The organism is Fundidesulfovibrio butyratiphilus (genome assembly GCF_054657235.1).
In genome coordinates this window covers 57,145-507,828 of record NZ_BAAHXA010000001.1, presented here as the reverse complement: position 1 = coordinate 507,828, position 450,684 = coordinate 57,145, and the positions used below count along the sequence as shown (strand labels likewise).

General features: G+C 62.5%; 445 protein-coding genes, 8 tRNA genes, 4 other RNA genes and 8 pseudogenes (2 of these 465 cut by a window edge). 253 read left to right on the top strand and 212 right to left on the bottom strand.

Features of this window, described 5'->3' with window-relative positions; genetic code table 11:
• The 5 genes in view from ACYQ01_RS02590 to ACYQ01_RS02570 are tightly spaced (at most 53 nt apart) and all read left to right on the top strand, a layout consistent with a single transcriptional unit that may run on beyond the window.
• On the top strand, nt 1–521 hold the 3' end of the coding sequence (locus ACYQ01_RS02590; RefSeq protein WP_459932274.1) for a potassium channel family protein. The gene continues 523 nt to the left of window position 1, outside the view; the window shows 521 of its 1,044 coding nt (coding positions 524–1,044); the start codon falls outside the window, past its left edge; its stop codon occupies nt 519–521.
• On the top strand, nt 518–1,312 hold the full coding sequence (locus tag ACYQ01_RS02585; protein WP_459932273.1) for a DUF3431 domain-containing protein: 795 nt from the start codon (nt 518–520) through the stop codon (nt 1,310–1,312). Before ACYQ01_RS02590 ends, ACYQ01_RS02585 begins: the two co-directional genes overlap by 4 nt.
• Nucleotides 1,313–1,365: 53 nt before the next feature.
• Nucleotides 1,366–3,663, top strand: a complete 2,298-nt coding sequence (gene ligA / locus ACYQ01_RS02580; protein WP_459932272.1) for an NAD-dependent DNA ligase LigA — start codon at nt 1,366–1,368, stop codon at nt 3,661–3,663.
• Between the two features lie 18 nt (nt 3,664–3,681).
• Nucleotides 3,682–4,467 (top strand): 4-hydroxy-tetrahydrodipicolinate reductase, encoded by a 786-nt coding sequence (gene dapB, locus ACYQ01_RS02575; RefSeq protein WP_459932271.1) that lies wholly within the window; start codon nt 3,682–3,684, stop codon nt 4,465–4,467.
• Nucleotides 4,464–6,125: an NAD+ synthase gene (locus tag ACYQ01_RS02570; protein WP_459932270.1), complete on the top strand. Its 1,662-nt coding sequence runs from the start codon at nt 4,464–4,466 to the stop codon at nt 6,123–6,125. Before dapB ends, ACYQ01_RS02570 begins: the two co-directional genes overlap by 4 nt.
• A gap of 342 nt (nt 6,126–6,467) precedes the next feature.
• Here the strand turns inward: ACYQ01_RS02570 and gap are convergent, their stop codons facing one another.
• On the bottom strand, nt 6,468–7,484 hold the full coding sequence (gap, locus tag ACYQ01_RS02565; protein WP_459932269.1) for a type I glyceraldehyde-3-phosphate dehydrogenase: 1,017 nt from the start codon (nt 7,482–7,484) through the stop codon (nt 6,468–6,470).
• A gap of 12 nt (nt 7,485–7,496) precedes the next feature.
• Complete coding sequence (locus ACYQ01_RS02560; protein ID WP_459932268.1) at nt 7,497–8,060, bottom strand: GAF domain-containing protein; 564 nt, start codon at nt 8,058–8,060, stop codon at nt 7,497–7,499.
• A 245-nt stretch (nt 8,061–8,305) separates the two neighbouring features.
• Between ACYQ01_RS02560 and ispD the strand changes: the two genes are divergently transcribed.
• Together ispD and cysS are read left to right on the top strand one after the other, a co-directional pair.
• The gene (gene ispD / locus ACYQ01_RS02555) at nt 8,306–9,514 is read left to right on the top strand and encodes a 2-C-methyl-D-erythritol 4-phosphate cytidylyltransferase (RefSeq protein ID WP_459932267.1); all 1,209 of its coding nucleotides are present in this window, start codon (nt 8,306–8,308) and stop codon (nt 9,512–9,514) included.
• Nucleotides 9,515–9,739: 225 nt separating this feature from the next.
• Nucleotides 9,740–11,197, top strand: a complete 1,458-nt coding sequence (gene cysS, locus ACYQ01_RS02550) for a cysteine--tRNA ligase (protein ID WP_459932266.1) — start codon at nt 9,740–9,742, stop codon at nt 11,195–11,197.
• A 243-nt stretch (nt 11,198–11,440) separates the two neighbouring features.
• Here the strand turns inward: cysS and rnpB are convergent.
• The 5 genes from rnpB to ACYQ01_RS02525 all read right to left on the bottom strand — a co-directional run bounded on the left by rnpB (nt 11,441) and on the right by ACYQ01_RS02525 (nt 14,867).
• An RNA gene (gene rnpB / locus ACYQ01_RS02545) (RNase P RNA component class A) lies at nt 11,441–11,808 on the bottom strand.
• 59 nt (nt 11,809–11,867) lie between these two features.
• Nucleotides 11,868–12,650 (bottom strand): zinc ribbon domain-containing protein, encoded by a 783-nt coding sequence (locus tag ACYQ01_RS02540; RefSeq protein ID WP_459932265.1) that lies wholly within the window; start codon nt 12,648–12,650, stop codon nt 11,868–11,870.
• A 30-nt stretch (nt 12,651–12,680) separates the two neighbouring features.
• Nucleotides 12,681–13,700 (bottom strand): Nif3-like dinuclear metal center hexameric protein, encoded by a 1,020-nt coding sequence (locus ACYQ01_RS02535; RefSeq protein ID WP_459932264.1) that lies wholly within the window; start codon nt 13,698–13,700, stop codon nt 12,681–12,683.
• Nucleotides 13,701–13,824: 124 nt separating this feature from the next.
• Nucleotides 13,825–13,900: transfer RNA gene (locus ACYQ01_RS02530), tRNA-Ile, on the bottom strand.
• Between the two features lie 67 nt (nt 13,901–13,967).
• Nucleotides 13,968–14,867 carry an NAD(P)/FAD-dependent oxidoreductase gene (locus tag ACYQ01_RS02525; protein ID WP_459932263.1) on the bottom strand — a complete coding sequence of 300 codons (900 nt, stop codon included), beginning with the start codon at nt 14,865–14,867 and terminating at the stop codon, nt 13,968–13,970.
• A gap of 178 nt (nt 14,868–15,045) precedes the next feature.
• Here ACYQ01_RS02525 and ACYQ01_RS02520 point away from each other — a divergent pair, with 178 nt between their 5' ends.
• The 3 genes from ACYQ01_RS02520 (at nt 15,046) to ACYQ01_RS02510 (ending at nt 21,681) form a co-directional block, all read left to right on the top strand.
• Nucleotides 15,046–17,310: a Rossmann fold nucleotide-binding protein gene (locus tag ACYQ01_RS02520; RefSeq protein WP_459932262.1), complete on the top strand. Its 2,265-nt coding sequence runs from the start codon at nt 15,046–15,048 to the stop codon at nt 17,308–17,310.
• A 2-nt stretch (nt 17,311–17,312) separates the two neighbouring features.
• On the top strand, nt 17,313–18,287 hold the full coding sequence (locus ACYQ01_RS02515) for a hypothetical protein (RefSeq protein WP_459932261.1): 975 nt from the start codon (nt 17,313–17,315) through the stop codon (nt 18,285–18,287).
• 130 nt (nt 18,288–18,417) lie between these two features.
• Nucleotides 18,418–21,681 (top strand): PAS domain S-box protein, encoded by a 3,264-nt coding sequence (locus ACYQ01_RS02510; protein ID WP_459932260.1) that lies wholly within the window; start codon nt 18,418–18,420, stop codon nt 21,679–21,681.
• Nucleotides 21,682–21,760: 79 nt separating this feature from the next.
• Here the strand turns inward: ACYQ01_RS02510 and recQ are convergent, their stop codons facing one another.
• The 4 genes from recQ to ACYQ01_RS02490 all read right to left on the bottom strand — a co-directional run bounded on the left by recQ (nt 21,761) and on the right by ACYQ01_RS02490 (nt 26,984).
• Nucleotides 21,761–23,920 (bottom strand): DNA helicase RecQ, encoded by a 2,160-nt coding sequence (recQ, locus tag ACYQ01_RS02505; protein ID WP_459932259.1) that lies wholly within the window; start codon nt 23,918–23,920, stop codon nt 21,761–21,763.
• A gap of 51 nt (nt 23,921–23,971) precedes the next feature.
• Nucleotides 23,972–24,958, bottom strand: a complete 987-nt coding sequence (locus tag ACYQ01_RS02500; RefSeq protein ID WP_459932258.1) for a chemotaxis protein — start codon at nt 24,956–24,958, stop codon at nt 23,972–23,974.
• A 189-nt stretch (nt 24,959–25,147) separates the two neighbouring features.
• Nucleotides 25,148–26,002: a 4-hydroxy-3-methylbut-2-enyl diphosphate reductase gene (ispH, locus tag ACYQ01_RS02495; RefSeq protein ID WP_459932257.1), complete on the bottom strand. Its 855-nt coding sequence runs from the start codon at nt 26,000–26,002 to the stop codon at nt 25,148–25,150.
• On the bottom strand, nt 25,989–26,984 hold the full coding sequence (locus tag ACYQ01_RS02490) for a tRNA dihydrouridine synthase (protein ID WP_459932256.1): 996 nt from the start codon (nt 26,982–26,984) through the stop codon (nt 25,989–25,991). Before ACYQ01_RS02490 ends, ispH begins: the two co-directional genes overlap by 14 nt.
• Before the next feature lie 151 nt (nt 26,985–27,135).
• On the opposite strand from ACYQ01_RS02490, the gene ACYQ01_RS02485 reads away from it, so the two are divergent.
• The 32 genes from ACYQ01_RS02485 to ACYQ01_RS02330 all read left to right on the top strand — a co-directional run bounded on the left by ACYQ01_RS02485 (nt 27,136) and on the right by ACYQ01_RS02330 (nt 48,824).
• Entirely contained in the window at nt 27,136–28,062 is a 927-nt protein-coding gene (locus ACYQ01_RS02485) for a branched-chain amino acid transaminase (RefSeq protein WP_459932255.1), read from the top strand.
• Between the two features lie 49 nt (nt 28,063–28,111).
• Nucleotides 28,112–30,061 (top strand): DNA polymerase III subunit gamma/tau, encoded by a 1,950-nt coding sequence (gene dnaX, locus ACYQ01_RS02480; RefSeq protein ID WP_459932254.1) that lies wholly within the window; start codon nt 28,112–28,114, stop codon nt 30,059–30,061.
• Nucleotides 30,062–30,075: 14 nt separating this feature from the next.
• Nucleotides 30,076–30,387: a YbaB/EbfC family nucleoid-associated protein gene (locus ACYQ01_RS02475; protein ID WP_459932253.1), complete on the top strand. Its 312-nt coding sequence runs from the start codon at nt 30,076–30,078 to the stop codon at nt 30,385–30,387.
• A gap of 3 nt (nt 30,388–30,390) precedes the next feature.
• A complete protein-coding gene (recR, locus tag ACYQ01_RS02470) occupies nt 30,391–30,996 on the top strand; it encodes a recombination mediator RecR (RefSeq protein WP_459932252.1) in 606 nt (201 codons plus the stop codon).
• Nucleotides 30,993–33,179: an SF1B family DNA helicase RecD2 gene (recD2, locus tag ACYQ01_RS02465; RefSeq protein WP_459932251.1), complete on the top strand. Its 2,187-nt coding sequence runs from the start codon at nt 30,993–30,995 to the stop codon at nt 33,177–33,179. The genes recR and recD2 overlap by 4 nt, the downstream gene beginning before the upstream one ends.
• A gap of 22 nt (nt 33,180–33,201) precedes the next feature.
• On the top strand, nt 33,202–34,158 hold the full coding sequence (locus ACYQ01_RS02460) for a lysylphosphatidylglycerol synthase transmembrane domain-containing protein (protein ID WP_459932250.1): 957 nt from the start codon (nt 33,202–33,204) through the stop codon (nt 34,156–34,158).
• Nucleotides 34,155–34,973, top strand: a complete 819-nt coding sequence (gene thiD / locus ACYQ01_RS02455) for a bifunctional hydroxymethylpyrimidine kinase/phosphomethylpyrimidine kinase (RefSeq protein WP_459932249.1) — start codon at nt 34,155–34,157, stop codon at nt 34,971–34,973. The genes ACYQ01_RS02460 and thiD overlap by 4 nt, the downstream gene beginning before the upstream one ends.
• Before the next feature lie 40 nt (nt 34,974–35,013).
• Nucleotides 35,014–35,096: transfer RNA gene (locus ACYQ01_RS02450), tRNA-Leu, on the top strand.
• Between the two features lie 247 nt (nt 35,097–35,343).
• Nucleotides 35,344–36,597: a tyrosine-type recombinase/integrase gene (locus ACYQ01_RS02445; RefSeq protein WP_459932248.1), complete on the top strand. Its 1,254-nt coding sequence runs from the start codon at nt 35,344–35,346 to the stop codon at nt 36,595–36,597.
• A gap of 93 nt (nt 36,598–36,690) precedes the next feature.
• Nucleotides 36,691–36,948, top strand: coding sequence for a hypothetical protein (locus ACYQ01_RS02440; RefSeq protein ID WP_459932247.1), 258 nt, complete (start codon nt 36,691–36,693; stop codon nt 36,946–36,948).
• Nucleotides 36,932–37,300, top strand: a complete 369-nt coding sequence (locus tag ACYQ01_RS02435) for a hypothetical protein (RefSeq protein WP_459932246.1) — start codon at nt 36,932–36,934, stop codon at nt 37,298–37,300. Before ACYQ01_RS02440 ends, ACYQ01_RS02435 begins: the two co-directional genes overlap by 17 nt.
• Nucleotides 37,293–37,541: a hypothetical protein gene (locus ACYQ01_RS02430; RefSeq protein ID WP_459932245.1), complete on the top strand. Its 249-nt coding sequence runs from the start codon at nt 37,293–37,295 to the stop codon at nt 37,539–37,541. The genes ACYQ01_RS02435 and ACYQ01_RS02430 overlap by 8 nt, the downstream gene beginning before the upstream one ends.
• The gene (locus tag ACYQ01_RS02425) at nt 37,531–37,734 is read left to right on the top strand and encodes a hypothetical protein (protein WP_459932244.1); all 204 of its coding nucleotides are present in this window, start codon (nt 37,531–37,533) and stop codon (nt 37,732–37,734) included. The genes ACYQ01_RS02430 and ACYQ01_RS02425 overlap by 11 nt, the downstream gene beginning before the upstream one ends.
• 82 nt (nt 37,735–37,816) lie before the next feature.
• Nucleotides 37,817–38,095: a cytotoxic translational repressor of toxin-antitoxin stability system gene (locus tag ACYQ01_RS02420; protein ID WP_459932243.1), complete on the top strand. Its 279-nt coding sequence runs from the start codon at nt 37,817–37,819 to the stop codon at nt 38,093–38,095.
• Nucleotides 38,064–38,426, top strand: coding sequence for a helix-turn-helix domain-containing protein (locus ACYQ01_RS02415; RefSeq protein WP_459932242.1), 363 nt, complete (start codon nt 38,064–38,066; stop codon nt 38,424–38,426). Before ACYQ01_RS02420 ends, ACYQ01_RS02415 begins: the two co-directional genes overlap by 32 nt.
• Nucleotides 38,427–38,527: 101 nt before the next feature.
• Nucleotides 38,528–38,860 (top strand): hypothetical protein, encoded by a 333-nt coding sequence (locus ACYQ01_RS02410; protein WP_459932241.1) that lies wholly within the window; start codon nt 38,528–38,530, stop codon nt 38,858–38,860.
• Nucleotides 38,832–39,521 carry a hypothetical protein gene (locus ACYQ01_RS02405; RefSeq protein WP_459932240.1) on the top strand — a complete coding sequence of 230 codons (690 nt, stop codon included), beginning with the start codon at nt 38,832–38,834 and terminating at the stop codon, nt 39,519–39,521. Before ACYQ01_RS02410 ends, ACYQ01_RS02405 begins: the two co-directional genes overlap by 29 nt.
• Nucleotides 39,522–39,659: 138 nt before the next feature.
• Nucleotides 39,660–39,893 (top strand): helix-turn-helix transcriptional regulator, encoded by a 234-nt coding sequence (locus ACYQ01_RS02400; RefSeq protein ID WP_459932239.1) that lies wholly within the window; start codon nt 39,660–39,662, stop codon nt 39,891–39,893.
• On the top strand, nt 39,883–40,326 hold the full coding sequence (locus ACYQ01_RS02395) for a hypothetical protein (RefSeq protein WP_459932238.1): 444 nt from the start codon (nt 39,883–39,885) through the stop codon (nt 40,324–40,326). Before ACYQ01_RS02400 ends, ACYQ01_RS02395 begins: the two co-directional genes overlap by 11 nt.
• Entirely contained in the window at nt 40,323–40,850 is a 528-nt protein-coding gene (locus tag ACYQ01_RS02390) for a hypothetical protein (protein WP_459932237.1), read from the top strand. The genes ACYQ01_RS02395 and ACYQ01_RS02390 overlap by 4 nt, the downstream gene beginning before the upstream one ends.
• Before the next feature lie 35 nt (nt 40,851–40,885).
• Complete coding sequence (locus ACYQ01_RS02385; protein ID WP_459932236.1) at nt 40,886–41,140, top strand: helix-turn-helix domain-containing protein; 255 nt, start codon at nt 40,886–40,888, stop codon at nt 41,138–41,140.
• 139 nt (nt 41,141–41,279) lie between these two features.
• Nucleotides 41,280–41,558, top strand: coding sequence for a helix-turn-helix domain-containing protein (locus ACYQ01_RS02380; RefSeq protein WP_459932235.1), 279 nt, complete (start codon nt 41,280–41,282; stop codon nt 41,556–41,558).
• Nucleotides 41,555–43,090, top strand: a complete 1,536-nt coding sequence (locus tag ACYQ01_RS02375) for an AAA family ATPase (RefSeq protein WP_459932234.1) — start codon at nt 41,555–41,557, stop codon at nt 43,088–43,090. The genes ACYQ01_RS02380 and ACYQ01_RS02375 overlap by 4 nt, the downstream gene beginning before the upstream one ends.
• On the top strand, nt 43,059–43,604 hold the full coding sequence (locus tag ACYQ01_RS02370) for a hypothetical protein (RefSeq protein ID WP_459932233.1): 546 nt from the start codon (nt 43,059–43,061) through the stop codon (nt 43,602–43,604). The genes ACYQ01_RS02375 and ACYQ01_RS02370 overlap by 32 nt, the downstream gene beginning before the upstream one ends.
• Nucleotides 43,601–44,026, top strand: a complete 426-nt coding sequence (locus ACYQ01_RS02365) for a hypothetical protein (RefSeq protein ID WP_459932232.1) — start codon at nt 43,601–43,603, stop codon at nt 44,024–44,026. The genes ACYQ01_RS02370 and ACYQ01_RS02365 overlap by 4 nt, the downstream gene beginning before the upstream one ends.
• Nucleotides 44,016–44,270: a transcriptional coactivator p15/PC4 family protein gene (locus tag ACYQ01_RS02360; protein WP_459932231.1), complete on the top strand. Its 255-nt coding sequence runs from the start codon at nt 44,016–44,018 to the stop codon at nt 44,268–44,270. Before ACYQ01_RS02365 ends, ACYQ01_RS02360 begins: the two co-directional genes overlap by 11 nt.
• Nucleotides 44,254–44,799, top strand: a complete 546-nt coding sequence (locus ACYQ01_RS02355) for an ERCC4 domain-containing protein (RefSeq protein ID WP_459932230.1) — start codon at nt 44,254–44,256, stop codon at nt 44,797–44,799. Before ACYQ01_RS02360 ends, ACYQ01_RS02355 begins: the two co-directional genes overlap by 17 nt.
• Nucleotides 44,800–44,932: 133 nt before the next feature.
• Nucleotides 44,933–45,388: a DUF5681 domain-containing protein gene (locus ACYQ01_RS02350; protein WP_459932229.1), complete on the top strand. Its 456-nt coding sequence runs from the start codon at nt 44,933–44,935 to the stop codon at nt 45,386–45,388.
• A gap of 5 nt (nt 45,389–45,393) precedes the next feature.
• On the top strand, nt 45,394–45,594 hold the full coding sequence (locus ACYQ01_RS02345; protein ID WP_459932228.1) for a hypothetical protein: 201 nt from the start codon (nt 45,394–45,396) through the stop codon (nt 45,592–45,594).
• Between the two features lie 34 nt (nt 45,595–45,628).
• Nucleotides 45,629–46,783, top strand: coding sequence for a hypothetical protein (locus ACYQ01_RS02340; protein ID WP_459932227.1), 1,155 nt, complete (start codon nt 45,629–45,631; stop codon nt 46,781–46,783).
• Nucleotides 46,784–47,331: 548 nt separating this feature from the next.
• Nucleotides 47,332–47,814 carry a GNAT family N-acetyltransferase gene (locus ACYQ01_RS02335; RefSeq protein WP_459932226.1) on the top strand — a complete coding sequence of 161 codons (483 nt, stop codon included), beginning with the start codon at nt 47,332–47,334 and terminating at the stop codon, nt 47,812–47,814.
• A gap of 734 nt (nt 47,815–48,548) precedes the next feature.
• Nucleotides 48,549–48,824, top strand: a complete 276-nt coding sequence (locus ACYQ01_RS02330; RefSeq protein ID WP_459932225.1) for a hypothetical protein — start codon at nt 48,549–48,551, stop codon at nt 48,822–48,824.
• A gap of 329 nt (nt 48,825–49,153) precedes the next feature.
• Here ACYQ01_RS02330 and ACYQ01_RS02325 read toward each other — a convergent pair whose 3' ends face one another.
• The 26 genes from ACYQ01_RS02325 to ACYQ01_RS02200 form a co-directional block, all read right to left on the bottom strand.
• The gene (locus ACYQ01_RS02325) at nt 49,154–49,918 is read right to left on the bottom strand and encodes a DNA adenine methylase (protein WP_459932224.1); all 765 of its coding nucleotides are present in this window, start codon (nt 49,916–49,918) and stop codon (nt 49,154–49,156) included.
• Between the two features lie 160 nt (nt 49,919–50,078).
• Nucleotides 50,079–50,687: a DUF4376 domain-containing protein gene (locus ACYQ01_RS02320; protein WP_459932223.1), complete on the bottom strand. Its 609-nt coding sequence runs from the start codon at nt 50,685–50,687 to the stop codon at nt 50,079–50,081.
• Nucleotides 50,688–50,699: 12 nt separating this feature from the next.
• On the bottom strand, nt 50,700–54,539 hold the full coding sequence (locus ACYQ01_RS02315) for an NHL repeat-containing protein (protein ID WP_459932222.1): 3,840 nt from the start codon (nt 54,537–54,539) through the stop codon (nt 50,700–50,702).
• Between the two features lie 9 nt (nt 54,540–54,548).
• Nucleotides 54,549–55,115, bottom strand: a complete 567-nt coding sequence (locus ACYQ01_RS02310; RefSeq protein WP_459932221.1) for a hypothetical protein — start codon at nt 55,113–55,115, stop codon at nt 54,549–54,551.
• Between the two features lie 3 nt (nt 55,116–55,118).
• Nucleotides 55,119–55,538, bottom strand: a complete 420-nt coding sequence (locus ACYQ01_RS02305; RefSeq protein ID WP_459932220.1) for a hypothetical protein — start codon at nt 55,536–55,538, stop codon at nt 55,119–55,121.
• Complete coding sequence (locus ACYQ01_RS02300; RefSeq protein ID WP_459932219.1) at nt 55,531–56,274, bottom strand: phage tail protein I; 744 nt, start codon at nt 56,272–56,274, stop codon at nt 55,531–55,533. Before ACYQ01_RS02300 ends, ACYQ01_RS02305 begins: the two co-directional genes overlap by 8 nt.
• The gene (locus tag ACYQ01_RS02295) at nt 56,267–57,382 is read right to left on the bottom strand and encodes a baseplate assembly protein (protein ID WP_459932218.1); all 1,116 of its coding nucleotides are present in this window, start codon (nt 57,380–57,382) and stop codon (nt 56,267–56,269) included. The genes ACYQ01_RS02300 and ACYQ01_RS02295 overlap by 8 nt, the downstream gene beginning before the upstream one ends.
• Nucleotides 57,360–57,743, bottom strand: coding sequence for a GPW/gp25 family protein (locus tag ACYQ01_RS02290; RefSeq protein ID WP_459932217.1), 384 nt, complete (start codon nt 57,741–57,743; stop codon nt 57,360–57,362). The genes ACYQ01_RS02295 and ACYQ01_RS02290 overlap by 23 nt, the downstream gene beginning before the upstream one ends.
• Nucleotides 57,740–58,276: a phage baseplate assembly protein V gene (locus ACYQ01_RS02285; protein WP_459932216.1), complete on the bottom strand. Its 537-nt coding sequence runs from the start codon at nt 58,274–58,276 to the stop codon at nt 57,740–57,742. The genes ACYQ01_RS02290 and ACYQ01_RS02285 overlap by 4 nt, the downstream gene beginning before the upstream one ends.
• Nucleotides 58,266–59,279 (bottom strand): phage late control D family protein, encoded by a 1,014-nt coding sequence (locus ACYQ01_RS02280; RefSeq protein WP_459932215.1) that lies wholly within the window; start codon nt 59,277–59,279, stop codon nt 58,266–58,268. The genes ACYQ01_RS02285 and ACYQ01_RS02280 overlap by 11 nt, the downstream gene beginning before the upstream one ends.
• A complete protein-coding gene (locus ACYQ01_RS02275) occupies nt 59,267–59,482 on the bottom strand; it encodes a tail protein X (RefSeq protein ID WP_459932214.1) in 216 nt (71 codons plus the stop codon). Before ACYQ01_RS02275 ends, ACYQ01_RS02280 begins: the two co-directional genes overlap by 13 nt.
• Nucleotides 59,479–60,003, bottom strand: coding sequence for a phage tail protein (locus ACYQ01_RS02270; RefSeq protein WP_459932213.1), 525 nt, complete (start codon nt 60,001–60,003; stop codon nt 59,479–59,481). Before ACYQ01_RS02270 ends, ACYQ01_RS02275 begins: the two co-directional genes overlap by 4 nt.
• Nucleotides 60,003–62,957, bottom strand: a complete 2,955-nt coding sequence (locus ACYQ01_RS02265) for a phage tail tape measure protein (protein WP_459932212.1) — start codon at nt 62,955–62,957, stop codon at nt 60,003–60,005. Before ACYQ01_RS02265 ends, ACYQ01_RS02270 begins: the two co-directional genes overlap by 1 nt.
• Nucleotides 62,958–63,101: 144 nt before the next feature.
• A complete protein-coding gene (locus ACYQ01_RS02260; RefSeq protein ID WP_459932211.1) occupies nt 63,102–63,530 on the bottom strand; it encodes a hypothetical protein in 429 nt (142 codons plus the stop codon).
• A gap of 29 nt (nt 63,531–63,559) precedes the next feature.
• Entirely contained in the window at nt 63,560–64,084 is a 525-nt protein-coding gene (locus ACYQ01_RS02255) for a phage major tail tube protein (protein ID WP_459932210.1), read from the bottom strand.
• A gap of 9 nt (nt 64,085–64,093) precedes the next feature.
• Nucleotides 64,094–65,821 (bottom strand): phage tail sheath family protein, encoded by a 1,728-nt coding sequence (locus ACYQ01_RS02250; RefSeq protein ID WP_459932209.1) that lies wholly within the window; start codon nt 65,819–65,821, stop codon nt 64,094–64,096.
• The gene (locus ACYQ01_RS02245; RefSeq protein WP_459932208.1) at nt 65,822–66,097 is read right to left on the bottom strand and encodes a hypothetical protein; all 276 of its coding nucleotides are present in this window, start codon (nt 66,095–66,097) and stop codon (nt 65,822–65,824) included.
• Between the two features lie 2 nt (nt 66,098–66,099).
• On the bottom strand, nt 66,100–66,597 hold the full coding sequence (locus ACYQ01_RS02240) for a Gp37 family protein (RefSeq protein ID WP_459932207.1): 498 nt from the start codon (nt 66,595–66,597) through the stop codon (nt 66,100–66,102).
• Nucleotides 66,598–67,041, bottom strand: coding sequence for a gp436 family protein (locus ACYQ01_RS02235; protein WP_459932206.1), 444 nt, complete (start codon nt 67,039–67,041; stop codon nt 66,598–66,600). It lies immediately after the preceding gene.
• A 3-nt stretch (nt 67,042–67,044) separates the two neighbouring features.
• Nucleotides 67,045–67,278, bottom strand: coding sequence for a hypothetical protein (locus ACYQ01_RS02230; protein ID WP_459932205.1), 234 nt, complete (start codon nt 67,276–67,278; stop codon nt 67,045–67,047).
• A 12-nt stretch (nt 67,279–67,290) separates the two neighbouring features.
• Nucleotides 67,291–68,226: a hypothetical protein gene (locus tag ACYQ01_RS02225; RefSeq protein ID WP_459932204.1), complete on the bottom strand. Its 936-nt coding sequence runs from the start codon at nt 68,224–68,226 to the stop codon at nt 67,291–67,293.
• A gap of 12 nt (nt 68,227–68,238) precedes the next feature.
• Nucleotides 68,239–68,613 carry a hypothetical protein gene (locus tag ACYQ01_RS02220; protein ID WP_459932203.1) on the bottom strand — a complete coding sequence of 125 codons (375 nt, stop codon included), beginning with the start codon at nt 68,611–68,613 and terminating at the stop codon, nt 68,239–68,241.
• A complete protein-coding gene (locus tag ACYQ01_RS02215) occupies nt 68,610–69,683 on the bottom strand; it encodes a hypothetical protein (RefSeq protein ID WP_459932202.1) in 1,074 nt (357 codons plus the stop codon). Before ACYQ01_RS02215 ends, ACYQ01_RS02220 begins: the two co-directional genes overlap by 4 nt.
• 1 nt (nt 69,684) lies before the next feature.
• The gene (locus tag ACYQ01_RS02210; RefSeq protein WP_459932201.1) at nt 69,685–70,221 is read right to left on the bottom strand and encodes a hypothetical protein; all 537 of its coding nucleotides are present in this window, start codon (nt 70,219–70,221) and stop codon (nt 69,685–69,687) included.
• Complete coding sequence (locus ACYQ01_RS02205) at nt 70,218–70,511, bottom strand: hypothetical protein (protein WP_459932200.1); 294 nt, start codon at nt 70,509–70,511, stop codon at nt 70,218–70,220. Before ACYQ01_RS02205 ends, ACYQ01_RS02210 begins: the two co-directional genes overlap by 4 nt.
• Nucleotides 70,504–71,016 (bottom strand): transglycosylase SLT domain-containing protein, encoded by a 513-nt coding sequence (locus tag ACYQ01_RS02200; RefSeq protein WP_459932199.1) that lies wholly within the window; start codon nt 71,014–71,016, stop codon nt 70,504–70,506. Before ACYQ01_RS02200 ends, ACYQ01_RS02205 begins: the two co-directional genes overlap by 8 nt.
• A 160-nt stretch (nt 71,017–71,176) precedes the next feature.
• Here ACYQ01_RS02200 and ACYQ01_RS02195 point away from each other — a divergent pair, with 160 nt between their 5' ends.
• The 8 genes from ACYQ01_RS02195 (at nt 71,177) to ACYQ01_RS02160 (ending at nt 77,764) form a co-directional block, all read left to right on the top strand.
• A complete protein-coding gene (locus tag ACYQ01_RS02195; protein ID WP_459932198.1) occupies nt 71,177–71,479 on the top strand; it encodes a hypothetical protein in 303 nt (100 codons plus the stop codon).
• A complete protein-coding gene (locus tag ACYQ01_RS02190) occupies nt 71,472–71,717 on the top strand; it encodes a hypothetical protein (RefSeq protein WP_459932197.1) in 246 nt (81 codons plus the stop codon). The genes ACYQ01_RS02195 and ACYQ01_RS02190 overlap by 8 nt, the downstream gene beginning before the upstream one ends.
• Nucleotides 71,710–72,120: a phage terminase small subunit-related protein gene (locus ACYQ01_RS02185; RefSeq protein WP_459932196.1), complete on the top strand. Its 411-nt coding sequence runs from the start codon at nt 71,710–71,712 to the stop codon at nt 72,118–72,120. The genes ACYQ01_RS02190 and ACYQ01_RS02185 overlap by 8 nt, the downstream gene beginning before the upstream one ends.
• Entirely contained in the window at nt 72,113–73,456 is a 1,344-nt protein-coding gene (locus tag ACYQ01_RS02180) for a phage terminase large subunit family protein (RefSeq protein ID WP_459932195.1), read from the top strand. Before ACYQ01_RS02185 ends, ACYQ01_RS02180 begins: the two co-directional genes overlap by 8 nt.
• 114 nt (nt 73,457–73,570) lie before the next feature.
• The gene (locus ACYQ01_RS02175; RefSeq protein WP_459932194.1) at nt 73,571–75,106 is read left to right on the top strand and encodes a DUF935 domain-containing protein; all 1,536 of its coding nucleotides are present in this window, start codon (nt 73,571–73,573) and stop codon (nt 75,104–75,106) included.
• Nucleotides 75,107–75,209: 103 nt separating this feature from the next.
• Nucleotides 75,210–76,439, top strand: coding sequence for a phage minor head protein (locus tag ACYQ01_RS02170; RefSeq protein ID WP_459932193.1), 1,230 nt, complete (start codon nt 75,210–75,212; stop codon nt 76,437–76,439).
• 139 nt (nt 76,440–76,578) lie between these two features.
• Entirely contained in the window at nt 76,579–77,034 is a 456-nt protein-coding gene (locus ACYQ01_RS02165) for a phage virion morphogenesis protein (RefSeq protein ID WP_459932192.1), read from the top strand.
• A gap of 283 nt (nt 77,035–77,317) precedes the next feature.
• Entirely contained in the window at nt 77,318–77,764 is a 447-nt protein-coding gene (locus ACYQ01_RS02160; RefSeq protein WP_459932191.1) for a hypothetical protein, read from the top strand.
• A gap of 69 nt (nt 77,765–77,833) precedes the next feature.
• Here the strand turns inward: ACYQ01_RS02160 and ACYQ01_RS02155 are convergent, their stop codons facing one another.
• The 19 genes from ACYQ01_RS02155 to ACYQ01_RS02065 all read right to left on the bottom strand — a co-directional run bounded on the left by ACYQ01_RS02155 (nt 77,834) and on the right by ACYQ01_RS02065 (nt 87,831).
• Complete coding sequence (locus ACYQ01_RS02155; RefSeq protein WP_459932190.1) at nt 77,834–78,064, bottom strand: DUF2188 domain-containing protein; 231 nt, start codon at nt 78,062–78,064, stop codon at nt 77,834–77,836.
• A 164-nt stretch (nt 78,065–78,228) separates the two neighbouring features.
• Nucleotides 78,229–79,404, bottom strand: a complete 1,176-nt coding sequence (locus ACYQ01_RS02150) for a helix-turn-helix domain-containing protein (RefSeq protein WP_459932189.1) — start codon at nt 79,402–79,404, stop codon at nt 78,229–78,231.
• A 1-nt stretch (nt 79,405) separates the two neighbouring features.
• The gene (locus ACYQ01_RS02145; RefSeq protein ID WP_459932188.1) at nt 79,406–80,017 is read right to left on the bottom strand and encodes a hypothetical protein; all 612 of its coding nucleotides are present in this window, start codon (nt 80,015–80,017) and stop codon (nt 79,406–79,408) included.
• A gap of 109 nt (nt 80,018–80,126) precedes the next feature.
• Nucleotides 80,127–80,288: a hypothetical protein gene (locus tag ACYQ01_RS02140; RefSeq protein WP_459932187.1), complete on the bottom strand. Its 162-nt coding sequence runs from the start codon at nt 80,286–80,288 to the stop codon at nt 80,127–80,129.
• Nucleotides 80,289–80,360: 72 nt separating this feature from the next.
• Nucleotides 80,361–80,678 carry a hypothetical protein gene (locus tag ACYQ01_RS02135; RefSeq protein WP_459932186.1) on the bottom strand — a complete coding sequence of 106 codons (318 nt, stop codon included), beginning with the start codon at nt 80,676–80,678 and terminating at the stop codon, nt 80,361–80,363.
• A complete protein-coding gene (locus tag ACYQ01_RS02130; protein ID WP_459932185.1) occupies nt 80,675–81,121 on the bottom strand; it encodes a regulatory protein GemA in 447 nt (148 codons plus the stop codon). The genes ACYQ01_RS02135 and ACYQ01_RS02130 overlap by 4 nt, the downstream gene beginning before the upstream one ends.
• A gap of 15 nt (nt 81,122–81,136) precedes the next feature.
• Nucleotides 81,137–81,202, bottom strand: an RNA gene (locus tag ACYQ01_RS02125) — hammerhead ribozyme type II.
• Nucleotides 81,202–81,336, bottom strand: a complete 135-nt coding sequence (locus ACYQ01_RS02120) for a hypothetical protein (protein WP_459932184.1) — start codon at nt 81,334–81,336, stop codon at nt 81,202–81,204. Before ACYQ01_RS02120 ends, ACYQ01_RS02125 begins: the two co-directional genes overlap by 1 nt.
• Nucleotides 81,333–81,629 (bottom strand): HU family DNA-binding protein, encoded by a 297-nt coding sequence (locus ACYQ01_RS02115; protein ID WP_459932183.1) that lies wholly within the window; start codon nt 81,627–81,629, stop codon nt 81,333–81,335. The genes ACYQ01_RS02120 and ACYQ01_RS02115 overlap by 4 nt, the downstream gene beginning before the upstream one ends.
• Nucleotides 81,626–82,162 carry a host-nuclease inhibitor Gam family protein gene (locus ACYQ01_RS02110; protein ID WP_459932182.1) on the bottom strand — a complete coding sequence of 179 codons (537 nt, stop codon included), beginning with the start codon at nt 82,160–82,162 and terminating at the stop codon, nt 81,626–81,628. The genes ACYQ01_RS02115 and ACYQ01_RS02110 overlap by 4 nt, the downstream gene beginning before the upstream one ends.
• Nucleotides 82,163–82,189: 27 nt before the next feature.
• On the bottom strand, nt 82,190–82,420 hold the full coding sequence (locus ACYQ01_RS02105; RefSeq protein WP_459932181.1) for a hypothetical protein: 231 nt from the start codon (nt 82,418–82,420) through the stop codon (nt 82,190–82,192).
• Nucleotides 82,421–82,534: 114 nt separating this feature from the next.
• A complete protein-coding gene (locus ACYQ01_RS02100) occupies nt 82,535–82,885 on the bottom strand; it encodes a hypothetical protein (RefSeq protein WP_459932180.1) in 351 nt (116 codons plus the stop codon).
• A complete protein-coding gene (locus tag ACYQ01_RS02095; RefSeq protein WP_459932179.1) occupies nt 82,872–83,228 on the bottom strand; it encodes a hypothetical protein in 357 nt (118 codons plus the stop codon). Before ACYQ01_RS02095 ends, ACYQ01_RS02100 begins: the two co-directional genes overlap by 14 nt.
• The gene (locus ACYQ01_RS02090; RefSeq protein WP_459932178.1) at nt 83,225–83,743 is read right to left on the bottom strand and encodes a hypothetical protein; all 519 of its coding nucleotides are present in this window, start codon (nt 83,741–83,743) and stop codon (nt 83,225–83,227) included. Before ACYQ01_RS02090 ends, ACYQ01_RS02095 begins: the two co-directional genes overlap by 4 nt.
• A 20-nt stretch (nt 83,744–83,763) precedes the next feature.
• Nucleotides 83,764–84,456, bottom strand: a complete 693-nt coding sequence (locus ACYQ01_RS02085; RefSeq protein ID WP_459932177.1) for an AAA family ATPase — start codon at nt 84,454–84,456, stop codon at nt 83,764–83,766.
• A gap of 2 nt (nt 84,457–84,458) precedes the next feature.
• Nucleotides 84,459–86,543: a Mu transposase C-terminal domain-containing protein gene (locus tag ACYQ01_RS02080; RefSeq protein WP_459932176.1), complete on the bottom strand. Its 2,085-nt coding sequence runs from the start codon at nt 86,541–86,543 to the stop codon at nt 84,459–84,461.
• A 21-nt stretch (nt 86,544–86,564) separates the two neighbouring features.
• On the bottom strand, nt 86,565–86,810 hold the full coding sequence (locus ACYQ01_RS02075; RefSeq protein ID WP_459932175.1) for a hypothetical protein: 246 nt from the start codon (nt 86,808–86,810) through the stop codon (nt 86,565–86,567).
• Nucleotides 86,811–87,189: 379 nt separating this feature from the next.
• Entirely contained in the window at nt 87,190–87,414 is a 225-nt protein-coding gene (locus ACYQ01_RS02070; RefSeq protein ID WP_459932174.1) for a helix-turn-helix domain-containing protein, read from the bottom strand.
• A complete protein-coding gene (locus ACYQ01_RS02065; RefSeq protein ID WP_459932173.1) occupies nt 87,415–87,831 on the bottom strand; it encodes a hypothetical protein in 417 nt (138 codons plus the stop codon).
• A 513-nt stretch (nt 87,832–88,344) separates the two neighbouring features.
• Here ACYQ01_RS02065 and ACYQ01_RS02060 point away from each other — a divergent pair.
• Entirely contained in the window at nt 88,345–88,617 is a 273-nt protein-coding gene (locus ACYQ01_RS02060; protein ID WP_459932172.1) for a hypothetical protein, read from the top strand.
• A gap of 311 nt (nt 88,618–88,928) precedes the next feature.
• Here the strand turns inward: ACYQ01_RS02060 and ACYQ01_RS02055 are convergent, their stop codons facing one another.
• The 10 genes from ACYQ01_RS02055 to ACYQ01_RS02010 all read right to left on the bottom strand — a co-directional run bounded on the left by ACYQ01_RS02055 (nt 88,929) and on the right by ACYQ01_RS02010 (nt 95,336).
• The gene (locus ACYQ01_RS02055; protein WP_459932171.1) at nt 88,929–89,657 is read right to left on the bottom strand and encodes a DNA-methyltransferase; all 729 of its coding nucleotides are present in this window, start codon (nt 89,655–89,657) and stop codon (nt 88,929–88,931) included.
• Complete coding sequence (locus ACYQ01_RS02050) at nt 89,654–89,815, bottom strand: Com family DNA-binding transcriptional regulator (RefSeq protein WP_459932170.1); 162 nt, start codon at nt 89,813–89,815, stop codon at nt 89,654–89,656. The genes ACYQ01_RS02055 and ACYQ01_RS02050 overlap by 4 nt, the downstream gene beginning before the upstream one ends.
• A 139-nt stretch (nt 89,816–89,954) precedes the next feature.
• On the bottom strand, nt 89,955–90,182 hold the full coding sequence (locus ACYQ01_RS02045) for a hypothetical protein (RefSeq protein ID WP_459932169.1): 228 nt from the start codon (nt 90,180–90,182) through the stop codon (nt 89,955–89,957).
• A gap of 14 nt (nt 90,183–90,196) precedes the next feature.
• Nucleotides 90,197–90,883: a LamG domain-containing protein gene (locus ACYQ01_RS02040; RefSeq protein WP_459932168.1), complete on the bottom strand. Its 687-nt coding sequence runs from the start codon at nt 90,881–90,883 to the stop codon at nt 90,197–90,199.
• Nucleotides 90,884–90,885: 2 nt separating this feature from the next.
• Nucleotides 90,886–91,929 carry a collagen-like triple helix repeat-containing protein gene (locus tag ACYQ01_RS02035; RefSeq protein WP_459932167.1) on the bottom strand — a complete coding sequence of 348 codons (1,044 nt, stop codon included), beginning with the start codon at nt 91,927–91,929 and terminating at the stop codon, nt 90,886–90,888.
• A gap of 3 nt (nt 91,930–91,932) precedes the next feature.
• Entirely contained in the window at nt 91,933–92,640 is a 708-nt protein-coding gene (locus ACYQ01_RS02030) for a hypothetical protein (RefSeq protein ID WP_459932166.1), read from the bottom strand.
• Nucleotides 92,641–92,643: 3 nt separating this feature from the next.
• Entirely contained in the window at nt 92,644–93,294 is a 651-nt protein-coding gene (locus ACYQ01_RS02025; RefSeq protein ID WP_459932165.1) for a phage tail protein, read from the bottom strand.
• 1 nt (nt 93,295) lies between these two features.
• On the bottom strand, nt 93,296–93,916 hold the full coding sequence (locus tag ACYQ01_RS02020; RefSeq protein WP_459932164.1) for a putative phage tail protein: 621 nt from the start codon (nt 93,914–93,916) through the stop codon (nt 93,296–93,298).
• Entirely contained in the window at nt 93,916–94,980 is a 1,065-nt protein-coding gene (locus ACYQ01_RS02015; protein WP_459932163.1) for a baseplate J/gp47 family protein, read from the bottom strand. Before ACYQ01_RS02015 ends, ACYQ01_RS02020 begins: the two co-directional genes overlap by 1 nt.
• Complete coding sequence (locus ACYQ01_RS02010; protein ID WP_459932162.1) at nt 94,980–95,336, bottom strand: phage GP46 family protein; 357 nt, start codon at nt 95,334–95,336, stop codon at nt 94,980–94,982. Before ACYQ01_RS02010 ends, ACYQ01_RS02015 begins: the two co-directional genes overlap by 1 nt.
• Nucleotides 95,337–95,432: 96 nt before the next feature.
• On the opposite strand from ACYQ01_RS02010, the gene ACYQ01_RS02005 reads away from it, so the two are divergent.
• Nucleotides 95,433–96,707, top strand: coding sequence for a hypothetical protein (locus ACYQ01_RS02005; protein WP_459932161.1), 1,275 nt, complete (start codon nt 95,433–95,435; stop codon nt 96,705–96,707).
• Here the strand turns inward: ACYQ01_RS02005 and ACYQ01_RS02000 are convergent, their stop codons facing one another.
• The 13 genes from ACYQ01_RS02000 to ACYQ01_RS01940 are packed head-to-tail and all read right to left on the bottom strand — an operon-like array spanning nt 96,708 to nt 107,557.
• Entirely contained in the window at nt 96,708–97,343 is a 636-nt protein-coding gene (locus tag ACYQ01_RS02000; RefSeq protein WP_459932160.1) for a phage baseplate assembly protein V, read from the bottom strand.
• On the bottom strand, nt 97,322–98,449 hold the full coding sequence (locus ACYQ01_RS01995; protein WP_459932159.1) for a phage baseplate assembly protein: 1,128 nt from the start codon (nt 98,447–98,449) through the stop codon (nt 97,322–97,324). Before ACYQ01_RS01995 ends, ACYQ01_RS02000 begins: the two co-directional genes overlap by 22 nt.
• The gene (locus tag ACYQ01_RS01990; RefSeq protein ID WP_459932158.1) at nt 98,433–99,785 is read right to left on the bottom strand and encodes a DNA circularization protein; all 1,353 of its coding nucleotides are present in this window, start codon (nt 99,783–99,785) and stop codon (nt 98,433–98,435) included. The genes ACYQ01_RS01995 and ACYQ01_RS01990 overlap by 17 nt, the downstream gene beginning before the upstream one ends.
• Before the next feature lies 1 nt (nt 99,786).
• Nucleotides 99,787–101,979: a phage tail tape measure protein gene (locus ACYQ01_RS01985; protein ID WP_459932157.1), complete on the bottom strand. Its 2,193-nt coding sequence runs from the start codon at nt 101,977–101,979 to the stop codon at nt 99,787–99,789.
• Between the two features lies 1 nt (nt 101,980).
• On the bottom strand, nt 101,981–102,154 hold the full coding sequence (locus tag ACYQ01_RS01980) for a hypothetical protein (RefSeq protein ID WP_459932156.1): 174 nt from the start codon (nt 102,152–102,154) through the stop codon (nt 101,981–101,983).
• Nucleotides 102,151–102,459 carry a hypothetical protein gene (locus tag ACYQ01_RS01975; RefSeq protein ID WP_459932155.1) on the bottom strand — a complete coding sequence of 103 codons (309 nt, stop codon included), beginning with the start codon at nt 102,457–102,459 and terminating at the stop codon, nt 102,151–102,153. The genes ACYQ01_RS01980 and ACYQ01_RS01975 overlap by 4 nt, the downstream gene beginning before the upstream one ends.
• 6 nt (nt 102,460–102,465) lie before the next feature.
• Complete coding sequence (locus ACYQ01_RS01970; protein ID WP_459932154.1) at nt 102,466–102,840, bottom strand: phage tail protein; 375 nt, start codon at nt 102,838–102,840, stop codon at nt 102,466–102,468.
• Between the two features lie 11 nt (nt 102,841–102,851).
• Nucleotides 102,852–104,273, bottom strand: coding sequence for a phage tail sheath subtilisin-like domain-containing protein (locus ACYQ01_RS01965; protein ID WP_459932153.1), 1,422 nt, complete (start codon nt 104,271–104,273; stop codon nt 102,852–102,854).
• 3 nt (nt 104,274–104,276) lie between these two features.
• Complete coding sequence (locus ACYQ01_RS01960; protein ID WP_459932152.1) at nt 104,277–104,477, bottom strand: DUF2635 domain-containing protein; 201 nt, start codon at nt 104,475–104,477, stop codon at nt 104,277–104,279.
• Entirely contained in the window at nt 104,474–105,052 is a 579-nt protein-coding gene (locus tag ACYQ01_RS01955) for a phage protein Gp37 (RefSeq protein ID WP_459932151.1), read from the bottom strand. Before ACYQ01_RS01955 ends, ACYQ01_RS01960 begins: the two co-directional genes overlap by 4 nt.
• Entirely contained in the window at nt 105,049–105,462 is a 414-nt protein-coding gene (locus ACYQ01_RS01950; protein ID WP_459932150.1) for a gp436 family protein, read from the bottom strand. The genes ACYQ01_RS01955 and ACYQ01_RS01950 overlap by 4 nt, the downstream gene beginning before the upstream one ends.
• A 7-nt stretch (nt 105,463–105,469) precedes the next feature.
• On the bottom strand, nt 105,470–106,378 hold the full coding sequence (locus ACYQ01_RS01945) for a Mu-like prophage major head subunit gpT family protein (protein WP_459932149.1): 909 nt from the start codon (nt 106,376–106,378) through the stop codon (nt 105,470–105,472).
• Nucleotides 106,379–107,557 (bottom strand): phage protease, encoded by a 1,179-nt coding sequence (locus ACYQ01_RS01940; protein ID WP_459932148.1) that lies wholly within the window; start codon nt 107,555–107,557, stop codon nt 106,379–106,381.
• Between the two features lie 117 nt (nt 107,558–107,674).
• Between ACYQ01_RS01940 and ACYQ01_RS01935 the strand changes: the two genes are divergently transcribed.
• Nucleotides 107,675–108,622: a hypothetical protein gene (locus ACYQ01_RS01935; RefSeq protein WP_459932147.1), complete on the top strand. Its 948-nt coding sequence runs from the start codon at nt 107,675–107,677 to the stop codon at nt 108,620–108,622.
• 179 nt (nt 108,623–108,801) lie between these two features.
• Here the strand turns inward: ACYQ01_RS01935 and ACYQ01_RS01930 are convergent, their stop codons facing one another.
• The 26 genes from ACYQ01_RS01930 to ACYQ01_RS01805 form a co-directional block, all read right to left on the bottom strand.
• Nucleotides 108,802–109,281 (bottom strand): phage virion morphogenesis protein, encoded by a 480-nt coding sequence (locus ACYQ01_RS01930; protein WP_459932146.1) that lies wholly within the window; start codon nt 109,279–109,281, stop codon nt 108,802–108,804.
• Nucleotides 109,282–109,416: 135 nt separating this feature from the next.
• Nucleotides 109,417–110,730, bottom strand: coding sequence for a phage head morphogenesis protein (locus ACYQ01_RS01925; RefSeq protein ID WP_459932145.1), 1,314 nt, complete (start codon nt 110,728–110,730; stop codon nt 109,417–109,419).
• A 577-nt stretch (nt 110,731–111,307) separates the two neighbouring features.
• Complete coding sequence (locus ACYQ01_RS01920; protein ID WP_459932144.1) at nt 111,308–112,936, bottom strand: DUF935 domain-containing protein; 1,629 nt, start codon at nt 112,934–112,936, stop codon at nt 111,308–111,310.
• Nucleotides 112,917–114,605: a phage terminase large subunit gene (gene terL, locus ACYQ01_RS01915; protein WP_459932143.1), complete on the bottom strand. Its 1,689-nt coding sequence runs from the start codon at nt 114,603–114,605 to the stop codon at nt 112,917–112,919. Before terL ends, ACYQ01_RS01920 begins: the two co-directional genes overlap by 20 nt.
• 9 nt (nt 114,606–114,614) lie before the next feature.
• Entirely contained in the window at nt 114,615–115,112 is a 498-nt protein-coding gene (locus ACYQ01_RS01910; RefSeq protein ID WP_459932142.1) for a DUF1804 family protein, read from the bottom strand.
• Nucleotide 115,113: 1 nt separating this feature from the next.
• Nucleotides 115,114–115,308, bottom strand: a complete 195-nt coding sequence (locus tag ACYQ01_RS01905; protein ID WP_459932141.1) for a hypothetical protein — start codon at nt 115,306–115,308, stop codon at nt 115,114–115,116.
• Complete coding sequence (locus ACYQ01_RS01900) at nt 115,305–115,586, bottom strand: hypothetical protein (protein ID WP_459932140.1); 282 nt, start codon at nt 115,584–115,586, stop codon at nt 115,305–115,307. Before ACYQ01_RS01900 ends, ACYQ01_RS01905 begins: the two co-directional genes overlap by 4 nt.
• Complete coding sequence (locus ACYQ01_RS01895) at nt 115,586–116,143, bottom strand: hypothetical protein (RefSeq protein ID WP_459932139.1); 558 nt, start codon at nt 116,141–116,143, stop codon at nt 115,586–115,588. Before ACYQ01_RS01895 ends, ACYQ01_RS01900 begins: the two co-directional genes overlap by 1 nt.
• Nucleotides 116,136–116,735, bottom strand: coding sequence for a transglycosylase SLT domain-containing protein (locus ACYQ01_RS01890; RefSeq protein WP_459933875.1), 600 nt, complete (start codon nt 116,733–116,735; stop codon nt 116,136–116,138). Before ACYQ01_RS01890 ends, ACYQ01_RS01895 begins: the two co-directional genes overlap by 8 nt.
• Before the next feature lie 92 nt (nt 116,736–116,827).
• Nucleotides 116,828–117,277, bottom strand: coding sequence for a putative holin (locus ACYQ01_RS01885; protein WP_459932138.1), 450 nt, complete (start codon nt 117,275–117,277; stop codon nt 116,828–116,830).
• A gap of 182 nt (nt 117,278–117,459) precedes the next feature.
• Nucleotides 117,460–118,587, bottom strand: coding sequence for a hypothetical protein (locus tag ACYQ01_RS01880; RefSeq protein WP_459932137.1), 1,128 nt, complete (start codon nt 118,585–118,587; stop codon nt 117,460–117,462).
• Nucleotides 118,588–118,749: 162 nt separating this feature from the next.
• Nucleotides 118,750–119,166 (bottom strand): Mor transcription activator family protein, encoded by a 417-nt coding sequence (locus ACYQ01_RS01875; protein ID WP_459932136.1) that lies wholly within the window; start codon nt 119,164–119,166, stop codon nt 118,750–118,752.
• Between the two features lie 12 nt (nt 119,167–119,178).
• The gene (locus ACYQ01_RS01870; RefSeq protein WP_459932135.1) at nt 119,179–119,382 is read right to left on the bottom strand and encodes a hypothetical protein; all 204 of its coding nucleotides are present in this window, start codon (nt 119,380–119,382) and stop codon (nt 119,179–119,181) included.
• Nucleotides 119,379–119,798 (bottom strand): phage protein GemA/Gp16 family protein, encoded by a 420-nt coding sequence (locus ACYQ01_RS01865; protein WP_459932134.1) that lies wholly within the window; start codon nt 119,796–119,798, stop codon nt 119,379–119,381. Before ACYQ01_RS01865 ends, ACYQ01_RS01870 begins: the two co-directional genes overlap by 4 nt.
• Before the next feature lie 3 nt (nt 119,799–119,801).
• Nucleotides 119,802–120,032 carry a hypothetical protein gene (locus tag ACYQ01_RS01860; RefSeq protein WP_459932133.1) on the bottom strand — a complete coding sequence of 77 codons (231 nt, stop codon included), beginning with the start codon at nt 120,030–120,032 and terminating at the stop codon, nt 119,802–119,804.
• A 9-nt stretch (nt 120,033–120,041) separates the two neighbouring features.
• An RNA gene (locus ACYQ01_RS01855) (hammerhead ribozyme type II) lies at nt 120,042–120,107 on the bottom strand.
• Nucleotides 120,107–120,724, bottom strand: a complete 618-nt coding sequence (locus tag ACYQ01_RS01850) for a DUF3164 family protein (RefSeq protein WP_459932132.1) — start codon at nt 120,722–120,724, stop codon at nt 120,107–120,109. Before ACYQ01_RS01850 ends, ACYQ01_RS01855 begins: the two co-directional genes overlap by 1 nt.
• On the bottom strand, nt 120,721–120,915 hold the full coding sequence (locus ACYQ01_RS01845) for a hypothetical protein (RefSeq protein ID WP_459932131.1): 195 nt from the start codon (nt 120,913–120,915) through the stop codon (nt 120,721–120,723). The genes ACYQ01_RS01850 and ACYQ01_RS01845 overlap by 4 nt, the downstream gene beginning before the upstream one ends.
• Entirely contained in the window at nt 120,912–121,247 is a 336-nt protein-coding gene (locus ACYQ01_RS01840) for a LacI family transcriptional regulator (protein WP_459932130.1), read from the bottom strand. The genes ACYQ01_RS01845 and ACYQ01_RS01840 overlap by 4 nt, the downstream gene beginning before the upstream one ends.
• Nucleotides 121,240–121,533 carry a hypothetical protein gene (locus ACYQ01_RS01835; protein ID WP_459932129.1) on the bottom strand — a complete coding sequence of 98 codons (294 nt, stop codon included), beginning with the start codon at nt 121,531–121,533 and terminating at the stop codon, nt 121,240–121,242. Before ACYQ01_RS01835 ends, ACYQ01_RS01840 begins: the two co-directional genes overlap by 8 nt.
• Complete coding sequence (locus ACYQ01_RS01830; protein ID WP_459932128.1) at nt 121,520–122,095, bottom strand: winged helix-turn-helix domain-containing protein; 576 nt, start codon at nt 122,093–122,095, stop codon at nt 121,520–121,522. Before ACYQ01_RS01830 ends, ACYQ01_RS01835 begins: the two co-directional genes overlap by 14 nt.
• Nucleotides 122,096–122,839: an AAA family ATPase gene (locus ACYQ01_RS01825; RefSeq protein WP_459932127.1), complete on the bottom strand. Its 744-nt coding sequence runs from the start codon at nt 122,837–122,839 to the stop codon at nt 122,096–122,098.
• An 18-nt stretch (nt 122,840–122,857) separates the two neighbouring features.
• The gene (locus ACYQ01_RS01820; RefSeq protein WP_459932126.1) at nt 122,858–124,900 is read right to left on the bottom strand and encodes a Mu transposase C-terminal domain-containing protein; all 2,043 of its coding nucleotides are present in this window, start codon (nt 124,898–124,900) and stop codon (nt 122,858–122,860) included.
• A gap of 148 nt (nt 124,901–125,048) precedes the next feature.
• Nucleotides 125,049–125,444, bottom strand: coding sequence for a hypothetical protein (locus tag ACYQ01_RS01815; protein WP_459932125.1), 396 nt, complete (start codon nt 125,442–125,444; stop codon nt 125,049–125,051).
• Nucleotides 125,441–125,659, bottom strand: a complete 219-nt coding sequence (locus tag ACYQ01_RS01810) for a helix-turn-helix domain-containing protein (RefSeq protein ID WP_459932124.1) — start codon at nt 125,657–125,659, stop codon at nt 125,441–125,443. The genes ACYQ01_RS01815 and ACYQ01_RS01810 overlap by 4 nt, the downstream gene beginning before the upstream one ends.
• Complete coding sequence (locus ACYQ01_RS01805) at nt 125,656–126,063, bottom strand: hypothetical protein (RefSeq protein WP_459932123.1); 408 nt, start codon at nt 126,061–126,063, stop codon at nt 125,656–125,658. The genes ACYQ01_RS01810 and ACYQ01_RS01805 overlap by 4 nt, the downstream gene beginning before the upstream one ends.
• Before the next feature lie 226 nt (nt 126,064–126,289).
• Between ACYQ01_RS01805 and ACYQ01_RS01800 the strand changes: the two genes are divergently transcribed.
• The 3 genes from ACYQ01_RS01800 to ACYQ01_RS01790 all read left to right on the top strand — a co-directional run bounded on the left by ACYQ01_RS01800 (nt 126,290) and on the right by ACYQ01_RS01790 (nt 128,283).
• The gene (locus tag ACYQ01_RS01800; protein WP_459932122.1) at nt 126,290–127,081 is read left to right on the top strand and encodes a LexA family transcriptional regulator; all 792 of its coding nucleotides are present in this window, start codon (nt 126,290–126,292) and stop codon (nt 127,079–127,081) included.
• A gap of 597 nt (nt 127,082–127,678) precedes the next feature.
• The gene (locus ACYQ01_RS01795; RefSeq protein ID WP_459932121.1) at nt 127,679–127,909 is read left to right on the top strand and encodes an AbrB/MazE/SpoVT family DNA-binding domain-containing protein; all 231 of its coding nucleotides are present in this window, start codon (nt 127,679–127,681) and stop codon (nt 127,907–127,909) included.
• Nucleotides 127,906–128,283: a type II toxin-antitoxin system death-on-curing family toxin gene (locus ACYQ01_RS01790; protein WP_459932120.1), complete on the top strand. Its 378-nt coding sequence runs from the start codon at nt 127,906–127,908 to the stop codon at nt 128,281–128,283. Before ACYQ01_RS01795 ends, ACYQ01_RS01790 begins: the two co-directional genes overlap by 4 nt.
• Before the next feature lie 98 nt (nt 128,284–128,381).
• Here the strand turns inward: ACYQ01_RS01790 and ACYQ01_RS01785 are convergent, their stop codons facing one another.
• Nucleotides 128,382–128,654: a GIY-YIG nuclease family protein gene (locus ACYQ01_RS01785; protein WP_459932119.1), complete on the bottom strand. Its 273-nt coding sequence runs from the start codon at nt 128,652–128,654 to the stop codon at nt 128,382–128,384.
• 221 nt (nt 128,655–128,875) lie between these two features.
• A pseudogene (locus ACYQ01_RS01780) lies at nt 128,876–129,583 on the bottom strand (DNA recombination protein RmuC).
• A 69-nt stretch (nt 129,584–129,652) separates the two neighbouring features.
• Here ACYQ01_RS01780 and ACYQ01_RS01775 point away from each other — a divergent pair.
• The 10 genes from ACYQ01_RS01775 to ACYQ01_RS01730 all read left to right on the top strand — a co-directional run bounded on the left by ACYQ01_RS01775 (nt 129,653) and on the right by ACYQ01_RS01730 (nt 140,352).
• Nucleotides 129,653–130,788 (top strand): IS3 family transposase gene (locus ACYQ01_RS01775; RefSeq protein WP_459932118.1). Its coding sequence is split into 2 segments (ribosomal slippage): nt 129,653–129,925 and nt 129,928–130,788, totalling 1,134 coding nucleotides; the frame shifts between segments, so codons are not numbered across the junction.
• Between the two features lie 179 nt (nt 130,789–130,967).
• Nucleotides 130,968–131,594 (top strand): tyrosine-type recombinase/integrase, encoded by a 627-nt coding sequence (locus tag ACYQ01_RS01770; protein ID WP_459932117.1) that lies wholly within the window; start codon nt 130,968–130,970, stop codon nt 131,592–131,594.
• 225 nt (nt 131,595–131,819) lie between these two features.
• Entirely contained in the window at nt 131,820–133,049 is a 1,230-nt protein-coding gene (locus tag ACYQ01_RS01765; protein ID WP_459932116.1) for a tyrosine-type recombinase/integrase, read from the top strand.
• On the top strand, nt 133,046–133,384 hold the full coding sequence (locus ACYQ01_RS01760) for a type II toxin-antitoxin system RelE/ParE family toxin (RefSeq protein ID WP_459932115.1): 339 nt from the start codon (nt 133,046–133,048) through the stop codon (nt 133,382–133,384). Before ACYQ01_RS01765 ends, ACYQ01_RS01760 begins: the two co-directional genes overlap by 4 nt.
• Nucleotides 133,381–133,626 (top strand): helix-turn-helix domain-containing transcriptional regulator, encoded by a 246-nt coding sequence (locus tag ACYQ01_RS01755; protein WP_459932114.1) that lies wholly within the window; start codon nt 133,381–133,383, stop codon nt 133,624–133,626. The genes ACYQ01_RS01760 and ACYQ01_RS01755 overlap by 4 nt, the downstream gene beginning before the upstream one ends.
• Nucleotides 133,627–133,668: 42 nt before the next feature.
• Complete coding sequence (locus ACYQ01_RS01750; RefSeq protein ID WP_459932113.1) at nt 133,669–133,869, top strand: hypothetical protein; 201 nt, start codon at nt 133,669–133,671, stop codon at nt 133,867–133,869.
• Nucleotides 133,870–134,380: 511 nt separating this feature from the next.
• Nucleotides 134,381–136,738, top strand: coding sequence for a phage/plasmid primase, P4 family (locus ACYQ01_RS01745; protein ID WP_459932112.1), 2,358 nt, complete (start codon nt 134,381–134,383; stop codon nt 136,736–136,738).
• Between the two features lie 868 nt (nt 136,739–137,606).
• Entirely contained in the window at nt 137,607–137,855 is a 249-nt protein-coding gene (locus ACYQ01_RS01740) for a hypothetical protein (RefSeq protein WP_459932111.1), read from the top strand.
• A 58-nt stretch (nt 137,856–137,913) separates the two neighbouring features.
• Nucleotides 137,914–139,188 (top strand): phage major capsid protein, encoded by a 1,275-nt coding sequence (locus tag ACYQ01_RS01735; RefSeq protein ID WP_459932110.1) that lies wholly within the window; start codon nt 137,914–137,916, stop codon nt 139,186–139,188.
• Nucleotides 139,189–139,917: 729 nt separating this feature from the next.
• Nucleotides 139,918–140,352 carry a RusA family crossover junction endodeoxyribonuclease gene (locus ACYQ01_RS01730; protein ID WP_459932109.1) on the top strand — a complete coding sequence of 145 codons (435 nt, stop codon included), beginning with the start codon at nt 139,918–139,920 and terminating at the stop codon, nt 140,350–140,352.
• Between the two features lie 243 nt (nt 140,353–140,595).
• Here ACYQ01_RS01730 and ACYQ01_RS01725 read toward each other — a convergent pair whose 3' ends face one another.
• The 4 genes from ACYQ01_RS01725 to ACYQ01_RS01710 form a co-directional block, all read right to left on the bottom strand.
• The gene (locus ACYQ01_RS01725; RefSeq protein ID WP_459932108.1) at nt 140,596–140,928 is read right to left on the bottom strand and encodes an addiction module antidote protein; all 333 of its coding nucleotides are present in this window, start codon (nt 140,926–140,928) and stop codon (nt 140,596–140,598) included.
• Nucleotides 140,925–141,251, bottom strand: a complete 327-nt coding sequence (locus ACYQ01_RS01720) for a type II toxin-antitoxin system RelE/ParE family toxin (protein ID WP_459932107.1) — start codon at nt 141,249–141,251, stop codon at nt 140,925–140,927. Before ACYQ01_RS01720 ends, ACYQ01_RS01725 begins: the two co-directional genes overlap by 4 nt.
• A gap of 182 nt (nt 141,252–141,433) precedes the next feature.
• Nucleotides 141,434–141,509 (bottom strand) — tRNA-Arg (locus ACYQ01_RS01715).
• Between the two features lie 49 nt (nt 141,510–141,558).
• On the bottom strand, nt 141,559–142,008 hold the full coding sequence (locus tag ACYQ01_RS01710; RefSeq protein ID WP_459932106.1) for a pyridoxamine 5'-phosphate oxidase family protein: 450 nt from the start codon (nt 142,006–142,008) through the stop codon (nt 141,559–141,561).
• A gap of 68 nt (nt 142,009–142,076) precedes the next feature.
• Between ACYQ01_RS01710 and ACYQ01_RS01705 the strand changes: the two genes are divergently transcribed.
• The 8 genes from ACYQ01_RS01705 to dxs all read left to right on the top strand — a co-directional run bounded on the left by ACYQ01_RS01705 (nt 142,077) and on the right by dxs (nt 151,375).
• The gene (locus ACYQ01_RS01705; protein ID WP_459932105.1) at nt 142,077–142,754 is read left to right on the top strand and encodes a phosphoadenosine phosphosulfate reductase family protein; all 678 of its coding nucleotides are present in this window, start codon (nt 142,077–142,079) and stop codon (nt 142,752–142,754) included.
• 117 nt (nt 142,755–142,871) lie between these two features.
• The gene (gene ispG, locus ACYQ01_RS01700) at nt 142,872–143,978 is read left to right on the top strand and encodes a flavodoxin-dependent (E)-4-hydroxy-3-methylbut-2-enyl-diphosphate synthase (RefSeq protein ID WP_459932104.1); all 1,107 of its coding nucleotides are present in this window, start codon (nt 142,872–142,874) and stop codon (nt 143,976–143,978) included.
• The gene (locus ACYQ01_RS01695; protein ID WP_459932103.1) at nt 143,969–145,693 is read left to right on the top strand and encodes a proline--tRNA ligase; all 1,725 of its coding nucleotides are present in this window, start codon (nt 143,969–143,971) and stop codon (nt 145,691–145,693) included. Before ispG ends, ACYQ01_RS01695 begins: the two co-directional genes overlap by 10 nt.
• 91 nt (nt 145,694–145,784) lie before the next feature.
• A complete protein-coding gene (xseA, locus tag ACYQ01_RS01690; protein WP_459932102.1) occupies nt 145,785–147,185 on the top strand; it encodes an exodeoxyribonuclease VII large subunit in 1,401 nt (466 codons plus the stop codon).
• Entirely contained in the window at nt 147,182–148,129 is a 948-nt protein-coding gene (locus ACYQ01_RS01685; protein ID WP_459932101.1) for a M23 family metallopeptidase, read from the top strand. The genes xseA and ACYQ01_RS01685 overlap by 4 nt, the downstream gene beginning before the upstream one ends.
• A gap of 16 nt (nt 148,130–148,145) precedes the next feature.
• Nucleotides 148,146–148,388: an exodeoxyribonuclease VII small subunit gene (gene xseB / locus ACYQ01_RS01680; protein WP_459932100.1), complete on the top strand. Its 243-nt coding sequence runs from the start codon at nt 148,146–148,148 to the stop codon at nt 148,386–148,388.
• A 168-nt stretch (nt 148,389–148,556) separates the two neighbouring features.
• Complete coding sequence (locus tag ACYQ01_RS01675) at nt 148,557–149,447, top strand: polyprenyl synthetase family protein (protein WP_459932099.1); 891 nt, start codon at nt 148,557–148,559, stop codon at nt 149,445–149,447.
• A gap of 11 nt (nt 149,448–149,458) precedes the next feature.
• Nucleotides 149,459–151,375, top strand: a complete 1,917-nt coding sequence (dxs, locus tag ACYQ01_RS01670; protein WP_459932098.1) for a 1-deoxy-D-xylulose-5-phosphate synthase — start codon at nt 149,459–149,461, stop codon at nt 151,373–151,375.
• 188 nt (nt 151,376–151,563) lie between these two features.
• On the opposite strand, the gene ACYQ01_RS01665 is transcribed toward dxs, so the two are convergent.
• The gene (locus ACYQ01_RS01665; RefSeq protein ID WP_459932097.1) at nt 151,564–152,721 is read right to left on the bottom strand and encodes an AI-2E family transporter; all 1,158 of its coding nucleotides are present in this window, start codon (nt 152,719–152,721) and stop codon (nt 151,564–151,566) included.
• Between the two features lie 115 nt (nt 152,722–152,836).
• Here ACYQ01_RS01665 and ACYQ01_RS01660 point away from each other — a divergent pair, with 115 nt between their 5' ends.
• The 13 genes from ACYQ01_RS01660 (at nt 152,837) to moaC (ending at nt 170,884) form a co-directional block, all read left to right on the top strand.
• On the top strand, nt 152,837–153,808 hold the full coding sequence (locus ACYQ01_RS01660) for a rhomboid family intramembrane serine protease (protein ID WP_459932096.1): 972 nt from the start codon (nt 152,837–152,839) through the stop codon (nt 153,806–153,808).
• A 303-nt stretch (nt 153,809–154,111) separates the two neighbouring features.
• Nucleotides 154,112–154,762, top strand: coding sequence for a PH domain-containing protein (locus ACYQ01_RS01655; protein WP_459932095.1), 651 nt, complete (start codon nt 154,112–154,114; stop codon nt 154,760–154,762).
• A 61-nt stretch (nt 154,763–154,823) separates the two neighbouring features.
• Entirely contained in the window at nt 154,824–156,287 is a 1,464-nt protein-coding gene (locus ACYQ01_RS01650; RefSeq protein WP_459932094.1) for a sensor histidine kinase, read from the top strand.
• Nucleotide 156,288: 1 nt separating this feature from the next.
• A complete protein-coding gene (locus tag ACYQ01_RS01645; protein ID WP_459932093.1) occupies nt 156,289–156,903 on the top strand; it encodes a tetratricopeptide repeat protein in 615 nt (204 codons plus the stop codon).
• A gap of 1 nt (nt 156,904) precedes the next feature.
• Nucleotides 156,905–158,308: a sigma-54-dependent transcriptional regulator gene (locus tag ACYQ01_RS01640; protein WP_459932092.1), complete on the top strand. Its 1,404-nt coding sequence runs from the start codon at nt 156,905–156,907 to the stop codon at nt 158,306–158,308.
• Nucleotides 158,309–158,628: 320 nt separating this feature from the next.
• Entirely contained in the window at nt 158,629–159,279 is a 651-nt protein-coding gene (locus ACYQ01_RS01635; RefSeq protein WP_459932091.1) for an ABC transporter permease, read from the top strand.
• Between the two features lie 8 nt (nt 159,280–159,287).
• Nucleotides 159,288–160,028, top strand: coding sequence for an ABC transporter ATP-binding protein (locus ACYQ01_RS01630; protein WP_459932090.1), 741 nt, complete (start codon nt 159,288–159,290; stop codon nt 160,026–160,028).
• A gap of 4 nt (nt 160,029–160,032) precedes the next feature.
• Nucleotides 160,033–164,895 carry an FtsX-like permease family protein gene (locus ACYQ01_RS01625; protein WP_459932089.1) on the top strand — a complete coding sequence of 1,621 codons (4,863 nt, stop codon included), beginning with the start codon at nt 160,033–160,035 and terminating at the stop codon, nt 164,893–164,895.
• An 85-nt stretch (nt 164,896–164,980) separates the two neighbouring features.
• On the top strand, nt 164,981–166,960 hold the full coding sequence (locus tag ACYQ01_RS01620) for a DUF6785 family protein (protein WP_459932088.1): 1,980 nt from the start codon (nt 164,981–164,983) through the stop codon (nt 166,958–166,960).
• Nucleotides 166,961–166,963: 3 nt separating this feature from the next.
• Nucleotides 166,964–168,916, top strand: a complete 1,953-nt coding sequence (locus ACYQ01_RS01615; RefSeq protein WP_459932087.1) for an OPT family oligopeptide transporter — start codon at nt 166,964–166,966, stop codon at nt 168,914–168,916.
• A 124-nt stretch (nt 168,917–169,040) separates the two neighbouring features.
• Nucleotides 169,041–169,259, top strand: a complete 219-nt coding sequence (rpoZ, locus tag ACYQ01_RS01610; RefSeq protein WP_459932086.1) for a DNA-directed RNA polymerase subunit omega — start codon at nt 169,041–169,043, stop codon at nt 169,257–169,259.
• Nucleotides 169,260–169,271: 12 nt separating this feature from the next.
• On the top strand, nt 169,272–170,393 hold the full coding sequence (dnaJ, locus tag ACYQ01_RS01605) for a molecular chaperone DnaJ (RefSeq protein WP_459933874.1): 1,122 nt from the start codon (nt 169,272–169,274) through the stop codon (nt 170,391–170,393).
• On the top strand, nt 170,393–170,884 hold the full coding sequence (gene moaC, locus ACYQ01_RS01600; RefSeq protein WP_459932085.1) for a cyclic pyranopterin monophosphate synthase MoaC: 492 nt from the start codon (nt 170,393–170,395) through the stop codon (nt 170,882–170,884). The genes dnaJ and moaC overlap by 1 nt, the downstream gene beginning before the upstream one ends.
• 98 nt (nt 170,885–170,982) lie before the next feature.
• Here the strand turns inward: moaC and hisF are convergent, their stop codons facing one another.
• Nucleotides 170,983–171,762, bottom strand: coding sequence for an imidazole glycerol phosphate synthase subunit HisF (gene hisF / locus ACYQ01_RS01595; protein WP_459932084.1), 780 nt, complete (start codon nt 171,760–171,762; stop codon nt 170,983–170,985).
• Nucleotides 171,752–172,393: an imidazole glycerol phosphate synthase subunit HisH gene (hisH, locus tag ACYQ01_RS01590; protein ID WP_459932083.1), complete on the bottom strand. Its 642-nt coding sequence runs from the start codon at nt 172,391–172,393 to the stop codon at nt 171,752–171,754. The genes hisF and hisH overlap by 11 nt, the downstream gene beginning before the upstream one ends.
• Nucleotides 172,394–172,569: 176 nt before the next feature.
• Here hisH and rfaD point away from each other — a divergent pair, with 176 nt between their 5' ends.
• Nucleotides 172,570–173,541 carry an ADP-glyceromanno-heptose 6-epimerase gene (gene rfaD / locus ACYQ01_RS01585; protein ID WP_459932082.1) on the top strand — a complete coding sequence of 324 codons (972 nt, stop codon included), beginning with the start codon at nt 172,570–172,572 and terminating at the stop codon, nt 173,539–173,541.
• Between the two features lie 134 nt (nt 173,542–173,675).
• On the opposite strand, the gene mutL is transcribed toward rfaD, so the two are convergent.
• Nucleotides 173,676–175,760 carry a DNA mismatch repair endonuclease MutL gene (mutL, locus tag ACYQ01_RS01580; protein WP_459932081.1) on the bottom strand — a complete coding sequence of 695 codons (2,085 nt, stop codon included), beginning with the start codon at nt 175,758–175,760 and terminating at the stop codon, nt 173,676–173,678.
• A 95-nt stretch (nt 175,761–175,855) separates the two neighbouring features.
• Here mutL and alr point away from each other — a divergent pair, with 95 nt between their 5' ends.
• The gene (gene alr, locus ACYQ01_RS01575) at nt 175,856–176,983 is read left to right on the top strand and encodes an alanine racemase (RefSeq protein WP_459932080.1); all 1,128 of its coding nucleotides are present in this window, start codon (nt 175,856–175,858) and stop codon (nt 176,981–176,983) included.
• 107 nt (nt 176,984–177,090) lie between these two features.
• On the opposite strand, the gene ACYQ01_RS01570 is transcribed toward alr, so the two are convergent.
• From ACYQ01_RS01570 to ACYQ01_RS01560, 3 genes are all read right to left on the bottom strand, one after another.
• Nucleotides 177,091–179,304, bottom strand: coding sequence for an ATP-binding protein (locus tag ACYQ01_RS01570; RefSeq protein ID WP_459932079.1), 2,214 nt, complete (start codon nt 179,302–179,304; stop codon nt 177,091–177,093).
• 305 nt (nt 179,305–179,609) lie between these two features.
• Nucleotides 179,610–180,281 carry a hydrogenase nickel incorporation protein HypB gene (gene hypB, locus ACYQ01_RS01565; RefSeq protein ID WP_459932078.1) on the bottom strand — a complete coding sequence of 224 codons (672 nt, stop codon included), beginning with the start codon at nt 180,279–180,281 and terminating at the stop codon, nt 179,610–179,612.
• A 9-nt stretch (nt 180,282–180,290) separates the two neighbouring features.
• Nucleotides 180,291–180,632 carry a hydrogenase maturation nickel metallochaperone HypA/HybF gene (locus ACYQ01_RS01560; RefSeq protein ID WP_459933873.1) on the bottom strand — a complete coding sequence of 114 codons (342 nt, stop codon included), beginning with the start codon at nt 180,630–180,632 and terminating at the stop codon, nt 180,291–180,293.
• Nucleotides 180,633–180,862: 230 nt separating this feature from the next.
• Here ACYQ01_RS01560 and ACYQ01_RS01555 point away from each other — a divergent pair.
• The 4 genes from ACYQ01_RS01555 to ACYQ01_RS01540 all read left to right on the top strand — a co-directional run bounded on the left by ACYQ01_RS01555 (nt 180,863) and on the right by ACYQ01_RS01540 (nt 182,563).
• Nucleotides 180,863–180,949: transfer RNA gene (locus tag ACYQ01_RS01555), tRNA-Leu, on the top strand.
• 297 nt (nt 180,950–181,246) lie between these two features.
• Nucleotides 181,247–181,771 carry a hypothetical protein gene (locus ACYQ01_RS01550; protein ID WP_459932077.1) on the top strand — a complete coding sequence of 175 codons (525 nt, stop codon included), beginning with the start codon at nt 181,247–181,249 and terminating at the stop codon, nt 181,769–181,771.
• Complete coding sequence (locus tag ACYQ01_RS01545) at nt 181,764–182,093, top strand: hypothetical protein (RefSeq protein ID WP_459932076.1); 330 nt, start codon at nt 181,764–181,766, stop codon at nt 182,091–182,093. The genes ACYQ01_RS01550 and ACYQ01_RS01545 overlap by 8 nt, the downstream gene beginning before the upstream one ends.
• Nucleotides 182,090–182,563, top strand: coding sequence for a protein-export chaperone SecB (locus tag ACYQ01_RS01540; protein ID WP_459932075.1), 474 nt, complete (start codon nt 182,090–182,092; stop codon nt 182,561–182,563). The genes ACYQ01_RS01545 and ACYQ01_RS01540 overlap by 4 nt, the downstream gene beginning before the upstream one ends.
• A 90-nt stretch (nt 182,564–182,653) precedes the next feature.
• Here the strand turns inward: ACYQ01_RS01540 and ACYQ01_RS01535 are convergent, their stop codons facing one another.
• From ACYQ01_RS01535 to ACYQ01_RS01460, 16 genes and pseudogenes are all read right to left on the bottom strand, one after another.
• Entirely contained in the window at nt 182,654–182,806 is a 153-nt protein-coding gene (locus ACYQ01_RS01535) for a hypothetical protein (protein WP_459932074.1), read from the bottom strand.
• Between the two features lie 263 nt (nt 182,807–183,069).
• A complete protein-coding gene (locus tag ACYQ01_RS01530) occupies nt 183,070–183,306 on the bottom strand; it encodes a hypothetical protein (RefSeq protein ID WP_459932073.1) in 237 nt (78 codons plus the stop codon).
• A 387-nt stretch (nt 183,307–183,693) separates the two neighbouring features.
• Nucleotides 183,694–183,891: pseudogene (locus ACYQ01_RS01525) on the bottom strand (hypothetical protein); the annotation flags it as partial.
• Between the two features lie 535 nt (nt 183,892–184,426).
• The gene (locus ACYQ01_RS01520; protein WP_459932072.1) at nt 184,427–184,900 is read right to left on the bottom strand and encodes a DnaT-like ssDNA-binding protein; all 474 of its coding nucleotides are present in this window, start codon (nt 184,898–184,900) and stop codon (nt 184,427–184,429) included.
• 185 nt (nt 184,901–185,085) lie between these two features.
• Nucleotides 185,086–185,502 (bottom strand): hypothetical protein, encoded by a 417-nt coding sequence (locus ACYQ01_RS01515; protein WP_459932071.1) that lies wholly within the window; start codon nt 185,500–185,502, stop codon nt 185,086–185,088.
• Between the two features lie 11 nt (nt 185,503–185,513).
• Complete coding sequence (locus tag ACYQ01_RS01510) at nt 185,514–186,437, bottom strand: major capsid protein (protein ID WP_459932070.1); 924 nt, start codon at nt 186,435–186,437, stop codon at nt 185,514–185,516.
• Between the two features lie 18 nt (nt 186,438–186,455).
• Nucleotides 186,456–186,848, bottom strand: a complete 393-nt coding sequence (locus ACYQ01_RS01505) for a hypothetical protein (RefSeq protein WP_459932069.1) — start codon at nt 186,846–186,848, stop codon at nt 186,456–186,458.
• A gap of 45 nt (nt 186,849–186,893) precedes the next feature.
• Nucleotides 186,894–188,213, bottom strand: a complete 1,320-nt coding sequence (locus ACYQ01_RS01500; protein WP_459932068.1) for a phage portal protein — start codon at nt 188,211–188,213, stop codon at nt 186,894–186,896.
• 7 nt (nt 188,214–188,220) lie between these two features.
• On the bottom strand, nt 188,221–189,861 hold the full coding sequence (locus tag ACYQ01_RS01495; RefSeq protein WP_459932067.1) for a hypothetical protein: 1,641 nt from the start codon (nt 189,859–189,861) through the stop codon (nt 188,221–188,223).
• 85 nt (nt 189,862–189,946) lie between these two features.
• Entirely contained in the window at nt 189,947–190,222 is a 276-nt protein-coding gene (locus ACYQ01_RS01490; protein WP_459932066.1) for a hypothetical protein, read from the bottom strand.
• An 852-nt stretch (nt 190,223–191,074) separates the two neighbouring features.
• Nucleotides 191,075–193,267 (bottom strand): DUF927 domain-containing protein, encoded by a 2,193-nt coding sequence (locus ACYQ01_RS01485; protein WP_459932065.1) that lies wholly within the window; start codon nt 193,265–193,267, stop codon nt 191,075–191,077.
• Nucleotides 193,268–193,492: 225 nt separating this feature from the next.
• A complete protein-coding gene (locus ACYQ01_RS01480; RefSeq protein ID WP_459932064.1) occupies nt 193,493–193,816 on the bottom strand; it encodes a hypothetical protein in 324 nt (107 codons plus the stop codon).
• A 104-nt stretch (nt 193,817–193,920) separates the two neighbouring features.
• The gene (locus ACYQ01_RS01475) at nt 193,921–194,517 is read right to left on the bottom strand and encodes a hypothetical protein (RefSeq protein WP_459932063.1); all 597 of its coding nucleotides are present in this window, start codon (nt 194,515–194,517) and stop codon (nt 193,921–193,923) included.
• Nucleotides 194,518–194,677: 160 nt separating this feature from the next.
• Complete coding sequence (locus tag ACYQ01_RS01470; RefSeq protein ID WP_459932062.1) at nt 194,678–195,928, bottom strand: tyrosine-type recombinase/integrase; 1,251 nt, start codon at nt 195,926–195,928, stop codon at nt 194,678–194,680.
• Between the two features lie 409 nt (nt 195,929–196,337).
• Entirely contained in the window at nt 196,338–197,783 is a 1,446-nt protein-coding gene (locus ACYQ01_RS01465; protein WP_459932061.1) for a menaquinone biosynthesis decarboxylase, read from the bottom strand.
• Between the two features lie 184 nt (nt 197,784–197,967).
• A complete protein-coding gene (locus ACYQ01_RS01460; protein ID WP_459932060.1) occupies nt 197,968–198,468 on the bottom strand; it encodes a cyclic nucleotide-binding domain-containing protein in 501 nt (166 codons plus the stop codon).
• 367 nt (nt 198,469–198,835) lie between these two features.
• Here ACYQ01_RS01460 and ACYQ01_RS01455 point away from each other — a divergent pair, with 367 nt between their 5' ends.
• Nucleotides 198,836–199,807, top strand: a complete 972-nt coding sequence (locus ACYQ01_RS01455) for a deoxyhypusine synthase family protein (protein ID WP_459932059.1) — start codon at nt 198,836–198,838, stop codon at nt 199,805–199,807.
• Nucleotides 199,808–200,014: 207 nt separating this feature from the next.
• Complete coding sequence (locus ACYQ01_RS01450) at nt 200,015–200,806, top strand: enoyl-CoA hydratase/isomerase family protein (protein ID WP_459932058.1); 792 nt, start codon at nt 200,015–200,017, stop codon at nt 200,804–200,806.
• A 105-nt stretch (nt 200,807–200,911) separates the two neighbouring features.
• Here the strand turns inward: ACYQ01_RS01450 and ACYQ01_RS01445 are convergent, their stop codons facing one another.
• A complete protein-coding gene (locus tag ACYQ01_RS01445) occupies nt 200,912–202,501 on the bottom strand; it encodes a phosphoenolpyruvate carboxykinase (ATP) (RefSeq protein ID WP_459932057.1) in 1,590 nt (529 codons plus the stop codon).
• A 181-nt stretch (nt 202,502–202,682) separates the two neighbouring features.
• On the opposite strand from ACYQ01_RS01445, the gene ACYQ01_RS01440 reads away from it, so the two are divergent.
• The gene (locus ACYQ01_RS01440) at nt 202,683–203,012 is read left to right on the top strand and encodes a hypothetical protein (protein WP_459932056.1); all 330 of its coding nucleotides are present in this window, start codon (nt 202,683–202,685) and stop codon (nt 203,010–203,012) included.
• A 322-nt stretch (nt 203,013–203,334) separates the two neighbouring features.
• Here the strand turns inward: ACYQ01_RS01440 and ACYQ01_RS01435 are convergent, their stop codons facing one another.
• Genes ACYQ01_RS01435 through ACYQ01_RS01420 form a run of 4 tightly spaced genes read right to left on the bottom strand, consistent with a single transcriptional unit; the run spans nt 203,335 to nt 207,982 of the window.
• Nucleotides 203,335–204,888: a sigma 54-interacting transcriptional regulator gene (locus tag ACYQ01_RS01435; RefSeq protein WP_459932055.1), complete on the bottom strand. Its 1,554-nt coding sequence runs from the start codon at nt 204,886–204,888 to the stop codon at nt 203,335–203,337.
• 15 nt (nt 204,889–204,903) lie between these two features.
• Complete coding sequence (locus tag ACYQ01_RS01430) at nt 204,904–205,491, bottom strand: indolepyruvate oxidoreductase subunit beta (protein ID WP_459932054.1); 588 nt, start codon at nt 205,489–205,491, stop codon at nt 204,904–204,906.
• On the bottom strand, nt 205,491–207,335 hold the full coding sequence (gene iorA / locus ACYQ01_RS01425) for an indolepyruvate ferredoxin oxidoreductase subunit alpha (RefSeq protein WP_459932053.1): 1,845 nt from the start codon (nt 207,333–207,335) through the stop codon (nt 205,491–205,493). The genes ACYQ01_RS01430 and iorA overlap by 1 nt, the downstream gene beginning before the upstream one ends.
• A 17-nt stretch (nt 207,336–207,352) precedes the next feature.
• A complete protein-coding gene (locus tag ACYQ01_RS01420; protein WP_459932052.1) occupies nt 207,353–207,982 on the bottom strand; it encodes a tetratricopeptide repeat protein in 630 nt (209 codons plus the stop codon).
• A 200-nt stretch (nt 207,983–208,182) separates the two neighbouring features.
• Between ACYQ01_RS01420 and ACYQ01_RS01415 the strand changes: the two genes are divergently transcribed.
• From ACYQ01_RS01415 to ACYQ01_RS01280, 28 genes are all read left to right on the top strand, one after another.
• Nucleotides 208,183–209,442 carry a glutamate-5-semialdehyde dehydrogenase gene (locus ACYQ01_RS01415; RefSeq protein WP_459932051.1) on the top strand — a complete coding sequence of 420 codons (1,260 nt, stop codon included), beginning with the start codon at nt 208,183–208,185 and terminating at the stop codon, nt 209,440–209,442.
• Between the two features lie 149 nt (nt 209,443–209,591).
• A complete protein-coding gene (nadD, locus tag ACYQ01_RS01410) occupies nt 209,592–210,287 on the top strand; it encodes a nicotinate (nicotinamide) nucleotide adenylyltransferase (protein WP_459932050.1) in 696 nt (231 codons plus the stop codon).
• Between the two features lie 11 nt (nt 210,288–210,298).
• On the top strand, nt 210,299–211,477 hold the full coding sequence (locus tag ACYQ01_RS01405) for an alginate O-acetyltransferase AlgX-related protein (protein ID WP_459932049.1): 1,179 nt from the start codon (nt 210,299–210,301) through the stop codon (nt 211,475–211,477).
• Nucleotides 211,478–211,480: 3 nt separating this feature from the next.
• On the top strand, nt 211,481–212,353 hold the full coding sequence (locus ACYQ01_RS01400; protein WP_459932048.1) for a substrate-binding domain-containing protein: 873 nt from the start codon (nt 211,481–211,483) through the stop codon (nt 212,351–212,353).
• Nucleotides 212,354–212,482: 129 nt separating this feature from the next.
• Entirely contained in the window at nt 212,483–213,535 is a 1,053-nt protein-coding gene (locus ACYQ01_RS01395) for a hemolysin family protein (RefSeq protein ID WP_459932047.1), read from the top strand.
• Nucleotides 213,536–213,537: 2 nt separating this feature from the next.
• Nucleotides 213,538–213,954, top strand: coding sequence for a cytochrome c maturation protein CcmE (locus ACYQ01_RS01390; RefSeq protein ID WP_459932046.1), 417 nt, complete (start codon nt 213,538–213,540; stop codon nt 213,952–213,954).
• A gap of 42 nt (nt 213,955–213,996) precedes the next feature.
• Complete coding sequence (locus ACYQ01_RS01385) at nt 213,997–215,883, top strand: heme lyase CcmF/NrfE family subunit (protein ID WP_459932045.1); 1,887 nt, start codon at nt 213,997–213,999, stop codon at nt 215,881–215,883.
• Nucleotides 215,880–216,557, top strand: coding sequence for an ABC transporter ATP-binding protein (locus ACYQ01_RS01380; protein WP_459932044.1), 678 nt, complete (start codon nt 215,880–215,882; stop codon nt 216,555–216,557). Before ACYQ01_RS01385 ends, ACYQ01_RS01380 begins: the two co-directional genes overlap by 4 nt.
• Nucleotides 216,551–217,225: a heme exporter protein CcmB gene (locus ACYQ01_RS01375; RefSeq protein ID WP_459932043.1), complete on the top strand. Its 675-nt coding sequence runs from the start codon at nt 216,551–216,553 to the stop codon at nt 217,223–217,225. Before ACYQ01_RS01380 ends, ACYQ01_RS01375 begins: the two co-directional genes overlap by 7 nt.
• Nucleotide 217,226: 1 nt before the next feature.
• Nucleotides 217,227–217,889, top strand: a complete 663-nt coding sequence (gene ccsA, locus ACYQ01_RS01370) for a cytochrome c biogenesis protein CcsA (RefSeq protein WP_459932042.1) — start codon at nt 217,227–217,229, stop codon at nt 217,887–217,889.
• Between the two features lie 6 nt (nt 217,890–217,895).
• Nucleotides 217,896–218,030 (top strand): CcmD family protein, encoded by a 135-nt coding sequence (locus ACYQ01_RS01365; RefSeq protein WP_459932041.1) that lies wholly within the window; start codon nt 217,896–217,898, stop codon nt 218,028–218,030.
• A complete protein-coding gene (locus ACYQ01_RS01360; protein WP_459932040.1) occupies nt 218,017–218,598 on the top strand; it encodes a tetratricopeptide repeat protein in 582 nt (193 codons plus the stop codon). Before ACYQ01_RS01365 ends, ACYQ01_RS01360 begins: the two co-directional genes overlap by 14 nt.
• Before the next feature lie 165 nt (nt 218,599–218,763).
• Complete coding sequence (locus ACYQ01_RS01355; RefSeq protein ID WP_459932039.1) at nt 218,764–219,927, top strand: ABC transporter substrate-binding protein; 1,164 nt, start codon at nt 218,764–218,766, stop codon at nt 219,925–219,927.
• Nucleotides 219,928–219,994: 67 nt separating this feature from the next.
• Nucleotides 219,995–221,149 carry an ABC transporter substrate-binding protein gene (locus ACYQ01_RS01350; protein ID WP_459932038.1) on the top strand — a complete coding sequence of 385 codons (1,155 nt, stop codon included), beginning with the start codon at nt 219,995–219,997 and terminating at the stop codon, nt 221,147–221,149.
• Between the two features lie 174 nt (nt 221,150–221,323).
• On the top strand, nt 221,324–222,211 hold the full coding sequence (locus tag ACYQ01_RS01345; protein WP_459932037.1) for a branched-chain amino acid ABC transporter permease: 888 nt from the start codon (nt 221,324–221,326) through the stop codon (nt 222,209–222,211).
• Nucleotides 222,212–222,223: 12 nt separating this feature from the next.
• Nucleotides 222,224–223,258 carry a branched-chain amino acid ABC transporter permease gene (locus ACYQ01_RS01340; RefSeq protein WP_459932036.1) on the top strand — a complete coding sequence of 345 codons (1,035 nt, stop codon included), beginning with the start codon at nt 222,224–222,226 and terminating at the stop codon, nt 223,256–223,258.
• Between the two features lie 7 nt (nt 223,259–223,265).
• The gene (locus tag ACYQ01_RS01335; RefSeq protein WP_459932035.1) at nt 223,266–224,054 is read left to right on the top strand and encodes an ABC transporter ATP-binding protein; all 789 of its coding nucleotides are present in this window, start codon (nt 223,266–223,268) and stop codon (nt 224,052–224,054) included.
• The gene (locus ACYQ01_RS01330) at nt 224,047–224,754 is read left to right on the top strand and encodes an ABC transporter ATP-binding protein (RefSeq protein WP_459932034.1); all 708 of its coding nucleotides are present in this window, start codon (nt 224,047–224,049) and stop codon (nt 224,752–224,754) included. Before ACYQ01_RS01335 ends, ACYQ01_RS01330 begins: the two co-directional genes overlap by 8 nt.
• A 21-nt stretch (nt 224,755–224,775) precedes the next feature.
• Entirely contained in the window at nt 224,776–226,236 is a 1,461-nt protein-coding gene (guaB, locus tag ACYQ01_RS01325; protein ID WP_459932033.1) for an IMP dehydrogenase, read from the top strand.
• Nucleotides 226,236–227,789, top strand: a complete 1,554-nt coding sequence (gene guaA, locus ACYQ01_RS01320; RefSeq protein WP_459932032.1) for a glutamine-hydrolyzing GMP synthase — start codon at nt 226,236–226,238, stop codon at nt 227,787–227,789. Before guaB ends, guaA begins: the two co-directional genes overlap by 1 nt.
• Before the next feature lie 13 nt (nt 227,790–227,802).
• Nucleotides 227,803–228,357, top strand: coding sequence for a Sec-independent protein translocase protein TatB (tatB, locus tag ACYQ01_RS01315; protein WP_459932031.1), 555 nt, complete (start codon nt 227,803–227,805; stop codon nt 228,355–228,357).
• On the top strand, nt 228,350–228,931 hold the full coding sequence (gene hisB / locus ACYQ01_RS01310; protein WP_459932030.1) for an imidazoleglycerol-phosphate dehydratase HisB: 582 nt from the start codon (nt 228,350–228,352) through the stop codon (nt 228,929–228,931). The genes tatB and hisB overlap by 8 nt, the downstream gene beginning before the upstream one ends.
• Entirely contained in the window at nt 228,928–229,581 is a 654-nt protein-coding gene (locus ACYQ01_RS01305; protein WP_459932029.1) for a hypothetical protein, read from the top strand. The genes hisB and ACYQ01_RS01305 overlap by 4 nt, the downstream gene beginning before the upstream one ends.
• On the top strand, nt 229,578–230,297 hold the full coding sequence (hisA, locus tag ACYQ01_RS01300) for a 1-(5-phosphoribosyl)-5-[(5-phosphoribosylamino)methylideneamino]imidazole-4-carboxamide isomerase (protein WP_459932028.1): 720 nt from the start codon (nt 229,578–229,580) through the stop codon (nt 230,295–230,297). Before ACYQ01_RS01305 ends, hisA begins: the two co-directional genes overlap by 4 nt.
• A gap of 108 nt (nt 230,298–230,405) precedes the next feature.
• Nucleotides 230,406–230,765: a hypothetical protein gene (locus tag ACYQ01_RS01295; RefSeq protein ID WP_459932027.1), complete on the top strand. Its 360-nt coding sequence runs from the start codon at nt 230,406–230,408 to the stop codon at nt 230,763–230,765.
• Nucleotides 230,693–231,091 (top strand): S1C family serine protease, encoded by a 399-nt coding sequence (locus tag ACYQ01_RS01290; RefSeq protein WP_459932026.1) that lies wholly within the window; start codon nt 230,693–230,695, stop codon nt 231,089–231,091. Before ACYQ01_RS01295 ends, ACYQ01_RS01290 begins: the two co-directional genes overlap by 73 nt.
• A 106-nt stretch (nt 231,092–231,197) precedes the next feature.
• Complete coding sequence (locus tag ACYQ01_RS01285; protein ID WP_459932025.1) at nt 231,198–231,404, top strand: heavy-metal-associated domain-containing protein; 207 nt, start codon at nt 231,198–231,200, stop codon at nt 231,402–231,404.
• Between the two features lie 177 nt (nt 231,405–231,581).
• Nucleotides 231,582–232,217: a class I SAM-dependent methyltransferase gene (locus ACYQ01_RS01280; protein ID WP_459932024.1), complete on the top strand. Its 636-nt coding sequence runs from the start codon at nt 231,582–231,584 to the stop codon at nt 232,215–232,217.
• Nucleotides 232,218–232,250: 33 nt separating this feature from the next.
• On the opposite strand, the gene ACYQ01_RS01275 is transcribed toward ACYQ01_RS01280, so the two are convergent.
• Nucleotides 232,251–234,539: an ATP-binding protein gene (locus ACYQ01_RS01275; RefSeq protein WP_459932023.1), complete on the bottom strand. Its 2,289-nt coding sequence runs from the start codon at nt 234,537–234,539 to the stop codon at nt 232,251–232,253.
• Between the two features lie 162 nt (nt 234,540–234,701).
• Here ACYQ01_RS01275 and ACYQ01_RS01270 point away from each other — a divergent pair, with 162 nt between their 5' ends.
• The gene (locus tag ACYQ01_RS01270; RefSeq protein WP_459932022.1) at nt 234,702–235,697 is read left to right on the top strand and encodes a hypothetical protein; all 996 of its coding nucleotides are present in this window, start codon (nt 234,702–234,704) and stop codon (nt 235,695–235,697) included.
• A gap of 254 nt (nt 235,698–235,951) precedes the next feature.
• Here ACYQ01_RS01270 and ACYQ01_RS01265 read toward each other — a convergent pair whose 3' ends face one another.
• Together ACYQ01_RS01265 and ACYQ01_RS01260 are read right to left on the bottom strand one after the other, a co-directional pair.
• On the bottom strand, nt 235,952–236,383 hold the full coding sequence (locus ACYQ01_RS01265; protein ID WP_459932021.1) for an ACT domain-containing protein: 432 nt from the start codon (nt 236,381–236,383) through the stop codon (nt 235,952–235,954).
• A gap of 16 nt (nt 236,384–236,399) precedes the next feature.
• Entirely contained in the window at nt 236,400–237,698 is a 1,299-nt protein-coding gene (locus ACYQ01_RS01260; RefSeq protein WP_459932020.1) for a phenylacetate--CoA ligase family protein, read from the bottom strand.
• A 147-nt stretch (nt 237,699–237,845) separates the two neighbouring features.
• Between ACYQ01_RS01260 and rsfS the strand changes: the two genes are divergently transcribed.
• The 3 genes from rsfS to ACYQ01_RS01245 are packed head-to-tail and all read left to right on the top strand — an operon-like array spanning nt 237,846 to nt 240,022.
• Nucleotides 237,846–238,238: a ribosome silencing factor gene (gene rsfS, locus ACYQ01_RS01255; protein ID WP_459932019.1), complete on the top strand. Its 393-nt coding sequence runs from the start codon at nt 237,846–237,848 to the stop codon at nt 238,236–238,238.
• Complete coding sequence (gene gpmI, locus ACYQ01_RS01250; RefSeq protein WP_459932018.1) at nt 238,235–239,776, top strand: 2,3-bisphosphoglycerate-independent phosphoglycerate mutase; 1,542 nt, start codon at nt 238,235–238,237, stop codon at nt 239,774–239,776. The genes rsfS and gpmI overlap by 4 nt, the downstream gene beginning before the upstream one ends.
• A 3-nt stretch (nt 239,777–239,779) precedes the next feature.
• Nucleotides 239,780–240,022, top strand: a complete 243-nt coding sequence (locus ACYQ01_RS01245; protein ID WP_459932017.1) for a hypothetical protein — start codon at nt 239,780–239,782, stop codon at nt 240,020–240,022.
• A gap of 119 nt (nt 240,023–240,141) precedes the next feature.
• Here ACYQ01_RS01245 and ACYQ01_RS01240 read toward each other — a convergent pair whose 3' ends face one another.
• Nucleotides 240,142–241,893 (bottom strand): dipeptidase, encoded by a 1,752-nt coding sequence (locus ACYQ01_RS01240; protein WP_459932016.1) that lies wholly within the window; start codon nt 241,891–241,893, stop codon nt 240,142–240,144.
• Between the two features lie 327 nt (nt 241,894–242,220).
• Here ACYQ01_RS01240 and pgm point away from each other — a divergent pair, with 327 nt between their 5' ends.
• Both pgm and ACYQ01_RS01230 read left to right on the top strand, forming a co-directional pair.
• Nucleotides 242,221–243,867 (top strand): phosphoglucomutase (alpha-D-glucose-1,6-bisphosphate-dependent), encoded by a 1,647-nt coding sequence (gene pgm, locus ACYQ01_RS01235; protein ID WP_459932015.1) that lies wholly within the window; start codon nt 242,221–242,223, stop codon nt 243,865–243,867.
• Between the two features lie 154 nt (nt 243,868–244,021).
• Nucleotides 244,022–244,504 carry a hypothetical protein gene (locus ACYQ01_RS01230; protein ID WP_459932014.1) on the top strand — a complete coding sequence of 161 codons (483 nt, stop codon included), beginning with the start codon at nt 244,022–244,024 and terminating at the stop codon, nt 244,502–244,504.
• 145 nt (nt 244,505–244,649) lie between these two features.
• Here ACYQ01_RS01230 and ACYQ01_RS01225 read toward each other — a convergent pair whose 3' ends face one another.
• Nucleotides 244,650–246,281 (bottom strand): FAD-dependent oxidoreductase, encoded by a 1,632-nt coding sequence (locus ACYQ01_RS01225; protein ID WP_459932013.1) that lies wholly within the window; start codon nt 246,279–246,281, stop codon nt 244,650–244,652.
• A gap of 157 nt (nt 246,282–246,438) precedes the next feature.
• Here ACYQ01_RS01225 and ACYQ01_RS01220 point away from each other — a divergent pair, with 157 nt between their 5' ends.
• The 23 genes from ACYQ01_RS01220 to ACYQ01_RS01110 all read left to right on the top strand — a co-directional run bounded on the left by ACYQ01_RS01220 (nt 246,439) and on the right by ACYQ01_RS01110 (nt 272,103).
• A complete protein-coding gene (locus tag ACYQ01_RS01220) occupies nt 246,439–247,752 on the top strand; it encodes an O-acetylhomoserine aminocarboxypropyltransferase/cysteine synthase family protein (protein ID WP_459932012.1) in 1,314 nt (437 codons plus the stop codon).
• A complete protein-coding gene (rsmA, locus tag ACYQ01_RS01215; RefSeq protein WP_459932011.1) occupies nt 247,749–248,627 on the top strand; it encodes a 16S rRNA (adenine(1518)-N(6)/adenine(1519)-N(6))-dimethyltransferase RsmA in 879 nt (292 codons plus the stop codon). Before ACYQ01_RS01220 ends, rsmA begins: the two co-directional genes overlap by 4 nt.
• A 146-nt stretch (nt 248,628–248,773) precedes the next feature.
• Nucleotides 248,774–249,046, top strand: a complete 273-nt coding sequence (locus tag ACYQ01_RS01210) for an HU family DNA-binding protein (protein WP_459932010.1) — start codon at nt 248,774–248,776, stop codon at nt 249,044–249,046.
• A gap of 338 nt (nt 249,047–249,384) precedes the next feature.
• Nucleotides 249,385–249,585 carry a 30S ribosomal protein S21 gene (rpsU, locus tag ACYQ01_RS01205; RefSeq protein ID WP_459933872.1) on the top strand — a complete coding sequence of 67 codons (201 nt, stop codon included), beginning with the start codon at nt 249,385–249,387 and terminating at the stop codon, nt 249,583–249,585.
• A gap of 2 nt (nt 249,586–249,587) precedes the next feature.
• Nucleotides 249,588–250,034: a GatB/YqeY domain-containing protein gene (locus ACYQ01_RS01200; protein WP_459932009.1), complete on the top strand. Its 447-nt coding sequence runs from the start codon at nt 249,588–249,590 to the stop codon at nt 250,032–250,034.
• A gap of 132 nt (nt 250,035–250,166) precedes the next feature.
• Nucleotides 250,167–252,506, top strand: coding sequence for an endonuclease MutS2 (locus ACYQ01_RS01195; protein ID WP_459932008.1), 2,340 nt, complete (start codon nt 250,167–250,169; stop codon nt 252,504–252,506).
• A gap of 86 nt (nt 252,507–252,592) precedes the next feature.
• The gene (gene dnaG / locus ACYQ01_RS01190) at nt 252,593–254,332 is read left to right on the top strand and encodes a DNA primase (protein WP_459932007.1); all 1,740 of its coding nucleotides are present in this window, start codon (nt 252,593–252,595) and stop codon (nt 254,330–254,332) included.
• Entirely contained in the window at nt 254,329–256,098 is a 1,770-nt protein-coding gene (gene rpoD / locus ACYQ01_RS01185; RefSeq protein WP_459932006.1) for an RNA polymerase sigma factor RpoD, read from the top strand. The genes dnaG and rpoD overlap by 4 nt, the downstream gene beginning before the upstream one ends.
• A gap of 303 nt (nt 256,099–256,401) precedes the next feature.
• Complete coding sequence (locus ACYQ01_RS01180; protein ID WP_459932005.1) at nt 256,402–257,076, top strand: class I SAM-dependent methyltransferase; 675 nt, start codon at nt 256,402–256,404, stop codon at nt 257,074–257,076.
• Nucleotides 257,077–257,147: 71 nt separating this feature from the next.
• Entirely contained in the window at nt 257,148–258,383 is a 1,236-nt protein-coding gene (locus tag ACYQ01_RS01175) for a multidrug effflux MFS transporter (RefSeq protein ID WP_459932004.1), read from the top strand.
• A 96-nt stretch (nt 258,384–258,479) separates the two neighbouring features.
• Entirely contained in the window at nt 258,480–258,758 is a 279-nt protein-coding gene (locus ACYQ01_RS01170; protein WP_459932003.1) for an EF-hand domain-containing protein, read from the top strand.
• A 602-nt stretch (nt 258,759–259,360) separates the two neighbouring features.
• A complete protein-coding gene (locus ACYQ01_RS01165) occupies nt 259,361–260,884 on the top strand; it encodes a glutamate synthase-related protein (protein WP_459932002.1) in 1,524 nt (507 codons plus the stop codon).
• 5 nt (nt 260,885–260,889) lie between these two features.
• The gene (locus tag ACYQ01_RS01160; RefSeq protein WP_459932001.1) at nt 260,890–261,342 is read left to right on the top strand and encodes a 4Fe-4S dicluster domain-containing protein; all 453 of its coding nucleotides are present in this window, start codon (nt 260,890–260,892) and stop codon (nt 261,340–261,342) included.
• 13 nt (nt 261,343–261,355) lie between these two features.
• On the top strand, nt 261,356–262,645 hold the full coding sequence (locus ACYQ01_RS01155) for an NAD(P)/FAD-dependent oxidoreductase (protein WP_459932000.1): 1,290 nt from the start codon (nt 261,356–261,358) through the stop codon (nt 262,643–262,645).
• 16 nt (nt 262,646–262,661) lie between these two features.
• The gene (locus tag ACYQ01_RS01150) at nt 262,662–263,759 is read left to right on the top strand and encodes a class II glutamine amidotransferase (RefSeq protein ID WP_459931999.1); all 1,098 of its coding nucleotides are present in this window, start codon (nt 262,662–262,664) and stop codon (nt 263,757–263,759) included.
• 227 nt (nt 263,760–263,986) lie between these two features.
• Entirely contained in the window at nt 263,987–264,727 is a 741-nt protein-coding gene (locus ACYQ01_RS01145) for a GltB/FmdC/FwdC-like GXGXG domain-containing protein (protein ID WP_459931998.1), read from the top strand.
• 45 nt (nt 264,728–264,772) lie between these two features.
• Entirely contained in the window at nt 264,773–265,240 is a 468-nt protein-coding gene (gene yajC / locus ACYQ01_RS01140) for a preprotein translocase subunit YajC (protein WP_459931997.1), read from the top strand.
• Between the two features lie 257 nt (nt 265,241–265,497).
• Entirely contained in the window at nt 265,498–267,099 is a 1,602-nt protein-coding gene (gene secD / locus ACYQ01_RS01135) for a protein translocase subunit SecD (protein WP_459931996.1), read from the top strand.
• 430 nt (nt 267,100–267,529) lie between these two features.
• On the top strand, nt 267,530–268,057 hold the full coding sequence (locus ACYQ01_RS01130; protein WP_459931995.1) for a transposase: 528 nt from the start codon (nt 267,530–267,532) through the stop codon (nt 268,055–268,057).
• Between the two features lie 278 nt (nt 268,058–268,335).
• Entirely contained in the window at nt 268,336–269,784 is a 1,449-nt protein-coding gene (locus ACYQ01_RS01125) for an outer membrane homotrimeric porin (RefSeq protein WP_459931994.1), read from the top strand.
• Between the two features lie 185 nt (nt 269,785–269,969).
• Nucleotides 269,970–270,698, top strand: a complete 729-nt coding sequence (locus ACYQ01_RS01120) for an ATP-binding cassette domain-containing protein (protein WP_459931993.1) — start codon at nt 269,970–269,972, stop codon at nt 270,696–270,698.
• Nucleotides 270,689–271,417: a molybdate ABC transporter substrate-binding protein gene (modA, locus tag ACYQ01_RS01115; protein ID WP_459931992.1), complete on the top strand. Its 729-nt coding sequence runs from the start codon at nt 270,689–270,691 to the stop codon at nt 271,415–271,417. Before ACYQ01_RS01120 ends, modA begins: the two co-directional genes overlap by 10 nt.
• Nucleotides 271,414–272,103, top strand: coding sequence for a molybdate ABC transporter permease subunit (locus ACYQ01_RS01110; RefSeq protein WP_459931991.1), 690 nt, complete (start codon nt 271,414–271,416; stop codon nt 272,101–272,103). Before modA ends, ACYQ01_RS01110 begins: the two co-directional genes overlap by 4 nt.
• Nucleotides 272,104–272,210: 107 nt before the next feature.
• Here the strand turns inward: ACYQ01_RS01110 and ACYQ01_RS01105 are convergent, their stop codons facing one another.
• The 4 genes from ACYQ01_RS01105 to ACYQ01_RS01090 form a co-directional block, all read right to left on the bottom strand.
• A complete protein-coding gene (locus ACYQ01_RS01105) occupies nt 272,211–272,486 on the bottom strand; it encodes a hypothetical protein (RefSeq protein WP_459931990.1) in 276 nt (91 codons plus the stop codon).
• Between the two features lie 57 nt (nt 272,487–272,543).
• A complete protein-coding gene (locus ACYQ01_RS01100) occupies nt 272,544–273,056 on the bottom strand; it encodes a Spy/CpxP family protein refolding chaperone (protein WP_459931989.1) in 513 nt (170 codons plus the stop codon).
• A gap of 282 nt (nt 273,057–273,338) precedes the next feature.
• On the bottom strand, nt 273,339–275,915 hold the full coding sequence (locus ACYQ01_RS01095) for a response regulator (RefSeq protein ID WP_459931988.1): 2,577 nt from the start codon (nt 275,913–275,915) through the stop codon (nt 273,339–273,341).
• Between the two features lie 12 nt (nt 275,916–275,927).
• Nucleotides 275,928–276,773: a phosphate/phosphite/phosphonate ABC transporter substrate-binding protein gene (locus ACYQ01_RS01090; protein ID WP_459931987.1), complete on the bottom strand. Its 846-nt coding sequence runs from the start codon at nt 276,771–276,773 to the stop codon at nt 275,928–275,930.
• 375 nt (nt 276,774–277,148) lie between these two features.
• Between ACYQ01_RS01090 and ACYQ01_RS01085 the strand changes: the two genes are divergently transcribed.
• From ACYQ01_RS01085 to aat, 10 genes are all read left to right on the top strand, one after another.
• On the top strand, nt 277,149–277,841 hold the full coding sequence (locus ACYQ01_RS01085; protein ID WP_459931986.1) for a DedA family protein: 693 nt from the start codon (nt 277,149–277,151) through the stop codon (nt 277,839–277,841).
• A gap of 281 nt (nt 277,842–278,122) precedes the next feature.
• Nucleotides 278,123–279,925, top strand: a complete 1,803-nt coding sequence (locus tag ACYQ01_RS01080) for a hypothetical protein (RefSeq protein ID WP_459931985.1) — start codon at nt 278,123–278,125, stop codon at nt 279,923–279,925.
• Between the two features lie 31 nt (nt 279,926–279,956).
• Entirely contained in the window at nt 279,957–280,292 is a 336-nt protein-coding gene (locus ACYQ01_RS01075; protein ID WP_459931984.1) for an STAS domain-containing protein, read from the top strand.
• Complete coding sequence (locus tag ACYQ01_RS01070) at nt 280,289–280,651, top strand: response regulator (RefSeq protein WP_459931983.1); 363 nt, start codon at nt 280,289–280,291, stop codon at nt 280,649–280,651. The genes ACYQ01_RS01075 and ACYQ01_RS01070 overlap by 4 nt, the downstream gene beginning before the upstream one ends.
• 128 nt (nt 280,652–280,779) lie before the next feature.
• Complete coding sequence (locus ACYQ01_RS01065; RefSeq protein WP_459931982.1) at nt 280,780–282,864, top strand: chemotaxis protein CheA; 2,085 nt, start codon at nt 280,780–280,782, stop codon at nt 282,862–282,864.
• A 12-nt stretch (nt 282,865–282,876) separates the two neighbouring features.
• Nucleotides 282,877–283,746 carry a CheR family methyltransferase gene (locus ACYQ01_RS01060; protein ID WP_459931981.1) on the top strand — a complete coding sequence of 290 codons (870 nt, stop codon included), beginning with the start codon at nt 282,877–282,879 and terminating at the stop codon, nt 283,744–283,746.
• A gap of 20 nt (nt 283,747–283,766) precedes the next feature.
• Entirely contained in the window at nt 283,767–284,363 is a 597-nt protein-coding gene (gene cyaB, locus ACYQ01_RS01055) for a class IV adenylate cyclase (RefSeq protein ID WP_459931980.1), read from the top strand.
• 414 nt (nt 284,364–284,777) lie between these two features.
• The gene (clpS, locus tag ACYQ01_RS01050) at nt 284,778–285,092 is read left to right on the top strand and encodes an ATP-dependent Clp protease adapter ClpS (RefSeq protein ID WP_459931979.1); all 315 of its coding nucleotides are present in this window, start codon (nt 284,778–284,780) and stop codon (nt 285,090–285,092) included.
• Nucleotides 285,093–287,399, top strand: a complete 2,307-nt coding sequence (clpA, locus tag ACYQ01_RS01045; protein WP_459931978.1) for an ATP-dependent Clp protease ATP-binding subunit ClpA — start codon at nt 285,093–285,095, stop codon at nt 287,397–287,399.
• A 137-nt stretch (nt 287,400–287,536) separates the two neighbouring features.
• Nucleotides 287,537–288,262: a leucyl/phenylalanyl-tRNA--protein transferase gene (gene aat / locus ACYQ01_RS01040; RefSeq protein WP_459931977.1), complete on the top strand. Its 726-nt coding sequence runs from the start codon at nt 287,537–287,539 to the stop codon at nt 288,260–288,262.
• Nucleotides 288,263–288,425: 163 nt separating this feature from the next.
• Here aat and fliD read toward each other — a convergent pair whose 3' ends face one another.
• Nucleotides 288,426–290,105, bottom strand: a complete 1,680-nt coding sequence (gene fliD, locus ACYQ01_RS01035) for a flagellar filament capping protein FliD (protein WP_459931976.1) — start codon at nt 290,103–290,105, stop codon at nt 288,426–288,428.
• Nucleotides 290,106–290,394: 289 nt separating this feature from the next.
• Here fliD and ACYQ01_RS01030 point away from each other — a divergent pair, with 289 nt between their 5' ends.
• The gene (locus ACYQ01_RS01030) at nt 290,395–290,991 is read left to right on the top strand and encodes an RNA polymerase sigma factor (RefSeq protein ID WP_459931975.1); all 597 of its coding nucleotides are present in this window, start codon (nt 290,395–290,397) and stop codon (nt 290,989–290,991) included.
• 123 nt (nt 290,992–291,114) lie between these two features.
• The gene (locus tag ACYQ01_RS01025; protein ID WP_459931974.1) at nt 291,115–291,396 is read left to right on the top strand and encodes an anti-sigma factor family protein; all 282 of its coding nucleotides are present in this window, start codon (nt 291,115–291,117) and stop codon (nt 291,394–291,396) included.
• 104 nt (nt 291,397–291,500) lie between these two features.
• Here ACYQ01_RS01025 and flgL read toward each other — a convergent pair whose 3' ends face one another.
• The 6 genes from flgL to ACYQ01_RS00995 all read right to left on the bottom strand — a co-directional run bounded on the left by flgL (nt 291,501) and on the right by ACYQ01_RS00995 (nt 298,532).
• A complete protein-coding gene (gene flgL, locus ACYQ01_RS01020; protein WP_459931973.1) occupies nt 291,501–293,015 on the bottom strand; it encodes a flagellar hook-associated protein FlgL in 1,515 nt (504 codons plus the stop codon).
• A gap of 18 nt (nt 293,016–293,033) precedes the next feature.
• Nucleotides 293,034–295,112 (bottom strand): flagellar hook-associated protein FlgK, encoded by a 2,079-nt coding sequence (flgK, locus tag ACYQ01_RS01015; protein ID WP_459931972.1) that lies wholly within the window; start codon nt 295,110–295,112, stop codon nt 293,034–293,036.
• A gap of 55 nt (nt 295,113–295,167) precedes the next feature.
• Nucleotides 295,168–296,733, bottom strand: a complete 1,566-nt coding sequence (locus tag ACYQ01_RS01010; protein ID WP_459931971.1) for a flagellar hook protein FlgE — start codon at nt 296,731–296,733, stop codon at nt 295,168–295,170.
• 26 nt (nt 296,734–296,759) lie between these two features.
• Complete coding sequence (locus ACYQ01_RS01005) at nt 296,760–297,428, bottom strand: flagellar hook assembly protein FlgD (protein WP_459931970.1); 669 nt, start codon at nt 297,426–297,428, stop codon at nt 296,760–296,762.
• Between the two features lie 229 nt (nt 297,429–297,657).
• Nucleotides 297,658–297,933, bottom strand: a complete 276-nt coding sequence (locus tag ACYQ01_RS01000; RefSeq protein WP_459931969.1) for an anti-sigma factor — start codon at nt 297,931–297,933, stop codon at nt 297,658–297,660.
• Nucleotides 297,933–298,532 (bottom strand): sigma factor-like helix-turn-helix DNA-binding protein, encoded by a 600-nt coding sequence (locus ACYQ01_RS00995; RefSeq protein WP_459931968.1) that lies wholly within the window; start codon nt 298,530–298,532, stop codon nt 297,933–297,935. The genes ACYQ01_RS01000 and ACYQ01_RS00995 overlap by 1 nt, the downstream gene beginning before the upstream one ends.
• Nucleotides 298,533–298,913: 381 nt before the next feature.
• Here ACYQ01_RS00995 and ACYQ01_RS00990 point away from each other — a divergent pair, with 381 nt between their 5' ends.
• From ACYQ01_RS00990 to ACYQ01_RS00980, 3 genes are all read left to right on the top strand, one after another.
• Nucleotides 298,914–299,693 (top strand): alpha/beta fold hydrolase, encoded by a 780-nt coding sequence (locus ACYQ01_RS00990; RefSeq protein ID WP_459931967.1) that lies wholly within the window; start codon nt 298,914–298,916, stop codon nt 299,691–299,693.
• A 301-nt stretch (nt 299,694–299,994) separates the two neighbouring features.
• Nucleotides 299,995–300,984 (top strand): protein kinase family protein, encoded by a 990-nt coding sequence (locus ACYQ01_RS00985; protein WP_459931966.1) that lies wholly within the window; start codon nt 299,995–299,997, stop codon nt 300,982–300,984.
• Nucleotides 300,981–301,445 carry a universal stress protein gene (locus tag ACYQ01_RS00980; RefSeq protein ID WP_459931965.1) on the top strand — a complete coding sequence of 155 codons (465 nt, stop codon included), beginning with the start codon at nt 300,981–300,983 and terminating at the stop codon, nt 301,443–301,445. The genes ACYQ01_RS00985 and ACYQ01_RS00980 overlap by 4 nt, the downstream gene beginning before the upstream one ends.
• A gap of 13 nt (nt 301,446–301,458) precedes the next feature.
• On the opposite strand, the gene ACYQ01_RS00975 is transcribed toward ACYQ01_RS00980, so the two are convergent.
• From ACYQ01_RS00975 to ACYQ01_RS00950, 6 genes and pseudogenes are all read right to left on the bottom strand, one after another.
• On the bottom strand, nt 301,459–302,028 hold the full coding sequence (locus ACYQ01_RS00975) for a hypothetical protein (protein ID WP_459931964.1): 570 nt from the start codon (nt 302,026–302,028) through the stop codon (nt 301,459–301,461).
• An 811-nt stretch (nt 302,029–302,839) separates the two neighbouring features.
• A pseudogene (locus ACYQ01_RS00970) lies at nt 302,840–303,168 on the bottom strand (flagellin); the annotation flags it as partial.
• A 267-nt stretch (nt 303,169–303,435) separates the two neighbouring features.
• Nucleotides 303,436–303,969 (bottom strand): annotated as a pseudogene (locus ACYQ01_RS00965) (flagellin); the annotation flags it as partial.
• A 232-nt stretch (nt 303,970–304,201) separates the two neighbouring features.
• Nucleotides 304,202–304,295: transfer RNA gene (locus ACYQ01_RS00960), tRNA-Ser, on the bottom strand.
• Nucleotides 304,296–304,464: 169 nt separating this feature from the next.
• A complete protein-coding gene (tadA, locus tag ACYQ01_RS00955; RefSeq protein ID WP_459931963.1) occupies nt 304,465–304,989 on the bottom strand; it encodes a tRNA adenosine(34) deaminase TadA in 525 nt (174 codons plus the stop codon).
• Nucleotides 304,990–305,353: 364 nt separating this feature from the next.
• A complete protein-coding gene (locus tag ACYQ01_RS00950; RefSeq protein ID WP_459931962.1) occupies nt 305,354–306,166 on the bottom strand; it encodes a phosphoribosylformylglycinamidine synthase subunit PurQ in 813 nt (270 codons plus the stop codon).
• Nucleotides 306,167–306,306: 140 nt separating this feature from the next.
• Here ACYQ01_RS00950 and pyrG point away from each other — a divergent pair, with 140 nt between their 5' ends.
• From pyrG to ACYQ01_RS00900, 10 genes are all read left to right on the top strand, one after another.
• Nucleotides 306,307–307,944: a CTP synthase gene (pyrG, locus tag ACYQ01_RS00945; protein WP_459931961.1), complete on the top strand. Its 1,638-nt coding sequence runs from the start codon at nt 306,307–306,309 to the stop codon at nt 307,942–307,944.
• A complete protein-coding gene (locus ACYQ01_RS00940) occupies nt 307,941–308,501 on the top strand; it encodes a KdsC family phosphatase (RefSeq protein ID WP_459931960.1) in 561 nt (186 codons plus the stop codon). Before pyrG ends, ACYQ01_RS00940 begins: the two co-directional genes overlap by 4 nt.
• A 245-nt stretch (nt 308,502–308,746) precedes the next feature.
• Complete coding sequence (rpoN, locus tag ACYQ01_RS00935) at nt 308,747–310,186, top strand: RNA polymerase factor sigma-54 (RefSeq protein WP_459931959.1); 1,440 nt, start codon at nt 308,747–308,749, stop codon at nt 310,184–310,186.
• A gap of 36 nt (nt 310,187–310,222) precedes the next feature.
• A complete protein-coding gene (gene hpf / locus ACYQ01_RS00930; RefSeq protein WP_459931958.1) occupies nt 310,223–310,765 on the top strand; it encodes a ribosome hibernation-promoting factor, HPF/YfiA family in 543 nt (180 codons plus the stop codon).
• A complete protein-coding gene (locus tag ACYQ01_RS00925) occupies nt 310,766–311,218 on the top strand; it encodes a PTS sugar transporter subunit IIA (protein ID WP_459931957.1) in 453 nt (150 codons plus the stop codon). It abuts the gene before it with no gap.
• 88 nt (nt 311,219–311,306) lie between these two features.
• Complete coding sequence (gene rapZ / locus ACYQ01_RS00920) at nt 311,307–312,194, top strand: RNase adapter RapZ (RefSeq protein ID WP_459931956.1); 888 nt, start codon at nt 311,307–311,309, stop codon at nt 312,192–312,194.
• Nucleotides 312,195–312,204: 10 nt separating this feature from the next.
• Entirely contained in the window at nt 312,205–312,639 is a 435-nt protein-coding gene (locus ACYQ01_RS00915) for a PTS sugar transporter subunit IIA (RefSeq protein ID WP_459931955.1), read from the top strand.
• Between the two features lie 3 nt (nt 312,640–312,642).
• Complete coding sequence (locus ACYQ01_RS00910) at nt 312,643–313,101, top strand: PTS sugar transporter subunit IIB (RefSeq protein ID WP_459931954.1); 459 nt, start codon at nt 312,643–312,645, stop codon at nt 313,099–313,101.
• A gap of 881 nt (nt 313,102–313,982) precedes the next feature.
• A complete protein-coding gene (gene yedF / locus ACYQ01_RS00905; RefSeq protein ID WP_459931953.1) occupies nt 313,983–314,612 on the top strand; it encodes a sulfurtransferase-like selenium metabolism protein YedF in 630 nt (209 codons plus the stop codon).
• A 144-nt stretch (nt 314,613–314,756) separates the two neighbouring features.
• A complete protein-coding gene (locus tag ACYQ01_RS00900; protein ID WP_459931952.1) occupies nt 314,757–315,560 on the top strand; it encodes a pseudouridine synthase in 804 nt (267 codons plus the stop codon).
• An 87-nt stretch (nt 315,561–315,647) separates the two neighbouring features.
• Here ACYQ01_RS00900 and lolA read toward each other — a convergent pair whose 3' ends face one another.
• The 5 genes from lolA to ACYQ01_RS00875 all read right to left on the bottom strand — a co-directional run bounded on the left by lolA (nt 315,648) and on the right by ACYQ01_RS00875 (nt 320,941).
• Nucleotides 315,648–316,334 carry an outer membrane lipoprotein periplasmic chaperone LolA gene (gene lolA / locus ACYQ01_RS00895; RefSeq protein ID WP_459931951.1) on the bottom strand — a complete coding sequence of 229 codons (687 nt, stop codon included), beginning with the start codon at nt 316,332–316,334 and terminating at the stop codon, nt 315,648–315,650.
• 81 nt (nt 316,335–316,415) lie between these two features.
• On the bottom strand, nt 316,416–317,276 hold the full coding sequence (locus tag ACYQ01_RS00890; RefSeq protein WP_459931950.1) for a hypothetical protein: 861 nt from the start codon (nt 317,274–317,276) through the stop codon (nt 316,416–316,418).
• Between the two features lie 198 nt (nt 317,277–317,474).
• The gene (locus ACYQ01_RS00885) at nt 317,475–319,685 is read right to left on the bottom strand and encodes a DNA translocase FtsK (protein WP_459931949.1); all 2,211 of its coding nucleotides are present in this window, start codon (nt 319,683–319,685) and stop codon (nt 317,475–317,477) included.
• A gap of 215 nt (nt 319,686–319,900) precedes the next feature.
• On the bottom strand, nt 319,901–320,458 hold the full coding sequence (efp, locus tag ACYQ01_RS00880; protein WP_459931948.1) for an elongation factor P: 558 nt from the start codon (nt 320,456–320,458) through the stop codon (nt 319,901–319,903).
• 15 nt (nt 320,459–320,473) lie between these two features.
• Nucleotides 320,474–320,941 carry a type II 3-dehydroquinate dehydratase gene (locus tag ACYQ01_RS00875; protein ID WP_459931947.1) on the bottom strand — a complete coding sequence of 156 codons (468 nt, stop codon included), beginning with the start codon at nt 320,939–320,941 and terminating at the stop codon, nt 320,474–320,476.
• A 78-nt stretch (nt 320,942–321,019) separates the two neighbouring features.
• On the opposite strand from ACYQ01_RS00875, the gene yihA reads away from it, so the two are divergent.
• The gene (gene yihA, locus ACYQ01_RS00870; RefSeq protein WP_459931946.1) at nt 321,020–321,628 is read left to right on the top strand and encodes a ribosome biogenesis GTP-binding protein YihA/YsxC; all 609 of its coding nucleotides are present in this window, start codon (nt 321,020–321,022) and stop codon (nt 321,626–321,628) included.
• Between the two features lie 111 nt (nt 321,629–321,739).
• On the opposite strand, the gene ACYQ01_RS00865 is transcribed toward yihA, so the two are convergent.
• The gene (locus ACYQ01_RS00865; RefSeq protein ID WP_459931945.1) at nt 321,740–321,928 is read right to left on the bottom strand and encodes a CBS domain-containing protein; all 189 of its coding nucleotides are present in this window, start codon (nt 321,926–321,928) and stop codon (nt 321,740–321,742) included.
• Between the two features lie 215 nt (nt 321,929–322,143).
• Here ACYQ01_RS00865 and ACYQ01_RS00860 point away from each other — a divergent pair, with 215 nt between their 5' ends.
• Together ACYQ01_RS00860 and ACYQ01_RS00855 are read left to right on the top strand one after the other, a co-directional pair.
• On the top strand, nt 322,144–322,947 hold the full coding sequence (locus tag ACYQ01_RS00860) for an undecaprenyl-diphosphate phosphatase (RefSeq protein ID WP_459931944.1): 804 nt from the start codon (nt 322,144–322,146) through the stop codon (nt 322,945–322,947).
• 97 nt (nt 322,948–323,044) lie between these two features.
• Nucleotides 323,045–323,121, top strand: a tRNA-Met gene (locus ACYQ01_RS00855).
• Nucleotides 323,122–323,292: 171 nt separating this feature from the next.
• Here the strand turns inward: ACYQ01_RS00855 and ACYQ01_RS00850 are convergent.
• Both ACYQ01_RS00850 and ACYQ01_RS00845 read right to left on the bottom strand, forming a co-directional pair.
• Nucleotides 323,293–324,150 carry a glycosyltransferase family 2 protein gene (locus tag ACYQ01_RS00850; RefSeq protein ID WP_459931943.1) on the bottom strand — a complete coding sequence of 286 codons (858 nt, stop codon included), beginning with the start codon at nt 324,148–324,150 and terminating at the stop codon, nt 323,293–323,295.
• Nucleotides 324,151–324,152: 2 nt separating this feature from the next.
• Nucleotides 324,153–326,360, bottom strand: coding sequence for a PAS domain-containing sensor histidine kinase (locus ACYQ01_RS00845; RefSeq protein ID WP_459931942.1), 2,208 nt, complete (start codon nt 326,358–326,360; stop codon nt 324,153–324,155).
• 152 nt (nt 326,361–326,512) lie between these two features.
• Here ACYQ01_RS00845 and ACYQ01_RS00840 point away from each other — a divergent pair, with 152 nt between their 5' ends.
• From ACYQ01_RS00840 to proA, 11 genes are all read left to right on the top strand, one after another.
• Nucleotides 326,513–327,463, top strand: a complete 951-nt coding sequence (locus ACYQ01_RS00840) for a chemotaxis protein (RefSeq protein WP_459931941.1) — start codon at nt 326,513–326,515, stop codon at nt 327,461–327,463.
• 85 nt (nt 327,464–327,548) lie between these two features.
• Nucleotides 327,549–327,900: a transfer-messenger RNA gene (ssrA, locus tag ACYQ01_RS00835) on the top strand.
• 204 nt (nt 327,901–328,104) lie between these two features.
• Nucleotides 328,105–329,316: a tyrosine-type recombinase/integrase gene (locus ACYQ01_RS00830; protein ID WP_459931940.1), complete on the top strand. Its 1,212-nt coding sequence runs from the start codon at nt 328,105–328,107 to the stop codon at nt 329,314–329,316.
• Nucleotides 329,317–329,389: 73 nt separating this feature from the next.
• Nucleotides 329,390–329,668 (top strand): helix-turn-helix domain-containing protein, encoded by a 279-nt coding sequence (locus tag ACYQ01_RS00825; protein WP_459931939.1) that lies wholly within the window; start codon nt 329,390–329,392, stop codon nt 329,666–329,668.
• A gap of 107 nt (nt 329,669–329,775) precedes the next feature.
• Nucleotides 329,776–330,345, top strand: coding sequence for a hypothetical protein (locus ACYQ01_RS00820; protein WP_459931938.1), 570 nt, complete (start codon nt 329,776–329,778; stop codon nt 330,343–330,345).
• A gap of 272 nt (nt 330,346–330,617) precedes the next feature.
• Nucleotides 330,618–332,867 (top strand): AAA family ATPase, encoded by a 2,250-nt coding sequence (locus tag ACYQ01_RS00815; RefSeq protein ID WP_459931937.1) that lies wholly within the window; start codon nt 330,618–330,620, stop codon nt 332,865–332,867.
• A 317-nt stretch (nt 332,868–333,184) separates the two neighbouring features.
• Complete coding sequence (locus ACYQ01_RS00810; protein WP_459931936.1) at nt 333,185–333,718, top strand: hypothetical protein; 534 nt, start codon at nt 333,185–333,187, stop codon at nt 333,716–333,718.
• A gap of 22 nt (nt 333,719–333,740) precedes the next feature.
• Nucleotides 333,741–334,286: a hypothetical protein gene (locus ACYQ01_RS00805; RefSeq protein ID WP_459931935.1), complete on the top strand. Its 546-nt coding sequence runs from the start codon at nt 333,741–333,743 to the stop codon at nt 334,284–334,286.
• Nucleotides 334,287–334,552: 266 nt separating this feature from the next.
• The gene (locus ACYQ01_RS00800; RefSeq protein WP_459931934.1) at nt 334,553–334,987 is read left to right on the top strand and encodes a hypothetical protein; all 435 of its coding nucleotides are present in this window, start codon (nt 334,553–334,555) and stop codon (nt 334,985–334,987) included.
• A 377-nt stretch (nt 334,988–335,364) separates the two neighbouring features.
• Entirely contained in the window at nt 335,365–335,691 is a 327-nt protein-coding gene (locus ACYQ01_RS00795) for a hypothetical protein (protein WP_459931933.1), read from the top strand.
• A 674-nt stretch (nt 335,692–336,365) separates the two neighbouring features.
• Nucleotides 336,366–342,248 carry an anti-phage protein ProA gene (gene proA, locus ACYQ01_RS00790; RefSeq protein WP_459931932.1) on the top strand — a complete coding sequence of 1,961 codons (5,883 nt, stop codon included), beginning with the start codon at nt 336,366–336,368 and terminating at the stop codon, nt 342,246–342,248.
• Between the two features lie 280 nt (nt 342,249–342,528).
• Here the strand turns inward: proA and lon are convergent, their stop codons facing one another.
• The gene (gene lon, locus ACYQ01_RS00785) at nt 342,529–344,985 is read right to left on the bottom strand and encodes an endopeptidase La (RefSeq protein ID WP_459931931.1); all 2,457 of its coding nucleotides are present in this window, start codon (nt 344,983–344,985) and stop codon (nt 342,529–342,531) included.
• 530 nt (nt 344,986–345,515) lie between these two features.
• Here lon and ACYQ01_RS00780 point away from each other — a divergent pair.
• Together ACYQ01_RS00780 and ACYQ01_RS00775 are read left to right on the top strand one after the other, a co-directional pair.
• On the top strand, nt 345,516–346,661 hold the full coding sequence (locus tag ACYQ01_RS00780) for a branched-chain amino acid ABC transporter substrate-binding protein (protein WP_459931930.1): 1,146 nt from the start codon (nt 345,516–345,518) through the stop codon (nt 346,659–346,661).
• Nucleotides 346,651–348,357: a diguanylate cyclase gene (locus tag ACYQ01_RS00775; RefSeq protein WP_459931929.1), complete on the top strand. Its 1,707-nt coding sequence runs from the start codon at nt 346,651–346,653 to the stop codon at nt 348,355–348,357. The genes ACYQ01_RS00780 and ACYQ01_RS00775 overlap by 11 nt, the downstream gene beginning before the upstream one ends.
• A 119-nt stretch (nt 348,358–348,476) precedes the next feature.
• Here the strand turns inward: ACYQ01_RS00775 and clpX are convergent, their stop codons facing one another.
• From clpX to icd, 4 genes and pseudogenes are all read right to left on the bottom strand, one after another.
• On the bottom strand, nt 348,477–349,730 hold the full coding sequence (gene clpX / locus ACYQ01_RS00770) for an ATP-dependent Clp protease ATP-binding subunit ClpX (protein ID WP_459931928.1): 1,254 nt from the start codon (nt 349,728–349,730) through the stop codon (nt 348,477–348,479).
• Nucleotides 349,731–349,785: 55 nt separating this feature from the next.
• Nucleotides 349,786–350,397: pseudogene (gene clpP / locus ACYQ01_RS00765) on the bottom strand (ATP-dependent Clp endopeptidase proteolytic subunit ClpP); the annotation flags it as partial.
• A gap of 10 nt (nt 350,398–350,407) precedes the next feature.
• Complete coding sequence (tig, locus tag ACYQ01_RS00760; RefSeq protein WP_459931927.1) at nt 350,408–351,724, bottom strand: trigger factor; 1,317 nt, start codon at nt 351,722–351,724, stop codon at nt 350,408–350,410.
• 493 nt (nt 351,725–352,217) lie between these two features.
• A complete protein-coding gene (gene icd, locus ACYQ01_RS00755; RefSeq protein WP_459931926.1) occupies nt 352,218–353,366 on the bottom strand; it encodes an NADP-dependent isocitrate dehydrogenase in 1,149 nt (382 codons plus the stop codon).
• 239 nt (nt 353,367–353,605) lie between these two features.
• Here icd and ACYQ01_RS00750 point away from each other — a divergent pair, with 239 nt between their 5' ends.
• The 4 genes from ACYQ01_RS00750 (at nt 353,606) to ACYQ01_RS00735 (ending at nt 359,042) form a co-directional block, all read left to right on the top strand.
• Nucleotides 353,606–354,973: a glycerate kinase type-2 family protein gene (locus ACYQ01_RS00750; protein WP_459931925.1), complete on the top strand. Its 1,368-nt coding sequence runs from the start codon at nt 353,606–353,608 to the stop codon at nt 354,971–354,973.
• A gap of 85 nt (nt 354,974–355,058) precedes the next feature.
• Nucleotides 355,059–356,483, top strand: coding sequence for a pyruvate kinase (gene pyk / locus ACYQ01_RS00745; RefSeq protein WP_459931924.1), 1,425 nt, complete (start codon nt 355,059–355,061; stop codon nt 356,481–356,483).
• Between the two features lie 104 nt (nt 356,484–356,587).
• A complete protein-coding gene (locus ACYQ01_RS00740; RefSeq protein ID WP_459931923.1) occupies nt 356,588–357,136 on the top strand; it encodes a ferritin-like domain-containing protein in 549 nt (182 codons plus the stop codon).
• A 1,135-nt stretch (nt 357,137–358,271) separates the two neighbouring features.
• Nucleotides 358,272–359,042, top strand: coding sequence for a helix-turn-helix transcriptional regulator (locus tag ACYQ01_RS00735; RefSeq protein WP_459931922.1), 771 nt, complete (start codon nt 358,272–358,274; stop codon nt 359,040–359,042).
• Here ACYQ01_RS00735 and ACYQ01_RS00730 read toward each other — a convergent pair.
• Together ACYQ01_RS00730 and ACYQ01_RS00725 are read right to left on the bottom strand one after the other, a co-directional pair.
• Complete coding sequence (locus ACYQ01_RS00730) at nt 358,966–359,700, bottom strand: acyl-homoserine-lactone synthase (protein WP_459931921.1); 735 nt, start codon at nt 359,698–359,700, stop codon at nt 358,966–358,968. The genes ACYQ01_RS00735 and ACYQ01_RS00730 overlap by 77 nt on opposite strands.
• Before the next feature lie 736 nt (nt 359,701–360,436).
• Nucleotides 360,437–361,459 (bottom strand): radical SAM protein, encoded by a 1,023-nt coding sequence (locus tag ACYQ01_RS00725; protein WP_459931920.1) that lies wholly within the window; start codon nt 361,457–361,459, stop codon nt 360,437–360,439.
• A gap of 299 nt (nt 361,460–361,758) precedes the next feature.
• Between ACYQ01_RS00725 and ACYQ01_RS00720 the strand changes: the two genes are divergently transcribed.
• The 4 genes from ACYQ01_RS00720 to ACYQ01_RS00705 all read left to right on the top strand — a co-directional run bounded on the left by ACYQ01_RS00720 (nt 361,759) and on the right by ACYQ01_RS00705 (nt 365,653).
• Complete coding sequence (locus ACYQ01_RS00720) at nt 361,759–362,895, top strand: HD domain-containing phosphohydrolase (protein WP_459931919.1); 1,137 nt, start codon at nt 361,759–361,761, stop codon at nt 362,893–362,895.
• A gap of 12 nt (nt 362,896–362,907) precedes the next feature.
• Nucleotides 362,908–364,029 (top strand): NADH:flavin oxidoreductase, encoded by a 1,122-nt coding sequence (locus tag ACYQ01_RS00715; RefSeq protein WP_459931918.1) that lies wholly within the window; start codon nt 362,908–362,910, stop codon nt 364,027–364,029.
• A 29-nt stretch (nt 364,030–364,058) separates the two neighbouring features.
• Entirely contained in the window at nt 364,059–364,685 is a 627-nt protein-coding gene (locus tag ACYQ01_RS00710; protein WP_459931917.1) for a nitroreductase family protein, read from the top strand.
• Between the two features lie 383 nt (nt 364,686–365,068).
• Nucleotides 365,069–365,653 carry a TrmH family RNA methyltransferase gene (locus ACYQ01_RS00705; protein WP_459931916.1) on the top strand — a complete coding sequence of 195 codons (585 nt, stop codon included), beginning with the start codon at nt 365,069–365,071 and terminating at the stop codon, nt 365,651–365,653.
• 25 nt (nt 365,654–365,678) lie between these two features.
• Here the strand turns inward: ACYQ01_RS00705 and ACYQ01_RS00700 are convergent, their stop codons facing one another.
• Together ACYQ01_RS00700 and ACYQ01_RS00695 are read right to left on the bottom strand one after the other, a co-directional pair.
• Nucleotides 365,679–366,803 (bottom strand): glycosyltransferase, encoded by a 1,125-nt coding sequence (locus tag ACYQ01_RS00700; RefSeq protein WP_459931915.1) that lies wholly within the window; start codon nt 366,801–366,803, stop codon nt 365,679–365,681.
• 37 nt (nt 366,804–366,840) lie between these two features.
• Nucleotides 366,841–368,481: a glycosyltransferase family 4 protein gene (locus ACYQ01_RS00695; RefSeq protein WP_459931914.1), complete on the bottom strand. Its 1,641-nt coding sequence runs from the start codon at nt 368,479–368,481 to the stop codon at nt 366,841–366,843.
• Between the two features lie 135 nt (nt 368,482–368,616).
• On the opposite strand from ACYQ01_RS00695, the gene ACYQ01_RS00690 reads away from it, so the two are divergent.
• The 6 genes from ACYQ01_RS00690 (at nt 368,617) to ACYQ01_RS00665 (ending at nt 374,132) form a co-directional block, all read left to right on the top strand.
• The gene (locus ACYQ01_RS00690) at nt 368,617–370,104 is read left to right on the top strand and encodes a GGDEF domain-containing protein (protein ID WP_459931913.1); all 1,488 of its coding nucleotides are present in this window, start codon (nt 368,617–368,619) and stop codon (nt 370,102–370,104) included.
• Nucleotides 370,105–370,139: 35 nt separating this feature from the next.
• Nucleotides 370,140–370,216: transfer RNA gene (locus ACYQ01_RS00685), tRNA-Arg, on the top strand.
• A gap of 185 nt (nt 370,217–370,401) precedes the next feature.
• Complete coding sequence (locus ACYQ01_RS00680; protein ID WP_459931912.1) at nt 370,402–370,563, top strand: Arm DNA-binding domain-containing protein; 162 nt, start codon at nt 370,402–370,404, stop codon at nt 370,561–370,563.
• Between the two features lie 54 nt (nt 370,564–370,617).
• Nucleotides 370,618–370,938 carry a transposase gene (locus ACYQ01_RS00675; RefSeq protein WP_459931911.1) on the top strand — a complete coding sequence of 107 codons (321 nt, stop codon included), beginning with the start codon at nt 370,618–370,620 and terminating at the stop codon, nt 370,936–370,938.
• Nucleotides 370,935–371,825, top strand: a complete 891-nt coding sequence (locus ACYQ01_RS00670; protein ID WP_459931910.1) for a transposase — start codon at nt 370,935–370,937, stop codon at nt 371,823–371,825. The genes ACYQ01_RS00675 and ACYQ01_RS00670 overlap by 4 nt, the downstream gene beginning before the upstream one ends.
• A 285-nt stretch (nt 371,826–372,110) precedes the next feature.
• Nucleotides 372,111–374,132, top strand: a complete 2,022-nt coding sequence (locus ACYQ01_RS00665; protein WP_459931909.1) for a tetratricopeptide repeat protein — start codon at nt 372,111–372,113, stop codon at nt 374,130–374,132.
• A 140-nt stretch (nt 374,133–374,272) separates the two neighbouring features.
• Here ACYQ01_RS00665 and ACYQ01_RS00660 read toward each other — a convergent pair.
• A pseudogene (locus ACYQ01_RS00660) lies at nt 374,273–375,322 on the bottom strand (IS481 family transposase).
• A 1,316-nt stretch (nt 375,323–376,638) separates the two neighbouring features.
• Between ACYQ01_RS00660 and ACYQ01_RS19585 the strand changes: the two are divergent.
• Nucleotides 376,639–376,782 (top strand): annotated as a pseudogene (locus tag ACYQ01_RS19585) (transposase); the annotation flags it as partial.
• Nucleotides 376,783–376,853: 71 nt separating this feature from the next.
• Entirely contained in the window at nt 376,854–377,075 is a 222-nt protein-coding gene (locus tag ACYQ01_RS00650) for a hypothetical protein (RefSeq protein WP_459933916.1), read from the top strand.
• Between the two features lie 105 nt (nt 377,076–377,180).
• Here ACYQ01_RS00650 and ACYQ01_RS00645 read toward each other — a convergent pair whose 3' ends face one another.
• From ACYQ01_RS00645 to rimI, 7 genes are all read right to left on the bottom strand, one after another.
• Nucleotides 377,181–377,372 (bottom strand): hypothetical protein, encoded by a 192-nt coding sequence (locus tag ACYQ01_RS00645; protein WP_459933915.1) that lies wholly within the window; start codon nt 377,370–377,372, stop codon nt 377,181–377,183.
• A gap of 139 nt (nt 377,373–377,511) precedes the next feature.
• On the bottom strand, nt 377,512–378,039 hold the full coding sequence (locus ACYQ01_RS00640; RefSeq protein WP_459931908.1) for a hypothetical protein: 528 nt from the start codon (nt 378,037–378,039) through the stop codon (nt 377,512–377,514).
• Nucleotides 378,040–378,249: 210 nt separating this feature from the next.
• Nucleotides 378,250–378,337: transfer RNA gene (locus tag ACYQ01_RS00635), tRNA-Leu, on the bottom strand.
• Nucleotides 378,338–378,350: 13 nt separating this feature from the next.
• A complete protein-coding gene (gene secG / locus ACYQ01_RS00630) occupies nt 378,351–378,710 on the bottom strand; it encodes a preprotein translocase subunit SecG (protein WP_459931907.1) in 360 nt (119 codons plus the stop codon).
• A gap of 36 nt (nt 378,711–378,746) precedes the next feature.
• On the bottom strand, nt 378,747–379,514 hold the full coding sequence (gene tpiA / locus ACYQ01_RS00625) for a triose-phosphate isomerase (RefSeq protein ID WP_459931906.1): 768 nt from the start codon (nt 379,512–379,514) through the stop codon (nt 378,747–378,749).
• Nucleotides 379,511–380,707 carry a phosphoglycerate kinase gene (locus tag ACYQ01_RS00620; protein ID WP_459933871.1) on the bottom strand — a complete coding sequence of 399 codons (1,197 nt, stop codon included), beginning with the start codon at nt 380,705–380,707 and terminating at the stop codon, nt 379,511–379,513. The genes tpiA and ACYQ01_RS00620 overlap by 4 nt, the downstream gene beginning before the upstream one ends.
• A 73-nt stretch (nt 380,708–380,780) precedes the next feature.
• A complete protein-coding gene (rimI, locus tag ACYQ01_RS00615; protein WP_459931905.1) occupies nt 380,781–381,272 on the bottom strand; it encodes a ribosomal protein S18-alanine N-acetyltransferase in 492 nt (163 codons plus the stop codon).
• A gap of 61 nt (nt 381,273–381,333) precedes the next feature.
• Between rimI and ACYQ01_RS00610 the strand changes: the two genes are divergently transcribed.
• The gene (locus ACYQ01_RS00610) at nt 381,334–381,882 is read left to right on the top strand and encodes an NUDIX hydrolase (protein ID WP_459931904.1); all 549 of its coding nucleotides are present in this window, start codon (nt 381,334–381,336) and stop codon (nt 381,880–381,882) included.
• Nucleotides 381,883–381,988: 106 nt separating this feature from the next.
• On the opposite strand, the gene ACYQ01_RS00605 is transcribed toward ACYQ01_RS00610, so the two are convergent.
• The 4 genes from ACYQ01_RS00605 to ACYQ01_RS00590 form a co-directional block, all read right to left on the bottom strand.
• The gene (locus ACYQ01_RS00605; RefSeq protein ID WP_459931903.1) at nt 381,989–382,777 is read right to left on the bottom strand and encodes an inositol monophosphatase family protein; all 789 of its coding nucleotides are present in this window, start codon (nt 382,775–382,777) and stop codon (nt 381,989–381,991) included.
• A 138-nt stretch (nt 382,778–382,915) separates the two neighbouring features.
• A complete protein-coding gene (gene mreB / locus ACYQ01_RS00600; RefSeq protein ID WP_459931902.1) occupies nt 382,916–383,941 on the bottom strand; it encodes a rod shape-determining protein in 1,026 nt (341 codons plus the stop codon).
• A gap of 76 nt (nt 383,942–384,017) precedes the next feature.
• The gene (locus ACYQ01_RS00595) at nt 384,018–384,977 is read right to left on the bottom strand and encodes a GAF domain-containing protein (RefSeq protein WP_459931901.1); all 960 of its coding nucleotides are present in this window, start codon (nt 384,975–384,977) and stop codon (nt 384,018–384,020) included.
• Nucleotides 384,974–385,297 carry a hypothetical protein gene (locus tag ACYQ01_RS00590; RefSeq protein ID WP_459931900.1) on the bottom strand — a complete coding sequence of 108 codons (324 nt, stop codon included), beginning with the start codon at nt 385,295–385,297 and terminating at the stop codon, nt 384,974–384,976. Before ACYQ01_RS00590 ends, ACYQ01_RS00595 begins: the two co-directional genes overlap by 4 nt.
• A 98-nt stretch (nt 385,298–385,395) precedes the next feature.
• On the opposite strand from ACYQ01_RS00590, the gene ACYQ01_RS00585 reads away from it, so the two are divergent.
• From ACYQ01_RS00585 to mdlC, 9 genes are all read left to right on the top strand, one after another.
• Nucleotides 385,396–387,117 carry a hypothetical protein gene (locus tag ACYQ01_RS00585; protein WP_459931899.1) on the top strand — a complete coding sequence of 574 codons (1,722 nt, stop codon included), beginning with the start codon at nt 385,396–385,398 and terminating at the stop codon, nt 387,115–387,117.
• 93 nt (nt 387,118–387,210) lie between these two features.
• Nucleotides 387,211–388,296, top strand: a complete 1,086-nt coding sequence (gcvT, locus tag ACYQ01_RS00580; protein ID WP_459931898.1) for a glycine cleavage system aminomethyltransferase GcvT — start codon at nt 387,211–387,213, stop codon at nt 388,294–388,296.
• A 352-nt stretch (nt 388,297–388,648) separates the two neighbouring features.
• Nucleotides 388,649–389,377 carry an RsmE family RNA methyltransferase gene (locus ACYQ01_RS00575; RefSeq protein ID WP_459931897.1) on the top strand — a complete coding sequence of 243 codons (729 nt, stop codon included), beginning with the start codon at nt 388,649–388,651 and terminating at the stop codon, nt 389,375–389,377.
• A gap of 143 nt (nt 389,378–389,520) precedes the next feature.
• A complete protein-coding gene (locus tag ACYQ01_RS00570; RefSeq protein WP_459931896.1) occupies nt 389,521–390,720 on the top strand; it encodes a replication-associated recombination protein A in 1,200 nt (399 codons plus the stop codon).
• A 220-nt stretch (nt 390,721–390,940) separates the two neighbouring features.
• On the top strand, nt 390,941–391,828 hold the full coding sequence (nadC, locus tag ACYQ01_RS00565) for a carboxylating nicotinate-nucleotide diphosphorylase (protein WP_459931895.1): 888 nt from the start codon (nt 390,941–390,943) through the stop codon (nt 391,826–391,828).
• A 7-nt stretch (nt 391,829–391,835) separates the two neighbouring features.
• Entirely contained in the window at nt 391,836–392,873 is a 1,038-nt protein-coding gene (gene nadA, locus ACYQ01_RS00560) for a quinolinate synthase NadA (protein ID WP_459931894.1), read from the top strand.
• A complete protein-coding gene (locus ACYQ01_RS00555) occupies nt 392,870–393,361 on the top strand; it encodes an aminoacyl-tRNA deacylase (RefSeq protein ID WP_459931893.1) in 492 nt (163 codons plus the stop codon). The genes nadA and ACYQ01_RS00555 overlap by 4 nt, the downstream gene beginning before the upstream one ends.
• A 6-nt stretch (nt 393,362–393,367) precedes the next feature.
• Nucleotides 393,368–394,951, top strand: a complete 1,584-nt coding sequence (gene nadB, locus ACYQ01_RS00550; protein ID WP_459931892.1) for an L-aspartate oxidase — start codon at nt 393,368–393,370, stop codon at nt 394,949–394,951.
• Between the two features lie 493 nt (nt 394,952–395,444).
• Nucleotides 395,445–397,070: a benzoylformate decarboxylase gene (mdlC, locus tag ACYQ01_RS00545; RefSeq protein ID WP_459931891.1), complete on the top strand. Its 1,626-nt coding sequence runs from the start codon at nt 395,445–395,447 to the stop codon at nt 397,068–397,070.
• Between the two features lie 152 nt (nt 397,071–397,222).
• Here mdlC and ACYQ01_RS00540 read toward each other — a convergent pair whose 3' ends face one another.
• The gene (locus tag ACYQ01_RS00540) at nt 397,223–397,666 is read right to left on the bottom strand and encodes a hypothetical protein (protein ID WP_459931890.1); all 444 of its coding nucleotides are present in this window, start codon (nt 397,664–397,666) and stop codon (nt 397,223–397,225) included.
• A gap of 151 nt (nt 397,667–397,817) precedes the next feature.
• Complete coding sequence (locus ACYQ01_RS00535; RefSeq protein WP_459931889.1) at nt 397,818–398,414, bottom strand: class I SAM-dependent methyltransferase; 597 nt, start codon at nt 398,412–398,414, stop codon at nt 397,818–397,820.
• Nucleotides 398,415–398,495: 81 nt separating this feature from the next.
• Between ACYQ01_RS00535 and larE the strand changes: the two genes are divergently transcribed.
• From larE to ACYQ01_RS00515, 4 genes are all read left to right on the top strand, one after another.
• Entirely contained in the window at nt 398,496–399,332 is an 837-nt protein-coding gene (gene larE / locus ACYQ01_RS00530; protein ID WP_459931888.1) for an ATP-dependent sacrificial sulfur transferase LarE, read from the top strand.
• Complete coding sequence (gene larB, locus ACYQ01_RS00525) at nt 399,329–399,982, top strand: nickel pincer cofactor biosynthesis protein LarB (RefSeq protein ID WP_459931887.1); 654 nt, start codon at nt 399,329–399,331, stop codon at nt 399,980–399,982. Before larE ends, larB begins: the two co-directional genes overlap by 4 nt.
• A complete protein-coding gene (gene larC, locus ACYQ01_RS00520) occupies nt 399,975–400,715 on the top strand; it encodes a nickel pincer cofactor biosynthesis protein LarC (protein ID WP_459931886.1) in 741 nt (246 codons plus the stop codon). Before larB ends, larC begins: the two co-directional genes overlap by 8 nt.
• Before the next feature lie 139 nt (nt 400,716–400,854).
• Nucleotides 400,855–401,409: a hypothetical protein gene (locus ACYQ01_RS00515; protein ID WP_459931885.1), complete on the top strand. Its 555-nt coding sequence runs from the start codon at nt 400,855–400,857 to the stop codon at nt 401,407–401,409.
• Between the two features lie 122 nt (nt 401,410–401,531).
• Here the strand turns inward: ACYQ01_RS00515 and ACYQ01_RS00510 are convergent, their stop codons facing one another.
• Nucleotides 401,532–401,942, bottom strand: a complete 411-nt coding sequence (locus tag ACYQ01_RS00510; RefSeq protein ID WP_459931884.1) for a DUF4079 family protein — start codon at nt 401,940–401,942, stop codon at nt 401,532–401,534.
• 113 nt (nt 401,943–402,055) lie between these two features.
• Between ACYQ01_RS00510 and bioB the strand changes: the two genes are divergently transcribed.
• From bioB to bioA, 5 genes are read left to right on the top strand one after another with little or no spacing between them, the layout of a single operon-like run.
• Nucleotides 402,056–403,063 carry a biotin synthase BioB gene (gene bioB / locus ACYQ01_RS00505; protein ID WP_459931883.1) on the top strand — a complete coding sequence of 336 codons (1,008 nt, stop codon included), beginning with the start codon at nt 402,056–402,058 and terminating at the stop codon, nt 403,061–403,063.
• Nucleotides 403,056–404,234, top strand: coding sequence for an aminotransferase class I/II-fold pyridoxal phosphate-dependent enzyme (locus tag ACYQ01_RS00500; RefSeq protein WP_459931882.1), 1,179 nt, complete (start codon nt 403,056–403,058; stop codon nt 404,232–404,234). The genes bioB and ACYQ01_RS00500 overlap by 8 nt, the downstream gene beginning before the upstream one ends.
• Nucleotides 404,231–404,890, top strand: a complete 660-nt coding sequence (locus ACYQ01_RS00495; protein ID WP_459931881.1) for an alpha/beta fold hydrolase — start codon at nt 404,231–404,233, stop codon at nt 404,888–404,890. Before ACYQ01_RS00500 ends, ACYQ01_RS00495 begins: the two co-directional genes overlap by 4 nt.
• On the top strand, nt 404,875–405,654 hold the full coding sequence (locus ACYQ01_RS00490) for a methyltransferase domain-containing protein (protein ID WP_459931880.1): 780 nt from the start codon (nt 404,875–404,877) through the stop codon (nt 405,652–405,654). Before ACYQ01_RS00495 ends, ACYQ01_RS00490 begins: the two co-directional genes overlap by 16 nt.
• 4 nt (nt 405,655–405,658) lie before the next feature.
• Nucleotides 405,659–407,623, top strand: a complete 1,965-nt coding sequence (gene bioA / locus ACYQ01_RS00485; RefSeq protein ID WP_459931879.1) for an adenosylmethionine--8-amino-7-oxononanoate transaminase — start codon at nt 405,659–405,661, stop codon at nt 407,621–407,623.
• Between the two features lie 324 nt (nt 407,624–407,947).
• Here the strand turns inward: bioA and ACYQ01_RS00480 are convergent, their stop codons facing one another.
• The 9 genes from ACYQ01_RS00480 to ACYQ01_RS00440 form a co-directional block, all read right to left on the bottom strand.
• A complete protein-coding gene (locus ACYQ01_RS00480; RefSeq protein WP_459931878.1) occupies nt 407,948–408,199 on the bottom strand; it encodes a YMGG-like glycine zipper-containing protein in 252 nt (83 codons plus the stop codon).
• A 10-nt stretch (nt 408,200–408,209) separates the two neighbouring features.
• Nucleotides 408,210–408,596, bottom strand: coding sequence for a hypothetical protein (locus tag ACYQ01_RS00475; RefSeq protein WP_459931877.1), 387 nt, complete (start codon nt 408,594–408,596; stop codon nt 408,210–408,212).
• 149 nt (nt 408,597–408,745) lie between these two features.
• The gene (locus ACYQ01_RS00470; RefSeq protein WP_459931876.1) at nt 408,746–409,828 is read right to left on the bottom strand and encodes a hypothetical protein; all 1,083 of its coding nucleotides are present in this window, start codon (nt 409,826–409,828) and stop codon (nt 408,746–408,748) included.
• A gap of 180 nt (nt 409,829–410,008) precedes the next feature.
• Entirely contained in the window at nt 410,009–410,962 is a 954-nt protein-coding gene (locus ACYQ01_RS00465) for a magnesium transporter CorA family protein (protein WP_459931875.1), read from the bottom strand.
• A 255-nt stretch (nt 410,963–411,217) separates the two neighbouring features.
• Nucleotides 411,218–412,315 carry an HprK-related kinase B gene (locus ACYQ01_RS00460; protein WP_459931874.1) on the bottom strand — a complete coding sequence of 366 codons (1,098 nt, stop codon included), beginning with the start codon at nt 412,313–412,315 and terminating at the stop codon, nt 411,218–411,220.
• Nucleotides 412,312–413,196: a GAK system ATP-grasp enzyme gene (locus tag ACYQ01_RS00455; RefSeq protein WP_459931873.1), complete on the bottom strand. Its 885-nt coding sequence runs from the start codon at nt 413,194–413,196 to the stop codon at nt 412,312–412,314. Before ACYQ01_RS00455 ends, ACYQ01_RS00460 begins: the two co-directional genes overlap by 4 nt.
• A 396-nt stretch (nt 413,197–413,592) precedes the next feature.
• On the bottom strand, nt 413,593–414,066 hold the full coding sequence (locus ACYQ01_RS00450) for a MarR family winged helix-turn-helix transcriptional regulator (RefSeq protein ID WP_459931872.1): 474 nt from the start codon (nt 414,064–414,066) through the stop codon (nt 413,593–413,595).
• Nucleotides 414,063–417,188 (bottom strand): efflux RND transporter permease subunit, encoded by a 3,126-nt coding sequence (locus ACYQ01_RS00445; protein WP_459931871.1) that lies wholly within the window; start codon nt 417,186–417,188, stop codon nt 414,063–414,065. Before ACYQ01_RS00445 ends, ACYQ01_RS00450 begins: the two co-directional genes overlap by 4 nt.
• Nucleotides 417,189–417,198: 10 nt before the next feature.
• Nucleotides 417,199–418,386: an efflux RND transporter periplasmic adaptor subunit gene (locus ACYQ01_RS00440; protein ID WP_459931870.1), complete on the bottom strand. Its 1,188-nt coding sequence runs from the start codon at nt 418,384–418,386 to the stop codon at nt 417,199–417,201.
• 422 nt (nt 418,387–418,808) lie between these two features.
• Here ACYQ01_RS00440 and ACYQ01_RS00435 point away from each other — a divergent pair, with 422 nt between their 5' ends.
• The gene (locus ACYQ01_RS00435) at nt 418,809–419,960 is read left to right on the top strand and encodes a hypothetical protein (RefSeq protein ID WP_459931869.1); all 1,152 of its coding nucleotides are present in this window, start codon (nt 418,809–418,811) and stop codon (nt 419,958–419,960) included.
• Nucleotides 419,961–420,346: 386 nt separating this feature from the next.
• Nucleotides 420,347–420,700 carry a hypothetical protein gene (locus ACYQ01_RS00430; protein WP_459931868.1) on the top strand — a complete coding sequence of 118 codons (354 nt, stop codon included), beginning with the start codon at nt 420,347–420,349 and terminating at the stop codon, nt 420,698–420,700.
• 121 nt (nt 420,701–420,821) lie between these two features.
• Here ACYQ01_RS00430 and ACYQ01_RS00425 read toward each other — a convergent pair whose 3' ends face one another.
• Nucleotides 420,822–421,184: a PilZ domain-containing protein gene (locus ACYQ01_RS00425; protein WP_459931867.1), complete on the bottom strand. Its 363-nt coding sequence runs from the start codon at nt 421,182–421,184 to the stop codon at nt 420,822–420,824.
• A 268-nt stretch (nt 421,185–421,452) separates the two neighbouring features.
• Here ACYQ01_RS00425 and ACYQ01_RS00420 point away from each other — a divergent pair, with 268 nt between their 5' ends.
• Complete coding sequence (locus ACYQ01_RS00420) at nt 421,453–422,064, top strand: nitroreductase family protein (protein WP_459931866.1); 612 nt, start codon at nt 421,453–421,455, stop codon at nt 422,062–422,064.
• 125 nt (nt 422,065–422,189) lie between these two features.
• On the opposite strand, the gene ACYQ01_RS00415 is transcribed toward ACYQ01_RS00420, so the two are convergent.
• A complete protein-coding gene (locus ACYQ01_RS00415; RefSeq protein ID WP_459931865.1) occupies nt 422,190–423,533 on the bottom strand; it encodes a UDP-glucose dehydrogenase family protein in 1,344 nt (447 codons plus the stop codon).
• A 151-nt stretch (nt 423,534–423,684) separates the two neighbouring features.
• Between ACYQ01_RS00415 and ACYQ01_RS00410 the strand changes: the two genes are divergently transcribed.
• The 8 genes from ACYQ01_RS00410 (at nt 423,685) to ACYQ01_RS00375 (ending at nt 431,091) form a co-directional block, all read left to right on the top strand.
• Nucleotides 423,685–424,410, top strand: coding sequence for a pyridoxine 5'-phosphate synthase (locus ACYQ01_RS00410; protein WP_459931864.1), 726 nt, complete (start codon nt 423,685–423,687; stop codon nt 424,408–424,410).
• 2 nt (nt 424,411–424,412) lie between these two features.
• A complete protein-coding gene (locus tag ACYQ01_RS00405; protein WP_459931863.1) occupies nt 424,413–424,790 on the top strand; it encodes a holo-[acyl-carrier-protein] synthase in 378 nt (125 codons plus the stop codon).
• A complete protein-coding gene (locus ACYQ01_RS00400) occupies nt 424,787–426,382 on the top strand; it encodes an NAD(P)H-hydrate dehydratase (protein ID WP_459931862.1) in 1,596 nt (531 codons plus the stop codon). The genes ACYQ01_RS00405 and ACYQ01_RS00400 overlap by 4 nt, the downstream gene beginning before the upstream one ends.
• Entirely contained in the window at nt 426,369–426,827 is a 459-nt protein-coding gene (locus tag ACYQ01_RS00395; protein WP_459931861.1) for a CBS domain-containing protein, read from the top strand. The genes ACYQ01_RS00400 and ACYQ01_RS00395 overlap by 14 nt, the downstream gene beginning before the upstream one ends.
• A gap of 3 nt (nt 426,828–426,830) precedes the next feature.
• Nucleotides 426,831–427,343, top strand: coding sequence for a tRNA (adenosine(37)-N6)-threonylcarbamoyltransferase complex ATPase subunit type 1 TsaE (gene tsaE / locus ACYQ01_RS00390; protein ID WP_459931860.1), 513 nt, complete (start codon nt 426,831–426,833; stop codon nt 427,341–427,343).
• Nucleotides 427,340–428,584: an aspartate kinase gene (locus ACYQ01_RS00385; RefSeq protein WP_459931859.1), complete on the top strand. Its 1,245-nt coding sequence runs from the start codon at nt 427,340–427,342 to the stop codon at nt 428,582–428,584. Before tsaE ends, ACYQ01_RS00385 begins: the two co-directional genes overlap by 4 nt.
• Nucleotides 428,581–430,182 (top strand): citramalate synthase, encoded by a 1,602-nt coding sequence (gene cimA, locus ACYQ01_RS00380; RefSeq protein ID WP_459933870.1) that lies wholly within the window; start codon nt 428,581–428,583, stop codon nt 430,180–430,182. The genes ACYQ01_RS00385 and cimA overlap by 4 nt, the downstream gene beginning before the upstream one ends.
• Nucleotides 430,183–430,512: 330 nt before the next feature.
• Complete coding sequence (locus ACYQ01_RS00375; RefSeq protein WP_459931858.1) at nt 430,513–431,091, top strand: hypothetical protein; 579 nt, start codon at nt 430,513–430,515, stop codon at nt 431,089–431,091.
• Between the two features lie 239 nt (nt 431,092–431,330).
• On the opposite strand, the gene ACYQ01_RS00370 is transcribed toward ACYQ01_RS00375, so the two are convergent.
• The 3 genes from ACYQ01_RS00370 to ACYQ01_RS00360 are packed head-to-tail and all read right to left on the bottom strand — an operon-like array spanning nt 431,331 to nt 433,387.
• On the bottom strand, nt 431,331–432,119 hold the full coding sequence (locus ACYQ01_RS00370) for an alpha/beta hydrolase (RefSeq protein ID WP_459931857.1): 789 nt from the start codon (nt 432,117–432,119) through the stop codon (nt 431,331–431,333).
• Nucleotides 432,116–432,868, bottom strand: coding sequence for an S-methyl-5'-thioadenosine phosphorylase (gene mtnP / locus ACYQ01_RS00365; RefSeq protein ID WP_459931856.1), 753 nt, complete (start codon nt 432,866–432,868; stop codon nt 432,116–432,118). Before mtnP ends, ACYQ01_RS00370 begins: the two co-directional genes overlap by 4 nt.
• Before the next feature lie 3 nt (nt 432,869–432,871).
• Nucleotides 432,872–433,387: an adenine phosphoribosyltransferase gene (locus tag ACYQ01_RS00360; protein WP_459931855.1), complete on the bottom strand. Its 516-nt coding sequence runs from the start codon at nt 433,385–433,387 to the stop codon at nt 432,872–432,874.
• A 181-nt stretch (nt 433,388–433,568) separates the two neighbouring features.
• On the opposite strand from ACYQ01_RS00360, the gene ACYQ01_RS00355 reads away from it, so the two are divergent.
• From ACYQ01_RS00355 to dapA, 13 genes are all read left to right on the top strand, one after another.
• On the top strand, nt 433,569–434,885 hold the full coding sequence (locus ACYQ01_RS00355; protein ID WP_459931854.1) for an amidohydrolase: 1,317 nt from the start codon (nt 433,569–433,571) through the stop codon (nt 434,883–434,885).
• Between the two features lie 115 nt (nt 434,886–435,000).
• The gene (locus ACYQ01_RS00350) at nt 435,001–435,246 is read left to right on the top strand and encodes a PxxKW family cysteine-rich protein (RefSeq protein ID WP_459931853.1); all 246 of its coding nucleotides are present in this window, start codon (nt 435,001–435,003) and stop codon (nt 435,244–435,246) included.
• A gap of 288 nt (nt 435,247–435,534) precedes the next feature.
• A complete protein-coding gene (locus ACYQ01_RS00345) occupies nt 435,535–436,767 on the top strand; it encodes a M20 family metallo-hydrolase (protein ID WP_459931852.1) in 1,233 nt (410 codons plus the stop codon).
• 42 nt (nt 436,768–436,809) lie between these two features.
• Complete coding sequence (gene mnmG / locus ACYQ01_RS00340; protein ID WP_459931851.1) at nt 436,810–438,711, top strand: tRNA uridine-5-carboxymethylaminomethyl(34) synthesis enzyme MnmG; 1,902 nt, start codon at nt 436,810–436,812, stop codon at nt 438,709–438,711.
• Nucleotides 438,708–439,787 carry a PilZ domain-containing protein gene (locus ACYQ01_RS00335; protein WP_459931850.1) on the top strand — a complete coding sequence of 360 codons (1,080 nt, stop codon included), beginning with the start codon at nt 438,708–438,710 and terminating at the stop codon, nt 439,785–439,787. The genes mnmG and ACYQ01_RS00335 overlap by 4 nt, the downstream gene beginning before the upstream one ends.
• 108 nt (nt 439,788–439,895) lie before the next feature.
• Nucleotides 439,896–440,702: a hemolysin family protein gene (locus tag ACYQ01_RS00330; RefSeq protein WP_459931849.1), complete on the top strand. Its 807-nt coding sequence runs from the start codon at nt 439,896–439,898 to the stop codon at nt 440,700–440,702.
• Between the two features lie 13 nt (nt 440,703–440,715).
• Nucleotides 440,716–442,260, top strand: a complete 1,545-nt coding sequence (gene lnt / locus ACYQ01_RS00325; RefSeq protein WP_459931848.1) for an apolipoprotein N-acyltransferase — start codon at nt 440,716–440,718, stop codon at nt 442,258–442,260.
• 9 nt (nt 442,261–442,269) lie between these two features.
• A protein-coding gene (gene prfB, locus ACYQ01_RS00320) for a peptide chain release factor 2 (protein WP_459931847.1) occupies nt 442,270–443,386 on the top strand; the annotation gives its coding sequence in 2 pieces (ribosomal slippage) (nt 442,270–442,350 and nt 442,352–443,386; 1,116 coding nt in all).
• Nucleotides 443,373–444,242 carry a GGDEF domain-containing protein gene (locus ACYQ01_RS00315; RefSeq protein ID WP_459931846.1) on the top strand — a complete coding sequence of 290 codons (870 nt, stop codon included), beginning with the start codon at nt 443,373–443,375 and terminating at the stop codon, nt 444,240–444,242. The genes prfB and ACYQ01_RS00315 overlap by 14 nt, the downstream gene beginning before the upstream one ends.
• A complete protein-coding gene (locus ACYQ01_RS00310) occupies nt 444,239–445,066 on the top strand; it encodes a MinD/ParA family protein (protein ID WP_459931845.1) in 828 nt (275 codons plus the stop codon). The genes ACYQ01_RS00315 and ACYQ01_RS00310 overlap by 4 nt, the downstream gene beginning before the upstream one ends.
• A gap of 111 nt (nt 445,067–445,177) precedes the next feature.
• Nucleotides 445,178–445,453, top strand: a complete 276-nt coding sequence (locus ACYQ01_RS00305) for an HU family DNA-binding protein (protein WP_459931844.1) — start codon at nt 445,178–445,180, stop codon at nt 445,451–445,453.
• A gap of 10 nt (nt 445,454–445,463) precedes the next feature.
• A complete protein-coding gene (locus tag ACYQ01_RS00300; RefSeq protein WP_459931843.1) occupies nt 445,464–446,369 on the top strand; it encodes a UshA-like (seleno)protein family 2 in 906 nt (301 codons plus the stop codon).
• Between the two features lie 49 nt (nt 446,370–446,418).
• Nucleotides 446,419–447,297, top strand: a complete 879-nt coding sequence (dapA, locus tag ACYQ01_RS00295; protein WP_459931842.1) for a 4-hydroxy-tetrahydrodipicolinate synthase — start codon at nt 446,419–446,421, stop codon at nt 447,295–447,297.
• Nucleotides 447,298–447,659: 362 nt separating this feature from the next.
• Here dapA and ACYQ01_RS00290 read toward each other — a convergent pair whose 3' ends face one another.
• From ACYQ01_RS00290 to ACYQ01_RS00270, 5 genes and pseudogenes are all read right to left on the bottom strand, one after another.
• On the bottom strand, nt 447,660–448,583 hold the full coding sequence (locus ACYQ01_RS00290) for a manganese-dependent inorganic pyrophosphatase (RefSeq protein WP_459931841.1): 924 nt from the start codon (nt 448,581–448,583) through the stop codon (nt 447,660–447,662).
• A 104-nt stretch (nt 448,584–448,687) separates the two neighbouring features.
• Nucleotides 448,688–449,323: pseudogene (locus ACYQ01_RS00285) on the bottom strand (PTS sugar transporter subunit IIC); the annotation flags it as partial.
• 192 nt (nt 449,324–449,515) lie between these two features.
• The gene (locus tag ACYQ01_RS00280; protein WP_459931840.1) at nt 449,516–449,812 is read right to left on the bottom strand and encodes a YciI family protein; all 297 of its coding nucleotides are present in this window, start codon (nt 449,810–449,812) and stop codon (nt 449,516–449,518) included.
• Nucleotides 449,809–450,456, bottom strand: coding sequence for a fructose-6-phosphate aldolase (gene fsa / locus ACYQ01_RS00275; RefSeq protein WP_459931839.1), 648 nt, complete (start codon nt 450,454–450,456; stop codon nt 449,809–449,811). The genes ACYQ01_RS00280 and fsa overlap by 4 nt, the downstream gene beginning before the upstream one ends.
• 3 nt (nt 450,457–450,459) lie before the next feature.
• Nucleotides 450,460–450,684, bottom strand: the 3' portion of a protein-coding gene (locus tag ACYQ01_RS00270; RefSeq protein ID WP_459931838.1) for a transcriptional regulator. 63 nt of this gene lie beyond the right edge of the window; only the last 225 of its 288 coding nucleotides appear in the window; its start codon lies beyond the right edge, outside the window — the gene reads right to left on this strand; its stop codon occupies nt 450,460–450,462.

The following is a 450,684-nucleotide window of genomic DNA, read 5'->3' as shown; positions in this document are numbered from 1 at the left end:
CCCGCGACGAAGTGCTGGAGGCGGCGGGCATCTCCCGGGCCAAGTCGCTCATCGCGGCCCTGACCGACGAATCGGCCAACGTCTACGTCACGCTTTCGGCCAGACAGCTCAATCCCGAGATACGCATCGTGGCCCGGTGCAACTCCCTGGACCACACGCAAAAGCTCAAGCGGGCCGGGGCGGACCAGGTGCTCTATCCCCATCTCTACGGCGGATTGCGCATGGCCCAGTCCGTACTCAGGCCCACGGTGGTCAACTTCATGGACTTGGCCACCCGGGGCGATTGCCAAGACCTCCAGATGGAAGAGCTCGTGGTGGCCCCGGACAGCCAGTACGCGGGCAAGAACCTGATCGAGTCCAAGTTGCGGCAGCGTTTCAACGTCATCGTCATCGCGGTGAAAAAGCCGGATGGCAGCATGTTGTTCAATCCCCAGCCGCAGGAAGTGCTCGCGTCCGGGGATACCCTGGTGCTGGTGGGAGGCCGCAACAGCCTGGCCAGGCTGGAAGAGGAACTCACGTGAACGCCGAGGCCGTAAGTTCGGTCTCCCCGGTCGCCGGGGGAGAAAACACGCCCGGATTCGCCCGCGCGGCCGGCGGCGAGCGTGCGGCCGAGGCAGAGTCCGGTGTGGCGGCCGGCGGCGATCCCGACCCCTTTCCCGAGGCCGGGCCCGAAATCGAAGTGGTCGTGGCCCGCTACCGGGAGGACACGGCCTGGACCAAAGCCCTGGGCCTGCCCTGCCTGGTCTACGACAAGTCCGGCCAGCCGGGCCCGCTGGCCTTGCCCAATGTCGGCCGCGAGACCCAAACGTACCTGACCCACATTGTGCGGCGCTACGAAACGCTTGCCCAATACACGGTTTTCGTGCAAGCCGACCCCTTCGACCACATGGGACCGGGCGCGGATGTCGTCAGCTTGCGCGAACGCATTGTGCAAAACGCGCGTCTTGGCGTGAAGTTCACGGGATTTGCCTGGTACAAGCTCAAGTGTGACCGCCTGGGGCGGCCCCACGCCCTGGCCGACCCGCAAAAAGCGGGCGCATGGCCGGGATATGCTCGGGACATTCCGGTTGGCGAGGTCTATGCGACCCTTTTTCGCGGTCCCGTGCCGGAAACCTTTCTCACCCAGGCCCCGGCCGGGCTCTTGTTTGTGGCCAGGCAACGCGTCCTGACCAGACCGAAAGCCTTTTACCGCAAGGCCCTGGAACTGGTGGAGGCCGACCCGGACGACGCCGGCAACACGGGCCACGCCTTCGAGCGGCTCTGGCCGGTGATTTTCGGTGGAAATCAGGCTCTCAACAGGGATCATTACTGAGCCGTAGGAACTGGATCGCAACCTGGAGCCGGCCATCCGGCACGTGAACCGCCATGAACGACCCCGCCCAGCGCGTGCGCGACCTGCGCGCCGAGATCGAGCATCACAACCACCGCTATTACGTGCTGGACGATCCCGAGATCACGGACCAGCAGTACGACGCCCTGTTTCGCGAGCTGCAAGCCCTGGAGGCGGCCCATCCCGAATTGGCCGATCCCAACTCGCCTACCCAGAGGGTGGGGGGAGCCGTGGCCCAGGCCTTTGCGGCCCATCCCCACCGCCAGCGCATGTACAGCCTGGACAACGCCCTGACCATGGGCGAGTGGCGCGACTTCACGGACCGTTTGTCCCGCGTGTTGCCGGGGCGCGAACTGACGTTCTACGTGGACCCCAAGTTCGACGGCCTGGCCCTGGAAGTCATCTACGAGAACGGCCGCTTCGCCCGCGCCCTGACCCGTGGCGACGGCGAACGCGGCGAAGATGTCACGGCCAATTTGCGCACCGTGCGCAACCTGCCCCTGGACCTGCGCGTCCGGGCGCGGGCGGCCGGACTGCCCGTGCCGCGCCTGCTGGAGGTGCGCGGCGAGGTGGTCATCACCAAGGCGGCCTTTCACGCCCTGAACGCCGCCCAGGAGGAGGCCGGGGACAAGGTGTTCGCCAATCCCCGCAACGCGGCGGCCGGCAGCGTGCGCCAGCTCGATTCGTCCATCACCGCGCGCAGGCCGCTCAAGTTTTTCGCCTACGGGTTGGGCGAGATGGATTGGTCGAACCTTGCGGCAGGGTCCGCGCGGGCGGAGGCGTCCCCCGGCGAAGCTCCCGGCCGGGAAGGAGAGCGGGGCGGCCCATCGGAAAGTCGGAGCGTTCAGTTGGACGGGGGGGGCGACCAAACGCCAAAGCGCGCCTCCTTGGACGCCGCTGGCGACCAGGGTCGGTCCGTGCGCTCGCGCGAAGTGAAGCTTTCGCTTCTGGATGAAGGTGTGTCCGATCTGCCCGACCAAGACGCCCCTCCATCCGATTCGTCCAGCCCGTGGGGCACCCAGGCCGAGGCCATGCTGGGGCTTCGCAAACTTGGCTTCCAGGTGGAGGTTTTGCGCGACGAAGCCCAATCGCCTGATCAGGTGGAAGCCCTGTACGCCGATCTTCAGTCCCGGCGCGACCACCTGCCCTACGAAGTGGACGGCATGGTGGCCAAGCTCGACCGGCTGGATTGGCAACGCCAGGCCGGATTCACGGCCAGAGCGCCGCGTTTCGCCATCGCGCTCAAGTTTCCCGCCCATCAGGCCAGGACGCGTCTGACGGCCATCGAGGTGCAGGTGGGGCGCACCGGAGTGCTCACGCCCGTGGCCAAGCTCGAACCCGTGAATTTGGCCGGGGTCAAGGTGTCTCGCGCCACCCTGCACAACGAGGACGAGATCCGGGCCAAGGACTTGCGCGAGGGCGACACCGTGGTGGTGCAGCGCGCGGGCGACGTGATTCCCGAGGTGGTGGAGCCGGTGCTGGCCGAGCGTCCAGACGGCTTGAAGCCCTATGATTTCCCCAAGGTCTGCCCCTCCTGCGGCCAGACGGCCGTGCGTCTGCCCGGCGAGGCGGCCTGGCGTTGTCCCAATCGGTCCTGTCCGGCCGTGGTGGTGCAATCCATCATTTTTTTCGTGTCCAAGCATGGACTCGATATCGAGGGCGTGGGCAAGAAGTGGATCGACATCCTGGTGGGCAAGGGGCTGGTGAAAACTCCAGCCGACCTGTTCGACCTCACCATGGAAGACCTCACCCCGCTGGAGCGTATGGGCGACAAACTGGCGTCCAATTTTGTGGAGTCCATCGCCAAGGCCAGGCAAACCGCCACCCTGCAACGGCTCATCGCGGCCCTGGGCATCCGCCAGGTGGGAGCGCAGACCGCCAGGACCCTGGCCGCGCGGTTTTCCTACCTGGACGAGTTGTGCGCCGCCTCCGAAGAGAGCCTGACCGAGCTCAAGGACATCGGCCCGGAGGTTGCGGCCAGCATTCGGGCGTTTTGCGACGATGCGGAAAACAAAAAGCTCATGCAACGCTTTAAGGAACTCGGGTTATGGCCCACGGCCGCGCCCCGGGAAACCTCCGGTCAAGAAGGGCCCAAGCCCTTGGCCGGCAAGCGTTTTCTTTTTACCGGAACCCTGCCGGGAATGTCCCGGTCCAAGGCCGAGGCCCTGGTGCGCGACCTGGGCGGCGATGTGGCCGGCTCGGTTTCGAAAAAACTCGACTTCCTGGTGGCCGGGGCCGATCCCGGATCGAAGCTGGATAAAGCCCGGTCCCTTGGAGTACAGGTTCTGTCGCCGGACGACTTCACGCGTCTGGCGCAAGGCGAAACCTTCTAAAGCACGAACGAGGTCATCATGAGCGTGTGCGACGTGATCATCATGGGTGCGGGCGGCCGCATGGGCCAAACCCTGGCCGGGTTGGCTTCGGCGGACCCCAATTTTCGACTGGCGGGCGTGGTGGAACGCCCCCAAAACGCCGCTTCCCTGGACAAATACGATTGCGTGAAAGGCACGAACATGGAAGACGTATTCGCCAAACTGCCTGGGGCCACGGTGATCGATTTCACCGCCCCGGAGGCCAGTCTGGCTTCGGCCAACATGGGCGTGCGCCTGGGTAACCCCGTGGTCATAGGCACCACGGGCTTCACCAACGACCAAATGCTCGAACTCGAAGAAGCCGCCAAAGTGGGGTTGGTGTTCTGGGCTCCCAATATGAGCGTTGGCGTCAACACCCTGCTGGCCGTGCTGCCCAAGCTGGTCCAGGCCCTGGGACCGGCTTACGACATGGAAATTACCGAAATCCACCACAATAAGAAGGCCGACGCTCCCAGCGGTACGGCCATCAAGCTCGGCCAATGCCTGGCTTCCGCCGCCGGCCGCGACTACGACGCGACGCGCAAGTATTGCCGCGAGGGCATCGTGGGCGCGCGCACCCCTGAAGAGATCGGCATCGTGGCCGTTCGCGGCGGCGATGTGGTGGGCGACCACACCGTCTACTTTCTCGGACCCGGCGAGCGCATCGAAGTGACCCATCGCGCCCACTCGCGCGAGACCTTCGCCCAGGGGGCGTTGCGCGCCGCGCGCTGGCTCGGCTCCCAAAAGCCGGGCAAGCTTCACTCCATGGCCGAAATGCTCAAATGAAAATAGGGCTTCTGCAAATCGACACCACCCCGGGCGATCTGGCCGGCAATGCCGAAAAGATCGCCCGGGCCGCCCGCAAGGCCAAAGACCTGGGGGCCAGGCTCTGCCTTACCGGAGAGCTGGCCCTTACGGGTTATCCCCCGCGCGACCTGCTGCTTTCGCCGGCCTTTATCCAGGCCGCGGGGGACGAACTTGCGCGCCTGGCGCGGACCCTGGCCGACGGGCCGGCCGTTCTGGTGGGCGTGGCCACGCCCACCGGCCTGCCCCAGGGCAAACCTCTCCACAACAGCGCCGCGCTTTTGTCCGGCGGTCAGGTCGGGGCCATACTGCCCAAAAAGCTTTTGCCCTTCTATGATGTCTTTGACGAAGATCGCTACTTTCAGCCCGGCGAGAGCATGGGACTGGTGGAACTGGACGGAAAACGCCTGGGCGTGACCATCTGCGAAGACGTCTGGAACGACAAGGACTTCTGGGCCAAGCGTCTCTACGACTGCGACCCCGTGGAAGCCTTGGCCGGAAAGGGACTGGACGCCCTGCTCAATCTTTCGGCCTCGCCGTTCACCCTGGGCAAGCAGGCCGTGCGCGAACGGATGCTGGGAGCGGCGGCCCGCAAATACCGACTGCCCGTTCTCTACTGCAATCAGGTGGGCGGAGACGACGACCTGATCTTCGACGGACGTTCCATGGCCATCGCCGCCACTGGACGTCTGGCCGCACGGGCCGAAGCCTTCGCCGAGGACGTGCTGGTCGTGGACCTGGACGGGCTGGGCGAAGGCGAAGGGTTCACTCCGAGCATCGCCCCGGACGACTTTTCCGAGGAGTCCGAGGCTTGGCGGGCCCTGGTGTTGGGCGTCAAGGATTATGCGGCCAAGTGCGGTTTCAAGGGGGCCATCCTCGGCCTTTCGGGCGGGGTGGACTCCTCCTTGACCGCGGCCGTGGCCGTGGAGGCCCTGGGCGCGAACAACGTGGTGGGCGTGCTCATGCCCAGTCCCTATTCCAGTCAGGGCAGCGTGGACGACTCCCTGGACCTGGCGCGAAGGCTTGGCATTCGTACCCACACCATCCCCATAGCGCCCATCATGAAGACCTTCGAAGGCGCTTTGGCCGCGCCCTTTGCCGGCCGCGAACCGGACATAACCGAAGAAAACGTGCAGTCGCGCATTCGGGGCAATCTGCTCATGGCCATGTCCAACAAGTTCGGGCTGGTGCTGCTCACCACGGGCAACAAGTCCGAGCTGGCGGTGGGCTACTGCACCATATACGGGGACATGTCCGGCGGATTGGCCGTTATCGCCGATGTGCCCAAGACCATGGTCTATCGCATTTGCGACTATGTGAACGCCCAAAAGGGCGAGATCATCCCGCGCAACGTGCTCGACAAGCCCCCTTCGGCCGAGCTGCGCCCCGACCAGACCGACCAGGACAGCCTGCCGCCCTATGACGTGCTCGACGCCGTGTTGCGTCTGCGCGTGGAGCGGTTCCAGTCCGTGGACCAGATCGTGGCCGCCGGTTTCGATCGGCTCATGGTGGAAAAGGTCTGTCGGTTGGTCAAGATCGCCGAATTCAAACGCCGCCAGGCCGCGCCCGGCATCAAGATCACCGACCGAGCCTTCGGCACCGGTTGGCGTATGCCCGTGGCCAGCAAGATGGGGTATTGAAGAGAAGAAGAAAGAAGGCCTCCGGCGGCCAAGGGGCGCTGCCCCTTGGAACTCTGCCAGGGGCGCCGCCCCTGGACCCCGCTGGGGGCGAAGCTCGCCCCCAGACCCCCGTATGTGAGAGCGGGGAAGGTGGATACGTGGCTGTCCAATCTTTCTCCTGGCTGGCTCACTCCCGCAGGCAACCGGAGAGTCCGAGGGGGCGACCCCCTCGAACGGGGGGCGGCAGCCCCCACTCTTTTTCTTCTTCATTCCTCTCCACCGTCGCAAGGAAACAAAACGGAAAAGGCCCCCGGAAAGCCGAGCGCTTTCCGGGGGCCTGGGCGTTTCAGGAACGGCCGGGGCTTAAAGTCCCTTGTCGGCCATGAGCTTGATGAGGTCGGAGACGCGGCAGGAGTAGCCCCATTCGTTGTCGTACCAGGCCACGACCTTGGCCAGCACGCCGTCCTGCACCTTGCAGAATTCGTCTTCGACGATGCTGGAATGGAAGTCGCCCTTGAAGTCCGACGAGACCATGGGCAGGGTGCTGTAGCCGAGAATGCCCTTGAGTGGTCCCTCGGAGGCTTCCTTGAGCACTTTTTTCATGGTTTCGGTGTCCGTGGGTTTTTCGAGGATGGCCGCGAAATCCACGATGGAGACCGTGGGTGTGGGAACGCGCAGCGAATAGCCGCTGAAGCGTCCCTTGAGTTCGGGGATCACCAGAGCCACGGCCTTGGCCGCGCCCGTGGACGTGGGGATGATGTTGCACGCCGCCGCCCTGGCCCGGCGCAGGTCGGAGTGGGGCAGGTCGAGGATGCGTTGGTCGTTGGTGTAGCTGTGCACGGTGCACATGGTTCCGCTTTTGATGCCGAAGTTCTTGTGGAGAACCAGGGCAACGGGCGCCAGGCAATTGGTGGTGCACGAGGCGTTGGAGATGATGTTGTGCTTGGCCGGGTCGTACATCTGGTCGTTGACGCCGAGCACCACGGTCAAGTCTTCGTCGTTGGCCGGGGCGGTGATGATGACCTTTTTAGCTCCGGCTTCGCGGTGCATGTTGGCCTGGGGGCCTTTGCGGAAGATGCCGGTGGATTCCACCACCACGTCCACGCCCAGGCTGCCCCAGGGGATGTTGCGCGGATCGCGTTCCTTGAAGTTCTGCACTTTCCAGTCGCCGATGTGCATGACCGTGCCTTCGGTATGCACGTCCACGGGAAAACGGCCGTAGTTGGTGTCGTAGGAAAGCAGATGGGCGTTGGTGTCGATATCGAAGAGGTCGTTGACCGCCACGATTTCGACCTCGTCGTGGTGCCTCTCGTAGATGGCCTTGAGCACTTGGCGTCCGATTCGGCCGAAGCCGTTTACGCCGACTTTGACTTTATTCATGGGCGCCTCGTCTTAATCCTCGAAGGTTTGATACTGGAAGGCCGTCAGCAACTCGTAATCGGACTTGAGCGCCTGGTGCAGCCTGGCGTTTTCGATGGCGATGGCCGAAACGTTGGCCATGATGGAAAGGAATTCGCTCTCGTCCGGGCTGAAGGCCCGCTCTTGTTCGGTGTAGATGCGCATGACGCCGATGACCTTGTTTTCAACCTGCAGGGGCACCACAAGAACGGAGGTGAGTCCTTCTTCCTTGGCGGCGTCCTTGTACTGGAACCGATCGTCGGTTTTGGCGTTGGCGATGTAGGCCATTTCGCCGGACAGCACCTTGGCGTCCAGGGCGCTTTTTTCCACTTCGACCTTTCCCTTGTGCAGGTACCCCTTGGAGAGGCCGTATGCCCCACTGGCCAACAGGTATTTGCCGGTGCGGTCCAGAAGACGGATCGAGCAGGCCTTGACGTCCAGCGCCTTGGCCGTCTGTTCGACGATGGTGCTCAGCACCACCGCCGGTTCAAGACTGGAATTGATCACCTTGGCCGCTTCGTAGAGCGACCGGTAGTATTTCCCTTCATTGCCCGGCATGGGGGTTCCTCCTTTTGGCAATAGTGGGCAAATTCTTACGCAAGAGCAGCGGGAAAGGCAAAGCAATTCGAAGCGTGCCACTTCCGAAAGGGTCGCCGGCGGCCGGATTTTTCGCATATCTTTGAAAGCGATACGATTTCCGTGGAGTGACGGTCGCGGGGCAAAGGCAAACGCCAGGTGACATCGCCGCATCTATCGGGTAGCAGGAAGGGCTCGACTCGCACCGCCAAATTCAGCAGAAAGCAATGCGTACCTGGATCATCCTCCTCGCCGCGGGAAGCGGCTCCCGCCTGGCCAAAGCCGGGCTCGGCGTCAAGAAGCAGTTTCTCACTCTGGACGGCCAGCCTCTTTTCTGGCGCGCGGCCAAGACCTTCGGTCGCGTGGCCGGCGTTCAGGGGGTGGTGTTCACGCTGCCGCCCGAAGAATGCGAGGCTCAGGCCGTGAATATTGCCGAGTTGGACAGCCATGATCCGCTGGGCCTGGCCTGGATGGCCGTGCCCGGCGGCGAACGCCGGCAGGACTCCGTGGAAAACGCCCTGGCCGCGCTGCCGGCCCAGGCCACCCACGTGCTGGTGCATGACGCGGCGCGCTGTTTCGTGCGTCCCGAAGTGGTGGTCCGGGTGCTGGACGCCCTGAAAAACGGAGCCCGGGCCGTGGTTCCGGCCGTGGCCGTGACCGATACCATCAAGGTGGTGGAGCGGGGGAGGGTGCGCGCCACGCCGATGCGCTCCACCCTCATGGCCGTTCAGACCCCCCAGGGTCTGGATGTGACGCTCCTGCGCCAGGGGTTCGCCCACGCCAGGGCCGAAGGCCTGGACGTGACCGACGACGTGTCCCTGGCCGAAGCGCTGGGCGAGGAGGTCGTTGTTGTGGAAGGCGCGGAGGACAATGTGAAGATCACCACCCCCAAGGATTTGGATTTGCTTGCGCCTTCGTCGCGAGACTTTCCCCTGCCGCGCGTGGGCTTCGGCTACGACGTGCATCGCTACGCCTCGTCCGGCGAGGAGTCCCGGCCAGACGCCCGGCCCATGGTGCTGGGCGGCGCTCCCATTCCCGGCGCGCCCAAGGTGTTGGCCCATTCGGACGGAGACGTGCTTCTCCACGCCCTGGGCGACGCGCTTTTGGGCTGCCTGTGCGCCGGGGACATCGGACAGCATTTTCCCGACTCCGACCCGCGACTGGATGGTATCGAAAGCGGCGTGCTCATCGGCGAGATCCTGGCCAAGTTCGGGCCCGCCGGTCTTACCCTGGTGCACGTGGACCTGACCGTGGTGGCCCAGATTCCCAAGGTGGGGCCCCACCGGGAGCACATCCGTCGCAACGTGGCCGCGCTTCTGGGATTGCCCTGCGAGCGGGTCAACGTCAAAGCCACCACCGAGGAGCGCCTGGGGTTTACCGGCAGCAAGCAGGGCGTCAAGGCGTATGCCCAGGCGACGGCTCTGGCCCGCGCCTGATGCCGGACCTCGCCTTGACTTTCCGGCCCGGCTCTGCCACGGGTTATCGCTTTACCGCCCCAACAATTCGTTGAAAAAAACGATTCTTGCAGCCTGTTCAAAGAACACGCTGGCAAGGCGCGAAAGAAAATCGAGCCCGGAATGTGTTTCGCATTCGTGAAGTTTGACTTTCGTTGAGCAACGCGGCCAGCGGAGACTTTTCAACAGGCTGCCCAAGGAGCATCCATGCAGCTCTATAATACCCTCACACGATCCAAGCAGCCCTTTACGCCCGTACATCCCGGCCGGGTGAACATGTACGTCTGCGGCATCACCGCCTACGATTACTGCCATATCGGCCACGCCCGGTCTTCCGTGGTGTTCGACGTGCTGGTGCGCCACCTGCGGGCCAAGGGCCTCGCGGTGCATTTTACCCGCAACTTCACGGATGTGGACGACAAGATCATTCGCCGCGCCCAGGAAGAGGGGGCCACTTCCGAAGCCGTGTCCCAGAAATACATCGCCGCTTTTCACGAAGACATGGATAAGCTGGCCGTACTGCGCGCCGACGACGAACCCCGGGCCACCGGCTACATCACCCAGATGATCGCCTTGGCCGAGCGCCTTATCGCCTCGGGACACGCCTACGCCACGCCGTCGGGCGACGTGTACTTTCGGGTGCGCAGCTTCGCTCCCTACGGCAAGCTTTCCGGTCGCAACCTCGAAGAACTGCGCTCGGGAGCCCGCGTGGCTCCGGGCGAGGAAAAGGACGATCCCCTGGATTTCGCCCTCTGGAAGGCCGCCAAACCCGGCGAGCCCACCTGGGACAGCCCCTGGGGGCCCGGACGCCCCGGCTGGCACCTGGAGTGCTCGGCCATGAGCGAGGATATCCTGGGACTGCCCATTGACATCCACGGCGGCGGGCAGGACTTGATTTTCCCCCACCACGAAAACGAGATCGCCCAGACCGAGGCGGCGGCCGGCACGGACTTCGCCAAGTTCTGGGTGCATAACGGATTCGTGAACATCAACTCCGAAAAAATGTCCAAGTCCTTGGGCAACTTCATCACCATCCGCAATATCTACGAATACTGCCTGCCCGAGGTGCTGCGGTTCTTTCTGCTGAGTTCGCATTACCGCAGCCCGCTCGACTACTCCACCGAAGCCCTGGACGAATCCGAAAAGGGCCTGCGCCGCATCTACGCCTGCCTGGCCCTGGTGCGCGAAACCCTGGCCGGGACCAAGTGGAGCGCCTCCCCGGCGCCCGAAGCCCTGGCCGCCGAACTTTCCGAGCTGGAAGCCGCTTTCGACCAGGCCATGGACGACGACCTGAACACCGCCGCCGCCTTGGGCCACGTGTTCGGCATCGTGCGCCTGGCCGGGCGCGTCACCGACGACAAGGGATTGCGCAAGAGCCAGGGCGGCAAGGCCATCCTGGAGCGCATCCTGGCCGATTTCGAGCGCTTTTCTCAAGAGCTTGGGGTGTTTGGATCGGAACCCGCGGCCTTTCTGCTCGCGTTGCGCGACTCCAAGGCCCGGCGCAAGGGCATTGACGCCGCCAAGGTCCAGGAGTTGCTCGACGCCCGGCAGCAGGCCCGCAAGGAAAAGGATTTCGCCCGTTCCGACGCCCTGCGCGACGAGATCGCCGCCCTTGGCGTGGAAGTGAAGGACACCCCGACCGGGCCGGTGTGGGACGTGGCGTAGGAAGAGTACGAGAAGAAGAGTGGGGGGCTGCCGCCCCAACCCCCCGCCCGAGGGGGGCACCCCTCGGACTCCCCGGTTGCCTGCGGGAGCATGGTCGGTCGCGCTGGACCGGGACAGGCGTGGGCAGCAGTGGGGGGGGGAAGAACGGGGCTGATCGTCGCCCTGGAGACGCGCGGGCTGTTCGGGCTGGCGCGGGGAAGGATAAAACAAAGGCCGCGCCCCCTACGGGGCGCGGCCTTTGAAATATGGAGTCGGACGATAAGCCGGGTTCTGTCTCCCGGGCCTGGGCCCGGGCGGCTATCATTCCTCTAGGGCGGCGGTTACCCGCCGTCTCCAGCAACCTACCCGGAAGCTTCGGCCGGGCCGGCCTCAAGCGCTTCCCTATTTGGTCTTGCTCCGGACGGGGCATGCCGAGCTCGCCGCGTCACCGCGGCGACTGGTGGGCTCTTACCCCACCGTTTCACCCTTACCCGCCGGCGAGCCGACGGGCGGTTTGCTTTCTGTGGCGCTAAGCCGAGGATCGCTCCTCCTGGGGGTTACCCAGCGTCCTGCCCTGCGGAGCCCGGACTTTCCTCCCCGGGTTTCCCCGCGGCGACAGCCTGTCCGACTCCAAAATGAAAAATATGACGCGGCCGAAGTCCTGTCAAAGCGCGTTCGGCCCGTCGTCGAATCAGGACTCCTGTTCGGCGGCCTCCTGCGCGGCTGCTGCGGCCTCTTCCTGGGCGATCTGCTGTTGCACCTGAATGTGCTGCACCCAGTAGATCAGGCGCTGACAGTTGGGGCAGGAAAGAATCTGCTGGCCCTTTTGCAGTTCGATGTAGGACTGCGGCGGGATGGAAATGTTGCAGCCCGAGCAGATGCCGTTGTCCACCGACACGATGACCGGATTGGGCAAGCGCGAACGGATGAACTCGTACCGGGAGAGTATGGGCTTGGGTAGCACGGAGCACGCGGTCTCGCGTTGCTCGTTGAGTTCGGCCAGGCGCTTTTCAGCAGTTTCCATGCGCGCGGCCAAGCCGGTGCGGGCTTCGGCCAGTTCGGCGTTCACGCCCTCGGCCTGCTCGGCCAATTCGGCGTCGCTCTTGGACTGGCGTTCCAGCTCTTCGTTGATGGCGAGTTTTTCCTCGTCACGGGAGCGGTTGAGCTTTTCGATGTTGTCCATTTCGCGGACCATGGCGTGGTACTCTTTCGAGTTGCCCACCATCATCATTTTGCTCTTGCTCTTTTTGAGTTTGACGTGGTCCTCTTCGATTTCGTTTTCAAGTCGGCTGAACTGTTCTTGCAGATAGCTGAGTTTTTCGCGGACCTGTTCGCGGGCCTGTTCAATCTCGGCGGATTTTTCTTCGAGACCGCGAATCTCAAGAGGAGCGTTTTCCAGCTCGGACTTGAGGGCGATCATTTCGCCGTCTATCAACTGCAACATCACCAACTGTTCGATTTGCTTCAGATACATTGCCAACTCCCGGCTTTTGCGTTGGAGCGGTTAAGGCTTGGTCACGGCGCGCAACGGGTCGCAACCGGGAAAGAACCGCACCTCGACCTGTCCGTCAGGGAGTTCGGCGGCCAGACGCGGCGCAAGACGCCGCATCATTTCTTCTTCCAGGCTGTGGTGACCCACATCTATGGTGAACCCCAGGGCTTCGGCCTCCAGGGCTTGATGGTGCTTGACGTCGCCGGTGATATAGATCTGCGCGCCCAGGGCGAAGGCCTTGGCGGCCAGGGCGGAGCCCGATCCGGTGCAGTAGGCCACGCGCGACACGGTGGCCGGCGTCTGGCCGGAAACGGTCCAGAACGAGCGGGGAACCACGCTCCAGAGTGTGTCGGCGAACGTCTCGTAGGGCAGGGGCTCGGGCAGGTCGCCCACCAGGCCGTAGCCGTAGGTCTGGACGGGTTCGGCCAGGGGCAGCACGCAGGCCAGGCCCGAGACGTCCGGGCAGGATTCCAGGGCGGCCTTCACGTCGGGCCACTGGTCGCGGCGACAGATGAACCCCTGAGGCGTGTGGCGCAGGGCGTCGCGGTCGAAGTGCAGGCGGTCGACTTCCACGGTTTTGGGCAGATCCAGGGTGGAAAAGCCGTCCATGGTGACTTCCTTGGCCAGGCCCATGACAGAGGGAATGGTTCCCTGGGGATCGAGAATGGTCCTGCCGGTGAGGCCGAGTTCGTCGGCCAGCCAGGAGGCGGTTCCGTCAGGGGCGCAGTCGAGATTGGTGTGGGCGCTGACCAGCCAGGCGTCGCGTTTGAAAAGCTGGGAAAGAACGGCGTGATAGTCGTCCAGCCTGTCGGGGAGGCGGGGCGTCATGGCCAGAGGATGGTGGGTGAGCACGAGTCCGGCTCCCCATTCCAGGGCCTGGGCGACGATTTGCGGCCTGGGGTCGAGCGCGAGGGCGATCTTGTCGGTTTGGACAAGACTTCCCGCGACTTGGACGCCGCTTTTGTCCCAGGAGGCGGCCATGAAGGGGGGGGCGAGACGATCGATGCTTTTGAGAATTTCGAATATGTTCATGGGGAAAAAAAGAAGGCGCTCTCCGGACATGTCACCCCGGGAGAGCACCCTCAGGTTTGAATGATGGTATGGCGGCAACCTGGTCGTGAAAGCGGCGTACGTTGCCCAATGCGTCGTCCTCTGGTGGTGGGCCTACCAGGATTCGAACCTGGGACCACCCGGTTATGAGCCGGAAGCTCTGCCAACTGAGCTATAGGCCCCCTTGCTCATGTCGGAACGTAAAGCCGTAGTCCAACATATACAACCTTGTCAAGCGGGGTGGAAATCTTATTTCTTTCGGCACACGTCCTTGACGTGGTTGATGGCCGAACGGGCGGCCAAGGCGCCTTCGCCCACGGAAACGCTGATCTGCAAATACCCACCGGTGCAGTCGCCGGCGGCGAACACGCCGGGAATGTTGGTCTTCATCTCCCGGTCCACGCTGATGAAATTGCCGTTTTGTTCAAGTCCCAGGGTTTTGGCGAAGTCCGAAGACGAAGCTTCGCCCATGGCGATGAACAAACCGTCGACCTGGGCGGTGGAGCCGTCCTTGAAGCGGGCCTGGGACAGGGCCTTGTCGCCCGACAGGGACACGATGACGCTATTGAGCACGCGGACGCCTTCTTCTTCCAACCGGGCGGCGAACTGCGGGGAGAAGGTCGGCTCCTTGCCCATGGTGCAGATGCTCACGTCCTTGGAAAAGTTGGAGAGCTCAAGCGCCTGGTTGGCCGCGAACACGCCTTCCCCGGCCACGATCACCGGTCGGCCCCGGTAGAAGAACCCGTCGCACGACACGCAGTACGAAACGCCTTTTCCCTCGAAGGCGTCGAGCCCTTCGATGCGCGGTTTGGCCCGGGACACGCCCGTGGCCAGAATGACGGCGCAGGCCTCGACCTCGCGCTTTTCCGTCTTGATGACAAAGCCGCCGTTCTCCCCGTGGTGAACGCCCAGGACCTTGTCGCACTCCACTTTCGCGCCGAACCGGGCGGCCTGCTTGCGGCCGCGTTCGATGAGTTCGCGTCCGGTGATGCTTTCTTCGAAACCGAAATAATTGTCGATGGAGTAGTCGCCGGCAATTTTGGGATCACACCCGACCACCAGGGTGTCGAGGTTGGCCCGGGAGGTGTAGATGGCTGCGGAAAGGCCGGCCGGGCCGCCTCCGATGATGAGGCATTGCGTTTTTTCCATGCTCGTTTCCTTCAATACAGGGGGACGAATTTATTCAAAATAAGTGTTTTTCATTTTTTGGCAAGCAACAATCCTCCCGCGTCGCGGCGCAGGGGTGCCGCCTTGCCAGAGTTCCTCCCTTTGCCGTAGAAAAGCGGGAAAACAGCAGTCCAACCACAACACACATCCGGTGTTCGTCATGAAGCAAGCTCCGTTCGTCACCTCCGACGGCCAACTGGTCGAAGCCGGCGACATCCATTTCAATCAGCAATTGTCAGCGCCCCAGTTGTTCGGCGTTCTGCGTTTCAACCATGTGAGCGACTCCTTGCGCGGCCTGGTGCGCGACGTTTCCGAACAGGCCAAGACCCTGAAACGGCCCCTGGAAGAGTTTTTCGAAATCAGTGGCCGCAGCGGGCATTCGCGCATCGGCATCGACATTCAGTTCACCGGGGAGCCACCGCACGTTTCCGACGAGGCCAAGAGCATCGAGGCCCCGGTGGTGGTGACGGCCCTCAACAAGCAACTGGCCGAGTCCCTGGCCGACCTGCGTCTGTTGGCCAAGTCCAGACCCGTGGACATCGGTCGCCTGTTCGTGCCCCGATCCACGCACTTGAGCCGCGAAGAAGTGCTTCAGGCCCTGGCCAGGGAGCGTCTTCTGCTGCCCGGCGAGCACGATATCGGACCCGACGGCGCGATCGAGGTGCCTCTTGATCCCATCCGCTACGTCATTTCGCACCGGCTCATCACCATTCCCAACAATTTCGCCGAGATGATCGTGCGCGGCAAGCACGGGCTGGCCCTGTTCCAGCAGGTTTCGCCCTCGGGACTGCCCGAGTTCCTGAAGCCCAAGGAGTTCCTGGTGGGCGCGATGCGCATCGCCATCGGGCCTTTCATGGCCTTTATCGAACGCACGCTCTCCCATCCGGACGTCTTCCACCTGGCTTCGCGCCTGCTCGACGGGGTGCGCACCACGGGCATGGGCGTTCCGCGTCAGGCCGAAATCTACAATATGGGGGAGGAGCCCGTCCCCACCTCCGCGTTGCGTCTGCGGCTCAAGCTTTACCCCGCCGACGACAGGGTGGCGGAAATCGCCGGGCGCGTGCTCTCCACCGGCAAGGCGTCGCGCATCCTGGCCAGGGGAGTGGACTTCGCCGAGATCACCGAACTCTTCAACGTGCGCACCTGCTTGGGGCTTTTTGACGAAATATCGGCCCGGGCCGAGACCGGCGGGCTGTTCGGACGCATCTTCATGCCCGGACGCATCGTGAACATTCCCTGGGAGCAGGAGGACGGGCGCTGGATTCCCGAGTTCCAGTGGCGATTGGTCTACGAATGCGCCCGAGGCAACGTGCCCGAGATCTCGTTGATCGAGGGGGAAATCCCCAAGCGGTTCCGCACCTTTCTGCAAGATCTCGTGTACGTCGGGGGCGAGCAGATCCTTTCCAAGGTGTTCGCCTGCGACAGCTTGCCGCCGGGCGACACCCTGCGCGTGCTCAAGCGCAACGGCATCGGCGTGGTGGTCATTCGCAGCATACGCATGCGTTCCGAAGGCGAGGACCAACCCCCGGTTTTTTACCTGGATCAGTCCTCGTACGAGGAGCTCATCTCGTTGTCGCGGGAGGGCATGCGCTTTTACCTCCTGCTGGAACACGACGGAAAGAGCCAGGTGCGCGAGTTCAAGAACGGCCTCTGGGTGAGCGCCGAGGGCAAGGAGCGCATGGATCGCCTGCACACCACCGTGGCCCTGTTCGGCTCCGCCGCCGACGAGATCATGCCCGTGTTGTTGCCCCAGTTCGAAGAGTTCTTCGCCGCCCTGTCCGCGGACTCCCGGCTGGGAGAAGGCCTTGCCGTGACCCACGGCAGCGGCCCCGGCGTCATGAAGGCCGTGGACATGGCCGCGGCCCGACACGGCATCTACCGCATGGGCGTGGGCATAGACGGCGAAAAGATCGGGCAGGAGACCAATTTCGAACCCGAGGCCGTGGTCCAGTTCGTCAACATCGCCCTGAACACCCGCCAGGACATCATGGACCGCAGGTCCATCTTCAAGGTCTTCAACATCGGCGGCTACGGCACCTGCTACGAAATCAACATGGCCCTGACCTTCATGAAGATCGGCCACTGCCTGCCCGCGCCCTACGTCTTCGTGGACCCCATCGGCATGGGCGAGGGCGGCGAACACATCTGGACCAAGGCCATCGAGCAGTTCCGCGAAGTCTCCACCCCGCGCGAGACCGAAAGCGGACGACTGCCGGCCCTGGGACCCATGTGGGTGGTGAACTGCTGCCACTTGGTGAGCACCTATGCCGAAGCCCTGGAGGTGATCACCGGATTTCTCGACGATCCGGCCGAATACTGGCGGCGAGCCGGCATCGACCTGGAAAAGGTGGCCCAGGCCCGGGACAACCTGGCCCACGCCGGCCTGGTCATTCCGCCCTACATCGACAAGGCCCTGGGGCGTTAGCCGTGCTGGAGCTGGCCAGACGGGGCGTTCTGGGCGCGTGTCTGCTGATCGGGCTGTGGTTGTTCTTTCTGCCGGACCGGACTCCCCTGTGGACCGTGGGGCCGTACGGGGAGGGCGGAGACCCGGCCGTGCGCACCGTGACCGTGTCCGGCCCCCTTTGGGCGGCCTTTTTTCAGCAGGCGGGCAAGGCCCTGGCCGGAGCCAAGGTCGAAAAGACCCTGGCGCGTCGGCTGGGCCTCGGTCCACGCCAGGACGGCTCGAAAGGTCCCAAGCTGTACTTCAAATACTACGATCCCCCCTTGTCCGAGCTGGGAAGGCCGGAAAAGGTCGCATTGCGCCTGGAAGGGACCGACCTGGCCCTGTCGCTGGACGTGTTCGTTCCCGATCCCCGGATCGCTCTCTGGACGGAGCAACCTCCCCCGGCTCTGATCCACCCCTGGCGCAAGACCGGCTGGAAGGCCTGGCCGGCCGGGCTGCTCACCGCCCTGTTTCTGCCCTGGCCTGGGCGCGGCAAGGGGCTTTTGCGCTGGCCGGGACGCAAAATCCTGGCGCTGGACCTGTGTTGGCTGGGACTCACCGCCCTGTGTTTCGGCTTTCCCCTGGCGTTTTTTCAGGGCATGGCCTTCGCTGGCGCGCAACGCACGGCATGTACCGCCCTGTGTTGGGCGCTTGCCTGTCTGGGCCTCGGCCTGGGCTGGGTCGCGGCGGCCCGGGCCGCGTCCGGCGTGCGCCTGACGGACCAGGGTTTGACGATTATAGGACTTGGCGAAGACGAGTTCGTACCGTACGATCGCCTGGCGTCGGCACAGTCCCCGGAACGGTCCGGTTGGCGTGCTCGGTTCGGCTGGTTCACGCCCTGGATCGTCGTCTTGACACTGCTGGACGGAGAAACGTTATCGGTTCGCCTGGGTGACGCCGAACAAGCCGGTCGGCTGGTTCAAGTCTGTTCGGGGGCGGTTGCGAAGCGGGACGGGTAGGGCGTTCGCTTCGGCTCGCCATGCCCGGCCTGCGCGATGCCGCATCAATGCGGGGCCGCACCGTCCGCGAGGCGGTGGTTGGCGAAAGCGTTTTTTCCGGTGAACATCATCCTTATCAGGTCGGTTGCGGATGCTTCGTTGGTTGGCGGTTTTTCCGGTCCTCATGGCCACCCTGCTGTTCGGCGTCGCGCCCGCGCGCTGTCTGGCCGGCCAGGCGGTGTGGCGTATCGGCGTGCTGGCCAACAACGGCATGGAACGCTGTCTGCGGGAGTGGACGCCCACCGCCGAATATCTCGAATCGCGTCTGCCCGGGACGCGTTTCGCCATTGTTCCCTTGGGCTTCGACAACGTGCGCAAGAGCGTGGAAGCGGCCGAGGTGGACTATCTGGTCGTCAATCCCCAACTCTACGTGACCCTTGAATACGCGGGCAAGGTGTCCGCCCTGGCGACGCGAAGCGTGACGGAGGGGGAACGACGCACCTCCCTGTACGGGGGAGTGATCCTCGTGCGGGCGAACCAGGACGCTCCCCGCTCCCTGAAAGATTTGAAGGGCAAACGTTTCGCGGCGGTGGACCCGGATTCCCTGGGGGGATTTCTGGCCGCCGCCGGGGTCCTGGACAAGGCCGGCGTGGACGTGGAGACGGACTTCAGCCGGCTTTTTTTCGTCGGAACACATGACGCGGCGGTGCGCGCCGTGCTGGAGGAAAAAGCCGACGCGGCCACCGTACGCACGGGCGTCCTGGAGGAGATGATCGCCAAGGGGGACGTGAAACCCGGCGAACTGAAGGTTTTTCCTCCGCCGCAAGACGGACGCTTAGGGGAATTGCCCTTTCTGCGCAGCACGCCGCTGTATCCCGAATGGCCTTTCGCCAGGGTCGCCCACGTCTCGTGGGAGAGCGCCCGCCCCGTGCAGGCCGCCCTGCTGGATATGCCGGAAGACAGTGAGGCGGCGCGCTCCGCCGGGCTGGCGGGCTGGGAGCTGGACAGTCCCTATTCGCCCGTTCTGGAGTTGCTCACCCAGTTGCGCCTGCCCCCGTTCGACAGCTTGACCCACGTCAGCCTGGCCGAGGCGGCCAGACAACATCCGGAAACCGTTCTGGCCATTTTGACGACCGTGCTGTCGCTTGCCCTTTTGGCCTTTGTTCTGCACCGGGTGAATGTCAGACTGCACCAGTACCGCGAAAAGCTGGAAAAGGCTCTGGCCGGAAGCGAAGCCGCCAAGGCCGATCTGGAACGCTCCCAGCAGGAGATGCGCCAGATATTCGAAGGCTCCGCCGGCGGCATGCGGGTGATCGGGGTCGATTACACGGTACTCAAGGTCAACAGCGCATTTCTGGCCCTGAGCGGGTTTTCGCGTGAGGAGCTCCAGAACCGGTCATGTTTCGACGTCTTTACGGGCAAGCCGTGCCGTTCGGAACTGTGTACCCTGCGCCAGATCCTTTCCGGCCGGGAACGGCTGGAAATGGAGGTCGAAAAGACCCGCAAGGACGGCACCACGGTGATCTGCCTGCTCACCGCCACGCCTTTTCGTTCCCATGACGGACAACTCATGGGCATTATCGAGGATTTTCGAGACATCACGGCCAAAAAGAAGGCCGACACGGCTCTCAGCGTCAGCGAGTTGGAACACCGCTCCATTTTTCAGAACGCTCCGATGGGCATCGCCTATTTCGATCGGTCGGGCGAATTGCTCAAGTGCAACGCCTGGTTCCAGAAGGTCATGGGACTGGCTGGCGCGTCGGGCGAGGGGGACGACTGCTCCGGCCGGCTGCCCGACATCCTGGCCCCCGCGCTGGAGAGGGCGCTCGAAGGAACGCGAAGCGATTTCGAAGGGGAAGTGCCCCTGGCCAACGGCATGACCGCCGTGTTGCGCGTGCATCTCAATCCCGTGGGCGCGGAAGGCGCTTTGCCGGAAACAGTCATCGCCACGGTCGAGGATGTCACCATGTCCCGGCTGAAGGAAGTCGAGCTGCGCAACCTATGGAAAGCCGTGGAGCATTGTCACGCCTCCATATTGATCACGGACGCTTCCGGCCTCATTTTGTACGTCAATCCGTATTTCACCGAAAACACCGGCTACTCGCAAAGCGAAGTGCTGGGAAAAAATCCGAATATCCTCAAGAGCGGAAAGCACTCCCAAGGCTTTTACAAGACCATGTGGGACACGCTTCTGGAAAAACGCGCCTGGCGCGGCGAGCTGGCCAACAGGAAGAAAAACGGCGAACTCTATTGGGAAGACGCCACCATCTCGCCCGTCATGGACGATACCGGAACCGTGACCAACTACATAGCCGTGAAGGAAGACGTGACCGAACGCAAACGCCACGAGGTCGAACTCAAGCAGGCGCTGGGCGAATTCGAGGTCATTTTCAACAACACGGCCATTCCCGTGGTGCTGCTCAAGGGAGAGCGGCTCATCAGCCGGGTGAACCGGCGTTTCGCCGAGCTTTTCAGCTACTCCGAAAGGGATCTGATCGGGCAGAGCATGAACATGCTGCACCATGACCCGCGCATCGCCGAGGAGTTCGTCAGGAGCTATTACAAGGAGCTCCGCGCCGGGCATGTGGTCAAGATGGAGCACCGCTTTCGCCGCCGCGACGGGAAGGTCCTGTGGTGTCTGGTTTCGGGCAAGGCCTTCGATCCAGGCAATCTGGAGGCGGGAGTCCTGTGGGCCTTTGACGACATCACGGCCCGCAAGGAGTTGGAAAAAATCCGGGAGGACGTGGAACGCATCATGCGCCACGACCTGAAAGCTCCCCTGAACGGCATCATCAACCTGCCGGATATCATTCTCGACGAAGGCGGCCTCAACGACAGCCAGAAAGAGATGCTCGACTACATAGCCCAGGCCGGTCGCGGGATGTTGCGTCAGGTGAACGAGTCCCTGGACCTCTACAAAATGGAGACGGGCTCCTACGTTTACCAGCCCTCCCGGGTCAACCTGCTGGCCACGGTGAACAAGGTGCTGCGCGATCTGGAAGGACTGATCAAAATGAAGTCCGTGTCGGTGATCGTCACCCTGGGAGGCGGCGTCCCGGGACCTGCGGACGTTCTGATCGTGCTCGGCCAGGACCAACTCTGCTATTCCATGGCCGCGAACATCGTGAAAAACGCCGTGGAGGCTTCGGATTTCGGGCAAACCGTGCGCGTCGACCTGTCCGAAGCGGGAAAGGAAGCGGTGCTCGCGGTGAGCAATTCCAAACCGGTGCCGCCCAGTGTGGCCCCGTATTTCTTCGAGAAGTATTCCACCAGCGGAAAGTCCGGAGGAACCGGACTCGGCACCTACAGCGCCAAGCTCATGGCCGCGGTCCAGGGCGGCTCTATCGACATGTTCACCTCGGAGGACGCCGGGACCACGGTCACCATGCGTTTGCCCCTGGCCGAAAGGGCCTGACGCGCGCAAGGACGGACATTCCCCCGCATTGCCCGAGCGTCGCTCGGAAAGGGTTCGAGAGGATGCCCCGCGCCGGGCCTCAAACGTCCGGGGCGCCGTCTTCCCCCTCGTAGGGGTCGACCTCTGGAAACGGACCGCCCAGTTTCCTGACCACGCTCACGCAAGAAGGGCCCACCCGCGAGGCCTTGCCCAGCGCCTTCCCCGTGGACAGACGGCATACCACCATTCCGCGGGGGCTTTGTTTGTAGCACAAGTCGCGGGTTTCCAGCAGGAAACGGTAGTCGTCCCACGTGTCCGCTTCGAGCAGGCACCGCTCCATATCGCGAAAGACCCGTTCGCTGACGTGGAGTTCCGTCTCCGTATGTTGCGCGTTTTTTTCTTCGCCGAGACTCTTGGGCTCCTTGGCGGACTCCTTGGCTATCGCGTCCAGAAAGGTTTGTCCGAACTTGGCCAGCTTCAGGTAGCCCACGCCGAAGACTCCAGACATCTGGTCCAGAGTCGCGGGACGCTTGCGCTCCATGTCCAGGAGGGTCTTGTCCGGAAAGACCATGTATGAGGCGATCCCGAGCTTGGCGGCCAGTTCGCGGCGCAGGTTTTTCAGGGCGGTCAGAAGGGGACTGTCCCGCCCGGCGTCCGGCGTCTTGTCCCCGGCGCGGCGTCGGCTCCGACGCGCAGGGGAGGCCTCCGCGTCCTTGCGGATGGACACCCGTTCCTGGCCGCGCAACACCCGCCAGCCCGCTTCGGTCACCACAAGGCGACCGTGGGAGGCGATATCTTGTTCTATGAGCCCGGCGGCCAGGATTTGGCGGAAGATGGCCCGCCAGCGTTTGGCCGACAGGTCCGCTCCCACCCCGAACGTGGGAAGTTTCTCGTGACCCCAGCGTGTGATGGCCTCGGTGCGTTTGCCCAGGAGCAGATTCACCAGGTGCTCGCCCCCGAAACGCTGGCCCGTTCGCACCATGGCCGACATGGCCTTTTGGGCCACGATGACCCCATCCTCCACCTGACAGCCCGATTGGCACAGGTCACAATTGCCGCACGGCGGGGAGGATTCCTCGAAATAGGCCAGCAGGGTCTGGCGTCGGCAACGCGGGGTCTCGCACAGGGCCATAAGGGCGTTGAGACGCTGCGTCTCCACGATTTTGCGCTCCGTGTCCGCCTCGCTTTGTTCGATTTGCAAACGGCGCAAACGCAGGTCGTCCAGGCCGTAGAGGGTCAGGGTGTCTGCCGGCAATCCGTCGCGCCCGGCCCGTCCGATTTCCTGGTAATAACTTTCCACGCTTTTGGGCATGCCCGCGTGGCAGACAAAACGCACGTCGGGCTTGTCCACGCCCATGCCGAAGGCCACGGTGGCGGTCATGACCAGGTCGTCTTCACGCTGGAAACGGTGCTGGTTGCGCAGTCGGTCCTCATGGTCCATGCCGGCATGATAGGGCAGGGCGTTCACGCCGGCCTGCGTCAGATACTCGGCAAATTCCTCGGTCTGGCGACGGGTCGTGCAGTAGACGATGCCGCTTCGCCCCTTGCGCCTGGTCACGAAGTCCACAATCTGTTTGCGGGCGTTTTCCTTGGGGGCCATGGCCAGATGGATGTTGGGCCGGTCGAACCCGTGCACGAAAACGTGCGGCGTAGCGGCGAACAGCCGTGCCGCGATGTCGGCGCGCGTGGCCCGGTCGGCTGTGGCGGTAAAGGCCAGCAGTTGCGGCGAGTCCAAGGCGTCGGCCGCCTGGCGCAGCAGCAGGTATTCCGGTCGGAAATCGTGTCCCCATTGGGACACGCAGTGTGCCTCGTCCACCACCAGCCGGGTCACGCCGACGCGCCTGAGCGCGGCCATGGCGCGTTCGTTCATCAGGCGTTCGGGCGCCAGGTACAACAGGGAGATGTCACCAGACTCCAGGGCGTGAAACACCCGCGCGTTCTCCCCGGACGTCTGGTTGGAGTGCAGACAAAGCGCGGCCACGCCCTGGGCGCGCATTTGGCCGACCTGATCGTTCATCAAGGCGATGAGCGGCGAAACCACCACGGTCAGCCCCCCGAGGGCCACGGCCGGCAGTTGGTAGCACAGGGACTTGCCGCTTCCCGTGGGCATGACCGCCAAAACGTCCTCGCCGGCCAGAACGCTGGCCACCACTTCGGACTGGCCGGGACGAAATTCGTCGAAGCCGAACACCCGCCGGAGGATGGTCGAAATGTCGTCGAGTCGGAGTGTCGGGACGTTTCGTTCGTGCAATGTCGTCACGGCCGGCTCCATCGCGCCCAAAGGCGAAACAGGCAAACGGGAGACGCGACGCTACGCCTCCACCGGCTCGGCCTCGGAAGCCAGGCGGGCTTCGATGAGGCTCTTGGCCCTCAGGGCCAGTTGGCCCACCTCGGGCTTGGAAATCTGGTCGTCGGCGCCCACGGCCTCGCCCTTGTGGCGCAGCTTGTCCGTGATGAGCGACGAGAACAGGAGCACGGGCAGGCGGCGCAGTTCCGGGTCCTGCTTGATGCGCAGGGTGAGGTTGTGGCCGTCCATGGTGGGCATTTCGATATCCGAGACCACCACCTGAACGTAGTCGGAGACGGCCTGGTTCTCCGACTCGGCCAGGGCCTTGATCTGTTGGAGTCGTTCCCAGGCCTGCAGGCCGGTGTTGACGACCTCCACGTCGAAGTTGGCCTTTTCCAGCAGGTCCTTGAGCATTTCGCGCACCAGGGCGGAGTCGTCGGCCACCAGGGCGCGGTAGCGCTGGCTGGCGCGCCAGTCTATGCTCGTGTCCAGGCGGAGTCCGAGCTGGGGATTCAAGTCGGCCACGATCTTTTCCAGGTCGAGCAGAAAGACGATGCGATCCTCCAGCTTGACCACGCCGGTGATGGAATCGCCCGAGAGGTTGGAGACGAACTTGTTGGGCGGCTCCACGGATTCCCAGCTCAGGCGGTGGATGCGGGTCACGCCCGAGACCATGAAGGCCGTGGTGACCTTGTTGAATTCCGTGACGATGACCTTGGGCGATTCGTGCTCTTCGCGCTGCTTGCCCAGCCAGACGGAAAGGTCCACCAAGGGGATGATGTGATTGCGCAGGTTGAAGGCCCCGAGCACGGAAGGATGCGACACCTCGGGCAATTCGGTCACGCGCGGCAGGCGGATGATTTCCAGCACCTTGGCCACGTTGACGCCGTAATAGCCCTTGTAGGACTTGGCCGGCCCGCCGTCTTCGCCGGGAACGGATTCTTCGAGGTAGAACTCCACGATTTCGAGTTCATTTGTGCCGGCCTCAAGCAGAATGTTGGTCTGGGACATCGGGGTCCTCCGGGCTAATGCCGCATCCACAAAAAGTTGATGAGCGGTCCGCAATGCGTCTCGGCGCGTTGTGAACGCCGTGCGTTTCGTCTTTCGGTTCGCGGCCCACGTCCGCGTTCGCCGGCGGGCGATTTCACTGCGCGTGCATCGCGGCCGGGCGGCGCGGAGTCGCCTTGAAGCTTCGCCACACTATGCCATCGAGGCAAGAAACGATTCCACCTCGTCAATGATTCTTTTGGGCGTCGAGGCCCCGGCTGTCAAGCCGATACGGGCGCTTTGGCCCAACATCGCCCGGTCCAGGTCGGCCGCGGTTTCGACCTGCACGCAGGGCACGTTCTGGGCCTCCACCACCTTGACCAGGCGGCGGGTGTTGCCGCTGTTGTGACCGCCCACCACCACCATGTAATCCACGGTCTTGGCGATGGCGATGGCTTCCTGCTGGCGTTCGGTGGTGGCGTGGCAGATGGTGGGCAGAACGGGGATTTCAGTTCCCAGGGCTTTAAAGACGAAGTCCTTGATCCGCTTGAATTCGGCTTCGTCCTGGGTGGTCTGGGCGGCGAGAAAATAGGGCCGGTCCTTTTCCAGGCGCAGGCCGCGCAACTCGTCCAGGCTTTCGAACACCACGGCGTCTTTGGGCGCGCGGCTCAAAAGCCCGCGCACCTCCGGGTGGTTTCCTTCGCCGTAGAGCAGCAGGGTGCGCCCCTGGGCGGCCTGACCGGAAATGAGCTCCTGCGCCTTCTTGACCTTGGGGCAGGTGGCGTCCTCCACGCCCACGCCCCGGGCCTGGAGGCGGTCGTAAACGCTCACCGGCACGCCATGGGCCCGTATGAGCACCAGCGCGCCCGGTTCGATGGCCTCGCAGTCCTCGCACGGGAGCACGCCCTTTGCGGCGTATTCTTCGATAACCTGGGGGTTGTGGATGAGCGGACCGAACGTGTAGAGGGGGCGCGTTTCAGCCGAATCGGCCAGCAGGTTGTCCAGTTTGCGCAGGGCCAGGCCCACTCCCATGCAGAATCCGGCCGTTTTGGCCCTATGAACTTTCATCCCATTGCTCCTTGAAACGTTCCGGCCCGGGGGCTGGCCCGGCCTGTCGAATGCGGTCCAGAATCGCGTCGAACCTGTCCCAGGTGGTACACGAGGTCATCTCCATGCGCAACGCGCGGGCCCCGGCCAGGCCGCGCACGTAGCGGGGAACGATGGAGCGCATGCGCCGCAGGGCGGCGTCCGGCCGACCGTGGGCGCGCATGAGCTCGGCGTGGCGCGAGGCCAGGCAGGCCACGGCGTCGCCCGAGGGCGGCTTTTGGGGCGACGAGTCCAGATACTGCTTGAATATCGTGGGGTCGTAGAGCGCGCCCCGGGCGAACATCACGGCGTCGACCCCGGTGCGGGCCAGGCAGTCGCGCGCGTCCCGGGCGGTGAACAAGTCGCCGCTGGCCACCACGGGCACGCCCACGGTCCGCTTGAACTCGGCCAACCGCTCCCAGGGGGCGGTCCCGGAATACCCCTGCCGGGCGTGTCGGGGGTGCAGGGTGAGCCAGGCCACGCCCGCGTCCTCCAGGCGGCGGCCCACGTCGAGATAGTTGAGGGAGTCGTCCTGCCAGCCGGCGCGAATTTTCACTCCCACCCGGCCGGGTCCGGCGCGACCGACCATGACGGAGGCGATTTCCGCCAAGAGTTCCGGGGTCTTGAGAAGCGCCGCCCCGGCCCCGGTCTTGACCACCTTGTTCACCGGACAGCCGGCGTTCAGGTCGAAGTGGGCGAACCCGGCTTGCAGCAGCATGTCCATGGCGCGGGCGATCATTTCCGGTTCGGAGCCGAAAAGTTGCACGACCAGGGGAGCATCCTCGGGCGTGGTGGCCAGAAGTTCGGCCGTGCCCGGACTGTGGTAGACCATGCCCTTGGCGCTCACCATCTCGGTCACGGCGCAGGCCGCGCCGTAGTCGCGGCACAGAAGGCGAAAGGCCAGGTCCGAATAACCGGCCAGGGGGGCGAGCCAGGGCGCGTCGGGAGTCAGTGGCGGGGTCATGGGCGCTTGCTGCCTATCCGAAAGCGCTTTTCAAGTAAACGTTTCGCCGGGCCATACTTGACCTGGATTGGACTTTCCTCTAATTTTTCCACTTTGGTCGGAGGGTTCGAATGCCTTCCGGCAACTCCATTATTTGTAAAGGGGAACGCGCATGGCGCCCAAAACTGACCTAATCTGGTTGGACGGAAGCCTCGTGCCTTGGGATCAAGCCCAGGTGCACGTGATGACTCACACCCTGCACTACGGGGTCGGCGTATTCGAAGGCATTCGAGCCTACAAGCTGGCAAACGGTGGCAGCGCCGTGTTCAGGCTCAAGGAGCATGTGCACCGCCTGTTCGATTCGGCCAAGATCATGCAATTGGTCATTCCCTTCACCGAAGAGCAGGTTTGCGACGCCATCGTCGAGACGCTTCGGGCCAACAAGATGGAAGAGGGCTACATCCGTCCCCTGGTGTTCATCGGCTCGGGCATGTCGTTCGGGGTCAACCCCGGTCCGAACCCCATCCGTCTGGCCATCGCCGTGTGGCCGTGGGGGGCCTATCTGGGCGCCGAAGCCCTGGAAAAAGGCATCAGCGTGCGGACGTCCTCCTATACGCGGCTGCACGTCAACGTGATGATGACCAAGTCCAAAAGCTGCGGCAACTACGTCAACTCCGTGCTGGCCAAACGCGAAGCCCTGGCCGACGGCTACGACGAAGCCGTGCTGCTCGATACCGAAGGCTACGTGTCCGAGGGCACGGGCGAGAACGTCTTCATGGTGAGCCGGGGCAAGGTGAAAACGCCGGAGCTTACGAGCATCTTGAACGGCATCACCCGCGATTCGGCCTTCTGCCTGCTGGGCGATCTGGGCTACGAAATTCGCGAGACCCGGTTCACCCGTGACGAGCTCTACACCGCGGACGAAGCCTTCTTCACCGGCACCGCCGCCGAGATCACGCCCATCCGCGAGTACGATCACCGCGTCATCGGCATCGGCTCGGCCGGTCCCGTGGCCAAGAGCCTGCAAAAGGCCTTCTTCGAAACCGTAACCGGCGGCAATCCGAAGTACGCCGACTGGTTGACCCGCTACTCCATCTAACACGTCACCCGGGGGGTCGCATCCTGACCCCCCGGTCGGCGCCGCCGCTATGTCCTCCGCCAGCCTGACTGCAAAATACCGCCCGCAACGTTTCAGCGACGTGGCCGGGCAACAAGCCATCAAGCGCATCCTTTCCAAGGCTTCGGCCGAGGACAGGATCGCTCCGGCGTATCTTTTTTCCGGCACCAGGGGAGTGGGCAAGACCACGCTGGCCCGGGTGCTGGCCAAGGCCCTCAACTGCGAGCGCGCCCCGACGGCCGAGCCCTGCAACGAGTGCGCCCAGTGCCGTCAGATCACCGCCGGGATCTCGCCGGACGTCATCGAGATCGACGCCGCCACCCACGGCGGCGTGGACGAAGCCCGTCGCCTGAAGGAAGACATCGGCTACGCCCCCTTGCAGAGCCGCTACAAGGTCTTCATCATCGACGAAGCCCACATGCTCTCCAAGGCGGCCTTCAACGCCCTGCTCAAGACCCTGGAGGAGCCGCCGGGGCGCGTGACCTTCATCCTGGCCACCACCGAGCCGCACAAGATCCTGCCCACCATCATCAGCCGCTGCCAGCATTACATCTTCAAGCGTCTGGCCCTGCCCGAGCTCGAAGCCCATCTCTCGGGCCTGCTCGAACGCGAGGGGTTGGGGTTCGACCCCCAGGCCGTGAGCCTGATCGCCCGGCGCGGGGCGGGCAGCGTGCGCGACTCCATGTCGCTGCTGGGCCAGGTGTTGGCCCTTGGCGGGGAACGCCTCACCGAAGAGGACGTGCGCGAGGTGCTGGGACTGGCCGGACAGGATGTCTTTCTGGCCCTCATGCAGGCCTTTCTCGACCAGGACTGCCTGGGCGTGACCCGGATTCTGCGCCAGGTGCTGGATCGGGGGCTGGACATCGGTTTTTTCCTGCGCGAACTGGCCTCGAGCTGGCGCAACATGTTCATTTTGAACCAGGCCGGAGAACGCGCCCTGGAATCCATGGAAATTTCGGCCGAGGAAGGCGCGCGCTGGCTGGAGTGGTCCGGCAAATTCGACACCCGCCATATCCACGCCTGCTGGCAGATGACCCTGGAAGGGCAACGCCGGGTCATGACCAGCCTGGAGCCCGCCCTGGCCCTGGAGCTTTTGCTCCTGAACCTGGCCTACCTGCCTCGGCTCATCGCGCTCGATCCCCACGCCCAGGGGTGCGCCCTGCCGGCCCAAACCACGCCCAGGCCGGCTCCGCGTCCCGCGCCCGGCCACGCTGGACAGCCCCAGACCGCCGCGGGGGGCCCAGCCCGCCAGGCGACCCCGCGATATGGCGCGCCTGGACCGTCCCCGGCTCCCGCGCCGTCCCGACCTGCGGCGCGTGACGGGTCTTTCGCCTCGGGACCGCCCCCGGGCCAAACGGCGTCGGCTGGCGCCGCCGCGTCCCCGGCTTTCGCGCCGCATCCCGCTGCGGGCGTCACGCCGTCGCCGTCGTCCGTGTCGCCCGCCGGGCCTTCCCCTGATGCGCGGCCATACGAAGCCCCTTCGGTCCCGGCCCCGGCGACGCAGCCTTCGAACGGTTACGCCGCCTCCCCTCCGGGCGGCGCGGAGGACGCCCCCTTCCGGGACGAAGACGCCGGTCCGCAGGCGGCCCAGGCGGTTAGGCCCAGGGGGCCGCGGGACTGGAACGGTTTTCACCATTACCTGCGCGACAGCGCCAAAGCGCAGGGGCGCACCGTCACGGGCCTGGGTATCCTCAAAGGCCAGGTGACGGACGGCCCTCAGGGAGCGCGTATCGCGCTCATCTGCCACGGCGAGGCGCACCAACGCCAATTGGAGAGTAATCCCGAGGTGTTGGCCTTTTTGCGCGACCGGGCCAAGGAATATTTCGGACCCGATTCCGCCATCGAATTCGTGGGCCAGCAGATGGCCAAGCTCAAGACCCCGGAGGAGCTTCGGGAAGACCTGGCCAAGGAGCCCCTTTACCAGGAAGCGGTGGAGTCGCTGGGCGGTCAGGTGCTCTACGTCAAACCCAGAACCAGTTGATCGGAGGAAATCCCATGCGGGGAATGAACGACCTGTTGCGCCAGGCGCAGGCGATGCAGAAGAAGATGGCCAACCTCCAGGAAGAACTTTCCAAAAAGACCGTGGAAGCCTCCAGCGGCGGCGGCATGGTCACCGTGGTGGCCAGCGGCGGGCAGGATGTCGTCTCCATCGTCATCGACAAGGCCGCCGTGGATCCCAGTGATGTCGAGATGTTGCAGGATCTGGTGCTGGCCGCGGTCAACGACGCCCTGAAAAAGGCCCGGGAGCTGCAGCAGTCCGAGATGAGCGCCATCACCGGCGGCATGAAGATTCCGGGGCTGTTCTAGGCCGTGGGCGCGCTGCCCAGGCCCTTGGCCGATCTGGCCGAGGAGCTTTCCCGCCTGCCGGGGCTCGGCCCCAAATCCGCGCTGAGGGTGGCGCTGACCCTGCTCAAGTGGCCCAAGGAACGTGCCCAAAGCCTGGGGCTCTCCATCCACGACCTCAGGGAGAAACTGCATTTCTGTTCGATGTGCGCGGGCCTGGCCGAATCGGACCCGTGCCCCATCTGTTCGGACCCGTCCAGGTCGTCCGAACTCTTGTGCCTGGTGGGGGAGTGGGATTCGCTTCTGGCCTTGGAGGAGACCGGCCTGTACAAGGGGCGGTATCTGATTCTGGGCGGGCTTCTCTCGCCGCTAGACGGCGTGGAGCCGGGCAGCCTGGAGATCGAGCGCCTGGTGGACCGCCTGAACCGGGGCGAAGTGCGCGAAGTGATCCTGGCCCTGGGCACCACCATGGAGGCCGAGGCCACGGCTTCGTACATCAAGAATCTGGTGGCCAAATCCTTTCCCGGACTGCGTTTGACCCGCCTGGCCCAGGGCATCCCCCTGGGAGCCGAGGTCAAATACGTCGACAAGGAAACGCTCAAGCAGTCCATGGTGCACAGGCAGGGACTTTGAACGCCGAAGCCCCGCAGGAGCTGACCTGCGAACTCATCGCCGTCACCTTCTTCAGCGAAGAGACCAACTATCTGGTGGCCAAGGTGCAGGCCAAGGGCGAACCGGGCCTGACCACCATCGTGGGCAACATGGGGCCGGTAACGCCCGGAGAGGAACTGTTCTTGCGCGGCCGGTGGACCACGCATTCCCAGTACGGCCGCCAGTTCCAGGTGGACTTTTTCGAGCAGCGCCTGCCCGCTTCGCTCATGGGCATCAAACGCTACCTGGAGTCCAAGCAGATCAAGGGCGTTGGGCCGGTGCTGGCGGGCAGACTCCTCGAGGCCTTCGGGGACAAGGTGCTCGAAATTTTCGACGAAGACCCGGACCGGCTGCTCGAAGTGCGCGGCGTCACGCAGAAAAAACTCGCGGTCATGATGGAAAGCTGGAACGGCCAGCGCGAAGTGCGCGGGCTCATGCTCTTTTTGCAGACCCACGAGATCCCCACCACCTTTGCCCACCGCATTTTCAAGCATTACGGCGCCGGGGCCGTGGCCAAAATTCGCGAGAATCCCTACACCCTGGCCTACGACATCCAGGGCGTGGGCTTCAAAAGCGCCGACGCCATGGCGCTCAAGCTGGGATTCGCCCCGGATTGCCGGGAACGCCTGGAAGCGGCCATTGTCTACGGGTTGTTTTCGGTTTCGGACCAGGGACACATGTTCTCTCCCCGCGACGCGTTGCTCGACCGGGTGAGCTCCATGCTGGGCGGGGTGGAGCCGCACCTTTTGTCCGACGCCCTGCAGGAACTCGAAATGAAAAAGCGGGTCCGCGTGGAGGACCTGCCCCAGCAGGGAGTGGAAGGGGCCGTGTACCTGAGCCACTTCTACAAGTGGGAACGCGAAATAGCCGAACGCATTTACGCCCTGGCCACGCATCCGGCCGCCGCGGCCAAGGGCGTGGTGGAGAAAATGCTGCCCGAGTTCGAGCGGGAGATGGGCATCGAGCTTTCTTCGCAGCAGCACCAGGCCGTGGTGGAAGCCTGCCACGGCAAGGTCTTTGTGCTCACCGGCGGTCCGGGAACGGGCAAGACCACCATCACCAGGGCCGTGGCCCACGCCCTGGGCAAGCTGGGTTTCAAGGTCAAGCTCGCCGCGCCCACGGGCCGGGCGGCCAAACGCCTGAGCGAGGCCACGGGCCTTCCGGCCTTCACCTTGCACCGTCTGTTGCAGTACAGCGCCGGAGGCGGCTTCGCCCACAACGAGGAAAACAAGCTCAAGGCCGACGCCCTGGTGGTGGACGAGGCGTCCATGCTCGACGCTCAGCTCTGCCTGAGCCTTCTGCGCGCGTTGCCGCTGACCTGCCGGCTGGTGCTGGTGGGCGACGTGAACCAACTGCCCTCGGTGGGGCCGGGCAACGTGCTGGGAGACCTGCTTGATTCGCAGGCCGTGGATCACGCGCGCCTGACCCGCATCTATCGCCAGGCCATGGAATCCATGATCGTGGTCAACGCCCACCGCATCAACCAGGGCCAGTTCCCCGCCCAGTCGCGCAAGGCCCCGCCCGCGGCGGATTTTTTTTGGGTGGAGTGCGACAATCCCCAGGAGGTGCAGACGCGCATCGTGGACCTGGTGGCCAGACGCATCCCCGCCACATACGGACTCGATCCCCTGCGCGACATCCAGGTGCTCACGCCCATGCACAAGGGAGAAGTGGGCACCCAGGCCTTGAACGAGCTGTTGCGCGACCGGCTGAACCCGAGCGGAAAAGAACTGGTGCGGGGAAAAAACCGCTTCCGCCAAGGCGATAGGGTCTTGCAGACGAAAAACAACTATGAAAAAGACATCTTCAACGGCGATCTGGGCTGGGTGACGGATGTGGACCCCAAGGCCGGAGAGCTCGTCGTGGATTTCGAAGGGCGCGGCGTTCTCTACGAGACCTCCGAGCTGGACGAATTGACCCTGGCCTACGCCGTGAGCGTGCACAAGGCCCAGGGCAGCGAGTATCCGGCCATCGTGGTGCCCATCGTCACTCAGCACTTCATGATGCTCAAACGCAACCTGATCTACACGGCCCTCACCAGAGCCCGACGGCTGGCCGTCATCCTGGGCGGCGCCAAGGCCATATCCATAGGACTGCGTAACGTGGGAGCCTCTCGGCGCAACACCCATTTGCGCTACAGACTTCAGGAAGCCTTCAACCGATAGCCCAAGGCAGGCCTTCTACCGCATGAACATCAAGAAAGTCGTCAGCTTCATCCTCCGTCTGGCCCTGGTCGGAGGCTGTTTGGTCTACGCCCTGTGGGGCGTGGACTTTTCCAAACTCGCCCAGGCCTTTTTGCGCTTCAACCACATGGCCTTTCTCCTCACCACCCTCATCTCGTTCGCGGGATACTGGGCCATGGCCGTGCGCATCAATTTTCTCACCGCCTATGATTGCGGCAACTGGGTGGGACTTAAGGCGTTTCTGCTTTCCATGGCCGTCAACAACGTGGCCCCGGCCAAACTCGGCGAGCTGGCCAAGGCCTTCTATCTGCGCCGGGAGTGCCGCTATTCCCTCAGCCAATCCATCAGCCTGGTGTTTTGGGAGCGGTTCTTCGACCTGAACGCGTTGCTGGCCATGGGCATCGTCGTGGCCCTGCGTTTCAATCTCAAGACCCTGTTCCTGCCGCTCTTCCTGGGGGTGATGGCCATCTGGTTCTGCCTCTATGTCATTCGCCGCTGGCCGGAAAAAACCCAACGCTTGGTGGAATACGTGCCCTTCGAGCGGATGCGCGGCTTCATTTTGGACGTGAAGCTCCAGCTCGTGCACGGCGTAACCCTGCGCTTTCTTATCGTGCTCGGACTGTACACGGCCCTGGTCTGGGCGCTCTACGCCCTGCCCACCTTTCTGATGATCGAGTGGGTGGCGGGCCTTGGCCTCAAAATGGGAGAGGCCCTGGCCGTGTTCATTATCTCGGCCCTGGGCATGGCCGTGCCCTCGTCGCCTGGAGCGGTCATTGTCTTCGAAACCGCCGTGGCCTTCGGACTGGGCCTGTTCGGCGTGGACAAGGAACTGGGCCTGGCGCTTGGGTTGCTCATCCACATGATGCAGTACATTCCCACCACCGTAGCCGGACTGGCCATTCTGGCCAAGAGCGGCCTGTCGCTTCGCGTCATTCGCCGCTCCGACGAGGAACTGGCGTGAACGCCTCCTTGCCCTGCGTTTTGACCATAGCCGGATCCGATTCCAGCGGCGGGGCGGGGGTGCAGGCGGACCTCAAGGCCTTTTGCGCGCATGGCTGCTACGGCGCCAGCGTCATCACGGCGCTCACCGCCCAGAACACACGGGGCGTGACGGATATCTTCGCGCCGCCGGCCGCGTTCGTGGGCCGTCAACTGGAAGCCGTGCTCACCGACCTGGACGTCAAGGCGGCCAAGACCGGCATGCTTTTCGACGCGGCCATCGTGGAGCGGGTGGCCGAGTCGCTTGCCGGCAAGCGCTTTCCCCTGGTGCTCGACCCGGTATGCGTGTCCAAGTCCGGCCATGACCTGCTCAAGCCCGAAGCCGTGGACGCTCTCAAGAGGATGCTCGTCCCCTTGGCCGATCTGGTCACGCCCAATCGTCCCGAGGCCGAACGACTCAGCGGTTTGACCATAGAGGACGACTCGGGCGTGCGCCGGGCCATGGAGGCCCTGCTGGCCCTGGGGCCCGGTGCGGTTCTTATCAAGGGCGGTCACATGCCCAGCCGAAACGGCCAGTTGACCGACTGGCTGGGCTTGGCCGACGGAACGATTCTCCCCCTGACCACCCCCCGCGTGGACACTGTGCATACCCACGGCACGGGCTGCACCCTGTCGGCTTCCATTGCGTCTCGCCTGGCCCTGGGCGAGGGACTGGAGAAGGCCGTACGCACGGCCCAGGCCTATCTCCGCGCCGCGCTGGCCTCGGGTTTTCCCGTCGGGGCCGGTGTATCGCCGCCCAACCATCTAGTGGGGCTTTCCGCCTGGCCAGGCAATTGAAGCCCACCCGGTTTTCTGCTACCCTGCGCGACTTGTCGACGCGAGAGTGGCGGAATTGGTAGACGCACTGGATTTAGGATCCAGCGGGCAACCGTGGGGGTTCGAGTCCCCCCTCTCGCACCACATGACCTTCCAATATCGTCCGATACAGTCCGCAAATCCCTGAAATCACGCAGAACACAGGCCAAGGATGGTCCGATATGGGCTTTTTTGGTCCGTTGACAGCCACCATTTTTAGGGGCACTTCTTGGGGCATCGAGCAGGTGCCCCTTTGTTTTTGGGGCATCTCCCTGCAAGACGTGTTATCATTGATAAAATTCGTGTCTCCATGCAAGGGACTAGAATTGCAGGAAAAGGGAATCGAACCCCTATGCCGAAAAAAACTCTTCCCCTGACCGATGTACAGATCAAGAACGCCAAGCCCAAGGAGAAGGCTTTCAAGCTGTCCGACGGTGGCGGCCTGTACTTGGAAGTGTTGCCCACGGGTGGCAAGTCCTGGCGGTTCAAGTACCTCTTTGCCGGGAAGGAAAAGCGTCTCGTGTTCGGCTTGTGGCCGGACGTGAGCTTGAAGCAGGCCCGCCAACGCCGCGACGAAGCCCGCTCCCTGGTGGCCGAAGGGATTGACCCAGGCGAGAAGCGCAAGCAGGACAAGGCCGAAGAGAAGGCCCAAGCCGAGGAAGCCGCCGCGACCTTCGAGGTGGTGGCCCGCGACTGGCACGCCAAGCAGGTGCAAGTGTGGAGCGAGGGCCATGCGGTCAAGGTGCTCGCCACGATGGAGCAATACCTTTTCCCGGCTTTCGGGTCTGCGCCAATCGCCCAGCTTCGCGCCCCGGTCATCCTGCCGGTCCTGCGCCAGGTGGAGGAAAAGGGAATCGTCTACACGGCCAAGCGATTGCGCCAGTTCTGTGAGGCGGTTTTCACCTACGCCATCGCCACAGGGCAGGCCGAGCGCAACGTGGGGACCGATCTTCGGGGAGCCCTCTTGCCCTGCCGGGTGAAGAACCGTCCGGCCATCACCGAGCCCAAGGCCGTGGGCAAGCTCATGCGCGCCATCGACGGCTACGAGGGGAGCCCCATTACCCTGGCGGCGCTCAAGCTGTCGGCTTTTCTGTTCGTGCGACCCGGCGAGTTGCGACAGGCCGAATGGTCAGAAATCGACCTGGACGCGCCGGAAGGCCCCCGGTGGCTCATTCCCGCCGAAAAGATGAAGATGCGCGCGGCGCACTACGTTCCCTTGGCCCGCCAGGCGGTGGAGATCATCACGGACCTGTACCCCCTGACCGGCTCCGGGCGCTATCTGTTCCCCTGCAATCGGACAAAGGGGCGGTGCATGTCCAACATGACCGTCAACGCGGCCCTGCGCCGGCTCGGGTACGAGCAGGGCGAACACTGCGCCCACGGCTTCCGGGCCATGGCGTCAACGCTTCTGAACGAACAGGGGTGGCCTTCGGACGTGATCGAGCGCCAGCTTGCCCATGCGCCGCGCAACAAGGTTCGGGCCACATACAATCGGGCTCAATGGCTCCCCGAGCGCCGGAAGATGATGCAGGCATGGGCGGATTACCTGGACGCCCTGAAAGCCGGGGGGAAGGTGGTGCCGTTGCACCTGGAAAACGCAGGCTGAACCCGCCCGAAGTGGGCGGACAGTATAACGGCCCGGATGGGGTGGAACCAGCACCCCGCCAGGGCCTGACCACAACCGCATAGAGGTGCGATCATGGCTGAACAGCAAGTATCGACGGCGCGAGCGGAAGGCAACCGGGAAAAGGCCCACCAGGGCGCATTGCAGGCCTACGACACAATCACATTCCTGGCGAAGGCGCTTCGCCCCGCTCGGGAGGAAGGCGTCACGTTCTCGGGCTCGGAGCTTGAAGGGCTGGCCCATTCCTTGAGCCATTGCGGCGATCTGCTTTGGCCCGCAATCGAAGTGCTGGGAGCGCAGGGCAAGGAGGTGCGTCATGGCCAGCCCCTTTGATGAGGTTGACTTCCAGGCTGTTGCCCAGGTGATCAAGCGGCGCATGGACGAAGCGCGCAAAGCCGAACACCAAGCGCTGGACACATACGCTCGCGTGATAAAGGAACTTGAAGGCCTGGAGGTGTTCAAGGGGGGGAACCCGGCCATGCGAGAAGCTTGGCTTGACCTTGTACTTCAGATCAAGGCCCGCAAGCGTATGGTTGCTGATTCCATAACCAACACCAGGGGCCGTATTATGGAAGCTCAACGTGTTCTCATGAAAGCGCCGAACCGGAGACGCCCCCCCGATGCCGAACCCTTGCGGCTCGTGGGGAAGTCTGCCGGCGAAGGTGAGGAGGCGCGTCATGGGTAAGCGCATCGCCTATGCGTCCTGGGAGATCGGCGAAGCGGCCAGGATTGAACAAGCCCTGGAGCCGTTTGCGGCGTTGGGCTTCATCCTTCAGGAAATACCGATGCTAAACGCAACCAGCGACCTCCTGGCGGACGCCGGCAAAGTCGTGCTGGCCTTGCACGAGCGCGCCACGCTGATGCTTGTAGGGTGTGGCGAAACACAAAAAACGCCCGGTGAGGAGGTGGCCCCACATGACCAGTAACCCCCCTGAAGGTGAACGGTCCGAAGGGCAAGACCCCGTGCTTGAAGTTATGCACGCCGCTTCCGCGCTACGTCGCCTGGCGGAACTTCTCCAACTTGAGGAGAAAGACGTGGGAACGGCCTTCACCCTGAATGCGATTTCCGAACGGCTTCAACGGGCCGGTGAGGCAATCGACAACACCGGGCGCGTCTAGTCCGCGTCGGCTTCAACACCGGGCGGGTTGCCGATGGGCGGCCCGCCCTTGACTACGCACCACGAATTAGTACAGGTATCGTATGGCATGGACGGTCACGGTTTCCAGCAAGGCGGAAAAGGGCATCAAGCGGTTGCCCCTGGCTGTCCAGAAAGCCCTTGCGCTGCTCATGCGGGACATTGAGGACGCCGGCCCCGTGCGTGGCGACTGGCCCAATTATTCCAAGCTGGGGATTGGCCGCCACCATTGCCACATCAAGAAGGGCAGGCCCACCTATGTGGCCGTTTGGGAAGAGCGCAACGGGCAAATTCGCCTGATCGAGGTGGTTTATGCTGGCACACACGAAAAAGCCCCCTACTGACAACGTGGAGTTGCGTTTCACCGGCCCCGCCGCGCGCAAGGAAGAGGCGGTCAAGCGGCTGGTGGAGCTTGGCTTTGTGGTGCGCGGGGAAGGCGAGTCCATCCCCTGGCGGGAGGCCTTTCCCTTCACGGATGACGAGTTGCCGAGCGTGTTTCTGGCCGGCGCGCGCTACCGCGAAGGGTTGACGCAGGTGCAGCTTTCCGAGGCCACGGGTATTCCCCGGCGGCATATTTCCGAGATGGAAAACGGCAAGCGGCCTATTGGCAGGCAGAACGCCCGGAAGCTGGCGGAAGCCCTGAAGGTGGACCCGAGAAGGTTTCTTTTGGCGTAGAGGATAGTTCCCCGCCCTAGGCCCGGCCTCATGAACCGGGCTGAAAAGCCGCAACCCCTGGCGGCCTGGGCGGGGATTCTTGCAGGGGGAAGTGAGGGGGGATGGGCGTTATTACAGATGATGAAAGAACATTATTTTATCGTTTATGGGCCTTGGAGTACACATATAGGAACAGAGAGTTCTCTGCGATCAGACATAAAATAGTACAAATCGAGAAAAAATTAAATGTTGATATATCTATTATTCAGAAAGAAATCGAAGAAATCAGTAACATCCCCCTAGCCAGTGAAGAGATGCTAGCGATGCTAGAAGATGGTTTTGAAAAATACCCTTGGACTCGTGAGCAAGCATCATTCTTCCATGATTTTTATTACGACAGGCATAAGTCACAGCACTACAACAATCTTGAAATATCAAAAAAAAAATTTGATTGATGACGCAATTAAATTGTCGAATTTTGTGGAGGTTAAGTTTGGGTTTGAATTTGACGACAGACCGGCGCGCGACTCGACATTCTTAGTCAAAAACGTTCGCAACGGGGATGCAATTATTTTCCCACAAAATAGCCGGGGGAGGCAGGCTGTTTACTGGTTAAAGGGATTGCAGCACCCCAAGTTTCCGGACCCAATGTTGTTACGCGCATATCCTGGTGAGGAGCTAGAAGCAATTGAAGAAAGGCCCGGAGACGTGTTCCTATGTCTGAACTTCGCGCAGCCTCTACCACTTTTAATTTGGCACCTGGAAAGAATGTATTCCATGTACTATAAAGGGCTACCCCCGTACGGTGAATGGGGCCAGGAGCAGCGCACGGGAGAACGCATCGCATGTTTAAACACACCGGGGGGGGTACTTCCTAAAGAGAAGGAAGCGCGCGCCGCTGGTCTTTGGCTTTGGGACCGCGTTCAGGAATTGGGAGCTAGGCGCGGAGCGATAGCACAAGCCCAATCAGAGTTTAACGACGCAGGCTATGTTGAGGCGCTTGACCTTAACGACGACAACCTGGGCCGCTATTACAGAAAGACAAACGAAAGCATTGAGGCCGCCGAAGTTCTTTCCTTCCGCAATTCTGGAAAGGGAACCAAAAAGTCAAAATGAGTTCCCGGAACTGAAAATCTCAAATTGGTTCCGGGAACCAAAGAAAAGATTTCGGTTCTTTTACTCTCCAGGCCTTTTGTGGTTTCAACTGGACATTCCACCTCATGAAGGTGGCGACTCCGAACGGAGAATGTCCAGATGCACACGCAGACTCAAGCGCCTCCCGCCTCTCGACCTGAACGCCTTCTTCGCCTCCCCGCCGTTCTCGAACGCATTCCCTACAAGAAAAGCCGCTTCCTCGATCTGGTCCGCCAGGGGGTGTTTCCGCGTCCTGTGAAGCTGGGGGCGCGCGCCGTGGCCTGGCCCGAATCGCAGATTGACGCCATCGTCGAGCGCATTGCGTCCGGGCAGGGTCCGACTGGTGCGGCCTGAACCCGACCGGGGGGGCATTTCTCCCCTGGCGGGCATCGCGCCCCTTCCTTCCCTGGGCGGCAGGCCCCTCAAGCTGACCGACGCCGACTTGCCGGCGATCCGCGCCGCCCTGGCCCACAACGTCACGGACGTGGCCCTTGCCCGCACCCACGGCGTGTCTCGGGAAACCGTCCGCGCCTTTCGGGTTCGTCACGGCCTGGGGCGCATACTGACCCTGAAGGCCGGCGTTCGGCAGGAGGAGCTTGCCGAGGCCCTTGCGGCGGCGGCCCGGTTCCTGACGCGCACGCGGTACAAATTGGCCCGTGACGGCGAGCGGTGGTCCGTCACCGACTCCGACGCCCTGGAAGCCAAGCTGCTCGATACCACCGCCATGAGGCCGCCAGGGCGAAGCTTTCGACGCTCCTTGCGCGAGGGTTTGAAAACGACCTGTTGACCTGCCTGGTGGAGCGCCGGCGCGACCGCGACTTTCTGGAAGAGGCCCGGAGGCGGCTGGAACAGGAAAGCTACGCCTTCAGGCAGAACGCCCCCCGCCGCATTCCGAACAGCGAAAGCGAAATCGTCGTTTGCAATGATGTCCTGCTCGCCTCATTCGAGGACTACAGCCGTCGCCATACCGGCTTTAGTCAGCACGTATCGGGCCTTAGCGCCATTATAGCCGGCGAAGTACGCCGTCCGCAGCGAGCGGCCAGGACGTTGCGAGGCACGCGGCCCCGCTACTGTCCGTGGTGCGGAATGGTCATCCCGCGAAACCCGGTCTTTTTCTCCTCACCGAATGGGTTGCCCGTGACAGACTCGCGCCGCACGCCATGCCCGTGGTGCTTCGGGAAGGGCTTTTCCGACACCGGAAGAGGGGGGTTTTTTGGCATTCAGTATATACAAGGAGGAGGGGCAGAAAATGCCTACGAAGTTCATGAAAGAGACCTGCCCGACCTGGGCGGAATTTTCATTGCCCGGTGAATTGTTGCCTCAACAGTACAAAGATGGGGGCCAGCATGTCGCAAGCTGAACTGAAGGAGTTTTTCAAGAGAAACTCGGTCACGCATGTGCGGATTGCGCGAGAGCTTGGCTGTACCGCGTCGAGCGTCAACGCGATCCTGAACGGCTACTACACGCCGTCGGAACGCGACATGCGGCGTCTGAAGGAGATTCAGCGTTCCGTGTTGGCCGAGCGGGTGGACGCCCTGCGCCAGGACGTGAAGCGCTACGCCCCGAGTCTGGCGGCCAGGTTCATGGAAGCGGGAGCCTGAAGGGATTGGAAAGACAATGACCAGAAACGCGAAACGCCCGGCAAGCTTGGCGGCACCGGGCGCTTCAAAAAAGTCAGACGGCTTGGGATGGGGTTTATCTACCTCGCGCCCTGCCGGTCTGGCAAGGGAAAAGAGCCCCATGCCTATCAACACCTACCCGCCTCAACCTGACGCGTTGACCGAGACGAACACCGCTTCCGCTCAGCGCGCCCGCCTTCTGGACGCCCTGCGCCGTGAAAGCCTGACCACCTTGGAGGCCCGGAGCAAGCTTGACGTGCTGCACCCCGCCGCGCGGGTGATGGAGCTTCGCCGCCGGGGGCATAGCATCGTCACTGTCTGGACAGTTGATATAACAACTGAAGGCAGGCCGCACCGGGTGGCCCGGTACATCTTGCGCCAGGGGGAAGGGGCCAGGTGAACGGTCACATCGACTTCGCCCGTATCAACGTGGCGGCCTTGGCGAACCTTCCCGCCCTATTGGAGCGGTGGTTGCCCGGCGGCAAGCGCGAGGGGGGCGAGTGGGTTTGCGGCTCCATCGGAGGCGAACCCGGTAGCTCGTGCTCCACGAACATGACCACATGCGTGGGCGGGGACTTCGCGGGGGAAGCGCGGTGGAATGACCCTGTAAGCCTGTATGCGGCCCTTCAGGGGCTCAAGCAGGGAGAAGCCGCCCGCAAGCTGGCGCGGGAGCTTGGCCTTGATCCTGGGGGCGGCGTGGCCCCGTCAGGAACAAGGGAGCAACCGCGCAAGCGCGTGGTGGCGGCTTACGACTATTTCGGGGCGGACGGTCAACTTGTCTTCCAGGTGACCCGGTGGGGACCCAAGACCTTCACGCAGCGTAGACCAGACGGCCAAGGTGGCTGGATTCCCAGCGTCAAGGGAATCGACCTTGTGCCTTACCGACTGCCTGAGGTGCTCAAGGCCCGCACCGTCTTCATCGTGGAAGGCGAGAAGGACGCGGACGCCCTGGCGAAGATGGGACTTACGGCCACGACGTGCGCGCAGGGCGCGGGCAAGTGGCGAGAAAACTTCAACCACCACTTTAAGGGCAAGCGCGTATGCCTTTTGCCCGACAATGACGAGCCGGGGCGCAAGCACGCCCAGGACGTGGCCGCGCAGCTTCATGGAATTGCCGAGGCGGTCAAGATTCTCGACTTGCCCGACCTCCCGCCCAAGGGTGACGTTTCCGACTGGCTGGAAGCCGGAGGGACGCGCGAGGCCCTGGTGGACTTGGCAAAGGCGGCTCAGGAGTGGAAGCCCTCAGGGGAACAGGCGGCGGCTCAAGCACGAGCCTTCCGGTTCCTGCCCCTTTCGGCCCTCCTTTCCGCGCCAAGGCCCACGCGGTGGCTCATCCGCGACCACCTAGAGGCGGGAAGCCTGTCCGAACTCTTTGGCGATTCCGGGACCATGAAGAGCTTCATGGCGATTGACCAGGGGCTTTGCATCGCCACGGGAATGCCCTGGCACGGCCACGCCGTTCCAAACCCCGGCGCGGTGTTCTACCTGGCCGGCGAAGGGTTCCACGGGCTGTCCAAGCGCATACAGGCCTGGGCCGTGGCCCACGGCGTGGACCCGGCCACCATCCCGTTTTTCGTTTCCAACGCTCCGGCGCAGCTTCTGGACGCCGACGGCGTGGCGGACGTTGCGGGCGCGGTGGCGGCCCTGGCCGAAGAACACGGCCCCCCCAAACTGGTCATCGTGGACACGCTCAACCGCAACTTCGGCCCCGGAGACGAGAACAACTCCCAGGACATGACCCGCTTTGTGGCGGCCCTGGACGCCCTGAAGGCCCGCTTCGGTTGCGCGATCCTGGTGGTGAATCACTCCGGCCTCGCCAACAAGGACCTCTCGGGGGTCGAGCGTGCTCCGGGCGGCCCTGGACTTCGAGTACCGGCTTACCGTCAAGGGAAACGTCCGCGTGCTGTCCTGCACAAAGAGCAAGGACCATGAGCCCCCGCAGGACATGGCCTTCGAGCCCGAGGAAGTAGGCACGGGTTGGACGGACCCGGAGACCTTGCAGGAAATCACGTCCGTGGTCCTGCGCGAGACGGAAGCGCCAATCGAGGAGGCCGGGCAGGAGCCGACAGGGGCGAAGCGTATTGCCCTGGAAACGCTCACAGAGGCCTATGCCGACAGGGGCGGGCCGGTTCCCCTCAACGAATGGCGACAAGCGGCCTATGCGCGGGGCATTTCTCCCGGCGGTCAGGAGGCCAAGCAAAAGGCTTTTCGACGCTCTCAGACCGAGCTTTCCGAAAGCGGCCTTGTGGTCCTTTCGGACGGTTTGTGGGCTCCCGCCAAAACCGGACAAACCGGACATTACCCGGACATGTCCGCCATGTCCGGTGGGCATACCAAAACCGGACATACCGGACACACCCCTTTAGGGGTGTCCGGTTGTCCGGGTGCCTGTCCGGCCCCATGTCCATCCGGTAGATGGGAAGGACCGGGGGAGGTTCTGATATGAACCCGGCCCGCGTTCTTTCCGACCTGGGAGTTTCCGTTTCCCTGGTCGAAGACAAAATCAAACTCTCCGGCCTCGACCGTCTGGCACCCGAGGCGGCGGCCCGCGCCGTGGAAGTCGCCAAGGCCAGCCGCGCCGAAATCATCGCCAGCCTGGGGGCTCGTAAAACCCCGATCCCTGGACGGGCTGTCCTGTCGTCCCTCGACCGGTTCTTCCCTTCCGCCCGCCCGCACACGTTCGAGGACGGCGCAGCGGGCCTTGTGGCTCCCGAGCACCGGCCCCCGTCCGTGGAGGTGGTGCGTTGCCCCGTCACCGGGGAGGACCATCCCCGCACGGCTTGCACCGCGTTCGGCGGTTGCCCTGACCTGAACACCTGCCGGGCCTTCAGACGCCCGAGAACGCTTGGAGGCCGCCATGGACGCTAAGCGCACCCTCATTCACGCCTTTGGCAAGAACGGACGCGGGGAGGAAGTGCAAATCGCCCTGCAATGGTTCCGGGGCCGCCGGTACGTGGACGTGCGGACGTGGTTTCCCGACAAGGCCACGGGTGAGATGCGCCCGAGCCAGAAGGGGCTTGCCCTGAACCTGGACCAGCTTGGCGAACTCCTGGCCGGGCTGGCTCAAGCGCAAGCCCTGGCGGAAGGCGGCGGGAATGGCCGGACGCAGTGAAACGCCCCTGTCCATCGTCGTGGACACCCGCGAACAGGCCCCCTACGGCTTCGAGCGGTTTTCCGGCGTGGAGGTGATCCGGGCCGGGCTGGCGACGGGCGACTACGCGTGCGGCGGGCTCGAAGACAAGGCCGCCGTCGAGCGCAAGAGCCTGGACGACCTTGTGGGGTGCCTGACCGTGGGCCGCGACCGCTTCGAGCGCGAGCTTGACCGCTCCCGGTCCCTGGACTGCTTCGCCGTAGTGGTGGAGGCCAGCATGGAAGACATCGCCCGCCATCGCTACACGTCGCGCATGAGCCCGCACGCGGCCCTGCAATCCATCCTGGCCTTCCAGGTGCGCTACCGTGTCCCGTTCGTGTTCGCGGGCAACCGGCAAGGCGGGGAGTATGTAACGCACTGGACGCTTCAGAAGTTCCGGCGTGAGCACGAGGCCCGGCAAGCCGAAGCCCAGGCCGTGGGGGAACTGGAAGCCATGGGCGAACGCCTGACCGCCAAGGGCAAACGAACACCAAACCCGACCGGGTTGTAAAGACCTTGCGAATTTTGCGCGAGGATGGCTTGTGTTGTGTTTCGTTGAGAAAGATTGCCCGGACGATGGAAAGCGAAACAGAACGCAGCCAGAAGCAGGCACGGGACAAATGGAAGGCATATAAGGACAGAAGATGTCAGACAAGACACGCGAAAGACAGAAACGTCTTCCCAAGACCGCTTGGAAGCCTGGGCAGTCCGGGAACCCGGCGGGGTGCCCCACGGGGAGCCGGCACAAGGCCACGCGCGCCGTTTTGGCGCTCCTTGATGGCGAAAGCGAGGCCCTGACCCGCAAGGCCGTGGAAATGGCCCTGGGAGGCGACACGACCGCCTTGCGCCTGTGTCTGGAAAGGCTGTGCCCGCCCAGAAAGGATTCCCCCGTGGTCCTGGCCGGCCTGCCCAGGATTGAGAGCGCGGCGGACCTGCCCAAGGCCATGAGGATGGTTTTGCAGGCGGTTGCAGGGGGCATCGTTACCCCGAGCGAAGGCCAAGCCCTGGCCGGGCTGGTCGAGTCCCAGCGCAGGGCGATTGAAACGAGCGACCTGGAGCGCAGGTTGTGCGCCATCGAAGAACAACAGGAAAAGAGGTGAAAATCATGACGAGCCTGGACAGAAGACTTTGCAAACTCGAAGCAACCGCCGCATGTGGCCGCGTCCATTTTGTCGTGCTCAACCCCGGCGAAAGTGTAGAGGCCGCTATGGCGCGGTACGAAAACAGCGGTCGGGCAATCCCCTCGCGGAACCGCGTGGTTTTCGTGAACACCGGAATCGGGCGCGCGCCCGGCGACAACGACTAGAAAACATCAACCCTTTCCAAGGAAGGAAAAAATTATGACTTTCGACTTCACTTCTTTGATCGGCCCGGCCATAGGTGCAGCCGCATCAATTGGAGGCGGCCTCCTCAGCAACAGCAGCCAGAATAATTCTGCCAGCAACGCCTTGAACGCTAGCCTGTTGGCACGCCAGAACAGTCAGAACATGGCCTGGAACCTTATCAACGGTTCCAACATGTCCACGAAGCCATGGAACACCACGTCATATCCTGACTTGTCACAGGGGTGGTGGAACACCACTGCCAACCCTACGCAAACGACCATCCCCGACTACCAGAAGTACAATTTCCAGCAGTATGGGACTGCCGCGCCGACATACCAGACGTACTCTGGCGCGAACCCGACATATACAGGCCTTTCCGGGGGGGATTACACAAAACTCCAGGCGAGTTTGGAGACTCCGGGCAAGATTGCCGCGCAACAGGCCTTTCAGCAGGGGAAAACCTCGCTGAATTCTGCCACAGGTGCAAAAGGCACATACGGGTCGAGCACGTACACGGGGCAGATGAACAACGGGCTGACGTCGCAGTTGATAAACTCTCTGGCCACGAATGCGGCAAACGCCGCTACCCAGCGCTATGGCATGGAACAGACCGATCTGGGGAGGAAGCTTCAGGCGGACACGGCCACATTCCAGGGGCGCATGGCCGAGAATCAGGCAGCGAACTCGCAGGCCTACAACGCGTGGAACGCCGGGCTGAATCAGAACAACCTCATGAACCAATTGAACTACAGCCAGAACGCGTCCGCGAACAACTACGGAATGCAGCAGGCCATACAACAGAACACGTTAGACAACCAGCAGTTCAACTGGAACCTGCAAAAGGCGCAGGGTGCGTGGAACGGGCTCCTTGGCCAGACGAACTGGAACAACAGCCAGAACCAGCAGGCGTACCAAAATATCCTGGGCCTCTCCAAGATGTACGACAACTCGGACATCTACATGCAGGGGGCGCAGAGCCAGGGGAACCAGAATTCCGGGAACACCTGGGGAAACATGCTCGGAACCATCGGCGGGAACATCCTCGGTGGAACGAATTGGGGGAGCATGTTCGGCAGCGGTAACAGTTGGACGCCGCAAATGCCATCGGCGTCGAGCTATACGCCATCTTCGCTTAGGGCGATATATTCTTCCTATGGAATAAGCCCCTAACGACCCGTTGATTTTCACTGACTCGACTTTGCTTTGAAGAGGAAGACGCAAGGCTTTTACGACCAGAACAGCGGCGAGTTCATGCGGAGGAAGTGAGGGGCCATGGCAAGTTTGATGGAATTCACAGGCCCACACCCGAAAATCGAGCCTAGTTTGCCGGTCTAATCGCCGGGGCCTACATATACACCGTCCGGGACCGTTCGCGCGATCCTGGGACGAAAAAAGGGGGCTTGTCCGAAGTGGCAGGCCCCTTTTTCGTGGGAAACGACGGGTGTCCCTTATTTTTGGGGGGAGGCGGGGGGTTGCCTTTTAGGCCTTTTGGATTATCTGGACAGGGTTGGCCTCGAATGGTACGGCTTGCGTTGGATTACGTTGGACTACGTTGGATTACCGAGGTGATGAAATGGCCATGCCAATAAAGCCCACTCCCGTACTGAAGGACCGCGAAGCGGCGGCATTCGAGAAAAGGCTTTCCGAGCAGCGGGCGACCCCTCTGAAGGTGACTTGCGCCCCCAGTCTTGAGGCCGCGAGGAAGGCGATCTTTGGTCTTGGAAAGCAGCAATCGAAATAGCCTCGAAGACGCAAACTGTCTGCTCAAGCCCGTGGACGACTTCGCGTTGTTCACGGGCTTTTCTTGTGGCCGGGATGACCTTGATGATTACATCCGCAACGACGCTCAAACCCATGACCGTGAGCTTCTTTCCAAGACCTACTCCTTTCACCTTAAAGACGGTGCGGCTCTTTCCTTGTCCGTGGCTTTCGTCAGCTTGGCGAATGATGCGGTTCGTCTCGCCAACCGTAAAAAGCAGAGGGTTTTTCCGGCGAACCTTCAATATCGGGCTTATCCCGCAGTGAAAATTTGTCGTCTGGGGACGCGACAGGAGCACCACGGACAAGGCATCGGTTCATACATGCTATGGGCCTTGAAATGCCTGTTTCTTTCTGGAAATCGTACAGGATGCCGTTTTGTGACAGTGGACGCGTATAATGATCCGCCAACCGTGTCCTTCTACCAGCGAAATGACTTCTAGCTTTTAACCCAGGAAGACGCCACCAGCCCCACGAGAGCCTTATATTGCGACTTGCTGAGGTTCAGCGCTCAAGCACGTTGTTGAGTGCTGAAGGTACAAAGCCGACAGGGGCAGGGGGGAAAAGTTTCCCGCCTTGACGACTGGGACCGAGCGGGCATAAATCGTCGCGAGTCGTCAAAATGGAAAATCAAGATTGGTCGATGCGGGGTAGCCCGCAATCTTTGGGGCATTTTTAGGGGCATTCGGAAAAATATAAAAGAATAGTTCCTTTGATTTGTGAGTTTTAAGGCGTGTATTCTAGGCTCCCCTCACACCAAATGACCTTCCAATACCGTCCGATACAGTCCGCAACTCCCTGAAATCACACAGAACACAGGCCAAGGATGGTCCGATATGGGCTTTTTTGGTCCGTTGACAGCCGATTTTGGGGAGACTCCTGGGGGCACCAAGCAGGTGTCCCTTTGTTTTTGGGCGGTTGTCCCGTATTTTCCGCCTGGTTCGAGTCGAGAACGCAAAGGGGGAAACCTGTGAAGGCGGGATGCCCTCCAAACGTTTAAGGGGATGCCTCCTGCCGAAGAACATCCTTCCTTCCGGTCGCCACACCGATAATGCGGGGCGGGGCGGACTGCCTGGCTGCCCTGGAGAGACGTCGGAAGTGTCATTGGCATTGGAAGGTCGGCGGTTGATTTTGCCTGTCTTGGCTTCGCAACGAGAATGTACACAAGGAGAATTTCATGTCGGTAAATTTCATGAAGGGAAAGATCTTGACGCGGACGGTAGTCTTCGCCGCCGCCTTGACGGTTTTCATTTGCGCGGCGTCGTTTGCTCAGGATGCGCCAAAGCCTCAGCAGCCGGTCACCGGGAAAGAACCGGCCAAGGTGGAGGGCGTGATGGATCCGGACAAAAAACTTGTGCAGGACCGATGGGGGTATTCGACCGGCGAGCCCGCCAAGAAGATCGAGAAAAAAGGCAGGACCATGAAGTCCAGGCCGGTCAAGGAGAACCAGTAGTTTGGATCGAGCCGACGGGGCGAACAGTATGAGGGCCCGGGCGGAGAGGCGATGTCCCGCTCGGGGTCTGACCGCAACGCCCGACGGGTAAGCAATGGGCACGAAAGCACGCACGGAATCGAGGAGACTCGTCATACGGGGACGGGTGGAATTGTCATCTGAATACGCGGCCCTGTCGACCGAACGAATCCAAGCTGCATAAAGGCGATAGAATAAATAAGGCGGCGTGCCAAATCGCGCGCCGCCTTACATCAATAGAACGCGCACCTCAGTTTGAGAATTCCTTCAGGTTAGTTTGAGAAGCCCTGGTGCACCGTGCAGCAGGGCTTTTAGAAGTTCGAAATCAGCACCTCCTTGGCCGGAATGGAGGCGGCTTTCGAGCATGTGTAGCGCGTGGTCAGGCCCTGGATGCGGAAGGGGTTGAAGATCTCGCGGACCTCGGGTTTGTCGTTGAGGCTCAAAACAAATTTTCCCTTTATTTCAGACAATTGGATTGAAAGTGCGGTAAAATCGGCACGGGAGAAGATGTCTTTGCCGTAGTAGCCCTCCATTCCGTAGTATGGCGGGTCCAGGTAGAACAGGGTTTCCGGTCGGTCGTGACGCTCGATGAATTGGGCGAAGGGCATGTTTTCGATGCGCACCCTGGCCAGCCGAAGGTGGATGGCCGAGAGGTCCTCTTCGAGCCGGATGAGGTTGATGCGCGGCCCGGACTGGGGGCCGCCTCCAAAGGTGCGGCCGGCGACCTTGCCGCCAAAACCCAGACGCTGGATATAATAGAATCTGGCCGCTCTTTGTATGTCGGTCAGGCCGCCCGCCTGAAGCTGTTCCGTCCAGTCATTCCACCAGTCCCGAGAAACCAGGCACCATTTGAACTGTCTGCAGAACTCTTCCAGGTGGTATTGAAGCACCCTGAACAGGCAGACCAGTTCCTTGTTGACGTCGTTCATTATCTCGAATTTCGACGGTTCCTTGGCAAAAAGCACATGCGCGCCGCCGGCGAAGACCTCACAGTAGGTTAGGTGTTCGGGGAACGATTCGAGGATCGTTCTGGCCAGCAGCGACTTTCCACCGATCCATGGCAAAGGCCCTTTCATATTCCCTTCTTTACAGATTCGCGTGGGGCCTGTTAGCTCCTGATTGCCCGTGCGCACAGGGCAGGAGCAGCGGCCTCGCGCCGTGGTCGGATGCGTAAACATCCGGTCGGTGGGGCGTTGGCGCGCCCCGCCTGCTCCACTTATGCCGCCGTGATCAACATCATCCCTCCTGGGACGCCTCCGGCCACCCGTTGTCGATTTCCTCCGCATAGATGCGGATGGCTTCGGCGGCGTCCGGGGCGGCGTCGATAAGGGCGCGGATTTCGGCTTCGCGCGCGAACACGGCCTGTGTGCGGGCTTTCATGGCCGCCCAGATGGCGTCCACCAGCTCCTTGGTCATGGGCACAAACCCGCTTGGGGTCTTGAACCCCTGCCCGACCAAAGCCGGGTCGTCGGGATTGTCCATGTAGGCAATTTTGAGGCCCAGGACGCGGTTGCGGTCGGCTTCGGCGCTGTCCACGGTGACGCCGTTGACGGTGACGCCCGAATCTTCGACGTCTCGTTTTTTCGTGGCCAACCGGGTGCGCAGCACGTCCAGGACACCTTCCAGGGACCGGGGGATCAGGTTCCATTTGATGCGCCAGCCCGAGGCGGTGGACTCCTGTCCGCCGCTGTCGCGCACGGTGTAGAGATCCGCGTCGTAGGTTTCCGGCAGGTCCGTGGAAAGCGGCACGATGCCGAGGTCGTACAGCCCCGCAGAGGTCAGGCCGCGTCGGGCGATCTCGCCGGCGGACTGCCGCTTGCCTACCTTGGTGTCGTAATACAGCATGGAATTATCCTCTTAATAGGCGGACCAGGCCGACTCCATGTCCATGGATGTCACGGCCGAGTCCGCAGTGGACACGGCAAAGCCGGCGGCGTCGCCGACGCTGCTGGTGGAGAGCGACGTGCCCGGGCTCGTGGCCGTCCACCCCAGTTGGGTGTCGCTCCAGGTCAGCATGGGAAATCCTGCGATCGCGCCGGCGCATCCGTCCGCGTCCGGAGACATCGAGAGCAGCACCGCGTCGGGGGACGGCGTCGCGGGGATCGAGCAAAATGCGCCGGCGCAGTAGATGTTGCCGTCGGCGTCCAGCGCCATGCTCACGAGGGTGTCGTCATATGATCCGGTGAGGCCCTTTTGCCACAGCAGCTCGTGGTCCGTGCTTATCGCTGCAACAAACGCTTGCTTGTGGCTCAGTCCATAGTTGGTATTGCCGCATATATAAATTGTCGAGCCGTCGTTAGAAATCTGTATGTCCCATGCCTGCTCATAGTATCCGCTTGACAGCTTGTAGTGCCACTGCAAACCGCCTGCGGCTGACAACTTGGTGATGATGGGATAGCCCCATGCGGCGCTGGCGTAATAGTTGGAGAGACAATAGACGTACCCGTCTGAATCAAACGCGAATGCGTACGGCGTATAGTAATATCCGCCGAGTGTGATACGCCACTGGAATACGCCTGCGGCGGACCACTTGAGCATATACCCGTTGCCGGATGGTCCCAGCGCGCCACCAACATAAACATCCCCCGCCGGAGAACAGCCAATAGCTGTGGCCCGAGAGTCGGTCTCCAACGGAATGCGCCTGTCCCAGGCCAATGATCCGTCCGCGTTTGCTTTCAGAACGACCGCCCGCCAATACGACGTGCCGGTGCCGTCCATGCCGGCGACCACAAATCCTCCGCCGGGGTGAGCAGCGATCCGCCGGGTGTAGGTCCGTCCGGACCCCGCATATCGCCGTTGCCAGACCACGGCGCCGCTCTGGTCGACCTTGACGGCATACAGATCGACACGCGAGGAGTCGGCGATCGACCAGCAGACGACGATGCCGCCGTCTGTCAGCACACATATATTGGTGCCGGACGGAGTGCCGCCCGCGACCGGCACATGCGATTGCCAGGTCGGCGTCTCTTGCCCGGCCTCGTATTTGGCGATGATACAATTGATCGCAGCGCCGTCCGAGGTCGAGTATTCGTACCCGGAGACGTACATGGCGCCATCCGGGGCCACTACGACTCCGGTGTACGCGTCGGAATAGTCTCCTTGCAACGCGGCCACGAACCGCGCGAAGGTGACCACGTTAAATGTTGTGGGCGCGCTCCACTCGCTCCAGAGGACATCTCCGAGCAACTTGTGACACTGCGCTTTGCCTCCCGCCTGGTCGTACACGGCGACCAAGGCGCCCGAGGTCGGCACGGCGATGGCCGGGCTTCCGGCCCCGGTCGCGTAGACCCACTCGGGCGACACGATGCACTCCGACAGGGGGACGCTCACGCGGGAGGCCCTGGCGGACGCGGAGCCGTCGAGGGAGGTGGCCAGGAACGACGCGGCGGTCTCCGCCGTCAGGCGCAGGGCGGTGCAGCCCGTACCCGGCAGGGTCGATGCGGTCCCGGCGGTGAGGACGGTCCCGGCCACGGAGAGCGCCATGACCCGGATCGTGGCGTCACCGCCGTCCAGGTAGCCCACGGCGCATGTGGTGGTGTCCAGGGATGCCATGGAAATAAGCGAGGTGGCGTTGGCGCAGAACGCCACCTCGGCGCCGGCGGTGAGCGTGGTCCCCACAAGGGAAAGCACAACCGTATTGCCGCCGGCGCTCGATCCGGCGTCACGATAGCAGCACACGGCCCTGGTCGTGTCCAGGGCCGCCAGGGCGATGTCCGGGCCGGTAACGCCCGCGTTGAAGGTCAGCGCGGCGCCGGCGGAGACGGTGGTGGACGCGACGCTCAAGACGTAGGCCTTGCCGTCGCCGTCGTTGGTGGCGAGCACGGCCTTGTCCGTGTCGACCCCGCACAGGGCGAGGCAGGTGCAGGCCGCGCTCAGGACGGTAAGCGGCGTGTTGACCGTGATCGTGGTCCCGGACACGGTCAGGGCCACGGCGTACGCGTAGCTCGACGCCCCGACGTAGCCGACGAGCGCCTTGTCCTCGCCGATCTTGGTCGCGGCCAGGCAGGTTATCGCGGCGGCGGTGAGGGCCACCGGCGTGCCCGCGACGATGTCGCGGGCCGCGCCAATGGTGAGCACCACGGCCCGGGCGGCGCCCGCCTCCACGTAGCCGACGAGCACTCGGGTGGAGTCCAGGACCACGGCGGTCGCCAGGGAGATGGCCCCCGACCCTATCGCCGTCGCAACAGCCTCCTCCGACGTAGCATCATCCCACGCAAACGTGCCTTGCTGCCTGCTCCTAAAATAGTGGTCGCCGTCGCCGAGCTTATGGGCGTCGTCCAACGTTATGGCGGTGCGGTTGGTCGGGTCGGCGCCGGAATCGAATTGGATGCTGGCGAACGCCGCGTCCGCCGCGATCTGCCACTGGCTCGCGGTGTGGGCCGCCGAGCCGCCGGAGCTGACCATGCCGGAGGCGGTCAAAGAGGGCGTCGGCCCGATCTTGGTCGCATGGTTGACCGGGGTCAGGTTGGTCGGCGCGACCACGGCCAACACCGCGAATGCGACCGCCGTGGTGAACATTGTCGGTGCGGACCAGTCCGAAATGCCGCCCTCGTCGTCGGCGTACCGGGCGCGCCAATAGTACGTGGTGGACACGGCCAGCACGTCGGCCGGCACGCACAGGCCCATGGCGGCCGGGATGAGGCCCGTGTCGAGCACGAGGTTGAGGGGGGTGGCGAAATCGTCGGCCACCTTGCTGATCTGGAACTGGACGCCGCCCTGCCCGGTCAGGGCCGGGTGGACGTAGGCCGACAGTTGCAGGGTCGGGGTCCTGCCCACGTCCGTCGCATTGGCGACCGGACTCACATTGCTCGGGGTGGCAGGCGGACGGTGGTCGCCCTGCAAGCCTGTGTCGCGGGTCAGGGCCACCATGTATTTGATTGTGGATGGCCCATCCGCCACGATCTTGAGCGCCACCTGGCCGGAGGCCGGGACGACGTACTCCACGTCCCTGTAGCCGGTCTCGCCGTCCGTGACCTGGTTTGACGTACGCGTCCACTTCCAGGGCGCCTCGGTCCAGCTGAGGTGACTGGCGTCCTGAAAGGACACCGTAGGCAGGGCGGACGCCTGGGACAGGCGCACAACCAGACTCTTGACGGTCTGCGTGGCGACGTCCAGGTTGATCGGGTCGGAGTAGTAGACCTGTCCGGACTGCGCGGTGGCCCCGCCGGTGCTGCCGAAGGTCCAGTTCGTTCGGCGGAGCGTGGCCCCGGTCATGCTCACGGGGATGTCGTCCTTGGTGCGGAACCGGGTGTCGCTCAGCACCTCGGACACCACGATCACGGCCTGCTGGGTGTCAGTCTCGATCACGTATTCGCGGCCCGCCACCAACCCGGAGGTGGACGAAATGTCCACAGAGTCGTCGCCGGCCACGGTGGACGCGCCGGACACGGAAATGGTGTCCGCGATGCTGTAGGGCGCCGAGAAGAATTCGAAGGCGAATTTCGTGGACGGGTCCACGGCGTTCATAATTTCGATGAGACGCCGCTGCAACTCGGCGCGCACCGAAATATCCGTGACGTCCAGGCCATCCAGTTGGGCCAGCACGGCGTCGACACCCTCCTGGGTCGCGGCCGCGATTCGCGCCTCGAACTCGGCGGCCGTCAGTCCTGCCCGGCTGGACAACAGCAGGTCCACCTTGGCCTGCAACGCCGAGAGGGCGTCGTTCATCGCACTGAGACTGCTATTTATGTGCGCCATTTCAGCTCCTTAATACAGTACAGAGGCGTCGTAGCCCTTGGACTCGGCCCAGGCTTCCAGGTTGGAAAGACGCGCGTTGAGGTCCATGTTGCTGGTCATCACGGCCATCAGCGAGGCCGCGTAGCTCATAGCCAGGGTGGCCGGATTGCCGTTGGTGCGCTCGTCGAACGTGATCATGTCGGCCGTGATGGCCGTGGCCCCGGCCGGTATCATGATCGTGGCCAGCACCACATGGTGGTCCGCCGGGGTGGTCACGGCCTGAAGGCTTGTCACCGTGTCCTGGTTGGGGGCGTACAAGGCCTCCAGCACGATAAAGACCGTACCGCCCGCCCGGCCGGTCAGATCGACGGTGTCCTCGCCGGACTGCCTGACCGTCAGGCTGTAGCCGTCGCGGTCCACCAGGGCCACGGAGTCGGGATAATCGGGATCGTCCCCCGGCCAAACCCGCACCAGCATCCCGCCGGGGGCGTCGACTTCGTAGCCCCACACCACGCCGGCCGGCAGCACGCCCGCGAATTTGCGGTTGAGGCCGGCGGAGACGTATTGCTCGGCCCATCGGATGTCAGGAGTCAGCATGCGTCATCCCTCCGTGGGAAAATCAATGAATGGCCTGGCCGTGTAGTCGCTGTCCGGAGTGATCCACGTCGGCAGTCGCAGGCCGACGGCCACCAGGTCGTCGTCCTGGTCATAGAGGCCGATACAGCTGTATTTGGTGGCCACGGGCACGCTGCCGGCCGGCACAGGGCAGACAAACAACGCCCGGCCCTCCGACGCGGCGGGGGTGGGCGCGCCCTCGAAAAATACGCCCGGCAGGGTGTCCAGGTCGTCGGGTATGGCCTGCAACGCGGGCGTGTCGCCGGACTCGTCGACGAGCCCATACCCCAGGCGAAATTTCGTGATCTTGGGACAAGGAATCTGGTCGCAGATGCTGCGCGCCATCTTGTAGCCGAGCATGGGCAGCGTCTTGGTGCGCTTCCAGACTTCGACCGTGTCAGACATGGGTCACCTCCAGGGGCATATCGAGGGGGGCGAAATCGGCTGGGATCTGGTCGAATCGGGGGTGGGCGTCGAGCCCCAGCCGTTCGACGGTCGGCAGGGCCACGGCGAAGCCGAACGGCTCGGCCTGGTCCTCGGTGAGCCCCAGCGAGCCCAGGTCCGCCGCGCGCACGTCGGCCGCCACCACGTCGTAGCAGTCCGCCAGCGACAGCCTGAAGCCGAACGGCTCGGCCAAATCGACGGTCAGGCCGGACGTGACCGGAGCGGCCGACTGCGCCCGTTCGAACACGTCGACCCGGTCCAGCCAGGACCGGGTGTTTTTCAGTCGGTCGATCAGGTCGAGGATGACGGCGCGCTGGCTGTCCTCCCAGACCCGATCCCACAAGAGCGAAACCCGGAAATAATAGGGATCGCCGCCGTATTCGAACCACTCGGATATCGTCCCCTGGGCGCCCAGCAGGGGAAATATCCGCTCCATGCCGTAGCGCGTGCCCTTGTAGCGGTGGGCGTCGTAACAGGCCTGGATCATGGTGATTTTGGCCTCGCGCGTGGTGGCGCGGTCCCAGAAATCGATATGATGCTCCCAGGCGAGGTACTCCAGCACCAGGTCGGTCTGGCGCTCGACCAGACTGACCAGCACGGCGGCCACGTCCAGGGCGTCATAGCGGTCCAGGAGCTGGTTAATAGCCCGAGTGACCGCGTCGTCGATCCCCGGCGGAACGAGGCGCAGGTCAGGCATCGTAGCCCTCCAGGGCGACCGTGACGCCTGTGCATTGCGCCCACTGGCTGGCGGTCAGCCGCGTCGAGGTCGCCGGGCTGGTCAGGCTCACGTCGTGCACCCCGTCCACGGCCGCCGTGGCGACAATCCGCGAAGTGATGATGTCCTGGCCGAGGGAACCAGCCCAGGTCGCGGCCAGTGCGGTAAGCGCCGTGGCCGCCGCCGTCCGGGTCGCCTCGGCCGGGGCGTCCGGCTCCAGGGTCAGGGTCACCGCGATGGCGTAGGGCACGGCCTCGGGGGCCGCCACCATGACCTGGTCCGTCAGCGGCCGGATCTCCTTTCGGTTGAGCACGGCGGCCACGGCGGACAAATGCGTGGTTGTGGGCAGCCCGTCGGCCATGAGCGGATAGACCGCCACCACGCCGGGCGACGGGGACAGGATGGCCACGTCGACGATGGACTGGTGGGCGCTCATGGCCCAAAACAGATAGGCGTCATCCGGGCCGGCGCTGGACCAGCCCTCGGGAGCCAGGCGCGTGCGCTCGCGCAGCCGTTCGTCGTCCTCGTCCGCCGCGCCGCCCTGGGTGGCGTCCAGGTTGGTCACGCTCACGCCGTCCAGGGCGGTGACCAGCGTGGCCACTTCGCCGGGCAGGTAGCCGTTGCCGGCCTCGCCGGCCGTGACCGCCTGGGCCGTCACGTCAACCGAAGCCTGCCCGGCCAGGATGAGCGCTTCGGCGGTCGTAGCGAAGACGAGCCCGTCCTTGCTGGCCACCTGGACGCCGGACGCAATGACGGTCGCGTCCGGACGGACGGCGGCCAAAGAAAAGCGCAAAGTGGTCGTGGCCGGTTGCGCCGCGAGGCGGGTCACGCCGAAAAAGGCGGCCTTGTGGTCGAGCAACGCCCCGGAGGCGTAGGCCAACAGGTTTTGCAACGCGGCCGACTGGATGCCGACGCGCAGCAGCTGCTCCCGGTAGGCCACCATGTCGATTTCCAGGCGTTCGGGCTGGGCGGGATAGAGCGTGCGCCCTGTGGACGCCTCGAAGGCCGCGATCATTTCGGCGGTGATGGCCTCGGCGTCGCGGTCGATGAAACTGGGCTCGGCCAGGTTACTGAGGCTTGCTGAGCGCATAGCTCACCTCCGTGACGGATTGGGCCGTCCCCAGGACCACGGTCCAGGCGATGGAGAGCGCGACCGTCGAATACGCCACGGACGTCGTGATGGCCGTGACTTCGGCTCGGGGCTCCCAGGCGGCCAGGGCGTCCGTGGCTTCGCGCACGATGTGGGCCAGGGACTCGGACACCGGATAGTCCAGATAGCGCCAGGCGTCGCAGCCGAACGTCGGCCGGTGCGGCACGGACCCTTTGGGCGTGCCCAGGATGATGCGCATGGCTTGGTCGATGTCGTCCAGGTCGGTCGCCACCGAGCCGTACGCGCCGACCTGACGGGACCAGTCGGCGGCGGTGATGGTGCTGACGGAGGTGATGCTCATGCGGACTCCACAGGCGGGATGGCGGCCGGTTCGTAGGGGCGTGTGGACGCTCTTGGCGTCCAGTAGACAATCCCGTGTGCTGCCCGTATGTTTAGTACGGCCCGGCAATCGATGTCCGCTGCGTCATGCAGTACAATTGTTGTCGCCCCTTGAATCTCGACGCACCCTTCCTTTCCTATGGTTATGCGCGCCTGACCGTCCGGCAGGGAGACTGTCAGACGATGGGCGTTGCGGTCATATTCAAATATCGCCCCGTCTTTGAACGTCAGATGACGCTTGTCCGCGCTGTCCGCCGGCGCCGGATCGGCGGCTGAATAGATGGCCCCGAGCACCACGCCCTCTTCGGTGTGTTCGTCCACGTGGCAGGCCACATGCTCGCCGGCCTCGGGCATGTGGTAGTCGCGGTCCCCGAGGGTCTTGCGCTGCACCACGGCCAGCCAGTACGAGGCGACGCCCTCGTTGTCGTCGTACTGCACGCGCACCCGGCAATTGGCCGGGTCCGCCTCGGTGACAACCCCGAACTTAAGCGGCATCGTCGGCCTCCTCGTATCCTCGCTTGATGGTGATTTCCGTGGCGTAGCCGGAGCTGCGGTCCATGCTGTGGCGCGACGAATCGATCAGCCACACGCCGTCGAAGCGGCCGAATCCGGCCAGGGACACGGTGTTGCCGGCCAGCAGGCGCGGGTCGCCTTCGGTTGTGATCGTTCCCTCGAACTTGGCGTCGTTCTGCTTTTCGAGTTCAGCTTCGGATTGAAGCTTGGCCTGCTGGGCGTTTTCGCACCGACGGGTGATCTTGCGGGTGTCGGCCGTGGCCACGCCCTTGGCCCCGGCGGTATGGGTATGGCAGGTCTTGGTCTTGGGATCGTGGTAGGAGCACTCGCAGGCCTTGTAGGCGGCCAGGGACTTGTCCCGCAGGCTGTAGCTGGCCACGCCGCCGGCCCGGTTGAGAGTCAAGACCGGCGTGGCGGCGCGCAGCTTGGAATACTTCGAGAAAACCAGCCTGTCGCCCTTGACTGAAAAGACGTAGCCGTAGTCCCCGGCCAGGCGTTTGAGGAAGCCCAGGTCCGGCTCCTGGTTTTGGGTGACGCGGGCAAGCGCCACGTCGGCGATGTCGCCGACCAGGCTGTAGCCGTGGCGCTCGGCCACGCTCCGGGCGATGCCGGCCAGAGTCGTGCCCTCGTAGGCCTGGGACCGCTTGGTCCGCTGGGCCTGTTTGATGCCGCTGGCCAGAGCCCGGATGTGCATGGTGTCCGGCGGTCCGGCCAGCTCGATTTCTTCAATTTCGAAATCGCCGCACGGCGCGAGCCCTTCACCCCGATACCCCATGCTGGCCGACAGCCGCATTCCCTGGACCGGATACCAGCCAGACCGCCAAACGCCGGACGGATCGCAGAGCGTCAGGTCCAGTTCGTCCGAGGCGTCCTTGATGTGGTCGGTGTAGGTCACGGACAGCACGTAGTCGGTGATGGACGAGCTGATGTCCTTGCCGCCGATCACGATGACCCACTGCGGGGCGCGTACGGCTACCGCTTCCATGGCGGCAGATCCTCGCTGGCGATGGCCGTTGACGACGTGATGACCGGTATGAGCAGGCGCTGGCCGGCGGTGAGCACCGGAGCCATGGCCACGTGCGGGTTGGCGGCCAGGATGCGTTCATAGGCGTACGGATCGGCGTAGTAGCGCCAAGCCAGCAGGTCCCAGCGGTCGCCGTCGGCCACGGTGTGGATGATGTAGCTCATGGCCGGCGCAAAAGGGTGCGGAGCGTCGAATCGTCAATCGTCGTGATCGAGGAGACGCCCGTGGTTATGAGGGAGGACAACGCGTTCACCGCGCCAAAGGGGCTGACGCCATTCATGGCCACGGCCTCTCCCGTGGGCGCGGCGACCTGGCCGATCCATTCGCGCAGCTCCAGACTGGCGGTCATGGCCACGGTGCCCCCGGTGGGGTCCGTCGCCTGGGTCTGCTCGCGGATGGACAACACGGTGTAGCGCCCGAGGTATTCGCCCGCGCCCAGCGACAGCGGCAACGCCTTATGCTCGCCGGCCGCCGTGCGTATGGCCCGCATGACCATGTCCGGGTCGCAATACGCGCTGTGCAGGCGGATTTCCCAGGTCCGCTTCCGCAGTCCGTCCCCGACCCATTGCACCTTGGGCTTGCCCTCGATGACCTTGTGCTCGGCGTACTCGTGGGCCGTGGTCAGGTCGGCCTGTTCGGGCGCCCGCAAAAGCTCGAAGCGTATGTCACCAAACGTGGCCCACATCAGTATTGTCTCCGGGCGTTGCGGGCCATGACCCGCTCGATAAGCGCGACCAACTCGTGCTCGTGGGCCTTGAGCGCGGCCATGATGTCGTCCTTGTTTCCGCCGCCCTGTACGTGGACGGTCGGGGCGTAGTGAATGGTCACGCCGGCCCCGGCAGCGCCGCCGGATGCGCCGACTTTGCCAGCTCGACCCGAGGCCAGGGGACGCGGCGGCTTGGCCGCCTGGCCCGCCGTCAGGGGGCGAGGCATGGACGGTGCGGCCGGGATCGGCCGGGACGCGGCCGCCGCCACCCCGGCGTGCTTGCGCAGGATGGCCTGCAAACGGGGATCTTGCCATTTGGGATCGGCCATGCGTTCGGCGGCCTTGGCGGCCACGGCGGGACGAACAGCGTCGGCCGCTTGCCGCACGGCCTTGGACGCGGCCGGGATCGATGAAGACGTGGCCGCCGCCACCCCGGAGTGCTTGCGCAAGATGGCCTGCAAACGGGGATCTTGCCATTTGGGGTCGCTCATGCGTTCGGTCGCCTTTGCGGCCACGGTGGCTGCGGCGGGCACGGGCGAAGGGACGGCCAAGGCGTCGGCGTGCTGGAGCGGAGCCAGGGCGAGCAAGCCAGCCGCCGCTGCTGCGGAGGCGGCCCGCACCAACGGATCGGGCCGCATGGTCGCGGCTATGGACTCGATAATGTGGATGTTGGGGATTTCCCTGAAGGGTCCCGTCTTGGCCGGGGACCGGGGAAAATGGTCCATGACCTTGCCGGCGAACTGGCCCACCCAATTGAGAATGCCGCCCGAGACCTTTTTCATGCCCTCCCACAAAGAGGTCATGATCTTCGCCCCGGCCGTGACCATGTCGGCGGCGAGATTGATGATGAGCGAGGCGATCTTGGCCCCGATCTGGACGACACCCATGACGACGCTGGCGGTGAACTTTCCGACCGCCTTGCCGAACGATTCCGTTTTCGCCTGGCCCGCATCGAAACCGCCCAGAATGGACTTGATGAGGGACCAGACCTTCTCGCCGGTCGACAGGCCGAAGTCGAGAAAGGCCTTGGCGGCCGCGCCGACGGCTTGCAGAGCCGGAACGACATGGCTGCTGACGCTGCTGATAACGGGTTCCAGTCCGGCGAAACCGCTTTTCAAGCCGTCCCAAAAGCCGCCCGCGAATCCGACGGCAAAGTCTTTGAGCACGCCCGCAAACTTGCCGACGCCGGCCGCGATGTCGAGAAAGAGCGTCTTGGCGCGCTGGAAAATCGGTTCAAGCGGTTTGAACCATTCGCCGAGCTTGGCGAAGGCCTGGCCGCCCAACGCTTGGACCCTGGCGAAGGCGTCGCCCAACGCCTTGCCGAAGTTCTGTCCAAATGTCTGGATGCCGTGAAGCTGTCCGGCCGTATGTTTGGCGGGCGAGAGCCAGTCCCAAAAGGCCTTGGCCTTTTGGACCACCTTGTCAAAGACGCCGCCCAGCCAGTCGAACGCCGGGCGCAAAGGAGCGAGCCCCTCCGTGAACCCCTGCCAGAAGCCCGAGAAAAACGCTTGGATTGGCTCCCAATACTTGTAGATGAGCAAGGCCCCGGCCGCCACGGCCGCCACGACCAAGGTAACCGGCGAAAACACCGCCGCCACCGCGCCGGCCAGAACGGCAAATCCGCTGGCCACCGCCCCGGCCACAATGCCAAGCCCGCCCAGAACAACCAGCAGACCGCCCACGGCCAGGGCTCCGAGCCCGAGCCACTTGACCAGCTCCTGGTTCTGCGAGGCCCATTCCATCATGGGGCCGCCCACAAAGTCGTTGACCGCCTTGATGTAGGGATAGAGCGAGGTGACCATGGGGCCGCCCATGGCCGCCCAGAAATTTTCGATGGTGCCGGTGAGGGCCTCCCAAGTGTTCTTGGCGGACTTGTTGACCGCGTCGATGCGCTGCATGAGATCGGCCTGGCGATCCATGCGCCCCATGTACTCTTTCAGGCCGGCGACGCCCCCCTCGGAGAGTATGGAGGCCACCCGACCACCTTCCATCCCGAAGATCTTGTTCATGACGTTCAATTTTTCGTGCTCGGACAGCACCTTGAGCTTTTCCAGTTCGCCAACCATCTTCTCCAGGCCGACGAACTTGCCGGCCTGGTCGAAGAACCGCATGTGGATGCCGGCCTGTTCGAGGTCGGCGTTGACCTCGCGCATGATCTTGGAGTTGCGGCCGAGCTTTTGCTCCATCTGGCCGATGTTATTGAGCATGGATGAAAAGTTCGTGCCGAACACCGACCCTTCCATCCCCTTTTGGCGAGCCATGCCCTGCATGGCCAAAAACATCTTGGTGTTTTCGATGCCGGTCAGCTTGAGGTTGTTCAGCGTCGCGCCGGCGTATTGGGCCGCGTATTTGATCTCGTCGGGGTTGAGGCCGAAGGCGAACTTTGCCCTTTGCGTAAGGTCGGCCATCTTGGTCAGCTCGCTTTCCGCAAGCCCGAAGGCTTCGCGGAACTTGGCCACCATTTCGGCGGCCCCGGCCTGGGGCAGCTTCAAAATGACGCCGAGGTACGAGGCCGCCTTGAGCCCGCCGCCCACGACGGTTTCCAGGGCCGTGCCGTTTTCGATCAGCGCCCGGGCGGAATTGACGAAATCGGCCGTGGTCCCCGGCAAGACGTTGCCCAGCTCGACGGCCTGGCGATTGATTTCCTCGAACTGGGGCGGAATGCGCCCCAGGTTGTCCATCATGGCCACGCGCAGGTTGGTGGAGGCCTCGTCCAAGTCGGCGAACGCGCTGACCGGCGTCTTCAGGGCCGACAGCACGGCGTGCCCCATCAACGAAGCCTTGGTTCCCATCTCGGTCATCTTGGCCGAGACTTCAGAAATTTTGTGTTGGAGCTTGTCGAACCCCTGGGTGGTCTTGCTGATCGCGCCGCCGAGCACCCCGCTCATCTTGTCGATGGCGGTCAAGACGATTCCGACCTGCAAAAGGTTCATCGGGGCTCCCTGTGCGGGGGCGGGACGCGCCCGCCCACCGCTAATCAACCGTGTTCATCTCGTTGTGATATTCCACAGCCTCGCGGCACCAGCGGGCCAGCTCGGCCGGGTCCATGTCCATCAGCTCGTCGTGGCTCCAGCCGGTCACGGCCGCGAGATGGAGGACAGAGCGGGCGTCGACGGCAAAAAATCGTCGCCCGCCGCCTCGCCGACCGCGCCGATCAGCTTCATGACGTCGGCCAGGGGCATGTCCAGCACGTCTTCCAGCACCTTTTTCTCGCCGTCGAACGTGCAGAGGTTGGCCACCAGGCCGTACATGACCAGGTGGGTGTCCTGTCCGGCCGCGCGCTGGGCGGCCAGCAGGTCGCGGCCCTTGCCCGGCCGCATGACGGCTGTCGCGCCCGAGGGCAGCGCGATCTCCTTGCGTCCGCCGGGGAGCGGGCTGGCGAGGACTTCTTCCAGCAGTTGTTCAGGGGCTTTGCCCGCGTTTTCAAGGTCGACCGAATCGCCGGCCCCGGAAACGACCTGGTCAGGATTCTGGGCCTGGGACTCTTCACTGTTCTGTTCAGGCATGACGTTCTCCTTGTACATGTTGCTGGATGTTACGCGCCGATGTTGGCGCGGTAGTTGGCCAGCATGTCGACGCCTTGAATCTTCATGATGTTGCTCATGGCGTCGATCTCGTAGAGGTCCACGCCGTTGTGGGTGCATTTGACGTACGTCGCGGCGAACTTTGTCGGAAACTCCGCCGGGGAATGCGTCTTGTAGTCGCCGAAGTTATGTTCCTTGAACGATCCGCGCAGATGCACGACCACGGGAACCTCTTCGGTGCGGCCGGCGTCGGTCCAGGTTTCAAGCGATCCGCGCACCTGCAAGGCGATGGCAGCGAACGGATTGACCACCTTGACGATGACCTCGGGATAGAAAGAGGCCCATTTGAAGTCGGCCTCCATCTTGTCCACGCCGCTGAACAGCTCGACTTTGCCGATCATGCCGAGCGCCTTGTGCTCGGTCATGACGCTCTTGATGGCCGGGACCTTGGCCTCTTCGCATCGCCCCAACATGGACGTGCCGTCCATGTAGACGTTGCAGTTGGCCAAACGGTTGACTTGCAGCATGGTGGCCATGCGCGCTCCTTATGTTGTGGCGGCCGCAACGGTGTTGGCCGAAGCGTTGAGCGCCGACAGGTAGTTGATGTTGACGCGCGATTCGAACGTGATGCGCTCGGCCGGAGGCGGAGGCATAAAGTCGTAACAGAAGACGATGTGTCCGGCCGCAAGCTGTGTCGCCTCGTTCTTGCCCTTGTCGTACCAGCAACGCCCGTCCAATACGGCCCCGCGCGCGACAAGCGTGCGCAGGAAGCTGTTGACGGACTCTGTCACCGCGTCGATGAAGGCGTTGTTGATGGGCCGATCGATGAATTGCAGCATGCTGTATTCGATGGACTCGGCGATCACGTCGGCCACGCGTCGGATGTTGATGAAGTTCTTCGGGTTGGTGACCGTGGGCCAGGCGGCCGAGCGGTTGCCCCAGGTGCGAAAGCCTGTGCCGTAGGCGTTGAAGATGGTGGTGATACCCACCTCGTTGAGGCAGTTGACCTCTGAGTTAGGGTCGTTGACCCCGGCCGTGAGCAGGATCTCCATGCCGGAAATGCCCTGGAGCTCGCGGTTGGAGGGACTCCACCAGTAGCCTTCGTCCTGGTCGCGGGCCGCCTGGGCTCCGGCCAGGCGCGGCGAATAGGGCTGCAACACCGTGGTGTCGCTGGCCGTGTCGTAGACCGTGCAGTGCGGGTAACAGAGCACGGTGCGCGCGGAGCTCGTGTTGAAATTGATGCTCCCGGAGGAGCCGCGTCCCTCCAGGGCCTGCTGGAAGGTTGTCCCGACCGGGGCGTCCGCGAAACAGATCGCGCGCAGGGATTCGGCCAGGACGTCCAGCTCGGCCCGCACGGCCGTCAGCGGCGAATAGCCCGGAGCGATGAGCAGCTTCGGCACGTAGCCGAATTTCGACCGGCAATCCTTCCAGGCCTGCATGCCGAGGCGCTGGCCGGCCGTGTTGGTCCAGCCGATGATCTCGGACGGCAACACCTTGGACGGATCGGCGTAGCTGAAGGACAGCTTGACCGTGGCCCCGGCGGCGATGCCGCCCGTGGACAGCCTGGTGATGACGCCCTCGATGGGCTCGACCGTGTAGTCGACGCCCAGAACGTAGGTGGTCGCGCCGTCGGCCGACTTGACCGCCACGTTGGAAACGCCCGGCTTGCCGCAGAGCAGCGCGCCGTCATCGTCGAACATGGCCGCGCCCTCGGGCCAGTCGGACGTGTGGCTGTTGGTGTAGGCGTAGGACACGGACACCGTGGCCAGGGCCGGTATGGCGCCCTCGTCCAGGCGCGTGACGACGCCCGTGGCGTTCTCCACTTCGTAGTCGACGCCGGACACGTAGGTATGCGTCAGCGCGGTGTTTTTGACCATGACGCCGGAGATGTCCTCACGGCCGAGGTTGATGGCGCCATCGGCGGCGAAGGTCCATTCGGCGGCCGGCACGTCGATGACGCGCTCGCCGCCCTCGGGGTCGAAGACGTTGACCACGATGACCGCGCCGGCTCCGGCCCCGTTGGTCTGCTGGTCGAAGATGGCGTCCAGGGCCTGAGGGATGGTGTAGCCGTCCCTGGCCGTGCCGAAGTATTTGGCGGCGGCGGTGTCGGACAGGATCAAGATGGGTTCGTTCGTGGTCCGATAGTCCGCGTCGACTTCGAAAACGGGCGCGGTGCCCACCAGACCGATAATGGCCGTCTTGATCAGCCGGATGCTGACGGCCCCGTCGTCGACCTCGGTTGTCTCGACGCCGTGCAGGTAGTTCGCGGCCATTTAGTCCTCCGTGGCGGCCGAGGCGGTCTCGACAGTCGAAGCGGAGGCCGGTTCGGTCGGCTCGGTGGCGGGCGAAATCGGCTCGGATTGGACCTCGACCGGCCCCAGGCAAGTCAGCAGCTTCTTGGTTATCAGCGTCCGGACGTAGGCGTTGTCGTCCGGCAGCACGACTTCGGCCCCGGGAGACAGCCGCACGTCGCGGCCTTTGGGGTGGGCCGCGTCAGCCGGCAGGCTGACGGCCGAGCACGGGCCGGTGTAGCGATACCGTTGATCCATGATTATCCTCCGACAGTGATGGGCGCGTCTCCATCGAGACCGCCCTGCAGGGTGATTTGGGCGGCGGCCAAGGCCACGGCCACGTCGTCCGGGAACACAGTCTGGGACACCCAGGGCACATCGGCGGCGTAGACGGCCAGGTAGGTCCACACCCCCGAACTGACATCCTCGAACTGCTCGCGAACGGGGTAGAACCGCGCGCCGCGCAGGTCTTGCCCGGCCAGGGCGGCGCGGATGGTCTCCAGCACGGCGTAGGCCCCGCTATGATCGCGCAGGCTGCGCACCTTGACCACGAGCTGGTATTCGAGACGACGCTTTTGGATGTTGCCGGCCAAAACGAACGGATCGGGCAGGCGGCTGCCGGCGTAGCCGACCAATACGGCCCCAACTTGGTTCCCCAGACGATAGGCGTCCGGCTTGTCCGGGAAGGACTCAACCCGCAGATCCGGCAGGGCCGCAGCCAGAAGGGCCACCATGTCCCGTTCGATTTCCGCGATCATTTAGAACCGCCCCAAAGTGTCTTCGCCGAAAACGCGGCGGCGGTCGTTGACCCGCGCCGTGCCGGCGTGCGGCGCGGGCTCGGGCTGTCCGGCGGCCACGCCGAGGGTGACGTGGCCGGCCTGAATCTCGCGCAAAAGCTTGAGCGCCCGGTCGTGGGCTTTTTCCAGATTCTTGGGCGGCTCGCCCTTGCCCTCGGGGCGGCGTCCCCACAGGGCATACGCCACCAGATCGGCCGCGATCTCGCGCACCAGGCCCGGCGCGGGATCAAGCGGCAGCACGTAGCGGCCGCGCAGGTGGCCGTCCACGATCTCGCCGGCCGCCGCGATCTCCGCGTCGAGCACGGCGGCGTCCACCGCTTCGGGCGGCACGCGGTCGTCGGTGAGGTCGACGAGGATCGGCAGCGTCAACCGCCGCTCCAGATCGGCCTGGACGCAATAGGCCATGACCTACTTGCCCTCCTTGGCCTTGGCCGCCTTGGTTTCGGCTTCGGCCGTCTTGGGGTCGGCTGCGGGTTTGGTATCGTCCAGGGCCGTCGGGGCGGCGGGCGCGGGTTCCTCCACGGCCACGGCCGCACCCGAGTCGATCAGGGCCTTGGCGGCCGGTTCGGCCAGGTCGACGAGCGCCCCCGGGGCCAACGTCTTCGCGTTGTGCAGCACGGCGTGGAGCAGCTTGATTTTCATGGTCATGTCTCCCTATGCGGCCACGTTTTGCAGGAAAAAGGCGGCGTCCGGGCAGGTGATCAGCTCGCAGACGGACTCGCCGGCGCGCACCTTGGTGCCGCCCCGCAAGCCGATTTCTTTGGTTTCCCAGGCCCCGGCAATGGGCTGGCCAAAGGGAACGGTCATGCCGAAGGTGACGTCGCGCTGGGGCGCGGCCTGCTGGTTGCGATAGATCAGCGAGAGGTGCTTGCCCCAGCAACGGGACAGCGCGGCGGCTTGGCCCTTGCGGGCCGTGTTGACGAAAGCCTCGCCCACCACCACCTCGTCCAGTTCGAAGAGGTCGGCCACGTCCTGGCGTCGGGCGATGCCGGACTGGCCGGCGTTGCGCAGGCAGGCGGACACGATCTCGGGATGGCGCGACAGCACCGACCAGGCCGGACGGCCGATGACCATGGTGTTGGGCCGCACCACGCAGGCGTCCAACGCGTCGGAAATGGTCTGAATGGGATGACTGTTTGCCGTGTCCGAAAACTGGCTGGTCCCGGACAGGGTCAACTTGTTGGCCGTCGGGTAGGTGGCCGGGTTGAACACCGCTCCGGCCACGCGCACTTCGCGATCCAGGGCCAGCAGGTTCATAATGTATTCGGTGCTCATCGCCCGAGGATCGACGCCCGGAGGGGCGTTGGCGAGGTCCTTGGCGGGGATCGAATCTTCCAGGCCGTAATCCTGCGTGTGGCCGGTCTTTTCCTCGGCATTGAATTCGACCTGGTTGACCTTGCCGCGCCGGCCGACCTTGGTGTCCGGCAGGGTGAACCCCTGGGCGAGGCTGTAGGCGAAATACAAGAATTCCTCGGTGCTCACGGGCGTGACCCGGGGCAAAACCAGGTCGGCGATCATCTGCCGGTTGCGGTAGGCGATGGCGATCCCGGTCAACTCCGGGATAATGGGAAACGGCGCTTTAACGGCCATGAAACCCTCCTGTTAGCCCTGGACCCGGATCGGGGTGAGCAGGGAGTCGATGATGTCGCCGGCGGCCGCGGCGGATTGCAGGACCACGCCGCCCACGCGGGCGTTGACCCCGGCGGCCGGGGAGGCCGTGACCGCGACTCCGGCGTTGCTGGCGGTAAAATACTCGCCGTAGGCGATGGGACCGCCGGCCACGATCTCGGCGATGCCGGTGTGAATGACGTCCACGCGGTCGCCGTCCGCCGCGTCCAGGCGTTCGGAAACGCCGATGATGGCGTCGGTGGACGCCGTGGCCACGGCCACGGTTCCGTCGGCAGTCCCCGCTTTCACGAGAGCCCGGGCCGGAATGTCGCCCTGGGCCACGTAGGTTTTGGTCAGTCCGGGATTCATTTGCCGCCCTCCTGTTCGCGCAGCACCTCGGCCTGGGCCTCGGCGAAGCTCATGAAGCGCCCGGCCTTCTCGGCCGCGTCGACCTTGTCGCGTATCTTGACGGCCAGGGTGGTGATGTCGAGACCGCCGGGCTTGCCCACGGCGCGGCCGTGGGTGGCGAACTCGCCGAACTCCACCTGGACCGGCAGCGACTCCAGGAAGGCCTTGAACACGTCGGAAGCGGGCCTTTTCACGGTCTTGTCGCCTTCGGCGAAGTCCATGTCGCCGGCCCCGTCGAGCTTTTCCATGAAGCTCACGACCAACCCGCGCTGGTATTCGGTGAGTCGGCCCCTGTCCGCCAGGCCCTCGCAGAAGACCGCGATCTCGGCCCGGCGTCCTGTCGCCACGGTGGCGTCCACGCGGTTGGCCAGGGCCTGGTTGGCAGCCTTGAGGTCCGCGATTTGTTTGTCCTTGGCGGTCAGGGCCTCGCTGAACTCGGCCATCTTCGCGGTCAGGGCCGCCACCTGAACGGCCGTCTCGTCCTTGTCGCCCTTCATGGGCTCCTCCTTGAAGGCCGGACTGCCGGCCTGTTTGTCGCCGCGTCCCGGAGCGAGCATCCCCAGGAAGGCTTCGGCGAACCGGGTGAGCACGGACTTTTCGGGGTCCGAGGCGTCCTCGCCGAATTCGAACGTGGAGGCCTCGCCTTCGTTGAATTGCACGTCCTTGAGCCCCTTGAGGGCCGGCGGCACGGCCCCCAGAAAGCCGACGTGGCGCAGGCTTCCGTCCGGGTAGAGGGAAATTGAACGCTTCTTGAACCGCCCGACCTTGACCAGATCGGCGAACTCCGGCGCGACGTCCTTGAAATCGGCCTTGAGCGAGCCGCCTTCGCGATAGACGCGGGCCACCCAGCCGTAGGCCGGGGCGTTGGACTCCGGGTGGCCGATGACCAGCGGGGCCTCGTGCCCGGCCGGGTCATAGGCCGCTATCTTGTCGAGGTCGGCCTCGCTGAACGTGTGCCGGCGGCCTGCGCTATCCACGTGGTCGCCCGCGCGAAAGACCTCGACACCCTTGAACGGGTCGGTAGTGGCCATGTCAGTCGGCCTCCTTGCTGTAGGGGGCGAGCCGCCAGGGCGCGGGCAGAAGCGCCCGCAGCTCGCCAGGAGAAATCACGTTGATCTGCGGCGCGATGACGCCGTGCTTGGCCAGCACGTAGGCCACGGCCTGGGAACAGACGGGCCGGGACATGACATTGCGGACCTTGCGCCAGGCCAGGGCCAAGAGCGTCCGGTAGCCGTAGCGGACATGCGCGCCGCACAGCTTGAGCGCCGTGGCCTTGATCGCCCAACCCACGTCCGCCGGGACCTCGATGGGATGGATCAAGATATCGCCGTTGAAGTTGTCGAAACGCTGGCTCGCCTTATTCGGTTCGACGCCAAGTTCCATGGCCTCCACCAACAAAATGGTTCCATAGACGTTGATCCCAAGCGAACTGTGCGATCCGCCGGCCTTGAAGCGCCGGATGGTCCGCGAAAGCGGATCATTGCCCAGCCAGGTGACCACGAACACGTCGAGCTCCGGCCGAAGCCGCTCGTAGGGGATGACGCCCAGTTCGTCGGGGTAGGCGTTCATTGACCGCCTCCCTGTTTGGGCTCGCTGTCCACAATGGCCTGGGCGGCCACGTAGACGGCGGCCACGGCCGCTATGCAGACCTGGGCCGTCGGGGGCAGGCTCAATCCAAGGGGATTTTGGGCGGCCAGCACCGCGATAGCGCCCAGGGCGGTCCACAGTTTGCGGCTTTTGAGCTTGCTGTCGGCCTTGGCCAGGATCGGGGCGACCAGAGGAGCCAAAGCCGCGCCGACAGCCTGCCCGGCCTGGGACGGGGTGGCCGCCTGTTTGGCCAACGTCGAGCCATCATCCATGACTCACCTCCGTGCTCGGCCAGACGCCGCCGGGAATGTGGGACAACACCTCGGCCGGGTAGTTGTTCGCGACGTCGTAGGCATGGCCCGGCCCCCCGTTGTAGGCCCGGACCACGACTTCCCAGCCGCCCGTGGCCAGAAACCGGTCGCGCAGGCGCGCCAGGTAGGCGCACCCCCACTCCACCCCGACCTCGGGGACGCACAGCTCGGGAAACCAGCCGCGAAAGCCGATGTTCCTGGCCGTTTCGCCCATGATCTGCATCGGCCCCCAACTGATGGCCCGGCACACGCGCTCGGTATCGACCGAGCAGCCGCGCGGCACGAAATTCATGGGTTTTCCGTCAAGATAGCGCCGGAAAAAACCCGGCTCATAACGCAGGGCGTAGGTATTGGTGGTCGACTCCTGGAGTACGACGGCCCGCACTATCGCCGCCGTGAGGCCGCACTTCCTGGCCTTTTCGACGATCACCATGTCCAGTTCAGGCTTGATGCCCGCATTCGGCATGTTCGCACCTCCCTTGTGCAGCTGGGACGATACGTCCCGGACTCAGGAGGCACGGTAGTCGGACGCGGCGAAGGCGTCCTCTGCATCATGCAGCGGACAAGATATGTTCAGGTATGTAGTGCGGGGACTGCGTGAAAAATCGACGGAAGCGAGGGACAACGTGACGGAAACGCAGATTTTCTTGGAGCTCGTCAAAAACGTCGGTTTCCCGGCGATGATCTTCGCGGTCTGGTACCTGTACCACCGCTCGCAGGTCAAGGCCGGGGAATTGCGCGAGACGTCGCAAACCAAGACGTTCGAAACCCAAATACAGACCATGAACGAGCACGAGGTCCGCATGTTCCAGTTGCTCAACGGACAGCTTGAAGCGCTGCAATGTCTTGTCGGGCAAGTCGCCCGCGTCGAATCGAAGATCGACAGCAACCAGCATTGCCCCATCGTGCGGAAGGAAAGCCATGCGTGAAGAAATCATGAAAGCAAAGGGCCGGCTGGCCGAATATCGGCGCAAACGCGGGGAATGCTCCCTGGAGGCCAAGGGCCTTATCGCGCTCTTGCGAAGCGTTCTCGATCCGTTCGAACCCGACGTCGGACGTCTGCGCGTGCCCGAGGCCCGGGCCAACATGGACCGACTGGCCGCCGTGCACGAAGAAATCCGAGAACTGGACGCCCGCATCGCCGAGCTGGAGGCCGACCTTGGCTAAGGAGCAACTCCACGGCCTGGAGGCGGAACGCCTCTACGTCATCGAGCAATGCCCCCTGTCCGACATCGCCGACCGCCTGGGGGTCTCCGCGCGCACCCTGCAAACCTGGAAGGCCAAGGGCGACTGGGACGCCAAGCGCCGGGCCTATTTGGGCAGCCGGCAGTCCTTTCATGAGGAGCTCTACGAGTTCGGCCGCGAGATGCTGGCCTCCATCCGCCGGGACCTGGCCGCCGGCCAGGAAATTCCGCCGGGCCGGCTCTACGCCCTCATGCGGCTTCTGCCCAACCTGGTGCGCGTGCAGGACTACGAGCAGGCCGCCAAGGTCACGCCCGAAAAAGCCGCCCCCATCACCCCCGAAGAGCTGGCCGCCATCATCGACCGGCAGCTTTGCGGCAATGTCTGAGAACCCGCATTTTCTGCCCTACCAGGTCCGATGGCTGGACGATCAGTCCCGCATCAAGATCTGGGAGAAGTCGCGGCGCATCGGCGCGACCTATGTGCAATCGTACGAAGACGTGCGCGATTGTGTTCGAGGCGTGGTTCCTTCTGTTTGGTTTTCATCGGCCGACGAATCGGCGGCCAAGGAATACATTCAATACTGCGAAAAGTGGGTCAAGCTCTTCAATTCCGTGGCCAAAGGCCTGGAAACCATCGAAGTAGTGGACGAACGCAACATCAAGGTCTACGCCATCGATTTCACCGCCGGCCCTCGCATCAACGCACTGTCGTCAAATCCCAAAGCTTTCCGGTCCAAAGGCGGCAAAGTCGTTCTGGACGAGTACGCCTTTCACGATGACCCGGACAAAATGTGGGCCGCCGCCAGGCCTTGCATCACCTGGGGTTTTCCGCTCCGCATCCTGTCCACCTACAACGGCCGCTCCGGCCGGTACTACCGGTTCGTGACAGACGTCAAAAAGAACAAGCTCAACTGGAGCCTGCACTCGACGCCCATCCAACTGGCGGTCGCCGAGGGGTTGGCCGACCACATTCTGGGCCGCGCGCTTTCCGAAGCGGAGCGCGCCGCATGGCTTGAAGAAGAGCGCGCCAGCGCCGGCGACGACGACACCTGGCTTCAGGAGTATTGCTGCTTTCCTGTTGACGCCTCGGCCGCCTTTCTCACCTACGAGATGATCGCCAAGTGCGAGCGCGGGGACATCGTCTGGGACCTGGCCGACACCCAGGGCGACCTGTTCGCCGGCGTGGACATCGGCCGCAAGAAGGACCTCACCGTCATCTGGGTGGTGGAGCGCATCGCCGACGTCAAGGTCACACGTCTCCTGCTCGTGCTGGAGCGCACGCCCTTCAAGGCCCAGCGCCAGGCGCTGTTTTCCGTTCTGGCCCACCCGAGGCTGCGCCGGGCCTGCATCGACAACACCGGCCTGGGCATGCAGCTGGCCGAAGAGGCCCAGGACGCCTTCGGCAAGTTCAAGGTGGAGGCGGTCACCTTCAGCGGCCCGGTCAAGGAGCAGCTCGCCTACGGTCTGCGCACCGCCATGGAGGACGTGGCCCTGCTGGTGCCGGCCGAACACGAGGTGCGCGAGGACCTGCACAGCGTGCGCCGGGCCACCACGGCGGCCGGCAACGTGCGCTTCGACGTGGCCGCCAGCGAGGCCAAGGGCCATGCGGACCGGTTCTGGGCCGCCGCCCTGGCCGTGCATGCGGCCGGCGCGCCCGCCGGGCCGATAACCGTGGTTTCCAGGGGGCGGCGCGAGACCTCCGACTGGACGGATCGCTATTGACGCGCCCCTGTGCGTGTTCTGGCCGGCGAACGGACAGAATACCCCGGGCGGCTCATAGAATGAAATTTGAACGGTGTTTGAACGCTTTGAACCCTATTTGACGAGGTCAACCCCATGGGCCGACGCGGCATCTGGTCTTCCCCCTTTGACTTTCGCCCCATCGACCAGGGGCCGGGGTCGCTCTACGAAGAGGTCGCCACACGGGAGCGCAGCCCGGATTTCTTCAGCCTGGCCATGTCGCTGCCCGACCCGGACCCGGTGCTTCGCAAACTTGGCAAGGACATTCGGGTCTACCGGGAGCTCCTGGGGGATTCGCGAGTCGGTCCCTGCGTCGAAAGTCGAAAAGCCGCCGTCATCTCGCTCGAATGGGCCATCGACCGGGGGAAGGCCCCGGCCGTGCAGGCGAAATTCATCGAACGGTGTTTCAAACGGTTGGACATCGACCGTATCATCCGCGAAATCCTGAACAGTCCCTTGTTTGGCTATCAGCCCCTGGAAGTTCTCTGGAAACGCGGAGGGTCAAGCGACGTCCCCGTCGACGTCGTGGGCAAGCCGCCCGAGTGGTTCGTTTTCGCCCCGGAGGACAATTCCCTGCGGCTGCGCACCCGGTCGAACCTGATCCAGGGCGAAGCGCTGCCCGAAAAGAAATTCCTTCTCGCCAGGTACAACGCCACCTACGACAACCCCTACGGCGAGCGCGTGCTTTCGCGCTGCTTCTGGCCGGTCACGTTCAAGAAAGGCGGCATGAAATTCTGGGTGCGCATGGCCGAAAAGTTCGGTTCACCCTATCTCTGGGGACGCCATCCCCGGGGTGCGGAGCAAAAGGAGATCGACGAACTGGCCGACACCCTGGAAGCCGCCATTCAGGACGCGGTCATCGTCACCCCGGACGACTCTTCTGTACAGATTCTGGAAGCGACAGCCAAGGCCGCCAGTTCGCAGCTCTACCGGGACCTCAAGGCCACCTGTGACGAAGACATCGCCATCGCCATTCTGGGGCAGAACCTGACCACCAGCGTGTCCGGCGGCTCCCGGGCCGCCGCCGAGGTGCACGAGCGGGTGCGCCACGAGATCAAGGATGGTGACAAGCATATCGTGCGCGAGGTCTTCGCCACGTTCATCGACTGGATCTGCGAGCTGAACTTCGGCCCGGGCGAGCGGCCGGCGTTCGAACTCTACGAGGAAGAGGAGGTCGACCAGAAGCTGGCCACCCGGGACAAGACCTTGAGCGACACCGGCCAGGTGAAGTTCACCAAGCGCTATTTCATACGGGCCTACGACCTGGCGGAAGAGGACTTCGACGTAGCGGCCGACGCCCCCGCGCCGAGCAACGAATCCCCGGCCGCCGACGCCCCGGCGACCGACTTCGCCCAGGCCCCGGGCGCGGCCGCCTCGCCGGCCGTAGACCCCATGGACGCCCTGTCCGCCGTTCTTACGCCCGAGACCCTGCAAGGCCTGGCCGGCAAGCTGCTCGCCCCGGTGCTCGACCTGGTGGAGTCCGCCGCCTCGGCCGAAGCCGTGGCCGAGCGCCTGCACGGGGTCTACCCGGACATGGACGACGCCACCTTCACCGACCTGCTCACGCGGGCGATCTTCATCGCCTCGGTCTGGGGGCGGCTGTCTGCCCAGACCGAAGGCGAGGAGGCGTAGGCCATGCCGGCGCTCTTGTTCATGATCGCGGGGATCGCCCTCATCACGGACCACCCCGGCATCGCCCTTTTCGCCGTGTGCGGCATGATACTGGCGGCCTGACATGCCCGCCCCGCCCGACCTCGCCTTCGCCATCGGCCTGCCCCCCGAGCGAGCCATCGCCTACTTCAAGGCCAAGGGCTACGAGATCACCTTCGACTGGCACGAGCTGCAAGCCGGGGCGCAGGCCAAAGCCTTCACCGTGGCCAAGTGCGTCAAACTCGACGTGCTCAAAGACATCCGCGACGCCCTGCAAAAGGCCCTCGACGAAGGCTCCACGTTGCGCCAGTTCCAGAAGGACCTGACGCCCACCCTCAAGGCCAAGGGCTGGTGGGGCAAGCAGGAGGCGGTCGACCCGCGCACCGGGGAGGTCCGCACGGTCCAGCTCGGCAGCCCCTGGCGCTTGAAGACCATCTTCGAGACCAACATGGCCACGGCCTACGCGGCCAGTCGTTATCAAGAGCAAATCGAAAACGCCGAGGACCAGCCGTACTGGACGTACGTGGCCGTCATGGACGCCCGCACCCGCCCGGCCCACGCGGCGCTGAACGGCAAGACCCTGCGCTACGACGATCCGTTCTGGTCCTCGTTCTACCCGCCCAACGGCTGGAACTGCCGCTGCCGGGTGCGGGCCTTGAGCGGCGAACGCGTGGAACGCAAAGGGATCAAGGTCGAATCGTCGAAAGGCCGCGTCACGCACGAGGACGTGCCTGTCTCGCGCGACGGCCGTACGGCCCGCATGGCCATCTACAACGACGGCGACGTGCGCATGCAGACCGATCCCGGCTGGGCCTACAATCCGGGCAAGGGCTGGCTGAACCGGAAGCTGACCGCGTCTTTGGACGCCGCCCCGCGCGATGCAGCCAACTATGCCCTGCGCGAAATGATGCGGTCGGACGGGTTCAAGCGCTTTCTGCAAAAGCCCGAGGGCGATTGGCCCGTGATGCGTCTGTCGAAACAGGCGGCCCGCGCGATCAAGGCCAAGACCGAAGTGGCCGTTCTTTCGTCCGAGTCCGCGGCCAAGAATATCGATCACCACCCGGAGCTGACGCCCCAGGACTACCAGCGCCTGCCGGAGATCGGCGCGAAGCCGGACCTGGTCATCCAGGTGGACGGACGCAAGATGGTTCTGGCCCGCAAGGAGACGCGCTGGTTCATGGCCGCAGTCAAGGCCGACGCCTCGGGGGAAAACGTCTACGTCACCTCGTTTCGCAAGACCAACGAGAAGGACGTGGCCTCGCTCAAACGTCGCGGGAAGGTTTTATGGGAAAGCTGGGAAAGCTGGGTAGAATAGAAACGGCGGTCGGCGGGGCCTCCCGGGAACCCCGCATGGCGCTCCGGGCGCAAGCCCGTGCTACGGCTGGGAGAATGGCACCGTGTCGCGACCGCCTACCAGCATTGTTTAATCATTCGCATCCCAGGAGGCAAGCGCCATGAGCGACATGCTTCATATCCGCATCGAGTCCGAAATAATGACCGCCGCCCTGCGTCGCCTGGCGGCCAGCGCCCGCGACCGGACCCCGGCCATGCGCAAGGCGGCCGGCATCATGGCCGACGCGGTGGAAGAGAACTTCGACGAGGAAGGCCGGCCCAAGTGGAAGAGCCTGGCCGCCGCCACCGTCAGGCAACGCACGAAGGAACGGAGCTGGCCGGGAAAGATTCTGCAACGCTCCGGCAACCTGGCCCGCTCCATCACGAGACACTACGACGCCGACAGCGCGATCGTCGGCACGAACACGATCTACGCCGCCATCCAAAACTTCGGCGGCAAGGGCGGACGAGGGCAAAAGGTCCAGATTCCGGCCCGCGAGTTCCTGCACCTGGAGCCGGAGGATGAAGAGGACATCGAGAGGAGCTTTGCCCGGTTTTTGGGGGAGGCGGCGGAATAAGGCATGGTTTTGTGTGACGTATTGGGATTGTCGTGACATGTTGACAATCCATCGCGGCCAAGGCAAATATAAACACGGACTAGACCAGACAGGCTGCCCCGCCTGAACCATGGCCTTCAGGGCTTGCCTTCATAAGCGGAAAAGGCTTGCACTGAAGAAACGAAGTAAACACTTTATTCAATTGAATATTTTGGTCATTTATTTTTTGATCGCATGATAACCCATCCTGCATTCCATAAGTACCTGATATTTTTTAGTATTTTTTGGATATGCAGGAGTCTTCATGAAACTGTGGACCGGAAACCACTGCGATGTTCTGTCGTGCCCTTGTGAGCTCATCCGTCCGGACACGCTCAATCACTTCTCAAAGGTACCCACATGTGATTGGGTAATGCCGCTGTCGGAACAGGCGGCCTATTCGTTCAATATCAAGGCCAAGTTGGCCATTCTGTCGGTTGACTATTTGTTCAAGAACCTTATGCGACACGGTGACCTGCCTCCCGAGAGCTACCAACTCCTCCAGAAGGTCTGCAAGAAGCCGGACGTGATCATCAAGGCGGAGGCCAGGGGGCGTCTGATTTTGGTCTCACTACCGAACTTGCTGATGGTCGTCGTCAAGGTCGACGTCTCGCAAGGTAAAGCTTTCATCATATCCTTCCGCAGAACAAAGCCGAAAGACATCGCCCGGCTCAAACGTAACGGGGAGGTCATTTTGGGCGACGGAGGGTAGAAGCGTCTGTCGACTACGGAAAAAGGCTAACGAGATGGGCGGCCCGAAGGCCGCCCTAATTTGCCTCAACTACCCTTGTGGCGGATAGGGGTCATTGCCATACGTTCTTTCGTCTCGGAAGCGACTGTCAGCACCTTGGATGCGAACAGAGGTATTGCCATGGGCGATCCCACGCTCCCTTGCGGTTTCAATGGCTTCCGCCTGGGTGTTATGATGTGTGGAGACTCGAGACGCCCCTTCACGTCTGACAGCCCAGCCGTCACCATGAGTCACAACATAGAGGTTTTGCCGTTTTGCCATAGCCTTTCACCACCCTTTGTGGAGCCATGGACTTGACAGGGTGCGATGAACATCGCACAGAAAGAGCGGTACGACCTGCCTGTCAAGGGCTGCTGACCCCTACCTGAATTTAGCAGCCAGTATGCAAACCCCTCGGCGTTGCAGCGTCGGGGGGTTTCTTTCAATCACTCTTTAACTAAACGTAATCTTGGCTTCTGTCCCTCTGCCGTCTGCTTATAACTGCGGAAAAACTGCATTTTAAGTCCAGTGATAGACATGATGTCCTTCTCGCTAAGGCTAAGGGCTTCTTTAATAGAGTCGCTGTCTTGAATGCCTTCGCTGACTAGCATTTGTAATGAATCTGTAACATAATTTGGCTCTTCGAGGGGGAATTCGTCATCCAGCGGCTCAAGGGTAGACCAACCGCGCCTATTATATTGCATATACATAAGCCGCCGCCTGTCTTCCCCAATTAAATTGGCACGGTAGCATCTCTCAATCTGTGCTTTTACTGATACTTTCCAGACTTGCTTGACAGCAAGAAACGCATCAAGACTTGGATACGAGATACTCTTAAAGTATGTTGTTGACGGAAGGAGCAAACACCCGGCAAACAAGAAAACTTGTCTTTCCATTATTTTGTGTTCATCTCGGTTCTCTGGAAAATGATTCTTGTGCAATATCAGATGACCTAGCTCATGAGCCAAGTTCATCCTGTCGCGACATAGCGTTGTGCGACGACCAGAAAGGACAATAACTGGATTTTTACCATTATCCATCCATGTGGAAAATCCATCCAAATCTTCCGTTTCAAGCTCAGGCCCTGACATGCGGAACACTAGGATTCCATTATTTTGCAGCAGCCATGTCATGTTTGAGATTGGGCCATCTTTTAGTCCAAAGTCACGACGTACATTGGTCGCAATTGTTTCGATTTCTTTGTCTGAAATAGACTTTGGAGACCTGCCACGTCCATAATCAGGAAGATTCACAACCTGAGGATCAAAGAACTCATCAAGATAGTCAATAAGATCTTGAATCCAATGAAGCCTACATGTTGCTTGGTCTCTATCGGCCTGGGAGGCTCTTGCAAGAGACCTAAAGTGAATAGCATGAGTGTCTCTTTGCCTTGTTGGCTTATAGAAGTACCCCCTAGGGAAACCTAGTTTGTTAGCGATGACAATCAAATTGTCTTCACGTGGTGACTGTCGACCAGACTCGTAATTGCTGATCGATTGCCTATGCAATCCAGTTATACTTGCAAGGCCTGTCTGGGAAAGACCTCTTGCCATTCTTGCCTCAACAAGGCGCTCTGGAATAAAGCCGCTTGGTTGGCGAGGACGACGATTTATAGCGCTCATCTCATTCTTCCTGTATCTTTCTGACCTTCCGGAGGCGAGGCTTCACTGAACGCTTGATACGTTCTTCAATAATCGATTGTGCGCTGGGGGTTTCGGCCAAGTATCTCAGGATGTCAAGCGTTGCTATGGGACGCATTTTTGGCCCTGGTAGAACAAGCTTCAGAAAGCCAAGTTGTTCGGGATGCGACTCAAAACAACCATGCACTAAAACTGCAAACCGATCATTTGCGTCAGAATGCCCCATCATCCTAAACAGTGTTGGCCGATTAAGAATCGCCAGCGAATTTCGAAACAGGCTAACCCGTGGACTTTCTTCTGGGTGGTGCACTCTGCTTGCAGTTAGAAACAGGTTTCCAGCACAAACAAACGAATACCTTGCGGTCCGTCTTTTGTTTAATCTAAACTCAGACCGAAAACCTTGCTCTTTCGCAACCTCATACAGGGCTTCCATTCCTGCCCAATGTCGCTCATCACCTAATGCGTACTTGAGAACCTCAGGGCGTCGCCTTCCTCTTACTTCATTGAAAGTCAAAGGGTACATGGAACGTAGATTGTCAGCCAAAGTTGCAAATAATTCCAGCAGGTTATTGTCAGTAATGAGTTTTCTGACCATTCACACCTCGATGGTTATTCTTTTGAAGCCCTTTTGCATTACATACCCCGCTTTTGTCAATTTTATTTTGCCATCGTCCAGATCAGTATAAAATAAATATTTTAACATATTAAAATTTCAGACTTTCTAGCATATAGATGCCTCCTTCTCTCGCAAGGGCCATCCTGCCTTGGCCATCGGGGAACTGCGGGGCGGAAAACAGCTCCACCGCCACGCGGCTGCGGCCTTCTTCAATGATAATGCGACATTGCGGCTTGCGTTTGTCAGCCATTTGCGCCTCCTGGCGCGCAAGTCGCGCGCGGAAAAAGACAAGCACGGTTGCGCGGCTTCACGCGCAACACCCTCATGACGTCTCGCACCCCGGCAACACGTTCTGATCGGGCTTGATCGCGCTCGCGGCCGCCACGTCGTAGACGAACCGCTCGGCGAACCCCGTGGCCCGGACCAGGGCCGCGACGTTGTTGCCGTCGTAGTGCTCGCGGATGTAGCGGACGGCGGCCTGTTTCAGCGCCTGCTTGCGGATGCTGATCGTCGCGCCGGGAAAAAACTCCCACAACCGGATGGCGGTCTCCACGCCGCAATACTCCGCGACCTCGCGCAGATGCCCCTCCAGGTCGTCGGGCTGCACGGTCGCGTAGAACGCCTCGCGCGAGATCGTCATGTCCGCTCCGCGCCCATGGCTTCCAGGGCCTGGACCAGCTTTGCGACGTCGCGCTGTCCGCACCAGGCCAGCTTCGGCTTGCCCGTGATGCGCGTGACGAACGCGTCCAGGGCCTTGCGCCGGTCGGCTTCCGTCTTCTGGCGGGAGACCTGCCGCCACAAGACCTCGACCAGGCGGATCTGGGAGTCCGTGGCCGCGCCGGGCCGACGCCTGGGCGTCGACCGTCCGGGGCGCGACCGCCACACCCCGGCTTCCACGGCCTGGCGCTCCAACCGCTCGATGCAGTCGGCCAGGGCGCGCGGGGAAAGCTCGGTGGAAGACGTCGCGCCGTAGCGCTCCAGCACGTCTCGGTAGGTGACGTCGTCGAGCCCGAGCGCCCGCTTGAGCGCGTGGAGCTTCTTGATCTGGCCGGGCGACGGCGCGGATGCGGTTTGGGTCGGCATGGGGCACTCCTTTTCGTTCGGCTGCTCGTCAGGCCGGACGCGCCACCGTCCGGCGACCGCCCGTGTGGGGCGGTTTCGCATTACATCCCGGCTTCGTCTCTCAGAGCGTCCAAGGTCTTTTGCGCGCTTTCCTCTCCGCCGCTGTATTCAACAAACTCTCGCCAATTGTTTTCAATGAGCATCATCAGGGCGACGGCATCAATGTCGTGGTTCATCCTCTCAACGCCTCCTTGAGGGCCTTGCCCGCATTGAACGCCACCCGGTGGCCGGCGGGGATGTCGAGAGGCTTCCCGGTCTTGGGATTGCGGCCCTTGCGGGCCTTTGTCGCCTTGGCCACCAGCTTGCCCAGGCCCGGCAGGGGCGCTTCGCCCCCGCCCCGCAGCTCGGCGGCGATCACGTCGCCGGCCACGTCGAGAACATGGCTTATGATTTTCTTGTTGACGCTTGCGGTTTCGATGTACCCCTCCAGCGTTTCGTCAATGCGGTCGATCAGTTCCTGCTTGGTCACGCCGCAACCTCCTTGATCTCTTGCTTTTCCAGCTCGTAGTAGAAGGTGTCCTTGGTCACGATCCTGGCCCCCACCGCTTCAAGCCGTTCTTCGGGCCAGTCCTTGAGAACGTCCCGGTTAACGTCTTGCTTCACCCGGATGGCCGCCCGGAAAGGGTCGGCGTCCGCGTCCGTGACCAGGGACTTGATGCGTTCGAGCACGCCGCCCCAGGTGTTTTTCGACTTGGGCTTCACCTCGCTTGAACGCCGGAAACCGATCACCCCGAAGGTCAGGGCCTGGGACCGGAGTTTGCTGAAAAGGGTGTCCTTCTTGGTCTCGGCGTACGACGCCAAAGCCGCTTCGATGGCCGACGCCTCGGCCAGAGGCGCGGCCGTGACCTCGGCGACGTGCGCCTTGAGCTTGTCCACGGTCTCGTTGAGTCGCAGGGTTTCGGCGTCCACGATCCGGCGAATCTCGGCCAGCCGGGCAAGCGCCTTGTCGGCCGTGTCCAGATCGGCGACCACAAACGTCGGACTCGGCTTCGTTCTAGCCATTCGTCACCTCGTAGCCTTCGGGTATCGTCATCTCGTTCCATCCTCCCTTTGAAGGGGCCGCCAATGGCGGCTCGCCTTGCGGTTCGCGTTTTCGAGGGCGCGCGCGGCGATCACTTGGGCTTCCAGTTCGTCGGCCAGGTCCGCCGTGGCGTCCAGGCGCTCGCGGCACAGCCGCAAGACCGACCGGGTTTCCGGGTCGACGCGCTGGACAAGCGTCCCGAGCGCCTGGTTCACGGTCTGAATTTCGTTCGCCAGCATCGCAGAGCCTCCTCGATTTGATGTTTCAGGCGTTTGTGTTCGCGCTTGCGGGCCAAGAGCAGTCGGGGAGCGCTCCGCCGCTTGCTCGGCCGCGACAGCCGCCGGGTCTCGCGCTCAAGCGCCCCCAGCCAGCGCACCTTCGTTCCTCAATGCGAAGTCCATTTCGCGCGCCGCAAGCACCACCTGCTTGTGCGCCTCGTCGACCTGAGCGAGAGCGCCCTGGCTTTTCGCAGGTCCCCGCAGAGCGTCCGAGATGGAAAGATAGGCGCCCCACACGGCGAGCCGGGCGCGCTCCAACCCGGTCACTCGTCCGTCCGTCCAGAATTCCAGGCACCGGCCGCAATCCTCGCAGGCCAGGCGCAGCATTTTCTTGCGTTCGGAGTCGGTCACGCGTCCGAAGCGTTGGATGCTGTCCCGAACCGCGTCGAGCAGCAGGCGGAGTCGTTTGAGATCACGGATGTCCATGCTCGTCCTCCGTTCGAACGGCGTTCGAATGTTTGGAACAGTGCAGGCAGGTCTTGCGCAGCCTGACGGTCTGGGGATTGCCGCCCCGCACGCCCAGGCGCTTGGCCAGGTCGCGGTGAGCGGCGCAGGCCGTTCCGGGGATGGCTCCCAACACCGGGCAGGTCACCACGTCGGGGCGGGCGTAGGCGGCCAGCACCCGTTCTTCCAGGCGGTCCAGGTTACCCCGGTAGGTTCCCTTGAGGGCCTCGCAGACCACGCTCTTGGAGTGATAGCCGAGGTCCGCCGCCACGGCGGCCAGCCCCTTGGCGTCCACCGCTTCGCGCAGCAGGGTTCTCCAGCTCATGGGCGCACCTCCTTCGCGGGAGTTTCGGGCCGCTTGGGGCCGGTGTCCTTGACCAGCGCCCAGGCCTTCTCCCGGCCGATCTTGCCGGCGCACCGCACGTAGCCCGTGCGTTCCAGGGCCTTGACGGTCTCGAACACGGCCTTGAGGTCGCATCCGGTCAGGCGCGTGAGCTCCGAAAGGGTTGTGGCGCGGGGTCTGAGACCGCGCAGGGTGCTCCATACTTTGTCCCGGCAGGTCACCCGGCTCTTGACCTGATGGTCGCGGCGCAGACGAAGGTCGCGCTTCACGCGCCAGGTCGGGTTACGCAACCTCGGGCCGGGCTGCTGGGCGTCCACGCGCTCTTCGCTCACAAGTTCGAGGTCGCCGTCACGGCATAAACGATCGAATACCCGCAACACCGGCTTGCGCTCGAAGCCTTCGAGGCGCGCAAGCGCCTGGTCCAGGGAGAACTCCGCCGGGCGAAACGTTCCGTCCCGCACGGTCATGGCCACGAGCAGGACCTTGACGGGGCCCAAGGCCCCCTTGAGGCCCACGGTCACCCTTGGCGGGCCAGATGCTCGGCCCGCACTTCGGACACGTTGTGCTTGCGAGCCAGGGTCTCGCAGGCCTGCGCCCACCGATACAGGGCGTAGACCGGCATGGCTCCGGCCTTGCCCAAGATGGCCTGCACGGCGTCGTCGGACACGGCCACCTCGCAAATCTGGTCCATCACCATGCGCACGTCCTCGAACTGCAAGTTCTGGAACTGCACGCGCTGGGTGACGCGGCGCATGAGCGCCGGGTAGCGCTTGAGGCGCTGGTCGGCCCAAGGCATGCAGATGAGCACGATGGGAATGCCGACCGTGTCGCCGATGTCGCGGATGGTTTCGACCAGGGTGTTCTTGTCGGCCACGTAGTCCACCTCGTCGAGAATGAGCGCCCGGTCGCTGCCCATCAGCTCGGCCTGCACCTGGTCGAAGAGGTCCTGGGTGTTGCGCGCCGGCGTCTGGCCTATCTCCGAGGCGATGTCGGAAAGCAGCCACTTCGGCCCCATGGCCTTCTTGACCCGCACGATCAACGACGTGGGGGAGTGGTTGTTCTTCCACCACAGCGAGGTCTCGGTCTTGCCCTGGCCCACCTCGCCGGTGACGATCACGAACTTGTCGATGCCCGGCGGGCTTTGCAGGGCGTGGTTGACCGCCGTAACGTATCGCTTTACGTTGGCGGTCAGGGCGAATTCCTTGCGCAAGGCTACCTCCTTGTGTTTGCCTGGGCGGCGCGCTGGCACGCGTCGTCCAGATCGGTGTCGTCCAGCCAGTCCAGCGAGGTCGGGTCGATAAGCCCCTTCGGCTTCGCTGGACTGGTGTTTTCAATGGGGATCGTGGGGATGTTCGGGGCCGGGGCGCTTTCGGCTTCCAGCACGGCCAGGTCGGAAACCAGCCTGGTCTCGCCGGCCGGGATGGGCAGCACCTCGCGGATGCCGTCCAGTTGTCCCTGGCGGGCCGCCTCGGCCACGATCTTCTTGGTCCCTCGCTTGAGGGCTTCCTGGGCGCGCTTTTGCGCGCGAAATTCCGCATAGCCCGGGGCGTCCTTGCCCCCGATCAGCGCGAACATGGGATGCACGCCCTTGGTGCGGGCGGCCTCGCAGATGTAGGCGCCGTCCAGGTCGTAGACGTGCACGCTACGCAGGTCGTGGATGTCGTAGCGGATGAGCACCCGGGTGCGCAGGCCGTAGAGCGCTTCGTGCCAATAGTGGCCGCCGAAGCGGGGCACGCCGTTGTTGTCGAGCGTGGCCACTTCCTCGTGCATCATGAGAAAGCGCAGGCGGGCCTGGTCCACGCCGGGACCGCGCCCGAGCTCGAACACCTCGCCCGGACTTTGCTTGCCCAGGCCGGAGTGCGCCCTGCGCCGATAGTGAAGGTCCAACCAAGATTCGAACGCGTTCGCGGCTTGTTCGAGACTGATGGGGTCGCCCGGAGCCAGGCCCTGCATGAACTTCTCGTTGCGGCGCATCCTGGCGGGCTTGTCCAGGATGGAAGCCCCGGAAAAGCTCGGCAGAAAACGCTCGTAGTGGTCGGAAAAGGTCTTGAAGAAGGGTTCGATGACCTTCGAACGGGCGTTGTAGGGCTTGGCGAACACGGCCCAGATGCCCAGGCGTCCGTAGAGTCCGGCCATGCCCGACTGTTCGAGGTCCAGCTCCTTGGTGAAGACCCTGGCCTTGAAACCCTTGCCGTTGTCCAGATAGACCACCTTCGGAAACTTCCCCAGGCGCAGGATGGCCCGGTAGAGCGCCAGGTGGATGCCCTGGATGTCTTCCGAGAGCATGTAGGCGTAGCCCACGATGTCGCGGCTTTTCCAATCCAGAAAGGCGATGAGCGTGGGACGCACGCCCTTGCCGGTGAAGGGATTGATCACGGTGAAGTTGCAGACGTGGCCGTCGGCGATGAGCACGTCGCCCACGTCCAGCAGGGAAATGTCGCGTTCGAAATAGGGGGCGATCTTGTCGATCAGGGCCTTTTCGCCCTCGCGGGCCAGGGTCCAGACGTCGGCGTTCTGGGACTTGAACTGCTTCACCCAGGCGCGCAGGGTCGAGGGCGAGCTTGGCGACGGCACGCTCTTGTCGGCCAGGTACATCTTGGTCCACTCGATGGCCGTGCCGATCTTGACCTGGTTCTGGTTGAGCAAGAGCTTGAGCAACAGGTCGCTCTCGGCGGCCGTGACCTTGCAATGCCCCTTGCGGTGCAGGCCGTAGCGCTCGGCCAGAGTGGCGCAGTCGTAGCCCGAGCGGCGCAACTCCACGGCCCAGCGCTCCAGGCTCTTGACCGACTTCGGGCCGAGGGCGGCCAGGATGACCGGCCAGGACACACCGGAATTGTAGAAAGCCGCGAAGGCTTCGGTCGCTTCGGCCAGAGGACGCCCCTTGCGCTTGGCCTGCTCCTTGGCGTCGAGGTAGTGGCGGACCAGGTCGGCCTTGAGGGCCGCCTTGGACAGCGCCGCCGGGGGCAGCTCGGGAACCGCGATTCCGGCCCGGCTGGCCGGGGGCAATGCGGGCTCTGGCGACGCCGTGGCAAGGGGTGCGGGCGGGACGGGGCTGGAGGGAGCGGCGGGCGAGGCCGCCTTGCCGCCCTGAATGACGCCCAGGGCGGGGCGGGAAATGTTGCGCACGGCGATCTGGATTGGCGCGGGAAGGGAGGAGAGGGGGTAAAGGCGCTGTCTGCCGCCCCGCACGGCTTGATCGGTACAGTCCCAGTGCTCACGATCCGCCCTACGGCGAATCGTGCGCTCCGTGACGCCCAACGCTTCCGCGATTTCCTTTGCCGTGACCGTGTCGTTCATTGCCGTGCCCTGACCGTCTGGCTAATCGATTCGACGAAGTTCCATCACCAGGCGGACATGCTCCCCAGCCAGCAGGTCTTCCAGGGAGATGGACTTGTTGATATGCACGGTAAAGCGCGAAGCGGCTTCACCCATCACCCGCGCGGAGGACAAATCAAGTGGATCAAAAGAAACACGGATCAGTTCGGTTGTTGGACAGTTCATTTGTAAAAACCCCTTTTGATGTTGCTTAACCCCTACCAACAGAGGAGAATGGGAAATGTTCACAGGAGGCTGCCCTTTCAACCAGTTCGGACCATGCAAGAAGCAGGAATGCATATTTTATCTCAGTTTCAACAACTGTGACTTCTTCTGTGCGCTTGCAGCCACATTTTTCAACGCTGTGGCCGCAAAGACGTATTCGTTCGTAACAACCAACAGCATCGCTGGAGCCCCTCAATCTCACGAATCAAAGACTCGACTGCGGGAGGATTCTCTGTCTCTTCTTCATCTTCTGGAAGAGATGCAAGCCGATCCCGCAATTCCTGGAGCATATAAAGCTCAGATGCCAATGGCTTGCGATAAGATGAGGAGATTCGTCGACTCGTTGGGTTTGGATTTTCAGAAGACAAATGCTTCAAAGCGTCGAAAGACGTAACAAGCGACATCACGCAGCCTCCTTTCCCTTCATGTCCTTCGGCAGCGCCAGCAGCTTGTGGGGCACTCCCATGGCGAGCAGCGCCCTCAGCACCCGCCTGTTGTGCGCCTGACCGTGGATCGTGCGACTGGCCAGCGGGCGCGACACCCCGGCGGCGCCCGCCAAAGAGGTGATGGTCTCGCCTCTGCGCACCAGTTCCGCCCGAATTTCCCGACTGTTCCGCACGTTGACCATTTACAGCTCCTGTTCCAGCCGCCGCTTCTGGCGTTTGAGGTTCGCGATCTCACGCTCAATCTTGGCGGCCTTGAGAATCTTGAGATCGTCACCGCCCACAAGCTCGAATCCCTGGACGCCCGCCGCGACGCGGAGCGGTTCCGCGTCACCTGTGGCGGCCATGAAGACGTGCAGGGCGTTGTGACCCGGCACGTAGTCGCGCTCCGAGGCGTTGAGCCACTTTTCGAGCACGTCCAGGGAGAGCGTCCGGGCGTTCCGGTTCAGGCGGTATCCGCCCATGGCGGCGATCTCGTTCATCTTGTCCACGATCTGCTCGCGCGACAGCCCACACCGCTTGGCCGCCCGGTTCATGGCGGCCTTGATCAGCGGTTCCGTGTCAGGGACCTGGTTTTCAAACAGGGTGAGTTGTCGCTGCATCCGATCTTCCCGGTCCTTCGGACATTGACCCGGAGCCACCCCCCAGGTAGTTTCCAGCCGTAAGGACACAATCCGTAACTGTTTGCAACCGAAATAAACCTTTTTTGCAATCAAAGTCAATTGCAAAACGGTGTTAAAGTTTGCGAAAATGGTTATATAAAGATTGCCGTGTAATTTAAGGCGGTTAACCCTGGGCGAGGTGTGAAAATTCGTGTTAAAGTTCAGCAATCCAAACGTTAACATATGACTCTAGGCCAGCGCATACGCCAGCTTCGAGGCGACGAAAGCCAAGACGCTTTCGCTAACAGGCTGAATATAAACAAGAATACTCTTGGCTTTTACGAACGTGACGAGCGGACGCCGAACGCAACCTTTGTGGCTGACATTTGCAAGCGGGAACGAATCTCGACGGACTGGCTTCTCTACGGCGATGGCCCCATACGCCGGGGGGAGGCAACGCCTGACACGGCCCAAGACGCGCTTGACCCACAGCCCATTGAAGACGACTGGAAGATGACCGACATGGTCACCATGACCGTGGAGGTTTTGGAATCGGACACCATCTATCGCACGGCTTTAGCAAGCAATATCAGGGCGTTTCATCAAGCCGTCAGAAGCGAGCGCACGCTGGCGAAACTTGAGGAGCGGGTGGCGATCTTGGAGGCGAGAGAAGAACGGTGGGCTCAAATCGAAGGGCGTATGGCGGACCTGGAAAAGGAGAACGCTGAACTGAAGCGCAGATTAGAACGTCAGGATGAGAACACCGCGAAGGCGGTGGGTGACTGAGGGCAACCTTGTACGGCTATTATATTGATATTGGGATAAGCCGGCACTGTCAAAGTAAAAAATGAAGCTTTTGCCTGCTGGCGCGTATCGTAGAGACGTTATGCGCAGGCAGCCGGCAAAATTCTCATCTTAACCTGAAGAAAACCGGAAAATTCGGCAGAAATTCTCAAACTGCCTTTCAGGCCTGGCGCGCCCGGAAATGCCCAGTGCAAGCCACTTCACGGGCGCTGGCCCTCATACCCTCTCTTCTGTAAGGCGGCGCGCGATTCGGCACTGATTAGCGCGCGATTCGGCACGCCGCCTTCTCTTTTCTAACGCGCTTGCGCCGCTCGAATTCGTTCGGTCGCCAGGGCCGCGTATTCCGGTGATAATTCCACCCCTATGAAGCGCCTTCCAGTTTCCATGCAGGCCAGCGCCGTAGAGCCGCCTCCCAGGAAGGGGTCGAGCACCGTCGCGCCGGGCGGGGTCACGGCCAGAAGGTCTTTGACCAGGGGCACGGGCTTGCCGGTGAGGTGCACTTTTTGAGCGGCGTTCACCGCGTGTTTGTACACTCCGGGAAAGCATTGGCGGGTGTGCGGCGTGGCCTTGCCCTTCACGGCGTGGATAACGAACTCCGTGTCCCGTCGAAATGATCCCAGATGCGGCCGGGCGCTCGGCTTGTGCCAGACCACCACGCCCTTCCAGGCCCAGCCGGCCGCCTGTACGGCGTCGGTCATGGCCGGGAGCTGCCGCCAGTCCGTGAAGACCAGGCAGGGCGCGCCCGGCTTGGCCACGCGCCAGCACTCGCCAAGCCAGAGGGACGCCCATATGGTGAACGAGCGCTGGTCTTTGAGGTCGCCCAGCATGGGCGGGTAGGACCGCTTTGTCCCGGTGCTTTGGTACTTGGTGGCCGGATCGGCCTGACGCGCGGCCTGGTGGACGCCGCCGCTTGAATAGGGCGGATCGGTGAGCACAGCGTCCACCGATTCGCCGGGAAGCTCCCTCAGAATCGAGAGAGCGTCGCCGTTGTGAAGTATTCCGTTTTCAAAGACCTCGGTCATGGGAGAACTCCTTGGGGGGAGGCTCCGTGGCCTTCTGGATTGGGGCTCGTGGCCCTCAGGACGTTGAGGGTGTTGCAGCGTGGGCATTTGATCTCGATCTCCACCACGCTGCCCTTGGCCAGAAGACGCTTACAATGGCCGCAACGTATTTCCCTCATTGCCTTTTCTTTGCAGGTTGCGCCGGAAGCTGGTAGCGCTTGAACGCCCGCGCGGGCGGGAGCGCGGCTTCGGCCGTGGCGCGATGTGAACGCATCGCGTCGGTGGGGCGGTTGCCGCCGCCCTGCCGCTCCTCTTTTTTTAGAATCTGGCCACCTTGTCCGCGCCTTCGTCGCATTCGATGGACGCCCGGCAGTGTCCGGGGCCGAAGACGGCGTCCAGCAGGCGCTCCAGGGCCTGGCCCGTTGGGCTGCCGGCGGCGGCCGCCTTGCCGGCCCGGCTGGACACGGTTTCGTCCGGGTCGCCCCCGGTGAGCACGGAAAGAAACTGGTCCAGGCCGATGAGCACGTTCCAGAAATAGCCTCGCATGGTGTCCCCTTTGTTTAATATGGCCGTCTTGGCGGCGTGAAGTCGCGCGTCCAGCGGGCGAAGCCCTTGGAGATGCGCAGGTTGGCGATTTGGCCTGGAAAGTAGTACGGGGCCACGCTCCACAGGCCTATGTGGTAAGGAGCAGACGTTGAGACGCAAAAGGACTCTGCTCCGGTTAGCGTATTGGCATTGAGCGGGATTGCCACACCGTCTTTATATATACGCATCACACCGCCAAGCCGGACCCAAGCCAAATGCGTCCATATGCCTGACGAAAAGGAACATGTTCCTTGCGCATAATACTGTGCTCCGCCTCTCTCGTGTTGAGCCCTGAGGCCGTATCCTCCATAAATCAAGAAATCCATCCGGTTGTTGCCATCGAGATATTGCTGGAGCAGTGCGTAATTGTTCGTGAACGAGCCTGACGGGCAAATCCACGCGTCAACTGTGAAGTCCAGATTTCCGAAATCAAAGTCCGTGGTGTACGGTATCGTCAGGTAGGATATGTCTCCCCGGAAATACAAGGCCTTGGCAATACCGCTCGGCGCGTTCGTTCCGCCTGGGGTCACAACGCTTACGCTATTGTTTGTCACGGTGTGCTTGGCCAAGGAGGCATCCGCCAGGCTGTCGCCGCGGAGCAGCAACTTGACGTAGCGGTCGTTTCGCAGGGCGGGCGGGGTGGTCAGGCGGTGCTGATACATGGTCATTCCCAGACAAAGAGCAGTTCGACCACGGCGTCGGCGCTGTCGCCGTTTGCGCCGGTCTTGTCGGTCTTGATTTCCAGGGCGTCGCCGCGCGCGATGCGGGCCGTGGGCGGGTCGATTTCCGTGGTCGTGGCGAACCAGGCGGCCCCGGCGGCGATCTCCAGACCGTGGCCGTTTGCGGTCGTGACCGGCAGGTCCACCCCGCGAAAGATCGGGGCCAGGCTGCCTTTGGTCGCGCCCGTGTCCGCCGTGCGGGTCCAGGCGCGCATCTGGGCCAACCAGGCCGGGGCGCTTCGCCACAGGCGGGGCGCGCCGTGGATGTCCTCAATGAGCTGGGCGCTGGCCTGGGCGTCCCACTGGCCGGCCAAGTCCACGGCGAACACCGCCGGGGGCAACAGGCCGTAGGCCACGTCTTGCAGGCCGTTTTCCGCTGTGGGCAGGGCCGGGCCGCTCAGGGTGACGAGATCGGCCGTGGCCGTCTCGCACACGTGGTAGGTGTAGGCGTCGTCATGCTTGACGCGAACGCCCAGGCCCGGCTTGAGCACGCCGGTCTTGTCCGTCAGCAGGACCAGGCTCGACGGCGTGGGCGCGGTGGGCGCATAGTCCACCGCGCGGGCCAGGCTCTCCCACTTTTGCGCGCCCCCGCCCGTGCCGGGTTCGCCCTGCGGGCCGGGGTCGCCCTTGGGTCCCTGCGGTCCCTGGGGGCCTTGCACGCCGGGCGGGCCTTGCAGCACGGACACGGTGCCCGGCTGCAAAATAAGCGCGCAGTCCACGGCCGGCACGCTGGCGTGGCGGATGGTGGTTCCCTGGGGGCTGGTGATGACGAACTGCCAGACCCCGCCCTGGCTGCCCAATTCGGTGGGAAACAGCTCCAACACCACCTGGCCGGAGGGGCTGGTCACGCCCTGCGCCTGGCCGGGCACTTCCAGCCCCTGGTAATATTCCGTTGCCGTCAGGGTGGCCTTGACGGTCGCGCCTTCCAGGCCCTGGCCCTGGGCGTCCTTGACATGCACGGTCACTTTCACGGTGGGAATGGCGCTCATGGACTACGCCCCGGGCCAGACCAGGCCGGCCAGCACGTCGTCCACGGCCTGCGGGGTTTGGGCCTCGCGCACGGCCTTTTTGGCGGTCAGGCGCACGGTCTCCACGGCCGCGCCCACCCCGTACCAGGCCCTCGCCTGGGCCAGGATGGTTTCGGCCACGGCCTGGGCCGTGTCGCCGGTCAGCCCCACTTCGCCCACGATGAGGGGATACTTCGCGGGGTCGGGGGGTTCTTCCGCCAGGTACTGGCGGGCCTGGTCCTGCTTGGCCAGGTAGGTCATGGCCCGGCCCGGCGTCAGGGACATGTACGGCGCAAGCAGCGCGTCCGCCTGGCCGTCGATCACGGCTTCGGCCCGGGCGCGTATGGCGTCCATGTCCGCCCGCCAGGCTTGGCCGTCCCACGTATAGTGCATGCCCGGCCTGGGGATTTGCGTACAGCCTTCGGGCATGGGGCCAAGCGCGGCGATGACGATGCGCGTTCCGTCCGCCGTGGAATAGACCGCCTCGCCCCGGTGGTCTTCGACCACGCGCCAGGCCTGGCCGTCGAACACCGCAGCCTGGCCCGGCTCCACGGCCGGCGGGGCCAGCTCGGTGGCGCTTGCGATCATCAGCCAATTGGGGCTGCCGTCGGCGTTGTAGGGCCTGGCGGGCGACAGTTGCGCCGCCCTGGTCCCCGTGAATGCGCCAGACTTGTCGTAGGCGTAGAGCTGCATGGTTTACCTCCAGCGAAAAATGTACATGAGGGCGATGTTGGCCGGGCGCGTCTCCGCTCCGCCGGTCGGGTCCGTGTTCAGCTTGGGCGTGCCGTCGCGGTGCGAGTAGGCGGTGGTGCCGGCCGCCGCGCTGGTGGCGTAGCCGTCCTCTTGCTGGTGGCGGTGCGCCTGCACTTCGCAGGCCTGGGTGCTGGCCACGTGGTCGCCGCCGTCGCGCGTGGCGGCGTCCGGGTCGCGCCCCGCGCCGTGGTCCCAGCCGCGCACGAACGCGCCGCGCAGGTCCGGTCCGCGAAAGTATCCCGCCGGGGCCTGGCCCCACGCGTCGCCCCACACGTCGTACAGGGCCGGATAGTCCAGCTTGTTGAGCGCCGGGCCGTTTGCTTCCATCCAGTCGCCGGTGGCGGGCAGGGCCTCGCTGCCCCAGAGTCTGATTTCCCCGATCAGGCCCGATCCCGACAGCAAGACGATGGCCTGGCGCAGCTGCTCGAAATCGCCCTTGGCCGGGGTGATGCCGGCGGCCTCGATGGCGCGCACCAGATTTTCCTGCACGTCGTTCAGCCACATGGCGCTCACCACCGTGGCCATCTGGGGCACGGACGGGTCGCCTTCCGAAAAGAGGTTGTTCACGGCGCCGGGGCCGTCGATTCTGTGCATGTCATCCTCCGTAAACAAAGTGCACGGTGGTGTGGGCCGGGGCGGCCTGACGTATGGCGCATTCGAGCAGGGTGTTGGTCCAGTTGGCCAGGGGCTCGCCGGCGGCGGACACCCCGGCGCGAAACAGTGTGGTGGGCGTGTCGGACGCGCGCACCAGCCAGACGTATTGCCAGGGCGCGCCCGTGGCCAGGGACCCTCCGGCCCGCGAGCCCGCGCAAAACCGCGCTTCGGAGTTGGTGAGCCGGTCGCCGGCGGTCGAAAATCCGGCCTTGAAGCCGCTGAACTCCTCGATGGTCACGGCGTAGCCGAGCTGCGCCGCCAGCCACACGTAGTAGTCGCGCGTGATGGCCGCCCGTTCGATCAGCGCCACGGTGAGTAAAGCCAGGCGCTCCTGCACCAGCAGGCCGGACTGGCGGCAGTCGCCGGGCAGGCCGTAGGCGCTTTCGTAGTCTTCGAGCCATTCCAGGGCTTGCAGGGGCGAAAGCCCGCGCAAGGGGTCCAGGCTCACGGCCAGGGCCTGGTCCAGCACCGCGCCCTCGGCCGCCAGCTCGGCGCTGATTTCGCCGGTCAGGGCGTAGCTGGCCGGCAGCAACAGGGCCAGAAGATCCGCGTGCCCGGCCATTAGAGCGGTTCCGCCTGCACCAGGCCCAGGCGGGGCCATTCCAGTTTCTGGGCGTCCACGCGGGCCGAAAAGTTGGCCTGGGGCACGCGCACCACCCGGTCGATCACGCCGGGCAGGCCCGAGGCCACGGCCTCGATCTTCGAACGGTAGACCGTGCCGCCGGGGGCCAAATCGGCGAACACCGGCTCAAGCCCGGCCTGAAGCTGGGCCGTGAACTGGTCCAGGCTGGTGAGCTTGGGGTCAAGGCGCGCGGCCACGGTGACGTTCACCAGCAGGGGCGTGGGCGACAGCACCCAGGCGTCCGGGCAGGCGGCCGGGCGGTTGGCGTCCACAACGGCCTGGGCCGCCGCGACGGCTTCGGCCGAAGCCGGGCCTTCCGGCCCCAGCACGGCCACGTCCACGGTGCCCAGGCCCCGGCGGGCCGGTATGGTCCAGGCGCGCGAGACGCCCGGCACGGCCAGCGCCCAGCGCCGGTAGTCGGCCGCGTTTCCCCCGCCCGGCGGGTTGCGCATGTAGTCGAGCAGCCTGGCCAACAGTTCGGCGTCGGTTTCGGCCGCCACCCCGCCCGAAAGTGTGAGCAGGGCCTGGCCCTGCACCCCGGCCGGGGCCTGCACAAAAAGCACGGGCTCGCCGACGAAAGAGGGCATGGCCCCGGCCGTGGCCGCCGTCACGGCCACGGTGGCCTGGCCTTGCGGGTCGATCATGGCCTGGGCCGTGGTGAAAAAGGCGAGATCGGTCAGGGTGTGGCGCACGACCTCCCCGGCCGGAATGACCGCGCCCGGCGTGCCGGACACAACAAGCTGTCCGGTTGCCGCCACGGCGGGCTTGCGGGTGATGCCGCGCAGGGCCGCGTGGCGCTCAAGGTATTCGCTGTCCGCCGTGTCGGGCAGTATCTGGCGCGCGATCCACAGCTGGTGGTGATAGAGCCCGTCCACGGCCGAAGACGTGGCCGTGGCCCGAATGAAGTGGTCGCTGTCCGCGTCCACGGCCGCGTCGGGCAAGAGGTTGAGTATGTCGCGCAGGTACGCGGCCCGAATTTCTTCAAAGGTGGGGATGGTATACATCAGGACACCCGCACCGGATGCTTGAAGGTCTGCTCGCGTCCCGTGGCGTCCACCACGGTGACGAGCAGCAGCAACCGCCCGTCGTGGGGCTGCTCGGCGGAAACGGCCACGGACCGGGCGCGGCCGTCGAGAATGAGCGGCCGCAAGGCCTGCTCGGCATATTGACGGGCCAGCACGGAAATACGCGAAACGTCCTTCGAGCGAGCCAGCTCATGCAGGCGCGACCCTATGGACGGGTCCGCCCACCAGGAGTCCAAAGGCGTGGCCAGGCGAATGTAGACGGCGTTGCCCAGATGGTTTATCCGGGATGCTACGTATTCGCCGGTAGAGGGATTGAGGCCCTTGTCGATACCCATGCCGCCACTTTAGTGGCGGAGCGGGGAGTGGGATAGGTGAAGGGGTTCAGGAAAAAAATGGAATTACCTTAACAAGTCAGATGATGGTTTGTTGTTATGATTGACGTCCACCCAGCTATGCTTGTTTTATTTATTGTCTCCATTGTGTTGCTACCAATATTTGTTTATAATTTTATATTGTTCGCAATTGCAGTGCTCAGACGCACAACTTCTAGCTTGATGAGCAATTTGCTAACTACAACTTCACTATTTGGGCAAAACAAGGACCCAAAAGAGAAAGAAACTGTAAGCACAGCCCTAAACAATCTATGGTCGTCAACGGGAAGCCTGTCAGACATTAAGTCTTATTTTAGGGATAATGAGCATGATGTTGTAATAAAAAAAGTATTTCGAAGATTACTTTTAAGGCACAGCATACTGACAAAGGTTGAGCTACTTACCAAGCAACACCAGGTCTATAGCGCCCTCAGTGAAAAGTTTAAATACGGCATACTCAACAATAGCGCGTTTAGTGATGGAGACGAGCTAAGTGGCGATGGAACACATAATAACGATGGAAAGCAACAATCTATAAACCAGGGGGATGCTACAGAAATCAATGCCACCCCCAACACACATATTGACAAAGACTCGGACGAAAGAAAAAAGCAAACGTCCAGTGATCCATTTTTACTTCTCCCGTGGGATGTGCGGGCGTATAACCTAGCCGTCACGGACCTATTTGTTGAAAAGGCCCTTACATATTTAGCACAAGCAGAAAGATGGTATAAAAGGGCGGGGCAGTCTTGCTGCTTATTTGCAATTTTTGTCATGGTTATTGGGACGTTGTTTGCTATGTCTGCACTGGTACCAGAAAAATTTCGTGATGTAGCAGTATATATTGCACTTGAACACATTATAAGCGAGACTGACACCCCCGGCGGGGGTTCAAGTGTCAAAAAAGACGTTGTGGACTACATAAAAAATGTTCAAAATAGTGAGCTATATAGCAAAAAGGCGACAGAAAGCAGACTTTCTTTTGCCTATGCATTTGTTAAGTCATTCACAGGATACGGCATGATCGTTGGGCTTGTTGTCGCCCTATTCAAACTTGGTAAAACACTGCTTGAACAATATGAAATTATCGCAGAAAGACGACATGCGCTAAGACAGGGTAGACTATTTGTCCATCTCAATAACGGAAAGCTCTCTATAAGCGAACTTGTTAGTGCATTCAATTGGAACTCGTCGTATGAGAACGCCTTTTCGTCGTTTCACTACGATGCACAGGCCCCAATGGGTAAACTATCCAAAGATCTGGTCTCAAGTTTTACTGAGGTTAGCAAAACGTTAGCTAAAGGATTAAAAGATATAAAGATTGCAGGAAAATAATTATACAACAATCAAACTGGCAAACGCCTCCTCCGTCAGCCCACCCCCATCATTCTCCCTATGCACATGATGCCGCAAACTCACGTCCCCACTCACATGATCCCCATCCGCCCGGCTCACCCCGGTAAAGTGCACACTCCCCCGCCACCTGGCTTCGCTTTCCCCGTCGCCGTCCTCTTCCGCCCCCATGTCCCACTCCTTGGCGTACAGGCCCATCTTTTCGGCAGTCATGGAAATGCTCTTCTCCGCCGTCACGCGGAGCTCGTCGCACTCAATCTCGACCACCTTCCCTTCTTTCAACACGATCTTCGCGCCGCTCTGGTTATACACGGCCACTTCGCCGCTTTTCAGCCCATCCATCCTGTACGCCCCGGCTTCGGTGGCCACGATGACGCTGTGCGCGGTCTTGCCGCCAAGGGGCAGCACCACGCACTGCGTCCCCGCCGGGGGCGCGCTGGTGAACCCGAAGTGCTGGAACAGCTCCGCCGCCTGGAGCGTTTCGCCGTGCAGGCCGTCGGCCTGGGCCAGCTGCACGCCGGGCTTCGAGTCCAGGGCGGTGAGCACGGCCCGAAAGGCCCGGCGCACCTTGCCCATAGCGCGGGCGATGCGCGCGTCTATCCGGTTCGTGTCGCCCACAGGTCCACCACCTCGCCCGCGCCTTTGCCCTTCTTGCCCCCGCCCGCGCCGCCGGCATTCGCGCCGGCCGCCAGTTCGGGCAACCACACGCCGTCTTCTTTCAGGGTCAGTTCGGTGACGCGGCCCCGGTCCTTGCCGCCGACAAAGGCCCGCTTCATCAAAAAATACACGCTGTCCAGCCCCAGGGGCTCGCTCACCACGTGCACCCTTTGGCCGGGCTTCCAGGGCGCACCTGTCTGGCCGCCCGTGCGGTGGCCGCGCACCAGGGCCGTAAGGGTCCAGCCTTCCAACCGGCTGTCCGCGAGCTTCTTTTTCGCCCGGCGCGCCGCTTCGGCCGCGTCGTCGCATTGGCCTTCGGCCAGAATCAGCGGCCGATAGCCGGGCACGTCCGCGTCGGTTTCCCGGTGCATGATGTTGTGCCGGCCTTCGGCGGTTTCGTCGCCGTGGCTCTGGCCAAGCACGCTCACTTCGCTGTAGCGCCCGCTCACGTCTTCGCACAGGGCCAGGCTCAAGACGTTGTTTTGCTTGCCGTCAAAGCGCATGGCCAGCGTGGCCACAGGCGCGGCCGCGTAGTCCGGCCCGCCTACCACCAGCGTGCCGTCCGGCTCGCACCAGGCCCACACGCCGTTGGCTTCGCAGGCCTCTTGCAGGGCGTCCCAGGCGGTGACGCCGGGTTCGATTGCCACCTTCTTTTGCCGGCCCGCGCTGCGCACCTCCACCCGTTCCACACCCAAAGGCCTGGCCACCAGGTCCACCACCTCTTGCAGGGTCACTTCCCGCCGGTCGAAGAGGGGCGCGGAACAGTCCACCAGCACGGCCGCGTTGTCCCGGCCGGAAAGGGTGAGGGTTTGGGATTCCTTCGAAACCTCGCGCTCAAGCCGGTCGATGCGCCCGGTGAGGGCGACGTCCGCGCCCAAGAGCACCTCCACCTTGGCCCAGGGCTTGATATCGGCCGGAATCTTCGCGGCCGGTATGCCAAGGGACACGCGCCAGGCGTCCGCCGGGGTGAGCAGGTCGCTTTCAAGGGTGTAGGCGGTCCAGTCGCGGTGCTCGCGGCCGGCCACGCGCACGGTGATGCGGTCTTGGCCGCTATTTGGCGTAGCCATAGAGGGTCTGGCCGGGGGCCACGAAATTGGGGTTGCGCAAGCCGGGATTCAGGCGCTCAAGCTCGCCCGCGCGGGTGTAGTCGCCGTACAGGCGGTGGGCCAAAAGGTGCAGGTTGCAGGGCGTGGGCGCGGCCAGCTCCACCACGGGCGGATGCAGGCGAATCACCTGGCCGCCCAGCTCCTGCACGGCCAGGGCGGCGGCGCGCAGTTGCTGCGTTATGGGATAGGCCTCGTACGTGGGCAAAATGGCCCGGTGTTCGTCCAGGCTGTCTTGCAGGCGCTGGCGGCTCACGCCCACCACGGCTTCCACTTCGGCCGGGGTGAGGGTGGGGTTTTCCACCTGGACGGTCAGAGCGTCGCTGGCGGCCTGGGCCACGGCCACGGCGCTGGCCAGGTTGAGGCTAGCGGCGGCCATGGCCCGGCCCTGTCCGGCCGGGGTGGCCAGGTCCGGGGCGACCGCCCGGCTTGCCGGGGCTTGCGGGGCCAACACGAGCAAAGGCCGGGCTTCGGGCGCGCCGCTTAGGGGGCCGGAAACCGGCGCGCCCGCGTAGGCGGCCGGGGTCATGACGTAGGGCGCGGCCTGGCCGTCGCCCAGGCCGAAGCGGGGCAAGAGGTCGGAAAAGCTCGCAAGGCTGCTGAACTTGCCGAACACGTCGGGCATGGCGGCCACTGCGGCCACGCTGGTCACCAGACGCTTGGCCGCGCCCAAAAGCCCCTGCCCCTGGGAGACGAAATTCGGCACGGCGGGCGTTTCCACCCCGGCGTAATCGGCCGCCTGGGTAAACACCATACGGGCGGCCGAAACCACATCGCCCCGGGCCACTTGGGAAAGCGCGCCGGACAGCCTGGCGCTCCAGTTGCGCACGGCGGAAAGGCTCAGGGTCTGGGCCTGGTCCAGGGCGGTGGTCAGCTTGCCCTCCCCGTTTTGGGCCTTGGCAGCGGCCGAAATGCCCGTGCCGAAGAACGGCGCGTCGGGTTCGGCCTCCACGAAGTCGAGCACCACGGCGCAGTGGTCCCGGTTTTCGGCCTGGTGCTGCACATGGTAGGCCAAAAGGCTCGCGGTGATGGAGCCGAACACCGGGTGGATGAGTTCGCCGGGGCCGGACTTGGCCAGGGCCTCGAACAGCGTGCGCAGCTCGGCCTCGTAGTTCGTGCCGAAGAACACGCATTGCAGGCGTATTTGCCGGGCGCGCCGGCCCAGGTCTTCGACTTCCGCGCCGTCGCGGTAGGGGTATTCGTGGCGCACCTGGGCGCGTTCGGCGCTGTCGTCCGTGGCCATGACGTTGAGGGCCACGCCCTTGTACTTGGCGTCTTGCAGGGTGTCTTTCCAGGCCATTCTAATGCCTCTTGGCGTCCGCCGCGTTGTAGTCGTTCACCACCTTGGCCACCTCGCGCCCGTCCAGGTGCAGCACGGACTCCACCTTGATGACGCCCCGGTCTTCCACCACGATCTTTTTCGCCTGGTCCATGGTTTCTTGCGACGGGCCGAACATCCAGTGGCCCATCTGACGCCCCGCCATGCTCCCGGACCACCAGCCGAGCGCTCCGCCGGCCAGGCCGCCCAGCAGGGCGCCGGGCGCGGCCCCCACGCCGGCGAAGCCCGCGCCGATGGTTCCGCCCGCCATGGCGCCCATCTTCATGCCCGCGATGGCGGCGGCCAGACCGCCCGCGTTTTCGGCGTGACTGATGTTCTTTTGCGCGCGCGAAAGGGCCGGGTTGGCCTCCACGCTGTAGATGTCCAAGCCGGCTAGGCCAACGGCGGCCAGCGGTCCGGCAAAGCGTCCCAGAAGGCCGGGCGCGCCCTTGAGAAGTCCGCCGGCTCCGCGAAGCAGGCCGCCGCCCCCGCCGCCAAGAAGCATGCGCGCTCCGCCGGCGGCGAGCAGCACGGAAGACAGCGTTCCGGCGGCGGTGGTCACTTCGGCTACCGTGGTCGCCAGAACGGGAAATTTTTGCGCCAGGTCCGCCGCCGTGTCCGCCACGGCCTTGAGCGGGCCGGACGTGTCGGCCAACATGCCGGAACGGGCGATTTCCGCTTCGTTGGCCGCCCGCTCCACCGAATAGGCCGTGCTGGCCTTGTAGGTCGCGAAAGACCGGTCCCCCTCGCCCTGGGCGTTGGCCATTTTCCCCTGAATGTCCTTGATGTAGTCCTTTTGGGTGATGGCGGCCAAAAGGGCCAGAAGGGCCTGGCGGTCTTGCACCACCTTGCCGATGGCGCTGGCGCTGGCCAGGTCGGTCATGTCGTTCAATATCTGTTTCTTCTCGTCGCCCTGGGCGGTGTCCAGACGCTTGCGCAGGGCTGTGTAGCGCTTGTCCTTGCCCATGACCTGCTTGTCCACCAGGTCGCCGAAGGCTTCCAGGGGCAGCACGCCCTTGGAGCGGGCCTTTGTGAGCGTGCCGGTGAGGTCGACGCCGAGTTTGGCGAAGTCTTTTTGGGTGTCCTGGCTGTTGAGCTTTTGCAGCAGGTTGACCAGGTTGTTGCCGGCTTCGTCCTTGCCGCCCGCTGTGGTGGCGGCGGCCTGGGAGTAGGCCAGAATCTGCTCGAAGCCGGCCATGCCCTTCATGCCCGAGCCCATGGCCATCATCTTGGGCAGCCACTTGGCCATGTCCTTGAGTTCGAACCCGCCCGCCTGGCCGGCGGTCAGGGCCTTGTCCAGGGCCTGGCCGGCCTGGTCTTCGCTGAAAAACTTGTTCTGCACGCCCCGGATGACGATGTCCGCGATGTCGCCGGACTGCGTGCCCGAGGCCGAGGCGAACTTCTGTATGGTGGGCAAGAGCTTTTGCGCCGCATCGGCCTTGATGGCCCCGGAAGCCAGCATCTTGTCCAGGGCTTCGGCCGCTTCGTCGCGCGTGCCCCCGCCCTCGCGCACGGCCGCGTGGACCGCCTTGACCAGGCCTTTTCGACCGGCCAGGCGCTTGGCCGGGTCCTTTTCGTCGGCATAGGCCGTGTTGGCCATCAGGGTCATGCGCTTTTCAAAGGCGATGGGCTGCCTGAGCGCCGCGCCGGCCACCCCGGCCCCGGCCGCCAGGCCCGCCCCCACCTGGCCCACGCCGCGCATGACGCTTGCGGCCGTGCGGCCGGCCCCGCCGGCGCGGGTCATGGCCCCTTCCAGCCGGCCGGCGGCCTTGGCCGTGTCGTCCACGGCCCGGCGGGCGGCCCTGGCTTCCTTTGCCAATTGCGCCGCGTGCCGGGCCGCAGCGAGCACCCGCTCGCTGCGAAAGGCGTTCACGGCCTGTCCCACGGCTCGAACCGGCGCGGCCGCCTGGGCCGCGTTCTGGCCGATGCGCCCAACCGCCCTGGCGGCCTGGCCCGCGCCCTGAGTGGCGGACCGGCCCAGGGTGTCCATGGCCTTGGCGGCCGCGCCCGCGCCCTGGGTCGTGGTCCGCGTGGCCCGATCCAGGGCGTCAAGCGCCTTGGCCGACGCCCCGGCCCCCTTGGCGGCCTGGGCCAGACCGTCCAGGGCCTTCTTGGCCTGGCCGCCCATTTCGTCGCGCAGGCGCAAAATGACGGATATAACGGTGTCTTTGCCCATCTCACTGCCCCTTGCGCCTGGCCGGGACAAACCGCCGGCCGCTTCCGCCCATTGGGGCCTTGCCGGACAGAACGGCCACGTAGCTTTCGATTTGCGGCATGGTCATGGCGCGAATGTCTTGCAAACGAAATCCCTTGCCCACGAGCGCCGTTTCCAGGAAACGGTATCGCCTCAAGCGGCGCTCGCGGGCCTGAGCTTTCCCGCCAGGAGCTTCTCCGCCTGGTCCAGCACGTTAAACTCGCTGTAGTGCAGGCCGCCCAGCAGCACCGGGGTGATGGCCTCTGCGGGCAGGGTTCCCAGGCGCGTCAGGGTGCGCGCCCAGATGTAGCGCGACAGCCGGGCCGGGCTGGCGTTTTCCGGGGCCTGTTCGATGGCCCATTCCATGTCTTCGAGGGTGGGCATGCGCATTTCGAAGTCCGCATGCGTGACGCCGGCGGCGTCCGTGTGGCCGTAGATGAGCGTGCCGGTAACGGTGGGCATGGGGTGTTACTCCTTGGTGTGGTTGAGGGCCATGATTTTCAAATCAATGCGGGCTTCGTTTTCCACGCTGTACTTGCGGCCGGCCGACTCGCACACGCAGTCGGCGTAGCTTTCCCGCTGGCCGTCTTCGCCCGTAGGATAAACGGTGATCTTGGCCCCTTCCATGGCTTCCCAGTCCATGGCGTCGGTCTTGGGTATGGCCACGGTGGCCGAAAGCTCCCAGGTTTCCACGCCCCGGTGAAAGCCCAGGGCGCGGCCGGACTTGTTCATGGTCTTGACCGGCTTCTTGCCGGTCTGGTGGTCCACCGACAGGTCCACCACCTCGTATTCCTTGCCGTCCACTTCCAGGACGATGGAGCCCACGTATTCTTTCAGGGCCATGGATTAACTCCTTACAGTAACAGGTCGATGCGGCCGGCGAAGATGTGCAGGCCGTTGACCACATCGGCCGGAATCTTGGCGTCCAACCGGTTGGGGTCTTGCAGGTCGCGCTCCACGATGAGCGCGGGCAGGTTGGCCTTGACCTCCTCGACGATCTCCAGCTCCTCGCACTTCAAAAGCACGTCGATCAGCTCGCTGCGCACCTTCGGAGCGGTGCGCGAAGACAGCTTTTCGCGGGGAAAACGCAAAGCGATGCGCTCGCGGCAGGCCTTGCGCAGATAGTCCAGGGTGCGAATGGTGGTCAGGTCCAGAAGCGCGATGTCGGACGCGCCCTGGGCGTCCAGGGTGTAGGTGGTGATGGCGCGCACGATCTGCACCACTTCGCCCGGTCCCACTTCGAGCGGGGTGACGCCGTTGGCCAAAAGCGTCTCCTGCTCCATGCGCGACAGCCGCCTGGCCACGGGCGGCGGGCTTATGCCCGTGAGCGCCAGGGTGTTCAGCGGCCGGGCCGGGTCTTCTTCGCTGGCGATGACTGCGGCGTAGGCGGCGGCCACTTCCAGGGGCAGGCTCTGGCTGCCGGGCAGAAGCGCGCCGGTGATGCGGCCCGAGTTGACCAGGCCGGCCAGGGTGGTCGCCGCCGCCAGCGTGCCCGTGGCGGCGTACACGCCCACGGCCCCGCGCTGTTCCAGGGCGTGGCTCACCGCGTCCAGGTGCTGGCGCAGGGCCGTGAGGCTTGCCTGGTCCGCGTAGGGCGTGACGATGATGTCGTGGCCGTCCGCGAACACGGCGGCCAGGGCCGGGGCGATGTCCGGGTCGATCAAGCCTCCGGCCATGGGCGTGACCACGACGGTCACGCCGGCAACGGCCACGCTGGCCGAAACCCCGATGGCGTTGCCGGCCGCGCCCGCGTTGCGCGCGGTGAGGGTGAGCGTTCCGGCGGCGGCCGTGGCGGTCACCGGCAGCGAAGCGTGGGTGTTGATCTTGTCGGCCAGGCTCTGGGCCATGGCCGTGGCCGTGTCGCCCAGGGCCGTGGCCACTTGCACGGTCTGGGTGCCTATGGCGAGCCCCACCACCCCGATTCCGGCGGCCGGGCCGGTGAAGGCGGCCGTGGCCGTGGCGGCCGCGCTGGCGTCGTCCGCCGCCAGGCCGATGACGGTCAAGCGCAGATAGGCGTTGGCCGTTATGGCCGCGCGGGCCATGAGGTGGGCCTGGCTGCCCGGCCCGAACAGGCTTGCGGCCTCTTCGTCGGAAAAGACCGCCACCGGGGTGAGCGGCGGCTGGGCCGCGTCCGGGTTGGCCTGGGCCACGATAAGCACGCGCTGGGCGTTGGCGGGCAGGGTGCGCACCGCCAGCTTGGTGTTGAACTCGAAGTATTTGCCGGGCTTGCGTATGGAAGCCGGCAAGGTGTCAAAGGCGATGTGTTCGCTGGCCATGGCTTATTCCTCCGTGTCCAGGGCCGGGGTCATGTCCGGGGCCGGGGCCGCGTCGGCCGCGACCAGGTCCCCGTCCGCCAGGCGGCGCAGGTAGTAGGCGCTTGCCGGCACGATGCGGGGCGCGCTTTCGGTGATGTGGCGCCTGGGCGCGCCCTCCATGGGTACGGCGACGCCAGGGCGAGCCTTGACGGTTATGGTGCTCACGGGGTGTCTCCTTGCAGGGTGATGAGGTCCTGGGCGTCGGGCGCGCCGTCATCGGGCATGAGGTGGTAGTTGAGGCCCACGCGTTCGAGCATTTCCGGCTCGGGCGGCCCGTCCTGGCCCAGCACCACGTCGTAGGCCGTGCGCCATTCCACGGCGTAGGCGGCCACGCTGTTGTCCTTGAGCCGGGCGTTGGTCAGGGTGCGGGTGCGGCCGGGCGAAAGCTCTTCGATGTCCAGGCCCATGTCCTGGTTGAGCAGCAGGCGGCGCATGTCGGCGAGCATCACGTACGCGCCCGCCTGGCGGGCGTCGCCCTTTCTGGCGGCCGCCTCGCTGCGCACGGTGCGCGCCGCCGCGATGACCACGAACGTGGCCGCGAAGCGCCAGACCCGGCGCGACGTGTCCAACGGCTTGCCCGGCCCGTCGCCGGCGAAGACCACCCAAAAGGCGGGAAAGCTGCGCACCACGCGCTCCAGCCCTTCGTCGAACTCTCCGCCGTAGGTGGCCACCGTGGGCCTGTAGGGTAGGTTCGCCCCGGCCAGGCGGGCCTTGATGGCCTCTTCGATGACGGCGATCATTCGGCCCCCAAAAGGCGCTTGAACACCCGGCGTCCGGTGGAAAACGCCACGTCGCCCACCGTTCCCGCCTGGCCTGCCAAGCCCGGCAGGCCGGCCTTGCCCGAGGCGATGCGTTCCAGCCACTTGATGGCCCGGTCGTAGCGTTGCTGCACGGGGTCGGTTTCGTTGGCCTGCGCCCCGGTCAAGCGGTAGCGCGCAATTTGGCACACCGCGTCCGTTAGGGCCTGGTCCACCACGGCCAGGGGTAGACGGTACCGGGCCGAAAGGTAGCTGTCCGCCTCGCTCGAAGCGCGGGCCAGGGCCGAAAGGGCCACGGCCTGGTCCACCTGGCCCGTGTTCTCGCGGTCGGTGAGGGCGACCACCTCGTCTTCGCCAAAGGCGGCCAGCAGGTCGTCAACGGTGGCGTACATGGCGGGCCTAGTTGTTCAGCCAGGGCGTGGTCAGAACTTCCACGATGCCCGCGTTGGGGTTGTCGGAGCCGTCGGCCCGCCTGGCCACCTGCACCACTTCGGCGGCCGCCGTGCGCAGGGTGGTGGGCGTCACCAGCAGGTTGGGCTTGACGCCAAGGGGCCGGCCGCCGTCGGCCTTGAAGGCGCACATGGCGTCGTAGGCGGCGTTGAAGGTGTCGTCGTTCAAGGGCTGCTTCGAGCAGTAGGCCAGCTGCCAGAACCCGAAGCCCACGTTGCAGCGGTAGCGCACGCCGTAGCGGTAGACGTCGGTCATGAAGAGCTCTTCGTCGTCGAGCTTGGTCATGCTGGTGAGTTCGGGCTTGGTGCGTTCCTGAAAGATCACGGGCTTGAGCACGCGCGAGGTGTCCAACAGAAACCAGGCCGGGCCTGCGCCGTCGGCGAAGTTCGAAACGGCGGCGGCCGCGCCCGTGCCGTCCACGTTGGGATAGACCGGGTGGTCGGTGTCGAAGAAGAACTGTTCGTCGAAGCAGGCCGTTGCCAGGCCCAGCTTCAGCAGGCCATAAACCAGCTCGTCGGGAAAGCTCTTCACCGCCCGGCCCATTTCGCCGAACAGGGGCTTGTACACGCCCACTTCGTCGTCTTCGACGTCCGTGCGCTTCACGCCCACGGTGGACTCGAAGAGCTTGTTGACGATGGAATAGCCATGGGCGGCCATGTCCTTGAGGGTGCGCGGCCCTATCCATTCCCGAAGCGCCGGAAACTGGCCAAGCCAGCCGTAGGTGTTGGACTTGGACGTGGACGGCATGAGCGTGGCCACGCGGTCCCAGGCGGTGGGCGTTTCGCCGAACACGCGCTGGTATTCGGCCCGGTAGCCGGTGAACAGGGCGCTTATGAGCACCGGAGTGATGATAGCCATCTATTTGGCCTCCTTGCCTTTGGCGTAGTCGTTTTCGGGCATGCCCAGCAGCGCGGCGGCCTGCGTTTCCTCGGTCGACAGGGCGGCCTGGCCCTGAGCGGACGCGGGCGCGACCACGCCCCCGGTCTGCATGGCGGAAAGGGCCGCGATGGGCCGGGCCGTGGCCAGGTAGTCTTTCAGGGCCTGGGGGTTGGCGGTCAGAAGCTCACCGGCCCAGGGCTCCAGGGCCTTGGGCAAACGGCCGTCCGTCAGGGCGGCCTGCATATCGGCGCGCAGGGCGGCCTGGCCGGTTTGGGCTTCCAGCCCGGCCAGCCGGCCCTTGGTTTCGGCCAGCTCCGCCGAAAGCGCGGTCACGGTGGCCACGGGCACGAACCGAGCCGGATCGGGCGCGGCCGCCTGGGCGGTCAGGTCCGCGATGCGCGCGTCCTTGTCGTGCAGCAGGACCGCCAGGCTCACCCCGGCGGCGGCCGTGGCGTCCCCGACCATCTGGGCCTTGAGCTTGTCCAGCTCGGTCTTGATCTCTGCGGCCGTGGCGCTCACCGGCAGGTTGAGCATCCAGCGCAGTTGCGAGAGCAACTCTTCGGACAGGGCGGCCGTCCCCGCCTTTGGGTCTTTGGGGTCCATGCAGGCCTCCATTCGCGTGGTTTCGAGCGCGGCGGCCACGGCGGCCATGCCGTCCAGCGCCGGGTTGTTGGTCAGGGCCGCGTTGATGAGGGTGAGTACGGCTCCGGTTTTCGAGTCGAAGCCGAACAAAGGGGATATGTAGCGGTATTCGTCCGCCTGAATGTGCTGGCGGGCAGCGTCAGTCCATGCTACGTTAGCGAAAAGGCCTTTCGTAGGAATGTATACAAGCGAGTTGATCCACCCGGCGGCCACAGCCTTGTGGCCCTTGTCTTTGGCGGTGAGGGTGTGGTGTTCGTAATCGACGAACAGCGGGGTCTCGCGGGCGGAAACTTGCGCGATGAGCGCAGCCGCGATGTCGGCGTCCATGCGCCAGGTGTCGGCCGTGCAGTCCTTGAGGCCGACGGGCCGCCCGTCGCGGGCCGTGAAGTCGCCCTCGGGAAAAAGCTGGACGTTGCAACCCTCCGGCAGGCCGAAACCCGCCAAAGCGAGTTGCATGGCCAACGCGGCGGTCGCGGCGGTCGCGGTGGTGCGTGGGGTGGTGGATGCGTTGCGCATGCCCGCCACCCTAGTGGCGGCGGGCTATGTGGGATAGGTGAAGGGGTTCAGGAGGGCCAAAATCCTGAAGTAATTTAGCACACGTTTTGCATTCATCAAACCAGGAGAAAAGTCATTATGAATAAATACACCGTCATATCGTTAGCAAAAGATGTGTTAACAAATAACAACAACACAGCGTTAACCCCAACGGAAATATTTGAGAAAGCTCTTGCGTCAGGCCTTGACAAGAAGCTTACAAAGAAAAATAAAAATCCTCTTGCAAACTTAATAGTGCAACTCCGCTATAATGTAGAAAAGAAAGATTCTATATTTACAAGCTCTAGATCTCGACCTATTAGATATTCATTAAAGACTCAATATGCGAATGAAAACAGTGCTTCATTTGAAGAAGAAATTGACGCCGAGGATTCCACACACTTCACCGGCTATGACGAGAGTGGTTTGCATGATTTCTTAACATGGTTTGCCCACTCATCAATGGGTAACACTGGAAATTTAACGATATACACAAAAACAATAAGACACACTACATCAAAAAAATCATCGTATGGAGAGTGGATTCATCCAGATATTGTCGGATTTTCATTTCCATTTTACTATAAAAAGGACTTGCTAAGTGTTTTTAACTCAGGGAATATTGTGACTTTTTACTCCTTTGAGATAAAAAAGGCTATCACGCTGGGAACACTTAGAGAATATTACTTTCAAGCTGTTTCAAATTCATCTTGGGCAAACATAGGGTATCTGGTTGCCGCCGATGTCGACGAAAACATTATACCAGAGCTAAACAGCCTTTCTCTCTCGTTTGGTATTGGCGTTATTAAGCTTGATCTAGAAGAACCTGAAATGACAAAAATCATTTGCCCTGCCCAACTTAAAACAAACTGGGATATCGAAAGGGTGAACTACCTTTCTGGAAAAAATAAGGATTTTAATAAATTCATAGAAAATGTCTATACTGACATGGAATCGCATGATCCTCATGTCGAAAGGTATAACCATGTCGTTAGTTCTGAAGAGCTGAAACAACGTTATTCTGACTGGAGAGATAAGCAAGCCTAATGCTGTTGGGCGAGGCAAGAGGGTAGGTTCATTCAGACCGTTAACCCCCCGTTAGAATCCATCCTACCACCCAAACCCTACCCTCGCCCCACCTCCTCCCGCACGGACGATTCTAACGCCCTTCCCGGCGATTTTTCTTCCGTCGCCTTTCGCCCCTGAAAACACCCCATCCCTCCCCATCATCCCCCCGCCAACACCCGCCGAAGCACGGACGCGGCCGTCTGGGCGATTTCCGCTTCGTCGGTCGGTCCTACGCCCACGATGGGCCTTGCCGGAATATCGCCCCACGGAATCGGCGAGCCGCGCCGATTTCTGCCGAACTGCCCCTTTTTGGCCCCGAAGTGTTGTGTGGTGGCGTAGGGTACGTTCGTGGTCACGCGGGCGAAGTCCGGCCCGTGTTCGGCCTGAAAGCTCCCGGCCAGCATGCCGCTCACCTGCAAGATCGGCCGCGCCCCGCCCCGCCTCGCCACGGTCACCGGCGACAGCTGCGCCCAGGGCGCGCCTGTCGCCGGGTCGCGCTGGCCGGCGAAGGCCCGTTCCGGTATGTCGGCCAGCACGCCCGCCAGGGCGCGACTCACGGGCGACATGTTCGCGCCCAGGGCGATGGCCCGCCCGAGCAGCTCGTCAACGCCTGAAGTGTTTACTTCGATCTCGACCATGGTTATCTTCCTTCTTGTGGATGTGACACGGTAACATTCTCTCGGCCGTAGCACGGGCAGCCGCCCGGAGCGCCATGCGAGGTTTCCGCGCAAGCGGGTGAGGGGCCTCGCCGTCCACAAACGCAAACGCCCTGCCTAGCGCGGGGCGTTTCGTTTTTTCAGGCGGCGCACCACGCGGTCTTTTTCCGCTTCGTCCCGACTCAAGTGCCGCAGGCTCTGCACGTACAGCTCGTCACCCTCCAGGGTGGCCTTCACCACCACGACCAGACCGCCGGGCTCGTCCAGAACGTAAAGCAGCGATTTCGCCCCGTCCTGAAGCAGGTCGCCCGAATCCACGGCCTCTTGCGCCTTGGCGTAGTCCACAGCCGACAAGTCCGGGTGGTTTTTGGCCTGCTTGCCGGCCGTGGCCGGCGACAGCCGCCCCACCTGGGCCGTGGCCCCTATTCTGGCCGCGTCGGCCTCGGGCAGCACCACCAGGGGAAAGTCCCCGGCCGGACGCTTGAGCCACTCTTCCAGCGCGGGGCCGCGCGCCATGTCGCGCACGGCCTGGCGCGCGATTTCGGGCGGGGCGGTTTCCAGCTTGCGCACCAGTTCGCCCAATTGCCCGCCGATCCAGCTTGCGCCCGCATTGGCCGAAAACCCCACGTCCGTGAAGGCCGTGTACCCGGTTTCCGGCACGCGGTAGCCGGTCACCGTGCGCCGAATTTTCTGTCCCGTGGCCCGGTCCCGGCCGATCACTTCCCGCGTGACCATATTGCCCACGCCGCTTTCCGGCTCAAGGCTCGGGGCCTGCGGGTCGGGCGCTTTTCCGGCCTTGCGCCGTTCTTCGGCCTTGCGGGTCGCGTCCTTGCGGTCTTCTTCCAGGCGAAAGTCAGAAAGCGCCCGCACCCGGCAGCGGCAGTTGAAGCCGTTGGGCGGGGAGTGGCTGGCCCAGAAGGGGTCGTCAAAACGAAAGACGCGCCCGGCCAGCACCTTGTGCGAAGGCCGGGTCTTGCCGTCCAGAATGGCCACGTACTGCCACCAGGGCCGGTTTTCCGCGTTTTCCAGCATCTGCTTGTAGCGCCCGGCCATGTAGGCGGTCTGCATGTTCTGGCGGTAGATGAGCTTGAGCCGGGCCGGACTGCCGAGCCCAACCGTTCGCTCTTCGCCGGTACGCGGGTCGATCATGGGCTTTTTGCCCCACCAGCCCTTGGCGCGAAGTTCCGGCTCCATCTGCTTGACGAACCACGCTTCGGTCTTGCCTTCCTTGAGGCAGCGTTGCAGACAGGCTTGCACGTCCTTGAGCATGTCCACCTGCACCATTTTGGCCACGGTGAAGGCCTGGGCGTGGGCGCGCTGGTCCATCTCGCGCCAGTCGAAGGTGACGCGATGGCCCTTGGACTCGAAGTACGCCACGGCGTCCTTGGGGGGCAGGCCCATGGCGAAGGAAAGGTTGACGGGCTTGGGCATCAGGACGCCTCCGCCTGCCCAGGGGTCTTCGATTTTATCGCCACCCCAGCAAGCCATATGGCCAACTGCATGGGGGTGTGCTCTCGTTCCGCCCTTGTAACGTGAGGACGCGAGCCAATCCGCTTATTTGACTGAACAACATGCGTCGGTTCTCCGAGGATCACGGGATATGGCGGGATGGATTGTGGCTCAACACCAACGATATACAGCCAAGTTTTCTTTTCTGCCCGGTGACCGAACCAAAACTGGCAGATAGGCTTGGTCCATCCGCCAAAAGAGTCCGCTCCCGCATCGGGGAGGGGAAGGCCTGCGACCTTCCAGAGCGTGGATGTAGCCGGGTGCTCAAGCACCCCTCCCCACTTCCTGACCATCTTCACGGCCCAAAGCGCGAGGTCCTTCTCACCGTCTCGCGGCTTGGCGAAATGCCTGAGCCTACCCCATGCCCGGCACGGGGGATGAGCCACGACCGGGCACCCTCCGGGCCAGGTGCGCGCATCCCTGTTGATGTCGTAGACATCGCACCCCGTGAGTGTCTTGTAGATGCTGTCAGGGCGGGCGAAGAGGACGGCTACTTGGTTCACGTAGATTCCCCTTCGTCCCGCGCGCTCAAGCGCCCCCACAGCTCCCCCACGAAGAGCGCGCGGGCGCACAGCTCTTCCAGGCCCGTTGCGTCCATGCGGGGAAACAATTCGGCCAGCTTGCCCAGCAGCGCTTCCGGCGTGGTCCCGGCCCGGGCTTCGGACAGGATGGGGGCCAGCAGGTCCCTGGCCAGGGCGGTGAGCGTGGCGTCCGGCACGGCGGCCGCGTCCACGGCGTCCTGGTCGGGGTACAGGCCCGCGAGCGGGTCCGGGTTCGGGGCGTCGGCGGTGAGCGCGGCCGTGGCTTCGGCCTTGGCGGGTTGGTCCGGCCGCGCATCAGGCCCGGCTTTTTCCCCCGAAGTCGCAGCCTTGTTCTTGCGCGCAAGCACGGGCTCGCCGTCCTCGGGCTGGGGTATGCCCGCGCGCTCGTGCGCCCAGCGGGCCGGTATGTCCATCACGTCCACCAGTTTGGGCAGCGCGGTTGCCAGCTTGGCCAGGTCTTCGGGCCGGTTGCAGTCGAACGCGAACACCGGCATCAGCGCCGCGTCGGTCACGCCGTCGTTCAGGTAGGCCAGCGGCGCGCAAAGCTGGCGGGTGATTGTGCCGGCGATCTGGCGGGCGTCCGAACGCAAAATATCCAGCCGCACTTCGTTGTGAATCTCGCCCAAGGCCTGGCTGCCCACGCCCTGGGTGTCCGTGGTCAGGGTTGAGCCCAGAATGGCCTTGCTCTGGCCTTTTTCGCACTGCTCGTGCATGGCCACGAAGGGCGCCTCGCTGCCGCGCGCGGCTTCGTGAAACTCCACAAGCATGGTGTCGGGTATGGCCCCGGCCGCGTCGTGGCCGATGTCGCGCAGGGCGGCGAGCAGGGCCGCGATTTCCTCTTCGTCCGTGCCGGCCGGGTACTTGCCCACGCGCAAGGGCAGGCCGTGAATCTCAAGAAATTCGGCAAAATCCCCGCGCGCGTACTGCTTGAGCAGAAACGTCCACACCAGCACCCGAAACAGCCCCTGCCGGGGAAACCAGCCGGAAACCGAGGCGTGGCGGTGCACGATCCAGCCCCAGGGCCACAGGTCCTGGCCTTCGGGCGTGGCGTCGCGCAGGCGCAGGGTCTGAAAGTCCGGCGCGAGCTGAAAGAGCGTCTGCGACCGATGGTGCAGGGCCACGGGCAGGCGGGTAGCGCCGTCCAGGCCCCATTCGATTTCCAGACAAGAAAAGCCGTGGCCGATGGCGTCGGCCAGGTCGAGGATGGCGTCTTCGAAGTCCGGTATGGACTCCATCTGTTCGCGCACGCGCATGGCCACCGCTTCGGCCCGCTTGCCCCCGGCCCGGCCGGGACGGATGGTCCAGGGCACGGACAAAAGCGCCCGGCGGCGCTTGGAAAGTTCCGCGTGTATGTGCTCGTCACGCAGCTCCAGCTCCGCGAACAGCTCGTGCTGGCCCACGATGTCCCCGGCGTCGGCCGCCTTCAGAACGCTTTCCAGCCGCCTGGGCGTAAGCCCGCCGGTCAGGCTGGCCACGTACTGCCAGCGCAGGGCTGCCAGGCCGGCGGCCTGGGTCTGCATGTCGGGCTTGTCGCCCTTCAGGGCCTTGTAGGCGGCCTGAAGCCGGTCAATCATCGTCTGCAACATCGCGTCGTCTCCTCATAAAGCCCCGGCCGCCGCCCTTGGGCGCGGGCCGGTAGTCCATGACGCAAAAGCCCCGTGTGGCGACCTGCCAGAGCATTTCCAGGCAGTCCGGCCCGTCGTCGTGGTCCGCCTTGGGCCAGTGGCGCAACTGTTCGATCAGGGTGCGCTGGCTGGTGTGCAGCCGTATGCGGCCCTGCTCGAAATAGGGTTGCATGGCCTCGATGCGTAAGCCCTTGTCCGAAATGGGCGTCACGCCCCGCGCCGGCATGGCCAGGCCCCGCGCCGTGGCCCGGCGGATCAGTTCGGTGCGCAAAAACTCCTGAAACTGCACGGCCTCCACGGCCCAGAGCAGGCAACGATACTGCGCGTGAAAGGCCAGCACGTCTTCGATGATGCGGTCGGGCAGCCGCTTGCGTATGGAAGCTTCCACCACGTCGAGCACGCCGCGTTCGCGGCTGTAGCCGCCCACCAGAATGGCCGACGGGTCGCGGCTGGCCCCGGCCTTGCCCAGGCTCGGGTCCACGGCCCCGAAAAAGCGCCAGTCGTCGGGCCGCGCCACCCAAAAGACGATGCAGTTGGCGAACGGCGCGCCCTCGCCTTGCAGGGGGTCGTTTTGCTGCTCGCTGTCAAAGGCCGCGTGGCCGTCCCTGGCCCGTTTGACCATGAGCTTGTAGAGCGGCCTAGCGCTTGGCCAGCTCACCCGCGCGCCGGCCTGCATGGCCTGGGCGTTTTCTTCGTAAAAGGCGCGGGCCGCGTCTTCTCCCCCCGCCTTGTGGCCGCCTGCCTGGCCGTCGCCCGCCTCGCCGCCTGCCTGGCCACGGGCCAAAAGGATCTCTTCCCAGCGGTCCCAAAGGTCCATGCGCTCGGGCCAGGCGAGCACGGCCCTGAACTTGCGCGAGCGCCAGAGCGGGTTTTCCAGCAGCCGGGCCAGCACGGAATCGTAATGGAGAATGGTGCCCACCAGAATGACATCCATGGTGTCGCCGGCCTCGCCCAGGCTGAGCACGGTCTTGGTGAGCCAGGCTTGCAGCTTGTCGCGCTGGTCAGGGCTGCGCACGTTCTCGTCGTTTTCCAAATCGTCGCAGATGACCAGGTCGGGCCGGTGCGGGCCGTGGCGCAGGCCGCGCATGCGCTTGCCCGAGCCAAAGGCTTGCAGCTTGGCGTCGCCGGCCGTGATGACCACGCCCGCGTTCCACAGCCGGCCGGTCCCGCAGGCTTCGGGAAAGTCCATGGCCAGGCGGGGATTGGCTTCCAGTTCGGCCTTGATGGGTTCCAGGAGCGTGGCGGCGGCCTGCTCGAAGGCGTCGGCGATAAGGGGCACGTAGCGCTTGCGGCCCGTGACCACGCACCAGAGCACGAACATCAGACTGACCACGGTGGACTTGGCCTCGCCGCGCGGCGCGGCCACGGCCAGGCGCTGGCCGTCGGGATGGTCCACCAGCGCGGGCAGGGTGTCGTCCAGCCAGGTGTGCAGAATGGAGTCGCCGTGCTTGACGTAATGGGGAAAGTACGTGCGACGAAAAAAGGCGAAGTCGTTAAGGGCTTGGACGCGGCGGCCGGCGGACGCCTTGGGGTCCGGCGAAAAGCCTTCGCACTCGGCTTCGATGGTGCGGCGCAGGCCGTCGGCCAGCTTGGCCAGTTCGGCCAGAAATTCCTTGCGTTTGAGCTTCACGGGCGGCCCCTAGCCGAAGTCCCGCGCGATGAGCGCGCCGAAGGGCTCTAAAATCTCCACGAAGGCCGGGCCGTGCTGGGGGTAGTGCTGGCGCACGAACCCGCCCAGCTTGTCGAGCACGGTCAAGGCCGTGGCCAGCTCGCTGGTTTCGGGCAATACGCGCTTGCTGGCCGCCACGGTCTTGTTGAAGCTGTCCGCCAGGCTGGCCAGCATCCTCACCTTCTCTTCGGCCGCCAGCTCGCCGCCGGCGATGGATTCCATGAGCGCCTTGTGCTGCACCACGTAATCGGCCAGCATCTGCCGGGCCACGGCCTCCATGCCGTCGCCGGCCAGCAGGGCGGCGGCGCGCAGTTTGTCCCAATCGTCGCCTTGTTCCCTGGCCTGGCGTTTCCAGCGCGCGGCCGTGCCGGCGGGCACGTTCACCTTGGCGGCGGCCGCCTCCAGGGGCAGGCGCTCGAAGACGTAGGCGGCGCGCACGGCCTCGCGCGTGTGCTTGTCGTGGGCCACGCTACAGCCCCAGAAACTTGGCCTTGATGTAGCCGATGGCCACGGCCACCACCCCGCCGGAAACCCCGCCGGCCACGGCCCCGGCCACCACGGCCCGGCGTTCCATGCTGCCCATGCGGGCGTCCAGGGCGTCGAGCTTGTGGTCTATGCGGTAAAGCAGCGCAAGCTCCGGCGTCTGTTGCTTGTTTTCGGTCACGACTTGCCCCCCATGCGTTCGAACACGCGGTCCACCTTGTCGCGGATGGCGTGCAGTTGTTCCAACATCTCCGCGCGCATGAGCTGGTAATCGTCCCGGCGCACGCACACTTCGGCGGTCTTTTCCCGGTGGCTGGCCAGGTCGGCTTCCAGCCGTTCGCACCGGGCGGCCAGGGCCTTGTGCTGGTCCTGAAGGCTCTTGGCCCACAGGCCGCCAAGGCCGGCCGCCACGGTCAACAGGCCGCTCATGATGAGCGCGGCCAGGCCGGCGGCGTCCATCAACGGCCTTCCTTGGTGAGTTCGGCCAGGGCGGCCAGCTGCGCCCGCATGCCCCTGGCCCAGGCCCCGTAGTCGCGGGCGTGGGCCAAGAGGTCTTCAGGCGTCACGGGGCCAGAAAGTAGCCCGGTCCCAGAGGCGGGGGTGGCGCTTCCAGCCTGGTCATTTCCGCCGGAACCGGCGCTTTCGGGCACGGCGTCGCCGCCGTAACCGAGGGCTTCATTGTACAAGCCGACAAACTCAGGGCCAAAAGTGCAGCCAGAAGCAGCTTTCGCGGCATTTCGTATTCTCCGGGTGATGTCTCGGGTTTGCGTGGCCAGTTTGGCCTTGGCGTCTCCAAGCTGGGCCGCCAGGGCGTTGGCGCGGGCGGTTTCGGCTTGCAGACGCTCACGGGCCTGGCGTTCGGCCTCGGCCACGGCCTGGGCGTACTGCGCCTGGAGCGTGGCCACCTCGACCTGGCGCGCGGCGTCGGCCCGCGTCCATCCGGCCCGGTAGCCCCCGGCGAACAGGGCCAGGGCGCAGGCCAGGGCCAGAACCGTCTTGAGGGCGGCGCTAGTCATGGCACACCCCCTGGCCCCAGCCGGCGGCCACGTAAAGCGGGGTCAAGACGTTGAGAATGCGGCGGGGATAGCCTCGGTTCTCCTTGAAATTGGCGGCGGACCGGCCGGCGTTAAACCGCTCCACCGAATTCCACCATTCTAACGGGTCCGCGCCGTGGCGTTCGGCCAGGGCCGCGTCGCGCCGCACCCAGCCCAGGCCGCCGTTGTAGGCGGAAAGGGTCATGGCCATGCGGTGGCAAGGGTCGGCCGCCGTCACCCGGTCCCACAGCCAACGGTCGTAGGCCGTGAGCGCCCGCAAGGCCCAGCCGGGGTTGCAGGGCTGGTTCGCGGCCAGGTCGGGCACCACGCCCGCTATCCACTTGGAAGTGGCCGGCATGAACTGCGCCATGCCCTGCGCGCCCACGGGGGAACGAGCCGTGGCCCGCCAGCGGGATTCTTGATGGATTTGCGCGGCGAAGGCGGCCGTGGGGGCCGAAAGCCCCCAGGAAAGCCGGGCGCACCGAATCAGGTCGCCCCGGTAGCGGGCCGCGTCGGCAGGGATGGATTCGGCGCGGGCCAGGGAGGCCAGCGCGACCAGGGCCGCCAGGGCCAAGCCGACACCCAGGCCGAACCAGTAGCCGCGCCAGACCAGTCTCGCCAGCCTGCCCGCCTCGCGCGCGGCGCAACGCAACCAGCGGCGCACGGCTACAGCCCCAGACCCACGGCCAGCATGCACAGGCCAACGATGAGCGCCCGACGGATGAGCGCGGCCGCGAACACCAGCTGGTAGCCGTCGGCCACGGCGTGGTCCGGCCCGCCCGACTTGTGGCCCGGCGCGGCCTGCCAGATGGTCAACAGGTAGCCATCAGGGCGCGCGTAGGGAAACAGCCAGACGTCCAGCCAGTAGCCCACGTACCCGGCCAGAAACACCAGGGCCAGCTTGTAGGCCGCCACCTGAAGCTGAACCGCCGCCCCGGCGGCCACCACGCCCAGGCAGGCCAGGGCGGCCAGGCCGCACAGAACCATGCGAAAGGGATTCGCGCCGGCGCGCCGGTCGCTGTAGGACGCAAGGGTGGCCCTGTAACGCCAGACAAGCCAGGCCACGCAAAGCGCCACGCCGGAAACCAGCAGCAAAGGGAAGATGTGGGTAAGCATACCGCCTCCAAAAAAGGATGTTTCGGGGCGGAAAATGTTTCCGCCCCCGTAGCCGCCTCAGTAGGCGGCCAGCGGGGGCGGCGATAGGTGAAGGGGTTCAGGAAGGCTGGTCTAACGCATTACGACATATCTAAAACAGTGCGTCAATTGTTGTGGGCCGCCCAGCGGATTGTTATCTCTGGCTATTCATAAACCTTACACGCAATGAAGACCCAAGCGATGAGCATCGCAATAGGAACTAATGCTGGTGAAAATCGAGCTGCAAATGAAGAGTGCCGACCAATCCTTCCAAATGTAAATGTTTTTTTCAACCTATCATTTTCGCAGTTGTCAATGAGATCGACCAACTCTCCAAACCATAGATGATGCATCCATGACGCAGACATAACATTGATTACGGTAGACAGGGATGAAATAAATCCAATTAAAATTATTATCAAAACAACATGGCCTATGTCTAGGCGCCCAATATGCCAAGACTGTCCAACTGGCGTATTGTTGTCACCGTATATTTTAATTGTTGCAGCCAATACGCCAAGAAGTATGCCATTTGCAGTAAAAAACCAACCTAGCCTTTCATTTGTCCATTGCTTCTCCAGCTTGCAAGCAGCGACTAAGCGTCTCCACCTTGTGTCAATATCTTTGATGTCTCCTGACATGCCTGTACACCTTCCTGTTTCATGTTTGATTCCAGAAGATGACGATTGTCTCGCGTTACTGTAGCGATCAATAGCTATAGGTAACAATAAAACAGCAACCAACGAAAACGCTGCAACCGACGCATGACAAGTGTCATACGTACCGCGCAAAAACCAAGTCATTGCAATTATAATTATAGACCAGACGAGTGACATTGCCACAGGAAGTCTGTCCATGCCGACGCAAAGCGAAGAAATGTCGTTTATTTCATTTCGTTCTTCTTCGTTGAACTCTGTATATTCACTAATACTCCTTCTGCCAGTCAGCGGCGGCCATTCGGCAGGACCGATACGTCCGGTAGATATAGAGCTAGCTGATCTTCTAAACCATAAGTCACAGGCTCTAATTTGACGCAAGGCCGCACTCATTCCAGAACGAAGTAAATACGAAGAATAAATTCCCAACACAGGAATAATGTATTCAATTGAGACAAGTAGTAAAAGATATTCTTTGTCTTTGTTTTCGATTAGCTTTGCAGCTATTGCACAATAAGAAGCAAAAAGAAAACCATGCACAGCAAGCGCTGCAGTAGTCCTGTGGTGAATAAGATCATTTTCTAGCTTTATCATTTGAAACGCACTATTCCAGGCATCTTGACACTCTTTTGCCATACAAAAATAACCTTCCGTTAATGCGTTAATATGGCCTACAACCAAAGGCTAAGGCTTTTCTACGACTTCCCACAGGAATAGCCATGAACCATAAACACCCACAGACACCAAAGCCAAGCAACAGCCATAAAAGGCTGCCACCTGATTCATCCCAAAATTCCCCTAGAATAATCGGCATTGCGCTTCAGGCTGTGTTCTTGCTTTAAGAATATTCCAAATTCTTCTGTCAGAAAGTTTATACTTCATGGCTAAGCCGTTGACAACATCCGTACTCGACCGCCCGGACTTGATCTCGCGCACGAAGGCCGCGTTGATCTCCGCGTCACGGCGGGCCTGCATGGCCCGCGCGCCGCGCGGTATGTACAGGTCTTCGCCTCCGAAGTGGTAGACCAGCAGGTCCGCCGCCTCTTCGCCGATGACCGCCGCCAGCATGCGGTAGCGCACTTCCCCCTGGGCGTTGGCCCGCTTGGGCACGGGAAACGTGGTGCCGCCCAGGGCGCGAACCAGCCGCGAGGCTGTCTCGTGCCCCAGGATCGGCGTCACGTCTTCGAGGTAGGAGGATTTCGCTTGTCCCGACATGCTCTACGTCCCTCACTCCGTGGGGGCGGGCTTGGCGTTCTTTTCGTGAATCGCGTTCAGGGCCGAAGCGAACACTTCGGCCAGCTTGCCCGCCGCATCGGGCTTCAACGGGTCCGGCAACACGATGCAGACCGCGCGCCCATTGCGCTGGGTGTCCACCACCGCCAGGCCGCCGCCGAACGCCCGGCCGGGCTGAAAACGCCTGGCCGGGGTCACGTGGGCCTGCCGTGGCGCTTGGCGTCCTTGACCAGGGCCGCCACGACGCCTTGCAGCTCGCGCACGGTGCAAAAGGCCAGGCTGTCGCGCTTGTATATGCGCCGGGCTATGGCGTCGGCGTAGGCGTCCGGCCGTTTGGCCTCGGCCAAAAGAGCGGTGATCTTGCCCATGAGCGGGGCCTTGTGCCTGGCCGGCTTGGGCGCGGCGGCCTTGCGGGCCGGGGCGGCCTGCCAGCCCAGGCGGCGAAATTCCGCCACCACGCGGGTAAGCTGGGCCACGGTGCAATCACCGGAGCTTTCCACGCCTGCCACGCGGGCGAGCAGCGCCCGGTAGGTTTCCGGGTCCTTGTCAAGACCAAGAGCTTTCTTGGCGATGTGCACCTTGGCCAGCAGGCTATTGCGGGATTCAACGCGCATGGGTCACTCCTTTGGCCGGGCCACGGTGAGAAATTCCTGCCCGTGCGTGAAGCCGTCGGGCAGCACGCACACGCGGTCGCAGCCGGGGCAGACCGCGCCGTACGGCCCTATCCAAGCCCGGTGCAGTCCCTTTTTCGCGCACTGCTTGTAGCCGCCGGCCGGATGCACGCGGCGCAGGGTTCCGGGCTGGAGATCGGCGGAAGCCAGATAGATGCGGTGGTGTTGTTTGGGCACGGGAACCTCCTTCGGCTGCTCGTCAGGGCCTGACCGCCACGCCAGACCGACCGCCCGTGTGGGGCGGTTTCGCGTCACAGGGCCGCCAAATCCAGGGCGATGGGCACGTACTTGCCGTCCGCGCGGCGCTCGTACACGCGCAAATAGACCTTGCTGCCGGCCACCCGCAGGCTGTCGCTCACGGCCTGCATGGCCTGGAGCCACCGCGCGTCGGTTATGCCCAAGCGCCGCAGGCCAAGCACCCGGCCGGTGTTGATTCTTCCGGCCTGGTCCACCTGGAAGGCGTCGTTGATAAGGGCCTTGAGTTCGTCCCGGCTGCCTTCGGTCCATTCGGTGATGCATTCGTCAATGAGCGCCTTCGCGGCCTGCAAGCGCTCGTCAAACATGAGGGTTTCGCTCACCTGGCGCTGCACCTTGTACCGGCCGTCAAAGGACACCAGCGTCAGGTTGCCCTTGTCGCCGCCGATTTTGACCCCGTACTGCTCGGCCGACAGCTGGGCGAAGGCCGCGACGTCGCCCATGGAATCGGCCAAAAAGGTCTCCATGGTCGCGCGCACGCCCCGCGCCTTGCCCACGATCTCCAGCACCAGCGTGTTGCGGGCCTTGTCCACGTCCTTGACCAGGGCCACGGGCACCAGGCGGCCCTGCGCGTCTTGCATGTAGCCTTCGAGTATGGCGGGGGCGGCGCTCATTGAACCACCTCCGTGCGGTTCGGCCGGCCCATGGGCACGGCCAGGGTGGCCAGCTCCAGCCGGCGGGTCTGCCGGGCGGCGTCCACCAGTTCGTTGTAGCAACCGCGCAGGGTGGCGGCGGTCTCGCCGTCCACGGCGGGAATCACGGCGGCCAAACGCGTGGCCACGCTCAACAGCTTGTCGCTGGTCATGATGCGTCCCTCCCTTGGGGTGTTTGTTGGGGGTTGTGCGGGCAGGCCTGGCAGGCGCGCCAGAGGCGAAGGTCGCCTGGGCTACTTGTCGGCATCTTGCCGGAGTTGGCCGCGCATCTGGCGGGGGATACCGGGAACCCCAGATGCGGGCAGTCCACCGTGCCGAGCACGGCCAGGACCGTGGCGGCCAGCTTGTCCGTGGTTCCGGGGTACTTCCCGGACAGGGCCAGGCTCACGGACGTGCGGGCATAGCCAAGCCTGCGGGCCACGGCCGCGATGGAGGTCCGGGCGGCCTCTTCTTCGAGCAGGGCGAGCCAGTCACGCTCACGCATGGCCGGTTCCTTCTCTGCGACTTGCGACCAAGTAAAATTCGCGCAACAGATCAACAGCCGAATCAGAGACTTCTTTCTTTCCAAGCAACAAGCTCACAACACCGCACCACACAACGGCACTAGCAAGATCTGATTGCGCAATGCCCATGTTCTCATAACTCGGTGCCGACTTTAAACGTTGAAGCGTCGCGGCCAGGTTAACGCACGCTTTAATGCATTCCTCAATGACGAACTGTCTACCAAACGCCACAGTCAAATATTGCATCATGGATTCAGTTCTGTTCATAGCCGGGACTCCTCGTTTCAAGAATGATGCATTCACCCGTATTATGGTCCCGCAATGTCCGGGCGGCCTTGTTCCAGGCCGGGGCTTCGGGACCGGTGTCATGGTCGCGCCGCAAGCGCCAACGCTGCTGGCCGGCTTCCCCGCGACGGGGCAGGCGCTGAAGGTATCCGACGGACTCCAGAGCCCGGACGTAGCTTTGCAGGTTGTTTTCGGCATGCGCCTCGGTGCCGTCGCACAAGGTGTTCAGCATGTCGCTGACGCTGAACCCGTCGCGTATGCGCATGAACCGCCACGCCTTGGCCCGGAGCGTATTGCAATGCCGACTCGTCGTGTCGCCATTGCAGGGACCGGAAGTGAGTTCGACGCCGGCGGCAAGGGCCGCGCGCCCTTTGGCGGTAATCTCATGGAGCCCGGAAGCAGTGATGATGAGTCCACGCCGGCGCAACGCGCCCAGGCAGCTGGATATGTCGCGCGAGGGCCTGCCCAAGGCGCTGGCGACCTGCCGCGTCAGGCGCGGTCCGTCCGCCAGCGCGCTCAAGATGGACAAACCGTTCCAGGCCATCTAACGCCCCCCGCCGGACCGGACGCGCTTGGGCGCGCGGGTTTGCCAGTCGAAAGACAGGTCCACCCCCTCCAGGTCGGCGACGTCCACGTGATCCTGCCCGTTCAGCTTGGCCAGGCGTTCGATGGAGGCGATCACATTCAACACCTCGCGCATGCGCCCCCCCGAGATGCGATGCACTTCCGCCTTGAGCGCGTCGGTCATCTCCACTTCGGCCAATTGGGCGCAGGCGTGGGCCACGTCCGCCGGGGTTGCGGGCTTGAACTCCACCACCTGGGCGATGCGGCCGTGAATCTGCTTGTGGCGGGCGATTGACGACTGGATTTTCTCCATGCCGATGAGCACGACGGTGACTTCGGCCCGGTCGGAGATGTCCCGGATTTTTTCCAGGGCCTTCGCGCCGTTGTGCAGGGTGAACTCGGCTTCGTCGATGACGATGGGAATCTGGGCTTCCACCACCCGCTCAAGCAGCCGCTCGAACAACTGTTGGGCCGTGCCGGCGGAGTCCACCCTGAGCTTTTTGGCCAACTCCACCAGGAAGTACCTGGGGCTCCAATCGACATTCGCCCGCAAGAACACGGCCCCCTCCTCGGAGGCCCACCGCTCAACGATGCAACTTTTGCCGTAGCCGGGCGCGCCGTGCACCAGCATCATGCCGGCTTCTTTCGCGCCCCTTTGCTCCACGGCCTGGATGCCCGCCGTGAAGCGGCTGTAGTTCTCGGTCTTGACGAAATGCTCGCGCATGACTTCTCCCCTGATTGCCTAGTGGTTGGTTGCCTGGGCGGCGGAGCCGTCCCAGGCGATCCCTTCGTAACGGTAGTAGTCGTGCAGGTCCGCGTAGTGCGGAGACCGCACGTAATCGGTCATCCAGCCGTGGTCCGCCTCGGTCCAGCGGTCGCGGTTGCGCATGAGCCAGGCGTAACGCTCCTGGATGCTGGTGAAGAACGGACGCTTGGCGGGCATGGAAACTTCGGCGGATTGCTGTATGGGCAGGTCCAGAACCTGCGCTTCGGGCTGGCGGGTGAGAGAGTCCGCCACCACCGTGACCGTTCGGGGCGCTTCCGCAACCTGGATGGTGGCCCCCGGCGAAATGGCCGCGACCTTCTTCCCCACCCTGGCGAGCTGGGCCTTCTCGCGCTTTTCCAGGGCGGCCTCCACGCGGCTTTGAGGGAAGTACGGAATGGAATTCCCGTCAAGCGTGGCCGTACAAATCTTTTCGCCCCTGGTGGTCCAGGCGTAGACCTTGGAAGGGTCCCAGATATCGTAGCGCACCTCCACGTACTCCTTGTGGAAGTCGGCCAGCTCGTCGGCGTAGTAGGTGCTGTTGAAGATCTGAATCTCGCCGTTGCGCACCTGACGTGGAAGCCCCGGCATGAAGAGTTCGTCCCGGATTGCCTCGGGCACGCGCACCGGCTCCCAACCGCGCCGCAGGAAGCCCTCCCAGGCCTCGTTGGGGGAAAGATGTCGCCGCCGTCCCGTGGATTGGTCCTCGACCTTGGGCAGGCCCCGGTGCGGCGCGGCGTTGTATTCCTCGACGCGGACCAGCATGGCGGCCTTGAACTCCTCCCAGGAGGGCAGAAGGCTGGACTCACCCTGCTTCCGCGCCCGCGTGATGTGGAACACCTTCTTGGCCGCGTCGGGGTCCATGTCCGCGTGGCTGCATGTGGCGAAGCGCTTGGACACCGGTTCACAGACGGTCTGCACGGCCCGCTCCATGAGCCCCTTGCCCTGCGGGCGGCCGGGGATGGAGTGGGTCATTTCAATGCCCAGGCGGTCCATCATGCCCGAGCCTTCGGCGGTCATGAGCTGGTTGCAGTAGCCCGAGCCGTTGTCCGTGTAGAGCATGGCCGGTATGCCGCCGAACAGGCAGGCCATGCGCAGGGCGTCCAGAATCACGTAACCGCTTTCGGCCAGGCCAAGAGAGAGCCCCACGCACCTGCGCGTGGCCACGTCGATAAACAGGGTCACTTCCGGCTTGAAGGGCTGGCCGTGCAGGGGATGTCTGATCTCGGCGTCGAAGGTGGTGCCGTCGGCCGTGTAGATGTCCGTGGGCCAGAGTTCGTCCGTGCTGCGGCGCTTGTGCGGGCGCAGCTTGAGCAAGGCGTTGCCCGTGGCCCGGCCGGCCTCGCGGTCGGGCATGGCCAGTTTGTCCAGCCAACGGCGCACCGCGAAGATGGAAGGGGCCTTGCCCGGCCATTCGGCCTTGAAATCCTTGTAGGCGTTGGTCATGGCGGGCTTCTGGGGGCGCTGGTAGTGCGCCAGAAAGGCGTCCGCCCACTCTGGCCAGTGCATGTCCTTGCCCTTATGGCGCGGGGCCAGCGCGGCCTCGCCCCCTTCGGCGAACTTGGCGCACCAGTCGTAGAGCCGGCGGCGCGACAAGCCCCGATGCGCGCCAGAGCCGAAGCGGTCGTTGGCCACGCGGACAAGTTCGGCCAGTCTGGGGGCCAGGGAGCCGTCCTCAAGCGCCTGAAGCAGGTTGCGGATGGCCTTTTCCTTGCCCACAAGAGCGGCGGCGCGTTCGATCTCGCGCACAAAGGCCAGCCTGGCCAAGGCGGTTTCGCGCTGGCGCGCGGTGAGGCCGGAAAGCGGGGCGGCGGCGGGGATGGCGGGGGCGGACGTTTCGGCCAACATCGCGGTGGCGAAGGCCTGCCGCGCGTCGTCAGGCAGCGACCCCACGGGATAGAGACGGCGCTTGCCGCCACGGCAACGGACTTCCTCAAAGACCCAGGCGTCTTTGACGGCCCTGGCCCGAACGGCGCGTTCGGACACGTTGAGCGCCTGCGCGATGTCTTTTGCCGTGACCATGTTCTGACCTTGCATTGCTTTGCCTTTCCCGCTTGAAATCATCACGCGCCGCCGATGCGTTTCGTTTCACATCGCCCGACGAGGACAGACTGACAGTTGAAATACTTATCAGCACCGCACCGCAACTGCTTAAAAAGCAGTTCTGTGTTCACTTGTTCACATTTTTTGTGATTCTCGCACGTCTTGGAAGATAAATGCGTTCAACTTGACGCAAATAAAGAACAAACGGAGAAAGCATCTCCACTCTATCCACCTTTCCATAGGCGTATAACAGCAACGCATCGCCGTCGCAGTAGAGATACCAGGCCGACCCCTCAGGAGTTTCAGGCATGCCGGTCGCGCTATTGAAGATGTAGCCACGCGCAAGTACGATCCTGATGTCCAGCCTGCCGCCCGCGTTCTTAAACGCCGCATCCAGTTTCCTTGGCAGGTCCTTCTCTTTGCCAGGCCAGATGGCGGACCCTTCCTTGCGTGTCGCGGGAAGACACATCCCCACGGGAGCCAGGATGCTGAAACGCCTCTGTATCTCCAGGAGCGTGCTCACGCTGCCTCCTTTCCTTTCATGTCTTCCGGCAACACCAGCAGCCGCACGGGGCACCCCACACCGAGCAGAGCCCGAAGCGCCCTGCGATTGTTGCGCTGACCGTGGACGGTTTCCGAGACGATGGACCGAGCGACGCCGGCCTGACGGGCCACCTCGGAAACCGAAATGCCGCGTTCCACCATCCAGGCGCGAATTTTCCTGCCTTCACGCTTCATAGTTCCGTCTCGATTTTGCGTTTGCGCGCCCGCAGGCGCTTGATTTCCTGTTCCGTGCGCGCCCACTCCAGAAGCTTGGCGTCATCGCCGCTGATGATCCGCCAGCCGTTCCCGTGCGACCTGGCCAGCAGGTCCAGCGGCTCGGGGCTGCCGAACACATGACAGAAGAGGTTGAGCGCGCGAACGCTCGGCACGTAGTCGGGTTCCTTGGGGTTGAGCCACTTTTCGAAAGTGGCCAAACCAAGCTCCCGAGCGCTACCCGCAGCCAGGCGCACGCCGTAGCGGCGCGAGGCCACGTTGAGCCGGTCGACGGTTTCGGCGCGCGACAGCCCAGAAGCCTGAACGATCCGATCCATGGACACGGCGATTTCCGCGTCAGGATTGAGTTCTGGCAATTCCAGCAAGCTGAACTGTCTGGCCGTTGGCTTCAAATCTGTAATCTCCGATCCAAATCTTTCCAGGCGTCGGACATTGCGTGGCAGCGCCGCGCCTGCTAGCTACGTTTGACGCGGGTTAACCGTCGCCCGTAAGCAATGCTTTAGGCGTCTAAACTTTTATCGTCAACAAGAAACTTCTGCTTCCGGCTTTCGCGAAAGCAAAAGTTCAAGAGTTCTGACATAACAATTTGAAATGATAAATAATACGTCTAAAAACAAAACTTCCGGCTTTGGTTCCGACTTTCCTGAGGAAAGCCGGAACCGGTTTAAAGCGGCTTTAGATAGGCTTGTTCAGGCATCTGGCGGTGGGGATGCGGGCAGCTTGGCAAATTTCCTGGGAATATCTCGGCAAGCCATCAACAGCGCGACCGCAAAAAATAAAATTCCGCCGTCATGGTTTGTAATCGTTGGAGAAAAAACTAATATTTCGATTGATTGGCTTGTCACAGGCGAAGGTCCTATGTTTCGCGGCAACGCGAAAATTGCGCCGGCAGAGGCGCAAAAGCCAAGCATCGCCCCGCCGGGCAATCTGCAATGGATGGCCCCGGAAGCCGCATCAGCCATGGGGTACAGCCTTGTGCCCAAAGTAAGGGCGCGTCTGGCGGCCGGAACGGGAAGCCTGGAAACAGAAGGGGATGTGGTAGGGTACTACGCCTTCAGGACCGAATTTCTACGGCGCAAGGGCTGCGCACGCAAAATGGTGATGATGGACATTGCCGGCGACAGCATGGAGCCGGAAATCAAGGACGGCGACACCGTATTGATTGATGAAGCCCAAAACGAAATCATTGCAGGCGGGCTATTTGCGGTAGGGATAGACTCAAACGTGCTTGTTAAGTACGTCGATGCACTGCCAGGGAAGATTATTCTGCGTAGCAGAAATAACAGCTACGCGCCGATAGAAGTGAGCATGACGGGAGATTTGGCCGATACCGTTAGAATCATAGGCCGAGTGGTTTGGAGTTGCCGCGAGTACGTGCGTTAAAACCAAACTCGCTCAAAACCCTGTCAAAACGCTATCAAACCAGTGCCAAAAACCTCGCATTTTTCTCTCATTTTCAACCAATCAGTGCCAAATCGCTTTCGCGCCAGCAGCCGCCGGCGAACCTAGGCGTCATGGGCCTTCCCAGGCTTTTTGCCCCTCTTCTGACTAGTGCCAATTTGGACGCCCCCCCGGTTCTTCCCATTCTTTTCTGAAAAAACTACCAGGCACAATTTAGGCACATAAACGAGCCATAACGAAAAAAGGGGCTAGACTGTTTAGCCTAACCCCTTGTTTTCTTTGGTGCGCCAGGCAGGATTTGAACCTGCGGCCTACGGATTCGTAGGCATATACCCTGAGCTTCACAACCTCCTCAAAAGATTGGAACAATCGGGGATCATTGAAAAAGAATTTCCAAGTCTTAGCAGGAATTTTCCAGGTTTTGCCGATTTTGGAGGAAAAGTCCCACACCAAGTCCCACACCAGAATGGTTCAACAGGGGCATGGCGAGCTGATGCGGGACGACATTGATCGTCTGAACTTGCCATGCGCTCTTTGCACAGTTATAATATTTGTAACAACGCAAATGAGGAGTGAACCATGCAAACTCTCAAAGTCCGCAAGGTCGGAAATTCGCTCGGGCTTGTGCTCCCCAAGGATGCTGCGTCACGGTTAAATGTGCGCGAAGGGGATGTGGTCTATCTGACGGATGCCGAGGATGGCGGATTTCGGTTGACGCCACTCAATGCGCAGTTTGCCGAGCAAATGGCGGCAGCCGAAGACATCATGCGTGAAGACCGTGATGTGCTCCGTGAACTGGCCAAACGATGAGCGACTCATGGATTGAAAAAGACGTCGTGCTGGCCATCCATGACAAGCTTATTGCGGACCATGGCGGAGTCTCTGGTCTGCGAGACATGGGATTGTTGGAAAGCGCTCTTGGACGGCCTTTACAACTTGGAGCCTATGGAGAACCGGATGTTTTTGATCTGGCGGCAGCATATGCGTATGGTATCGCCCGCAATCATCCGTTCTTGGATGGGAACAAACGCACCGCATATGTAGTGTGCATGACTTTCCTCAGGTTGCGAGGAGTGAGTATTCACGCGAGTGGCATGGACAAGGTGACAACGTTTGAACGTCTCGGGAAAGGAGAAGTGGATCAAGACGCTCTTGCTGAATGGTTGCGCGAACGGAGTAGCTAGCATGAAGTATGCATCGGAATAGATAATAAGACCTGTATGCCAACATAAAGCTGGATATTCTCGAAAGTGTGAGGCTTTTCTGTTTCAAATCATGGAGATCAACAGGACTCCCCATGTCTGCCTAACTGTCTCAGCAACTCAATCTTCTTTTCCTTTGGCGATCGCTTCACTAACCACTCAATCTTGCAAGCCTCTGACATGTTTTGCACTTCAATGCTGACAGCCAGTTGAACTGGTCTGCGAGTGCGCGTGTATTTAGCGCCGCCAGGAGTAACCCCATTGTGCTCGTCCAGCCTGCGCTGAATCTCGCTCGTAATCCCACAATACAGCGTATCGTCTGAGCAAGTTACAATGTAAACATGCCAAGGCATTGGCTAAATACTACTATTTTTCAAGCAATTAGCCTGATCATTTTCAAGAAGAGTCCTAATCCTCTCGTCAATCGCTGAAAACTCACGGTCTACACGTGTCATCTCCCAAACCAATTCTCCTTTGCGGGCCAAGAGGGCAAGCAATGGTCCAACAACTTCGCAATCAAGACTTTGAAGGTCAAGCAGTTCGTAGCACATGAAGCTATACTCGAGAAAAAGCCCTACTTCGTGGATGGGTTTTCTGATACTAACCCTGCATCATCTGCATTGTCATTGTCCAATTGGTCTAAAATAGAGGACGGAAGTTTCTTGCTTGGTTTTAACCCCAATTTTATAAGCTTCTCAGCCTGGCCGACAAGATTGCCTTTTCCGCTCGAAAGCTTTCCATGAGCTCCATCGTACGCTTTTTGGGCCTGTTTCAGCTTGTCGCCTAAAACTTCTATGTCAGTTACAAAGCCAACAAATTTATCGTAGAGTTCCTCTCCTCGTTTGGCAATGTCTTGGACATTTCTATTCTGAAATTCTTGCCTCCAAAGCTGTGCAACTGTTCGCAATACAAACATTAACATACTAGGGCAAACTAACATAATATTTCTTTCCCAGGCCATTTGCGCAATTTTTTCATCGCTGGTCATCGCTAATATGTATGCTGGCTCAATGGGGATAAACATGATAACCCAGTCTTGAGACCTTAATCCCCGGAGCTTGAAACAGGATTTGTCTGAAAGTTTTTTAATATGTGTCCAAACAGAAGACAGGTGGCGCTGAAGTGCCAGTGATTGATTTGTGTCATTTTCAGCATTAACATATTCTTCATAGGCTGTAAGAGAAACTTTTCAGTCAATTACCACATGTCTCTCCTCAGGCAAATGCACGACAACGTCAGGAACCATACGTGAACCATCTTCTGTCGTATGGCTTTCTTGCAATATGAGGTGGTCGCAGAAAATTGGACAGCCTGTTAAGCTCTAGTCCTCGACGCAGGAGGACGGTTTTCGATGTCCAAGCGACGGAAGTTTTCAGCGGAGTTTAAGGCGAAAGTGGCGCTCGAGGCCCTGTCCGGCGAATTGACCTTGGCCGAGCTGGCCAGCAAGTACGACGTGCACCCGACGCAGATCACCGGTTGGAAGCGCCAGGCCAAGGAGGGTATGGTTGCGGCCTTTTCCGGGAAGGCGGCGACCGTACAGAAGGATGCTGCCGCCGAAATCCGGGAACTCCATGCCAAAATCGGCCAGTTGACCGTGGAAAAAGATTTTTTAGAACGAGCCTTCGCCAAACGATGAGTCGCGAGCGAAGGCGCGGGATGGTCGAACGTCACCATCCCCGACTCAGTGTCTGCCGTCAGTGTCACATTCTCGGGCTGGCCAGGTCGACGTGGTATCATCGCCCGAAGGGCGAATCGGCCATGAACCTGGACCTGATGCGGCGTATCGACGAGCAATTTCTGGAGACGCCGTTTTACGGATCGCGCCAGATGCAACGACATTTGCGGCATCAGGGCATCGAGGTCGGACGTGGCCGCGTGCGGCGGTTGATGCGCAAAATGGGACTAATGGCGATTTACCAGAAGCCCAGGACCAGCCAGCCGCATCCCGATCACAAGATCTATCCGTACCTGCTGCGCGATCTTGCGATCAAACGGCCGGATCAAGCGTGGTGCGCCGACATCACGTATATACCGATGAAGCGAGGCTTCCTGTATCTGGTGGCGGTCATGGACTGGCATAGCCGGGCCGTGCTGTCCTGGCGGCTGTCGAACACCCTGGACGCTGATTTTTGCGTTGACGCCTTGCAAGAGGCCATGAATCGCTATGGAGTGCCGGAAATCTTCAACACGGATCAGGGATCGCAGTTCACTGGCCAGAACTTCACGCAGACTCTCAAAGATGCCGGCGTTGCCATCTCCATGGATGGCAAGGGCCGATGGATGGATAACGTCTTTATCGAGCGGCTGTGGCGCTCGGTGAAATGGGAGTGTGTCTACCTGCGAGAGTTCGAAACAGGCAGGCAAGCCCGTCAGGCGCTCGGAAACTGGTTTCACTTCTACAACGAGCAGCGGCCGCATACGGCCTTTGACGGTCGCCGACCCATGGACGTATACCGAGATGGCCACTCAGCCTCAAAGGCGGCATGACCACCAACCGGGCTAGAGCTTAACTTTGCCGCCAATCTGTCCAAACAAATGGGACCACTTCACACGTCGCGAACAAGGAGATCCGCTATCTCAAGGCGATCTTCAACTTCGCGAAGAAGTGGAAGTGGATCTTTGAAAATCCGGTGGAGGGAATCCCTCTTGTCCCGGTTGAGAAGCGTTTGAAATATGTCCCCAAGCCGGAAGACATCGACAAGGTCATTGCCGAAGCGGACCCTGATACCCAGGATTATCTTTGGGTGATCCGCAAAACAATGGCGCGCGTCAGCGAAGTGAACAGGCTCACCTGGGATGATGTCGATTTGGAGAGTAGGGCGGTCGTGCTCTACACTCGCAAGAAAAAAGGTGGTCATCTCACCCCGCGCAAGGTTCCCATGACCAGAAAGCTTTTTGAAGTCTTATCCCGCCGCGAATCGGAACGAGATCCCGGTAAACCGTGGATTTTCTGGCATTCGTACACAAGTGGCAAGACCGGAAAAACTGAAGTCGGTCCTTACAAGGATCGGAAGAAGTTCATGCGGACGCTGTGTGAAAAGGCAGGTGTGCGATATTTTCGGTTCCATGCCCTGCGGCATTCGGGGGCTTCGGTCATGGACAGTTTGAACGTGCCCATTGGCTCGATTCAGCGGATTCTCGGTCATGAAAATCGCACCACGACCGAGATCTATTTGCACAGCATTGGTGACTGCGAGAGGCGTGCGATGGACATCTTTGAAAGCGCCCGTGTGGAAAAAGTCCCACACCAAGTCCCACACCACGAAAAAGGGGTTCAGGACCGTGTGTCCTAAACCCCTGATTTTCTGGTGCGCCCGGCAGGATTTGAACCTGCGGCCTACGGATTCGTAGTCCCAATTTTAGAGCTTCACGCTACATCACTAAAAGTCACGAAAACCGTTGACTGACGCGGCTTCCCGGTCTAATTGCCTTCACGAAGCGTCACGCAAAAACACCCTGTTTCATCGAAAAAAGCGGGGCAGGAGCGGGGCAGAAATCGACGCACTGAGGTGGTGACCATGGCCTACGTGAAGAGCAAGTACCCCGGAGTCAGGTTTCGAGAACACCCTACGCGGAAACATGGGGTTCGCCCTGACCGATATTTTTTCATCCGATACAAGCTGGACGGCAAGGACAAGGAAGAGGCTGTCGGCTGGGCTTCTGGGGGCTGGACCGAGGCCAAGGCGGCGGCTCGACTATCCGAGTTGCGGGAGGCCCAACGTACAGGCAGTGGGGCCGTGACTCTGGCCGAAAAGCGCGCTCAGGCCGAAGCCGAACGCCAAGCCCAAGAGGAAGAGCGTCTAGCCCAGGAACGCGCCGGCCTGACGCTCGAAGCCATCTGGCCCGGATATCTTGAGGTGGCGACCGCGACCAAGAAGCCCGAGTCTGTACGTCGAGAACAAGACCTTTGGCGGCTTTGGATAAGCCCGACGCTTGGCCGCAAGGCCCTGCGGAAAATCACGGCCCTGGACCTGGAGCGAATGAAGAAGCGCATGGCGGACGCCGGGCGCGCCCCGCGTTCCATTCAGTACGCCTTGGCCGTGGTCCGCCAAATCTTCAACTTCTCCCGCAAGGCCGGCTTCTTTGAAGGCGATCACCCCGTGCGCCAGGTGAGCAAGACCAAGGTGGTCAACCAGCGGGTGCGCTTTCTGACGCCAGAGGAGGCCGGGAGGCTTCTGGAAGCCCTGGCCGGGGTTTCCATGGACGTTCACGACCAGGCCTTGCTTTCGCTCTACTGCGGCTGTCGCTGGGGCGAGGTTATTTCCCTGACCTGGGGGCAAGTGGACTTGGGCGGGTGTTGCATCCACCTCCTGGACACGAAGTCCGGTCAGCGGTCCGTGCCCATGCCGTCAGAAGTTCAAGTGATGCTTGAGCGTCGGCGCGGCGAGGCGTTCGGAGTCAGGGCCGATTCCATGGTCTTTCCGACCAGGAGCGGCGTCCCTGTCCGTCAGGTGAGCGAGTCTTTCAATCGCACGGTGAACGCCTTGGGCTTCAACGAAGGGCTGACCGACCGGCGGCAAAGGGTCTGCTTCCATACCATGCGGCATAGCTACGCTTCCTGGCTGGTGATGGCCGGGGCTCCCCTCTACACGGTCGCCAAGCTCATGGGGCATTCCACGCTGTCCATGACGGAACGCTACGCCCACTTGGCCCCGGATCATGTCCGCGAAGCCGTGGCCAGTCTGGAAGCCTTCGGCAAGGCCAGGACCGGCGGCAAGGTGGTGCGTCTGGGAGGCGGGACGAAATGACGCCAATTGCTGTTGCCCGTGAAATCCGCTTGTATGTGGGCGAGGATGGCCGTTGCCCGTACAAAGAATGGATGGAGGCCTTGCGGGATATTCGCGCCCAAGCCCGGATCGGTCAGCGTCTTGACCGCTTGGCGACCGGGAACCCCGGCGACGTGAAACCTCTTGGCGAAGGGCTGGCGGAACTCCGCATAGACTACGGCCCCGGCTATCGCGTCTATTTTGGCCAGCATGGGCATAAGCTGGTCATCTTGCTGTGTGGCGGGGACAAGACAACGCAATCGGTAGACATCAAGGCCGCCCGGCGATATTGGGCGGATTGGAGGAATCGGCCATGAAGGACATATCCTACGACGACCACATGACCGAATGGCTTCGTGACCCGGCCCACGCCGCCGAGTATTTGAGCGCCGCCCTTGAGGACGGCGATTGCCCCGCCCTGGCCTTGGCCATTGAGCGCGTGGTCAAGGCTCGCTCCCTACAGTCTGCCGGCTTGCCCCCTGACGGTTTGGAAGCCCTGTGCCGTCTCAAACCTCTTCTCGACAACCTGGGGATGCACTTGGCCGTGACCGCCAGATAGGCATCGAACTGGCCTTGAATCGCCCAAGGAGGTGGAATAGACATGGCGGGAATTCCATTCAGTCAGGTGTGCGCCCGGATGATGGCCGATCCTGAGTTCAGGAAGGAATACGAAGCCCAGGAAGAGGAGTTCGCCTTGATTGCGGCCATGATCGACGCCAGGAGCAAGGCGGGTCTCACGCAAGCCCAGGTGGCCGAACGCCTGGGCAAGGCGCTGGACGCGCCCTGGAAGCGGTTCCTGTAGGGCCGTAGACGATACTTCGCTTGAATTACGGGCGGCTCCACCTGCGTGGAACCGCCCAAACTTTTTTCCCAGAAGGGCAAAAAAGCCGGAATCCGGTTCTCATTGAAATATAAGGAGAATATCAGACTTCCCCCATTAGGGAAAAGGGGGAATTTCCTCTACTACCCGAACAATTTGGCTTTCAGGACGCGGACTTGAATGAAAAGTCACGATGGATGTAGACTCCTCTGAAAATTTCAAAGGAGAAAACCTTTATGAATGCCATCATCGAAGGCTTGCGTCAATCTTTGCCCCCGGTTTTCGGTCGCCGGGCCGTTGAAGAACACACAGGCGGGCTTCTGCCGGCCGGAACCTTGCGGAACCTGGATAGCCAGGGGCAGGGGCCGGAAGGGGTCTGCTACATGGGCCGGCACCTTGTCTACGAACGAGAGAAGTTTCTTGCCTGGTTCGAGGCCAGGTTGACGGCAACCCCGGCTTCGCGCCCGGTGCGGCCCCGGAAGAGGGCTGGAAAATGAGCGTTGAGCTTCTGAAAAACGAAAGGCCCGCCGAAGGGAGGGCGGGCCTTTCTGGGGCAGATTCTTGTGGCGAAAATGTGTTGCCGAAATTCCATACCGCCGACGCTGGGCAAAGTCAACCCCTAGACGCTGCGCTGAAGTATGCGTCCCGTGGTTGGCATGTATTTCCGTGCAAGCCGGACAAGCGGCCATACACCACGCACGGGTTCAAAGATGCTTCAACAGACGAGGCTACCATTCGGGCTTGGTGGTCAGAATGGCCGAACGCCATTCCGGGCATCCGCACGGGGGCCGAAAGCGGCGTTTTCGTCGTCGATATTGACCGCCCCAAAGTCGAGAGCGGGCCGGACGGGGAAGAGTCGCTTGCAAAACTCGAAGCGCAGCATGGGTGGCTTCCCAGGACACTGACAGCAAAAACCCCGCGAGGCGGGCGCCACCTGTTTTTCAAGATGCCGAAAGATGGGCTTCCCATCCCGAGCCGCGCTTCCAAGATCGGCCCCGCCTTAGATGTGCGGGGCGACGGTGGCTACGTCGCGGCGGCTCCGGGCCGGACGGAAGCCGGGGCTTACGCCTGGGTGAACTATGGCACCGGGGTGGCCGAAGCCCCGGCCTGGCTGGTGGAAGCCTGTAGACGAGCGGGAACGGCGCCCACAGGGCCACGGGAGACCACGCCGGTCATTGAGCTGGACTTGCCCAAAACCATCGTCAGAGAGACAGCTTGGCTCCTGAATAAGGCGCCCCTCGGCATTGCGGGCCAGGGAGGTGACGACACCACATTCTCCGTGGCGGCCAGACTTAGGGGTCGAGGCTTGAGTGAAGAAACGACCCTCGACCTCATGTTGCAGTTCTGGAATGAGCGATGTGATCCAGAGTGGGATTATGTGGACCTAGCCAAGATAGTCCGCAACGCTCAATCTTACGGCCAAAACGCTCCGGGCGCGGAGGCGCCCCAGGCCGCTTTCCCAATTTGGGAGAACCCGGCGCACTTACCGCAAGGCCCGGTGAGGGCCGCCGCTGAAGACTACGCACGCACTGAAGACGGCGTGGCGCAACACTTCATCGATGCACACGAAGCCCATGTTAGGTTTAATGTATCACGAAAGCAGTGGCTTATATGGTCCAGCACACATTGGCGGCCCGATGAAACACGGAGGGTTGCTGACCGCATTCGCAAACTGTGTCGCCATCATGCACAACACGCAAAGGCGCTTGCAACAAGCAAAGCTGTTCGCGCTGTAGAAGCGCTTGCACAAACAGACCAGCGCATCGTTGTAACGGCTGACATGCTCGATAAAGATTTGTGGCTCCTCGGTACGCCGGGAGGCGTGGTGGACTTGCGAACGGGCGTGTTACGTGAAGGTAGGCCGGATGATGCTATCACGAAGTTAACGTCGTGCGCCCCCTCTGAAACGGAAGACTGCCCGACGTTTCTACGGTTCATAGACGAAATAACATTACGCTACATAGAATTGCAACGGTTCTTAAAGCAGTTCTTTGGGTATTGCCTGACTGGAAGCACGCAAGAGGAAGTGTTGCTATTTGGTTACGGTCCTGGTGGGAATGGTAAATCCAAGCTCGCTGAAGCAGTAATGCGCGTTCTGCATGACTACTCTGTTACGGCTGGAATTGATACGTTCTTGGCCAGTCGGGGAGATAGACACCCGACAGAGTTAGCAGCGCTTGCAGGGGCGCGGCTGGTATCAGCAAGCGAAACAGAGCGTGGCGGTACGTGGGCCGAAGCACGCATCAAGCAACTTACTGGCGGGGACGTTGTTACAGCGCGCTTCATGCGTCAAGACTTCTTTTCCTTTAAGCCACAATTTAAGCTACTTGTTATTGGCAATAAGAAGCCGGCTCTAAGCAGTGTAGATGAAGCGATGAGGCGTAGATTCCTTATCGTACCATTCACGTTTGTACCAAAGCGCAAGGACAGTGAGTTATCAAAAAAGCTGGCAACCGAAGAGGCAGGCATACTGCGTTGGATGATTAACGGTTGCCTTGACTGGCAAGAGCACGGGCTTATACGTCCAGGCGTTGTAGTAAGCGCGACGGAAGACTACTTCTCCGCACAAGATGTTATAGGTTCATTCATTGACGAGCACTGTGAAGTCGGTGACGGGCTATGGTGCAAGCGGAGCGAGTGCTACAGCGCATGGTGCTCATATGCAAAAGCGGCTGGTGCTCAACACATGAGCGAGGTTGCGTTCATCGACGAAATGCGTGCCAGGGGATTTAGAGACGTAAACAAAAACGTCACTATGTCTGGCGGTAAGAGGACTTCCCATCGGGCATTCGCAGGCATGCAAGTTACATCCCTGGTTGGCGGGTGTTGTTTGTCTGGCGACGCCTTCTAGCGCCGTTACCAACCGGTCATTTGGCCCCTGGTGGACAGCCCACCAGGGGCTTTTTTGTGGGCGTCGCTCGGTAAGATGTGCTGAGGTTGTTTACTTTCAACGCATTACGCTGTCGAGCGAACAGGAGGGACAACCACAACCCATTGAATTTGTTAGATGAGTGCGGGGTGTGTGCGCCCTGTGTGCGGGGTGTGTGCGCCTTAACCTGTTGGCATGATTAGATGAGTGCGGTGTGTGCGCCTTTTTTCTAGGTATCCCCGCTATAGGCTCCTCCTCTTCCCCCTTGCCCCCATAGTCCGCGCATGATGCGCCGCCAAGGCGCACACGCCGCACTCATTCAATGAAATCGAATGGATAGCCCGCACACAGGGCGCACACAGGGCGCACACAGGCCGCACACAGGCCGCACACAGGCCCATGGTGGGCACCATGTTCCGACGCCGGGCCAGGGGGCACGGAAGCGGGATTGCCCTGCCCCGCCCGCCCACAACCCTGCCCGCCCACATCCACACCCACCTGCTCGCGCCTCATAAAATCATATGGCCGGGTCATAAAAAAGTCTAATGATTGACGGTAGATAGACCGCGGACCCCCACAAATTCGCACACTGCCATTTTGAAAGCATTTTTCGATACTGTGATGTGCTTGCCTATTAAATAATGCAGAATCGTTAATAGCTAGAGTCTTTGCACTTTAGAAAGATTTTTTATGGGGATATTGTGATGCAGAATGATGCAATGTGATGCAAATCTAGCACATCATAGACTCTATGGATAGGAAAAGGGTGAAAATTCTAGTTTCATTTTCCGCGACAAACGGCGAAAGTGCCTTTGAGCGAGACGACGATAACATTTTCAAGAGGTTTGAGATGAAAAATTTTTCGATTTTTATGCGCCCAGAGGTTTTCAAGAGGCTGAAAGTCCTGGCCGTGGTGAACTCCGTTCGCCTGGGCGATGCCGTGGATGGCCTGTTGCGCTTGGCCGAAACCAGCCCCGCCGCCAAGGTGGCCCAGGCCATGGCCTCCTCGGACGGCGAGGCCGGCGAGTTGGTGCCTGAGCTGGACCGTACCTACATCGACCAAGAGCGCGACCGGGGAGCCTTGCCGGAGGAGTTCTAAAGTGCCGCTCTCGGCGGCATACGCGTCCATACTAAAGAGCTTTCCAGGGGGCACGGCCATGCTCCGTGGCCAAATCTCGATGCACATTCCAAGCAAAAACCAGGGCAAAGAGCCTGACACAAAGGAAAACAATATGGCTTTTGATCCGAAAGAATTGCGAGGGAAGCTTTCCAGCCTGTCCGCGCAGATGCGGGATTTGGTGGAGAACACTCCTCCCGAGAAGTGGGGACCCGCGCACGCCAAAAAATTCGACGCGATGGAGCGCGAGCACAAAGCCGTTGGCGATGCCCTCGACCGGTATCAGGCTCTTCTGGACAAAATTGCTGACGAGCGCGGAGCCTCTGACTTTTCCGGCAGCTATTCCCCCGACTTCTATGATGGTGGAAGTATGCGAGACGCCCTCAAGGACTACGTTATCCGTGGTGATGCGTCCGGCTTCGGCTTTAGCAACGCGCTTACTGAAGGCGCTGATTCCGGCGGCGTTCTTGTTCCGTTTGAATTGAGCAGAGAAATCATGGCCATTGCAAAGAAGTACAGCCCGTTGCGCGATCTTGCTCGCGTGGTACAGATCAAAACCACTGCATCGCGGTTCGCGCAACCTGTAATTGTTTCCGGTGCTGGAAGTGGTTGGGTTGGCGAGGAAGACGCAAGGCCGGCTACCACTGTGCCGAAGATAGACGGCGTTGAGTTCGCTGACGCGGAAATTTACGCAAACCTTCCGGTAACTGCTTGGCTCGATGAAGATACACAGGCCGGCGCTGTTATTGTAGCTGAAATCGGAAAAGCGTTTGGTCGGCAGGAAGGTGAGGCTTTCATTTCTGGTACAGGCGTAAAACAGCCTCTCGGCATCCTAACCAGCCCGGCTACTGCGGAAGCCGACGATGTGCGCGCCTTCGGCACTGTGCAATACATCCATTCTGGAGCGGAAAGCACCATTACGCCCGATGGCCTTATCGCGTTGTTATACCGGTTATTGCCTGAATGCCGCTCCAATGCTGCTTGGATCATGAACTCAACTACGATTGCCACTGTTCGGAAGCTCAAAGACAACAATGGCAACTACCTTTGGAGCGATGGTCTTAGCGCTGGCCAGCCGCCCATGTTGCTCGGTGTCAAGGTGGTTGAGGCGAACAACATGCCGGACATTGCGGCCAACGCTTTTCCGATTGCTGTTGCTGACTGGAAAAGTGCCTACACCATTGTTGACCGAAGCATGAGCCTGCTTAGAGACCCGTTCACAAACAAGCCTTACGTTAACATTTATGCGAAAAAGCGTGTTTCCGGCGCTATCGTTGACTCTTGCGCGATCAAGCTGTTGAAGATTGCTGCTTAATAGTTGCAGTCGCGTTGCGCTGTAAAAGACGCAACGTGGCTGTTTCTCCACGCAGATATACGTGGTGCCGGCCAAGCCGTTAAACAGACCTCCTTGGCGGGCTTGGCCGGTAATACACGGGCTGGTCGGAACGGTGAGCCGGCCAGCCCTTTTATAATGCAAGATGGGGAAAGGAAGTGTGTTGCAGTGGCTTGGGGCGGAACGAAAGCTATTAAAGATGGTGCTATGCGGCGTGGTTTGAAGGTGAAGTATCTTGAGAGGAGGTACGCTCTCCTTACAGAGAATAATCGCCACGTTGTAGATGGCAATATTGCGGAACTGCGGGCATTGTTCCGTGGGCAACCAACGCTGCGGCGGCCTGGAACTGGTGGTCTTAGCGATGAGGCGTTTCGAGAATTGCGCGACAAAGCAGCGCGTCACGGAATGCGGCTCAAGAGGCGTGTTGCTGGATCGACGCGTGTTTATGAGTTGTTTATCAATGGGGAGCCAGTGTTGCAAAGTGCCCGTCAAGACGAGTTGCTTGACTTCATAAGAGCGTTACGGTGGCCAGGGTTGAAGCGTTGAGCGCTGTAATATTTGCGCTGTGATTGTATGTTTTTAGCATACTTTCATGAGTGCACAATGTATGTTAAAAACATACAACACAAAATTATTACATTTTTCTTGACAAAACGCTCACACATTGCCGTATAGTGCCCCGCAAGACGACAGATAAATAGGAGCACGGCAATGGACAAATGGACTCGATTTGTGGTGCCTGGGAATCCGACTTGTAAAGTCAAGGCTGAAGACGTGCGCTTGGCTATCATGACGCAGCGTAGCGGTGGAAAGATAGCTGGCAAGGTATGTGTGGATTTTCGATTCTGCTTTCCAGTTCCCGAGTCAGTACGCGGTAAGTGTAGGGCTGACATGCTGGCGCAAGGCGTACCGCACACAAAAAAGCCGGACTTTGATAACTTGGCGAAGCCTTATTGCGAAGCGATTACCGGAGAAGTGCTTGAAAGTGGCGCGCAGGTTGTGTGCTCCCTCATCGTGAAGCAGTATTCAGATGAGCCGAGAACCGAGATATACGTTAGCGAGCTAGATGTGCGGGACATTTCGAGGCTATATTATGGGCGGGTTGCTAGTTCGTGGCCCGCGTCACCTGACGAGGTTGCGGCTTGACCACGCCCGGCACCCAGCGATAAGACAATCTCACGCACTGCCCCGAGGCGTGGCCGGGCAAGCCCTGGCGAGGCAAGGCACGGCATGGCCGGGCCTGGCAAGGCAAGGATGGGCTCCCATTTCGATGGGAGCCCTTTTTCATGCCCAAGGGCCGGAAAGCCTTGCGCGAGGTTAGCCTGTGCTGAATCCTGGTGGGCCGGGGTAGGCCCTGACATGGGCGGGACGGCGGGACGCGGCAGGGGCTCAACAGGGACAAGACGACTGCCGGGCAGGCCCCGGAGCCACGGCAAGGCGCAGTCCGACCGCCTTCAGCACCGCGAGCAACGTCTTGAGTGTCGGATTGCCCTTGGGCGACAGGGCGCGGTACAGGCTTTCGCGCTTGATGCCGGCGACCTTGGCCACGTCGGCCATGCCGTAGGCTTCGGAGACGTGGCGCAGGGCGATGAGCAGTACGGCCGGTTCTTCGGTGTCTTCCATAGCGGCCTGAAGGTATTCCGCCGCATAGGCCGGATCGGCGCGAAGCTCGCGCACAAGGGCTTCGTCATGGTCAACGCTCGCACGGTCGAGATTCTTCATGCTTGCATCCTCCTTTTGAAATCGGCCAGGTAGTCCACGGCCTTGTCTATGTCGGCGTCCTGGGACCGTTTGTCGCCCCCACAAAGCAGCAAGACGACTTGGGAGCCCACCACGCCAAAATAGACACGATATCCTGGCCCGTGGTCTACGCGCAATTCCGACACGCCGTCTCGCACGGGCTTGCAGTCGCCAAAATTGCCGGCCTTGAGCCGGTTGATTCTGGCGACTATTCGCGCCTTCGCCCGCACGTCCCGAAGACGTTCAAGCCATTCCGTGATGACCTCCCGACCGTCTTCGGTCTGGTAGCGGCGGACGACGTTCATGTCTATTTGTAACTTTTAAGTTACGAGTGTCAAGGGGGATGCCGCCGGTTTGGCGGGTGCCTCATGCGTGACGTGCGTGGACCGAGGGGCGGGGCAAAAAGCGGGGCGGGGCAGGAGCGGGGCAAAATTTCAACCCCAACGAAAAAAGGCCCTAGCGATTTTCGCTAAGGCCTTGTTTTCTTTGGTGCGCCCGGCAGGATTTGAACCTGCGGCCTACGGATTCGTAGTCCGGCGCTCTATCCGCTGAGCTACGGGCGCGTCGAGAAGTGGGCTTATAGATGGCGAAGCCGGGTCCGTCAAGCGTTTTTCAGGAATTTTCTGCGGTGACGAAAAAACTTCTTTCATCACCGGCGGCCAGCAGGAACCAGCGGGGACGCAGACGGATGATTTCCGCGTCAGGAGCTTCAAGAATTTCGCGAAGTTGCGGATGGCGAGCCTCCATCAGGCGCAGGATGTGCGTCCGTTCGCGCGAATCGGCCACGGGATCGTGCAGTCCGCCCACGGTCACGGCGCGAGTCGAGGCCCGATCCCCGGACAAAGCGCTTTCCCGGTCGTCTATGAGCACGGCCAGCTTGGGGTTGCGCACCAGATTGGCCCATTTGCGCGTGTCGCGCCGGGTTACCATGTACAGCGCGCTCATGTCCGGCTCCACGACATAGGCCATGAGCGAGGCATAGGGTTCGTCCGACCGACTGGTGGAGAGCACGCACAAGTCGCAGTCTTCAAGAAGCTGGACGATGTCCTCGGTTTGGTTCATTACTTGGCTCCTGTCGCACGGGGGCTTTTCGCCGCCTGTCGCGAAAACATCTTTTGCATAGCCCAACCATGCCAAGCCTTCAACACAAGCTCGAATGCTCCCGCTCATTTCTTGAAGCCCTGTTGTCCGAGCACGGTTCGGATCGGGTGGTTGTGGCCTGGACCGGCGGCAAGGACTCCACCGTGGCGCTTTCGCTCTGGCGAAAGGTTCTGGCCGAGGCCGGCGTGAGTCGGCCGGCCAGGGCGATCAACCTGGATACGGGATACAAGTTCCCGGAGATCCTGGCCTTTCGTGACCATTGGGCGAAGCGATGGGGATTGGATATCACCATCGTGCGCCCGGATCCCGCCGAAATTCCCGAGGTCGTCGCCCGAGATCCGCTGACGTGCTGCAAGGCGCTCAAAATCGAGCCCTTGCGCCGCGCCTTGACCGCCTTGGACGCGTCGGTTCTGGTCACCGGGGTGCGCGCCGACGAAAATCCCGCCCGAACCGCGCCGGAAATGCTGACCGCCAAGCGCGACCCGGATCACCTTCAGGCCAACCCGGTGCTTCAGTGGGGGGAAATGGACATCTGGGCCTACACCGTGCGGGTCGGGCTGCCCTGGTGCGAACTCTATGCCAAGGGCTACCGTTCGCTTGGGTGCGTTCCCTGCACCCGGCCGGCCGTGGCCGGCGGAGAACGGGCCGGACGCGACCAACGCAAGGAAAGCCGTATGGCCGATCTGCGCGCGCTTGGCTACTTCTGAGACCGCGAAAACGGGGCTTGTTTCGGCGATTGCGCCCGGCGAGGCCCGTTCCGGGCGATTGGCAATGCCCGCGAAATGGGCTAGCCTGCTCTGCCCGAAACGGGGGAGTATATTTTCATGAATCATCCTTCCTGCCTCGCGCCGCCCGTGCGGCGAAAAACCCGCGTCATCCGTCTGGGCGACATGCTCATCGGCGGGGGCAATCCCGTGCGGGTGCAGAGCATGACCAACACCGACACCCGGGACGCGGCCGCGAGCCTGGCCCAGGTGCGCGCCCTGGCCGAAGCCGGGTGCGAGATCGTACGCCTGGCCGTGCCCGACGAACAGGCCGCCCGGGCCCTCAAGGCCATACGGGCCGAGTCGCCCGTCCCCCTGGTGGCGGACATCCATTTCGACCACCGTCTGGCCTTGTCCGCCCTGGAAGCCGGAGTGGACGGACTGCGCATCAATCCCGGGAACATCGGCGGAGCGGACAAGGTGGCCGCCGTGGTGCGCGCCGCCAGGGAACGGGGAGCGCCCATTCGCATAGGCGTGAACTCCGGGTCCGTGGAGCGGCGTTTGCTGGAAAAATACGGCGGTCCCACTCCCGAAGCCATGGTGGAAAGCGCGCTCGGACACGTGGCCCTGCTTGAAGACGAAGGGTTCGACCAGATCAAGATTTCGCTCAAGTCCTCGTCGGTGCCGGCCACGGTGGCCGCCTACCGGCTCATGGCCGACCGAGTGGACTATCCGCTGCATATCGGCGTCACCGAGGCGGGCACGCCGCTTCGGGGCGCGACCAAGTCCGGCGTGGGCTTGGGCATTTTGCTGGCCGAAGGCATCGGCGACACGCTCCGGGTCTCGCTGACCGGCGACCCCCTGCCCGAAATGGACGTGGCCTGGGAGCTTCTGCGCTGCCTGGGCATCCGCCGACGCGGGCCGGAGATCGTGTCGTGCCCCACGTGCGGTCGCACCGAGATCGATCTGGCCGGTCTGGCCCAGGCCGTGGAGGCCAAGCTGCGTTTCGTCACCCGGCCGGTCACGGTGGCCGTGATGGGCTGCGTGGTCAACGGACCGGGCGAGGCCCGGGAGGCCGACATCGGCGTGGCCGGCGGCCGTGACTGCGCCGTGATATTTCGCAAGGGCGAGGTGCTGCGCAAGGTGCGCGGCGAAGCCAACGTGCTGGGCGAATTTCTGCTCGAAATCGACAAACTGCTCAGGGAGTTCGACACCACATGCGATTGAGTTCCTCCTTCGTTCCCACCCTCAAGGAAGATCCGGCCGACGCCGAGGTGATAAGCCACAAGCTCATGGTGCGCGCGGGCATGATCCGCAAGCTGACCTCCGGCATCTACAACTTTTTGCCCACCGGGCTCAAAAGCCTCAATAAAGTGGCCAACATCTGCCGCGAGGAGATGAACCGGGCCGGAGCGCTGGAGATCCTCATGCCCGGAGTGCAGCCGGCGGACCTCTGGCGCGAGACCGGGCGCTACGACCACTACGGCCGCGAGCTTCTGCGCTTCAAGGACCGGCACGACCGCGACTACGTGCTTGGCCCCACCCACGAGGAGGTGGTGACCGACCTGGTGCGCAGCGAAGTGCGCTCCTATCGACAATTGCCGCTCAACCTCTACCAGATCCAGCACAAGTTTCGCGACGAGATCAGGCCCCGCTTCGGGCTCATGCGCGGACGCGAGTTCGTGATGAAGGACGCCTATTCCTTCGACAAGGACGAGGAAGGCGCCATTGCCAGCTACCAGGCCATGTACGAGGCCTACAAGCGCATCTTTACCAGGCTGGGGCTCAAGTTCCGGGCCGTGGAAGCCGACACCGGGTCCATTGGCGGCAACTATTCCCACGAATTCATGGTGCTGGCCGACACCGGCGAGGACACCATAGCCGCCTGCATGGCCTGCGAGTACGGGGCCAATCTGGAAAAGGCCGAGGCCGTGGTCGCTTCCGGGGAAAAACCCGCCGTGTGCGGAGCCTTCGAGCAGGTGGCCACGCCCGGCGTGCACACCGTGGAGGAGTTGGCCCGGTTTCTTGCGATCGATTCGTCCCGGGTGGTGAAGACGCTGCTCTACGTGGCCGACGGCAAACCCGTGGCCGCGCTGGTGCGCGGCGACCGGGAGCTCAATCCGGTGAAGCTCAAAAACGCCCTGAGCGCCGCCGAAGAGCCCGAATTGGCCACGCCCGAGCAGGTGCAAGCCTGGACCAAGGCCCCCGTGGGCTTCGCCGGGCCGGTGGGGCTGGCCGTGGAGACCATCGTGGCCGACCGGGAATTGGCCCTGGGCACGGACTGGGTGGTGGGAGCCAACGCGGCCGACGCGCATCTGGTTCACGTGGACCTGGACCGCGACGCCAAGCTCACCGGCTACGCCGACTTGCGCTCCGTGGTGGAAGGCGACGCCTGTCCCAGGTGCGGCGCGCCGCTCTCGCTTACGCGCGGCATCGAGGTGGGGCACGTCTTCAAACTGGGATACAAGTATTCCGAGGCCATGCGGGCCACTTTCCTGGACGAGCAGGGCAAGGAACGCCCCCTGTACATGGGATGCTACGGCATCGGCGTGTCGCGGGTGATCGCGTCGGCCATCGAGCAGAACAACGACGCGTCGGGCATCATTTTTCCCCCCTCGCTGGCGCCTTTCGAAGTGGCGGTGCTTTGCCTGGACGTCAAGGGCGCTCCCCTGGCCAAGGCCGAGGAAATCTACGAGCTGTTGCGCAAGGACTTGGACGTGGCCCTGGACGACCGCGACGAGCGCCCCGGCGTCAAGTTCAAGGACGCCGACCTCATGGGCTCGCCCATGCAGGTGGTCGTGGGGGGCAAGGGGCTCGGCCGTGGTGTGGTGGAGGTCAAGGACCGGCGCACCGGCGAGAAGTCCGAACTGCCCGTGGACGGTTTTGCCGAGGCCTTCGCCCAGTGGCGCGCGGGCGTGCTGTCGGGGTGGGACGCGCGCTAGCGTCCGATCCGGTCGCATGGCGAAACGAAGCATGATGACCCGCATTGCCGCCGCGGAACGCGTCGGCGTCTTGCAAGGGGCGTGAGGCCCGATGCCTCCTATCTTCCGCGTGGCCGAGCTGACCCAGGCTCTCAAGGATGTGGTGGAAGGCCAGTTCCCGTTCGTCCGGGTGCGCGGCCAGGTGTCGAACCTGGCCCGTCCCGGCTCGGGACACATCTATTTCAGCCTCAAGGACGCCGAGGCCGTGCTGGGAGTGGTCTGGTTCAAGGGAGCGCGAACCTACGCCGAGTTGGAAGGCGGCGAACGGTTCGATCCGGTCACGGGCGAGGTGTTGACGGGAGGCGGCGACCCTGCCGCAGCCCTGGCCGACGGAGCCGACGTGGTGGCGGCCGGACGACTCACGGTCTATCCCCCGCGCGGGGCCTACCAACTCGTGGCCGAGTTCGTGCAGGACATGGGCGTAGGGCGACTGCACCTGGAGTTCGAGGCCCTCAAACGCAAGCTCATGGCCCTGGGCTGGTTCGACCAGGCGCGCAAACGGCCCCTGCCCGTGGACCCGGTGCGCGTGGCCGTGATCACCGCGCCGACCGGAGCGGCCATCCGCGATTTTCTGCGCGTGGCCCGGGGGAGGGGGCTTGGCGGCGAGGTGCGTCTGTATCCCGTGCTGGTGCAGGGAGAGGCCGCGCCCGGCCAGATCGCGAAAGCCCTGCGCGCGGCCGGGTCCGACGGGTTCGCCCAGTGCGTGGCGCTCATCCGCGGCGGCGGATCGTTGGAGGACCTGTGGGCCTTCAACGACGAGGAGGTGGCCCGGGCCATCGTGGAGTGTCGCGTTCCGGTCGTCACGGGCGTCGGGCACGAGGTGGACACCAGCATCGCCGACTTGGCGGCGGACCTGCGCGCGGCCACTCCCAGCCATGCGGCCCAGATTCTCTGGCGTGACCGCGAGACCCTGGCCCAACGCCTGGATGAGGCGTGCATGGATTTGGAAGCCTCCTGGGCGCGCCACCTGAACCTGGCCGGTCAGTCCTTGGCGGCCCTGGAAAAGGCCCTGGGGTGGCTTTCTCCGGCCGGGCAGGTGCGCCGTCTGGAAGAACGCACCCAGGCGCTGGCGCATCGCTTGCGTTCCGCCGGGGCGGCGCTCCCGGTTTCCGGCCAAATGCGTCTGGACGACCTGTGCGCACGGCTGGAGCGGACCGGGGAAGAGGCGCTTGTTTTGGCCTCCGCCCGTCTGGAGGCCCTGGAACATCGGGCCGAATTGACTGGAGAGCGCATGCTCTTCGTTCGCGCGGCCCGGTTCGAACCCTTGGCCGCCCGCCTCGCCGGGTTGGACCCCATGGGGCCGATCGCCCGCGGCTACGCCCTGGCCAGGCTGGCGGACGGAACGTATTTGCGCTCGATTTCCCAGGTTCGACCGGACCAGGCCCTGGACGTGGTGGTGCGCGACGGAACCGTGCGCACCCGAGTTACGGGCGCCGAACCGGAGGCCTCATGACGCGGCGCGAATTTTGTCTGTGTTGCGGTCTTGCCCTGGCCTGGAGCCGGACGGAAGCGGCCTTGGCCCAGGCGGAAGTCGCGCGGGCCGCCGGGGCGGGCCAGGCCATGCCGGGGCCGGGAAACACGGCCGAAACGGTTTGGGGACCGCTGCGGGTCGTCTGTCCGGTGGAAGTGGAGGAGGGGGATCCCTTTCTGATCCTGGTGAAGACCGACACTCCCTGCGAACGGATCAGCCTGGCCTGGCTGGGAAAAAATCTGGATGTGCCCCTGGCCTCCGACGGACGGGGCGCTCGGGCCGAGGTCCTGCTCGGCGCTGGCCTTGGCGTGGCCGCCGGGGAGTACGTTCTGACCGTGGAGGCGGCCTTTGCCGGCCGGCGTGAGACGGCCATGATTCACGTGCCGGTGCGGGCCAAGGCGTTCCCCGAGCAGCGTCTGAGTTTGCCCAGGGCCATGGTGACGCCGAGTCCGCAGGCGCTTGCGCGCATCCGGCGCGAACGCGAGGAAATCGCCAAGGTCCTGGCCCTGGTCAGTCCGCGCCGGCTCTGGACGCTGCCCCTGGTCAGGCCCGTGCCGGGTCCGATTTCCAGCGCCTTCGGCCTGCGCAGGGTGCTCAACGGCCAGCCGCGCGCTCCGCATCGGGGGATCGACTTTCGCGCCGCGTTGGGCGAACCCGTGGCCTGCCTGAGCGCGGGCCGGGTGTTGCTCACGGGCGATTATTATTTCAACGGCCGGAGCGTGTTCGTGGACCATGGCCAGGGCGTTTTGTCCATGTATTTCCACCTGTCGCGTGTGGACGTGGCCGAGGGTGGGGAGCTGTCCGCCGGCCAGACCGTGGGCCTGGTCGGGGCCACGGGACGGTCCACCGGGCCGCATCTGCACCTGGGATTTCTGGCGCTGGGCCAGGCCGTGGACCCAAGCCCGCTCATGCGCGGCATACGCTGAACTTTCGGAGGACCCCATGTGCGCCAAGGAAGCCGCTTTCGAAAAAAACATGGAGCGCCTGCAACAGATCGTGGAGCAACTGGAATCGGGAGAGCTCCCGCTGGAAAAGGGCGTGGCCCTGTATACCGAGGGCCGCAAGCTGGCCAAGGCCTGCCGGGGCCAGTTGGAAAAGGCCAGGCTGACGGTGAGCCAGGTGGGGCCCGAAGGACTGGCCCCGTTTGATTCCGGCGGCGACGGGCCTGACGCGGGAAACGGGTAGTCCGAATATTTTTTCAAGTAGTGCTTGAAGGTTTTGTCCCGGGAAAACGCCGGGACGCGTGGGCGACGCGCTTCGGCCGCGGCGCCCGAACGCGGCAAGCATTCTCCCGCTCCGCCCACAAGGGGAAAACCCGGCGCGGGTGTTCAACGTCCAGGCAAGGAGGACGACGTGGCGACGGTCAAGGAACGTTTGCAGGCCTATGGAGGCGAGGTGGAAGACCGCCTGGCCACGGTGCTCAGGGGCAAGGACATTCCCGTATCGCTTCTCGAAGCCATGGAGTACAGCCTCATGGCCGGGGGCAAGCGGCTTCGGCCCGTTCTGTGCCTGTGTTTTGCCAGGATGTTCGGGGTCACGGACCTGGCGGCGGTGGATTTCGCCTGCGGCTTCGAGATGATCCACACGTATTCGCTCATCCATGACGACCTGCCCGCCATGGACGACGACGACCTGCGCAGGGGCATGCCTTCCAATCACAAGGTCTACGGCGAGGCCATGGCCATACTGGCCGGGGACGGGCTGCTCACCGAGGCTTTCCGGCTCATGGCCGGCTGCGGCGAAAAGCTGGGGGCCGAGCGGGTGAACATGGCCCTGGCCACCGCGGCCACCGCGGCCGGTGCGGCCGGCATGGTGGGCGGCCAGGCCCTGGACATGGCCTACACCGCCAAAACCGACGTCACCCTGGACGAACTGGCCGTCATGCAGGCCAAGAAAACCGGGGCGCTGCTCACGGCGGTCTGCCAGTGCGGGGCCCAATTGGCCGGCGCGTCCCAGGCCGACGTGTCCCAGGCCGTCACCTACGGCCAGGCCGTGGGAGCCGCCTTTCAGATCGTGGACGACGTTCTCGATCTGGTGGGCGATGAAAAGACCCTGGGCAAGCCCGTCGGCTCCGACGTGGAGCAGGGCAAGACCACCTATCCCTCCCTTATGGGCGTGGACGCCAGCATGGAGCTGGCCGGAAAGCTCATCTCGGCCGCCGTGGCCTCCATCGCGGCCTACAAAGGCCCGGAAGCCGACTTCCTGCGCGACCTGGCCCAATACATCGTCGACCGCGTGTCGTAAGCGAGGCCCTCATGTCCGAATTGTCCCATAAACCGCCTGTGATTCTGCCCGGACTGCACGCCCCCACGGACGTGGCCGGGCTCAACCTCGAACAGCTTGGCGAACTGGCCGAGGAAATTCGTCAGCTCATCATTTCGACGGTATCGGAAAACGGCGGCCATCTGGCCCCGTCGTTGGGCGTTGTGGAACTCACCCTGGCCCTGCTCTCGGTTTTCGACCCGGCCCGTGACCGCATCGTCTGGGACGTGGGCCACCAGGCCTACGCCTACAAGATCCTTTGCGGCCGGGCCGAGCGCTTCCACACCCTGCGCACCCTGGGCGGAGTGAGCGGATTCCCCCGCCGGGAGGAAAGCCCCTACGACCACTTCGGCACCGGCCATTCCAGCACGTCCATTTCGGCCGCCCTGGGCATGGCCATGGCCCGCGATCTGAAAGGCCAGCGCAACAAGGTGCTGGCCGTGATCGGCGACGGTTCCATGACCGCCGGACTGGCCTACGAGGGCCTCAACCAGGCCGGAGGCTGCGGACGCGATCTGGTGGTGATCCTCAACGACAATAAGATGTCCATCTCGAAGAACGTGGGAGCGCTCTCGCTTTTTCTTTCGCGCAAGTTGTCCAACCGTTGGCTGGTCAAACGCAAGCGCGAGGTGGAGGCCGTGGTCAAACAACTGCCCTACGGCAACGAATTCATGGAGTTCGTGCGCCGGGGCGAGGAGTCCTTCAAGGGATTCTTCACGCCGGGCATGCTGTTCGAGGCCTTCCGGTTCAATTACGTGGGCCCCATCGACGGCCACAACACCGAGAAGATGATCAAGGTATTCAAGGAAATTCGCGAGGTGGACGGCCCGGTGCTGGTGCACGTGTTGACCAAAAAAGGCAAGGGCTACAGCTTCGCGGAAGACAATCCCACATATTTTCACGGAGTGGGGTCTTTCGAACCCGAAACCGGCGAGGTGATCAAGTTCGCCAGCTCGCCCGCGCCTTCGTTCACCGACGTGTTCGGCCAGACCCTGTGCAAGCTGGCCAAAACCGATCCCCGGGTGGTGGCCATAACGGCGGCCATGCCCGAAGGCACCGGACTGGGCGAGTTCTCGCGCAAGTTTCCCGACCGGTTCGTGGATGTGGGCATCTGCGAACAGCACGCCGTCACGTTCGCCGCCGGACTGGCCGCCGAGGGCTACAAGCCCGTGGTGGCCATCTACTCCACGTTCTTGCAGCGTTCCTACGATCAGATCATCCACGACGTGTGCCTGCAGAACCTGCCGGTCACCTTCTGTCTGGACCGGGGCGGCATCGTGGGCGAGGACGGCGCCACCCACCATGGCGTGTTCGATCTCTCCTACCTGCGCCACATTCCCAATCTGGTGGTCATGGCCCCCAAGGACGAACCCGAACTGCAACGCATGCTGCTCACCGCGCTGGCCCACCCCGGACCGGCCGCCGTGCGCTACATGCGCGGAGTGGGCGTCGGCGCGCCGCTTCTCGACCACCCCGAGCCCATCCCCATCGGCCAGGGCGAGCTTTTGCGCGACGGCGCGGACGCCCTGGTGATCGCCGTCGGCAGCCGGGTGGTGCCGGCCCAGTGGGCGGCGGAACAGATTGAAATCCGCAGCGGCGCGCGGGTGGCCGTGTACAACGCCCGTTTCGTCAAGCCGCTGCCCGCCGAGGAAATCGCGGCCCTGGCCAGGCGTTTCGACAAGATCCTTCTCGTGGAGGAAAACGCGCTCATGGGCGGCTTCACCTCGGCCGTGCTTGAAGCCCTGAGCGACGCCGGGGCGCTTTGCGGACAAAAGATCGTGCGTCTGGGCATTCCCGACTCCTTCGTGGAGCACGGCGGGCAGAAGGTGTTGCGTTCCAGGCTGGGACTGGACACCGAGGGCATTGGCAAGGCGCTGGAGCGGCTGCTTGAAGGCAAGGAGCAGGCTTGAGGATAGGGCGCGGAGGCAAGGCTTTCACGGCGCTTTGGCCCGAGGGCGATCCCGGCAAGCGGGGCTTTGCGGGCGGTTCCAGGACGGCTTCGCCGCCCGGACGTCGGCCCCGCGTTCAAAGCGCCTTCCTGTACCGGTAAGGACGGCCGGGACGCCTCGCCGAGCCGGCGCGAGAGGCGTCCCGGTTTTTATTTTTCGTTTTCGTCGTTCTTGTCGCCGTTTTCTTCGGTGCGGAACAGGGCTCCGGCCACGGGTGGACAATGGGCCGCGCCCTTGCTCTTGAGGGCGTCGCTGTATTCTTCCGAATAGAGTCCCAGCATGACCATGGCCAGGGAAAGGATCATGGGGCCGTAGAGAATGCCCAGGGGGCCGAAGTACTTGATGCCGCCGATGATGGAAAGGAACACGTAAAAGGTGGACATCTGGGCCTTGCCCTGCAACAGCAAGGGCCGCAGCACCGAGTCGATGGTGGAGACGATGCCCACGCCCCAGGCGGTCAGGATGGTCGCGCCCTTCCAGTCGCCTATGACCAGCAGGTAGATGGCCGCCGGAGCCCAGATCAGCATGGTGCCCACCACCGGCACCAGGGAGGCGAATCCCATCATCGAGCCCCAGAACAGGGCCGGAATGCCCACGATGGCCAGGCCGATTCCGCCGGCCACGCCCTGGCAGAGGGCGATGAGAAAGCTGCCCATGACCACGGACTTGGCCACGTCGCGCATCTTTTGCAGGATGCGGTTTTCCTGGTCCGCGTGCAGGGGGGAGAGACTGCGCAGTTGGGTCAGCATGGACTCGCCGTCGCGCAGAAGGAAAAACAGCACGAAGAGCATGATGAGAAAGTCCATGAGCAGGCCGATGAAGTTGCCCAGCAGCTTGGTGCCCATGTCCAGCATGATTTGGCCGGTGCGTCGCGAGAGGGCCAGCAGGTTGTTCTGGATGTTGAGCTTGTCGAAATCGATCTGCAAAAAGGGGATTTTGTCCTGTATCCAGTCGATGTAAGGAGCCAGGGTGTCGCTTTGCAGCAACTGCTCCGGGTGCGAGGTTTTGATCCAGGTTTGCAAGGATTCGAGGGAGTTGGCCGCCTGGCTCACCAGCGCCCCCAAAAAGAAGAAGCAGGGCAGGATGATGCCCAACGTGATGAGGGCGGCTGTCAGAAGCGCGGCCAGGGTGTTTTTCCCGCCCACGAGTTTGCGTATTCGGATATTGACCGGATGAAACAGCGTGGCCAAAATGATGGCCAGGAAAATGTTGTGCAAAAACGGGTAGAGCACCACATAGGCCAGGTAGAGCGAAACGGCCAGGATGCCCAGCAGAAACGAGGAATAAATGGGCGTTTTGGCTGACATGAAAGAGTCCCGTCCCACGCGGGGTCGCGGCCGGAGTGAACCGGGTTGCGCGCCGCGCTTTGCATACCAGACAAGTCGTTGCTCGAAAAGCGCCATTTGGGAGACGTAACCCCCCATGCCCCTGCTGCTTCCGCCTCGCGGAAAGCCCTGGCCCGACGTGGGCCCGGACATTCTCGCCCTGACCGGGGCCTCCAGCCTGAGCCGGGCGGAGGCCCGCCAGTTTTCCCTTGTGCTCTGGGCCAAGGGAGTGCCCCACCGGATGAAGCCCGCGCCCCAAGGCGTGCGTCTGCTCGTTCGGCCCGGGCGCAAGGAGGAAGCCCTGGCCGAAATCGAGGCCTATCTGCGCGAAAATCCCGCCGCGCCCGACCACCCGGTCGAAGCGCACCCGCGTGGGAGCTTTTGGCGTCAGCTTCCCGGCGTGCTGTGGAGTCTGGGCGCCGCCCTGGTGTTTCTCACCGCCACCGGCGCCCGGGACGGTCTGGGCGCGTTTTCCCTCAACTGGTACACCCGGGGCGTGGGCGACACCGGGCTCATGCTCAAGGGGCAGTGGTGGCGCGCGGTCACGGCCCTGTGCCTGCACGCCGACGTGGGACATCTCATGGGCAACGTCTGCCTGGGGGGCGTCTTTCTCGCGTTGTTGGCCGGCGAGGTGGGACTGGGGCCGGCGTGGCTGCTTACCCTGGCCTCGGGGGCGTGCGGCAACCTGGCCAAGGCCTGGCTTCAGGGGGCGGGCAGCCACTTCTTGGGGGCGTCCACGGCGGTGTTCGGCGGACTGGGCGTTCTGGCGGGATTTCGCGTGGCCAAAAGCCGGTCCAACCCGCGCTGGAAACGCGCCCTGCCCTTTGCGGCGGGGCTCATGATTTTGGCCATGCTGGGGGTGGGCTCAGAAGAAGAGGCGCGCACCATCGACCTGGCCGGACATTTTTTCGGTTTCGGGGCCGGGTGTCTGCTGGGCGCTGTCTGGGCCGCGGGGAATCCGGCCGGGCTCGGCCCCGAAGGGCCGGCCGGCGCGTGGTTCCGGTTTTTGTGCGGCGTATCGGCCGTATGTCTGGTGCTTACATGCTGGGCGTCAGCATTTCTTTTTTGACTTCTTTTTTTTCTTTTCGTCCTCGGATCTCGGACCGAGATCCATGGGCCTGGGGCATCAGCCGCCCCCGCCGTTTTTGTTGGGGCTTATGAGAAACAGCACCCAGATGACGGCCATGATCGCGAGCAAGGTCAAGGTGTCGCCCATGAGGGTCTCCTTTTCAGGATTGATTCGCCTTTATACGGAGTTTCGCTTCGGTCGCCAAGAGCCGGTTTCCGGAGGGGCGCGCTCTTTCTTTACAACGGCTCTTCAGGTGGCTTAAGGGACGACGAAACAGTTCACAGCCCTTGAGGAGCCAATTGCATGGAGACGCGGCGCATTCTGTCGGAAAGGGAAGACATCCGCTACCAGACGAAAAAACACTGGGCGGTCTTCCTCAAGGCCGGCATCTACTTTTTCCTGGCCATATTTCTCATGTGGTCCAAAGCGCCGTGGCAGGCCAGGGCGGTGACCCTGATCCCGCAGGAGTACCTGAAGGGCCTTTCCGCCGAAGATCTCCGGAGCTACAGCGCCGACACGCAACGGGCCATCCGTTCCGTGACGCCCGAACGAAAAACGCCGGCAGCGCCGGACGACCCCCGCAAGGGGGGACAAGCCATCGAACCGCGCACGGTGGGCAACATCCTGGTGCATGTGGCCGTCGGCGTGGTGTGGACCGTGTGCTTCGTGCTCACGCTTGTTTTCGGTTTTTTGGCCCTGTCGCGCCTGCTCAGTTTTTTCAGCAACAAGGTGGTCATCACGCCGAGGCGCGTCATCCAGCAGGACGTGCTGTCGGGGTCGCTGTCTTCGCTGAGTCTTTCCGCCGTGGAGTCCGTGCGCGCCAATACCGGCCTGTTGGGATCGGTCCTGGGGTACGGCACGGTCGTCCTGATCATGGCCAGCGGCCAGAAGGTCGTCATCGCCAACCTGCGTCGCCCTCACGAGTTCGAGCGCGAACTCTTCGCAGCCAAATGATCGCGCAGGTCCCGGCCGGCGCGACCGACCACGCCCCCGAGCGGAAAGGGCGCTCCTAGCCATGCGGTTCCCCAGACGGCCGAAGATGTTTCGCATCGGCATTCTCTTCAAGCTGATCTTCGTGTTCGCCTTCATTATGGCGATCATCTATTACACCACCAGCAATATTTTCGATTACCAACGCGGCATCGTCAACATCTCGCGGGAAGTGGTGAAGGTGCGCTTCGAGGTGATGAGCATCTCCCAGTCCATGGTGGACAGCCTGCTCGCCATGGAAGAAAACCAGAAAAAATTCGGAGTGCTCGGACAGGAGAACTACAAGCGCTACTTCGTGGCCGCCTTCAAGGAGTACCGGCGTTCCCTGAGTTCGATCCAGTGGTTTCGCTACGAGGGCTCCCAGGTGTGGAGCGACCTGGCCGACGAGTTCAAGCAGACTTTCCCCAATCAGGAGGCCATGGCCGACACCCCGCCCGGTTCTCCGCCCTGGGTCCCGCAGGAAAAGCTCAACGCCTGGCTGGAGACCATCTTCAAGGCCAAGCAGGACAACGAGCGCTTCATAGAATCGAGCATGCGCGAGCTGCACGCCTGGAGCGAAGCCGCCGTGCGCGCGGGTTTCATCGGACTTGGCGTCACCCTGGCCGTGGCGCTCATCGGCAGCTTTTATCTCACGTATTCCATCGTGCGCCCGTTGCGCGAACTGCGTCTCGGCATTCGGGCCTTCACCCTGGACGGCAAGCTCGAACCCGTGCGGGTGATCTCGCGCGACGAACTGGGGGAATTGGCCCAGACCTTCAACGAAATGACCGCCCGTCTCAAGGAAGAGGAAAAAATGCGCGCGGATTTCATCGACATGCTCAGCCACGAAATCCGCACGCCGCTCACTTCGATCCGCGAGTCGGTCAACCTCATGCGCGAGCAGGTTCTGGGCGAGGTCAACGACCGCCAGAAACGTTTTCTCGACATCGCCTCGTCCGAACTGGAACGCATTTCCCGGCTTTTGTCCCGGCTCATGCAGGTGTCGAGCATGTCTTCCCGGTTCATGACCCTGAGCTTCAAGCCCGTGGACCCCACCCACCTGCTGCACGAAACCGTGGACAAGGCCAGCCCCGCCGCGGAAGCCAAGCATATCGCCCTGACCACGCATGTGGCTCCGGAAATTCCTTCGGTGATGGCGGACACGGAACACTTGCGGCAGGCGCTTCTGAACCTTATAGGAAACGCCGTCAAATTTTCCGAGCCCGGACAGAGCGTGGACGTTTCCCTGCAACTGGCCGACGGCGGCAACCAACTGCTGTTTTCCATTGTGGATTCCGGGCCGGGCATTGAAGAAAACGAACAGCCCCTGGTGTTCAACAAGTACTACCGGGGCGAGAGCATGAAAAAAAGCGTGGACGGCATCGGCCTGGGGCTTTCCATCGCCAAGAACATCGTGGAAGCCCACGGTGGCAAGATATGGCTGAGCAGCCGGGCCGGACGCGGCAGCACGTTTTTTTTCACCATACCCATCACCAGGGAGAACCAGTGACATGTCCTCACCAATCGCCAGCCCGGTACGGACCGCTTCGCCTGTCGTCTTGGCGCTCTCAGTCTTGTTGGCGGCCCTGCTGGCCGGATGTGTGGAAAAATCCGCTCCGAAACCCGAGGCCGCTCCCCAGCCCGTGGCGGTGATCGATACGATGGACACCGGTTCGGCCTACGCCCAGGGCGTACGCGCCTTCTGGGAAAGCGACTACGGTACCGCGGCCACGATTTTCGAAAACCTCCTGCGCCGCCAGGAGGACGAATCCTTCCGTTCGCAGGCGCTCTACGGCTTGGCCTGCGCCCGCCTGGCCTCGGCCGACACCGCCGCGCAACTGCGCGAGGCCCGCGAAACCTGGCAGGACTGGGAACGCATCAACGCCGGAGACGGCGTGCGGGTCGATCCGCACATGCTCACGCCGTTTATTCAAAATCCCAAAATCGGCCACATCACCAAGGAAATGCGCCAGATGGCTCCGGCTACCCAGCCGCCTCGGGACACCGACTGCCTGAAACGCCTGCAGGACAAGGAGCGCGAGGTGTCCAACCTGCAGAAGCAGATCAAGGCCCTGGAGGCCATCCATCGGGAAATCCAACAAAAAAAGAGGATGACGGCCCCCTGACATGACGCCTACCCCCGGGAGAAAAACCATCCTGGTGGCTGATGATGATCCGCATATCCAGGAAGTGCTCGAGGTGCGCCTGGCCTCGGCCGGATACGAGGTCATCATCGCCACCGACGGGCGCGAGGCCCTGGATATCCTCGGACACACCGCCGTGGACCTGGTCATTTCGGATATTCGCATGCCGGGTCTGGACGGGTTGAGCCTGCAGGCCCGGTTGGAAAAAATCGCCCCCAACCTGCCCATCATCTTTCTCACCGCCTACGGCAGCATCCAGGACGCCGTGCAGGCCATCAAGAGCGGGGCGGTGGACTATCTGACCAAGCCCTTCGATGGACGCGAGCTTCTGGAAAAAGTGCGCCAGGTGATCGAAAAGACCGGAGAAGGGCCTACCGCGGCCGCTGGCGCGAACAAGGACAAGGACCGGACGAAGGAGCGGGACGGCATGTGGAATTCCCGTTCTCCCAAGATGCGCGAACTGGCCGAAATGGTCGACAAGGTGGCCGCCCGGGACGTGAGCGTGCTCTTGCTCGGAGAATCGGGCACCGGCAAGGAGCGTATCGCCCACCTGATCCATTCGCGAAGCCCCCGGCGGGACCATCCCCTGGTGATCGTGGACTGCGGCTCCACCCCGGCCACCCTGCTCGAATCCGAGCTGTTCGGCCACGTGAAGGGGTCCTTCACCCACGCGGTGCGGGACAAAAAGGGCCTGATCGAAGAGGCCCACAAGGGGACGCTCTTTCTCGACGAGATCGGCAACATTTCATCGGAAATGCAGGTCAGGCTGCTGCGCTTTCTGGAAAACCGAAAGATCAGGCGCATCGGCGACACCCGCGAAATCACCGTGGACTGCCGGGTCATCGCCGCCACCAACGCGGACCTGGCCCACGACGTGGCCGAGGGAACGTTTCGCGAAGACCTGTACTACCGCCTGCGCGTGGTGACCATTCTGGTGCCTCCGCTTCGCGAGCGCAAGGAGGACATCCCGCTCCTGGCCGAGCACTTCGTGTCCCTGTTCTGCAAGAGCCAGGGCATGGAAACCGTGGAAATTCCCGAACGCACCATGCGGGCCTTGCTTAACTACGACTGGCCCGGCAACATACGCGAGCTCAAGAACGCCATCGAAGCGGGCGTGGTCCTGTGCAAGGGCGGGGTCCTGCAACCCGAAGACCTGCAGATCGCCCCTCCGGCTGGCCGGGGAGGGCAGAACCACGTGGGAGACGCCCTGTCCCTGGACGAAAGCGAGAAGCAGGCCATCATCCGCGCCCTGGAAAAGGCCGACTGGGTGCAAAAGGACGCCGCGCCCTTGCTGGGCGTGAGCCGGCGAGCGCTCAACTACAAGATCCAGAAATACGAAATCGAAATCCCCACGCGAAAGGCCAGGCACAACAAACTCAAGTCGTGAAGCCGATTGGAAACGCCCGCCTCGGCTGCGCCCGGTTCGGCAAGTCCGACGCGGCGTCGAAACAGCCCTCTTCAGGCCCGATCGCTTTCGCGTCGCACTTTTTCGCCTGAAGAACCGGCCCGCGGATACGCTTCGGAGACGACGCCCGGCGGTCGGAACGGAGCATGCGCCGTCCGAGCCCTTTTCATCCGTCGGTCCGTGGGCTACAAAGTCAAAGCGATCCCCCCCAAACGTTTCACCGAACAAGGCTCATGGAGCACCAGACCCCCTTTGTCCCCCCGTCCCAGCGAAGGCGCCGGTCACGCAGGATCGAGCGCCTGGTGGTATTGCCCTTCGGCAAGTCGTTGATCATCAGCGTGCGCGGCATCCGGGCACGACTGGGGCGTTGCCTGGTGACCATGGTCGCCCTGGTGCTGGCCGTGGCCTTCCTGGCCTTCACCCTGGCCGGGGACGACGTGGCCAGGGGGCTTCTGGCCTCGGGCCGCCACGATCTGGCGGCCGCCCTGATACGCGCCGGCTACGACCTGACGCCCGGTCCCGAACCCGGCACCTTTCTGCCCGTGATCGGCGCCAAACAGCGCTGGATCGTGGGGCTTTCGCTCCTGGTGTGCGCGGTGGGCATCGTCAACGCCCAGCTCATGTCCGTGACCGAACGTTTTCGCGAAATCGGAGCCATGAAGTGCCTGGGCGCGCTCGACAGCTTCGTGCTGCGCCTGTTCTTGCTGGAGGCCCTGATTCAGGGCTTGGCCGGAGCCCTGGCCGGAGCGCTGATCGGCGTGGCGGCCGCGTTCGCCGTGGGGCTCGCGCGCTTTGGATGGGCCGGCGTCGGACAGGCGGACTGGACGGGCCTGGCGACGAGCTTCGGCCTGTCCCTTGCGGCGGGGGTCGGACTCAGCCTGATCGGGGTGGTGTATCCGGCCCTGGTGGCTTCGCGCATGCCTCCGGTGGTGGCCATGCGCGCCGAGGAGTAGGGGAAGGCATGCGCGAAATACACGATGTGGTGCGCGTCTCCGGGGTCACCAAGACTTTCGAGGTGGGACGCCAGACCGTGGAAGCCCTCAAGGGCGTGGACCTGGCCATACGCACAGGGGAGTATCTTTCCATCATGGGGCCGTCGGGGTCGGGCAAGTCCACGCTCTTCAACATGATCGGAGGGCTCGACAAGCCCAGCGCCGGCAAGGTGTTCATCGACGAGGTGGACATCGCCCAGCTCGACGCCTACGAACTGGCCTGGCTGCGCAACCGCAAGATCGGCTACATTTTTCAGACGTTCAACCTCATTTCGGTCATGACCGCCCTGGAAAACGTCACGCTGCCCATGACCTTCGCGGGTATTCCCGATGACGACGCCGCACGGCGCGGCCTGGAGCTTCTGGATCTGGTGGGTCTGTCGGCCCGTCACGGACACAGGCCCATGGAGCTTTCCGGCGGACAGCAGCAGCGCGTGGCCATCGCCAGGTCCCTGGCCAACAATCCGGCCATCGTGCTGGCCGACGAACCCACCGGCAACCTGGATCTTTCCACCGGGGAAGAAATCATCGCCCTGCTCAAGTCCCTTTCCGTGGAGCGCGGGGTCACGGTCATCTCCGCCACCCACGACTATAAGATGCTTTCCGTTTCGGACCGCGTGGTCTGGATTCGCGACGGACGCATCGACAAGATCGAAAATCGCGATGAACTCGACATCACCGTGGGGGCCATCGGCTCCAGGGGCGACTAGGCGCATGGCTCGTTTTTTCGCGGCCTTGTCCCGTTGCCTCTGCGTGGTCCTGCTTTTGGTCCCGGCGGCGGTCCGTCCCGCTTGGTGCGCCAAGGCCCAGGCGCCGGACCCGGCAGCCGTGGCCGCCTTTGCCGCCGACCCCGTCCGGGCCCTGGCCTCCCTGGGCGACCGCTCCCCCGGCACTGCCGGAGCCGCCCGGTCCGCCGCGCTGATTCGGGAATTTTTCCAGGGCCTTGGAGCGGGCAAAGTGCTGACGCAGACCTACCTCGCCCCGGCCAAAATTCACGGTCCCTGTGCGCTCACGGTGGAAGGACTGGCCGAGCCCCTGCCCATCCGGCAGCTCGACCTGAACGTCCTCACGCCAGCTGCGGCGGCGGCCCTGACCGGCCCCCTGGTCTACGGCGGACGAGGCGAAATGGCCGACCTGGATGGCAAGACCGTGGCCGGAGCCATCGTGGTGCTCGACCTGGACTCCGGGCGCAACTGGCAAAACGCCGCCCAGTTGGGCGCCTTGGCCGTCATCTATTTGGACCGCGACGAGCCCGGCGAAGCCGGATTCTATCGAGACAAGGTGGAGCTCACTCCGGTGGTGTTTCCCCGCTTTCGCCTGCTCTGCGCCCAGGCCCACCGGGCTTTCGGTCCCCTGGAGCGCGCCCCGGCCGGGCGGATCGCTTCCAAGGCGCGCATAGATTCCGCCGCCCGCTGGGAGCGCGTGCCGGCCGAAAACGTCTATCTGCTGGTCAAGGGCACGGACGAAAGTCTTGCCGGCCAAGCCGTGATCGTGGAAGCCTTCTACGACGCCGCGTCCTTTGTGGCCGGCTTGGGACCGGCGGCGGACCAGGCCTCCTCCCTGGCCGGTCTGGTGGACGCGGCCAAGTCCCTGGCGGCGAATCCGCCCCGGCGCACCACGCTTCTGGCCGCGACATCCGGTCACGGCCAGGCCCTGGCCGGGTTTCGCGAGTGCCTGGGGGCGCTTACGGCCAAGAGCAGCCATGAGCGCGCTTGGCGCAAGACCTTGGACAAGCGCGTCCGCAAGGCGGAAGAGGTGCTTGCGGCTCTGGACCGGACCGACGCGTCTGACCGGGCTTCCGGCGACCCGAATGCGGCCCTGGCCGATCCCGCGCTGGCCGGCCCCCTGGAAACGGCCTTCAAGGACGAAGCCGACCGCACCGGAGCGCTTCTGGCCGCCCTGCGTCTGGAAGGGCGCGAGGAGAACCAGGGCGTTGTGGCCGCCCTGACCCAGTCGCGCAAGCTTTTGCGCCAGATGATCTGGCGGGGCGAGGGGCTCAAGGGCTTGAGCGGGCCGGAGGCGGCCCTGGTGCGCGGACTGTTGCCGGGCATTCGCGACGCCTACCGCTACAGTCTCCGCCAGACCCGGTTGGAGTTGGCCGCGGCCAAGAGCGCCCGCGACCTGCGCAACCTCATGGAGCCCTATGCCGTTTCCGCGGCGGCGTCGCTCAACCTTTCCAGCCACGGGGACGCGGTGGCGGCGGTGAGCGCCGGCTGGCTCTACGACCTGCGACCGGAGATTAACCGGATTCGGCCCTACGCCAGGCTTTCGCGTCTGCTGGAAAAAAACGCCGGACGACTGGGCAAGACCGGGAAATGCGCCCCGTTCGTGGACGGGCTGCGCGCCGATCCCGATACGCCCTGGCGCAGTCTCTTTGTGGACCGTCCTCCTCTGGGCGGCGAGGTGAGCGCCCTGGCCGGGCTGCCGGGCTTCACCCTGGCCACCGCCAACGACGCGCGCGGGACCTGGGGAACGCCGGGGGACACCGTGGACCGCGTGGACCGGCAAAACCTGGAGCGCCAGATCCGGTTGACCACGGGCCTGGTGCGCTCCCTGGCCGACGCCGACCTGCCCAAGCCCGAAAAATCCGGACGCTCCGGCTTCGCCACCTTGACCGTGCGGGCCGGGTTCGTGCGACAGGGCGAGCCCTTTGCCGATCGTCCGGCCGGAGGGGCGACGGCGATCGTCTACCAGGGCAAGAGCCGATTCCCGGTCATGACCGGGCCGGACGGCACGTTGCGTTTGCCTGGCCTGGCCGACGCGCGCAACGTCTCGGAAAAGGCCGTGGTGGAGGCCTACCGCTTTTCGCCGGAGGACGGACGGGCCGTCTGGGCCGTGGACAGGCGGGCCACGGTCAAGGACGCCTACCGGGTGCGCATGCGCCGGCTGGAGGCGCGTTCCAATCTGGTGATGTTCGCCTGTCGTCAGAGCACGCTCTTGGGCATGTTCGACCCCAGAAGTTTTCGCTATTTCACCCGAGCCCAGGTGTTCGACGCCAGGACCGACGCCGAGCCGGTCCACTACTGGCTTTCGCGTCTCGACACCCTGGACTCCACCTTGTTGAGCGTCTTTCTGGAATCCGGCACCCGGTACAAGCTCACCCTGTCGGACACGGCCCTGGCCAGAAAGGCGCTGCTTACCAACGCCGTGCCCGGACGCCCCGAAGGCGTGGGCTATCTGGTGGACGAATGCCCCTTGCTGCCCCGGAGCGACGTTCTGGCCGCCAGGGACATGTGGAGTCTGGTCTCGCCGCGTTTGGCCAATCTGGAAGCCCACGGCGTGACGAGCGAGCGGCTGGACGAAATGCTGCGCTCCGGCACCGATCGGCTGATGCGGGCGCAAAAGGCCCTGGCCGATCGCGACTATTCCCTGGGCATGAGCCAGGCCAGAGCCAGCCTGGCCCTGGCCGGTCGAGTCTACAACGACGTGGAGAAAACCCAGCGCGACGTGCTCGTGGGGGTGCTCTTTTACATCGCGCTGTTCGCTCCTTTCGCCTACTGCCTGGAACGGCTGCTCTTCGCCTACGCGGACATTCACCGCCGTCTCGCGGCCCTGGGCGGCATCATGGCCGTGGTCATCGCCCTGGTCTGGGCCGCGCACCCGGCTTTTCGACTCACGTACAATCCGGCCGTGGTCATCATGGCCTTTTTCCTCATGGTGTTGGCCGCGCTGGTTTCCGGGCTGATTTTCGCCCGGTTCGAGCGGGAAATGGCCGGCTTGCAACGACGTTCCAGCCATCTCAAGGCCGAGGAGATCGGGCACTTCAAGGCGTTCGCCGCGGCGTTCGCCATCGGCGTGGCCAACCTGAGACGGCGCAAGGTGCGCACGGCGCTCACCTGCGTCACCCTGGTGCTTCTCACCTTCACCATCTTGAGTTTTACATCGGTCAGAAGCGTCCGTCTGGAAAGCTCGGTGCGCTTTTCCGACACGGCGCGCTATCAGGGAATTCTCCTGCGCAACCTGGGCTGGAAATCCTTGCCCGTGGAAGCGCGAGGCGTGCTCGACGATCTCGGCGGGCAGGGAGCCGTGGCCGCCAGGGCCGCGCTGGAAAGCGCCGACCGGACCGTCCCCCTGGTGGTGACCCTTTCGAGCGGAGACAGCCGAGCCCGAGCCCTTGGCGTCATGGGCTTGGGACCGCATGAAAACGCGGTGAGCGGAGCGGGGCGGGTGCTTACCGCCGGACGGTGGTTCCTGCCGGGCGAAAATCGGGCCGTGCTGCTGCCCGAGGACCTGGCCGCGCGGCTTGGAGCCCGCCCGGGCGAGCCCGGACACGACCGGGTGACCCTGTGGGGCCAGTCCTACACCGTGATCGGATTGTTTTCAGGAGCCGCGCTGGACCACTGGACCGATCTGGACGGCGAGCCCCTCACTCCGGTGGTCTTTCCCACCGAATCCGCCGTGGAGGCCAGCGATGCGGAAAAGGACTCGGTGGAGTCCGGCGAGGATCTGGTGGCCTATCAGGGCCGTTACGAACACTTGGCCGGCGACTCCGTAATCATTTTGCCGGTGGACACGGTGTTGGGCCTGGGCGGCCACCTCAAGAGCCTGGCCCTGTCGGGAGCTGGAGCGGGGAGCGCTTCCGAGCTGGCCGACCGTTTCGGCCTGTCGGTCTACGAGGGCCGCCCCCAGGGCGCGTTCGTGGTCCACGCCGGAGAAGCGTTGAGCTACTCGGGGGCCGCCAACTTGGCCGTGCCTTTGGCCATAGCGGCTTCCATCGTGCTTTCCACCATGATCGGCGCGGTCTACGAGCGCAAGCGCGAAATCGCGGTGTACACGGCCGTGGGCCTGGCCCCGAGCCACGTGGCCTTTCTTTTCGTGGCCGAAGCCCTGGCCTTTGCCGTGATCTCGTCGGTGCTGGGCTATCTGGTGGCCCAGGGCGCGGCGGCGGCGTTTTCGGGAACCAGCGTCTGGCAGGGCATGACCGCCAACTATTCCTCGCTTTCCGGGGTGGCGTCGCTTCTTCTGGTCATCGCCGTGGTGCTGGCCTCGGCCGTGTATCCGGCCCGGGTGGCGGCACGCGTGGCCATACCGGACGCCAGCCGGGCCTGGACTCCGCCGGAGCCGCGCGGATCGACCATGAAGGCCACCTTGCCCTTTCTCATGCGCTTGGGCGAACAGGACCTGGCCGCCGGTTTTCTCATGCAATACTTGAAGTCTCACGAGGACGTGTCCCACGGACTTTTCGCCACGGCCGACATCGGCGCGGATTTCGTCTGTCCCTGGATGACGCCGGGCGGAGGCGAACATCCCGGCCTGACTCACGAGGCTTTCCTCCCCCTTTCGGACTGCGTGCGCGTGGGCGCCACGGTCTGGCTGGCGCCCTTCGATTTCGGAGTCAATCAGCGGGTGTCGGTGAGCTTTCTGCCGGCGCTGTGGCACCCGGGATTCATGGAGATCGAAGTGCGGCTCGAACTCAAGGCCGGCGAGGTACGCATGTGGAAGCGCCTGAGCGTGAACTTTCTCAATGCCTTGCGCAAGCAGCTCCTGGTCTATAGAACCCTGGACGACGAGGCCCGGCGATCCTTCGCCGCCAACACCCAGGCCATGCGAAGCCAAGCCGGGGACAAGGTCGGATGAGCCGGCTTGGCCAACCTCTTTTTTCGGGCTGCCGGGCCACGGTCCGCCAACCCGCACCCGGAGCGACTCCGAGCGTGATCCGCCGATGAAAACCACACCCGTCAGGCCGCGCGCCATGATCCTGGGCGTGACGTTGGGCGCGCTTTTGTGCCTGGCCACGCCCTACAACAACCTCTACCTGGGGGCCACGCCGCTGGCCGGAGGCCATTTTCCCCTGGCTCCGTTCGTGCTGGTCGTTGTTTTGGGGCTCCTGCTGTCCGCCTGGTCGCGCCTGACCGGACGCGCTCCGTTCTTGCGCGGGTCGGAATTGCTCACGGTGTGGATTCTTGGCGTGCTCATGTGCGGCATCGCGTTCACCGGATTGGCCAGGACCTTTTTCATCAATCTCACCGCTCTGGCCCGATTTGGAACCGAGGGCGGACGCTTGGGCCCCGAGCTGGCCGGACTCATGCCCCACGGTCTGGCCGTGACCGATCCCGCGGCCGTGGAAGCGCTTTACAACGGATTGCCAGGCGGACGCGACCTGTCCTGGTGGCAGGCCCTGGCCCGCACGCCCTGGAGCGCCTGGGTCGGACCGCTTTCGGCCTGGGGAGTGTTCGTGGGCTTGTGCTTCGCGGTCATGGTCTGCCTGGCCAACCTGCTGGGGAGGCAGTGGGTGGTGGCGGAACGCATGAATTTCCCCCTGCTGCGTCTGCCCCTGCTCATGGCCGAACGCCTGGACAAGGGCGGTTTCGCCTCCTTTTTCACGGATCGCTACCTGTTGGCCGGGCTTTGTCTCCCCGTGGCCCTGCATACCCTGAACGGACTGGCCTTTTACGTTCCGTCCGTGCCCCAGATTCCCACCATCATCGCGGCCGGGCCGTATTTTCCCCGCACGGGACTGCTGTCCGGGTATCAAAAACTTCGCATCTGCTTCTATCCGGCCTTTGTTGGATTCGCCTTTCTGGCCGCGCGCCAGGTGTCATTGTCCTTCTGGCTGTTTTTCCTGCTGGGAGGGTTCGTTTCCGGGGCCTTGGCCTGGGCCGGTTGGCAGATTCCCGCACAGGCCCTCGGCGTGGCCTTCGGCCCAGGCCTCGCCGCCCCGGAAGATACCCAGGCCATCGGAGCCTACGGCGTGTTCTTTCTCTTTGTCGTTTGGCTGGCCCGCCGACATCTCTGGGAAGTGACCCGGCAAGCCCTGCGCTTCAAGTTCGGACCGCCCCGTCCCGGGGAGTGGTTCTCCGCCGGGTTGGCCTTCTGGGGGCTGGTCATCGGCGGAAGCGGGCTGTGCGCCTGGTGCGCCTGGTTCGGCATGCCCCTCGTGCAGACCGGGCTCATGCTGGCCATGTTCTTCATCGTCACCCTGGTGGCCAGTCGCATCGTCTGTCAGGGCGGAGTGGCCTACTTCACCTTGGCGGCCGCGCCCATGGACGGACTCACGGCCCTTTTGGGCTCCTCGTTCTTCGCCGGGGCCGCGCTGCTTACCGGCGCGGTCATGCAGAAGATGGAGTTTCTCGACCTGCGTGAATCGCTCATGCCTTCGCTGATCCACGCCTCCAAAGTGAGCGAGCAGGTTTCCAACAGGCGGATGTACTTTCTGGGCATGGTGACGGCCCTGGTGGTGGGCGTCGCGGCGTCTTTGGCGGCCATGCTGGTCCTTTGCCATCAGGTGGGGTTGCAAGGGCTCAGCGTGCAATGGGAAACCTCCACGGTGCTGGGCGTCTACGAAAACGCCCGTCGACTGGTGGAAACGCCCTCCGGACCGAACGGATGGGTCATGGGCTTCGCCCTGGCGGGGGCCGGAGTCATGACTCTTCTCATGCTGGCTTACCAGCGTTTTCCCTGGTGGCCCCTGCATCCCCTAGGCTATCTCACCATGTACAGCTCGTCCATGCGCATCCTGTGGTTTTCGTTCTTCCTCGGTTGGCTGAGCAACCAGCTCACCTTGCGCTACGGGGGCATGCCGCTTTTCATCCGGGTGCGCATGGTGTTCATCGGGCTCATCGTGGGCGACTTCCTCATGGGCGCGGTGTTCGCCGTGGTGGGACTCTTTCTGGGACAAAGCTACCAGGTATTGCCGGGATAGGCCGTGGAAGACAGGGAACTCAAGGAATATCGGGACGTTCTGCAACCTCCGAGCGAGTTTCGCGAGGGGTTCGACTGGCGCACCATCGTGGGGGCGGTGTTCATCGGCTTTCTCATGATGCCGGCCTCCATGTACCTCAACCTCGTGGTGGGCGCGGGCATAGGCCCGGCCGCGCGCTGGGTGACCATCATTCTCTTCGCCGAGATAGCCAAGCGGGCCTATACCGACCTCAAACAGCAGGAGGTCTTCCTGCTGTACTACATGGCCGGCGCGGCCATGCACTCGCCTTTCCAGGGACTTTTGTGGAACCAGTATCTGGTGCAGTCCGACGCGGCCAGAATGCTGGGCCTTGCCGAGTACATCCCCTCCTGGGTGGCCCCGGCCGCCGGATCGGCCTCCCTGGCCGAGCGAACCTTTCTGCATCGGGAGTGGCTGGTGCCCGTGCTTTTGCTGGTGGGCTCCCAGATCGTGCAGAGGGTGGACCACTTCGGCCTGGGCTACGCCCTGTACCGCATCACTTCCGACGTGGAGAAGCTCCCCTTTCCCATGGCCCCGGTGGGGGCGCTGGGCACCATGGCCCTGGCCGAATCCGCCGAGGAACGAAAAACCGGCTGGAAATGGCGGGTGTTTTCCATCGGCGGAGTGATCGGAATGGCCTTCGGCGCGCTGTACGTGCTGTTTCCCGTGGTGTCGGGATTGATCTTCACCGAGCCGGTACGGCTCATCCCCTTGCCCTGGGTGGAGCTGACCCGACACACCGAGGACGTACTTCCCGCCGTGGCCACGGGCGTGCAGTTCGATCTCGGCCTTGTGTTCACGGGCATGGTGTTGCCGTTCTGGGCCGTTATCGGCGGTCTGGTGGGCCAGGTCATCACCTTTGTGGCCAATCCGCTGCTCTACGAACACGGCGTGCTGCACCGCTGGCACAAGGGCATGGGCACCGTGGACACCGTGTTCGCAAACAGCGTGGACTTCTACATGAGCTTCGGCCTGGGCCTGGGCCTGGCCATCGGCGCCATCGGCCTGTGGGGCGTGTTCAAGGGATTTCGCAAGGCCACGGGCCGCGCCAGCTACCGCGAGGTGTTTCGCGGGCGTCCCGAACGCGGGGACATCAACTTCTTCGTCTCGCTGGGCATCTACCTGTGCTCCACCCTGGCCTACATCTGCCTGTGTCGCGTGCTGGTGCCGGGGTTCCCCTGGATATTCTTCGTGCTTTACGGTTTCGTCTACACGCCGCTCATCTCCTACATCACCGCCCGCATGGAGGGCGTGGCCGGACAGTTCGTCAGCCTGCCCCTGGTGCGCGAGGCCAGCTTCATCGCTGGAGCGAAGTTTTTCGGTTATTCAGGCATAGAGATATGGTACGCGCCCATACCGATCCACAACTACGGCAAGGCCACCGTGGACTTTCGCGAGATCGAGCTCACCGGAACCAGCCTGCGCGGCATCATCAAGGCCGAGTTCGTGGTGTTTCCCGTGGTGATGGTGGCAAGCCTGCTCTTTTCCCAATTCATCTGGCAACTGGCCCCGATTCCTTCGGTGGCCTATCCGTACGCCCAGGAAATCTGGCGCCTTCAGGCCCTGAACACCCTGCTCATGCAGACCTCCACCATCGAGGGCAATTCGCTTTTCTTCCAGTCTCTGAACGCGACCTACCTGACGGCCGGACTGGGGCTCGGGCTTATCTCCTACGGGGCCTTGAGCGCCCTGGGAATGCCGGTGCTGCTGGTCTATGGCGTGGTGCGCGGCCTGGGCCAGCACATTCCCCACGGGCTGGTGCTCGAAGTGGTGGGCGCGCTTCTGGGACGGTTCTATTTCCGCAAGCGGTACGGCGTGATGTGGCGACAGTACGCGCCGGTGCTGCTGGCCGGGTTTTCCTGCGGCATGGGGCTCATGGGCATGTTCGCCATGGGCGTGACACTGGTGATGAAAAGTCTCGGCAAGGCGGCGTTCTGAGCGCCTTGACCGGGGGAAACGCTTGCCCTATGGTACCGCGTCTTTTTCCGGCTGGCCCCTTGACGGGGCGCGAAAGCTGATTATTCCTAAAACGCGCAATGTTTTTGCTTTTTCAGGAGGCCGCATGGCTCGCATTACCGTTGAAGATTGCCTTTCCATCATCAACAACCGCTTCATGATCGTACAGATGGCCATCAAGCGGGTGAAACAGTTCCGCGAGGGATACGACCCCCTGGTGGAATGCAAGAACAAGGAAATCGTGACCTCGTTGCGCGAGATCGCGGGCGGCAAGGTGCTGCCTTCCGAAGGGCTGGATCAACCCGGCCTGTACCCGAAACAATAGCTTTTCATCATGATGACCGCCAAAGCTGACTATTACGAAGTGTTGGGTATTACCCGCTCGGCGAGCGAAGACGAGATCAAGAAGGCTTACCGCCAGATGGCCTTCAAGCACCATCCGGATCGCAACCCCGACGATCCCGAAGCCGAGGCCAAGTTCAAGGAGGCCGCCGAAGCCTACGAGGTGTTGCGCGACAGCCAGAAACGCGCCCGCTACGACCGCTTCGGCCACCAGGGACTCGGCGACACCGGCTTTGGCGGTTTCCATTCCGCCGAGGACATCTTCAGCACGTTTTCCGACATCTTCGGCGACGTGTTCGGCTTTGCCGGCGCGGGGCGGGCGCGGGGTCCCCGGCCCCAGGCCGGCAACGACCTGCGCTACGACCTGCGCGTCACCTTCCGCGACGCGGCCCTGGGCAAGGAAGTCACTCTGCGCATCCCCAAAAACGTGGTCTGCCCGGAATGCGACGGCACGGGCGCGGCTCCGGGCACCAGCACCGAGACCTGCCGCCAGTGCGGCGGAGTGGGCCAGGTGCAGCAGAGCCAGGGATTTTTCCGCATCGCGGTGACGTGTCCCATCTGCCGGGGCGAGGGCCGGGTGATTCCCCATCCCTGTCCGCGCTGTCGGGGACGCGGCCAGGTGCAGGACACGCGCGAACTTTCCGTGCGCATTCCCGCCGGAGTGGACGACGGTTCTCGCCTGCGCCTGCGCGGCGAAGGCGAGCCCGGTCTGCACGGCGGGCCTCCCGGCGATTTGTATGTGGTCATCCATGTTGAGGAGGACAAGGTCTTTCGCCGCGAGGGACAAGATCTGCTCTACACCGTGGAAATCTCCATGGTGCAGGCCGCCCTGGGCGACAAGATCGAAGTGCCCACCCTGGAAGGGACCGAGGTGATGGATATCCCCAAGGGAACCCAGTCGCGCGAGGTGTTTTCCCTGCGGGGCTTCGGTCTGCCGCATCCCGGACGGCATCAGAAGGGCGACCTGCAGGTCGAGGTGATCGTCAAGATCCCCAAGGGCCTGACCAAGAAGCAGGAAGAGCTGCTGCGCGAGTTCGCCAAGCTCGAAGAGGACAAGCCCCTCAAGAAGGTCAAGAATTTCATCAACAAGGCCAAGGACGCGGTCCTGGGCTCCTGATGGACGTTCCCGGCCGGCTGACCCATCTGGACGACCACGGGCAAGCCCGCATGGTGGATGTGGGGGCCAAGACTCCCACCCTGCGCGTGGCCGTGGCCGAAGCCGTGGTGCGCCTGGCCCCGGCCACTTTCGCCCTGTTGTCCGATGGCGGACTGCCCAAGGGAGACGCCCTGGCCACGGCCCGTATCGCCGGCATCCTGGCGGCCAAGAAGACCGCCGATCTCATTCCCCTGTGCCACCCCCTGGGGTTGGATGCCGTGGACGTGCGCTTTACCCTGGATGAGGCCGAGCACCGGGTGGTCATTCAAGCCGAAGCCCGGCTCACCGCCAAGACCGGTGTCGAGATGGAGGCCATGACCGCCGCCAGCCTGGCCGCGCTCACCCTCTACGACATGTGCAAGGGCGTGCAGAAGGATATTATGATCGAAAGCGTGCGGCTTCTGTACAAATCCGGGGGCAAGAGTGGGGAGTTCCGAGCGCCATCCCGGTAACGACCGGATCGGGCGCAAACGAACCGGCTGAATTTCAAAAGAAACGCGGAGACGGGGTCACCCTGTCTCCGCGTTTCTTGTTGTTTCCTGAAGCGTAGCTACCAGACCATCCGCATCTTCACCCCTTGGGCGCTGATGTATTCCTTGAGCTGGCTTATGGTGTATTCCCCGTAGTGCACGATGGAGGCGATGAGCGCGGCGCTGGCCTTGCCTTCCTTCAGGGCGTCCACCATGTGCTGGGGCGTGCCGGCGCCTCCCGAGGCGATGACCGGAATGGAAACCGCTTCGCTGATGAGCCGGGTCAGGTTGAGTTCGTAGCCGTCCTTGGTGCCGTCGGCGTCGATGGAGTTCACGCAGAGTTCCCCGGCGCCCAGGGCTTCGGCGGTCTTGGCCCATTCTATGGCGTCCAGGCCCATGTATTTGCGTCCGCCGTGGATCACGATCTCGTAGCCGGAGGGGATGTTTTCGCTCACCGGGACCTGTTTGACATCCATGCCCACCACCACGCATTGCGACCCGAAAGCCGCCGCGCCCTGGCTGATGATGTCCGGGTTTTTCACCGCGGCCGAGTTCACCGAAATCTTTTCGGCTCCCGCCAGCAGGACGGCCCGCATGTCCTCCACGGTGGAGATGCCCCCGCCCACGGAAAACGGGATGAAGATCTTCGAGGCGACCTTTTCCACCACCTTGAGCATGATGCCGCGGCCCTCGGCCGAGGCGGTGATGTCGTAGAAGACAATTTCGTCCGCGCCCTGCTCGTAGTAGAGTTGCGCGGTCTCCACGGGGTCACCGATGTCCACGTTGCCGGCGAACTTCACGCCCTTGGTGAGTTTGCCGTCGCGCACGTCCAGGCAGGGAATCACGCGTTTACTGAGCATTGGTGGCCTCCCCGCAGTACGCCGCGAAGTTGGAGAGCAGTTTGAGCCCGGGGCGTCCGCTCTTTTCCGGGTGGAACTGCACGGCCCACAGCCCCGTGCGTCCGTGCACCGAACAGAAGCTCAGCCCGTATTCGGTGACGCCCAGCACGAATTGGGGCCGGGGAACCGGATAGTAGCTGTGCACGAAGTAGAATTCCGAATCCGGATCCACGCCTTCGAAGATTTCGCAGGGGCCGGTCAGGCGGACCTTGTTCCATCCCATGTGCGGCACGCGGATGGGTTGGCCGTCCTCCTCGGTGAGGGCGCGGCTGAACATGGCGCACTCGCCGGGCACGATGCCGAGCGCCTGGGTGTCGTTTTCGGCCGAGTAGTCGAGCAGGATCTGGCAGCCCACGCAGATGCCCAGCAGGGGTTTCTTGTCGGCCACCAGTTGGCGCAGCACCGCGTCGAGCCCGGTGCTGGTGAGTTCGTCCATGGCCTGGCCCGCGGCGCCCACGCCGGGAAAGATCACGCCGGAAGCCTGGCGCAGCGCCTCGGGGTCGGCGGTCACCCGGCAGGCGACGCCCAGGGCGTCCAGGGCGCGGCGCACGCTGGTCTGGTTGCCGGCCTTGTAGTCAAGAATGGCGAGCATGGTGTTCCTCCCGTTGGCGGGGTGCTAGTAAAATTCCCCGGTGAGGGCAAGTGCAAAAGGGCCGTCCCGGCCTTGCATTCGCGCCACGCCTCGCATACCTGGGCGGGTGACCCGTCGGGCTCTGGAAAGCGCGGAACGAAAAAGACGCGCGCAAACGACCGACAAGGAGGAACGCCATGCACATCGTCACCGGCGGAGCCGGATTTTTGGGCAGCGCCATCGTGTGGAAGCTCAACCGCCTGGGCGTCGACGACATTCTGATCGTGGACAATCTGGGCACGGGCGAAAAATGGCGAAACCTCACGGGCCTGCGCTTCGCCGACTACATGGACAAGGCCGACTTCCTGCGCCGCATCGAGGATGGCCGGGACCGCTTCGGGGTCAAGGCCGTGGCGCACATGGGGGCCTGTTCCTCGACCACGCAGCGCGACGCCTCCTACCTCATGGAAAACAACTATCGCTACAGTCTGGCCGTGGCCCGTCTCTGCCTGGGATGCGGGGCCAGGCTGGTGCACGCCTCCAGCGCGGCCACCTACGGCGACGGTTCCCAAGGATTCGACGACGATCCCGCCGGACTGGACACGCTTCGGCCCATGAATCCCTACGGCTATTCCAAGCATCTCTTCGACCTGGCGGCCAGGCGCCACGGCTGGCTGGATTCCATAGCCTGCCTCAAGTTCTTCAATGTCTACGGTCCGGGCGAACACCACAAGGGCGACATGCGAAGCGTGGTGTGCAAGGCCTTCGAACAGGTGCGAGACACGGGCGTGGTGCGGCTTTTCCGTTCGCACCGCCAGGACTACGCGGACGGACGCCAGGAGCGCGATTTCGTCTACGTGAAGGACTGCGCCGACGTGGTGGCCTGGCTCCTGGACAACCCGCAGGTGGGTGGAATTTTCAACGTGGGCACGGGCAAGGCCAGGACATTTTACGACCTGACGGCGGCGGTCTTCTCGGCCCTGGGACGGCCCGAACGCATCGAATACGTGGACATGCCCGAACCCATTCGCGACACCTACCAGTACCACACGCAGGCCACGGTGGAGCGCCTGCGCAACGCCGGGTACGCGCAGCACTTCACGGAACTGGAGGACGGAGTGCGGGACTATGTGCGGCGGTACCTGGCGAACGGCGAATCGCACCTCTGAGCGAAACCCTGAGCGAACGTGAAAAAACGTCGCTCGCTCCCGCTGCACGCGTCAGGCCCCCATGCGCGCGGGCTGCCGCGACCTTGCGGTTCGCGCCGAAGCTTCGCCGCCAGACGGTTGCGTCAGAGGCGTCGTTATTTCCTTCTCTTGAAGAGCTTCTCCAGTTCCTTTTTGTCCCAACTGACCACCACCGGTCTGCCGTGAGGGCAGAAATCGCGGTCGGGCAGGGCGGACCAGGCCTCGATCAGCGCCAGGGCCTCGTCCGGGGCCAGGGAGTCTCCGGCCTTTATCGCCGCCTTGCAGCTCATGACCGCGAACAGGTCGTCCATGCTCCGGGCCTGGCCCGAGAGCACCTCGCGCAAAAACTCCTTGGCCTGGCCCGGAGTGAAAAGCGGCGGCACGCCCCGAACGGCCAGCACGCCGGGTTTGACCGATTGCATATGAAAGCCCAGGGAACACAATTCGGCCCACAGGGCCGAAAGCCGGGACTGCTCCGAGGCGTGCAGGGCGAGTTCGAAGGCGATCCCCAGGGCGTGGCTTTCCCCCCTGGTTTGTCCGGCCTTGAGCCGGGAAAACAGCACCCGTTCATGGGCGGCGTGCTGGTCCACCAGGGCCAACCCCTGTCCGGCCAGGCCCAACACCAAATAGGTATCCGCCACTTGGCCCAGGTACACGGGGCCGCCGTGGGTTGGCCGCGCGGAGCGGGCGGGCGCGATTCCCGGCCGGTCGAGGTCTGACCCGGGCCGCTTCGCAACGCTCGCTCCCCGGGGTGCGGTTCGCTCGTCGCCAAACCCGGACCTGCGATCTGCGGTGACGGACCTGTCCGCGTCCGGCGAAACGGGGAGGTCGTCCATGTCCGAGTCGAAACGGAAGTCGTCCGGTCCGGCTGGCGCGCCCTCTTCCGAGGCCGGGCCTTCCGGCTCCATGAAGCCCCCGGAAAGTCCGCCGCGCCGCAGAAAGGCCGGTGTGTTGGGATCTTCCGGGGCCGCTGCTCCGGGACCGGGTCGGGAGGCGGCCGGGGCGGCGCGTCCCGGATCCTTTTCCCCGTAGGACGGTCGGGGCTCGCCCAGACTCGGCGGCTCCTGGGCGTCCTGGCTTGCGATGTCCTGCAGGTACTGGGGGTAGCTCGCGTACTTGGTCCGGGGAAACGTCGGATCTTCCTGGCGCAGGGTGGGGCGGGTGTTTCCCATGACCTCGACCATGCGGGCCGAGGGCCCGGCCATGTCCAGACTTTTCAGCACCCCGTGGCGCACCAGGGTGAAGATTTGTCCCTCGTTGCGAAAGCGCACCTCGGTCTTGGCCGGGTGCACGTTGACGTCCACCTCGCCCGGCGGCAGGGTGAGAAAGAGTACGGCCTGGGGATACTCGCGCGAGAGCATGCGCCCCTTGTAGGCGTCGCGCACGGCCCGCATGAGCACCCGGTCTTGGACCGGCCGGGCGTTGACGTAGAAGAGCATGCGGTCCGGCCGGGCCTGTCCCACGTGAGGCAGGCCGATCAGGCCGGAGAGGACGTAGCCGTGCAGCGCGTCCTCCACCGGGACCAGGGCCTCGGTCAAGGCCGGGGGCCACAGGCTCTGCAGGCGCGCGCGCAGATCTTGCCCGGCCACGAAACGAAGCGCCGTGCGCTGGCCCACGGTGAGTTTGAGCGCCACGTCCGGCCGGATCAGGGCCACTCTGGCCAACACCTCTTCGCAACGCTTGAGCTCCGTGGCGGGGCTCTTCATGAACTTGAGGCGGGCCGGCACGTTGGCGAACAAGTCGCGCACCTCGACCTTGGTGCCCTGGACCATGGCCGTGGGGCCCTGGTTCTCGATCCGGCCGAAATGCACGTCCACAAAGGCGGCTTCCGCGGTGTCCGCGTTTCGGGAGGAAAGGCGCAGCCTGGAAACCGAAGCGATGGAAGGCAGCGCCTCGCCCCGAAAGCCGTAGCTTTCCATGGACTCCAGGTCGCTCATGGCCGTGAGCTTGCTGGTGGCGTGCCGGGTGAGCGCCAGGGGCATCTCGGTTTGATTCAGGCCCAGGCCGTTGTCCTGCACGGATATGAGCGAGAGCCCGGCGTTTTCCAGCGTGACGTGCACCCTGGTGGCTCCGGCGTCCAGGCTGTTTTCCACGAGCTCCTTGACGACGCTGGCCGGGCGCTCTACCACCTCTCCCGCGGCTATCTGGTTCTGCAGCTCCGGGGGCAACACCCGGATGGTGCGGTAGGCGTTTTCCTTCATGGCCGCCGGTTACCACGACCCGGTTCCAATGCCTAGCGGCCTTGCGAGAACCGGTTGCGGCGGCTCCCGGCCGCCCTACGCTTCGAGGAGCCCTCATGAGCATCGAATACGGAAAAATTCGCACGCGGATCGACCCGGGCCGGCTTGTGGACAACTACCGCCTGTTGGCCAGCCCGAACATGCGCACCTTGGCGGTCATCAAGGCCGACGCCTACGGGCATGGCATCGTGGAAACGGCCAAGGCCCTGACCGAACGGGCCGGGGCGGACAGCTTTGCCGTGGGCACGGTGGAGGAGGGCGTACACCTGCGCCAAAGCGGCCAGTCCGGTCGTATCGTGTCCCTGCTGGGAGCGCTGGAAAGTTTCGAATACCCCGCCCTGTGGGAACACGACCTCATCGGCTTCGTGCACAGCTTCGACCAACTGGAGCGTTTGGCCGTTGAAGCCGCCGCACGGCCCGACCGTACTTTGCCCGTGGCCCTCAAGTTCGACACCGGCATGGGCCGCCTGGGCTTCACCCTGGAGGACGTGCCCGCCCTGTGCGACCGATTGGCGACACTTCCCGGCCTTGCGCCCGTGATGCTCTCGTCCCACCTGGCCACGGCCGACGAACCCTGGTCCGAGGAATACACCGTCTCCCAGGCCGCGTGTTTCGAAGCCATTCGCCGGGCCTTGGCCGATCGAGGCCACGATCTGGAATGCAACTTGGCCAATTCCGCCGCCATCCTGGCCCGGCCGGAGATCGGCTACCAGTCCCGCCGCCTGGGCATAGCGCTCTACGGGTGCAATCCCTTCGCGGGCACGGCCCTGGCGCATCTGGGTGAAGGCCTGGCTCCGGCCATGAGCGCGCGTACGCTCATCGTGAGCGTGCATCCGCTCAAGACTGGCCGGTCCATCAGCTACGGCCGCACCTTCATCGCGCCAAAGGACATGACCGTGGCCATTGTGGCGGCCGGATACGCCGACGCCTACAGCCGGGGACTTTCCGGCAAGGGAGCCATGTGGCTCAAAGGGGTTCGGGTCCCGATCCTGGGCCGGGTGTGCATGCAGCTCACGGCCGTGGACGTGACCGGCGTGGAGGGGGTCAAGGCGGGCGACGCGATCCATCTGCTCGGGGGCGAAGGCCCGGGCCGCATCACGCCCGAGGATCTGGCCGCCTGGTGGGGGACGATCACGTACGAAGTGTTTTGTCTGCTGGGCATGAACCGGCGGGAGTACGTCTGACGCCGGGGGGGACCCTGGCTCTGGGGCGGATCCCTCCTTTCGGCCCCTCGTTCGAAAGGGACCGGCGCGAGCGCAGAGGGAAATAAGGACGAGATCGCCGCAGGCGATCAGGGGGCCTGAACGCGTTTCAATTGCGTTCGCAGCTCCTGTTGCAGGGTCTTTTGGGCGACGGGTTTTTCCAGATAACCTGACATTCCCAACGCGAGAAATTTTTCCCGTTCCCCGATCATGGCGTGGGCGGTCAAGGCAACGATGGGGATGTCCCTGTTCGCCTCGCCCGCTTCACCGCGACGAATGGCCGCAGTCGCCTCGATTCCGTCCAGGACCGGCATTTGGACATCCATGAGAACGATATCGTATTCTCCCGTGCGCAAGGCCTCCAAGGCCTTGACGCCGTCGGAAACCACGGTCGCCCGGCAGCCCGCTTTCTCCAGCAGATTGCTGGCCACTATCCTGTTCACCCTGTCGTCCTCGGCCACCAGGACGCGAACGTTGGAAAGGGACGGCTCGGAATGGGGTTCGACCCTGTCCGCGGCCTGCTTCCCGGCCCACCTGCGACGGTAGGTGATGTGGAAGAAGGCGGATGTTCCCTTGCCCACTTCGCTTTCCAGCCAGAACTCTCCGCCCATGAGCCTGGTCAGCCGCTTGCAGATGGAAAGACCGAGCCCGGCTCCTTGAAACTTGCGTCGGTAGCCGGTGCTCACTTGCGTAAACGGTGAGCAGAGCATGGACAGCTTGTCCTCGGGGATGCCGATTCCGCTGTCCGAAACCGTGAAGAGCGCTCTCCCCATGCCGTCGCGGGCGGGAAGGGACGTCACCTCCACGGCGATGCCACCCGACGTGGTGAACTTGAGCGCGTTGCCGACCAGATTGGTGAGGACCTGCTGGACGCGGGCCTCGTCTCCAATGACCTCGGTCTCGATGGCCGGGTCGATCGTAAAGCCCAGGTCCAGGTTGGCCTCTTGGGCCGATTGCCGAAATATCTTGACCACTTGGTCGACACTATCGTGAAGATTGAAGGGCGCGTCGCGCATGGGCATTTTTCCCGCCTCCACGCGCGACAGGTCCAGGATGTCCGAAAGCAGCCTGGTCAAACGCCTGGAGGACTGGATGGCCAAGGCGGTAAATTCTTTTTGGTGCTCATCCAGCGGGGTTTCCTCTAGAAGCTGCAGCATGCCGAGGATGCCGTTCATGGGCGTGCGAATCTCGTGGCTCATGCTGGCGAGAAACTCGGATTTGAAATTGCTGGCTGTTTCCGCATGCTCCTTTGCCCACTGGAGTTCCTTGCCGAGTATTTCCTTGGCTTCAAGCTCCTGCTGCAGCGTGGAAGTCTTTTGGTCGATGATGGACCGCAGCTCCTCGTCCCGGAGAAGGAATCGGTTGGCCAGGGGTTGAAGCAAATAGTAGACTCCAGCCAGCGAAAGCATGGAAGCCAGAATGATGAGGCCGATGACGATGCTGAGGATTCGCCGGGCTGGACCGTAGAGTTCCTGAGAATTTGTGGCCATTGCGATCAGGAGACGTGCGTTGGGAATCCGCTTCGCAAACAGCGCCAAGCAACTGCCGGAAGGATTTTTCCACTTCATGGGGGAAGAGTGGGATTCCTGACCCAGGCTGGCATCCAGCACCGCGTTGCACAAGTTGGAGGAAGACGCGTAGAGCAGATGGTTTTTTCCATCGGGGGAGACCTCGAAGGCGCAGAGGGCGCTATCGCCCGAGTGGCCAAGGCCGTTCGGGGATTCCACGATATCGAGAATTCCGTCGAGAGAGAACATGACCAGATCCATACCCACCACGCTGCCCGTGTTGTCCAACATCTTCTCGCCGATGTTGATGACAGGTCGTCCGTTGACCATGTGTGGAGCGCTGATCCAGGCTTTTTTGTCCGCCGGAAAACCACTCGGCATAAACTCCGGAGCTATCGGTTGCCCCAGTTGCACAACGGGTTCGCATTTGGAATCGAGCCGGACAAGCCCGACGATCTCTGGCACCTTGTCCAGGGCGTCGCGCAACTTGGGTTCCGTATAGTCTCGCAATTCCTTCAGGCTGATTTTACCCGCGTTGTAGAGCGCCAGGCGGTCCCGGATCATGGTCCGGCTGTTGATTTGCTGGGTGATGAGCTGGAATCGGTTGAGATAACGGTCGGCGGCCATCACCCTGGAATCGAGCTCGCTCTGGAACCAGCCGTTTTGCCGTTTATGCAGCTCGCTGTTCAGGGGGAATATGGCGATGACCGCGACAAGACAGTTGGACAGCAGAACAGAGAAAATGGTGTAGAGGAATATTTTTCTCTTCAGTTGGGGAATGGAATTTTTGTGCATCAGCAAGAAAAAATGTAAAACTATTCTTTGAACGAAACGTGTGAAGGCAGAACGCCTTTCAGAACCCGTCGAAAAATCTTCACCGGCCGCGTATGCCTGGTAAACGCCTCTGACTCGAACGCCCCTGAGAGCCCAACCCAACAGTCGACTCTTGCAGACTGTTCATAAAAATTCCGGCGAGGCGCGAGAAAAAGTCAACCCCGAAGCGTAGTTGGCATCCGTTGAGGGTTGAGTTTTTCGCAGCGACGCAGCCAGCAAGGATTTTTCATCATCGACATCTTCGACGGGTTCTTAAGGTCGCGGCATCAGTTGCGCGCTTGCCGGCTTTTTCTTTCCCTTTCCCGGCGCAGCCACCCGTACCAGCCTTCCAGCCCTTCCTTGGTCCGGCACGAGAGCGAAAAGACCTCGATACCGGGCTTGCCCACGCCGAGGATGAAGTTCCTGGCGCGATCCAGGTCGAAATCCACATAGGACAACAGGTCGGACTTGTTGATGAGCGCCGCGCTGGAGAGATTGAACATCACCGGATATTTCTCGGGCTTGTCGTCCCCTTCGGTCACGGAGAGCAGGGTGATTTTGTGGTCCTCGCCCAGGTCGAACGAGGCCGGACAGACCAGATTGCCCACGTTTTCGATGAAGAGAATGTCCAGCCCGTCCAGATCGAGATGCTTGAGGGCTTCCATGATTTGGGAACTGCTCAGGTGACATCCGCCCTCCGTATTGATCTGGACGGCCTGGGCGCCGGTGGCGGCCACCCGCCGGGCGTCGTTGTCGGTTTGCAGGTCGCCTTCCACCACGGCCATGCGAAATTCACCGGCCAGGTCGGTAAGGGTGTGTTCAAGCAGGCTGGTCTTGCCCGCTCCGGGAGAGCTCATGAGGTTGAGCGCCAGGATGTTGCGCTCCCCAAACAGGGCGCGAAGCTGGCCGGCCAGGCTTTCGTTGGCTTCCAGGACGTTGCGCACGACGGAAATTTTCATGCACGGCTCCTATTGGGCTTCGATGTATTCGATGTAGAGTTCCTGTCCGGACAGAACCGTGTGCCCGAACTCCTCCCCGCAGGCCGGGCAGGGGGCGAACAGGCGATCGAGCTCGGGTTCGAACTCCTGTCCGCAGCGGCCGCAGGCCAGGCGCGAGGGCACGGCTTCGGTTTCGAAACGGGCGTTTTCCAAGGCAGTCCCCGCCACCAGGGCCAGGAAGCAGACCTCCAGCGCCTCGGAAACAGTGGCGGTCATGCGCCCGTAGCGCACCTTCACGGCGATGAGCCGGGTCAGGGAATTCTTTTCCATCTCCTCGTTGACGATATCCAGGATGGACTGGGCGATGGACATTTCGTGCACGCGGTCCCCTTTGGCGGCAGGCCGAGACGAACAGGCGGGTTTCTGTGTCGGCGATTGTCTTTGGCGCAGCATAGTATAAAAGTGCGCCGGCGAAAACCATTTCCGCACGCCCGAAGAAACGCCGGGTCCAAGAGAGCGTGGAGGAAACGACTCGAATAGGGCGGATGCGACACGCCTTTCTTGACAGACGCGTAGGTTTTGTCTAAAGAGATTACCCCCATGCCGGGATGGCGGAATTGGTAGACGCAGCGGACTCAAAATCCGCCGGTCGCAAGGCCTTGGGGGTTCGAGTCCCCCTCCCGGTACCATAAAGAAAACAGGGGCTTACGAGAAATACCGTAAGCCCTTTTTTCTTTGGTTTTGCCGGGAGGATGGGGGCTGTCCCCACATTGTCCCCATTTTCGGATAGGGCATGATGGGGATGATCTGGGAATTTTTTTGTCCCCACTTGGTGAGGCGCGTAAGCCCGCCACTTCGAGGTTGCTTTGCCCCCCGTTAAACAAATTTTGCGTTGGCGAGCTTTCTGGGATAGGAGAAGATTGCTTGCCTATTTACGAGAGGGGCCACATGTTTATTATCTTTTCCGTTGAAGGCTTATTGCGTAAATGAAGGTGGACGGTTCGCACGGGACAACGTGTGCTAATGCTGAGAGTATTCAACGCTCCGGATTTATCCTAACAGAAAACTTTGGTTTCTGGGGGCATGGGGTATATTTTTTCTTCCGTGAGAAAAATGGAATAGTCAACTCCTGTAATTGGTACCGTGCATCATTTTATCGGGGTGACTACGGGTCTGATGTGAGCGGGTGTGCAGTTTTGCATGCTACGATTTGTTGTAAAGAAAATGAACATATCGACCTTAATCATAGCAATTTTACCGAAGCATTTCGTAAGTTGGATGAGGATTTAAGGGGTCGAGCTATAGACGACAAAACTAAAAATTTTATGAGAAATCGTTTAGTAGAGAAAGTTGCTGAGCGGGAGGGCATTAAGCCGCTTGTGTTGTTTGCTACAATTCCCGTGCCCAAACGTTTCTTTCGGCCAGAACGGTCAGCGCCTTGCATTGTTGTTATGTCCTCTGGCTGTATTTCTCCTCCACCGTATGAAATGGAGAGGATATCAGATGTGTAGAAAGGATGTCATAAACGAGGTTCTTGCAGAGATATTGGCAATGTCTGATGAAGAGATGGTCTCTTTAGCACAAAGTTCAACCTCTTCAGGGTTGTTTGATGGCCTAGATAAGGTCAGTAATTTACTGTATGACTCGACAAATGAGCCTGTGTGTAGCACACATGTGATGAATGACTTTGTATTTGTTTATAGCTCGCAAGGAGTGATAACGTTTCAAGAAATTGACAGTGGGATATCTGTAGACACTGTTGTTTCGGAACAGGGTGTCCCTTGGCAAACGGTTGCCACAGGCGATTCTGAAGAATGGAGTCTTGCCGCATGATTTCTTCATTTAAGTTTGAATCATATACAATTGATAAGTTTTCATTTGATGTTATGCCAACAATTGGTAGGGATGTGCTGACGCAAAAAGATTTTAGGGCAGACAACTGGGAGTTTATGTTGGGCTTTAGACCTCCTCAGTATTTGCAGTCGCGCAAGACATATCTTGGTGGCGTTGAGTTGAAAATGCGCGTTCTAAATAAAAAGAGCGACAATCCAGAAGAGGAGCTTGTTAAACTGCATGCGGGAATCGTTGGGGCGTTTAAGGTTGACAAGGAAGGATTGACAGAAGAGCAAGAACAATCTTTAGTAAAAAACCAAATTCCTGCCATATTGATGCCTTTTCTTAGGGCTGCTGTAATGAGTTTTTTGGCAAGCTCTGGGTTTGGATCGGTTGTGTTGCCCTTGATAAATGTTCATGAGATTGCTAAACATAAGCTAACTAATGTCGATGTCGAACTTCTTGATTGAACTTGCTTCTATGGAGCCAATAGCCCCTCTCTGGCTTGTTGGCTGATTCACTGATCAGTCAAGATTAGGTAGATTTGCAAAACCTGCTATTTATTTCGGTCCGCACAACACCTCAATCTCCCCCGCCGTCTCCCTGATCTGCCCGGCCAGTTCTCGAACCCTGGCCGTGTCGCCCTGCGCCGCCGCCTTCACGATCTCCACAAATTCCTCCGCCAGCGTGTCGAAAATGATTGTCATGTCCATGTGGTCGTCTCCTTTTGGGAGTACGTACCACAAACGCGGCAGTGTGCAAGAACAAAAGCTCAATTATTCTAACTAGAAATGCGCTTACAGGCGGGCTATTTCGATAAGAATTTTGCCGGAACCCTCGCGGGCGCTTTCGGCCTCCGGCGGGACCGAAACCAGCTTTTAGGGATGTGCAAGAGTCATCCGCGCCAGGCTCCAAGCCTCAAGCTGGTTCAGGGGGCGCTTCTCGCCATAGCCATCCACCGGATCGTTCATGGATGCTACAGCAAATATCTGTTCTTGCTGGTCGGCGGGTCTTCGCCAGAAAACAGGGCTTCACGTTGCCGTCGCGCCTCCGGCGTCAGGCCGGCGTCGATCTGACAAGAGCGTCTGCAAATCGCCTCGCCTTCCCTGGCCAGGCGCAATATCTTCTTGTTCGCGTCCTCCGGCCACACGCCATGAAGCTGGCGATACTTCATGATCCGCGCAAATTCTCGTACCTGTGACTTGCTGGCCATGTCGCTCCCTCCCTACAATTCCGACAACTTCTTGATCCGCCCATCCGTCACCATGCCCGACAGGGACAGCTTGCCGGACTTGAACAGGTCGAACCGGGTCTTGCCCAGGACCGAGCGCACGAAGGCCGGGTCTTCCCCAAGCTGGCGCTTCATCCAGGCGGAATAGGTCTCGCCTGTGTGCTCCACGTCCGCGACGGTGAACTTCGTGCTGGTGCTCCCGTCCTTGTGGTGGACGGTGCGGGCGTCGTGCTTCACCGCCGGCCTTTCCGCGTCGGCAAGCTCGTCTATGGGTATGCCCATGTCCCGCCAGGACACGAGTTCCTGAATGTAGACGCACCGGCAACGCCAATGCGCGGGCAGAGGCGGGCGGGGCTCATTCAAGGGATAGACTGTGCCGTCAGCGCTTCCACAGGCGAGGCAGGTCCGGCCGTCCAGCACGGCAACGCGCTTCCAGCCCTTCACCGCACCGGCGAAATGCTCCTGTGTGATCTTCTCGCGGGAATAATTGCTGGCGCTCATGAGGTAGGTACGGGCCAGCCCTTCCAGGCCGGGCACGCTCCCTTCGATCCCCTCTTCGCGGATCATGCGTGCCGTGGCCGCCACCCCCTTGCCCTCGATCAAGGCCCGCCTGCCGGCGCTGACGATGCGCTCCGCCGCGTTCTTTTCCAGCTTGCCCAGGAAGTCGTTGATGGTCAGGCCCTCCACGGTCGAGGACTCGAACCAAGCCGTCACGATGTCCTTGGAGAGCTTCGGCCCCACGGCCAGGGCCGCGCCCGTGCCGGCAAGCTCGGTCATGACCGTGACCGTCTGGGTCGCGCTGGCCTGGATCACGTCCTCCCCAGCGTCATGAAGCTGGTCTCCACAGGTGGCGTAGACCTGGGCAAGGATGCGCTCCACCTCGGCTTTCTGGGCTTCGAGCAAGGCGGTCTTCCTGGCCAGGGGCAAGGCCTCGAAGTCGCGCCCGCCGGCCATGTCATCGGCCAGGGCCGCCAGCTTGCCCACGATATCCGCCCGGACGGCGCGAAGCTCCCGCACCATGTCTTCGGCCAGGCCCGTAGCCCGCTGGTCCACCTTGTGGGTGAACTTCAGGGTTTCGTCGAGGAGGTCGGACATGGGAGCCCTACCGCCGCAAGGTGATGGAGCCCAGGCCGCCAGCCCGAAAGCCGTAGGCCGCCACCAGGGCGAAGATGCTGTCCGGGATGGCCTTCACCGCGTGCGCGCCCTCGAAATATTCCATGGTGAGCACGTCCACCACCTGGCGCTTGAGGCCCGGCATGTCCGACTGTGCCGTGGTGTCCTTGCCCAGGAGCACAAGCGCAAGCTCGCACTGCGCCACCTGGACAGACTTGGGCACGCTGGCCGGATCAACACCGCGAACGCCCACACGCGGCCACTCCATGGCCTGGGACGGGTCCGCCTTGGCTCCCTGCCAAACGACGTGGCGGTCTAGGAGCACGGCCGCCATGATGAGGGCCTTGGCCTTGTCGTCCTCGCTCGCGCCGGTCCAGGCGGTCGCGTAGAGTCGGGACTCGAAATAGGCGTCCGCCTGGTCTTCGGTGACGTAGCTGTTTGTTCCGCTGAGTACGTCGGGCATGGTTTCTTCCTGGGTTGAAATTTTGCCGGGACGGGGAAACCCCGCGTTGTCGAACCCCGGCGGGTTCGGGCCTGGCCTTTTCGGAAGAAAGAGGATGACTTCCGCGTCTTGCGCCCCCCAACACCCTGAAAAATGGGGCGCTACCAAGGCCAGTGCCAATAGGCGCTATGAGGCGAAGCTAAATTTTAGGGCTCAAGCCGGGCCGTGAAGTTGACGCCCGTGGCCACAGTGCCGGAAACGGTCGTGTAGACGCGCAGGTACGGGAACACGACGCCACCCTTCTCATTGCGGAAAGGCAGGCGGTATCGGCCCACGGTGGAGTCCTGGTTGCCCCCGATGACCTCGGCTGCCCCCAGGTTCAATACGGCCAGTTCCTCGATGACCGGGGAGCCGGTGGCGAAGTCGCTGGTGTCGCTGCCCTGAAGGCCGATGCTGTACAGTTCGTCGTTCGAGGCGATTTCCAGGGCGGTCACGTCGATGACCAGCGAGGCTTCCACAAGCCCCCCGCCCACGTCGGCAACCTTGGCGACGCCGCCCACGGTGCCCGCTCCGCTCGCGGCCACCAGGCCGGCGTCCTTGAGAGAAAAAGTGCTGTCGATCATGATCTTGCCTCCTAGGCGTTCTTGACGCCGCGCAGGCGAGCGGCGGCCTTCGGGTGAAACACGGCCATGCCGCAAATCCATTCGATCAGGGTGCGGTACGCGGTCCCGCCCGAGTAGAGCCCCATGTCGAGCACGTCCAAGCCGCCGCACTGAAGCCCGGACACGAATTCCTTCGCGCCGAACTTCACGGCGTAGATCGAGGCGGTCACGCTCTTGTCGCCGTTGTCGAGGTCCGGCTCGCTGAAGCCCAGGATTTCCGCACCGGTCTCGTCTCCCTCCACAGGGACCAGAGGGACGCCGGCATAGGCGGTCAACTGCCGTCCGAAAGCGTCCGAAACCGCTTCCGTGGCCTGCCCGGCGGCCCGCACCAAGTCCGAAACCTTCCGGCGCAGGCGCTTGTTGAGGAAGATGGCGTCCGCGCCGCCGGTCACGGCGTCCAGCATTTCGTCCAGCTTGGCCAGGGTCAGCGCGTCCCCGCCGTCGCTGGAACCCATGTCTATGACCTGGGTGCCGGTCAGGCGCTTGCCCAACCCGTCGAACTCCTTCGGGTCGGTCAGGCTGTCGCCGTTGAAAAAGGTCCGGGTGAACTTGAGCGAGGCCGCCTTCGCCTTCATGGAGTCATGCACGGCGCGAAGGTCATTGACGTTGCCCTGAGTCTTCACCAGGGCGCGGTCGTAGTCGCTGACGCCGCCCAGGATGGAAAGAACCTCGGTCACGGGGTTCACCACGCCTGTGGATTCGGTGTAGCCCTCGCCCACGGCGCGAAAGGCGATGCCCGGCAAGGTCTCTTCACGGTTGTAGGTGTATGCGTTCGAGGACACGGGCAGGAACGGCAGGCGCTCCAACACGCCCGAGTTCTTGGCGATGGTTTCGATCACGCCCGCCTGAAGCGGAGTTTCCGCCAGCTTGGCGGCTTCGATGAGGGTCAAGGCCATGATGCGTATCTCCTTGGGCTACTTGCCGTAGCCGTGCGCCATCTTCTGCGTGGCGCTCATGTTGGTGAAATCAGTGGGCGGCTTCCCGCCGGGACGCTTGCTGTCCGGGCCGTTGGGCTCGGACTTCGCGTTGAACAGGCCCTTCTTGCCGGCCGCACGAAGCCAGCCGATCTTCTGAGCCGGGGGCAAGTCCGGGATGATGTCCCGCATGTCCTCCGGCACGTCCGAGACAAGCTCTTCGACCAGCCCGGTCAGCACGTCTTCCGCCTGCTTCTTGGCCTCGTTCACACGCTGGAACCGCTCATAGGGCACGGTCTTGATGCCGGTGTTGTCGGGTCCGTTCCCGTCCGTTCCCTGGCCGCTCTTCGGATCATTCTGATCCACTTTGTCTTTGTTCGTGTCGTCAGACATTGAAAATTCCTCCGATGTTTTACGCCGTCGCTGGCGAGTTTTTTGCTAGAGGGTGTTCCCGGTGAGCGCCTGCCGCTCCTGCTGCACGGTGAGCAGGTAGGCCAAGGCGTCTTCCCTGGTGGCCAGGTCCGGGTTGCGCTCCATGGCCGCGTCCACAGGGCTCATGAGCCCCAGGCTTATGAGAATTTCCCAGGTGGCCGCCTGGTCCTTCTCGCTGGTCGCCGGCTTGGGGTCAGCAAAATCGACGGCAAGGGTCGCGGCGTCGGAAAGGCGGCGCGTCGGGTTGTGGTGGTTCCAGACGGCCTTGATGATCTCGAACAGACGACGCTCATAGACCCGGAACAGGGCGATATCGTCCCGCCTGGCCTCTTCAAGCTCCGTGTTGCCCACGATCTTGGAAATTCCGCTTTCGTCCGTGGGGTCCACGCTCATGGACGCGCCCGGCAGGCCGTTCGAGACAGCCAGCCACTTCATGATGCGGTCTATCGTCCCGGTCACTTCCTCGATCGGCGCTTCAGGAGAGGCAAAGCCCACCTCCCCGCCCTCGGGCAACTCGATCAGCGAGCCCGGCCCGGCCTGCAACTGCCCGCCGCCACCACCAGCACCGCGAACATAGCCCAGGCCGAAACCCTGAGCGTCCATGGTCTGAAGCAGGCCCACAAGAGCCTGGTTGATAGCCTCCTGACCGACAATGAGGTCATCCCCGCCGGCCAGCCAGAAGGAATCCACAGGAGCCCGGTCCCACAGAGGCAGAAAGGGCAACACGCCGTAGGGGTTCGCCCCGCCGTCCGTCTGGTGCCCCTGGTAGTCCAAGCGCTGCCAGGACTCGGGCGTCCACACGGAAAAGGTCATCTCCTCCGTCTTGCCGCTCTCGGGATAGTGCGTCACGCACACGGCGGTGGTGTCCTCCGGGGAGTCGCCCGTGGTCACGTCCAAAATATCAGGGGTCAGGATGTCCAATTGCAGTCGATTGTTGCGCCAGACCGGGCGGACCATGACGGTCTTCAAGAGCTTCACCAGGCGGGATGCCTGCTTCATCTTGACGGACATGGAGCACTGGCCGGCAACCTCGGCAAAAAGGGCCTTGTCGGCGTCGGTCCCGTCCACGCTGCGCTTGGGCTCCTCCATGTAGACCATGGCCCGAAGGTTGATGACCTTCTTGACCACGTTGATGAAGAGCGGAACCAGCTTTTCAGGCTGCGCGAACCGATCCGCAAGCATGACCTTCAAATGCTCAAGCTGCCCGTCATGGTAGAAGTCCAGACGCTTGGCCGCGTCCATCTTCCGCTGCTGCATCGCCTGGTGGACGTGACCGCTGTAGATGGCCTGAGAAATGGCCGATGTTATATCGTTGAACAGCATCATGGTCTCCCTAGACGTTCTGGTACACTCGCGGGCCGTCCACGCGCACATACGTCTTGAAAAATGTCGGCAACGTCATCTCGTCATCCATCCGCACACGGCGGAAAGAACGAAACATCGTCTCCACTTCGTGAAACGCCCGGCATGTATCCGCACAAAGTAGCTGCATGTCGCCATTAAGAAGAAAACATAATGAACGACGCGGACTCATGTTTGAGCATTGCAACCGGGGCAGACTGAAAAGGTTCAATATGCGGGCGCGTGTTGCGTAAACGCTCCAATTCAGCGCGTAAACCGTATCATCGTGAAATTTTTGGCTTGCATGCCCAAAGCGATAGTTGCCGTCGCGCAACTCCTCATAAATGAACGTCGCCATCTCTGAAGGAAGGCGTTCCAAGGCATCGGAAAAGTGAAGCCGCCCATCACGCGCTATTCGGTGCAACTCTATGAAGCTTATGTTCTGGTTCGTTGTGGTTGCCGACAACACTTCATAAGGTATGCCCTGGTCGCCAAGCCATGGCGCTATGTCGCTGACCTCGTAATTCTCCAACACAACTTGATCGAGCCGGTAGGCCTTGTGGTCGTCAGCGATGCACTTTTTGATGAACCTTGAAAGGTTTGGCTCCACAACCTCTTGATGCAACACAAAATATTCCGACTCGCCATCGCTTGCCGTACTGGCCACCTTCGCCGTCACAGTCCAAACGGTTGAGTCACCGCCGAAAATGCGCTTGGAGCGGTCCAGACCTGCGCCAATGGCGTACCTGCGCCCTCCGAACAACTCCGGGAGCTTATCAGGCGGGAAGGGGTGCGGTATGGGGCTTCGACAAAGTTCAATCGTTGCTTGAGGAAATAGCGCATTCCTGGCGCTGGAACGCCGGCCCAGAATGTCGCGGCTGAAGGCGTGGCCAAGCTGCGTGCGCTGCAACTGCTGGGCCTTGGTCCTATCGATCCAGGACGGGGCGCGAAGGCAATAGTCCTCGAAGTTCTCGTACTCCACGGCGCGGCAAAATATCTTCGGGTCCGTCGCGGCAAGGGCCTCTAGAGCATGGACCGGGCCGCCCTCGGGGTCCGCGTTTGCATCGATCAGGGTCAACGTGCCTTCGGAGTCCAAGAGGCTGCCGGAGAGGGCGTCAAAGACGTTCTGGTCCACTTGGTGGAAGTCGCTTGCCCACAAGACGTTCACGCGGTCACCGAAAGCCGTGGCCATGCCGGACGCGCCGCCCTGGATCGTGCTTTCGGTATGCGGCACCGTGATGGAGAACTTCAACATGCCCTCGGCCGGGATCATCGCGGCAAGGGCCTTGGTATGCTGAATGATGCGCCGGATTGGTTTGAATTGCGTCCTGGTCGAGTGCTCCTCACTGTTCCCCAAAAGGGTGATCGTCCAGTTCTCCCTGCTCGTGGCCAGCCACAGCACCACAAGCGCCCATAAGGTGCTCTTGCTGTGCCGCCGGGGCATCCTGGTCAGGGCCAGGGAATGCTTAAACAGGCCGGCCGCATCCACGGCCAAAGCCTCGGTCAGGATGTCACGCTGCCAGTCCTCAAGGATCACAGGGCGGTATCGATTGTCGGAGTGCAACACCTGCGGCCGTACATCGCTGATCCAGTTGAAGAAGCCCTCAGAGCCGGGGGCGTTCCAGGACGACAAAATTTGAGCGTCCGAACGCCGCTTCCTAGGCTCCGTCGGGGCCACAGGGGGAGCGGCCACAGGGCAGGCAGGGGCTCCGCCGCGTCTAGGCATCGAAAAGTCCTTCCAAGAACCCAACCGAAGGTGCGGCCTTCGGCTTGGACTCACCAGACTTCAACGCGGCCACAACGCTTACCTTCCCGTCGCCATCCGACTTGACGCGGCGATACCCGCGCGGCTCAATCCTCACCAGGGCCGTAAGTCCCTTCTGGAATCGCTCTTGAAGCTCCATGTATTCCTTCATGTTGAATCCTCGCCTACCGTAGTCCTCGCGCTTCTCCAAAATCTCAAGGTACAGTGGTACAAGCGTTTCAATCAGCATCTTCTGACCTGTGCATAAGCGACCAGGCAACATCTCGCGCAATTGCGCTCGCACAATCTTGAATCGCTTCTCAGGGTCACGGTGACGTGCAACGTCTTTCTCGCATAATCTCGTATATGGCATGGGCTTGCAACCTCATATACTCATGATTGCATCATGAAGTTTGTCAAAATTGAGAATGATAAACGCGTTCGTATCGAAGCTAGAGTGATGGAAAGCGAGGAGTGGGGACAGTGTGGGGACAGACATATTTTCCTCTCGGACAGTTCATCGGTAACATGCTTGAATGTATAAGTATCATGTTGAAATACAGGCGGATTATGAATCCGCAGTAAATTTTTTCTGTAATCACAGGGGGCTCACGGTGGCCGGTGGTGCGGGCATGGGTGCGGGTGTTGCGCTAACTTGAGTTAGTGCTTGTGCAACTTTTTGCACAAGTGGCCGCCTGCCATCGTAGCACTTTTTTATCACATCGTAGCACTAGGCCCGTGGGCTCGGTCCGACGCCCGCCTGTCTCACCTGTTGTCTCACCTGTCTCACCTGTTGCGTTCACAGGTGAGACAAGGGCGCTCGGTCTAACACGCTGCAATACAAGGCTTTTATTCATTTGTCTCACCTGCTCACCTGTCTCACCTAAAATAAGAGATTCGCGTGAGGGCTTTTTTTCCGCCGTCGCCATTGCCGTGGTCGCTTCGCCTCTTGCTGTGAAAATCTCGTACACATCGTTTTTGGGGTGAGACAGGTGAGACAGGTGAGACAGCGCGGCTAACAGTCTATGATTATTCGTTTTTATTGCTTCTGCGTGTGTCTCACCTGCCATTTTCCTTGGTGAGACAGGTGAGACAAGCCGCCTCATTGCCCGTCCTCCCCTCCGTCCAGGATTGAGGCGTTCAGCTTGTAGAGGCGCACGCGACCACGGCCCCCCGGTACCCTGATCTGTGTGGTGGCCTTCCCCGAGCCGTCGGGCTCAAGCATCCCTCGGCGTGTGAGTTCCTTGACCAGGCTCTTGTGGTCAAAGCCCTGGCAAATCTCTTCTCGGAAAGTTTCCGGGAAGACGTAAAATATCCATTCGCCAGTTTCGGTCGTGAGGCGGTAGCCGGACAGGCTGCGCGTGGTCGCCGGCCAGGCAAGGGCTTGTGGCGCGCTGCCGGCATCTCCTGCCTTCACGTCGCCCCTTGTGTCCGGCTTGATGTTCGGAAAGCGTTCGAGGTGGTTTTTCTGAAACCACGCGACCACCTGACGAACACCACGATCAATCTCTTGAGGGCCTGACGTTCCGCGCTGCTCAAGCCAGGACGCGAAGCAAGCGCCAACGCCGCGCATGGCCTCCCCGGCGGGCCAAGGGAGCACGCCGGCGCGTGTGCCAAGCTCCCCGGCCGCCGCGAGCAGGCCGAAGCGGGCGGCTACGCGTATGACCTGGCCGTCCATTCGGGGGCACGTGTGGCCCTCGATGAAGCGGCGGGTGACTTCGCGGACAAACTTTTCGGCTTCCTCTGGCTTCTGGACAAGCGTTTCAAGGAAAGCCCTGGATGGCGTGCCGAAGAGTCGGCTGGTGGCGTCTCCAAGATGCCGAGCCAGCGCATGGCCGGACTCGGCCCCGTGAAGCTCCTCGAAAACTCCGTGCCCGCCTTCGGGGCAGGCTGGCACGTCCAGGACTCGGACGCCTTGCCCGGCCTTGTGGCGGCCGCCGGAACCGGAATGGGTGCTCTCCCTCATGCGTGACTCAAGCGTGAGTTCCCCGGACGACAGGCACATGACGCGCCATTCGGCCGGCGGGCGCTGATTGCCTCGCCTGTCGGCGCGTGTTTTGCCCGCCCCGTTGGCAAGCATGTATGCGCTTTCTGATACGGCCAGGGGATCGGCTTGGCTCAGTTCGTCCAAGCAAAGGAGGCAGTCACAGTGGCCCAAGGCGGTGCCTTCGAGAGCATTTGTGGTGGTTCTCCAGGATCGCAGGTAGCCCGTGACGCCTCCGCCCCCCCAAACGGACCCCGCCACATGGAGCGCGGTTGTTTTGCCGCTGGACGAAATGCCGTGGAGATTGACGATGCTCGATTCCGCGCCGGCCAGGGCCAGAAGCGGAGCGGCCAGGGCGGTGGACACGGCCAGCACCAGGCGGGTGTTGCCGACGCAGTAGCGCCCGACGGACTCCCGCCAGTCCTGAAGGCTTCCCGCCACGCGGAAGGAATGGCCGCTGGTGTCGGCTTGAAGTACGATCCGTTCCTCCTGGTGGCCGAACACGGCTCCGGGGAGGACGAAAGTTCTTGTCGGGCCTTGGCCATGCCATCCAATCCGTGGAACGCATCTTGCTAACACGTCCGGCTTGGCTTTCGTCAAAAATTCGTTGAGCCGTTGTCGCCCGACAGGGCGATTGTCCATTACAAGGCCATGTGAAAGCAGTTCCTCGAACAACTCGCCTCCGCCGGCCAGGAGCCGGGCGGGCAGGGCCAGTTCGTGCGTGCGGCCTTCGGCGTCTCGAAGCTCGACCAGCCTTCCCCATTCCGCGCCGGCGAGGTCCCTTGTGAGCGCGGGCACGGCCAGAGGCGAGCAGACCCATTCAGGCGAAAGCGGGCGGCCTTTCGGCCCTACAGGGACGAAGAAAACTCCGTCGCTTCGGACGACGAAGCGCTCCATGTCTCCCTGTGGCTGGCGTGAGTCTTCATCCTGGTCTGGCAGTGCCGACAGATATTCCATGGCCGCCGTGTGGTCGTTGCGATATTCCCATTCGGCTTGATCGAGCAGGGCAAAGACATGCTCTTTCGTAAGTTCTGCGAAGTCGCGTCCCGCCCTGTGCCAAAGTTGGGCCAACACACTTACAATGTCTTGTTCAAGCAGTTCTCCTCCTCCGCCCGGCAGGTCATCGAACTTCACACGAAGGCCGACGTGGGCAATCAAGCGCTCCCTGGCCTCGAAGGTCTTCGGGGTGTCACGTGGCCGCTCAAGCGCAGGGGCGACGAATTCATGACGGCTAAAGATGCGAGCCGCCAGACCCAATTTTACGTCTCGGATGCTTGCCGGAACGGTGAAAGTTCCTTCAAATACGCTCACTTCGCACCACCAGCCCGCGCACAGGCGACAATGACGCCACTGGCCGAAGTGTGGACAAGCCGGACAGACCCGCGTTCGACAAGCGTATCGATAGCCCTTTGCGTGGACTTTCGGTTGAGCCCGCGCCTTTGCAATTCTCTGTACATTGGTCCGTCCAAGACAAATGGCTTGGGAAAGTTCCTAATGTGGCTGAAAAGCCATTCTGCTTCGGCGCTTCGCAATTTGTTAGGCTTCATGGGAATTTCTCCCGCGCCGGACGCGTTTCTTTTGCATTGCGGCCTGGGCAGAAGTTGTATCTTTTGGGGCTGGTTTCATCCTTGAACGCAAGAATTCTATTGCGCTTTCGACGGGGTAGACCACCTTCCCATTGACAACGGCGCGTTGCGCCGGCCCCTCGCCTCTTGCGTCGCAGTTTGCAACGGTCTTCGGCAAAATCGCCCCGCCGGAAAATTCACCGAATGCGGAACGTGCGACAATGGCCGAAGGCCAGCGCTTCGCAAGACTTCCAAGAAGTTCTTCAGCCGAAAAATTCATTTCAGAATCGCTCATAATGAAATGTCCTCAATGATGGGGCCGCCCTCCGGGCGGCCAATGGTGTTTAAGCATTTTTGGCTCCTCCTGATTTTGAATGCACATGAAAGCGTTTGTGTGTTTTAGTGCTGGTTGCGGTAGTGAAATTCGTTTCGGCACTTGTCACTACAATATTCGCGCTTCAGTGAGGCCGGGATAAAGAACTTGCCGCACTGCTTGCACCGGCGCACGCGGGAAAATCTTTCGCCCTCGCCACGCCAGAGGGGGGCGACGATTCCGTAATAATCGATGAAGTCTTCGATGGAATCGAAATTGCCGAACAGGTCCGGCTCAGGGGTCCAGCCGGTCTTTCCGGGCCGAAAAGTGACCAGGCCGGGCTTGTTGCTCACGACGCGGGAGTTGATGAAGTCCAGGTCCAGGCGTCCGGCGATGCAGCTTTCGAGGAACCCTGCGTATTCGCCCTGGGAACGCTGGATCAGCGGTCCGAGTTCGGCCCAACGCGGGTCTCCGGGAAGGACGGCGTGGTCGCCAAAAATTTCGGCCACGGGAGATGAATGGAAAAAATAGAACATTCCGGGGGCCTGTCTGGTCTTTGTAAAGCTGTCGAGGCCCGTGCCTTCACCGTGCTTGGTCAGGGCAAGCCGGTGCTCCCGGCAGAAGGCGGCGATGCCGTCAGGGTCGCGTCGGTCCAGGTTGACGAAATCAATGAGGATTTTCATTACTGGTCTCTCCTTTGTTTTGATGTCCTCACCATATTCAACGATTTTGTGCATGTCTATAAACTATTTTCGTTGAATTTTGCAGATAATCATTGAAATGTGCCCATGAGAAAGGCCGCCCGAAGGCGGCCTGTCTTTGTCTCGTGAAACTGACAACTATCTATTTTGTCTGGAATTTCAGAACGGTTGGCGACTTTATTGCGCCCGCATTTTCGAGTGTGTCAATTGCCGCTCTAAGCGTGTCCGGGGCAAGGTGGCTGTATCTCTCTGTCATGGTCATAGTTTTATGCCCGAGGATTTTTCCTACAGTGAAGAGTGGGACGCCGTTTTGAACCATCCAAGACGCACAAGTGTGGCGTAATGTGTGAAATACAACTTTTTGACGCGGGTCTGTGATTCCGTCATTAAGTCCAAGTTTATTCACTGCTGCGCGGAAGGCGTTGCTCACGAAGGCTGTAACTTCACCCTTGCTGTTTGGAAAGACAAGTTCCCCGAGGTCGCACGGGGTAGGACATCGTTGTGCGAACATTTGCGAAACATTCGAGGGCATCGGAACGGCACGGGGATGCTTGTTCTTCGGGTCCATCACATGGATGATTCGCCCCTCAACGTCCACGTCTGCCCACCTCAGCTTGAAGCACTCGGAAGACCGCAACCCCGTATAGAGGCTCAAGAGGGCAACGTCGTGCATGTCCGGGCTTCTGCTTTCGCCAAGCGCCTCAAGGAGCCGGCCCGCTTCCTCCGAAGTCAAAAAGCGTGTCCGGGCATTACCGGTCGCGGACGGCATCTTGATCTTCGTCACGGGGCTTTCGCCGGAGAAAGCGCCTGTCCGGCTGGCGGCGTTGAAAGTTTGGCGCGTGATGGCCAAAACGTACTGGCCCGTCCGAGGCGTGAGGCCGGCGTCAGCGACATTTTTCTTGATGCGCTCTAGGTGGAAGGGCGAAATCTCTTTGAGGGGCCGTGCTCCAATCACAGGGGCAATCCACTTTCGATAAAGCTGCTCCTCTCTAATGATCGATCGCGGGGCCTTCCCATCTGCCTTCTCCTGAGGCAGATAGGAGTTCTCGAAAAACTGACCGAAGGTCAGAGCGTCCTTCTCGGCTTGGACGACGGCGGCCTCTTCGGCCTCGCGCTGCGCCTTCGCCCTGGCGCGTCGCTCTCTGAGGGATGAAGGCCCTTCGCCGGTCCGGGCGGCGGTCTTGAGCTTCTCCATCTCGACCAGTGCCTTTTTCTCCGTCCAGCCCTCCGTGGACCAGCCAAGCCCCTCTTCGATTCGCCGGCCATCCACCTGAAAACGGATGGCAAAATATCGATCAGGCACGGCACCGTGCTTCCGGCTTGGGTGCTGCCGGAAACGGACTCCCGGATATTTGCTGCTCGTTACGAAAGGCAGAGTCCCCTTGTCACCCATAGCGTCCTCCTGTCCCCAGGCTGTCCCCACTTCGTCCCGCGCCCCTGGTCCATGTGAGATTGAAAATCCGCCGGTTGAAATCTGTCCCCACACTGTCCCCACCGCCGGGATCATCCTTGTTCATCCCGTGAAAATGAGAATAGGGGCGAAGTCATGTCATGTCAAGCTGTTAGGCTGTCTCCGGGATGACCAGGGAAACCCCTGAAAATGCCATTTTGGTTGACTCAAAATCCGCCGGTCGCAAGGCCTTGGGGGTTCGAGTCCCCCTCCCTACCAAGGCATTTCAAGAGGATCGAGAAGCCGTACACGTAGGGCCTTCTCGATCCTTTTTGTTTGCAGTCCCCCGCCTCCAGCCAAACGGCGTTGGAGAGGGGGACCGAATCCGGTGCGCCGACAATATCTGGTGCGTCTACAATCCCAGGCTGGACCACAGCCCGTCGATTCTGGCCTTGACGTCCGCGCTCATGGTCAGGCTGTCGGGCCACTCGCGATGGTGTCCTTCCTCCGGGCCTTTCTTGGTGGCGTCGATACCGATCTTGCCGCCCAGGTGGGGCAGGGGAGAGGCGTGGTCCAGGGCGTCCGTGGGGCCTTCCACGATCACCACGTCGCGCCGCCAGTCCACATTGTTGCCCAGGCGCCAGAGCACCTCGGAGGTGTTCTGCACGTTCACGTCCTTGTCCACGATGACGATGACCTTGGTGAACATCATCTGTCCCAGTCCCCACAGGGCGTACATGACCTTGCGGGTCTGGCCCGGATAGCGCTTGTCGATGGAAACGAAGCACAGATTGTGGAACACCCCTTCCAGGGGCAGATTCATGTCCACCACTTCGGGCAACTGTTTCTTGATCAGGGGCAGAAAAAGCCGTTCGGTGGCTTTGCCCATGTAACAGTCTTCCATGGGCGGAGGTCCCACCAGAGTGGCCGGATAGATGGCGTCGCGCCGGTGGGTCAGGGCGGTGACGTGGAACACCGGATAGTCGTCGGCCAGGGAGTAGTATCCCGTGTGATCGCCAAAAGGTCCCTCGCGCCTGCGCTCGCCGGGATCGACGTAGCCTTCGAGCACGAACTGGGCGTTGGCCGGCACTTCCAGATCCACGGTGCGGCACTTGACCACCTCCACCGGACTTTGCCGCAAAAAGCCGGCGAAGATCAGTTCGTCGATTTCGTCCGGAATGGGGGCGGTGGCCGCGTACGTCACGGCCGGGTCGGCCCCGATGGCCACGGCCACGGGCAGCCGCTGCCCCATCCGCTCGGCCAAATAGTAGTGGTAGGCTCCGCCCTTGTGCTTGTGCCAGTGCATGCCGGTGGTGTTCTTGTCGAAAACCTGCATGCGGTACATGCCCATGTTGCGCATGCCCGTCTGGGGATTCTTTGTGATGACCAGGGGCAGGGTGATGAACGGGCCGGCGTCTTCGGGCCACGTGGTCAGCACGGGCATGAGGGAGAGATCCACCGCGTCGCCTTCGTAAACCACTTCCTGGCAGGGGGCGCTCGTCACGGCCTTGGGGAAAATGTTGGCCATGCGCGCCAGCTTGGGCAACAACTTGAGCTTGTCGATGATGCCGCCGGGCTTTTTCACTTCCAGAAACGTTTCTATATGCTCGGACAAGGCGTCGAGGCTTTCGCATTCCAGGGCCAGATGCATGCGTTTATAGGAACCGAAGGCGTTGGTCAGCACGGGAAAGCGTGAGCCTTTCACCTTTTCGAAAAGCGTTGCCGGGCCGAATCCTTTGCTCACCCTGTCGGTGACTTCGGCGATTTCCAGGTAGGGGTCGAGTTCGACGCCCACGCGTTTGAGTTCGCCTTTTTTGTCCAGGGTCTTCAGGAAATCTTGCAGGTCTTTGTAGGCCATGTTCTGCTCCAAGGGGATAGGGCGGCGGGCCGCCTGATGAACGCAAGACGCGCGAATGCCCGTGAGCCGTCCGGCAGGGCCGGGGAGTTCCGCGGAAACCGAAAACCGGCACGTTGGCGTTACACGCGAAACCGCCGGCGCGCAACGCGTGGTGGCGTAAGGTCGTTTTTCTAAGGATGCAACACTAGAGGTATTCCACCAGCCGTTCACTGGTGTTGCGCAGGCGAAAACTGATGAGACGGGCGATGTTCGTGGTGAACTTGAGGGCCAGGGGCTTGTTTTCCCGACAGAGCACGTCGTAACAGGCCCGACTGAGCACCAGCAGGGTGGTGTCGTCCTTGGCTTTGGCCGTGGCGGAACGGGGAGGGCCTTGGATCAGGGCCATTTCCCCGAAGGCTCTTCCCGGCCCCAGAAGAACCAGTTGCTTGGCTTGGGCCTGGGGAGACGTGTTGCGTTTGGATATTTCCACCGTGCCCATCAGGATGATGGCCATGGAGTCCTCGTTGTCGCCTTCGTGGAAGATCGTGTCTCCGGCCGAAAAACGGCGCACGCAGAGGTATTTGGCCAAGTGTTCCACGTCTTCCACATCGAGATCCACGGCCCAGGCGGAATGGTCGAGCATGGCCATGAGCTTGGGGGCGATTTCGGGGTCGTAGAGCAGATCGGGTCCGTAGCGTTCGGTCATGAACGTCCTCCTCACGGCCTGGCGAACCCGCTGGGGATGCGGCCGACCGGGGCCTCTGGCTTTGTCCGCCTTTCGCACGACGGGAACTGACTCTTGGGAGTATGCCACAAGCGCAGTCAAACCGCCAGAGCCCAGCCCCTTGCGCACCATGCGCGACTTGGGGCGCAAGGGGTCGGCGTTGGATGTGCGAAACGGGCTTTACGGCTGACGGTTTTGTCTGCTAGAGGTCCGTTTTACGGCTGAGGTTTCATTTCATGCACGGCATCGTCTTCGGGTTTGCGCCCGGAGTCCCTCCCCATAAAGTCGCGCCAAACACCACAAGATTACAGCGCCCTATTTGATATTTGTCCAAGGCGCAGGAGCGATGATGAGCACTATTTCCGACTTCATGGAACTGCATTTCAGGCATTTCAATGCCCGTGAAACCCTGGACGCCGCCAAGGCCTGGAAAGAGCTTCTGGCCGGCGGGGGCAAAATGTTTCTTTCCATGGCCGGCGCCATGAGCACGGCTGAAATAGGTATTATTCTGGCCAAAATGATTCGCGAAGACAAGGTGCATGCCGTGTGCTGCACGGCCGCCAACCTGGAAGAGGATCTCTTCAACCTCTTCAATCACAATGAATACAAAATGGTCCCCGAATACCGCGACCTTTCTCCCGAAGCCGAAAAGGCCCTCTATGACGCGGGCTTCAACCGGGTGACGGACACCTGCATTCCCGAAGGCATCATGCGTCAGGTTCAGGCCCGGATCGTGGAGCTCTGGAAGGATGCCGCGGAAAAAAACACCCCGAAGTTTCCCTTTGAATTCATGTACGAATTGCTCGACCAGCCCGGCGTCGAGAGCCATTATCAGATTCCCCCCGAGCGGTCCTGGGTGCTTGCCGCCAAGGAAAAGGGCCTGACCATCTACACTCCCGGCTGGGAAGACTCCACGCTCGGCAACATCTTCTGCGCCGAGGTCATGCGCGGGAACATCAAGAATCATCGCGCCCTGCGCACCGGCACCGAGCAGATGGAGCTCCTGGCCAAATGGTATACGGAAATGGGCAAACAAAAGTCCCCGATCGGTTTCTTCCAGATCGGCGGCGGTATTGCCGGCGATTTCCCGATTTGCGTGGTTCCCATGCTCATTCAGGATCTGAGGATCGAGAACACGCCGTTTTGGGCCTATTTCGCCCAGATTGGCGACTCCACCACGTCCTACGGCTCCTACTCCGGCGCGGTGCCCAACGAAAAGATCACCTGGGGCAAGCTCGACGTCGACACCCCGCGGTTCATGATCAATTCCGACGCGGCCATCGTGGCTCCGCTCATCTTCAGCTACGTGCTGGGCGAATAGCGTCTTTCCTTGCGTCACACGCACGCGGGGTCCGCTTTCCTTCGGGGGAGCGGACCCTTTTTCTTTGGCCAGGGCTGACGCATTGCCGGGCTCGCGCGTTTGTGGTTAGAAACCGTATCGACGGATCGAACCGTTCCGCTAGAAACAATCTCGACCTGGCAATGGCGTCTTATTGGCATGCGACAACCGAGGACGAAGGAGAAGCGTATGGATTTTCAGACGGTGGGATACGAAGTGCGCGCGGGCGTAGCCTGGATCACGCTCAATCGACCTGATGCGTTCAACTCCATCAACCTGGAATGCGCCCGCGAACTGGCCCATGTGGCCAACATTTGCGGATCCGATCCCGGCGTGCGCGCGGCAGTGCTGACCGGAGCGGGCGACAAGGCCTTCTGCGCCGGGGGCGACGTGCCGTCCTTTGCGGCCAATCCCAAAACCGTGGACGTGCTGCTCAAGGAAGTGACCGGCTACCTGCACCTGGCCGTGTCCCGCCTGGCCTGGATGAACCCTCCGCTGATCGCCGCGGTGAACGGCGTGGCCGCCGGCGCGGGCCTGAGCCTCGTGGCCTTCTGCGACTTGGCCGTGGCTTCCGACGCCGCCAAATTCACCAGCGCCTACACCCAGATCGGTTACACGCCCGACGGTTCCAACACCTATTATCTTTCACGCCTGATCGGCGTGCGCCGGGCCATGGAAATGTATTTGACCAACCAGGTCATCACCGCCCGTCAGGCGCTGGACTGGGGGCTCGTCAACAAGGTGGTGGCTCCCCTGGACCTCATCCCCGAAGTGGAAGCCCTGGCCGCCAAGCTGGCCCAGGGACCGACCAAGACCTTTGGCGCGGTGAAAAAGCTGGTCCTGCTTTCGGCAAACGACAGCCTGGAATCGCAAATGGAGCGCGAAGCCCGCACCATCGCGGCGATGAGCCTCACCGAGGACGGTCTGGAAGGCGTGAAGGCCTTCGCGGAAAAGCGCAAGGCCGTGTTCGTCGGTCGCTAGTGTCGCGTCCTTTCCCTTGCCGCGCCGATTTGCCGACGCGCTGGCCATGAAAAACAAGGGCCGCCCCGGATGGGAGCGGCCCTTTGTTTCGGGAGGGGGTGTGATCTATTTCTTGATGGAATGCACCACTTCGGGGTCGAGCCCGGGAAAGGAGAGCAGGATCTCACGCCGCTTGGCGAACAGGGCCTGCTGCCGGGCTTCGAAATCATTTTTCGAATAGAGCCGGTCGGGATGGAAGAGCAGGGAGTCCACCCCGGCCATGGACTTGGGCACGGAAAGGCCTGTGGCTTCCTGCTCCACCCATTCTGCCACGTCCCCGCGCAGGATGGCATCCAGGATGCTCACAGTGTCGGCCAGACCGATCTTGTGGTGGTGTTCGCCTTCGCCGACCCCGCCGGTGTTGAGCAGGTAGCAGTGGATGTGGGGATTGGCCCGCAGGATGGAGTGAAACAAATGGGCGTGGGCAACCCGGTCGCCGGCCAGGAAGGGGTCGTAAAAAAAGACGTTCTTGATCTTGCCGGCCTGGGTGGGATCGCCGGCCGAGGATTCCATGGACTGGCCCAGCACCATGAAGGCCGTGGCCTGATGCGGCGTGAGCCGGGAAACCGCCGGCACCGTGTTGCCCCGTGTGATGAGGAAAAGATTGTCCACCGTGCCCGTGTCGATACTCGGGCAGCAGTGCATGAAGTCGTCGCGGCGCAGCACGCCCCGGCCGTTGGATGTCCGCTCGATATTGAAGAAATCGAGGCGGCCCGAGTCGTCCACGTGCACGTTTTCCAGGTAGGCTCCGGGCTTGAGCGAGGCGTAATAGGTTTCGATCTGTTCGTTGGGGCTCAGGCCGTCGGTCTTGGCGTAGATGCCGCCCTGCTCGAACCCGGCGAACGACCCGTCGCGACGCAGAATGCCTCCGTCGTCCTGCACCAGCCAGGACTCCTCTCCGGCCTTGCGCGCCAGCACCTTGCAGGTCAACGAGGTCTTGCCGTTGGCCGACAGGGCCACGAAAAGCGAACTCTGGGAGCGCATGTCGCCGTTGACCATTTCCATGGTGTCGCTGCGGCACCCGGCGTGCAGGAAAATGCCCGCGCCGTTTTTCTTGGCGCGAAAGTCTTCCCCGGCGAAGATGCCTTTTTTCCATTCCCCCAGGTAGTTCGAATTGCGAACGAACTTGACCATTCGCCCGTCATCGGAAAACGCCAGGCGAATGGTGATGTCCTTTTCGGGAAGCGGCTTGTCCGCGTTGCCGGCAAAGGCTTCGTCATCAAAGAAAACCACCTGATAGGTAGGGGCCTGCACGTTGTTGAGCGGAGGTCCGAACAGTTTGAGTCCGCCGTACGCCAAGTGGGCGAAGCGCCGGGGAACGATGAGACGGGCGGTCACGGGAAACTGCTCCTGCCGAACCAGCACGTCCAGGCAGATGACGCGCGCTTTGGCGAGCCTGGCCTTGGCCTGGTGCAACAGGTCCAATTCGGCTTGGCCAAAGGAGTCGTCTATATTGTTTTTCGTGAAGGGCTTGGCTCGCGATGTCGGTTCCGTGGGCACCACGAGGTTGCCGTAGACCGTTTCGCGTACGCCCGGTTCTTCCAAGGTCATCTTGCGCAGACGTTCCGGATTGGGATTTTGAAACATCCGTTCGTCGTCTATGGCCGATTTGAATATTGAGTTCGCGGCGCTCACGAACTGATCGAACATATTCATTAGGTATGCCTTTTTTCAGAGTTGAAACTGATTACACAAGATACCGTGAAATTTTCCCGAAACCAAGCGTTTCCTTGGCCTTGCGGCGTCGCAGGGCCGGGCTTGCCAAGGGGCGCGCCATTCCGTAAACCGACCGAAGCCGTGGCTCCACGGCCCCATCTTCATGAAAAAAGGACACGCCATGCGCGCTTTTCGCTCCATGCTTGTGCTTGTCGCCCTCTGGCTGGCGATTTTTCTGGTCATCCCCGGAACCTCCCGGGCGCAAACAAATTATCTGGAATGCACCGCCTGCCAGCTCTTTTTGAGTCTGATCGACGCCTCCGCTCCGGGGGATGGGCAAGTGGTGGTGGACGCCTCGCACCAGTGCGCCCTGCTGCCTCCCGGCGACCGGGAAGCCTGCACGAAATTCTACGCCACCTACGGCCCGAAGATGGTCAAGGCCATAAAACATCGTCGAGCCAAAGGCGAAAGCCTGGACCAGATCTGCCGGGCCATGAGCTATTGCCAATAGACCCGGAGTCAAGGCCGGCCGCTGGCTCGCCCCGGGGCCTTGCAGGGAGTTTCACGGGCGTGTGTGTTGCGATGCGCGGCCGCCTGAACGTCCGAGCGGACGCGCCGGCGGGGTGTCGCGTGTCCTGATTCCCGCCCGCCCGGGGAGCCCGAAACAGCCCCCCGGGATTCGTCACGGCGTCTTGTGGCGAGCGATGAAACCCGTCATGGCGCCCGCATCAACGCGAAGGCCCTCCGGCCAGGAAAGACCTGGCCGGAGGGCCTTCGCCGTCGCGGGGAGACGGTGAGACGCTTCGCCTCCGGTCCCGGAGGCTCCGTCGCTTCTACCGCCGCTTGCTCGCGGTGAATCGCTTGGGGTCGATGCCGTGCTTTTTCACCTTGTAGTTGACGATGCGGTAGCTGTCGCGCAGGTCCTGCGCGGCCTGGAACATGTTGCCCTTGGCTTTTTTCAGGGCTTCGATGAGCAGTTCCTTTTCGAACTGGTCCACGGCCTCGCTAAACGACAAGGTGGGTTCCGTATTGGAGCTTTCCGCCGTCTGAAGGGTCGGGGGGAGATGATAGGCGCGGATAACCCCGTCTTCGCACTGGTCGAAGGCGCGCTCCATGCAGGAACGTAGTTCGATCACATTGTCCGGCCAGTGGTATTGATTGATCAGGTCGATGGCCGGCGTGGAGATGCGCTTGAAAGGCTTGCCCGTGGTCTGGGAAAACTCCAAGAGAAAGGATTCGGCCAGGGGCAGGATGTCCGCCGTGCGGTCGCGAAGCGGCGGAACGTAGATGGCCAGCACGTTCAGGGCATAGAACAGGTCTTCGAGAAACGCGCCCTGGTTCATGAGCTCTTCGAGATTGGCCTTGCTTGACGCCACGACCCGGGTGTCGAAACTCTGAGGGTCCGTGGCCCCCAAACGCTGCACCAGGCCTTCTTGCAAAAAGCGCAACAGACCTTCCTGGGCGGACAGGGAAAGGGCCTCGATGTCCTCGAAGAACACGGTGCCGCCCTGGGCCAATTCGAAGACGCCCCGCTTGGAGTGGCTGGAGCGCGAAACATCGCCCTTGCTCACGCCGAAAAAGGCCCGATCCACGGCTTCCTGCGGTTCGGCGGCGCAGGCAAGATGCAAAAACGTCTTTTTGCGGCGCGGTCCTTCGGCATGCAGCACATGGGCCAGAAACTGCTTGCCCACGCCTTCTTCGCCCAACAGGAGCACGGGCGAATCGCCGGGAGCGGCCTGTTCCACCTGGCGCAGGGCCAGCCGCATGCTCTTGGAGACGGCCACGGCCTTGGGCAAGGGCGCGGGTTCGCTCTGGCTTTCGGCCTCCTGTCTGACTCGGAGTTTGGGCTTGGCGGCCTCTTCCCGGTAGCGCAGGGCGGCGTGACAGAACACCTCGGCGGCGACGCTCAGGAATTCGCGCTGGCGTTCGAGAAAGACCGGCGGCGCCTTGGGCATGTCGGCGCACAGCGCGCCCAGGGCCTGGCGCGGGGCGCCGCCCTGGCTTACGGCGTCGAAAACGGGCACGCAGACCAGGGCGAGTTCCTCCTGGTCCTTGACGGTGCGTCCGAAAAAATCGGGATGATCCTTCAGGTTCTCGATGATCATGGGTTGGCGAGCGCCAATGATCTGCCCTGTCACCAGGGGGCCGGGACCCTGCAGGTAGTCGAAGAGCACTTGGCGGCCCTGGGAGAGCGAAAGTCGCTGTCCCGGACCGGGCACGTCGAGCAATTCCAGGTAGGCCCGGTTGTACCCCATGGTTTCCACCAAGCGGGCCAGCATGGTTTCCAGGGCGTCCCTGGCGGGCCGGCCCGGCGCGCAGGCACCGAGCAGACCCGTCAGGGCCGCGAGAAACTTGGGAGAAGATTCAGTCGTCGAATAGAAGTCCACTCTGTATCCGCATACTTAGATGAGGGCCGCTTTCGCGCCCAGGTCAAGCGCCAGGAGATTGGCCTCTGCCAGGTTTTTTTTCAGGTATTTGCCGACGGAACGCTTGAGCGCCTCAATCCCGAAAGGCAAAGCGCCGGCCGCGCAGGCGGCACCGAGCAGCACGGTATTGGCGCTCTGGGGAGAGCCGGCCTTTTCGGCCAGGCTGCGACAGGGCGCGAACACGATGTTGCTCGTATACTTGGAGGCCGCGTCGCGCACTTCGTCCAAGGTGGGATAGGGGGCCTGTCCCATGGCGACGGAAAGGGGCGGCAACGCCTCGGAGTTGGCCACGATGCGTCCGCCCGGCTTCAGGTAGCACAAGGCGCGCAGGGTCTCGAGCAACTCGAAGCCGAGAAGCACGTCGGCCTCGCCGTAGGTGATTTTGGGGCTGGCATACCCCACGAGCACCGTGGACTCCACCACGCCGCCGCGCTGGGCCATGCCGTGAATTTCGCCCGAAGTGAGGGGAAGCCCTTCGTCCAGGGCGGTCAGGGCCACCAGCTTGGTGGCCGTGAGGGTTCCCTGTCCGCCCACGCCGGTGAAGAATATCCGTGAACGCTGCATTACGCACCCCGCTTCTTGGTCTTGAAAGACTTGTCGAGTTGCAGACAGTACATGCAGCCCGAGCACAGTTCGTCGTCCACGCGCACCTGGTTTCCTTCCTTCAGAAAAGCCGGACAGGCCAGGGTGTTCAGAACGCTCAAGCAACCTTCGCCGGCGTCGGACGCGACGCTCGCCGCCTGGGGCTTGCCCTTGCCCTTGACGTGCATTTCGTGGATGGGACACGGCTCTTCGAAAATGATGACGCGCGGTCCCTTGATGTCTTTCATCTCTTCCAGGGCCTTGATGGCGGCCTTGCGGTTGAGCGGATTGACCTTGATGACCTTTTTCACGCCGCAGGCTTCGACCAGGGGGAGAATCTCGATCTTGCGGGGATTTTCTCCCATGCTCGAATGATCCACGCCGGGGTTGGGCTGGTGTCCGGTCATGGCCGTGGTGCGGTTGTCGAGAATGATCAGCAGGATGTCATGGTCGTTGAACACCGCGTTGACCAGTCCGGTCACGCCGGAATGGAAGAACGTGGAGTCGCCGATGAACCCGATGGTGGTCTTGCCGCTGGCCGTGGCGAAGCCGCTGCCGGTGGAGACGCTCGATCCCATGCATACCAGGAAGTCCGCCGCCTTGAAGGGGGGCAGAAAGCCCAGGGTGTAGCAGCCGATGTCGGAGGAGTAGAAGGCGTTGTCGCCGAACACCTCGCGCACCGCGTAGTACGAGGCCCGGTGCGGGCAGCCCGGGCACAGGTTGGGCGGACGCATGGCCAGGCCAGCCGGGGCCGGGGCGTGTTCCGGCGTGAGGTCGGGCATGTCCAGGGCGGCGCGCAGGGCGCGGCGCACCAGCACGGTGGAATATTCGTCGCGCTTGGTCAGGATGTCGCCCTTGCCCAGCACCTTGAGAGTCTTGCCGTTTTTTTGCAGCAGGGCCCGGATGTGTTCTTCGACCAGGGGTTCGAGTTCCTCGAGCACGAGCACGGTGTCCAGGCCTTCGAGAAAACGCAGAAGCAGGGCGTCGGGCATGGGATAGCTCATGCCCAGGTCGAGCACCTTGACCTTGCCTTCCAGGCCTTCCTCGACCAGGGCGTCCTTGAGGTAGGCCCGGCAGATGCTCGAAGCCACCACGCCGAACGCACCCTCGCCGCTGATCGTGTTGAACGGCGACTTGCAGGCTTCTTCCTCCAGGGTTTTCAGCCGTTCGAGCAGCCGCACATGCATGAGGCGCGAGTTGGCCGGCAGGGGAACGTACTGCTGGGGCTTGCGCTCAAAGGGGGTGAAGGGTTTTTCCTTGGGCAGGGGCGAAAGTTTCACCGGACCGCGCAGATGATTGACTCGGGTGGTGGTGCGCAACAGAGCGGGCTGACCGGTGCGGGCGGAGAGGTTCAGGGCCTCGCGGGCCATGTCCGCGCACTCCTGGGCCGAGGACGGCTCGAAACAGGGCATGCCGGCCAGTCGGGCGTAGTAGCGGTTGTCCTGCTCGTTCTGACTGGAATGGCAGCCCGGATCGTCGGCCGAAAGCAGCACCAGGCCGGCCGGAGCCGTGGTGTAGGTCAGGGTGAGCAGGGGGTCGGCGGCAACGTTCACGCCGACGTGCTTCATCGTTACCAGGGTGCGCAGGCCGCCCAGGGCCGCTCCGGCGCCTACTTCGAGGGCTACCTTTTCGTTGGGGCAGTATTCGAAGTGGTAGTCACCTTCGGGGCCGAGCCGAAAGAAGGTGTCCGGGACCTCGGAAGAGGGCGTGCCCGGATAACAACTCACGAAGCCCACGCCGCCCTCAAGGGCGCCGCGAACGATGGCTTCGTTGCCAAGCAGCAGCAGGGTCTCGCCGGGAGTGTCGGCGAGCAGGGGGCTTGCCATGTCTTTTCCTTTGCGAACTATTTGAGTTGCGCTTTCAAGCTGGCGACCTTGGACTCGTAGAACGACTTGTTGCCTCCGGAGACGGCTTCCAGGAGACGTTCGTAGGCCGCCAGGGCCTCTTTATACATTTTGGCGTCTTCGGCCACGGCGGCCAGCTGTCTGGCCACGACGGGCTGAAACGTTTTCGGAGCCTTGGACATGAGATCGAAGAGTTGTTTCACGGCCTGGGCCTTGTCCCCAGCCTGGGCCAGGGAGGTGGCCTGACCGATGCCGGCCAGGGTGCTCATGCCCTCCGGCGCGGCCAAAGCCAGGGCGTTGAAGGCCTGGGCGCTCTTGGCGAAGTCGCGCTGCTCCACGGCGGTGCGGGCGATTTCGAGATTCACGGCGTCCTTGATGGAGGCCGGCGCGGTCTTGGCGAAGGCTTCCAGGGCCTGCATGCGTTCGGAGCCGGTCTTGCCGACGATGATGACGCCGAGCTCGTTTTCGGCCTTGAGCTTGGCCTGGGCCTGCATGTGCCGATACCAGGTGAATGCCGCCACGGCCACGATCACCGCCACGATCAAGGCGACAATCACCCGCCAATGGGTGAAAAGGAAATGGTCGGAGTCACCGGAAGATTGATACTGGGGAATGTTTATGTCCGTCATACAGGCTCTCTATAGAGGATTTGGTTCAGCGGTTGGGACGGGGCGTTACGCCGGGTAAGGTTTATCATTCCGAAAGCTCCGGTGTTTACACTTAAACTCCCGATGCTGTCAAAGCCGTGGGTCCGACTCGGCCGGCGTTGACTTTCAGGCCTCCCGCGGACTACTTTCAATGGGTTTTCCAGAAGAATTCGGAGGCTGCGATGAGCTTGCAAGCAGAAATGACCGCCCTGGCCCAGGCCGCCAGACAGGCCGGCCGCCAGATGGCCAAAGCGCCCGGCGAGGCCAAGAATCGGGCCCTTACCCTTTTGGCCGACCTGTTGATCGAAAACGGCCAGGCCGTTTTGGCCGCCAACGCCCGCGACATCGAGGCGGCCAAGGCCGCCGGCATGGAGCCGGCCATGCTCGACCGGCTCACCTTGACCGAGAAGACCATGGCCTCCATGGCCGACGCCTGCCGGCACGTGGCCGGCATGGAAGATCCCGTGGGGGCCATAGAATCCATGTGGCAGCGTCCCAACGGACTCATGGTGGGCCGGATGCGCATCCCCTTGGGCGTGGTGTGCATGATCTACGAATCGCGTCCCAACGTCACCGTGGACTCGGCCATTTTGTGCCTCAAGTCCGGCAACGCCGCCATCCTGCGCGGCGGGTCCGAAGCCTTTCATTCCAACATGGCCCTGGCCGGGCTTCTGTCCAAGGCGTTGGAACGGGCCGGCTTGCCTCCCAAGGCCGCGCAGCTCGTGCCGTTGATCGACCGGGCGGCCGTGCCCATCCTGTGCAAGCTTGACGAATACATCGACGTGATGATCCCCCGCGGAGGCGAAGGGCTCATTCGTTCCGTGGCCGAGGCGGCCACCATGCCCGTGCTCAAGCACTACAAAGGCGTGTGCCACATTTTCGTTGACAAGGGAGCGGACCTCAAGCGGGCCGTCGACATCATCCTAAACGCCAAATGTCAGCGCCCCGGCGTGTGCAACGCCCTGGAATGCCTGCTCGTGCATCAGGACGTGGCCGGCGAGTTCCTCCCGGCGATCGGACAGGCCCTGGAGCGCGAAGGCGTGCGGATGCATGCCTGTCCCGCCTCGCTTCCGCTTCTGGGACCCGCGGCGACTCCCGCGGCCGAAGACGACTGGGGGCGCGAATTTCTCGATCTGATCCTGGCCGTGCGCCAGGTCAAGGACATGAACCAGGCCCTCGAACACATCGCGGCCCATTCGTCGAACCACACGGAGTGCATCCTGACCAGCGATCATGGCCGGGCCATGCGCTTCTTGCGCGAGGCCGACGCCTCCATGGTGGGCATCAACTGCTCCACGCGGTTCAATGACGGCGGCGAGTTGGGTCTCGGGGCCGAGATCGGCATCAGCACCTCCAAGCTGCACGCCTACGGTCCCATGGGGCTCAAGGAGCTGACCAGCCAGAAGTTCGTGGTCTTCGGACAGGGGCAGACCAGGGCCTAGGCCCGGCCCATGGCGCGGGAACCCCTTTTCCCCGGCCGAGTCCACGGCGTCCGGCCCTCGGGCGCGGTCCGGCCTGGACGGTCCGTGCGCTTCGCAAAGGCGGCGGTCCGGCCGAAGCGCCCCCGTGTCGGTCGGCGCGGCGAGGCGTCGTGCGGCGCATAGGCCTCCTGGGCGGCACCTTCAATCCGGTGCACGTGGGGCACGTGCGCCTGGGGCTCGAAATGCTCGAAGCCCTGGGCCTGGACGCGGTGGAATACCTTCCGGCCGCGCGCCCGCCCCACAAGACGGGAGAAGGCATGTTGCCCTTTTTCCTGCGTCTCGAACTATTGGAGGCGGCCCTGGACGACCTGCCCGGGCTCGTGGCCAACCCCGTGGAAGCCGAACGATCGGGACCGTCCTACACCTGGGACACCCTGGAACACCTGAACCGTACGCGTCCGGGGGTGGCCTGGTATTTCATCATGGGAGCCGGCGACCTGCTCTGCCTGCATCTGTGGAAGCGCGGACTGGAACTCGGCGGCCAAGCCAACCTGGCCGTTTCCAGCCGGGACAGCCTGGGCGCGCGGGAGGTGGGCGAGTATATCGAAAAAACCCCGGAGATGGGCTTGGTCGCGCAGGGGCGAGGGCGCTGGCGCTTTTCCGGCGGCAACGAACTCGTTCTGGTGGAGGTTCCCCGTCTTGACATCAGCGCCTCCTTCATACGAGAGCGCTTTGCGCGCGGGGCCTGCCTGCGCTATCTGCTGCCGGCGACCGTTGAACGCCGGCTGGAAGCGTCGCGTTCCGAGGTCCTGCTTGCCTGGAAACAACCCGCCCGGAACCTGACGCAACACGATCAGCCTTCTTAAGGACGCCCTTTGTGAATCAAGAGACCAAAGGCAGACACGTCGCGGCCGCGACTACGGTCCTGGTGTTTTGCCTGCTGCTGTTTTTCCCCATGGTCGCCCAGGTGGCGGCCCTGGATTCGGGGCGGAGCTCCTTGGGGGAGGCGCACGAGGTGAAGCTGCCCGAATTCGAATGGAGCCTGAAAACCCTTGCCGGATTCACCACCATCCTGCGACAGGGATGGTTGGACAAGCACTTTCCCTTTCGCGGCACCCTGATCCGCTGGCACAACTACTATTCGGCCCGCATTTTCGGCTCCATGTCGGGCGGGAGCCCGGTTGTGGTGGGACGCGACGGTTGGCTCTACCTGGCCAAGGACCGGGGGCGCAACGTCATGGACGAGCACCGCGCGGCGCGGCCCATTCCCGAAGACAAGATGGACGCCGTGGCCAAGGTGCTCAAGGAGCGCCAGGAGTGGCTGGCCGCACGCGGAATCGCCTACTTGGTGGCCGTGGCTCCCAACAAGGAGACCATCTATCCCGAACATCTGCCGTCCGCCTACGCCCAGGTGGGCAGCTTGGCCCGTATCGACCAGATCGTGGACCACTTGAGCGTGCGCGCCGGGGTCAACGTCATCGACCTGCGCGTGCCGCTTCTCGAAGCCAAGCAAAAGGAAAGGGTCTACTACTTCACCGACAGCCACTGGAATTCCGTGGGGGCCTTCGTCAGCTACCAGGCCCTCATCCGGCGTCTCGGCAAGACGTTTCCCGCCCTGGTCCCCATGAAGCGGGAGAACTTCTTCCTGGAGCGCTACACGTTCCTGGGGGGCGACCTCTCCAACATGATGGGCCTACAGGACGTGATGACCGAAGATCGCATGTACCTTCTGCCCAAGCATCCCTATCGGGCGCGCGGCGTGAGCATCGACTACGAAAATCCACGCTTCTTCCAGCCGCCTCAGGCGTCGCGGGTGGACGACCCCAGGTTGCCCAAAGTCGTGTTTTTTCATGACTCCTTTTTCTGGGAAATCATGCCCTTTGTCGGCGAGCACTTCAGCCGCGCAGTCTACGTCTGGGTCAAGCCCTGGCGGAAAAGCGGACCGCACGTGTTCGACAAGGCGCTCATCGAACGGGAGAAGCCCGACGTGGTGGTCGAGGAAATAGCCGAGCGGTTCCTCGTGCCCATAGCCCCCGGGCAAGGAGATGAGGAGTAGGCCATGCGCGGACATCGTTTTCTCCTGGTCCTTTTCCTGTGTCTCGCGGGGGTGCTGTGTGCGCCGGAACGCGGGAGCGCCTCCGGGGTCGACGCCTTCGCCGGACTTTCCGGGGAGCTGCGCATAGTGGGCTGCGAACCGGGCTTGGTCGTGGTGCGCCAGTTGGCCCAAAAAGTGATGGACGCCTACCCCGACGTGAAGGTGGTGATAACGCCGTGCCCCATGGGAGCGGCGATTTCCCGTGTGCACACGGGCGCGGCCCAGTTGGCCATGTTCGAACGCGTGCCCCTGGCCTCGCTGTCCTCCCAGGGGCGGTTTCTCATTACCGCATACGCGGTGGACCCGGTGGCCCTGGCGGTCAACCCGATCAATCCGGTCAGCGACGTGAGCGTGGCCCAGGCGCGTGACCTGTTTACCGGCCGGGTGCACCTCTGGAGCGAAATCGGCGGCCGCAAGGAGTTCGTGCTGCCGGCTATCGTGGACGCCTCGGTGAGCGACGGCCCGGGCGCGGGACACGACACCCTGCCCAAGCTGACCAGCCAGTCCGCGCTTCGTCTCAACCTCACGCGCAACAGGGACATCCTGGGGATCTTAAGCGTGCGCGCCCTGGACGCCGCCACCAAACCCCTGCGTCTGGACGGCGTGGAGCCCAGCCTTGAAAACTTTCGCTCCGGAAAGTACCGCGTCTACCGCCTGCTGCGCATGGTGAGCGAGGAAAATCCCTCGGAATTGACGCGGGCTTTTCTGGACCTGGCGCTCGGGAAGGAAGGACAGCGCCTGGTCGAGGACGCGGGGTACGTGCCCCTGGCCAAAAAACCCGCGCAACCGAGCCTGCTCGGCGTGGATACCCCCGAAGGGCTTTTCACCGGGCAATGAAGGCCGACGCTTTACAACCCCCCCCGAAAATTCGTACACGGTTGCACAGAGAAAAAATGCGGACGCACCCCCCACGAAGAAGCCCCACGCCTCGGCGCGGGAAAGATCTCTGGCTCCGCACGGGCCTCCATGCTTGAACTCATCCTGGCCGTCGTCATCGCCTTGGTCATGTCGTCGTTTTGCTCGGTCAGCGAAGCGGTGCTCTATTCGCTTCGCTGGAGCTGGATCGAACGCCTGCGCGTCGAGCACAAAAAAAGCGGCGAAATTCTCTACAACATGCGCATGAACGTGGAAAAACCCATCACCGCCATCCTGACGGTGAACACAGTGGCCTGCTCGGCCGGCGCCACTGTGGCCGGCGCCCTGGCCGTGCAGGTGCTGGGCGAGAACCAGATGGTGTATTTCACGATCGTGTTCTCGGCGATCATCCTGATCTTCGGCGAAATCTTGCCCAAGACCGTGGGCGTGGCCTACACGCGCAGCCTGGCCCCGTACCTGGCCCGTCCGCTCCAGGTCATGGTCGTGGTGCTGTCGCCGCTCATCTGGGCGTTGGGTTTTCTGGCCCGGCTGGTAAGTCCCAAGTCCAAGGGCCCCGAGGCCACCGAGGAAGACATCCGGGCCATGGTCAGCCTGACCAGGCGGGCGGGCAAGATCAAAGCCATGGAAGAGCGGTCCATTTTCAACATCCTTTCCCTGGACACCAAGACGGCCAGCGACGTGATGACCCCGCGCACCGTGGTGCTGTCGCTCCCGGCCGAGGCCACCGTGACCGAGGTGCGCCAGAACGACCCGCTGCTTTCCCACAGCCGGCTTCCCGTCTACGCCGGCGACGACCCGGACGACGTGGTGGGCATCGTCACCCGCAAGCAGATTCTCGAAGCCCTGGCCAACGACCAGCACGACACCCTGGTCTCGGATCTCATGGGGCCGGTGCAGTTCGTTTTGGAAACCATGACCCTGGACCGGGTTTTGGTCGAATTTCTCGACGCGCGCATGCATCTGTTCGTTGTGCTCGACGAGTATGGGGGCATGCAGGGGGTCATCTCGCTCGAAGACGTTCTGGAAGAAATCCTGGGGAAGGAAATCGTTGACGAGACCGACCAGGTGGCCGACATGCGGGAGTTGGCCCGCGTGCGCCGGGAAACGCTGCTGCGCGCCTTGCCGGTGGCCCGGGAGAAATGACCATGGCCGCCAAGAAAAAAAACAGCCTCGTCTACCTTGTGGCCCTGCTTCTGTTTCTGGGCGGCCTGGGCTGGCTGGTGCGCTCCGGCCTTTCGGAAGGTTCGACCTATTTCGTGAACGTGGGCGAGGCCTTGGCCATGAACTCTTCGGATCTGACCCAGGTCAGGCTCTTCGGCACCGTGGCCGAAAAGGGCCTGGTCATGGCTCAGGGCGGCCTGGGCGCGCGATTCGCCCTGGTCGACAAGGACGATCCGGCCAAGACCATGGCGGTGGATTATTCAGGAGTCGTTCCCGACACGTTCAAGCCGGGTGTCGAGGTCATCGTGGAAGGCGGGTTCGACCCCGCCCGGGGAGTGTTCGCGGCCAACACTCTCATGACCAAGTGTCCCTCCAAGTATCAGAAGCAAAACCGGGGCTAAACCCTCAAAAAGGCCCGGCTGGGCCTTTCGGGAGTGAGCAGCATGCAGCTTGCCGCCCATTGGGCGCTCTTGTTGGCCTTGATTGCGGCCCTTTTTCTTTCCGGGCTCGCCGCCTGGCGGCTTTTCCATCGGGACGCGACACAACCGGCCTGGTTCGAAAGCGGACAGGCCGTGCTGGTGTCGCTGCTCACGGTCGTCTCCGGGGTGCTCTTCGTGGCCCTGTGGAGGCGCGACTTCAGCTTTCTATATGTGGTGGAATACACCGACAAGGTGCTGCCCCTGTTCTACGCCATCACGGCCTTCTGGGCCGGACAGGCCGGATCGCTGCTGTTTTGGTCCTGGATGACCGCCCTTGTCGGGCTGGGATTCACCTGCACCAAGGGCTACCAGCGCCAGGGCGAAGAGACCAAACTCTGGTTCTGGCTGTTCTATTTTGCCGTGCAGGCTTTTTTTCTCCTGCTGCTCACGGGGCCCAGCAGCCCGTTTGTCGCGGTCGCTCCCGCGCCGGCGGACGGCAAGGGGCTCAACCCCCTATTGCAAAATCCCGGCATGATATTTCATCCGCCGCTTCTGTTTCTGGGCTACGCGGGCTTCACCGTGCCCGCCTGCCTGGCCCTGGCGGCGCGACTGGCCGGCGAACCCCGATCCTGGATCGGATCTTCCAGGGGAATCACGCTCGTCTCCTGGTCCTTTCTCACGGCCGGCATCGTGCTGGGCGGATGGTGGTCGTACATGGAACTGGGCTGGGGGGGGTACTGGGCCTGGGACCCGGTGGAAAACGCCTCGCTCATCCCCTGGCTCACGGGCACGGCTTTCCTGCACACCGCGGTGGTGGCCGAACGCAGGGGGAGCCTTCCCAAGGTCAACATCTTTCTCGTGTCGCTGACCTTTGTCCTGTGTCTTTTCGGCACCTATCTGGTGCGAAGCGGCGTGGTGGAATCCCTGCACGCCTTCGGCGAAGGCGACGTGAGCCGACCACTTCTGTTGAGCATTCTCTTCGGACTGGCGTTGACCGTGGCCGCGCTGGTCGGAGGGCGCTCGGCAAAACCCGCGCGCGAGCTCGACGCGCTTTTCAGCCTGCCGGGCCTGCTGGTCCTTTTGGCCTGGCTGTTGTGCGCCCTGGCCGCCGTGGTGCTCCTGGGCACCATGTGGCCGGTGATAAGTCGCCTGTGGAGCGCCAACACCATGGGACTGGACGCCTCCTTCTACAACAGGGTGTGCAACCCCTTGTTCGCGGGCGCGGCCGTGCTCCTGGTGCTGTGTCCCTGGATGAGCTGGGGGGAGGGCGTGCGCAAACCCCGTTTCGCCGTGTCCGCAATTCTGGTCATGGCCTTGGCCGGCGCGCTTCTCTGGGGTTTCGGCTACCGCCAGCCCACGGCCCTGGTCGCCGCCTCGGCGGCGCTGGCCTCCCTGGCCGGATTGGCCGTCCTCCTGACCACCAGCAAGGCGGCGCGTTCGGTCTCCGGGGGGCTGGGAGCCTGGACGCTGCACGCCGGTTTGGCCCTGACCGTGTTGGGAGTGGCCATTTCCGGCCCCTACCAGCAGACGCGGGAGGCCATCATCACCCCCGGAGAGACGATGACCGTCGGCGGCTACAACGTAACGTACGTCGACCTCAAACAGTACGCCACGCCGGGGTACGCGGCCGGACAAGCCGTGCTTCGGGTCAGCCGGGACGGCCGCGAGGTGGGCGTGCTGACGCCCGAACGGCGCACATACCGCAACTTTCCCCAACCCTTTGCCGAGGTTTCGGTGTTGCCGTCGCTTGGTGACGAGATCTACGCCACGTTGTTGGCCTTCAGCCAGGACAAGGGCGCAAGCTTCAAGGTGAGCGTCAACCCCCTGGTGAACTGGGTGTGGATCGGCGGGGCGCTCATGTGCCTTGCCGGCTTGTTCGCCTCCCGGCGCAAGGCGAGCGAGGAGCGATGAGTCGATCCCCGCTGGTCAGCCTGCGCAAGGCGGCCAAATTTTACGGCGAGCGCCTGGTCTTTCGCAACCTGGACCTGGACGTGGGCCGGGCCACCGTGCTCCTGGTGGCCGGCGCGAACGGCGCGGGCAAGTCCACGCTGTTGCGGGTCATGTGCGGACTTTCCCGACCGAGCGCGGGAACCGTCGCCCTCGGACTGGACAAGAGCCGCATGGCCTATCTGGGGCACAGGACGTTTCTCTATCCCGAAGCCACGGCCCTCGAAAATCTGCGCTTTTGGTGCGGCCTGCACGGCCTGCGTCCCTCGGACGCCGCGTTGGAGCGCGCCTTGAACGACGTGGGACTGGCTGCCCACGCCAACGAGCGGGCCGGCCGTTTCTCACGTGGCATGTCCCAACGCCTGAACCTGGCCCGGGCGTTCTGTCTGTCGCCGGAATTGCTGTTTCTGGACGAACCCGACACCGGGCTCGACCGACGTTCCATGGCGGTGCTGCACCGTCAGATCGAAGCCGTCCGCGTGCGGGGAGGCAGCGTGATCTGGGTGAGCCATCACCTGGAACGCGATCTGCCGCGCGCCGACACGGCCCTTTTGCTCGAAAAGGGCCGGGCGGCCTATCTCGGTCCGGCTGAAGGGTTCGATCCGTCCGAATTCCTGGCGGAGGAGGGCGTGTGCTGAACCCGGCCCTGCGCATCGCCGCCAAGGACCTGCGCCTGAGCCTGCGCGGCGCGCAAGGGCTTGTGCAAACCACGCTCATGGGACTGCTGATCGTGTTCGTGTTCAGCCTGTCGCGCCGGCCCGGCGAACCGTTCGCCCCCCTTGCCGCATCGGCCATCTTCTGGCTTTCCTCCCTGTTCGCCCAGGTGCTCATCTTCAACGCCCTGTACGGCCTGGAGGAGCAAACCGGCGCGCGTCTGGGCCTGGTCATGGCTCCGGCGCCCCCCCAGGCGGTGTGGCTGGGCAAGGCTTTGGCGGCCCTGGTGCAACTGTTGGCCTGCCAGGCGGTGTTCGGGCTGGCGGTGGCGGTTTTTTTGGGGCAGACTCTGCCCGGTTCGTGGGCCATCGCCCTCGGGTTCGTGCTGACCGTGGACCTGGGCCTGGCGGCCATGGGGTCGCTTGCCGGAGCCCTGACGGCCGGAGGTTCCGCCAAGGAGTCGCTGCTCACGGTGGTGCTTTTTCCCCTGCTGATCCCGGAGCTTCTGTCCGGCATCCGTCTCCTGGAGTCCTGCCTGACCGGAATCCGGGACGGGGCGCTCGACTGGCTGGGCTTGGCCGGAGCCTTCGCCGCCGTGTTTTCCGGCGCGGCCCTGGTCCTTTTTCCGCATCTCTACACGGGAGACGAATGACATGACCGCCGCATTGGCCCTGGCGGCCGCCCTGGCCCTGGCCGTGGGGCAGTGGTTCATCTGGCGCTACGCCCCGATGGAAATGACCATGGGGCTGGTGCAGAAGATATTCTACTTTCACCTACCCCTGGCGTGGTGGGCCCTGGTGAGCTTCACGGTGGTCTTCGTGGCCAGCTGTCTGTACCTGGCCCGCCGGGTTCCGTTCTACGACCGCCTGGCCGGTGCCGGCGCCGAGGTGGGAACCCTCTTTTCCGGGTTGGCCCTGGCCACGGGTTCCCTGTGGGGCAAGCCCATGTGGAACGTCTGGTGGACCTGGGACCCCAAGCTCACCACCACGCTCATCATGTGGTTCGTCTACGCGGCATACCTCGTGCTGCGCCAGACCGGCACCGGAGGCGAACGCGGACCGGCCATGCGCGCGGCCCTGGGCGTGGTGGCCTTTCTGGATGTGCCGCTGGTGTTTCTCGCGGCGCGCAAATGGCGCTCCATCCATCCGACGGTGTTCGGTTCCCAGGGGGGCGGGCTCGAGCCGGAAATGTGGGTCACCGTCTTGGTCAATTTGGCGGCTGTGGGACTTCTGTGGGCTTGCCTTCTGATTGTGCGCTCCCGCCAGCTCGGACAGCGGGCTCGGCTGGGCCGACTTTTCATGCAAATCGGGGACTGACGCGTTATGGAAAACTATCTTCTGGCGGCCAACGTGGTTGTCTGGCTGGGAATCTGCGGCTACGTCGGGTTTCTGGCCCTGGCGCAACGCAGTCTCGAACGTCGCTTGAAACAACTGGAAACATTGCATGGCGATCGATAGACGGTTTTTCCGGGGCCTGGTCCTGACCATGATGGCCGCAGCCATCCTGGGAATGTTCGCCTGGTCCGTCGCGTACCGGACGGCCCACCCCTCCATGGTTGTGGGAATGGACCGGACGGGAGCGGCCTCGGCGCAAGAGGCCATGAGCGGCGATCCCCAGGCCATGAACAAGGTCATGGCCGCCATGGCGCGCCTGCAAAAGAACCCGGACGACATCCACGCCATGCTCGAGGCGGCCGAAGCCTTCATGGACGCCAAGCTGATGGACAAGAGCCTCTCCCTGATCGAGCGCGCCCTGTCCCGCGCCCCCGGCGACCTCGACGTGCTCAACCACTATGGAGTGGCGCTCTTCAACGCCGACCGGCCGGCCGATGCGGCCAAGCAGTTCGAGGCCATGCTGGCCAAGGCCCCGGACGATTTCCGCGCGCAGTACAACCTGGCGACCGCTCTCAAGCACGGGCTGGGCGACGCGACCAAGGCCGAGGGCTATTACAGGGCCGTGATCGCCAACCCCAAGACCGACCCCGACACCCTGGAACGGGCCAAACGGGAGTTGTCCGACCAGTGAGGGACGAGCGGGGGCCCGGTTGGATTTCCCCGCGTTTTCGGCTAAGCCCCGAATGACGAAAGGCCGGCGGACGCGCGACGCGTCCGGTCCGGCGTCACGACTTGGTCATGGCTCAGCGCCGTACGGCGCGACCCGCACCTACCTTTTTCGGGAGGGAAATCCGGCATGAAGTATGCGAAACGTCTGGTGTCGGCCGCGTTGACGGCCGCGTTGGTTCTGGCCTTTGGCGGATTGGCCCAGGCCGAAGACACGATCAAGATCGCCATCGCCGCGCCGCTCACCGGCACGGCTGCCGGCTACGGCGACAACGTCAAGGCCGGGGCGATGATGAAAATCGACGAGATAAATGCCAAGGGCGGCATCAACGGCAAGAAGATCGAGGCCGTGGCGTTCGACGAGCAGTGCGTCCCCCGCGAGGCGGCCACGGTCTCCACCAAGATCGCCATGGACAAGGACATCGTGGGCGTCATCGGCCACGTGTGCTCCTCGGCGCATCTGGCCGCGCTGCCCATCTACCTGCGCGAGGGCGTTCCGCTGATCAGCCCCACGGCCACCGGGGTGACCATCACCGGCAAGAACGTCGACGCGAAGGGCAAGGTCTGGGGCTTTCGCAACGTGTTTCGCGACGACGCCCAGGGCGCGTTCATGGCCAGCTACGCCGCCAAGGTGCTGGGGCTCAAGAAGGTGGCCGTGTTCTACGAACAAAACGACTACGGCATCGGCCTGAAGGACGCTTTCATCAAGCAGGCCAAGGCCGACGGGATGCAGGTTGTGGGCGAGGAAGGCTATGTGAAGGACGTGCAGGACTTCACTCCCCAGATCACCAAGATCAAGGCCCAGTCGCCTGACGGCGTCTTCATCGCCGGATACTACGCCGAGGGAGCGCTGATCGCTTCCCAGGCCAAAAAGCTGGGACTCAATGTCGTGAAGATGGGCGGCGACGGTCTCGACAACGAAGACTACATCAAGCTCGCCGGCAACGCCTCGGACGACTCCTATCTGCCCACTCCCTTTCTGGAAAGCGCCGCCGGGCCGGAAGCCAAGGCCTTTTTCGCCAACTTCAAGGCCAAGACCGGCCGCGATCCCGACTACATGAGCGCCAACGCCTACGACGCCGCCGGCGTGCTGCTCGCGGCCATCGCCAAGGTCGGCCCGGATCGGGCCAAGGTCCGCGAAGCCATCGCCGCTTTCAACAGTCCGCAGACCGCCTATAAGGGCGTCACCGGCCTGAATTCGTTCGACGCCATGGGCGACTCCAAGAAGCCCTTGTTCGTGAAGATGGTCAAGGGCGGCAAGTTCGTGCCCGCGCCCAAGCAAATGCAGCAGTAGGACGGCTTGTGTCCGGGAGTGAAGTGGACGCCGTAACGGCGTCGGAAGTCGCGCGAAGGAGCAGACGATGAAAAGAGTTTTCGCCGCCTTTCTGGCGGTGGCGGGGTGGTTGGCCTTTGGGTCCGGCTCGGTCCTGGCGGCGGAGACCATCAAGATCGCGGTTCCGGCGCCGTTTACCGGGGCCATGGCCTCGTACGGACAATTCCTCAAGAACGGAGTGGAGCTCAAGCTCGAAGAGGTGAACGCCAAGGGCGGCATCAACGGCCGCAAGGTGGAGGCCGTCTACCTGGACGAGCAGTGCGAGCCCCGCGAGGCGGCCACGGTCTCGGCCAAGATCGCCATGGACAAGGATATCGTGGGTGTGGTCGGCCACCTGTGTTCTTCGGCGCATTTGGCGGCCTTGCCGGCGTACGTGCGCGCGGGCATTCCCGTGGTGTCGCACGGGGCCACCAGCATGCCCATCACGGGCAAGGGCATCGACCAGTCCGGCAAGAACTGGGCCTTCCGCGTGATCTACCGCGACGACGTGCAGGGGGAATATCTGGCCCAGTATGTGGCCAAGGTCCTGCGCCTCAAGAAGGTGGCCGTGTTCTACGAGCTCAACGACTACGGTCTCGGGCTCAAGGGCTCCTTTGCGAAGAAGGCCAGGGAGCTCGGCCTGGACGTGGTGGCCGAGGAGGCCTACACCAAGTCCGCCCAGGACTTTACGCCCCAGTTGACCAAGATCAAGGCCGCCGGCCCCCAGGCCCTGTTCATTGCGGGATATTACGTCGAGTCGGCCCAGATCGCCGCGCAATCGAAGAAGATCGGCATGAACATTCCCTTTCTGGGAGCGGACGGCATCGACAATCCCGATTACATCAGGCTGGCCGGAGCGGCGGGGGAAAACACCTACGTGACCACGCCCTTTCTGGCCCAGTCCGCCGGCCCGGCGGCCAAGGCCTTCATCGCGGCCTTCACGGCCAGGCACAAGCGCGATGTTGACTGGTTCGCCGCCAACGCGTATGACGCCGCAGGCGTCCTGCTTGAGGCCGTGGCGAAGGTCGGTCCCGACCGAGCCAAAGTGCGCGACTACTTGGCCTCCCTCGACTCCAAGGAGAAGGGCTATCAGGGCGTGACCGGCGTGATTTTCTTCGACGCCGGAGGCGACACCAAAAAGCCCGCATACGTCAAGGTGGTCAAGGACGGAGCGTTCATCGCCGCGCCCAAGCAGATGGAATGAGCCCTAACCGGCGGCGCATCATGCCGGAACCAGGCTGGAAGCGACGCTCCAGCCTGTTTGCGTTGAAAAAGCGGACATAAACTACGCGTTTCGCGTCGCGCCCAGCCCGCTCCTTCGCTCCGGCGGGGCCTGATGGGGCCGCCGGCGTCTGGAAAAACCGGTCCGGAGAAGGCCTTGTTCGAACAACAACTCGTAAACGGACTGACCCTGGGTCTCGTATACGCCCTCATCGCCGTGGGATACACCATGGTGTACGGCGTCATCGAGCTCATCAACTTCGCCCACGGCGAAATCTACATGCTCGGCGCGTTCTTGTGCGTCACGTTTATCAAGCTGCTGGGACTTTCGCTTTTCCCCGCCATCGCCCTGGCCATGCTCTGCTGCGCCGCCCTGGGAGTCGGCATCGACCGCCTGGCCTACAAACCCCTGCGAAAAGCCCCGCGCCTGGCCGCGCTCATCACGGCCATCGGCGTCTCCATCTTCCTGCAAAACCTGGCCATGATCCTCTGGGGCAGCCGTCCCACGCCTTTTGTGCGCGAGGCCATCCCGGCCGTGTTCGATCAGCCGGCCTTCACGCTGGATCAGGTGACCATCAGCTGGATGCAGATGTTTATCTACGCGGTGGCCATTTCCATGATGATCCTCCTCAGCCTGATCATCAACAAGACCCGCGTGGGCACGGCCATGCGCGCCCTGGCCCAGAACCAGACCAGCGCCGCGCTCATGGGCATAAACGTCGACCGGGTCATCGCCTTCACCTTCGCCCTGGGCTCCGGCCTGGGCGCGGTGGCCGGCATCTTGGTGGCCATGTACTACAACACCATGAGCCCCATGATGGGCTACAACGCCGGGGTCAAGGCCTTTGCCGCCGCCGTGCTGGGCGGCATCGGCAGCGTACCGGGCGCCATGCTGGGCGGTATCGTGCTCGGCGTGGCCGAAACCCTGGGCGCGGGCTATGTCTCGTCCCAGTATCGCGACGGCCTGGGCTACGCCGTGATGATCGCGGTGATTCTCGTCCGACCGGCCGGCCTGCTGGGCAAAACCGTGGCCCAGAAGGCGTAGGGGAAGGCGGCCATGGGAACTTTCTCGCAAAACGTCAAGATCCTGATCGCCGCCGCCGTTCTGGCCTATCCTCTCATGCCCTTTTCCGAACAGTACGTGCTGCATGTGGCCGTGCTCACCATGATCTACATGATCCTGGCCATGGGACTCAACGTCGTCCCCGGCTTCACGGGACTTTTGGACCTGGGATTCGTGGGGTTCTACGGCGTGGGCGCCTATACGGCGGGCATCCTCACCCTGACGTACAACCTCTCCTTCTGGGTCATCCTTCCCGTGGCCGTGCTCGTGGGCGCGCTCGCGGGCGTGCTGCGCGGCTCGCCCACCCTCCGGCTTTCCGGCGACTACTTCGCCATCGTGACCTTCGGCTTCACCGAACTGGTGGTGCTCTTTCTCACCAACGAAATCTGGCTCACTCGCGGCCCGCTCGGCATGCCGGGGATCGCGCCCGTGGACGTCGACCTGCGGTTTTTTCACGAAGGCTGGCGCTTCGTATTCACCGGCGAAACGCCGTATTACTACCTGGGCGCAGCCCTGGTCGCCGTTGTCTACGCGGTGATGCTGCGCCTGGAGGACTCCCGCCTGGGCCGGGCCTGGCTCGCCATCCGCGAAGACCCCCTGGCGGCGGCCAGTTGCGGAGTGGACCTCATGGCCTACAAGACCGTCGCCTTCGCCGTTTCCGCCGGCATCGGCGCCCTGGCCGGATGCTTTCTGGCCCGTTGGTCCATGTTCCTTTCGCCGGACATGTTCAAATTCTGGGAGTCGTTTCTGGTCTTGTGCATGATCGTGCTGGGCGGGCTGGGGAACGTCAACGGGGCCATTATCGGGGCGGTGATCCTCATCACACTGGGAGAGGTCCTTCGCGTGCTGTTGCCCAAGTTCGGGCTGCCCACCGAAACCCGGTTTCTCACATACGGCTTGATCATGATTCTCATCATGCGTTTCAAGCCCTCAGGCATACTGCCCCACGTGGCGGGCAATTCTTCCCGGCATGGCGGCCGTCTGGTCCGAAAGCTTCGGGCCGGCCTGGACGCCGAAAAGGCCGGCTAGGGACCCCATGGACGCCATATTGACCATAGACAACGTGAGCAAACGCTTCGGCGGACTCATGGCCCTTTCGGAAGTGAGCTTCAGGGTGAACGCGGGCCGCATTCTCGGGCTCATCGGCCCCAACGGCGCGGGCAAGACCACCATGTTCAACTGTATCGCCGGCATCTACAAACCCACCGAAGGGTCCATCGTCTACGCCGGACAAGGCGCGTCCCAGGACGTCGCCGGCTCCAAGCCCGAACGCATGACCAAACTGGGCGTTGCGCGCACGTTTCAGAACATTCGCCTCTTTTCCTCCCTCACGGTGCTGGACAACGTGCGCATCGGACGCCACTGCCGGGCCAGCCAGGGATTCTGGGGAGCCGTGCTGCGCACCAAGGCCCAGCGCCGGGAAGAAGCCCAACTGGCCGAGGACGCCCTGAGGGCCCTGGACTTCGTCGGGCTTCGCTCCAAGGCGCTCGACATCTCGGGCAGCCTCTCCTACGGCGATCAGCGACGCCTGGAAATCGCCCGGGCCCTGGCCAGTTCCCCCAAGCTTCTGCTGCTCGACGAACCGGCCGCGGGCATGAATCCCCAGGAAACGGCCTCGCTGGTGAAGCTCATCCACGCCATCGTCAAAAAAAGGATCACCGTGGTGCTCATCGAACATGACATGAAGCTGGTCATGAGCATCTGCGAGCACCTGGTGGTGCTCGACCACGGGGTGAAGATCGCCGAGGGCGGGCCGCGGGAGATTCGCGAAAATCCGCAAGTGATCGAGGCCTATCTGGGCCGGGGGGCGGCGGCCCATGCTTAGCCTGAAGGATGTGCGCACCTATTACGGCTCCATCGAGGCCTTGAAGGGCGTGAGTCTCGACGTGGCCAAGGGCGAAATCGTCAGCCTGATCGGCGCCAACGGCGCGGGCAAGACCACCACCCTCATGAGCATAAGCGGAGTGACCCCGCCCAGACAGGGAGCCGTCACCTTTCTCGGCGAGGACATCACCCGGCTGGGCACCGACAAGATCGTGGCCCGGGGCGTGACCCAGGTGCCGGAAGGGCGTATGATCTTTCCCCGGCTCACGGTGCGGGAAAACCTGCTCATGGGGGCGTACCTGCGCCGCGACCAGGCCGAGATCAAACGCGACGAAGACAAGGTGTACGGCTTTTTTCCCGTGCTGCGCGAGCGTATCAAGCAGCACGGCGGCACGCTTTCCGGCGGCGAGCAGCAGATGCTTGCCATCGGGCGCGCGCTCATGGCAAGACCCAAGGTGCTCCTGCTCGACGAGCCCTCCCTGGGCCTTGCCCCCATTGTGGTGGAGAACATTTTCGCCATCATCCGGCGCATCAACCAGGAGGGCGTAACCATCCTCCTTGTCGAGCAAAACGCCCAGATGGCCCTGCAAATAGCCCACAGGGGCTATGTGTTGGAAACCGGCACAGTCACGCTCCAGGGCGAAGCCTCGGAGCTTTTGGAAAACCCCAAGGTGCGCGAAGCGTACCTCGGGCTCGACTAGTCAAGCCGCCTGGGAGGGGCTATGGATAAAATTCAAGGCCTTGGCCTGACCTTCGATGACGTTCTGCTCATACCCGCCTATTCCGACGTGCTGCCCGATGCGGCGGACGTCTCCACCTGGCTCACGCCGGGCATTCCCCTGAAGATTCCGTTGATCTCCGCGGCCATGGACACCGTGACCGAAGCCAAGATGGCCATTTCCCTGGCCCGGCACGGCGGGGTGGGGGTGGTGCACAAGAACATGCCCATCACCCGCCAGAAGCTGGAGATCGAAAAGGTCAAGAAGAGCGAGTCGGGCATGATCATCGACCCGGTGACCGTTTCGCCCGAGATGCCCGTGGCCGACGCCCTCAAGGTGATGAGCGACTTTTCCATTTCGGGCCTGCCCGTGGTCGACCACGGCCGGCTCGTGGGCATCGTCACCAACCGCGACGTGCGCTTCGTCACCGACAACGTGACCAAGGTGAGCGAGGTCATGACCAGCAAGAACCTGGTCACCGTGCCCGTGGGCACCCCCCTGGAAGAAGCCAAGGAACACCTGCATCGCTACCGCATCGAAAAACTCCTGGTGGTGGACTCGTCCAATTCGCTCAAGGGCCTCATCACCATCAAGGACATCGACAAGATCCAAAAGTACCCCAACGCCTGCAAGGACTCCCACGGCCGGCTTCGCGTGGGCGGGGCCATCGGCGTGGGCGCCGACCGCGACACCAGGGCGTCGGCTCTGCTCGATTCCGGTTGCGACTTTCTCGTGCTCGACTCGGCCCACGGTCACACCAAGAACATCCTGGACTCGGTACGGGCCATCAAGAGCCAGTTCCCCAACTGCCAACTGATCGCCGGCAACGTGGGCACCTACGACGGCGCCCTGGCCCTGCTCAAGGCCGGAGCCGACACCGTGAAGGTGGGCATCGGACCGGGCTCCATCTGCACCACCCGCATCGTAGCCGGCGTGGGCGTGCCCCAGATCACCGCCATCATGGAGGCCGTGCGCGCCTGCCGCGAGATGGATCGCTGCTGCATCGCCGACGGCGGGGTGAAGTTCTCCGGGGACGTGGTCAAGGCCCTGGCCGCCGGAGCCGATACCGTGATGATGGGCTCGCTGTTCGCCGGCACCGAGGAAAGCCCCGGCGAAACCATTCTTTACCAGGGACGCACCTACAAGATATACCGGGGCATGGGCTCCATAGACGCCATGCGCGAGGGCAGCGCGGACCGCTACTGCCAGGACGTCAAGTCCAACAAGATGGTGCCCGAGGGTATTGTGGGCCGTGTGCCCTTCAAGGGCCCCGTGGCCGAGTCCATCCTGCAGTTGGTGGGCGGCCTGCGTTCCGGCATGGGCTACGTGGGCGTCAACAACGTCAAGGACCTTCAGGAAAAGACGCAGTTCACCCGCATCTCGCCGGCCGGACTGCGCGAAAGTCACGTTCACGACGTCATCATCACCAAGGAAGCCCCGAACTATCGGGTGGAGAACTATTGATGCAGCCAGCGGACACCGTCGTCATCCTCGATTTCGGCTCCCAGTACACCCAGCTCATCGCCCGCAGGGTGCGTGAAGCCGGCGTGTATTCCGAGATTCATCCCTGCACCGTGGGACCCGAGAAGCTCAGGGCCATCGCCCCCAAGGCCGTGATTCTCTCCGGCGGACCGGCCAGCGTCGGCGAAGAGGATTCGCCCAAGCTCGATCCGGTCGTGCTGGAGCTGGGCGTGCCCGTGCTCGGCATCTGCTACGGCATGCAGCTTCTGGCACACAGCCTGCCCGGCGGCCAGCTTTCCGCCGCCAAGGACCGGGAGTACGGACGGGCGGATTTTAGCGCCACCGAACCCTGCGCCCTGTGGGACGAAACCCTGGCCGAAGGCCAGCACACCGTGTGGATGAGCCATGGCGACCACGTGCTGCGCGCGCCGCATGGCTTCAAGGTGGTGGGACGCACCACCAACGTCGAAGTGGCGGCCATGGCCGACGAGGCGCGCGGCATCTACGCCCTGCAGTTCCATCCCGAAGTGGCCCACACGGAAAACGGCGAAGCCATCCTGCGCAATTTTCTCTTCAAGGTGGCCAAGGTCAGGGCCGGTTGGACCATGGCCAACTTCGTGGAGGCCGAAATCGCCGCGCTGCGCGAAAAGCTGGGCGACGACCACGTGGTGTGCGCCCTGTCCGGCGGCGTGGACTCCACCGTGGTGGCCGTGCTCCTGCACAAGGCCATCGGCAAGCGGCTGCATTGTATCTTCGTGGACAACGGCGTTTTGCGGCAAAACGAAGGCGAAGAGGTGGTGACCTACCTGCGCGAACACTTCGACCTGAACCTCAAGTACGTGCAGGCCCAGGACATGTTTCTGGATCGCTTGGCCGGCGTCAGCGATCCCGAGGAAAAGCGCAAGATCATCGGCTACGGCTTCATCGAGGTCTTCGAACGCGAGGCCAAGGCCATCGAGGGCGTGAAATGGCTGGCCCAGGGCACCCTGTACCCGGACGTCATCGAATCGGTGTCGTTCAAGGGCGGACCTTCGGCGATCATCAAGAGCCACCACAACGTGGGCGGCCTGCCCGAAAAGATGAACCTGAAGCTGGTGGAGCCCCTGCGCGAACTCTTCAAGGACGAAGTGCGCAAGGTGGCCTACGAGCTGGGCATGCCCGAATCCATCATCTGGCGTCACCCCTTTCCGGGGCCCGGCTTAGCCATTCGCATCATCGGCGAAATCACCCGCGAACGGCTCGACGTCCTCCGCAAGGCCGACAAGATCGTGCAGACCGAGCTTCTGGCCTCGGACTGGTATCGCAAGGTCTGGCAGGGGTTCGCCGTGCTGTTGCCCCTCAAGACCGTGGGCGTCATGGGCGACGACCGCACCTATGAAAGCGTGTGCGCGCTGCGCATTGTGGACAGCCTGGACGCCATGACCGCGGACTGGTCGCGCGTGCCCACGGACATCCTGGCCCGCATTTCCAACCGCATCATCAACGAAGTGAAAGGCATCAACCGGGTGGTGCTGGACATCTCCTCCAAGCCGCCCGCGACCATCGAGTGGGAGTAGCGGGGAGCGCGGCATGTTCGAGGCATCCGGGGAACTGCTCCTCATTCTTGTTGTGGCCCTGATCGTGGTGGGGCCGTCCAGGCTGCCGGAGCTCATCCGGTCCTTCGGCAAGGGCTTGGCCGAGTTTCGGCGCATGACCAGCGACGTCAAGGCCACGCTGGAACGCGAGATCGAACGCGCCGACGAGCTCAAACGCATCGGCGAGATCAAAAAGGAACTCTTCGACGAGGCGGACAAGGCCAAGCAGGTGCTGACCGGGGTGGCCCAGGACGTGGGCGGGCAGATCAACGAAGTCGCCCGCGAGGCCGGCGTCGCCCGGCCCGAATCCCTGGGCGCCGCGGAAGAGGGCGCGTCGAGCGAAACAGACAGCGCGCCGGATTCGGCCTGCGCGGACCAGCCCCAGCCGCCCCAGGACCGGACGACTTCGGAAAACGCCGCGCGCGAGCCGGTTTCGCCCACGGGTGAGGCCGTGTCCGACGTTTCCGAGACACCGGCCCCGGTCCGGGAGGTCGCGAAAGAATCTCCCGACGCCTCGCCCGCACCCAAAGAGGAAAAATCCCATGCGTAAAGCCAGTCTGACCCGCACCACCAAGGAGACCGACATCTCCCTGGAACTCAACGTCGACGGAACCGGCCAGGCCAAGGTGTCCACGGGCGTGGGATTTGCCGACCACATGCTCACGCTGTTGGCCTTCTGGTCCGGCATGGACCTGACACTCACCTGTCAGGGCGACCTGCATGTGGACGCCCACCACACCCTGGAGGACGTGGGGCTCTGCCTGGGGCAGGCCCTGACCGACGCCCTGGGCGACAAACAGGGCGTGGCCAGGGTGGGATTCGCCCGCTTCCCCCTGGACGAGGCCCTTTCGGAGGCCGTTGTGGACCTCTCGGGCCGTGCCTATCTGGTGTACGAAGACGCCCCCCTGCCGGCCCTGGTGGCCGGAGAAGAAAAGGACGTCTGGCGCGAGTTTTTCAAATCCCTGGCCTACAAAGGCCAGATGAATCTGCATTTGCGCATGCTTTACGGCAAAAACGGGCACCACCTGCTGGAGTCGGCCTTCAAGGCGCTGGGGCAGGCCCTGCGTCAGGCGACGTCCATCCAGCGAACCGGTACGCCCAGCACCAAAGGGAGCCTCGGATGACCACTTCGCTTCGCCTGGGAGTCTTGGCCCTGGCGCTTGTCCTCGCAACGGCCATGGGCTGCAAGCACCGGTCGGCTTCGCCGGAAACCAAGATGAGCCCGCAATTCGTCGTTGCCGTGGCTCCGTTCTCCGTGCCCAGGGGACCCGCCGACCTGCTGGCCGGCTACATTCCCGACCGGACGGTGGAGCCCCTGCCGGACGCCCTGACGGACATGGACGCCCTGTTGGCCCAGGCCCTGCACGTCGGCCCGGACCGCAACATCATTTCCGCGTCCAGGACCAAGCCCTGCAAGGACTCCACGCGGCGCGAGGGCGACAACACCCGGCTTTCCACCATCAAGTATTGGCAAGCCGTAGGCAAGTGCGCGAACGCCCAGTTCATCCTGGTGCCCATGGCCGTGAGCTACAGCGAACGCCAAGGCTCGGCCGCCGGCTCCACCAAGCCGGCCTGGGTGGTGCTCGACCTCTATCTGGTGAATGTCAAGACGGGCGGCCTGGTCAACCACTTCCATTACGATTACCAGCAGCAGGCCTTAAGCGACAACATTCTGGAAATCGACAAGTTTCTCAAGCGCAAGGGCCAGTGGGTCACCGCCGCCGAACTGGCCAAGGAAGGCATCATCAAGGGCGTAAAGGAATTGGGTCTGTGATTCTTTATCCGGCGATCGACATCAAGGGCGGCGCGTGCGTGCGTCTCAAGCAGGGACTGGCCGACCAGGTGACCGTGTTCTCGCCCGATCCGGCGGCCATGGCCGCCCATTGGGTCGGACTGGGGGCCAAAGCCCTGCATGTGGTGGACCTTGACGGCGCGTTCAGTGGCGAACCGCTCAACAAGGAACTCATTGGCCGCATCTGTCGCGAAAACAACGTGCCGGTACAACTCGGCGGAGGCATCCGTGATTTGGCCACGGCCAAGGCCTATGTGGAGGCCGGCGTGTCCCGCGTCATCATCGGCACCATGGCCCTGGCCGACCCGGACACCTTCGGCGCGCTCTGCCATGCCCTGCCGGGCAAGGTGGGCGTATCGCTCGACGCGGTGGACGGCAGGCTCAAGACCAAGGGCTGGGTGGAGGACTCGGGCCTCACCGTGGACGACGTTTTGCCCAGGCTCACGGAGCAGGGCGCGGCCTTTCTCGTCTATACCGACATCAGCCGCGACGGCATGCAGACCGGGGTGAATATCGAAGCCCTGGAGTCCCTTCTGTCCAAGACCGCCTTGCCGGTCATCGCCGCCGGCGGCGTGGCCACAATTGACGATGTCCAGGCCCTGGCGCCTCTGTGCTCCAAGGGCCTGGAAGGGGCCATCAGCGGCCGCGCCATCTACACCGGCACGCTGGATTTTGTACAGGCCATACGTATGTTCTAGATCTCTTCGCCTCCTCGACTTTGTATCGTTTCGCATGCGCCTCCTTGAATGGGGGCGCATTTTTTTGTCATCCGGAAACGATATATTTAACATGTAGGGGTAGTTATCATGAAGTATATACTCTTTGGAGCATGCCTGCTGGTATGCTCCGCCTTCCTTTCCGCCTGCGGCATAAAAGAAGCCACCGTGACAGATAATAAAGCGATTGAAGTGCCGGACGGCAAGGAGACCAAGGCGATTGCCCTGCGGAAGGTCATCGTGAAATTGCCCCATGGAACTGAAATCGGGAACCTTAAAGCCGGATTGGGGTGCATCAATTATGGAAGAATGGCGTGGAAATCCGGAAAGGTCAATATCGGGGACGAGGAGTTCACAACGGTAAGAAAATACGCGTCGTGTTGGCGGACGGAACAAAGCTTGAAGGCCGAGTGCTCAAGTCCGATCCGCGTCAAGACGTGGGTTTGGTGAAAGTCGCCCCTCCCGCGTTCAAGGGACTCACACCCCGCACGGACGAACTGCCCGTGGGAACGGATGTCTATGCCATAGGAGCGCCAAGGATCATGCATCTTCAGGGAACGGTCAGCAAGGGCATTGTCAGCAGTTATCGGACCGACAAGCGCGGCAAATGGTTGCAGTGCGATGCAGCCGTCAATCACGGCAATAGCGGCGGTCCTCTGGTGGATGCTCAAGGGCATGTGGTCGGCATATGCTCGTGGGGGTTTTCCGGCGAGGATTCCCTGGGGTTGTTTTTTTTCATCCCCATCGCCGAAGCCGTCAGGCTGATGGGCCTGTAGGGCCAGCCGATCCAGGGTTTACTTTTGAGCAGGAATGCCTACCTTTGGAGCCAAGCGAAAAACCATAAGACGCTTTCTCGAAAGAACATCCAAAGGAAGCTTTCCCATGAAAACCATCGAAGTCAAAGGCATGAGTTGCAACCACTGCGTGCAGAGCGTGACCAAGGCCCTGTCCGCCGTCGACGGCGTGACCGGAGTCAAGGTCGATCTTCAAGGCGCCAAGGCCACCTTTGAGGAGGCCAAGCCAGTGGACGAGGCGGCGCTGAAGAAGGCCATCGAGGACGTAGGTTTCGAGGCCGGCAAGGTCAGCTAGTTTCCTGTCGATTTCACGAGTTTTCCCGCTGGTCGACGTTTTTGCGGGTGTGTTGCGGCAAACACGTCGACCAGTGCGGGATGTATTGGCCGACGGCGCCATATCCTAACGGCACCCTGTCGAGCATCGTCCGAACTTTCGCCCGCCAGCCTGGCGTTTCCCACACCGGATTCCCCCATGACCCAACACCTGGAGACCAACTGGAAAACCGTTTCACGCGTTCCCACCAGCCTCAAGCTGCCGGAAGTTTTCGTGAACGCGCTTGCGCCCGGAGCGCGCGTTTTGGACGCGGGCTGCGGGGACTGCCTGGCCGAGGCCGAACTGCACGGCCTGGGAGCGCGCTACGTCGGCCTGGACTGCAACGGTCCAAGCCTTGCCCGCGCCCGGGGCAGGGGGCTTGTCGTGGTGGCCGGCCAGGGGCAGAACCTGCCCTTTGCCGTGGACGCTTTCGACGCGGTGGTGTTTCGCGCGGTGTTTACCGTGTTGCCGAACCTGGAGGCCTGCGCCCGGGCCATGGCCGAAGCCCTGCGCGTGGCGGGACTGGTCTGCGTTGCCGACTTCCTGCAAACCTGGGACAACCCGGTCCATGCCGAACGCTATCGGCGCGATGAAGCCGCCACCGGAGAGCGGGGGGCCTTTTTTGTGCGCGAGGAAGGGAAGGTGCTCTTTCGAGCCCGTCACTTTACCGAAGAGGAGTTGCACGGCCTCGTTCGACAAGCCGGCGGCACGGTACGCGCCATGCTCACCCCGAACGTTTTCACTCGCACCGGCAAGCCCATTCGCGGGGTGTATCTGTTGGCCGAGCGGGCATGATCGCCCCGTTTTCCGGCGTGGAAGGGGCGGGGATCAGTTCGCCAGAAAGGTGCGCATGGCTGTGAGGGTGCTGTCCATGTCGGTTTCCAGGCGGAGGAGTTCCGCAAGAGCCAGGGTTTGATCCTTGGCCTTGGCGGCTTTTTCCACCCGAAAGGACCGTTCCCTGAGCCGTTCGGCCCCCATGGTGGCCGAGCCCCCCTTGAAGGTATGGGCCATGAAAGCCAGGGCTTCCATGTCGCCCGCTCTGGCGGCCCGCACCATTTCTTCGACCTTGTCGGGTTGCTGATCCACGAAAACCTGCACAAGTTTCTTGAGAAAATCCCGGTTGCCGCGCGCCTTCTCCAGGAGCCAGGCCTCGTTGAGAGCCATGAGGTGTTCGTTTTCCCGCTGCGGCTCCAGGGACCGCATGTCCAGCGCCTGGTTCAGGGCCTGGCGCATGTCTTCCAGGCTGACGGGCTTGGAAAGATAGCCGTCCATGCCGGCGGCCAGAAACCGTTCCCGATCGCCCTTGAGCGCATGGGCGGTCATGGCGATGATCGGCAGGTTGCGGGCCAGGCCCGGGACCTCGCCCGACCGAATGCGGCGGGTGGCCTCCAGACCGTCCACTTCCGGCATCTGGATGTCCATGAGCACGGCGTCCACCTTCTGGGCGGCCAAGGCGTCCAGGGCTTCCTGCCCGTTGTTCACGGGGATTACCGTGTGCCCGTCCTGTTCCAGGATCTCTATGGCGAAAAGCTGATTGATCAGGTTGTCTTCGGCCAACAAAATGGTCATGGATCGCGGCTTTTGCTCGGCGCGCGCGGGGGTGTCGCCTGGGGCGCCTGAAATGTTTTCGACCCCGAGCGGCACGTCAAAGCTGAAGACGCTACCCTTGCCGGGTTCGCTACGGGCCTGGATCGAGCCGCCCATGCCTTCCACCAAGCCCTTGCACAGGGCCAGCCCCAACCCGGTTCCGTAATGCTTGCGGGTGGGGGAGTTGTCCGCCTGGGTAAAGCTTTCGAAGAGCGTTTTCAGCTTCGACCGCGCGATTCCGGGCCCCGTGTCCCGCACCTCGAAACACAGGTTCACCCGGCCTGCGCGCGGCGTCTGGCCGTCCAGCCGCAAACGCAGGTTCACGGAGCCGGATTCGGTGAACTTCACCGCGTTGCCCACCAGATTCATGATGACCTGACGCAACCTTCCGGGATCGCCAACCGCCTCTTTGGGCACGTCGTCGTCCGTGCGCCAGGTCAGGGACAGGCCCTTGCGAGCCGCCAGGGCGGCATGCACGCAGATGGCCGATTCCACGGCCGGGCGCAAGGCGAACTTCACGGACTCCAGCTCGAGTTTGCCCGCGTCGATGGTGGAAAAATCCAGCACGTCGTCGAGAATGTCCGTGAGCGACCGGGCCGAAACCGTAAGCAGGTCCAGATAGGTGCGCTGCTTTTCGTTGAGCGCCGTGGCGGCCAGAAGTTCGGCCATGCCCAGAATGCCGTTCATGGGCGTGCGAATCTCGTGGCTCATGTTGGCCAGGAACCGGGCCTTGGCCTGGTTGGCGGCTTCGGCGGCCTCCTTCATGGACGTCAGTTCGAGTTCCATGGTTTTTCGGGCGCTCATGTCGCGCAGCGAAGCCAGGTACACCAGCCCGATGCCGCCCCAGTGGGATTGCACCGCCCGCATTTCCACGGTTTTGTTCCGTCCATCCGCAGTCTGGATGGATATTTCCTCGGGATTGTCGGTCGAAATCGTATGGGCAAAGGCCTTTCCCACCAAATCCTTGGGATCGCCGCCGAAAAGCGCACCGGCGTTCGGGTTGGCCAGAAGGATCTTGCCCTCCATGTCCAATACGAGAATGCCATCCGCATAGTCGGAAATCAGGCTCTGGAAACGGCGCTGGGTCAGGTGCAGCACCGACTGGGAGTCCATGGCGCGCTTGCAGATGAGCGCCCGGTCCAGGGCGGCGCGCAGGGCCTGGTCGAGCAGGGCCGGGGAAAGGCTCTCTCGGGGCAACACCAGGGCGATGTTTTCTTCCAGGCTCACGTGCAGGAACGTGCGGTCATTGCCGTCTCCGACGCCGAGGACGGGAATCAGACTGAAAGCCGAGGCGACCAGGGCTGGGGGTTGTCCCGGCGGCAGGGTGAGAGGCAGTCCCGCCACAATCACGTCGAAGGTTTCTTCGGCAAGGTGGGCCAAGGTTTGTCCCAGGTCGTTGGCCACGGTCAAGGAGATCTGAAAGCGGGACTTGTTGAGCAGAGGACGCAAATCCTTCTCCAGATCGCCTTGCGGATCGACGAGCAGGAGACGAAGGGGGCTGCCGGGGAGGAGGATTTTGTGACGCATCATTTTGGGAACCATATCCGCTTTCAACAAGCGTTATTGTCATAACCTATTTCGCCTACAATGCAAGACGTGTCGAAGACGCCCTGGGATGCGCTCGCCAGGACCCTTGACAAACCCCGCCCGGCGCGAGCAACAACGTGTTTTCCCGCCTCTAAGGAGAGACCCATGCCCAGAGCCCTCACCGTGTTCCTTTTCTGTCTGACGCTGACCGCCTGCATGCCCTCGATTCCCTTTGTCGGCGACGGCGACGACGTGGTCACCGCCGCGGACCAGAGCTACACCATGCACCTGGCTCCCAACTGGAGCGCCTCCGGCAAAAGCGCCAAGGCCGGAGAAAACGGCCAGGGCGCCGCGCGCGTCGTGGTTCACGCCGACAGCGCCCAGTCGCCACAGGGCTATCCCACCCTGGTGGTGCGCGAGGTGCGTGACCCCACCCCCCTGGGGCTCTTTGAACTCATGGCCAAGGACAAGCTGGAATTCTCCGAACTCTGGAGCGTCAGCAAGGACAAGTACACGCTGCAAGACGTCCAGGTCGATCCCAAGGGGCAAGTGCTGACCTACTGGCTTGTTCCCGTGGACGGTCGAGGCGTGGAATATTTTGGTGCCAGCTATCTCACCTCCTGGGGACGCCTTGAGCTGGTGGGCTTGGCCCAGGCGGGAACGGCGCGGAAGTACGCCAAGGATTTCAGCCAGATGTTTTCCTCCGTGCGCCTGGACGATAAGGCCGTTCCCAAAGGGACCAAGCCCGGAGACCTGGGCCGGTATCTGGCCCGCACCTACGCCAAGGCCATAGGAAGCGAACGCCAAGCCCTTTCCCGGTTGGCTTCGGACATAGCCTCGTACGCTTCTTCGGGGGCGGCGCTCGATCCGCAACAGAAGGGCATGCTCCAGATCACGTTCGCCAAGGCCGCCTCGGGCTGTCAGGAGGCTGCGGCCGCCCTGGAGTCCCAGCTTACCCAGCAGGCGGCCACGGGACGCGGAGCGGATCAGGCCTCGACCTGGCAGGCCCAGACCGACCGGCTGGACGCCCAGACCATGGCCATAGAGACCGTGGTCCTCAACCTGCGGGACAAAACCGCCATCGCCCTGGCGGAAAAGGCCCAGGTGCGGGCCAAGCGACTGGTGACCCTGGCGCGCGAGGCGGGCAAGCTGCCGATGTAGACTCGGCGGCGCGTCGGGCAAGGCCCTGACAAGAAAAGAGGAAATGATGAAGCGGCGCGTCCTCTCACGGGAGGACGCGCCGTTGTTTTGCCGGGAGGATCCTAGCAGCCTGTTGAAAAATCCTTGCTGGCTGGGTTGCTGCGAAAAACGCAAACCCTCACATATTCCAACTACCCTTCGGGCTTAACTTTTTCTCGCGTCTTGCCAGCAAGTTTTTTGAACAGGCTGCAAGAATCGACTTTTTGGGCGGGCTGCTAGAGATCGTAGAGTTTTTCGCCCGGAATAATGGTGATGTTGTTCTTTAGCAGCAGTTCGATGGCCTGGTCGGTCTTGTCGAAGCGGAAGATGATGGTGGCGGTCTGTTTGGGGTCCTGCACGAAGGCGTACATGTATTCCACATTGATGCCGCCGTGCGAGAGGATGTTCAGGATGGTGTAGAGTCCGCCGGGCTTGTCCGCCACTTCCACGGCCACCACCGAGGTCCTCCCCACGGTGAAGCCGATGTCCTTGAGAGCTTTCTTGGCCTTTTCGTGGTCGGACACGATCAGGCGCAGAATGCCGAAATCGGAGGTGTCCGCCAGGGAAAGGGCGCGGATCGAGATGTCGTTCTCAGCGAGGACGCGGGTCACTTCTTCCAGGCGGCCGGCCCGGTTTTCCAGAAAAATGGAAATCTGCTCGACTTTCATGGCATTCCTCGTGCGTTTATTTGCGCAAATCCAGTATCCGCTTGGCCTTGCCTTCAGAGCGCTCGATGCTTCTGGGTTCCACGAACTTCACCAAGGCGGTGACGCCAAGGTAATCCTTGATGTTGCGTTGTATCTTCTCTTCAAGGCGTTGTAAAACTTTGATCTCGTCCGAGAAGAGTTTTTCGTCCACTTCGACGTGCACTTCCAGGGTGTCCAGGTTGCCTTCGCGCTTGACCACCAGCAGATAATGCGGGGCCAGCCCTTCGGCTTCGAGCAGGATGGCCTCGATCTGGGAGGGAAACACGTTCACTCCGCGAATGATCAGCATGTCGTCGCTGCGGCCCATGGTCTTTCTCATGCGATGGAAGGTGCGACCGCACTTGCAGGGCACGGGATTGATGGCCGTGAGGTCGCGGGTGCGGTAACGCAACAGGGGCTGGGCTTCCTTGGTGAGGGTGGTGATGACCAGCTCGCCCACCTCGCCCCTGGGCAGGGGTTCTCCGCTCACCGGGTCGATGACTTCGACCAGGAAGTGGTCTTCCATGATATGCAGGCCGTCCTGGGCCTCGTGGCACTCGATGGAGACGCCCGGACCCATGATTTCGGAAAGGCCGTAGATGTCGATGGCCTTGATGCCCATCTTGGTCTCGATTTCGCGGCGCATTTCCTCGGTCCAGGGTTCGGCGCCGAAGATGCCGATGCGAAGAGGCAGGTTTTTGATGTCGATGCCCTGTTCGTGGGCGATTTCGTTGATGACCAGGGCGTAGGACGGGGTACAAGTCAACACGGTGGCCCCAAAGTCCTTGAGCAACATGATCTGACGTTTGGTGCTGCCGCCGGAAATGGGGACGATGGTGGCACCCAGTTCTTCCGCGCCGTAGTGAGCGCCCAGGCCGCCGGTGAACAGGCCGTAGCCGTAGGCGTTGTGAATGATGTCGCGGGCGTTGGCGCCGGCGGCCATCATGCATCGGGCCATGAGCCTGGCCCAGTTGCGCACATCGCGCCGGGTGTAGCCCACCACGGTGGAACGTCCGGTGGTGCCCGAACTGGCATGAATGCGCACCACGTTCTCCTTGGGCACGGCGAAAAGCCCATAGGGGTAGTGGTTGCGCAGGTCCTGCTTTTCGGTGAACGGCAAGAGCTTCAGATCGTCAAGCGTACGGATGTCGCTGGGCTTGATGCCGCGCGCATCGAACTTCTGGCGGTAGAAGGCCACGTTGGCGTATACCCGCTCCACCAGGGATTTGAGCCTGGTAAGCTGCAAGGCTTCCAATTCCTCCCTCGGGAGGGTTTCCGTATCGACGTCCAAGATCATCTGGCGCCTCCATAAGTATGAACGAACACGGTTTTCCTGCCCGATGACAAGCCGGGGCGTCAACAGGCGCGGGCAAAAAAACCAGTTTGCCCAAGCCGGGCAAATTCTTTATGCCAGGAGCGCAAACGTCAACACGCCAAGGATCGCATGATCAACACAACTTCCGCTTCAGCGCTTTCCACCCACGACAAAGTCCGCCTGGTGGCCGGTTGGCTTCAGGAAAAAAAAGCTCAGAACTTGACCGCTCTCGACATCGGCCGCATCTGCAACGTGGCCGAGGCCATGCTGGTGGCCAGCGTGTCCAGCGCCCGACAGGGCCAGGCCGTGGCCGACCACCTGCTGGCCATGTGCGCCGAACACGGCGTGTCCTTTCTGGGCATGGACGGCTACAAGACCGGCCAGTGGATCCTCGTGGATTTGAACGACGTGCTCGTGCACATCTTTCTCGATGACGCAAGAACCTTCTACAACCTCGAAGGCCTGTGGAGCGAGGGGGAGCCCATCGCGCTGCCCGAGCCGTCGAGCCCAAACCAGCCATGAAACACTCGCCCGTCGCCCTCATCATTCTGGACGGCTGGGGTCTGGCGGCGCCGAGCCCCGGCAACGCGATCACCCTGGCCAAGACCCCCAACCTCGACCGCCTGGCGGCCACGTATCCCCGCACGCGCCTGGCCTGCTCGGGACGAGCCGTGGGCCTGCCCCAGGGCTTTATGGGCAATTCCGAGGTGGGACACATGAACATCGGCGCGGGCAGGGTGGTCTACCAGGACATGACCCGCATCGACCTGGCCGTGGAAGACAAAAGCCTTTGGGAAAATGCCACGCTTGTCGAATTGGCGGCCCGGGCCAAGGCGTCCGGGGGCAAGGTCCACCTCATGGGCCTGGTTTCGGACGGGGGCGTGCACAGCCACCTTCGCCACCTTGAAGCGTTACTTGATGTTTTTCGAGGACTGGGCTGCCCGGATGTTTTTGTTCACGCTTTTCTCGATGGTCGCGACACGCCGCCCGAAAGCGGGGCCGGCTACGTCGAAAGCCTGGAATCCGCCTGCGCCCGCGTGGGGTGCGGTCGCGTCGCGTCGCTCATCGGCCGGTTTTGGGCCATGGACCGGGACAAACGCTGGGATCGCGTGGCCAGGGCCTACGCCGCCCTGACCGCCGGGCAAGGCCTGCTGGTGGACAACGCCGTGGACGGCGTGCGCCAGGCCTACGCCGTCGGCCAGACCGACGAGTTCGTGGAGCCGCGCTTGGTAAAGGGACCGACAGGGACTCCCCTGGCCCTGATCGAGGACGGAGACGCGGTGTTTTTTTTCAACTTTCGGGCCGACCGGGCCAGGGAGTTGACCCGGGCCTTCACCGAGGCGGATTTTGCGGAATTCCCCAGGGACAAGACCCCTCGCCTGGCCGCTTTTTCCACCATGACCGAATACGACTCCACCTTCGGACTGCCGACGGCCTTCGCCCCGGAAACCCTGGACCACACCCTGGGCCAAGTGGTGAGCGAGGCGGGGCTGACCCAGTTGCGCTTGGCCGAGACGGAAAAGTACGCCCACGTGACCTATTTTCTGAACGGAGGACGCGAGGAGCCCTTTGCCGGCGAAGACCGCGTCATGATCCCCTCGCCGCGCGACGTGGCCACCTACGACCTGAAGCCCCAGATGAGCGTGTACGAGGTGGCCCAAACGTTCGTGGACAAGGTCGCCTCGGACGCCTACGACATTCTGGTCTGCAACCTGGCCAACCTGGACATGGTGGGGCACACCGGCGTGCTCGAAGCGGCCGTGGCCGCCTGCGAGGCCGTGGACGAATGCGTGGGACGCATGGCCGCCGCGATTCTGGACAGGGGAGGGCGGTTTTTACTCACGGCCGACCACGGCAACGCCGAGGAAATGATTGACGCCAAGGGCGGCAAGATGACCTCCCACACGCTCAACGACGTGCCGCTTATCCTGGTGGACCCCGCGCGCGCGGACGCTCGCCTGAATCAAGGCAAGCTCTGCGACATCGCGCCCACGCTTTTGTCCCTGGCCGGCCTGGAGCAACCCCGCGCCATGACCGGCCGCAACCTTCTGGCGGATTGAGCCATGTCCGAAAAGAAAAAGCCCCTCACGCCGGTCAAGCCGGTGAACATGGAATTGGTGTTTCTCTATCCCTGTCCGTTCTGCGCCCGGGAGGTGCCCCTGGTGGCCCCCACCAAACCCACCATGGCGCATTGCGACTCCTGCCGGCAGCGCTTTCCCGTGGTGCCGGCCGACGACCGCACCGTGCGCTTCATGAAGCTCATGACCGCCTCGGGCCGGGCGGGCATCGACCCGGACTATCTTTAGCAATCCACATTGCGCCATGCATGAGGCCGTTTGCCGGAAATATTCATCCGGCAAACGGCCTCGTTTATCGACTCTCGCGCGGTGTCGGAACCTGATCCGCCACCCTGAGTTCCGGTTCGCTACTGCTCGGCCTTCGGTGTTTCCGGCTTGGCCTTTTCATAGGAAGTCGGACCGGTGAAATAATTGGTGCGTTCCAGCCACTGCTCGGGATAGCCGACCTTTACGGCCATCTTGTCCGGGCTGTTGACGAATCCCTGGCAATACTTGGCCACCAGTTCCGGGAAGAACTCCCGCCACGATTGCGTGGTCTCTTCCGCCGAGGCGCACAGCACCTTGGAGAATTCGGCCTGGGCGTGCTTGGGGTCCTTGTCCGCCCTGGCCTTCCAATGCTTCCTCAACTGTGCCACCCGCTTCACCGCGTCGTGCTCCACGCGGCAGGCGCGGTCGTGAATGTCCTTGGCGATGAGGCTGTAGCGGGTATTGGCGTATTCGGCCACCAGGGCGTACGTCCACCAGGCGGAATCATTGGAAAAGTGGCGAGTATCGCCCTGTTCGTAGCCCTTCGGAAGGGGCGCCACCGCCAAAGGCACAAAGACGGATTCCGCCGCCGTGTCCAGGGCCATCCAACAGACGGCGGCCAACGCAGCGGGCTCGTCCGGCTTGTACTGGTTGATGTAGGTATAGCCGCTGTAGACCATTCCCAGCGGTCTTTCCCATGCGCCCTGGAGCTTCCTGGCCGGAGTCACGTCGCCGCTGGGATCGGTGGGGCCCAGGACCCGGTTGGGGTTGCCGAACGGGCCGGCGGCGATTCCCTGGGTCAGGTCGAACTCGGTGCCCTCGTAGTGGTCCCGATGCATGCGCTTGAGGTCGGCCAGAGCGAGGGGCTTGTCCGGCTTGACGGAAAAGGGATAGGCCCGCGTGGTCCCGTTTTCCACCCAGGCCGGCAGGTTGAGGGAGGGCGCGGCCAGGGAAAGCGCCCGCCACACCCGGCGCAACGAATAGTAGGGATGGTTGTATTCGCCTTCGCTCACGGTGGTCAGCCAATCCATGGGCTTGGCGGGGTCCTTGGGGTTGCGCATCCCAAACTTGTCGACCGTTTCGAACAGGGTTTTTCCGTACATTTGGTCCGGATTGTCCGGGGTGATGTCGCGAATGCGAAATTCGTTTGCGGCGATGAAAAATTCACCGTCCGGAACGCGCTGGGCCACCCACAGTCCGCCGACGCCCGCGGGCGACGGGGCCATTTCCATGACCCAGGCTTCGTCCTTGTCGGCAACGGTCAGGGTCTCGCCGGTGCCGAAATAGCCGTACCGTTCGATGAGCTCACCCATGAGCTGGAGGGCCTCCCGGGCCGTCTTGCACCGTTCCAGGGCCACGCGCGACAGCTCCGACGAATAGAAGATGCGCTTGCCTGGTTCCGCCTTGCAGGTATTGAAAGCGCCGTCCGTGCATTCGCCGAACATCAGGCCGTGTTCGTTCAGGATGCCGTAGTTGCCGTCGAGATAGGCGTAGGTATGTCGCACCTGGGGAATGAAGCCTATCGGGATGGTGCGCGGCGTTTTGGGATGGTTGTACCCGGGGGCGCGGTTCGGGTCCGAGAGGCGCGGCACCGAGTAGGTGTGCGTGGCGGGATTCGCGGCTATTGCCGCCGCGGAGTCGTATACGGGGCGTTTGGCTCCCTTGGGCCAGTCCTTTGCGGGCACGTAGACGATGGATTGGTCCATGAGTTCGTCGTCATCGGAGTGACTGACCATGACGGAACCGTCGGCGCTGGCCCCCTTGGTGACAATTGTTGTGGTGCAGGCGGAATACGCGATGTTCTGCGAAAACAGCACGTGAAACACGAGGGCGACAAGAACCAGCAATTTCATTGTGTACTCCTTGGACTCCATTGCGGGTGGCGACCATGACATCAACAACGAACGATTGTTTTTCGTTGTGACCGATTCGAGGCGGGAAAGAGACGAAAAAAGAGTGAACATCCTGGGCGTCGCCATATCAGAAGCCGCATAGAGTCGCCAGGCGAATTGTTCAAGAAGGGAACTGCGAAAGTCTGGATTGGCCCGGTCCGAATCTAAAGTCGTCCCGAGAGAAACCACGCGAAACGTTTGGCGCGAAACCGCCCTCCCGGGCGGCAATCCTATGGACATCGGACCCGCAGGTTGGCTAATGTGTCGGAAACCACAAGGAGTTTCCGCATGCCCATCCATCCCCTTGCCGGTCGCCACGCTCCGCGTTCGCTGTTGGTGGACGTCCCCAAGCTGGTCAGCGCCTACTACACCGTCAAGCCGGACGGCTCGGACCCGGCCCAGCGTGTCGCCTTCGGCACCTCGGGCCACCGAGGAAGCTCTCTGACGGGCTCGTTCAACGAGGCCCACATCGCGGCCACCACCCAGGCCATCTGCGATTGGCGGGCCAAAAACGGCATCGACGGCCCGCTCTACATCGGCAAGGACACCCACGCCCTGTCCACCCCGGCCATGGCCACGGCCCTCGAAGTGCTGGCCGCCAACGAAGTCGGCGCCCGGTACGACTGGCGCGGCTACACGCCGACGCCGGTGATCTCCCACGCCATTCTGACCTTCAACCGGGGCAAGACCTCGGGCCTGGCGGACGGCGTGGTCATCACGCCCTCGCACAATCCTCCCCAGGACGGCGGCTTCAAGTACAATCCCCCCCAGGGCGGTCCGGCGGACACCTCCATCACCGCCGCAGTGGAGGAATTGGCCAACGCCTATCTTTCCAAGGGCCTGGCCGGAGTGCGCCGCATGGACTTCTCCGCCGCCCTCAAGGCCGGGTGTCTGGCCGAGCACGATTTCATCGCCCCCTACGTGGCCGACCTGGAAAACGTGGTGGATATGGACATCATCCACCAGAGCGGACTCAAGATCGGGGTCGACCCCCTGGGCGGGTCCGGCCTGGAGTTCTGGGAGCCCATCGCCGAACGCTACGACCTGGACCTGAGCGTGGTGGACGATACCGTGGACCCCACCTTCTCCTTCATGACCGTGGACCGCGACGGCAAAATCCGCATGGACTGCTCCTCGCCCTACGCCATGGCCCGGCTCATCGGCCTCAAGGACGGCTACGACGTGGCCTTCGGCAACGACCCCGACTACGACCGGCACGGCATCGTCACGCCCGAAGGCGGGCTCATGAACCCCAATCACTACCTGTGCGCCGCCATCTGGTATCTGTTCCAGCACCGGCCCAACTGGCGCTCCGACGCGGCCGTGGGCAAGACTCTGGTGTCGAGCGCCATGATCGACCGGGTGGCCGCCTGCCTCAAGCGCAGATTGTGCGAGGTGCCGGTGGGCTTCAAGTGGTTCGTATCCGGCCTACTCGACGGCAGTTACGGCTTCGGCGGAGAGGAGAGCGCCGGCGCTTCGTTCCTGCGTCGCGACGGAACGGTCTGGACCACGGACAAGGACGGGTTCATCATGGACCTGTTGGCCGCCGAAATGACCGCCCGAACCGGCGAGGATCCGTTCGTGATCTATTCCAGGCTGACCGAACGCTTCGGCGCGCCGGTTTACGAACGCGTGGACGCCCCCCTGACCCCGGCCGGCAAGGCGGCCTTCGCCAAGCTCACGCCGGAAAGCGTCACGGCCGAGACCTTGGCCGGCCAGCCCATCACGGCCAAGCTCACCCGCGCGCCGGCCAACTACGCGCCCATCGGCGGACTCAAGGTGGTGGCGGCCGACGGTTGGTTCGCGGCCAGGCCTTCGGGCACGGAGCCCGTGTACAAGATCTACGCGGAGAGCTTTCTGGGGCAAGAACACTTGCGCCACATCCAGGAAGAGGCCAGAGCCATGCTTGACAAGGCCTTCGCCGCCGGGAAGTGACCGGACGGCAACGACTGAAGAACCACGACGCGAACAACGCGTTCCCGGAGGACGGAAAGAGTCTTGGGAGCGAAACGTCGAATCTTCGCGTGGGGGTCCGCGAAAGCGCCACGCACGTGCTTCGCGGCCCCCGCAAGAAACAAGGGCCAACGGTATGCGTCCACTGTACCTTGTCGTGTTCGCCCTGCTGACGGGATGTCTGCTGGTGCGTTCGTGCACCAACTCCCCGGTGGCCGTGGTCAAGGCCGGCTTCTTGCCGGAAAATCCCACCGTGACCGTGGGATTGGCTTTCTCGGCCTATCCGGCCTTCAAATCGCAGCTCTGGGACAGCTACACCGGCCAGGACGGACAGGCCCTGGTCAAGGTCACGGCCGAATACCGACTCGACGTGCCCGAGGCGACCGTGTGCCCGCCCACGCGCGATCCCGATCAGGTCCGGGCGGGGCGCCTGTTTCTGGAAGTGCGCTTCGCCGTGAACATGCAGTCCAAGGCCATAGCCTACCTGGACTCCCGATTCCTGGCCTATTCGCCTTCCGGTTGGCCCAGGGCCTACCCGGCCGGCCTCAGCGTGGTGCAGGCCGTGCTCGCCGGGCAGCCCAGTTTTGATTGCTCCGTGCTGTACGCGCCAGGCCCATGACAGCGGCCCGGAAGGGACATTCCTCCCGGGCGCGACGTTTTAGGAAAAGCCGTCTTCCCGCAGGGGCGAGCACTTTCGGACCGGACGAAAACGCGGGCCCGGGGCGATGTGGCGAACCCACGCCCCAACATCCCCCGGGGCTTTCTCAGGAATTTTGTCTGGCCAGGTCCTCGAAAATGGACAAGGCCGCGGTGGCGCCTTGGCCCACGGCCGTAACGATCTGGCGCACCCCTCCGGTCACGTCTCCGGCGGCATAGACTCCGGGCACATTGGTGCGCATGCCCGCGTCCACCACCACGTCCCCGGCTTCGGTCAATTCGCAGCCGAGCCTGGCCGCGGCTTCGGAGTTGGCCGCTTCGCCGATGGCCACGAAAAGTCCGTCCGTCTTCACCTCGCGGGTCACTCCCGTGTCCAGGTCGCGCAAGCGCACGGCGCGCACCTTTTCCTCGCCCAGGATGGCTTCCACCACGCAGGGCGTGTGGGTGGCGATGCTTTCCCTGGCCAGGGACTCTTGCAGATGCTTTTCCGCCCGGAACTCCTTGCGTCTGTGGACAAGGGCCACGTCCACGCCCAAATTCTTGAGATACAGGGCGTCTGTCAGGGCGGTGTTGCCTCCACCCACCACCAGGGCCGTCTTTCCCTTGTACAGATAGCCGTCGCAGGTGGCGCAGTAGTTGACCCCGCGACCGAAAAACTCCTTTTCGCCGACCGCGCCGAGTTGCTTCCATTTCGCGCCCGTGGCCAGGAGCAGGGCCCTGGCCTCGATGTTCACCGAGGCTGTCCTGGCCTTGATGCCGGCCGGTCCGGCCGAAAGCTGCAGGACCTCGTCGAGAAGAATGGTGCAGTACTGTCGGGCCTGGGCGGCGGTCATCTCCATGAGGGCCACGCCGGGCACGCTGCGAAAGCCGGGGTAGTTCTCCACCACCGGGGTCAGGCTCACCTGGCCGCCGATGGCGGTCTTTTCCAGCACCAGGGTCTTGAGCCCGGCCCGGCCGGCGTAGATGCCGGCGGTCAGACCGGTTGGCCCGCCCCCGAGGATAAGCAGATCCACCGAGACGGTCTCGCCGGGCGCGAAGTGCGGTTTGCCGAACAGGGACTCCACTTCTTCAAGGGTGACCAGTTCGGCCATGAAGCGGGCTTCGGGCTCCTGCCCCACCACGGCCAGCTTGCCGGCGAACAGGGTGTGCGGCACGCTGCCCACCTTGTTCTGTTCGGCCAGGGCGGGCGCTTGGCTGGTCTCCACGCACCAGGCCTCCACCAGGCCGGGCCGCTCCACCGCCGCCCGAAAGGCGTTCACCACCTGGGGCGGACAGTAGGGACACGTGGGGCTCACGAACACTTGAACCAGCCGGGGTTCCTCCAAATCGGCCAGGATTTCCCGCGAGGCAGGGCTCAAGCCCGAATCCCGTTTGGAGGCCATGAGCACGGCTTCCACGAAACTGCGTCCTTCTTCTCCCAGGGGCGCGCCCAGAAAGCCGATGGAATAGCGCTCCGGCTCGATGAGCAACGTGGGCGAGTGGCTCACGCCCTTGGACTGGGACATTTCGTCCCCTATAGTATGGTAGTGGGGGAGAATCTTGTCCGATACCCTGGCCAAGTCGCGGGCGAAATGGATCAAGAAATCGTTGAATACGTCGCCCGCGCCGGGTAAAGTGAAAATATGGATGTTTACCGGGTGGACAAGCTCGGCGAAGAGTTCCGTCAACTGCTGACGGTTCTTTTCCGGCAAGAACCACTCGTTTTGCGCGTCATTGGGTGGAGCAGCGTTTTCAGCCATGATTTTTTCCTTATGGAGGCGCGGCGCGCCGGCTTTAAGGTCTTGGTCATGGCTCTTGTAGCCCTTTTTCCCCCTGTCTCGCAAGGACGGGCTTGAAGCTTGTTTGCTATCCGTTGTCGAGTCGGTACGATTCATACCAAAACCAAGGAGCGCTTCCATGCCGGACAAGACGCCAGGCATAGCGACCAGAGCCCTGCACGCCGGACAGACCCCCGACTGTCAGACCCATTCCCGAGCGGTGCCCATCTACCAGACCTCGTCGTACACCTTTCGCGACGCCGAACACGCCGCGAATCTCTTCGGGCTCAAGGAACCCGGCTACATTTACAGCCGCATCATGAACCCCACCACCGAGGTGCTGGAAAATCGCCTGGCGTCCCTGCATTCGGGACAGGCGGCCCTGGCCGTGGCTTCGGGCATGTCCGCCATCTTCTACGCCGTGACCACCATCGCGGCGGCGGGGCAGAACATCGTTTCGTCCACCAATCTCTACGGCGGCACGGTGACCCTGTTCGCCCACACGCTCAAGCGCTTCGGCATCGAGACCCGTTTCGTGGACTCGTCCGACCCGGAGAACTTCGCCCGGGCGGCCGACGAAAACACCCGACTCTTCTATACCGAGTCCATCGGCAACCCCCGCTGCAACGTGGACGACCTGGACGCCATCGCCCGCCTGGCCCACGAGCGGGGATTGCCCTTCATCGTGGACGCCACGGTCTCGCCGCCGCCCATGCTCAACGTCTTCGACCACGGCGCGGACCTGGCCGTGTACTCGCTGACCAAGATCATCGGCGGCCACGGCAACGCCATCGGCGGAGCCCTCGTGGAGCAGGGCGGCTTCGACTGGTCCCAGGGCGGCAGATTTCCCGAAATCACCGAGCCCGATCCTTCCTATCACGGAATCAATTTCTGGCAGACCTTCAACGGGTTCGACGGCACGCGCCACAACAGCTCGGCCTTCGCCCTGAAGGCCCGCTGCGGCATGCTGCGCGACACCGGGGCCTGCCTGGCTCCCATGAACGCCTTTCTGCTCCTGCAGGGACTCGAAACCCTGCCTCTTCGGGTGGTCAAACACTGCGAGAACGCCCTGGCCGTGGCCGAGCATCTCGCCGGACATCCGGCCGTGAGCTGGGTCAACTACGCGGCGTTGCCCGGCCACAAGGATCATGAACGGGCCACGGCCTATTTCCCCCACGGCCCCGGGGCGGTGTTCGGCTTCGGCGTCAAGGGCGGGCAGGAGGCCGGACGCAAGTTTATCGACTCGGTCAAGTTGTGCTCCCATCTGGCCAACATCCTCGACGCCAAGACCCTGGTGATCCATCCGGCGTCCACCACCCATTCGCAGCTTACGGAGCGGGAGCTGGTGGACGCCGGCGTGCCCCCCGATCTGGTGCGCATTTCCGTGGGACTCGAAGACATCGGCGACATCCTGGCCGACCTGGACCAGGCCCTGGCCGCGAGCCAGGCGTGAGCACGCCCTTCGCCGCCAGGCCCAAGCGCAGCCTGGGACAAAATTTCCTGGTCGACCCCGGGGTGGCCCGGCGCATCGTGACCGCCGTGGGCATCGAAGCGGGCGATACGGTGGTCGAAATCGGCCCTGGCCGGGGCGCGCTCACCGGATTTCTCCTGGAGTCCGCCGCCGGGCGGGTGCTCGCCCTGGAAAAAGACACCACCCTGGCCGAGGAGCTCAAACGGCTGCATCCCGATCTGGGCGTGGCCGCGGTCGACGCCCTGGCTGTGGACTGGTCCCGGCTCGACGCCTTGCCCGGACTGCGCTTGGTCTCCAACCTGCCTTACAATGTGGCTTCTCCGCTCATGTGGGACATCGCCAGAACCGTGCGCACCTTTCGCCGGGCGGTGTTCATGGTGCAAAACGAGGTGGCGGACCGGGTGGTGGCCGCGCCGCGCACCAAACAGTACGGAGGGCTTTCGGTCTGGCTGCAAAGCCATGTGCGCGCGCGAAAACTGTTCGTGGTTCCACCGGGGGTTTTTCGTCCCCGTCCCAAGGTCGATTCGGCGGTTGTGGAGTTCACGCCCCTGGCGGAACGCGACCTCCCGGCCAACCCCGTCGGGCTTGCCGCGTTGGTGAAAGGGCTCTTTAGTCATCGACGCAAGCAGTTGGGATCGATCCTGGGACGAAGTGGAGCGCCTTCCTGGATCGAGTACCTTGAAAATCAAGGTCTTGGCCCAATGTCCAGACCCGAGGAGCTTTCCCCGATCCAGATGATGGGACTTTTGCGCCACCTGGACCCGGAAGAAAACGGAAAATTTCCGTATCGGATCGAAAAGGGGAAACAGGCCGACAAACCGCAATCCCAGGGCTCTTCTCTGGACAAAGAGACCTGATTACTATACTCCTGAGCCGGCATCGGCGCTGTATCACGGCCAAATTTGGCGACTTGGCCCAAACAATCGCCGACGGCATGCCACCACTTATGCCAACAACCGGCGTGAACGCGAAACGTCGGCATTACCCGAGGAGGAACAGACAGATGACGAAGGCTGATCTGGTAGTCAAAATCTCTGAGAAGGCCGGTGTCACAAAAGCCAACGCCGAAAGAGCGCTCAACGCCTTTCTCGAAGCGGTGGAATCCACCCTGGTGTCCGAAGGCAAACTGACCCTGACCGGCTTTGGCACCTTCCTGGTCGAAGAACGCCAGGCCCGTACCGGTCGCAACCCCCGTTCCGGAGCAGAAATCCAGATCCCCGCTTCCAAGGTGGTCAAGTTCCGTCCCGGCAAGCTGCTCAAAGACGCTGTAAAATAACTCGCACCGCGGGAGAATGCCGCGTGCGGGGGGGCGCGTGGTCCGTAATCTTCCTTGGGTGTTTGGCGTCCGATTTGCGCTCGACCGTTTAGCCGCCGATGGCGACATCTGGGAATTTTGTCGGCATCGACGGCACGCATACCGAAAGAGACCACATGCGGTTCGCGGCGCGAAAGCTTGTTGGCCTATTTCCGCCCGGCCTCTGGCCGGGCGGTTTTTTTGGCCGAGAAAAAAAGTGCTTGCCTGGTTCGATCCCGTGGGGTATCTTTCCCTGCTTTATTGAATTAAGAATTTGCCGAGCGTCCGGCACAGACCGGAACGGAGAGGGGGTGATTGTCTTGCCCGGTGTCTATCTCGAGGAAACCGACAACTTCGATATCTCTTTGCGCCGCTTCAAAAAGCAGGTGGAGAAGGCCGGCATCCTCTCCGAGCTCAAAAAGCGGCAGCATTACGAGAAGCCCAGCGTCATGCGCAAAAAGAAGAAGGCTGCCGCCCGTAAACGGCTTCTCAAGAAAATGCGCAAAATCAACATGATGTAATCATGAGCCTCTCACAACGCATAGAAACGGACTTTGTGGCCGCCTACAAGGCCAAGGATGACGTTCGGGTGGCCGTCTTGAGGATGCTCAAGACGGCCGCCAAGAACAAGCAGGTCGAGTTGCGTCGTCCCCTCGCCGACGACGAACTGCTCGACGTGCTGGCCAAGCAGGTCAAACAGCGCCAGGAGTCCATCGACCAATTCTCCCAGGCCGGACGCAACGACCTTGCCGACAAGGAGCGGGCCGAGCTGGAGGTGCTGCGGGACTATTTGCCCCAAGCCCTCACCGCCGAAGAGACCGCCAAGGCCGTGGACCAGGCCGTGGCCAGCCTTGGGGCCACGAGCCTCAAGGACATGGGCAAGGTCATGCAGGCCGTGCTCGGAGCCAACAAGGGCCGAGTGGACGGCAAGCTCGTGAGCGAGCTGGTCAAGGCCAGACTTTCTTCCTGACAAGCGGCCTTTTCGTTCGGCCCTGGCTCGGTTGGCGCGGCATCCGCCCAGTCGCTTCGGTCGCGTCCTCGGTCCGCGCGGGCACTGTCCGCTTTCGAACCCAATCCCTTAACGGCTGGCCAAAGGTCGTACATGGACCCACGCTGCCTTTCTCATTTGGAATTTCCCAAGCTCCTGACCAGGCTCTCGCGCCTGGCCGTATCCGAAGCCGGAGCCCAGGCCTGCCTGGACATCGCGCCTTTGGAGGATTCGGCCGCGCTCGTCCGGCGTCAGGAGATCCTGCGCCAGGCCATGGACTGCGCGCCGGTCAAGGGTCTCGCCGTGGGGGCGTTTCCTCCCCTGGACGGCGTGTTCGTTTTCCTCGGCCAGGCCAGGACCTCCCTGGACGCCGACGGCCTGTGGGCCGTGCGCGAAGCCCTCGACTCCGCCAAAACCCTGCGTGACGCCTTCGCGGATGACGAGTCGGCCGAGCGCTGGCCGTTGCTGCGCGAAATGGCGCTCTCCGGCGGATGGCCCGCCCGCCTGCATCCCGCCCTCAAACGCTGCCTGGGCCGCGACGGGGGATTGCGCGACGAATCCTCCCCGGAACTGTTCGCCGTACGGCAGGAAATCCGGCGCATCCATCAGCGCTGCACCAGCCAGGTCAAGGATTTCGTGAGCAAGGAGGGACTGGCGTCCTACCTGCAGGACGACTTCATGACCATTTCCTCCGACCGCTACGTCCTGCCCCTCAAGACGAATTTCAAGGGACGTCTGCACGGCATCATCCACGACTATTCCCAGACCGGAGAAACCTGCTATTTCGAGCCCATGTTCCTGGTGGAGGTGAACAACCGCCTGCAGGAACTCAAGCGCGAGGAGCGCGAGGAAGAGCTCAAGGTGTTGGCCTATCTCACCGGCCTGGCCCGGGCCGAGGAGGCCGAACTGCGCGGGGCCTACGCCCTGGCCGTGGACATGGACGTCCTTTTGGCCCAGGTGAAGCTGGCCGGACTCTTCGACGGCCAGGTTCCCGAGGTGGGAGCGCAAGCCCCGGTGGAGCTCTTTGGAGCCAGGCACCCCCTGTTGGCCCTGGCCGAGAGTGGCAAGGCCCGGCCCGTGGACATTGTTCTCAGGCCCGGACAGCGCGCCCTGATCATCAGCGGAGCCAACGCGGCCGGCAAGACCGTGTGCCTGAAGACCCTGGGGCTTTGCGCCCTCATGGTCCTTTCCGGCCTGCCGGTTCCGGTGCGCGAAGGCAGTCGCCTGCCGTTCTGGAACGAAATTTTCGTTTTCATGGGCGATGAACAGAGCCTGGAGGATCACCTTTCCACCTTCACCGCCCAGATCAGCCAATTGAGCCGAGTCTGGTCCAGCCTGGGGGGGACTTCGCTGGTCATCCTCGACGAGTTCGGGGCCGGCACGGACCCGGCCCAGGGAGCGGCATTGGCCCAGGCCGTGGTGGACAAGATGCTCGATAGGGGCGTCTACGTGGCCGCGGCCACCCACTTTCCCGCGCTCAAGGCCTACGGCCTGGCCCGCGAGGGCGTGCGCTCGGCCAGTATGCTTTTCGATCCCAAGACCAAAAAGCCCCTCTACGTGCTGGCTTACGACCAGGTGGGGGCTTCGGTGGCCCTGGACGTGGCCCGCGACTGCGGCTTGGCCGAGGAAATTCTCGAACAGGCCCAAAAATACTTGCTCATGGAAGGGGCGGACACGGCCAAACTTTTCGATCGTCTGAACGAACTGGCCCTGGCCCGCGAGCGCGAGGTGGACGAGCTGACCCGCCAACGCGGCAAGCTGGAACAGAAACGCAAACACTTGGCCGAAGTGTTCGAACGCGACCGGACCCGGCTGCTCGCCGAACTGCGGACCAAGGCCCAGGAACTCCTGCGCGCCGTACAGGCCGAAAAGATCGGCCGCAAGCAGGCCCTCAAGGAACTCGCCGAGGTGCGCCGCACGGCCGAATCCCTGGCGGAAAAGCACGACGAGGCCGAACGGCCGGGCGGGGCGGCCGCCCCTTCCGGTTTGGTCTGGGAAACGCTCTCCGAAGGAACGCGGGTTCGCCTGTCGGGCTGGGACAGGCCCGGCGTGGTGCGCGACAAGGACGAAAAACGTCGCCAGGTCAAGGTGGACATGGGCGGCGTGAGCCTGTGGGCCGGCTTCGACGACCTGCGCCCGGACGCCGTGGGCGGACAGTCCAAGCCCAGCCTGCCGACCAAGGTCCAAACGCCGGCCAAGCCTGTCCTCGGTCCGGTGCTGACCCTTGACCTGCGCGGCCTGCGGGCCGACGCGGCCATAAGCGAGCTGGCCGGTTTTCTGGACCGGGCCATCCTGCGCGGCGCGTCCCAGGTGGAGGTGGTGCATGGCCGGGGCACTGGCGCGCTTCGGCGCGAAGTGCATGCCTTTCTGAAGGATTCCCCCGTGGTTGCCGGCTACCATGTGGCCACGGAAGAACACGGCGGCGACGGCATGACCGTGGTGGATATAAAATAGCTCCCGGAAACGGGAAAAACCCGCCAGGCCCCTTGCCTGCCCGGCATTCGGACTTACGTAGTTTCCCGACCGACTGGCCACTGCCCATGAAACATGCAAGCGGGGATATACAAGCCCTCAAGTCTCGGCTCAATCTGGTCGATATAGTCAGGCGATACGTTTCGCTTCGTCAGGTTGGAGGGAGACTGGTGGGCCTTTGTCCGTTTCACAACGAAAAGACGGGCTCGTTTTCCGTGAACGTGGAAAAAGGGTTCTTCTATTGTTTCGGCTGCCAGGCGACCGGGGATGTCATCGATTTCTATTGCCGGATAAATGGCCTGGACTTTCGCGAAGGCCTGGAGCAGCTCGCCCGGGAAGCGGGCATGACCCTGGGGGAATTCCGGTCCGACCCCAAGAAGGAAAAGGCCCGCAGACAGCGCCAGGCGGCTGGGGAAATGCACGCCTTGGCGCGCGACTTTTTTCGCCAGTGCCTGGCCTCGCCCGAGGGGCGCACGGCCAGGGACTACCTGCATCGGCGCGGCGTTGCGGGCGAGATGGTGGAACGGTTTCAACTGGGGTGCGCCCCGGCGGACTGGCATGGACTGGAAAACTTTCTGGCCCAACGCGGGTTCCAGGCCCAGGAGGCCGTGACCGCCGGCCTGCTCAGCCGCAACGAGCAGGGCAGGGTGTGGGACCGGTTTCGCGACCGGCTCATGTTCCCCATCCACGAACTTTCGGGCAAGGTGGTGGCTTTCGGCGGACGGATCATGGCCCAGGGAGAGCCCAAGTACATAAACAGCTCCGACACGCCCATCTACAAGAAAGGGGAGCATCTTTTCGGCCTGCACCAGGCCAGGGTCCATCTCAACCGGGGAAATTCAGCCTTGCTCACCGAGGGATATCTGGACGTCATCGCCTTGCATCAGCATGGGTTTCCCCATGCCTGCGGGGTGTTGGGCACGTCGCTCACCCAGACTCAGGTGAAACGTCTGTCCGGCCTGACCCGACAGGTGACCCTGGTCTTCGACGGCGACGCGGCCGGCGAAAAGGCCGCCTTGCGCAGCGCCCAGATGCTCATCGCCCAGGGCGTGGCCTGCAAGGCCGCGCTGCTGCCCCAGGGCGAAGACGCCGACAGCCTGCTCAAGTCCGGCGGGGCCCAGGCGTTTTCCCGGGTGCTGGACACGGCTCGCGAGGGCCTGGATTTCTGCCTTTCCACCATGCGGCGCAAGGGATCGTCGGCCGAGGTGGTGGAGTGGGCGCTTGCCTTTCTCGACGAACTGCCCGGAGCGCAGGAGCGCGCCGTGCTGCTGACGCGTTTGGCCCAGGGGCTGGGCCTGGCGGAACATGAACTGCGCACCCTGGCCGCCGGGCGCGCCAAGGGCGGACGGTCCCAGACCGCCGGAAGCCATGAGGGCCGACGCGCGCCCCGCAGCCGGGCCAGCCTTTCCCCGGGAGCGAAAAAGGACGCCGAGTTGCTCGAGTTCGCCATCCGGGCACCGGGCTACGTGGTGGAAATGGATCGCCTGGGCCTGGACGAACGCTTTTCCACGGACCGCGCCCGGTCCTTTTTTGCCGTGCTGGCCGCGCATCCCGGCCAGGACGTGCTGCCGTTTCTGGACGAACGCCAGAAGAGCTTTTGGGGACAGTGTTCCAGCAAGACCCGACTTTCCGAAGGCGAAGTGGTCAGCTGGTGGGAAGATATACGCTCGTTCATCGACCGCGAAAGCCTGGAAGGGCGCAAGCGGGAACTCACCTTGGCCATGCGCCTGGCGCACGACAGGGGAGACGGTGCGGAAGAGGCGCGTCTCTATCGGGCCTTAAGTGATCTTTTGGGGAGGAATGCGTGAGCAATATCAAAGATATACAGCAGATAAAAAGCCTCATCGCCAAGGGAAAGGAAAAAGGGTTCCTGACCTTTGAAGAGGTGAACAAGGCGTTGCCCTCGGAGTTGTCCACCAATCCGGAGCAGATCGAAGAGGTCATCTCCATCTTCGACTCCATGGACATCGCCATTGTCGACACCGACAAAGAGGTGCGCAAGATCGAAGTGATCCCGGCCGAAGGAGAAGAACCGGCCGAAGCCGAACTCGAACTCACCGAGTCCGAGGACGCCCTGGACTACTCCTCGCGCAGCACCGACCCGGTGCGCATGTACCTGCGCGAAATGGGAGCCGTGCCCCTGCTCGATCGCGACGGCGAGGTGACCATCGCCAAGAAGATCGAAGGCGGCGAAATGGACGTGCTCTACGCCCTGGTCGAGGTGCCCGTGGCCATCGAAGAGCTGATCCAGGTGGGCGAAGACCTCAAGATCGGACGCATCAAGCTCAAGGACGTGGTCAAGACCATCGAAGAAGACGACCCCTCCGAAGACGAGATGAACCAGCGCCAGCGGGTCATCTTTCTGCTCGAAGAGCTCAAGGGCATCTTCAAGAAACGGCGCAAGATCTACTCCAAGCTGGATTCCTGCGCCTGTCTGGAACGCCGCGTGGCCGGCGTGCAACGCGAGATCATCGCTTTTAAGGAAGAAGTGGTCGGCCGCTTGCGCGACATCAAGCTGGAAAAGACCCTGATTGATCGGGTCATCGAGACCGTCGAAGACTACGTGCGCCAGATGCACAACTGCCAGCGCGACTTGTCGGCCTACATTCTTTCCACCGGCAAGACCCAGTCCGAGATTCAGTCCCTGTTCACCCAGATGGAAGCCCGCGAAATCAACCCCATGCTGGCCGCCGAGGCCCTGGCCATGACCGTGGAGGAGGTCTTTTCCTTCAAGGAAATGATCATGGCCAAGATGGAAATCCTCACCCGTCTGCAAGACAAATGCTGCCACCACGTTTCGGATCTCGAAGAGGTGCTGTGGCGCATAAAGCGCGGCAACAACGCCGCCCAGCGGGCCAAGCAGGAACTCATCCGGGCCAACCTGCGCCTGGTGGTGTCCATCGCCAAGAAGTACACCAACCGCGGCTTGCAGTTTCTCGACCTTATCCAGGAAGGCAACATCGGCCTGATGAAGGCCGTGGACAAGTTCGAGTACCAACGCGGCTACAAGTTCTCCACCTACGCCACCTGGTGGATCAGGCAGGCCATAACCCGCGCCATAGCGGATCAGGCCCGCACCATTCGCATTCCCGTGCACATGATCGAAACCATCAACAAGCTCATCCGCACCTCCCGCTACCTTGTGCAGGAACTCGGCCGCGACCCCACGCCCGAGGAGATCGCCGAGCGCATGGACTACCCGCTCGAAAAGGTGAAAAAGGTGCTCAAGATCGCCAAGGAGCCCATCTCCCTGGAAACCCCCATCGGCGACGAAGAAGATTCGAGCCTGGGAGATTTCATCGAGGACAAGAAGGCCCTGGCCCCGGCCGAGGAAGTGGTCAACACCAAGCTCATGGAGCAGATCGCCAAGGTGCTCTCCGACCTGACCCCGCGCGAGGAACAGGTGCTGCGCAAGCGCTTCGGCATCGGGGAAAAGAGCGACCACACCCTTGAAGAAGTGGGCAAGCTCTTCAACGTCACCCGCGAGCGCATCCGCCAGATCGAGGCCAAGGCGCTGCGCAAGCTCCGGCACCCGGTGCGCAGCCAGCATCTGCGCAGTTACTACGAAAGCTAGCACCGCGTCTCTGGAAACGCATCCACGCGTTTTTCCAGACCTGCGCTTCTTTGATGCGCGCCATACTCTTTTAAAAGCTTCCAGAGTTCAGGCAAAGGCCAGGGAATCCGTTCCCTGGCCTTTGCCTTTGCGGCCCCTTGCCCGGGAGGAAAAACATTTCGTTTCACGCAACAAAATGTGAAGCGATGATTGAACTTTTCTTGACAATCGGCGATTGTCCGATGCGTCGCACGAGCACGGCCTGAACACAAGAACCGAAAAAAAACAGCAGCAAGACCGGCCTTCTCTCCCGCAAAACACGCCATGTCCGACAACGCCTCCTCGCACAGCGCCAGCGAATATGATGACGCGATCGCCAAAACGATCCCGTACTACGGCCTTTTCCACGAAGAGGCCCTGGACTTTGTGCGTACCGTGGTCCCGGAGCCGAACACGTGGCTGGACACGGGCTGCGGCACCGGGTCCATGGCCAACAAGGTTCTGGCGGCTTTCCCCGGCGTCCGGCTCGTGCTGGCCGATCCTTCGCAAGCCATGTTGGACACGGCCAGAAGCAAGCTTGGCCCAAACCCCGTGGTGGAGTTCGTACCGGCTCCCACGCAGGACCTGGACCTGGCCTCCGACAGTCTGGACGTGATCACGGCCATTCAGGTCCATCACTATCTGGACCAAGACGCGCGGCGAAAGGCCACGGCCAATTGCCGGCGCATGTTGCGCGCCGGGGGCGCGTACGTGACCTTCGAAAACATTCGGCGCAGCGCCGGGGCGGGGCAGGGGGCTTTTCTGGAGCAATGGAAACGCTACCAGATAGCGGGCGGAAAAAGCCCTGAACAAGCCGAAGCCCATATCGGAAGGTTCGGGGTACGCTACTTTCCCATCGGGATCGAAGACCACCTCCAGCTCCTGCGCCGCGCCGGCTTTGCAACCGTCGAAGTGCTGTGGGTCTCTAGAATGCAGGCCGGCTTCTGCGCCTTGAAGTAGCACAGCGGCCCGCCCTCCCTTCACCCTGGCCTTGGTCCGAGCGCGACCGGGCTATCGAGAGTCGAATCCCCATGCCGAATTCCTCGCCTTCCCGTTTGAAGCGCACTCCGCGCAAGGCCGCCGTGGTGGTCATTCTGGGTCTGCTCACCGCGTTTGCGCCCTTCGCCACGGACATGTACCTTTCCGGCCTTCCGGCCTTGGCCCGCAGCTTTCACACCAACGACGCACAGGCCCAACTCACGCTTTCCACCTTCTTTTTCGGGCTGGCCGTGGGCCAGTTCTTTTATGGCCCCTTGAGCGACCGGCTGGGGCGACGCGCGCCACTGCTTTTCGGCATCTCCCTCTTCACCCTGGCCTCGGCCCTGGAGCTTCTGACCGGGAACATGAACATGTTCATCGGCCTGCGCTTTCTCCAAGCCGTGGGAGGCTGCGCCGGCATGATCATCGGCCGGGCCGTGGTGCGCGACCTGTTCCAGGGACAGGAAGCCGCGCGGGTGTTCTCCCTTATGATGCTCGTGCAAGGGGTCGGGCCGATTCTGGCTCCCGTGTTGGGCAGCCTGATCATGACCTTTGCCTCGTGGCGGTGGATCCTGGTCTTTCTCACGGGGTTCGGCCTGTTCTGCCTGGCTCTGACAACCTTCGGACTGCCCGAAACGCTGCCCGAATCGCGCCGGACAAGGCTCGGGCTGGGACGCCTCTGGCGGGTCCTCATGGCGCTCATGGTGCGGCGCGACTTCATCGTGCCGACCCTTTCCGGCGGCGTGGCGCTGTCCTCCCTGTTTGCGTTCATCAGCGGGTCACCCTTCGTCCTGATGCACCTGCACGGCGTCTCCCCCGGTCGCTACGGCCTGCTTTTCGCCCTCAACGCCGCCGGCATGATCGTGACCGGCCAGATCAACGTGCTGCTGTTGCGCCGTTTTCGCACCGTGGTCCTGCTGCGCGCCGCACTGCTGCTGGAATGCTGCTTGGCCGCAACCCTGTTGGCCGTGGCCGACACGACCAACCTGCCGCTTTTTCTTCTGTCCCTGTTTTCCACCCTGGCCCTGGTCCCGATCATCGGGGCCAACTCCACCGCGCTGGCCATGGAGGCCAGCGGCCGCAACGCGGGCAACGCCTCCACCATCATCGGCGTTCTGCAATTCTGCCTGGCCGGGCTGGCCAGCGCCCTGGTCAGCCTTCTGCACAACGATACGGCCTACCCGCTGGCCGGGCTGATCTGCTCCTGCGCCGTGATCGGAACCGCCGTGCAGCTTCTGGGAGGAAGCGGGAAGGGCGGTCGCGCCCGCGAACGCGCGATTTCGGGCTGATCCGCCGCCCGCCGTAACGCTCGGAAGACCCTTGGCGACTGCCCGGTAACGTTCGGCGGCTTTGCCGGACGACACAACACACCGGAGGGTCTTGCGATGCGCAACGTTCTGTTTCTCTGTTTCGTTCTGTCGGTCTTTTCCGCCACGGCCGGCATGGCCCAGTCCCTGGAGAATCATCCCCTTTTCGATCGCATGGACACGGACAAGAGCGGCTCGCTCTCCAAGGGGGAAGTGCAGAAGCGCTTTCCCAAATTCACCGACGACATGTTCAAGCAGGCCGACGCCAACCACGACGGCACGCTGAGTGTGGCCGAATGGCAAACGTTCGCCAAAGCCAAGCGGGCTGAACGCAAAACCGCCGCCCAAACGAACTGAGCCGCAAGATGCATGCGGGGTTTCGACGGCCCGGTTCTTGCCCATGCCCCGTGGAGCGGGGCGCCTTTTTGAACATATCCAGTTAAAATTCTTACACCTTATCAGGAAAATGGGGCGGAGGGGGCGCTGCGCCGTTCAGGAAACGGCTCCACCTCCGACTCCTCTTTTTCTCTTCCCCTTTCCTCGCCTGTTCTCCAAGCCGCGCGCGTCCCTCATTTCCTCGGTTTTGGGCGGAAAGACATGCAACCACTGAGAATTTTGGCGAATTTTATTGAGGTGTTGACGATGGGGTGAAGACGACTTATGAAGTTCCAGACGCGACTTGCACGCCAGAACCCGACGTTCCTCCCTCGGTCTTCTTGCGGGAAACCATCCGGCAAGCCGCCACAGGGGCGGATTTTCTCCATTTTCGGCAAGTGGACGCCAAATTTTTCACTTGACGGAATTGTGAGATTTTCTCATCCTCCCCTTCCCGTTTTTCCCCCTGGATACCGTGCCAGGGACAGGCGGCCAGGACCGGGCAGGGGGGTCCAGGCCGGGATCTTCCGCACCATCGGAGCCGATAAATCCCCGTACAAACCGATCCGAAAGAGGTGACAGCCTTGGCCTTCGCTCCCATAAACAAGAATTATCACGACTTTTTCGTCGTTCGGGACAAGGAAGCCTGTATCAATTGCCAGGTGTGCGTGCGCCAATGTTCCTACGGCGTGCACTACTGGGACGAAAACCGCCAGTGCGTGCGCCACGACAACACCAAATGCATCGGCTGCCACCGGTGCGAGGCGTTTTGCCCCACACAGGCCCTGCTCATTCAAGAAAAGCCCTCCCAGTTCAAAGAGAACGCGCTGTGGAGGCCGGTGTTCCTCAAGAACATCTATAAACAGGCCGATTCGGGAGGCGTTCTGCTCACCGGCATGGGCAACCCCACCGCCTTGCCCGTGTACTGGGACAGACTCCTGCTCGACGCCAGCCAGGTGACCAACCCCTCCATCGACCCCCTGCGCGAGCCGATGGAACTGCGCACCTACCTGGGCGCCAAGCCCAACAAGCTTGAATTCGAGCAGACGGCGGACGGGCCTTCCCTCAAGACCCAGCTGACCCCCAACATCAAGCTCAACACGCCCATCATGTTCTCGGCCATGAGCTTCGGGTCCATCAACTTCAATTTGCACATCGCCATGGCGCGCGCCGCCACCGAACTGGGCACCTACTACAATACCGGTGAAGGCGGCCTGCACCAGAGCCTGTATAAATACGGCCCCAACACCATCGTGCAGGTGGCCTCGGGACGCTTCGGCGTGCACCGCGACTACCTGAACGCCGGCGCGGCCATCGAGATCAAGATCGGCCAGGGCGCCAAGCCCGGCATCGGCGGTCACCTTCCCGGCGAAAAGATCAACGCCAAGGTGAGCGAAACCCGCATGGTGCCGCTGGGCTCGGACGCCATTTCCCCCGCGCCGCATCACGACATCTATTCCATTGAAGACCTGCATCAGCTCATCTTCGCCCTCAAGGAAGCCAGCGACTACCGCGTGCCGGTTTCGGTCAAGATCGCGGCCGTGCACAACGTGGCCGCCATCGCCTCGGGCATCGTGCGCGCCGGCGCGGACATCGTGGCCATCGACGGCATTCGCGGCGGCACGGGCGCGGCGCCCGGCATGATCCGCGACAACGTGGGCATCCCCATCGAACTGGCCCTGGCCGCGGTGGACCAGCGCCTGCGCGACGAAGGCATTCGCAATCAGGCCTCCATCGTGTGCGCCGGCGGCACCCGCTGCTCCGCCGACGTGATCAAGGCCATCGCCCTGGGCGCGGACGCGGTCTACATCGCCACGGCGGCCCTTCTGGCCGTGGGCTGCACCCTGTGCGCGCGCTGCTACACCGGCAAGTGCCCCTGGGGCATCGCCACCAACGACCCCTACCTGGCCAAGCGCCAGAACCCCGATATCGCCGCCCAGAAGATGGCCAACCTCGTGCGAGCCTGGTCCCATGAAATCGAAGAAATGCTCGGCGGCATGGGTCTCAACTCCATCGAGTCCCTGCGGGGCAACCGCGACAAGCTGCGCGCGGTGGGCCTGAATCAGGTCGAATTGGACACTCTGGGCGTCAAGCCCGCCGGAAGGTAAGCATCATGAAGAAAATCTACCCCAACCGCGAGGTGTGCATCGGCTGCCGGCTGTGCGAGGTGGCCTGTATCACCGCGCATTCCAAGTCCAAGGACATCATCCTGGCCCACAACGTGGAAAAAGCCCAGGACGGACTGACCCCCAGACGCCACCTGACCCAGGACGGCCCCGTGTGCGTGGCCCTCTCCTGCCGCCATTGCGAAGAGCCGGCCTGCGTGGCCGCCTGCATCTCCGGGGCGCTCACCAAAAATCCCGAGACCGGACGCTGCGAATACAACGAGGAGCAGTGCGTGGGCTGCTGGTCGTGCCTCATGGCTTGTCCTTTCGGGGCCATCGCCCGCCATCCGTTCAAGGAAAAGATCGTCAAGTGCGACCTGTGCGCGGATCGCGACCAGCCCGCCTGCGTGGAAGCCTGCCCCAACGCGGCCCTGATCTTTGAAGATCGCGGCAAAGACTAAGCGGAGCATATCGATGAAATACGTGATAGTGGGCAACGGCGTGTCCAGCGTGGGAGCCATCGAAGGCATCCGCAAGGTGGACAAGGACGGCGAAATCCTCGTCGTCAGCGAGGAGGCGACCCCCACCTACGGACGCCCCCTCATTTCCTACCTGCTGGCCGGCAAGATCGGACCGGAACGTATGCCCCTGCGTCCGGCCTCCTTCTACGACAAAAACAACGTGACCATGCGCCTGGGCGACAAGGTGACCGCCATCGACCCCAAGGCCAAGACCGTTACCTGCGCCTCGGGCGAGACCGTCTCCTACGACAAGCTGCTCCTGGCCACCGGCGGCGTGCCCTTCAGCCCGCCCCTGCCGGGCAAGGACGGCCCCGGCGTCTACAGCTTCACCACCCTGGTCCACGCCAACACCCTGATCGACGTGGCCAAGACCTGCAAGAACGTCGTCGTCGTGGGCGGCGGCCTCATCGGCCTCAAGGCCGCCGAGGCCCTGCACGACCGGGGCGTGAAGGTCGCCATTGTGGAGTTGGCCCCCCGCGTGCTCTCCGCGGCCTTTGACGACAAGGCCGGAAACCTGGTGTCCAAGCGGCTGGCCGAGGTCGGCATCGCGGTGCATTGCTCCACCCAGGCCACCGAGATCAAACGCGACGCGTCCGGCGCCATCACCGGCGTCACCCTGAAGGACGGCGCCTTCCTGCCCTGCCAAGCCGTGGTCATCGCCATCGGCGTGGTGCCGGCCTACGATCTGGCCAAGGCCGCCGGCATCAAGGTCGACCGGGGCATCCTGGTGGACAAGTCCCTGCGCACCAGCGACCCGGACGTCTTCGCCGCCGGCGACGTGGCCCAGGCCGGCGACATGATCCAGGGAATCAACCGCGTGGTGCCCATCTGGCCCAACGCCTTCAACCAGGGCTTCCATGCGGGCAAGTCCATGACCGGGACCGACGACATCTATTCCGGCGGCCTGGCCATGAACTCCATCGCCTTCTACGGGCTACCCACGGTCTCCGTGGGCATGGTCAACCCCACCCCGGCCGACGGCGAGGTCGAGCTGTCCGAAACCCTGGACGAAGAACGTCAGACCTACCGCAAGCTCGTCTTCAAGGACAACCGCCTGGTGGGCTATGTGCTGGTGGGCGACATCGACACGGCCGGTCTCTACTCCGGCTTCATTCGTTTCAAGTTCGTCCTGGACGAGGACGTCAAGGCCAAGCTCATCAAGGGCCAGCCCTCGATCCTGCAATGGCCGCAGGACTTCTTCGACGAGCAGTTCAACCCGGTCGGCGCGAAAGAGACCGTGTAAGGAGACGTGTGAGCCCATGAAGGCCCCAGAAAGATTTTACGACTTCGAAAAAGACATCTCCGGATGCGGCGTTTTCGGTGTGATCAACACCAAGCGCGAGCTCATTGGCGGCGACATGCCCATCAGGGCCATGTGCTCCATGCACGACCGCGGCAACGGCCTGGGCGGCGGCTTCGCGGCCTACGGCATCTATCCGGACATGGCCGACAAGTACGCCTTCCACCTCATGAGCGATACCCAGTCCGGGCTCAAGCAGGCCGAGGAAATCCTGTCCCAGTTCGCGGTGGTGCTCCACAGCGAGCCCATCCCCACCCGGTCCACCCTGGCCGTGAAGAATCCGCCCATCGTCTGGCGCTACTTCCTCACCCCCAAGATGGGACAAGACCGTCCCCAGTGGCGCGACTACGCCGAATCCGACTACATGGTGGCCGTGGTCATGCACATCAACAAGAAGACTCCGGCCTTCGTGTTCTCCTCCGGCAAGAACATGGGCGCCTTCAAGGGCGTGGGCTTTCCCGAGGACATCGCGGAGTTCTTTCGTCTGGACGAATACAAGGCCTACATCTGGACCGGCCACAACCGTTTTCCCACCAACACCCCCGGCTGGTGGGGCGGCGCGCACCCCTTCACGCTGCTCGACTGGTCCATCGTGCACAACGGCGAGATCAGCTCTTACGGCATCAACCGCCGCTACCTGTGCGAACACGATTACGAATGCACCCTCATGACCGACACCGAGGTCGTGGCCTACGAACTCGACCTGCTCGTGCGCAAGCACGGCCTGTCGCTTCGCATGTGCAGTTGGGTTTTCGCCCCGCCGTTCTGGGACGAGATCGACCGCATGCCCGAAGAGCAGAAAAAGGCCTTCACCGCCCTGCGCATGGTCTACGGCGGCGCGCTGCTCAACGGCCCCTTCGCCATCCTGGTTTCGGACGGGAAGTGCCTCATGGGCCTGAACGACCGCATCAAGCTGCGCCCCCTGCTGGTGGCCGAACGCGGCGACAATGTGTTCATGTCCAGCGAGGAAGGCGCCATCCGCGACGTTTGCCCCGAATTGGATAGCGTCTGGGCGCCCAAAGCCGGCGAGCCGGTCATCGTCCCCCTGGACGCGTGAAGAAGTAGGGAAGAGAGAAGAGAACGGGGGAAACCTTTTGTGAACACAAAAGGTTTCCCCCGAACCCCCTTCCAAAAAACGTTATCTTGGTTTGAGACGCCTACCGGCAGAGTAGCCGGTGGGCCAAAAACCCGAACTGAGGGGGTTCGGGGGGGAATCCTTCCCCCCGATGGGGTCCAGGGGCTTCGCCTCTGGTCTTAGGGCTCCCCGACCAGAAGGACGCCGACATGCTGCTTGACGCCAACAACATCTACTACCGCGAGCTCAACAAGAACATCCGCGCCCTGGTGGCTGCCGGTGAAAAAAATTTCGAGATCATCAACGTCCGCGGCCAACGCTACATCGGCGACGCCCTGGACGGCGACATCAACATCCTTGTTCGGGGCGTTCCGGGACAGGATATGGCCGCCTTCATGCGCGGTCCGCGCATCCGCGTGGAAGGCAACGCCCAGGACGGCGTGGGCAACACCATGGACGACGGCTTGGTGGTGGTCAACGGCATGGCCGGCGACGTGGTGGGCTACGCCATGCGCGGAGGCAAGATCCTCATCAAGGGCGATGTGGGCTACCGCGTGGGCATCCATATGAAGGCCTACAAGGAAAAATTTCCCGTCCTGGTCATCGGCGGCAAGGCCGGCGATTTCCTGGGCGAATACATGGCCGGAGGGGCCATCATCCTGCTGGGCATGTTCTCGGGCAAGCCCTCCGCCCCCATCACCGGGCGCAGCATGGGCACGGGAATGCACGGCGGCGTGATCTACGTTCGCGGCGGGGTTCCGGTGGAGCAGCTGGGACCCAATCTCAAGACCGAGCCCACCGACGAAGCCGATATGGAGCTCATCAAGGCCAACTGCGCCCAGTTCTGCGAGGAATTCGGGGTTGACTTGCAGACGGTTTTGGCCGAACCCTTCCAACGCGTGAAGCCTTTCTCGCATCGCCCTTACGGAAACCTGTACGTGGCGGCGTAGAGCCGGGTTCGCGTTCCAGCAAGCACTCTCATACGGAGGCAACCCATGTTTTTGACCAGCATGGCCTACGCCATGGGCCAGGCCCCCCAGGGCGCCGATGCGGGCCAGAACGGATTGATGAGCTTTATTCCGCTCATCTTGATGTTCGTGATTTTCTATTTTCTGCTCATCAGACCCCAGCAGAAAAAACAGAAAGATCTGCGCGAAATGCTCAACAACCTCAAACGCGGAGACCGGGTGATCACGGGCGGCGGCATCGTGGGCGTCATCCAGGCCATGCGCGACGACAAGGTGGATGTCGAGATCGCCAACGGGGTGGTCATTACCGTGCTGCGTTCCTACATCGCCGGTCCCGAGACGTCTCCCGCTTCTAGCCGAAAGGGGGACAAGAAGTCCGGCAAGAAGGGCGACAAGAAGACCGCCGCCGAAACCAAGACCATCGACGTCAAGCCCGAAGTGAAAGAAACGAACAAGGAAGAGCCCAAGGCGGCCGCTACGGGCGAAGAAAAATAATTCCTGTTTTGAACCGGTTTTTTTCATGCAAAGGGGGAAAGCGCGACACGCTTTCCCCCTTTGCGCACGAACGGGGACCGTGTGGGACGAGATTTCCCCGGGTGTCCTTGTGTTGCTTTCCGGTTGCGTATATTACCGGGGCCGGACGCACGACTTTCGGGCGACCTTGGCGCACGATGCGAGCGAAAAGCTCCGGCGGTCGCACAGACCGTTTTCGCGCCGCCCCGACTGGGAGATCACACGAGTAAGGAGCTGGCATGTTCTTGAACTTGCGTTGGCGCTTGGTCATCGTCGCCGTGGTGGCGTTTCTGGGCGTGTACTACATGTTGCCCTCGATTGGCGGCGTCAAGCAGTCCGCCTTGGGCAAATTTTTGCCGGACAATCAGGTCAATCTCGGTTTGGACCTCAAGGGCGGCATCCATCTGACCCTGGGCGTCGAGCTGGACAAGGCCTTGGCCAATGCCCTTTCCCAGGCCGGACAGGACCTCAAGTCCCTGGCGCAGGACAAGGACATTCCCCTCATCCGCTTCAACCTCATCGACGGAAAACGTTTGGAATTCATCATGCCCCGGCCCGAAAAACGCGGGGAATTCGAGGAGATCCTTTCCAAGCAGAATTCCAAACTCCAGGTGGACAGAACCGAGGCCCAGAACGAAGGCCGCATGAAGTACACGGTTTCCTTCACCCCGCAGTATCGCAAATGGGTTTCCGATATGACGGTGGACCAAGCCGTCAAGACCATTCGCAACCGTATCGATGAATTCGGCGTGGCCGAGCCCGACATCCGCAAGGCCGGCGACCGCATCCAGGTGCAGTTGCCCGGACTTTCCGATCCGGATCGCGCCATCCAGATCATCGGCAAGACCGCCCATCTCGAATTCAAGATCGTGGACGACGAAACCGATGTGTCCAAGCTGCAAAAAGGCGTGGTGCCTCCCGGACGCGAGTTCGCCATGCTGCGCCACACCAACCCGGACGGCTCGGTCTCCGAACGGCCCATCCTGCTCAAAAGCGCGGCGGTCATGACCGGCGACACCATCGCCGACGCCCACATGAATTTCGACCAGCAGACAAACCAGGCCTATGTCGGCCTGAAATTCACCGACCGGGGCGCCAAGGTCTTCGAACGCGTCACCGGTGATAACATCAAAAAGCGCATGGCCATCATCCTGGACGGAAAGGTCTATTCCGCTCCCGTCATCCAGGACAAGATCGGAGGCGGACGCGCCCAAATCACCGGCCACTTCACCAAGGTCGAAGCCCGCGACCTGGCCGTGGTCCTGAGGGCCGGCTCCCTGCCCGCGCCCGTGGTCATCATGGAACAGCGCACCGTGGGTCCCTCCTTGGGGCAGGAATCCATCGAAAAGGGTGTCATGAGCGCCGTTGTGGCCGGCGTGCTCATCGTGCTCTTCATGCTGTCCTACTACCGCTTCTCGGGTTTCGTGGCCGACCTGGCCCTGTGTCTCAACCTGGTGCTCATCATCGCCGGCCTGGCCGCTTTCGGGGCCACGCTTACGCTGCCGGGCATAGCGGGCATCATCTTGACCATCGGCATGTCCGTGGACGCCAACGTCATTGTGTTCGAGCGCATCCGAGAAGAAATACGGCTGGGCCTGCCCGCAACAACTTCCATCCGCGAAGGATTCAAGCGCGCCACCCTGACCATCTTCGACGCCAACATCACCACCATCATCGCCGCCGTGGTGCTCTACCAATTCGGCACCGGGCCCATCAAAGGGTTCGCGGTGACGCTCATTCTCGGCATCGTGGCCTCCATGTTCACGGCCATCTTCGTCTCCCACGCCCTGATGGACCTCTACATGCGCAACAAGCCGGCCGCGGCCAGACTTTCCATCTGATCCCGACACAACGCTCGCGCCCTTTCCGGGCCCTCCCTCGCGGAGGGCCTGGAAAGGCTTCCTGACGTCCTCTTCAACGCCCGGCAACATTCCCGTACCAAAACGCCGCCTGGAGTAGGGCGGCCCCCCCGTCAGCGACTCTGAGTCTCTCTTTTCAAAGCGTATCATCACGCCGAGCCCCCCCCCGGAGGGCTTTTTTGGTGTGAAATCGCTCTCGGCAGATCGACCGTTCCCCGTGCTTTCTTCGCCGCCTGCTCAAGAGACGGCGAGCGGTGCATACGGAGCGATTTCTGTACAGTGTTTGACAATAATGGACGATACAAAGTCCAATTTTGAATAAACACGAAAATATTTATAACCGTGAGAACATGTCTCAAAAGTACTTCTCATCATATTTTCTAGCAATAAAAGTATCCGTAAATTGTTGACCATGCGATTTTTCTTTTTTATCCTTGTCCAAGGAATGAATTACATGGTTACAAAACACACGTCCTCTCTCTCAGAAGAGTTTTGGAACACAATTTTCCCCCTCATACCATGTGCGGACCGAAGCGGTGAGCGCCAATACACGCGCAAGCCCGGGGCGGGGCGAAAACCGCTGTCGCAACGTCTGGTCTTGGAAGCCATTCTCTACGTTCTGCGCACGGGATGCCCTTGGAAAGCCCTGCCCAAGGAACGTTACGGAAGCCCCAGTTCCGTGCATCGCTACTATCGAGCCTGGTTGCGACAAGGTTTTTTTCAGGCCGTATGGAATGCCGGGTTGGCCGAAAGCGACGAGATGGAAGGCATTGCCTGGAAATGGAGCGTCCTGCCCCACCGCGCCGAAGCCGAGGTGTCACGGCCTGTGGGCAAGCGGGGGAGGGCCGCGCGTCACGTGCGGATGTGGATGCCCTGCAAAGAAATGCGGCGGGGCAAGACGAACGCGGGCAGACCGGATCCCCTTTGCGATGTGTTGTAGCCTCCTCTCATTTCAGAAGAAAACACCTCCTTTCACTCCAAACGCACGCCGCAAACAGCCCGACGCCAGGGCCTTTGTCCGCGTCGCGCCGTCCGGGCATCTCCCCGGGATCGCATGCGTTTTTTTCCAGTCGTGCATGCGATTTCCCCGTTAATTGCGGATTGTCCTTTCCCGTTCAACGCGCTTTCGCATCGGAAGCGAAATCCGTTTTGAAAATGGAACGCCCCTTGCTTTCCCCCGGAAGTATTTTTCCAAGAAAAACAGACGGGAGGAGATGCATGCGAGGAAAAATCATGTTGAGCGCGGTATGTATTGTCGCCTTGTTGGCTGGCGCGGCCCAGGCGGCGACGACCGTGAAAATGACCGGTGACGCGCAAATATGGGGGAACTATTTCAACCAATTGAATTATACCGGGTGGAACGCCAACGGGAAAAAGTCGGCGGACCCGTTCGTCATTTGGCAGCGCTTTCGGTTGCGCACCGACTTCATCGCCAACGAAAACCTCAAGTTTCGTCTGAGCACGCGAGTCTACAACAAGGCCTGGGGCAACAACACCTTCACGGTGGACAATCCGGCCGTGGCCATAGACGTGGAACAGTGCTTCCTGCAGTTCAAATGGCCCGGCACCCAGGCCGAATTCAGCATCGGCATGCAGGACTGGTCCCTGCCCATATCCAGCCCCATGCTGTCGGGCAGTCCGGTCTTCGGCAAGTCCCGTTCGGCGGCGGCGCTCTTCAGCATCCCGGCCACGGACCAGGTCCAGGTCGTCGGAGGCTTTACCCGCATGGTGGCGGCGACGACTCTGTTCGAAGACACCACCACGCAGTTGGCCGGCGATCTCGACGGCTATTATCTCTCCGTTCCCGTCACCCTGGACGGATTCAAGGCCGTCCCTTGGGGACTGGTCAGCGTGGTGGGACGAGATACGAACTTTACCACGCCCATGGGCACCGGACCAAAGATCACGGCCCAGCGACTCTCCACCAGCATGCTCTCGGCCAACGCGGCCGCCAACCCGTCGGCCATGCGAAACGCCCAGAACCTGTACTGGTGGGCCGGACTCAGCGCTTCGCTGACGGCACTTGATCCCTTCAAGTTTTACGCGGACTTCATCTACGGCTCCGGGGCCGGCGACGACCGGCAGGCCAACGCGCGGCGCGGCTACTTTTTCGACGTGGCCGCCGAATATACCGGATTCGACCTGCTCACTCCGCAGATGACCTTCTGGTACTCCTCGGGCGAGGATTCTTCCCTGTCCGACGGCTCCGAACGCATGCCCACCATCCGACAGGGCTGGTCGCCAAGCGGCTCCTTCCTGCTGGACGGCGGCCATACCTTCGGCGCCGGATATATGGGGCTCGATCCCGTGGGGTCCTGGGGCCTTGCCGCAAGCCTGAACAAGATCAGTTTCATCAAGGATCTCTCCCATCGGTTGACGGTTTCCTACTCCAGGGGCGTGAACAGCGCCTCGTCCCTGCGCAAGGCCAACGCCTTGCTGGGCGTGGGCAACTACGTGCAGATGGGCTCCGACTTGGCTGAAAACGAATATGTCGTGGCCGTCAACCTGGACCATCAGTACACCATCTATGAAAACCTCGCCGCCATCGTGGAGATGGGCTGGGCCCATGGCGAGTTCCAAAAGTCCATCTGGGGACGACGTTTCGTGAACAAGGCAGGCGATTGCGACCCGATCAAGGTGGCTTTCGGCTTCAAGTACAAGTTCTAAGGCGAAGCCGGGGTCCGGGATCGGGCTCCGGCTCTTTCAATCACGATTTTCAGGAAACCGGTGATTGCCTTGAGACGCGTGCGCGCCGCGCATACTGTCGGATCGAAAACGCCAAACGGCCAGGGACGGTTTCGCGCCGCCGCACTCCGCCCGATGCGCCATAAGGAAAGGTTGGGACATTCGGTATGCGTTTCACCGTGCGCGTTCGCAAACGTCTGGAGCACTTCACTCTGAACGTGAATCTGGTCTTTCCGCTCACGGGCATTCATGCCCTGGTCGGACCTTCCGGGGCGGGCAAAACCACATTGTTGCGCCTTGTGGCCGGACTGGACACCCCGGACGACGGGGTGGTCTCCTTTGGCGAAGCGCTCTGGACCGACACCCGCCAGGGCCTTTCGCTGCCGCCCTGGAAACGTCCGGCCGGCATGGTCTTTCAGGACCACGACCTCTTCGGGCACTTGAGCCTGTGGGGCAACGCCCGGTTCGCCGCCACAAGCCCGGAAGTGGCCGAACGCTTCATGCGTGCCCTGGGCATCTGGCGGCTGCGCCGGGCCATGCCCGATCAAGTTTCGGGAGGCGAGCGCCAGCGTTGCGCCATTTGCCGGGCCTTGGCCCGCGAGCCTCGGCTCTTGCTGTTGGACGAGCCGTTCTCCGCACTGGACATGGTGACCAGGCACGAACTGGGCCAAGTTCTGGCGCAACTGGCCCGGGAAAGCGGGGTGCCCATGCTCCTGGTGACCCACGACATCGGCGAAGCCCTGACCCTGGCCGACACGGCCGTGGCCCTGGTGGAAGGTCGTCAGGCCCAGGGATGGCTGGAAGCGCGCCTTGAGGACATGACCCGGGAAGTCGAATACAATCGGAACATCCTGCGGGAAAAACGCCAAACACAGGAGGACAGGCCATGCGCCTGAGACGTATTGCGGTTGTGTTGTTCATCGTGGCGCTCTACGCGCCGAGTCTGGCCCAAGCCGGGGTGCTGGTCGGGGCCGGCGCGGGCTACAAGCGCATGCTGACCGAGATCGATGCGGCGTTCACCAAACAAACCGGCGTCGTGGTGGAGGAATCCTTCGGCCATATGGGACGCATCACCAGCCAGGCGGCGCAGGGCGGCCCCATCGATGTGATCTTCGGCGACCAGGAGTTTCTCCGCGCGGCCAAGGGACTCGACGTGGATCGGTACATCCAGGTGGGACGCGGTCGGCTGGTACTGGCCTGGCCCACCGGGGTGAGCCTCAAATCGCCGGAAGACCTCAAGCTGCCGACCATCGACCGCATCGCCCTGCCGGACGCCAAAAACGCCATTTACGGCAAGGCCGGCATGGAGTTCCTCGCCAACAGCGGGCTGCTCGACGCCGTGCGCGCCAAGCTCGTGCATGTGGGCACCGTTCCGCAGGTGACCGCCTACCTGGTCAGCGGCGAGGTCAAGGCCGGGCTGCTCAACGTGACCGACGCCATAGGCGTGCGCGACAAGATCGGCGGATACCTTGAAATCGATCAGAAGTTCTACTCGCCGATCAAAATCGTGTGCGCGGTCATGAAACGCGCCAAGGACAACCAGAACCTCAAGCGCTACCTGGAGTTTCTCGCCACGCCAGCGGCCAGGGCCATCGTGGAGAAGTACGGCTTGTGACCCTCGTGCAATGGGCCGAACTGCTGGTCCGGCCCAATGTCGCCTTTTCCCTGGCGCTCACCGCCAAGGTCGCCGCCCTGACCCTGCCCCTGCACTTGGCCGCGGGGTTGGGGCTGGGCGCTTACCTGGCCAGGGAGAAGGCGCCCTGCCGCGGCGTTGTCGAAATGCTCGTAACCCTGCCCTTGGTGTTTCCGCCCATTGCCATCGGCTTCGGCCTGCTCATGCTTCTGGGACGCAGGAGTCTGGTCGGCGGTTTTTTGCACGCCCACTTTGGCGTGGATCTGGTGTTCAGCTTTTGGGGAGTGGCCCTGGCCGCGTTTCTCGCCGGGCTGCCGCTGGTGGTGCGGCCCGTGCAGTCGGCCCTGCGTTCGTTCCCCCGGCAAACCGTGGAAGCGGCCCTCATGCTGGGCAAGACCAGGACCCAGGCCTTCTTTCTCGTGGTGCTGCCGGGCGTGCGCCGGTCCGTGGCCGCCGGGCTCATTCTGGCCTTCGGCAGGTCCCTTGGGGAGGTGGGCATCACCATCATGCTGGGCGGAAACGTCATCGGCCGCACCAACACCTTGTCGCTGGAAATCTACAACGCCGTCTCAACCGGAGAGTTCGACACCGCCCTGGTGCTTTCGGCGCTTCTGGGAGCGGTGGCCTCGGTGATCTTTCTCGCGCTCAAACGCCTCGGCGCGCTCTGACCGTCGTGGTTCCCGTTTGTTCGCACCGGATCAAAAAAACAGGCCGGGCTCTGCGGAGCTCGGCCTGTTCGGTTTGTCTGTGACGGCCTGGACGGCCCCTCGCCTTCCTAACGGAACGTGAAGGGAATGACCAGGTTGATGCCGGGAGGCGGCGGCGGAGCCACATACACCGGCGGAGGCGGCGGGGGAGGCGGCGCCACGTACACCGGGGGCGGCGGCGCGTAATACCGCCGGGGCGGCGGATAATAATATCCCCTTGGCGGACCGTAATAGTAGCCTCCCCGCCAATAGCCGGGAGGATGAGCCTGTACTGCGGCCGCCAAACCAACCGTGGCCAGGAGAGTGACCAGGGCCAGGATGCGCGGCAAGGTTGCGTGTTTCATTTTCAACTCCTTTTGACATCCGCTCCCGGGCGATGGGACGCGAACTCGACCGAGGCGTTACTGCCGGGGACCACGGGCCTTGTTCTTGGCGGGCCCGCGTCTTCCATGCCGGCTGAACACCTCGTCGGCGATCTTCTTCTGCTCGTCGGAGAGTTGCTTGTACAGGGTTTCAAACACGGCGACGAGCCGCTCCATGGACTTGGCCCGCAACTGGGACATGCTGGCATGAGCCTTCAGGCTGTCCACGGCGTTGAGCGCGCCGGAGTCCTTGTACCATTTCTCCCAGTTGTCCCGAGCGATTTTGGCGTTATCGCGCATCACGTTGGCCAAATCGTCGAAGGCCTTTTGCTGTTCGGCGGTAATGAGCAGTTGCGCCTGCAGGTCGGCAATGCGCTGTTCGGTGCGCTCCTCCCAGGTTTTGTCCATGCGCGCGGTTTTGCCCTTGGGAGCGGGCTTGGCGTCCGTCTGCTGGGCGTTGGCCGCGGGGGTCAGCCCCGGGGCGAAGGGCGCGCACACGAGTGCGGCGACAAACAAAGTGGAAACGGAAAGGCCGATAAGACGTGTTTTCATAAAGCTCCTCCGTTCTGGCCATAGGGCCTGGTGGGGGTGAGGCCTGGGGACGTGTTCCTGTGTAAAGCCAAGCGTTTTGGTGAACGCCGTTCGGACCCATGTCCGCAACACCGGGTTGCTCCAAGTCAGGTCGCGCGTCAAGAGGAATTCCGGCTTCGCCCGGCGCGCGCCCGGCTTTTTCGACAAGCGAAAGACGAGCGGTCGCGCCATGCCGGCGAAGCGAGCGGGGCAAGGAGGGAAAACGTCTCCGTCGGCATCTTCGAAGCGCACCCTGGCGGGGTGTTAACGTTTTCGTTGCGCGACCCGTTTCGCGTAATGCTTGAGGATGGTGCGGCGAAGCATGTCGTACTCCACGGGCTTGGCCAGGTAGTCGTCCATGCCGCAGGCGAGAAAGCGTTCGGTGTCGCCTTTCATGGCGTGCGCGGTCAGGGCGATGATAGGCACGTCGGCCTGGCAGGGCAAGAGAGACCGGATGCGGCGGGTGGTTTCCTCGCCGTCCATGATCGGCATCTGAATGTCCATGAGCACGATGTCGAAACACTCCTCGACCATGAGGTCCAGGGCCGACTGTCCGTCCGAAGCCACCGTGGCCCGGTGCCCCATCTTTTCGAGGAATTTGCGGATGGTTATCTGGTTCACGCTCTCGTCTTCCACCACAAGGACGGACAAGCTGTCCTCGCAAGATTCCAGCAACTCGCCTTCCGCCGAGGTCCGGCCGTCCGGCAGGCTTGCGGGATCGGGAATGTCTGCTTCCATGGTGACGTAAAACACCGAGCCCTCTCCCGTCCGACTGTCCAGGCAGACGCACCCGCCGAGCAGACGCACGAAGCGCAGCACCAGGGAGAGCCCCAGCCCCAGGCCCCCGTAACGCCGGCAGAGGCCTTCGTCGATCTGGCAGAACGGGTTGAACACGAAATCGATCTTGTCGTCGGGAATGCCCGGTCCGGTGTCCGACACGGTGAGCAGCAGCCGTCTGGCGCCGGAAGGAGCGGCCACGGGAAGAAGCGTCACCCCGAGATCAACTCGTCCCGTGTTCGTGAACTTGACCGCGTTTCCCACCAGGTTGAACAGGACCTGACGCAGGCGCCCCTCGTCGGTGAGGACCACCGCGGGCACGGACTCGTCCACCCGGGTCACGAGAGCGAGTCCCTTGGCCCCGACCTCCGAGGAGAAAAGATCGGACACCGACGAAAGCAGACCGCGCATATCCACGGGAGCGTGGCACAAAACCACCTTGCCCGATTCGATCCGCGCGATATCGAGGATGTCGTTGAGGATCATGAGCAGCTTGCGGGAAGAATCCAGGGCGATGGAGACAATTTCCTCCTGATGGGAGGCCAGGCGCTCGTCGGAAAGCAACTGGAGCATGCCCATGATGCCGTTGAGTGGCGTGCGCACTTCATGGCTCATGGTGGCCAGGAATTGCGACTTGGCCTTGTTCGCGGCCACGGCCGCGTCCTTGGCGGTCTGCAGGGCGTCCTGGGCGAGTTTGCGCTCCGTCACTTCACGGTTGCTCCCCCTCCGGCCCAGGTAGACGCCTTCGGCGTCGAAGAGGGGCAGGCATTGGTGTTCGATCCACGCCGTGGACCCGTCTTTTCGGATAAGGCGGAAATTGACCGAAGCCGAAGTGTCCTGGGGGCTGCTTTCCAGCGACAGGTGGTTGATGAAGCTCTCCCGGTCCTCGGGATGAATGATGGCGGGCAGAAACCCCGGATCGTCCAGAAAGCGTTGCGCCGGATATCCCGTGACGCGCAGGCAGGCCGGCGCGACCCATTCGAACCGACCGTTCGGAGCGAGCCAGTATTCCCACTCGTGCGTGAAGTCTGCGATGGACCGAAACCGCCGTTCCGAGCGGCGCAGGGCCGAAACGTCCTTGGCGATGGCGAAAAACGCCGGGTTGCCCCCCCATTTGCCCATCACCACGCGAGTTTCCACGGGAATGCGTTCTCCTGAACGCGAAACCATGTCCTCGTTGAAGGAGGCGACTTCCCCGGAGCCCAGGCGCTCCAGGTTTTGACGCACGAGTTTTCGTCCTTCCTCGCTAAAGAGCAGGCACACCTCGGATCCCTCGATATCCTGTCGGGAATGCCCCAGGCGGGAGAGGAGGGCCTCGTTGGCGCTCAGAATGCGGCCGGACGTGTCCGTCACCAGACAGTAGGCGTCCACGGTGTTGTAAAACGCGAAAAAGTTGGCCGCGGTTTCGGCGATGTCGCTATACACGCGTCCGATCTCCTCGGACATGCGGTTGAAGGCCTGTGCGGCCTTGGCCAGTTCGTCTCGGCCCTTGACCGCCACCCGAAAGCCGAAATGCCCTTGGGCTATGGCGTCGGAGGCCTGGGTCAAGGTCTTGAGTTGACGCGTGAGGTAGGTGCCGAGCACCCAGGAGAACAGGGCGGAAAGCAGCATGCCCGACGCTCCGGTGACCATGGCCTTGCGCCAGGCGGCCTGTTCCGCCTGGGCTATGGACGCGTCGCTGAGCCCGATTTCAACCCAGCCGAAAAGCGTTCCCCCTTCCGTTATGACGGCCTTGGCTTGTGCGGTGTTCCCGGCGGACTCCCGCAGGGCCTTGGAGTCCTCGCGCCGGGTGAGCACGCCGTGGCGGGCGCTGACCACCTCGGCGTAGGTCACCGTCGGGTCGTTGACCAGGGTCTCCACCCGGCTTTGCAGGCTGGCGAGATTGATAGTGATCAGGTCGGTTTTGATTGCCGCGGAGAACAAATCGGCGGTGGTCTGCGCCCGCTTGGCCAATTGCTCTTCGCTGGCCCGGCGCAAGGAGTCGAGGTCCCCGGCGATAAGGATGCACAAGAGCACCGCCTCAATGGCGGCGACGCCGAAAATGGTCTTCAGGCGAAAGGTCATCGGAGTCCGTTATCAGTGCGCGTCGTGGGGCAAAGAGAGTCCCAGGGAGCGCACATCGTTCCAGTCGGCGTCCGTGGCGGGCTGGAATCCCTTGAAATGCAGGCGCTCCAGCAGAAGCCGCCCCTCGGGCGTGTCGTGCAAGGCGACCAGGGCCTTGAGCAGTTTGGCCACCGTGGGCTGGCTCACTCGGGGGTGGAAGGCCAGGGCGTGCGGCGTGTACTTCGGAGTTTCCCAGAGAATGCGCAGCGTGTCCCGCACGCTGGCCGGATTTTTTTCGAAAGTGCGGCGAATCCCTCCTCCCGCCGGGAAAAAACCTTTCGACACCGCAAGGTAGACTGAATCGTGGGAACCGACGTACGCGGGCGTCACGTGAACACCCTCCTTGCGCAAGATGGCCAGGGGCAACACCGTGGCCGCGAAAGCCCCCGGCGAAGGAAACGCCACGTTCAGTCCGTTCAACTCCTTGATGGTCTTGAGGGAACTGTTTTGCGGCACCACGATGATGCCCTGGATCAAGGAGCGGGCTTCCCTGGCGAAGGCGTTGTAACCCACGGCCTCGTGCGCTTCGATGTAATGCAGGGGGTTTACATAGGCGATGTCGTAACGGCCTTCGGTCAGACGCTTTTCGAAAGTGGGAATGTCCGGAGCGGTTTCGAAATCGAGGGAGAGTCCCGTTTTGTCGGAAATGGCCTTGAGCAAGGGAGCCCACTGGGCGGCAAGCTCCACGGCGGATTGCTGCGGGACCACACCAAAGGTGAGCGCATGCTGGGCCAAGACGCCCTGAGCCTGAAACACCACTGCGACGACACACCACACCACCACGGGAAACAGTCGAAACGTCGTGAACGTTCCCCCCACACGAACCTCCTTGGCCTTCCACACAGCAAGCGAAAGCGGTCACTCCTCACGCGATCCTTCATGCAAGAGCGTCCCCGTTTTCCCGCATTGCGAAATGACGACACCCTATGCTTTTCTACGTGAAATGCGTACCATGTCAATTGTTCAAAACAAGACCACTGCATTCGTCCGGGCGTCGTCCGTCCAGCCCCGATGTGCGCCCGTCGGCCCCGAAGGGGAGCGCCGCATGGATGTGGAAACATATGGACAAGCCGGGGCCATTGCGAATAGTTACGGGCAGGCGAAGGACTCGGCGCCGGGCGATTTCCCGGCTTTTTTTGAGGCTTCGGGCGTCCGTCGCTCCTTTGCCAAATCGCGTCCATAAAGTGAGACCCCATGGAGTGGCTTGAGCAGCTCGTCAGGCAATACGGATACCTGGCGCTTTTCGTCGGCACGTTTCTCGAAGGGGAAACCATCCTGCTCATCGCGGGATTCCTGGCCCATTCCGGCAACCTGGATTTGGCGACCTGTGTCCTCACGGCCTTTCTCGGCAGCTTGAGCGGGGACCAGACCGCGTTTTACATCGGCAGGTTCAAGGGCAAGGCGTTCATCGAAAAGCGCCCCAGTTGGAAGGACAAAGTGGAGCGGGTCCACAAAATGCTCGAACGGTTCCACGAGGTGCTCATCTTGAGTTTCCGTTTCTTCTACGGACTGCGCAACCTCACCCCCTTCATCCTGGGCACCACGGACATCCCCGGTTTCAAATTTTTCGCCCTGAACTCCGTGGGGGCGTTCGTCTGGGCCGTGACCTTCGGTTGCGCCGGATATTTCTTCGGCACCGTGGTGGCCACGGTCCTCAAGGACGTGCATCATGTGGAAATGATCATCCTGGTCGTGGCCGTGGTGGCTTTCACCGGCCTCTGGCTGTACAGGCGCCACAAAAGGACCAAGCGCCGCATCGAGGCCTCCGACCGGGAGGGGCAGCCCGAAGCGGCGAACGACGCGATCGAAAGGGAAGCGGACCAGGAAAAGCCGGTCGCCCCGGAACCCTCCGAGGCCGCGAACAAGCGGGAAGGCGACATTCGTTAAGCATTCCGCCGAATCCTCATCGAAAAACATTCAGCCGCCAAAGCCGGACGGGTGGGCACCGGGCTCCGGTTTTCTCCCCATGCGTCCGGTTTTGGCTGTTTTTGCCTCCTCCGCGCTTTTTTGCTTGCACGGCACTTGTTTCGCCTCTCGCGTTTCAGCTTTCCTGTTAAGATGGAATTTCTCTTGATTTGTTTCCCGCGACGGCGCTATGTCTTCAAGATAAGACTCTTTAGCCACATGTGTCTTGCATCAACGTATCACCGGAAGCGGTATGGGGATTCATGTCTCATTCACCTGCACAGACTCCTGACCAGGAAATCCAGGCCGCCCTTTCCTGCGCCGTCATGCTGCGCGGGCTCGGCGATACCTTTCTCAAAGCGTTCCACGCCACGGAAAGCGACTTCCTGCGCCTTGGCCGCGAGCTCGAAGACGCGAACGCCAAGGCCATGGCCCTGGCGGACGAGGCCGGCGCATTGGCCGCTCTCACGTCCGGGGAACAGGTGGCGCACGCGGCGGACAATCTGCGCGCCGTGCTCGGCAAACTTGTCACCATCTGCGACCTGGAATCCGAAGCCACCGACTTTCAAGGCCTGAGTCGCATCGCCAAAGCGGGAAGGGAACTCACCGTCATCATGCACGACTTTTCGCGGCTGGTGAAACATCTTTCCATGCTGGGCGTGTCCACGCGCATCGAAAGCGCCAGACTCGGCGGAACCGGCATGGGGTTCGCCACCCTGGCCGACGACGTCGAAAACCTGGCCCTCAAGATCGCCTCCTCTTCGAGCACCATTGTCACGCGCTGCTCCGAACTCACCGCCCAGACCCTGGCCGCCCAGGAAAGCATGAAGACGATACAGTCCGTACGGGAAGGGTGCTCCCTGGCCATCGTCGATGTCCTGCAAAAGGACCTGGACGCCCTGGACGCCCTGATCAAAACGTCGAGCAACTCCGCGCGAGAGACGTCGGACATGGCCTCGGGACTGTGCGACAGCGTTTCCGAAGCGGTTCTCTCCCTGCAATTTCACGATATCATCCGCCAGCAACTCGAACACGTGGCCGAACACTCCGAAGAGGTACGCCAGGAGGTCCTGGCCGGGCTCAAGGACCCGAACGCCCAGGACTCCCAAGGAGAAATCGCGCCCTGGCTGCACAGCGCGCTCTTGTTGCAACGGTCGCAGCTCGGCGACGCCCGGGTGCGTTTCGCCGAGGCCATGGAAAAGCTGGAGCAAAGTCTTTCGGACATTTCCGCCCAGATCGAAGCCATCTCCACCCGGTCGGGAGAACTGGGCGGAGCGGGGGAGGGCAAGCAAGGCGTGCTTCAGGTGGTGGAGGGCGGCGTGACCGGCGTGGTGGAATCCCTCAAGGAATTCACCGGTATGGGCGAGCGCATGGCCACGGTCATGACCGGGGTGAAAACCTCCATCGAACAGATGGCCGTATCGGCCACCGAGATCGAGGAGGTCGGCTCCGAGATCGAACTCATCGCCATCAACGCCAGCATCAAGGCGGCTCACACGGGGGAAGAGGGCAAGGCCCTCGGCGTGCTGGCTTCGGCCATCCAGAAGCTCTCCCTGGAAGCCGCCGTGCAGACGAACAAGGTGATGGAGCTGCTTGCCGAGGTGGACGGACATTCCGAGGAAATGGTGCGACTTTCCAGCCGCCATGTGGAACAGGCCGGTCTGGATCAGGTCTTCGAAAACCTGCGGTCCCAAATCGCCTCGCTCAGGGGCCTGGACGTCCAGGTGGGGCAATCGTCCAAGACCATGCGCGCACGCGGCGCGGCCTTGGCCGAAGAGGTGGCGCAAAGCATCGAATCGCTTTCCTTTCAGGACGAACTCATCGTGTCCATGACCGCGGCCGAGGAGCGCCTGCAAAACGCGGTGGAGCTCATGATTCCGGTGCTGCCTCCCGGCGGGGCCAATCTGGAGTCCCCCCGGCTCAAGGCCATGCTCGATCGCTACACCATGGAGGCCGAACGCCTGGTGCATCAGAGCGTCCTGGGGCAGGCTCCGCAGGCGGAGGATACGCCCATCAAGGAATCCGCATTGAGCGACGACCTTGGGGACAACATCGAATTGTTTTAATGAGACGGCAACGCTAAACAATGGTGGCGCAATGGGAGTCTGCGAAGTAACCGAAATCGAACCCGGCGTGGTGGTCGGACTGAGTTTTTCCGGCACGTTCGGAATCGAGGACGCCGAAGCGCTCAAACAGTCCCTGGAAGCGGCCATTGGGCGGTGTTCGCTGGAGTACCGCTTGTCGTTTCACGGCCTTGAAGGGGCGGATGTGTTGTTTTTCCAGGTGCTGTTCGCCCTGGCCAAGCAAGTGCGCAACGAAGGCCGGTGCGTGGCGCTTCCCCAGACACTGCCCCCGGTGCTTCTGCAGGAAGCGGCCCGGATCGGCATTGATCGCAAGGACTTTGAAAGTTCTTTTGTATGCGAGGTGTTATGAGCAAAACAATCATGACGGTGGACGACTCCGCCAGCATTCGACAGATGGTATCCTTCACTCTCAAGAAAGCCGGCTATCAGGTGATAGAAGCCTCGGACGGCAAAGACGCGCTGTCCAAGCTTTCCGGCCCCGTGCACATGGTGATTACCGACCTCAACATGCCCAACATGGACGGCATAGCGCTGATCAAGTCCTTGAGGTCCCAGGCCGCCTACAAGTTCATCCCCATCGTCATGCTCACGACCGAGTCCCAGGACGGCAAAAAACAGGAAGGCAAGGCCGCCGGAGCCACCGGATGGATCGTGAAGCCGTTCAAGCCCGAACAGTTGTTGGCCGTGGTGCAGAAGGTGCTGCGCTGAGAGGGAACCAAGCCTTTGGCCGTGCGCGCGAGCTGTGGCGAACCTTTCCGGGGATATTGAACCGGGTGGGAAGCGCGTTTCAAGGGTTCTTCGTTTCAGAATAGAGAAAAGACCGTTAAGAAGGATTCATGGAAGACCTCCATCGCCAAGCCTTTCGCGAAGAGGCGGCGGACATTCTCGACGAGCTGGAGACGGCTCTTCTCGAACTCGAATCCAACCCCACGGACAGCGAGCTGGTCAACCGCGTCTTTCGGGCCATGCACACGCTCAAAGGGTCCGGGGCCATGTTCGGCTTTGACGACATCGCCCGGTTCACCCACGACGTGGAGACCGTTTTCGATCAGGTCCGTTCCGGACAGCTCGACGTCACCAAACATCTGCTCGACCTGACCCTGGCCGCCCAGGATCTGGTCAAGGACTTCCTGCGCTACGAGGGACAGGACAATCCCGAACTCATTGAACGCGAATGCGAGTTGCGGGACAGTTTCCGCTCCCTGGCCCCCCCCAAGGAGGCGCCATCTCCCAAAGCGTCCATTACGGAACCCCAGATACCGGCCGCCCCCCCGGAAAAAAACGTGTACCGGGTGCGGTTTTCACCCTCCGCCAACATTTTCAAGTCGGGAAACAACCCCGAATACCTCCTGGAGGATCTGCGCGCCCTGGGCCAATGCCTCGTGTTCGCCTTTCTGGACGACGTACCCGCGCTCAACGAACTCGATCCCCTGGAATGTCGCATGCACTGGGAGGTGCTGCTCACCACGGATGTCGACCAACAGGCCATTCACGACGTGTTCGTGTTCGTCGAGGACGAATGCCTGGTGAGCATTCAGGCCGTTGAAGGCGACGAATTCCCCGAGCACAAGCGGTTGGGCGAAATTCTCGTGGACCGGGGCGACGTCAGCGTCGAGGGCGTAAGCCAAGCGCTCAAGGGACAAAAGCGGCTGGGAGCGCTGTTGGCCGAATCCGGCTTGGTGCCGGAGAAATGCGTGGAGTCCGCCCTGGCGGAACAGGCCCTCATGCGCGACCGCAAGCAGCACGTCAAAACCGCGGACGCCGCTTCCAGCCTGCGCGTTTCTTCCGAAAAGCTCGACCTCCTGCAGGATCTGGTGGGCGAGCTGGTCATTGTGCAGTCGCAGATCAAGATGGCCACCCTGAATATCCACAACCCCCTGCTTTTGTCCCTGGCGGAAGAACTGGAACGTCTGAGCGACGACCTGCGCACCTCCACGTTGTCCATCCGCATGTTGCCCATCGGCTCCACGTTCGGAACCTATCGCCGGCTGGTGCGGGATCTTTCGTCCGACCTGGGCAAAACGGTGGAGCTGGTGACTTCGGGAGAGGAGACCGAACTCGACAAGACCGTGCTCGAACGCCTTGGCGAGGCCCTCATGCATCTGATTCGCAACTCCATCGACCACGGGATCGAACCGCCGGAAGCACGACAGGCGGCGGGCAAGCCCGGCAAGGCGGTCGTCTCCCTGGAAGCGGAACACTCCGGCGGAGACGTGGTCATCAGGGTGCGTGACGACGGACGGGGCATCGACGCGGCCAAGGTGCGACAAAAAGCCCTGGAACGCGGCCTCATCACCCCGGACGCCCAACTTTCCGAACGCGAAACCCTTGAACTGATCTTCGAACCGGGTTTTTCCACCGCCAAAGAGGTGACCAACGTCTCGGGACGGGGCGTGGGCATGGACGTGGTCAAGCGGGTCATGCACGCCATACGCGGAACCGTGGGCATCCAGTCGTTCCCGGGCCAAGGCACCGAAGTGACGGTGCGCCTGCCGCTCACGCTGGCCATCATCGAGGGCCTGCAGGTCCAGGTGGCCGGACAGAGCTACGTGCTCCCCCTGGACTGCGTGGAAGAATGCGTAGAGCTGCGGCGCGAAGACATCGACCCCGAAGGGCGCAACCGCATCCTCAATCTGCGAGGAGAAATCGTCCCGTATATTCATCTGCGCAATGTTTTTCATCTTCCGGGCGAATCTCCCGACATCGAACAGGTGGTGATCCTGCGCGTGGAAGGCAAACGGGTGGGCATGGTGGTGGACCACGTGGTGGGAGAACACCAGACGGTCATCAAAAGTCTTGGCCCCGTCTTCAGGGGATTGGACGGTTTTTCCGGGGCCACCGTACAAGGCGACGGCACCATGTCGCTTATTCTTGACGTCAAGCGTCTTGTCTGGTTGGACCTACAGGAACGGCAACACTAAAAGGCTTGGTCCATGAACAAAGACCGCGCACCCTCTCCCCTTGCGCAAGGACGCCGGCAGCAACAAATGCACGACCGCGATTTCAAGCGGATGTGCGAGTTCATTTACGCCGAGTGCGGGATCAAGCTCACCACCGCCAAGAAATCCATGCTCGAGGCCAGATTGCAAAAGCGTCTGCGCGTCCTGGATCTGGAGACCTACACCCAGTACTGTGACCTGCTGTTTTCCCCGAAAGGCCGTGAACTGGAATTGGTGAACCTGATCGACGCCGTGACCACCAACACCACGGAATTCTTTCGGGAACCCAAGCACTTCGAACTGCTCCAGCAGGAAGTGCTCCCCGGATTCATGCAGCAGCACGGCTTCCGTGAGCGTCTTCGCCTCTGGAGCGCCGGCTGCTCCACCGGGGAAGAGCCCTATACCCTGTCCATGGTGCTTTCGGACTTTCGGGAACGCACCCAGGGGTTTCGCTTCTCCATTCTGGCCACGGACATTTCCACCCAGGTCATCGGACGGGCCATGAAAGCCATTTATCCCGAAGAACGGGTGAAAACCATGAGCATGGAGCGCAAGAAGAAGTATCTTCTGCGCAGCAAAAGCCGCGAGGCCGGTCTGGTGCGCATCGTCCCGGAACTGCGCAACATGGTGCGTTTCGAGCGACTGAATTTCATGGAAGACTTCACGTTTGAAAAGCCCATGCACATTATCTTCTGTCGCAACGTGATCATTTATTTCGACCGCAAAACCCAGGAAAACCTGCTCAGCCGGTTCTGTGACAACCTGATTCCCGGCGGACACCTGTTCATCGGCCACTCCGAAAGCACCACGGGAATGAACCTGCCCCTGGAGGCCGTGGCCCCCACGGTCTACCGCAAGATTTGACAGCCAGGAGCCCGACCGCCATGCCCCGTGAAGTGGAATCGAAATTTCACGTCGACGATCTGGACGGCCTCAAGACGCGACTCGTCGCACTGGGAGCCGTGGGAGCCGAACCGCGCTTCGAGCGAAACCGCGTCTACGACACCACGGACGGCGACCTGCGTCGCAAAGGGCAACTGCTGCGCCTGCGACGCGACGGACGCGTGACCCTGACCTTCAAAAGCCCGGTTTCCGAACCGGCCCGGGCCGGACTCAAGGTCATGGACGAAAGGGAAACCCGGCTCGAAGACTTCGAGGCCATGGCCCGCATTCTGGAAGGCCTGGGATACCGGCCGTTTCTGGACTACGAAAAATGTCGCGAAGTCTGGCGGCTGCCTGACGCCGTCATCTGCCTGGACATTCTGCCTTTCGGTCGGTACGTGGAAATCGAATCCACACCCGAAGGCATCGCCGAAACCGCCGCGTTGTTGGGGTTGGATATGGCCCAGGCCAGTTCGGCCACCTACCACGACCTCTTTAGGCAACACCTGCGGGAAGCCGGCCTTCCCGAAGCCGACAGCTTCCTTTTCGACGAGGCTCGGCGAGCCGAATTGCTCCGCCTGACCGAACCCGAGCGGTAGCGGCCCGCAAAAAGAGTCGATCCCGACGGCTCCCCCCTGGCAAGGCGCAAATACCAGCCCAATCCGATGCGTCGTCCGCGACCGCGAAGGGTGAACGCCCTTGATGCGGGCGTATCAGGCCAGAGGGAGACGGTCGGCAGGTCTTCCTGGTGAGCGCATCCGTATTGACGCCATGGAACGCGCACGCATCGTTTATGAATTCGACGTGTTGTTGGTATTTTTCACCGCGTGAATCTCCATTGGAAGTTCACACGAAATGCTGAAGGCGTCCCCCGAACCGTATTGCCGCTAGGGGGAAAACGGGCTATGCCCACACCATATGCGGGGCGGAAGAACCCCGGCCAGGGGCTCGACAAACTCCTTCCACGACTTATTTCCAAGCCCAATCCCCCCGTTGCCGTTTCGGAGTCCGACATGACCGACCCACTTTCGCGTGAAGATATAGAATCAGGTTCCGGTGTAAAGGAAGAAGTACGGGAGCCGAGAAAGTTCAAGGTGCTTCTGCATAACGACGACTACACGACCATGGAATTCGTTGTGCAGGTGCTCATGACGGTTTTTCATAAAAACGAAGCCGAAGCGACCAAAATAATGCTGGCCGTGCACAACAACGGGATGGGAGTGTGCGGTGTGTTTACCGCGGAAGTGGCGGAAACCAAGGTGGTGATGGTGCGCCAGATGGCCAGAAAGGCCGGATACCCCCTGAAAAGCACCATGGAAGAGGAATAAATGCTCAGCAAAAAGCTCGAACGCGTTTTGACGGAAGCGGTTAAGGAAGTCAAACGCCGCAACCATGAATATCTCACCCTGGAACACCTGCTGTGGGCCATCCTCGGCGAGGAGAGCGGAAAATCCATCCTCATCCACTGCGGGGCCAACGTCGTACGTCTCAAACATCAACTCGAACGGTTTTTCGTCGAGCATATGGAAATATTGCCCGAGAGTCAGACATCGGAAGTTGTGCAGACTCTCGGCGTGCAGCGGGTTTTGCAACGGGCCATCATGCAGATGCAGGCCGCCGGCAAGGACACCGTGGAAGTGGGCGACGTTCTTGCCGCGCTCTTCGAAGAGGACGACTCCTACGCGGTGTATTTTCTCAAGTCGCATGGGGTGAACCGGCTCGATGTGCTGGAGTGCATCGCCCACGCCCAGGAATTCGAAAACTATCGGCAGGATTCGACCGCCGACTCCAAGTCCGGAGCGGCCCAGCCCAACGGCAAGGAGCAGTCGGCCCTGTCCCAGTTCACCCAGGAACTGGTGGAAAAGGCCCGCGCCGGAAAGGTCGATCCCATCATCGGACGCGCGGACGAACTCACCCGCACGGTGCAGGTGCTGGCCAGGCGGCGCAAGAACAATCCGCTGTTCGTGGGCGATCCGGGCGTGGGCAAGACGGCCTTGGCCGAAGGCTTGGCCCTCAAGATCGCCCAGGGCGACGTGCCCGCAGCCTTCAAAAGCGCCAAGATATTCGCCCTGGACATGGGATCGCTTTTGGCCGGGACCAAGTACCGGGGCGATTTCGAAGCCCGGATGAAGTCGGTCATCAACGAGCTGACCGCTACGCCCGGAGCCATTTTGTTCGTGGACGAAATTCATACCATTGTGGGTGCGGGCGCCACCAGCGGCGGCACGCTGGACGCCTCGAACATCCTCAAGCCGGTGCTGGCCTCCGGCGCCATCCGGTGTATCGGCTCCACCACCTACGAGGAGTTCAAGAACCACTTCGAAAAGGATCGCGCCCTGTCGCGTCGTTTCCAGAAGATCGACGTGCCCGAACCCTCCAAGGAAGAAGCCGTGGACATTCTCAAGGGGCTTCAACCGTATTATGAAAAGCACCATGGCGTGCGGTATACCCTGGGCTCCCTGCGCAGCGCGGTGGAGCTGTCGTCCCGGCACCTGAGCGACCGCTACCTGCCCGACAAGGCCATCGATGTCATCGACGAGGCCGGGGCCGTGTACCAGCTCTCGGGACGCCAGGGCAAAAACCTCATCGGCGTGGGCGATGTGGAAAAGGTTATCTCGCGCATGGCCCGCATTCCGGCCCAGCGGGTTTCCTCGTCGGACAAGACCCGGCTTTCCAATGTGGAAGGCGAACTCGGACGATTGATCTTCGGGCAGGATCAAGCCATCGCCATCCTGGCCAAGGCCATAAAGCGCTCACGCGCCGGACTCGCCCCGGCGGGCAAGCCCACGGGCAACTTCCTGCTGGCCGGTCCCACCGGCGTGGGCAAGACCGAACTGGCCAAGCAGCTGGCCAACGTGCTGGGCATGAACTTCGTGCGCTTCGACATGAGCGAATACATGGAAAAGCACGCCGTGGCCCGACTCATCGGCGCGCCTCCGGGTTATGTGGGCTTCGAGCAGGGCGGATTGCTCACCGACGCCATCCGCAAAAACCCGCACACCGTGCTTCTGCTCGATGAGATTGAAAAGGCCCACCCGGACATGTTCAACATCCTGCTCCAGGTCATGGACTACGCCACCCTGACCGACAACAACGGGCGCAAGGCCGACTTCAGTCATGTGATCCTGCTCATGACCTCCAATGCCGGCGCCCGGGAGATGTCGTCCAAGTCCATCGGATTCGGAAAGGCCAAGGAAGAAGATTTCTCCGCGCACGGGAAAAAGGCCATCGAGAAGTTGTTTTCTCCGGAGTTCCGCAACCGCCTGGACGCGGTGGTCAACTTCAGCCCGCTTTCCTCCGAGATTATGGAAATGATCGTGGGCAAGTACCTGGCCGAACTCAATGTGCAGCTCAAGGACAAGAAGGTCACCGTGGACCTGACTCCCCGGGCGGTGACGTGGCTGGCAGAAAAGGGCCACGATCCGGCCTACGGGGCCAGGCCCCTGGCCAGGCTGGTTCAGGAAAAGCTCAAGGACCCCCTGGCGGACGAACTGCTCTTCGGCAAATTGCAGAAAGGCGGCCTGGTGGTGGCCGACGTGGCGGCCGAAGGTCCCAAAAAGGACAAAACCACCACCGTGGAGACCGTTCTGACCTTCGACATCAAGCCGCGTACGCCTGAAAAGGAAAAAGCCTGAAATTTGACCTCCTGGGGAGGAAATTCCCTCCCCAGGAGCTTTTTTTCGCGTGTTGAGCCGTATTTTCCCCCGAAAAATTGCGAAATCGCCCGTGGTGTGCTAGTGCGACAAGACACTAGGGTCTCGCGAGGTGGTTTGTGGTCTATTTGCTCTCTTCGAGCGTCCAATTTCCCGACCCGGGCAGAGCCGAACCCAACGGCCTGTTGGCCGTGGGAGGGGACCTTCGGGTCGCGCGATTGCTGGAAGCCTATCGCCAAGGCATTTTCCCCTGGTACAACGAGGGGCATCCCATCATGTGGTGGTGCCCCGCGCCCAGACCCATCATCACGCCGCAATGGCTACTACTCAACGAACGATTCACCCGCTATCTGCGAACCCATCCCTTCGACGTGTGGGTGGATCAGGACTTCCAGGCCGTCATCAGCGCCTGCGCCGCCATGCCCCGGGTGGGACAATGCGGCACCTGGATAACCGACGCCATGATCCGGGCGTTTTTCAAACTGCACAAGGCCGGCCACGCCCACAGCGTGGAGTGTCGTCTGGACGGGGATCTGGTGGGCGGTATCTACGGCGTGTCCGTGGGGCGGGCTTTTTACGGCGAGTCCATGTTTCACACCTGTTCGCACGCTTCCAAGGTGGCGTTCGTCCATCTGGTGTGGCTGCTCGAAGAGTTAAAGTTTTACTTTATGGATTGTCAGCAGGCCACACCCCACGTCATGCGCTTCGGCGCGCGCGAAATACCCGGCGACCGTTTCCGACGCCTGGCCTTGGCGGCCGGCTCGCAGCAAGGGGCTTCCGGCCTCTGGTCAACCCCCGACTGGTGGGCGGATCGTCTGGCCTTGCGGGACCGGCTGCGCGGCTGAGTCCTTTCCTGTCGGCGGCCTGGCCCGGATTTCCCACCTGCGCGTTCGCAGCCTCTTCCCCTGAAACGTCCTTGCGCTCGGCCCCTTTTTTTCGGCAGCCGGGCGCGAACGCTTTCCCCAAAAGACCGTGAGGTGAAGTCGTCACGGTTTCGCCGCTTCGACTCTAACTGCTACTCAACTGGCTGATGTACGACTCCAGACTTGTCTGTATATTTGAGTAGTCTCCAAGCACGGTTTCCACATTGGCATACATGGTCCTCAGGTGCGTGGCCATCGTCGATATCCTGTCGTTCTCCCGATCGATCTTGTCTTGGATGTTTTCGATGATGGTCTGGTAGTTGTCTTCCAGGATGGCAAGAGGGCCGTTGGTACTGTTCGTCAGTGTGGCCAGTTCGTCCACCAGCTGGCCGGCCTTTCCCTGCCGCAGATACACGCTGTGGTTGTACGTTCCGTCTTCGAGGTTGGCGACATAAAGCACCATGCCCTGTTCGTCGTATCCGTACTGGCCTGTCAACGTGTTTCCGTTCGACGAGTAGACGCAGGAATGTCCGTCGATGAGCGCCGAGATGATGCGTCCGTTGGAGATCGTGTATTCCACGTCGTAATCGCCGGGCTTTGTCAAATCGCTGACGTACGACGTGAAGGCGATGTCGCCGCTGTCCGTGTTGCCGACATACTGTCCGGCGAAGAGCAGTCCCACGGCGTTGGCATTGGAAGCCAGGGCCGCATCGAAGAGATCCTCGTCCAGCACGATCTGGCCGAACGTGTCTGAGCCCTCGTCCGCGTCCGTAGTCAGTCCCACCGTGGCCAGGGACGTATAGAGATCGGAGGAGGTGTTGAATCCCAGGCCCGGGGATGCGGTTATGTTCTCCATGATGGAGTCGATCATCTGCAGACTGTAGTTGCCGTTGAGAAGAGCGGCCGTCTGGCTTGAGGAATCGTACTTGGTCAACTCTTCGATCATGGTGCGTATCTCGTTCACCTCGGAAATGAAGAGGTTGACGTTGGAAAGCACGGCGTCCGTGTCCACGGCCACCACGATGTTTCCGGCGCCGGACGACTTGAAGTTGAATGTAAGGCCCGTGACCACATCGGAAACGGTGTTTGTCGATCGTGAAATGTAGTTGTCGCCCAGGGGCCAGTTGTTGACCTTGAAAAGCGCGTCCTGGTTGTCCTGGGTGGTATCGAAGTCACTCGCCCCAAGGCCGGTGACGGTTGTGGCTCCGGAAATGGTCAGCGTGTTGTCCGCGCCGGTGTCGAGTCCGCGAATCTGCAAGTAATAGTTTTGTCCGTCGTAGATGGACGAGGCCCGCACGCCGGTGGTGGAGGAGTTGGTGTTGACGATGTTGATAACGTCGTTGAGCGTGGCACCGGCCGGAATGCTGTTGGATATGGTGGTCCCCGCATAGGTGTAGACCAGGGACTTGGACGTTCCGGCGGAGTTTACCGTGCTGCTCAGGGAAGAGTATCCGGTCGTGGTGACCATGATCTTGTTCTGAGCCAACTGCTTGACGCTGTAGGTGTAGGTGCCGTTTTCCGCTTCTCCGCTGGCCGAAGCCGAAAGGGCGTCCGTATTGGAGACCGAGGCCGACTTCTTGAGAAACTCGTCCACGGTGTCCATGGTCTTGAGGGTGGTGCGCAGGCTGAGCAGGGCGGTGTTGAGTTCCTGAAAAGCCGTGATCTTGTCGTACCAGGACTGCTGCCACGTAACGTAGGTCTGCACACGGGTCTGTTCGACCTCGACCAGCTTGTTGATGAGCGTGTCGAAGTCGGTACCGCTGGCTATGCCGGAAAAATAGATCTGTCCCGACGTATACGTGGTCGAAGCGGTTGTGGTTGACATGGCGTACCTCGCTTGCTGGTCTTGCGCGCCGCCCCGTTTTTTCCGGGGCAATTTTCAAAAAATTTCGCTCCGCGTGGAACCGAACGGCTCTCTGGATGCACTACCTACTTGAGGGGGATGCGCATGCGCTTCCCCGGGCATCGGTTCCCTTCGGCATTTTCCCCTTGCCGGCCGGTTGGGCACGAAAGTTGCCACACATCCCATGGGGAATTTTATTCCCAGCGTTGCGGGTCTGTTGGCGAACCGAATCCTTCAAAGAAAATGCCCTGAAAGAACAAGGTGCTACCCCGTGCGGAACCCCACAATCCGATTTGAGCGCGCCGATCTTGACGCGGTGCTGGCCGGCCAAAAAGCCGCCTGGGACCGATATGTGGAAAATTATGCCGGCATTATTTACAGCGTCGCCCTGCGCCTGCTGCGCATGCGCACCGGCGTGACCGACCAGGACGAAGCCCGCGACATCACCCAGGACGTGTTCCTCAAGCTGGTCAAGGACAACTTCCGTCTGCTTGCGACCTTCGATCCCAGCCGGGCGTCCATGAGCACCTGGCTTACCGTGGTCACCCGTTCCACGGCCATGGACCACCTGCGCAAGCCCTTGCGCCGCTTCGAAACCGTTCCCTTGGACGAAGAATTGCCCGACCGGCGCGACGATGTGGCGGACGGCCTGCCGGATATTCCCCAAAGCCTGCTCTCCGACAGGCAACGTCAGATTTTGGACATGCTCTACGCCAAGGACATGGACGTGGCCGAAGTGGCCCTGGCCCTGGGCGTTCAGGCCCAGACCGTGCGCAGCCTCAAGCACCAGGCCCTGACCAGGCTCAGACGCCATTTCGGCCAGGAAGTCGAAACGGAATTGGAGGGTTGTCCCGCAAAGGCCCCCTAAAGCTCTCCGGGTCTTCTGCCGATCAGGTATTTCGTCAGTCCTCCTTGACCGGTTCGGTTCGGGCGGATATGGCCTAAGACCACGTTCCCTGAACGCAGACCGGACCAAATTGGTGGAGAGTGCATGTCCAACAAGGCCAAGAGCGGGAATCTCCCGCCGCCTTTCCAGGATGGACGTCAGCCTGAACTCGACGGGTGTCCCGACAACCTGACCGTGGCGGGGTATCTCGACGGCATGCTCGACCGGGCCGAAACCCTGGCTTTCGAGCGCCATCTGGAACACTGTCCCCACTGTCGGGCGGCGGTGGAAGAACTGCGCGAGTTGATGAGCGCGCTTTCCGGCTCCCCCGAAGACGAAATTTCCCTCGGAAGTCTGACCGAACAGGCCAAGAAGCTCGTCAAGTAGCCTTCCCCCAGCGACGCCCCCCTTGACTTCGCCTATCCGGCCGGCATTGCTCCGGCGATTTTCCGTTCCGACACCCTTCATGACCGTATTCTCCCGACCCTGACCTACAAGTAGTTGAGCAGGCTCATGCTCATGATCTTCGTGGAGGAGGACAACACGCACTGGTAGGTATAGGATTCCTTGGTGAGCTGGATAAGCAGCTCCCCCAGGTCCGCGTCCTGCACGGTGCTCAGTCTGGACTCCGCGTTGTCCGTGAGCGTGCCTATGGTGTTGGAGGCGAAGGTCAGACGGTTTTCCCTGCCGCCCACGTCGGCGGTGCAGTCTTCCAGATGGATGTGCGCCGCGGACAACTTGTCCATGCAATCGCCCACGCCGTCGGCGTCGTTGGTCTCCAGGCAGCCGATGAGTTCACCTATGGTTTCGAAGATGTTGGTTCCGGCGTTGGACCCATTGACGCTGAAAACGGGCGTGGCGTTGCTGCTGCCCGGCGACTGGTAAAGCCCGCCGAAGATGTCCTTGCCGACGTTGTTGATCACCACGCTCCCCGTGGGAGAGATGCCCACGCGGATGTCGGCCGAGTAGGGCACTATGGTGAACTGGGCGCCGGCGGAAAGGCTCGATCCGCCGTTGGAGGCCAGGGTGAGAAATCCCCCGGGCACGGCCAGGCGGGCGTTGCTGGTGGTGTTGCCGGCGGTCCAGCTCGCGCCGCCGTCCAGGCTGTAGGCGTAGGATATTGTGCCGGACAGGCTGGCGTTACTCAAAATGCGCACGGTCACGTTGCCGCTGAACACGCCGTCTGCGGTGGCGCTTATCTGGCTGGCTCCGTAGGAGCGAACCGAGGACCCGTCGTTGGCGTTGCCCAGGTAGGTGGCGCTGGGCCGGACCACCAGGGAGGTGCCGGACGAAAGATCGGTGGGGTCGCTGGTGGCGGTCACCTGCGAGCCGTCGGTCATGGTCACGGCGCACGACCCCAGGTCCAGGGTGGTGTCGCCGGCGGCCAGGGTCTTGGTGGTCCAGTTCGTGCCGCCGTCCGTGGAGTAGGTGTATTCGATGTCCGAGCCGCCCCCGATCACGCCGGAGTCGTTGAACTTCACGAGCACGCTCGTTTCGCTGGCCCCCGTCACTTCCGCGATGTTGTCCTGGGTGAGGGTGTCGTCCTTGACCGAAGCGAAGAGCGATTCCACGTAGGCGTCTCCGTCGGTCTTCTGTCCGGCGAAGATCGAGGAGCCGGAGACCGAGGTGTTGGCCAGGGTGAGCATCTGGGCGAAGAGACTACGCACCTGGGAGGCGATCTCCTGCCGATTGTCGGAAGTGACCGTGCCTGTGGCCGCCTGTTCGGCCAGTTCCTGGATGCTGGTCAGGAGCGTGCTGGCCGAGACCAGGCTGGAATCGGCTTGGCCGAGCCAATTGGTGGCCGTGGAAATGTTTTCTTCGTACTGGCTCAGGCTGGCCAGGGTGGTGGTGATGCGCCGGGCTTCGGCGTATCCCGAGGGGTCGTCCGAGGGGTGGTTGATGCGCTGCTGCGAACTCATCTGTTCCTGCGCCTTGGCCAGGCTGGCCAGGGAGCGGTTCATGTCGTCCATGGAGTTCGAGTAGATCATGTTGAAGGATATGCGCATGGCTGTCTCCCGCCTGACTCAGGACTTGAGGCTGAGCACGGTGTCGAAGAGTTCGTTTGCCGTGGTGATGAGCTTGGCCGCCGCCTGGTAGCACTGCTGGTACTGCATCAACTTGGTGAGCTCCTCGTCCATGCTCACTCCGGAGACGCTTTCGCGCTGGGTGTTGACGTCTTCGGCCAGGGCCGACGCCAGGGAGTAGTTGGTCGCCGCCGTGGACGTGTCTTCGCCCACCTGGGCCACCAGGGTGTTCAGGTAGCCCGACAGGGTGTTGGAGGCGGTGTTTCCCGCCTGGGCGAAGCTGACGGTCTTGGTGGACAAGGCGGCCAGGGCCGTGGCCGTGGAGTTGTCCGAAATGTACACCGCGCCGGAAGCGTCGACCTTGCCCGCGCAGATTCGATTGGAATCGTTGGTTATCACGCTGGATACGGCGATGGTCGAGGCGTCCGTGCCGGAATAGAAGGTGTTTATGCCCAACCCCGCCAAAAGCCCGGACGAGTCTTCGGCAAACTGGAAGGATACCCCGTCGGCCGCCGTGATGGAGAGCTTGCCGTCCGAAATGGTGGCCGTGAGCTTCCCCGAATAGGTGGAGTTGATGGCCGTGGCCACGTCTTCGAGCGAATGCTGGCTGGGGTCGAAATTCGAGATGCCCGGAGGATTGACCGAACTGAAGTCCAGGGCCGTGGTCGAGAGGTAATCCCCGGTGCTGGAATCGTACAGGGCGATGGAGATGTTGCCCGACTCCAGATAATCCTGCCAGGCCAGCCCGCTTTCGGACAGAGGCTTGGAGGTGCTCTCCACGTCGTATTCCCCGTCGACCTGGGTCAGGTTGCTCAGGCCCGCGCCCTGGCTGTGCAGGCGGTTGACGTTCCAGATCAGGCTGGAGGAATAGGCGTCGAGCTGGTCCTGGTACTCGCCGATGTATTCGTCGCGCACGGCGAAGAGTCCGGCCAGGGTTCCGCCGCTCAGGCGGTTGGCCGAATCATTGCCCGTAAGCGGCGTCACATTGACCAGTCCGCCGGTTGTCGTCACCCAGTAGAGGCCGGTCTTGGGCATCACGTCGAAGGAGTCGCCGGCGCTTATGTCGGTCGTGGGGGTGGCGTTCTCGTCGTCGGCCGTGCCGAACCAGAGGGAAACGCCGTCCACTTCCACCTTGTTGTTGACGTCTCCGGCCCGGAACGTGGCGGTCTTGCCGTCGGCGTCGGTGATCCAGGTCTTGCCGCCGTCCAGGGAAACCTGGAACGTGGCCGCGTTGGAGGTCCCCGAACAATCGCCGCCGGTGACGAACTTGACGGTGAATTCGTTGCTCGACGTTCCCTCGAAATAGAGCTGCCCGTCGAAGGACGACGTGGTGGAGAGCTGGGTCGTGACCTTGGGCGCGCCCACGGTGAGCGAATAGGCCTCCGGGCCGTCCACCAGGGTTTGGCCCTCGGCCGTGGTCACCCGCACCGACCCGTCGTCGGCGATGGTGGTGTCTATGTCCAGGTAGGTGGCCAGTTCCCGGAGCAGTTCGTCGCGGGTGTCGTAGAGGCCGCTGCTTTCCGAGGCGGTGGCGATCTTGGAATTGATCTCGGCCACCTGGTCCAACAGCGAATTGACATCGTCCACCTGGCTGGAGATTTCGGAATTGATGTCGTCCACCTGGGTTTGCAGGGCGGAGCTTATGGTGTTCAACTCCTCGGCCAGTTGCTCGGCGCTGCCGATCACTTCGGAGCGGATGGCCGAGTTGGAGGCCGTGGTGGCCAGGCTCGACAGCGAGGTCAGAAAGGAATCCATCGCCGTGGAGATGCCCGTGTCGTCGCTGTCGGTGAAAAGCGACTCCACCTGGGTGAGGGCGGTGTTTATGGTGCTGGCCTTGTAGGTGGAGGATATCTGCTGCTGGTAGCGCCGTTCGAGGTAGGCGTCGAACTTGCGCGCGATGCTTTGCACCGAACTGCCCAGGCCGATGCTCGTATTGCCTTCGTCCACGGTTTCGTAGGTCACCACGCGGCGGGTGTAGCCCGAGGTGGAAGCGTTGGCGATGTTGCCGCCGGTGACGCTCAAGCCCACCTGATAGTTGGTCAGGGCGGTCTTTCCGAGGGTGAGCAGGCTGTTTATCATGTCGATTCTCCCGGGGACGATTCGCTGTCGCTTTGGTCAGTGCCGGACGCCGCCGCTACCGCTTGAGCTGAATGACCTCGGAAAGCATGGAATCCACAGTGGTGATGACCTTGCTGTTGGCCTGAAATCCGCGCTGGTAGGTGATCATGTTGACCATCTGGGTGGCGGTATCGACGTTGGACTGCTCCAGCGTGCCCGAAGAGATGCTGCCGAATCCCGCGTTGTCGGCGGTGCCGATGCGGGGTTCCCCGGACTCGGGGGTCTTGCTGTAGAGGTTGCTGCCTTCGCGATGCAGCCCCTGCAGGCTGGTGAAGTCCGCCAACCCGACCAGGAAGAGGTTCTTGGTTTCGTTGTTGGAATAGGTCGCGGTGACCACGCCCTCCGTATCCACCGCTATGCTTTGGAGATATCCCGCCGCGTAGCCGTCCTGTGACTGGTCGAGTATGCTTGACGAGGTGGAGTAGCTGGTGGTCGTGGTGTTGTCGGTCTTGGCCGAAACGATGCTGGGCAGGTTGCTGACGTCCGTGCCCACGTCCGCGGCGCTGGTTATGGTGGAATCCCAACCGCCGTTTGTGGTGGTGCTGTGTATGCCCAGGTCGAGCTTGATGTTCACGGCCCCGGTTTCGAGCGTGGTGTTGCCGTTGGAGACCCCGGCGAAATTGGCCGTGAAGTTGGGGTAGCCGTCGTTGGAGAAGTTCGCCGGAACCCAGTTGGAGAGGTCCTTCATGTCTCCCGAGGCGTTGGAGCTCAGGGTGAAGGCGCTCATGTTGGTCATGGTGCCGGACGCGTTGAAGGTGATGGTGCCGGTGACCAGAATGCCGGCCGCCGAGGTGGTGTTCAGAGCCACGCCGTTGATGACCCGGCCGTCCTCGTCGGGATTGCAGGTGACGGTGTATTCCCAGGTGCTTTGCCCGGAGGCGTTGCTGACCTTGTCGTAGTAGATGGTCAGGGTGTGAGAGCCGCCGGCCTGGTCGTAGACCTTGATGGTGCTCTGATAGGCGTAGCTCGTATCGGCCAGGGGGGTGTCGGCCAGGCCGTCCCAGGTCTTGAACAGGGCGAAGTAGGGGTCCGTGTCGTCGGTCGTGTTGTTGCTGGCCGAGGACGTCAGGTTGGTGACCATGCGCAACTTGGTGGTCGCCTGTGGCGCCAGCACGTAGCTGTCGAGCTTGATGTCGCCCAGGGCGCCAGTGCTCGAGACGTTGCCCGAGGAGTCGGTGGAGGCTTCCCAGCCCTGCACGATGTAGCCGTTGGGATCGACCAGGTAGCCGTCGGTGTTGAAGGTGAAGTTGCCGGCCCGGGTGTAATAGACGCTGTCGGTGTTGGAATTTCGCACCATGAAGAACCCGTTGCCGCTGATGGCCAGGTCCGTGGCGGAGCTGGTGGTTTCGAACGCGCCCTGGGAAAAGTCCCCGTAGATGCTCGCTATGCTCGCTCCGAGCCCCACCTGGCCGATGGTGTTGCCGGTGGTGATGTTGGCGTAGACCATGTCTTCGAACTGGATGCTGGTGGACTTAAATCCCACCGTACTCGAGTTGGCCAGGTTGTTGCCCACCACGCTCATGGCCTGGCTGTGCACGTTCAGGCCGGAAATTCCGTCGTACATCGCGGACATGAGACCCATGACTACTCTCCTTGCGTGGTAGCGGGTTAGGAGGCCGTGACGGTCTGCACGTCAGCCAGGTTGACTTCGCGTCCGTCTTCGAGGGTCAGCTTGATGGCGCTGTCTTCCACGCTCATCCCGGTCACCAGGCCGGAGACCTGGGTGCTGACCGTGGACTCGTTCCCGCTGGAGTCGGTGGAGACCAGGGCGAGGGAGTAGGTTCCATCGGCCACCGCGTTGCCGTCCGAGTCGGTTCCGTCCCACTTGAAGGTGTAGTCGCCGGACTTCTTGGCCCCCAGGTCGATGGTGTTCACCAGGCTGCCGTCCGAATCGTAGACATAGGCCTTGAGGTCCGGGGTGTCGGAGTCGAGCGTGTAGGTGGCCGAGGAGACCGAGCCGTCGTCGACGCTCAGGCTGTAGCCCGTGGCCATGACCGACTTGCCGATGTAGTTCACGGCGCTGGCCGCGCTCTGATAGTTGAGGAGCGACAGGCCACTGGTGAGGGTCTCGTTCATGTCGGTCAACTGCTCCAGCATGGAGAACTGGGTCAGCTGGGAGACCATTTCCTTTTCGTCGACCGGGTTTGTGGGGTCCTGCGTCTCCAACTGGGCGACGAGCAGGGTGATGAAGTCGTCACTGCTGAGCGAAGACGAAGCCGTGTCGGACGTTGTGGACGACTTGATGCTGTTGAGATACGAGGTCGTGTCGACGTACATGACGGTTCTCCTGGTTGTGCGGCATGGCCGCGTGCTCGACCCGGATCTTTCCGGTGGGCTGCTGGCGACCAGGAATGCGAAGAAGACAATCGGCGAAAAGCTTCTTCTGTGGACCGTCGCGAAATTTTTCTTTTCAATTCTTTCCGTTCGAATCTCTCGGAACGGATTTTTCGTGTCGTCTGAAGCGAGTGGTGTCGTTTTGTTGGCAACCGCGCTTTGCGTGTGTGCTTTATCCAGCCGTCGTGTAGACGCGGCGCTCGATGTGTTGCTTTCCGGCTTGCCTGATTCGCCGGGAGGTCCTCTCGATTCCGGGCAGGGACTTGATCGAGGCGGTGCAGTACAGTCCGGGGTCCTGGGGAGGCAGGCCGAGCAATTCCCTCAGTTCGGCCAGGGCCAGGGCGCACATGCGGCACTTGCGAAAATGGTCCTGCATGGCGAGCCTGTCTTCCTCCGACAGCGTGGCGTCCAGGTAGGCCGCCATCTCGTTCATGTCCGGGCATCGCATCAGGCTTGTCCCACCGTGGAAACGATGTTGCGGGGAGCCATGGACTGACGCATGGCGATGAACTGGCGCTGCAGATTCTGCATGGCCTGCCACTCCACGCTGCGCACCTCGCTGGTGGAAACGCCGAGCATGTTGGCAATTTGAATCACGTTGCACCCTTCGCCGTAGCGCAAGCGCAGGACGCACCGCTGGGAAGGAGTGAAGATGGCGTCCAGGGCGTCGAGTTCTTCCCGCGCGCCTTCCACGTTCACATTCATGGACTCGAAGATGCTCGAAACGCTCGACGAAGGATAATGCGCGTTGCGAATGTAGCTCACGGTTATCTCGCGGGTCACGACGATGATGAACGTCTGTATGGAGCACTTGTCGAGATCGTAGTCCGGAACAATGCGGGATGGCTTTCTTTCCAGATCGCACAGGATAATCTTTCTCACACGCTCTACATCGGCTTCGTCCACGAATCCAATCTTCTTCTGAAGACACATGCGGATGACATTTTCAATTAATGTCACGATATTATTCGCACCGTTCGTGTCAATGTTCAGATGGCGAGAGAGCATGACGCACATATCTTCCTGGACGGTGGACACCATATTCATGACAAACTCCTTCAAGAGTCGATTGAAAACAGCCTAGTGGTCCGCAAAAAGACGCCGATTGTTTTTTCGCATTCCTCGCTTGGATATACGAGGGCGATTCCAGCGAACATCCATGGAAAACGAAAAAAAATGTCTCCAAGGCCTAAAGTTTTATTTTGTTTTTTAAAATCAGGATATTAGCAAGGAGGATGCGCGGAAAGGGGCGGGCAGGGGAGGGGTTTTGAGGGAACGCGGGGACAAGAGAGGACAAACGCCATTTCTGTCATCAGCGTTTCAAATATGTAAGCCGTCCGCGACGTCACATGCCCGGGAAGCCGCGTCGAACCTGGCTCGGCCAATTGGCAGAGGCCTTGCAATCCTCCCGGAAACAAAGGAGGAACCATGGCCGACATCGTGCTCGTGCACGGAACGTTCACCGGAGGCTGGATATGGGGACCGACCGCCAAGCGGCTGGTCCAACGCGGACACACCGTACACGTCCCGACCTTGGCCGGCTGCGGCTATCGCAGCCACCATCTGCACATCGACCTCAACTTCTCCTGCCACGTGCAGGATGTCAGTCAGTTGCTCTATTACGAGAACCTGGAAGGGGCCATCCTGGCGGGACACGGATACGGCGGCATGGTGGCCGCCACTGTGGCGCATCGCCTCATGGCCAAAGCGGCGGGAATGATCCACATCGACGGCGTGCTGCCGGCGCGGGGGCGCTCTTTCGCCGATCTGGCGGGCAAACGCACCCGCCAAACCCTGGAGGCCAGCGAACATCTGGGATGGCTCCTCTCCCCACCCTCGGTGGAGAGCTTCGGCCCCATGGACCAGGGATTGCGCAACTGGGTGTCCTTGCGCCTGGAACCGTTTCCGCGTCTGGCGCTCACCCAACCCAACCCCTACGGGGCCAAGGTGACGGACCTCCCCTGCGCCTACGTGCATTGCCGCAAACAGGCCGACGACGTGACGCGCAAGATGGCCGCCCAGGCGGGACTTTTGGGCATGAAACGCCTGGACCTGGACAGCGGGCCCGCCGTCATGCTCACCGACCCGGACCTGCTCGCCGCCACCCTGGACGCCCTGGCTTCGCACATGGCCGGCGCTTCGGGGGTCGAACGCGCATGCGACAAGAACGACCTGCATGGCCTGAACGTGGACGAGGCCACCGGATGACCCGGCCCTGAAAACGGCGTCGCGTCGTCCGGTACGGTCGAGGGCGTGAACCGGGGGCGCGGCCGGACCGGTTCGCGGCGCCTGGCTGGCGCGCGCACGATCGAAGCCGGGCCCCGCTTGGCCCAATGCCTGGTGCCGCGTTCCTTTATGCCGCGTGGACACCCCGCCCGGCGGCGCCCCGTCGACAACCGGCAACCCGAGGAGGACGAAACCCGGATATTTTCGGAAAAGACGTCATCCGAAACGGTTCTCCTTGACTCCACCCGCCAGGCGATGCATCTGGATAGAGAGGTGGAAAGCCATGGACACTAAGACCTGCCCCGACCAGGTCATCGAGGACCTGCGCCGCCTTTTTCCGGGCCGGGAGGTCAAGCCTCCCCGTGTTTTCCGTGATACTTCCGATTTCTATACCATCAACTCCGGCGATGTGATCCTCCTGGAAGACGATTCGCGCTTCCTGGTGGGCAACAACACCCGCGAGGGCCGCTTTGGCCTGGACGACGAGGTCAAGTATTGGGTCAAGCGCGCCCGCAACCTGGGCACGGGCGAGCGCAACATCATCAAGCTGGTCTTTTACGAGCATTTCGACACCTGCATAGGCGGAGTGAGCTTCGAATGCTTTCGAAGCCCGGGCAAGGAATCCCGCATTCTCGAACTGGTGCGGGGAAATCCCTCCTTCATGCAAGGCGTCACCAGGCTGGACGAGGTCGGCAATCCGATACGCGTGCTGGATGTGATCTCCGGCAGGAATTTGCAGGACGAAATTTTGTCCTACGACTGCGATCACGAGGAATACTTCCACCAGATATTCCCCACCGTGTTCCGAAACTACCTCGAAAGCGTACGCGCCATCGCCCTGTTGCACTCTCTCAAGGAAAAGCACGGCGACGTGCGCCGCGACCATATTCTGGTGGAGTCCGACACGGGACGCTTTCGTTGGATCGACTTCGACTACAACTTTTTGCACCTGGAAAACATCTACAGCCTGGACATCATGGGTCTGGGCAACATCCTGATCTTTCTGACCGGCAAGGGCGACGCTATCGTCGGGCACATCAAGCGCGACGATCCGGCCCTTTTCAACACCCTGTACTGGGAAGATCTCTCGCTGGTCTGGCAGAACAGGGTGGCCAACCTGCGAAAGCTCTACCCGTACATTCCCAAGTCGCTGAACCGGATTCTGATTGAGTTCTCCAACGAGGCGACGCTCTCCTATCATAACGCCGGGCAGATGCTGCGCGACCTCGAGGAAATTCTGCCCGACCTGCCGGTTCCGGAGGAACGCGTATGAACCATGCCAGTTTCCGACACGTCCTGGTGGCGGTGGACGGCTCCGACAACTCGCGCCGCGCCGTGGAGCACGTGGCCGAGATGCTGGGCGAATCGCGGGGATTTTCCTACTCGCTGCTCCACGTGATCGCCGAACCCGACCCCGACTATTTCTCCAACAACCCGGACAAGCGTCTCGCGTGGATCGAAAAGCGCCGCGCCGAAGCCGCGGCCTATCTGAAGATTTATGCCGACATCCTGGTGCAGGCCGGGGTCGACCCCGCGTCCATCACCGAGGAGGTGCTGGCCCTGTCGTGTCCGTCGCTGGCCCAATGCATTCTGGAGGAATGCACCCGCCGGGGAGCCGGCGTGCTGGTCCTGGGTCGCCAGGGACGGGGCGCCAAGGAAGAACTGCTCCTGGGCAGCGTATCCAAGGCCGCGGTACACTATTCCAAGGGGCGGGCCGTGTGGGTGGTGACGTAATCCGTCCCTAGCCCTATTCAATATAAAAAATTTGTACGACGCCCGCCTGTTTCACACGGTCGGCAACGGTCTGGTTCAAAGGGCCGGCGGCGACAGCGGCTCGGGTGCGCTTCTTCGGCGCTTCGGGGTCTTCGTACTTTTGTCGGCCGTCATCCGTAGGGCCATCCGGCGCAACGTCTTCTGACGCTAGAGCGGCGTCATAACTTAGGCTAGACTTTCTATAAGGCCCTAGAGACGGTTGAACGCCACCGTCGCCAGCAAGGACAGTCGGCGCGTGCATCTGGACGAACGACTCCAAGGCTTCAATACGCGCCCAAAGGTCCTGCTTTTCCACGAGGTCGGAATCCTTGTGGTTCCGGAGCTCGTCTTCCGCAACGCCAAGGCGTTCTTCGATGGCTGTAGGGTGCTGCTCTTTCCCGGGCGTCTCTTCGGCGGCCTGGGTCACCGCGCGGGATATGATCTCCGCGACGGACACGCCGGGATGCGCCGCCTTCAACTGCTCAAGCCCCGCAACGGCGGCAGGGTCCAGCCAGACCAAGACGTCCCGAAATCCTTGCTCGCGCTTGTTTTCTTTCCATCCCATGGGTATCTCCTTATATAAAGATTGCTCGGAGTACAAAAAAGGCCTTGGCGCACTCTTTATATAAGGACTCTCGCCTAAGTTTATATACAGGTCAAGCCCCCACGTTCCAAAAACTTGGTCAGGAGATTCCCGGCAGGAGGAGCGCTACATGGTGGTTCACTCTGCCCGGGGAACCGAGGACAACGCATGCGCCCTTCATGGGAAGCTATAAGCGGGGAGAGGAGGGCGGTCTGCCTGTTGGCTGGATAAGCCCTTTCCCGAAAGGGAATTGCCCTGGGAGGCCTGAAAACCAACCTGCCGTAAATGAAAGCTTCCTGGAGTTGTCTGTCGGATGGGCAACGAATCGTCTGGCCGGAAGCACACGGCGCAGGTCGTTCTCAGGCTTCTTCGCGAAGAAGACCTTGAACTCGTCCACCGGGAGCTTGACGTCATGGCGGCTACACTCGACGAATGGCGCGATGCGTTCCTCGACGGCTGGGAATTCAGGGTGAAGCCGCGAAATGTGACCGACTCCGGCAGGGAACGCCCTGAAATTCGGGAAGCGAGAAACTCTAGTCGCCGTCTAGAACAGCATGCCGCCGCCATGAACGGTTCCAGGTCGTTGGAAGCCTGGAAGCCAAGGGGACTAATTATGGCTAGCCTATGTCATTTTATTGCTATAATACTTATATAAGAAGCGTGTCCACGCTTTTCGAGGGCGTCACGACGCCGGCGCGCCCTTGAAAACATACCTCTGCTTTTCAAGAACAAAAACTGTCATTTCAGTTTATTATCTACAGAATACGAGTACGCTCGTTTCGTGGGCGCAATGCTAGCCGCCGATGAGCTGCATGGCCATCCTGGGCAGGCTGTTGACCTGGGAGAGCATGGCCACGGCTGACTGTGATAGTATCTGGCTCTTGACGAAGTCGGTCATCTCAGTGGGCACGTCCACGTCTGAAATCTGCGATTCGGCGGCTGGAGGTTTTCCCCCTGTATCTGCAGGTTGGAGACGGTGTTGCTCAGGCGGTTCTGGAGCGCGCCCAGGTTGGTCCGTATCTTGTCCTTGGACACGATGGCCTTATTGATGGTGTCCAGGGCCTTTTGGGCCAGCTCCTGGGTGAAGATGGAAGAGCCCGAGCTGCTGCCCGCGCCCAACGACGCCATGCCGCCGTAGGTGTCTACGGTCACGCCCGTGCTGGCGTAGGCCCATAGGGCCTTCTGGTTGCCGTTCTTGTCCGTTGCGAAGGCGTAGGTGCGGGAGCTGGAGCTGCCCGAGTATATTTCCGCAGTCTGAGTGGCGTCAAACTGGCTCTGCACGCTGGCGGGGACCGAGGACCACCACAACTCAGAGTTCAAGGCGCCGCTGCTGGAGGTGGTCAGGCCATACTTCGAGAGGAGAGGCTCCTTGGTGACGGCCGTGCCGGACAGGCCCAGGGCGCTGGCCGTGGCCGTGCCGATCTGTATGTAATAGTAGTCCTCGGCCGAGAGGTTGCCTGTTCCGAAGTGCACCTTCAGCTTGCCGGTGGAGACAAGGCCGGCTCCGCTGTGGGTTGCGCCGGAGAGGTTGCCGTTGAGCAGATGGATGCCGTTGAAATCCGTGGAGTTGGCGATTCGGGTGATTTCCGAGGCCATGGCCTGGTATTCGGAGTCGATGATCAGGCGCTGGTCCGAGGTGTACGTGCCCGTGGAGGCCTGGGTGGCCAGCTCCTTCATGCGGATGAGCTTCTCGTCGATGACGCCGAGGGCCCCGTCCGCAGTCTGGATCAGGGAAATGGCGTCGTTGGCGTTGCGGATGCCCTGGTTGAGAGAAGAGATGTCCGAACGCATCAGCGCCCGCACGGCCAAGCCCGCCGCGTCGTCCGAGGAGGAGCTCACCCGACGCCCCGAGGAGAGGCGGCGGGTGGAGACGGCAAGCTGCCCGTACGATTCGGACAGAAGGTTGGGCGTTATCTTTAGGATTCATTATTGGTTCGGTTTACGTATAGGCAGGGCGGATGCAATGCCGCCTGTCTGGCGGTGGATATCTCAATAGAAGACGATTCGAACCCCCTGGCGCGTCAGGTCGCATGAATAGGGGCGCGGCTTCGGGTGTTGTCCGGCTGTCAACGGATCAAAAAGGAGGAAGCCGGACTATCGCTAGCCCGGCTTCTCAATATTTTCGCGGTTTTTCGGACCGCTTTGAATCGTGATGTGGCGGAGAGGGTGGGATTCGAACCCACGTACGGGCTATTAACCCGTAACCCGATTTCGAGTCGGGCCCGTTACGGCCACTTCGGTACCTCTCCGCGCCAAGTAAGGAAGAGTCTCCATAGTGAAAACACGCCCGTTTGGCAAGTTCTTTGCGCGGTCGGGCCAACGTCCCTGCCGGCCGCCACGCCTGGCGACTTGGACGCGACACGACGCCATGGCCGCAAGAACCGACTGCAAAACGGCTCGTGGGGAACCGAAAAACGGCTACCGACCGGCCTTGTCCTTTCTTCGGGCCGCGAAGAAGCGGCTCAGCGTCGCCCCGCACTCCTGGGCCAGCACGCCTTCCAGCACCGGAAAGCGGTGATTGAGAAAGGGCAGGGCGGTTCCCTCAAGATTCGAGACCACAGCCCCGGCCTTTCTATCGCGCGCTCCGAACACCAGGGCGCCGATACGGGCGTGGACCATGGCCCCCAGGCACATGAGGCAGGGCTCCAGCGTCACAACCAGAATCGTCCCGCCCAGGCGGTAGTTACCAAGCTCTCTGGCTCCCCGGCGCAACGCCAGCACCTCGGCATGGGCCGTGGGGTCGCACTCGCTCAAGGGAGCATTGTGCGCCGTGGCCAACACCCGGCCGCTCGCGGCCTCCAGAAGAGCCGCGCCAACCGGAGCCTCGCCCGTCAGCGTGGCCTTGCGCGCTTCGCCCAAGGCCACGTCCATGACCTGTCGCCAGGACGAAAACCCCGGCGGCGGCCGGTCCGGACAAAGCGTCAGAGCGGGGCAGGAGGGCATGGGGTCTCCGTTGGAAGAGAAGATGATGATAAAGAGAAAGAGAAGAGAAGACGCCTCCGGCGGCCAGGGGCGCCGCCCCTGAACCCCGCTGGGGGCGAAGCTCGCCCCCAGGCCCCCGAGACTGGCGGCGTCGCTTTTGGGCCGGCCAAAGCCCGACCCAAAAGCGACGCCGCCGACATGCAAACGTCAGACGTCAGGATCACCCACGCGTCTTCAAGCTTGGCGCAGACGAAGACCAGCCGCCACGCACCCGGGGATTCCAAAGGGGGTCACCCCCTTTGGCCGCCGGAGGCGTTTCTTGCCCCCCACGCGCCGACGCATACAATCATGGTATGCGCCCGGCCGACTCCTCCGCGCAACGCGTTTACGCGCCGGCCTTCAAATACCGGACTCCGTTTTCCAGGATGGCGATACCCAGGGGCGAAGTGTTCTCTCCCCGGCTCCAGCCCGGATGGTTGGAGGGATGGTTGAAGGCCTCCGGGTGGGGCATAAGCCCCAGGATGCGCCCGGTGGGATCGGTGAGCCCAGCGATGGCCAGAGGCGAACCGTTGGGATTGGCCGGATACGCCTGGGTGGGCTCGCCCGCCTCGTCGGCGTATTGCAGGGCGTACAGGTTGCCGGCCACTATTTCGTCCAGCACGGCCTGGTTTTCCGGAATGATCTTGCCCTCGCCGTGACGCACGGGCAGGTCGAGTCCGGAAAGGCCCCTGGTGAACACGCAGGGGCTTTGCCCGTTGACGCGCATGCGCACCCAACGGTCCTCGAACCGGCCGGAATCGTTGTTGGAAAGCGTGACCTGGCGTTCGAAGTAGCGTCCGCCCAGGGCGGGAAGAAGCCCCAGTTTGACAAGCAACTGGAAGCCGTTGCAAATGCCGAGGATCAGACCGCCCTCGTCGAAAAACGATCGCAACTGATCCAGCAGGGACTCGCCCGTGGCGGTGGCGGCGTATTTCCAGCGGATGGCCCCGGCCTGGCCCGCGCCCAGATCGTCGCCGTCGAGAAATCCGCCGGGAAAAATGAGAAAATTATAACCGGGGAGTTTGACCCTCCCGGCCGTGATATCGGAGAAAAAAACGATGTCCGTCTGGTCGGAACCGGCCAGATTCGCCGCATGGGCGGACTCCACTTCGCAGTTGGTGCCGTAGCCGGTGATGACCAGGGTCTTGACTTGGGCCATGAAGGGTCTCCATCGATTCTTGAAAAAATCGCCTCAAGCGCTTAGATGAACCCCTGGACAATACGTGCCCCTGGCCGCTTGGTCAACACGGCCGGGGTTTTCCTATTTTTTCAGCATACCACGCCCCAGGAGGGTAAGCCATGCGCACCAAGTTCATTTTCGTTACCGGAGGGGTGTTGTCCTCCCTGGGCAAGGGCCTCGCCGCGGCCTCCATCGGCGCGTTGCTCCAGGCCCGGGGCCTCAAGGTGACCATCCAGAAGCTCGACCCCTACATCAACGTCGACCCCGGCACCATGAATCCCTTTCAGCATGGCGAGGTGTACGTCACCGACGACGGGGCGGAAACCGACCTGGACCTCGGCCACTACGAACGCTTTCTCGGCGTGGTGATGAGCCAGAACAACAATTTCACCTCCGGGCGCATCTACAACACCGTCATCCAGAAAGAGCGCCGGGGCGATTACCTGGGCGGCACCGTGCAGGTGATTCCCCACATCACCGACGAAATCAAACGCTGCATCCTCGGCGTGGCCAAGGACGAAGACGTGGCCATCATCGAAATCGGCGGCACCGTGGGCGACATCGAAGGCCAACCGTTTCTGGAGGCCATCCGCCAATTGCGCAGCGAGCTGGGCAAGGACAACGTGCTCTACATCCACCTGACCCTGGTGCCGTACCTGCGCGTGGCCGGAGAGCTCAAGACCAAGCCCACCCAGCACAGCGTCAAGGAGCTGCGCTCCATCGGCATTCAGCCGGACATCATTCTCTGCCGCTCGGAAATCGAACTGGACTCCTCGATCAAGAGCAAGGTGGCCCTTTTTTGCAACGTGGACCCGGACGCCGTGTTCAGTTGCGTGGACGTGGGCAACATCTACGAACTGCCGCTCAAGCTCTATGCCGAGGGCGTGGACCAAAAAATCGCCATTCTCCTGCGCCTGCCCGCCAAAAACGCCCAGCTCGACAGTTGGAAGCAACTCGCCGTCAGCCTCACCGGCCCCAAGGGAGAAGTCTCCATAGGCATCGTGGGCAAGTACGTGGACCTCAAGGAAGCCTACAAAAGCCTGCACGAAGCCCTGGTGCACGGCGGGGCGGCCAACGAGTCGCGCGTGAGCCTGTCCTACGTCAATTCCGAGGAGGTCACCCCGGAAAACGTGGCCCAACGCCTGGCCGGGCTCGACGGCATCCTGGTGCCGGGCGGCTTCGGTTCGCGCGGCGTGGAAGGCAAGATCGCAGCCATAAACTACGCCCGGGTGAACAAGATTCCGTATTTCGGCATCTGCTTGGGCATGCAGTTGGCCTGTATCGAATACGCCCGCAACGTGCTCGGCCTGCCCGAAGCCAACTCCGAGGAATTCAACCGGCAGACGCCCGACCCGGTCATCTACCTCATGCGGGAGTGGTACGACTTCCGCACCAAGCAGATCGAACGCCGCGACCCCAACTGCGACAAGGGCGGCACCATGCGCCTGGGAGCCTACCCCTGCGTGTTGCGCCCCGGCACAAAGGCCATGGAAGCCTACGGCCAGGAACGCATCGAGGAACGCCATCGCCATCGCTTCGAATTCAACAAGGCCTATTTCGAGGTCTTCGAAAAGGGCGGCATGGTGTTTTCCGGCCTTTCGCCCGACGAGGCCCTGGTGGAGATCGTCGAACTGCCCGAACACCCCTGGTTTCTGGGCTGTCAGTTCCATCCCGAATTCAAGTCCAACCCCATGCGGCCCCACCCGCTGTTCCGCGAATTCATCAAGGCGGCCATCGCCAAACGCAAGGGACAATGAGGCGTCCGCTACGTCCCGGCGAAGTGACGGCCAGAGCGCTTCGCCGGGCCCGGTCGGTCAGATTGCTGGTGCTCGACGCGGACGGCGTGCTGACCAACAACGCCCTCTACGCGGGACTGGCCCCGGAAAACGACCTCAAACGCCTGGCCATTGAAGACGGCATGGGCGTAAAGCTGGCCCAGGCCGCGGACATTGAAGTGGCGGTGCTCTCTGGGCTGGGCAATCCCCAGGTGCGCCGACGCATGGAAGAACTTGGCGTCAAGGACTTTCAGGGCGGTCACCTGTCCAAGGCCCCACTTTTTCAAGCGATGCTTGAAGAACGTGGCCTCGCGCCGGAGCAGGCCGCCTTTATGGGCGACGACTGGCTGGACGCCTCGGCGTTGCGCCGGGCGGGATTGGCGCTCACCGTGGCCGGAGCGCAGCCCGAAATCTTGCGTTTGGCGCACTGGATGTCCGCCTGTCCCGGAGGCGCCGGGGCGGTGCGCCAGGCCATCCGGTTTCTGCTCATGGCCCAGGGAAAGCGCGACCCCCTGTGGCGGCGCTGGCTTGACGACTGACGCCGGCAAAAGAGCAAGAGAACAGGCGCGTTCAGCTCCCGGGAATGCCGCTGTCTTTCTGGCGTGTTGGGACTTTTTATTTCGTCCAACAGCCTGTGAATGCACGGCATGTCTTGCTACTTCGGCTTATTGATGGCATACTGTCCTTGTCGAGGCGACATTTCGGCATTTTTTTTGCTAGTCGAATTCCTTTTCTTGTGAAATTTCGACGAATTCGACACGACAACCGGGAGACATGACTCGAAATGGCTTTGGAGCTCAGACAGCAACTCAAGCTATCCCAACAGTTGGTCATGACGCCGCAGTTGCAGCAGGCCATCAAGCTGCTGCAGCTTTCCCGTCTGGAACTGGTGGAGACCGTCCAGCAGGAATTGCTGGAAAATCCGTTGCTTGAGGAATCGCTGATTGAGGACGAGCACCCGGAACCCACCATAGCCGAAGAGCTCAAGGCCCCGGAGTCCAACCGCGAAGAGGCCGAAATGCAGCGCGAGCTGCAAAAAACGGCCGAGTGGGACGACTACATCGGCGATTTCGCGTCCACCAGCCGCCAAGCCACCACCCGGGAATACGAAGCCCCGGAAGACGGCGTTTCCTTCGAGGCCAGACTCTCCGGGCGCACCTCGCTGGAAGGGCATCTCTCCTGGCAGATCAGCCTTTCGGCCCTAAACGAGCAGGAACGCCACATCGCCGAAACCATTGTCGGCAACCTGAACTCCACCGGCTACCTGCAGGCCAGCGCCGAGGAACTCGCCCAGGACACCGGAGCCTCCCCGGAAGAGGTGGAACGCGTGCTCAAGGTGGTGCAGCATTTCGATCCCGTGGGCGTGGCCAGCCGCACTCCGCGCGAATGCCTGCGGGTCCAGCTCGACTTTCTGGGCTACGAAGATCCCATTCTGCTCTCCCTGGTGGACGAACACCTCGAAGACCTGGAAAAGAAGCGCTACAAGGCCCTGGCCAAGAAGTTCAAGATCACCTTCGAAGACATCCGCGAGTATCTGGACATCATCGTGTCCCTCGACCCCATGCCCGGGGCGAGCTTCAGTTCCGCGGACCCGGTGTACGTCAGTCCCGACGCCTACGTGTACAAGTACGGCGAAGATTTCGTCATCGTTCTCAACGAAGACGGATTGCCCAAACTGCAACTTTCGCCGTATTATATGGAAGATGTCAGCCGTTGCGGGCAGGGCAAGGACAAGGACTACCTGCAAGACAAGATGCGCTCGGCCATGTGGCTCATGAAGAGCCTGTACCAGCGCCAACGCACGCTCTTCAAGGTGCTGGAGAGCATAGTGAAATTTCAGCGGGAATTCTTCGAACACGGAGTGAGCAAGCTGCGCCCGCTCATTCTCAAGGACGTGGCCGAGGACATCGGCATGCACGAGTCCACGGTCAGCCGCATCACCACGAGCAAGTACGTGGCCACTCCGCACGGAATCTACGAACTCAAGTTCTTTTTCAATTCGGCGCTCGGTCTGGACGACGGAACAAGCGTGGGCTCCGAGTCGGTCAAGGCTCTCATCAAGCAGCTCATCGGCGCGGAAGACCCCAAAAAGCCCATCAGCGACGAACAGATCGCCGACATCCTCAAGGAAAAGCTGCAGGTGAACATCGCCCGCCGCACCGTGGCCAAATACCGCATGGCCATGGGGATCGAGTCGTCATCCAAGCGCAAGGCCGTCTTGTAAACGCCGCGTCGCGCGGCATTATTCCGGAGGTTTCCCATGAACATCGCTTTCAACTTCAAGAATTTCGAGCCGTCTCCGGGTCTACGTGACTATGCGCTCAAGCGCTTCGAGAAACTTCCGAAATACATCAGCAATTCCGACCACGCCGAAGTGGTCGTCACCTTGCAGGTGGAAAAGACCCGCCAGATCGTGGACGTAGTGATCAGCGCCGACTTCCTGCACATTTCGGCCCATGAGGAATCGGAGGACATGTACTCCACCATCGACCTCATCACCGACAAGCTCGAAGCCCAGATTCGCAAGTTCCGCGACAAAATGAAGGACCGCCGCAAGGCCGCGGCCGGCGTCCGCCTGGACGTGGTTTCCATCACCGAAACCCCTGAAGGGCGCACCCACGCCATCGTGGAGTCGGACAACTTCTCGCCCAAGCCCATGCCCGTTGAAGAGGCCGCTGAACAGCTTGGGGTGGTGAAGGAGGGCTTTTTGGTGTTCATCAACGCCGAGACGGACCGCGTGAACGTGATCCACAGGATGAAAAATGGCGATTACGGCCTGATCGACCCTGGGGTGGTCGTCTAGATGCGCCTGGCGGACTACCTTCGCCAGGAATTCGTCCTGGACGATCTCAAGGCGCAAAACAAGGAAGACGTGCTGGCCGAGCTGGTGGCGCCGTTGGGCGCGCACTGGCCCGACCTGGATTTGGCCAAGGCCAAGCGCGTCCTGCTCGACCGTGAGAACCTGGGCACGACCGGCATCGGCGACGGCGTGGCCATTCCCCACGGCAAGCTCGAAGCCCTGAGCGAGATCGTCATTGTCGTGGGCCGAAGCCTTGGAGGCGTGGACTTCGAGGCCCTGGACCACAAACCCTGTCGCATATTTTTTCTGGTGCTGGCCCCGGAACACGTGGCCGGGCAGCACTTGCGGATTCTGGCCCAGATTTCGCGCCTGTTGTCGGATGAAAGTTTCAGGCGCGGCTTTCTGGAGGCCCCGGACAGGCAGTCCCTGTGGGAGCTTCTTTCCAGCCATGCCTGAGGGGTTCCAGGCTTGAGACGGTCACACAACTATCCAATTCCCCGCCAGGACCAACCTGGCGGGGAATTGTCATGAGAGGGGAGGGGAGATGAGCGACTCGGGCGCGCATCCGCCGGTGGTCATTATCACCGGCCTCTCGGGTTCCGGGAAATCGACGGCCATCAACGTCTTCGAAGACCTGGGCTACTTCTGTGTGGACGGGCTGCCGGCCAGCCTCATGCCCAAGCTGATCAGCCTGTTCAAAGGGCAGGGGGCCAATCGGTACAGAGGCCTGGCCCTGGGCATGGACCTGCGCCAGATAGACTTCACCACCGACTGGCGGGACGTGCTCAACGAATTGGAGCGGGCCGGGGTGCATGTGCAAATCGTGTTCGTGGACGCCTCCACAGCGGAAATCACCCGCCGCTACGCCACCACCCGCCGTCCGCATCCCTTCGAGGCGGAAGGGTATGGCCTGGGGGAGGCCATCGAGGAAGAACGCCGCCGCATGGCCCCGTTGCACGCCCTGGCCGATCTGGTGATGGACACGACGGACTTTTCCGTGCACGATTTGCGTCGGCACCTTCAGGAAAAATGGCGCTTTCTGGAAGGCCAAGCCCGGGCCATGCGGGTGCATATCATGAGCTTCGGCTTCAAGTACGGCCTGCCCAGCGAATCGGACCTGCTGTTCGATCTGCGTTTTCTGCCCAACCCCTATTTCGTCGAGGCATTGCGTCCGTTTTCGGGTCTGGACAAAGCCATTGTGGATTACGTGCTGGCAAAGTCGCCCGGAAAAGAATTTCTGGTAAAATTCAAAACCTTTCTGCTCGATTTGCTGCCCCTTTACGAAGCGGAGGGACGCTACCGGCTGACCATATCGCTCGGTTGCACCGGCGGACGACACCGTTCCGTGGCCGTGGCCGAAGCGGTCTTTGACACGATCCGCCAGGCAGGGTACACGGTTTCGTTGGAACACAGGCATATCGAAAAAGGCTGACATTTCAAGGATGAATACCCATTCCTCAGCAACACCCGTCGGTGTGGTCATCGTCACGCATACCGATTATGGGGCGCGTCTGCTCAAGGCCGCGGAGTTCATCATCGGTCCTCAGCAGAACTGCGAAGCCGTTAGCGTCGACGTCACCCACGAAGTGAATCAAACCGTGGAAACCCTGCGCCAGTCCATCGACCAGACCGACCAGGGTGCGGGCGTCATCATCTGCACGGACATGTTCGGCGGCACACCCACCAACATTTCTCTTTCCCTGCTGGGCTCGCGCACCATCGAGGTGGTGACCGGGGTCAACCTGCCCATGCTCATCAAAATTCTCACCGCGCGCAGCAAACCCCTGGAGCAGTTGGCCGCCGACGCCAAAACCGCCGGCGTTCAAGGCATTGTGGTTGCCGGCGAAGTGTTGCGCAAAAAAGTTTCCGGAGAATAAACCGTGTTCTGGGTGCGCATAGACAACAGGCTCGTCCACGGACAAATCATCGAGGCGTGGCTGCCTTTCACCCATGCGCGGTCCATCGTGGTGGCCAATGACGATCTGGCGGCCGACGTGCTCCGTCAGCAGATCGTTTCCATCGCCATCCCGCTGGGAGTGGAAATTGTCTTTCTGGAAGTTGACGCCGTGGGAACCCACTTGGCCGACAACAAGTTGCAGGGGGCCGACGTGCTGGTGCTTTTCGCGTCCTGCCCGGACGCCAAACGAGCCTATGACCACGGCATGCTGTTCACCTGCCTGAACCTCGGCAACATCCATTATTCTCCCGGCAAAAAACAGATCTGCCAACACATCGCCCTCAGCAAGGAAGACGAGGGCTGCCTGGAATTTTTTCACCACAAGGGCGTTCAACTCGATTTTCGCTGCATCCCCAGTGATCCGGTAAGCCTGAGCTACTGATCCGGCAGGAACCGAAAACCCTTTCCGCGCCCATTCTCCGGAAACGTCCGGAATTCCTTTCCCACGCCTTTTTCCCACCCCGACGAACTTCCGGCTGGAAAAGGCGTCCCAAACGCATCCTGAGCCATTCTCGACGACAGGCTTTTCGGGTCACCCCGGCTTGTCTGAAAACCGACGAGCGGGAGGCGTGCCCGATACTGCGCGGCATCGCCACAGCAGGAGCCCCAAGGCGAATGCATGCGCCTGGCACGCAAGACCGGGGCGTTCGGCCACAACGCGACCCCTGATGCGTATCAACAGCCATTCCTCAGTTCGCACCATTTCAAATCCTCACTTGAACGAGCTGTGACTCCGCCGAATCCTCGTAAGTTCTTTTCGTCGTCGCAGAGGCGAGCGCGAAATCTGTCTTTTGTGTCTGCGGAAGATGTTGCCAGGAACACATTGAAACTGTTGACTTTCCCCACTCTTCCAGACATTTTTTATTTGTCTCATAATGTAAATTATGTAAACTTTAAGAAATTCACCCAACCTTGAAACGGGTCACCACGCGGGCTCGACACGGCCTGGCTCTCTCTTCTTCGCTTGCAGGCATTCTCGGGAAAAGGATCCGTGTTGTGGACCTGGCCGGCGCTCCGACGGGTTTGTTGTTGCCGCCGGGGATACCCAAACACCTCCGGATTCAGGCCCATCGTTTCCCACAGCGCCATGCGACGCGGCACTATGGCTTCAGGGCTTGAACATCGGAAGTATCTATTTGACCTGGGGCCTCCCAGGCGTGAAACATTTTGCACTTCGGCCCGGGACCACCGGAATTCGCATTCGATCGGTGCTTCTCGTCATGAGCCACTTGTCGCGACCTTGGCCGACCCAAAGGAGCTTTTATGACCACTTCCGTCACCACAGTGGACTGCCTGGGCATGACCTGCCCACAGCCCCTTATGGAGTGCAACAAGATCCTTTCCCAGGGGACGCCGCAGAACATGCGTGTTTTGGTCAGCGACCAGGCCGCCCTGGAAAACGTCACCCGCTTTCTCACATCGAGCGGCTATTCGGTCACGTCCAGCGGGCAGGCCGATCGCTGGACTATCGAGGCCGCACTGACCGACCCGCAGGCGCGCTCGGCCAAACCCGAGGACTTTCCCTGCCCCTTGCCGAACTCCGGGCCTCGCTCCGGGGAAAAGGTCGTGGTTTTTCTCTCGTCGGAATTTCTGGGCAAAGGCGACGACATCCTGGGCGGCAAACTCATGGGGAATTTTCTCAAGACCTTGCCAGAATTGGGGGACGACCTGTTCCGCCTCATCATGGTCAACGGCTCGGTTCGGCTCTCCACGGCCGAGCATCCCAATTTCCCGGCCGTCAAGGCCTTGGAAGACAGCGGCGTCACCGTGCTCGTCTGCGGAACCTGCTTGGAATTCTTCGGCCTTCTTTCCAGCAGAGCCGTGGGTCAGACCACCAACATGCTCGACGTGGTGACCAGCTTGCAATTGGCGTCCAAAGTGATAACCCTCTAGCCGCCTGCTGATCCATCCCGCCGGCCTCGGCGTTTTTCGAAAGTCCTCCAGCATGCGACCACGCTTCGGGGGACTTTCGTTTTGTGTCTCGTCAACGACCATGCAGCACAGGCCGCAACAATCGACCTGGCCGACTCCCCCACTATGCCCCCAAAAAAAGAAAAGAAAACAACAACGCCATCCCCTGCCCGCCCGACTCGCCCCGGAGTCGTTCGTCTGAACAAGGCCCTGGCCCAGGCCGGAGTGTGCTCGCGCCGCGCAGCGGATGAACTCATCCGCAACGGTCGGGTGACCGTCAACGGTCGCCCTCCCGAAGGCATGGGGCAAAACGTCGATCCGGTCCGGGACGACATCCGTCTGGACGGCGCGCCCATCCGCACGCCCGGGACCGCCGCGCCGGCCTATTTTCTCCTGCACAAACCCGTGGAAGTGGTGAGCACGGCTAGCGATCCTGACGGCCGCCGCACCGTTCTCGATCTGGTGCGCCCGTACGCCGGCGGGGCCAGACTCTTTCCGGTGGGACGGCTGGACTATTTTTCGGAAGGGCTGCTCCTGCTGACCAGCGACGGGGAACTGGCCAACCGCATGACGCATCCGCGCTGGCACATGGCCAAGGTCTACCGCTTGACGGTGCGTGGCCCTGTTCCCGAACAGGCCTTGGCCACCATGCGCGCGGGCATGACCCTTTCCGAGGGCGAAACGCTGGCACCGGTCACGGCGCGGGTGATCGGGCACTCGCCCAGGGGAGATTCCGTGATCGAGTTGGAACTGCGCCAGGGCGTGAACCGGCAGATACGGCGCATGTGCCGGGACCTGCACCTGACCGTGCTCCGACTGGTGCGGGTGGCGCAAGGACCGCTGGTGCTGGGCGACCTGCCCCCCGGAGCCTGCCGCCCCCTTGTCCAGCGGGAAATCGAGGCCCTGCGCTCCGCCGCCGGACTTCCCTGAGCGTTCTCCGCCTCTCCCTGCAAAGCCCGGCCTTGAAGAAAAACACCCTCCCCAAGGCCGATCCGGCCCTGGCCGCAAAACTCCGCGCTATTTCGTCAGGATTCGCCCCTGAGTGGCGCCGGTGTTGTCAAAGGTCTGGTAATCCTTGGGCGGGGTGTACACGAAGAGGTCTTTGGACAGGACGGGATTCATCTTGATGTTTTTCAGGGTCACATCGTTGACGTTGCCGTAGAAATCCTCGATGGCCGCCCGGGTGATGGTGTATGTCTTGGTGTCCACGTCGATATGGGCCAGCACCATTCCCGGCTCGGCTTCACGGGGAGTGAGTTTGAGTCGCGTTTCTCCCGCCGGGGCGTCGGGTTCTTCCTCTATGGTGAAATCGTCAGCAATGTTGCCCGCCCCGGAAAGAAAACGCAGCATGGTCTTGGAGCCCAGCACTTCTTCCACGCCGTAGCGATAGGCCGTGCGTTCCTCATCGAAAACGTTCCACACGCCATCCTTGCCCACCACCAGCAGTTCCTTTTCAGGCTTGCGCGTCTCCCAGCGAATAAGATTGGGTTGGGCGTAGGCCAAGTGGCCGGTGCGAATTTCCTGGTCCTTGCTGGTGGCGTTCTTGAGCACCTGGGTAAAGTCTGCGGTGAAGGATTTCACGGACTTGTAGTGGCTCTGCACCTTGTCCGCCAGGGTGTCCACGTCGGCGGCGACCACGGTCGCCGCCCGGGCCAGACACACGGCGAGCACCAGCATCCAGGCAAGAACGGTTTGAACTTTCATGAAAACCCCTTTCGGGTTTGAGTGAGCCGCGCACGCGGCGGCCGGTTACGCGTGGACCGGTCCCTGATCCAAGCGCGAGGGTCAGGCCATGGCCGCCAGGGCCTCGTCCAGGCCGAAAAACACCACCCCGGACTTGGCTATGGCGTAGGTCACCACGGCGATGCCTTGTCGGTGCATGGCCTGCGTAAAAAACGGACCGGCCTTGGCGGGCAGCACCAGACATCTTCCTCCCTCCGGCTTCTGCCGCGAAAGCACCAACCGCCCCGCTCCCACAAACAAACTCTGCGGAGCGATGTCGGCGAGCACCTCAAAAAGCATCTCGGGGCGTCCATCTTCGGGGGTCAGATTCAGGGAGCACGAGGACGGCCGGGACAAACGCCCTCCTCCAGCCGTCACTTGGCGTTTGGCCAGTTGCTCGTCCAGGGCGGCGAGGACCATGTCCACCAGGGGGGGATGCCGCCCCTCGCACAAGGCGTTCGATTCCCCGGGCAGGGAGTTCAACAGGCCGCTCGCCCGCCAGGCTCGAAATTCGTACAGGCAGCGTACGTATTTAAAAACATTGAGCGAGGCGTTTGCGTCGTTGACACTGGTGATAAGCAGCATGTCGCGTTTTTTGCCGCCAGGCCTGGAGAGGCTGGCCTGCACGAGGTCGTATTCGTGCATGGCTAGAAATCGTTTGAATTCCAACGGGCTGCCAGCCTGGGCCTCTCCCACGGCCAACACCACGTCCGCCCCGTATCGCACCAACGCCCCCGAGGCGCTGGCCGGAGGCTGGCTCCAGGCCACATCCACGCGGCAGACGGGCTTGGGCCGGACAAACACCTTCGGGTCTTCCAGGCCGAGCGTCATTTGAAACCGGGCCACCGTGGCCCCGAACCGGACCCAGAACCCCAACCGCGAGTTCCACAGGTAGTCCCGCTGCCGTTCTCCGCTTCGTCCCATTCGTTCACCGGCTCGGCGCAGGCTGGCGGTCAGACTGGCCAAATGCCGTTTTATCTGTAGAGGATCACTCAGAATTTCCATGAAACACCCCGATCTGGGCTGCTTGGCGCTGGCGTGCGCCTCGTTTCAGTACGAAAATATGCGCCTCTCTGCTCCGTTGTCGTTACATAGGCTCTCGGTCGGGAAAATCAAGCCGCTCTACTCCTTTCCTCGCAACACGACCCGGGGCTTGCTGCCGTCGGCCGGTCCGAGAAGGCCTTCGCGCTCCATCTGCTCGATGAAGCGGGCCGCCCGGTTGAAACCGATGCGAAAACGACGTTGGATAAGCGAAATGGACGCCTTGCCCTGATCCATGACGAACTCCAAGGCCTGGGGATAGACTGGATCGGAAAGAGCCCCTCCCCCGCCGCCGAAGTCGTCGTCTGGCGGACCGTCCTGGCCGTGGGCGTCGTCCTTCCAGCTGGTCAGGTCGATCATGTACTCGGGTTCCCGATGGGCTTTCCAGTACTCCACCACGCTTGCGGTCTCCTCGTCCGAGACGAAGGCCCCGTGCATGCGCATCATCTTGGCCCCGCTGGGTTTGAAAAGCATGTCGCCCCGGCCCAGCAAATGTTCGGCCCCCACGGTGTCCAAAATCGTGCGGGAATCGTGCTTGCTGGTGACCTGGAAGGCGATGCGGGTGGGGAAGTTGGCCTTGATGAGGCCGGTGACCACGTCCACGCTCGGACGCTGGGTGGCCAGCACCATGTGAATGCCGGCGGCCCGGGCCAACTGGGCCAGACGGACGATGTTGATCTCCACTTCCTTGCCGGCCGTCATCATGAGGTCGGCCAACTCGTCGATGATGAGCACCAGATAGGGCATGGGTTCCAGCACCACCTCATCGGGGGCCGGGCGGGCGCCGGTTTTGGCGACCTTTTCGTTGTATCCGTCGATGTTGCGCACCCCGACCTGGGCCATAAGCTCGTAGCGTCGATCCATCTCGGCCACGCACCAGTCCAGGGCGGACTTGGCCAGGGCCATGTCCGTCACCACGGGGTGCGCCAGATGCGGCAGTCCGGCGTAGGCGGCCAGTTCGATGCGCTTGGGATCGATGAGCAACAGGCGCACCTGGTCCGGCTGGGCCTTGTACAGAATGGAAAGCAGAATGCCGTTGATGCACACGCTCTTGCCGCTGCCCGTGGCCCCGGCCACCAGCAGGTGGGGCATGCGGGCCAGGTCGGCCACGAAGGGATGGCCCTGGATGTCCTTGCCCACGCACAGGGTGAGCCTGGACGTGGCCTTCTGAAAGGCGTCGGATTCCATGATGTCGCGCAGGTACACGGTCTGGCGCTTGGCATTGGGGATCTCGACACCCACGGTGTCCTTGCCCGGAAGGGGAGCCTCGATGCGCACGGCCAGGGCCTTCATGGCCAGGGAGATGTCGCCGGCAAGGCCGGCTATCCGGCTGATCTTCACCCCGGGCGCGGGCTTGACCTCGAACATGGTCACCACCGGCCCCGGGGCCACATGCTGCACTTGCCCCTGGATGCCGAAATCCTCCAGACAGGTGATGAGCCCTTTGGCCTGCCCCTGCAACACCTCCTGACTGGGACCCAGGGTCTGGTTGGGGACGGCCTCCAGCAGGTCGAGCGGCGGGATGGCTCCGGGGGCCTGAGCGGCCCTGGGCTGAGGTTTGGGCTTGGGCGGACGCGCCGGCCTGGGTTTTGCCGGCTGACTGGGTTCGGCCTGCGCCGGGGGGTCGTGGACTTCGGCCTGATGAAAGTCGGGAGTGTCGGGGGTGTCCGCTTCGTCTTCCCCGGTGGAGCTCGAACCGGGGCCGAAGAGAAATACCAGGAACTTTTCCAAGGCCAGGTCCAACACCTCGCGCAGGCGTCCCCAGACCTTGACCAGGAGGTTGCGCACCCTTTCGGCCAGGCCGTTGAAGCTCATGCCCGAGACCAGACGAAACGAGATGATGGCCAGAAAGGTGACCAGCAAATAGGTGCCCACCGGGCTGAAGAAGCGCTTGCCCAGGCCGTAGAGGGCCTGGCCGGTCAGGCCGCCGCCGTTGACGGTCCCGATGTGCAAAAAGCCCGAGCCCGGCCAGTCGGAGCCGAGCACGACCAGGGTCGAAAGAAACAGGCCGAACAGTCCGGCCCAATGCCGACGCGAGATGCCGAGCAGAGGAAAGAGCCGGCGCAATCCCGCATAGGTCAAAAGCGCCGGCACGAAATAGGACGCCAGGCCGAAAAGGTTGGAGAGAATGCCCGCGCAATTTTCCCCGACGATTCCGGTCAGGTTGCTTTGCGGGCTCTTGCGATCGAACGAGTACAAGGCCAGGACAAAAAAACAGGCCAGGCACAAAAGGACAAGCCCGATAAGCTCTTCGAGTATTTTTTTCCGCTCGGTGATCTGTTCGTCCCCCACTGTGCGCTCCTGGCGAAAAAGGGCCGTGAAGCCCCGGCTTCACGGCCCTTTTCTCGGCCGCGAGCGGCCTGTTGCATGTTTGAATCGGTCCGCTTCAGGGGGTCGCTCCCGGAGGCGGCGCGCTCTTGCGCCGCACGGCGACCCGTGACGAACGGGAGTCCGCCGACCTCGAATCGACAGCGGGACGTATCCGGCGGAAAGATTCCGCCGGACGGCTAAACCCGGCTGATGTATTCCCCGCTGCGGGTGTCCACCTTGATCTTTTCGCCCTCGTTGACGAAAAGCGGTACGTTGACCGAAATGCCAGTGCTCAGGGTGGCCGGTTTGGTGGCGCCGCTCACGGTGTCGCCCTTGACGCCGGGTTCGGTGCGGGTCACCTCCAGCACGACCGACGCGGGCAAGTCCATGTCCAACGCCTTGCCGCGGTACATGAGCATGGTCAGCTCCATGCCGTCGGTGAGAAAGCCGCCCTTCTTGCCCATTTGCTCGTCGTCCACGCTCAGCTGTTCGTAGGTGGTCATGTCCATGAACACGTAGCCCGTGCCGTCCTTATAGAGGTACTGCATTTCGCGGGTTTCCATGTCCGGTTTTCCCATCTTCTCGCCCGCGCGAAAGGTGTTTTCCACCACCCGGCCGTTGAGCATGTTCTTGAGCTTGGTCCTGACGAAGGCCCCGCCTTTTCCGGGCTTCACGTGCTGGAAATCCACGATTTCATAGGGGGTTCCTTCCAGCTCGATCTTGAGGCCGCGACGGAAATCGGTGGTGGAAAGCATTGATTCTCCTTACGATCACGAATTCTTTTCCCGCCAGCCCCGCCACAGGGCGGCGACGGCCAGGGCATAGCTCATCATGCCGAAGCCTGCAATCACCCCGACGCAGTTCTTGCCCATGAGGCTTTGCTGGCGTAGAGGCTGGTCCGAACGGGCCAGGACGTTGGAAAGATGCACTTCCGCACAGGGAACGCCGATCCAGGCCAGGCAGTCGGCCAGGGCCAGGCTGGTGTGGGTGTAGGCTCCGGCGTTGAAGGCCACGCCGTCCAGGTTGTCCGCCCTGGCTTGCTCCAGCCGGTCGATGAGCTGGCCTTCCCCGTTGGCCTGAAAATAATCGAGTTCGATTTCGCCCGCGCCGGCGCCGATCAGCCCTTCGAGCAGCCCCGGCAAGGCGTCCATGCCCTGCGAGCCGTAGATCTCCGGTTGCCTGGCCCCCAGGTGACCCAGGTTCGGGCCATTGAGCACGAGAATGCGGCATTTCGTCATAGGGAATACAATCCTTGATGTTTGTCTTGCGCCGAAAACCGGCGCGTTGTCCAACCAGCCCAAGCGAGGCCGGCGCCCATGCAAAAGACCCTGATCCTGGAAAAGACCATCTACACCCTGGGGGACCTCACCCTGCCCGACGCCCCGCAACTGGCCGTGGCCGGACGGTCCAACGTGGGCAAATCCTCGCTCATCAACCGTCTGGCCGGGCGCAAGAAGCTGGCCAAGATCAGCTCCACCCCCGGAAAGACCCAAAGTGTCAACCTCTACCGGGTGGAGCCGGGAAGCTACTTCCTGGTGGACCTGCCCGGCTACGGCTACGCCAGGCGTTCCAAGGCCGAACGGGACAAATGGGCCCAGCTTATCGAACGCTACCTCACCACCACGGCGCAACTTCGGGCCGTGGCCGTGCTCTTAGACTGTCGCCTGCCTCCCCAGGCCAGCGACCTGGACATGGTGTCCTACCTGGGCGCGCTCAACCGACAAGTCCTGGGCGTGCTCACCAAGGCCGACAAGTGCTCAAAACGCGATCAGCAGGCCCGCAAGGCCCAATGGACCGGCCTCCTGGGCGGACGTCCCCCGGTGCTCTTCTCGTCGGTCACGGGCATGGGACAGGAAGAACTCTGGAGCCGCGTGGACGCCCTGCTCGGCCAGGACGAGCAAAGCGCCGAGGAGGAAGCGCCCTGACGAACGACTGCCGCGTCCTTGAAAAACATGTATATGTTTTTCAAGGAGAAAAATAAGAATTTCAGTTTGTTCTCCACAAAACAAGTCCACGCTTATTTCGTGGACGCCACACTAGCGCGCGGTTTCCTGAGACTCGGAGAGAAACATCGACTTGAGGAATTCCTGGTCCCGCGGGCTCAAGTTGAAATGCATGCCCGCCTCGTCCAAAAGCGCGAGGAGGGGTTTTTCCTGGCAACGATGCTCGTCCATCCAGGCCAGGGCCTTTCGGACCAATTCGGAGTGTTCCACCACCGTCGTCATGGTGCGCCTCGCATTTTCCGCCAAGACGGCGGATATCATGGGATTTTTCTGCGACTCGAAGCTTGGCGAAACGGATGCGGCCCAGGGGCGGCTTCCCTTTCCTGACCAGGCAAATTTTTGCGATTATAGCCCACCCTTCTCCCTCTTGCAACATACCTGCGAATCGCGTAGCGCCCCCTTGTCCTCTCAAGAACAACGCAAAGGAAGCGTTCCTTATGGATCCATGGACCACTACCGTCATCATGGGCATCGTGGAAGGAGTCACCGAGTTCCTGCCGGTTTCCTCCACGGGCCACCTCATCATCATGGGCAAATTGTTGGGCATGGAAGGGGCCAAAGCCTCCTCCTATGACGTAATCATCCAACTGGGAGCCATCCTGGCCGTTGCGGTCATGTACCGGGAACGGTTCCTCGGGCTGTTCTTTCCCAAGGCCAGGGAGCGGTTCTCGGGCGTGCGCGGACTCACCCTGCTCTTTCTCACCTGTCTGCCCGCCTCCCTGTTGGGCCTGTTCGCCAGACACGCCATCAAGGAGCACCTCTTCGCCCCGCTGCCCGTGGCCCTTTCGCTCGCGGCCGGATCGCTGCTCATCTTTCTCGTGGAGGCCAGACGCCGGGTCAGGACCAAATACTACGACCTGGACGACGTCTCTCCGGCCTTGGCCCTGGGCGTGGGGCTGTTTCAATGCCTGTCGCTTTGGCCGGGATTTTCCCGCTCCGCCTCCACCATCTTGGGGGCCATGATCCTGGGCGCCAGACGCAAGCTGGCGGCGGAATATTCGTTCATCGCCGCCGTGCCCATCATGATCGCCGCCACGGGCTACGAACTCTACAAGAGCTGGGGCGACTTCACCCCGGACGACCTCAAGTTCCTGGCCGTCGGCTTTGTTGTGGCCTTCTTTTCGGCCTGGTTGGCCGTCAAATGGTTCATCGCGCTCCTGACCCGAATCACGCTTCGGCCCTTCGCCGTGTACCGGCTGCTGCTGGCCGCGGTGGTGGCCTGGTACTTTTGGCCGGCCTGAGCCGTGAACGTTGTTTGGGCCGGAGTAAAAAAAACACTTGCCAAGCAGAGGGAGAGCGGGTATCAAGCCGCTCTTGCCGACACGGCAAAAAGAACGTGGCGAGGTAGCTCAGTCGGTTAGAGCATGCGGCTCATATCCGCAGTGTCGGGGGTTCAATTCCCTCCCTCGCTACCAAGAAAATCAGGGGCTTAGGCAAAACCTAGGCCCTTTTTTCTTTTTTCCGGCATTCTTTTTCGAAAAAGGGGTCCACTCCGGGCCAAATCGCCCGGCGCAAAAGGCCTCCCCCCGGCCTTTTTTCATGCTTCTTCCCGCACGCGTTCCGCAAGGGGCCGGTCGTCGTACGCCCTATTCCGTGGAGGCTTTCTCTCCGTCTTCCGTCCGCGTCCGCACCCGGGCGAACAGTTCGTCGAAGCGCGCGGGGTCAAAGTTCCTGGCCGCGCGCAGCATCTCGTTGCGCACCCCGGCCTGGTCGAAGTCCGGGCGAAAGAACACCTGAGCGGTATGGCTTTGCGGATGAAAGCGGTAGAAGGTGAGCGGCTCGGCAAGACACCCCAATCGGGTGAACAGGCTGAGCTTGAGCCAAAGCAGCCAATCCTCGCACTGACAGGTCCGACCGTCCACGAACCCCCGAGCCCGCTTGAAGGCCTGACGTCTGAGCGCCACCGAGGAAAGGCACACCAGGTTGGACGCCAGCAACCAACGAAAGTGGTCCAGCTCGTCGAAGCCGGCGGCCAGACGGCTAAACGTCTGGAAGCTTGCGCTCCACATGGCCAGGCGCGACCTGGTGAATCCCCGATTGTCCGCCGCCCAGTCGGCGCTGGCCTCGTCGCAATGGACGCTTACGCCGGTGTGGCACAGTCCCAGTTCCGGGTTGTCGCGAAACGCGCGGACCTGCATTTCGATCTTGTCCGCGCGCCAATAGTCGTCGGCGTCCAGGAAGGCCAGGATATCCCCGGAGGACTTGTAGACCCCGAAATTGCGCGTGCGGCTCACGCCTCTATTTTCGGGGTTCGCATGCACCGCCACCCGACCGGGGTCCAGGCGTTGCAGCGCATATGCCGTCTGAAGGCTGTCGTCGGTGGAGGCGTCGTCCACGATGACCACCTCCAGGTCGCCGTACGTCTGGGCCAACGCGCTTTCCACGCACCGGGACAGGTAGCGGCCATGGTTGTACAAGGAAATGATGACGCTTACGTGGGGCAAGCTCAGCCCGCCTGTTGCAACGTCAGCGGCAACCGAATGATGAATTTGCTTCCCTGCCCGGGGCGGGATTCCACTTCCATCTGGCCGCCGTGATTGGCGGTGACGATGTAGTAGGTCACCGAAAGGCCGAGGCCCCTGCCCTCTCCGGGTTGGCGGGTGGTGAAGAACGGTTCAAAAATTTTGCGCTTGTGCGCCTTGTCGATACCGGGGCCGTTGTCGATGATTTCGACGCGCACGCAACCCGCTTCGCGCCGGGTTCGCAGGGTCAGGCGTGGGTCCGAGGTTTTCGCTTCGCACATGGCCTGGGCCGCGTTGCGCAGCAAATTGACGAACACTTGCTCCATCTCCCCGGCGTTCATGGGAGCGAGCGGCAAATGTTCGTCGTAGTCCCGTACGATGGTGATGCCGGGAAAATTGAACTTTTCCTTGAGATCGTAGTCGTTCAAGCACACGGACAGGGCTTTCTCCAGCGGAACATGCACGTCCTGGGCGCCGGGAGGCGAGGAACTCTTGCGGCTGAAGTCGAGCAGCGTGGCCACGATGGCGGCGGCGCGACGGCCCGCGTCGTCGATATTGTGCAGAAGTTCGGGAATTTCCCTGACCTCCATGTACTGAATGATGGCGTCCATGTTGCATCCCGCCTTGGCCGCGGCGGCTTTGTTGGCCAGCATATCCGGTTCCAGCCTGCGTCGCACCACCTGCACGCTTTGCAGAATGCCGCCAAGGGGATTGTTTATCTCATGGGCCAAGCCGGCGGCCAGTCCGCCCACGGACTCCAGCTTTTCGGTCTGAATGCAGATTTCTTCCATATGGAGACGTTCGGTGATGTCGACCACTATGGCCAACAGGTGGGCTTTCCCGCTCACGTCGATGCGGGTGAAAGTGTAGTTGAGGGAAGCGGTCTGCGACGTGGACCGGATGTCCACCTGGCGGCTTTTTCCGGCCTCCAAGGACTGCTCGAGGGCTTCAAGCAGGAGGGGATGTTCCTTCCAGGCCGGCAGGCCCCGGAAGTCCACCGTGGAATTTTTGTCGCAGACCACGCCGGTCAAGGCGGTGAAGGGCTGATTGGACAGGACGCAACGCCCCGTGTCCACCTCGAACACCGCCACTCCCACCGGGGCGTGGGACAAGATGGCCCTGTTGAAGGCCAGGGCGCGACGCAAGGCGTCCTCGTTAAGCTTGCGATCGGTAATGTCCTGGAACATGGTGGCGAACTGTCCGGTCTTGGGCGAAAAGATGGACATGCTGAAGTACTTGTTCAAGTGTTCGTTGAACACGTCCATCTGGGCGGGCTCCCCCTGCTGCGCCACACGAACGAACACGTCGAAGAGAATGGGCAAGCCGCGTCCCGAGGCGAACAACCTGCTGCCTAGCGCCCCCACCGCGCTTTTTCGGGAAATGCCCAATAGGGCTTCGCAGCGGGGGTTCACGTCGAGCACGCGAAAATCCCGCGGCTTGCTTTCATCATCGTAAACGAGCTCCTGCACGCACACGCCTTCGTTCGTGGCTTCGAACAGGGTGCGGTATTTACGCTCGCTTTCTTTCAGGGTGTTTTCGTAAAGCACGTGCGCGGTGTTGTCCTGCACGATGGAATTGATGTGGGTGACCCAGCCTTTCTCGTCGTAATGCAGGTTCGCGTTCCAGGTTAGGTGGCGCACTTGCCCGTCCGTGCCCACCAGGCGGTTGTCCAGCGTGGCCTTGACCCGTTTGGCGGCGATCCATTCCCGAAGGGCCTGCTTGGTGGCCGGCACGTCGTCGGGATGGATGAAATCGTACAGGGGCTGTCCGACGCAAGCCTCCTGGCTGAGGCCGAAGCTTTTCGCCGCCACCTTGTTCGCGTAGCGCAACCGCCCCTTGGCGTCCACGCGGATCAGCAGGTTGTCCGTGTCCTCCACGAATTCTCGAAAGTGGGATTCGCTCCGGCGCAGAGCCGCCTCGATCTCGATGCGCTTGCGCATCTCCTGGCGTAGCCGTCGGTTCATGACAATGAGCGCCACCATGGCCGCCAGGGCCAGGGCGGGCATGACGACCGTGACCAGAAGTCCCAGCGGGGAATGGGTGGATGTCCATCCCGTCCCCACGGTCTGGCTCAGAGACTGCTGCGCCAGGCAGGGCGACGCAAGGGTCAACAGAGCGAGCCAACCGCAAAGACCGGCCACAAAGCCCGCGACCCACCTGGGGGGGTGCTGGGGTCTGGTCTTGAGTCGCATGGAAAGGGCGCTCCTTTGCTTATCCAACTTAGTATATACTTTTAGCGAAAAGATGCAATATCCAGGTGAACATTCCCGTCTAGGAATTGGGCCTCGACACATGGAACGCTTCATGCGACAGAGGCGCAATTCCCGTGGAAGAGGCGAGCGACATGAGCAAAGATCTTCTTGTCAAGGCCGGCTCGAACGAGTTGGAAATCATCGAATTCTTCATTTTCGAACAAACCGGCGAAAGCACCCCGGCTTCTCACTATTTCGGGGTGAACGTGGCAAAAGTTCTGGAGATTATTGAAAGCCCAGCCAAAACCCCGGCCGAATCCGCCGCGCATCCCAGCTTTTTCGGCACCATCCCCTTGCGGGAACGCATTCTTCCCGTGCTGGACCTGAGCGTCCTGCTCGGTATCGAACGCGCCCGCACCAAGCATGAAATCATCCTGGTGACCGAGTTCAACAACAAAGTGACCGGATTTCTCGCTTCGGGCGTCACGCAGATTCACCGCGTGGAATGGAGCGACGTGGCCCCGCCCGCCAAGTCGCTCGGCACGTCCCGGTTCGCATGTGTCAACGGCCTGGTGCGGGTGGACGACCGGTTCGTGCTCCTGCTGGACCTCGAACGCTTCCTGGCCGACTTCGACCGGGACTTCGGCGGCAGGCTCACCGCTCCGGTTCAGCCGGCGAAACGCCGCTACACCGCACTGCTGGTCGAGGATTCGCGCACCATGCGCGACATCATCAGCCAGCGCCTGAGCGAGGCCAACTTTTGCGTACGCACGACCAGCGACGGCGAAGAGGCCTGGAAACTCTTGCGGCAATACCGGGATAATCCCGACCTTCAGGAAAAAGAGCCCATCCACATCGTTATTTCAGACATTGAAATGCCTCGTCTGGACGGCTTTGCCCTGACCAAGCGCGTAAAGGAGGACGAGCTTCTGCGCAACCTCCCTGTGGTGCTGTTTTCGTCGCTCATCACGGATGCGCTTCGCCACAAAGGCAACTCGGTAGGCGCTGACGACCAGGTGAGCAAGCCCGAATTCGTGGAACTCGCCGACCGCGCCCAGCGCCTGATCGAACGCTACGCCCCCAACGGCGACGGCGGCGACTGAACCGACCCCGCGCGACGACACTGCCCGCCCCCCCTTGCCAAACGTCGGCAAAGGCTTATATGAAGCGAGGTGAACGACACATCCCGGGGGCGCACTGGTTTCGACGGGGATTGTGACGTCAAGGTTGCAGGCCGAGGTGCCGCGAGGCCTCGTAAAACACGCGGCAAACCATTAGTTGCCAACAACGACAACTACGCTCTGGCCGCTTAAGGCCAGCCTCCCTCCGACCCATGTCTGGTAAGTCGGATGCGGGGGACACCCCACCAGACTGGCGTGACCGCATGCTCACCGGCGTGATCGCGAGACCTCAGGTGGGCTGGGAACGGGATGCCCGGCCGAAAGGCACGCCCGAACCGAGAGCAATTTTCGGTCTAAGCCTGTAGAGGCCTTGCGCGGAACGTTCTCGGACGGGGGTTCGATTCCCCCCGCCTCCACCAAGTGTCAATTCGCCGAAGTTCGTTAAAGTTCAAAACACGCTGAAATCACAGAGAAAAGGCGGCTCGCAAGGGCCGCCTTCGTTCGTTTGGGTTCGTTGACAGCCGCATTTTGTGTGAGTAGAGCTGTGAGTACGGCGCTACTCACATCGCCGAATGTGAGTAGAGCCGGAACCAAGGAGCCGCAAGGGCTGGAGGACTACTCACATGAAGCTGACCGACCTTGCCGTCAGGAACGCGAAGCCCGGACCGAAAATAATCCGCATGGCCGACGGCCGGGGCTTGTCGCTGGAGATCACCCCGGCAGGCGCGAAGCATTGGCGCTTTCGGTACCGGTTCAACGGCACGGCCAACATGCTGGCCCTTGGACCATACCCGCTCGTTAGCCTGAAGGAAGCCCGAGAGCGCAGAGACGAAACCCGGCGTCTTCTCGACCAGGGCGTTGATCCTGCCCAAGCCCGCAAGGGCGCCAAGGCGAGTGAAGCCGAGGACGCGGAAACTTTCGAGCGTGTAGCCCGTGAATGGTGGGCCAAGTTCCTGCCAACCTGGAGCGAGAAGCACGGAGCCCAGATCATCCGCCGATTGGAGTTGAACGTATTCCCTTGGATCGGCCATCGGCCAATCAAAGAGCTCACCGCGCCGGAAGTCCTGGCGTTGGCAAGGCGCGTGGAGTCACGCGGAGCCCTGGAGATGGCCCACCGCACCGTCCAAAGCTGCGGCCAGGTCTTTCGCTACGGCGTCGCCACCGGGCGTTGTGAGCGCGACCCTTCCGGCGACCTGCGCGGCGCTTTGCCGCCGGTCAAGGAAAAGCACCATCCATCCATCACGGAGCCCAAAGCCGTGGCCGCCCTGCTCCGGGCCATCGACAGCTACGAAGGGTCATTTATCACGTCCTGCGCCCTACGCCTTGCCCCGCTGGTGTTCGTCCGTCCTGGCGAGTTGCGCCATGCGGAATGGTGCGAGTTGAATCGTGAAGCCAAAGAGTGGCGCATCCCTGGCCGAAAAATGAAGATGCGCGAACAGCACATTGTTCCCCTGTCGCGTCAATCACTGGCTATCCTCGAAGAGCTTCGCCCGGTCACGGGACACGGTAGGTTCCTCTTCCCTTCTGAAAGGTCCCAGGCGCGTCCCATGAGTGAAAACACCGTGAACGGCGCGCTTCGCCGCTTGGGGTATGGCAAAGACGAAATGACCGGCCACGGGTTTCGGTCCATGGCCAGCACACTGTTGAATGAGCAGGGTTGGAATCGAGACGCAATTGAGCGGCAGCTCGCCCACGCCGAGCGGGACAACATTCGGGCGGCCTACAACTACGCCGAATTCCTCCCCGAGCGTTACCGAATGATGCAGTCCTGGGCGGACTACCTGGATGCCCTCAAGACCGGCGCGAAGGTGACTCCGATCCGGGCCGCCGGCTGACCAAACGAAAGCGACCGGGCAGGTGCTGCAACACCTACCCGGTTCGAGGAACCCACAACCACAAGGAGCGACCATGGTTCACGCAGAATGTATCAATGCTCTCGACGCTGGCAAAGGCCCTTCCCGCGGCGACGGCCCGGCGGCCCAGGTGGAAGCGTTCCAGGTTGGCGAATGGCTCCGTGGTGCGCTGCGCCGCGACGGCCTGACCGCCGCTGAACTGGCCGAACGCGCCGGGCTGTCCCTTCCGTGGCTCGGTCGTTTGATGGCCGGCGGGGCTGTCTGCACGCTCCGCCACTGGCAGAAAATCACCGAGCACGTGGAGCCCGTGGTCTGGCTCAAGCTCCCCGCCTGAGCCCCAACAGCTTCGCCGCCGGGCCGCCCTTGCCCGGTCTGAGGTCCGCCGGCCCTCTCCTACCGGCGGGCCGGGCGGGGCGCGACACATTCCCTTCGGACAATCTCATGTCAAACCCTCAATTGGACTTCGACGCAATCGAGACCGCTTGCGGTCGCGCCTTCGATGCTGACCGGCGGCAGCAAATCAGCGACGCCGCGAACCTGTTCCGGCTGCTCAACGGGCCCGGCACGGCGCCCATGGATGCCGCTTTCTCGCGCGAGCTGGAGCGCCTCGCCGGCATGGCCGAAGAGTTGGCCGCCCTGCTCCGGGGCGTCGACGCGGGTCTGACCGCGCGCCGGCAGGCCGCCCGCCTGGCGTTCCTGGGCACAAGCGGACTTCAGGGACTGGCTCGCCAGCGGGCAGCGGCGGATGTTCTTGACGCCATGGCGGCGCGCGCCGGGGCGATGCTCGCTGAACAGGCTCGGGAGGCCCGCCGACCTGGCAGGCCCAGGGAGACCCCGCGCGACGCGTTGATCATCGGGCTCGCTCGCGCCTGGCGGCAGTCGGGCGGGCGCCAGTGCAGCGCACGGGGTCCTTTTCGCCGGCTTGTGTGCGAGGTCTTGATACAGCGCGGCCAGCCGACCGTGGGCGCGGAGGACGCGATCCGGCGTCTGCGGGGGGCAAAACTACTTTGACGGGCTTCGAATTTTACCACCTGTTCACCTGAACGTTCGCGGACGTACACGGCATCCAACGAAACATTGGAGGTCCGTATATGTCCGAGCCGCGATACTACCGCGCAAAGCAGATTCTGTCTGAACTGCTACCGATCGGCAAAACCAAATTCTATTCGCTGGTGAAGGCCGGAAAGTTTCCGCGACCCCACAAGCTGGGGCCTCGCGTCTCCTTGTGGAGCGACGACCAGGTTGACGCGATGCGGGCATTTATTGAAGGCGAGGCGTTCTAAATGGAACGCCCCACCTCGATTGAAGGCGGGGCGGTTGCCGAGACTGAAGCGAAAAGGGGCGCTTCAACTCTGCAAGTGGACACCGCGCTCGTCAAGAACAAACTGTCAACACCGCTCGATTTCGCCTTGCACCTGGCGCAGGAACTTGGGTGCGCCGTGTTTCCGATCAGGCCGGAATGCAAGTCGCCGCCTTTTGTCGCCTGGCGGCTGCAATCCACGTCCGACCTAGGCACCATAACCGCTTGGGCTAGACAGCATCCAAACTGCAATTGGGGCGTTGATCTTGGCAAGTCCGGCCTTGTTGCGCTCGACGTGGACAACAAAACCCCGGAGCGACTAGGTGACCAAGGGCTTGCTCGCTTAGAATTCGAGCTTGGGCTTGATCTTGCCGGCGCAATAGAAGTCCGCACGCCGACGAATGGCGGGAAGCACTACGTATTCAAAGGTAACTGCGGATCACGGTACGCCGCAATCGACGATGAAAAGCTGAGTGTCGAAGTCAGAAGCGACGGTTCGTACATCGTCGCCGCCGGTTCGCAAGTACGTGGTGCGGACGGTGTGCTTAGAAAGTACGAGATGCTGACTCCGCCGGTGCTCCGGCCCGCGCCGCAACTGCTTTTGGACCTGGGCGGCGCGCCGAAGGCCGAGCGCGTCCGCCACGCGAACCGGCCGGCCGGCGAAGCGCTGGCAGGAGCCGTGCCGGACGCGGATTGCGCCGTGCTCCAAGCGCTTGAGGTCATCGCCGGCGCGCCCGAGGCTGGACAGGGCGGACGTAACGCTTCGGCGTACAAAATGGCCTGCTCGCTCCGGGATCGGGGCGTGTCCGAGGACGCGGCATTCACGGTGCTTGCCAAGGCTTGGAACCCGGTGAAGTGCCAGCCGCCGCTCGACGAAATCGAGTTGCGGGACGTGACGAGTCATGCTTTCACGTACGCCAGAGGCGCGGCCGGCGAGAAGTTTGTGCCGACCTTCGAGGGCGCGCCTGTCGACTGGTCGCACCCGCTCTTGCGCGGCGAACCCGAGCCGGACGCCGGCCCTTCGTCGGGCCGCGCCCCCCTGGATCTGTCCGCAATGCAGGCCGGCGCATGGCTGGACCAGCCCGTGCAACCGCCCGACTTCGTGCTGCAAGACTCGTTCATCGCCGGTGACACGGCCATACTAGGTGGGCCAAGCGGCGTGTCGAAATCCACGTTGTCCATGCAAATCGCGCTTGCTGTCGCAGGGGCGCACGACGCCTTGCTTGCCGGACTATTCAAGCTTGGCTCGAATGACCCTGGGAGGGTCTTTGCGCTTTTTGGTGAAGACCGCATGAGCATTGTCCAAACGCGGTTCAATGCGATGCTCGACGCATACTTGCCGCTTGATTTCAGCGAGGATGCAGAAGCTTCGCAAACCGTTCGCGAAACGATCAAGCAAAACCTCTTTGCTCGGTCAATGGTCGGAGAATCCATGCGCCTTGCTGAAATGAAAGGCGGTGTTCTCCGGCCATCCGCGTTCTATAAAGAATTGCGCCGGCTGTTGGTTTCGTCTGGAGGCTGGCGGCTTATCATTCTGGATTGCCTGAGCCGCATCTACGCCGGTCAGGAAAACGACAACGGCACGGCCACGTTCAACATGGAACTGCTCGAAGGCCTGGCGCAGTCTACAGGCGCGGCGGTTCTGTTGCTGCACCACGCTGCAAAGCCGAGCGGTCAACTGCGCGGCAAAGGCCTGGCCGCCGTCGAAGAGAGGCTCGAAGCTCACCGGCTCCGGGGTGCAAGCGCGATCACGGCGGCCGCCAGGTCCCAGTTCGGCATGGTCGGTTTGCGCCCCGATGAAGCCCGGCTGATCGGTGGAGCTAAGGACGCGCCACATGCGTACTTGGCCTTGAACTCGTCCAAGAGCAACTACGCGGCGCTCACCGGGCTGAGGTTCGCCCGGCGCGGCCACGGGGGCGTACTGTTCCCATTCCATCCGCCGAAAAAAGCCGACCAGCCAGGACTTGAAGCTTTACCCGGACGCGTCATCGAGGAGGTGTCGCGGCTCGCAGAGGCAGGTGAAGAACCGTGCACCCCGAGGGCGTTCAGCCGCCGGCTTGCGGCAGTGTGGCGCGGCGACTTCCCTCGACTCAGCGAAAACCGCTTACGGGAGTGCGTCGAGGTGCTTGTCCATGAAGGACGGCTTCGGCTCGCGTTTCACCAAGGGAAAAACCGACGGACTTGCGAAGTGCTGGAGGTGGTCCCACCGCAGGCTCCGGCGGGCGCTGAATAGGTTCTCGAAAATGTATAATTCTCGAAAACGCCACAGCGCGAGCCACAGCGCGAGGTTGGAACGCGAGACAGCGCGAGAAATTTTTCTCGCGCTCCCGGAAGGCAGACGTGGTGCGGGTTTCCGGGAAATCGTCACAGCGCGAGACGCGAAAAACGTCTCGCGCTCCCGGAGCCCGCGCCAGCTCTACAACGCGAGGCGCGAGCGGCCTGCCCCTACGGGGCGCACAGAAGCTCGCGCTCCACGCCCCAAGGGTCGCCCCACCCCCCTGGGACAAATTAAAAATCAGCGCCGGCTTGGTCCGGCGTAGGAGATAGATCATGCAAACCACCGAAGCGTACGAAGCTGAACGGTTCCTCGACAACGCCCGCCGAGGCGTTGACGTCGAGCTCGCATTGTCGGGAGAAGGTTGGTCCGTGGTTATGACCCCCAGCGCGAGCCTACACCCGGCGGAGATTTCCGCCTTCAGCCGATGGGCCGGGCCGCTCCATGCGCCCGCCGCCCTCGCCTCCGCGTCCGCCTGGCTGGGCGCATGGGACTGCTGGCGTGCCCTGCGCCGTGGTCCTCGAGCGCCGGCCGCCGGCCCTGCGCGGTTCGTCGGCACGCTACGCGGTCAGGACCTGTTCGACGTTTTCGCCTCTTGCGAGCGCAACGCTCGTGGGTGGGTTCACGCGGCGATTCGCCGGGCCGTGCCCCTGCCCGAGGGTCTGAACACGTTTCGTTTCAGGTGGCACGCTGGTGACGCGAAGCTCGGGAACTCGCGAGACGTTGCGGCTTTTGAAGCGACCGACCCCCGAGCCCGCGCCGCCTTCGCGGAAATGTGCCTCGCCGGCCACTTGAACCCGCGCGCCTGATTTCTTCACCGGAGGTGATTGAATGAAAGATCCCCAGACCACGATTGATGGCCAGAACACCGTGGATTCTGGCGAACAACCTGAGGCAAAGATCAAAAAATGCCGACCTGCCTTTCTGGACGCGCCGCGTTGCCAAGCCAAATGCAAATCGACAGGTGAGCGTTGCAAGAACCCCGCTGTACATGGCAAACGCGTCTGCCGGCTACATGGCGGAAAAGGCGGGGCAAAGCCTGGGAACAAGAACGCGCAGAAGCACGGCCTCCGGAGCGCGGAGTTTGCTGCTGAGAAACGCGAGGCCCGCGCCTTGCTGAAACTGTTGGAGGAAGAAGGAAAGCGTCGACGGCGCGAAGAAAGAGAGACGAAGCGTCTTGAGCGGGCAAAACAGCGTATTGCGCAGGTCAAGGCCTTGGGCCTCCGGGTTGATGAAAAGTCCGCCAACGCCGAACGACAGGCACGCCGTGCGCTGGCCAAGGTCCTGCGCAAAGCCTTGGACGCCTCGCGCATGGCCGGTGCCGAGGGAGCGGCACTTGAGCAGGCCCTAACGAACTTCGATCCGTCCAAGGCTTAAACCGCTGCACCGGTCGCCGAAACGAACGCCAGGACGAATCAAATGAGCCGAGCCGTACCTGGGCCAGGGAGAGGCAGTCAGGAATTAAGAGATCAAACCCTCATGAAAAAAAGTAATCGCTGACGGCGTGCGCCCCCGGAGATCATGGTCGCGGAGGGCGGGGGGATTTGCAGAACCGGTCCATGACGTGTCTTGACCTGTGACGCGTCACGGGGGTATCCCTCCGTGACGTGTCACGACTACTCACAGCAAGGAGACCGACACCCATGGTCAAAACCGCGACTGAGCGCCAGCGCGAGCGCCGAGCACGACTTCGCGCGAGCGGCGCGGCGCAACTGCACATCACCCTTGCGCCCGACGTTCACCAAGCACTCCGCGCCCTGGCCGAAGCGGAGGGCAGCGACCTCAACACATGCGTCTCCCGCTGCATCATGGCCCATTACAAAGGCGTGGAGCCGGACAGCCCGGCGGCTCAAGAGGAGCGAAAACTCAAGGCTCGCGCGCAGCGTAGCGCAGAAAAGGCGGCCCGAGCCGAAGAACAAATTCGCTTGGTTGAGGCGAAAGCCGAGCTCACCCGTGTCGAGGCGATTCGCGCGGGTGCCAATTCGAACCGCTTCAAACCCAGAGTCATGGAACGGACGGCCAGCGGTGTTTTTATCGTGACTGGTCACGATAGCGAAAGAACTGACGACGTTGCGTGACACGTCACGTAACGCTTCTCCCAACGAATATGCCATATCGTGGGTTCAACTACCCTGAGGGCTTGCCCGGCCGCGCCGAAGGCATTATTTGGGGGTCGTGCCATACGTCGGGACCAGGGGCCGCGCAACCTCTGGTGGCCGTTGGGGCGGAGCGCCGATCTAGACGGCTGCATCGCACGCGTTCGGCACAGGCGGCGCCGGCTCGACCACCGGAAATCAGCGCCCCACCGGGGACCCGCTCGCGGCCACGAGCGCGGGAGCAATGAGGGGATATGGGCGTCCCTCCGAGCGGTGCCGCACCCGCCTATTCTCAGTCCGTCACTTTTGAAGCATCCAAGCACCCCTCACCCAAGTCCTGACGGATGTGCGGGGTTCGCTTGAACCGCAATCCTGAAATCCCACAAGGAATTGAACTCCCCGGACGGGTCTTCCCCGTCAATGAAAAAGCCCGCGCTCAATCTGGAGGGCGACCTCTTCCTCATATTCCTCGCAACACGGGCGCACCCGAGGCGGGCAAACCGGAGGGCCTTTCCGGAAGTCAGATTGAAAACGCGGGCAAAACTAAAATAGCCACCTGTGCGGAGAAGGACAAGGCTTCGAACGGGCGGTCCGGGCATCCCGCCCGCCTCACGATGGGACTCAAAAAATTTTTTGTGAGTAGAATTGTGAGTAGGACACGATTTCTGAAAAAATATTCCATTTGAATATTCAAATGTTATCTATTCGATTCGGCTTCCCCCGCCCCACCAAGAGGACTTCCAAGAAAGTCCGACAAAGTCCAAAACCCCCGGAAATTTCAGGAAAAAGGCGGCTCGCAAGGGCCGCCTTCGTCCGTTTTGGGCGTTGGCAGCAAAGAGCTGACGGATTCCAATCCGGATAACCAAACTTTGTTTTAGTCGAAATGGATAACCCGTGCGTAGACGCGCCCAGCCTGCGTCAAGGGGGTATCCGCTCCTGGCGGCATGCTCCCGCGAGGCCCTTGACCGATGTGGTTGTCCGAAATACCAAGCCGAGTTCAAAGACTGTCCGACTTCGCGACGAACGAGACTTCTCCCTTTGAAATTAATCACGGGGCGAAAAGTGGTGGCGGCTGCGCGACACCTTCCAATGGAAGCAAAACATGCTTGAATGAGGCCATACCATCGCTGTTTCCTTTGTGTCAGGAAACGAATTCCCTACGGGGTTGCCCCCCAGCCTATTTCTCAAGATCACATATCCACTTCGTCGCCCCTTTACCTTGCCGCCCCTATTCGGATACTCTGATTATGTTTTTTGCCATTCGCAAAGCGTTACTCAATGGTAAAAGCAAATCGTCCGCCGGAGAGAGGGACCAGTGGAATACGTGGATTTCGTGTCAAAAGACAATGAAGGCGAGGCATTGGAAGAGACAATCTTCATTGATGTCAGCACGCTTCCCAAACTCAACCTGGCGCTTCAGCAGAACGCGGTCCCCTTGATCCAGGACCTGGGAATCAAGAACAATACCCGGGAACCGCTTGAACGCGTCGAACTTGTTCTTCAGTCCGATCCGCCGGTATGCCAGCAGCAGGTTTGGCGAGTGGAATGCGTCGGACCGGAAGTCCATTACCGGTTGCCCGAGCGCGCCCTGAACATCTCGGCGAAATACCTCTCCGAACTCCGGGAAGCCGTTCGAGCTGTTCTCTCCTTCCGTCTGACGGTGTCGGGCCAGGAAGTCTGCGCCAAAGACGTTCCCCTTGAAGTGCTCTCGAAGGACGAATGGGGCGGAGTCGGGCACATCCCCGAAATTGCGGCGGCGTTCGTCCGACCTAATGATGTGGCCGTTGAACGAATCATCAAGCAGGCTGCGGAGGTGCTCAGGAAACGCTCGAAGCCCTCAGCGTTCGACGGCTACACGACCGGCGACCGCAAGCGGGTCTGGGAGGTGTTGTCTTCCATTTGGGCGTCTGTTTGTTCCCTCGGGCTGGATTACATCCTCCCTCCGGCCAGCTTCGAACAACTGGGGCAGAAAGTCCGCTCCCCCTCTCGGGTTCTGGAAGCTGGTCTCGGCACCTGTCTGGACCTTTGCCTGTTGTTCGCTTCCTGCATCGAGCAGTGCGGCTTGAACCCGCTTCTGGTGTTCCTGGACGGCCACGCATTCCCGGGGGCTTGGCTGTCTGACGAAGACTTCTCCACCGCCGTGGTTGATGACCCGCTTATTCTGCGCAAACGCATCGAGCTCGGAGAAATGGTGCTTTTTGAAAGCACCCTGGCCGTCACTGAACGTCCGGCCCCACCCTTCTCTTTCGCCTGTCAGACGGGAGCCGGCCACCTGGACGGCCCGAAGTCGTTCCTCATGGCCGTGGATGTCAAACGCGCCCGGATTCAGCGCATCAAGCCGCTGGATGAAGCCCGCCCCACTCCCGTCGCCGACGCCGGACCAGCCCAGGTCCAGGAGCCCGTCTGGGAAGAAGCCCCCGACCTCCCCGAGAGTATCGACCTGCCGTCTCCTGACGCCCAGGCCGATCTTCCAGGGGGACGCCTGGAGAAGTGGAAACGCCAGTTGTTGGACCTCTCCTTGCGCAACAAGCTTCTCAACTTCAAGCCCGGGAAAACCGCGATCTTTCTCAATTGCCCGGCCCCGGCCAGGCTGGAAGACATGCTGGCCGATGGGGAGCGGTTCAAGATACTGCCCGACCCGCGCGTCATGCTGGGGAACGATCCGCGGAGTCAGGAACTCCATCGGCAGCAGAACCAGGAGGAAGCCCGCCTCGTCCACGCCCGACAGGCCCTGGAACGCAAGGAACTTCTGGCCGACGGCCCGGGCGACCAACTCGACGGCAGGCTGGTGGAACTGTTCCGGGCCGTGCGTTCCCAGTTGGAGGAGGGAGGGGCCAACACCCTGTATCTGGCCATCGGCATCCTGAACTGGAAAAAGGACCAGACCTCTGAGCGAACCCACAAGGCCCCCCTGATACTGATTCCGGTGATATTGCACCGCCGGTCGGTCCAGTCCGGATTCACCTTGACCATGCACGAGGACACCCCTCGCTTCAATCCCACGCTGTTGCAGATGCTCAGGCAAGACCACGCCCTGTCCATGACCGAATTCGAGGGCGACTTGCCCACGGACGAGTCGGGGCTGGACATCCCGCTCATTCTTCGGACCGTGCGTCAGCACGTGCGGGACATTCCCGGATGGTCCGTCAGCGACGGCGTGGTGCTCGCCACCTTCTCGTTCAGCAAATACCTCATGTGGAAGGACCTTGCCGACCGTACGGACCAGCTCAAGGAAAACCCCATAGTCCGCCATCTCATCGACACTCCCCGGGAGCCCTACGGCTCGGCGGACGACTTTCCCAGGGCGGAAGACCTCGACGACACGCTACCCGCCCAGGAGTGCTTCACCCCCCTCATGTCGGACTCTTCCCAGTTGGCGGCGGTGGCCGCCGCTTCCCGAGGGAAGGATTTTGTTCTTGTCGGCCCGCCGGGAACAGGGAAAAGCCAGACCATCACCAACATCATCGCCCAGTGCCTTGCCATGGGCCAGTCCGTGCTCTTCGTGTCGGAAAAGAAAGCCGCCCTGGACGTCGTGCACCGCCGTTTGCGGGATGTGGGCCTGTCCGACTTCTGTCTCGAACTTCATTCCAACAAGGCCAACAAGGTTGAGGCCCTCAACCAGCTGCGCGCCGCCTGCGACGCCAGCGAAATTTTTGACTCCAGCGAGTGGGAGAGAGAGTCCCACAGGCTGCAATCCCTTCGCAGCCAACTGAACGCCTTTGTTCGTCGCCTGCACCACCGCCATCCCAATGGACTCTCGGCCTATCAGGCAATGGGTCACTGCATCGCGGGCGGTCATGTTCCCTGGGTGAACCTCTCCTGGCCGGACGCCCACCAGCACGATGCGGACGCCATGGGCGGCCTGCGCGACGTCGCCCGCCGAATAGGGATCACGAGCCGTGCGGTCGGGGAGATTGCAGGGCATCCGCTCACCGGCCTTTCCAGGGGGGAATGGTCGCCCAGTTGGCAAACCGAACTCCTGGAAGAAGCCTCGACGCTCCCGGGCAAAGCCACGACGCTGCTACAAGCCGGCGAAGCTTGCCGCAAGGCCATGGGCCTGCCCGCGACGCCTTCTGGAAGAAGAGGATTTACCGGGCTGACCCGTCTCGCCAAGCTCGTCCTGGAGGCCTATGGCAAACCGTATGCTTTCCTTCTCTCTCCAGGAGCATCCCTGGTGTCGGGGGATTTGCGCAAGGGCGTAGCCGTGCAGGCCGACTTCCAAAAAGCTTGGAGCGGGCTTTCCGTGCCCTATCAAATGGAAGCTTCCGACCTGGACCTGGACGGCTTGAGCGCCGAGTGGGAGGCTGGAAATTCCGCCTGGTGGCTCAAACGCGTCTTCGCCTGCCGGGGGGTACGCAACGCTCTCAAATCCAAAACGGAAGGTAAGGAGAATCCCCGGGACATTCCTGGAGATATTGAACTGTTACGCCGCGCCCGGGGATGCCTTGCCGAACTGTCCGACCTTGACCATTTACAGGGGGCTACATGCGGCCTGTGGCGCGGGCTGGACACGGCCGCTCACGATGTCGAAGCGGCGTTCGCCTGGGGAGATGCGTTGCGGGCCGCCATGTCCATGCTGGCCGACACCCCCGACGAACTGGCCGCTCTCAGGCTGGCTATCGCCCGCGTATTGGAACTAGGGGAGGAGCTGCTCTCCCCTGAAGGCATGCTGAGACCACGAGCGAAGCACTTTGAGGATGCCTCTCGCCAGTTCGAGCAATCTCTGAAAAGGCTCACATCCCTGACCGGGACGCCTCAGGAGGAGTTGTTCCCCGAAAAGGACGAAGGTTGGCTGGAGTCCATCGGCGAGCGTTGCCGGGCTTGGCGGGAGCTGGCTCCCAAGATCAAAAACTGGTGCGCCTGGCGCGGTGTGCGGCAGGAGGCCGTGTCCGTGGGCTTGAGCCCGCTCATAACCGCTCTCGAAAGCCTGAGCAGGCTTGAGGTGAATGTCCCGGAACTGTTCGAGGTCAACTACTGTCGCTGGTGGCTTCAGGTCCTGGTGGACGATGACGAGGTCCTTCGGAGCTTCGTCTCCCATGTGCATGAAGGGCGCATTGATGAGTTCAGAAAGCTCGACGAGACCATCATGGGGCTGACGAAGTCCTGTGTCAGGGCCAGATTGTGCGGGCGCATGGCCGGCCTGGACGACAAGAGCCGCAAAAGCGAAACAGGGATATTGAACCGGGAGTTGCAAAAGAAGAAACGGCACATGCCGCTTCGTCAACTCATCACGGCCTTGCCCAACATCCTGACCCGGGTCACGCCCTGCTTTCTCATGAGTCCCCTCTCCATCGCCCAGTTCCTGAGCGCGCAACAGGCCCTCTTTGACGTGGTGGTGTTCGACGAAGCCTCCCAGATTCCCGTGTGGGACGCCATCGGAGCCATCGCGCGCGGAAGGAGGCTGGTCGTGGCCGGCGACCCCAAGCAGTTGCCGCCCACCTCCTTCTTTGACAGGCGTGACCAGGTTGACGTGGATGGTGACGACGTGGACGAGGACATGGAGAGCATCCTGGACGAATGCATGGGTGCGAACCTCCCAACGCTCCAACTCCGCTGGCACTACCGAAGCAAGAGCGAAAGCCTCATCACCTTCTCCAACCACCGCTATTACGGAGGCGGTCTCGTCACCTTCCCCACGCCAGCCACGACCGACCGCGCCATCCACTTTTACCATGTGCCCGAAGGAGTTTATGAGAAAGGCGGAGCCAGAGTAAACAGGGCCGAAGCGAAAGCCGTCGTCGAGGACATCGTCAAACGACTGCGCGACCCCGCCTTCAACAAGGACGCGTTGAGCCTGGGAGTGGTGACGTTCAACCAGGAGCAGCAACGGCTCATCGAAGACCTCCTGGAAGTGGAACGACGGAAAGATCCGGCCGTGGACGCGCATTTCTCGGAAGACAGGCAGGAGCCGGTGTTCGTGAAGAACCTGGAGAACGTCCAGGGCGACGAGCGCGACGTGATCCTCTTTTCGGTCACCTACGGCCCCGACGCTTCAGGCCGTGTGTCGATGAACTTCGGGCCGCTGAACAAGTCCGGCGGCGGCAGGCGGCTCAACGTGGCCGTGACCCGCGCCCGCCAGGAAATGTCCGTATTTTCGACCCTCAGCCCCGACCAGATTGACCTCTCGAGAACGAGCGCCGACGGCGTAAAGGACTTCAAGCACTTTCTGGAATATGCCGAACGCGGCCCCAAGGCCTTGGGCGAGGCGATCCACGGTGCCCTCGGCGGCTACGACTCCCCCTTCGAAAAGAGCGTGGCCGAACGCCTCCAGGCCAAGGGCTGGACAGTTCACACGCAGATCGGCGTGTCCGCGTTTCGTATCGACCTGGGCGTGGTGCATCCGGACATGCCGGGCCGGTATCTGGCTGGCGTCGAATGCGACGGGGCGACCTACCACCGGTCGGCCACGGCCAGGGACCGGGACCGGTTGCGCCAACTGGTGCTGAACCGGCTCGGATGGAACATCTTTCGGGTCTGGTCCACGGACTGGTGGACCGACAGTGCGGGTGCCTTGGACAAGCTCCAGGAGCAGCTGTCCGCCCTGCTGGAACAGACCCGGCAATCCGTCAACGAGGAACCCGCTACCCTTCCCATGGCTCAGGAGGAAACTCCACCGTTTGAGGAGCCCTCCCCGCTCCCCGAGGCTGCGGAGGACGCTCCGTTGATTGTCGAAGCCGCCCCCGCGTCCCCCGGCCTGGTTTGCGGACTGGTGACGCAACACGCGCCTCCCCGGGTTCAGGAAGGCACGACCCCGGACGAGGATTCCAGCCTGAATGGCGCGCGGGAGCGTTTTCACGATCTGGACTATACGTCCGAGCTCAAGGAGATGGTATCGGCGCTTATCGCGAGTGAAGGCCCCATCCGGGAAGACCTGCTGGTCCGCAAGATCGCCAGGGCTCACGGCCTGAAACACAGCGGCGAGCGGATCAAGAATCGCGTGCTTGCGCTTGTCAGTCGAACCAGCCCGAAATCCCATGAAGAGAGCATGGTGTTCTATTGGCCTGAAGAATGCGAGCCCTCAAGTTGCACCACCTGCCGACTCCCCGGCCCCGGAGAGGAAACGCGAAGTGTCGATTCCATAGCCATACAGGAACTGGTTGTTCTGGCCCGGCAGGTACTTTCAGAGGGCGTCCAGCCGGAGGAAGCTCATGTGCTCATGGGTGCGCGGCTGGGGTTGAAGCGGCTGCGGCAACCGTCTGTGAAGCGGTTGCAAAGTGCTATAAAGCGTGTTCTAGACGCATAAAATCGGAATTAATAATTCAGAGCCAAGACACATCTTCATACCAAAGAATTGCGCCTGGCTACGGCGGTCCTCATCTCTGCGTTTGTTGCTGACGTCCATACCGGCTTGTCCGGACTCCTCACTGCGAAATTTTCGCACGCCTCCCCCAATGGTCATCAATCGTCGCCCTCCCCCTACGCGGATGCACGAGGCGGGGCGGAAACCAACGGCATCCCACAAAAAAACGGGGCGGTGAGTCTCCTCACCGCCCCGTTGATTTGGTCGTTCCTCCCCCTGCGGGCTAATGTCGGGTCAGGGGCTGGTATTCTTCTTTCAGCAGGCTCACGGCCAACGGCGGTACATCCGCCCCCCGACCGCAGAACACCTTGCCGGGAGCCTCACACAAAATGGCCTGTTCAAGCACTTCGTCCATGTTCTTGACCAGCACGATGTCCAGGTCGTTGCGGATGGCCTCGGGCACTTCCTTCAGATCCTTGGCGTTGTCGTCCGGCACAAGCACCTTGGCGATGCGGCCACGGTGCGCGGCCAGGAGCTTTTCCCGCAGGCCGCCGATGGGCAGTACGCGTCCACGCAGGGTGATCTCGCCGGTCATGGCCAGGTCGTTTCGCACCGGCATGTTCAAAAACGCCGACACCATGGCCGTGGCCAAGGTGATGCCCGCCGAGGGACCGTCCTTGGGAGTCGCGCCCTCGGGCACGTGGATGTGGATGTCCACCTCCTTGTGAAAGTCCGGCTTGAGCCCGAACTGTCCGGACCGCGACCGAATGTAGGACAGCGCCGCGCGGGCCGATTCGGTCATCACGTCGCCCAGCTTGCCGGTTATCTCAACCTTGCCGGAGCCGGGCATCAGCGCCGTCTCCACCACGAGCAGTTCGCCCCCCATTTCGGTCCAGGCCATGCCCATGGCCACGCCCACCTGAGCCTCCTCCTCCATTTCGCCGTAGCGGAACTTGGGCACTCCCAGGTAGCCGGCCAAGTCCGTGGCGCCCACGGTGAAGTTGGCCTCGCGCTCTCCGCCTTCCACCAGCTTGCGGGCCACCTTGCGACAGACCGAAGCCAGCTCCCGCTCCACGTTGCGCACGCCCGCCTCGCGGGTGTAACGCCGGATCACTTCCAGGATGGCGTCGTCTCCCACGGTGATGTTCTCAGCCTTCAGGCCGTTTTCCTGGATCTTCTTGGGCAGCAGGAAGTTCCGGGCGATGCTGGCCTTTTCCGTTTCCAGGTAGCCAGGGATGCGAATGATCTCCATGCGGTCCTGGAGCGGCAGGGGAATCGTGTGCAGGGAGTTGGCCGTGGTGATGAAAAAGATCTTGGACAAGTCATAGTCCAGATCGAGATAATGGTCGCCGAAAGCGCTGTTCTGCTCGGGGTCGAGCACTTCGAGCAGAGCCGAGGACGGATCGCCCCGGAAATCGGTGGACATCTTGTCCACCTCGTCCAGACAAAAAACGGGATTATTGTACTTCACCCGCTTGAGCGACTGGATGATCTTGCCGGGCAGCGCGCCCACATAGGTGCGCCGGTGGCCGCGAATCTCGGCCTCGTCGCGCACCCCGCCCAGTGACAAGCGCACGAACTCGCGCCCCATGGCCCTGGCGATGGACTTGGCCAGTGAAGTCTTGCCCACGCCGGGCGGTCCCACCAGGCAGAGGATGGGGCCCTTGATGGTCTCCACCAGACTTTGCACGGCCAGGTATTCCAGGATGCGTTCCTTGGGCTTTTCCAGGCCGAAGTGGTCTTCGTCCAGCACGTGCTTGGCCCGGAGCACATCGATCTCGCTCTCCTGCAGCACGTTCCAGGGCAGATCGAGAATCCACTCCACGTAATTGCGCACCACGGTGTATTCCGCCGAGGAGGGCGGCGTGTTCTTGAGCTTCTTGAGCTCGCGCAGGGTCTTTTCCCGAGCCTCGTCGGGCATGTTCTTCTTGGCCAGCCGCTCCTCGAACTCGGCCACCTCGGCCAGGGGGTCCTCGTCGCGGCCCATTTCCTTGTGGATGGCCTTGAGCTGCTCGTTCAGGTAGTATTCGCGCTGGTTCTTCTCCATCTGCTGCTTGACGCGGCTCTTGATCTTCTTCTCGATGGAGCTGATCTCGATCTCCCCCTGAAGCAGCGCATACGTCTCTTCCAGCCGCTTGCCCGGATCGAGTTGTTCGAGAATCTCCTGCTTGCGGATGTAGTCCACCTTGAGGTGGGGCATGATGGCGTCGGCCAAACGCCCCGGAGAACTCTGGGCGTTGATGGCCAAGATGGTCTCGGGGGCCAGCTTCTTGTTGATGCGCCCGTAATGCTCCATGGCCTCGTGGGCCGCGCGCACCATGGCTTCGGCCTCGCTGCCCTCGCCGTCGTCTTCGGACATGCGGCTCACCCGGGCGGTGGGGAACTCCTCCTCGAATCCGGAAACGTCGTCCGGGTCCCACTCGGCCCGGTACAATCCTTCAAAGAGCACCTTGATGGTTCCATCGGGCAGTTTGAGCATCTGGAGAATCTTGCTCACCGTGCCCACCCGAAACAGATCCTCGGCCAAGGGCTTTTCGGTCTCCGGAGCGCGCTGGGCCACGAGGAAGATCTTCTTGTCGTAGGCGGAGACGGCGTTCTCGATGGCTTTTATGGAGGCCTCGCGCCCAACGAACAACGGCACTATGGACCTCGGAAACATGACCACCTCGCGCAGGCTCATGACCGGCAATCGGACCCGATCATAACGGCGAGCTTGGTCGTCGTAGGAAAAGCTTGACATGAAGCCTCCTGGCTTGAGTGTCCACGCCGAGGCGCATTTCGCCTCAGGCATGGCTTTGGACAAATGAGAGTAAGACCGGCCGAAATTTTGTCAAATCCCGGCCGCAATGGGCCCGTTGTGTTAAACACCGGGAGAGAAAACCGTCAAGACGCCCGGTCGCGGCCTGGACCATTGCAGTCAACATCCTATAATTACAAGACATGTAACGGAATGCTATCGCCTTTGTCCAGTCGGGCCCCGCATGGAACGAGTACGTAAAATCGAAATCTATTGTCGAACTTTTCAACAAGAACTGGCCTGATGCTGTTTTGCCCCGCCAAAAGTGCGTAACGATATTGACACGTGCGATACATGCGATTAAGCAGTATAATTACAATGCATCCCCCATGACCGTGCCCGGGAGTTCTTTCGTGGAGAAATCCTTGTCCAAAGCCCTCTTTCCCGCCCTTTTTCTCTTTTTTATTGTCGCGTATTCGGCAAGTTGCTCTTCCGACAAGACTCCACAGGCATGCAACGACCCGTTGGGTTGCGTGCGCATCGAAAAGAACGCTCCCGTGCATCTTGGCGTGATTGAAACCCTGTCCGGCAGAGTGGCGGTGATCGGCAGGGAACAGGTTCGCGGACTTGAACTCGCCTTGGCCAGACGAGGCGATACAATTCTCGGCCACCCCGTGAAGCTCACCCTGGAGGACACCGGCTGTCGGAGCGAAGGCGGACACATAGCCGCCCTGAAGCTCGTTTCCGACCCCACGGTGGTGGCCCTTTTCGGCACCACCTGTTCCTCGGCCGCGGCTTCGGCGGCAAAAGTCATGTCGCAAGCCGGAGTCACCATGATCTCCGGCAACAACAGCGCTCCGTTCCTCACGTCCATCGGCGGCGAAAAGGCCCCCCACTGGCAGCCCGGTTTCTTTCGCACCTCCAGAAACGAGGAGCATTCCGGTCCCGCCGCCGCGCAATGCGCCTTTTCGGTGCTCGGTCTGCGCACCGCGGCGGTCATAGACGACGGCGACATCTACACCAAGGGCCTTGCGGACGGGTTCCGACGCGAGTTCGAACGTTTGGGCGGCAAGGTCGTCGCGCGGGTCACCGTCAACAAAGGCGACAACGACATGGCTCCCGCCCTGGAGGCCGTGGCCGCTTCCAAGGCCGATCTGCTCTTTTTTCCCCTGTTCTCCCCGGAAGGCAACCATGTGTTGCGCCAGGCCAAGCGCATGCCGCAACTGGCCAAGACCACGCTCATGAGCGACGGGTCGCTCATGACCCAGTCGTTCATCGACGACATGGGAACCGACGCCGTGGGCATGTATTTCGTTGGTCCCACCCCGGCCGTCACCAGCGATGCGACCAGGCGTTTCGAGTCCGAATATATCGCCCGGTACGGCCAACCGCCTTCCACCAACTTCATTTTAAGCGCCTTCGACGCGGCCAACCTCCTCCTCGACGCCATCGAGAAGGTGGCGGTGAAGCAAAAGGACGGCTCGGTGATCATAGGCCGCCAGGCGTTGCGCGACGCCCTCTACGCCACCCGCAACCACCCCGGGGTGAACGAAACCACGCTCAACTGCGACCAATTCGGCGATTGCGCCTCCCCGGCCTTCAACGTCCTGCGGCTGACCGATCCGGCGGGCGGACTCGACGGCCTGGAGGCGAACGTCGTCTACCGCTATGCCCCATAGACCGTTTCCGCATATCGATGTCGCCGCCATCTGGCGAGCGCTCAGCATCGGGCGTAAGATCGGCCTGATCTTCAGTTCGCTGTTGTTGTTTACCATGATCTCCTTTCTCGTCGACGTGGGATCGCTGTTTCTCGTGCAAAACGCCGAGTCGGAGATCTTGAACGCCATGGAGATTCGACAGAAAATCTTTGAGATGGACGGTGAACTGGAAAAAGCGCGTCGCCTCTATTGGGACTTTCTTCTCAACTACCAGGAACTCGGGTTTGACCGCGCGCAAAAGCTCTTCGGCAATCCAGCCCGGGATTCCATCGCCCGTGTCATTGAAGCCAACGGCGAACTCAAGGAACTTATCGCCACTCCAGGCGTCAACAACGCCTTGCGCCGACACCAGGCGGACATCAACCTCTACCTCTCCCTCACGCGACGTTTTTCCGATGTGCTCCGCTACAACTTCGGATTGCTCACGGCCCTCGCCTCGCCCGGGACGGGCTTCGAGGCTCGGCTGGACAAGGCCATGTCCACCCTGCTTGGGGCCATCGCATCGGCTCCCGATCTGTCCGCCATGGCCTTCAACGTAAAGATGCATGAAATGCACTACAGAATCTCCAGGCAACGTCCCTTCATGCAGTCCGGACTGAACGCCCTGGACAGGCTGCAACACGCCCTGCTCGATTCAAAAGCCCTGGACGAGGAGCAAAAGCGAAAGGCCCTCGCCTCCCTGGACGAATACAAGGACTTCGCCGCCCAGATTCTTTCCACGGACGTGACCCTCAGGAGCCTGCGCAACGACTTCAACCTGCAAGTGAAGACCCTCACCCCGGTGTCCGACGGTCTGAAATCCCTGGCCACGGCCGAAGTGATCAAATTTCGCGACAAGATTGACTTCATCGTGCGCGCCGCCACCACGGTGGTGCTCATCACCGCCGCGTTCTGCTTTCTCGCGGCGCTGGCCGCTTCCGGTTTCGTTCGATCGACGATCACCGGCAGGATCCTCGCCCTGACCAAGTGCGCCTCCGAGTTGCGTTCAGGCAACCTCGAAGCGGCCGTGCGGGTCGATAGCGGCGACGAATTGGGCGTCCTGGCCGACACCTTCAACGACATGACCCACAGGATGAAGGACCTGGTGGTGAACCTTGAAGACAAGGTGCGCCAAAGGACCAACGAGCTTTCCCTCAAGAACATGGAGCTTGACGAAAAGAACAGGACGTTGGCCATCCTCTCCATGACGGACCGGCTGACCGGGCTGTGCAACCGACGCAAAATCGACGAAGCCTTGCGCATGGAGCTGCGTCGGGTCAAGCGTTACGGGGGAATGTTTTCCCTTATCCTGACGGACCTGGATCATTTCAAGCGGGTCAACGACACCTTCGGACATTCCGAGGGCGACAATGTCTTGTTGCGCATCGCCGACATTCTCACCGGGCTGGCCCGGGAAACCGACATTGTGGGCCGCTGGGGCGGAGAAGAATTCCTGATCGTCTGCCCGGAAACGGGTGAAAACGCCGCGCAGGTGTTTGCCGAGCGGCTGCGGCTGGAAATAGCCGAAACCGGGTTCTCCGTGGTGGGCTCCATGACCGCCAGCTTCGGCGTGACCATCTCGCGCCCGGGGGACGATCAGCAGACCATCCTTCAGCGGGCCGACCGGGCGCTTTACCTGGCGAAAAACGGAGGACGCAACCGGGTGGCCCACGCCTGAGCGGTCCGGGGCGGTCCGATTCCAGTCCCGGGCTCCCGCACCGTTGGAGCCCAGACGAAAAAACCCCCTTCCGTCGCCGGAAGAGGGTTCGTTCGAGTCGATTGGTCGATTCGCCGTCGTCAGGCGGACTTCACTTCCTGCTGGTAGAACAGCAGCGGTTCAAGTCCCTTCTCCACCACGGCCTTGTTCACCACGCACTCCTTGACGTCGGTCAGCGACGGCAACTGGTACATGATTTCGAGCATGATGTTTTCCATCACGTTGCGCAGGCCGCGCGCGCCGGTCTTGCGCTCGATGGCCTTCTTGGCGATGGCCGACAAGGCGTTGCTGGTGAAACGCAGCCGCACCTTGTCCAGCTCGAAAAGCTTCATGTACTGCTTGACCAGGGCGTTCTTGGGCTCGGTGAGGATGCGGATTAAGTCCGCCTCGTCAAGCTCGGTCAACGAGGTGATGATGGGAATACGTCCCACAAACTCGGGGATGAGCCCAAATTTCACCAGGTCGGACGGATGGGCCATGGCCAAGAGCTTGGAGACGTCGTCCTCGCGGGCGCCTTCCATCTTGGCTCCGAAGCCCAGGACCGAGCCGCGCTGGCGCTGCTGCACGATCTTGTCCAGCCCGATGAAGGCGCCGCCCACGATGAACAGGATGTTCGAGGTGTTGAGCCTGATGAACTCCTGCTGGGGATGCTTGCGCCCGCCCTTGGGCGGAATGTTGGCCTCGGTGCCCTCGATGATCTTGAGAAGCGCCTGCTGCACGCCCTCACCCGACACGTCGCGAGTTATGCTGGGACTGTCGCCCTTGCGGGCGATCTTGTCGATTTCGTCGATATAGATGATGCCCCGGGAGGCCGCTTCGATGTCGTAGTCGGCGTTCTGGAGCAGTTGAACCAGAATGTTCTCCACGTCTTCGCCCACGTAGCCGGCCTCCGTGAGGGTGGTGGCGTCGGCGATGGCGAAAGGCACCTTGAGAATGCGGGCCAGGGTCTGGGCCAAAAGGGTCTTGCCCGACCCGGTGGGTCCTATGAGCAGGATGTTGGACTTGTCGAGTTCAACCTCGTCGTCCTTGGCTCCTCCGGAATAGTAGACCCGCTTGTAGTGGTTGTGCACGGCCACGGCCAGGATCTTCTTGGCCTGATCCTGTCCGATGACGTATTCGTCGAGCAGACGCTTGAGTTCCGCCGGCGGCAAAAGCTTGCCGTCCGAGGTTTCCTCGCTCAGGCTTTCCTGGGCGATGATCTCATTGCACAGGGCCACGCACTCGTCGCAAATGTACACGTCCGGCCCTGCTATCAGGCGCTGCACCTCGTCCTGGTTCTTGCCGCAGAACGAACAACACAGTTCCGAAGAGGCGGGTGTCTTTTTCTTGGTCATGGAATCTTCCCTGACTCCGGGCCGTCTGGCTCGGCACCGAGCCGGTCAAAAGTTCCTATGGGGTTGCTGTTCCTTCTTCCTCGCGCGAGACGATCACCTTGTCGATGATGCCGTATTCCTTGGCTTCCTCGGAAGACAGGAAATGGTCGCGCTCTGTATCCCTGCGGACTCTATCAATATCCATGCCAGTATGTTTGGCAAGAATTTCGTCGAGCCGCTCCCTCATCCGAATAATCTCGCGGGCGTGAATGTCAATATCCGTGACCTGCCCCTGGAAGCCTCCCGAGGGCTGGTGGATCATGATGCGCGAGTTGGGCAGGGCATAACGCAGGCCCTTGGCTCCGGCCGTAAGCAGGAGCGCACCCATGCTGGAGGCCTGCCCCATGCACAGGGTGGACACGGGGCACGAAATGAACTGCATGGTGTCGTAAATGGCCATTCCCGCGGTGACCGAGCCGCCGGGGGAGTTGATATAAAGGGAAATCTCCTTCTTGGGGTCCTCGGACTCCAGAAAGAGCAACTGGGCGCAGATCACATTGGCCACGTGATCGTCCACGGCGGTGCCCAGCAGGATGATGCGGTCGCGCAGAAGACGGGAATAGATGTCGTAGGCGCGCTCGGTGCGCCCGGTGGTCTCTATGACTATGGGTATCTGGGCGTGCATCGCCTTGTTCTCCTTAGGCTTGCGGGGTTTCCTCGGCTTTCTTGGCCGGGACCTTGGTCACTTGGGCCTGGTTGTAGAGGTGCTCCATGGCCTTGTCCGCCAAAATCTTGTCGCGCACCGGAATGACCAGGTTGTTGTGCTCATAGTACTGCTTGAGCGTCAACACGTCCTGGCCGGTACGGGCGGCCATCTGGTTGAAGAAGCCGTCGATCTCCTGCGGAGTGGTCTCGATGCCTTCCTTGTCGGCCAGGGTGAGCAAAAAGATCTGGGCCTTGACCATTTCCTTGGCCTTGGGCTCCATCTCCTTGACGAGTTCCTCGTCGCTCTTGCCCAACGCCTCGGGCGACTTGCCCTGGCGTTCGAGCTTGTCCTTGAACTCGTTGACCAGGTGGGCTGTCTGCTCGGTCACCATGGAAGGCGGCAGAGCGAAATCCATCTTGGCCAGAAGTTCGTCGAGCAGCTTCTTTTGCGCCGCGGCCCTGTAGAGCTGCTGACGGCTGGTGGCGTAGGACTTGGCGATCACCTCGCGCATGTGGGCCAGGCTGTCGAAGTTGCCGGCCCGCTTGGCCATTTCGTCATTGAGGTCGGGCAACTGGCGTTCCTTGATGACATGCAGGGTCACGTTCATGTCCACGGTTTTTCCGGCCAGGCCCTGGTTGATGAAGTCGGCCGGAAAGCTCACTTTGCCCGTGGCGTCGCGTCCGGGCAGAATGGTCTTCACCAGGGCCTCGAAATCGGGCAGGGCCTGGTTTTCGCCCAGGGACAGCTGAAAGTTCTCGGCCTTCACTCCGGGCACGGGCTCGCCGTTCTCGGTGGCGGAAAAGCTCACTACAACCGAATCGCCGTCCACGGGCAGGCGATCCTCGCTGAGCACCTTGAAGTCGGCCAGATTGTTGCGGATGCGCTCCACCACGCTGGACACTTCCTCGTCGCTGGCCAGGGCTTCCTCTTCTTCCACGGCCAGGCCCTTGTACTCGGGCAGATCGAACTTGGGCGCGTGCTCGAAGGTCACCGTATATTCGATGGGCTTGTCGCGTTCGAGTTCCACTTCGCTCACGTCCAACCGGGAGATGGCCATGTGCTTGAGCTCGTTCATGATGTCGTTGATATGCACGTTCAACAGGTCGTTGGCCGCCTCGTGCATGATCTGCTTGCGGAACTTGGCCTCGACGAGGCTGGAGGGAACCTTGCCCTTGCGAAAGCCCGGCATGTCCGTGCGCTGGCGATAGATGGCGATGGTGGCGGCCATGGCCGCGTTGACTTCTTCGGCTGGGACTTTCACATTGATGCTGGTTTCGACCGGCGAAACCTCGGTGACGTTGTATTCCATTGGACCCTCGACTCCTCGATGATTTGGCTCATGATGTTGAAGCGGGTTTGTTTACGTCAAAACCCCGCGAAAGAAAAGCCCCGGCCCGCCGCGGTCGCCACGGGAGGCCGGCGGCGCGAGGTGTTCCGGGGGCAAGAACTTGACGAGGGCGGAAGGACGTGACCGGTTCCGCCCAGGCCTTCGATGAAACCGGTTCCGAAGACCCCTCCACGCACCGGCCAGGAGTTGCGAAACGTTCTCAAGGGCGCCCCGGTCCAAAGGCGACGGGAACCCTCGCGCGGCGGGCGGCGCGCGAAAACCGGCCGAAGGGCGCGTATGTCCCTCCGGCCGGCAGCGTCGCCTAGCAGCCTGTTGAAAAATCCCCGCCGGCTGCGTTGCTGCGAAAAACGCAACCCTTCAACGGATGCCAATTCCCCTTCTGGCTTGAATTTTTCTCGCGCCTTGCCAGCGTGTTTTTTGAACAGGCCGCAGAATCGAATTTTTCAAGGGCCAGCTAGAGGTTGGCCTGCAACAACTCGCCGAAGGCCTTGCATCCCACGGTGGTGGAGCCGGGAAGCTGGGCGGCCAGGTCTTCGGTCACGGCCTTGCCCGCGATGACGGCTTCCATGGACTTGTGGATGCGCTGCGCCGCCTCGTGCCAGCCGATGTGTTCGAGCATCATGGCCCCGGAAAGCACGAAGCTGCCCGGGTTGGCCCGGTCCAGCCCGGCGATGGTGGGCGCGGTGCCGTGGGTGGCCTCAAAAAAGGCCAGCTTTTCGCTCATGTTCACGCCGGGGGCCAGTCCCAGTCCGCCCACCTGGGCGGCCAGGGCGTCGGAGATGTAGTCGCCGTTCAAGTTGGTGGTGGCGATGACGCTGTACTGCTCGGGGCGGATGAGCACTTCCTGGAACATGGCGTCGGCGATGCGGTCCTTGATCACGATGGGCTTGCCGGCTCCGGCCTTGGCCTCGGCCTCGGTCATGCACTGGTCGGCGAATTCCTCGGCGGCCACATCGTATCCCCAGGCCCGGAACGCGCCTTCGGTGAATTTCATGATGTTGCCCTTGTGCACCAGGGTGACATTGGGCTTCTTCTGGGCCACGGCGTGCAGGATGGCCTTGCGCACCAGGCGTTTGCATCCGGCCGGGGTCATGGGCTTGATGCCCACGCCGGCGGTTTCGTCCACCTCGCGGCCAAGCGAGCGCAAAAATTCGATCAGGCGCTTGGCTTCCGGCGTGCCCGAAGCGTATTCGATGCCCGCGTACACGTCTTCGGTGTTTTCGCGAAACACGATCATGTCCACCAGGTCGGGACGCTTCACCGGCGACTCGATGCCCTGAAAATACTTGATGGGACGAATGCAGGCGTAGAGGTCCAGCACCTGGCGCATGGTGACGTTCAGGCTGCGGATGCCGCCGCCCACGGGGGTTCCCAGCGGTCCCTTGATGGCCAGCTCGGCCTGGGCCAGGGTATCCAGGGTGGCCTGGGGCAGGTATTCTCCGGTTTCTTCGCGGGCTTTTTCGCCGGCCAGAAGCTCTTTCCAGGTGAGCGACCGCTGGTCGCCGTAGGCCTTGGAAACGGCGGCGTCGAGGACCGGGCGGGCCGCCGCGTAGACCTCGGGTCCGATGCCGTCACCGACGATGTAGTAGACAGTCTTGTTCATGCACATTCCTTTCTGGCGGATACGTCGTTGCTTGTTCCTCAAGAGAACAAGCTTCCCTAAAAGGGCGCGCCGGCCGTGTCAATCGCCCCGGGGCCGGGAAAAAACGCCAGCGCGACCCGGAGCGAGAAAATTGCGCTTCAACCTTCGGCCCGGCCCGGCTATGTTGCCTTCGGACGGAAGCCGGCAACCGCCGCCCCGCTCGGCCCCACAGGCCCAACTGCCAAACGCGAGGCCCTTTCATGCTGGAAATGGACCATCTGCGTCAAATTTTCTCCGCCGCCCTGAAGCGGGTCGATCCCTTCGACATGATCGTGGATCATGTCCGCATGCAGGGCTCCACCCTCATCGCCGAATTCGACGGCGAACGCCACGAAGCCGACCTGAACGCCTACGACGCCCTGCTCGTGCTCGGCGCGGGCAAGGCCTCGGCCAGGATGGCCAAAGCCTTGGAGTTCGTGCTGGGCGACCGGATCACGGGAGGCCTTGTCTGTGTGAAATACGGCCACGCGGAGCCCTTAAAGCGGGTGGAGGTGATCGAATCCGGCCACCCCACCCCGGACGAACACGGCGTTGAAGCCGCGCGGCGCATGGCCGACCTGGCCCGCAAAGCCGACGCCAAGACCCTGGCGCTCACCTGCATTTCAGGAGGCGGATCGGCCCTGTTGCCCAGTCCGCTGATCGTGTCACGCCCCGGGGCGCAGGTGGCCCTCACCCTGGCCGACAAGCAGGGGGTCACCCGGGCCCTCCTGGCCTGCGGCGCGGACATCGGCGAGATCAACACCGTGCGCAAGCACCTCTCCGGGCTCAAGGGGGGACGGTTCCTCAAGCTCCTCAGCCCGGCGCGCAGCCTGAATTTCATCCTGTCCGACGTGGTGGGCGACCGCCTCGACACCATCGCCTCGGGGCTGACCTGCCACGACGACACCACCTTTGCGGACGCCATGGCCGTCATCAAGAAATACCGGTTGGCGACACAAGCCCCGCGCGAGGTCATCCGGGCCATTGAACTCGGCCTCCTGGGCCGCATCGCCGAGACCCCGAAACGGGGCGACCCCGTGGCCGCGAAAGCGGAAAACATCCTCATCGGGTCCAACCGGGCGGCCCTGCTGGCCGCGCAGGAAAAGGCCCGAGCCCTGGGCTACCACACCTCGGCCCTGACCTGCGCCCTGACCGGTGAGGCGCGCCAGGCGGCCAAGTTTCTCTACGGCGTGGCCCGGGACGTGCGAAACAGCGAACTGCTCGCGCGGCGTCCGGCCTTCGTTGTCGCCGGGGGCGAGACCGTGGTCACCCTGAACGGACCGGGAACAGGGGGACGAAACCAGGAGATGGCCCTGGCCTTTCTCGCCGAATTGGCCCGGGACGAACGCGGCGGCCAGGGCATCCACTTTCTTTCGGCGGCCACGGACGGCGGAGACGGCCCCACCGACGCCGCCGGGGCCTTCGCCTCGGCCGAGGTCTTGCGCCGAGCCCGCCAGGCCGGGCTCTCCATCGAAGAAAGCCTGAACCGAAACGACTCCTACACCTTTTTCGACGCCCTGGGCCGTCTTCACAAAACCGGCCCCACCATGACCAACGTCTGCGATCTGTATATGCTCATCGTCACCTGAACCGGACGCGCGGCGACGGGCTCGACCGCCGCCGGACCAACCGCTCCGGTCCGATCCCGTTCACCCTTCCCGAAGGAGGAGCAACATGCACACCAAGATCATCGCCACCCTGGGGCCGGCCTCCATGAACCACGCCTGCATGACCGATCTGGCCTTGGCCGGGGCGCGCATCTTCCGCCTGAACTTCTCCCACTCCGACGCGGCCTCCTTCGAGCCCGCCATCCGGGACATCCGGCGCATAGAATCCGAACTGGGCGTGCGCCTGACCGCGCTTGGCGACCTGTGCGGCCCCAAGATTCGCATAGGCGAGGTGGCAGGATCGCCGCGGCCGATACGCAAGGGAGAAAGCCTGCTCCTGGGACTGCCGGACGACCAGTCCGCCCAGGACGGCGCAATGCCCTTCATCAGCCTGGACATCCCGGAGCTTTTGGCCGGCCTGGGCTCGGGCATGTCCGTGAACCTGTCCGACGGACTCTTGCAGTTCAAGGTCACCCGGGTGGTGAAAAAGGACCGACTCTTCGAGATGGAAGCCCAAAACGCGGGCGCGCTCTCCTCGCGCAAGGGCATCGCCTTTCCCGGAAAACACCACCCCATGCCGGCGCTCACCCCCAAGGATCTCAAGGACCTGCACGAGGGGCTCGACATCGGCCTGGACGCCGTGGCCCTTTCCTTTGTGCAGGACGCCCAGGACGTGCGCCATATCAAATCCGAAATCGCCCGACACGGGCGCCTCGTCCCCGTGGTGGCCAAGCTTGAACGTCAGAACGCCGTGGATCGGCTAGACGAGATCCTGGCCCTGTCCGACGTGGTCATGGTGGCCCGAGGCGACCTGGGTCTGGAATGCCCTATTCCCGAATTGCCCATCATCCAGAAAAAGATCATCCGGGCCTGCCGCCACGCCCAGAAGCCGGCCATCGTTGCCACGCAAATGCTGCTTTCCATGGTGAAAAACCCCATCCCCACCCGGGCCGAATCCACGGACGTGGCCAACGCCATCCTGGACGGGGCCGACTGCGTTATGCTCTCGGAAGAGACCGCCGTGGGCGACTACCCGGTGGAAGCGGTGCGCGTCATGCGCGAAATCTCGGAAAACGCGGTGGGCTACTACCTCGAACGCCTGCAAGGCCCCTACGCGCCCAAGCGCGAAAAAAATCCGGCCAAGTACCTAGCCTACGCCGCCTGCATCCTGGCCGACAACGCCCAGTCCGTGGCCCTGGTCAGCCACTCCACCAGCGGACTGACCGCAAGGCTGCTCTCCTCGCGGCGCCCCGAGCTGCCCATCTACGCCCTCACCACGGACGAGCGCGTCATCCATTCCATGAACTTCGTCTGGGGCGTGCTGCCTCGTCTCATCGAACCCAGCGCGGACAGCCACCTGGACCGGGTCGAGGCCTTTGTGGACTCCTGCCCGGACTTCGAACCCGGACAGTCCGTAGTCATCACGGCCGGCCAGCCAACCCCCGGCCAGAGCACGCCGCACACCAACGCGATAAAGTTGTACACAAAATGACACAAAATAGTGAATACACCTCGAAAGAGACCCTGGATTTTTGCAAAACGACCTGCTAGGAAACATGGCGCTTAATCTGAAAAATTCCTTACCAGGAGCAAGCCATGACACGAGACAGACAAGCCGACCGCCAGGCCCGCAAACAAGCGGTGATCGACGCGCTCAACACCGCCCGCGGCATGGAACTCAACGCCATCACCCAGTACATGAACCAACACTACGGCCTGGACAGTTCGGATTATGGCGAACTGGCCGCCAATATGAAGCTCATCGCCATTGATGAAATGCGCCACGCGGAGATGTTCGCCGAACGCATCAAGGAACTGGGGGGCGAACCCACCACCCAGGCCGTCGGGACCGTGGAAAAAGGCCAGAACATCCGCGCGGTATTCCCCCACGACGTGGGGCTCGAAGACGACACCATCGACGCCTACAACGGCTTTCTCAAGGTCTGTCGGGAAATGGGCGACAACGTGAGCGAAAAGCTCTTTGAAAGCATCATTGCCGAGGAGCAGCTGCATTACAATTACTTCGACAACGTGAGCGAACACATAGCCACCCTGGGAGACACCTACCTGTCCCGCATCGCCGGGACTCCGTCCTCCACCGGCGGCACGACGAAAAGCTTCGCGCTCAACCTTTCCGGAGCCTAGCAGCCTGTTAATCCTTGCTGGCTGCGTTGCTGCGAAAAACGCAACCCCTCAACGGATGCCAACTCCGCATCAGGCTTGACTTTTTTGCGCGCCTTGCCAGCACGTTATTTTGAACAGGCTGCACGAATCGACTTTTTGGGCGGGCTGCTAGCGGGCCAGGGAAACTCCACCCTCCCCTGACGCCAACGGCCTTCCTCCCCAACGTAACGGGGCGGAAGGCCTTTTTCTGACGGAACTGAAAGGGTCACCCCTTTGAAACGGCTCACCGGCACCTCGGAAAGACCACGCGTCCAACGTCTGCCACCAGCGTCCCCTCGCAAAAGTTCAAGTGTAACTTGATTTTTTACGATCGACACGCCACTGCGGTCGTTTCTCTGTCAACAAAAAATGTCACAAACAAACCCCGGGCCTTGGGACTGAAATCTTCCATAAGAATCTCAAGACGTTGTCCAGAAGAACAGAGAACGACGAGACTTGACGAGTTTTGAGAACTAAGGCATTGCCCATACAGAAGTGCGGATATGAAAGGCGAACAAGGCAAGCGCTTGCGCCTGTATACGGTCAGCGCGCCGCGTGCTTTTGATGCTTTGCGCTCTTTGTCAGTATCCATATTCAGTACCGATTCAAAGGCACCACGAGCACGCTCGCCCCGACAGGTTCACACGGCGCAGGGCGACCTTCACCCAATGCCCTGAGACGCGTCAAGCTCGTCAACGCCCACGGTCCTCAAGCCGGGGCAAAAGCCGTTCGTGCCTGCCGAGAGTGAAAACTTCCAACCGACCCTGGGCGCTCAACCTGCCTCCTTGCTTGACGAGCGCGAAAACCAGTGCCAGCGCGGCTACGCTCCTCATATCCCCTTTTCTTGCTCAGACGCTCATTGGCCATTGAAAAAGGCAATTCTTGCGGCGTGTTCCAAAACTCGCCGGCAAGGCGCGAAAGACTCTCAAACCCGAAGCGCGGTTCGTCGAGGTGTGGGTTTGATTGTCCCGGAGCAACAGGGCCAGCGAGTTTTTTTTCGACAGGCTGTCGCGCGTTTCATTTCGAACACCATTGCACCACGACGAATGAACGGACGGGACACGCCGATGGGATCGCGCAACGCACCCGCCCGCAACCACCAAAGGGGAGATTCCGTATGACCTCCTGGCAACCAGACGTCACTTCCCTCCTTTCCGGCGAGGACGCACTCGAACTCCTTGAACTCATTCAGGACTGTCTGTACTGCACGCGTCGCGAGCAATTCTACGGACTGTTCGAAAAGCTCAAGAAATCCGTCCCGTTCGACTACGCGATCTGCGGGACGGCGAACCTGGACGACGTCGGCTCAATGATTTCCTACACGGTCGAGAACATCAGCTACCCCCTGGAATGGTTGCAAGTGTACTACGACAAGAATTTCGTGGAAACCGACGTCGTCATCAACAAGAACTTTACGTCATTTACCCCGCAGTACTGGAGCGACACCTACAGGGCGTTCCCCCCTTCCGGCGACTATATCAAGATATCCGGCGATTTCGGCCTTCAGCACGGGTACACGCACGGATCGAGTCCTTTTGGACAATGGAAACACGCCAGCCTTTTCTCCTTTGCCAGCCCGCACATGAAAAAACGCGACCTCAGGACATTGAGCATTCTGAGCAAGATCGTTCCGCATTTTCATTACGCCATATCCAACTACCAAGTCGCGTCGACGCAACAAGAAGCCGCCAAAAAGATCACCCCCCGCGAGAAGGAAATCCTTCGCTGGCTCAAGGAAGGAAAGAGTTCCTGGGAAATCTCCGTCATCCTCAAGATCAGCGAGCGGACGGTGAACTTTCACGTGTACAACATCATGCGCAAGCTTGATGTTGTGAATAGGCCGCAGGCTGTTGCGACAGCACTTCATCTTGGTCTTGTTGTATTGTAGTAAACCAATCGTAAACCTTCGGGTTTCTGGCCATACTCAGTTCGTCGAACATCCGTATGTCCAGCAGTGCGGCCAGCGCTTCCACACCGTCCGGCATTATTTTTGATTCGCCGACCGGAGTGCTGTAGAAGCCGCAAATTCTCATCATTCTGTACACGCGCTTTTCAACGACGAGATACATGAATCTTACTCCATTGGCGCTGCACCAATGGTACACACATTTGTGCAATATCATCTGAAGGCTGTTGCGAGCGAAGTTCTCTGACCTCATGGATTTCAGAGCCGCTTCGGAAATGCACAGCCGCGACATTTCGCTGACATTCAGCTCTTTTCTTATCTCATGATCGTCACTGACCAGGTCTATGAACTCCTTTTCGATCATGAACGTATTCCCTGGCATGATCATCCTGAGATACGCGACGATTTCGCCATCTTTAAAGACTCCGAAGTGGGCTGAATACGCGTCATAGGCGTCATACTCCAAGCCGTCCGGACGCGTCGCAACCCATCCGAGCTTTTCGGCAAAGACCGCGTGCCGCAAACGCAGAGCCTGAACAATGTCATCATAGTTCTCGATGCTGCGAGCAACATACTCATTTTCTTTGAAACTTACTGGACTATAAAGACTACTCGTACTAATTCCGGATAGCTGATACATAGTGCTCCCCTTATTTTTAGGAAACACATATGCACAAGCATGTCCCCGGACACCTGTCAGATCTTACAGGTGCAAACGGGCCTTTCGGTCACTAGATATGCACAAACAGTCAACGCCTGTTCACCTGCAAACTTCAAAGGGGGCGACTATGGGATGTTGTGGTTGCTGCGTGTACGCGCCGGAATGGGAATCCGACGAGCCAGACTCGAAGGGAATCTGCACTTGGGGCAAGATATTTCAAGGACTTGGGCTACCGTCCGGCCTGAAGCCCTGGTTCCAGTATTACGATGATTTTCCAGCCCTCATCTCCAACATGATGCAGCCGATCACCAGGAATTCCGGGCAGAATTGCGCCGCGTTCAAATGCGCCTCCGAAGAGAGAGTGTACTCTTAGCTGGCTCGGCGCGCTCACGCTCCCGCCAGGGTTCTCCGTTGAGGCGTGCGAATGGGGGACAGCCTTCAGCCGGACTCGAACGGGACCTCATTAGAGGGATGTGAAACGCCCGCACTGTCCAGCCATAGCCCGAGTGCCGCTCTCCGCCAGGGCAAGGGGAGCCGCCACGTACTGCGTGACGGCTCCCCACGTTTTTTCCGGACACGCATGGGCCCGCGCGCCCATGAAATCCGTGGGCGCGCGACGAGACCGGAAAGGAATCCATGCATTCCAGAAGGTTGGAAAAGGGCGTCGAAAAGCGAGGAAGCCCCGTAGGGACTTGGGGCTTCCTCCGGGAAGGCTTTAGAACAGCACCGCTTCCGGCACGGGCGTCACGGGCTGGTAGCGATGGGCATGGGCGAGGAGGTACTTGCGGGTTTCGGGATCGTCGAGTTCGCTCAGGGAGCGTATGGCGTTCAAACGCCGTCCGGCGATGAACAACGTCTTGTCGTCTTCGGAAAGGGCGAGGAAGCGGTCGATAATGCCTCGCAACCGTTCGTATTCCTTGGGCAACCACCCGCGCAGCTCCAGCAGCAGGTTGATGCGGTGGTCGCTGACCAGCTCGGTCTCGATGTGTTTGATCCGCTCCAGAAAAAGCCGGATCTCACGCACGATGCCCTCTTCGTCCAGGGGGTCGAACAGGCCCTCGCGATACTTGTCGGCAAGGGGCGTCCCCTCCAGGGCGAAACAGGTGCGCAGCCGGACATGGCGCGGGGCGATGGCGGCCACCAGGTCACCGGTTTCCAGGGCGTGCTTTTCGCTCAGGGCCTTGCCGCCCAGCCCCGGCATCACGTAGCAACACAGTTCGAACCCGGCCTCCACGGCCTTGCGACAGCCGGCGAGCTGCTTGGCGGCGGAGGTTCCCTTGTTCATGAACTTGAGCACCTCGTCGCACCCCGATTCCAATCCCACGTGAATGCGGGAGAGCCCTGCCTGGCGCAGGGTTTCCAGGTCTTTGGGATTCCTGGTGGAAAGGGTGTTGCTGCGGGCGTAGGCCGTTACGCGGTCGATGTTGGGCAGCATGGTGCGGATGGCTTCGAGCACGGCCAACAGCGTCTCGGTCGGGGCGATGAGGGCGTCGGCGTCCTGCAAGAAGGCGCCCTTGAACTGGTGGCACTGGGGCATCTGGGAAAATTGACGGATGTCTTCCACGATATCCTGGGCGGGGCGAACGGAAAACTCTTCCCCCTTGTACGCGGGACAGAAGGCGCATCTGTTCCAGGGGCAGTTGCGCACGACCCGAATGAGCAGGCTGTGGGCTTCGCTCGGCGGGCGCATGTGGCCAATTTCTATTTCGTGATTGGCGCTGCTTGTTTCACAGCTCATGCAGGTACTCCTTGCCGGTCAGGCTTGGGTTCTGGTAGTGTGGAACACTCTTGCCGGTTTGGCGGTCGGATGCCAAACAGCGCCTTCGGCCCGCCCCGGTCGCAACGACTGGACGCTCGCGACCGGTCGAACGGAAAAACGCCGATTCCCAACCGCCAAATTCATCCCGCCTTGCGGGCTTGCAGGTGACAGGCGTATAATCATAAACGCCACCATGTCCAGACGCTAAAAGGCGGGAACCACGATCCGGGCACACCTTCCGCCGGGACAAGCAGGTCCACCGCCCACCGGAGGAGCCCATGCCGCCCAAGGTGCTGTTCGTCGACGACGACGCCAACATTCTTGATACCTTCAAAGTGACGCTACGCAAGCGCTTCGAGGTGGCCACCGCTCTTGGTCCCGAAGAGGGGCTCAAGGCCCTGCGCGATCAGGGGCCGTTCGCCGTCATCGTGTCGGATCTGAAAATGCCCGGAATGGATGGGGTGACCTTTTTTACCCACGTGCGCAAGTTCGCGCCGGACTCGGTACGCATCATCCTCACCGGATTCGCCGACCTGGACGTGGCCATCAGCGCCGTGAACGAAGGCCAGGTTTTTCGTTTTCTCACCAAGCCCTGCCCGCCGGAAGTGCTTGTGCGCGCGGTGGAGTCCGGGGCGGAACTCTACCGCCTGGTCAATTCGGAACGGGAGCTGCTTCGCGGCACGCTGCAAGGCACCATCAAGGTCCTCACCGAGATTCTGGGCCAGACCAACCCCGAGGCCTTCGGACGCAGTGAACGCCTCAAACGCCACGTCAAGAACATGGTGACCAAGCTCAACCTCAGGGACAGCTGGAAATACGAACTGGCGGCCATGCTCTCCCAGATCGGGTGCATCTTTATCCCCGAGGAAATCGTGAGCAAAAGCGCCCACATGTCCGAACTGAGCGCGGAAGAGCAGCAGATTTTCGGCATGCATCCCACCGTGGGAGCCCAGCTCTTGTCGAGCATCCCCCGGCTGGAGGAAGTACGCGAAATCATTCTCCATCAAAACGACACCCTGGCCGACAATCCCAACCCGCCCCGGGGAGCCCGTCTGCTCAAGGTGTGCCTGGATTTCGACAACCTGGAAATGTGCTCCGGCGACAAGCTCCAGGTCATCGGCGACATGAAAAAAACGCAAAACATCTACGACCGGGCCATTCTGGAGGCGTTCGAATCCTACATTCTGGCCGACACCGGGGTAAAACCCATGGACATTCGCCTGGTGGAACTCAAGGAAGGCATGATCCTGGGCGAAAACCTCATGAGCGAGGCCGGCGCCCTTCTCCTGGCCAAAGGCCTCGAGGTCAACAACTACAGTCTGATGCGCCTGCACAACCTGGCCAAGGCCCAAGGCGTGCGCCAACCCTTCCGGGTGCACGTGCCCATTCGCGACCAGGGACAACAAGGACAGTAAAGGAGAAGCCACATGGCCCGTCTTTTCGAATCCGCCAATCTGGGCCGCCTGACCCTGGCCAACCGCAGCATGCGCTCGGCCACCTTCGAAGGCATGGCCGACGAAGCCGGCCGGGTGACTGCCCGCCTGGCCGAATACATGGCCGAACTGGCCCGGGGCGAGGTGGGGCTCATCATCACCGGACACACCATCATCGACGCCGGCGGTCAGGCCGGACCCCTGCAAATGGCGGCCTACGACGACGGCCACCTGCCGGGCCTCACCCTCATGGCCGATTCCGTGCACCAAGCCGGAGGCAAAATAGCGCTCCAGATCGCCCACGCGGGCAATGTGGCCGTCAGGGATTTGAGCGGTATCGAGCCGCTGGGTCCGTCGGCCCTTGTCCAGGACGGCAAGCCCCTGTGCCGCGAGGCCAAACGCCTGGACATGCAGGATATTGTCGCCGCTTTCGCCCGATCCGCCACCATGGCGAAACAGGCCGGATTCGACGCCGTGCAGGTGCATTCCGCGCACGGCTACCTCTTGAGCCAGTTTCTGAGCCCGGCCCAGAACCAGCGCATGGACGAATACGGCGGCTCCATCGAAAATCGCATGCGACTGCCCATGGAGGTCGTCCGGGCCGTTCGCCAGGCCGTGGGACCGGACTTTCCCATCCTGGTCAAGCTCAACAACGAGGACTTTTACGAAGGCGGCCTGACCATGGCCGACTCGCTCCAGGCCGCGGTCCTGTACGAGCAGGCCGGCGTGAACGCGGTGGAGCTTTCCGGCGGCGCTCGCCTGGCCGGGGCCAAGTTCATGGCCGCCAGGCTGGGGGCCATCAAGACCGCCGAGCAGGAAGGCTACTATCGCAAGGCGGCGCGGGCCTACAAGGAAGTGCTCGGCGTGCCGCTCATTCTGGTGGGGGGAATCCGCTCCTACGAAGTGGCCGAGGCGGTGATCGAGGAGGGATCGGCGGATTTCGTCTCTTTCGCGCGGCCGCTCATCTGCGAGCCGCACCTTGTCAGGCGCTGGCGCGAGGGCGACCGTCGCAGGGCGCTGTGCCTGTCGGACAACGCCTGCTACGGCCCAGCCTTCGACGGCCGGGGCGTCTTCTGCGTGACGTACGCCAGAAAAAACGCCGTTTCCAAGGACTGAGACAACCGGAAATTTTCAGGAGACGCTCTATGGACTACAAGGACGTGGCCGCCAGGCGGCGCGCGGTGAACTTCTTCGATATCGATCGCGACGTGCCCGACTCCCTGCTGCGAGAAATGGTGGAACTGGCCGCCCTGGCTCCCTCGGGGTTCAATCTGCAACCGTGGAATCTGATGGTCCTGCGGAAACCCGAGGAAAAAGCCCGGTTGCAAAAACTGGCCTGGAACCAGCCCAAGGTCAGCGAGGCCCCGGTGACCCTGATCGTGCTGGCGGACAAGAGCGCCTGGCAGGAAGACAGCCCTAACTGGCAGGCCGTGTGGAACGACATGAAGCTTCCCCCGGAAAGGCGCGACTGGTTCGCCGGGGCCTGCAAAGCCCTCTACGCCTGGTGCCCGGCGGCCAGCTTGGCGTTCGCGGTGAAAAACGCGGCCTTTTTCGCGATGGCGCTCATGTACTCCGCCACCGCCCTCGGCTTGGACTCCCACCCCATGGACGGCTTCGACCACGAGGCCGTGCGCAAGGAGTTCTCCATACCCAACACCTACTGGATCCCCCTGCTTCTGGCCGTGGGCTACCTGCGCCCCGGAACCCAGATCGCCCCTGCCAAACGGCGCCGGGGCTACGACGAGATCGTGACGCGCTTCGAGCGGGACTGATCGAAAAAACACGAAACCGTGCGGGCCGGGAACCGGAAACGACTCCCGGCCTTTTCCTTTTCCAAGCGGAACCGTTCACCCGCTTGGCCCCGCCCCGCCCCGCCAAGGCCGGCCGAGTTTCCGGCGTTGACCCGACCCCGCTCTTGAGGGTACAGCGCCCCAGGCCCGTCGTCAGGAGCCGTGCCGGATTCGTCGCGCCCGCGCGGCGGACCGCGCGCCTTCCGCTCGAATCCGCCCGAAGATGCGCCCGTACGCCTCGGACCACGGCGAACGCCGGCGGATCGTCTTCGACATCGAAAAAAGGATCCACCCTGCGAACCCGCACCCGTTTCGGCCAGCTCCGGCGCAAACGGCGGCATGTATTTCCCGAGGAGTCACACGACGTGGAGCGCACCCCCCAAAGACAAGACCGCATCCGCCAGGTTCTGGCCAGACGTCAAAAGGACCTTACCGTGGTGCTCAACAACATCCACGACCCGCACAACGTTTCGGCCGTGCTGCGCAGTTGCGACGCCTTCGGCGTGGGCGAAGCGCATTTGCTCTATACCGACACGGCGTTTCCCGCCCTGGGCAAGAAGAGTTCGGCCTCGGCCAAAAAGTGGGTGAAGATCGTGCGACACCAGGCGGCGCGGGTCATGGTGGACGAATTCCGGTCCAAGGGATTCCAGTTGCTCTCCACGGGCTTCGGCCCCGGAGCCAAGCCCCTCACCGCCTGGGACATGACCCGGCCCACCGCCGTGGTCCTGGGCAACGAACACGACGGGGTGGGGCGGGAATTCGAAGGCCTGATCCCGGACCAGATCTACATCCCCATGCAGGGCATGGTGCAAAGCCTCAACGTCTCGGTGGCGGCGGCGGTCATTCTCTACGAGGCCTTTCGCCAGCGCCAGGCCAAAGGACTCTACGACACCCCCTCGCTTTCGGAAGAAGAACGCGAGACCCTGTACGAGCGCTGGATCGACCTGTAAGAGCCTGTCGGAACGGCTACGTCCCCTACCCTCGTCCGGCCAAGGCCGCCTCGTACAGACGGTCGTAATCGACGGCCATGCGTTCGAGCGTGAAATGCCTGGCTTGGCGTCTTACGGCCGCATCGGCCAGGCGCCGGGCCAGGGATCGGTCGGAAAGCAGGCGCAACGCCGCCTGGATCAAGCCGGCCTCGTCACCGGGCGGACAGAGAAGCCCCTGCTCGCCGGAAACGATCTGCTCCCTGATCCCGCCCACCGCGTAGGCCGCCACGGGCAGCCCGGCGGCCATGGCCTCCAGGATGACCAGGGGATGGTTGTCCGCCAGGCTGGGATAGAGCAACGCGTCCCCGGCCCGCAGGACTCGAGCCAGGGATTCTTCCTCCAGATAGGGCAGCTCGATCAGATCGCCCTGGCGATCGGCCCTGTTCCCGCCCACGATCACGCCCACGGCCAAGGGTTCGCGCGCCTTGATCCCCCGCCATAGGGCCTCGAAGCGCCCTCCTCCCTTGTAGGCGGCTTCCCTGCCTCCGTGGGCCAGAAACACCGCCACCCGGGCCTCGCCGGCCAAGCCAAGAGCCGCCCGGGCGGACTCGCGCCCTTCCGAAGGCGCGGCCTCCACCCCGTTCGGCACCACTTTGACCGAAAGGCTCGGCCACGCCCGGCGCAATTGACGCCCCAGCCAGGCCGAAGGCGAGGCCACGGCCGGACGCACGACCGCGACCAGTTCCCGTATGCGGGCGGAAACGGCTTCGCTGTTCCCGTAGCCCCTCGGGCAGGGGTCCGGGCAACCGGCGGCCATGCCCGGGCAATCCAGGGGATAGACGCAACCGCCGGTAAGCAGGCGGCAGTCATGGGCGGTGAGCGCCAGGGGCCGCGGATCGCGGCGAAATCCTTCCAGCAGCGCGGCCCAGTCCTGGGTGGCGTGGACGTGCACCAGAGAGCCGGACGGAGCGCGCGAAGCCAACGCCTCGGGACGGCAAGCGAACGCCTCGCGCGGTTCACCGCCCTCCCGCCCCCCGGCCTCGTCAAGCTCGAAGGAAAAACTCACCGGCCTGGCGACACACTGCGCCCGGGCCAGCATCAAGGCCACCTTGGCCGCTCCGCCCCGTCGCCTGACCAACACATGGTGATGCACGCCGGACAGACCGTTCATGTTCCCTCCCCCTGGCTGCGCAAAGCCCGGAAGCGGTTCACGCCCGCTCCAGAAGATCGTGCTTGTAGCACCAGAGCGCCAGATACCTGGCCCGCTCGACCGTAAGTCCGGGCCTGGCCGCCGTGAGCCTGTCGGCCAATTCCAGGGCCGGGGTCGGGCGTCTGGCCAGCACGAGGAGCGCGCGCATGTCGTCCGGGTCCACCAGGTCTTCCAGTCCGGCATACACGATGGGAAAATCCTGCCCACGATGCACCGCCCGGCCATAGCGGGACCAAGTCAACACCAGGTCGTCACCGAGAGCCCCGGAAGGATGCGCCGCGAACACCCTGGCGTAGTCCAGCCCCAGGGGATGAGCGACCGCGGCCGGCCGAGGCCCCGGACCGGTCCGCCACAAGGCGCGCCACAGGGCCAGATGGCGTTCCACCACGAAGTCCCAGCCAAAGCCTTCCGCCCTGACCCGCGCGGCCCGGCCCATGCGTTGGCGAAGTTCCGCATCGCTCCCCAGGCGCCCCAGGGCTTCCGCCAAAGACTTGACATCCACGGCCAAAGACTGGGCCAGGCGCAGATGGACATGGTTGTCGAAACTCAAGGGCGCCAAAAGATCGGTGGAAAAAGTGTCGGCCGGCCCGACCGTGGGCACGAGCAGGCCAGTCTCTTCGTTCGCGACCAGATCGCGGTAGCCGTCGAAGTCCGACGCCACCACGGGAAGTCCCATGGCCTGGGCTTCCAGCAAGGTCAGCCCGAAGGTCTCCTGCAGGTTGTCCGAGGGCGAGACGAACACGTCCGCGGCGGCGTAGAGAGCCAACTTGGTCGCTTCGTCGGGTCTGGCGAAGATCGACAAGGGCAGGCCGATGTTGGACGCCAAATCGGACAGGGTACGCTGTCCCCAGTCGTCCTCGTCGTTCCATCCGGCCAGCACCAGGCGCACCCCCTCGGGCGGGAGCGCGTCCCGCAGCAGACGTTGAAAGGCTCGCAGCAGGGGCAAAAAGTCCATCTTCGAACTGTGGCTGAGCCTGGCCAGCGCCAAACACACCACTTCCCGGCCCAACCCCAGGCGTTGCTTGGCGTCGATCTTGTCGGACTCCTGCGGAGGGCGAAAGTGGTGCAGATCCACCCCGAGGGGCACGATCTCCACCCGGGGTTGGGGAAAATCCGTCTCGGACAGGAAAAACCCTCGGCGCAACCCGGCGTAAAAGGCCTGCACGGCAAAAGCCGCGGCCTTGGAGGTGGCGATCACCGCGTCGCGCGAAGTGATTCCAGGATGCAGATGTTTGAGAAAATCTTGCGTGTAGCGAACGTAACTGAGGGAGTGCGTCAGGCTCGTAATGGGAAAGATTTGCCTGGCCCAGGCATTGCGCACACTGGCCAGATACCCCGGACTGAGCATGCAGTCGGAAAGATGGAACACATGGTAGTCGTTCCGAGCCAATGCGCCGGGCAGTTGCCAGCGCGGCAGCACGACCAGCCGGCCCTGTTGCCAGAGATCCGGGTGCTCCCGCGCGAGAATGTCGGCCTGGGACCGGCAGGCGGCCTGGGAAGGCAAGAAGAAATGGTAGGCGGCAAAGGCATCCCTGTGAAGAAGGGCTCGCAGGTATTGAATATTTGCCTGAATGCGACCGAGCATGGGGCCGGATTCGTAAAAGGGGTCCAACGTGGCCCAAAGACGGGATTTTTCCATACGTTTTGACAAAACACGGGGGGGTGGAAAAAGTCAATGCGCCCTTTGCAGGCAGTCACGCTCTAACATGGTCTCACATTTGCATGTGATCGACGGAGGCGGAAAACCTCAACCGCCCCCACCCGGAGGACCACAATGAGACGCTCCAGCAGGCCAGAAACACTGTGGGGACTGGGCCTTTCCCCGGAACTCGAAGCCCAGATCAGCCAAGCCCTGGGTCAAGGCTACCATTTGCGCAATTGGCCCCTTGAGGCCCTGCCTTCCAAGCGCGATATGGACAAGGCCAGTCCGCTCACGGTCTGGATAACCCTCACCGTGTGGAACGCCCTGCCCCCCACGGCCCGCAGAAGCTTGCGCGACTGGGAGCTGACCCAGCGCGTGCTCGTGCTCGACGACCGGCAGGACGGACCCGGCGTGGAGGAAATCCTTGAACTCGGATTTCTCACCGCGCTCACCCCCCCCATCACGGACAACAAGATCCGCGACGCGGTGTTTCGCGCCAAGGAAGTGCGCGGCCTCTATGACGACATTTTCAAGATGACTCGCGAAATCATGCTCGAACGCGAGCTCTTGGCGCGCAAGACCGACCAGATCGTCTTTCTCAACACGCTGTTGACCAAGGCCTCCCAGTCGCTCGACCCGCCCACCATCCTGAGCAACGCCCGCGAAGACCTGAATCTGCTTTTTCCCATCGCCGGCCTGCAGGCCGCGTTCTGGTCGCCCGGAGGGGACGGACAGTTGGAAGCGGAGCTGTTTCTGGCCCCCTGCCTGGACCAGCAATCGCGTCAACACTGGGTGGAATACCTGTTGACCAACTGCACCCGTCTGGCCGGCGGTCCCATAGAAGGCTACACCGTCGAAATTCTCAGTCAATACAACCCCGACGCCTGCCTGCCGGGACCGTCGTTCATGGCGCCGGTGCTGCTGCCCCTGCGCGTGGCCGGCAACCCCATCGGCTGCCTGGCCATCGCCAAGAGCAAGGACGTGCGGCTGGGCAAGGACCAGATGGCCTCCCTGTCGGCTGCGGCCAACCACTTGGCCCTGGCGTTGCGCAACGCCATGATGTTTCGCGAGATCAAGTCCAAGGCGGACCACGACGGGCTCACGCGCATTCACAATCGCCAATCCTTTGACAGCCATTTGGGCGACGAACTCAAGCGTCACCAGCGCTATAGGCATGAACTCTCCCTGCTGCTGTTCGACCTGGACCACTTCAAGTCCATCAACGACACCTACGGCCATCAGGCCGGAGACATGGTGCTCGGCGAGATGGGAGCGCTCCTGGACGAATCGTGCCGGGAAACGGATTTCGCGGCCCGCTACGGCGGGGAGGAATTCGTGGTCATCCTGCCGCAGACCAACGAGGACCAGGCCTGGGTGCTGGCGGAGCGCCTGCGTCGGCGCATCGAGATGCGAACCTTCCAGTACGCGGGCAAGACGTTTCAGGTAACGGCCTCCATCGGGGTGGCCACCCTGCAACCCGGAGCGCTCAGCAAGCGCGACGAACTGATACGCCTGGCGGACAAGGCCCTGTACCAGGCCAAGTCGAGCGGTCGCAACATGGTCTGCTGTTCCAAGACGCAAAAGCCCGGCCCGCTCAAGATCGCCTCGCAAAGCGCTTGACAGCGGCCGGGGTCAAGGCCTACAAAAATGCGCTCGGGCAGTTAGCTCAGGTGGATAGAGCGTTGGCCTCCGGAGCCAAAGGCCACAGGTTCGAATCCTGTACTGCCCACCACAAGAAATTCAGAGCGGTTCAACAAAGACCGCAAAGTCACAAAATAATTGAGAAGCTGGGCTAGAAATAGTCCAGCTTCGTCTTTTTCGGTCCATTGACAGCCGGGTAGGCGTCTGGGCAACTCCACGGGTAATGGGTTTTTACGCCTGGGTAACACCTCCCCCGTACCGGGGTCGGAGGTTACCATGCCGAGAGGATGCCTGACGGGCATAGCGGTCAAGAGCGCCAAGCGCGGTCCCAAGCCCTACAAAATGACGGATGAGCGAGGCCTTCACCTTGAGGTGAGGCCTACCGGCTCCAAGTGGTGGCGGCTCCGCTACGCTTTTCAAGGCAATGGATTGCCCTAGGGTTTTCTTGGACACCAACTTGGACGTATGGATCGATCGTCCTGGAGGTGTCGGATGGGCAACGAATCGACGGGTCGGAAGCGGTATTGGGCCAAGCACAAGGCGCAGGTCGTTCTCAGGCTTCTTCGCGGTGAGGACCTGGAACACGTCAGCCGCGAGCTTGGCGTCACGGCGGCGGAACTCAGCGAGTGGCGCGATATGTTCCTTGAAGGCGGAGAATCCGGGTTGAAACCCCGTCCGGTCAGGGAGAGCGTCGAGGTGGACCGGCTCCAGTCCAAGATCGGCGAGCAGGCCATGGAGATCGAGCTGTTGCGGGAAAAGATTGTCCGCATGGAGCAAAACCGCCCTTTGGCCCACAGGCGGTCGAGGAAGTGAGCCGCACCTCTTCCGCCTTCACAGGCAGGCCTTTCGGCGTGACCAGGGTCTGCCGCATCTGGGACGTGGCCCGTTCAACGGTGTACTGGCGACGCCAGCCCTCAGACACGGAGCCCAGGCGTCGCGGTCCTCGTGGTTTTCACACCGACGTCGAGCTGGTGGGCGAGATCAAGGGCGTCCTCGCGGAAAGTCCGTTTACCGGCGAGGGGTACCGCAAGGTCTGGGCCATGCTGCGCGACAAAGGCGTGCGGACCTCCAAGGAGCGCACACTCCGTCTGATGCGCGAGAACGACCTTCTTGCGCCCAAACGTCCTGGCAGGCCGCACGGTCCCAAGGCGCACACCGGCACGATTAGAACCGGGCGAGTGGACGAGATGTGGGGCACGGACATGACCACAACCATGACCCTTGCGGAAGGCAACGCCTCGATATTCTTTGCCATCGATCACTGCTCGCTGGAGTTGGTCGGCATCCATGCCGCCAAGCGCGGGACCCGGCTGGAAGCCCTGGAGCCGATCCGGCAGGGCGTGCGCCGCAGCTTTGGGGTGTTCGACAAGGACGCAGCGGCCGGACTGACGCTACGCCACGACCACGGCAGTCAATTCATCTCGGAGGATTTTCAGCGGGAGATCGCCTTCCTTGGGATCAAGGACTCGCCGTCCTATGTGCGCGAGCCCCAAGGCAACGGCATCGCCGAGCGTTTCGTGCGCATCCTCAAGGAAAACCTGCTCTGGGTGCGAGGCTTTCAGACCGTCGAGGACCTGCGTCAAGGACTGCTGGCATTCAAGGAAACATACAACACTCGCTGGCGGGTCGGGCGGCATGGCTACAGGACGCCCGAGCAGTACCGGCAGAAGCTCCTTGCGGCCATGGGCAAGGCGGCATGAATTAGACGAGAAACTGTCCAAGAAACCCTGGACCGGTACACTTGTGGATAATTTTGGTGATGAGAGTTCAAGATGCTGTGGGAGAAATCACCGGCGGAGCCGTGGCGTTTGAAATTGTCCCGCAAATCGGTGAAAATCAACGGGTTGTTAGGGCAATCCAACTTGACTCTAAAAAAATAAGTGCTTATACATTTAAATACTAAGTCAAAATATATAATGACGTACATACAGTTCCCTGGAGTTGTTGTTTTTCCTGTAAAAATCAGAAACTAGTCGAGGCGACTTATGAAAAAAATGAGCATGGATTTTAGTGAACTCCCGACACATGGGAATATTGCGATTTATGGAACTGGAAAGCGCGGTCAAGACTATTTTAAAATCATTTCAATCTGCCGTCCTGATGTCACAACAGTTTGCTTTTTGGACAGCTTCAAAGAAGATAAGACTTCATCACCGCCAATACTAAAAGCTTCTAGTGTAAACCCAGATAGTTTTAATGTTGACAGTATACTAATCTGCTCAAATTTCTATCCAGAGATAATCCTTCATCTTAGGAAGTTGGGCTTAAGTCCCCACAGTTCTATTTCGACCTTTATTGCAGATTGGTTTGTGGATATTTTGTCCGCAGAGGAATCTCAAAAATGTGAAGATATGCTCAAACATCTTTTGGACAAACTTTCTGATGCCCCTTTTGTCTACGATGCACTCGGCAGGCTAGAAGGCCAAAGAAGCAATTATGAATTAGCCTTGTTTTATCATAAACAAGCCTCTTATATGTTTCCAGCCGACATTTGGGGGCATGTTGGTTGCGCAAAAACATTGACCGATATGAATCGTTTTGACGAAGCAGAGGAGGTGTACAGATCTATTGTTGCAAAATATCCAGACAATCCTGCTGGATATCTGGGGTGTGCATCAGTTTTCCAGGCAGTGAATCGACTTGACGAATCAGAAGAGATGTACAGATGTGTCATTGCAAAATTTCCAGACAACCCTGATGGATATCAGGGGTGTGCATCAATCTTTCAGGTGATGAATCGTTTTGACGAAGCAGAGGAGGTGTACAGATCTGTTGTCGCAAGATTTCCAGACAACCCTGCTGGATATCTGGGGTGTGCGTCGGTCTCTCGGGCAATGAATCGTTTTGACGAAGCAGAAGAAATGTACAGGTCTGTCATTGTAAAATTTCCAGACTACCACGCCGTATATATAGACTGTGCAGCATTTTTTCGCACAATTAATCGACTTGACGAAGCAGTGGAAATGTACAGGTCTGTCATTGTAAAATTTCCAGACTACCCTGATGGATATGTGGGTTATGCAACAATTTCTCAAGCAATGAACCGACTTGACGAATCAGAAAAAATGTTCAGATCTGTCATCGCAAGGTTTCCAGACTACCCTGCCTCGTACGAAAGATACTCAGATATGTTACTTACTTTTGGAAGGGCCGAAGAGGCAGAACAGTTATTGTTATCATGTGGACAACGTTTTGTTAATAGGGCTGATGTTGTCCAATTTTTACAAGATGCTTATATATTGCAGGGGAAGATCACAGAGGCAAAAGAGTTGCTGTCTACGCTAGTTAACTTTTGCAACTATCGCAATAATGGAAATGCCCAAAGGCAGAAACCATTGCTTTTCAACCATATCTTTAAATGTGGGGGGTCGTCAGTTACTACATTTTTATTGCAAAACTACTCCAACCAGTTAGCAATTAATGCAAATATTTTTCGTGCAAATTATAAGTCTATTGTCAATTATTATTTGTCTCTATCGGATGAAGAAAAACAACTTTACTCTTTAATTCATTCACATGGTGCAGAACACTTATTGCCCCATGTTCCTGCTAATACAATAAAGGCAGTTGTCTTAAGGAATCCCATTGAAAAACTATTTTCTTGGTATTACTTTAACCTTTCGAATGCAAAGTTTTCTAAGTCGGAAGAAAATTTATTTGATTTTGTTGATAAGGCAACCAATAGTTATGTCTATATGTTTTGCACAAGTGAAGAACGAAATAATCTAAAAGAGTCTGAATTGGTAAAAAAATGTTATTTAAACTTGAACAAACAATACGATCTTGTGGGAATTACAGAAGAAATGGACTCGTTTCTGGGTGAATTGCAATTCATCGCGGAATTGCCTGTCCCGTACACTGGAACTAGGAAAAACATTACAACCAAAAGAAAGGCCCTTGCTGATATTGATCCAGGAGTTGTAGAATTAGCAAAAAATAAACTTAGTCTCGACATCGAACTTTATGAGCTTGTAAAGAATGACTGGGGAAATAAAGTTGAAGTATAAATTTTATATGGCTATTACCTTCGCTCTGCAACGTTCATATAATATCATAAAAATTTTGATGGTTGTGGAGAAAATCAATAGTCAATCAATATGTACAGTGACGGTTATCACCTGACACCAGCCGACCTGGCTGGGGAGCTTTAGGTTGCTTCGTTTGTTCCGTCTTCTTGCGGGCGATTCTCTTTAAGAAGGCCTTCAAGGAAAGAGGTGTAGGGCGTTCTTCCGTTCATGCCTCGTCCCTGGTGTGGGCGCTCGTTGTTGTAATGTTGAAGATAAGTGTCAAGCGACTTCTGCATTTCTTCAACGGACTCGTACTATACCTGTCTGCCTTGAACTCGAAAGTGCTCATCAAGCAAGGTCCTGTGCAAACGCTCAACAAAACCGTTGCTTTGTGGTCGGCGTACCTTTGTCGTGCGGTGTTCGATTCCCTCAAGCTGCAAAAACAACTCATACGGATGTCTGTCCGGCCTGCCGCAAAACTCGCGGCCATTGTCCGACAGAATCGTTTCGATTCTGGCTTCGTGCTCCTCGAAAAACGGCAGAACGTCCTCGTTGAGCACATGCACAGCAGTAAGCGGAAGCTTGCTGGTATACAAACGCCCCCAGGCGTAACGGCTGTGGCAGTCGATGACGGATTGCAGGTAAACCCGCCCCACACCTTTGAGCGTCCCTACAAGAAACGTGTCCATGGCCACCAGGTCGCCGGTATGGTTGGCCTCAATGTGCCGATCGCGGAATTCCGGGCTGAAACGCTCCAGCAGGCGAACCTGTTCGTCGGAAAGCTTCAGGCTCCGCTTACGCACTGTTTCCTCCAGGCGCATCAAGCGTTCGTGTCGGGTCAGAAGGTTGTGGCGGCTCCAGACGCCCCGGACACCTGTAGAGCTTACCCGGATTCCTTGAAGAAGCAGGCTCTGGGCCACACGAAGCGGGCCATGGGTCGGGTTGGTCAGGCAGTAGTCCAGAATGGCCGACTCCACGGATTCGTCCACACGGTTGGGGTGCGGGCCGCGCGGACCAGGCAGGCGGTCCAGCAATCCTTCTGATCCGAATGTCTGGAAATTGCGCCGGATCTCGTAGAACGGTTGCCGCGAATATCCCATGATCTTGCAGGCTTTGCTCACATTGCCCAACTCGGTGGCCAGCTCTAGCAGGCTCAACTTCCTTCGTGCTACCGTCTTCTCGGTGGTCATGACGATCTCCTCGGTTCGGGTTGATGAAGCTTCGCAACTCCATCGCTACCAAAGCCAGGGTCGGCATGGCCACCACCTCGTTCAAGGGGCGGAACTGTCAGGTTATAACCGTCTCACTTCAGCTTACGCCTTTCACCGCTCGCTGTGACTGCTGGTCTGCGGGACTTTTGGCGAAAGCTGTGGCACCAATCGCCGGCTGTCTTGATGCCCAGTCCGATCATGCCGCCGTTCGGACCGATCCAGGGTTTGGATTTCTTCAGGGCTGGGCTCATGACGCTCTGGTTTCCGAGTCGGACGCACGGGCCGGGGGGGGGGGGGGAGCTCCCGGACAGCAAGGCCGTCATCTTCTCCTGGCGCAACCGGTCCGGCGACAGGGCGGGAAACGCCAGCTGCAAGGGGATTCTGGCCGATGTCGAACGTGCCCCCGTAGACCGATAAGATGTCCTGTTCATCGAATTTGTCGTCACTCTGTGTCATCTATCTACTAGACAGGTGTTTGATCTGCCAGCAGGTAATCGGTGTTGTCAATTTCATTCTGACATATTGCTTCCCCTTGTCCTATGGAAGTTGAGGAGAGGGGAAGCCATGCGCCTCGGGCCATCGGCCGGACGCGTGGCCTTTCCGAGCCGCGAAAAGAAGCTTGGCCGGTCAGCTTTGCTCGACGCGCTCTTTGATCATGGCGTCGACGATGTCTCGAACCAAACGGGCTGTCCCATGTGGAGTTCCTGGCCATGTTGATCCAGGACGAGGTGGCTCCTCGCGAGCAGAAAAGTTGGTTCTTCTGAGAATTTCGTGAAGTGGAAGTGAGTTGATACAACAGTAACCCGCGATATCTTGATGGTTACGAGGCCAATCGAGAGATACAGGAGGGCACCGTTATTCAGATCAGGAATTACCCGGCTTCTGAGCGACTGGGAAGGGTATCGTACCGGGACTGTTCAACGATTTGAGGCTGGCGGAAGGGGCCGCAAGCCGAAGTCTGGATCGAACTTTTGCCACTCAAGCGAAGGCGAATGCGTTGCAGCGGGTGCGGTGAACTCGTAAGCAAAGTCCACGACATCGAAGAACGTTGGCTTCGCGACTTGCCGCTTCTAGGGTCACGTCCTCTAACTGCGTGTTGAAAATCTCCGCCAAGTGCCGTTGACTCCAGGCAACATGCAGTAGGAGGTGGACCGATGGGACTTGGTCGTCAAGGTGGTCAGCAAGGGACGATGTATCTGGCCTGGGACGAGATTCCCCGGTCGCGCGGTCACGCCTTTTACGACCGTCTTCAGCAGATTTTGCGCTAATCCGGCTTTGACGCCTTCGCCAAGAAGCTGTGCAAGCCGTTCTCCTCAGCCAAAGGTCGTCCCTCGATTCCGCCTGGGCGGTATTTTCGAATGCACCTGGTGGGGTATTTCGAGGGCATCGACAGCGAGCCAGGCATCGAATGGCGGCGCGCCGATTCACTCTCGCTCCGGGACCTTCTTCAGCTTTCGCCCCAGGAGTCGGTCCCGGATCATTGCTCGCTCAGAAGGATGGCCGGACGCACTTGGCGCACAAGCCCGAGCACGCGATGGACCTGGACAGCGGCGCGGTGGTGGCGGTCGAAGTCCACGAAGCGGACAAGGGCGACACCTCGACGCTGCCAAAGACGCTGGAAGCGGCCCGGCGCGCCGTGTACAACAACCGCGCCCGGATATCGTCCGGGGCCGGAAGAATGTCCAGAAACGGTATTTGCTCCACGTGGCCGGGTTCAATCTCGGCCTGTTGATGCGGATCAAAGACCGGCCACGGCACCCCGAAAGGTTGGGCAGTGCCTGGTTTGCGGTTGTTTGGCCCGAAATTTCAAGCCCAGTGGCCCTCTGCTTACCCAGGATCAGTGCTGCCAAATCATGCCCGTTGCTGTCATCCAAACTGGACGGTAGCCCAAGACGGCCTTTTGCAACGGGCTGCTAACGACCTTGCCGGAAATGACGCCGCAAAACGGTGCGCGACTTGGCACGCTTTGCAGCCAGCCGGAAAGCTGGCTCGTCATGACGGCGTATTTCCCAACCCACAGGACGGTCATGATCCTGCGCCGATGCCGGACGCCCCATGTATGACCGCAGGGTCCGGGATTGTCGACGGCGGGACAGGATTTCACTCGCACCCTCTGTCGAGACAACAAAACAAACACGTGGAAAGCGTTTTCATGGCGCACTCCCTCCTTATGAGGCGGGAGTGAACATCCGCCCCATGCTTTTCAGGCCTTCCGCATTAAACTGCATGAGCGCTTGCAAGTATACCGTTATATCCCGATCGGTGTAGGACGCTGCAATCTGATCCTGAATAATATCCTTGAGCATGTTGACAGACTCCGCCTGCAAACGGATTGTTTTAATGCCCTTCAAGAGCGTTCCGTCCAAGAGGTAGATGGTCAGCACGCTTGTCATTCCGTCTGTCGCATCCAGCCATTTCCCGAGCCGTTCCTGGTTGCACAGCTTAACGTCAAAATTGCATTCCATTTCATTCAGGGGGTGCGAAAACTGAAAAATCCAGTAGGCCAGAGGCACGTTGTCATCGCCTTCGACCAGCCAATACTTTCTTATCGGGCGACGAAAAGCCGCTATTTCCTCTTTCCTTACCTCCGGGCACTGGATCAGCAGCACCAGCCCCTGGTCCCGCAGTTCCAACGTCGTTCCCGCCTCTGTCGGAACATCCCCCGGAAAGGTCTCCCCCACTCTGTACTCAACCATTATCGTTCTCCTCAAGCTGATGCGGTGATCCGACTCTTAGAGACAAAGCGAGGTTCCGTAAACGGAAAACGCCCCGCCCCGCTCCAACCCCGAGCCCTGTCCCTCCCCCGACAGCAACGTCGACGAAAAAAAGAAGCCGGACCGTTTCCAGTCCAGCTTCCTTGATTGGTCGCAGGGTTGTTGTCGTTTCGAAACAGCCCCGCTTATAAATGGTGCCGAAGGGGGGACTCGAACCCCCATGGGCTTTCGCCCGCCACCCCCTCAAGATGGTGTGTCTACCAGGTTCCACCACTTCGGCATGGGTATTGTCGTTACTGCTTTTTCTCCTCGGGAGCCGGAGCCGGCTTGGTCTCTTCGAACAGGGCCGGCGCGGGCTTTTTGTTCTCGGCCGGAGTCGCCTTCTGTTCGATGACCGCGCCTTCCATCACGGACTTGGCCGCGCGGCGATCCATGCTGCCATAGTAATTATAAGTCAGGGATGTGACAAGAAAAATCGCACCCAAAATTGCAGTAGCTTTCACGAGCAGTCCACCGGCGCCAGTGCTGCCGAAGACCGAACCGCTGCCGCCGCCGAAAATCACGCCCATGCCTTCCTTGCCGGACTGCAACAACACCAGCACGACAAGAAGCACGCAGGCGATGATGTGTATCGTGGCGATTATCGTGGTCAAAACCGTTTTCTCCAAAAGCCGTCAGGCATGCGTTAACTAGGCCGTCACAATGCGGGAGAAGCTCTCCGCGTTCAGGCTTGAGCCCCCTACCAGGACCCCGTCGACATTGTCAAGCGTAATAATGTCGCCGGCGTTCTCCGGCTTCACGGAACCGCCATATTGAATGCGTATTTCGCGCCCGGTTTCGCCCAGCCGCTCCACCAGCAGGGAGCGCACCAGGGCGTGGGCGGCCACGATTTCCTCGGGGCCGGCGGTCAGTCCCGTGCCGATGGCCCACACCGGCTCGTAGGCGATCACCAGCCGCTCGGACGCAAGTCCCTCGGGCAGTCCGGCCAATCCGGCGCGCATCTGGCGGCCCACCACTTCCTCAAGCCGTCCGGCCTTGCGTTCGTCCAGGGTTTCGCCCACGCACAGGATCATGGAAAGTCCCTTGGCCAGGCCGAAGGTCACCTTGCTTCCCACGAACTCGTCGGACTCGCCAAGGATGTGCCGGCGTTCGGAGTGTCCGGCCAGGGCGTAGGCGCAGCCGTAGTCGAGGAGCATGTCCGTGCAGATTTCGCCCGTGTAGGCCCCCTGCTCGGCCGGATAAAAATTCTGCGCTCCCAAAAAGAACCCCGGAACGTTCTTGAACGCCTTGCGCACCGGGCGCAACGCGGTGAACGGCGGCAGGACCAGCACTTCCCGATCCTCGGGCAGGCCCGGGCCATCACTTTTGGTCAGAAGCTTCACCAGCGCCTTGGCCGTGTCTTCGGCCTCGTCGCGGGTCTTGTACATCTTCCAGTTGGCGGCCATCAGCTTTTTCATTTTCCGCACGCCTCCAAGGCCGTAAAGGCGGGCAGGCCCCGGCCTTCCATGAATTCGAGCGACGCCCCGCCTCCGGTGGAGATGAAGCTCATCTTGTCGGCCAGGCCGGACTGATGCACCGCCGAGTCGGTGTCGCCGCCCCCGATAACGGTCACGGCATCCAGGCCGGCCAGAATCTTCGCCACGCCCATGGTGCCGTCCGCGAAGGCCTTGTTCTCGAAAGCGCCCATGGGGCCGTTCCAGACCACGGTCTTGGCCGGAGCCAGCACCTTGGCGAAGGCTTCCACGCTTGCCGGCCCCACGTCGAGCACCATGGCGTCGTCGGGAACGGCGTTCACGGGACAGGTCCCGGCCTTGGCCATTTCTTCCAGGGGTTTGCCGGCGTCCTTCGAGTAGACGGCATCCACGGGCAGGGCGATGGTCACGCCTTTTTTCTTGGCTTCTTCGAGAATGGCCGCGGCTTCGCCCAGCAGGTCGTTTTCCACCAGCGACTTGCCCACGCCGAGTCCCTGAGCCTTGAGGAAGGTGTTGGCCATGGCGCCGCCGATGATGAGTGCGTCCACCTTGACCAGAAGGTGCTTGAGCACGGCCAGCTTCGACGACACCTTGGCCCCGCCGGTCACGGCCACAAAGGGACGGACCGGCTTTTCCAGGGTCTCGCCCAAAAATTTCCACTCCTTTTTGAGCAGAAGACCGCCGCAACAAGCCCCCATCAGGGCCGGAAACCCCGTCACCGAGGCGTGGGCCCGGTGGGCCGTGCCGAAGGCGTCGTTGACGTAGACGTCGCCCAGCTTGGCCACGGCCTTGGCGAACTCCATGTCGCCCTTTTCCTCGCCAGCGTGAAAGCGCAGATTTTCGAGCATCAGGATCTCGCCGGGCTTGAGCGCGGCGGCCTGGGCTTCGACCTCAGGACCGAGGCAGTCCTTGGCCATGATCACCGGACGCCCCAGAAGCTCTTCGAGCCGCTTGGCCGCCGGGGCCAGGGACAGCTTGGGATCGGGTTTGCCCTTGGCCTTGCCCAGATGGGAGCACAGGATCAGGCTGTTGCCCTTGGAAAGGGCCAGTTCGAGCGTGGGCAGGCTGGCCTTGATGCGCGTGTCGTCGGCCACCTGGCCGCCGGACAAGGGCACGTTGTAGTCTACGCGGATGAGCAGGCGTTTGCCCGACACGTCCATTTCGTCCAGAAAGCGCATAGGCATGGGGACGCTCCTTTCCCGTCGAATGAAACGGCGCGGTTTGCGTGTGTTTGCGTTGGGCCCGGCGAACTCAGGCGGCCGGGGCCGGAGTCTGGGGGCTGTCGGGATCCTCTCCCAGTTCCAGGCGCATGACGATGGCGTCTTCCTGGTTGTCGGGATAATAGCGTTTGCGCAGGCCCACCTCTTCGAAACCGAAGGCTTCGTAGAGGGTGCGGGCCGCCACGTTGGATCGCCGCACCTCCAAGTACCCTCGTTTCATGCCCATACTCCGGCAAAGTTGCAAGACGTGGCCGAGAAGTTGGCGACCGATTCCCCTGCGGCGCAGGTCCGGGCGAACGGCGATGTTCAAGACCTCCATTTCCCAGGCGGCTGCGAAAAAGGTCAGATAGCCAGCGAGCTCGCCGTGGAGACGCAGGCCGACCACGTGAAAGGGGTCGTTGTCCATGACCGTGGCGTACTGCTTGGCCGACCAGGGTACGGAAAAACAGAGTTTTTCCAGGGCCACAAGTTCGGCCACATCGTCCTTGTCCAGGGATTCGGGAGGGGGAAAAGCGTTTTTCAAGGATGGCGCATCCTGTGCAAGTGGAGTATGACCACGGCCGTTTTCACCAAAGGAGCGCGCCGTGGCCGATGTTGACGACACGTTGCCGCAACAGGCGGAGCTGGTGGAGGTGGTGGAGGTGGTGGACCTCGACGGGCGCCTTTTGTGCGTGCTGCCCGCCGCCGAGGCCCACAGACAGCAGCTTCGCCACCGTTCGGCCCTGGTGCTGGTCCACGACGCCCGGGAGCGCCTTCTGTTGGCCAAGCGGCCGGCCGACGCCCAGTCCTATCCCGACCGCTGGGACCTGCCTGCGGCCGCCCACCTGCCCCCGGGCCAGTCCAGGGAAGAGGCGGCGCGGGTGGCCCTGTCCCAGGTCAGCCCCGGCGGGGTCGGAGCCCTGGTCCATCAGGAGGAACTGGCCCCTTGCGAGGGCACGGGGTTCGAGGCCGTGAGCGTCTTTCGCCACGCGTTGTCCTCCGGTTCGGCGCAGTTCCATTCCTCCCGCCTGATGTTCGTCTCGCTGGAGGAACTTTCCGCCCTGGCCGAAGGCTTCCGCGAGCTTCTGACCCCGACCCTGGTTCATCTCCTGGAAAGCGGGGTTCTGGAGCGCAAAAGTCGGCGTCAGGACTGAGACGCGCCCACCGTGTTCCATGCGGTTCCGGTCTGTTGCCGTCAGCCCGTTGTCTTGGGTCCGCCGCCAAGGCGGCGAAGGTTCTTTCCGCGTGGGCGCACCCTGTTCATCTCCGCAAAAGACCTCCCACGGCCTCGTGCAGCAGCCCGTTGGAAGCCAGGATCGTCGGGGAGCCCAAGGCGTAGGGAACGTTCGGGTCGAATGAACTCACTCTGCCCCCGGCCTCGCGCACGAGCAGCCATCCGGCGGCCGTGTCCCAGGGCTTGAGACGCATCTCGTAAAACGCGTCGAACCGGCCCGAGGCCACGTAGGCCAAGTCCACGGCCGCGGCTCCCGGACGCCTGACGCCCTGGGTGCTCATGACCACGGACTCGAAATCCTCCATGATGGGTCGGATGTCCTCGCGCACGGAATAGGGAAACCCCGTGGCCACCAGGGAGTCCTCCAGGTTGTCCACTTCCGAAACGCGCATGGGCTGGTGGTTCATGAAGGCCCCGGCGCCTTCCACGGCCCAGAACGTCTCGCCCAGGATCGGCGCGTTCACGATTCCGAGCACGGTGCGTCCTTCACACCACAGGGCCACGGAGCTGGCCACGAAGGGCACATGGTGGGCGAAGTTGGTGGTGCCGTCCAGAGGGTCGATGATCCAGGTGAGGCGGCCGGGCTCCAGCTTGGTGGCCGATTCTTCGGCCAGGAAGGTCGCCTCCGGGACCAGCGGGGCGAGGCTGTCGATGAGGGCCCGTTCCACGGCGAGATCGGTCTGGGTCACCAGGTCGATGCGGCCCTTGCGGCGAATGTCCCGGGGCCGGTCCCAGTGGTCTTTGATGATTTCCCCGGCTTGCCGCACGGCCTGGAGGGCCTTGGGCAAAAGCGGGGACAGGGTGGATGCGTCCATGGCGTCCTTGTTCGGGGTCGCGAATCGGCCTTGACGTCGCCAGGCGCGGAGGCGACGCGTCGCGGGGTCACGGGGTCGCCCGGGCGACGTGTCCGAAGCGGCCCGAACGACCTGGCGCGCTTTGCCGTCGCGTCGAAACTAGTTGATGAACACCTGGCGGTAGTGCCTGGCGTGCTCCAGGGTCTTGCCCGTGCCGCGCACCACGGTGGTGAGAGGATCGTCGTCGAGCATGACGTGCAACTCGGTCTCCTGGGCCACCAGTTGATCGAGCCCGCGCAGGAGCGATCCGCCTCCGGCCAGCAAAAGGCCTCTGGACGCGATGTCGGTCACGAGTTCGGGCGGGGTCTTTTCCAGGGCCGTGCGCACGGCCTGCACAATGGTGGCCACCGGGTCCTTGATGGCCTCGCGGATGTGGGAATCGGTGATTTCCACCGTGGCCGGAGTGCCGGCCACCATGTTCTTGCCCGCAACCTCCATGGTGAGGGGCTCGGGCAGGGGGCAGGCGGAACCGAGACGCAACTTGATCTGCTCGGCCATGTTTTCGCCGATGAGCAGTTTGAATTCCTCTTGAACGTAGCGCTGGATGGCCTCGTTGAGTTCGTCGCCGGCCACGCGCACCGATTCGGAATAGGCGATGGCCGAAAGCGAGATCACCGCCACTTCGGTGGTGCCGCCGCCGATGTCCACCACCATGTTGCCCACGGGCTCCTCAATGGGCAGGCCCGCGCCGATGGCGGCGGCCATGGGCTCCTCCACCAGGCGCACGTGGCGCGCGCCGGCCTGGTGCGCGCTTTCGAGCACGGCGCGCTTTTCCACCTGGGTGATGCCCGAGGGCACGCAGATGTTGATGCGCGGCTTGGCCAGGCGAAACCCCGTGACCACCTTGCGAATGAAATAGGCGATCATCTCCTTGGTGACTTCGAAGTCCGCGATGACGCCGTCTTTCATGGGTCTGATGGCCCGGATGCGCTCGGGGGTGCGGCCGAGGAACTCCTTGGCCTCCTTGCCCACGGCGACCAGATTGCCGGTTCTGGTTTCTATGGCCACCACCGAGGGTTCGTTCAGCACGATGCCTTCGGAGGGCGTATAGAGCAGGGTATTGGCCGTTCCCAGGTCCATGGCCAAATCCTTGCCCAGGAAACTGAAGAATTTGTCGAAGAACATGCGTGACCCGCGATATCGGTTAAAAGGTGGGGGACGCAAACCAGGCATGGTTCATAGATGCCCCCAGGCAAAAAGTCTATGCCCGGTTGGAGAGTCTGGCCTTGAGGTGCAGGTTTTCCAGGAAAAGGGCCAATTGGTCGGCCACGGTGCGCGCGAAGTCCTTCACGGTCTCTCCCTGGGGCTGCGGATTCTGGCTGGCCAGCACCAACACGGCCCGCGTGCGTCGGGAAAAGGACACAGGCTGGCAGATCACGCTTTCGAACGCCGGCGAATTCACCTGCGCGCCGAAAAGCCTGGCCCCGGAGGTGGAGTCGGAGGAAAGGGCCTGGGAGCCGTGTTTGAGCACCCATCCGATCATGCCCCCGGACACCGGGTACGTGTTCCCCTTGCCCTGCCCCTGCGACAAGAGCGGACCCGCCGCGCCCTCCACCAAAAAGGAGCGCGATCCCGCGCCGAGCACGGCCAGAAAGGCGGTTTCGAAGCCCGTGGCTTCAACGCAAAGCTCCAGCAATTTCGCGAGGTAGGTCTTCCACTTGGGATGAAGTCTGGGCAGCAGGGTGAGCTGGCGCAGGCAGGGGCTTATGCGCAGTTCGTCCCGGCAGGCGTCCAGTCCGCTGAAGGCCTTGTGCAGTTCGGCGGCCAGTTGGGCGAACTCCGACAGGATTTTCTGGTCTTTTTCCGTGAATCCGTAGGCTTTTTTCGAGTCGACGCACAGCACGCCGGGTATGTCCGGCAGGGGCACGCCCAGAAACGCCTTGATGTCCGTGCCCTGACCTTTCGGGTAGTATCCGGTTCCGCTGCGACGCTGGTCCACGTTGCTCACCAGCAGGGGCTTTTGCTCGCGCAGGATGAATCCTGCCAGCCCTTGCCCGGGCACGAGCGAGGTCCCCACCGGCGCAAGCTGGCCCAGGCTGAACCCGGCGACAAGGCGCACGCCCTCGCTTTCCGGACCGGGCAGGAACAACACCGCCGAATAGCTGTCGAACGTGTTGCACACCAGGGTGAGCACCCGATCGAGCAGTTGTTGTGCGCTCATGCCGAGCCGTTCCGGCAGGCTATGAAGTAGGCGATGGACCTGTTGTAGGTGCGTTCCTCTTCCGGGGTGAAGAAACAGGCAGTGAGTTGGCCCTTTTCCCGATGGTATTTCACACACGCTCGGCAGTCGCCATGACGGGGACAGCCGGCATAGGTGCATGGGCAGCCGGTGTCGTCGTGTGGTTGACGCTTGCAGGTGTCCGACATGAAACTCTCCGTTATGCGCACTTCGCCGTTTCGGTCCGGCAGATCGCGCGGCCTTGACAGCGAGGCGAGAATGCGATTGTAATGACAGTCTTTCGATTCGGTCGGCTTTCGCATGACCCGAAGTTCCTGGCGTCGAGTTAGCCCAATCGGGCCGCTTTGCAAAGCCGCTTCGGCCGGTCTTCGCGGTCCGTCAACCATACGGCGGGATCACCATGGCCTTCAACTGGAAAAAAGCCTTTTCCCGCGCCCCGGCCGCCAAAGCGTCCGTCACCAGAGGTGCGACATCCAGACCGGCCGACTTGGCCTCGCTCAAGGCCTTTCTCGACCTGGCTCACGTCAAGTACGCCCTGCTCGGCCCCTATTTCGAAACCCAGGACTACCCTCTGGTCGAACCGCGCGAGCTGCTGCCCAGCTTCGACGTCGACCTTTTCGAATACAAGGATCTGCCCGGTTTTTCCATGGTGGCCCTGGAGCGGCCCCTTTCCTATTTCCAGGAAGTCTTCCAGTACGACGCCCTGCACTCCCCCGACGAGAGCAGGGAAGAGGAAGAAGCCGGAAAGATTCAGGAAGCCTCCCTTCAAACCCTGGTTTCGCGCATTCCCAAATTCGCCCAGGAGCAACTGCGCCAGGAGCTTTCCGGGAAGGACATCACCAATCTCGGCCACTACACCACGCTTCTGCCCACGCTCCTGCACATGGAGCGGGCCCACGTGCTGGCGCTCAATTCGCGCGGCTGTTTCAATCTGGTCGGGGTCTACTGCTCGTTTCCATCGGACCTGGACACCGAACTCAAGCGGTTCGGGCTGCGGATGGGCAAATTCAGCGTGGGCGACGACGACCTCTACGAACGCAACCGGCTTTTCGTGTACCAGTTTCTCATGGAGCTGCACGGGTTTCCCATCGTGTCCGAGCGGCGCACCTCGGCCGCGCTCTTCGCCAGGCGTCTGCACCGGCTGGGCGAGCGGTTCCTGGTCCGGGTTCTGGGTCAGTCGGACCGCACCATCACGTCGCTTTTCACCTGCCCGGAGGCGAAATTCTTCCCCAAGGTGGAAAAAATCGCCCTGGTCAGCGTGCGCGAACACTTCAAGGACGCGGTGAAAACCCTCTCCGAGGGCGGGTACTTCATCGATCCCGAACGGCGGGTGGTAATTTTGCGGGTCATCTACCAGCAGCACAAGTACGACCCGGACAACGTCCGCCAGGACCGCGCCCTTTCCGTGGCCAGGCAGGAGGTCATCCATCCCATAACCGGCGAGTCCCTGACCGGAGTCAACGTCATCAAGGACTCCTACACCATGTTTCTGCGTTTGAACGACATCGTGCGCGGCGAATATCACGGGCGCATCGTCTACAAACGCCATGAAATCGTGGAGGGGTCGGACACCGACGAAAAACGGCTCAAGTTCCTGCACTCCTGGCTGAGCAAGCATCAGCGCCGCATCATCAGCTATTCGGAAGACTTTTACGCCAATGTGGTCAAGGTGCTCGACAACTACCTGCTCTCGCCGGACAACTACGAAAAATTCGCCGCCCTGCGCTCCCTGCACCAGGAAGTCTGGGCCAAGTACAGCTACATTCAGCAGGCCAGAAAGGTGAAGATTCTCGAAGACCTGCAACGCCGCACCTTCCGGGGGCGCAAGCTGAACCACCTGGAAACCCTCTCCACCTTTACCGAGATCCTCTCAGACCTCAAGTTCGAAATGGTCAACTATTTCGACGAACTGGTGGAAAAAGTGCTCACCATAGGCGAACGGGTGCTTTCCGACTCCTACCTGCGCAAAAAATTCGTGACCCAAAAGGACGAGGAACTTTCGGCCTACGGCCAGTCCATCAAAAAGAACTACGGACGTCTTGTCTCCCTGCTCGACGAGTTCCGCAGCATCCGCAAATGCCGCACGGACTGTCCCAAGCCCGCAGCCGTCCTGACATTGTAACACCGCCCGCCAATCTTCACCGCGTGAGGATCGGCGGGCGTCCAATTGGCCCCGTTCACGAAATGGAACCGAAACCCCAACCTGGGAGGCGACGTGGAAACCCTGCTCACAACCGTGCTCAACGCCTGGCACAAGGCCCACGGGGCCAAGATGGTCCCCTTCGCCGGGTGGGAGATGCCCGTGCAGTACCAGGGCATTCTGGTCGAACACCAGCAGTGCCGCACCAAAGCGGCCATCTTCGACATCTGCCACATGGGCGAATTCGTGCTCAAAGGTCCCGGAGCAAAAGACGCCCTGGCCAAGGCCGTGACCCACAATCTCGACACCCTGGGCCAGAGCAAGTGTCGCTATGGCTTTCTGCCCAACGAAAACGGCGGAGTCGAAGACGACCTCATCATCTACAACCTGGGCCCGGATCACTACATGCTCGTGGTCAACGGCGCCTGCATCGCTTCGGACTTCGCCCTGCTCTCCGCCCGGCTGCCAGGCTCCCTGAGCTTCGAAAACGTCTCCGACCAGGTGGCCAAGATCGACCTGCAAGGCCCGGCCTCCCTGGACGTGCTCTCGCGCCTGCTGCCCGGCGACTGGACCAAGCTCGGCTACTTTTCCTGCGCCAAGGCCTCGTTCGAAGGCGAAGACGTCCTGGTCAGCCGCACCGGCTATACCGGCGAACTGGGTTACGAGTTTTACCTGCCCATGGCCAAGGCCGTGGCGTTCTGGGAAAAGCTGGTCGCCGACCCGGACGTGGCCCCGGCCGGCCTTGGCGCACGCGACACCCTGCGCCTGGAGATCGGCTATCCCCTCTACGGCCAGGACCTGGACACCGTCCGCACCCCGGCCGAAGCCGGCTACGCGGCCATGCTCACCTCGACCGCCGACTACGTGGGCAAGGACAAAGTGGGCCAGGTGCGCGAACGCCTGGTGGCCCTGGCCCTCGAAGGACGACGCAGCGCCCGCCATCACGACAAGGTGGCCCTTCCCTCCGGCGAAATCGTGGGCGTGGTGACCAGCGGGTCGTTCTCCCCCTCCCTGGGCCACGCCATCGCCCTGGCCTACGTGCGCGCCGACGCGGCCGAGGCGAGCGACTTCGTGGTCAAGGCCCCCAAGGCCGACCTGCCCGCCAAGCGCGTGGAGTTGCCCTTTTACAAGAACGGCACGGCGCGGAAGAAGTTGGGGTAGGAGGAGAGGGGAGAAGAGAAAGAATGAAGACTGGGGAAGAACTTTTTTTGAGAATAAGGTTCTTCCCCCGAACCCACATCTCCAAAAAATGGTACCCTGGTTCTGTAAACGGGCTGTTTTGTTGGACGCTATCGCGCGAAAAATGTTTGATTCTGGATGATGGCTGAGGCTCGTGTCGCGTCCTGGGATCAAGGATGCGCGGTTGTGGCGAAAATACCGCAAGAAAGCCGTTCTCGTCGCGAAGCCGAAGGGGATTCCCAAGGGGCTCGCCCCTTGGGCCGCCGGAGACTTTTGCAACGACAAATTGTACTGATTCCTCAAGCGAGAATGGGGCTTGGCCCCGTGGAGCGTCGTGTCCCGAACGGACTTTTTTTATTTGCCCCCCGAGGCCTGGGGCCCTCCCTGGCGGTTGGACGCCGAACAGTCCCGCCACCTGGCCAAGGTGCTCAGGCTGGGACCGGGAGCCGTGGTGCGCTGCCTGGACGGGCGGGGCCGCGTGGGCGACTTCGAAGTGGTCTCGACCAAGGGCGCCGTGGAGCTGGCTCTTCTTGAAGGGCGCGAAGAACAAGCCCCCAAGACGAAGACCTGGCTGGCCCTGGGCTGGATGAAATCCGCCCGGCGCGGCTGGCTGCTGGAAAAAGCCGTGGAACTCGGCTGTTCGGGGATTGTGTTCTGGGAGGCCGCCCGCAGTCAGGGGCCCCTGCCCGTCCAGCCCAAGCCCGCTTGGCTGGCGCAATTGGTGGCCGGAGCCAAACAGTGCGGCAATCCGTGGCTGCCCGAGCTGGAATGCGTTCCGGGCGGCTTGTCCGGTCTGCTCGCCAGGCTTGAGGCCTTTGACCGACGTTTTCTGCTCTGGGAATCGCCCGAGGCGAGAACCCCTCTCGACCCGGCGGCGCTGGCCGAACCGGGGGCCCAGGTGTTTGTGATCGGACCCGAAGGAGGGATCGACAACGCCGAGGCCGAGGCCCTTCTGAAGTCCGACTGCGCCCCGGCCACGCTCGGGCCGCGTCCCCTGCGCTGGGAGACCGCCGCCCTGGCCTGCCTGTCCCTGGCGGCCTGCGGGCCGGCGGCCGCCGGGTAGGATCGCCCCGGCCCGTTCACGGCCACCCGCCGTCCCGCCGGACGGATTCGATCCCGTCGCCCCGCTCATGCCCGCAAACCGGCTTGCCGGCGACGAAACGCCGCTGTATTCGGCCCAACCCCGACAACACGCCCGAGGTACGCATGCCCCCCTTGGCCCACGCCATACGCCCCCTGACCTTTGAGGACTTCACCGGCCAAAGCCACGTCATCGAACGCCTGAAGACCATGCTCAAGGCCAAGCGTTTGCCCAGCCTGCTCTTCTACGGCCCACCCGGCTGCGGAAAGTCCACCTTGGCCCTGATCCTGGCCGAAACCAAGGGGGTGCCCTACGTACGGGTCAGCGCCCCCGAGGCTGGACTTTCCACCCTGCGCACCATCACCCAGGGCAAGGAAATACTGGTGCTTGACGAACTGCACCGCTTTTCCAAGGCCCAGCAGGACTATTTTCTCCCCCTGCTCGAAAACGGCGACATCACCCTTCTGGCCACCACCACCGAGAATCCTTCCTTCTCCGTGACCCGGCAACTGCTTTCGCGCCTGCACGTCATGCGTCTGCGCCAACTCTCGCATGCCGAACTCCTCCAGGTCGCGGCACGGGGCCAGGCCGCCCTGAATCTGAACCTGCCCGAGCAGTCGCTCGAGCTGCTGGCCTCGCTTTCCGGGGGGGACGCCCGCGCGTTTCTGAACCTCCTGGAATTCACGGCCCAGCTTCCCGAAGACAAGCGCGATCCCGCCTCGCTCAAACAGAGCCTGCCCGAGCAGGTGAACCGGGGCGACCGCGACGGCGACTCGCACTATGAGCTGGCTTCGGCCTTCATCAAGTCCATCCGCGGTTCGGACCCGGACGCCGCCCTGTACTATCTGGCCTGCATGCTCGAAAGCGGCGAGGACCCGCGTTTCGTCTGCCGTCGTCTGATCCTGTCCTCGTCCGAGGACGTGGGCCTGGCCGACCCCCAGGCCCTGCCCCTGGCCGTGGCCTGCATGCAGGCCGTGGAGATGGTGGGCATGCCCGAGGGATTCATCCCCCTGGCCGAAACCACCGTGTACCTGGCGCTCGCGCCCAAGAGCAACGCCTCCTACGCGGGCTACCTTTCGGCCAAGCGCGAAATAGCCGCCAGGGGAGCCCAGCCCGTGCCCCTGCACCTGCGAAACCCCGCCGCCAAGCTCCAACGCCAGTGGGGATTCGGCGAAGGCTACAAATACCCCCACTCCTACCCCGGGGCCTGGGTGGAGCAGCGCTACCTGCCCGACGGCATGGACGGCGTGGAGTTCTATCAGCCCAAGGACCAGGGCCAGGAACCCAAATTGGCCGCCCGGTTCAAGGGAAGAAAAAAACGGTAGCAGCCTGCTATCGCTCCCCCTCGCGAGGGGATTCGCATGCGCCCGGTCCTCGCGGGTTCTCATGTCCGACTACGGTTTCTCGTAGCCTTCCGTCCGCCATATCCGGTCCACTCGACGCTCGTGAATTCGGTGACAAGCGCGACGAGTCCGTAATGTCCCTTCCCAAAACCGTTTTCTTGATGCTAGACGGTTCGGTCAGGGTTGATTACGGACACACTTCATGAGCACTACGGAAACATTCACGTCGTTTTTTCAAGGTCCCGCCCTGGACTTCCTGCTGCGCGCCGTGGACCTGGCCCTGGACGAAGACGGCCCGGACCTGACCTCCGGCGCGGTGTTCGGCGAGACCGACCGGCTTCTGGCCCGCATCGTCGCAAAGCAAGACACGCTCGTGGCCGGCCTGCCCATGGTCGGCGTGGTGCTTGAACGCATGGGCGTTCAAGGCGATTGCGCTATCGAATACCTGGCCGAGGAAGGAGGACGCATCCCGGACGGGACCGTGGCCGCGCGCTTTGCGGGTCCGGCCGTGGCGCTTCTCAAGGCCGAGCGGGTGATCCTCAACTTTTTGTGCCACATGTCGGGCGTGGCCAACCTCACGGCCACCTATGTCCAGGCCCTGAAGGGCTCGCGCACAAGGCTGCTCGACACCCGAAAGACCCTGCCCGGCATGCGCTATCCGGAAAAATACGCCGTGCTTGTCGGCGGCGGGACCAACCATCGACGCAATCTTTCCGAATTGCTCATGCTCAAGGACAACCACATCGACCAGGCCGGCGGCGTGCCCCAGGCCGTGGCGGCCCTGCGACGGGCCTTCGCCGGTCGGACCATGCCTCCCCTCGAAATCGAATGCCGCGACCTGGACGAAGTCGCCCAGGCCGTGGAACTGGCCCCCAAGCGCATCATGCTCGACAACATGACGCCCCAAACCATGACCGAGGCCCTGCGCCTCATCCCGGAATCCATCGAAACCGAGGTCAGCGGCGGAGTCGGCCTGGAGCGGCTCGGCGAAATCGCCACCCTGGGAGCGGACTTCGTCTCCGTGGGACGCGTCACCCACTCGGCCCCTTACGCCGACTTCAGCATGCAGCTTGCGTCCGGCACGGAGTGACACACACATGCGGGAAAATGCCCACTTTGCGGCGATAGAAGAGGCGCGGGCCAAGCTGGGCGACCGGCTGGTGATCCTGGCCCACCACTACATGAACGACGCCGTGGCCCGCCACGCGGACTACACCGGCGATTCGCTGGAATTGTCGCGGCGCGTGCCGGGCCTGGACGCCGAATACATCGTGTTCTGCGGGGTGTTCTTCATGGCCGAAACCGCGGCCATTCTCACCAAGCCCGGGCAGAAGGTGTTCATACCGGAAAAAAATTCCAACTGCGTCATGTCCGACATGGCCCCGGCCTGGCTTCTGCCCCGGGTCCTGGACCGCCTGGACCAGGCCGGCATTTCCGCCCTGCCCCTGACCTACGTCAACTCTTCGGCCGGGGTGAAGGCCCTGGTGGGCGAACGCGGCGGGTCCGTATGCACCTCGGCCAACGCCAAGACCATGCTGGCCTGGGCCATGGACAACGGGGAACGCACCCTGTTTCTGCCCGACATGCGCCTGGGGTCCAACGCCTGCGACTGGCTGGACGTGCCCCGCAAGGACCGCCATATCCTGAACATCAAAAAGCATGGCGACGCCCTGAACACCGTCAAGGCCGCGCAGGCCAAGGTGCTTCTCTGGCCGGGACAGTGCGTGATCCATTCCCGCTTCAAGGCCGAGCAGATCGCCCAGGCCAGGCGGTCCTCCCCGGGGTGCCTGGTGGTGGTCCACCCCGAGTGCCATCCCTCGGTGGCGACCCAGGCCGACGCCTGCGGGTCCACTTCGCTCATCATCACGTTCGTGGCCGAAGCGCCCAAGGGTTCGGTCATCTACATCGGCACCGAGTTCAACCTTGTGGCCCGGCTGGCCCATCAATACAGGGGGGAGAAGGAAATCCATCCCCTGTACCCGTCCACCTGCTCGAACATGGCCAAGATCACCGAGGAAAAGCTGGCCGTCACGCTCGCAAACCTGGACTCCCAGCCCACGGTGGAGGTCGACGACCGGGTGCGCGACGGCGCGCGCCTGGCCCTGGAGCGCATGCTCGAGGCGTGCGGCCGTTGAGCGGGAACAAGGAGCCGGTCACCCCGGCCGTGCGGGTTCTGCGCGCGGCCAAGGCGGCATACGAGCTCAACTTTTACGACTACATGGATCATGGGGGCACGTCTCGGGCCTCGCAGGAACTCGGTTTGCCCGAACACGCGGTCATCAAGACCCTGGTGTTCGAGGACGAAGGCAAGAAGCCCTTTCTTGTTCTCATGCACGGCGACCTGGAAGTGTCCCTGCGCGAAACGGCCCGCGTCCTGGGGGTGAAGACCGTGACCCCCTGCACCCCGGAAACCGCCCATCGCCACACCGGCTACATGGTGGGGGGCACCTCGCCCTTCGGCACGCGAAAATCCCTGCCGATACTGGCCGAGCAAACCATTTTCGACCTTGAGCGCATCTATGTGAACGCAGGCAAACGCGGAGTTCTGGCCGCCCTGGCCCCCGCGGTCTTGCGCGAGCATCTGAAAATAACCCTGGTGAAGGTAGGCAGGCCGAGGAGGTAGTGTTCCATGGACGACTCGCGCATCAAAACCCAGGTGCTCGTCATCGGCTCCGGCGCGGCCGGATGCTCCACGGCCCTCACCCTGGCCAACGAAGGCCGGGAGGTCACCCTGCTCACCTCGGGCGACAAGCTGAGCGACGGCAACTCCGCCCTGGCCCAGGGCGGCATCGTCTACACCTGTCCCGACGACTCGCCCAAAAAGCTGGAAAAAGACGTCCTGGTCTGCGGCTGGCGGCACAACTCCGTGGCGGCCGTGCGATTCTTGGCCCGCCGTGGGCCCGAAGTGGTCAAGGAACTGCTTATCGACTCCCTGCACGTGCCCTTTGAACGCGTGTCCGACGGATCCTACCACCTCACCAAGGAAGGCGGCCACGGCCTGGCCCGGATTCTCCACTGCGCCGACGCCACGGGATTCGCCATCATGGAGCACCTGGCGGCCGCCGTGAGCGCCCATCCCAACATCCGGGTGCTCAGCGGACGCACCGCCGTGGACCTGCTCACCTCCCACCACCACGCCGGACTCCTGGAATACAAGTACCACTTGGACAACAACTGCCTGGGCGCCTACGTCTTCAACGACAACACCAAGTCCGTGGAGACCATCCTGGCGGACTTCACCATCCTGGCCACGGGGGGCGTGGGCAGGCTCTACCTGCACACCACCAACTCGCGTTCGAGCGTGGGATCGGCCCTGGCCATGGCCTACCGGTGCGGGGCCAAGAGCATGAACACGGAGTACATCCAGTTTCATCCCACCAGCCTCTATCACCGGGCGGAACGGCGTTTTCTCATCACCGAGGCCATGCGCGGCGAAGGAGCCAAGCTCGTCAACGCCAAGGGCGAGACCTTCATGACCCGCTACGACCAGCGGGCCGACCTGGCCCCGCGCGACATCGTGGCCCGGGCCATCATCGACGAGCTGCTCCACTCCGGGGAGGACTGCGTCTACCTCGACGCGGCAAACCACGTGAAAGACGTGACCAAGCGCTTTCCCGGCATCGCGGCCAAATGCCTGGAAGTGGGCATCGACATTGCCAAGGCCCCCATCCCGGTGGTGCCGGCGGCGCACTACTCCTGCGGCGGCGTGCTCGTGGATCAGAGCGGACGCACCACCGTGGAGCGACTCTACGCCATCGGCGAATGCAGTTGCACGGGCCTGCACGGAGCCAACCGCCTGGCCTCCACCTCCCTGTTGGAATGCCTGGTCTGGGGGGTTTACGCCGCGCGCGACATCAACAAGCGCTCCGCCAGCAAGAAAAGCGCCATGCCCAAGAAGCTCATGGCCTCCATTCCCGACTGGGTCAGCCCCGGCCAACAGGCCAACGAGGACCCGGCCCTCATCGCCCAGGACTGGAGCACCATCCGCCACACCATGTGGAACTACGTGGGCATAAACCGCACCTCTTCGCGGCTCAAACGCTCGTTCGCGGACCTGCGCGACCTCAACATGCACCTGCACGACTTCTACCGCGAAACCCCCATCTCCAAGCCCATCGTGGACCTGTTCCACGGCTGCCAGGCCGCCTACCTGATCACCTTGTCGGCCATGCTCAACAAGAAATCGCTGGGATGCCATTACCGGGTGGACTAGCGGAAAAAAACGATACCGCCTTCCGCCGGCTCGCGTCGCGTCCTTCGATCCTTTTCGGGAGGGCAAAGTCGGCCCCTAGCCGCCCGGAGCCGGGTGAAAGCACTCCCGGAGCGCGATCCCCCCGCATTCCGGCGGTCTTTCTTGCCGATAAACGCGCAGAGGCCGTACAGGCCTCCCCGGACCGCAGGGACGCCGCTTCTTTTCCTGAACGTTTTCCCCTTGCACAAAAAAGGCAAATTCCTGAAAAGAGAACGAGAAGCCTGGAAGCCCGGCGTCTCCCGTGGTCCGGGAACGCGCGCACGGCACCACCATGTGGGAACATTCGCGCCCTGCGGGCGGGAATCGGGGTTCGGTCGATGTGGCGAGCGCCGCTATCGACACCCCCCGGCCTGGCGTCGGCTTCGCTCCCAGGCAACATCGTCGGCCCACCCAGGCCCGAGGATTGCGCCGCGCGTTTGCCCCACAGCCCAAACCCTCATCCAGGGAGTCGCACATGCCTTCAGTTCGCGAAGTCACCTTCAACCTGCTGCGTCGTCTCGGACTCACCACCGTCGTCGGCAATCCCGGCTCCACGGAAGAGACCTTCCTGAAAAACTTTCCCGAGGACTTCACCTACGTCCTCGCCCTCCAGGAATCGAGTGTCATCGCGATAGCCGATGGCCTGGCCCAGGGGCTCAACCAGCCCGTGCTGGTGAACGTGCATACGGGCGCGGGGATGGGCAACGCCATGGGAACCCTTCTTTCGGCCTTTCTCAACAAGACGCCGCTCATCGTCACCGCCGGGCAACAAACCCGCGACATGTTGCTTTGCGAACCCTTTCTCACCAACTTCGACGCGGTGAACATGCCGCGCCCCTGGGTCAAATGGAGCTACGAACCGCAACGCGCCCAGGACGTGCCCGGCGCTTTCATGCGCGCCTACGCCATGGCCGTGCAGCAGCCCACCGGCCCGGTATTCCTCTCCCTGCCCCTGGACGATTGGGACCAGGACATGGAGGACATGGACGTTTTGCGCACCGTGGCCTCCCGCGTGGCCCCGGACCCGGACCGGGCCCAGGAGTTTGCGCGGCGCATAAACGAAAGCGCCAATCCGGTCCTGGTTTACGGAGGCGACATCGCCCGAAGCCGGGCCTGGGACGAGGGCGTGGCTTTCGCCGAAAAACTCCAGGCGCCGGTGTGGGCCGCACCCTTTCCCGAAAACATCTGCTTTCCCGAAAACCATCCCCTGTACGCCGGCAAGCTGCCTCCGGCCATCGGCCCCTTGAGCGCGGCCCTGAAAGGCCACGACCTGATCGTCGTCATCGGCGCCCCGGTGTTTCGGTATTATCCCTGGGTTCCGGGCCGCTATCTGCCGGAAGGGGCCACGCTCCTGCACATTACCGACAACCCGTACGAGGCCGCCAAGGACGTGGCCGGCGACAGCCTGGTTTCCGACAGCCGGCTGGCCCTGCAAGCCCTCCTGGACCGGGTTTCCAAACGCGAGGGGGGGACTTCGGGCAAGGAGGCCGGTCAAGGCGAAACCGGGCCCGCAACGCCCGGGGAGGAACGGCTTCCCCTCACCGCCGAACGGGCCTTTTCCGTTTTGAGCGAGCGGGCCCCGGAAGATTGCGTCATCGTGAGCGAGTCGCCTTCGAACCTGAACGAGTTCGCGCGCACGAAACTCGGCACGATCACCAAGCCCGACAGTTACTACATGATGGCTTCAGGGGCGCTGGGCTGGGGCATGCCCGCCGCCGTGGGCCTGGCCCTGGCGGAAAAGCGCACGGGCCGCAACCGACCGGTGATCGCCGTGATCGGGGACGGATCGTTCCAGTATTCGCCCCAGGCCGTATGGACCGCCGTGCAACACGGCCTGCACGTCATTTACATCGTATTGCGAAACGAGGAATACGGCATCCTGAAATCCTTCGCCGTTCTCGAAAACACCCCCGGCGTCCCCGGACTCGACCTGCCGGGAATCGACATCGTCTCCCTGGGCCGGGGATACGGAGCCCATTCGTGCCGGGCGCAGACCGGGGACGAAATTCGCGAATGCTTCGCCAAGGCGTTGGCGACAGACGGCGTGACCGTGATCGAGATACCGATCGACAAGCACATCCACGGCTTGATCAAGGAATGACGCGTTCGCTTTCGCGGGGCGCACGCATCGAACGCGTCCCGCGAAAGCCATGGCCAGTCGTAAACACGGAAAAGCGCGGGGCGCGGGGATCAGTCGGCGAGAAAAAGGGAAGCGTCTCCGCGCCGGCGTTTTGAAACCCGCTTGAACCGTTTCTAGTTCGGCTCCGCGTACCGCTTGCGCAGGTCGTCCAGGATCTGGGCGGCTTCGGGCACGTTCTTGCGCTGCATGGCAATGACGCGCACGGCCTTGTTGACGGGAATGAACTGGTTCTCCGCGACGGCGTAAAAGGCGTCCAGGCCTTCCACGAAATCCCGCAGGGACAAACCGAATAGGTACCGGCTGGTGTTGTACTCGAAGGTGGTGCGGGTTTTTTCCTCGCAGGCCTTATCCGGCTTGTACAGGACAACGCTGCCCTGGCTGAGCACGGGATCGCTGAAGTCCGCTCCCGTGGTCACGCCGTCGAGCAGGCCGGTGACGTAGACGTATTTCTTGCCTTCGTTCCAACCGGTCCACTCTTTGCCATCACGTTCCTGGGCCTGGGCGGGGCTGGCGGCGAAAAGGGCCGCCAGGGCCAGGGCGATGCAAAAAACACGCATGCGCTCACCTCGTTTCCCGAAAGTGGTTCCCTGGTAACAGCTTCAAGGCCTGGCTGGCAACCGGCCACAGGCGGACGCGCCCCCCCCCGTGCGACGCCGCCCCGGCGCGCCCGTGTCGCAGCCGGGGCGCGCTGTTCTCGCCCCCGGGCCGTCAAACGCGCTCCGGGGGTTTGCGGCAGACCAGACGCCCCACCTTCCCGGGCGGGTCGTGGATCGGTCCCTCGTAGGCTTCCAGCGTCGGCCAGTCGAGAAACCAGCGGGCCAGTTCGCCCGGGCGGAGAAAATGCGCGGGGTTTCCCGAGCCGCCGCTTCCTCGTCCGCCTTCCAGGAAGGTCTCGCAGACCATGATCCCCCCGGGACGAAGCGCGGCGCGCAAAACGGGAATCAGCGGCCGATGCAGGTAACGCAGCACCAGCACGGCTCCCAGACTGCGCGGGGCGAAAATCGGCGGTGGGTCGGTCTCCAGGTCGAGACGGGCGATGAGAACGGGCAAGGGCTTCCCCAGGTCGCCGGCCAGAAGTCGCGCCGTGGCCTGGGTCAGGGCCAAGCTCGTGGCCGAGGCGTCCACCAGAACGACCCGGCACCCTCCCACGGCGAGAAAGAGCCCGTTGCGGCCGTCTCCGGCGGCCACGTCCAGCACCGGACCGAGCCGGCAAGCCTCCGAAAGGGTGGAGCCATGGCGCTCCACCACGGCCGCCGGACGCAGGCCCCGTCCGAAAAGTATGCCGGACTCTCCCCAGTTGCACATGCCGCAACCCTGTCCCGTGCGGCCGAAAAAGGCAATGGCGTCCCTCTAGCCAGGCATCTGGTAAAAGACTATACCCCGGCCATGACCATTACCTTGCGTCATGCCAAATGGACGGGGCTGGCTCAAACGCTCGAGGAAATCGGCACGCTCGTCGTGGCCGTGTCCGGCGGTGTGGACAGCCTGCTCCTGGCCACCCTGGCCCACGCCCGACTGGGGGGCCGCACGGTCATGGCCCACGCCGTCAGCCCCGCCGTGCCCGCGGCCGATACGGACCGGGTGCGCGACCAGGCCTCGGTTCAGGGCTGGAGACTGCTCACGGTCAACTCCGGCGAGTTTGAAGACGAACGCTACCTGAGTAATCCCTACGACCGATGCTATTTCTGCAAGTCGCACCTGTATTCCCTGCTCCAGGTCCTGTCGGCGGATTTGGCCCACGAGTTCGGCCGGGCTCCGGTCATCGTGAGCGGAGCCAACACCGACGACCTGGGCGAGCATCGTCCCGGCCTGGCCGCGGCCAAAGAACGGGGCATCCGCCATCCCTTTGTGGAGGCGGACGTTTCCAAGGCCGACATCCGGGCCATGGCCAGGGAACTGGCCCTGCCCTTCGCCGACTTGCCGGCCTCCCCCTGCCTTTCCAGCCGGGTGTACACCGGCACGCGCGTCACCCCGGAACGCCTCCAAGCCGTGGCCTGGGCGGAAGGCTACCTGAAGCTCACCCTGGGCGTGAGCGTGGTGCGCTGTCGCATTCGCCAGGACCAGATGCTCGTCGAACTTGCGCCCGAGGGGGTGTCCAAGGTGCCTCCCGACACGCTGAAACATCTGGAACACCAGTTGCGCGGCCGTTTTTCCACCATCGCCGCCGTCAGCCTGGACCCCGAAGGCTACCGCCCGGGAAGGGCCTTCCTCCCGGAATCATGAGCGTCACCTTCGACCATGCCAGAACCGGGCGCATCGGCCTGCCCGAGAGTGTCTACTGCGCGGAAAAACCCTTTGAATCCATCGTGCGGCTGGCCAGGGAATTTGGTCGACGTCCCGAAACGCCCGTGCTTTTCACCAGGCTGGCTCCCGAAATCTTCGACCGTCTGCCCCCGGACGCGGCCCGGGCGCTCGATTATCACCCCCTGTCGCGCACGGCCATGACCGGACGGTTGCCCTTCGCCGGCACGGGACGGGTGGCCGTGGTCTCGGCCGGCACGTCCGACGGTCCCGCCGCCTGGGAGGCCGCCCGCACCCTGGAGCACTTGGGCGTGGACCACACCGTGGTCGAAGACGTGGGCGTGGCCGGTCTCTGGCGACTGACCAGCCGCCTGGAAGAAATCAACGCCCATCATGTGGTCATCGTGACCGCCGGCATGGACGCGGCCCTGGCCTCGGTGCTGGGCGGGCTCACCCCGCGACCGCTGGTGGCCGTGCCCACCTCGGTGGGATACGGCGTGGCGGCCGGAGGTCAGGCCGCCCTGTCGAGCATGCTTTCGAGCTGCGCCCCCGGCGTCTGCGTGGTCAATATCGACAACGGATACGGCGCGGCCTGCGCCGCCGTCCGAATACTCAGGACCTTGAATGGCTGACACCATACTCGTCGTTCGCGCCCCCTCGGGGCTTTCCGGAGACATGTTTCTTGCCGGCCTGGCCCGGCTCTGCGACAACCCCCAGGCGGAAATCGACCGCCTGAGCGCCTGCCTGCCCCTGGAGCCCCTGCGCCAGGCCGCCAAGCTGACGCGAAAAACCGTGGGTGGCATCGCCGGATGGGGGCTGGAGCTTGACCTGCCCCACCAGCATGAACACCGTCACCTGGCCGACGTGGCCGCCATCATCGACCAAAGCGGCTTGACCGACCGGGTCAAAGCCCTGGCTCACAGGACGTTCGAACTGCTGGCCCAGGCCGAGGCCACGGTGCACGCCACGTCCCCGGAACGGGTGCATTTCCACGAGGTGGGCGCGCTGGACTCCATTCTCGACGTCTGCCTGGTCTGCGCGCTTTACGACTCCCTGAGCCCGGACCGCTTCGTCTGCGGCTCCCTGCCGGTGTGCGACGGACACGTGCGTTGCGCCCACGGCACGCTGTCCACTCCCGCTCCGGCCGTTCTGGCCCTCCTGGAAGGTTTGCCCATCCACGGCATCGACTCCAAAGGCGAGACCCTGACCCCAACGGCCGTGAGCCTGCTCAAGGTCCTGGAGCCCGAGTTCGGCCCCTGGCCGGCCATGGTTCTCAAACGACAGGAGCGCGTCTACGGAACACGGGTGTTGCCCGACGTGCCCAACGGCGCGATCTTCGCCTGGGGAACGGACGCCCCCGCGTAACTTGCGGCGCTGCTGGAAACGCCGCGCCCGTGGAACCCCCTTTTTGACAATCCCGTGATGTATTCCTCACGGGGTTGTTTTTTCCGGGAATCTCACTCATGGTGTTGCTAGTGGTCCATCAACCTTGGTGGGGGTGCTTATGGACGGCAAAACCAGGGCGGCGCGTTGGCGCGCCAGGCAGGTGGCCGATGGCGGCAAACCCATCGGCGTCACCTTGACGGCCGAAGCCGCCCAGGCTCTCGACCATCTCCAGGAAACATTCAAGTGGTCGCAACGCGAAGCCATTTCGTGCGCGTTGGTATACGCGGCCCAAAATCCTCATCAACTCGAAGAACGCGCCGCCCCCGGCAAGGTTGCGCTTTTGTCCGTGCCCGCCGCCAACACCAAGCGCATCGAGGAACTCGAACGCCGCCTGGAGCAGCTTGAATCCCAGTTGGAAAACCGGCAACCCGACGGCCCCGCGCCGCTTACGCCCCAAGAGTCCGCCGAGGAAAACAAACGGCGGCTTCTGCACTTCACCGCGGAACAAATGCTCGAACACGGCGAACGCATGTCGCGCGTGCAACTCTATGCCCGAGCCCTGCGGCAAGGCCTGGACCTGCCGGACACCCAGCACGGCTACAATGTCTTTATTTCCTACCACATGGAACTTATCCGCGACATCATGCGCTCCCTCAAGGAGGGCAACAACTGACGTCGCGTTGAAAACCCCGCGTTTTTTTTGAAAAAACGGTCCCCGAAGACGGCCCGAGCAATTCTTTCCGCTGAGGCCATCCCCGGCAGGACATGCAGAACACCGCGTTTGGCGCTAGCGAGTCATGGCAGCACGGACATCCCGGTGTAGATTTGTCCCAGCGCCAACACCGACACGAAAATGTTGCATAAGCCATGGACAAGGCGCAGCCTGTTGTTCGCTCCGCGGTTTTTGTTCAGCTTCAGCCCGGCGACCAATCCCACCGCAGCGAGCGTGACGATGGCCGCGCCGATGGGCATATGCACCCCAGTCTCTTCCGGCGCCGCACTGGCCAGGGACGTGGACACCAGTCCCAACCCCCAGCCGATGAACATTCCGGCCATTGCCCATTTGCCGAAAGCGACATGACGTTTCCAGGGAAACAGGACCTTGCGTCCGAAGTGCGCGGATTGAAGCCGCTTCAATCCGGAAGAGAGCACATACAGCCACAAGGCTACCGCCGCGACCATAAAGAGTGGATGGAGATAGATCATGTTCACTCCATAGACCTCTCGACCCATCTTGCCAACACGCCGGCCGGGTTGTAGGGATACCTATCCGTTTCACCAATCTCTGGTCGAACAACAAGCGCCGCTCGGCTTCGCTCATGATCAAAAACCATCTCTTCACCCAGGCCAAGCAGGACGCGCTTTCCGGGCGCATCCTCGAAGGCTCCCGCCTGGAAGCCTTCGTGGCCGACGTGGCCCAGGCCCGGGGGGACGACATCGCCTCCCTTCTCGAATCGGCACACGAAATACGGCTCAAACACATGGGCCGCGTCGTGGACCTGTGCGCCATCGTCAACGCCAAGAGCGGACGCTGTTCCGAGGACTGCGCCTTCTGCGCCCAGTCCGGCCGTTACGACACCGGCGCGCCGGAGCACCCCTTTCTCTCCGAGGAGGAAATCCGCCAGGCCGCCCGCGCCGCCGCCCGCTCGGGGGCGCGAAGGCTCGGCGTGGTGACCAGCGGCAAGACGCTCCTCTCCAGGGACTTCGACAGGCTGCTGCGATCGGTGAAGCTCGTGTCCGAGGCCGGACTTCTGGCCGACACCTCCTGCGGCATCCTGGGATTCGACCAGTTCAAGGTGCTCAAGGACGCCGGCCTGGACGCCTACCACCACAACATCGAGACCGGACCGAGCTTTTTCCCCAAGATATGCACCACACACGCCTACGAAGAGGACCTGCGCGCCGTGCGCGCCGCCCTCCAGGCCGGGCTCTACGTGTGTTGCGGAGGCATCTTCGGCCTGGGCGAAACCTGGGAACAGCGGGCCGAATTCGCCCTGACCCTGCGCGAACTGCGCGTGCCCTCCGTGCCGGTCAACTTTTTGAGCCCCATTCCGGGCACGCCCATGGGTTCGCGTTCCCCGCTCGAACCCGAAGAAGCCCTCAAGATCGTGGCGCTGTTGCGCTTCATGCTGCCCTCGGTCCACATCCGCATCTGCGGAGGCCGCCAAACCGTGTTCGCAACCCGGCGCAACCTGGCCCCGATGACCGCCGGAGCCAGCGGACTCATGATCGGCGACTATCTCACCCTCAAAGGCCTGGACGCCGGCGACGATCTGCGCGGTCTGACCGAATTGGGCTTTCTGCCCGCGGAAACCTCCCGTGATTGAAGAACGCTTTTCCCGCCTGCTGCGCGAACTCAAAACCAGCCATCGCCTGCGCCACACCAGGGCCTTCGGCCCCTCCCGGCCGGGACTGGCGACACTCGGCGAACGCACCCTGCTCGACGTCTCGTCCAACGACTACCTGGGCCTTTCCGGCCATCCGGCCCTGGCCGAACGCGCCTGCGAATACGCGCGCGTCTGGGGCGTGGGGGCCAGGGCCTCGCGTCTGATTCGCGGCACTTTCGACATCCACGCCGCCCTGGAAAAACGGTTGGCCGTGCTCAAGGGAACCCAGTCCGCGCTCGTGCTCGGAGCCGGCTTCACGGCCAACTCGTCCGTTTTGGCCGCCCTGCTGGACGCCAAGGTCCTGGGCGCCGAGCCCCTGGTCCTGGCCGACCGGCTCAACCACGCCAGCATGCACGAGGGCTGCCGCCTGGCCGGCGTGCGCCAGGTGCGCTACCGCCACCTGGACATGAATCACCTGGAAGACCTGCTCAAGGCCAAGGCCAAATACCTGGGGCCGCGCTTCATTCTTTCGGAAAGCGTTTTTTCCATGGACGGCGACCGGGCCGACGTCCGGGTCCTGGCCGAACTGGCCGACCGGTACGGCGCCTTTCTCTACCTGGACGAAGCCCACGCCACCGGGGTGCTCGGTCCCGGAGGGCGCGGACTCTCCGCCGGAGTCGCCATCGCCCAGGGGCTGGTCATGGGCACCTTCAGCAAGGCCTTGGGCGGATACGGCTCGTTCGTGTGCTGTTCCTCGCTGGTGCGGGAGTACCTGGTGAACCGTTGCGCGGGATTCATCTTTTCCACCGCCCTGCCTCCTCCGGCCCTGGGAGCCGTGGACGCCGCCCTGGACCTGGTGGCCGACATGGACGCCGATCGCCAGGCCCTGGAGCGAAACGCCCGGGACCTGCGCGAACGCCTGGCCCAGGCCGGATTGGACACGGCCGGGTCGTCCACCCAGATCATACCCGTGCTGGTCGGCCCCGACGAACAGGCCCTGGAGGCCATGCGCGCCCTGGAAGACGAGGGCATACTGGCCGTGGCCGTGCGTCCGCCCACGGTGCCCCCCGGAACCAGCCGCCTGCGCCTGTCGCTCACCGCCGCCCACACCACCCTGGACGTGGCCCGTCTGGCAGAAACCCTCATTCGCCTGCTCGGGAGCCGGCCATGACCACCCCGCACCTCGTGTTCGTGCACGGCTGGGGCTTCGACGCCACGTTCTGGAGGCCGATCCGCGCCCTTTTGTCCGACTACCCCTCCACCGCCCTGGACCTGGGCTTTTTCGGCCGCGTACGCCTGTACCCGCCCGAGGAGGCCTCCCCCCTGGTGGGCGTGGGACATTCCCTGGGCGTTTTGTGGTTGTTGCGACAGTCGTTTTTCGATCTTTCCCTTCTGGTGAGCCTGGCCGGTTTCACGGCCTTCACCGCCGGACCGGACTTGCCGCACGGAGCGCCCGAAGCGCCGGTGCGGGCCATGCGCAAGGGCCTGCGCCGCGACCCGGAAGGCGTACTGCGGGCCTTTTATCAAACCTGCGGCCTGCCTTCTTCCCTGGCGGCGGACATCGAATACGCCGATCCCATCCGGCTGGCCCGGGGTCTGGACGGCCTCCTGACCTGGCGTCAGGAGCCGCGCTTCCCGATCTGGGCCCTGGCCGCCGAAGACGACGCGGTGGTCACCCCGGCCCACACCCGCGATGCCTTTGCCGACACGGCCGTCCGGCTCGACTTCCTCGACTCGGGCGGACACGCCTTTCCCGCCGTTCGCCCGGAGGAAACCGCCGCCTTCATTCGGCAGGCCCTGTCCCAGCACCCATGGCCCACAGACTGAAGGCGCGGGTCCGTCGCGCCTTTGGGCAGGCCCAGGCCTACGACGCCCACGCTTCCGTCCAGTCCCAGGCCGCCGAGAGCCTGGCCCGTCGGGCGGTGGACGCGGGGCTTGCGCCGGGCGGACACGTATTCGAAATCGGCTGCGGCACCGGGGCGCTGGCCCTGCGCCTTTCCCGGCTCGCGCCTCCGGCCCGTCTGGTCTGCGCCGATTTGTCGCCGGGGATGCTGATCCGGGCCAGGACCAACCTGGCCGGCCTGCGTCCCACGCCGCTGCTCGCGGCCATGGACGCCGAACACCTGGCCGTAAAGCCGGGATTCGACGCCGTGGTTTCGTGCATGGCCCTGCAATGGACCATCGATCTCGCGGCCACCGTGGCCGGACTGTGGAGGCTGGTGCGCCCGGGCGGTCTGCTGGCGTTTTGCCTGCCGGGGCGAGGCACCTTCGCCTCCTGGAGCCAGGCCCACCGCGAATGCGGCCTGTGCTGCGGACTGCACGACTTTCCCGGCGAAGCGGATCTCGCGGCCATGCTGCCCCAGGCAGCGGCAATAACCGCCGAAGACCGCCCCATGTATTTCGAAAACGCCAGGGAGTTTCCCCGCCACCTCAAGGCCATCGGCGCGACCGTGCCCAGGCCCGGCTCCGCACCGCTCGGCCCGGCCCAGTTTCGCTCCGTGCTGGCGGCCCTGGACCGAGCCTACCCTGACGGCCCGGTGGTGGCCTACCGGTTGCTCTACGCCCTGGCCGTCAAACCCGAAAAGGAGTAGCGCCATGCGCGCCGACACCATCCGCACCAAGGGAATCTTCGTCACCGGCACCGACACCGGGGTGGGCAAGACCGTGGCCAGCGCCCTGGTCTGTCTGGCCCTGGACGGGGCCTATTACAAGCCCTTTCAATCCGGCGCCCTGGAAGACGACGACACCGCAGAGGTCGCCCGCCTGACCGGTCTGCCGAAGGACCGCTTTTTTCCACCGGCCGTGCGCCTGAAAGCCCCGCTTTCCCCCCTGCAGGCCGCCGAGCTCGAAGGCCTGAGCCTGGATTTGAAACAGGCCCCCCTGCCCAAGACCGACCGTCCCCTGGTGGTGGAAGGCGCGGGAGGCCTGCTGGTGCCCATCGCGGGCCGGATCACCATGGCCGACCTCATGGCCCGCTACGCCCTGCCCGTGCTGGTGGTGGCCAGGAGCGGACTGGGCACCGTGAACCACACCCTGCTCACCGTGGAGGCCCTGCGCCTGCGCGGACTCGATGTGGCCGGCGTGGCCCTGCTGGGGGATAAAAATCCGGCCAACCGGCGCGACATCGAGGTTCTGGGCCGGGTCCCCGTGGTCTTCGAGGTCGAACCCCTGGCCGAACTCCTGCCCAGGGCGCTCAAGAACCTGGCCCAAGGCCTGGACCTTTCCCCGCTCATCGACCGTCCGGGACAGGGCGACGTCCTGGAACTGAGCCGTCGCCACGTGTGGCGTCCCTTCACCCAGGCGGCCACGGCCCCGCAGCCCCTGGCCGTGGAGCGGGCCAACGGAGCGATCCTGCACACCACGGACGGACGCGATATCGTCGACCTGGTGAGTTCCTGGTGGGTGACCTCCCACGGACACAGCCATCCCCGCATCGGACGGGCCATCGCGGAGCAGGCTTCCCGTCTGGAGCAGGTGATTTTCGCCGACTTCACCCATGCCCCGGCCGCCCGTTTGGCCGAAAAGATCGTGGGCGTCCTGCCGGAAGGGTTTTCCCGGGTGTTCTACTCCGACAACGGGTCCACCGCCGTGGAAGTCGGGGTCAAGATGGCCCTGCAGTACTTCCGCAATCGCGGCGAGACTGGGCGCACCCGCCTGGCGGCCCTGCAAGGCGGCTATCACGGGGACACCGTGGGGGCCATGTCCGTGGGTTTTACCTGCGGGTATTACAAGGGCTTCGAAAAGATCGTCTTTCCGGTGGACTTTCTGCCCTACCCCGCCACCTGGATGGGCGACGACGAGGTCCAGGCCAAGGAGGACAAGGCCCTCGCCGACGTGGCCGCCTATTTTGCGGCCCACCCCGGAGAGGTGGCCGGCGTGATCCTGGAGCCGCTGGTGCAAGGCGCGGCCGGCATGCGCATGGTGCGGCCCGAGTTTCTACGCCGCCTGGCCGAATTGACGACCAAGGCCGGGGCCCTGGTCATCTTCGACGAGGTCATGACCGGGTTCGGACGCACGGGAACCCTGTTCGCCTGCCAGCGCGCCCGGGTCAAGCCGGACATCGTCTGCCTGGCCAAGGGCCTGTCCGGCGGCTTTCTGCCCCTGGCGGCCACTGTCGCCGGCGAAGAAATCTACCAGGCCTTTCTCGGCCAAGGATTCGACAAGGCCTTCGCCCATGGCCATTCCTTCACGGCCAATCCCCTGGGGTGCGCCGCGGGCCTGGCCTCGCTGAAGGTGTTCGAAGAGGAAGACACCCTGGACAAAATCGCCCGCATTGAAGCCGCGCACCGCGAACGCCTGACCGCCCTGGACGGACATCCGCGCCTGGCCCGCGCCAGAGTGTTGGGCAGCATCGGCGCGGTGGAGCTGACCGGCACGCAAAAGGGCTACGGAGCACCCATCGCCCGCCAGGTGCAGGACTTCTTTCTGGAACGCGACCAGTACGTCAGGCCTTTGGGCGAGGTATTCTACATCATGGCCCCCTTCTGCCTGGGGCTCGACGACCTGCATCAGGCCTACGACACCCTGGAAGAGGCCCTGAAGCTGCCCCTTGTCGGCTAACAGCCCGCCCAAAACGTCGATTCGTGCAGCCTGTTCAAAAAACTTGCTGGCAAGGCGCGCAAAAAAGTCAATCCTGAAGCGGAATTGGCATCCGTTGAGGGTTTGAGTTTTTCGCAGCAACGCAGCCAGCAAGGATTTTTCAACGGGCTGTTAAGCGATTCCGATACGACCCCGTGGGCAGCGCGCACTGTGTCCGCAGGGCGTTTTCAGGCCGCCACGGCCGGGACTTTCGGGCCGAAGGCCGAAAACACAAAAAACGGGCGGTTCCGGAGAGCCGCCCGTTTTTTGTGCCCAAGCGTCGCGAAATCGTGCGACGCCGTGGCGCTATTTTCGTTTCTTGCCGCTGTTGACATCCTGCTGATGGCCGTAAAGGCCGCCGGCCACCGCGCCCAGGGCGCCGCCCAGGGCCGCGCCGATGCCCACGCTGCCGCCGGAGATGGCCGCGATGCCCGCGCCCGCGCCCGCGCCGAGAAGACCACCGCTCAAAGCGCCCTGCTGGGTCTTGTTCATGTTGGTGCAGGCCGCCATAAAGACAATGCTCACAGCCAGGACAAGGCTGGTCATGGTTCTGGTCATGAACGTCTCCTTATTTCTTGATCATGTTCGGCTCGGCCACCTCGACCCAGAGCACTTCCACCACGGGCCGGTCGAGCTGATCCGGCTTCTTGGCGAAATAGTCGTCCAGAGCGGCCACGATGTCCTTGAGCTTGTACTTGCTCAGCCCCTTCACCCAACCGGGAATGAGACTCTTTCCCTGCGGATCGGGACCTTGGACCTCTTTCTCCAGTTCAATGATGGTGGTCATGCCGGCGATGAAGGCCAGCTTTTCCTCGGGGGTGGAATTTTTCCAGTTCTGACCCGTGACCACGGGAAAGCATTTTTCCGGCGCTTTGTCCTGGGCCTGGACCGATCCCACACCCACCAAGCACCAAACGCTCGCAATCAGGGCGCACAACAATGTCGAAACTCGCACAGTCGCCTCCTTGCATCCCAGGGATGCCTTGGAAAGTGAATCCTCTCACAGTACCTTGTCCGGCGGCAAAGCCCCCGTCAAGAGCCCGGACCGCGAAACGACCCGTCCAACGCGGTTCTTTCCGGATCCGGCACGCTCCCGGCTTGCCGCTATTGCCGGCGCGTGGCCTCGGTCAACACCGTCACGTTGGACTTGGTGAAAAACCCGTCGAAGCCGTCGTAGCGCTGAATATATTCGTTCACCAACCAGCTGTTGGGGCTCATCCTGGTGAATACCTGCTTGAGGCCTTCCTCGCGCGAGCCGGCCAAATCCAAAAGAAACCCCTGGCCGTGCCGGCGCAAGGCCTCCACGGTACGCTCGATGTTGGCGGTCTCGAACGCCACGTGATGGCTGCGCGCGCCGTAGTTGTGGATAAACAGTTCGGTCGGCCCGCTGGTTTCTGGGGTATCGAAGGGCGCGATGCCCGAGGTGAACACCTGGGCGTAAGCCTCGGGCGAGAGCCTGGCCACGTTGGTTATGGAGTTGAGGGACTCCACGTAGACGGCAAAGGAAAAATCGTAGCCGGTCAGGGCCATGAATTCGAGAATGGCCTGGTCGCGCTCCTCGGCCCTGACCCGGGCGGCCACATGGTCGATACGGCCGATATCGGCCAGATGGGGTCGGTCGGGCTTGGCCAGGCCCGGTTCGACCTGGCCGGCTCCGTCGGGGGTGAAGTCGCGTTTGGCCCCCAGCCATTGCACGAAGCCCAGGGAGTTGCCCGTGAAAGGGGACGGCGCGGTGCGCACGAACAGGCAGGACTCGGTGCGCTCCACCCCGCCCAGAAAGGGCACGCCGCGACGGCGCTGTATGTCGTAATAGGCTTCCACGTCGCGGCAGGAAAAGACGAACGTCTCCAGGCGGGTGTCGGGTTTCGCCCCGCTCTTGGCCCCAGTGTTGGCCTGGCGGAAGGGATTGTTCCACGCACCGGGAGCGTGGGCGCGCACCACGATGTCGGCCGAGCCGTCCAGGGCCAGTTCGGCCTGCTCCCCGTGCGGACCCACGCACCGGCGGCGCAATCCGTGGCCCGTATTGCCCAGAAGTTCGGCCACGGCCGCTTCGAAAGCCTCGGGCTGGGTGCGCACGACAAGGGCCTCCAGGTCTCCGGTCAATCCCTCGAGCCCGGCCGCGCGTCGCGTCTCGCGCACAGACTTCACCTTGGCCAACAACGTGTTGTCGTCATTTCTTTGGAACATGGCGCTCTCCCCTTGGGCAACGGATTGCGGGCGATGATAAAGAAAAGAAACGCGGGAAGGAAAGCCTTTTGTGACAAAAAGCATCGCGGCGCGCCCGGTCCGAAAGCGTCGAAGTCGAGCCCGTGACGGCGCCTGACGGGCATGTTGCGACGCGGCGACGCCGAAACGCCGCCCGGCGGATCACAGCACCTTGCTGATCCTGAGCACGAAGACGATGACCAGCGTCAGCGCCATCGCGCCGAGCATGACCAGCAGAAAGGCCATGTTTTCGCGCTGAAGCGGCAATTCCACGTTCATGCCGTACATGCTGGTGATGAGGGTGGGAATCATGATGATGACGGACAGGGACGTGAGGAACTTCATGACCTTGTTCAGGTTATTGGAAATAATGGACGAATACACGCTCGATATGGAGTTGAGGACCTCGGTGAATATCTTGGACATGTAGATGCCCTGCCTGGTGTCGATGAGGGCGATTTCCAGTTCGTCCACATCGTCCTCGGTGAACGAGAGCCGTTCCCCGTTGGCCCGGCACAGCCCCTTGCGAATGATGCGGTCGATGATGAAGTCGTTGGTCTTGAGCGCCGCGTGAAAGTAGGTCACCGACTTTTGCAGATTGAGCAGCACCTTCAGGTCGTCGTTGGAAAGCGACTGCGCCAGCCCGCGCTCCACCTCCTGGATCTTCAGGGAAATTTCCTTCAAGTACTTCATGAACAATAGCGCCACCTCGCGGATGATGTGGCAGACGCAGGCCTCGGCCCGAAAGCCCTGCTGTCGTTTCTTGTTCAGGTCCAGAATGCGCGACAAGGCCGCGTCCGTGCTTCCGCACACGGTGACGATGGCGTCGGGTCCGAGCAGGATGCCCACGGGCACCGTGGAATGGCGCGGCTCCTGTTGCCGGTTTTCCAGGATGGGGGCCCGAATGACCATGAGCGTGGCTTCTTCGCCGATCTCGATGCGCGGTCGCTCGTGCAGGTCCAGGGCGTGCTCGATGAAGGTTTCGTCGAGCCTGGCCAGTTCGGTCACGCGGCGGATCTCTCCGGTTTCGGGCTCGGTGAGGTCGATCCAGCAACGGCTGCAATCGCCTTGGTCCAGGGGGCGAATGGTCCCGTCGGGACCGTGGATGGTGATCATGGTGCTTGCGATCCGCCTTGTCCGGTTTGGATGACGCGCGCCCCGCCATCCTACGCTTCCAGGGTTCGAGACGGCGCGCCACTTTGGACCGGCACTATGGCCCAGACGCGAAAAGCTTGTGTGACGATCCGGTGAAAACTGCGCGACCCCGGTGCGTTACGGACCCGTACCGCTGGGCGTCCCAGGGCGCGCGCCCAACGCAGGCGGCCCGCCCGAAAAACATCCGGACGGGCCGCTCCCAATCGCGCGCCAAGGTCAGGAACGTTCCGCTTCGCCTCGGGCTTCCAGGAAATCCATGCAGAACCGGGCCGCCTCGGCGAAGTGCACTCCGCCGGTGAATTCGAAGACCGGACAGTCGCCCAGCAAATCGAGGTAGGCGTCCTGGGAAAAGTCGAGCCGCGCGGCCGGGTCGTCCATCTCGAAGAACAGGCCCACGTCCTTCATGAAGGCCTGGGCGAGGTCGCGCCGGGCGCGCAGGTCCACCCGCTCCACGTGCAAGGGCGAGTCGTCGCGCCGCCAGTGCAGGATGGCCAGGCCGGCCATGTCGGCCTTGAGCTTGAACTTGCCCGGCCCGAAGCACTCGTCGATAAAGGCGTCGTACTTGTGCTCCAGGTCCCAGAGTTCGGCCGGGGGCAGCTTGGAGAAACGTTCGCGTTCCTCGGCGTTCATGACCGGACCCAGGCTCTCGTTGTGGAGCACCGTGCCGGGATTGATGCGCGGCATCTTGGGGATGCCCCTCATGACCAGGCGGTTGTTTTCCCGACTGACCATCATCCGGTCGTTGCTCACGAAATCCGGGCCGAGGCGCATGATCTCAAGCGACAGGGTGGACTTGCCCGCTCCGGCGAACCCCGCGATGGTCAATCCCCGGCCCTTTACCGCCACTCCGGCGGCGTGGAACAGCAGGGCCCCAGCCTTGATGACGTGTTCGATGTAGCGATTGTTGATGAAATTGACCACCTGGTTGTCGTTGGCCAGGCAGGGACCCACGGCCAGGTTGTCCGGTCCCCCGAAAAGAAAGACCATGCCGGTGAGCACCTTGCGCACCACGCGTCCGTCCGGCAGATCGGCGAATTCTTCCTTGATCCGGGTCTTTCCCGGCTCGGGCCGCTTTATCGCCAGCGCGACCGGCAGCCCGGGAGTGTCGGCCTCGATGGCCGTGACCGCTATGATGGCCTGCCCCTCCCCGCCCAGGAAATCCCGATAGTAGTTGGCGAGTTTGGCCACGAGTTCGGCCGAATTGGAACGCACGTCGATGCGATCCTTGCCGAAGGCCAGCTTCAGGGTATGAACGGGGACGTTGTCTTGCAGAACCGTTGAAGCGATGCTCTGGCAGGTCACGCCTTGGGTCATTGAATCTTCTCCAGAACGTGGGCGGCGTAGCGTTCGGCCGCGTCAATGTTTACCGAATCGAGCAGACCGCGAAACCCGCCGAAAGCCGAGACCTCGAACACCTGGGCCCCGTCGGGAGTCTCCACCACGTCCACGCAGGTGAAGGCCATTTCCGGGAACAGGCTCTGGGCCCTGTGGGCCAAGTCCAGGATCTCCTTGGAGGGCGTGTGGGCCACGTACTTGCCTCCGGTGCGGGTGGTGGTGTCCCAGGAGTCGCCGCTGCCCTTGCGGGCGTAGGTGGCCAGGTACTCCCCTGCGAGAAAAGTCACGCCAAGGTCCAGGTGCCCGCCGGCGTGGCTGACCATCTGCTGAATGTACATGACCTTGTTTCCGGCGTTCTTGAAGTCTTCGATTTCCTCCCGCAGTTCGGGACCGGGGGCCATCACGGTCATGCCCCGGGCCTTGGTGCTGTAGAGGGGCTTGAACACGACCTTGCCGAAACGCTCCACCGCGGACATGGCTTCCTCGACGTCCTCGGTGACGACCGTGGCCGGCATGGGGATGGCGCCCAGGCGCAGGGCCGTGGTGCAGCTCAACCGGTCGATCAAGCGCAGCATGCTGTCGGGATTTGAAAAAACGGGAACTCCGGTCGCGTGGACAAAGCGCAGGATCTCCAGTCGGTCCAGGGCGTCCGGCGAATAGGTGGGGGCGATCTTCTTGACGATGATCGCGTCCAGGGCGGTGAGTTCCAGGTCCTTGTGGAAAACCTTGCCCGTATCCAGGTCGAGCCGGACGTTGGCCATGTCGATGAGCAGACGCGACCCGGTTTTGCGCTCCACCGCGTCGAGCAGCCTTTCTGTGGACCAGCCTTTGGGTGTGCCGACCACGGCGATTGTCTTCATGCCTTCTCCTTGGTCGCGCGGGCGACGTGAGGGCGAACGCCCGCATTTGTCCGGCGCACTTTCGACGACTTTGCCTCCCGTTGTCCCACGATTGTGTGACAAGTTGTTCACATCTGCTTGAAACCCGGGCGCGGCCTTTCTTTCGCGGCGTCTTACGGCTGTAATGGTTCGACCGTTTTCAGGCAAGCGACAAGGAGACTTCCGCCCTCGGCCATGGATTTGTCGCCGCAGGGCATGCCGGCCCCCCCCGGTCCGACGCGATGCGGGAGAAAAAAGACCGGCGACACCGCGTCGAACCGGCCGGGCGCACCGAAAAAAAGCCCCCGGAGACGGACTCTTCGGGGGCTTTCGGCGACGGCCCGGACTGCCTGTCCGAGCCGATGATCGCGCGCCGCGCTATTCGCAGGGACTATTTCCGCAAAGACGGCCGTAAATGAGTTCCAACACCGCGATGGCGGACTGCAACCGCTCGCTGTCGACCCCGGCCGTCAGTTCTATCTCCAGCCGCTGGGCCACCCGCACCAGTTCGTCGAAGTAGTGCAGCCCCTTGGCCGTGAGCAGAACGAACTTCATGCGCCGATCCTTGGTGGACTGTTCACGCTTGACCCAACCCTTGGTTTCCAGGCGATCGAGCAGGCGGACCAGGGAGGGGCTTTCCACGTTCATGGCCTCGGCCAGTTCGCGTTGTGTCAGGGGCCGGTCGTTGATGGCCAGGGAACAGATCACCGTGAGTTGCGCTCCGGAGAGCCCCAGCGGACGCATCTTCTCGTCGATGGAGGCCCGCCAGGCCTTGGACACCTCGTGCAGCAGGACGCCGAAGCGCACCCGGACATCCTCCTTGACATAGCATACCGGCAATTTGACGCTCACGATTTGGTCCCCGTCTTTTTCTTGCCGGTGATCCAGGCCGAAGCGTTCATGATGAGCTTGAAGAACACCGGGATGAAGAACGGCGCGATGAACGTGGCCCCGAGCATGCCGCCGATGACGCCGGTACCGATGGCGTGCCGGCTGGCCGCGCCCGCGCCCGAACTCAGGGCCAGGGGCACGCAGCCCAGCACGAAGGCGAGCGAGGTCATGATGATGGGACGAAAGCGCAAGGCGGCGGCTTCCGCGGCGGCCTGGTCCACGGGATGGCCTTCCTTCATGCGCAAGACGGCGAACTCCACGATGAGAATGGCGTTCTTGGCCGCCAAACCGATGAGGGTGACGAGCGCCACCTGAAAGTAGATGTCGTTGCTCTGCCCGCGCAGCCATGTGGCCAGGATGGCCCCGAACATGGCGAAGGGCACGGCCAGGATGACCGCCAGCGGCAGGCTCCAACGTTCGTACTGGGCGGCCAGGATGAGAAACACCATGAGGATGCCCAACAAAAACACCGAAGTCGTCGAACTCCCGGAAATCTTCTCCTGGTAGGAGGGACCGCTCCAGGCCAGGGAGTATTCCGGCGGCAGCACCTGCCGGGCCACTTCCTCCATGGCGGTAAGGGCCTGGCCCGAGCTGTAGCCCGGCGCGGGGGCCCCCATCACCTTGGCGGCGGGAAAGACGTTGAATCGCTCCACAACTTCCGGTCCGCTCGAATACACGACGTCCACCAGTGCGGTCAGGGGAATCATTTCCCCCTTCGAGTTGCGCACAAAGACTTCCTTAAGGGATTCCGGCTTGGAGCGGAAGTCCGGATCCGACTGGAGCATGACCCGAAACGTCCGGCCGAACTTGTTGAAGTCGTTGACGTAATACGCCCCGAAGGTGGACTGCATCACGTCGAACACGCCCGAGATGCTCACGCCCAAGGCCTTGGCCCGCTCCCGGTCGAGCTTGACGTCGATTTGCGGCGTGTTCGCGCCGAAGGTGGTGGCGATCTGGCCGATTTCCGGTCGTTTCTTGGCCGCCGCGATGAGTTGTCCCATCATGGCCGCCAGTTCCTTGCTGGTCTTGTCGCCCCTGTTTTGCAGATAGCCTTCGAAGCCGCCCGTGGTGCTCATGCCGGTGATGGGAGGCGGGTTGAAGGCCAGCACCAGCCCCTTGGGCATGCCCATGCCCATGCCGAAGACCTGCTTGACCATGTCGAAGGAACTCTGTCCCGGCTTGGTGCGTTCATCCCAAGGCTTGAGCGTGATGAACGAGGTGCTGTAGTTCGAGCGCAACGCGCCGCTCAAGGCGTCGTAGCCGGTCAGGGAAGCCATTTCCTTCACAATGGGGTTGGGCAGGACCATCTTGTCCAACGCGTCGGAAAATTCCGCCGTGCGGCGAAGCGCCGTGCCGTCGGGCAGAATCTTGGCCGCGATGATGAATCCCTGGTCCTCGTCGGGCAGCATGCCGTGGGGCGTGTGGGTAAAGAGCCAGAAGGTCCCCAGGCCAAGGCACGCGAACAGGACAAGGGCCAAGGCCACCCGGCGAATGAGGAACCGCACCCCGTCCGTGTAGCGCTCGGTCATACGCTCGAACCAGGCGTTGAACACCCGGAAAAACCCGGCGGGATCGCTGTGCGTGGGACGCAGAAGCAGGGCGCACAGGGCCGGGGTCAGGGTGAGGGCCACGATGCCCGAAATGGTCACCGACACGGCGATGGTGATGGCGAACTGCTTGTACATTTCGCCCGTCAGACCGCCCATGAAGGCCACGGGAACGAACACCGCGCAAAGCACCAGCACGATGGCGATGATGGGCCCCACCACTTCGGACATGGCCCGGGCCGTGGCGTCCATCGGTTGCAGACCGGAGCGCATGTTGCGCTCCACGTTTTCGAGCACCACGATGGCGTCGTCCACCACGATGCCGATGGCCAGAACCATGCCGAACAGCGTCAGGGTGTTGATGGAAAATCCCATGAGGTACATTCCCGCGAACGTGCCGATGATGGAGACCGGCACGGCCAGGCAGGGAATGAGCGTGGCCCGGAAACTCTGCAAAAAGAGGTAGACCACCAGAAACACAAGCAGCATGGCCTCGCCCAACGTCTTCACCACCTCTTCGATGGAGATGCGCACGAAGGTGGTCGTATCGTAGGGGATGACGTATTCGAGCCCCTCGGGAAAGGACTTGGCCAACTCGGCCACCTTGGCGCGCACGCGGTCCACGGTTTCCAGGGCGTTGGCGCCCGGAGCCATGAACACGCCCATGAACTCGGCGGTCTTGCCGTTCTGCTTGCCGATGAGGCTGTAGTCCTTGGCCCCGAGCTCCACGGAGGCGATATCCTTGAGGCGCAACGACGATCCGTCCGGCTCGGAGCGCAAAATGATGTTTTCGAATTCCTCCACGGTCTGCAGGCGGCCCTGCGTGGTGATCATGTAGTTGAATTCGATGTACTGTTTGGTGGGCTCCTGACCGATGCGTCCGGCGGCGAACTGGGCGTTCTGCTCCTTGATGGCCGCGGCCACGTCGCCGGGGGTGAGTTTGAGCTGGGCCATCTTGTCCGGACGCAGCCAGACGCGCATGGAGTAGTCCTTGGCCCCGAACACCATGGCGTCGCCCACGCCAGGCAGGCGCTTGAGTTCGTCCAGGATGTTCACCAGGGCGTAGTTGCTCATGAACACCGGAGAATATCGGCCGGATTCGGAACGCAGGCAGACGAGCAACAGGAAGTTGGAGGACTTCTTGACCACGTTCACGCCCTGACGACGCACTTCCTCGGGCAGGGAGTTGAGCGCGGTCTGCACGCGGTTGTTGACGTTGATGGTGGCCTGATCGGGATTGGTGCCCACGGCGAAGACCACCGACATGCTCATGGAGCCGTCCCCGGCGCTGGTGGAGCGCAGATAGAGCATGTTGTCCACGCCGTTGATCTGCTGCTCCAGCGGAGCGGCCACGGTCTGGGCGATCACTTCCGGGCTCGCGCCGGGGTAGCTGGTGGAAACCTGCACCTCGGGGGGCAAGATGTTGGGATACTGGGCCACGGGCAAGGTCTTCATGGCCACCAGGCCCGCGATGACGATAACGATGGATATGACGGCCGAAAAGATCGGACGTTGCAAAAAGAAGTTGCCTTTCATGGCGAGCCCCCTACCCGGCGGCGCCCTGGGGTTTGGCGGGCTGGTTCTGGGGAGCGCCCGCGTCGCGCACCCGGACCTTCATGCCCGGGCGCACCTTGATGACGCCTTCCACGATGACGCGTTCCCCGGCTTCCAGCCCCTTGTCCACCTGGCGGAAATTGCCCAGAGAGCGACCCAGTTCCACGGGGCGCATCTGCACCGTGTCGTCCTGGCCCACCACCCACACGATGGTGCCCTGCTGGGTCTGCAAAATGGCCGCCTGGGGGATGGCGATGGCCCCCATCAGCTCCGAGCCCAGGAGTTGCGCGCGCACGAACTGGCCCGGCAGGAGCGTTCCGTTGGGGTTGGGAATCTCGGCGCGGGACTTGACCACGCCGGTGGTGGCGTCCACCTGGGTGTCGGTAAAATTGATATGCCCTTCGAGCGGATAGGCCGAACCGTCGGGAAGCGTGAGGCGGACGGAAAAGGAATCGCCCGAAACGTAGCGCATCCGGCCGTCGGCGAACTGGGTGCGATAGCTCAGGAACTCCGAGCCGGGAATGGAAAAGTTCACATAGGCCGGATCGGTGCGCGAAATGGTGGTCAAGAGGCTGCCTTCGGCCGAGGTGGTGATGAGGCTGCCCTCGGACCGGGTCTCTTTGCTGGTCATGCCGCTGATGGGCGCCACGACCTTGGTGTAGTCGAGGTTGATGCGGTCCTGGCGCACCTTGGCCTGCGCGGCCTGGAGATTGGCCTGGGACGTGCGGTACTCGGTCTGGGCGTCGTCCATGTCCTTCTGGCTGATGACGCCGTCCTTGATGAGCTTGGCGTAGCGGTCCATGTCGCGCTTGGCCTTTTCGAGACGGGCCTGAGCCTGGCCGAGTTCGCCCTGGGACTGGGCCAGCGCCGCCCGGTACGGTTCGGGGTCGATCTCGAACATCACGTCGCCCTTGCGCACGAATCCGCCCTCGGTGTAGTCGCGTTTCAACAGGATGCCGCCCACTCTGGCGCGCACCTCCACATCCCGCGATCCCGTCACCTGGGCCATGAATTCGATGGTCAGGGGAATGTTTTCCACTTTCACGGTTCTGGTCACCACTTCCATGGCGGGCATCCCGCCGGCCGGCGGTTGGGAGGAACCGTCGCGGCATCCCGTGGCGACCAGCATTCCCATTGCGGCCAGGAGCACGAGCGCCCCGATCGATGTTGAACGCCTCATCAGCTCACCTTTTCCTTTCAGGGGTATGGCCCCGTGTATATTCCACTAACTACTAGCCCACTAACTATTTGTGCGTAAAGCACCGTCCCTTATCCAATCCAGGTATGATGTCAAGCGAAGTTTCAGGGCGGTCCCGGCGGAAAAGGAAATGCCCAACCCACGGCTACCGTTGATGAAATTTTCGTGACGGATCAAACGAAACCCCGTGTCGGGGAGCACGGCCTGGCCGCCGGCGGCCAGGCGCCGCGTCGCCTTACCCGGCCTCCGCGCGGGTCAGGGGAAAGCCTCCGTCGCACGGAAACAAACGCCCCGCGCCCGAGCGGCCCGGCTCGGGAACGGCTCTTGCTTTGTCATCACCGAGCGAAAGCGACCGGCAATTTCTGCCGCGTCACATCAGCAGCCGTCCATGCACAGAGGCCCCCATGAGCGTTCAAGGCGTGCAAGACACCACGGCGACAACGGCCGTTCAGTCCAACCTGACCGGGGTCGGGTCTTCCGAGATCAACGCCCTTTTCGAGTCCCAGTTGGCCATGGCCGTCTCCCTGACCGGGCGAGTGGACCTGATGAACCAGTCCAACCAACCCACGTCGGACGATACCACCAAGTTCCAGCAGGCTTTGGCCTTGCAGAACCTGAACGTCCTGGCCAGCACGGTCATGATGGAGCACGACATGGGCGGGGTGATCGTGGTGCAAACCCTGATGAACCAGCAGCTCAACGCCTGGGGATTCGGCCAGCAGTCCGCAGACACCGCCGAATCCCAGACCGATTCCACCACGGCCACCACCACGACCGCCAAGAAGGCCACGACCAAGACCGCAACGACCACCAAGAAGACCACCACCAAGACGGCAACAACCACAAGCGCCACGTCCACCTCGGACACGCAGTCCACTTCCACGTCCGGTACCGCGTCCAACGCGAGCACCACTTCCGGCTCCACGTCCTCGCTTTCGGAAGAAGCGGCCTCGAACGCGAGTTCCGCCTCCAGCGCGAGTTCTTCGCTGACCGACACGCTGCTTTCCAACGCGAGCACGACAGCCAGCTCCAGCGCATCCGCCGAAGGCTCGGACGCGTCGGATTCCGCCGACGACCAGTCCGACCAGACGCAAACTCAAACCGCTTCCGCCCAGGCGTCCGCAAGCGCGGAACAGACCGCCCCCCCCGCGCAAACCGCAAGCGCGCAAACCGCGACGGCCGAGGGCAGCGCCGCGCAATCCCGGACGGAAACCGATGCCGCGGACCAAGAAATCGCCGACCAGGGCGACGCGCAAACGGCGTCGACCAGCCAGACCGCGACATCCCAGGCTTCGACCGCCCAAACCACCGAACAGGCTGCCGCCCAGACCGCCACGACAAGCGCCGCGACGACCGCCGCCCAGGCCGAACTGGACCGCCTCCTCGAACAGATCGGCCAGTCCATGGGGGCCCTTGTCCAGAATGCGATGCTGAGCGCCATGCAGGTGGCCTTCCAATCCATGGCCGCCGCCAGCGCAAACGGATTGGCGTCCTCGACCGGAACCGGAGTTCAGGCCACGGCGTCGACCAGCTCTTCCAGCGGCAACGCGGCCTAGCGCGGCGTCCAAGGAAGACGTTTTGGCAAAATCCGCGCGTGGTTTTCCGGGGCGCGACGCACGCTGGCCCCCGGGACGGTCGATTCCCGCCGCCTGCTGAAAAAACGCGCCGGCAAGGCGCGAAAGACCGTCAACCCCGAAGCGGGGTACGAATCCGTCGGCTTTCCGCTTTCCGAAGACCCGCGCCGGCCGTCCAAGGCGATCGTTCAGGGGAAGATTGCGCACATCGCAGGCGGCAAACCACCCTTTTTCCGGTTTTCCACTCTCCCAGCCCCGGGCGCTCGGGGTTGACCCGGGCGGCAAAGCGTGGTTTGGAGCCTCTTACGCCAATTCCTCACCAGTCAACGTGACAAAACAAGCGTCGGCCCCGCGCCGCAAGCACTCCTATGACCACAGACTATTTAAGCACTCCGGCAGTCTTGCAAGCCCTTTTGGCTCCGCTCGGGCTCAAGCTGGTCCACGTGCACGAAGGCATCTATTTCGTGGAGAACAATCTGTTTTTGTTCATGGAATCCAAGGACGAAACGGAAATTCTCGTCTGCTTCAATCGCGATTGCCCACCGGACAAGGCCGCCCTGGCCGCTCTGACCCTCTTCGAACGGGCCGATGAACTCGGGCTGGGACTCGGACTCTGCGGCACCTACGACCTGGAAGGACTGGGAGAACAAGAAATGAAACTGCACATCCATCCCCAGCAGACCATCAAAAACTCCGGGGACGGCGCGCAGAGCACCCACTAGGGTCGCACAATGGAAAAGGGACCCGCGTTCTCCAGGAAAACGAACAAGAACTGGAAGCACCCTCCCGCGAAGCACGGGAAGAACTCCTTCGTGGACACGGCGCTCGCCGGGCGCGTCCCCTTCAGCTACGCTTGACAAAGGCCGGAACGGCCATTTCCCTATCGATGGCGTCCGCATCGCTGGCGTGCAGGCGCACCAACCGACGCAGATGGCCGAACGCCTCTTCGTCCATGCCCGTGAAATCGAGCGCCAGTCCCGAAGGGTCGTTACGGATGATGCGGGCTTCTATTTCGAAGCCCACCGTCGGCGACAAGGTGATGCGCACCACGCACGCTCCCGAGCCGCCCAGGCCCGGCGCATGGTCGCACAGCATGCCCTTGAGGCTCACATTCCTGGTTTCGAGGCTTGCGGTTCGCCCGCCCGACACGATCACCGCGTCAATCGTAGCGTCCACCCGGCTGCGGATACGTTTGTCCTTATTCATGGCCTTTCCCTTTTGAAGCGCCTTGCGTTCGTCCGACATCTTTTCGCGTTCGTTTCCTATCCCAAAGAGGTCTTTGTCGTCCACTTTTCCTTGTCGGCATTCTTCCCCGGCCATGTGCCGAAAGCACGCGGAAACGGCGACAAGACAAGCGAAACGGGCGGACGGGATTTCATCGCTTGACGTATTTTCGCTCCGGGTGCAGGCAATCAAAAGAGAGGTCCGCCCATTGGGCCAAAACGCCCCCCCCTCCCCCAACCGGAGAAACGCCATGAACAGCCTTCGCCGAACCCTTATGCGCCTTCTGTGCGTGGGTCCGGCCCTGGCCGCCGTTCCAGGCGGCTTGGCCGCGGCCGAACAACCCAAAGGCATGGACGCCATGGAATGCATTTTCACCCGGCGTTCGATCCGCAAATACCTGAACAAACCCGTCCCGGACGAACTGCTTGCCGAGGTGCTGCAAGCGGCCATGACCGCTCCCTCGGCCATCAACGAGCAGCCGTGGCACTTTGTGGTGGTCAAGGACCGGGCCAAACTCCAGGAAATTTCCGCCTCCGTGCCCTACGTGGGCATGGCCGCCGGGGCCGGAGCCGGCATCCTGGTGGCGGCGGAGCCGGCCCTGTGCAAGGACGTGGACTTCTGGCCCCTGGACTGCTCCAACGCCACCCTGAGCATCCTGCTGGCCTGTCGCGCCCTGGGACTGGGAGCCGTGTGGTGCGCGGTATATCCCAAACAGGACCGCATGGCCAAGTACCGCCAACTGCTGGGCATTCCCGAGTCGATCATGCCCTTCGCCTTCGTCTGCCTGGGCTGGCCCGACCAGGAAGCGGGCCGAGTCAACCGGTTCAAGCCCGAACGCATTCACAAGGAACGGTGGGGCTGAACCGCCCCCCCCTTTGGAAACGGTGAAGGGCCGCCCGGTCAGGATGACCTGCCGGGCGGCCCTTCACTTTTTTCCGGGCCGAAAGAACGCGTCTTCCGGGCCCGTGAAGCGTCTTGGCTTTCCGCTTACACCTTTTTGGGATCGGGGCGGCCGATGCTGAAATAGGCGAAGCCCAGGTCGGCCAGAAGCGCCGGGGAATAGAGGTTGCGCCCGTCGAAGATCAGCGGAGCGGTCAGGGTCTTCTTGATGCGGGTGAAGTCCGGGTTGCGGAACTGGTTCCACTCCGTGACCACGGCCAGAGCGGAGGCGCCGTCAAGCACGGCGTATTGTTCGTCCACGATCTCGACCAGGGGTTCGTCCTTGAAGGTCTCGCGGGCGTTGGGACCGGCTTCGGGGTCGAAGGCGCGCACCTTCATGCCCCGGGCCACCAGGTCGCGAATGATCTCGAAGGCGGCGCATTCGCGCACGTCGTCGGTATTGGCCTTGAAGGCCAGGCCCCACAGGGCCAGGGTCTTGCCCTTCACGCCGCCCTGGGGCTCGAAGTAGTCCACAACGCGCTGGGAAAGCACGCGCTTCTGGCGGTTGTTCACCTCGTCCACCGAGGCCAGCAGTTGGGGCTCGTACTTGTGCTGGCGGGAGGTGTCGATGAGGGCCTTGACGTCCTTGGGGAAGCAGGATCCGCCGTAGCCCACGCCGGGGTAGATGAACTGGTAGCCGATGCGGTGATCCGAGCCGATGCCCATGCGCACGTCGCGCACGTCCGCGCCCACGCGTTCGCAGATGTTGGCCACCTCGTTGATGAACGAAATCTTGGTGGCCAGCATGCAGTTGGCGGCGTACTTGGTCATCTCGGCCGAACGCACGCTCATGACGATGAGCTTTTCGCGGCTTCTGGCGAAGGGCGCGTACAGAGCCTTGAGCAGTTCGGCGGTACGCACGTTCTCGGTGCCCACAACCACGCGGTCGGGCTTCATGAAGTCGTTGATGGCGTCGCCTTCCTTGAGAAACTCGGGATTGGACACCACGTCGTATTCAATGGACTCGCCGCGCTTGGTCAGCTCCTCGGCGATGATGGCGCGCACGGAATCGGCCGTGCCCACGGGCACGGTGGATTTGTCCACCACGATCTTGTAATCGGTCATGTTCTGGCCCACGTCCCTGGCGACCTGATGCACGTAGGACAGGTCGCAGGAGCCGTCCGCCCGGGAGGGAGTGCCCACGCACACGAACACGAACAGCGCGTTGGTCATGCCCTCGGCAATGGAAGTGGTGAAGGTGAGGCGGCCCTGCTCGGTATTGCGCTTGACCAGTTCGGCCAGGCCGGGTTCGTAGATATGGATCTTCCCCTGGCGAAGGTTTTCGACCACTTTGGGGTTGATATCGACGCAGCAGACCTCGTTGCCCATTTCAGCGAAGCACGCCGCGCTGACGAGGCCGACGTATCCGGTTCCAACTATACACAGGTTCATTCCCGCGCATCTCCTCATGAGGTGTAATGGCCCTATGATGATAGGGCAGCTTTCGATACGAGGGCGGCCAACCTTTGTCAACACCTCTTGAGATATGGCCGCGCTGGGGGTATGGTATGTATTTGCAACGAAATATCAGGAGCGTATTCCCATGCCCGCACTCGCCGTCAACGTCGATCACGTGGCCACCTTGCGCCAAGCGCGCCAAGGCAGCGAGCCCGATCCCGTCACTGCGGCCCACCTGGCGGAAATGGCCGGAGCCAGGGCCATTATCGTCCATCTGCGCGAGGACCGCAGGCACATTCAAGACCGTGACGTGGCGCTTCTGCGCCAATTGGTCAAGACCAGGCTGCATCTGGAAATGGCCGCCACGTCCGAAATGGGACGTCTTGCCAGGGGCATAGCCCCCGACCTCGTCTGTCTGGTGCCGGAAAAACGCCAGGAGCTCACCACCGAAGGCGGACTGGCCTGCCAGGGCCGCGAGACCGAACTGTCCGACTATATCGCCCCCCTGCGGGAAGCCGGCATCGCCATCAGCCTGTTCATCGACCCCGATCCGGCCCAGGTGGAAGCCGCCGCCGCCATCGGAACCGACTACATCGAAATCCATACCGGCGCCTACTCCGACGCCCCCACCCCGGCCAAGCGACAGCAGGAGTTCGCCCGCGTCACCCAGGCCATCAGCCAGGGACAGGACCTGGGACTCAAGGTCAACCTGGGCCACGGACTCAACTACGAAAACGTCTGGGCCTTCGCCAAAACGCCGGGCGTGAGCGAATATTCCATAGGCCACAGCATCATGAGCCGGGCCATCATGGTGGGCATGCGCGAGGCCGTGGCCGAAATGGCCCGCATTGTGGGCGGTTTCGCGGACTAGCCATGATCGTGGGCCTGGGACTCGATCTCGCGGAGATCAACCGGGTGGACGCCATGCTCGCCCGCCACGGTCGACGCTTCGCCGGACGCATTCTCACCGAACGCGAACTCTCCGCCATGCCCCCCGCTCGGGCCGCGTCCTACCTGGCCGCACGCTTCGCGGCCAAGGAGGCCGCATCCAAGGCCCTGGGCACGGGCCTGGCCCAGGGCGTGACCTTCAAGAACCTGGAAATCGTCAAGAACGCCCTCGGCCAGCCCCAACTCCTATTGCACGGCCAAGCCCTGGAGCGGGCCAGGGCGTTGCGCGTGGTCCGTATCCATCTGACCATCACCCACAGTCGCGACACCGCCGCGGCCGTGGTGGTTCTGGAGGCCCCATGATGCGCCCGCCCCTGCTCGCTCCCCTGCCCACCCCGGCCGAAATGAACGTCTGGGACGCCCAGTCCGGGGAATGCTACGGCCTTTCCACCGAAATACTCATGGAAAACGCCAGCCGCGAGGCCCTGCACGCCCTCGCGGAGGTCTTCGGCGACGTCCGGGGACGCCGGGCCCTGCTGTTGGCCGGACCGGGAAACAACGGCGGCGACGCCGTGGCCCTGGCCCGGCACCTGCACGACGCCGGCGCGTCGGTGCTTCTGCTGTTGGCCAGGCCAGCCGAGGCCTACCAGGGCGCTTCGGGATTTCATCTTCGCCTGGCCCGGAAGGTGGGCGTGCCCGTGGCCAATCTGGAAGAATTCGACCTGACGCGCGGACTCTCCCCCGGCCTTGCGCCCGATCTGGTGGTGGACGGCCTCCTGGGCACAGGCCTTTCCGGCGAGCCCAGGCCCCAATTCGCCGCCTGGATCGAGGCCGTGAACGCCCTGGGCGAACACGCCTTCGTCTTTTCCCTGGACATCCCCTCTGGACTGTCCGGCCTGACCGGACGCCCGGCCAAGGCCACGGTCAGGGCCAGGGCCACCGTGACCTTCGAGGCGGCCAAACTCGGTCTGGCCCTGCCCCGGGCCAAGGCGTACGTGGGCCGGCTGCTGGTGCGCCCCATCGGCATCCCGCGCCTGGTGCGCGAGGACAACCCGCCCACCCACTACCTGCTCACCGAGGCGTTGCGCGGCCTGCTGGCCGCCCCGCGCGCGGACATGCACAAGGGGAGCGCCGGACGGATACTCATTCTGGGCGGGTCCCCCGGGCTGACCGGAGCGCCCGCGCTCTGCGCCCTGGCCGCGCTGCGGGCCGGAGCCGGCCTGGTCACGGTGGCCTGCCCCAAGGGAATCGAACCCACGCTCAAGGCGGGACTCCCCGACGTGATGACCCTGCCCCTTGGCCACGGGGAAGACTGGAGCGCGGACCTGGCCGCCCAGGTGGCCGAGCGACTGGAAACCGTTGACGCCCTGGCGGTGGGACCGGGCATTGGCCGCTCTGCGGGCGCGCGCGCTTTTCTGGACGCCCTGACCGCCCCGTCCGTGTCCCTGCCGCCGGCCGTGTGGGACGCCGACGCGCTCAACTGGCTGGCCGACCAGCCCGACCCGGCCGCTCGGCTGGGTGGCAACGGGACGGTGCTCACGCCCCATCCCGGGGAGATGGCCAGACTTCTGGGAACCACGATCCAAGACGTGGAGGCCGACCGGTTCGAAGCGGCGCGCGCCCTGGCCAGGCGGGCCAAGGCCACGGCGCTTCTCAAGGGGCCGGGCACGGTGCTGTGCGCCGACGGTCCGGGCCCCATGGCGGCCATGGTGTCTCCCTTCGCGGAACCGAACCTTGCCGTGGGCGGGTCCGGCGACGTGCTGTCCGGAGTGATCGCGGCCCTGCTCGGGCAGGGGATTTCCCCCTTGCCTGCCGCCTGCCTGGGAGTGTATTGGCACGGACTTGCCGGACGCCTGGCGTCGGTCGACTTCCCCCATCGGGGCAACTTGGCCTCGGAAATCGCGGGACTTCTGCCCCGCGCCGCAACGGAGTGGCTTCACCATGCTCAAAGCTAAAGACATCATGACCACCGAGGTCATCACCCTGACCCCCGAAACGCAAATTTCCCAGGCGGCCAAGCTGCTGCTGGAAAAACGCATCAACGGCTGCCCGGTGGTGGACGCCTCCGGCAAGGTGGTGGGCATCCTCTGCCAGTCCGACCTGGTGGCCCAGCAAAAACGCCTGTCGCTCCCTTCGGTGTTCACCCTGCTCGACGGCATTCTGCCGTTTTCCTCCATGGGCGACCTGGACAAGGAAATGGGCAAGATTGCGGCCATCACCGTGGACCACGCCATGAGCGAAAAACCGGTCACGGTCGGTCCCGACGACACCCTGGAAGACGTGGCCACCCTCATGGTGGAACGCGGCTTTCACACCCTTCCCGTGGTCAAGGACGACAAGCTGGTGGGAGTCATCGGCCTGGAAGACGTCTTGCGCACGGTGGCCGGCCAGCCCAAGTAGCCCATGGATGACGAGGCGGACCTGTATCTCGCGGACGAGTCCGCCACGCTGGCCCTGGGGCGGGCCCTGGCCCTGGCCCTTCCGCCGCGATGGACGAGCCCCTGCGCGCTGCTCACGGGCGAAATGGGGTCGGGCAAGACCTGCCTGACGCGCGGCTTGGCCGGGGCGCTTCCCGGAGCGGAAAACGCCCAGGTCGCCAGTCCGAGCTTCAATCTGGTCAACGTCTATCCCACGCATCCCATCGTGGCCCATGTGGATCTCTACAGGCTCGAGGAAGGCTGTTTCGACGCCTGCCTTGAAGACGTCTTCGACCGGCCCGGGGCCGCGACGCCCCAGTTGGCTGTCGTGGAATGGGCCGAACGGCTTCCCCAAGCCCTCAAGCCTGCCGAGCGATTGGAAATTTTTTGGAATTTGGCCCCTGCCGGAAGGCGCGTCACCCTGCGCGCCTTCGGCGACCAGGCCCGTACGTGGCTTGCGTCGACCCTGAGAACCTTCAAGCAAAGCGAACTTCCATGAAGATCATGGTGCAGAAGTACGGAGGAACCTCCGTGGCCGGGCTGGACCGCATGAAGCGCGTGCTCGAACGCGTACGCTCCGGCCTGAACGATGGCTACAAGATGGTGGTGGTGCTCTCGGCCATGTCGGGCGAGACCAACAAACTCCTGGCCCTGGCCAAGGAATTTTCCACCACCCCGGACCCCGCCGAGATGGACGCCCTGGTGGTCAACGGCGAAAACATTTCCGTGGCGCTTTTTTCCCTGCTGGCCAACGCCCAGGGCATCAAGGCCCGGTCGCTTCAGGGATGGCAGATTCCCATTCGGACCGACGGGTCGTTCATGAAAGCGCGAATCGACGATATCGCCTCCGACAAACTGAAAGCGTTGCTTGAAGAATACGACGTGCTGGTAGTGGCCGGCTTCCAGGGGGTGACCTGCGAAGGACGCCTGACCACGCTGGGCCGGGGCGGCTCGGACACCACGGGCGTGGCCCTGGCCGCGGCCCTCCAGGCCGACGTGTGCGAAATATTCACCGACGTGGACGGCGTGTTCACCACCGATCCCAACATCTGCTCCAAGGCCCGAAAGCTTTCGATCATCTCCTATGACGAGATGATCGAACTGGCCAGTTCCGGGGCCAAGGTGCTGCAAATCCGTTCGGTGGAGTTCGCCAAGAAATTCAACGTACCGGTGCGCGTGCGCTCCACGTTCACCGACGACCCCGGCACGCTGGTCACGCAGGAGGATGCCTATATGATGGAAGATCTCATGGTTTCGGGAATCGCCTACGACAAGGATCAGTGCCGGGTGACCGTCTCCAAGGTCAAGGACAAGCCCGGCGTGGCCGCCTCCATCTTCGGCTCCCTCGCGGCCCGGCGCATTCTCGTGGACATGATCGTCCAGAACACCAGCCAGGAAGGCTTCACCGACATGACCTTCACCGTGTCGCGTTCCGACCTGGAACAGGCGCTTGCCATCCTGCATCCGGTCTGCGACGAGATCGGCGCCGAAAGCGTGCAATACGACACCAACGTGGCCAAGGTTTCCGTGGTGGGCGTGGGCATGCGCAACCACTCGGGCGTGGCTTCGACCATGTTTTCCGTGCTCTGCGAGGAAAACATCAACATCAAGCTGATTTCCACCTCCGAAATTAAAATTACCTGCCTGATCGACGAGAAGTACATCGAGTTGGCCATACGCGCCCTGCATACCGCTTTCGGACTCGACAAACCATCGGAGAAACAGGCATGCCAGCCATGAATCGCATAGCGATATACGATACCACCTTGCGCGACGGAGCCCAGGCGGTGGACATCAACTTCACCGCCGAGGACAAACTGCGCATCGCGCTCAAACTTGATGAACTGGGCGTGGCCTACATCGAGGGCGGGTGGCCGGGCTCCAACCCCACGGACAAGGCCTTTTTTGCGGACGTGACCTCCTATCAGCTCAAGAACGCCCAGGTGGCCGCGTTCGGCTCCACCCACAACGCGTCCCTGCTGGCCGAGAACGACCCCAACCTCAAGGCGCTGGTGGAATCCAAGGCCCCGGTGCTGACCATTTTCGGCAAAACCTGGGACCGCCACGCCATCGAGGCCTTGCGCGTCAGCATCGAACGCAATCTGGAGCTCATCTCCGCGTCGCTCAACTATCTGCGCCCCCACTGCCGGGAGCTGTTTTTCGACGCCGAGCACTTCTTCGACGGCTTCAAGGCCAACCCCGACTACGCCCTGGCCTGCCTCAAGGCGGCCCACGAGGCCGGGGCCGAAGTGCTGGTGTTGTGCGACACCAACGGCGGCACCCTGCCCAGCGACCTGCGCGTGATCTTCGAAACCGCCAAGGCCCACCTGCCCCAGGCCAGTTTCGGCATACACGCCCACAACGACGCGGACATGGCCGTGGCCAACTCCGTGACCGCCGTGCAGTGCGGAGCCATTCAAGTGCAGGGGTGCATGAACGGATACGGCGAGCGGTGCGGCAACGCCAATTTGTGCTCCATCATCCCCACCATAGAATTGAAGCTGGGCCTCGCCTCCCTGCCCGACGGCAACCTCCCCCTGCTCGCGGGGGGCTCGCACTTCATCGACGAGGTGTCGAACAAGGTGCCCTTCGCCCGCCAGCCCTACGTGGGCGAGGCGGCCTTCGCCCACAAGGGCGGGGTCCACGTTTCGGCCGTGGCGCGCAACTCCATGCTCTACGAGCACATATCGCCCGAGGCTGTGGGCAACACCCGAGCCATCGTGCTTTCGGACATGGCGGGACAGTCCAACGTGCTCTTCAAGGCCGGGGAATACGGACTGGAGCTGGAGAAAGGCTCGCCCCAGGTCATGGAGATCCTGCAGGAAGTCAAAGAGAAGGAAGCCCGAGGCTACGAATATTCGGCGGCCGAGGCCTCGTTCGAGCTGCTCATGCGCCGGGTGCTCGGCCTGTCGCGGCGCTACTTCAGTCTGGTCACCTACCGGGTGTTGGACTGGAAGCAAAGCGGCTGTGAAGAGCCCCTGGCCGAGGCCACAGTGTTGGTGAAGGTGGGCGGGGCGGACGCGCACACGGCCAGTTCCGGCCGCGGCCCGATCAACGCCCTGGACACGGCCCTGCGCAAGGCCCTGACCCGGTTCTATCCGCGCATAGCCGAAATGCGTCTGCTCGACTTCAAAGTGCGGGTGCTCTCGGCCACCAACAAGGAAGGCACGGGTACGGCTTCCCACGTGCGGGTGCTCATCACCTCGGGAGACACGCTCGACGTGTGGACCACCATCGGCGTGTCGGACAACGTCATCGAGGCCAGTTGGCAGGCGCTTGAAGATTCGGTGAACTACAAGCTGTACCTGGACGACAAACGCAAGCAGACCAAAGCGTAGAAAAAACGACGACAAACGAAGCGCTCGTATCGAAGGCCGCTTCCGATTGGCGCGCGTTTCGAGATTCCCCTTGAAATCCTGGCGCGCTCAAGAAGACAATACCGTACAGGCCATTTTTATCTTTACCGCACTACGGCCGGAGACGCATACCGTTCTCCGGCCGTAATGTTTTTCTCTCCGTGGCAATAGACGGGCGCACGTCAAGAACACTTACCGAACCACAGGCAACATTCGTGTCCCCCGTTGTCTGCCCCCCCCGGGCATGCTAGGTTCTTTCGCCCGATGCCAGGAGCATTCCGGACACGCACTCGCATAAGCAAGGAGCCCCGCATGGAAGCCGTGAAACTGCTTATAGGTTTTGCGCCGTGGATCGCCTTCTGGATCATCTCGGCCGGGCACAGCCTGTTCTGGCTCAAAACCGGGGTAGTGGTCGCCGCCTTGCTGGTGGCCGTCATGGGAGTGAGCGGGCTGCACCGCGGTGGCATTCTCTGGGCCGGCGTGGTGTTTTTTTCCCTGAATCTGGTTGCCGTTGTCTGGCTGGAAAACATGTGGGTGGTCCGCCACATGGGCGTGATGGCGAGCGGATTTCTGCTGGCCATGACCCTTGTCACCATGGCCCTGGGCCGACCGTTTACGGGGGATTACGCCAAGCAGCACGTGGCGCCCCGATTCTGGGATACGCCGGAGTTCAGACACAGCTGCCAGGTGACCACCGGCGTGTGGGCGGTAGTGTTCGGGGCCAATACGACCTTGAACGTGTTGAAACTCGTCCTGCCGCATGTCAGCGGAGGGGTCTTCGAACTGCTTGAAGTCTGCTGCCTGGTGGCCGGCGTGTTTTACACCACTCGATACGCCGCCAAGGCCCGGTCGTTGCGCGAAGCCATGGCGCGCGAACAGGATCTGTCCTAGCAGCCTGTTGAAAATCCTTGCCGGCTGCGTTGCTGCAAGAAACGCAAACCCTCAACGGATGCCAACTACGCTTCGGGCTTGACTTTTTCTCGCGCCTTGCCAGCACGTTTTTTGAACAGGCTGCACGAATCGACTATTTGGGCGGGCTGCTAGCCGACCGAGACCAACGTCGACGCGCCTTACACGCCGGTATCCCGAACCTTCCCAAGACGTCCGCGCAAATGCGGCGAGACGGTTTCCTATGCGAAATCCCGCGACACGCCGTCGTTCCCCGCCGCTGTCTCCGCCTCACGGCAGAACTCCAGACAGAAGCGGGACACGATTTCCCGCGCCTCCACATGGGTGGAAAGCAGGTGGTGGCTGGTCACGCGTTCGCGCAGTTCCATAAGCTCCATCCGGCCCAGGACGGAACGGGAGCGTCGGACGATTTCCCAGGCGTTGGCCACGGAAACGTTGCGATCCCCCTTGGCATGGACGACCAGCAGCGGAGCGTGCACCTTGGGCAGATCCCGGCGCACCTGGCGCAGGCCGACGTTGAAGCTATGCAGGCTTTCGAGCGGGACGGCGCCTTCGTAGCCACGCCAGGGAGCGATTTCGCGCGATCGGGGATTTCCCGGTCCGGTCTTCCAGAGGGGGCGCAGCTTTCGCAAGAGTCCCAGGAAAGGCATGAGCGGACTGCGCATGGCCCAGGGGTGAAAACGGTAGAGAAACACCGGCGTGGACAAAAGCACCACCCCGACCGGTTCGTACGTCTGGGCCAGACGCAGGGCCAAGCTGCCGCCCATGGACTGTCCCACCAGCACCACCCGGCCGTATTCGGCCGCAAGCCGCTCGTAATGGGTCCGCGCGGCCTGAAGCCAGTCGCTCCACCGGGTGCGGGCAAAGGCCTCGATGCTTTCGTCGTGGCCGGGCAGGGTCGGGGTCAGCACGGGGTTCCCCGCCCCGGCCAGAGCCCTGGCCAGGGGAGTCATTTCGAAAGGGCCGCCCCCGAAACCGTGCAGCAACAGGCAGGCGGCCCGTGGGTTCATTCCGGTATGGTGGCGATGACCCGGGTGAGCACGTTGGTCACTTTCTCGGCGTTCTGCTTGAAAATGGTGAGAATGTCGTCCCAGGTGACCGGGGGCTCGTCGGTTTTCCAGCAGTCATAGTCCGTGGACATGGCCACGGCCGCGTACGGAATGCCGGCCTCGCTGGCCAGGATGGTCTCGGTGGCCAGGCTCATGTTGATGACGTCGGCCCCCCAGAGACGGAACATGTTCGATTCCGCCCTGGTGGAGAAACGCGGCCCCTCGATGGTGATCACGGTGCCGGTCTGGTGGTGGTCGTAGCCGAAGTGGCTGCAGGCCGCGATGAGTTCCATGCGCAGGGTTTCGTCGAAGGGGTCGGCCATGGGGGTGTGCATGGGGACGTGGGGCTCGAAGCGCTCGTAGAAGGTCATGGGGCGCAGCCTGGTGAAGTCTATGAACTGGTCGAGCACCACCAGGTCGCCGCGCTTGATCTCGGCCCGAAGCGACCCCACGGCCGTGGTGGCCAGAATGTGGGTGCAGCCGATCTCCTTGAGGGACCAGATGTTGGCCCGGTAGTTGACCCAGGTGGGAGGCATGGTGTGGCTGCGTCCGTGACGCGCCAGGATGACCACCTCGCGCCCTTTGACCAGACCCTTGCGCAGGGTGGAGTTGGGTTTGCCGTAGGGGGTGTCGATCTCGATGTCCGCGGGGGAGTCGAGGATGTCGGGATTGTCCAGGCCGCTGCCGCCGATGATTCCGATGACAGGCATGGGCTAGACCACCTCGATGAGGCTTTCCAGGCTGTCGAGCCCCAGCTTTTCGCGCCCCTTGAGAAAGCCCAGTTCGAGCAGAACGCCGATTCCCACCACTTCGGCTTCGACGCACTGCACCAGATCGAGCATGCCTTTCAAGGTGCCGCCTGTGGCCAGCACGTCGTCGATCACCAGGATCTTCTCGCCCCGGATCAGGGCGTCTTCGTGCATGTGCAGGGTGTCGGTACCGTATTCCAGGTCATAGGTGACCGAGGTGGTCTTGTAGGGCAACTTGCCCGGCTTGCGCACGGGCACAAACCCGATTCCCATGGCGTACGCCAGCGGCGCGCCAAAAATAAACCCCCGCGCCTCGGCGCAGACGATCTTGGTGGCCCCGCAATTCTTGAAACGGTCGGCCAAGCGGTCGATGGAGACCTTGAAGGCGTTCGCGTCGCCGATAAGGGGGGTGATGTCCATGAAGACGATTCCCTCTTTGGGAAAGTCCCTGATGTCGCGGATAAAGGCGCGAAGGTCCATGGCGTCTAGCTCCTGAAAGGATTTGCAAACCTTCTGGCGGTACTGAAAAAGCCGAACCCCGTCAAGAAGCCTCCCCGCCTATCCCCATTGATCCACAAGGGATTTCGGCTTGACATCCTTGTCAACAACCGACCATTTTCATGGTCGAACAATCCTCAAACCCGTCAGAAGCGATTCAATCATGGAAAAACTCCCCTGCGACCTGCTCGTCAAGGCGGGAACCCTGGTCACCCAGGACAGCGACCGACGCGTTCTCACCGACGCGGCCCTGGCCCTCTCCGAAGGAAAAATTCTGGCAGTGGGCCCAGACGCCGACATCGCCTCCCGCTACCGGCCGGGAGACGTGCTCGACCTGAGCGGCGATATCGTGCTCCCGGGCCTCATAAACGCCCATACCCACGTGCCCATGACCGTGTTTCGCGGCCTGGAGGACGACCTGGCCCTGCTCGACTGGCTGGAAAACCACATCTGGCCCGCCGAATCGCGTTTAAACGAGCGCATCGTCCGCCTGGGAGCCCTGCTGGCCTGCGCCGAGATGCTCCGCTTCGGCTGCACCACGTTCCTCGACCTCTACCTGTTCGAGGAACAAACCGCCCTGGCCGCCCGGTCCGCCGGCATTCGGGCCGTTGTGGGCGAGGGAGTGTTCCATCCGCCCACGGCGTCCTACGCCACCACCGAACAGGCCTTCGCCCGGGTGGACTCCCTGCTGCGCCTCCTGGAGGACGATCCCCTGGTGCGCCCCTGCCTGGTGGCCCATTCGGTTTACGCCACGGGGAAAGACGAACTGCTCAAACTCGGGGACATGGCCCGGACAAAAGGCCTGACCCTCACCCTGCACGCGGCGGAAACCACGGACGAAACCGCCGTTTGCCTGGAGCGTTTCGGCAAGCGTCCGGTGGACATGCTGCGCGACCTGGGCCTGCTCGGACCGAACCTGCTCGTGGCCCACGCCGTGGACATCACTCCGGACGAAATCGACCTTTTGGCCGCCACCGAAACCCGCGTGGCCCACAATCCGCGCAGCAACATGAAGCTGGGCTCCGGCACGGCCCCGGTGGCGGCCATGCGCGCCGCCGGCGTGACCGTGGGCCTGGGCACGGACGGCGCGGCCAGCAACAACGCGCTGAACATGTTCGCCGAGATGGCCGCCGCGGCCCTGTTGGCCAAGGTGGGCGGCGATCCCACCGCCCTGCCCGCCCGCGACGCGCTGGACATGGCCACCGTGGACGGCGCCAAGGCGGTCGGACTGCGCGACGTGGGCAGCCTGGCGCCGGGATTCCGGGCCGACCTCACGGCCTTGCGCGGCGACAGCCCCAACCTCAATCCGCTCTACGACGCCCCTTCGCATCTGGTCTACGCCGCCAGCGGCGGCGAGGTCCGCCTGACCATGGTGGAAGGCAAGGTGGTCTACCGGGACGGCGTATACGCCGGAATCGACTTTCCCGGCCTTCTGGCGGAAATGGACGACATCAAGGCTTGGGCGCGCGACAAGTCTTGACAACCGACGCGTATTGAGACAAGAACTTCCGTTTCCAAAGAACGATCACCCGCCCACGGGTGTCTGTCCGGGCACGCGCCCGGCGTCATGCCCAGGCGTCCATGGAGGTTTAGACATGTCCGCTCAGACTTACATGATCAACGGCATCGAGTGCCACCCCATCATCGACAAATGCGAAGGGTGTGAGCGCACCAAGGAACACGAGGGCGTGAAATATTGCTCCAGCTACCCTCTGCCCGAACGCAAATGGGCCCAGAAGGTCTGCAATTTCGCCACCCACATGAAGCTCGAAAAGGACGCCGGCGGCAAGACCAAGGTCAACCCCCTCAAGGCCTCCAAGCGCGCCGCGCGCGGCCGTTAGCAGCCTCCGCAGGATCCTCGTCGGCCGCGTTGCCGCGAAAAGCTCACCCCGCGCGTGGACACCTACGCTTCAGGTGTGATTTTTTTCGTTCCGTGGCCGGCGGGCCTTTCAAACAGGCTGCACGAACGGCTTCGACGGCCTGTGAAGCCGAAAACGCGATATGGGGCGGAGGGCGGTTTGGCCCTCCGCTTTTTTTCGCGCCTTGCCTTCGGCCCCGCCCGAAGCTACAGTGCGCCGAGTGGCCCTTAACGGTCTGACAACACCGTCTCTTACCACCCGGAGTCCCGTATGCTCGGCGTCATCCTCTCCCATATCGACAAAGAACAGGAAACCGTCGTCTCCCTGCAGCGCGACCTGACCGCCATCCCGGCCGTTGGCCCGGACAGCGGCGGCCCCGGCGAACGGGCCAAGGCCGACTACACGCTGGAAGTCTTGCGCACAATCGGCGTGTCCGACGTGCGCGAATACCAGGCGCCGGACGAACGCGTGACCTGCGGGCATCGACCGAGTATCGCCGCCGTGTTGCCCGGCGCGGACGCGAGCCGCACCTTCTGGGTCATTTCGCATCTGGACATCGTCCCCCCCGGCGACCTCGCCCTCTGGGACCACGATCCCTACACCCTGCATGTCGAGGACGGCATGCTCGTCGGACGCGGCGTGGAAGACAACCAGCAAGGCATGGTCTCCTCGCTGCTGGTGGCCAAGGCCCTGCGCGACCTGGACGTCACCCCGCCCATCAACTACGGCATGCTTTTCGTGGCCGACGAAGAACACGGCAGCAAATTCGGGCTCGACTACCTGCTCAAGAGCCATCCCGAGATTTTCGGCAAAAAGGACCTCTTTCTCATCCCGGACTTCGGGCTGCCCACCTCCGAAATGGTGGAAGTGGCCGAAAAGAGCATGCTCTGGCTCAAGATCACCGTGCTCGGCCGGCAATGCCACGCCTCCTCCCCCGAGGAGGGGGTGAACTCCCTGGTGGCGGCTTCGGCCTTCATCCTCAAGCTGACCGGGCTGGGCAAACGGTTCGACGCCAGCGATCCCCTCTTTTCGCCCCCCCACTCCACGTTCGAACCCACCAAGAAAGAAGCCAACGTCGAGAACATCAACACCATTCCCGGCCGGGACGTGTTCTATCTCGACTGCCGCGTCCTGCCCAGGTACCCGTTGGGCGAGGTGATCGACGCGGTAAAGGCCATGGGCGACGACATCGCCGCCGCATACGGCGTGACCATGGAATACGAAATCGTCCAGAGCGAACAGGCCGCGCCGGCCACCGCCCTGGACGCCGAGGTGGTGACCCGCCTGCTGGCGGCCGTGCGCGACGTCTACTCGTGCGACCCCAAGCCCATGGGCGTTGGCGGCGGCACTGTGGCCGCCTATCTGCGACGGGCCGGTTACGACTCCGTGGTCTGGGCCACCTGGGTTCCTAACGCCCACCAGCCCAACGAGCGCTCCAGCATTCGTTCCAACATCGGCGACGCCCAGGTCATCGCCCATGCCCTGTTCGCCGGAAAAGCCTGACCCCCGGCCGGGCGCGGGTCTCTTCGAGGCGGCTGACATCCCATGTCCCTGAAAATCTTTCCCGACCGTTTCGACTTGGTGGTGGCCGGAGCGGGCCACGCCGGATGCGAAGCGGCCATGACCGCGGCCCGGCTGGGCCTGAAGACCCTGCTCGTCACCCTGAACGTGGACCGGCTGGGGCATCTCTCCTGCAATCCGGCCATCGGCGGCCTGGCCAAGGGCCACATGGTCAAGGAGATCGACGCCCTTGGCGGCATGATGGGCGTATGGGCCGACGCCTGCGCCATCCAGTTCCGCCAGCTCAACACCCGGAAAGGACCCGCCGTGCGGGCCACCCGGGTGCAGATCGACCGTCAGGCCTACATGGACCGGGTCAAGCGCGACATCTTCGCCCAGGAAAACCTCTATGTGCGCGAAGACCAGGTGACCGGCCTTTTCGTGGAAAACGGGCGCGTGGGCGGAGCCGTCACCGCCTTGGGCGAACGACATCCGTCTTGGGCGGTCATGCTCACCACGGGCACCTTTCTGCACGGGCTCATCCACGTGGGCCTCACCCACCGTCCGGCCGGACGGCTGGGCGACGAGCCGGCCGTTGGGCTTTCCGCCTGCCTGCGGGAACTGGGCATGACCCTCGGCCGGCTCAAGACCGGCACCCCGGCCAGGCTCCTCAAGGCCTCGGTGGACTTTTCCGCCATGACTCCCCAGCCCGGCGACCCGGACCCCACGCCGTTCAGCTTCCGCATGCGCCAGCCCATGCTCGAACAGGTGCCCTGCTGGCTCACCTACACCAACGAGGCCACGCACGCGGCCATCCGAACCGGATTCGACCGTTCTCCGCTCTTCACCGGGGTCATCTCCGGCACCGGGGCGCGCTACTGTCCCTCCATCGAGGACAAGGTGGCCCGGTTTCCCGAAAAGCCCCGGCATCAGGTCTTTGTGGAGCCCGAGGGGCTCCACAGCCCGGAGGTCTATCCCAACGGCGTCTCCACCAGTCTGCCCCTGGAAACCCAGAAAGCCATGCTGGCCACCATCGCGGGTTTGGAAAAAGCCCAGATCGTGCGCCCCGGCTACGCCATCGAATACGACTACGCCGATCCCATCCAGCTCCACCCCACCCTGGAAGCCAAAGCCCTGCCCGGCCTGTACCTGGCCGGCCAGATCAACGGCACCAGCGGCTACGAAGAGGCCGCGGCCCAGGGGCTGTGGGCGGCGCTCAACGTCTACTGCGCCAAGACCGGTCGCGAGCCCTTCGCGCCCCGGCGCGACCAGGCCTATATGGCCGTTCTGGTGGACGATCTGGTCACCAAGGGCACCAGCGAACCGTACCGCATGTTCACCTCGCGCGCCGAGCACCGGCTGCTTCTGCGCGAGGGCAACGCCGACAGCCGCCTCACGCCCCTGGGACGCGAACTCGGACTGGTGGACGACGGACACTGGAAGCTCTTCGAGGAAAAACGTCGGGCCCTGGACACGGTCATGGACGGACTGGGCCGGATCAAAGTGCGGCCGGACGCCCCCACCCGCGACCAACTCACCGCGATCGGGGCGGACATTCCCGGCAAGGCGGTCACCCTGGCGGATATCCTGCGCCAACCCAAGCTTTCCATCGAACAGCTCGCCCCCCTGTGGCCGGAGCTGAAGGCGTTTACTCCCGAAGTGCTGCGCGAGGCCGAAATCCGGGCCAAGTACGACGGCTACCTGGTCCGCCAGCAGGAAATCGCCTTGAGGCTCAAACGGGCGGAAGAAGTGGAACTTCCCCCGGACATGGCCTATGACGAGGTGGCCGGACTGACCCGCGAGGTGGTGGAAAAACTCGGACGGGTCAAACCGGCCAGCCTGGGCCAAGCCGGACGCATATCCGGAGTGACTCCCGCCGCCCTGGCCTGTCTGGAAATCCATCTGAGGAAAACGGGACGGCAACCCCCGTCCGGGACCGCCACATGACCTTGCTGTCGGCCGACATTCCCCGATTCTCGGCGACCTTGAACGACATCCTGTCCAAGCTGTTCGAGGACTCGGTCAAGGGCAATGTCTCGTCGCTTTCGCTTCTTGTTGTCGGCCTGTTCTTCGGCGCTATGGTGGCGCTCATCCTTTTGGGCCTGTTCGTCACGCGAAAGCCGACCAAACGCCTGCTCGACGTTCCCAGCACCTGGATCACCGACCAGGCCCGGGTGCTCGACCTGCTCGACTCGGCCGTGGTCCAGCGCTGCAAGATACGCGTCAGCTTTCACCGCGACATGGGCGTGGGCCGATCCACCGACGGCACCCTGCTTTCCTCCGACCAAAACGGACTCACCCTGGAAATCCCCTCGATCAAGGTCATCAACCAGAACTGGATCGGCCGCTCGCTGGACTTGAGCTTTCGCATGAAACTGCCGGACCAGCCCCAGTTGCAGTCCAACTTCGGGTTCATGGCCGAAATCATCGGCTTCGACCAGCCCCAGGAAGACATCACCATCATTCGCCTCTCCCACCCGGGCCGGCTGGAATTCAACCAGAACCGCCAGCACTTGCGGGTGGATCCTCCGGAAAAATTCGTGTCTTCCATCCAGATATGGACCGAGGAGATCCTGAAACGGCGCGGCGCCAAGGTGCAGGAGCCCGACACCTGGGGACCGCCCGAATTGTCCTCCACCGCCGGAGGCAAGCGCGAACTGACCCTGGAAAACATTTCCGGCGGCGGCATGCGCCTGCGCATAGAACCGTCGGTCCTCCACACGACCAGCGCCAAAATCGACCTGCGCGTCAATCTGGTCTGCTCCCTGACGCTCGTCGGCGTGGAGTCGCCGGATATGGTCACCTATTACCTGGTCAGCCAGGTACTCAAGTGTTTCGACGACTGCCAGTCGAAGCAAAAGCTCTCCCTGGGCTTGGTCTTCACCGCCATGGGAGTCATCCAGCCACCGCCGCTCACCGGCCTGCGCTGGCGCTCGGTGGTGCGCGACTACGGCGTTTACGAACTGGACAACTGGGTTTACGAACTGCACCTCGAACTCTACCGCAGCCGCGGCCAGACCTGACGCCCGCAAGGCTCACGACGCGAAATCGTAACGCGCGCGTGCGACAATCGGACAAAAAAATGGAGGACCACGTTGGACGACGGACCGGAAGGACGATTAAAGCATTTGTTGAACAAGTTTTTCGGCGGCCGCAACGATCTGCCCCTGGAAGAGCTTATCCTCGCAGCCAGACAGGACGGCGAAGTGCCGGCCGAGGACGCGGCCATGCTCATCAAGGTCTTGCGCCTGGGGCACAAGCAAGTGGCCGACATCATGATCCCTCGCACGGACATCGCCTGCGCCGAAGAAAACGACACCATTCAGGAAGTCTGCCAACTCATCATCGAAAACGGCTATTCGCGCATTCCCATCTGTCGTCACAACCGAGACCACATGGTCGGCGTGATCCACGCCAAGGACCTGCTGCGCTACCTTCTGGAGCCTGACCAGTCCGAGACCCCCCTTTCGGCGGTCATGCGGGACCTGCTGTTCGTCCCGGAAAGCAAGAACCTCAAAGAGATGTTTCGGGAATTCCAGAACAGGCGCATCCACATCGCCATAGCCCTGGACGAATACGGGGGCACCTCGGGCCTGGTCACGTTCGAGGACGTGCTCGAAGAGATCGTGGGCGAGATCGAGGACGAACACGATCCCACCAAGCCCCAGGACTATCAGGAATTTGAAGACGGCATACTGGAGGTGTCGGGACGCTTCCCCCTGGAGGACCTCGAAGAGCGGTTCGGCATTGCCCTGGAATCCGACGAGGTGGAGACCGTGGGCGGCTACCTGAGCCAATTGGCCGGACGCGTTCCCCGGCAGGGCGAGTCCTTCAGCCTGGCGGGAAAGATCTTCACCGTCACCCAGGCCGACCGTCGCCAGGTACGCTGGGTGCGCATAGAACCCCAGCCCGAGCCGGAGCCCACCCCGACGGAATAAAGGATCAAACGCTTTGAAGTCCCTCGCTTTTTTCGCCCGGTCGACCCCGCCCAGTTTCGACCGGTTGCACGCCCTGGCCGTCATCGGCGCGGCCGGGGCGTTTTTCTCCCTGGCCAACCCCGTGGCCAGGCTGCCCCTGCTCATCCTGGTCTTTCACTGGTGCCTGGCCCGCATCGCCTTTCTGGCCGACTCTCCCCGACAGGCGGCTTGGCGCGGCTATCTGTGCGGCGTGCTGGCCGCCTGGGGCAACCTCTACTGGGTCGCCATCCCCGTTCACGACTACGCCGACGTGCCCTGGGTGCTGGCCGCGCCCTGCCCCGGGCTCATGGGCTGCGTGTTGGGCCTCTATCCGGCGGCCTTCGCCTGGGTCCTGGCCAGGGCCAAACCCGGACTGCCCCCGCTGGTCACGGGACTTCTGGCCGGAGCCCTCTGGTGGTGCGTGGAGATGGCGCGGGGCTGGCTTTTCACCGGCTTTCCCTGGACTTGCTCGGCAGCGGCCCTGACGCCCTGGCCCTTCGCCCTGCAAAGCCTGGCCCTGGTCGGAGCCTGGGGCCTGGGCGGGCTGTTGGCCGCATCGGCGGCCTGGCTGGCCGTTCCGGGACGCGCCGTTGCCTGTCGGACGGCCGGTTTGGCCCTCCTTGTGGCGCTTGGCGCGCAAGGCTCGCTCGCCTTGCGGCAGCCGATCCAGGAAACGGGCTCCTTTCGCGCGGCCGTGATCCAGGGCAACGTGGACCAGTCCGTCAAATGGGACCCGGCCTTCCAGGCCGCCACGGTGGACCACTACCTGGAGTTGTCGGACAGGACCCTGCCCGAACGTCCCGACATCCTCATCTGGCCCGAGACCGCGTTGCCCTTCTACATTCAAAACGCGTCGTCGCTTACGATGAAGGTCAAGGGGTTCTGCGCCCGGACCGGGCTCCCCCTGGTGGCCGGGGCGCCGGGTTTTCGGCGCGACGGCAAGGACTTGGCCCTGTTCAACCGGGCTTTTCTCATCACCACGGCCGGGCTGGAAGCCTTCTACGACAAGGAACATCTGGTCCCCTTCGGCGAATACGCCCCCTTCGGCAAGGACCTGCCCCTTCTCGAAAGCCTCATGCAGGGCGTGGGCGGGTTTACGCCGGGCAGGCATACCGCGCCCCTGCGAAGCGGCCGCCTTGCCATGGGCATGCTCATCTGTTACGAATCAATCTTTCCGGAACTGGCCCAGAAGCGCGTCAGCCAGGGGGCCAACGTGCTGGTGAACATCTCCAACGACGCCTGGTACGGCAGGTCCGCGACTCCCTATCAGCATCTCGACTTGGCCGTTTTGCGCGCGGTCGAACAGGGACGCTGCCTCGTGCGGGCCACCAATACCGGCATCAGCGCCCTGGTCGATCCCAAAGGGAGAGTACTCGGCGCCACGGCGCTCTTCGAGGACGCCGCCGTCACCTTCGGTCCCGTCCCCCTGGTGGAGACGATCACGGTTTTCCACCGCCTTCACGACCTTCTGCCAGTGGCGGCCGCCTTCGCGGCGATCGGACTGTTCGCAGCCGCCCTGTATCGACAACGCGGGAAATAAAGCGAAATCATGGCTCTTCTGCACTATCCAGAACTCAAGGCCCAAGGCAAGGATCTCCAGGACAAGTTCGACACCCTCTGGGGGCGTCTTTGACCTGGAGGGCAAAAAGAAACGCCTCGAAGCCATAGAAACAGAAATTTCCAAGCCCGACGCTTGGAACGACCCCGAACGCATGACCCCGTTTCTGCGGGAAAAGTCCGTTCTGAGCGGCAAGGTGGCCCAGTACGAATCCCTCAACCAGGCCCGTCAGGACCTGGACGAATGGTTGCTCATGGCCGCCGAGGACGCAAGTCCCGAGGTGCTCCAGGCCCTGGCCGACCAGATCGGCGCGCTGACCGAGCAACTTGAATCGGCCGAACTCACCACTCTGCTGGGCGGGGCCGAAGACAGTTCCGGGGCCATTCTGGAAATCCACCCCGGAGCCGGCGGCACCGAGTCCCAGGACTGGGCCGAAATGCTTCTGCGCATGTACCGCCGCTGGTGCGAACGCCACAACTTCGGCGTGGATGTGCTCGACCTGCTGCCCGGCGACGAGGCCGGCATCAAAAGCGTCACCTTGCAGATCAACGGGGCCTACGCCTACGGATTCCTCAAGGCCGAAAAGGGCATCCACCGCCTGATCCGCATTTCGCCCTTCGATTCGTCCGGGCGGCGCCATACCTCGTTCGCCTCGGTGGACGTCTATCCCGACGCCGGAGCCGACATCCAGATCGACATCCGCGACGAGGACGTGCGGGTGGACGTGTTCCGGGCCAGCGGTCCGGGCGGACAGCACGTCAACAAGACCAGCTCGGCCATCCGCCTTACCCACATGCCCACGGGCATCGTGGTGCAGTGCCAGAACGAGAAGTCCCAACACCGCAACAAGGAATCCGCCTTCAAGGTGCTCAAGGCCCGCCTCTACGACCTGGAGTTGCAGAAACAGCAGGCCATGCGCCAGGCCGAGTACCAGTCCAAGGAAGCCATCGGATTCGGCAGCCAGATACGCACGTACACGCTGCAACCCTACAGGCTGGTGAAGGACCATCGCACCAACCACGAGGTGGGCGACGTGGACGCCGTTCTCGACGGCGAGATCGACACCCTCATCCGTCAGTACCTGCTCAACTTCCATGTCGGCTCGTAAGGACGACGCGCAAAAGAGCCTGCTCAATCGACAGGCCCTGCTGGAGGAACTCAACCGCCTGCGCGAGGCCCTGAGCGCCAAGGAAAGCGCGTCGGCCTACGACGGCAAGACGGGACTCATCGTGGCCAGGCTGTGCGCCGGCCTGACCCAGACGGAATGGGAGGAGTTGGTGCGCGAAGGCGGCTTTCACCACTGGCTGACCCTGCCGGCGGACGAGAACCCCATGCCGCACCTGGCCCAACTGCAAAAGACCCTGGACGAACTTTCCTATCAGTCCTACCAGGATCCGTTGACCGGCCTGGCCAACCGGCGCACGTTTCAGAAGTCGCTCAAGATCGAACTGGAACGGGCCTTTCGGGGAGCCGTTCCCCTGTGCCTGGCCATGCTCGACCTGGACGATTTCAAGTCCGTCAACGACCGCTTCGGCCACGTGTGCGGGGACAAGGTGCTCATCAGCCTGGCCGGGGCCTTGCTCCAGAGCACAAGGACCTACGACACGGCGGCGCGCGTGGGCGGCGAGGAGTTCGCCCTGATCCTGCCCGGATCGAGCATGCGCCAGGCGGAAGCCACGGTGAACCGGCTGCTGGGCGTGGTGCGCGGACGCAAGGTGCTCTGCGAGGGGGTGGAACGCCCGGTGACCATGACCGTTTCCGTGGGCCTGGCCTGCACCAAGGGCAAGGCGCCCCTTTCGGTGGACGCTTTCATGGACCTGGCCGACAAGGCTCTCTACCAGGCCAAGGCCCAGGGCAAGGACCGTCTGGTCAAGGCTCCCATTCCCGACCTGGTGGATACGACCAAAGATACCCTGGTGCACGCCCAGGAGAAACAATTCCTCTTCACGGGGCCTGACTCATGACCACTGACTCGTTAAACCCCAAAGGCGCTTTGAGCGTGGCGATTTTGTCCGGCAAGGGCGGGGTGGGAAAAACCAACCTGGCGCTCAATCTGGCTTACGCCCTGTACAAGGCCAAACACCGCCTCCTGGTGATGGATTTCGACGTGGGCCTTGCCAACATCGACGTGCTGCTTGGCCTGTCGCCGGAAAAGACCCTGCAGGACCTCCTGCGCCCGGGCGTGGAAGCGACCGACGTCATGCTGCCCATCGAACCGGGCGGCTTCGACTTCCTGCCCGCCGCCAGCGGCGTGCCCGATCTGCTCGACCTCGACGACGACATGCGCGACGCCGTGTTCGACAAGTTAAACGCCGTCCTGGGCGGATACGACTACGTGTTCTTCGACCTGGGGGCGGGAATCGGCAAGACCGTGCTCGCCGTGGCCTGCATGGCCCATCTGCGCATCCTGGTTGTCACGCCCGAGCCCACGTCGCTCACCGACTGTTACGCGGTCATCAAGGTGCTCAAGAACCAACACGGGGTCACGGACTTCATGGTGGTGGTCAACCAGGCCTCCACCCTGCGCGAGGCGGAGCAGACCTTCGATCGCCTGCGCGCGGTGTGCAAACACTTTCTCGATATCGAGATCACCTATCTGGGGGCCGTACACTCGGATTCCAACCTGCCCGAGGCGGTACGCCGCCAGATTCCGTTTATCAAGCACGCCCCTACCTGTCGCGCCTCCAAGGACGTGCTGGCCCTGGCCATCAAGCTGGGCCGGTACAGGGCCCAACAGGGCGAAATGCTCAAGACGCAGTCGGTGGTGAAAAAGATCTCGCCCGCCTGACTTGACTCCCATGTCATCTTCGCAATAAATTCAAAACTCTGAGTCTCATTTCGACTTGAAGTACAACGGCGGGAGGCGTATGGCCTCGTCATTCAAAGGGGAGGGGTGGTCATGAACAAAAGCGAGCTCATCAAGTCGTTGGCCGAATTGCGCGACATCCATGTGGACGAGGCTTCGGCCGTGGTGAACTCCTTCATCGACTCCATCAAGAACGCCCTGGTCGAGGGCGACAGGGTGGAAATTCGCGGCTTCGGCAGTTTCAAGGTGAAAAGCTACAAGGGCTATACCGGCCGCAACCCCAAATCCGGCGATGTCGTCAATGTCGCTCCCAAACGCCTGCCGTTTTTCCGGCCCGGCAAGGAGCTCAAGGAATACCTTAACAAATAGGGTGCATTTCATGCGTCTCGCTTTCAGGCTTTTCGCGGTCCTGGCTCTGCTCTGCTTTCCGGCAGGAGCCGCCTGGGCCGAAGAACCTGTGACGTCACTGGTTTTTTCCGGCAACACCTGGGGCTATTTCAATCCCTGCCCCACTTGAGGCCATCGCACCATTGGTGGGCTGGCCCGGCGGGCTGGCGTTTTTGAAAAATACCGTCAGGACAAAACCATGGCGGGCAAGACGGTCTTTGTGGCGGGAGCCTTCGAGTTCATCGCCGACGACAAGTCCGAAAAGCCCGATCCCAAGGCGTGGGAGCCGTTGGTCAAGGCGTTCGACAAGCTGGGCTATTCGATCGGGAGCCTGTCTCCCGCCGAGGCCGAGGCGATCAAGTCTCACGGCCTGACCCTGACGGGCGATTGGCTGACCCTGGACGCCAAGGACGTGCGCTCCTCTGTGGTGAACACTCCTGGCGGACAGATCGGTTTCGTGTTTTTTCCGGTGCTCAAAAGTGCCATGGACTCGCCCAGCGAGGCCATGTTCGAACGCATCGAACGCGAGGCGGCCAGACTGCGGTCGGCCAATGTGAAACTGGTGGTGGGCGTGAGCCCCTGGGGCGTGCAGAACGAAGCGCAATACCTGGAAAAGGCCAAACCCGTCGTGGACGTGCTCTTGGGCAGCGGTCCGGGAGTGGGCTTTTCCGCCAAGCCGGCGGACGGTGGCAAGGTCTTGTGGATGCACACCTTCACCAAGGGCAAGGCCCTGTACACGGTCGACGTGCTCGACTGGCCGAACGGCCAGGCCACGCGCTGGGAGCAGGGGAAAAACTACACCACCAAGGTGGTGGTGCTCGACGACTCCTTCACGCCGGACCCCGCGGTGGCGGCCCTGTTCCAGGGAGTCCCAGACCCCAACGAAAAGCACAAGTGATAGCGCACATCCCCCCGCCTTTTGCGGGGTTATAGTCTAGGAGGGATCCATGCAATTCTCAGGAGCACTCACCGCACTCGTCACCCCGTTTACCAACGGCACGCTCGACGAAGAGGCCTATCGCGCCCTTATCGAGTGGCAGATCGAACAGGGCATTCACGGCCTCGTTCCCTGCGGCACAACGGGCGAGTCCGCCACGCTTTCCCACCAGGAGCATGGCGAGGTCATCAAAATTTGCGTGGATCAAGTAAAAAAACGCGTACCCGTCCTGGCGGGAGCGGGCTCCAACAACACTGCCGAAGCCATAGAACTGACCAAGTGCGCCAAGGAAGCCGGAGCCGACGGGGCCCTGCACATCACGCCCTACTACAACAAGCCCACGCAGGCCGGGCTCATCGCCCATTTCGCGGCGGTGGCCAAGGCCGTGCCCTTTCCCATGGTCGTGTACAACGTGCCGGGCCGCACCTCGGTGAACATGCTGGCCCCCACGGTGGCCGCCCTGGCCAAGCAGGTCCCGGACGTGGTGGGCATCAAGGAAGCCACGGGCAGCCTGACCCAGGTTTCCGAGGTCATCGAATTCTGCGGGCCGAACTTCACCGTGCTCTCCGGCGATGACTTCACCGCCTTGCCCACCCTGGCTGTGGGCGGACACGGGGTCATTTCGGTGTCCTCCAACGTGGCCCCGGCCCTGGTGAGCAAGATGTGCGACGCCTTCCGCAACGGCGACCTCAAGGAAGCCCAGCGCCTGCACTACCAGCTCTCGCCCATCAACCGGGCCATGTTCTTCGAGACCAACCCGGTTCCGGCCAAGACCGCCCTGACCAAGATGGGCCGCGTCAAGGGCGAAGTGCGTCTGCCCCTGGTCGCCCTGAGCCAGGAAAACGACGCCAAGTTGGCGGGAGTGCTCAAGACGGCGGGACTCATCTAGGCTGCATCGCAACAGCCTGACCGGAAGGGTTTCCATTCAGGCGACCCTGACGCGAAGCGATTGTCAGGAGGGCGGATCGACCGCCCTCCTTTTTTTGTTGCCGAAATTCCGCTCCAGGTCGTGCAAGCGAAGCTGAGGCCGCACGAAAAGACGGGCGCGCATGGACCCGCGGTCGAGGGGCGACGTTGCCCGGGGAAGCCACGCCCCGCCGGGTCCCATGGTTGAAGCGCAGGCGCAGGCAAGAGAGAAACTCGCGCCGATCCCTCGGACGCCTGGCGCACGCCCTGTGGCCAGACAAAAAAAGGCCCGCGACGCTTGCGCGTAGCGGGCCTTTACGGTCATTTCGTCGAGGGCTTGGGCGATTAGGCGCCGAAGACCTTCTCGAACTTGGGCACAACGTCCTTCTTGCGGCTCATGACGCCGGGCAGCCAGACGGAGGTTCCGTCGGGCTTGATGCCGAAGGCCTTTTCCACCACGGCGGGATCGTCGGTGACGATCAGCATCTCGGAGCCTTCCTTCATGATGTCGGTGAGCAGCAGGAACACGGAGTGCAGGCCCTTTTCGGCCTTCACCTTGGCGATATCGGCCTGCAGGTCGGCTTTGTACTTGTCGAGGATGGCGAGGTCCACAACTTCCAGCTGGCCGATGCCCACGGGGGTGCCGGACATCTTGAAGTCCTTGTAGTCACGGAAGACCAGGTCACGGATGGGGGTGCCGTCCACGGCGGACTTCACCTTGAACATCTCCATGCCCAGAGCCATCATGTCGGCCACGCCGGCGATCTTGGCCAGTTTGTCACAGGCCTTCTTGTCGTCCTCGGTGCAGGTGGGCGACTTGTACATGACGGTGTCGCTCAGGATGGCGCACAGCATGATCCCCGCGATGTTCTTGGGGATTTCGATGCCGTAAAAATCATACATGCTGGTGATGACGGTGCAGGTGCAGCCGGCGGGCCAGACCCACATTTCCAGGGGATTGGGGGTGGTCACGTCGCCCAGCTTGTGGTGGTCCACGATGCCGATGATTTCGCCCTTGCCCAGGTTGTCCAGGCTCTGAGCCAGATCGGAGTGGTCGACCAGGATGATCTTTTTGTCGGTGCCGTCGGTGACGACTTCAGGAGCCTTCACGCCGAACTTGCCGAGCACGAAATCGCTCTCGGGATTGGTCTTGCCTTGGGCGACGGCCACGGCTTCAACGCCGCGTTTGGTCATCAGGTCGGCGACGGCGATGGCGGCCGCGATGGAGTCGGTATCGGGGTTTTTGTGTCCTACGACGATAGCTGCCATTTGGGGATCCCTCCTCGAAAGAATTGTATGGCGAAAGAGTTTGAGCTAAATATCACAAAGCAATCCCTTTGCCAAGGGAAAGCCCGAGACTTGTACGAAATGGCTCAGCCGATCAGGCGAATCGCCACGGCCAGGGCCACGCCTCCGAAAAGCAGCCCGTAGGCCGGTCGGTGGCGCAGGGAGAGCACGGCGCCGACACTGCCCAGCACCCACATGTGGGGCCACTTCAGAGGGACCTGCGACAAGACCGGAGCGAACTGGGGCGTCAGCAGCGACAAAACCACCAGGAGCGCGGACAGGCACAGGGCGAAAGCCACGAAGTTCACGGGAAACAAAATAAACATGGAGCGCCTGGTCAGTTGGAAGGGGGCGGCTCCCTTGAGGGGATTCTTCGCCCATTTCAATATTCTGTTGAAGGCGTCGTTTTCGTATTGCCGATGGTACTTTTCTATGCGGGCGAAAACGCGCCCCAAGGGCAGGGCCAAAATGACGGCCATACAGGCCACGGCCGGGTGCGTGAGCCCCAGATAGTGGGCCGCGGCCAGGCTGGCCAAGGCCGGGGCCAGGGCGTTGGGAGGAATGGAGGTTCCGGCCGGGAACAGATCCAGCCAGAAGAGCTCGTAGAACAGGCAGATGCCCAGGCTCAAGGTAAAATCGCCCGTAAGCACTCCCCAAAAGAAGCCGATGGTCAGGGGGCGCTCAAGCAGGGGGAGATTGATCAGGAAGCGGAAGCAGGAAAAAAAGGCAAAAAAAAAGCGTTACACAGGATGTAGGGGATGGTGGCGGCGGTGAGTTCCATAACCAAACGTTACCAAGAGCTGTTTTTTCTTTCCTGCCTTAAAATCGCTCGAAAGGAAAGGGGTGTTTTTCTTTCCCGCCGGCCGGCGGACCACGGTCCACCGGCCGGGGAAAAACGTCGCGGAATGCGCGCGTCAGTCCAGCAGGTCCTGAAGCGCTGGCGCGGCCATGGTGGGCGCGAACTCCACCGGCGTGTAGCGGGCCACCCCCCGCATGCTGAAGGGGTCGGTGGCCAGCACGTCCATAAGGGCCTCCAGGCTGGCGGCCCGGGCCAGTATCACGCCGCCCGTGCGGGGCACGCGCCGGCCGGAAAGCAGAAACATGCCGGTGCGATAGTGGTCTTCCAGAAAGCGGGTGTGCTCGGGCAGCACGGCGTCCACTTCCTCCAGGGGAACAGCGTATTCCAAAAGGACAACGAAGAGCGAGCTCATTTCTTGACCACCTTTTCCCAGTCTTTCAGAAAGGTATCCAACCCCACGTCGGTGAGGGGATGCTTGGCCAGATCCTTGATGACGCCAAAGGGCACGGTGACCACGTCCGCGCCGATAAGGGCCGAGCGCAACACGTGCAGGGGGTTGCGCACGCTGGCCACCAGCACCTGGGTGTCGAAGGCGTAGTTGCGGTAGATGGCCACCACTTCCTCCACCATGGCCATGCCGTCGCCGCCCACGGCGTCCACCCGGCCCACAAAGGGACTCACGTAGGCCGCGCCGGCCTTGGCGGCCAAAAGCGCCTGCAAGGGCTGGAACACCAGGGTGACGTTGACCGCCACGTTGCCCTGTTTGAGCGTATGCACCGCCTTGAGCCCTTCGACGGTCATGGGGATCTTGATCACCACGTTGGGACCGAAGCCCAGCAAGTCCTTGGCCTCGGAGAGCATGTCCGCATGGGTCGTGCCGATCACCTCCAGGCTCACCGGCCCTTCGCAGACCATGCATATTTCCTGGGCGATCTTTCGCCACTCGCCGCTCTCCTTGGCGAAGAGCGAGGGGTTGGTGGTCACGCCGTCGAGCAGGCCCATATCCTTGGCGGCCTTGATTTCGTCCAGGTTGGCGCTGTCGAGAAAGAACTTCATTCATTACCTCTTTTTCGTAGGCGAGGCGTCGGTCACCTCGATTTGCCTGGCGTAGGCCTGCCTGCATTCCTCGCTGCAAAAATACCGCAACACGCCGTCCGGTCCCGCGTAGCGCACCGAAGACGCTGTGGAAACAAAAGCGCCGCACACCGGATCCTTGACCATGTCACTTTTCACGACGCGCGGCTCCGGTCGCGGTTGGGACTTTTCCTTGGCTTTCCGTTTGAA

Coding starts and splice junctions, on each gene's coding strand:
- ACYQ01_RS01340 (WP_459932036.1), top strand. CDS start 222,224: ATGGGAACTTTCTCGCAAAACGTCAAGATCCTGATCGCCGCCGCCGTT.
- nadB (WP_459931892.1), top strand. CDS start 393,368: ATGGACGACTCGCGCATCAAAACCCAGGTGCTCGTCATCGGCTCCGGC.
- ACYQ01_RS01275 (WP_459932023.1), bottom strand. CDS start 234,539: ATGATGCGTCACAAAATCCTCCTCCCCGGCAGCCCCCTTCGTCTCCTG.
- ACYQ01_RS00900 (WP_459931952.1), top strand. CDS start 314,757: ATGCCCCCAAAAAAAGAAAAGAAAACAACAACGCCATCCCCTGCCCGC.
- nadC (WP_459931895.1), top strand. CDS start 390,941: ATGAGCACTACGGAAACATTCACGTCGTTTTTTCAAGGTCCCGCCCTG.
- ACYQ01_RS01885 (WP_459932138.1), bottom strand. CDS start 117,277: ATGCTTACCCACATCTTCCCTTTGCTGCTGGTTTCCGGCGTGGCGCTT.
- ACYQ01_RS00375 (WP_459931858.1), top strand. CDS start 430,513: ATGGAAGCCGTGAAACTGCTTATAGGTTTTGCGCCGTGGATCGCCTTC.
- ACYQ01_RS02510 (WP_459932260.1), top strand. CDS start 18,418: ATGCTTCGTTGGTTGGCGGTTTTTCCGGTCCTCATGGCCACCCTGCTG.
- ACYQ01_RS01270 (WP_459932022.1), top strand. CDS start 234,702: ATGCCCAGAGCCCTCACCGTGTTCCTTTTCTGTCTGACGCTGACCGCC.
- ACYQ01_RS02205 (WP_459932200.1), bottom strand. CDS start 70,511: ATGGATGATGGCTCGACGTTGGCCAAACAGGCGGCCACCCCGTCCCAG.
- ACYQ01_RS01005 (WP_459931970.1), bottom strand. CDS start 297,428: ATGTACGTCGACACGACCTCGTATCTCAACAGCATCAAGTCGTCCACA.
- ACYQ01_RS02320 (WP_459932223.1), bottom strand. CDS start 50,687: ATGCTGTATTACGACACCAAGGTAGGCAAGCGGCAGTCCGCCGGCGAG.
- ACYQ01_RS02050 (WP_459932170.1), bottom strand. CDS start 89,815: ATGAGGGAAATACGTTGCGGCCATTGTAAGCGTCTTCTGGCCAAGGGC.
- ACYQ01_RS00405 (WP_459931863.1), top strand. CDS start 424,413: ATGATCGTGGGCCTGGGACTCGATCTCGCGGAGATCAACCGGGTGGAC.
- rpoN (WP_459931959.1), top strand. CDS start 308,747: ATGGCTTTGGAGCTCAGACAGCAACTCAAGCTATCCCAACAGTTGGTC.
- ACYQ01_RS01985 (WP_459932157.1), bottom strand. CDS start 101,979: ATGGGCAAAGACACCGTTATATCCGTCATTTTGCGCCTGCGCGACGAA.
- bioB (WP_459931883.1), top strand. CDS start 402,056: ATGATCAAAAACCATCTCTTCACCCAGGCCAAGCAGGACGCGCTTTCC.
- ACYQ01_RS02290 (WP_459932217.1), bottom strand. CDS start 57,743: ATGAGCATCACCTCCGTCAGCACCATCACCGCCGCCGACTGGTCCCGT.
- ACYQ01_RS00490 (WP_459931880.1), top strand. CDS start 404,875: ATGGCCCACAGACTGAAGGCGCGGGTCCGTCGCGCCTTTGGGCAGGCC.
- pyk (WP_459931924.1), top strand. CDS start 355,059: ATGCACACCAAGATCATCGCCACCCTGGGGCCGGCCTCCATGAACCAC.
- ACYQ01_RS01390 (WP_459932046.1), top strand. CDS start 213,538: ATGGCCGCCAAGAAAAAAAACAGCCTCGTCTACCTTGTGGCCCTGCTT.
- ACYQ01_RS01080 (WP_459931985.1), top strand. CDS start 278,123: ATGTCTCATTCACCTGCACAGACTCCTGACCAGGAAATCCAGGCCGCC.
- ACYQ01_RS01000 (WP_459931969.1), bottom strand. CDS start 297,933: ATGCGATGCCCGGACATGAACGAGATGGCGGCCTACCTGGACGCCACG.
- ACYQ01_RS02430 (WP_459932245.1), top strand. CDS start 37,293: ATGGGTAAGCGCATCGCCTATGCGTCCTGGGAGATCGGCGAAGCGGCC.
- ACYQ01_RS01200 (WP_459932009.1), top strand. CDS start 249,588: ATGAGCCTCTCACAACGCATAGAAACGGACTTTGTGGCCGCCTACAAG.
- ACYQ01_RS01665 (WP_459932097.1), bottom strand. CDS start 152,721: ATGTCAGCCAAAACGCCCATTTATTCCTCGTTTCTGCTGGGCATCCTG.
- ACYQ01_RS02215 (WP_459932202.1), bottom strand. CDS start 69,683: ATGGCCACTACCGACCCGTTCAAGGGTGTCGAGGTCTTTCGCGCGGGC.
- nadA (WP_459931894.1), top strand. CDS start 391,836: ATGCGGGAAAATGCCCACTTTGCGGCGATAGAAGAGGCGCGGGCCAAG.
- efp (WP_459931948.1), bottom strand. CDS start 320,458: ATGCTTTCCACCACCGATTTCCGTCGCGGCCTCAAGATCGAGCTGGAA.
- ispD (WP_459932267.1), top strand. CDS start 8,306: ATGCGTACCTGGATCATCCTCCTCGCCGCGGGAAGCGGCTCCCGCCTG.
- ACYQ01_RS02105 (WP_459932181.1), bottom strand. CDS start 82,420: ATGCTGGCGAACGAAATTCAGACCGTGAACCAGGCGCTCGGGACGCTT.
- ACYQ01_RS01515 (WP_459932071.1), bottom strand. CDS start 185,502: ATGATCGACAGCACTTTTTCTCTCAAGGACGCCGGCCTGGTGGCCGCG.
- ACYQ01_RS02025 (WP_459932165.1), bottom strand. CDS start 93,294: ATGCACAGAATCGACGGCCCCGGCGCCGTGAACAACCTCTTTTCGGAA.
- ACYQ01_RS00750 (WP_459931925.1), top strand. CDS start 353,606: ATGCTGGAAATGGACCATCTGCGTCAAATTTTCTCCGCCGCCCTGAAG.
- ACYQ01_RS02020 (WP_459932164.1), bottom strand. CDS start 93,916: ATGGCCGGGCACGCGGATCTTCTGGCCCTGTTGCTGCCGGCCAGCTAC.
- ACYQ01_RS02330 (WP_459932225.1), top strand. CDS start 48,549: ATGTCGGTAAATTTCATGAAGGGAAAGATCTTGACGCGGACGGTAGTC.
- ACYQ01_RS02170 (WP_459932193.1), top strand. CDS start 75,210: ATGCCCGCCCCGCCCGACCTCGCCTTCGCCATCGGCCTGCCCCCCGAG.
- ligA (WP_459932272.1), top strand. CDS start 1,366: ATGAACGACCCCGCCCAGCGCGTGCGCGACCTGCGCGCCGAGATCGAG.
- ACYQ01_RS02235 (WP_459932206.1), bottom strand. CDS start 67,041: ATGGCCTATTGCGTCCAGGCCGATCTGGAGCGGCGGTTGACGCTGCCG.
- rfaD (WP_459932082.1), top strand. CDS start 172,570: ATGCACATCGTCACCGGCGGAGCCGGATTTTTGGGCAGCGCCATCGTG.
- tadA (WP_459931963.1), bottom strand. CDS start 304,989: ATGCCCTCCTGCCCCGCTCTGACGCTTTGTCCGGACCGGCCGCCGCCG.
- ACYQ01_RS00370 (WP_459931857.1), bottom strand. CDS start 432,119: ATGAACCCACGGGCCGCCTGCCTGTTGCTGCACGGTTTCGGGGGCGGC.
- ACYQ01_RS00800 (WP_459931934.1), top strand. CDS start 334,553: ATGGTCAAAACCGCGACTGAGCGCCAGCGCGAGCGCCGAGCACGACTT.
- ACYQ01_RS01285 (WP_459932025.1), top strand. CDS start 231,198: ATGAAAACCATCGAAGTCAAAGGCATGAGTTGCAACCACTGCGTGCAG.
- ACYQ01_RS00400 (WP_459931862.1), top strand. CDS start 424,787: ATGATGCGCCCGCCCCTGCTCGCTCCCCTGCCCACCCCGGCCGAAATG.
- ACYQ01_RS01955 (WP_459932151.1), bottom strand. CDS start 105,052: ATGATCGCCGTCATCGAAGAGGCCATCAAGGCCCGCCTGGCCGGGGCG.
- ACYQ01_RS00710 (WP_459931917.1), top strand. CDS start 364,059: ATGGACTACAAGGACGTGGCCGCCAGGCGGCGCGCGGTGAACTTCTTC.
- ACYQ01_RS02345 (WP_459932228.1), top strand. CDS start 45,394: ATGACGAGCCTGGACAGAAGACTTTGCAAACTCGAAGCAACCGCCGCA.
- ACYQ01_RS00395 (WP_459931861.1), top strand. CDS start 426,369: ATGCTCAAAGCTAAAGACATCATGACCACCGAGGTCATCACCCTGACC.
- ACYQ01_RS00715 (WP_459931918.1), top strand. CDS start 362,908: ATGGCCCGTCTTTTCGAATCCGCCAATCTGGGCCGCCTGACCCTGGCC.
- ACYQ01_RS00695 (WP_459931914.1), bottom strand. CDS start 368,481: ATGGAAAAATCCCGTCTTTGGGCCACGTTGGACCCCTTTTACGAATCC.
- icd (WP_459931926.1), bottom strand. CDS start 353,366: ATGAACAAGACTGTCTACTACATCGTCGGTGACGGCATCGGACCCGAG.
- ACYQ01_RS02150 (WP_459932189.1), bottom strand. CDS start 79,404: ATGAGCGCTATAAATCGTCGTCCTCGCCAACCAAGCGGCTTTATTCCA.
- ACYQ01_RS00420 (WP_459931866.1), top strand. CDS start 421,453: ATGAACAGCCTTCGCCGAACCCTTATGCGCCTTCTGTGCGTGGGTCCG.
- ACYQ01_RS00875 (WP_459931947.1), bottom strand. CDS start 320,941: ATGACGAAATGCCGCATTCTCGTGCTCAATGGCCCGAACCTGGGTCAC.
- tig (WP_459931927.1), bottom strand. CDS start 351,724: ATGGAATACAACGTCACCGAGGTTTCGCCGGTCGAAACCAGCATCAAT.
- ACYQ01_RS01785 (WP_459932119.1), bottom strand. CDS start 128,654: ATGCCTTGGCATGTTTACATTGTAACTTGCTCAGACGATACGCTGTAT.
- ACYQ01_RS01155 (WP_459932000.1), top strand. CDS start 261,356: ATGAAATACGTGATAGTGGGCAACGGCGTGTCCAGCGTGGGAGCCATC.
- ACYQ01_RS01935 (WP_459932147.1), top strand. CDS start 107,675: ATGAATAAATACACCGTCATATCGTTAGCAAAAGATGTGTTAACAAAT.
- ACYQ01_RS01925 (WP_459932145.1), bottom strand. CDS start 110,730: ATGCCCAAGCCCGTCAACCTTTCCTTCGCCATGGGCCTGCCCCCCAAG.
- ACYQ01_RS02070 (WP_459932174.1), bottom strand. CDS start 87,414: ATGGTCAACGTGCGGAACAGTCGGGAAATTCGGGCGGAACTGGTGCGC.
- ACYQ01_RS02220 (WP_459932203.1), bottom strand. CDS start 68,613: ATGAATCCCGGACTGACCAAAACCTACGTGGCCCAGGGCGACATTCCG.
- ACYQ01_RS01975 (WP_459932155.1), bottom strand. CDS start 102,459: ATGCCCACCGTTACCGGCACGCTCATCTACGGCCACACGGACGCCGCC.
- ACYQ01_RS02270 (WP_459932213.1), bottom strand. CDS start 60,003: ATGTGGGCCACGTTTGGTGACATACGCTTCGAGCTTTTGCGGGCGCCC.
- ACYQ01_RS02200 (WP_459932199.1), bottom strand. CDS start 71,016: ATGCCGAATGCGGGCATCAAGCCTGAACTGGACATGGTGATCGTCGAA.
- ACYQ01_RS02065 (WP_459932173.1), bottom strand. CDS start 87,831: ATGCAGCGACAACTCACCCTGTTTGAAAACCAGGTCCCTGACACGGAA.
- ACYQ01_RS00735 (WP_459931922.1), top strand. CDS start 358,272: ATGACCTCCTGGCAACCAGACGTCACTTCCCTCCTTTCCGGCGAGGAC.
- ACYQ01_RS02485 (WP_459932255.1), top strand. CDS start 27,136: ATGGCGCCCAAAACTGACCTAATCTGGTTGGACGGAAGCCTCGTGCCT.
- lon (WP_459931931.1), bottom strand. CDS start 344,985: ATGTCAAGCTTTTCCTACGACGACCAAGCTCGCCGTTATGATCGGGTC.
- ACYQ01_RS01455 (WP_459932059.1), top strand. CDS start 198,836: ATGAGCACTATTTCCGACTTCATGGAACTGCATTTCAGGCATTTCAAT.
- ACYQ01_RS02210 (WP_459932201.1), bottom strand. CDS start 70,221: ATGAACGCCTACCCCGACGAACTGGGCGTCATCCCCTACGAGCGGCTT.
- clpA (WP_459931978.1), top strand. CDS start 285,093: ATGCTCAGCAAAAAGCTCGAACGCGTTTTGACGGAAGCGGTTAAGGAA.
- ACYQ01_RS00510 (WP_459931884.1), bottom strand. CDS start 401,942: ATGATCTATCTCCATCCACTCTTTATGGTCGCGGCGGTAGCCTTGTGG.
- ACYQ01_RS02260 (WP_459932211.1), bottom strand. CDS start 63,530: ATGCCTGAACAGAACAGTGAAGAGTCCCAGGCCCAGAATCCTGACCAG.
- ACYQ01_RS00410 (WP_459931864.1), top strand. CDS start 423,685: ATGCCCGCACTCGCCGTCAACGTCGATCACGTGGCCACCTTGCGCCAA.
- ACYQ01_RS01725 (WP_459932108.1), bottom strand. CDS start 140,928: ATGAAGAATCTCGACCGTGCGAGCGTTGACCATGACGAAGCCCTTGTG.
- ACYQ01_RS00430 (WP_459931868.1), top strand. CDS start 420,347: ATGACCACAGACTATTTAAGCACTCCGGCAGTCTTGCAAGCCCTTTTG.
- fliD (WP_459931976.1), bottom strand. CDS start 290,105: ATGTCAACCACAACCGCTTCGACCACGTATACGTCGGGACAGATCTAT.
- ACYQ01_RS02245 (WP_459932208.1), bottom strand. CDS start 66,097: ATGGATCAACGGTATCGCTACACCGGCCCGTGCTCGGCCGTCAGCCTG.
- mtnP (WP_459931856.1), bottom strand. CDS start 432,868: ATGCCTGTCATCGGAATCATCGGCGGCAGCGGCCTGGACAATCCCGAC.
- ACYQ01_RS00725 (WP_459931920.1), bottom strand. CDS start 361,459: ATGAGCTGTGAAACAAGCAGCGCCAATCACGAAATAGAAATTGGCCAC.
- hypB (WP_459932078.1), bottom strand. CDS start 180,281: ATGAAAATTTCCGTCGTGCGCAACGTCCTGGAAGCCAACGAAAGCCTG.
- ACYQ01_RS02520 (WP_459932262.1), top strand. CDS start 15,046: ATGAAGCAAGCTCCGTTCGTCACCTCCGACGGCCAACTGGTCGAAGCC.
- ACYQ01_RS02080 (WP_459932176.1), bottom strand. CDS start 86,543: ATGAACGACACGGTCACGGCAAAGGAAATCGCGGAAGCGTTGGGCGTC.
- ACYQ01_RS00865 (WP_459931945.1), bottom strand. CDS start 321,928: ATGACGACGGTGGTGGAACACTCCGAATTGGTCCGAAAGGCCCTGGCC.
- ACYQ01_RS01520 (WP_459932072.1), bottom strand. CDS start 184,900: ATGCCCGACGTACTCAGCGGAACAAACAGCTACGTCACCGAAGACCAG.
- ACYQ01_RS01400 (WP_459932048.1), top strand. CDS start 211,481: ATGCGCGGACATCGTTTTCTCCTGGTCCTTTTCCTGTGTCTCGCGGGG.
- ACYQ01_RS00995 (WP_459931968.1), bottom strand. CDS start 298,532: ATGAATATGGTGTCCACCGTCCAGGAAGATATGTGCGTCATGCTCTCT.
- ACYQ01_RS00645 (WP_459933915.1), bottom strand. CDS start 377,372: ATGACCGTCCTGTGGGTTGGGAAATACGCCGTCATGACGAGCCAGCTT.
- ACYQ01_RS02435 (WP_459932246.1), top strand. CDS start 36,932: ATGGCCAGCCCCTTTGATGAGGTTGACTTCCAGGCTGTTGCCCAGGTG.
- xseB (WP_459932100.1), top strand. CDS start 148,146: ATGTGCGCCAAGGAAGCCGCTTTCGAAAAAAACATGGAGCGCCTGCAA.
- ACYQ01_RS01950 (WP_459932150.1), bottom strand. CDS start 105,462: ATGTACGCCACCGTTGACGACCTGCTGGCCGCCTTTGGCGAAGACGAG.
- ACYQ01_RS01760 (WP_459932115.1), top strand. CDS start 133,046: ATGACGCCAATTGCTGTTGCCCGTGAAATCCGCTTGTATGTGGGCGAG.
- ACYQ01_RS01070 (WP_459931983.1), top strand. CDS start 280,289: ATGAGCAAAACAATCATGACGGTGGACGACTCCGCCAGCATTCGACAG.
- ACYQ01_RS01895 (WP_459932139.1), bottom strand. CDS start 116,143: ATGACTAGCGCCGCCCTCAAGACGGTTCTGGCCCTGGCCTGCGCCCTG.
- cysS (WP_459932266.1), top strand. CDS start 9,740: ATGCAGCTCTATAATACCCTCACACGATCCAAGCAGCCCTTTACGCCC.
- moaC (WP_459932085.1), top strand. CDS start 170,393: ATGGACGTTCCCGGCCGGCTGACCCATCTGGACGACCACGGGCAAGCC.
- ACYQ01_RS00775 (WP_459931929.1), top strand. CDS start 346,651: ATGCCCCATAGACCGTTTCCGCATATCGATGTCGCCGCCATCTGGCGA.
- ACYQ01_RS01880 (WP_459932137.1), bottom strand. CDS start 118,587: ATGGCAAAAGAGTGTCAAGATGCCTGGAATAGTGCGTTTCAAATGATA.
- ACYQ01_RS01470 (WP_459932062.1), bottom strand. CDS start 195,928: ATGGGTGACAAGGGGACTCTGCCTTTCGTAACGAGCAGCAAATATCCG.
- ACYQ01_RS00385 (WP_459931859.1), top strand. CDS start 427,340: ATGAAGATCATGGTGCAGAAGTACGGAGGAACCTCCGTGGCCGGGCTG.
- ACYQ01_RS02250 (WP_459932209.1), bottom strand. CDS start 65,821: ATGGCCGCGAACTACCTGCACGGCGTCGAGACAACCGAGGTCGACGAC.
- larE (WP_459931888.1), top strand. CDS start 398,496: ATGACCATTACCTTGCGTCATGCCAAATGGACGGGGCTGGCTCAAACG.
- ACYQ01_RS01745 (WP_459932112.1), top strand. CDS start 134,381: ATGAGCGTTGAGCTTCTGAAAAACGAAAGGCCCGCCGAAGGGAGGGCG.
- ACYQ01_RS02540 (WP_459932265.1), bottom strand. CDS start 12,650: ATGTATCTGAAGCAAATCGAACAGTTGGTGATGTTGCAGTTGATAGAC.
- ACYQ01_RS01720 (WP_459932107.1), bottom strand. CDS start 141,251: ATGAACGTCGTCCGCCGCTACCAGACCGAAGACGGTCGGGAGGTCATC.
- ACYQ01_RS01305 (WP_459932029.1), top strand. CDS start 228,928: ATGACCACTTCGCTTCGCCTGGGAGTCTTGGCCCTGGCGCTTGTCCTC.
- ACYQ01_RS01835 (WP_459932129.1), bottom strand. CDS start 121,533: ATGAACAGAACTGAATCCATGATGCAATATTTGACTGTGGCGTTTGGT.
- ACYQ01_RS01535 (WP_459932074.1), bottom strand. CDS start 182,806: ATGGACATGACAATCATTTTCGACACGCTGGCGGAGGAATTTGTGGAG.
- ACYQ01_RS01560 (WP_459933873.1), bottom strand. CDS start 180,632: ATGTCCATCGCCCAGTCCATCCTGGATATCGTCAACGAGGAGATGGAA.
- ACYQ01_RS01380 (WP_459932044.1), top strand. CDS start 215,880: ATGAGTCGATCCCCGCTGGTCAGCCTGCGCAAGGCGGCCAAATTTTAC.
- tatB (WP_459932031.1), top strand. CDS start 227,803: ATGTTCGAGGCATCCGGGGAACTGCTCCTCATTCTTGTTGTGGCCCTG.
- ACYQ01_RS01145 (WP_459931998.1), top strand. CDS start 263,987: ATGCTGCTTGACGCCAACAACATCTACTACCGCGAGCTCAACAAGAAC.
- ACYQ01_RS02230 (WP_459932205.1), bottom strand. CDS start 67,278: ATGAAAATCAAGCTGCTCCACGCCGTGCTGCACAACGCGAAGACGTTG.
- ACYQ01_RS01075 (WP_459931984.1), top strand. CDS start 279,957: ATGGGAGTCTGCGAAGTAACCGAAATCGAACCCGGCGTGGTGGTCGGA.
- ACYQ01_RS01365 (WP_459932041.1), top strand. CDS start 217,896: ATGGAAAACTATCTTCTGGCGGCCAACGTGGTTGTCTGGCTGGGAATC.
- ACYQ01_RS01450 (WP_459932058.1), top strand. CDS start 200,015: ATGGATTTTCAGACGGTGGGATACGAAGTGCGCGCGGGCGTAGCCTGG.
- ACYQ01_RS00350 (WP_459931853.1), top strand. CDS start 435,001: ATGTCCGCTCAGACTTACATGATCAACGGCATCGAGTGCCACCCCATC.
- ACYQ01_RS00345 (WP_459931852.1), top strand. CDS start 435,535: ATGCTCGGCGTCATCCTCTCCCATATCGACAAAGAACAGGAAACCGTC.
- ACYQ01_RS01490 (WP_459932066.1), bottom strand. CDS start 190,222: ATGCTGATTGAAACGCTTGTACCACTGTACCTTGAGATTTTGGAGAAG.
- ACYQ01_RS01900 (WP_459932140.1), bottom strand. CDS start 115,586: ATGGACGCCGCCGGCCTGGCCGCGCTCATCATGAGCGGCCTGTTGACC.
- ACYQ01_RS01765 (WP_459932116.1), top strand. CDS start 131,820: ATGGCCTACGTGAAGAGCAAGTACCCCGGAGTCAGGTTTCGAGAACAC.
- ACYQ01_RS00440 (WP_459931870.1), bottom strand. CDS start 418,386: ATGAGGCGTTCAACATCGATCGGGGCGCTCGTGCTCCTGGCCGCAATG.
- ACYQ01_RS01920 (WP_459932144.1), bottom strand. CDS start 112,936: ATGTTGCAGACGATGATTGACCGGCTTCAGGCCGCCTACAAGGCCCTG.
- ACYQ01_RS01230 (WP_459932014.1), top strand. CDS start 244,022: ATGCGTCCACTGTACCTTGTCGTGTTCGCCCTGCTGACGGGATGTCTG.
- ACYQ01_RS00280 (WP_459931840.1), bottom strand. CDS start 449,812: ATGAGCTCGCTCTTCGTTGTCCTTTTGGAATACGCTGTTCCCCTGGAG.
- ACYQ01_RS02305 (WP_459932220.1), bottom strand. CDS start 55,538: ATGTCTGACACGGTCGAAGTCTGGAAGCGCACCAAGACGCTGCCCATG.
- ACYQ01_RS02055 (WP_459932171.1), bottom strand. CDS start 89,657: ATGACCGAGGTCTTTGAAAACGGAATACTTCACAACGGCGACGCTCTC.
- ACYQ01_RS01295 (WP_459932027.1), top strand. CDS start 230,406: ATGAAGTATATACTCTTTGGAGCATGCCTGCTGGTATGCTCCGCCTTC.
- ACYQ01_RS00700 (WP_459931915.1), bottom strand. CDS start 366,803: ATGAACGGTCTGTCCGGCGTGCATCACCATGTGTTGGTCAGGCGACGG.
- ACYQ01_RS01180 (WP_459932005.1), top strand. CDS start 256,402: ATGTCCGACAACGCCTCCTCGCACAGCGCCAGCGAATATGATGACGCG.
- ACYQ01_RS02535 (WP_459932264.1), bottom strand. CDS start 13,700: ATGAACATATTCGAAATTCTCAAAAGCATCGATCGTCTCGCCCCCCCC.
- ACYQ01_RS01355 (WP_459932039.1), top strand. CDS start 218,764: ATGAAGTATGCGAAACGTCTGGTGTCGGCCGCGTTGACGGCCGCGTTG.
- ACYQ01_RS01620 (WP_459932088.1), top strand. CDS start 164,981: ATGAAAACCACACCCGTCAGGCCGCGCGCCATGATCCTGGGCGTGACG.
- flgK (WP_459931972.1), bottom strand. CDS start 295,112: ATGATAAACAGCCTGCTCACCCTCGGAAAGACCGCCCTGACCAACTAT.
- rpoZ (WP_459932086.1), top strand. CDS start 169,041: ATGGCTCGCATTACCGTTGAAGATTGCCTTTCCATCATCAACAACCGC.
- ACYQ01_RS02035 (WP_459932167.1), bottom strand. CDS start 91,929: ATGAGCGCCATTCCCACCGTGAAAGTGACCGTGCATGTCAAGGACGCC.
- ACYQ01_RS00305 (WP_459931844.1), top strand. CDS start 445,178: ATGAACAAAAGCGAGCTCATCAAGTCGTTGGCCGAATTGCGCGACATC.
- ACYQ01_RS00360 (WP_459931855.1), bottom strand. CDS start 433,387: ATGGACCTTCGCGCCTTTATCCGCGACATCAGGGACTTTCCCAAAGAG.
- ACYQ01_RS02350 (WP_459932229.1), top strand. CDS start 44,933: ATGTCAGACAAGACACGCGAAAGACAGAAACGTCTTCCCAAGACCGCT.
- ACYQ01_RS02570 (WP_459932270.1), top strand. CDS start 4,464: ATGAAAATAGGGCTTCTGCAAATCGACACCACCCCGGGCGATCTGGCC.
- clpS (WP_459931979.1), top strand. CDS start 284,778: ATGACCGACCCACTTTCGCGTGAAGATATAGAATCAGGTTCCGGTGTA.
- ACYQ01_RS00535 (WP_459931889.1), bottom strand. CDS start 398,414: ATGTGCAACTGGGGAGAGTCCGGCATACTTTTCGGACGGGGCCTGCGT.
- pgm (WP_459932015.1), top strand. CDS start 242,221: ATGCCCATCCATCCCCTTGCCGGTCGCCACGCTCCGCGTTCGCTGTTG.
- ACYQ01_RS02110 (WP_459932182.1), bottom strand. CDS start 82,162: ATGGCTAGAACGAAGCCGAGTCCGACGTTTGTGGTCGCCGATCTGGAC.
- ACYQ01_RS01750 (WP_459932113.1), top strand. CDS start 133,669: ATGGCGGGAATTCCATTCAGTCAGGTGTGCGCCCGGATGATGGCCGAT.
- flgL (WP_459931973.1), bottom strand. CDS start 293,015: ATGCGCATATCCTTCAACATGATCTACTCGAACTCCATGGACGACATG.
- ACYQ01_RS01465 (WP_459932061.1), bottom strand. CDS start 197,783: ATGGCCTACAAAGACCTGCAAGATTTCCTGAAGACCCTGGACAAAAAA.
- guaA (WP_459932032.1), top strand. CDS start 226,236: ATGCAGCCAGCGGACACCGTCGTCATCCTCGATTTCGGCTCCCAGTAC.
- ACYQ01_RS02315 (WP_459932222.1), bottom strand. CDS start 54,539: ATGGCGCACATAAATAGCAGTCTCAGTGCGATGAACGACGCCCTCTCG.
- ACYQ01_RS00495 (WP_459931881.1), top strand. CDS start 404,231: ATGACCACCCCGCACCTCGTGTTCGTGCACGGCTGGGGCTTCGACGCC.
- ACYQ01_RS01830 (WP_459932128.1), bottom strand. CDS start 122,095: ATGGCCTGGAACGGTTTGTCCATCTTGAGCGCGCTGGCGGACGGACCG.
- ACYQ01_RS01820 (WP_459932126.1), bottom strand. CDS start 124,900: ATGGTCACGGCAAAAGACATCGCGCAGGCGCTCAACGTGTCCGAACGC.
- ACYQ01_RS01095 (WP_459931988.1), bottom strand. CDS start 275,915: ATGACCTTTCGCCTGAAGACCATTTTCGGCGTCGCCGCCATTGAGGCG.
- ACYQ01_RS01210 (WP_459932010.1), top strand. CDS start 248,774: ATGACGAAGGCTGATCTGGTAGTCAAAATCTCTGAGAAGGCCGGTGTC.
- clpX (WP_459931928.1), bottom strand. CDS start 349,730: ATGACCAAGAAAAAGACACCCGCCTCTTCGGAACTGTGTTGTTCGTTC.
- ACYQ01_RS00730 (WP_459931921.1), bottom strand. CDS start 359,700: ATGTATCAGCTATCCGGAATTAGTACGAGTAGTCTTTATAGTCCAGTA.
- ACYQ01_RS00675 (WP_459931911.1), top strand. CDS start 370,618: ATGGGCAACGAATCGACGGGTCGGAAGCGGTATTGGGCCAAGCACAAG.
- ACYQ01_RS01850 (WP_459932132.1), bottom strand. CDS start 120,724: ATGAGCGCCGCCCCCGCCATACTCGAAGGCTACATGCAAGACGCGCAG.
- ACYQ01_RS00480 (WP_459931878.1), bottom strand. CDS start 408,199: ATGACCAGAACCATGACCAGCCTTGTCCTGGCTGTGAGCATTGTCTTT.
- ACYQ01_RS01360 (WP_459932040.1), top strand. CDS start 218,017: ATGGCGATCGATAGACGGTTTTTCCGGGGCCTGGTCCTGACCATGATG.
- ACYQ01_RS02380 (WP_459932235.1), top strand. CDS start 41,280: ATGCCTATCAACACCTACCCGCCTCAACCTGACGCGTTGACCGAGACG.
- ACYQ01_RS01480 (WP_459932064.1), bottom strand. CDS start 193,816: ATGAGCGATTCTGAAATGAATTTTTCGGCTGAAGAACTTCTTGGAAGT.
- ACYQ01_RS01810 (WP_459932124.1), bottom strand. CDS start 125,659: ATGAAGCGTGAAGGCAGGAAAATTCGCGCCTGGATGGTGGAACGCGGC.
- ACYQ01_RS01645 (WP_459932093.1), top strand. CDS start 156,289: ATGTCCTCACCAATCGCCAGCCCGGTACGGACCGCTTCGCCTGTCGTC.
- ACYQ01_RS02410 (WP_459932241.1), top strand. CDS start 38,528: ATGGGCGTTATTACAGATGATGAAAGAACATTATTTTATCGTTTATGG.
- ACYQ01_RS00415 (WP_459931865.1), bottom strand. CDS start 423,533: ATGAACCTGTGTATAGTTGGAACCGGATACGTCGGCCTCGTCAGCGCG.
- iorA (WP_459932053.1), bottom strand. CDS start 207,335: ATGGCAAGCCCCCTGCTCGCCGACACTCCCGGCGAGACCCTGCTGCTG.
- ACYQ01_RS01570 (WP_459932079.1), bottom strand. CDS start 179,304: ATGCACAAAAATTCCATTCCCCAACTGAAGAGAAAAATATTCCTCTAC.
- xseA (WP_459932102.1), top strand. CDS start 145,785: ATGCCTCCTATCTTCCGCGTGGCCGAGCTGACCCAGGCTCTCAAGGAT.
- ACYQ01_RS00445 (WP_459931871.1), bottom strand. CDS start 417,188: ATGAAAGGCAACTTCTTTTTGCAACGTCCGATCTTTTCGGCCGTCATA.
- ACYQ01_RS02400 (WP_459932239.1), top strand. CDS start 39,660: ATGCACACGCAGACTCAAGCGCCTCCCGCCTCTCGACCTGAACGCCTT.
- ACYQ01_RS01025 (WP_459931974.1), top strand. CDS start 291,115: ATGTCCAACAAGGCCAAGAGCGGGAATCTCCCGCCGCCTTTCCAGGAT.
- ACYQ01_RS00540 (WP_459931890.1), bottom strand. CDS start 397,666: ATGCGTGTTTTTTGCATCGCCCTGGCCCTGGCGGCCCTTTTCGCCGCC.
- ACYQ01_RS00810 (WP_459931936.1), top strand. CDS start 333,185: ATGCAAACCACCGAAGCGTACGAAGCTGAACGGTTCCTCGACAACGCC.
- alr (WP_459932080.1), top strand. CDS start 175,856: ATGAGCATCGAATACGGAAAAATTCGCACGCGGATCGACCCGGGCCGG.
- ACYQ01_RS00975 (WP_459931964.1), bottom strand. CDS start 302,028: ATGGGATGGAAAGAAAACAAGCGCGAGCAAGGATTTCGGGACGTCTTG.
- ACYQ01_RS02140 (WP_459932187.1), bottom strand. CDS start 80,288: ATGGCTGACAAACGCAAGCCGCAATGTCGCATTATCATTGAAGAAGGC.
- ACYQ01_RS01990 (WP_459932158.1), bottom strand. CDS start 99,785: ATGGCCTGGAAAGACACCCTGCAAGACGCCAAGTACAAGGGCGTGGCC.
- ACYQ01_RS00665 (WP_459931909.1), top strand. CDS start 372,111: ATGAAAAAAATGAGCATGGATTTTAGTGAACTCCCGACACATGGGAAT.
- ACYQ01_RS01265 (WP_459932021.1), bottom strand. CDS start 236,383: ATGAAAGTCGAGCAGATTTCCATTTTTCTGGAAAACCGGGCCGGCCGC.
- ACYQ01_RS01710 (WP_459932106.1), bottom strand. CDS start 142,008: ATGAACCAAACCGAGGACATCGTCCAGCTTCTTGAAGACTGCGACTTG.
- ACYQ01_RS00830 (WP_459931940.1), top strand. CDS start 328,105: ATGAAGCTGACCGACCTTGCCGTCAGGAACGCGAAGCCCGGACCGAAA.
- ACYQ01_RS00980 (WP_459931965.1), top strand. CDS start 300,981: ATGAACCATGCCAGTTTCCGACACGTCCTGGTGGCGGTGGACGGCTCC.
- ACYQ01_RS01175 (WP_459932004.1), top strand. CDS start 257,148: ATGCCGAATTCCTCGCCTTCCCGTTTGAAGCGCACTCCGCGCAAGGCC.
- ACYQ01_RS00460 (WP_459931874.1), bottom strand. CDS start 412,315: ATGACCCAAGGCGTGACCTGCCAGAGCATCGCTTCAACGGTTCTGCAA.
- ACYQ01_RS02030 (WP_459932166.1), bottom strand. CDS start 92,640: ATGCAGCTCTACGCCTACGACAAGTCTGGCGCATTCACGGGGACCAGG.
- ACYQ01_RS02440 (WP_459932247.1), top strand. CDS start 36,691: ATGGCTGAACAGCAAGTATCGACGGCGCGAGCGGAAGGCAACCGGGAA.
- ACYQ01_RS01625 (WP_459932089.1), top strand. CDS start 160,033: ATGGCTCGTTTTTTCGCGGCCTTGTCCCGTTGCCTCTGCGTGGTCCTG.
- ACYQ01_RS01225 (WP_459932013.1), bottom strand. CDS start 246,281: ATGGCTGAAAACGCTGCTCCACCCAATGACGCGCAAAACGAGTGGTTC.
- secD (WP_459931996.1), top strand. CDS start 265,498: ATGTTCTTGAACTTGCGTTGGCGCTTGGTCATCGTCGCCGTGGTGGCG.
- ACYQ01_RS00990 (WP_459931967.1), top strand. CDS start 298,914: ATGGCCGACATCGTGCTCGTGCACGGAACGTTCACCGGAGGCTGGATA.
- yajC (WP_459931997.1), top strand. CDS start 264,773: ATGTTTTTGACCAGCATGGCCTACGCCATGGGCCAGGCCCCCCAGGGC.
- mnmG (WP_459931851.1), top strand. CDS start 436,810: ATGTCCCTGAAAATCTTTCCCGACCGTTTCGACTTGGTGGTGGCCGGA.
- ACYQ01_RS02275 (WP_459932214.1), bottom strand. CDS start 59,482: ATGAGCTACATCATCCACACCGTGGCCGACGGCGACCGCTGGGACCTG.
- ACYQ01_RS01930 (WP_459932146.1), bottom strand. CDS start 109,281: ATGGTCGAGATCGAAGTAAACACTTCAGGCGTTGACGAGCTGCTCGGG.
- ACYQ01_RS01280 (WP_459932024.1), top strand. CDS start 231,582: ATGACCCAACACCTGGAGACCAACTGGAAAACCGTTTCACGCGTTCCC.
- ACYQ01_RS02445 (WP_459932248.1), top strand. CDS start 35,344: ATGCCGAAAAAAACTCTTCCCCTGACCGATGTACAGATCAAGAACGCC.
- ACYQ01_RS00915 (WP_459931955.1), top strand. CDS start 312,205: ATGAATACCCATTCCTCAGCAACACCCGTCGGTGTGGTCATCGTCACG.
- cyaB (WP_459931980.1), top strand. CDS start 283,767: ATGCCCCGTGAAGTGGAATCGAAATTTCACGTCGACGATCTGGACGGC.
- ACYQ01_RS01865 (WP_459932134.1), bottom strand. CDS start 119,798: ATGCGCGTTGAATCCCGCAATAGCCTGCTGGCCAAGGTGCACATCGCC.
- ACYQ01_RS02415 (WP_459932242.1), top strand. CDS start 38,064: ATGCTGGCACACACGAAAAAGCCCCCTACTGACAACGTGGAGTTGCGT.
- ACYQ01_RS01010 (WP_459931971.1), bottom strand. CDS start 296,733: ATGGGTCTCATGTCCGCGATGTACGACGGAATTTCCGGCCTGAACGTG.
- ACYQ01_RS01335 (WP_459932035.1), top strand. CDS start 223,266: ATGGACGCCATATTGACCATAGACAACGTGAGCAAACGCTTCGGCGGA.
- ACYQ01_RS01825 (WP_459932127.1), bottom strand. CDS start 122,839: ATGCGCGAGCATTTCGTCAAGACCGAGAACTACAGCCGCTTCACGGCG.
- ACYQ01_RS00815 (WP_459931937.1), top strand. CDS start 330,618: ATGGAACGCCCCACCTCGATTGAAGGCGGGGCGGTTGCCGAGACTGAA.
- ACYQ01_RS01085 (WP_459931986.1), top strand. CDS start 277,149: ATGGAGTGGCTTGAGCAGCTCGTCAGGCAATACGGATACCTGGCGCTT.
- gap (WP_459932269.1), bottom strand. CDS start 7,484: ATGAATAAAGTCAAAGTCGGCGTAAACGGCTTCGGCCGAATCGGACGC.
- ACYQ01_RS02165 (WP_459932192.1), top strand. CDS start 76,579: ATGAGCGACATGCTTCATATCCGCATCGAGTCCGAAATAATGACCGCC.
- dnaJ (WP_459933874.1), top strand. CDS start 169,272: ATGACCGCCAAAGCTGACTATTACGAAGTGTTGGGTATTACCCGCTCG.
- ACYQ01_RS00465 (WP_459931875.1), bottom strand. CDS start 410,962: ATGATCACCATCCACGGTCCCGACGGGACCATTCGCCCCCTGGACCAA.
- ACYQ01_RS01740 (WP_459932111.1), top strand. CDS start 137,607: ATGAAAAATTTTTCGATTTTTATGCGCCCAGAGGTTTTCAAGAGGCTG.
- ACYQ01_RS01685 (WP_459932101.1), top strand. CDS start 147,182: ATGACGCGGCGCGAATTTTGTCTGTGTTGCGGTCTTGCCCTGGCCTGG.
- tsaE (WP_459931860.1), top strand. CDS start 426,831: ATGGATGACGAGGCGGACCTGTATCTCGCGGACGAGTCCGCCACGCTG.
- ACYQ01_RS01995 (WP_459932159.1), bottom strand. CDS start 98,449: ATGGCTACGCCAAATAGCGGCCAAGACCGCATCACCGTGCGCGTGGCC.
- hisH (WP_459932083.1), bottom strand. CDS start 172,393: ATGCTCGCCATTCTTGACTACAAGGCCGGCAACCAGACCAGCGTGCGC.
- ACYQ01_RS00595 (WP_459931901.1), bottom strand. CDS start 384,977: ATGAGCGCACAACAACTGCTCGATCGGGTGCTCACCCTGGTGTGCAAC.
- ACYQ01_RS01150 (WP_459931999.1), top strand. CDS start 262,662: ATGAAGGCCCCAGAAAGATTTTACGACTTCGAAAAAGACATCTCCGGA.
- ACYQ01_RS01730 (WP_459932109.1), top strand. CDS start 139,918: ATGGACAAATGGACTCGATTTGTGGTGCCTGGGAATCCGACTTGTAAA.
- ACYQ01_RS00740 (WP_459931923.1), top strand. CDS start 356,588: ATGACACGAGACAGACAAGCCGACCGCCAGGCCCGCAAACAAGCGGTG.
- ACYQ01_RS01160 (WP_459932001.1), top strand. CDS start 260,890: ATGAAGAAAATCTACCCCAACCGCGAGGTGTGCATCGGCTGCCGGCTG.
- ACYQ01_RS02145 (WP_459932188.1), bottom strand. CDS start 80,017: ATGGTCAGAAAACTCATTACTGACAATAACCTGCTGGAATTATTTGCA.
- ACYQ01_RS01120 (WP_459931993.1), top strand. CDS start 269,970: ATGCGTTTCACCGTGCGCGTTCGCAAACGTCTGGAGCACTTCACTCTG.
- ACYQ01_RS02460 (WP_459932250.1), top strand. CDS start 33,202: ATGAACATCAAGAAAGTCGTCAGCTTCATCCTCCGTCTGGCCCTGGTC.
- rsfS (WP_459932019.1), top strand. CDS start 237,846: ATGATCAACACAACTTCCGCTTCAGCGCTTTCCACCCACGACAAAGTC.
- ACYQ01_RS02130 (WP_459932185.1), bottom strand. CDS start 81,121: ATGCCGACCCAAACCGCATCCGCGCCGTCGCCCGGCCAGATCAAGAAG.
- ACYQ01_RS02490 (WP_459932256.1), bottom strand. CDS start 26,984: ATGACCCCGCCACTGACTCCCGACGCGCCCTGGCTCGCCCCCCTGGCC.
- ACYQ01_RS00925 (WP_459931957.1), top strand. CDS start 310,766: ATGCGCCTGGCGGACTACCTTCGCCAGGAATTCGTCCTGGACGATCTC.
- ACYQ01_RS00950 (WP_459931962.1), bottom strand. CDS start 306,166: ATGGCCCAAGTCAAGACCCTGGTCATCACCGGCTACGGCACCAACTGC.
- ACYQ01_RS01430 (WP_459932054.1), bottom strand. CDS start 205,491: ATGCAGCGTTCACGGATATTCTTCACCGGCGTGGGCGGACAGGGAACC.
- bioA (WP_459931879.1), top strand. CDS start 405,659: ATGCGCGCCGACACCATCCGCACCAAGGGAATCTTCGTCACCGGCACC.
- cimA (WP_459933870.1), top strand. CDS start 428,581: ATGAATCGCATAGCGATATACGATACCACCTTGCGCGACGGAGCCCAG.
- ACYQ01_RS01385 (WP_459932045.1), top strand. CDS start 213,997: ATGCAGCTTGCCGCCCATTGGGCGCTCTTGTTGGCCTTGATTGCGGCC.
- ACYQ01_RS00680 (WP_459931912.1), top strand. CDS start 370,402: ATGCCGAGAGGATGCCTGACGGGCATAGCGGTCAAGAGCGCCAAGCGC.
- ACYQ01_RS02100 (WP_459932180.1), bottom strand. CDS start 82,885: ATGGACATCCGTGATCTCAAACGACTCCGCCTGCTGCTCGACGCGGTT.
- ACYQ01_RS02180 (WP_459932195.1), top strand. CDS start 72,113: ATGTCTGAGAACCCGCATTTTCTGCCCTACCAGGTCCGATGGCTGGAC.
- ACYQ01_RS02265 (WP_459932212.1), bottom strand. CDS start 62,957: ATGAACCTTTTGCAGGTCGGAATCGTCTTGACCGCCATCGACAAGATG.
- ACYQ01_RS02340 (WP_459932227.1), top strand. CDS start 45,629: ATGACTTTCGACTTCACTTCTTTGATCGGCCCGGCCATAGGTGCAGCC.
- ACYQ01_RS01330 (WP_459932034.1), top strand. CDS start 224,047: ATGCTTAGCCTGAAGGATGTGCGCACCTATTACGGCTCCATCGAGGCC.
- ACYQ01_RS02500 (WP_459932258.1), bottom strand. CDS start 24,958: ATGTCCCAGACCAACATTCTGCTTGAGGCCGGCACAAATGAACTCGAA.
- ACYQ01_RS02155 (WP_459932190.1), bottom strand. CDS start 78,064: ATGGCAAAACGGCAAAACCTCTATGTTGTGACTCATGGTGACGGCTGG.
- guaB (WP_459932033.1), top strand. CDS start 224,776: ATGGATAAAATTCAAGGCCTTGGCCTGACCTTCGATGACGTTCTGCTC.
- ACYQ01_RS02060 (WP_459932172.1), top strand. CDS start 88,345: ATGACCGACATGGTCACCATGACCGTGGAGGTTTTGGAATCGGACACC.
- ACYQ01_RS00585 (WP_459931899.1), top strand. CDS start 385,396: ATGGCCTTCAACTGGAAAAAAGCCTTTTCCCGCGCCCCGGCCGCCAAA.
- ACYQ01_RS01170 (WP_459932003.1), top strand. CDS start 258,480: ATGCGCAACGTTCTGTTTCTCTGTTTCGTTCTGTCGGTCTTTTCCGCC.
- ACYQ01_RS00620 (WP_459933871.1), bottom strand. CDS start 380,707: ATGCGCTTTCTGGACGAAATGGACGTGTCGGGCAAACGCCTGCTCATC.
- ACYQ01_RS00455 (WP_459931873.1), bottom strand. CDS start 413,196: ATGAAGACAATCGCCGTGGTCGGCACACCCAAAGGCTGGTCCACAGAA.
- ACYQ01_RS02160 (WP_459932191.1), top strand. CDS start 77,318: ATGAAACTGTGGACCGGAAACCACTGCGATGTTCTGTCGTGCCCTTGT.
- ACYQ01_RS00425 (WP_459931867.1), bottom strand. CDS start 421,184: ATGAATAAGGACAAACGTATCCGCAGCCGGGTGGACGCTACGATTGAC.
- ACYQ01_RS02300 (WP_459932219.1), bottom strand. CDS start 56,274: ATGCCTGACCTGCGCCTCGTTCCGCCGGGGATCGACGACGCGGTCACT.
- ACYQ01_RS01795 (WP_459932121.1), top strand. CDS start 127,679: ATGCAAACTCTCAAAGTCCGCAAGGTCGGAAATTCGCTCGGGCTTGTG.
- ACYQ01_RS00720 (WP_459931919.1), top strand. CDS start 361,759: ATGCCGCCCAAGGTGCTGTTCGTCGACGACGACGCCAACATTCTTGAT.
- ACYQ01_RS02385 (WP_459932236.1), top strand. CDS start 40,886: ATGTCGCAAGCTGAACTGAAGGAGTTTTTCAAGAGAAACTCGGTCACG.
- ACYQ01_RS01240 (WP_459932016.1), bottom strand. CDS start 241,893: ATGAAATTGCTGGTTCTTGTCGCCCTCGTGTTTCACGTGCTGTTTTCG.
- ACYQ01_RS01945 (WP_459932149.1), bottom strand. CDS start 106,378: ATGGCTATCATCACTCCGGTGCTCATAAGCGCCCTGTTCACCGGCTAC.
- ACYQ01_RS02420 (WP_459932243.1), top strand. CDS start 37,817: ATGGCATGGACGGTCACGGTTTCCAGCAAGGCGGAAAAGGGCATCAAG.
- hisB (WP_459932030.1), top strand. CDS start 228,350: ATGCGTAAAGCCAGTCTGACCCGCACCACCAAGGAGACCGACATCTCC.
- ACYQ01_RS01735 (WP_459932110.1), top strand. CDS start 137,914: ATGCTCCGTGGCCAAATCTCGATGCACATTCCAAGCAAAAACCAGGGC.
- ACYQ01_RS01420 (WP_459932052.1), bottom strand. CDS start 207,982: ATGACGGACATAAACATTCCCCAGTATCAATCTTCCGGTGACTCCGAC.
- ACYQ01_RS00470 (WP_459931876.1), bottom strand. CDS start 409,828: ATGTTCCAAAGAAATGACGACAACACGTTGTTGGCCAAGGTGAAGTCT.
- ACYQ01_RS01530 (WP_459932073.1), bottom strand. CDS start 183,306: ATGGCCAGCAAGTCACAGGTACGAGAATTTGCGCGGATCATGAAGTAT.
- ACYQ01_RS01845 (WP_459932131.1), bottom strand. CDS start 120,915: ATGACCAGCGACAAGCTGTTGAGCGTGGCCACGCGTTTGGCCGCCGTG.
- gpmI (WP_459932018.1), top strand. CDS start 238,235: ATGAAACACTCGCCCGTCGCCCTCATCATTCTGGACGGCTGGGGTCTG.
- mutL (WP_459932081.1), bottom strand. CDS start 175,760: ATGAAGGAAAACGCCTACCGCACCATCCGGGTGTTGCCCCCGGAGCTG.
- ACYQ01_RS01245 (WP_459932017.1), top strand. CDS start 239,780: ATGTCCGAAAAGAAAAAGCCCCTCACGCCGGTCAAGCCGGTGAACATG.
- ACYQ01_RS01660 (WP_459932096.1), top strand. CDS start 152,837: ATGCCCCTGCTGCTTCCGCCTCGCGGAAAGCCCTGGCCCGACGTGGGC.
- fsa (WP_459931839.1), bottom strand. CDS start 450,456: ATGAAGTTCTTTCTCGACAGCGCCAACCTGGACGAAATCAAGGCCGCC.
- ACYQ01_RS01940 (WP_459932148.1), bottom strand. CDS start 107,557: ATGCGCAACGCATCCACCACCCCACGCACCACCGCGACCGCCGCGACC.
- ACYQ01_RS01650 (WP_459932094.1), top strand. CDS start 154,824: ATGCGGTTCCCCAGACGGCCGAAGATGTTTCGCATCGGCATTCTCTTC.
- ACYQ01_RS02240 (WP_459932207.1), bottom strand. CDS start 66,597: ATGATCGCGGAAATCGAACGGGACATGGTGGCCCTTCTGGCTGCGGCC.
- ACYQ01_RS02225 (WP_459932204.1), bottom strand. CDS start 68,226: ATGGCCGTTAAAGCGCCGTTTCCCATTATCCCGGAGTTGACCGGGATC.
- ACYQ01_RS01970 (WP_459932154.1), bottom strand. CDS start 102,840: ATGGCCCTGAAAGAATACGTGGGCTCCATCGTCCTGGAAGTGGACGGC.
- ACYQ01_RS00985 (WP_459931966.1), top strand. CDS start 299,995: ATGGACACTAAGACCTGCCCCGACCAGGTCATCGAGGACCTGCGCCGC.
- ACYQ01_RS02135 (WP_459932186.1), bottom strand. CDS start 80,678: ATGACGATCTCGCGCGAGGCGTTCTACGCGACCGTGCAGCCCGACGAC.
- ACYQ01_RS00825 (WP_459931939.1), top strand. CDS start 329,390: ATGGTTCACGCAGAATGTATCAATGCTCTCGACGCTGGCAAAGGCCCT.
- ACYQ01_RS01965 (WP_459932153.1), bottom strand. CDS start 104,273: ATGGCCAGCGAACACATCGCCTTTGACACCTTGCCGGCTTCCATACGC.
- dnaX (WP_459932254.1), top strand. CDS start 28,112: ATGTCCTCCGCCAGCCTGACTGCAAAATACCGCCCGCAACGTTTCAGC.
- ACYQ01_RS01460 (WP_459932060.1), bottom strand. CDS start 198,468: ATGACCGAACGCTACGGACCCGATCTGCTCTACGACCCCGAAATCGCC.
- ccsA (WP_459932042.1), top strand. CDS start 217,227: ATGACCGCCGCATTGGCCCTGGCGGCCGCCCTGGCCCTGGCCGTGGGG.
- ispG (WP_459932104.1), top strand. CDS start 142,872: ATGAATCATCCTTCCTGCCTCGCGCCGCCCGTGCGGCGAAAAACCCGC.
- ACYQ01_RS00820 (WP_459931938.1), top strand. CDS start 329,776: ATGTCAAACCCTCAATTGGACTTCGACGCAATCGAGACCGCTTGCGGT.
- ACYQ01_RS01220 (WP_459932012.1), top strand. CDS start 246,439: ATGCCGGACAAGACGCCAGGCATAGCGACCAGAGCCCTGCACGCCGGA.
- ACYQ01_RS02360 (WP_459932231.1), top strand. CDS start 44,016: ATGGACGCTAAGCGCACCCTCATTCACGCCTTTGGCAAGAACGGACGC.
- ACYQ01_RS00310 (WP_459931845.1), top strand. CDS start 444,239: ATGACCACTGACTCGTTAAACCCCAAAGGCGCTTTGAGCGTGGCGATT.
- ACYQ01_RS01505 (WP_459932069.1), bottom strand. CDS start 186,848: ATGTCTGACGACACGAACAAAGACAAAGTGGATCAGAATGATCCGAAG.
- ACYQ01_RS02190 (WP_459932197.1), top strand. CDS start 71,472: ATGCGTGAAGAAATCATGAAAGCAAAGGGCCGGCTGGCCGAATATCGG.
- ACYQ01_RS00570 (WP_459931896.1), top strand. CDS start 389,521: ATGCCCCCCTTGGCCCACGCCATACGCCCCCTGACCTTTGAGGACTTC.
- ACYQ01_RS02280 (WP_459932215.1), bottom strand. CDS start 59,279: ATGGAAGCGGTAGCCGTACGCGCCCCGCAGTGGGTCATCGTGATCGGC.
- ACYQ01_RS01260 (WP_459932020.1), bottom strand. CDS start 237,698: ATGATCTTGGACGTCGATACGGAAACCCTCCCGAGGGAGGAATTGGAA.
- ACYQ01_RS01705 (WP_459932105.1), top strand. CDS start 142,077: ATGCCAAGCCTTCAACACAAGCTCGAATGCTCCCGCTCATTTCTTGAA.
- ACYQ01_RS02325 (WP_459932224.1), bottom strand. CDS start 49,918: ATGAAAGGGCCTTTGCCATGGATCGGTGGAAAGTCGCTGCTGGCCAGA.
- ACYQ01_RS02175 (WP_459932194.1), top strand. CDS start 73,571: ATGGGCCGACGCGGCATCTGGTCTTCCCCCTTTGACTTTCGCCCCATC.
- ACYQ01_RS00515 (WP_459931885.1), top strand. CDS start 400,855: ATGGACGGCAAAACCAGGGCGGCGCGTTGGCGCGCCAGGCAGGTGGCC.
- ACYQ01_RS02525 (WP_459932263.1), bottom strand. CDS start 14,867: ATGGAAAAAACGCAATGCCTCATCATCGGAGGCGGCCCGGCCGGCCTT.
- ACYQ01_RS02425 (WP_459932244.1), top strand. CDS start 37,531: ATGACCAGTAACCCCCCTGAAGGTGAACGGTCCGAAGGGCAAGACCCC.
- ACYQ01_RS01195 (WP_459932008.1), top strand. CDS start 250,167: ATGGACCCACGCTGCCTTTCTCATTTGGAATTTCCCAAGCTCCTGACC.
- ACYQ01_RS00590 (WP_459931900.1), bottom strand. CDS start 385,297: ATGCGAAAGCCGACCGAATCGAAAGACTGTCATTACAATCGCATTCTC.
- ACYQ01_RS00860 (WP_459931944.1), top strand. CDS start 322,144: ATGGATCCATGGACCACTACCGTCATCATGGGCATCGTGGAAGGAGTC.
- ACYQ01_RS00845 (WP_459931942.1), bottom strand. CDS start 326,360: ATGCGACTCAAGACCAGACCCCAGCACCCCCCCAGGTGGGTCGCGGGC.
- ACYQ01_RS00435 (WP_459931869.1), top strand. CDS start 418,809: ATGAGCGTTCAAGGCGTGCAAGACACCACGGCGACAACGGCCGTTCAG.
- ACYQ01_RS00640 (WP_459931908.1), bottom strand. CDS start 378,039: ATGGTTGAGTACAGAGTGGGGGAGACCTTTCCGGGGGATGTTCCGACA.
- ACYQ01_RS01130 (WP_459931995.1), top strand. CDS start 267,530: ATGCGATTTTTCTTTTTTATCCTTGTCCAAGGAATGAATTACATGGTT.
- ACYQ01_RS02005 (WP_459932161.1), top strand. CDS start 95,433: ATGATTGACGTCCACCCAGCTATGCTTGTTTTATTTATTGTCTCCATT.
- ACYQ01_RS02120 (WP_459932184.1), bottom strand. CDS start 81,336: ATGAACCACGACATTGATGCCGTCGCCCTGATGATGCTCATTGAAAAC.
- hisF (WP_459932084.1), bottom strand. CDS start 171,762: ATGCTCAGTAAACGCGTGATTCCCTGCCTGGACGTGCGCGACGGCAAA.
- ACYQ01_RS01695 (WP_459932103.1), top strand. CDS start 143,969: ATGCGATTGAGTTCCTCCTTCGTTCCCACCCTCAAGGAAGATCCGGCC.
- ACYQ01_RS01500 (WP_459932068.1), bottom strand. CDS start 188,213: ATGATGCTGTTCAACGATATAACATCGGCCATTTCTCAGGCCATCTAC.
- ACYQ01_RS02310 (WP_459932221.1), bottom strand. CDS start 55,115: ATGCTGACTCCTGACATCCGATGGGCCGAGCAATACGTCTCCGCCGGC.
- dnaG (WP_459932007.1), top strand. CDS start 252,593: ATGAAACATGCAAGCGGGGATATACAAGCCCTCAAGTCTCGGCTCAAT.
- ACYQ01_RS02095 (WP_459932179.1), bottom strand. CDS start 83,228: ATGAGCTGGAGAACCCTGCTGCGCGAAGCGGTGGACGCCAAGGGGCTG.
- ACYQ01_RS01105 (WP_459931990.1), bottom strand. CDS start 272,486: ATGAAACACGCAACCTTGCCGCGCATCCTGGCCCTGGTCACTCTCCTG.
- ACYQ01_RS02015 (WP_459932163.1), bottom strand. CDS start 94,980: ATGTATACCATCCCCACCTTTGAAGAAATTCGGGCCGCGTACCTGCGC.
- ACYQ01_RS00355 (WP_459931854.1), top strand. CDS start 433,569: ATGGAAAAACTCCCCTGCGACCTGCTCGTCAAGGCGGGAACCCTGGTC.
- ACYQ01_RS01790 (WP_459932120.1), top strand. CDS start 127,906: ATGAGCGACTCATGGATTGAAAAAGACGTCGTGCTGGCCATCCATGAC.
- ACYQ01_RS02295 (WP_459932218.1), bottom strand. CDS start 57,382: ATGCGCTCAGCAAGCCTCAGTAACCTGGCCGAGCCCAGTTTCATCGAC.
- ACYQ01_RS01065 (WP_459931982.1), top strand. CDS start 280,780: ATGGAAGACCTCCATCGCCAAGCCTTTCGCGAAGAGGCGGCGGACATT.
- lolA (WP_459931951.1), bottom strand. CDS start 316,334: ATGAAAGTTCAAACCGTTCTTGCCTGGATGCTGGTGCTCGCCGTGTGT.
- ACYQ01_RS01840 (WP_459932130.1), bottom strand. CDS start 121,247: ATGCGTGAGCGTGACTGGCTCGCCCTGCTCGAAGAAGAGGCCGCCCGG.
- ACYQ01_RS00940 (WP_459931960.1), top strand. CDS start 307,941: ATGAGGCGTCCGCTACGTCCCGGCGAAGTGACGGCCAGAGCGCTTCGC.
- yedF (WP_459931953.1), top strand. CDS start 313,983: ATGACCACTTCCGTCACCACAGTGGACTGCCTGGGCATGACCTGCCCA.
- tpiA (WP_459931906.1), bottom strand. CDS start 379,514: ATGAAAAAGCTGATGGCCGCCAACTGGAAGATGTACAAGACCCGCGAC.
- pyrG (WP_459931961.1), top strand. CDS start 306,307: ATGCGCACCAAGTTCATTTTCGTTACCGGAGGGGTGTTGTCCTCCCTG.
- ACYQ01_RS01545 (WP_459932076.1), top strand. CDS start 181,764: ATGTGTAGAAAGGATGTCATAAACGAGGTTCTTGCAGAGATATTGGCA.
- ACYQ01_RS01540 (WP_459932075.1), top strand. CDS start 182,090: ATGATTTCTTCATTTAAGTTTGAATCATATACAATTGATAAGTTTTCA.
- ACYQ01_RS01440 (WP_459932056.1), top strand. CDS start 202,683: ATGCGCGCTTTTCGCTCCATGCTTGTGCTTGTCGCCCTCTGGCTGGCG.
- ACYQ01_RS01350 (WP_459932038.1), top strand. CDS start 219,995: ATGAAAAGAGTTTTCGCCGCCTTTCTGGCGGTGGCGGGGTGGTTGGCC.
- ACYQ01_RS01640 (WP_459932092.1), top strand. CDS start 156,905: ATGACGCCTACCCCCGGGAGAAAAACCATCCTGGTGGCTGATGATGAT.
- ACYQ01_RS01125 (WP_459931994.1), top strand. CDS start 268,336: ATGCGAGGAAAAATCATGTTGAGCGCGGTATGTATTGTCGCCTTGTTG.
- ACYQ01_RS01445 (WP_459932057.1), bottom strand. CDS start 202,501: ATGAATATGTTCGATCAGTTCGTGAGCGCCGCGAACTCAATATTCAAA.
- ACYQ01_RS02560 (WP_459932268.1), bottom strand. CDS start 8,060: ATGCCGGGCAATGAAGGGAAATACTACCGGTCGCTCTACGAAGCGGCC.
- ACYQ01_RS01800 (WP_459932122.1), top strand. CDS start 126,290: ATGATAAATAATACGTCTAAAAACAAAACTTCCGGCTTTGGTTCCGAC.
- rapZ (WP_459931956.1), top strand. CDS start 311,307: ATGAGCGACTCGGGCGCGCATCCGCCGGTGGTCATTATCACCGGCCTC.
- ACYQ01_RS01655 (WP_459932095.1), top strand. CDS start 154,112: ATGGAGACGCGGCGCATTCTGTCGGAAAGGGAAGACATCCGCTACCAG.
- ACYQ01_RS02010 (WP_459932162.1), bottom strand. CDS start 95,336: ATGGGTATCGACAAGGGCCTCAATCCCTCTACCGGCGAATACGTAGCA.
- ACYQ01_RS00840 (WP_459931941.1), top strand. CDS start 326,513: ATGAGCAAAGATCTTCTTGTCAAGGCCGGCTCGAACGAGTTGGAAATC.
- ACYQ01_RS02285 (WP_459932216.1), bottom strand. CDS start 58,276: ATGCCGCTTAAGTTCGGGGTTGTCACCGAGGCGGACCCGGCCAATTGC.
- ACYQ01_RS02045 (WP_459932169.1), bottom strand. CDS start 90,182: ATGCGAGGCTATTTCTGGAACGTGCTCATCGGCCTGGACCAGTTTCTT.
- ACYQ01_RS01510 (WP_459932070.1), bottom strand. CDS start 186,437: ATGGCCTTGACCCTCATCGAAGCCGCCAAGCTGGCGGAAACTCCGCTT.
- dxs (WP_459932098.1), top strand. CDS start 149,459: ATGTCCGAATTGTCCCATAAACCGCCTGTGATTCTGCCCGGACTGCAC.
- ACYQ01_RS00890 (WP_459931950.1), bottom strand. CDS start 317,276: ATGGGACGAAGCGGAGAACGGCAGCGGGACTACCTGTGGAACTCGCGG.
- mreB (WP_459931902.1), bottom strand. CDS start 383,941: ATGTTCTTCGACAAATTCTTCAGTTTCCTGGGCAAGGATTTGGCCATG.
- ACYQ01_RS02040 (WP_459932168.1), bottom strand. CDS start 90,883: ATGTATCAGCACCGCCTGACCACCCCGCCCGCCCTGCGAAACGACCGC.
- larB (WP_459931887.1), top strand. CDS start 399,329: ATGAGCGTCACCTTCGACCATGCCAGAACCGGGCGCATCGGCCTGCCC.
- larC (WP_459931886.1), top strand. CDS start 399,975: ATGGCTGACACCATACTCGTCGTTCGCGCCCCCTCGGGGCTTTCCGGA.
- ACYQ01_RS01100 (WP_459931989.1), bottom strand. CDS start 273,056: ATGAAAACACGTCTTATCGGCCTTTCCGTTTCCACTTTGTTTGTCGCC.
- ACYQ01_RS00605 (WP_459931903.1), bottom strand. CDS start 382,777: ATGGACGCATCCACCCTGTCCCCGCTTTTGCCCAAGGCCCTCCAGGCC.
- ACYQ01_RS01875 (WP_459932136.1), bottom strand. CDS start 119,166: ATGTCGGGACAAGCGAAATCCTCCTACCTCGAAGACGTGACGCCGATC.
- mdlC (WP_459931891.1), top strand. CDS start 395,445: ATGCCTTCAGTTCGCGAAGTCACCTTCAACCTGCTGCGTCGTCTCGGA.
- ACYQ01_RS00805 (WP_459931935.1), top strand. CDS start 333,741: ATGAAAGATCCCCAGACCACGATTGATGGCCAGAACACCGTGGATTCT.
- ACYQ01_RS01630 (WP_459932090.1), top strand. CDS start 159,288: ATGCGCGAAATACACGATGTGGTGCGCGTCTCCGGGGTCACCAAGACT.
- ACYQ01_RS00690 (WP_459931913.1), top strand. CDS start 368,617: ATGAGACGCTCCAGCAGGCCAGAAACACTGTGGGGACTGGGCCTTTCC.
- ACYQ01_RS02255 (WP_459932210.1), bottom strand. CDS start 64,084: ATGGCCACCATGCTGCAAGTCAACCGTTTGGCCAACTGCAACGTCTAC.
- ACYQ01_RS01060 (WP_459931981.1), top strand. CDS start 282,877: ATGAACAAAGACCGCGCACCCTCTCCCCTTGCGCAAGGACGCCGGCAG.
- dapA (WP_459931842.1), top strand. CDS start 446,419: ATGCAATTCTCAGGAGCACTCACCGCACTCGTCACCCCGTTTACCAAC.
- ACYQ01_RS02355 (WP_459932230.1), top strand. CDS start 44,254: ATGGCCGGACGCAGTGAAACGCCCCTGTCCATCGTCGTGGACACCCGC.
- ACYQ01_RS02475 (WP_459932253.1), top strand. CDS start 30,076: ATGCGGGGAATGAACGACCTGTTGCGCCAGGCGCAGGCGATGCAGAAG.
- hpf (WP_459931958.1), top strand. CDS start 310,223: ATGAACATCGCTTTCAACTTCAAGAATTTCGAGCCGTCTCCGGGTCTA.
- ACYQ01_RS00335 (WP_459931850.1), top strand. CDS start 438,708: ATGACCTTGCTGTCGGCCGACATTCCCCGATTCTCGGCGACCTTGAAC.
- ACYQ01_RS02365 (WP_459932232.1), top strand. CDS start 43,601: ATGAACCCGGCCCGCGTTCTTTCCGACCTGGGAGTTTCCGTTTCCCTG.
- modA (WP_459931992.1), top strand. CDS start 270,689: ATGCGCCTGAGACGTATTGCGGTTGTGTTGTTCATCGTGGCGCTCTAC.
- ACYQ01_RS01550 (WP_459932077.1), top strand. CDS start 181,247: ATGAAGGTGGACGGTTCGCACGGGACAACGTGTGCTAATGCTGAGAGT.
- ACYQ01_RS00290 (WP_459931841.1), bottom strand. CDS start 448,583: ATGGCAGCTATCGTCGTAGGACACAAAAACCCCGATACCGACTCCATC.
- ACYQ01_RS01475 (WP_459932063.1), bottom strand. CDS start 194,517: ATGAAAATCCTCATTGATTTCGTCAACCTGGACCGACGCGACCCTGAC.
- dapB (WP_459932271.1), top strand. CDS start 3,682: ATGAGCGTGTGCGACGTGATCATCATGGGTGCGGGCGGCCGCATGGGC.
- ACYQ01_RS01395 (WP_459932047.1), top strand. CDS start 212,483: ATGCTTGAACTCATCCTGGCCGTCGTCATCGCCTTGGTCATGTCGTCG.
- ispH (WP_459932257.1), bottom strand. CDS start 26,002: ATGAAAGTTCATAGGGCCAAAACGGCCGGATTCTGCATGGGAGTGGGC.
- ACYQ01_RS01755 (WP_459932114.1), top strand. CDS start 133,381: ATGAAGGACATATCCTACGACGACCACATGACCGAATGGCTTCGTGAC.
- yihA (WP_459931946.1), top strand. CDS start 321,020: ATGCAAAAGACCCTGATCCTGGAAAAGACCATCTACACCCTGGGGGAC.
- ACYQ01_RS00315 (WP_459931846.1), top strand. CDS start 443,373: ATGTCGGCTCGTAAGGACGACGCGCAAAAGAGCCTGCTCAATCGACAG.
- ACYQ01_RS01415 (WP_459932051.1), top strand. CDS start 208,183: ATGAGCTTGCAAGCAGAAATGACCGCCCTGGCCCAGGCCGCCAGACAG.